Origin of the sequence: Paraburkholderia bryophila, assembly GCF_003269035.1 — a bacterium.
GTDB lineage: Bacteria > Pseudomonadota > Gammaproteobacteria > Burkholderiales > Burkholderiaceae > Paraburkholderia > Paraburkholderia bryophila.
On sequence record NZ_QLTK01000001.1, the window covers coordinates 1 to 461373 of the forward strand.

The following is a 461373-nucleotide window of genomic DNA, read 5'->3' on the forward strand; positions in this document are numbered from 1 at the left end:
TGGCCGAATCCAGCTCCCTATGGCGCTGTCGCTGCACCAGTCGAGTCAATGGTGACACAAAAGTACAGTCGATCCGTCGTTCCTGCACAGCTTTCCAGCCATGCCGTTGCGGCAGCTGTGATTGTCCGACGACAGAAGTCGGCAGCCTCCGCTATCGTAAGATGCTCGAGACTCGTAGTTCCCTGCGGCGCGTTCCCGTGGCCGACCCGCCCATCCGAAGACTGAATCCATCCCTCCCAGCCCAAAATCTGGATCTGGTGGTTCGCACAGTGGTCGATCGCAGCGATAGCCGCATTTAGTGGAAGTACGATTTCCCGCTGCGAAATCGATTGCAGCGCGAGTTCGCGCGGCAGAGCTTGCAACTGCATCATTCGGTGCGCTCTTTCGGTTTGGACTTGCCGACATTGTCAGCAATCCAGCCGACGAAGTCGAGCGTCCGGTTTTGGCCGACCTCTGCCCGATGCGGTCGGCTCTGATCGACCCGGAACTGACGCCCGCTTTGCTCGTCAACGGCCATTCGGAAGAGTCTACGTAAGGCGACCATTGACCCTCCTAGACGTCGGCGTCCAAATTCAAAGCCTAGGTTTGGCATTGCAGCCGGGTCATTTCCATGTATCAATTAACTCGTGCTCCCGACTCCCGAGGCATATAAAGCAAACCCTTTCTCGCTGGGTCGTCTAAATCGACAAGCATGACGGGCAAAGGGAATTCTTGGCGAACTTGAGGAGTTTTCTCTCCGTCTTTCAAGTGCTTATCATCTTGATATACAACAAATAATTTTCCGTCGAGCCATATGATTTTTTTGAGCGTCGCCCTATTCATCCAGATCAATGATGAAAAATGGATATCGGACGGCAATTTCTCGTCTTTACCCACAACAACAATCAATAGACTCGGGCTACTTTTTGCCGACACCGGCTCCTTTGGCCAACGACAAACTCGGGTAAAGACCACAGCAGAATACGTTGTTTGCGGAATCCCTATTCTCAGTAATTCCGTGTTTTCGCACACTGTATCCCTTGAATGCTTCACTAGGCCAAGAACTAGCGCCAAGACAAACAGGCCCCCGCCTGCTATTGCCATGTGTGCCTTGGCCTTACCATATAGCGACGCTTGGTTGGGCCTGACGCTTACACCGAAGGCGTCTACGAGCAGATTGCCAACGAGACAGAGTAGCGCTGCGTACATGATCCATGCAGGATAGCCATAGAGCGTGACCGTCCCGCCTCCCTTGGCCGGTAGCACAAAGTCATCCGCTATAACGCCATAGGTTCCATAAGCTATTAAGAATGCCGAAGCGGAGACTTCGAGGATGCGCTTCTTTTTAATGTCCATGTCGCATCGAGTCGGGAAACAGTCCGTTGTTGAAAAGAAAGTGGCGCGGAGAGTCAAAACTCACAGGGCGCAACGAGAGATCAAGCGAGAAATACGTAAGAAATATTGAGTCGTAGGCACGTAATAGTTCACATCTGACGTGCCTGTCCTCACATTGCCTCGCCATCCACAGCAGGAGCCACCCCATCAATCGTGGACGAGCGATTCCAAGCCTTAATGAGCATGAGACTGCCTGCAAATTCAGGGGCACAATGGATTGTCGGCGATTGCTGGTCGTCTGTCGACCGTCCGCTCATGGCCGACTACCGCCCGATGCGAGAGGCATCACTCCGCCCCGAATCCGACGTTCGGCCTTCCAGGAAGCCGACGTTCACAAATTAAATACGACCCACTGGCTCAACTATTGAGAAGCAATAGCACAATTTCAGTCCTCAAGCGGCGCAGAACGCACCGCTCCTGAATCGAACCGATGAACCTGTCCAAACAGCTCGATTTCCGTACCGTCGACGATGATTCCTGAACCGTCGGGACAAGCATACAGGTTCGGTATAGTCGATAACCATTTCGACTGGTCTCGCGTAACGATTGCAGAATCGAAGTGCGGCCAAATATGGAAATCAACAAGGCCGAGTCCTGCGTTGTCCATCAACCGTTCGTCACGAGTATCGCCGCACAGCCGCGCTGAATTCACGCTTGGGGTCATCAGGATAGCGCCCGCGCTCACACCGATCAGCACCCCTCCTTCGGATACGTACCGAGTCAGGAGCGGCAGTGCATTGCGTCGCTGCAACCACGACAAGAATAAAAACGTATTCCCTCCAGAGAGGTGGATCGCATCGCACGACAGCAGGGTCGACCATTCCGTTTCCGACGTGTCCTGACCAGGGTCTACATACACGACCAAATCCGCACCAATCCCGGCGTAGTAGTCAGCTTTACGCCGAAAATAGATGCGTTCGGGATCGCTTGCGGCGGGGATATATCCAATCTTCGGCTGTGGTCGCCCGATCAGCCGCAGGAGACGCGCATCCAGCTCTTCATTGGCTGGAAAGTCTTGATCACTATATAACGCCAGTTTTCGACAAGGGTACATGCGACTCTCGAATGCATTCTGAACTATTTGTTTTCCCACCGGATACGCGGCGCGCCAACGAGACTGGGAATTATTGCCCATTCTGACGCCTCACTGGAACCATCGCGCGATGGCCGACGAGCGATGACAGACTTTAAGCCGCGTCACCGAACTGATCGGTCGTACGCAGCTCGCCATGACCTTTCAACGTTCTCGCTAAACAGGTGACCGCGTTGGCAATGTGCCTGTGGACAGCACAAGCACGCCGCCGCCAGGCATGGGCACGGCGCACGCTTAAATCATGGGTGTCTCACCTCAGTCGTTGTCCACCGCCGCAAAGAATCAACGGCCACATGATTGCGTGCCCCCTGCCCCCTGCCCCCTGCCCCTTGCTCGATGCTGGACGCAACCAACTCTTCGTAGATGCCATACTGCCCCGCAGGCAATACCGGCCGTAGTGTCTCCAGCATTTTCTGTGTGCCGAACAGGCGTTCGACAACCCAGCCGACCAGATAAAGTGCGGCAAGACATCCGCCAACCCTCGCGACATTGCCACTGCTCGTAAACGGCCTGTCGTCCAATTCCACGCCTTCTGCGTGCAGGGCCGCTCGCGCATCAGGATGTGTTGTCGCCCGGCGTTCCGGAAGCAAGCCCAGCCGCGCAAGAATGAACGCGCCCGCACAGCTAGACCCGATCAACTGACGGCCTGGATCCAGCTGAAACGCCCCCATGAAGTTGGCGTCCGAGATGGCAGCCGGCACCCCCTCTTTACCGCTCGCGAATAACACGACGTCGGCATGGTTGGCCTCTTCGAGTCGGCCGTGTGTGTGGATCGGCAGACCATTCGAAGACCGGAGTTCCGATTGCTTGTCCAATATACGAACTTGCCAATCGTCCCGGTTGCGCCCCAGAATATCCCACATCAAGAACAGGTCGATGTCGGTGAATTGCTCAAAGGTAATCAGCGCGAGTTGCTTCATTGGTGGCTCCGCTCACTGCTCCCGATGGCTTGCGATCGGGAACAAACACAAAGGAAACCGCAGTCTAGCGACGCCGGCACGACCATACACAGCCTGTACGTTATCGGTATCACCAAATGTTGACACGAGACCAATGGATTTCTGCTGGGTTCGATGCCCTCGATCAGGAAGGATATCTGGGTGTTTCCGCCGAGCGTCTGGCTCGGCGATTGAATGTGACGCGCGGCTCGTTCTATCACCATTTCCGTAGCAAAGAGGACTTCGTCCGAATCCTGCTCGTGCAATGGGAGTCGGATTACACCGACCCACTGGTTGCCGAATACCAGGAGCGGGTGGATCGCACCCGCCTGTCATTCGCCATCTCGGTTTGCAGTGCGAGGATAGACAACCCGGTCGACGCGGAACTCATCGCGCGCTTTGCGCACTTGTGTCTGATCGGCGGACAGCAATCAGGCGACCGAAATCAACCCTCCGATTTTTCTCGACTCGCGCGAACCGCGCTTACGCTGTTGGGAAGTTCGCTGCGCCCGAGTCAGCTTTAACCTCGGCGCGCATCAGCCTGTGCTATGCGCATTCTCAAATACACGACGGTTCGTAATGGAAAAACTTCTAATCACTTCAGGTCGTGCCATGCTGGCAACGGAAGTCGTCGGAAGCGGGGAACCGATTGCATTTTTGCACGCTCGGGTCGCGGACCGTCGGATGTGGAGCCGGCAGATGCACGACATAGGCGCTGGCCACCAAGCTATCGCCTATGATCGACGCGGATTTGGCGAAACAGTTGCCGAAGCAGAAGACCACTCCGCCGTTGAAGATTTGATCGCCGTTCTCCAATCCGTGTCAGGTGGATCCCCTGCAATACTCGTTGCCTGCTCTCAAGGTGGAGGCATTGCACTAGACGCAGCTCTTCGGTATCCGTCGTATGTTCGCGGTCTCGTCCTTATCGCGCCGAATGTGACAGGCGCGCCGAAGATGATTCATGCAGCGCGGATTGAAGATTTGGTCGCCCGTTTGGCAGCGGCAGAAGCGAGGATGGATATTGAAGAGGCCATCGCGATTCGAACGACTCTCTGGCTCGATGGTCCGTTTCAACCTGAGGGGCGTGTGATGGGTGAAGCTCGCACGCTGTTCGATGAGATGAACTTTGTCGCTCTCGGTTTGCCCTCGGCAGGCACGAACACGGATGCACCGATCGCTTACGGACGGCTGGGCGAACTATCGGTCCCGACGTTGGTGGCGTGTGGCGACCTGGACCTTGCCGGAATACAGGAGCGAAGTCGTTACGTCGCTGCTAACGTAGCCCGCGGAATGTTCCATCAAATATCAGGGACCGCGCATTTGCCGTCCCTGGAGCGGCCACAAGAAGTGACAAGCGTGATCGCGGATTTCATCAATCAGTGGTGCTAGTGGCTTTGATAGGCGTGTTACCACGCAAACTATCGATGCGCGGATATCGTGTTTGCCGCTTTCTCGTACAGTGACCAGACATAGCCGCCAGCTTCTGGCTCTGCGTACAGCCCTACGCGGATAAACCCAAGCGACTCGTAATAGGTGCACAACTTCACGTTGTGGACGGCGCAGTCGAGTCGGATAAAACGCCGGTTCAACGCGTAAAGTCTGTCGCCGCACCAATCGAGCATGAAGCGGCCAACTCCAAGTCCGTTAAAGTCCTTCCGTACAGAAAGGCCATGCACATAACCTGCGATGTGTTCTTGATGGCCCCAATGATTGTCCTCATCCAGGACAAGTGAAAACGTTCCGACCGCAGTGCCTTCCAGCTCAGCGACATACACTTCCTTTTGAGAGACATTGTTTCGTACCCAGTTCTCCGAAAAACCGTCCCCTTCCTTGCCCCACGCATAGTCGCGGCACGCCACCTTCTTCGTATGCGCATCGTTCCGAATCCGTGTAAGCACCGGCACGTCATCTGTGGTTGCCCGGCGAATGCATTTCGAGGTCATCGCTCATATCTCCGTTGAAGCCTTTCCGTAAAAGGAACGCGCACCTCGTCGTTCACGGCCGAGCCGGAAGCTGCAAAGCAGTCAAGATTTGGCTCTCGTAGGTTGGCCAGTCTCTTCTGGAATTCTCAATCGCGAGCTTGGCTAACGGCAGTTGCTCGAACAGATCGTCGGTGAGTTGCCGATAATCGCGATATAGGGAGATCAGGCCGTCCAACCCTCGGTAACCTTTGCGAACACAATACGGACCCGCGAGCTTCCAGTTCACCTGATAGTCGATCCACTCAGGGCCGCGCTCAGTACAGACTGTTCGAACAGCTTTCTCCAAATCTTTCTGCCAGAAGTAGAGGACGAACGGATTGAGCGGCGCAATGACAGCAGCCAACGCCTCTATGTAATGAAAAATCAGCGCTGAATCCGCGTCCATCAGCACCAGGTGAGTCAAGTCTCCATGAAACAATTGGCCATCCAGCACCGGAATCGCAGAATTATTCTGTGTCGCCTCGACAAATGCTGTCCATTTGGCCAAGCTGCGGTCGGCAAGATGCTGCGGCGTCGCGTCCTGCCAAGGCTCAAACCAGTGCTCAAGTTCGTCCGTCGCTCGTACGGGATGGGGCTCCGTCCTTTCATGTAAAGGCAATGCCGACTGCCCTGAAGCTTCGAGTCCCCTCGCAATGAAGCGCATCGTTGTCGACTTACCCGAACCCATGATGCCCTCGACGATAACCAGCCGATGAGCAAGGGCCTCTGCACTACAAGTATTCGCTGGAATGGCCATTTGTGTTGACAACGCTTTGTAAGCTGATCGACACCAGGACCTGCAACGCGCCCCGCCCCTGGCAGACGGTTAACCCCCAACAAGGTTATTCTTCGATGCACAACATAACACCACTCCGGAGTGCCCCATGCAGACAGTCCGTCGTTTCGCGTTCCTTGCGTTGACATGCGGTGTCATCGGCCTGTCCCATTCGTCGAACGCGGTGGCCGACCCGGCCAATCCGCAACGAAGCCTCATGCAGGTTGTCTCGTTCGGGGACAGTCTTTCGGACGTCGGCACCTATGCGTACGCTCGACAATTCGGCGGCGGCGCTTACACCACGAATCCGGGCGCCATCTCCGTACAGATTATCGCGGAACATTATGGCTCGCACCTCACGCCCGCGTTGACGGGCGGCTTCGGGCAACGCAGTGTCGTTCATCCGGACGGATTTGGCTACGCTCAAGGGGGTGCCCGAGTCGCGGGGGCGCCGAACCCCGGCGATGCAACGGGCGACACCGGCGAGTTACAGACTCCACTTACGTCACAGGTGGCCGCGTATCTCCAGTCGCATACACGCTTCACCAGCCAGCAACTCGTACTGATGCAAGGCGGTGCGAACGACGTTCAGGATGCCTATGGCGCGTGGGCGGAAATGGTGGCGAACGGCGGCGACCCGGGCGCCTCCTTGCAGGCGGTGCTACCTTCGCTGAGACAGGCGGCGCAACAGTTTGCGGGCCTGGTGCACAACGTGCAGCAACACGGTGCCGCACATATCGTTGTACAAAACGTACCGGACATCAGCAAGGCGCCAATCGCGAACCTTCTCGATCAGCAACTGCCGGGCTCTTCAAAAGTGCTTCGGCGACTGGCGCAGGGATTCAACACTGCGCTGGATGACGCGCTTCCCTCGTCGCCGGCCGTGCTGCGAATCGACGCGTTCACGTTTATCGATCAAGTATCCGAAAACTATCGTCAACTGGGTTTTCGCTTCGACGGCAGCATCGGCACCAACGTAGCGTGCGCGCCGGCAAACCTGCCCCCTGCGTTTCAAGCCGACGACACCAGCGCGCTCTTCTGCTCGCGCTCGACGTATGTCTCCCCGCATGCCGACAGCACCTACATGTTTGCTGACGCCTATCATCCAACGACGCACCTGCAAAAACTCATAGCGGACTACGTCGTGGTCCAGATCGACGCGTGGTTGCGCAGATAGCGCCTGTCATAACTACTTCTACAGCATCCCCGCAGTGATAGAGGTTGGCGACAATGGCACCTTGGTGGCATCTCGATCGGAGCGATAACGGCAATTATTCGAGAAGCTGACCTCGGTCCGATTGATGACAAGTCAGACTCACGAAACATTTCATCTCGCGGGAGCGTTTTGATGCAAAGGCCGGTTAGCGGGGTATGCGGCACGGCGATCCCATCCCTCGCGGGATTGCCGCACACCTACTGCGTCAAACCCGTCTGACGGGGTTGCCCTTTCCGGTTGCGGGCCGGCGGATTCACCATACCGAAAGTGAGCAGATTGCCCCCGTTCTGTCATTGATGGGGATGGCATTCCCAATTGTTATAGGTCGGCGGATTGATCGGCGTCAGTCCCGGAATCATGAACACCGTACACATGAACCGGCGCCCCTTGCCCGTCGTCGCGTCGTAATTGACCTGTTGGCCGCCGAGCGCATTTTTTTGTAAGCGCCCGGTCATCCCGTCTTGAGTTGCATTGCAGGTCTTGGGAGCATCGTGTCCACTTAAATAGGTGGACACGTGAACACTATCGAAGAAGAAGCCCCGCCTGGCCGGCGTCGACGCCGTCGCTATAGTGTCGAGTTCAAAGCCCAGGTGGTGGCAGCCTGCCACGGGCCCGGGGTGTCGCTTGCGGCCATCGCGTTGCACCACAAGCTGAACGCGAATCTGCTCCGACGGTGGGTGGAACAGGCAGAAGTAAACGAGCGCGTGCTGGTCGCACGCAGCGACGTGTCGGTGCCCTCGCCAGCGGCACCCGCATTCGTACCTGTTGCGCTGGAGACGAGGAACGTACGCCCGGCTGAGATCCGCGTCGAAGTACGCCGCGCTGACCAGTCGATAACGGTTAGCTGGCCGGCATCAGAGGCAGCACAATGCGCCGCCTGGCTGCGAGAGTGGCTCGCGTGATCCGCATTGATGAGGTGTGGCTGGCAGTCGACCCGCTGGACATGCGTGCGGGCTTCGATACGGCACTGGCGCGGGTGATTACGGTGTTCGGCGCGGCGCATCCGCACCATGCTTACCTCTTTGCCAACCGGCGGGCCAATCGCCTGAAGGTGCTGGTTCACGACGGAATCGGGATCTGGCTGGCAGCGCGACGGCTGAACGAGGGACAGTTCGTCTGGCCGCACGCTGGCAGCGAACCGAAGCAACACGCACTCACGCAGGAGCAGCTCGCAGGTCTGGTGGTGGGTCTGCCGTGGCAGCGCATCGGCCCGAACGGTGTGATCCGCGTCGTATGAGGCCAACGGGGACGTAAACTGTCGCGCTTCCACGGTGCCTGGGGTTCTGGCAGACTGGTTTGCATGAACCTGCCTGCCGACCTCAACGCCCTCAGCCCGGAACAGTTGCGCGCGCTCGCCGCGCAGCTGATTGCCCAGGTGCAGGAAAGAGACCGGGAGATTGAGGAGAAGACGCGGGAGGTCGAGGAGAACGAACGCGAGCTGCTTTACCGACAGACGCGTATCGAGCAGCTGAGCCACGAGATCTCCATCCTCAGGCGCCAGCAGTTTGGCCGGCGCAGCGAACAGTTCAGCAGCGAGCAGATGAGCCTGCTGGAAGAAGCGATCGACGCAGATCTGGCCGCCATCGAACTGGAGCTCGAGCAGCTTCAGCCACAAGCCACAGCCGGCCAGTCACCCCAGCAACCGAAGCGCGCATCACTGCCAGCGCAACTGCCGCGCACAGAGATCCACCACGAGCCGGACAGCACCGTATGTCAGTGTGGCTGCGAGCGCGTGCGTATCGGCGAAGATATCAGCGAGAAGCTGGACTACACGCCGGGCGTGTTTACGGTTGAGCGCCATATCAGTGGCAAGTGGGTGTGCAAGAACTGCGAAACGCTGATTCAGGCGCCAGTGCCCGCGCACGTCATCGACAGGGGTATCCCGACCACGGGACTGCTGGCCTCGGTGCTGGTCGCCAAATATGCAGACCACCTTCCCCTGTATCGTCAGGAACAGATCTTTGTGCGGGCGGGTCTGGAGATACCGCGATCGACACTGGGTGCGTGGGTCGGCACGTGCGGTATGCAACTGCAGCCGCTGGTCGACGCACTCCATCAGGAAATCCTGCAGCAGGGTGTGCTGCATGCGGATGAGACACCGGTACAGATGCTCAGTCCGGGCAAGGGGAAGACCCACCGGGCGTATCTGTGGGCGTATACGCCCACGCACTTCAGTGAGCTGCGCGCCGTGGTCTACACCTTCGCCGACAGCCGTGCAGGCGAACATGCCCGTACCTTCCTCGCCGGCTGGCAGGGCAAGCTGGTGTGCGACGATTACAGTGGCTACAAGGCTGGCTTCCAGCAAGGCATCACCGAAATCGGATGCGCGGCGCACGCGAGGCGCAAGTTCTTCGATCTGAACGCCAATCACAGCAGTCAGATCGCTGGACAGGCCATGCCGTACTTCGCTGCGCTTTACGAAATCGAGCGCAACGCTGCGGTGCTGGATGCCGAAGAGCGTCGCAGGCTTCGCCAGAGCCAGGCCAAACCGGTGTGTGACGCACTTTACGAATGGATGGTGGCGCAGCGCAAGCTGGTTTCGGAGGGTTCAGCGATTGCGAAAGCGCTGGACTACAGCCTCAAACGCTGGGAGGCGCTTACGCGCTATCTCGACGACGGACACGTGCCCATAGACAACAACTGGGTCGAAAACCAGATACGTCCATGGGCCATCGGCAGGGCTAACTGGTTGTTCGCCGGCTCGCTACGAGCAGGCCAGCGCGCTGCCGCCATCATGAGCCTGATACGCTCGGCTCAACTCAACGGGCACGACCCGCACGCCTACCTGAAGGACATCCTCACGCGACTGCCGACCCACAGGGCCAGCGACATCGCGGCATTGCTGCCTCATCGCTGGCAGCCAACTGTGACCGCCGGTTAGCTGAGTCCGTCAAGACGGGTTCGCTGGCCGCTTACATTTTTTTTCCCATACTGGATGTTTGAAACCGTGATCTCATCCGACGACGCGAGCCCTAACGTCTTCGCCGTGGAGCTCTGAACATCGATCATGTTCATCTGCGTCGTTCCGCAGGCCGACAGGCTCAGCACGCAGACGGCAATCGCGACTCCACCCCACACACGCTTGTGCATTTCCATATTTTTGGCGTCCCCATTAGCGCATTTGATCGAATCTTATCCGCCCGGATATCCGCTGTTTCCTGCGGATTCACGAGTCCCGGATGAGAAATGACGATGATGGGATTGTAGAGTGGCAACCCGCAAACAAAGGTGTCGATCCGTTCCTGAATAGGTGGATCTGCGTCTCGGGTGGCAGTTTGATGATTGTTAAAACTGGCAGACTTTGAACGTCCATCCACTACCGGGGTACGCCCCAAGGTACGCTCCATCCGGAGGGACGATCCGCGCCGTCACCTTGGCCGGCAAACGAAGGATCCAATGAATGACGGGCGCGCTCCAGGGTTTCGCTCGGGGTGTGTCCGAACTCCGCCTTGAACAACCTGTAAAAATGTTTATCGTCGGAAAATCCGTGGCTCCACGCAATCTCCGCGATACGCCGCCGCGGCAAGCTGAAGTCGGCAAGCACACGATAAGCACGCCGCAAGCGCTTTCGCTGGATCTGTCGCATGACACCGCCCGTGCCTTCGAATAACTGATACAGCCTGGCGCGCGACAGGCCGATACCTCGACAGATCCGCTCAGGCGTGAGATCGGGATCGAGCAGATGAACGTCGATGTAACGCAGCACGCTGGCTCTCAACGCATTGCGGATCGGACTCTCCGCTTCGCGTACCGTGTCATCCGTAGGCGACACCGCGGCCGTCACCAGTTGCAGCGTCGACTGAACGACATGCTGGACGTCCTGCGCCCGCAAATCCGGAAGATTGCGGAACAGCGACAACAGATGATCGCCCAGCAGACGGCCTATGCCACTGGAGAGCGTCTGGCCATGCAGATTGCCGGCACCGCGCGGCATGAAATCGCGCGGGACAACCAGCGAGATTCCGCCGCCGGGTTTGATCTCGTACTCGTGGGGCTGCGCGGCATCGGACAAGCACAGATCGCCTGCGCCCCGACGCGATTGAACGTTCTCCGAGCGAAACAGATTTCTGCCGCCCGTCAGAAGCAGGAGATAGAAGAAGTCCTGTCCGTCGGTCCGGATACGCTGTTCGGTTCGACGCATTTCATAGATCAGCGAGCCTTCCTGATGCAGCCAGCGTCGACCCGAAAGGATCAACGGGCCAAGCGTCGCCGCGGATGAATCCATCGCAAATGCGGCGGAAGTTTCATCCTTCAACCGACTGTCGCAGTGGCTTCCCTCCATCCAGAGGTGAAACCGGTCTGCCTCGGGCAAATCGAGCGTTGACGACTTGAAAATGGGAACGGTATCCATCCATCGACGGCGCGTTGTCTTTGGCACGCGCTCCAAAGAAGTCATTCGTTAGGGGCTTCGCCGGATTCTACGCCATGCGAACCGGCGCCCTTTCGCGTCCCGGCCTGTACGTTGCTGGTCACCTTCTCGCCCTCCGCATCGCGCGGACACCCGCAAGGCTCATCCTCAAGACGTCAGGCACCCTCGGGTCGCAGCGCAGGCTGCGCCAATACCAGTTGATTGCCGCCGAGCGCCTTCGCGTTGTACAACGCCGCGTCCGCAGCCGCCAGCAGGTCGCCAAGCGTGGGCGCTTCGGCTCCCAACTGGGCTAGCCCGATGCTGACCGTTGCTCGTATAGCGACGCCATCGATACGGTGAGGAATCGCCTCGGCGAAACGCCTGGCGATGGTCTCGCCCACTTCCCTGGCGCTAACGCCACTCTGGCTCGGAAGCAAGGCAGCGAACTCTTCACCGCCAATGCGCGCGAGAATCGCATCGGAACCCACCACGCTCCGGGCTATGGCGCTAAATGCCTTGAGTACCTCGTCGCCTGTCTTGTGGCCGTATCGGTCGTTGATGGTTTTGAAGAGATCGAGATCGAACGCGAGAAGGGAAATCGGACGGCGTGATTCCTGGTCGCTGATCATGCGCGTGCCCTCTTCGAAAAACCATCTGCGATTGCCAAGATGGGTCAAATAATCCGTCTGCGAGTCTCGCAGAAGCTCGCCATGGGTTTCCTCGCGAACGAGCCTCAGCAGGGTCATGGGCAGGACAACCGAGTACAGGACGCCTTCGTACATCGTCACGCTGCTCGCGATCGACACCACGTCCCGCCCGTACCTCGCCGCCAGCAGAGGCAGGATGCACGCTCGGGCAGCGTACAAAAGCGCATGAATGCCCGTCACCAGCACCGCGATACGCCGCGACGGTAGTGATTTCATGCCAACGCATTTCAACAGTTCGATCGAGGTCGCACCGCTGGCCAACGCGATCGGAATGGCGCTCGCGTAATACCACACCGAATCCTCCCAGCGCGTCCCGGCCACGGCCCATGTGAGCGCCAGCAGGACGAGCATCGCAGCCGACCTGCCGAGATACTCCCCGCCGCTCAAGCATGCGACGCCTTGCAGGACCAATACATAGCCCGTCACGATCACGAGATTGCTCAAGGCAGAGCCAGTCGCACCGGGCAACTCGTGACGAAATGTCACCGTCGCACATCCAATCGCAAGCGTCGCGTAGCCCGCTGCCAGAATTTTCAATTCCTTGCTGCGTCTGGGATGAGCGCGATGTTCCCAGAGCGTCATCCCGGAACTGGCTAGAAGCGTCCCGACGATGAGCAAATAAATGGTGAGGAGATCGACGTGCATCGCTGAGGAGAGAATCCGGCGCCGCTGCATTGCGGCGGGAATTCCAGGCAAAAATTTCGATAGCGGAATGATAGGCCAGTCATGGCCCGGGGTGCACCCGGTGGACGCTCACCTGCAATCATGAGGGACAGAAAAGGCAATACCGTCACGCAGCCTCTATAACGGCAGAAATGGAATTAACTTTAGGGGCGTCCGATAAGGGCGACTTCTGGAGCAACGCCGCCCTCTTATCTCCAACCGCCGATCGTTTTCACCGACGCCGTCGCCGATCGGGTATCGAAACCGTTCGCTCCTTCCGCCGCGCTCCCGAATGCGCGCGTCACCGCGCATCGCGTGTCGACCACCGTATACAGGCAAGCAGCGCGACCTGAAACGGCAAACGCACTGTCAACGCCCAATAGGGAATCGACGGGAACTGACTCGCCTGCTGCCACATGTAGATATTCGCGGGCGTCACCGCGATGGTCAGCAGCATGAGCCCATACCCGGCTGCCTGCCGGGTGCGCGGTATCAGCACACCGATCGCGCCGAGCAATTCGAATATGCCGCTCACCAGAACCAGAAGCCTCGGTTCTGGTAGCCATGGCGGCACAATGCGCATCTCCAGACCGGTCGCGGCAAAATGCGCAATCCCGCCGATGAAGAACCATAAAAACACGAAACCTAGACCTAGCTTTCGCCAGATACCGCTTGCCTGATGTTCGATGGCACGCCTCCTAAGCAGATTCATTCTCACGATCAAAGTCGATCAAACTGAGATTAACACTCTGGCGACCCATAGTCTGGCGCATCATGTGAGCGCAATACGCGGCGTCATCCGGATTTTCAACAATGCCCGATTTGTTTCAGTAATTTACGGAATATTCTGTAACCTAATATCGACGCAAGCAACTCGAATATTCAGTAATCGAATCCGGCCGCCAGCACACCCTTTCTCCGTGCTGTTTCGCTGCCTGAGCGCTTAGTCCACTGCTATGATCGTTCAAGCTATTCAGCCACCTCAAGCTGGCCCACGGTTTCCGCACCTCTTTCGCATCCGCGTTATGTGGTCCTCGGCCTATGCAGGACTGTTTCAAGCGTCTCGCGGCCCGAACCGCCTGATGATTCGCATTAATGCGCTACCAGGGCATATCGTGACGGAAGTCTATTCGCATTCTTACCCCTCTCTGGAAAACGAATTCCCCGCTGTCAATCGTTCACATATTGAGCCGACGCTTATTGTTGTCTTAGGCATGCACCGAGGCGGAACCAGCGCCATTACTCGAGCCATGGAGACAATAGGCGCCGATTTCGGCACGAACCTTGGGAATCCTGTTGCAGGAGAAAACGACAAGGGCTTTTTCGAAGATCTCGATATTCACCGCATCAACGCCGAACTGCTGCACGCTGCCGGGGCGAGTTGGGACTCGTTGGCCGCCGTCGACCTCGATCGAATCGCACCAGCAACGCTCGACGTCTTCCGGGAGCGCGCGACCTCAATGCTGCGCGAGAAATGTCGAGCGAAGATCTTCGCGCTCAAGGACCCGCGCCTGTCGCGATTGCTGCCATTCTGGATGCCGGTGTTCGAGCGCTCCGGGGTAGCCATTGCCTACGTCATTGCGATCAGAAATCCGATTAGCGTGGCCCGTTCGCTACAACGCCGGGACCGCTTCAACATGGAGAAATCGTGCCGCCTGTGGCTCGCTCACATGGTGCCCGCGATTCGCGCAACAGACGGGCAACGGCGGGTGCTCGTCGACTACGATACGCTGATCGACGCACCGATCGCGGAGCTCACGCGTGTCTCGACGTGCCTGGGACTTGCATTGAACGCACAGCGTGTCGCCGTCTATGCGCAGGAGTTCCTCGATAATCGTCTTCGGCATTGGCAATCTACCCCTGAAGAGTTCGAGGCCGCGCACGCCGCGCCGCAACTGGCACAGCGCCTGTTCCAGGCCTTGCGCGCCATGCTTTCACACAAGGAAGAAGAGTCCAGGTCCGCGCTCGTCCTGGCGCTCCGAGACGCCGAGCATTACGCCTTGTCACAACAGGAACCGACGCGAACGCCCGCGGCGGTTGAGTCGATCTCCATAATTATCTCGGCGGCGGTGCGAGCCCTGCGAGCGCTTCGCTTGTCCTAGCCGAAATTTGACGAGCCACGCATTCGCCATGCCCTCTTTAGCGCACGATTCAAGCGGACCCACCAGCGTCAGGAAAACGGTGTTTTCATTCGTTGTGGACCGGCACCCCAAGTTCGCCTCCATGGGGTATCAACTGGCGCTATCTCTGCGCCAGCATAGCTGCGACAACCCGGCCGATATTCACGTCCAATTTACGGAAAGCGTACCGGACGAAGCCAGGCGTAGCTTCGAAGCGCTGGGCTGCACGACGCACCAGATCAAGCCATTCGGCGACGGTCGTTTCTGCAACAAGCTGGCGCAACTGGGCAATCTGAAGGGCCGCGACTTTTCAATTGTCGTCCTGCTCGATACCGACATGATCGCACTCGATGATCTACGCCCTCATCTCAGCAACACGGAGTTGACGGCCAAGGTCGTCGACGGTCCGAACCCGCCGCTGTCCGTATTGCGGCAGGTCGCCCGGCTTGCAGGAATGCGCGAAGAACCGCAACTGATCGAAGTCGATGCATCGAGCGGATTGGGGCTGGTGGCGAGTAGCGATGGCGGCAAGCGCGCCGCTCACGAGTCTCCGGACAAACGGGCTGGCCGCGCGTCCATGCCGGCGATGATTCATCTGTTGCGAAAGCCGCTCATGGCGTTGCGAGAGCGGGTGGGATCCACCAGGAGGCATGCCGGGCAGGATCTGACGTTCGTGGGGAATTGCAACGGTGGCATGTACGGCATCCCCAAACATCTGGTCGAGCAGGTCGACACGGCATGGCGGTATTGGGCGCTCTGGCTGTTGCAGAACATCGAACCGCTAAAGAAAGCCCGCAAGCAAACGCACGTTGACCAGGTGGCCATGTGGCTGGCGATCCACATGGGGCAGATTCCGTTCCGACACGCACCTTCGAACGCCAACTACTACCTGCATTTTGCAGGACCGCATAGGTGGTTCGATGAACGCAGCAGTATCGCGTTGCTTCACTACCATGACTCGGCGGTGGATACCGCGACGGGGCGCCTCAAGGCTCCGCCGGGAGCATCGGCCATGGAGCAAGCCGCCCTATCGGCAGCCAACGCTCAGATCGATCGGTCAGGAAGGTCTGTTGCGTGGGTTTAAGCGATCTTCGAGCGTCTCCTCATCAGCGAAGTCGACTCCTGAAGACGGCCAAATCCGCCCAGCTCGTCTAAGCCCTCTGACGTCCGTTCGCGGCCGACTACTGCGCGCGTATTGGCACCGTTGGCAACCCCAACTCGTGCAGAGTTCTCCTCTTGTGAGTCGGCCCATCTCTGCCTGAATTGTCAATGGCGAGCCTGGCTAACGGCAGTGCCTCAAACAGGCCGTCGACCCGAACAGCACCACTCTCAAACCAGCACGCCGCCGCCGTCCACCACGACGGTCTGTCCGGTGGCGTAGCGATTGGTCATCAGGTAAAGATAAGCGTGCGCGACATCGTTGGCCTCGGCCACATAGCCCACCGGCAAAGCGTCCCCACTCGCCGCAAAAAGCGCCTCGCGCTCGGCATCGGGCATATTGGCCCACAGCGGCGTGCGGACCAGCCCCGGGCTCACGAGGTTGACGCGAATGGGCGCCAACTCCACCGCCAGCGCCCGCACGAGGCCTTCCATGGCGCTACAGGCACTGGCAAGCGCCACCCAACCCCGCTGCGGGCGCAGGCTGGCGACACCTCCCGTCAGCACCACGGAGCCACCGGGACGCAGATACGGCGTGGCCTGTTTGACGGCCGCAATGGCACCGAAGACACGCACATCGAAAACCCGACGAACCGCGTCGAGATCCATCCCGGCGAGCGGCCCGGTTTGCAATGCATCGCCGGCGCTGTAAACCAGATGATCGAACGGCCCGATTCGTTCGAACAAGCCGCTCACGGCAGACTGCTCGTTCAGATCGACCGTGTATCCGCTGGCCCGCTCGCCCAGCCGGCTCACGGCCTCGGCAACGCGCTGACCACGCGATGAAACCACGATCACCGAGGCGCCCATTGCCAGCGCGGCATGCGCCGTGGCGAGGCCGATCCCCGAGGTGCCGCCCAACAGCACGACGCGTTGATCCCGAAGATTCATGTCTGCAAAAGTCATTGGAAAGTCCTTGCGAGCGGGTTGTGAGTGAAGCAAGGACACCAGTATTATTCTTTAGATAAAGTTGATAAACCCAACTTATCTTCGAGCACCTCTTAACAGGACTTGCGAATGGATCGATTTAGCAGCATGGCCATCTTCGCGCGCGTGGTCGAATCCGGCAGCTTCACCGCGGCGGCCGAAGGCAGCGGCATGACGCCGACCATGGTCGGCAACCACATCCGCGAGTTGGAGCGGCGCCTCAAAGGCCGGCTGCTGAATCGCACCACGCGACGTCAGAGTCTGACCGAACTCGGCAGGCGCTATCACGCGCGATGCCTCGAAATCCTGGCGCTGGTCGACTCTGCCGAACTCGACGCACGCGAGATGCAGAGCACGCCGCGTGGCCGGCTGCGGGTGAGCTGTCCTGTGATCTACGGCACGCGTGTGCTCGTCCCGGCGCTTGCCGCTTACCTCGACCGCTATCCCGATGTGCAGGTCGAGTTGTCACTCAACGATCGCTTTGTCGATCTGGCTGAAGACGGCTTCGACGCCGCCATTCGCGCCGGCGTGCTGCCGGACTCGGGTTTGATCGCACGGCCGCTGGCCTTTTCGCCGCGCATTGCCTGCGCATCGCCAAGCTATCTGGCGCGCCATGGGCATCCACAAGTGCCCGCCGATCTCGCCCAGCACAACTGCCTGGCTTTCATGGTCGCGACCGGTCCCGAACGCGAGTGGAGTTTTCCACGCCCCGACGGCAAGGGCGTGGAGCACATCCCGGTGCGGGGCCGCCTCGACGTCAACGGCGGTCTGGCGCTTCGCGAGGCCGCGCTCGCGGGATTGGGGATCATTTTCCAGCCTCAGATGATGCTGCAGGAAGATCTGGACACGGGCCGGCTCGTTCGTCTGTTTCCCGACCGGCCCGCGCAAACCTGGCCCATCCATCTGGTGCATTTGCCCGACGCGCATCTGCCGCCGAAGCTGGTGACTTTCATTGCTTTTCTCCAGGAAACGTTGGGGGCGCAATAAGCGCGCGCCCTCCGCTCCCGCTCCTTACTTCCACCACCGCAACGGCCGCCGCAAGTGATGCCGCTCCAACCGCACCGCCGGCCCCGCATGCAGAAACGCCGGCATGCCGTCGAGCGGCACACCGACCGCCCGTTCGCGTTCCTCGTCGGCCTCGACGGTCTTGCTGGTGTCGATGAACAGCGAGGCCAGCACACCGACCGCGAGCAGCCCCGCCGAGATCGTGAACGGCACGTTGTAACTGCCGGTCTTTTCGATCAGATAGCCGAACACGACCGGCGAGATCATCCCCGCCACGCCAAAACCGGTATTCATCATGCCACCGGCCGTGCCCGCATATTTACCGGCGATATCGAGCGGCAAGGTCCACAGCACCGGATTGGTAATCTCGAGGAAGAAGAACGACGCCGACAGGAACCACACGGCGGTGAGCGGATTCGTGGCGGACACCATCGGCACCAGAAACACCAGCGACCCGCCCATGCCGACCACCAGCACCGCGCAGCGCGCAAAGCGCAGGCGTCCGGTGATCTTGAAGAGCTTGTCCGACACCACGCCGCCGAGCGTATCGCCCACCACGCCCGCCAGCAGCGGCAACGCCGTGAACAGCGCCAGTTGCTTGAGATCGAAGCCGCGCGATTCGCGTAGATACGACGGCAGCCAGGTCAGATACACCCACAGCAGCCAGCCATAGCAGAAGTCGACGAAGGTCACGAGCCACATGCGCCGGATCAGTTTGCGCCACGGCGTCGCCGCGTGTTTCGCGCGGTCGCAGTCGCCGGCGCGGTAGCCGATTTCCGTGGTTTCCTCCGGTGTGATGCGACGGTTCTGTTCCGGCGAGTTCGTGAACACGAACAGGTAGAGCACCGTCCATGCGAGGCTGGCGATTCCAAGCAGAATGAACGCATCGCGCCAGCCACCGGTGGCCACCACCGCAAGCACGAGCGGCGGCGTGACGGCGCCGCCCAGGCGCGCGAAGCTGTGCGTGATGCCTTGCGCGAAGCCGCGCTCCGCAACCGGCATCCAGTAGGTGAACGCGCGCGTGGCGGTCGGAAACGCCCCGCCCTCGCCGATGCCGAGCGCGAAGCGCATCAGCACGAGCATGGTCACGCTACCTGCGAAGCCGGTGGCGAGCGTGGCCACGCCCCAGATCAGCGACAGCACGGTCAGCACCAGTTTCGGTCCGAACTTGTCGGCGAGCCAGCCGCCCACGATCTGCATCGCCGCGTACGGATACGCGAAGGCCGAAAACACCAGGCCGAGCTGCACCGTGGTGAGGCCCATCTCGTGACGGATCAGGGGACCGGCTACGGCGATGTTGACGCGATCGATGTATGAGATGAAGTACATCAAACACATGACCGCCAGGATGATATGGCGTGTTTTGATACGCCGGATGCGGGTTTCCATGCTGTCTCCATGCAACGTAGTTGCTGTCTTTTGTGTGTCGAGAGCGGTGTCGAGAGTGGCTTCGATAAACCGTCGTTCGATGCTGCCGTTCTGCTGTTACTGCTGGCGCGACGCGACGCCCTCGCGTCGACGTCGTTCACGTAGGCACCAGCTTCAATCGCTGCACCTTGCCCGAGGGCCCACGCGGCAATTCGTCGACGAAGCGGAATTCCTTCGGCGTCTTGTAGCGGCCGAGTTCGCGCAGGCAGTGCTCGCGGAGTTCGGCCGGGTCGGGCGCGGCGCGTCCGTCGTTCAGACGCGGCACCACGAAGGCGACGATGTCCTGCCCATACGCCGGGTCGGGCACGCCGACCGCTGCGGCATCGAGCACGCCCGGATGGCGCAGCAAGGCCTCGTCGATCTCGCGCGGCGCGATGTTTTCGCCGCCCTTGATGATCAATTCCTTCGCGCGGCCGTTGATGTAGAAGTAGCCGTCCGCGTCGCGATAACCGAGGTCGCCGGTGCGCAGCCAGCCATCGGCGGTGAACGCGGCGGCGGTTTCCTCGGGACGCTTGTAGTAACCGCCCATCACCTGTTCGCCGCGCAGAATCAGTTCGCCGCATTCGTCGGCGGCGCAGTCGCGCCCCTCGCGATCGATCACGCGCGCTTCGCCACCCGACGGCAGGCCAATGCTGCCGACCCGCCGCCGTGTCATCTCGTACGGGTTGCTGAACACGGGCGCGGCGGTTTCCGTCATCCCCATCGTTTCGATCACGCCGATGCCGAAGCGCGCCTCGAACGCGCGATGATGATCGGCCGGCAATGCCGCCGACGCGCTGCGGCAAAACTTGAGCGCCGCCAGGTCGTAGGTGCAGGTTTCGTCGGCATTGAGCAGATACGCGACGATGGTCGGCACCACGTTGATCCACGTACACGCATGCAACGCGACGTCGCGCCAGAATGTGCGCGCGGAAAAGCGCGGCGTCATCACCGCCGAGCCGCCATGAAACAGCGGCGCGAGCAGCGTCACCACCAGACCGTTGATGTGATAGAGCGGCAGCGATGCAAGCACGCGATCGTCCGCGTCCAGCCGGTGTTCGGCGGTGATGTTGCGTGCGTTCGCAAGCAGATTGCGGTGAGTCAGTAGCACGCCCTTGGGTGTGCCGGTAGTGCCCGAGGTGTACATGAGCAAGGCGACGTCGCCGGCGGCGGGTGCGGTCGGTGCGTCGGCGAGTGGTTCGGCGGCAAGCTGAGGGGTGCTGCGCTGTTTAAGCGGAATTGAAGTGGAGGCGGACGCTGAAGCCGAATCCGTCAGCCCTGCCCCGTGTGCCCCGGCTTCCACCAACGCAGGCTCGCATCGCATCAGCAACGGCGGCGCCGGATCGTCCGGCTCCGTTTCGATCACCGCGATACTGCGCGTCAGCCCTTCGGCGCGCAGACCGGCAAGCGCCGTTTCGATCGTGGCGTGCGTGTCGCGCGCGGCGAAGATCATCCGCGTATCCGAATGGCCGACGATATAGCGCACCTGTGACGGCTGGCACAACAGATTCAGCGGATTCGCCACCAGTCCGCTGTACATCGCGGCGAGCAGCAGCCTGGCGGTCTGGATGCCGTTGCCCATGAACACCGAAATCACGTCGCCCGGCTGCAGACCCGCCCCTCTGAAACGCGTCTCCAGCAGGCGGCAGTCGTCGCGTAACGCGCCGAACGTCAGCACGCTCGCGCGGCGCTCGGGGGCCACCGGTTCATCGTCGTCGAGTGCGGTCAGCAGAAACGGCTTGTCGGGGTACTGCGCGGCGCGCTCGTCGATCAGCGCGCGGAGCGTGGCGGGGGTGCTCGTTTGCGTGCTTGTTGGCATGTTCGTTGGCGTGCTCATCGACCGACCCTCGCGAAGAAATCGCCGAGCAGATCGTCCACGTCCGGCACCCGTTCTTCGATCGGGTACGCGACCCGTGTGGTGTTCAGGTAGTGGCGGAATCCCAGGTTGCCCGAGAAGTTGTTGCGGCCCCAGGTGCCGCAGCCCATCGAGAGCGAAAACGGCAGGCCGTTGTCGAAGTTGCCGCCGGTCGCGAGGCAATGCGCCTGATTCACGATCACGCGCGCCACCGGCAAACTCACGCCGAGTTGCACCGCTTGCGCGGCGTCGCTCGAATGCAGGCCGACCGAATGACCGGCGCCCATGTAGGCGTAGATGTCGCGCACCACGTCGGCGGCGGCGTCGAAATTCGCCGCGCGATACACGGTCAGCACCGGCGAGAGTTTTTCGCCGGAGAACGGATAGTCGCTACCGGCGCCGCTCTCCTCCACCATCAAAAACGTAGGATGCCGCTCGGCTATCTCGTCGAGACCCGCCACGCGCGCGATAACCTCGGCGGATTTCGCGGTGCAGTGTTCGGAAAGCTTGCCGTTGACCCACATTGCCGCCTGCAGGCGGGCTTTCTGCGCCGCGTCGAGCAGTACGCCGCCACACGTGGCCAGTTCGGCCAGCATCGGTGCATAGACGGCTTGTTCGATCACGACGCTGTTTTCGGACGAACAGCTGGTTGCGTTGTCGAAGGTCTTCGAGCGCAGGATTTTCTGCGCCGCGTCATGCAGATCCGCCGACGCCGTGACGATCGATGCGACGTTGCCCGCGCCTACCCCGAACGCGGGCGTGCCGCTCGCATACGCCATCCGCACGTTGGCCTGCGAGCCGGTGGCGACCACCAGATCGCACTGCCGCATCAGCGCGGCGGTCGCGGCCTTGCTGATCGGCGCGGGCAGCATTTGCACCAGATCGGGGTTAAGCCCGGCTTTGACAAACTGCGCGTGAATGAACCCGATCAGCAGCGCGCAAGAGGAATACCCTTTCGGGGACGGCGCAACGATTACCGCATTGCCGCATTTGAGTGCGTTGATGATCTTGTTGGCTGGCGTCGCGGCCGGGTTGGTCGACGGCGTGATCGCCGCGACCACGCCCACCGCGCGCGCGATCTCGACAATCCCGCTGGCGTCGTCGCGCGCGATCACGCCGGTGGTTTTCTGGCCGTGCAGATCGCGCAGCAAACCCAACGTCTTGCGATAGTTCTTGCGGAACTTGTCGTCCGCGTTGCCGAGGCCGGTGTCGCGCACCGAGAGATCGGCAAGCTGGCGGTTGCGCTGCGGCTCCATGATCGCCCACGCCGCTGCGGCCGCGGCGGTATCGAGCGCCACCTGCCCCGCGCTTTCGAAAACGCGCTGCGCCGCGCGCGCTTTCGCCACGAGTGCGGCAACCACGCGTTCGGCTTCGCCGTCGGTGGATTGGCCCGCGATTTCGGCTCCTGTGGCCCTGACGTTCATATCGGTGTGCTCCGGGTTGCGGTTTCGATTGCAGTGCTACCAATCTAGCCAGCGGCGCGGTGCCCACAGTCCCGTTTTTCGCGCTAAGCGTCGCAACGCATTCGCGCGCATCGGAAAGTGCGGAATTCGGTACTTTCCACAGTCCCGAAAACCGCTCGATCCGATGCAAAATCTGACTTATCGCCACGCGGGCAAGGAAGCGCAATGTCGACGTCGAATCAGTCGAATGCAGCGGCGGTGCGCGCGTTTCGCGTGCTCGAAACGCTGGCCGAAGCGGGCACGCCCCTGTCGATGACGGAACTCGTCAACGCGCTCGGCCTGCCGAAACAGACTGTCCACCGCATCCTCGTGCAACTGATGGACGCGTGGCTCGTCACGCGCGGCGCGGGCGACCGTCTGTACGAATGCTCGCCGCGCGTGCGGATGCTGGCCGTGAACGTGCTGATGCACGCCGGACCCGCCGCGGCGCGGCACGTTTTGCTGGAACAGCTGGTGGCGAAGATCGGCGAGACCTGCAATCTGACCATGCTGTCCGGCAACGACGTGGTCTACGTCGACCGCGTCGAAACCGAATGGCCGTTGCGGATGCATTTGCAGCCGGGCTCGCACGTGCCGCTGCATTGCTCGGCGAGCGGCAAACTGCTGCTGAGTTTTCTGCCGAAGGAGCGGCGCGAACGCGTGATCGAAACACTGCCGCTACGCGGCTATTCCGAGCGGACCATTACCGACCGCGACGCGTTGCGCAAGGAGTTGACCACCACGCGACGGCGCCTGCTCGCGATCAACAATCAGGAGCATCTGCAAGGGCTGATCGCGATTGCCGTGCCGGTCATGCTGGACCGCAATCGCGCGTGCGCGGCGATTGCGGTCCAGGCGCCGGTGGGCCGCGTCACGCTCGACGATCTGCTGGCCTTCGTGCCCGATCTGCGCTACGCGGCGGAGGAAACCGCGAAGACGTTTCGCGAGTGAGGTGTCGATAACTCACCGTGCGAGCGCGGCAGCGCGCACGCAAGAGCGGCGCGCTGCAACGTATAACAACACGCGCGCCGCGACGCACGTGCTACCTGAGCACGCCGACCTGTTACCGCGCGTGCACCACCGAATCGAACGCCCCCGCCCGTCTGCGCTCGATCGCACGCGCCGACAACGCCGACACCAGCGCCGAAAACAGCACATACGCGCAGACCGTCCACGGTTTGCCGCCGTTCAGCCGCATCAGGATCGTCGCGATGATCGGCGTGAGCCCGCTCGCGAAAATACCCGAGAACTGATACACGAACGAGATCCCCGTATAGCGGACTTTCGCGTCGAACAGTTCGGCGAACAGCGCGGCCTCCGGACCGTAGACCATCGCGTAGAAAATGCCGAACGGAATCACGATCGCGGTCCAGATCAGCAGCGTGTTGCCCGGCTGCATTTCGATCAGCCAGAAGGACGGAAACACCGACACGCCGCAAATCAGCGAACCCCAGAAATACACCTTCGCGCGGCCGATCCGGTCGGACAGACTGCCGAACAGCGGAATGAAGAAGCACATCACCGCGGCTGCGATCATCACCCCGAGCAATGCGTCGGTGCGGCTCATCGCGACGTGCTGCGTGAGGTAACCGATCGAAAACACCGCGAAGATATTGAAGAACACACCGTCGATATACCGTGCGCCCATGCCGAGCAGCACCTCGCTGCGGTAGCGCGTGATCATGTCGACGAACGGAATTTTCGCTTCCCGGCCACCGCGTTTGAGGGCGATAAATTCCGGCGTCTCCATCACTTTCGCGCGAATGTACAGACCGATCACCACGAGCCCCAGCGACGCGCCGAAGGCGATCCGCCAGCCCCACGACAGAAACGCCGTTTCGGGCAGCAGGCGCGACAGACTCGCGACCATTCCCGACGCGAGACACAGGCCGATCGACAAGCCGATTTGCGGCAAGCTCGCGTAGAGCCCGCGCTTTTCGGGCGGCGCGTATTCATACGCCATCAACACCGCGCCGCCCCATTCGCCGCCGAGACCGATGCCCTGCAACACGCGCAGCGACAACAGCAGAATCGGCGCCCAGATGCCGATCTGCGCATAGGTCGGCACGAACGCGACGCCGGCCGTGGAAATCCCCATGATGATCAGCGTCAGGATCAGCGCCGACTTGCGGCCGATCCGGTCGCCGAAGTGACCGAACAGCACGCCGCCCAGCGGCCGCGTGACGAAGCCGACCGCAAAGGTCGAATACGCGAGCAGCGTGGACACGAGCGGATCGCTGGCGGGGAAATAGAGCTTGTTGAAGACGATGCCGGCGACCACGCCGTAGAGGAAAAAGTCATACCATTCGACGGTCGCGCCGATCACGCTGGCGAGGGCTACGCGCCGGATAGTACGGGGATCGATTGCCATAGCAGTTGCTCCTCAATGGACGGCCATGCCGCGTGCGCTTACCCTTCGTGCGTGCACGCGGCCGGACGAAAACCCCAGTTGTCTCCTCCGGGGGTGTTGTTGGCAGACGGCGAGCCGTGCGCGAATCGGCGAGCCCGCGACTGCGTTGCGCGGCACGTGTCGGCCGCGTCGTTTTTTGCACCTGCTGCGTTGCACCTGCCGTGTTGCTCCTGCACCTGCAAACCCTGCGAACCGCTAAGCCGCCACCTTCGCCGCCGGCGCCACCGCCGCGCCGCGATCGACCCCGCGCGCGTCGTCGAGAATCATGTCCGAGGCCTTCTCGGCCACCATCACGATCGGCACATTCGTGTTACCCGACACCAGCGTCGGCATGATCGAACAGTCGACCACGCGCAAACCCTGCGTGCCGTACACGCGCAAACGTTCGTCGACCACCGCGAGCGGATCGCCGGCCGTCCCCATCTTCGCTGTACCAGACGGATGGAAAATTGTCTGTCCATATTCGCGGCAGAACTCGAGCAATTCGTCGTCGGTCTGCGCGTCCGCACCGGGCCGCACTTCGCGCTTCATCAGGCCGGCCATCGGCTCGGCGGCCGCGACCCGGCGCGCGAAGCGCATCCCCGCGATCGTGGTGCGACGGTCGAAGTCGGTGTCGAGATAATTCGGCTGGATCGACGGGGCTTCACGCGGATCGGCGCTGCGAATCCGCACCGTGCCGCGCGATTCGGGGCGCAGTTGGCACACCGAGTAGGTGCAGCCGGGAAACGCGTGAACGTCGCCACCTGCCGAATCGGCCGAGAGCGTCGAGAAATGGAACTGGATATCCGGCGTCGCCGATTCCTGCGGCAACGCGCGGCAGAACATGCCGCCCTGGTTGATGCCGACGGCCAGCGGACCGCTACGCAATAGTGCCCATTGCAGGCCCATTCTGGCGCGCCCCGTCCATGATCGCAGTTGATCGTTCGTCGTGATCGGCTTGCTGACCTCATAGATCAGACGGATCTGCAGATGGTCCTGCAAATTGCCGCCGACCCCCGCACGATTCGCCACCACCGGGATACCGAACTCGCGCAGCAGCGCGGCCGGGCCGACGCCCGACAGTTGCAGCAATTGCGGCGACTGCAGCGCGCCGGCAGTCAGGATCACTTCGCGATTCGCGCGCACTTCGCGCAGTTCGCCGTGCTGCCGGTATTGCACGCCACAGGCCCGGGTGCCCTCGAACAGAATCTTCGAGGCCATCGCGTCCGTTTCGACATGCAGGTTTTTGCGTTGCCGCGCAGGCTTCAGATAAGCCACCGCCGTCGAACAGCGGAAGCCGCGACGAGTCGTCAACTGGTAGTAGCCGACGCCTTCCTGATCGCCCGTGTTGAAATCGTCGACGCGCGCTACGCCTAACGAATTGGATGCGGCGATAAACGCGTCGACCAGCTCATGCCGCTGCTTGATGGTGGAAGCCCACAGCGGACCGTCGACGCCGCGCGTCGGCCCTGTCCCGAGTTCGTTGTGTTCCAGCCGTTTGAAGTACGGCAGACACTCGTTCCAGCTCCAGCCACGGTTGCCGAGTCTCGCCCAGTGGTCGTAATCGTCTTTCTGGCCGCGCACGTAAATCAGGCCGTTGATCGAACTGCTGCCGCCGAGCGTGCGGCCGCGCGGCCAGTAAAGCCGGCGATTGTGCATGTTCGGATCGGGATCGGTATAGAAACCCCAGTTATAAACCGGGTGAAACATCGTCTTGCCATAACCAATCGGGATATGAATCCACATGAAGCGATCGGCCGGGCCCGCTTCGAGTAAACACACCGAGTAGCGGCCGCCTTCGGAAAGCCGGTTGGCGAGCACGCAGCCCGCTGAACCCGCGCCGACGACCACGAAGTCGAATCGATCTGCCATGTGACGTGTCTCCGATCACGCAACCTGAATTGCGAGCGTTTTATAAAAACCGGTATGTTTCGTTGAAATTTATGTTCAGCCGGTTTCTTGTTCAAGAAATTCCCGCTAAGATCGGCCCATGTGAAACAGAAACACGATTTTTTGTTTCAGTTCTCGCAATAGCCGCCCCGCAGCGCAACGGTCGCGGACGCCGGGCACTCCTCGATCGACAGCAAGGAAACGTATGCAGGCACCCTGCCCGTCCCCACGCAACGAACCCCAGGCCGAAGACTCACGGGCGTTGCGCGCGTTGGCGGTGCTCGAACAACTGGCGGCGGCGGGACAGCCGTATTCGCTGTCGCAACTGTCGCTGCGTCTGCACATTCCTAAAGCCACGCTGATGCGCCTGATCGAATCGCTCGAGGCGCAGGGCTATGTGACGCATCTGCCCGACTCGCGCGGCTCGGATCGCGGCATCACGCTAGGGCCGAAAGCGGCCCAACTCGCGCTCACCACGCTGGCCAACAACACCTTCGGGCGTGCCTGCCGCTCGCTGCTGCGCGCGCTGGTGGACGCGCTCGGCGAGACCTGCAACCTGACCGCGCTCGACCGCGACACCGTGCTGTATCTGGAGCGCGTGGAGACCGCCGAGCCGTTGCGCCTGCATCTGCAACCCGGCACCCGCGTGCCGCTGCACTGCACGGCCAGCGGCAAACTGTTTCTCGCGCAGATGCCGCCGGTCGAACGTCGCGCGATGCTGGCGCGGCTCACGCTCGAACGCAAAACCCAGAACACGCTGACGGAGACGAACCTGCTGGAAGCCGAACTCGACCGGCTCGCGGTGCGCGGTATCGGGATCGACAATGAAGAACTGGTGCGCGGCATGGTGGCGGTCGCGGTGCCGGTGCGCGACGCGAGCGGCACCCATCTGCTGGCGGCGCTGGCGATTCACGCGCCCACCGCGCGCGCGAGTCTGAGCGATCTGCTGAAGAGCGTGCCGCGGCTCAAGGAAGCGGCGTTGAAGCTCGCGCCGCTGTTGTCCGCCACGACCCCCATGGAGCACGCGAACCATGACCGCTGACGCGTTGCCAATGGGCGATCCATTCGATTCATTCAATCCCGGCGAACTGTCCGCCACCGCGAAAACCCCGCGCGCCAAGGCCGGGCCGCCTGAAACGGAACGGTACAATGACGCCGATCCATTTTCCGGAACGGCAGGCATGACCAAAGCGGATACCCCGACGCTGCGCGCCTTCGCGCTGCTCGAACACCTCGTCAATACCGACGGCCCGGTGTCGCTCGCCGACATCGCGCAAGACGTCGCGCTGCCCAAGGCGTCGCTGCATCGCATGCTCGCTTCGCTGGAGGCCGGCGGCCTGGTGATCCGCGAACCGGGGCAGAAGAACGCCTATGTGATCGGGCCGCGCCTCGCGCAACTCGCGTTGGGCGTGGTGATGCATCCCGGCACGCGGCGCTTGCGTCACGCGATCCTTGCGCGGCTGGTGGCCGATCTCGGCGAGACCTGCAACCTGACCATGTTGCATGAAACCGAGGTGCTCTATCTCGACCGGATGGAAGCGCCCTGGCCGTTGCGCCTCGATCTCAAACCGGGCTCGCATGTGCCCGCGTATTGCAGCGCGAGCGGCAAGCTGCTGTTGTCCATGCTGCCGCGCGAACAGCGCGCCGCGCTGGTGCGCGCGCTGAAGCTCGAACGCTTCACGCAGAACACGATTACCGATCCGGAGTTGCTCGAAGCGGAGCTCGACCGCACCGCGCACAAGCGCATCGCGATCGATAACGAAGAGTTTCTGGCCGGCATCGTGTGCGTCGCGGCGCCGGTGGTGGATGAGAACGGTGCCTGTATCGCGGCGATCGCCGTGCATGCGCCGGTGTCGCGCGCACCGCTCTCGCGGGCGCTGGAGTTTGTGCCGCGGCTTCAGGAAGCGGCCCGGGAACTCGCCACGACTTTCTGACGGGGTGTGAGGCGCAAATTGCGCGTGCGTGCCTGCGAGCCTGCATTAAGCGGGCTTCTGCTTACGCACTAACCCGGCCAGCAGGCGCACGCCTTCATCGATCTTCTCCAGTTTGATGGCCGAGAAGCCCATCCGGAAGCAATGCTTCTGCTCCAGGCCATCCATAAAGAACACGTCGCCCCGTTCGATCAGAATGCCATGCGCTTCGGCATCCGCGACGAGACGTTCGGCGTCGAGCCAGGGCGGCCCTTCCACCCAGCATGACGCGCCACCCGTCACCGGCAGATAGCGGGCTTCCGGCAGATACGCGTCGAGCGCGGCCATCAGCGCCAACGCACGCTCGCGGTACGCAAACGCCAGCCGGCGCAGCAGCGCATCGTGATGACCCAGCGACAGAAACGTCGCGAACGCGCGCTGAATATAGGCCGCCGGGTGACGCACCATGAGCCGCCGCAGCGCGCGCAATTCCAGCACCAGTTCGCGTGGTCCGACGATATAACCCAGCCGCAACCCCGGCGCGAACGTCTTCGACAGACTGCCGATATAGATCACGCGATCGGCCGTATCCAGGCTCTTGAGCGCCGGATGCGGCGTGCCCGAGAAGTTGTTCTCGCTTTCGTAGTCGTCTTCGATCAGCACGAAATCGTGCTGCTGCGCGAGTTCGAGCAGCGCATGACGGCGCTCGATCGGCATGGTCGCCGTGGTCGGGCACTGGTGGCTCGGCGTCACGTACACGTAGTCGCACTGCGCGAACAGGTGCGCCTCTTCGACGGGACGCACGCCGCCCGCATCGACCGGCAGCGGCACGAGACGCGCGTTGCGGTTCTCGAAGATGTTGCGCGCATCCGGATAGCCGGGGTTCTCGAAGCCCACCGTGGTGCGCTCGCGGGCCAGCAGATCCGCGACCAGATAAAGCGCCTGCTGGCAGCCGATCGTGATGACGATCTCGTCCGGCATCGCGAACACACCTCGCCTCGGCAGCACGCGCGTGCGGATCTGCTCGATCAGCGTGTCGTCGTCGCGGCCGATCAGATCGGGTGCCCAGTTGCGGATCTCCATGACCGAAAGCGCCTTCATGCAGCATTCCCGCCAGTCGTTGGTGGGAAACAGCGTCTGGTCGAATTGTCCGTAGATAAAGGGGTAGTCGTAGTTCTGCCAGTTGCCCGGCTTGACGATGTTGCGCTGCGCGGATGGCGGCCGCTGCACGCGCTGCGCCCAGTCGGGCCGCGCGTGCGCGTGTTCCTGCCCATTCGTCGCGACCGATTGCGTTTGCGTGAAACCGTGACGCCCTTCCAGCATCGCCGGATTGACGAAATGGCCGCTGCGCTCGCGCGAAATCAGATAGCCCTCCTCGACCAGCTGCTGATACGCCAGCACGACCGTATTGCGCGCGACACTCAATTGATCGGCCAGTTCGCGGCTCGACGGCAACGCGGTCTGCGGCGGCAACTGGCCGTCCAGAATCGCCGCCACCAGCATCCGCCGGATCTGCCCTTGCAGGCTCATGGTCGAGTCGCCCGGACGCTGAAAACGCTGCGTCCATAAGGCTGTCGCGGTACGGCTGGACATGCTTCCTCCTCAAATCACAGGGAGCCGGACGGATGTGGACTCAACGATCGCCGCCGTCTGGCACTAACTTGCTCCATTTTTTACTGACGATACTCGACTCACCCCGTCCAACGCGATCGGGACAAGCACGGTCGTGGCCACACGATCTTCCTGCTCCATCGGCAAGACCTTCTGAGACCTATTATGAAACGCCATAAAAACTCGACATCAAGGCCCTGGTTCCAATGGACGGCGCGCTGCGTGCTGTCGCTGCTGTGCGCCGCCGCGGCGGCCCTCGTGGCGACGCCCAGCCACGCGCAGGATCAGGACAAGGAAATCACCATCGCGTATCAGCAGATCGTCGATCCGTGGGTGGTCGCCATCGCAAACGGTTCGATCGAAAAAGCCACCGGCTACAAGATCAACTGGCGGCAATTCGAGTCGGGCGCGAAAGTGGCGACCGCCTTGGCCTCCGGCGACGTCAAGGTCGGCGTGATCGGTTCGAGCCCGCTCGCCGCTGCCGTCAGTCAGGGCCTCGACCTGCAACTGTTCTGGATTCTCGACAACATCAACCAGGCTGAAGCGATGGTGGTGCGCAACGGCGCCGGCATCACGAAGCCCGCCGATCTGAAGGGCAAGACCATCGGCGTGCCGTTCGTCTCCACCACCCACTATCACACCATGTTCGCGCTGCAGCACTGGGGCATCGATCCGTCCAGCGTGAAGATCCTGAACATGCAGCCTAACCAGATCGTCGCCGCCTGGGAGCGTGGCGATATCGACGCGGCCTACGTGTGGAATCCCGCGCTCGCCGAGCTGAAGAAAAGCGGCAAGGTGCTGATCACGTCGGGCGATCTGTCGAAGCTCGGCAAACCGACCTTCGACGGCATCGCGGTGGATCGTCAATGGGGCGAAGCGCATAAGGACTTCATGGCGAAGCTCGTCAAGGCCATCGCCGACGCCGATCAGCAGTACCGCGCCAATCCGGCGCAATGGAACGCGGGCTCGCCGCAAGCCGCGGCGATCGCGAAGATGATCGGCGGCACGGCCGCCGAGGTGCCGGACTCGCTGTCGCTGTACGCGTTCCCGACCCTGCAGGAGCAGGCCTCCGCGCAATGGCTCGGCGGCGGCGCCACGAGCCGCGCGGCGCAGGCGCTCAAGGACACCTCGGAATTTCTGAAGAGCCAGAAGCAGATCGGCACCGTGCTGCCCGATTACGCGAAGTTCGTGACGCCGGCTTATGCCGAAGCCGCGGCCAGACTCAAGTGACGTCGCCGTGGGCTTCAACAGGAATCGACGCGTTTCAGGAGGCAACATGGAAAACATGACAATCAGAAACGTCAGCGTGACGTTTCCAGGGCGTCGGCCCGGCCAGACCGTGCGGGCGCTCGACGACATCAATCTGACCATTCGCCCGGGCGATTTCGTGGTGGCGCTGGGCGCATCCGGCTGCGGCAAGACCACGTTGCTGTCGCTGATGGCCGGCTTCATCGCGCCGACCCAAGGCGAACTGCTGCTCGGCGGCGAGCCGATCGCGGGCCCCGGCGCGGATCGCGGTGTGGTGTTCCAGAAACACGCGCTGCTGCCGTGGCTCAACGTGATCGACAACGCCGAATTCGGTCTCAAGCTGCAGGGCGTGCCGCGTGCGGAGCGCCGCGAGATCGCGGTGCGCAACCTCGCACTGGTGGGCCTGCAGGACTTCCACAAGCACATGATCTATCAGCTCTCGGGTGGCATGCAGCAGCGCGTGGGGATTGCCCGCGCGCTGACCTGCGACCCGGCCATGCTGCTGATGGACGAACCGATGGCCGCGCTCGACGCCCTCACCCGCGAGACCATTCAGGAACTGCTGCTCGACGTCTGGAAGAAGACCGGCAAGATGTATTTCTTCATCACCCACAGCGTGGAGGAAGCCCTGTTTCTGGCAAGCCGCCTGATCGTGATGTCGCCGCGGCCCGGGCGCATCACGCACACCTACGAGCTGGATTTCAACCGCCGTTTTCTCGACACACGCGACGCCCGCGCGATCAAATCGAGTCCCGATTTCATCGCGATGCGCGAGCAGGTCCTCAACATCATTTACGGCGACGAGAAGCTGCACGCCGCCGAAGCCGGGGTGGCGCATGTTTAGTTCCAAATCCGCACAAGCCGTTCTGCGGCACGAGGTCTCGCCGATGGACCCCAACGCACCGATCGATTCGATCGAGCCACCTCGCCGGCCCGGCCGCAAAACCCGCGCGCTGGCGAAGAAACCCGCCCGCCCCGGCGACACCTTCGGCGTGCCGGGCCAGGGCAGCAGCGTCGTGACGAGTCTGATTACCGTGGCCGCGTTTCTCGGGCTCTGGTTCGCCGCGACCAACCTGCACTGGATCAAGCCGCTGTTCCTGCCGTCGCCGCAGGCGGTCTACGCGAAGTTCATCTTCGTCGCCACCGAAGGCTTCGCCAACTCGACGCTCGCGCAACACACCGGCGTGAGCCTGCTGCGTGTGTTCGGCGCATTCGCGCTGGCCTGCGTCACGGCGATTCCGGTCGGCGTGATGATGGGCGTGTCGCGGTTCGCGCGCGGCGCCTTCGACCCACCCATCGAGTTCTACCGGCCGCTGCCGCCGCTCGCGTATCTGCCGCTCATCATCATCTGGTTCGGTATCGGCGAATTTTCGAAAGTGCTGCTGATCTATCTGGCCATCTTCGCGCCGCTCGCCATCGCGGCGCGTGCCGGGGTGCGCTCGGTGTCGATCGAACAGATTCATGCCGCGTATTCGATGGGCGCCTCGCGCACCCAGGTGGTGCTGTACGTGATCCTGAAGTCGGCGATGCCGGAGATTTTCACCGGCATGCGGATCGGTATCGGCGTCGGCTGGACCACGCTGGTGGCCGCCGAAATGGTCGCGTCGACCAGCGGCCTCGGCTTCATGGTGCTCAATGCCGCGGAGTTTCTGGCGAGCGACGTCGTGATCATGGGGATCATCGTGATCGGCTTCTTCGCGCTCTGCTTCGACCTGCTGATGCGCTACCTCGAACGGGTGCTGGTGCCATGGAAAGGCCGGGTTTGACCGCACGGGCGGCGGCGCTCGTGGCGCGCTGCCGCATCGCCCGGCGCACTTCTGGAACATATTGGTACAAAACGTTCCACTTATTGGATTTTCAATTGACGCCCCGAAAAGCGTCCCCTACATTTTAGACACCAAGCATTTTTCGGTATTTTTTGTTCCACTTATCTTAAAGAGCCGGAGACACCCCCATGAGCGAACTGAATCCTTCCCCGCGTGACGCCAGCGCAGACCACCGCGCGAGCGGCCCGCAAGCCATGACGCCGTCCGAAGCCTTCGTCGAAACCCTGGCGGCCAATGGTGTGACCGACATGTTCGGCATCATGGGCTCGGCGTTCATGGACGCGATGGACATCTTCGCGCCCGCCGGCATCCGCCTGATTCCCGTGGTTCACGAGCAAGGCGCCGGTCATATGGCCGACGGTTATTCGCGTGTATCGGGCCGTCATGGCGTGGTGATCGGCCAGAACGGCCCGGGCATCAGCAACTGCGTCACGGCGATCGCGGCGGCCTACTGGGCGCATAGCCCGGTGGTGATCGTCACGCCGGAGGCCGGCACCATGGGTATCGGCCTGGGCGGCTTCCAGGAAGCCAAACAGCTGCCCATGTTCCAGGAGTTCACCAAGTACCAGGGCCACGTCACGCACCCGGCACGGATGGCGGAATTCACCGGCCGCTGCTTTGACCGCGCCATGGCGGAAATGGGCCCGACCCAGCTGAACATTCCGCGCGATTACTTCTACGGCCAGGTCAAGGTGGAGATTCCGCAACCGCAGCGGCTCGACCGCGGCGCCGGCGGCGATCAGCGTCTGGACGAAGCCGCCGAACTGCTCGCGCAGGCCAGGTTCCCCGTGATCATTTCCGGCGGCGGCGTGGTGATGGCCGACGCCGTCGAGGAATGCAAGGCACTCGCCGAGCGCCTCGGCGCGCCGGTGGTCAACAGCTATCTGCACAACGACTCGTTCCCGGCGAATCATCCGCTGTGGTGTGGTCCGCTCGGCTATCAGGGCTCCAAGGCGGCGATGAAGCTGCTGTCGCGCGCCGACGTGGTGATCGCGCTCGGCTCGCGGCTCGGGCCGTTCGGCACGCTGCCGCAGCACGGCATGGACTACTGGCCGACCCAGGCGAAGATCATTCAGATCGACGCCGATCACAAGATGCTCGGCCTCGTGAAGAAGATCTCGGTCGGCATCTGCGGCGATGCGAAGGCGGCCGCCGTCGCGCTGACGCAGCGCCTGGCCGATCGCAAGATTGCCTGCGACGCCACCCGCAACGAACGCGGCGATCAGATCGCATCGGAAAAAGCGGCGTGGGAAAAAGAACTCGACGAGTGGACCCACGAACGCGACCCGTACAGTCTCGACATGATCGAAGAGCAGAAACAGGAACGCACGCCGGGCGGCGGCACGTATCTGCATCCGCGCCAGGTGCTGCGCGAACTGGAAAAGGCCATGCCGGAAGACGTCATGGTCTCGACCGATATCGGCAACATCAACTCGGTGTCGAACAGTTACCTGCGCTTCAACAAACCGCGCAGCTTCTTCGCAGCGATGAGCTGGGGCAATTGCGGCTACGCGTTCCCGACGATCATCGGCGCGAAGGTCGCGGCACCGCACCGCCCTGCTATTTCGTATGCCGGCGACGGCGCGTGGGGCATGAGCATGATGGAAACCATGACCTGCGTGCGCCACAACATTCCGGTGACGGCCGTGGTGTTTCATAACCGTCAATGGGGTGCGGAGAAGAAGAACCAGGTGGACTTCTACAACCGCCGCTTCGTCGCCGGTGAACTGGACAACCAGAGCTTCGCGGAGATCGCGAAGGCGATGGGCGCCGAAGGAATCGTGGTGGATCGCCTCGAAGACGTGGGCCCCGCGTTGAAACGCGCCATCGATCTGCAGATGAATCACGGCAAGACCACGATCATCGAGATCATGTGCACCCGCGAACTGGGCGACCCGTTCCGCCGCGATGCGCTGTCCAAACCGGTGCGCATGCTCGACAAGTACAAGGACTACGTTTGAGCACGGCAGGCGTCTGAGCGGCGGCGGGCTCCGGTTTTCATCTTGTCGTTCGAGGCGGCCGGAGCCCGCCGTGCCTGCAGGCCGCCGCTTCGAACGCCGCTTGCGGCGTTCGTCTGCATGGCCGCTTCGCTGCGCGTTTTGCGGCCTCCGTCACCGGGCATTGCCATGAAAGCCATTCTTCGCATCATCGACCAGGCGCGCGCGTCGCCCATGCGGATCGTGCTGAGTGAAGCCGACGATCCACGCGTGCTGCAGGCCGCGCAGCGCGCGAGCCGTGAAGGCGTCGCGCGGATCGTGCTGGTGGGCGACGCCGCGCGCATTCGCGAGGCCGCCGCGAGCTTCGATATCGATCTGTCCGGTATGGAACTGGTCGACCCCGCAAGTTCCTCACACGCCGCTCCATATGCCGACGAACTGTTCGCGCTGCGCGGCAAGAAAGGCATGACGCTGGATCAGGCGCAACAGGAAATCCTCAAGCCGCTGTGCTTCGCGAACCTGATGGTGCGTCTCGGCGACGCCGACGGTTCCGTGTCCGGCGCGGTCAACACCACCGCCGACGTGGTGCGCACCGCGATTCAGGTGATCGGCATTGCGCCGTCGTTCAAACTCGTGTCGAGCTTCTTCCTGATGATGTTGTGCGAACCGTTCCATACGCTCAAGGGTGGGCTGATCTTTTCCGATTGCGCGCTCGTGGTCGAACCCGATGCCGAGCAGCTCGCCGAGATCGCGATTGCGGCGGCCGACAGCGGACGCAGCCTGCTGATGGATGAACCGCGTGTCGCCATGCTGTCGTTTTCGACCAGCGGCAGCGCGCATCATGCAGCGGTCGATAAAGTGGTCAACGCGACGCACATGGTGCAGGAACGTCGGCCGCATCTCATGATCGACGGCGACGTGCAGCTCGACGCCGCGATCGTCGCCGAAATCGCGCTGCGCAAGGTCAAGCATTCGCAGGTCGAGGGACACGCGAACGTGCTGGTGTTTCCGAGTCTCGAAGCGGGCAACATCGGCTATAAGCTGGCGGAGCGGATTGGCGGCGCGAAGGCGATTGGGCCGCTGTTGCAGGGCTTGCAGAAGCCGGCCAACGATCTCTCGCGCGGATGTAGCGCGGACGATATTTACTATGTGATCGCCGTGACGGCGGTGCAGGCCCAGGCGGCGCTCGCGCGCGCCGGATCCTGTTAGTCGGTTTACCATGATGAGCTCACCACTTATACGGAACGGGAAATGATCGGATAGTGAGCCGGTGACTAACACGGAGAGTTCACTATGCGTATTTTTCTGACGGGCGCGACGGGTTTCATCGGTTCGGCCCTCGTTCCCGAGCTCATCGCAGCGGGCCATCAGGTGATCGGCATGACGCGTTCTGACACGGGCGCGCGGGCGCTTGCCGATGCGGGCGCCGAAGTGCATCGCGGCACGCTCGAGGACACCGCGAGCTTGCGCGACGGCGCGGCGAAAGCGGATGCCGTCATCCACGCGGCCTTCGATCACGATTTCTCGAACTTCGTCGCGAACTGCGAAAAGGACCAGCGGGCCATCGCCGCACTCGCGTCCTCGCTCACCGGCTCGGATCGTCCGCTCCTCATCACGTCCGGGACGGGCATGGGCAGCGGCGAACACGGCGAGCCGGCGAGCGAAGACGTTTTCAATGCCCACCATCCGAATCCGCGAATTGCCACGGAACGGGCGGGCCATGCGCTGCTCGACGCCGGTATCAATGTGTCGGTCATGCGGCTGCCGCAAGTTCACAACCCCTTCAAACAAGGGCTGATCTCGCCACTGGTTGCCATCGCCCGGGAGAAAGGCGTGGTGGCCTATGTGGGCGAGGGACGCAATCGCTGGCCCGCGGGGCATCTTTCCGATGTCGCGCGTCTGTACCGGCTTGCGATCGAAAAGCGCGAGCCGGGGGCTCGTTATCATGCGGTCGGAGAAGAAGGCGTGAGTAGCCGCGAGATTGCCGCGTCGCTCGGACGCGGTCTGAACCTGCCGGTCGTTTCCATCTCGCAGGACGAAGCGGCGGCGCATTTCGGATGGATGGCGATGTTCGTCGGTCTGGATATGCCGGCTTCGAGCGCGTTGACGCAGGCGCGGCTGGGCTGGAAGCCGACGGGTCCGACGCTGATCAGCGATCTCGACCAGGCGCGATACGTGTAGCGGTTGCTAAGCGTCGAGCGTTGGACTTTGGACGTTGGCCGTTGAAGCAGCGCTGAGGGCTGCGCCGGGTTATCGCGTCAACAATCGCGCTATTGAGCCGGGCGGCCTATGCCGCCCGGTCCGTCGACGCAACCACGCAACCACCGCATGAGCGCGCCCTGCCCGTTCGCAGGCGCCCGGCGCTCACCGTCGTTTCGGCACCGCACTCGCACCGGCAAGCCCACAATCCATTGCCAACATACTGCTGCGTGATCAGTTGGCCGAAAACCTCGCCGCTTTTCAGCGCGGGCGAGCCGGGGCGCGAGCGCCACACACGCCGCTGCTCCCGGCAACCGCAATCCTGCACGTCACCACTCTCGACGCTCTGCAGCGCGGCCGTCACCTGGCCGCCGCACCGGCATTGCCACAGCCACGACTCCGCGCCGCGGTATTCGAGCGCGACGAGATCGCCGAAGGAGCGACCAGCGAGATCGCGACGCGGCGGAAAGGGCCATTGAGGCGGCAGAGGACGGCGGATACGTTTGTTCACACGGGGTAAATGGGCGCTATGTGGGATTGCTCACACTTTGTTTCAATTTGTTCCAACTGCCTACAGGCCCCGCCCAGCAAGGCTTGGCGGCTTGAAACGGACCTCGCGCGCCGTTGCGCTTCATGGCGCAGGGTGAAGATTTCAAACGCGGGACCGTTAAAGGATTCAACAGATGGGGAACATATACCATGAAGATTGAATCCGGCAATTATCCGCTCGCGGCTCGGCAAAGCGGCGCACGAGGCGCAACCGTCAATAGCGATGCGGAGGGCGCGGTCGAGTCCGTGCAACAGGTCGGCGCCGCCGACGCGCAGAATTCGACGGTCAGTCTCTCGGCAAGGTCTGCGGTGCACACCTCCGGCGATTCGGACATCGACACGGCGAAGGTCGAGTCGATCAAGGCCGCGCTGCGCGACGGTAGCTACCAGATCGACGCCGGCAAAATCGCCGATGGCATGCTCGGCCACGCGCGTGATTTGCTGCAAACGAAAACGGCCTGATCGTAGCCGCCTATAGGACAGCCGTCGGCGTAACGCTATCGAGCGCTTTGCCGCCCCTCTTCCCGTAAGATTTCCACGCGCTCAACGCGGCAACGACGCGCGTCTGCCTGCCCTCGCCTGTCGCCTGACGAATGAGGGAATAAACGGCCCTCGCAAATAGTCTTGCAAGGAAAGCAGACACGGAAGAGGTGGTCAAAATGGACATCATCGGCATGGCCCGCGCGTCGGGCATGGCAGTCATCCTCGACGGCAGAATCGGCCGCGAGGAGTATCAGAGCGTATGCGGTTCCATAACGGCGTTACAGCGCTTCGCCGAAGCGATACGTCATCGTGCAACGAATCAGAACGATGCGATAACGCAGCGGTCATCGGCGGCCAGGCCCTCTGCCCGGCTAGCCTTACGTCTCATTCGATTGCGCACGGCGCACCTTGCCCGCACGAAGCGGGCGCGCCGTACTCACCAGAAAGCGGTTGCTAAGGCAATGGCCGGCAGATTCGCCGCGACCGCGAATTGAACATCCCGATGCAATCCATTCTGCGCCGTTTGCAACTCGGGTCGGGTGTGGTGCTGCTCGTCTATCTTTTTCTCCACCTGGTCAATCATGCACTCGGGATCTGGTCACTGGAGCTTGCCGGACACGGACTCGCCCTGGCGCTGCGACTCTGGCGCAGCAAGGCCGGCACGGTCGCGCTGTACGGTGCGGCGTTGCTGCATTTTTCGCTGGCGGTGCGCACGATCTATGACCGTCGCCACTGGACGTTGCCACCCGCCGAGTGGATCCGCCTTTGGGCAGGCCTTAGCCTGCCGCTGCTGCTCATCCGCCACGCGGTGACAACGCGCCTCGCGTCCTCGCTCTATGGTTTTGAACCCGACTATGAACGCGTCATCGTCGCGCTGCTCATGAGCGGCACGCAGGGTTTGCAACTTGCTCTGCTCGCGCCCGGCTGGATCCACGGATGCCTGGGACTGTGGTTCCGGTTGCGCCACTATCCGTTGGCTCGCCGGTTGAAGCCTGCGCTGCTGGCACTCGTCACGCTGTTGCCGCTGCTGTCCGCGCTGGGATTTTTCCGGATGATGCGCGCCGTCGAGGCCAGGAACCTGACCCTTCCTGCGCTCGATCCGAAGCTGGTTGCACATCAGTTCGCCCTCGAAGGCTGGCGTCATAACCTCGTCACGTTTTATCTGGCGGTGATCGCGAGTGCTTTTATCGCGGGCCAGTTGCGCAACGGGCTTGAGCGTCGACGATTGCAGAAAGAGCTCGATAGTCGGCGCGACGTTGCGTAATGGCGGCAGCTTTTGTCCATCGTCGTGGTGACTTCTAATCACGGGAGTGAGCCGATCGAATGCCGCGTAATCGCTCAAGCCGCGCCATGCGCGGCGATGTTGCGGTATTGCCCTTTGAAGTACAGCAGTGGCTGCGTCGTCGTCGCTTCTTGCCGGTCTAACGCTTTCACTTCTCCAATCACGATCAGGTGATCGCCCGCGGCGTGTTCGGCGTAAATTTCGCAATCGAGCCAATGGAGGCTGCCGGCAATGATCGGATTACCCAGCGGCGATTCGCACCAGTCGACTCCGTGCCACTTGTCCGTGCCACGTCGAGCGAACTGGTTGGAGATCCTGACCTGCTCGTCCGACAGGATATTGACCACGAATCGACCTGACTCGCGAATCCTGGGATAGCTGGCCGAACTGGACATTACGCTGAACGAAACCAGCGGCGGGCTTGTCGACACGCTATAGAACGACTGGCAGGTGAAGCCGATCGGCTCACCATCGACGTATGACGCAATCACCGTGATACCGGACGCGTAATGCCCGAGCGATTCGCGAAAGCTCAATGGCTCGATGGCCGTGTTGGAACGTGACATGGTAGATACCGAATACGGGGGGCGGCTCGGAATTAGTTCGACAGTGCTTTCCGGACGATTTCCGCGCCCGCACTCAAGGCTTCCAGCTTGCCTTTCGCTATGGCACGAGACAGGGGAGCCATGCCGCAGTTGGTGCAAGGATAGAGCTTGTCGGCATCCACAAACTGAAGTGCTTTTCGCAACGTGCTGGCGACTTCCTCGGGTGTTTCAACGGTATTGCTAGCCACGTCGATGGCCCCGACCATCACTTTCTTGCCGCGGATAAGCTCGATCAGTTCCATCGGAACGTGCGAGTTGTGACATTCCAGCGAAACCATGCCGATACTGGATTTTTGCAGCTTGGGGAAGGCTTCCTCGTATTGCCGCCACTCCGACCCCAGCGTCTTCTTCCAGTCCGTATTGGCCTTGATGCCATAGCCATAGCAAATATGCACGGCGGTTTCACACTTGAGACCTTCAATTGCCCTTTCCAGGGTCGCGACGCCCCATTCATTCACCTCATCGAAGAAAACATTGAATGCGGGCTCGTCGAATTGAATGATATCGACGCCGGCGGCTTCCAGTTCTTTCGCTTCCTCGTTCAGGATCTTTGCGAACTCCCAGGCCAGCTTTTCGCGACTCTTGTAATGATCGTCGTAAAGCGTATCGATCATCGTCATCGGGCCGGGCAGCGCCCATTTGATGGGTTGTTTCGTTTGCTGGCGCAAAAACCTGGCATGTTCGACAAAGACCGGTTTTTGTCGGGCAACCGCATCGACCACCGTCGGCACGCTCGCATCATAGCGATCGCGAATTCGAACAGTCCTGCGGTTCTCGAAATCGACGCCGCTGAGGTGCTCGATAAACGTGGTCACGAAATGCTGGCGCGTTTGCTCGCCGTCACTGACGATATCGATGCCCGCATGTTGCTGTTCCTGCAGCGACAAACGCAAGGCATCCTGTTTGCCCTCGATCAATCCCTGATCCTGCAATTTCCAGGGTGACCAGAGTTTCTCGGGCTCCGCAAGCCAGGAGGGTTTGGGTAAGCTGCCGGCAGTTGAAGTAGGTAATAGTTTTTTCACGGTAGACAACCTTGCTTTTTTGTTAATCAAAGAGCGTAGCCAGCGGACCACTTCTCAAGAATGGTTTGGTATGGTTTGATAAATTGCTCCTCGACAAACCTTCCCTGCTCAACTGCCAGCCGGCTACGTTCTTCCCGATCGTAATCAATTCGAGTCAAAGAAAAATCATGGTGCGTCAAACTGGGCTGATAGGATTTTCCTGCGGGAGAATTCGCATTGTAAATTTCGGGCCGGTAAATCTTCTGGAAGGTATCCATCGTGCTGATTGTGCTGATGAGCTCGAGATTGGTGTAATCGGCAAGCAAGTCTCCGGTAAAGTAAAAAGCTAAAGGCGCAACGCTATTCGGAGGCATGAAATAGCGAACCTTCAACCCCATCTTTGCGAAATATTCGTCAGTCAACGAGTATTCGTTCTGCTGGTACTCGACCCCTAATACAGGGTGCTGATTGACCGTCCGGTGATAGGTCTTGCTACTCGAAACGCTTAGACATATAACGGGTGGCTTGGTGAAATTATCCCAGTAAGCGCTGGAATTCACAAAGCATTTGAACAGATTTCCATGCAGATCCCCAAAATTATCTGGCGTGCTGAACCCGGGCTGTTCCTTGTTGTGCTCCCGCAATACCACACTGAAGTCATAATCTCGTACATAAGAGGAAAAGTTGTTCCCCGCAATGCCTTCAATGCGTTTGCCGGTTTTTCGATCGACAATATTCGTCTTCAATATTTCGATCAAGGGGAGCGCGTTACCACCGCCCTCGCCCTCGAGATTCATCGCTACGGAAATTATTTCAAGCTTGACCGCATAACGATTGCCTTCAGGATTATCCCAATGCGCCAACGCATTGAAACGATCGTCAATCATTCTGAAGGTGTTGCGCAAGTTCTCCTCGCGGCTCTTTCCTCTAGCCAGATTCGCGAAGTTGGTCGTGATACGCGTATTTTCTGAAGGATGATAGTCTTCATCGAAACGGATGCTGTTAATAGCAAATGTGAATTCTTGACTCATGATGATCTTGCACCCTGATTTCTGAAATGAAAACTGCGTTCGTTCCTGGTTTTTCAATGCTTCCCGCAGGAAACCAATGGTCATGCTCACGGCGCGGCGTACGCGTTGTTTCGCGTAGGGACCCTATGCCGTGTTGCGATCAGAAGAAAAGTGACTGGAAGCGATGATATAGTCTCCGTTGCATGAATAAAAATGGATTTATTTCATGCAACCATTAAATTTGTTCATGGAGTGAGCGATGCTGGATCGCAATCATCTGATGGTCGTGCGGGAAGTGGAACGGCAGGGTTCGCTCACGGCCGCAGCCGATAAGCTCAATCTCACGCAGTCGGCGTTAAGCCACGCGGTGAAGAAGCTCGAGCAGCAGCTTGGTACGCCGGTGTGGACGCGCGAGGGACGTTCCATGCGGCTCACGCAGGCCGGACAGTATCTGCTGCGCCTCGCGAACCGGATGCTGCCGCAATTCGAACTCGCCGAAGAGCGAATCAAGCAGTACGCGCAGGGCGAGCGCGGCACGTTGCGCATCGGCATGGAATGCGCGCCGTGCTATCAATGGTTGCTGAAGGTGGTGTCGCCGTATCTCGCGCGCTGGCCCGATGTCGACGTCGACGTGAAGCAGCGCTTCCAGTTCGGCGGCATCGGCGCGTTGATCGGCTATGAAATCGACGTGCTCGTCACGCCCGACCCGCTCAAGAAGCCCGAGCTGCATTTTCAGCCGGTGTTCGATTACGAGCAGGTGCTGGTGGTCGGCGATAACCACACGCTGGCCGCAGAAGCGTATGTCACGCCGGAGCAGTTGGCGCATGAGGTGCTGATCACGTATCCCGTCGAGACGGACCGGCTCGATATCTACACGCAGTTCCTGACGCCCGCGAACATCATGCCGAAGCGCCACAAGGTGATCGAGACGACCGACATCATGCTGCAGATGGTGGCGAGCGGCCGTGGCGTGGCGGCGTTACCTCGCTGGCTCGCGGAAGAATACGCGGAATGGATGCCGCTCACGCCCGTGCAACTTGGAAAGAAAGGTATCGCGAAGCAGATTTTCCTCGGCACGCGCAAGACCGATGACGACATCGATTATCTTGCGGCGTTTGTGAAGGCGGCGCGGGAGTGGAAATGGGCGGACGCGAAGATGCGAGACTAGTTTTGCGTTGGGACGTGGGACCACCCGAAGCGCTCGCCAGCAAGCCGCCATTTGCCGCGTGCCGCTATCGCCCGATCGCCACCGCCCACGCCTCCAACCCGCCCACCCCCAATAGTTTTCCAAACAGAAAACCATCATGCTATAGTTTTCCACATGGAAAACTATTCTTCATCGCTCAACGGTGTGTTCCACGCGTTGGCCGACCCCACCAGGCGATCCGTGATTGCGAGGCTTGGCAGCGGCCCTGCATCGATCAAGGAGCTGGCAGAACCATTCGGTTTGGGTTTGCCTTCGTTTTTGAAGCACATCAAGGTTCTCGAAAGCAGTGGCCTTATTGCATCAGAGAAAGTAGGACGCGTGCGAACCTGCAAACTTAGACGCGGCAATCTGACGGCTGCCGAAAAGTGGTTCGACCAGCAGCGCGCGGTTTGGGAAAACCGGTATGAAAACCTCGATAACTTATTAACGTCCCTGAAAGGCGAAGACGATGAGAGCTGACCTCCAGCTTGACTTCCTTGTTAACAAAGAAAAAACACCATCACCATCAAAAGAGAGTTTTCTGCCAAACGACAGCTGGTTTGGGATTGCTACACGAAAAGCGAGTTTCTCGATCGGTGGTTTGCGCCTAAACCTTTGACCACGAAAACCAGATTTATGGATTTCAGTGAAGGGGGACATTGGCACTACGCGATGGTTGAACCCAATGGCCAGGAATACTGGGGGCGCATGGACTATCAAACCATTCGACCCATCGACAACTACACCTCGCTCGATGGCTTTTGCGACGACACCGGCAAACTGAATCCGGACTTGCCCAGATCGAAATGGAATGTCACCTTCTCGGATCTTGCGGCGCATACCCTTGTAGAGACGGTCGTTTCCTACACGTCGTCCGAAGCAATTCAACAGGTCATCAATATGGGACTGAAGGAGGGTCTAACCTCGACTCTGGAACGTCTGGACGAACTTCTTTTAGTCCTCGACCAGGAATAAAAGGACCGCCATCCGATGCCCACGCCAAAACACAATTCCAAGGTCGATGCCTATGCCGAAAAGGCCGAAGACTTTGCGAAACCCATCTTCGCTGACCTGCGAGCGCTCATCCATGCAACCTGCCCTGAGGTAATTGAGGAAATCAAATGGGGGATTCCTCATTTCGACTACCAGGGCGACATGATGTGTATTTTCGCGGCTTACAAAAAGCACTGCTCCTTCACGTTCCATAAGGATGCACTGATGAGTGATGCGCGTCTCAAGGCCAATTCCGGCCTCCCAACCGCCAGGCGTTTTATGGGTAAGCTGACTGAGGTTGCGGATTTGCCCTCGGACCGGGAGCTCAAATCCTGGATCAAGGAATCCATGGCCCTCAATGACCAGGGCTTGAAACTTCCGGCACGGGAATCCAAACCGCCCAAAGAAGTCGACATGCCTGCAGCATTCGCCGAAAAACTTCAGGCGAACCCGAAGATCATAAAGATTTTCGAGAGCAAATCGCCATCGTTTCAAAAGGAATACAACGTCTGGATTGGCGACGCGAAGACTGAGGCAACACGCGACAAGCGCATCGAAGAGGCGATGGCCTGGATCGCAGAGGGCAAGGGACGTTTCTGGAAATATGCGAAGTAGTAGCCGTCCGTTTCCAGGCGTTAGCACAACGCGGAATCGGCCATAAAAGAGCATTCTCCGGTGGCGTTCAATTTTTCGAAGCGAGCCGAAACGGATCGACAGCCACGTCTCGCCAGACCCGAGATGTGGCTGTGATTCGGCTTATCGGCCCTTCTGGAACCGCGATCAAGGCATGTTGACTGCCGAACGGCGTGCGCGACTCAACCCGGCTTATCTCGCGGCCCGTTATGGATCATCAGTTCCAGGAACCCGGTAACGGGATCGAACTCCCGCGAGAAGCGATAGCCGGGCACCCACGCCAGCAACAGTTCGGCCGTCGTGCGGACCCTGCACCCATGCGCCACATGGCCGCCACATACCTGACCGTGCGCGTCGGCCACGCTCATATGCAGATGTGCGCCATCGGGTGAGACCGAGCCGGCTAGCGTCAATATTTCCAAGTCACCGTGCAGTTCGGTCGGCGCCTCGGCACCGGCGAATCGCAATTGAGCCACGCTGAGACTCCCGATACCCTGGATAACGAAGGCTGCGTGCAACTCACGCTGACGCAACACGTCTTCGATGGCGGCACGCAAATCATCGCCGGGAGACAGGCGTAAAGGATAGGCTTGCATGGTCGGTCACAAGGTTGATGTGCCGGTCAGGTTAAGTCGGAACCGGGGCTTCGGCAAGCGGGCCTTGTGCGCTTGCCATGAGTGCAACGCGGGTCGATCGAGCGGCAGTAGCCGATCACAAGACGACGGTTAGAACATCGCGTGAACCATTCGCGTGCTGCATCAACCGGTCGCTCGATAAAAGCTAAACCGCACACGCCTATCTGGCGTGACTTGTGTGATCTTCGAACGCGCCGACGATGTGCTCGATCATCGCTGTGATGCGCGCGGTATGCCGAAGGTCCTGATGCGTGACGAGCCAGATTTCGTAGACCGCCCCACGTGCGGGTTCCGGCCATATCTGCACGAGTCCGTCGTGTTCACCCAGATGGACAGGCAACTCACCCATGCCGATGCCGGCCTTTACCGCGCTGCGCAGCATGAGGCTGGTATTGAAAGTCGAGACGATGCGCCCCGCGCTTATCGGCTCTCCAGCAAGCGTCGGCGATCGATTACCCGTGCCGTTTCCCTGATAGACGACGAGATCGTGACCTGCAAATGCAGAGCCGGCAGCAGGCTTGCCGTACCGCTCGATGTAGGCATGCGAGGCAAACAGCGCCATGGGCCAACGGGCGAGACGCCGCGCGACGAGATCGGGGTTGTCCGGCCTCACCGACCGCACCGCGATATCAGCCTCCCGCTTTGCCAGACTAAGCATGCGCGTCGACGTGTCCAACAGCACGCGCACGTCGGGATGCACGGCGTGCATCCGTTCGATAGCGGGCAGCAGGAATTCGAGCGCGATCGAGTCGGTGCTGGTGACTCTGACGTCGCCCGCAAGCCGCGTATCCGTGCCTTGAGTTCGTCTGACGAGTTCATGCGCGGCGTGTTCCATTTTCTCCGCCGATTTCAGCGCGACCTCGCCAGCGGCGGTCAACGCATAGCCCTCCGAGCCACGCAGAAAGAGCGTGGCTCGCAGCGCGTGCTCCAGTGCCGCAATTCTTCTGCCCACCGTCGCCTGATCGAGATTGAGCGTTCTGGCCGCTCCACGGAGCGTTTTTTCACGCTCCACCGCAAGAAACACGCGTGCGTCGTCCCAGTTCATCGTGCCACCCTCCTGATGCAAATTTGCATCTATCAGTGCGAATAATGCTGCGCGAATTCATCGATGTCGAGACCTATACTGATTTCACGCGGTCCTCGTACGTCGATCCACGCGGATCGAACGAGCCTCATTCATAGAAGGAGTGGTATCCATGTCTGCTGCAACTTTTAGCGTGCCGTCGTCGATGACGGCCATCGAGATCAAACAGCCCGGCGGCCCCGAAGTTCTGGTGCCGACCACGCGCCCGGTGCCCACGCCGGCCGGCGACGAAGTTCTGATTCGCATCCACGCGGCCGCCGTCAACGGACCGGACGTGTTCCAGCGCAAGGGCTTGTACGATCCGCCCCCCGGCGCTTCCGATATTCCCGGGCTCGAAGTGGCGGGCCAGGTGGTTGCCGTTGGCGCGGACGTGACGCAATTCCGCATGGGCGAACTGGTGTGTGCATTGATTCCAGGCGGGGGTTATGCGGAGTACGCGGTCGCGCACGCCTCCAATACCATGCGTGTCCCCAAAGGCCTGACACTGGTCGAAGCGGGCGCCATGCCTGAGACGTTCATGACGGTATGGCTGAACCTGTTTCAGCGCGGCAAGCTGGTTGCCGGCGAATCGGTGTTGATCCACGGCGGCGCATCGGGTATCGGCACGACGGCGACCATGTTGGCGAAGGCGTTGGGCGCCGCGAAAATCATCACGACCGTGGGCTCGCAGGCGCATCGGGAGGCCAGCCTCGCGCTGGGCGCGGACGTCGCGATCGACTACCGCGAGAACGATTTCGTCGCGGAAACGAAGCGGTCTACCGGCGAGCAAGGCGTCGACGTGATTCTCGACATCATCGCTGGGGACTACGTGGGCAGAAACTATGAAGCCGCTGCCATGGACGGACGGATCGTCCAGGTGGGCGTGATCAAGGGACCGGCGAAGGATCTCAACATCGTGCCGATGTTGACCAAGCGCCTGACGCATATGGGCTCGACGTTGCGGTCGCGCACATCGGCGGACAAGGCGAGCATCATCGACGAACTGGAGCGGCAGGTCTGGCCGCTCATCGAGAGCGGCGCAATCAGGCCGGTCGTCTATAAGACGTTTGCGCTTGCCGATGCGCGCGGCGCGCATGAGCTGATCGATTCAGGTACGCACTTTGGAAAGATAGTTCTTACGACCGGGGCCGATCTCATTGGGTGATATCGGAACTTCACCATCGCTGCTAATGTTGGAGCTGGATCGCCGGTTTTCGTGAAAAGCAGGCGCTCCCCCCGACATTCGACAGGCAGCTAGATACAGGCAAACCATGACAGGAAAGACTATGTCCGGGCACAACACAAAGCTCCACGGTAACTGGCGACTGGTTTCTTTTGAAACCGAGCGTCAGGATTCAAAGGAACGTACTCAGCCTTGGGGCGCCGCCCCCAATGGCTACCTTATGTTTAGCCCTGATGGCCGAATGATGGTGCTGGTCACCGCACAGACACGCGAGCCAGGCAATACCGACGAGAAAGTGATGGCACTCTTCCGCACCGTGATGGCCTATACCGGACGGTATCGGGTAGAGGCCGACCGCTTCATCGTCAAAGTCGACTCGTGCTGGAACGAAGCCTGGAATGGTACGGAACAGGAACGCCACTACAAGCTCGACGCAGACACGCTCGAAGTCAGTACGGCCTGGATGCCGAATCCGCTAATCCCAGGCAATCCGATAGGAAGGGCGATTCTCCGTCTGCAACGCGAGTCATAGTGCCTACGTTGAATTCGCAGCCAGATCGACAGCGAACACGCAACATGATCGGTGCGGCCTCACCTCCCTCCGCATGACCGGCCGCACCGCCCAGGCGCCCTACCGCCGCGCACCGATCCAGCTCACCACTTCGCCGAACAGCGCCATATCCGGCGGCGTCGACAGATCCACCGCAAGACAACGCCGGTAATACGGACTGAGATCGAGTCCCACCCCAAGCCCCAGTACGTCGACATCGCGCGCCGCTTCATTGCGCGCGACCACCTGCTTCAGATGATTGTCGAGGTAATACGCGTCATTGACCTGCGAGGTCGCGCTGTCCATCGGACTCCCGTCCGAAATCACGATCAAAATCCGCCGCGGCTCCGCCCGCGCACGCAAACGCGTGCATGCCCAATCGACAGCTTCCCCGTCCACGCCCTCACGAAACAGATCCGCCTTGAACAACGCGGCGAGATTCGTGCGGGCACGCCGCCAACTCGTTGCGGCGTCCTTGAACACGAGATGAGCGACTTCGTTCAGACGCCCCGGATGCGGCGGCCTGCCACCGGCCAACCAGTCCAGCCGCGCGCGCCCGCCATTCCACGCGCCGGTGCTGAAACCGAGCACTTCCGTCGCGACGCCGGCCTGATCGAGCGCACGCGTGAGCACGTCGACGAGCACCGCGATCGGTTCGATATGCGCCCGCATCGACCCCGAACAGTCGATCAGAAAACTCACCACGCAATCGGCCACCGGCCGGTAGCGATCGAGCAGAAACAGACGCCGCTCGCCCGGCGAACTGACCAGTTGCGCGAGCCGGCGGCCGTCCACACGCCCCTGTTCTTCGCCGAACGACCAGCCGTCGCGGCGCGGCACGGCAAGCGCCGCCTTCAGCGCATACGCAAGCCGTGGCACGTTGATGCGTTGCGCGGCGATGCGTTGGTCGAGTTGATCGCGATATTGCGCGAGCAGTTCGCGGCGGATTCCCGTGGCGGGCACGAACTCGCGGTCGTAGCGCGTCGTGTAGGCCTGATAGCGCTGGTTCGCCTCTCTCAGCACGCGGCTGTCGCCGGTGGCCGCGAGCCCCATGTCGACCTGCTCGCCGGCGTCGGAATCGAACCATAGCGCGAACATCACGCGCACGGCTTCATCGTCTTCGAGTGCGTCTGCCTCGTCTGCCGCGGACTGTCCGCGCGCTTCGCGCATCATCGCACCGACGAGGCGCGCCAATTCAAGCGCATGAAGCGCGAACCCACCCTGCTCCGCCCGATGCCGCCGCATTGCCGCGAGCGGCACGCCCAACGTCGGCGTGATCGCGGCGCGCGTCGCTTCGATCAGGCCTTCGCTTTCCTCCAGCACGGGCCAGCCCGACAATCGCGACCAGACGATCTGCGCAACCGTATAAAGCAGAATCCCGAGGTGCCCATCCGCCAATCCCGCCCGACAGAACGCGCGCGACCACGTTTCGAAACGATGCCGCAGATTGTGCACAAGCCCCCGCATCGCAACCGGCGCCAGCGCTTCGCAACGCAATTGCTCGAACAGTTCGAACAGAAGACGCTCGACCGGCTCCGTCGGGCACCGGCTCGCGTGCAGCGTCGCGTCGGAATGCGTGAGCCGCAACGCCGCGCCATCGGCAGCGCCGCGCAGCGAGGCCAGATCGTCCACTTGCGGATCGGTGCGCAGATGCGGCGCGTGCAACGGCAGCGGACGCAGCCCGCGGCACAAACGACCGGCGCGGTAGTGCAATTGCGCGTCGCCGGTGAATGCGCGCGCGGCCGCCGCGCACAGATTCTGGCGCTGCTCCGCGCGCCGCGCCGCTTGCCGTTCGGCGGCGCTCATTGCGGCTCCGTGGAGCGGACCTCGCTGTCCAGTTCGCGGTCGAAGCAGCGCTGAAAATATTCGCCGACGATCGCCCGTTCGGCCTCGTCGCATTTGTTGACAAACGTGAGGCGGAACGCGAGCGCCGGGTCGCGGAAAATCTGGCAGTTTTCCGCCCAGTCGATCACCGTGCGCGGCGACATCAGCGTCGACAGATCGCCGGTGGCGAAGCCCTTGCGCGTCAGATCGGCAACGCTGATCATCGATTCGATCAAGCGGCGGCCGGCCTCATCGGCCAGCTCCGGCACGCGCGCCTGCACGATGCTCGCCTCTTCGTCGCGCGGCAGGTAATTGAGTGTGGCCACAACGTTCCAGCGGTCCATCTGCGCGTGATTCAACAACTGCGTGCCGTGATACAGGCCGTTCAGATTGCCGAGCCCGACCGTATTGGTCGTGGCAAACAGCCGGAAAAACGGATGCGGATGAATCACGCGATTCTGATCGAGCAGCGTGAACTTGCCGTCGCGTTCGAGAATGCGCTGGATCACGAACATCACGTCCGGCCGGCCCGCGTCGTATTCGTCGAAGATCAACGCCATGGGACGCTGCAGCGCCCACGGCACGATGCCTTCCTGAAACTCGGTCACCTGCAGATCGTCGCGCACGACGATCGTGTCCTTGCCGACCAGATCGAGGCGGCTGATATGACCGTCGAGATTCACGCGCACGCACGGCCAGTTCAACCGTGCGGCGACCTGCTCGATGTGGGTGGATTTGCCGGTGCCGTGCAAACCCTGCACCATCACCCGCCGCTCGCGCATGAAGCCGGCCAGAATCGCCAGCGTCACCTCGGGATTGAAGCGGTACACCTCGTCGATCTCCGGCACGTGGTCGTCGCGTTCGCTGAAGGCCGGCACCATCAGGTTCGAATCGATGCCGAACGCCGTGCGCACCGAGACCATGCGGTCGGGCCGGACTGTCGGGATTTCGGTCACTGCGTTCTCCTCTGTGCTGCGCCGGCCGGGCGTATGCCATGGCCGGTCTCACGACAAGGGCCGCGCGCACGGGAATGAGGGCGCGGCCTCGCCGGTTTATCATACGCAGTTTATTTTTTCGATACAAATCATTCCGTTTTTTACGATTTCTCGTCGCGACGGAAGTACATCTCGTACAGCATCCGCTGCCCGATCCGCCGGAACGGTGCGAACGGATGCCCGGGCAAGGGCGACGCGAAAATCGGCAACGTCTCCTTCGCGCCCTTCCCCGCAATGCGCTCGGCGAGCCGCCGCCCCGCCTGCTGCGAATACGACACCCCGTTGCCGCCGTAGCCGAGCGCGTAGTAAATCGTCTCGCGCGGATCCGGCTGAAACACGCGCGGCATCATGTCGTGACTGACGTCCACCCAGCCCCACCACGAATAGTCGATCGCGACGCCGCGCAGCGCGGGAAACTTGCGCACCATGCCGTCGACCAGCAGGTCGTAGTGGCGCGGATTCGGCGCGTCGGCGCCGGTGATCGCGGAACGGCTGCCGATCTGCAAACGGTTGTCCGGCAGGAAGCGATAGTAGAAACGCAGCGTGCGCGTATCCGTGAGCACCTGGGTCGTGCGGAAATTGCACGCGGCGATTTCCTGCGCGGTGAGCGGACGCGTCACCATCGAATTCGACAGGATCGGCATGATGCGGCTGCGCAACGAAGCATGCAGCGTTTGCGCCGTATAAGCGCCGGTCGCGATACCCACGGCGCGAGCGCGAACCATGCCGCCCGGCGTACGCAGATGATGAATTCCGTTGATGGTCTCCCAGCCGAGCACCGGACTCGCCGGATGCACCTTCGCCCCGGCTTCGCGCGCGAGCCGCAGGTAGCCGAACGCGAGCTTCAACGCATGAATACCGATCCCTTCGGGCTCGTGCAGCGCGCCGGCCGCCTCCGCGTCGTTGACGTACTCGCGCTGAAACGTCTGCCGGTCGATCAACTCCGACGGATAGCCGAACACGTCCTTCCAGACCTTGGCCTCGGCGGCGAGCTTGTGCATGATGCGCGGCCGGTGCGCGATCAGAAAATGACCGCCGGGTTGCGGATCGCAATCGATCTCCGCGATCAGCGACTTGAAGTTGTCGAAGCCTTCCTGAATCTCGTCGTGCATTTTCAGCGCGACGTCCTTGCCCCAGCGCTCGATCCATTGCGAACGCGACAGCCGTCCCGACGCGTTCTGGCCTTGCCCGCCGTTGCGGCTGCTGCAGCCCCAACTGGTCTTGTTGGCCTCCAGCACGACCGCCTTGATACCGTGCTCGCGGGCCAGACACAACGCCGTTGCGAGCCCCGTATAGCCGCCGCCGATGATCGCCACGTCCACCTCCACGTCGGCGGTGATCGGGCCATCGTCGGCGGGTGGCGTGCCGGCGGTCGCGACCCAGTAGGTCGGCGCGTACTGCTTGCCCCAGCCCGGCCCGGGGGACACCAACGGGTCATAGGTGGGATCGTAGCGGGTATCGTCCTCGCGCTCCGACGAGAGGCGCTGCGCGACGCGTTCGATTTCACTGTGCTCCATCTGCGGCTCCTGTGAGCATCAAACGTTCTGCTTCGGACGTTCCTTGCGGAAGGCGCGCTTGACCGCGATCAGTCCGTCGCGGAACTCGAACAGATCGCAGCCTTCCGCCTCGATGCGCCAGCCCTCCGCATGGGTGCCCGTGAACACCCATTCGGACACGCCGCGCGCGCCGCTCACGCTGTGGCGTCCCTGCCCCCAGTGCGCGTCGGGGAAGGTTTTGAAAACGGCTTCGAAGGCCGCGCGCGTCGCCTCTCTGCCAACGAAACGCGTGCCGAATACGTCCGGTCCACCGGCTGCGTCGAACACGCAGTCTTCGGTCATGAAGGTCATCAACGCCTGCGCGTCGTGACGATTGAAGGCGTCGGAAAAAGCGGCCAGCGTCTCGGCCGTGACGTGCGGTTGTGCGGTTTGTGCGGTTTGCGTTTGAGCCATGAAGCTCTCCTCCTGAATGGTTTTCGGTCACGCATGGGATGCCGCCACCGACCCGGCGATCCGTGCGGAAATTGTAGGCAGGGGGTTTGTCGGCCGGGTAGGTCCAGTGCCGGGCTTTCGCCTGGTACAGCACGCCACGGCGCGGCTTGCGATCCCGTTTGGCGCGCGACGCACCGTCGGGAGTTCGTCGCCTATGCGGCGTACACTGAATTGGACTCAACGAGTCCCGCCAACTGGCTCTATGGTTCTGTTTTTTTGTTCGGCAACACTGGTGCTCAGGCTCGCTTAATCATCCACGACATCACCTGCGAGGAACCAAGGTGCTCAAACTGTTCATTGGACTCGGCATTCCGTATCTAGGCGTGATCGGCCTGCTGCCGTGGGTGGCAACCGTCGACCGCTTCGTACTCGGCGTGCCGTTCATCTACGCGTGGATCTTCGCGTGGTTCATTCTCACTTCCGGCTGCCTGATGATCTGCTGGCGCGTATTCGACAGTCGTCACGACGAGTCCCACCCGCAAAACCGCTAAAGGAGTGTCTGGATGGCCACCGCCGTATTCCTCGGTTTCATCGCTTTCTCGCTGTATCTCGCGATCCGCTCGAACAAGGGACGCGGCCCGCAAAGCCTGCATGACTTCTTCGTGGCGTCACGGCAATTCGGCGCCTACCTGGTGTTTTTCCTCGCCGCCGGCGAGATCTACAGCATCGGCACGATGGTCGGTTTTCCGGGCGGCATCTACGCGAAAGGACCGACGTACGGCGTCTGGTTTCTCGGCTACATTCTGCTGGCCTATCCGGTCGGCTATTTCATCGGCCCTAAAATCTGGCAGGCCGGCAAACGCTATAACGCGATCACGCTGCCCGATCTGTTCAAGGGCCACTTTCAGAGCCGGCCGCTGGAGTTGATCGTGGCCGCCTCCGCGATCGTATTTCTGCTGCCGTGGGGCGAATTGCAATTCACCGGACTCGTCGCCGCGTTGAACGGTCTCGGCTGGCACTTCAAACCGCTGTATCTGATCCTGTTCGCCGCGCTACTCGCGTTCACCTATATCGCGATCGCGGGCGTACGCGCCTCGGCCTATATCGCCGTGTTGAAGGACATTCTGATGGTCGCCGCGATCGTCGTGACGGGCGTCGCCGTGGCCATGGAAACCGGCGTGACCGACGTTTTCCACGCCGCCAGCCTGCATGTCAGCAACCGGATGAATTCGCATCAGCTCACCTTCTCGATGAGCACGATGCTGTTCCAGTCGCTCGGCTTCTACGTCATGCCGTTCGCGGTGCAGAACTTCTTCACCGCGAAGAGCGCGAACACGATCCGCCGCACGCAGGTCGCGATGCCGCTCTACATGCTGATGTATCCGTTCCTCGTGGTCGCCTCTTACTACGCGATCAGTCAGAACCTGCAACTGGCGTCGCCGAATGAAGCCTTCTTCGCCGCCGCGATCCGTCTGCTGCCTGGCTGGTTGCTTGGGCTCGTCGCCGCGGGCGCGTCGTTGTCCGGGCTGCTGGTGCTGGCCGGTATCTGTCTCGCGATCGGCCCGATCGTCACGCGCAATCTGCTGCCCGGCATGCCCGAGTCGCGCCAGAAGAAAGGCGCGAAAGTGGTGATCGTGCTGTACCTGGTGGTGTCGATCGTGATGACGCTGGCCACGCCGAATCTGATGCTCACGCTGATCAACACGACCTACTATGGCGTCACGCAGTTCTTTCCGGGTGTGATGATCATTCTGTTCGGCCTGCGCGTGCGGCCCGCCGCGATTGCTTGCGGCCTGCTGGCCGGCCAGTTGCTGGCGGTCATTCTGTACCTGCTGCAGATCGACCTTGGCGGCTTCAACCTGGGACTGCTGTGTCTCGGCGTGAACCTGCTGGTGCTGACCGCGGTGAACCTCACCGCGAAAGCGAGCCATGCGCATGCGTTGCCCTGACCGAACCACTTTTCCTGCCCATGACACAGTCAGATAGCCGAAGCCCGATCCAGGTGTTCGTCGCGAAGAAGATCGTGACGATGAACCCGATGCAACCCCACGCCACCCACGTCGCGATTCGCGACGGCAGGATTCTGTCGGTAGGCGATGCGCAGGAGGTGAAGCAATGGGGCGACGCAGAGATCGTCGACACCTTCCGCGACAAGGTGCTAATGCCCGGTTTTGTCGAGGCGCATTGCCATTTGATGGAAGGCGCCATGTGGGACGCCGTCTATGTCGGCTACTACGACCGCCGTGGTCCCGACGGCCGGCGCTGGGCTGGTCTGAAAACGCTGGACGCCGTGATCGGGCGTCTGCGCGAAGCGCAAGCCGACCTGCCGTCCGCCGACGCCCCGCTGCTTGCGTGGGGCTTCGATCCGATCTTCTTCGGCACGCAACGCATGACGGTGCGCGAACTCGACACGGTATCGGCCGAGCGCCCGATCGTGATTCTGCACGCGAGCGTCCATCTGATGAACGTCAATTCGCCGATGCTGCAACGCGCGGGTATCGACGAGGAAACCGATATCGACGGTATCGACAAGGACAGCCACGGCCAACCGACTGGCGAATTGCAGGAGTTCGCGGCGATGTTCCCGGTGTACCAGGTGATCGGCGGCGGCCTGTCGATCGCCGCGAGCGAGAGCGTCGAGGCGATCTGGAATTTCGGCCGCGTCGCGCAACTCGCGGGCGTGACGACCGCCACCGATCTCGTCAACGATTTCTCCGAACGGGGCAATCGCAATCTGCGCGAGGTCACCGGGGCGGCGGATTATCCGGTGCGGATCATGCCCGCGTTCGCGCCGCAGCGCAGCCCCGAAGGCGGCGCGCAACGGGTGCTCGACGCCATCGAAACCGCCACGCCGAAGCTGCATTTCGGGCCGGTCAAATTGATCGTCGACGGATCGATTCAGGGCTTTACCGCGCGGCTGAAATGGCCCGGCTATCTGAACGGCAAGCCCAACGGTTTGTGGCTGATTCCGCCGAGCCAGTTCGTCGAAGTGTTCACGCCATTCCATCAAGCTGGCCTGCAATTGCATGTTCACACCAACGGCAACGAAGCGACCGAACTCGTGCTCGACGCGTTCGAGCAACTGCTGACGCACTATCCGCGGCGCGACCATCGGCATACGCTGCAGCATTGCCAGATGGCGGACGCGAGCCAGCTCGCGCGCGCGGCCAGCCTCGGCCTGTGCATCAACTTCTTCTCGAATCACCTCTACTACTGGGGCGACGCGCATTACACGCAGACCATGGGCGCCGACCGCGCGAACCGCATGAACGCGGCGGAATCCGCGCGACGTCTGGGCATTCCGTTCGCGTTTCATTCCGATGCGCCGATCACGCCGCTCAATCCGTTGTTTACCGCGTGGTGCGCGGCGCAACGCGAGACGTCGTCGGGTCGCATTCTCGGGGCGAGCGAACGCGTACCGGTCGCGGATGCGTTGCGCGCGATCACGTTGGGCGCCGCTTACACGCTGAAAATGGACCACCTCGTGGGCAGTATCGAAGTCGGCAAATTCGCGGATTTCGCGGTACTGGCGGAAGATCCCGCGGAGGTCGCTCTGGAACGGCTCAAAGAGCTCGAAGTGTGGGGCACGGTGCTCGGTGGCCGCATCTTCCAGGCGCCGGCGGGATGAACGCGATTCCGCTCGTGGTGATCGGCGGCTATCTCGGCGCCGGCAAGACCACCCTGCTCAACCACGTCCTGACGAACGCCGGCACGCGCCGCATCACGGTACTCGTGAACGACTTCGGTTCGATCAATATCGACGCCGCGCTGATCCGCGAACGCACCGACGACGTGATCAATCTGGAGAACGGTTGCATTTGCTGTTCGATCGGCGGGAGGCTGGTCGACGCGCTGCTCGCCATCAGCTCGCGCGACGATCCGCCGGACCTGCTGATCATCGAGGCGAGCGGCGTGTCGGACCCGCTTCGCATCGCGCAGATCGGTTTGCTTGGGCGGGCGTACCGGCTCGACGGCGTGGTCGTGCTGGTGGATGCCGAGCGCATCGAGGCAACGCTGGCCGATCCTTATGTCGGCGATATCGCGCAACGGCAGATTGAAGGCGCCACGGCCCTCGTGCTGAACAAGATGGATCTGCTCGACGAGACCGGGCGCGCGACGGTGAAGGCGCGTGTCGAAGCGCTGGCGCATAGCCGCGTGATGATCGAGGCAAGTCATGGCGCGGTGCCGACCGGTTTGATTTTCGACTGTCAGGCGCTGCCCGACCGGCCTTACAACCGCGCGCCGCTTTCCGCCGCGTCGACCACGGCCACCTCCGCGCCCGCGGCGCTCAGCAGTTTTTCGTTCGTCACCGACGCGTGCCTGAGTCGCGGCAAGCTCAAGGAAGCGCTGCAAGGTTTCTCGGCGAAGCTACTGCGGGCCAAGGGTTTCGTGCGGCTGGACAGCGACGGCGCGTTGCATGAACTGCATGTGGTCGGCCGCCGTGTGCTGATGACGGCATCGCCTGATCGACCGGCGGCGGAGTCGCTGATCGTGCTGATCGGCATGTTCGATCGGGACGACGAGTCGCGCGCAAGAGCCGCGCTCAGCGCAGCGGAACTCTGACAGCCGCACGGAAAAAGCGGGACGAACGATCGGACGCGTCGATACTTCTCATCCGATTTTACGATTGTTGTTATCGAACGGATGTCTCTAGACTGAGCACGCAATCACGACGCCGCCGCTTGCCGGGCGCGAGGACTCGCCTCGACCCGCCCTATACGCGGCGAACCGCTCGGACAACAGGTTGGAGACATAACCATGACTAACAACACGACCCGCCGCAATGCGTTGAAAACTTTCGCCGTCGCGGCCGGCACGGCGATCGTGAGCGCCGGCGGCCAATCGCAGGCGCTCGCAGCCGGCGCTGCTTCGCTGCTGCCCGACGGCGCCGCCAACCTCACCGAGTTGACCCGGCGCCTCGCCGCCGCGCCACGGCGCCGCGACTTCAAAACCGTGCCGATGATTCTCGAGCATCCGGATCAGTGGGATCACGCGGCGCTCACGGAAGTGATCGGCTATCGCGCCGGTCCGAAACAGGCGTGGAACAACACCGAGATGGCCGGTCCCTGGCTCAACCTGATGCGCAATGCGTTGAACGCGCAGATCTGGTCGTTCAAACATCCGGATTTTCTGGCGGTCTCGGCCACGCACGGTTCCGCGCATCTTGCGCTGTTCGATCAGCTCGCGTGGGACAAGTACGATCTCGCAAAGATCAGCGGCGGCAAGTTCGCGTCCAATTCGCTGCTCGACAACAAGGCGTCCGCCGCCAGCGACGCGGCGGATCATCAGAACCCCGACGGCGCGTTTTCCTCGCATGAGAACTGCATTCCCGCGTTGCAGCAACGCGGCGTCGTCTTCCTGTCGTGCCATAACGCGATCTGGGAACTGGCCGACCGCCTGAACGCCACCAACGTGAATCTGGACAAGTTGCCGCTCGACGCGCTCGCGGCCGACCTGACCAACCATGTGATTCCAGGCGCGATCGTCACGCCCGGCGTGGTGGCGACGCTGGCGGAACTTCAGCAGGCAGGGTTTCACTACAACGCGTAGGGGTACGTCATGGCTTTGACTTCCACGCTCCGTTTGTCGCACGGATGTCGGCGATTCGTGCGGATGACGCTTGCGGTCTCGCTGTGTTGCGCGGCAACTTGCGCGTTCGCAGCGAGCGCTGCGCCAGACCTCGACGCGAACCCTAACTCGACGCAGACCCCGGGTTCGAACCCGGACATTTTCCCGCCCTGGCAGCACGGCGCGAACAACGACGCCGTGAATCGCGGCATGGCGTTCACGGTCCCGCAGGTCGACGTCCTCGCCGATTTCCACGGCGACCTCACGGCGCCGAAGCTGGTGCTGTACGTCGGCGGCAACTATTTCTTTGCGATGGCGCCGCTGGTCGCCCGCTTCGAGCAGGATCATCCCGAGTTTCGCGGACGCATCTACTGGGAAACCATTCCGCCCGGTCTGCTGGTCGAGCAGATCAAGGCCGGCGGCACGATTACCGTCGGCAATATGACGTGGACGGTGAGACCCGACGCCTACTTCGCCGGGCTCGCCAAGGTCAAGGCGCTGATCGCGGACGGCACGCTTGCCGGACCCGCCGTGCCGTACGTGACCAATCAGTTGACCATCATGGTCCGTCAAGGCAACCCGCAACACGTGCGTTCGCTCAACGATCTTGGCAAACCGGAGTTGCGACTCGCCATGCCGAACCCCGCGTTCGAAGGCGTGACGCGGCAGATCGATGCGTCGCTGGTCAAGGCCGGTGGCGAGGCGCTCGCTTCGACCGTCTACGGCGACAAGGTGCGGGCGGGGTCGACCGAACTCACGCATATTCATCATCGGGAAATCGCGCTGTTTCTGATGCAGGGTCGCGCGGATGCCGGTGTGGTGTGGAAATCGGAAGCGCTGTTCCAGGAGCAGATCGGGCATCCGCTGCAGCATGTGGATATTCCGGCTGCCGAGAACACGACGGCGATCTATGCCGGCGCCGTGGTGCGGGGTGCGGCGCATCCGCGAGCGGCGCGTCAGTGGCTGGCTTTTCTGCGCTCGCCCGAGGCGTTCGGGATTTTCCAGCGCTACGGCTTCGGAAAGTATGATGATGCGGCGGCGAACGCGAGTGCCGCCAGTCTTTCGAGCGCGGAGTGAAACGCTTCGGCGAGCACGGCGTCCCCACAGGCGACCGTTATCCGCGTATCGGCTGGAAACGGCGCAAGCCTGCGTAAGAATATAAAACAGCAAATCGTAGGAGACGATGTGGACCATTCGTTCATCAATTTACAGCGTGCCTGCGCGACGCTCGCGGTCAGCGTGGCATCGACGTTCGCGGTCGCGCCCGCGGCTCAGGCGAACGAGGTGAGCGCGGGGCAAGGCATTGCCGCCCATGGCACCGCGCAAGGTGTCGCCGCGTGCATAGGCTGCCACGGCGCGAAAGGCGAAGGCAACGCGGCGGCGGGTTTCCCGCGACTCGCCGGCCTGAGCGCGGCTTATCTGTCGACCCAGTTGACGGCCTTCGCCGACGGCACCCGCCCGAACCCGATCATGCAACCCATGGCAAAGCTGTTGACCGCGAGCGAACGAGCGGCGGTGGCGAGTTACTTCGCCGGGTTGCCATCGCCTGCCTTAGCCAAGGCGTCTGGAAGCGGTTACGTCACGCCGTCCGATGTCGGCGCATGGATCGCCACGCGCGGACGCTGGGATCAGGCGCTGCCTGCTTGCGTGCAGTGCCATGGACCGGGCGGCATCGGTGTCGCGCCCACGTTTCCGCCGTTGGCGGGACAGCCGGCCGCTTATATCGCGAGTCAATTGCATGACTGGAAGGACGGCAAACGTCCGCCCGGACCCATGGCATTGATGCCCGTGGTCGCGAGCAAACTGTCCGACGCGGATATCACGGCGGTGGCCGATTACTATGCGGGCGTTGGCGTGGGCGTGGGCGTGGCCGTGGGCGTGAACGGCGCGGGCAAGTCGGCAAACGGGAGCAAGCCATGATCGATCGAAACAGCCTGGCTCGCGTGGCGCTGGTGGGTGTGTTGAGTGCATTGTCGAGCGCGGCTTTTGCCGACGGCACCACGCCTGCGGCCGCGTCCGCTTCATCGGTGAGCGCGGCTGCTGCGCCGGCGAAAAAACCGTTCACGCCGCCCGCCGAATCGACCATGCCGACGGATGGCTTCGGGCAATCCGCCAAACTCGGCGAACAGATTTTTACCCACACCGCGCAGTTTGCCGGCAAGTACGTCGGCAATACGCTCAATTGCGCGAGCTGCCATCTGGATGCGGGACGCAAGGCGGATTCCAGTCCGCTGTGGGGCGCGTATCCGTTGTATCCGGCCTACCGCGCCAAGAACGGTCACGTGAACTCGTTCGCCGAACGCCTGCAGGGTTGCTTTCAGTACAGCATGAACGGCAACGCGCCGCCGCTCGGCGACCCCGTGCTCGTGGCGCTCGAAAGCTACGCGTACTGGCTCGCGAAAGGTGCGCCCATCGGCACGAAGCTGGCGGGGCAAGGCTATCCGAAACTGCCCGCGCCCGCGCAGAAAACGGACTACGCGAGAGGCGGCGCGATCTACGCACAGCACTGCGCGCTATGTCACGGTGCGGACGGCCAGGGTCAATCCAGCGGCGGCGCGACGGTTTTCCCGCCGCTGTGGGGCGCACACTCGTTCAACTGGGGCGCGGGCATGGGCGACATTCAGAACGCCGCGGGTTTCATCAAGGCGAATATGCCGTTGGGACTCGGTGGAACGCTGACCGATCAGGAAGCGTGGGACGTGGCGACGTTCATGGATAGTCATGAGCGGCCGCAGGATCCTCGTTTTGTGGGTTCGGTGGCGGCGACGCGCGCGAAATTCCACGACACGCCGCTGTCGATGTATGGGCAGAAGGTGAATGGGCGGGTGTTGGGGGCGCCGTGACGGGGGCGGTTAACTGATGGTTTGATTTTATTGCTCGCGTCCGAAGCCGCGACGATCCGTTAGCGGACTGCTGCGAGCTTGTGCGACTGCCATCGTTTATCGAGCGCTGCTTGCTGGAGCATGCCCAGGGTGATCGGCTCGCGAGCCAGGCTATGTGGTTTTCGCAGGATCACGCGCTGGAACAGCGAGTAAAGCGATCCTTCACCCTCCATCAGAAAGTAACGATGGAAGTCAAAATCACCCGGTGCCACCCCAAAACGCTCGAAGAATCGGCCGATGAACTCGTTGGCGTCGTCGCCCGTTTGTCCGAGGTCCTCGGACAAACGGGTCGAGGGAGAAAGCAGTTTCTTCGCCCCGAGTCCTACTTCGTTTCGAACGAATGCATCCAGTTCGTCCCAAAGTGCATCCGTCATAGAACTTTGTCCTCGGCTTTGACCATGCGGTTGTATTTGAACACGGTATTGGTCGCGATCATGAAGGCGTCGCGCGCCAACAGCACCCAGCCCACGCCTGGAATGGCCCGACCGATAAAAACGCTCAACCGGCGAGTCAGGATGACTCGAAACGATTTGATACTCTGGAGTGTGAGTGTTGGTAAGACTGCGCGTTTGAGTTCGTAGCGGAACAGCGAGCGTGACATCACCGACGCAACGGATGTACCTTTGGTTGCCCCGCCGAATTTTTGTCGCGTCGGCAGCATGGGCCATCCGGCCAGAATCAGAATAACGCCTTCTACGTCATTGATTCCAATTTGCTCGCATGCCTCTTCCACTGCGATGAAAAAGAACAGTTCAGCTGGTGCGAGATCCTGATGCACGCCATAACGATACGTGTTGCTCATCCTGTTCGCCCTTTGCCCATATAAACGGGCTCCAAGCGTAGCGAGTTTGTCTCGTTCGATCAAGCTGCATTCGGCTGTAGCGCATTCCTTAACGAATCAATAACAATGCGCGGTATTTTTGCTACACAACTTAACAAAAAATACTCGATTCGCATGAAAGTCGATTGCATGAACCATCGCAGAGTTCACGATCCCGGCGAGACGCGGCATCCGCGATGGCAGGCGTTTTGTTTTTGAGCGGCAGAGCCACAATCGATAAGTTCAACCACCGATGCTATCCTGCGCACGCATCCGAAAGCCACACCTCGCTAACGCGTTTTCTTAGCAACCCGCATTCATCCACCGCATGAACCGTTCTTCTCCCGCGCCCTCTTCCTTCACCCTTCGCCAATTACAGCGCGAGGAACTGCATCGTGTCTGGACCATTGACCGCAGCGAAGTGATTCACCACCTGTACCGTTTAACGAACGGGCAGTTGGAGCGCTACCCCGAGTTCTACGACATGCATGGCTGGCCGGACGGCGAACCGGAGCACTACACGCCGCTACTGCTCGATTGCCGCGACCGTGGCGGCTGGTGCGCGGGGCTCTTCGACGGCGAACAGATGATCGGCGCGGCAATTGTCGATAGCCGTCCGCTCGGCCCGAACGCGGACATGCTGCAACTCAAGTTCCTGCACGTGAGTTGCGCGTATCGCGGTCGTGGTGCAGGTCTTCAGTTGTACCGTGCGGCTGAGGCGCATGCGATGAAAACGGGAGCGCGTCGCCTGTACGTCTCGGCAACACCTTCGGAACGGACCGTGGACTTCTATCTCGCGCTCGGCTTCACAATAAGCCCACAACCCGATCCGCAATTGTTCGCGCTGGAGCCCGAAGATATCCATCTGGAAGGGCCGTTGTTGAGCCTTTAAAGCCGCGATCGCCAGCACTTGTGTCGCAAGTCACAATCGCGGCTCAACGCCTAAAGGCTTAAAGCCTTAAAGCCCCGACACTCACCGCGCCGGCGTGCAATCTTCCCCCAGCTTCACCCTGTGCTTGCCCAACTGCAACCGGTTCCCTGTCAGCTTCACGCGCCCCGAAAACGACTCGCTCTTCCACAGCACCTTGCAGGTCGCTGCGTCGATCGCATAGACGTTCTGTTCGCTACCCGAGTAGGCGGACACGAGCAGTTGCTTGCCGTTCGTGTACAGCGGACGCTCGACGATGCTCACGTTCGGATCCACCGAACACGCGTCGCCGCTCGCATGCGTCACGGTGACCGGTCCCAGCCACGCGGTCGGATTACCCGACCCGTCTCCTTGCCCGAGATCGATCGACAATTCGCCGACGCTGACCTTCCCCTTGCCGGGATCGACTTCGCTGTAATGACACGTCTGCGCGAAGACAGCCGGTGCGGCCACTACCAGGCCGGCGACGATAATCGCTACGTGTTTGACGAAATGCTGTTTCATGGCTTGATGGCGTAATACTGCACGTTCGCGAGATCCGCATGGTTCCACGAAAAGTTAATCGCGGTATTCTGCCGGCCGATGCCGCCATAGCGGCCCCAGTAAGCAAGCGGATAAGGTTTGGATTGACCCGGCATGATAATCGCCACATGGCCATGATGGGTCGCTTTCAATCCAGCGACCACCAGATAACCGAGTCCGGCATAGGCGACGGCTTTATCCGCATCTGTGCCGAGCTGAAGCCACGGTGCACGGCCCATCTGGTCGACGATGCTATTTGCATCGCCGGTCAGCGTGACGTCGAGGTCGGCGGCGACGGCTTTCAGAAAGCCGCTGCAGTCGGCTTTCCATTGAGTCCAGTGATTCTGACAAAGGGTTTTGATATTTTGTGCGGCAGCCATTATCGTGATCCGTTATGCGTGTGACGGCGTCGGTTTATGTGGCGATGTCGGCATCCCGTCAAAAAGCCCATCGCACTCGCGCAGGTAAGACGCCCCAATGCAGGCGTTCGGATTATAGCGAGGCCGGGTGAAATGTGAATGGGGATTTTTAGCGCGAAGCAGAACCATTCTGGCCAGGTAAATTCGGCCAGAACATTTTAATGAACCGTATTTTTTACCCGGCGCCGCGCAATTCAATCAATGCGCGGCGCCTCGGCGTGATTGCTTTGTCAGCTTCGATACGCGGCGGCCTGATCGCCGATCAACCGCAGCGCAGCCTGCCAGGCGAGATCCATCAAATCGTATTCACCGGCCGCATCGAATTGCTTCGCCGTTTTCTCGCAGACCGCGGCGTCGGGCACCCGTAGACGTGCGTTGCCGGCCATCGCGCCGATCTGAATGCGGCACGCCTGCTCGAGGAAATAAATCAGGCTGAACGCTTCCGCCGCGCTCGGCGCGCCGACCAGCACGCCGTGATTGCGCAACATCATGGCCTTGTGCGTGCCGAGATCCGCCACCAGGCGTTCTCGCTCGGCCGTGTCGAGGGCAATGCCTTCGTAGTCGTGATACGCGAGCCGCCGATAAAAACGCAGCGCATGCTGGCTGACCGGCAGCAAACCGTCTTCCTGGGCCGACACCGCGCTGCTCGCGGCGGTATGCACATGGATCACCCAATGCATGTCCTCGCGCGCCGCATGCACCGCCGAATGAATCACGAAGCCCGCCACGTTCACGCGATGCCGGACCGGATCAGGCTCGCGTTCCACCACACGGCCTTCGGCGTCGATCTTCACCAGATCCGACGCGCGCATTTCGTTAAACAGAACGCCGTAGCGGTTGATCAGAAAATGACCGGGCTCGACCGGCACGCGCGCGGTGATGTGCGTGTCGATCAGATCGGTCATCTTCAGATGGGCCATCAGGCGGTAGAGCGCCGCCAGTTCGCAGCGTACTTCCCATTCGGATGACTTCGATGCCTCCAATAGGTCCCGTTGCAGCCCGGCATGTGCCGGGTTTTGCGTCTGAACTTGCGTCACGTTACGCCTCCGTTGCGTCGATGCCGTGATTTCACGAATTGCTGGCGCCAGTGTACTGCGACGCATAAACCCGTGGCCGATCGACCGCTACGCTACGTGGACGGACAACACAGCCGACTTCCTACACCACTTCGGCCGTTTCCTCACGACCCACGTCACCCCGCATCTCACTGCGCAAATGAAAGATGCTCATCGCCGACTCCAGCGACTGTGTCTGTTGCTGAAGATCGGTCGACGCCACCGCCGACTGTTCGACCAGCGCCGCATTGCGCTGGGTCAGCCCGGCCACCTGCCCGACCGCCTCGTTGATCTGCGCGATCTGCACGCTCTGGCCGCGGCTCGCCAGCGCAATGTCGTACAGCGTGCGGGTCAATTGCGTGACTGTCTGCTCAACGGTATTCATCGTCTCGCCCGCGCGCGCCGCCGTTTGCGAGGCGGTGGTAACCGTATGCAGCGACGTCTCGATCAGGCTTTTGATTTCCTTCGCGGCGCCGGCCGCGCGTTGCGCGAGACTGCGCACCTCGGAGGCCACCACTGCGAAGCCGCGTCCGTATTGCCCCGCGCGCGCCGCTTCCACCGACGCGTTCAGCGCGATGATATTGGTCTGAAACGCAATCGCGTCGATCACCGAGGTGATGTCCGAAATCTTGCGCGAATGCTCGCGCACGCGCTCCATCACGGCCACCGTCTTCTGCACCTCGCCGGCCGCGACCTCGGCGGTTTCCGCCGTCTGCCGTCCGGACGTGTTGGCGCGCTCGGCGCCGAGCGCATTCTGTTCCGCCGTCTCCGTGATCTCGGCGAGGCTGGCGGTGGTCTGGTCGATTGCGCTTGCCTGTTCGTCGGTGCGGGTGGCCAGATCGCTATTGCCGCGCGCGAATTCGTGGGTCTTGTCGCGGATCGCGTCGATGGAGATCTTGGCGTCGATCAGCACGCCGACCAGTTTCGCGTTCATCTGATTCAGCATCCGGCCCAGCATGCGGGTCTGCGCGTCGCCGCGTTCGGGAAAGCGTTGCTGGATGTGGCCGTTCAACACGCTCAAGGCGCCCGCGTTGAGCGCCTGCAGCGGCATCAACAGGTTGCGCGTCAGATAAACGCCGCAGGCGAGCGCGAGTCCCGTCCCCACACCCGCCAGCACCCGAGCCTGCCAGAGCGGCGGCACATGCGGCAGCACCCAGCCACTCGCGACGAGCGTTTGCAGCAGGATCACGGCGATCAGCATCGCCATGGTGGCCCACACGCGCAGATTGACCGGCAGGCGCAGCAACCGGTCCGCGACACCGGCCACGCCCGTGCGAATCACCGTCCCGCCCGACAGCCGCAGCGTGTGGCCGGCCGGCGACCTGAGCCTTTCATACAGACGCTCGGCCCGCGCGATCTGCTCGTCGGACGGTTTGGTGCGCACCGACATATAGCCGACCTTCTCGCCCTTCTCGAACACCGGCGTGACGTTGGCCAGCACCCAGCAATAGCCGCCCTGCTTGCGTCGATTCTTGACCACGCCGGTCCATGGCCGATCGCCGCCGATGGTTTCCCACAAGTCCCGATACGCTTCTTCCGGCATGTCCGGGTGGCGGACGATATTCTGCGGCTTGCCGATCACCTCGGCATGCGGATAGCCGCTGCTGCGCAGGAACGCTTCGTTGGCGTAGACGATGTTGCCCGTCAGATCGGTGCGGGTGATGATCACGTCCAGTTCGGACAGGACGTACTCTTCATCGGTGACCGGGAGATTTTCACGCATGGGGTGGGTCGCCTGTTACGCCTGTAGTGATACGTGCAGTGACGCCGCGTCGGTTGCGGCTTCGGTTGCGGTAACGGTTGCGGTAACGGTTGCGGCAGCAGTTGCCGGCTTGCCGTCGGGCCGGCCGCGCTCGCTCGCGAGCGCGGCGCACGGCGCATAGCGCGCGTCGTGTGCGGTGCGGACCAGCCGATCGGCGGGGACCGGGCGCCCCAGCAGATACCCTTGCGCGCGATCGCAGCCGATCTCACGCAGAAACCGCCACTGCGCCTCGTATTCGACGCCTTCGGCCACGACCGTGATGCCGAGCGCTCGCGCCATCGCAACGATCGCGCGCACGATCGCGCCGTCGGTGGTGCCGGGTCCGATCTGCGCCAGAAACGAGCGGTCGATCTTCAGCGTATCCACCGGCAGGCTCTGCAAATAAGCGAACGCCGAGTAGCCGGTGCCGAAGTCGTCGATCGCGAGACTGATACCACGGCGCGCCAGCTCGCCCAGCAACGCGGCGGTCTCCTCGCGGCCGGTCATGGCCATGCTCTCGACGAGTTCGAACTGCAGGCGCTGCGCCGGCAAACCCGTGTCGCTCAACACGCGCGCCACCTCGTGCAGAAAACCGTCGTGGCGGCACTGCTTGCCGGACAGGTTGACGGCAATGCGCCCGAACTCGACACCCTCGTCGAGCCACGCGCGCGCCTGACGACACGCCTCGCGCAACACCCAACCGCCGATCGGCACGATCAGCGCCGACTCTTCCGCCGCCGGAATGAACTGGTCGGGCCCAATCAGGCCCCGCTGCGGATGCTGCCAGCGGATCAGCGCTTCCACGCCGGTCATGGCACCCGTGCGCAGGTCGTATTCGGGCTGGTAGTGCAGACGGAATTCGCCGGCCAGCAGCGCCTGACGCAATTCGCCTTCGAGCACGATCCGCTCTTTCGCCGACGAAGTCATCGTCGCCGCGAAGAACTGGAAGTTGTTCTTGCCGACTTCCTTGGCTTCGTACATGGCGCGATCCGCCTGCATCAGCAATTGCTTCGGATCGGTGCCGTCGTCGGGAAACATGCTGATGCCGATGCTCGGCGTCACGAACACGCTCTGCGCGCCGACCCCGATCGGCCGGCCGATCACGTCGAGCAGCGATTGCGCGATCTTGCCGACATGGCGGATATCCTCGATATCTTCCGCGACGATCGTGAATTCGTCGCCGCCCAGGCGCGCGACCGTATCGGTTTCGCGCACGCCGTGTTTGAGTCGCTCCGCGATCACCTTCAGCGTTTCGTCGCCGATGCCGTGGCCGAGCGTGTCGTTGATCAGCTTGAAGCGGTCGAGATCGAGAAACATCACCGCGACCCGTTTGCCGCCGCGCTGGGCGCGCACCATCGCATGGCCGAGCCGCTCGCTGAACAGCGTGCGATTGGGCAGACCCGTGAGCGCGTCGTGCGTGGCCAGGTAGCTGAGCCGCTCCTCCGCCAGCCGGCGCCCCGTGATATCCGAAAAGATCGCGGCGTAATGCGTGCAGCGGCCGGTTTCGTCGCAGATACCGGAGATCGACAGATATTCCAGGTACAGCTCGCCGCTCTTCTTGCGGTTCCAGATTTCGCCTTGCCAATGCCCGGCTTCCCGCAAGCGCTGCCATAGCTCGCGATAAAAACCCGGCGGCTGGCGGCCGGAACTCAGCAGGTTGGCGTTGCGTCCCACTACCTCGGATTTTGCGTAGCCGGTCAGTCGGGTAAAAGCCGGATTGACCCGCTCGATGGTGCCATGCAGATCGGTCACCATCACGCCGTCGAGCGACGATTCGACGACCCGGTCGGCGAGCCGCAGGTTGTAGCGCGATTCGAACAACGCATCGTCGCGCTCGCGCAGCGCGATCCGCAATTCCTGCACGTACTCGTGTTCGATGTCGTTGAGAATATCGGCGAGCCCCAGCACGCCGGTCAACACGCCCTGCCCGTCGAGAATGCCGACGTGGCGCATGCGATGCTCGATCAGATACTGGCGCGCCGCATACAGACTCTGCGACTGGCGCAGGCAACGCAGCGGCCGGCTCGCATGGCGCCCCACCGTGCCGTTGGTCGCGCCGCTCGCGACCAGCCCCACGATATCGCGCTCGGTCAGAATGCCGTGCACGCCGTCCGGATATGCAACCACCACCGCGCTCAATCGTTGCGTGCGCATCAACCGCATGGCTTCCTTCACGCAGAGCGCGTGATCGACCAGCACCGGCGCGGCGGCCTTGATCGATTCGATCGACTTCATCCGCAGGAAGTATTCCGCGCCCTGATTCATCACGAAGTCGGTCTGCGTGAGAATGCCGAGCGAGTGGCCCTGGTCGTCGGCCACGAGGCAATGGCGAATGCCGCTGTTCCTGAAATGCAGCGCGGCGTCGCCGAGGCGCGTTTGCTGCGGCGGCGACACCACCGGGCGGCTCATCACGGCTTCGACCGGCGTGGCGTGGACGTCGGTGTCGTCGGCCAGTGCCAGCGCGTCGTGTTCGGTCCAGATGCCGACCGCGCGCGGCCCGTCCATCACGACGATCGCGCTGCGCCGCTGTTCCGCCATGCAGCGGGCGGCGTCGTGAATCGACGTGCGCGGCGAGCACTCCAGCATCGAGCCGGATACCAGCCGCCCGATTTCGATATCCAGCGTGTGATGAACCATGGCTTGACGGGATCGTAGGTCGCAATTCTGAGATGGCGCCGACAGTACCAGCGCCCACCCCGGCTCACCTTGATCCACGTCAAACGCGCCGTGCGGCGCGCTTTGCCTCACGTATTGGCTTGCTAGCGAGGCGTGCCGAAGCGCGCCCCCAGCACGCGCGTCACGGCCCATTGAAACGTGCAGCACAGCACCAGATACACCAGCCCGACGAACAGAAAGATCTGCGCCGGATACACCATCAGCCGGCTATTGACCTGATTCGCGAGAAAGGTGAACTCCGGCACGCCGACGATATAGGCCAGCGACGTGTCCTTGATCAGCGACACCCATTGATTGACGAACGACGGCATCATCACCCGCACCGCTTGCGGCAACAGCACGTAACGCAGCGCCTCGCCGCGCGTCATGCCGAGCGACAGCGCCGCCTGCCACTGCCCGTCGCCGATCGCCACGATCCCCGCCTGCACCGAATGCGACAGGTAGGCGCCGCCGATCAGCGCGAGTGCGCACACCACGGTCGCGAGTCCGGGCACGTCCGCATGCAGCAGCACCGGCATCAGGAAGAAAGTCCAGAAGATCAGCATCAGCACGGGGATCGCGCGAAACAGGCCCACCACGGTAAGCAGCGCGATATGCGCGATGCCGCGCGTCATGGCCAGCGCGACGCCGCCGGCCAGGCCGAGCAGCGCCGACAACGACGCCGACGCCAGCGTCAACACCACCGTCAGCGCAACGCCGCCGAGCGGACCATCGGGAAACGTGCCGAGCAGCAGGTAGCGGAGGATGGACAGCCAGTCGGGCGCGTTCATGAGCCGCCCCGGCGCACGGCACGCCAGTTGCCCGATGTCCGGCCGCCACCGGCATTGCGCGCATTGCTGGCGCTACGGGCGCTGCTGGCACCGGGGACGCCATGGCGCTGCCGCAGCAGCAAGGCGATTTCGATGGCGGCAATCGTCGCAACGTACAGCAGCGTCGCCATCCCGAACGACTGAAACGTCTTCAGCGTTTCCGTCTCGACCTGGCGCGACGAGTACGACAACTCCGCTAACCCGATCGCCATGGTCAGCGACGAGTTCTTGACGATATTCATGTATTGCCCGGCCAGCGGCGGCGTCGCGATCCGCACCGCCTGCGGCAGAATCACGTAAAGGAACGCGGCGAAGCGCGTCAGCCCGAGTGCGGCGGCGGCCTGATGCTGGCCGTCGCGCACGCCGCGCAGGCCCGCGCGAAACTCCTCGCCGATAAAGGTCGTCGCATAGCAGGTCAGGCCGATCCAGCCGGCCAGAAACTCGAAGCTCGGCCAGCCGAGCGCCAGTGGACCCAGCGTCAGCGCGTGCGGTGTATTGAGCCAGCTCATCACGCTGTCGGGCATCAGCGCGGCCGCGCCGAAATACCAGAACAGCAGTTGCACGATCAGCGGCGAGTTGCGAAACAGCAGCACATAAGCGGCCGCCGCGCGGCGCACCGCCGCATAGGGCGCGCTGCGGGCCAGCGCCAGCCCGAAACCCAGCAGCGTCGCGCCGACGATGACGCAGGCCGACAAGGCCAGCGTCATCGCGAAGCCGTGCCAGATCCACGCCGTGTAGCGCGGTTCGAGCCAGGTGTTCATCGTCATCGTTCGGAAACCATTGCCATGCGAAAAAAATCAGCCCGCCGCTGGATGCGCGGCGGGCCGGACTGTGAACGCGCGATGCCGAATCTCTTGCCCGACGCCGCGCGCAAGCGTTCGCTCAGCTCTTCTGCGGATCGCCGATCTTGAACAGACGCGGCAGCGGCGCGCGGCTCTTCGGACCGAACCACTGGTCGTAGATCTTCGAGGCATTGCCCTTCGCTTCCAGATCCTGCAGCGTCTCGTTGACCGCATTCAGCAGACGCGGCTGGTTCTTCGGTACGCCGACGCCTTCGTAGTCGTTCGAGATCGTGAACGGCGGAATCTCGTACTTGTCCTTATCCGGCACGTTCGCCAGCAACGCGACCAGCTTCGGGCCGTCTTGCGTGATGGCCTGCACGTTGCCGGCGCGCAGCGCGGCGAACGCGAACGGCGTGTCGTCGTAAGCGACGATGGTCGCGGCCGGATACTGCGCACGGACCTGCTGTTCGTTCGTGGTGCCCTTGTCCGCGCCGATCCGCAGGCTCGCCAGTTGTTGCGGCGACTTCAATACGCCCTTCTTCGCGATGAACTGCGTGCCGGACGCGAAATACGGCGTGCTGAAGTCGATCTCTTTCTTGCGCTCATCCGTGATCGTGAAGTTCGCGAACACCAGATCGACCTTGTTCGACTTCAGAAACGCAATCCGGTTGGCCGGATTGGTGGGCTGAATCTCGAGTTTGACGCCGAGCTTCGCCGCGACCGCGCGAGCATAGTCGACGTCGAGACCGACAATCTGGTTGCTCTTCGGATCGACGAAACCGAACGGCGGATTGCTGTCGAAAGTCGCGACACGCAGAACGCCGGCCTTCCTGATGTCGTCGAGTTGATCGGCGTGAGCGACGCCCGCCAGCGTCAATAACAGGCCGGCGAGCGCGGCACGGCGAGTCCAGTTCTTCATGGTGGAAGCCCCATAGTCAGTTGATTTTGTTGGTCGTTGCGGGCGCACCCGTCAGCGTGGCGGCCACTGTAGCAGTGGGCCGGGCAGCCACGAACCAAGCATTTGTCAGCTACTAAGTCGGGGACGTCATAACAGCGGCCTGCGCAGGCGCGCGCGGGAGGTGCGCGGGCCGCGGCGCTCAGTGTGTCTCGGCGCGGCCTTTGTAATGGGGAAAGGCCATCGTCACGGTGGTGCCTTCGCCGAGCGCGGAGTCGATCCGCAGCGAGCCACCGGACGATTGCATGATGCGGTTGCAAAAGATCGTGCCCATGCCATGGCCGCCGGCTCCCGCATACGTGGTGACGGGGTCTTGCATCAGACGCGCCTTGATCTCCGGCGCGATGCCGGGACCGTTGTCGCGAACCCGGATTTCCGGCTCGGGCGTGGCGACGACTTCGAGCCGCAGCAAGGGCGCGGCGGTGGTTTCCAACGCACGCAGTGCATTGGACAACAACGAGGAAAGCACCAGCGCCACGCAGTTGGGCATGGTGCGGACCACGAAATCGCCTTGCACGTCGACCTGAATCCAGTCGCGCTGCGACGCGGCGAACGGATAGGTGTCGAGCAGCGTGGAGATCAGCCGCGTCGCGGTGACTTCGCGCAGACTCACGCCCGATGCCGATTGCTGGCCGCCGCTCTTGTGCACCGTCGCCCAGAACGACGAGATCAGCGTGAGGCAATACTGCGCGTTATTGAGCATCGACGTGGCCGCGTGACCGATCTCTTTCTGGTGCTCCGGATCGTATTGCTCGGCGACGTTGCTGCCGACCGATTGCGCGAACAGCGAGATCGTGGCCAGCGGTGTGTTCAGCTCGTGTGCGAGGAAAGCCAGCGTTTCGTCCATGGCCAGCAGACGCTGCTGACGTGTTTCCCGCTCGGCGTAGCGCGTCATGGCCAGTTGCAGCACCTCGCGGACCTTCTCCGTGCGCAATGGCTTCTCGAGAATGCGGAAGATTTCGCCGGTATTGACGGTTTTCAGCAGCAGGTCTTTGTCGGCGTAGGCGGTGACGAGTATGCGCACGATCTGCGGGAACTCGTGCGCGACATGGCGCAGCAGATGGTCGCCGTCGCGGCCGGGCATGCGGAAATCCGTGACCAGCACGGCGATCTCCGCGCCGTGGCGGCCGAGTATGGCCATGGCCTCCTCCGCGCTGCCGGCGACATGCACGTTGTACTCCGCGCGGATGGCGCGGGCGAAATGGTTGCGCGACAGTTCGTCGTCGTCGACGAACAGGATGGAAAACGGCGGCTGCGGGGTGTCACTCATAGCGTTGTCTGCCGATCGCGGTGGCCAGGGTTGAACGGCGCCGGATTCACGAGTGATGAAATTGGCGTTAGGGCCAACATGGTAGCGCGTTCGCCAGAACGCGAGAATACTCTGCCGGAACGCCCGGGCGGATTGCGCCGCTCGGCCAGGGGCGCCTGCTTCGCCAGCCGCGACGGATTTTCAGGTCGCCGATCCGGCCGGCTGAACCGGGCGACCGCCACGCTCGCCTGCCCGCCACTGACATTCCTGATAGTTGTTGCCGGCCGCGGCCGCGTTTAATCTTTGCCCGACTCAACGACGCCTGATGCAACGAGCGCTGCTACAGGTGCTGCAACAAGCGCTGCAACGACGAACAGCAGCCCGCCTGGAATCACGTCATTCGCCGGCCGTTACCGGTCTTGCCGACTCGATCCCGGCGCGGCGGTGGGCGTCGCCCGATCACGCCATCCCATCACGTAGCGCACCGGTCCGAACGCCGGCGCGTCGCGCGGCCTATCCGCTTCATCGTCACCAACGTACCGCGCGAACTCACGAGGTCCGCGCCCGAGAGGAATATCCGATGCCCCTGCTCAATCGACGTCCGCCGCAATTGCGCCGCTCCTGGCTGTTTCTGGCCGGCGCCGACCGCGAGACACTCCTGGCCGGTCCGCAGACCGGCGCCGACGTCCTCGTTCAGGAACTGGAAACCTTCACGCCGCCGGCCCGCCGACCGGAAGCCCACCGTATCGCGGACGAAGTCATGAAATGCTGGCGCGACGCCGGCGTGCTGACCTCCGTGCGCGTGAACCCGCTCGACAGCGGCGGCGTGGACGATCTGCGCGCCGTCATGCGCAGCCGCCCCGACATCATCATGATGTCGTTCGTGTCGACGCCCGAACAGATCGTCGCGCTGGACGAAGCCGTCACGCGTTGCGAAGCGGAGTACGACATCCAACCGGGTTCGACCGAACTCGTGCCGAATATCGAATCGCCGCTCGGCGTCGTCAACACCATGGCGATTGCCCGTTGCAGCCGCCGCATTTCCGCGGTGCTGGTCGGGACCGAGGACATGGTGGCCGATCTCGGCGCCGAACGCACCCACGCGGGCCACGAACTCGATTACGTGCGCTCGCGGTTTCTGCTCGAATGCGCGGCGGTCGGCGTCACGGCCATCGACTGTCCGTACAGCTACGCGGACGTCGAAGGCGCGGAGCTCGACATGCGCAGGTCGCGCGCCCTCGGCTACAAGGCGAAGGGCATCGTCAACGCGCCGCTCACGGCAATCGTCAACCGCGTGCTGACGCCGAGCGCCGACGAAGTCGCGCTCGCCCGGCGCGTGATCCAGACCTTCGACACCGCCCGCGAACAATCGAACGGCAAGCGGGTCGCCGCCGCCGTGGTGGACGGCTTTCTCGCCGAAGTCCCCGACTATCTCGCCGCGCACCGGCTGCTCGCGCGCGCCACGCAATTCGGCCTCGCCTGAACGACATGGACACTCGCCTACCTATGACCGCCTTTGAAAGCCGACTGAAGTCGCTCAAGACCCTCGCGGGCGCTCACCAGACCTTCGACACGAACGCCGTGCCGGCCACGCCGCACGCGCTCTTCGAGCAGTGGTTCGACGCCGCGGTGGAAGCCCGGGTCAGCGAACCGCAAGTCATGACGCTGTCCACGGTCGATCCGGACGGCGCACCCGACGCCCGCTCCGTCGTGCTGCTGAACATGGACGCGCAAGGCTGGCATTTCGCGGCCAACGCCACGAGCCCAAAAGGCCGCCAGTTGACGCACCGGCCCGAGGCCGCCATCACGTTCTACTGGCCCGCCACGGCCCAGCAGATCCGCTTGCGCGGCAAGGTGGAGCGTCTGTCCGACGAGGCGTGCCGCGCGGATTTCATGGGCCGCCCGGAGCGCTCGCGCGCCAGCATCCTGATCGGCCGGCAGAGCGATGTGCTGAACAGTCCGGACGATCTCCGCAATGCGCTGCACGAGCAGCTCGCGCGCGTCGCAGCGCAGCCGGAACTGGTGTCGCCGCACTGGGGCATGTACGCGTTGTCGCCGCACGAAGTGGAATTCTGGCAGTCGGATGCCGAACGCCGTTTCACGCGGCTGCGGTATGTGCGCGTGGGCACCGGCGTGGCTACCGGCGCGGCCGCTACATGGGAGCACAGCCTGCTATGGCCATGAGTGCCGCCAAACCGGGCGCGCCAGCCGCGTCACCGTACACGCCGCAGTTGGACCGGTTCGCCGACGCGACCCGGCTCACGCTCGCGGGACGCGACCCCGGCGCGTATCACGGCTTCGTCAATCCGCCGGTCTATCACGGCTCGACCGTATTGAGCCCGACCGCGCACGATCTGCTGCACCGAACCCAGCCGTACATCTACGGTCGGCGCGGTACGCCGACCTCCGACGCGCTCGAACACGCACTGATCGAACTCGAGGGCGGTGCCGGCGCAGTGCTGTGTCCCTCGGGGCTGTCCGCCTGCACGCTCGCGCTGCTGTCGTGTCTCGCGCCGGGCGATCATCTGCTGATGACGGACAGCGTCTACGGCCCGGTGCGCCATGCCTGCGACGGCGTGCTGCGGCGCATGGGCATCGACACCACGTACTACGATCCGCTGCTGGGCGCCGCGCTCGAACCGCTGATCCGCCCGCGTACCCGCGCGGTGTACGTCGAGTCGCCGGGTTCGTACACGTTCGAGGTGCAGGACATCGGCGCGATTGCCCGCGTAGCGCACGCGCACGGCATGAGCGTGATTGCCGACAACAGCTGGGCCACGCCGCTGCTGTTCCGGCCGCACGATCATGGCGTCGATCTGTCGATCCAGGCCGGCACCAAATATCTGGTCGGCCATTCCGACGCGATGCTCGGCACCGTCTCCGCCAACGCCGCCGCATGGCCCGCGTTGAAGCAACTGCACGGCGATCTCGGCCTGTGCGTCGGACCGGACGACCTGTATCTCGCGCTGCGCGGCCTGCGTACGCTGGGCCTTCGCTTGCGCCAGCATCAGGAAAATGCGTACGCGGTGGCAAGCTGGCTCAGGCAGCAGCCCGAGGTGCTGGGCACCCTGTTTCCCGCCTTCGACGATTGTCCCGGCCACGCGCTCTGGAAACGCGACTTCAAAGGCACCTCCGGGCTGTTTTCGGTGATCCTGCATGCCGCGCCCGACGAAGCGCTCGCCGCGTTCCTCGACAGTCTCGAACTGTTCGGGCTCGGCTATTCCTGGGGCGGCTTCGAAAGTCTGGCGGTGCCGTTCGACCTGCAGTCGCAGCGCATCGCACAGCGCTGGCCGGACGGCAGTATCGGCGTACGCCTGCATATCGGCCTGGAAGCGCCCGCCGATCTGATCGCCGATCTCGCCGCCGGCCTGCAACGCTTCAGCGCCGCCTGCGCCACGCGGGAGGACGCCGCCACATGCTGACGATCTGGGGAAGACGCAGTTCGTTCAACGTGCAGAAAGTGCTGTGGCTCGCGGGTGAATTGGGACTCGCGTATCGACATGTGTCGATTGGCGGGGAATTCGGCGGTTGCAACACGGCCGAATTCGAAGCGCTGAATCCGACCCGGCGTATTCCGGTGATCGAGCTCGACGGCGAGATAGCATGGGAGTCGCACACGATCCTGCGGCTGCTGGCAGCGCACACGCGCCAGGCGCCGTTCTGGCTCGCCGACCCGTTCGCGCGCTCGCACGCCGAGCGCTGGATGGACTGGTGTCAGACCACGCTCGAACCCGATCTGATGACCGGGCTGTTCTGGGCGATGGTCCGCACGCCCGAGTCCGAGCGCAACTGGTCGCTGGTTCAGGAGAAGAACGCGCGCTGCACCCAGCACTTCCAGATGCTCGACCGCATGCTCGCCACGCGGCCGTTTCTGAGCGGCGACGCGCTGGGGCTCGGCGATATTCCGGTCGGCGCGACGCTGTTCCGCTATTTCTCGCTCGACCTCGAACGCCCCGCGCTGCCGCATGTCGGCGCGTGGTATCGCCGGCTGCAACAACGCCCCGCCTATCGCGAACACGTGATGGTCTCGTTCGAAGCATTACGCGGCCGTCCCGGTTGACTCACTCATTGCGCCTATCCGCCATGCTCCCTTCACACGACGCACCGGGCAACACCGCCGCCACGGCCACGCACGGCCGAATTCTCATCGTGCTGCATCGCGAGCAATCGAGCCCCGGACGCGTGGGCCGTCTGCTGCTGCAACGCGGCTACGAGCTCGACATTCGCCGTCCGCCGCTCGGCGATCCGTTGCCCACGACCCTGCGCGACCACGCGGGCGCGATAATCTTCGGCGGCCCGATGAGCGCCAACGACAACGACGCGTGGATCCGCACCGAAACCGACTGGATCGGCGTGCCGTTGCGCGAACAGGCGCCGTTTCTCGGCATCTGTCTCGGCGCCCAGATGATGATTCGTCATCTGGGCGGAAACGTCACGGCGCATCGGGACGGCCGCGCTGAAATCGGCTACTGGCCGATCACGCCGACGCCGCTCGGGCGCGCGCTGTGCCAGTGGCCAGAACGCGTGTACCAATGGCACCGCGAAGGTTTCGACAGTGTCGCGGGACTCGAACGGCTGGCCGCCGGCCACGAATTCGAGAACCAGGCGGTGCGTTACGGTCCGGCTGCGTACGGCGTGCAGTTTCACCCGGAGGTCAGCTATCAGATGATGCGGCGCTGGACCGCCGCCGCCGCGCACAAGCTTGGCGCGCCGGGCGCTCAGGACATTGCCACCCAGACTCGCGAAGCGCATCGGCACGATCGTGCCGGCGTCGCATGGCTCAACAGTTTTCTGGACACATGGCTCGCCGGACGACCCGCCGATGCGCTCGCCGATGCGTTGCTAGCTGGCGGCGAGGCCCGCGGTCATGTCCGTGACGCTCAGCAGGCCCCATTCGATCGCCTTCAGCACGGCCTCGTGACGACGTGACACGTTGAACTTGCGGCGGATATTGTTGAAGTGAAAGTTGATGCAGGACTCGCTCACGTTGAGAATATGGCCGATCTCCCATGAGGTCTTACCGAACGCATGCCAGCGCAGACACTCGGTCTCGCGGCGGCTCAGGCGCGGCACCGAACCGGGTTTGGTATCGAACCCGAACTGACCGATCGCCTCGCTCGTGATGTCGCGCAGCAAGGACAAACGCGGCAGACTGCGCAGGCAATTTTCGTAGGTGAGCGCGAATTCGTCTCGCACCGCGCACGTCAGCATGCCCACCTCACCCTTCAATCCACACAGCGGCAAGGTGACCCCGCGGTTCAGGCCGAAGGCGCTCGCTTCGTCATGAAACGCGCGCTGCGCCGGCGCGACGAAAAAAGCCGGATCCCAGATCAGCGGCATGCGCGATCTGAAACAATGTTTGAGCAGCGGATCGACCTGATCGAAGGAACGCTCGCGATAGCGCTGCTCCCATTCCGGCTCGCAATTGCTCCACATATGCGCGGCGCAGAAAGACACGCCCGGCGACGGCAGCACCGCGAGCACCACCTTGTCGAATCCCATCCTGGCGGTTGCCTCGAGAATACGGGTGCGTAGCGCGCACTCGTCGGTCGGCACGAGCAAATCCAAGTCATCGTTCTGGCCATTCATTCGTATACTCCCGTTTTTTTCTGTTCGTTCTGGTGTACTGATATAACCGTCCCGAGCGTCTCGCAGCCCTGTTGCCAATCGGAACGGCGACGTTAGTCTCCCGTTTCCGACAGCAATTGCCTACCTATCTTCCTGGCATCGTCGAGCGTGGCCACCGCTTCGAGTGGAATGCCGAAGGCCTTGGAAATCGCCGCCGCACCGGCCTTCGATTCCTCGCGCTCACGCTCGTCGGGTTCGACCGTGATCAACGCCTTGCAGACCTGCGACAGCGCGTCGCGATTGGTCTTGAGCCACAGGCCGCGATGCTTGCGATCCTCGTGCGTTTCCTCGGGGCGCGGCGAGATGAACAGCAGCACGAAGGGCTCGTCGCTCTTCAGCAATACATTCATGTCCTGCTCCCATGTCGCTGCGTAACCGGGCGCGATCGCGTCGTTGCGGGCGATAACCAGCGGGAATTCCGACAGATCGAACACGGCGGATGAGGTGAGTTGTTGGCTCGAATTCATGATTTACGTTCCTCTTGGAAGTTGAAAAAACTCGCTTGCGTGGGTGCGCCCGTATTCGATGACCGGCGCACCGCCATTTCAATCCTTTACCGCTTCGGCGCCCGACCTCAGCGCTTTGCCCCGGCAGGCGCCGCGCCGCCCGGCCTCGGTCCGAACGGCGGCTTGGCCAGCCACACCAGCACGATCACCGCGATGTACACCCAACCCAGCGCGAACGCGACGTCGTTGAACGAGATCTGATAGGCCTGCGAGTCGATCATCCGGTCGAGCAGTTGATAGCCGGTTTGCGGATTGCCCTGCCCCAGCACGCGCAACTGCTGACGCACCGCCGGATCGAACACGCTGATGCTCTCGGAAATCTGCGCGTGGTGCTGCACTGCGCGGCGCTCCCACAGGAACGACGTGATCGACACCGCGAAGCTCGCGCCGAGCGTGCGCAGAAAAGTCGACAGCCCGGAGCCCGCGGCGATCTCGTCGGGCTTCAGATCCGACAGCAGAATGCTGTTGATCGGCATGATGAACAGCGCGAGCCCGAGGCCTTGCAGCAACTGGATCAGCGCGATGTGCTCGAAGTCCACGTCGAGGAAAAATTGCGACCGCAGAAACGACGCGCAGCCGAGAATGCCGAACGCCATGCACACCAGCATGCGCATGTTGAAACGCGGCGCGTACTTGCCCATGAAGGGCGTGAGCAGCACCGGAATGATGCCCATCGGTGCGGCCGCGACCCCGGCCCAGAAGGCCGTATAGCCGAGCGTGCGCTGCAGCCACTGCGGCACGATCACGTTGACCGCGAAAAACGCCGAGTACGCCAGCACCAGCGTCAACGTCCCGGCGGCGAAATTGCGATGTTTGAAGAGCCGCAGGTTGACGATCGGATTCGGCTCGGTCAGCTCCCAGATCAAAAACAGCAGAATGCCGAACGCCGCCACCACGGACATCCACACGATGAACGTCGAGTTGAACCAGTCCTCGTCGTTGCCCTTGTCCAGCACGATCTGCAGCGCGCCGACGCCGAGTATCAGCGCCGCGAGACCGACGTAATCGACCTTGGCCTTCGCGGTGGTTTCGGGCCGTCCCTGCATCTGCGCGTAAACCATCGAGCACGCGAAAATACCGATCGGCACGTTGATCAGGAACGACCATTCCCACGAGTAGTTCTCCGTGATCCAGCCGCCGAGCAACGGTCCCGCGATCGGCGCGACGACCGTCACCATCGCGATCATCGAGAGCGCGAAGCCCCGCCGCGCCGGCGGATAGATCGACAGCATGAGCGCCTGGGTGGTCGGAATCATCGGTCCGGCAACGAGGCCCTGGAAAGCGCGGAACGCCACCAGTTGCGGCAGGCTGTGCGCCAGTCCGCACAGCAGCGAAGCGAACGTGAACAGCAGCGTCGCCCAGACGAACAGCTTGACCTGGCCGAAGCGCTTCACCAGAAAACCCGTCAGCGGCAACGCGATCGCGTTGCTCACCGAAAACGTGGTGATGACCCACGCGCTCTGATTCGTGCTCACGCCGAGATTGCCGGCGATGGTAGGCAGCGACACGTTGGCGATGGTGCCGTCCAGCACCTGCATGAACACGGCGAGCGCCAGGCCAAACGTGGTGAGGGGGACGCTGCGGGGCCGGAAATCGCTGCCGGCTACAGCCGCGGGGGCGCTCATTTCGCGCTCGCCGTGGCACGAACTACCGGCAGGTTGTCGTGGATCACCTTGTCGACCAGTGCATTCGCAAGCTGTAACTGACGCCGATACAGATCGCTGCTGAACAACGGCTCGGCCGGCGGCTGATGCGCCAGCATCGCGCCGTCGCGATTGTGCAGATCGACGCTGGCGTGCATCGACAGGCCAATGCGCAGCGGATGCTTTTCCAGCTGTTGCGGGTCGGTGAATTCGATCCGTACCGGCAAGCGCTGGACGATCTTGATCCAGTTGCCGGTGGCGTTCTGCGCGGGCAGCAACGCGAACGCGCTGCCCGTGCCGACGCCCAGCGCCTGCACCTTGCCGCTATAACGCACGCTGCCGCCGTAGAGATCCGAACGCAGTTCGACCGGCTGGCCGATGCGCATCTCCGCGACCTGCTTTTCGGTGAAGTTGGCGTCGACCCAGACTTGTCGTAGCGGCACCACGGCCATCAACGGCGTGCCCGGTTGCACGCGCTGACTCAGTTGCACCGTGCGTTTCGCGACGTAGCCGGTCACCGGCGTGACCAGCGTGGCGCGCGCGTTCTCCAGATAGGCGGCACGCAAACGCGCGGCGGCGGTTTCGACATCCGGATGCGAGGCCACGGCGGTATCGTCGACCAGTGCCTTGCTGGTCTCATATTGCTGCTGCAGATTCGCCAGCGCGCTCTGCGCGCCGACAAACGCGCTTTGCGCCGACACCAGCGTGTCGTGCGCATGCGCCAGCTCTTCGGCCGAAATTGCACCCGAGCGGCCCAGATCGCGGCGGCGTTCGTAATCGGCGCGGGCCTTGTCGAGCGACGTGCGGCGCGCGTCGACTTCCGCCTGCGAGCCTTCGAGACTGTCGTGCAGGCCGCGCTCGTTGCTGTACAGCCCCCGCACCTTGCGCACCGAACCGGCCAGCGCGGCCTGCGCGCCGGCCAGTTCCACTTCGGTATCGCTCGGGTCGAGCTTCACCAGCGTGTCGCCGCTGCGCACGAGGTCGCCGTCGTCGGCGCCAATCGATACCACCGTGCCCTGCACCTGCGGCGTGATCTCGACGACGTTGCCTTGCACATAGGCGTTATCCGTCGCTTCGTACCATTGCCCGTACAGAAAGTGCCACACGAGCCACACAGCGATACCGATCGCGAAAACGGCGACCAGCAGGCGCAGCAGCAACTTGCGACGCCCGGAAGCCGGCGGCGTCGGACTGCCGCCCGCGCCACCCGAACCGCCCGGCGCGGGGCCGGGCGCCGCGCCGCCCGGCGCCGGCTTCGCCGGTTCAGCTGGAGCGCCTGGACGCAGCGCGGTTTGATTCGCAGGCGCGGTGGCCTGACCTACGGGTTCGAGAATTTTTTCGCTGCTCATGGCGTGGCTTGAATGTCGAGAGAAGAAGAGACGGCTGCAAACGCGGCGTCGGGGCGTTGCGGCGTGAACCCGCCGCCCAGCGCCTCGACCAGTTGCAGAGACAGATCGACCTGTTGCGCGCGCAATTGCGCCATTCGCTTACTGGCAAGGAGCAACTGCTGACGCACCACCAGCGCTTCCAGATAACTGCCCACGCCGGCGCGGTAGCGCTGGTTGGCGAGCGTCCATGCGTCGTGGGCGGCGTCGAACGCGTGCTGCTGCGCGTCGATTTGCAGTTGCATCGATTGCAGACTGTGCAGGTTGTCGGCGACCTGGTTGAGCGCGCCGATCAGCGTCTTGTTGTATTGCGCGACCGCCACGTCGTATTGCGCGTCGCGATGCTGCAGATTGCCGCGCAGGGCGCCGCCGTCGAAGATCGGCAGACTGATGGCCGGCGTCACCGAATACGTGCGCGAGGCCGCCTGGAACAACGACGCGCCGCCGCGCGTGGCGAGCCCCGCCATTGCGCTCAGACTGATGTTGGGCAGGAACTCCGTTCTGGCGCTGGCGATGTTGCGGCTCGCCGCCTCGACACGCCAGCGCGCCGCGACCAGATCGGCGCGGCGGCCCAGCAGATTGGCGGGCAGATCGGCCGGCACTGCGAGCGCGGGCACCGGCAAGGCCGCGGGCTGCTGGATCGACAGGCCCGCGTCCGGCCCCTGGCCCAGCAGAATCGCCAGCGCGATCCGCGCGCTGGCGATCTCCTGCGCGGCCATGGCCTGCTGTTGCACGGCGCTGGCGACTTCGCTATCGGACTGCTTGAGTTGCGCCTGATTGTCGATGCCCTTGTGAACCCGCTGCAGCGTCAGATCGTGCGCTTCGTTGGCGCGATCGGCTTCCGCCTGCGCGACGTCCTGTTGCGCATAGGCGTAGTTCAGATTCGTGTAGGCCCGCGCCACATTGACCGAGAGCTGGATGCGCGCTGCCTGCGCGTCGACTTGCGTCGCGCGCGCTTCGCCTAACGCGGCTTCCCATGCGGCCCGCTTGCCGCCCCACAGGTCGATGTCCCAGTTGAAGCCGAGGTTGAGGCCGCGTGTGTGATAGAAGAACCCGCCACCCTCCTGTTCGCTGTACACGGTGCCCGATTGACGTTGCGCCGTGAAGTTGCCGTTCGCGGTCAGATTCGGAAACCGCGCGGCATTGGCCTCGGTCACCTGGGATTGCGCGTCGCGGGCCCGCGCGTCGGCGATAGCGAGGTCGGGATTGCCGGCCAGCGCGCGCTCGATCAGCGCCGTCAATTGCGGGTTGCCCAACGCGACCCACCAGTCGGTGGCAGGCCATGCGCGATTGGCGTCGATGCCCGCGAGACTCTGCGACGCCTGCAATTGCGACGGATCGCTCAGCTTGCCGACCGGCGCGAGCCCCCTGTTCGTGACGCAACCGGCCGACGTGATCAGCAACGCCGTTGCCGTCATCCATGCCGCGATGCGCGGCGCATCGCGGCGGTGCCATGTCGATCGCTTCGCTCCCGTCGATCTCGTCGCTCTCGTCGATCCCGTCGCAGCGACGCTTCGAATCTCAGCCCATCCTTCCATTGAATACTCCATCTGTCGGGCGACTTGCCATGACCCGCATTGTTGGACGTTCGATAGAAAAGCTGATAACGTTGTTTAGACAAAAAATAATGAATTCCAGCCATGCCATATCGGAAGACTCAGCAAAGCAAGGCGCAGCACCTCATGCATAAATCCGCGCATAAAAGCGCGGATTCTCACGAGCCCAAAGCCAATCGCAAAACGCCGACACCCATCGAGCTCACCGCGCTCACCGCACCTGCCTCCGACCCGAGCGAACGCGCCGATGGGCCGCCGCTCATCGCCGTATGGGGCGAGCACGAAGGCAATAGCGACTATCGACTCGGCACCCGCGAAGTCGATTGGCATAATCATTTGCGTGGACAGGTGTTTTGCGTCGAGAGCGGACTCGCGCATGTACGCACGCAGCATGGTTCCTGGTTATTGCCGCCGCATCGCGCCGGTTGGATCCCGCCAGGCGAATCGCATAAAGTCAGCATCAGTGGCGCGATGAGCGGCTGGAGCGTCGTGATCACGCCGGCGGCGAGCGCCAGCCTGCCGGAACGGCCGTGCGTGATCAGCATCAGCGAACTGATGCGGGCGCTGGTCAGGCGTGCGGTTTCATGGGCCACGCAGTGCCGGCTCGACGCCGAACAGGAACGCATGAGCTTCGTGCTGCTCGACGAGATGCGCCGCGCCCCGCATGAACCGCTGCACCTGCCGATGCCCACCGACCGCCGGCTCGTGCGCATTGCCAACGCGATCCTCGGCCAGCCCGACGACACCCGCACGCTCGACGAATGGGCCGCCTGGGCCGGTCTGTCGGCGCGCACCTTGAGCCGCCTGTTTATCGCCGAGACCGGCAGCAGTTTCGCGCAGTGGCGCCAGCAGGCCTGTTTGACGCGCGCGCTCGAACGTCTTGCGCAAGGCGACAGCGTCGCCAACGTGGCCGATGCCCTGGGCTACGCGACGCCTAGCAATTTCATCGCCATGTTTCGGCGCTGCTTCGGCGATTCCCCCGCGCACTATTTCGCGAAACGCAAACCCTCGCTGTAGCCGCCGTCCGACACCGTTTTCCTACACGGTGAGGCGAAAAACCTGTCACCGCTATCAGTAGTCGCTTAGCAACGGGCTGGATATAGTTAGTCCGTTGCGTCATAACGCGCGCGCTTCACTCGAAGCGTCAGACACACTGATCAGGATCACTACCTGACGGTTTTCGCCCCCACTTAGGTAGCGCTCACCCATGTCTAACGCCGTGGATTCAGACGAGACGCCGATCGTCTCCGTGCAGCAACTGGCCGACTACATCGCCGCGGGATGCAAGGACCGCGCGGCGTTTCGCATCGGCACCGAGCACGAGAAATTCCTGTTCGACCGCAATACGCTTCTACCGCTTTCGTATCACGGCAACGCGGGCATCGGCGCGGTGCTGCAGCGGCTGCTCGACCAGCAAGGTTCGCCCATTCTCGACGACGGGCACTTGATCGGCGTGCGCTACGACGACGGCGCGGCGATCTCGCTCGAACCCGCCGGGCAACTGGAATTGTCCGGCGCGCCGGTGGCGTCGCTGCATGACACGCAGGCTGAACTGCACGCGCATCTGGACACCGTCAAGGCGATCGGCGAGCAACTCGGCTTCGAGGCCGCGCCGCTCGGTTTTCATCCGCTGATGCGCCGTGACGAGATGCCGTGGATGCCGAAACGCCGTTACGCGATCATGCGCCGTTACATGCCGCAGGTCGGCACGCGCGGCCTCGACATGATGTTGCGTACCTGCACCGTGCAGGTCAATCTCGACTATGCGTCGGAAGCGGACATGGCAGCCAAGATGCGTGTGTCGCTCGCGCTTCAGCCGCTCGCCACCGCGCTATTCGCCAACTCGCCGTTTCGTGATGGTCAGCCTTCCGGCCTGATGTCGACGCGCGCGGACGTCTGGACCGACACCGACCACGACCGCTGCGGCATTCCCGCGCTGTTCATGTCGCGCAGTTTCGGATTCGAGCGCTACGTCACCTGGTTGCTCGACGACGTGCCCATGTATTTCGTGCGCCGCAACGACCGCTATATCGACGTGGCCGGCCACACGTTCCGCGATTTTCTGGCGGGTCGCCTTCCTGGCCTCGAGAACGAAACCGCGACTCTCGCCGACTTCGCCGATCACATGACCACGGCATTTACCGAGGTACGGCTGAAGCGTTTCCTCGAAATGCGCGGCGCCGACGCCGGCACGCCCGCCATGATGGTCGCGCAGTCGGCGTTGTGGGTCGGGCTGCTGTACGACCCAGGCGCGCTGTCCGATGCACAGACGCTGACTGCCGGCATCAGTCGTGCGGAGTTGCTGGTGGTGCGTCGCGATGTGCCGCGCCTCGGTCTCGACACGCGTCTGCATGGCCGCACGCTGCGCGAACTCGCGGGCGACGTGGTGGCGATCGCGGCAAAAGGATTACGCGCCCGGGCGCGCCACGACGCCGCCGGCGACGATGAAACGCAGTACCTCGCGCCGCTCCGGGACATCGCCGCGGGCGCGCCGAATCAGTCGGAGTACTGGCTGGCTCGCCATCGTGAAGCGTGGGACGGCGACGTCTCGCGTATTTTTGGCGAGCTGTTGCAGAACGACCGATCTGCGGAATGTTTTGAAGTTCAGTAGCACCCACGTAGTAACCAGGCATCAGGCAGCACGGCGAGACACGAAGATCGAGCCGATACGACAATCACTTCTCATGTTGAGGCAACCATGTCAAAACGACACTACGAAACCCCCATCGACGTTAAGTATCGCGACACCGATTCGATGGGCCACGTGAGCAGCCCGGTCTATTACGACTACCTGCAGCATTCGTATCTGAGCTACATGTTCGATCTGCTGGACATGCCGCGCACGGAGAAGCTGCCGCACATCATGGTCAAGACGCAATGCGAATATCTGGCGCCCGCCATGTTCGGCGACAAGCTGACGGTCCGCTCCAGCGTCGTCAAATTCGGTAGCAAGAGTTTCGAGCTCGAACACGTGATGGAGCGCGACGACAAGCAGATCATCGCGCGCGGTGCGTCCACCCATGTGATGTTCGATTACACGACCAACAAGACGGCGCTCGTGCCGGATGCGTTCAAGGAACGGGTAATGAGCTTTCAGGGTTCGCTGTAACGGGCGCGAGAAACGCTGCGTAGGAGAAAAAAGACCCGGTTGCGACCGGGTCTTTTCTTTTGGTGACGGTTGTTCTGCAACGACTGTTTCGCGACGACTGTTTCGCGACGACTTAACGCGGCGTCCGCGCGGAACGTCGCTCACTCAGTCACGACACCGCACAGCCACCCGGCGCCGCCGGAAACGAACCGAGCAACACCAGCGCACGGGCATGCCGTTTCATCTGCGCGAGCGCGTGGGCCATCTGCACGTCATGCCGATGCCTGGGCAACTCGACGAAGAACCGGTACGCCCACAACTCGCTTCTCAGCGGTCGCGCGTCGAGCCGCGTCACCGGAATCCGATGCTCGGCCAGCGGCGCGAGCACGCGTTGCAGCGCCCCGCTGCTGTTTTCGAGTTCGACGCACAACAGCGTGCGATCGTCGCCGGTGGGCGGCGGTTCTTCGCGGCCGATCACGTAGAAACGCGTGCTGTTGAAATGCTCGTCCTGAATCGCCGAGGCGACGATCCGCAAGCCGTAGTGATGCGCCGCCCGCTGACTGCCGATTGCCGCGTAGCCCGCCGTACGCGCGGCAAGCTGGGCCGCCTGCGCGTTGCTGGCCACGGCCTGTCGCGGCACCTCCGGCAGATGCGTGTCGAGCCAGCGGCGGCATTGTGCCAGCGCCTGCTCGTGCGCCGTCACGCAGGTAATACCGTCGAGCGCGCCATGCGCCGTCATCAGCCTATGCCGCACCGGCAACACGACTTCGCCGCTCACGGTCAGCCGGTTTTTCAGCAGCAGATCCAGCGTGCGCGCGACGATGCCCTCCGTCGAGTTCTCGACCGGTACCACGCCGTGACTGGCGCCGCCATGCGCGACCGCCTCGAACACGGCGTCGACGTTGGCGCAGGACATCGCGTCATGCGTCTCGCCGAAGCACAGGCGCATCGCGTCTTCGGTATAGGTGCCGCAGGGGCCGAGAAAGGCGATCGCCGTGCGCTCGGTTGCGCCGCAAGCCGGCGCGAGTTCGAGCAGACGCGCGGCGCGTTGCGCCGCCTGCGGCGCGGCAACGTTCGGCGCGATAGGTGCAATCGCAGCGATCGGCGCGTTCGGCGCGTTCGGCGCGTTCGGCGTCGCCATCATGCCGCCGACTGCAAGGACGTCACCGATGGCACCGACTGCACCGACGGCAAACTTTCCCGCATCGGCGTCGCCGCGTGCCGCAGACGGCGCTGCCGCACGGCCTCGGCGAGCTTGCCCAGCAACGCTTCGGTCGCGTCCCAGCCGATACAGGCGTCCGTAATGCTCTGCCCGTAGGCGAGCGGCACGTCGGCCACCACGTCCTGGCGGCCCGCCAGCAGATTCGATTCGAGCATCACGCCGGCAATCCGCTCACCGCCGGCGGCAATCTGCTCGCACAACGAATCGCACACGCACAACTGCTTGTCGTGCTGCTTGCAACTGTTGCCATGGCTCGCGTCGATGACGACACGCCCCGGCAGCCCGCCGGCCGCAAGCGACGCACAGGCTTCGGCGACGCTCTGCGCGTCGTAATTGGGTTGTTTGCCGCCGCGCAGCACGAGGTGACAGTCCTGGTTGCCGCTCGTCGCGACCTTGGCGAACCGGCCGCTCTCCGTCACACCCAGAAAATGATGCGCATGACCGGCGGCATGGATCGCGTCGATCGCGATCTTGACGTTGCCGTCCGTGCCGTTCTTGAAGCCGATCGGGCACGGCAAGCCCGACGCCAACTCGCGATGAATCTGCGACTCCGTGGTGCGCGCGCCGATCGCCCCCCAGCTCACCAGATCGGCCAGATAATGCGGCGTGGTCACGTCGAGAAACTCGGTCGCGACCGGCACGCCGGCCCGTGTGATGTCGAGCATCAATTGACGGGCAAGCCGGATGCCGGCGTCGATCGCATGGCTGCCGTCCAGATACGGGTCGTTGATCAGGCCTTTCCAGCCGACCGTGGTACGCGGTTTTTCGAAATACACCCGCATCACGATCTCGAGTTCGTCCTGCCACCGGTGCCGTTGCTTCGACAAACGCGCGGCGTACTCGAGCGCGGCGACCGGATCGTGAATCGAACACGGTCCGACGATCACGACCAGCCTGCCGCTGAGTCCCTGCAGGACCTCGGAAATGGCGCGGCGCGTTTGCATGACGGTGTGCAGGCTGTCGACGTCGCACGGCAGGTGCTGCCTCAGTTCCGCCGGCCCGATCACCGGTGTCGTCGCGCTCATGCCTCTTCCGATATCCCAAGTCAACATAGACAGACCCCATGGGCGCGTCACGCCCGAGAGAAAATACGTGGCCGAACCGCTCAGCCTTGCGAGGACGATGCGCTGCCGGCGAGCCGCTGCATCTGGTTGAAAATATTCTTGCGGTGCATCTCTTCGGTACCGCCGACGCTTGCGAACCCCATTGCGTCCTTCAGCAACGTGGCGATGCCGCCATTGTGATAGCCGATGCTGCCGTACAGCTTGACGAGGCTCGTGGCGTTGTCGATCAGATCGCTCGCGCCCACCAGCTTGGCCACCGAGCATGCCAGCAGCGCCTCGGGATGCGCGTTCAGCAAGCGGCCGAGCGCGCCGTAAGCGGCCCAGCGGCTGCGCTCCATGCCGATCTTCATATCGACCAGACGCTTCTGGATATATTGATGCGAGTCGATCGTGCTTTTAAAGCTGGTGCGCCGCGCCGCATAGTGCATCGCTTCATCCACGAACGGCAGCGGCAGGTTTGCCGCCACCAGCCCGTAGTAGAGACGGCCGAGCGAGATGATGTCGATCAGATGGCCGAGGCCGCGCCCCGCCTGACCGAGTATCTGCGACGCGTCGACGTGAATGTCCTCGAAGCGCAGTTCGCCGGTGGGCAGATTGCGGTTGCCGAGCTTGTCGTCCTGCGCGCCGATCACGAGGCCCGGCGTATCGCGATCGAGCAGCACCAGCGCGATGTTGCTGGACTCGCGGCGCTCCAGACGGCTCACCACGAGGATGAAGTCCATGATCGGCGCGTGAGCGATGTTGTATTTGCTGCCGTTGAGCCGGTAGCCGTCCGGCGACTCCGACAGCGTGGTGTCGATGCTGCGCACGTCGGTGCCGGTGGACGGCTCCGCAATGCCGGTCGCGCTGATCTTGCCGCGCATGATGGCGGCGAGATAACGCTCTTTCTGCAGCGGGCTGCCGTGCCGCACCATCGCGCGCACCATGCCGGCCTGCGCGATCACCGACAACAGCAATTCCGGCGTGCGGATCGTCGACGACAGGCCGTCGAGCGCGGCCGTGAAGCCCCACCAGTCTTCGCCGTCGCCGCCGTAGTCGCGGGGCACCACGAGGTGCCAGAGCCGCTCATCGCGCAGACGGTTCCACCCGGCGTAATCGAAACCTTCCGGCTGCTGGTCGCGCGCCTTGGCAAGCTGCTCGCCCACCGCGGCGAAACGCTCGCGCAGTATCAATTGTTCGGGGGTCCAGTCGTGAAACATCGTGCGCCGCTCCGTCGATCGGATTTAAATGGACGGCATGGCGGAGTTCGCATCGGAAAATATGCGCGCTGATACCAGGCCGGTGATAGTCGTGTTGCCGCCAGGCGCCGGATTAATCTCCGCAATCATCCTGACTTAATGGTTTTTCCATCAGATAACTAATGGCGCGACTACGGATCTGGCCAATTTACTACTTGGCCATCTGCACGCGGCATTAACCACGCACACCGCAGCGCAGCCGGCCCGGACTGTATTAATGGAGAACCCGATTTTCATGCACGGTTATTTTCATGCACGGTTGCAGTGCTCGGGAACGGCCGCCCGTATTGACCGGCGCGCCGCATTTTCCTTGACAGCGCTGCTTGTTGATTCGCTGGCTAGTCTACTCGCGGATCAACTCGCTGTACGCCTGAGATTTCTGATAGGGGTCGACCTGCCATCACGAATGATATAAGGTTCGCCGATTTATTATCAGGAACCGAAGTCAGTAAAGCTACACGCGCGCACGGCTATCTTTTATTTTCGCCACAAACCGCGACATTTACCGGGATTACCCTTTCCATTCGCCACGCGAACGTACAGCTTGAGCGGGGGGGCGCCGCTTTACCAGAACGCCCGTTTGAACAGACTCAGCCGATTCACCCTGAACAGCCGCGCGGGCCGCTGATTACCGCCCTGAAATTCGTCGGTGGCGATCAGGATATCGGCTTCGTCGGCCGCCTCGCCCGGTTGCAGATCGGCCACCTTGATCCCCAGCCGCGAACGGAACGTGCCGCGCGACACCGCCTCGCCAAAAATCTGTTCATAGATGGTCTGCAATTGCGTCAGCGTGAACAACTCCGGCAGCAGCCAGCACGGCAAGGTCGAATAGCTCGCCTTGTTGCGCACCCGCTGCACCGCTTCCGCCACCTGCTCCGCATGATCGAATGCGAGTTCGGGCAGGTCGTCCACATCGTAGAACTGAAACACGCCCGCGCCCGCCGCGCTCAGTTCCGCATGCGGGATCAGCGCGACGTGCGACACCGCCACCGACCAGCCGCGCGGATCGCGGGCCGGACCGCCAAAGCTGCGCAGTTGTTCGAGATAGCGCGGCGCGAAGCCGGTTTTCTCCGATAGCACGCGCTTTGCCGTCGCTTCCAGCGACTCGTCTTCGTCCACATGAACATAGCCGCCGGGCAACGCCAGGCTATGCTTCGCGGGCGCGCGCTCGCGCTGATGCAGGGCCACTTTCAGCAGGCCTTCGTCCAGCGTCAGCAAGACAATGTCGACGCTCACGTCCGGTGTGGTGTAGCGCTGTTTCATGGGTGACTCCTGTGCGTGCGCCAAATATGCGCTGCGGGTAATTCTATCAACATAGTTGCAATTCTCAACTAAGTAACCTTATACTGGCAACCAGTTAGTCGGATATTCCGACGAAGCCAGACGGAGGATAACAAATGATTCAGGTTTTTGCCGTATCGAGCGATCGGGGTGAAGTGCCGCTGGAACTCCGCAAACTGGTGTTCCCCGGCGGCGAGGTCAACGTCAGCGTCGAGCTGGGCAAGCCCGCGCACACGCTGCGCATTCAGGCGCATCTGCCCAACGCCGAAGCGGTCATGACGCTGCTGCTCGCAACCGACGCGCTGCGCCGCGGCTATCCGGGCACGCCGATCCTGTTGTCCCTGCCATACGTGCCGTATGCCCGCCAGGACCGCGTGGCGAATCCGGGTGAGGCGCTCAGCGCGCGCGTCTTCTGCGATCTGATCAACACGCAGCAGTATGCGCAGGTCGAAGTGCAGGACCCGCATAGCGATGTCGTGACCGCCCTGCTCGACCGCGTGGTGATCGCCGATCCGTTGCCGTCGTTGCGCCGTGCGCTGGCCAGCCTGGGTTCGGGCCGCGCCGCGCTGGTCGCGCCGGACGCCGGCGCCCGCAAGCGCGTCATGCATCTGGCGCAGGCGCTGGAACTCGACGTGGTGTTCGCCGAGAAAGTGCGCAATACGCAGACCGGCAAGATCACCGGCACGCAGGTGGTGGGCGACTTGCCCGACGCGCCGCTGCTGGTGGTGGACGATATCTGCGACGGCGGCCGCACCTTCACCGAACTCGCCACGGCGTTGCGTACCCGCCAGGCCGAACAGCGCCTGAGCCAGCCGCTTTACCTGTATGTCACGCACGGTATTTTCAGCAAGGGCCTCGCGCCGCTGCTCGAACACTACCAGACGGTTTTCACGCGCAACAACTGGACCAGCGACACGCGCTGCCAGCAGGTCTGAACCTGAAAGCGCCGCCGCATCCGCACCGAACACGACTCTGAATCCGAACTCGCCAGGAGATGTTGATGAACGCCCCCGACCGCACGGAAGTCCTCGAAAAAAACCAGCTCGTTCCGTTCAATCTTGCCGATTTCTACAAGACCGGCCACCCGTCCATGTACCCGAAAGCGACCACCAGGCTGGTCGCGAACTTCACGCCCCGTTCGGCGAAGTACGCACCGGTGCTGCGCGAACTGTTCGACGACAAGGTGGTCTGGTTCGGGCTGCAAGGCTTCATTCAGGAATGCCTGATCGACCTGTTCGGCGCGGAGTTCTTCCAGAAGCCGAAAGCTCAGGCGGTGCGCAAGTACAAGCGGCGCATGGACACGGCATTGGGACCTGACGCCGTACCGGTGGCGAGCCTCGAAGCGCTGCACGATCTCGGCCACCTGCCGCTCGAAATCCGTTCGCTGCCGGAAGGCTCGCGAGTCGACATCAAGGTGCCGCCGGTGATTTTCACCAACACGCACCCGGACTTTCCGTGGGTGTCCACGTACTTCGAAACGGTGGTGAGCTGTGAATCGTGGAAGCCGTCCACGGTCGCCACCATCGCGTTCGAATTCCGCAAGCTGCTGACCTACTTCGCGAACACGACCGGCGCGCCGCTCGACTTCGTGAACTGGCAAGGTCACGATTTTTCGATGCGCGGCATGAGCGGCGTGCACGACGCCATGCGTTGCGGCGCGGGTCACCTGTTGTCGTTCACCGGCACAGACACGATCCCCGCGATCGATTATCTCGAGGACCACTACGGCGCGAATGCGGAGCGCGAGCTGGTCGGCGGGTCGATTCCGGCGTCGGAACACAGCGTGATGGCGCTGCGCATTCTGCTCACGCAGCAACGCCTCGAACGCGATCCGGCGCAAGCCATGCTCGACCCGAAGGCGCTGCGCCGCAAGGCCGAACTGGAAGTGATCCGCGAGTTCGTCACCGAAGGCTACCCGCAGGGCATGGTCTCGCTCGTCAGCGACACGTTCGATTTCTGGAACGTGATGACGGTCATCGCGAAGGAACTGAAGGCGGATATTCTCGCCCGCCGGCCCGACGCGCTCGGCAACGCCAAAGTGGTGTTTCGCCCCGACTCCGGCGATCCGGTGAAGATCCTCACCGGCTATACGGACGACGAACTCGTGCAGCGCGATGGCCAACCCGTCGTCACCGAAACGGGCCGCTATACGGTCAAGGCGAGCGGCGAGACGATCAGCGAAGCTGAGCGTACCGGCGCGGTGGAGTGTCTGTGGAATATCTACGGCGGCACCACCACGGAAAAAGGCTACAAGGTGCTGGATTCGCACGTCGGGCTGATCTACGGCGACTCGATCACGCTGACCCGCGCGCGCGACATCATGTTGCGCATGGCGGCCAAGGGCTTCGCTTCGTGCAACGTGGTGCTCGGCATCGGCAGCTACGTGTACGGGATGAACTCGCGCGACACCTTCGGTTATGCGCTCAAGGCGATCTATGCCGAGGTGGATGGCGAAGCGGTCGACATCTACAAAGACCCGGCCACCGACGACGGCACCAAGAAGTCCGCGAAAGGTCTGCCGCGTGTCGAGAAGGAAGGCGATCACTTCGTGCTGTACGAACAACAGACCGTCGAGCAGGCGGAAGGCGGTGCGCTGGTGCCGGTGTTCCGCAATGGCGAATTGCTGGTGAAGCAGTCGCTGGCGGAGATTCGCGAGCGTTTGCAGTCGTCGTGGACGTGCCCGGAGGCGGGGTCGATCGTTTGGGGGTGAGGTACGGGTGCGCCCCGGCGTGATGGTGCGCCGGGGTCAATCGAGGCGTTAGAATTCCGCTATAGTTCCTGAAGCGGTACGCTCAGTCTCCTACCCTTTCAGCGGCTTTCGATAAGGAAAGAAGAACCATGCGGCCGTCCGTTGTGCTTGATCTCAAGCGAAGCGCTGTGCGCGAAGCAGCGAGTCGCTTCCGCACGGTGAATCCGCGCGTCTTCGGCTCGGTGCTGCATGGCACCGACCAGGATGGCAGCGACCTCGATCTGCTGGTCGATGCGTTACCTGGTGCACCCTGTTCGATCTGGGCGGCCTGCAGGACGCGCTTGAATCCTTACTCGGCGTCCATGTGCATCTTCTGACACCCGCCGACCTGCCGCCGAAGTTTCGCGCCAAGGTGCTTGCGGAGGCTAAGCCGGTATGAGCCAGAGCCGCTTGCCCGACTATCTCGATCACATGAAGCAGGCCGCGACGGACGCGATCGATTTCGTGAATGGCCTGAGCAAAGACAGTTTCCTTGAAGACAAGCGCACGCAGCAGGCGGTCATCATGAGTCTCATCATCATCGGTGAGGCTGCAACGAAAGTGATGGACGGTTACGCTAGTCAAGCAATGGAATTCGCGCACGCATCCAATCTAACGCCGTTGGCGGCATAAATAGGTGTTTTTCAAAAACACGTCCATTATTGTCGTAATAGGTAATGCGATCAGGTCCGTACTCAAGAGAATTCGGTGAATTTTCATTCCAGTTAACTAAAAAATGCCGACTTGCGAGAAGCACCCCCGCATCGCTGAAAACCTGCAGCCTTATAGAATCGCCGCTTTGCATGTCGTCACCGCCGGTTCCGCACAAGCTTATTTTATAAATCTTCCCATTTAAAATTTTCACTCCACCATTGAGTCTTTGACTGTATAAATCGCATCTCGTATACTGTGTCGGCAGGACAAAGTTGAAAAAACAAACACAAGCGTAGACACCAAACATCAAAAAAATGGCGATGGATAATTTCCCTTTCCAACCGGTCTTCGATTTCACGATGGAAAAGACGATTACGATCACAAAAACAAACGCAATCAGCCGCACAACCGCCAGCCTGTACTCGATCAGAAAAAGTAAAATTTTGACGCCGGTGAGATTCAGAACAACACCGAAGACAATAAAAATTGTTACAGCAACATATATTCGCTTCACATTTTTTCCGCTGGCCTGCATATCACCCCCACGTCGACCTCAATCGGCCTGCCTAGTTTTACATATTTCGGCTTTGAATAAATCATGAAATCGCCGCCCCGATTATGCCTTTCCCGCCAGCGATTGTACGTACTATTGTAGACAGGCCAATAAACGTCCCTTTCCATGAATTTTCTGATTACCCCCGTTCTTTTGTCAACCGGTTTATCCAGTGGCCTGTCAAAAAGATACTTCCAGTTAAAATTCATTTCAGCTTCGATCGAATTACCAAAACGAGTATGAAGTCGCCTACCATTGACAAGCTCGCTAACAAGCGAGCCTTTCGTCAGTATCACTCCTTTTTTATTCCAGTGACCAAGATATTGCGAATTTCCATCCGAGTCGTTAAACGAATAATTATCTTTCACATAGACGTAGACATGCGTTACTTTGATCTGCGCATCCATGCAATAGGTCCTGGTCTTCGCGCTCCGATCATATTTATAGTATCGATCCCCGCGGACCTCGACATGACCGATTGCAGCATAGATACCAAAATTTGCCAGTGCTGCCGTCAAATCAGTCATACCAAGGTGACTTGTCAGGGTATCGTAACTCGATACGCTGACGATCTGAAACTGCCAGTCCATATGAAATTTTCTCAGATCCTTCAGAAAGATTTTTGTGTTGAAATCCAAGGCGATGGACTGTTGAAACCCTCTTTCCAAAATCGGCCTGATCTTGTTTTTTATGAGCGCGCCCGCGGCCTCATTGTAAATTTTCCTTGAAATCAGATCGTTGTATTTATCTTTTACGCCGCCAAAATTCAGACACCAATCCAGCGAGATCGTAGCGCTGTCGATAGGTTGAACGGAGTTTGGATTGTCATCATAAATGTGTTTTGCGCTGCCGAACCACTCGGTTGCGAGTTCGGCCGAGACCGGCCAGCCCATGTTTTTCATCGCACCTGGCACGTCCAACAAATCAAATGTTGGCGGATTTTCAATCTGTTCGGCATCTTGAGGGGGAGTCGTTTCGGGGCGTGAGGTAAGTGCTGGCGGAGGCGATTTCTCTCGACTTTTTTCTCTCACCTGCTTATTCAGCTCTCGGACGGGCACTTGCCGGGGAGGCGATGGTTCATTAGGCGCCGAGCGATCAAACGAAATACATTTCAACGTATTGAGCGGCACGCAGCCTTGCGAGCCCGATGATTCTTTCCACTTCGATCCGGCAAGGAAATAGTACGGCACTTTAATTATTCTACTCATTTTCCAATAATCCACTCTCTTGACAAAAACACCCATGAAAATCATGCGGATAAAAAATAAGGATATCAATCCGATCACGCACATTCAAGACGCAAACCGAAATGAGTTTCCGAGTTTATTTTTTACCGGGGTATTCAATCAATAAGAAAATTCCGCAAATCACGCACGCAAATTCCGCAACATAAAATAATAAAATAATACAGCCGATATTTCATCGGTTCGGCATAAATAGGCATGCACATCGCCGAACCGAGATACGGAACAGCCAACCTTTGCAAGAAGGCGCGCGCCGCCGTGTTTCAGCCGCCCTCGCTGTTTTGGCCTAGCCCGTAAGCGTCACATAACGCACCTTTTTATATGCCATCAAAACCACCAGTCAGAATACACATGCATAACGCGCATTAACCTCGTGTACTATTCCCTCTCGCAGCAACGGCCCACCATTTAAAGCATGACCAACTCCGACACGCAGCTCCCCTTTCAAGTCTCCGTCACCTTGACGGATGAAGACTTTATCGCCGCGCACGTCGTGCTTTATTCGGCGAAACGCACGCTGCGCAAGCGGTTGCGTTCGATCGGGATTGCCGCGGCAGTCGGCGGCCTGTTCGGCTGGTATTGGGCCGCTACGCATGTCGACGTAGCGCTCGCAGCCAGCATTGCCGGTTGCGCGATTGCCGCCGGCGCGCTGGTGTTCTGCAACGACGCGTATTTTTCGCCCATATTCCTGCGCGGCATCGCGCGTGCCGGCCTCAAAGCGCGCATCAAACGCGGCGCGGTGCCATTTCTCGGCCCGCAGCAGGTCACCTTCGACACCACCGGCGTGACCGGCGAATCGACGCTATCCAGCCTGCGTCTGAACTGGTCGAGCCTGACCTCACGCGTGGACGACGCCGAGCGCATCTATCTGTTCGCCGGCGGCTCCGCGTTCGTCGCCCTGCCGCGTCGCGATTTGCTGCCGACGCAGCTCGCGGCCATCGAGCGTGTGATCGCGCGATATATGCCGGTGAGGGACCGCAGCGTTGAACGATGAGCCGACCAGCGCTTCAGGCGTGACGCCCATCCACCGCTTCACACTTGAAAAACACCACGGGCCCTACGAATCATGGCCGCCCGCGTCGCGCCTGATCGTCGACGGCCAGACGCTGCCGCTCGCGATTCCCGGCTATGCGTTGCTGTTCCAGTTCGACACGCCGTCCGGCTATCTTTTCGCCACCGACTTCGACTGCCCATTCGAAGAAGCGGCGGCGTTCGTGCTGGTCAGCAAAAACCTGCAACGCGTCCTCGCCGTCCGGCAGATCGGCGCGCCCTATTGTTCGTTCTGGCTGGATGACATCCGGTGGACGGACAGCACGCATTTCATCGCGACGTTCGCCGACGATCCGAACCGCTGGTTGTTCACGATCCGGGCATACGGAATTACCTGGCGCGGCCTGAGGTGGCTGTGTCCACGCCTGATGATGCGAAGAATCGGAGCGTCCCGCCACGTATGAATCGGAAGCACGGCGTCGCATCGTTGCGCGATACGGCGCCGGGCGTTTTCATAACTTCACCGCTTCACCCCCTCCGCCTCACTTCCGCCACGACCCATGCGGCAACTCGACATCCCGCTGCGCCGCCGCCAATCCCGCAACCAGCCCATCGCGATCGAACGGAATGCAATACACCGGCTTCGCCCGTTCAAAGCGCCAGCTGTCCCGCAGCGCCCCAGCATCGACTGGATCGAAACCGAACTGATCCATCAAGCCGCTCACAACCTGCTTGGCCGCCGCGTCATCGCCCGCGAAGGGCAACGCGCGACGCTTAAGCGTCCCGGCAGGCAGACCGTCCGTCTCCAGATCCGCCGCCAGAATCGCGTTGAACGCCTTGACCACTTTCGCGCCCGGCAACGCGGCGGCCAGCATCTGGCTGGTGGTGGTCACACGCTCGTCGAGCGCCGCGATCGGGCCGTCGCGCTCGGGATAATAGTTGCCCGTGTCGATCACGATCTTGCCGTCGAGCGCACCGACCGGTAGCGCGCCGATCTGGGAGAACGGCACCGCCACCACCACGACTTCGCCGAAACTCGCCGCCTGTTGCGCGGTGCCCAGCGCGCAACCCAGCGCGGCGGCGGTGCTGGTCAAGGTCGACGGATCGCGCGAATTGCTGATCATCACCTCATGCCCGCTCTGCTTCGCGAGGCTCGCCATCGCGCGGCCGATAAAGCCCGCGCCGAGAATGCCTATCTTCATGTTTCACACTCCATCACTGGTTGAGGACCGCGCCTTCCAGCGACGCCGGTCGGTGAGAAACACTATGATTCAAAATCCCAGCATGATAAACACGCATAATCCGACGATTGTCGAAATCACCAGTAGGGAATCATGGACCGTCTGACCAGCATGGCTGTGTTCGTCAAAACCGCGGACAGCGGCTCGTTCGCCGCGGCCGCGCTCGCGTTCGGCATCTCGTCGCAGATGGCGGGCAAGCACGTGAGCACGCTGGAAGAGCGCGTCGGCGCGCGCCTGCTCAACCGCACCACCCGCCGCCAGAGCCTCACCGAGATCGGCCAGATCTTCTACGAGCGCTGCAAGTCGCTGCTCGCGGATGCCGAAGCCGCCGAATCCGTCGCACAGGAACTCTCGGCCTCGCCGCGCGGACGCCTGCGCATTACCGCGCCGGTCACGTTCGGCGCCAACTGCCTCGCCCCGCTGATCGCCCGCTATCTGAAAAGCCATCCGCATGTGCGGGTCGACCTGACGCTGACCGACCGCTTCGTCGATCTGATCGACGAAGGCTACGAGGCGGCGATCCGGCTCGGCGTGTTGACGGATTCGTCGCTGATCGGCCGGCAATTGATGCCGTACCGGTTGCTCGTGTGCGCGTCGCCCGACTATCTGGCGCAGCACGGCGAGCCGCGAACGCCGGCGGAACTGGCCGATCATGCCTGCCTGAGCTTCGTCTACATGACGCGGCCGGTCGCGATGGAATGGCGTTTCTCCGACGCGCACGGCGACTACGTGGTGCCGGTCTCGGGCCCGTTTCACGCCAACGACGTCAAAGCGCTGCGCGCCGCCGCGCTCCATGGCGCGGGCGTGATGCTCGCGCCCGAGGTGGCCGTGCAGGACGATCTGGCCGCGGGCCGTCTGGTGCGTCTGCTGCGCGGCTACGAAACGCCCGCCCGGCCGATGCATCTGGTCTTCCCGGCGAGCCGCGCGACCCCGAAACTACGGGCCTTCATCGATCAGGTGGTCGCGGAATTCGGCCCCGAAACCGTGCCGGACGGCCGCGTCGAAGCGACCTGACGGCGCTTGAATCCGACTCTTCAAAGTCCGCCAAATTACGCGCGCCGAACGCTAGAATGTCCGGCTTTGTCCGCGTCGGACCCGCCACGAGGCAAAATACGGGTTTTCGCACACGCCCGGCCAGGCCCGGCGCGTGCGGCACAGTCAGGACAGCTCGTCCTTTAACAGAGCCCCTCAGGAGCATTGATGACCGATTCGAACCCATCCTTCCTCGGCAGGATTTCACTTGCCGTCGGCACCTTTTTCAGCATTCTCGGCGACGGTGAATTTGCTGCCGGCGTCCTGCGTCTGCGCCAGGGTGGCACGGCTGCCACCGCTACACCGGCTCCAGCGCCCACGCCCGCGCCAGCCCCCGCCGCCGCCCCCGCGCCCGTGCTGAAAACCGCCAGCCCCGACGCCGCGCTGCAACTGCTCGGCCTGCTGCAACGCGACGCCCGCTTCATCGATTTCGTCGAAGAAGACATCAAGAGCTACAGCGACGCCGACATCGGCGCGGCCGCGCGCCTCGTGCACGACGGTTGCCGCACGACGCTGCGCGAACATTTCACGATCCGTCCGGTGCGCGACGAAACCGAAGGCAGCCGCATCACGCTGGCCGAAGGTTTCGACGCCGGCGCGGTGCGCCTGACCGGCAACGTGGTCGGCAAGGCGCCGTTCAACGGCAGCATCAGCCACCGTGGCTGGCGCGTCGACGAGGTGCGTCTGCCGAAGCTCGCCGATGGCCACGACGCGAACGTGATCGCCCCGGCCGAGGTGGAGCTATGAGCGACGCCCGCTATTCGATCGGGATCGATCTCGGCACCACGCACTGTGCGCTGTCGTACGTCGACACCAGCGCCAGCGACGGCGAGAAAACCACCCAGGGCGTGCTACCGGTCGCGCAACTCACCGGCCCCGGCGCGATCGAGAACCTCGATCTGCTGCCCTCGTTCCTGTACTTGCCGCACCCGGATGAACTGGCGTCCGGCGACCTGTACCTGCCGTGGACCGGCCAGCGCGAATTCGCGGTCGGCGAGTTCGCCCGCAATCGCGGCGCGGCCACGCCGATCCGGCTGGTGTCGAGCGCGAAGAGCTGGTTGTGCCATCCGGGCGTCGACCGCCGTGCGGCGATTCTGCCGAACGACGCGCCGCCGGAAGTCGCGCGCGTCTCGCCGCTCGAAAGCTCGGTGCGCTATCTGACGCATCTGCGCGAAGCCTGGGACCATGCGCATCCCGAAGCGCCGTTCAGCCAGCAGGACGTCACGGTGACGATCCCGGCGTCGTTCGATCCGGCCGCGCGCGAGTTGACCGCCGAAGCCGGCGAGGCCGCCGGTTTCGGCCGCATGACGCTGCTCGAAGAACCGCAGGCGGCGCTCTATAGCTGGATTCAGAAGAGCGGCGGCCAATGGCGCAAGCAGGTCAAGGTCGGCGACATCATTCTGGTGGTCGACGTGGGCGGCGGCACGACCGACCTCTCGCTGATCGCCGTGATCGAGCGTGACGGCAATCTCGAACTGCATCGTGTCGCGGTCGGCGAACATATTCTGCTCGGCGGCGACAACATGGACCTCGCGCTCGCGCACGTCGTCGCCCGTAAGCTGGCGGCGCAAGGCACCCAGGCCGACGCGTGGCAATTGCGCGCCCTCACCTACGCGTGCCGTTCGGCCAAGGAAACGCTGCTCAGCGATCCGGCCACCGACACCGTGCCGCTCGTCGTGCCGAGCCGCGGCTCGAAGCTGATCGGCGGTTCGATCCGCACCGAACTCACCCGCGCCGAACTGACGCAAACCATCCTCGACGGCTTTTTCCCGCAGGTGGACAGCGCGGCGCGTCCGGTGAGCCGCGCGCGCGCCGGTCTGACGCAACTCGGCCTGCCGTATGCGCAGGACGCCGGTATCACGCGGCATCTGGCGGCGTTTCTCGGTCGTCAGGTCGGCGCGCTGGCCGAACTCGAAGGTCTCGGCGAGGCAGCGGCCAACGCGGCCGCGCAGGGCGCGAGCTTCCTGCATCCCACCGTGGTGCTGTTCAACGGCGGCGTGTTCAAGTCGCCGCTGCTGGTCGAACGCATCATGGGCACGCTCAACCAGTGGCTCGCGGCGGAAAGCGCGGCCCCGGCGCGGCTGCTCGAAGGCGCCGATCTCGACCTCGCGGTGGCGCGCGGCGCGGCCTACTACGGCTACGTGCGACGCGGCCAGGGCGTGCGGATTCGCGGCGGCACCGCGCGGGCGTACTACATCGCGATCGAATCGGCGATGCCCGCCGTGCCCGGCCTCGAACCGCCGATCCAGGCGCTGTGCGTGGCGCCCTTCGGCATGGAGGAAGGCACCGACGCCGAGTTGCCCGCGCAGGAGTTCGGTCTCGTGGTCGGCGAACCGGTGCACTTCCGCTTCTTCGGCTCGTCGGTGCGTCGTCAGGATCAGGTCGGCACGCTGCTCGACTTCTGGGGCCCCGACGAATTGCAGGAGCTCGAAGCGATCCAGGCGACGCTGCCGGCCGCCGGCCGCACCGCGGGCGAAGTGGTGCCGGTGAAACTGCACGCGCGCGTGACCGAAGCGGGCACGCTCGAACTCGAAGCCATCCCGCGCGGCACCGACGCGCGCTGGAAAGTCGAGTTCGACGTGCGCGGCAACGCCAATGCATGAGTGAGATGAAGCGGTATAGCGTCGGGATCGATCTCGGCACCAGCAACACGGTGCTGGCTTACGCGCAGGCAGGGTCGCAGTCGATCCATGTGTTCGAGATCGAGCAACTGGTGAGCCCCGGCGAAGTGGCGGCGCGGCCGTTGCTGCCTTCGGTGCGGTATCACGCGGCCGAAGGTGAGCTGGCCACGGGCGATGTGCGGTTGCCGTGGTCGTCGGTGGACCGTAGCGCCGACGCTCCCGCACCGCCGGTCGTGCTCGGCCGCCTCGCACGCGTGCTTGGCGCACAGGTGCCGGGACGGCTGGTGGCCAGCGCGAAGAGCTGGCTGTCGCATGCCTCGGTGGATCGCGTTGCACCGATCCTGCCGTGGGGCGCCCCCGACGAGGTCCGCAAAGTCTCGCCGGTCGAAGCCAGCGCGAGTTATCTCGCGCATGTGCGCTCGGCCTGGAACCAGCGTTTTCCGGACGCACCGCTCGACCAGCAGGACGTGGTACTCACCGTTCCCGCTTCGTTCGACGAAGGCGCCCGCGCGCTGACCGTGGCCGCGGCGCGCCTGGCCGGGCTGCCCAGACTGAAACTGCTGGAAGAGCCGCAAGCGGCCTTCTACGACTGGCTGTTTCACCACCGCGAGCGACTGGCCGACGAGCTCGCGCACACCCGTCTCGTGCTGATCTGCGACGTAGGCGGCGGCACCACCGACCTCACCCTGATCGCCGTCGACATGCGCGACGGCGAGCCGCAACTGACGCGTATCGGCGTGGGCAATCATCTGATGCTCGGCGGCGACAACATGGATCTCGCGCTCGCGCATCTGGTGGAGACGCGGCTGCCGGGCGACGGGGAACGCACGCGGCTGTCGGCGGCGAGTTTGTCGCAACTGGTCGAGCGTTGCCGCGCCGCCAAGGAACAGTTGCTCGGGCCGCACGCGCCCGACTCGGCGTCGATCACGCTGCTCGGCGCGGGCTCGAAGCTGATCGGCGGTGCGCGTAGTGCCCAGGTGACGCGGGAGGAAGTGGAGCGGATCATCGTCGACGGCTTCTTTCCGGCGGTGGCGTCGCACGAACGGCCGGGCAGACCGCGTGGCGCGATCGTCGAGTTCGGCCTGCCGTATGCGACCGATGCGGCGGTGACGCGGCATATCGCGGCGTTTTTGAGCCGCTTTGCAGCGCAGTCGCGTCAGGCGCTGGGCGTGGACGTGGGCGTGGGCAATACCAATACCGACGCCGGATCGGCTGCGGTTTCGACGTCGGCAGCGCCTGGCGCTGTCGCGTCGACCCCGTCGCCTTCCGACTCGAAGGCTGCGCAGACGCCAGCGGCCGACTCCGTCGCCCCCCTGCCGATCCCCGACACGCTGCTGCTCAACGGCGGCGTATTCCGCGCCGAGACGCTTACGCGGCGACTCGCCGACACCCTCGGCAGCTGGCGCGGCGAAGCGCTCAACGTGCTGCACAACGACAACCCCGACGTCGCCGTCGCGCGCGGCGCGGTCGCCTATTCGCTGGCGCGCGCGGGCGCCGCGCCGAAAATCGGCGGCGGCTCGCCGCGCAGCTATTTCCTCGTTCTCGAGGACAGCGGCGAGCCCACTACCCAGCCCACCCCGCGCGGCATCTGCCTGTTGCCGCGCGGCACCGAGGAAGGCCTGGAAATCCTGATCGCGGACCGCACGTTCGCGTTGCGGCTCGGCCACCCCGTGCGCTTCCACCTGGTGGCGTCGAGCGCGGACACGGTCTATCGCGCCGGCGAGCTGATCGATCTCACCGAGGGCGATTTCGTGCGCCTGCCGCCGATCGCCACCGTCGTTCAACCGCGCGGTGCGGGCAGCGCGCGCGAAACCGCGGTGCGGATCGCCACCTCGCTCACCGAGGTCGGCACGCTCGACGTGCACTGCATCGAACGGGACGATCCCACGCAACGCTGGCTGCTCGAATTCCAGTTGCGCAGCGAAGCCGCGCAGGTCGATCTCTCCGCGGATCCGGCGCAAGCGCGGCATCCGCGCCTCGACGAAGCGATCGAACAGATCGACCGCAGTTTCGGCACGCGCGCGCAGAAAATCGACCCGAGAGAAGTCAAGCGGTTGCGCGCGCAACTCGAACAACTGCTCGGCCCGCGCGACGGCTGGAACAGCGCATTGCTGCGCGAACTGTTCGGCGCGCTGTGGGAACGCGCGCGGCGTCGGCGGCGCTCGGCGGATCACGAACGCTTGTGGCTGAACCTGGCCGGCTACTGCTTGCGCCCCGGCTTCGGCTATCCACTCGACGAATGGCGCGTCGAGCAGGTGTGGACACTGTTCGACGACGGCATTCAGTACATCAACGACAGCCAGGTCTGGTCCGAATGGTGGACGCTGTGGCGCCGCGCGGCCGGCGGTCTCGACGAAGGCGCGCAACTGCGCGTGCTCGACGCCATGGCGTATCTGCAAAACGCCGCGCAAGCGCGTCACAAGCTGCCGTTCGACGTCGCGAAAACCGGCCTTGCGGATATGTTGCGGTTGAGCGCATCGCTTGAACGGATTCCGGTCGAGCGCAAGATCGAACTCGGCGAAGCCGTGCTGACGCGACTGAAAAAGCCCGCTGAGAATCATCAAAGCTGGTGGGCGGTTGGGCGGATCGGCGCGCGTCGACCGTTCTACGGCAGCGCGCATAGCGTCGTGCCGCCGGAGATCGCCGCGCAATGGCTGGGCGCGATTCTCGCGCTCGATTGGAAAAAGGTCGATCCGGCCGCGTTCGCCGCGGTGCAGATCGCCCGCATGAGCGGCGACCGCTCGCGCGACCTCGCCGACGATTTACGCCATACGGTGGTGCGGCGGCTCGAAGCCGCGAACGCGCCGCGCGCGTGGATCACGATGGTGAGCGAGCGCGTCGAACTCGATAACGCCGACGAAGGCCGCGTGTTCGGCGAGTCGTTGCCGGTGGGGTTGAAGCTGATCGGTGCGTGAGCGCGGCACGTGAGCGCGGTACGTGAACTTCGCGCCGCACCTCGCACGGCGCGAAGCAGACCGCGCTCGCAGGGAAATGCGGACCGGCCCGCGCTGGGCATCGCGCAATGCTATTGATAGGACATCGTGAACGTGGCGAGCCCTTTCAGCGTGCCGCCACTCACCGGCCCCGTGCGCACGTATCGCGCGCTCAACGGGATCCGGTTCGTCCCGGCGTTCATCCTCCCCATGAACGCAATATTGCGCACGCCGCTGTCCGGATCGTGCACGCCAAACGACAAGGCTCTCGACTCGAATAGGATCTGCATGCCAACGCCCTTCGCGGTCGAACCCGCGGCGGCGCTCAGGATCGCCGACCGGTTGCCGGGGTTCGACGCGTCGACGAGCGACATATAAGCTCTCACCGGTGCGGCGCAATTGAGCCCGATTGAAAACGGCACGGCGCCCGCACTCGCCAGGTTCGACGGCGACACGCGCGGCGGCAGCTCGACATGAATCGCCCAGGTGGTGACGTTGCAGGTACCCGCTGTGAACAGACTGCCCGGTGTGATGGACTGCGTTTTGCTGACCGTATCGAAGCAGCGGCCGGTAAAGGTGACGGTGAGACTCGGCAGCGTCGTCAGCGTGCCGCTTCCGGGCGGACCGGTCACCACGAGTTCGGCCCTGATGTGGTACTCGGCGGTGTGGCTGACGGGGGGCAAGAACGACGTGGAATAAGGTGCGTCGGTGAACGGCCCGTTCGCTTGCCGCTTGATGGAATAACGCACGCCCAGGCCGGCCACGTTGGTCTTGAAGAGTGTGGTGGAACCGGCTTCCGGGGTTCCGTTCACCGCGACGGTCTCGAAGATCCGGCAGAGCACTTGCGGCGTGCCGAGGCCGACCTCATGGGAAGCCGATTGCAACACCAGCCCCGTCGACGGGTCGTCCGGAACCCGGATCGTCGGGGCGAACGCGAGGTTGGACAGCGACGTTCCGTTGCCCGGAAACCGGATCGAGCCGGGAAACGCCTCGGCGCCGCCCGTCGGCAGGAGCGCGAGGACAAGCACACCGGCACGCGTTAGGGCGAAGCGGGTTGGGTACCGCACCGTATTCGGCGACTGTGCGCTGAATCGTCCGGCGCCTGGGTCAAACCGATCGAACTGATCGAACATCTCGACGCTCCGCGTTGCCGCATGGATAGCACGCGCCCATGCTAGCCATCGCGATGGCGAAACACCATGAGACCGATGTTCGCAACCCTGCGCAACCAAAAACCCGTCGTATCGTTGCCGATAGACGGGTTTCGTTTTTGCGGCAGCCGCTCGCCTTACACCTGTGCCATACCACCATCCACGAACAACTCGATCCCGGTGATGTAACTCGCGTCGTCGGAAGCTAAAAACGACACGGCCCTGGCGATTTCATCCGCTTCGCCGACGCGGCCCAGCGGCGTCGTGTCGCTGACCTGCTGCCGATAAGCTTCGATCTGCTCGTCGCTCATCTTCAGTTCGGTTTTATAAGCCGGCGTCACCACCACGCCCGGCGCGACCACGTTCACGCGAATCTCGCGCCCCTTCAGGTCCGATGCCCAAGTCCGCGCAAACGAACGCAAAGCGGCCTTGGTCGCGGCGTACACGCCAAAGGCCGGCACACCCTGGATCGACGTGATCGACCCGGTCAACACGATCGCGCTGCCCGGCTGCATCAACGGCAACGCTTTCTGCACAGTGAACAACGTGCCTTTGACGTTGATGTCGAAGTACTTGTCGAACTGCGCTTCGGTGATCGAGCCAAGCGGCGAAAATTCGCCGCCGCCCGCATTCGCGAACAGGATATCGAGCCGCTGATGCGCGGCCCGCACCGTGTCGAACATCCGGTCAAGGTCGGCGGCCGACGCGATATCCGCGCGAATCGCGACCGCGCCGTGACCGATCTGCTCGAGCGCGGCGTCGAGTTCGGCCTGACGTCGGCCGGTGATAAAGACCTTCGCCCCCTCCCGCGCGAAACGGATCGCGGCCGCGAGGCCGATACCGCTGCTGCCGCCGGTGACGAGCGCTATCTTGCCGGCGTGTTTGCTGGCGTTGACGTTTTCAAGTCTGGACTGGTTCATCGAAAGCTCCTGGGTGACATCGGTTGAATTCATTAAGTGTGTCGAGGTCGCTTGACCCGTGACGTCAGCTTATTTGATGCACGCAGGGAGATAAATGGCTATGCTGTGGTTTCTTTATCCACCAATGTGGATAATCAATCGGACTCCGACCATGGATCATTTACAGGCAATCCGGATCTTCGCTCGCGTGGTGGAAACCGGTGGCTTCAGTCGCGCGGCGCAGTCGCTGCAAATGCCCAACGCCACGGTCAGCAAGTGGGTCAAATCGCTCGAAGATCACCTCGGCGTCAAGCTCCTCGAACGCAGCACGCGCAGCGTCAACGTCACGACCGACGGCGCGGCGTATTACGAACGCACCCGGCATCTGCTCAGCGAACTCGACGATATCGAGGCGACGCTCGGCCGCGATCGCGCGAATCCACGCGGCACGTTACGGGTGGATAGCGGCGGCTCGACCGCGAGCGGCATTCTGATTCCGGCGCTGCCCGGGTTTTGCGCGCGTTATCCGGACATTCAGGTGCAGTTGAGCGTGACCGACCGCACGGCGGATCTGATCGCCGAGAACATCGACTGCGCGATTCGCAGCACGGCCAACGACCCGGCGCTGGTCACGCAGGCCATCGGCACGCTGCGCTGGACCACCTGCGCGAGTCCGGCGTATCTCGCCGAACATGGCACACCGTTGCATCCGCAACAGATTGTCGACGACCGTCATGCGGTGGTCAGCTACTTTTCCGCGAGCACGGGGCTCACACAGCCGCTGATTTTTGCCGACGCTGCCGGCGGCGAGCCCATCGTGCTGCAAGGCGTGCGCAATCCGGTGATGGTGAGTGAAAGCAATGCGCACCTGGCCACCGCGCTAGCGGGCCTGGGCCTTGTTCATACGCTGGATTTCATGGTACGGCCCGCTATCGCGCGAGGCGAGCTGGTGCCGATTCTGGCGGACTACCGGCGCCCGCCGCTGGAGGTGTATCTCGCGTATCCGCCGAGCCGGCGTTACAGCACGAAGCTGCGGGTGTTCGCCGACTGGGTCAGACAGGTTTACGCGGAGGTTCGGGACAGTTGAGCGCTTCGGCCGCGACGCGCTGCCTCAAGCGCGGATCGCGTTGCCCGCGCCGCGTGGCGGCGCGCCAGGCGTCATGCCATCGTCACCCGGTTCCGGCCCGCATGCTTCGACCGATACAGCGCCCGGTCCGCGCTCGCAAAGCCGTCCCGATGCAAGGCTCGCGAGGATTCGTCGATCCGCGTCATCGCGCCGCCCACGCTCACCGTCACCACGCCCAACGGCGACGCGCGATGTTCGATCGCCAGATCCACCACGCCCTGGCGCAAGGTTTCCAGCGTGCGTTGTAACACCGACGGTTGCGCGTGCAGCACCAGCAGGCCGAATTCCTCGCCGCCCATGCGTCCGGCGATGATGCCTTCGCCATCGGCCGCGGCCTGCATGACCGACGCCACCTTGCGCAGGCAGTGATCGCCCGCCTGATGACCATACGTGTCGTTGTATTGCTTGAACCAGTCCACGTCGACCACCACCGAACCCATCACGTCGCCGTCGCGCGCTTCTTTCCAGCGGCGCGCAATGCTCTCCAGCAGGAAGCGGCGGTTATACAACTGCGTCAGCGGATCGATCGCGGTGGCCGTGCGCATCTTCAGATCGTTTTCGATCATCGCGCGCAGATGGTAGAACACGCCGCGTTGACCTTCGTCGAGCCGGCCGGGCGACGGGTCCATCGCGCACAATGCGCCGACGATCTCGCCGTTCGGCGCGCGCAACGCGATCGCCGCGTAAAAGCGCACGAACGGATGACGCTGCACCAGCATGCATTCGCCGAAACGGGCGTCGTCGTGCGCATCCTCGATCACGAACAGGTCCGCATCGCGCACCGCATAGTCCGCGAGCGAGCGCGCACGCGTGACGAGCGGCATCGCCATGCCGACTTCGGCGCGGTAGTGCTGGTGTTCCTCGTCGAGCAGCGTGATCGCGGTGATCGCCGCGCCGGTAACGCTCTTCAGGATTTCCGCCGCGTGCGTGAAGCACTCGCGCATCACCTGATCGTCATGCAACAACCACTCGATCACCGACGATTCCACCTCGGGTTCGCCCGCGATGGACGGGTCGACCGACATCCGGCTGGACAAACGGTCGTTACTGTAAGCGAGTTGCACGGCTGGATTCCCGAATTTGATTTGCAGGTGTGTCAACGGCATCGACACGCGAAACTTGAGCGCCTGTAACGGTTTGCAACAGGTTTTCGCGGGGCGGCGGCGAACCTCCGGGCAGATGGACGCGCAGCGCCAGGAAGTACAATTCACCCGCCGGACCTGCGCCGCCCTCGCCTGCTCGACAAACAGGCAGCGCATGCTTTCAGCAGACCATTGCTTATCGCCGACGCGCGCCCGGATCGCGCGCGTCGCAGCCGACCCGCTCTCATGACCACGACCACCCACGCTTTGCTCATCACTGATGTCCGTCTGCCGGACGGCACTTGCGTCGACGTATCGATCGCCGACGGCCGCATCGCGGCGCTCGGCCCGAACCTGCCGCGCGAGCCCGGCGTGACGCTGGAAGACGGTGCGGGCGCGCTGCTGCTGCCCGGTTTCGTCGAAGGTCATACGCATCTGGATAAAACGCATTGGGGCCTGCCGTGGTATCGCAACGAGGTCGGCCCGAAGCTGACCGACCGGATCGAGAACGAACGGCGGTTTCGCGCGCAAGGCGATCACGATGCGGGCACGCAGTCGCTCGCGCTCGCCCGTGCCTTCGTGCAGGCAGGCACGACGCGTTTGCGCACCCACGTGGATATCGATACCGACGCGGGGCTGCGTCATCTGGGAGGCGTGCTCGCCACGCGCGACGCGCTGCGCGAGGTGCTGGAGATGCAGATCGTGGCGTTTCCGCAGTCGGGCGTGCTCGGGCGTCCCGGTACCGGCGCCTTGCTCGGGCAGGCGCTGGAGGCGGGCGCGGACGTGCTGGGCGCGCTCGATCCCGCGCTGATCGACGGCGATCCGGTGGCGTCGCTCGATCTGACCTTCGAGCTCGCGCAACGTCATCAGAAACCGATCGACATTCACCTGCACGAGCCCGGCGAAGTGGGCGCGTTCACGCTCGGGCTGCTGCTCGATCGGGTCGCGGCGCTCGGCATGCAAGGCCGCGTGGTGGTCAGCCATGCGTTCTGTCTCGGCGCGCTGCAGGAGCGCGAACGCGACGCCTTGCTCGCACGCCTCGCCGATCTGCGCGTCGCGCTGTTGACGACAGCGCCCGCTTCCACGCCGGTGCCGCCGCTAAAAACCTGCCTTGAAAAAGGCGTCACGCTGTTCGGCGGCAACGATGGCATACGCGATACGTGGACGCCTCACGGCTCGCCCGACATGCTCGAACGCGCCATGCTGATCGCGATGCGCTACGGCCTGCGTCGCGACGACGAACTGGCCATCGCGTTCGATTGCGTCAGCACGACCGCCGCGCTGGGTTGCGGCTTCAACGACTATGGCCTGCACGTCGGCGCGCGCGCCGATCTCGTGCTGGTCGACGCGGATACGCTCGCCCACGCCATCGTCGCGCGGCCGCCGCGCAAACTGGTGGTGGCGAACGGCCGGATCGTCGCCCGCCACGCCACACACGCCTAAACGACACCGCTTTCAGCACTTAAATGATCAATCTCTTTCAGGCCATGCAGGCCTTCGTCAAGGTCGCCGACGCGGGCAGCTTCGCGCAGGCCGCCGAGCAACTCAATGTCTCGACCTCCGTGGTGACGCGCCACGTGTCGAGCCTCGAGAAACACCTTGGCATCCGGCTGTTCCAGCGCACCACGCGCAAGGTCGTGCTGACCGAAGCCGGCGCGGATTACGCGGACGGTTGCCGGGTGGTGATGTCGGAACTGGAAGAGGTCGAATCGCGCGCGACCACCACCTCGAAGGAAGTGGCGGGCGACCTGCGGATCGTGGCGCTCGGCAGCTTCTCGCTGTTCCGGCTCACGCCGCTGTTCGCGGAATATCAGGCGAAGTTTCCGCAGGTGAATCTGCGTGTCACGCTCACCGAGAAACGGGTCGACCTGCTCGAGGGGGGATTCGACGTGGGGATCGTCACCGAACATATGATCCGCTCGGAGTCGCTGGTGGTGCGGCGTCTGATCAACTCGCACGCGGTGCCGGTGGCGGCGGCCGCGTATCTGGCCCAGGCCGGCCAGCCGAAAACGCCGGCCGATCTGGCTCGGCATCGCGTGATTGCCGCAGCGCTCGACACCAGTCCGCAGACGTGGGTGTTCAGCCACAGCGGCGGCAGCGGCAACGACAGCGCGAACGCTGAAGAAAGCATCGCGCTCGATGCCTCGTTCACCGTCAACAGCATGATCATGCAGAAGCAGGCCACGCTCGGCGCAATGGGCATCGCGCTGCTGCCGCTCGAAATGGTCGCCGACGAATTACGCAGCGGCACTTTGGTGCGCGTGCTCGACGACTATGCGGTGACCAACGGCGACGTGGCCGTGTCGCTCGTGTACCCCAGCCGCGAGTTCGTGCCGCGCAAGATTCGCGAGTTCATCGATCTGGCGGTGGGGTTTTTCAAGTGAGCACCTGACCCGCGAGGCCGGCGGCACACACCACTCAGGGCCGCTCGCCACGCTCCATCCGCGCCTCGATGTCATAGACCACCGGCATCAGGTCCGCCACGCTGTCGATCACGTAATGCGCGCCGGCCGCCCGCAGCTTCTGGATCGCCGCCTTGCGCCGCGAGGCGAATTCATTGGGCGCCAACGCCTTGACGTCGTCCTCGGCCATGCCGAACGCGTTGCCGCTGACCGCGACGCCGACCGCCCACGTGCCGCCGTTGATCCCTTCCTCGATGCCGACCTCGGTGTCGTCCACCTTGATCGCCTCTTTGGCGCGCCACACGCCGAGCGCCGGCAAGGTCTTGTAGATCATGTACGGCGACGGCCGGCCTTCCGGCGTATCGCCGGTGCAGACGATGCTGTCCGGCGAAAAGCCCTGCGCCGCCGCGCCCGGCACGATCTCGGCCATGATCTCGCGGGTATAGCCGGTGGTCGTGCCGATGCGGATATCGTCGCCGCGCAGCGCGCTCGCCACCGCCGCCACGCCCGGAATCACCGAGCTATAGCTTGCCGCCACCGCAATGTTCTTCGGTACGAAGACGTCGTACACGGCGTCGATATCCGCTTCGCCCGGCGCGTGACCATACTTGTCCGCCCACGCCTGCGCGACGCGCGGCAACGCCATCAGGGCCGCGATATGCGGGCGCTTGGCCATGCCCATCGGGCCGCGCGCTTCGTCGATCGAGATCGATACGCCGAACTGTTCGAAGGTCTCCACGAAAGCGCCCATCGGCGCGAGAGAACCATAGTCGACCACCGTGCCGGCCCAGTCGAAAATCACTGCTTTGACGTGTTTCATTTCAGTTCGATCCTTTGTTCTTGCCAGAGTGTTCCGCCGACCTCCGGCGCATTCAGTCCGCGTCGGCCAGCGCCTTGCGTTCTTCGAGCGCGGCCGCGGGCGGCTCGGCGCCCGGCACGCCCATGTCCCGCAGCGAACCGGCGCAGGCGCGCACGACGGCGCGCATCACGTGCTCGTCCACCTGACCGATACAGCCGATCCGGAAGCTGTCCGCCACCGTCAATTTGCCGGGATAGATGATGAAACCCTGCTGCTTCATCGATTCGTAAAAACGCTCGAAGCGGAACGACGGATGCGCCGGCGCGAAAAACGTCACGATGATCGGCGAGCGCCAACGCGCGTTCAGCAGCGGTTCGAAACCGAGCTCGCTCATGCCGGCCACCAGCACGTCGCGATTGTTCGCGTAACGCGCGAGGCGTCCAGCCTGGCCGCCTTCGAGCTTGTGCAGGCGCAGCGCTTCGATAAACGCGGCCACGGTGTGCGTGGGCGGCGTGAAACGCCACTGGCCGGTGCGGTTCATCACGTCCCACTGGTCGTAGACGTCGAGCGCGAGCGAATGGCTGCGGCCCTTCGCTTCCTGCAACGCGCTTTTACGAGCGATCACGAAACCGAATCCCGGCACGCCTTCAATGCATTTATTCGCCGACGAAACGAAGGCCTCGCATTGAATCTGCCGCACGTCGAGCGGCGCCGCGCCGAACGCGCTCATCGAATCGATCAGCAGCTTGCGGCCCTGCTTCGCGGTGGCGGCGGCGATCTCTTCGAGCGGATTGAGAATCCCCGAGCTGGTCTCGCAATGCACCGCGACCACATGCGTGATGCTCGGATCGGCGGCCAGCAGACGTTCGACTTCGGCGCCGCGCGGCGGCAGGTAGTCGCCCTTGTCGAGCACCGTGGCGGTGCGGCCGAGGTAGCCGAGCGTGGTGGCGATGCGCTTGCCGTACGCGCCGTTGGCGAGCACCAGCGCATGGCCGTCGCGCGGAATCAGACTGCCTAGCATGGCCTCGACGCAGTAGCTGCCGCTGCCTTGCAACGGCACGCAATCGTAGTCGCCGGTTGTATCGCCCGCGATCTCCAGCAGGCCGGCGCGCAACTGCGCGGTCATGGCGCGGAAGTCGCCGTCCCACGAGCCCCAGTCGCGTAGCATGGCCTCTTTGGTCGAGAGCGCCGTGGTGAGCGGACCCGGCGTCAGCAGATACGGCTCGCCTTTGGCCGGCGCCGCGCACGTGACGCCGACGGCCGGGGATGCTGCGATGGGACGGTCGATCACGCTGGGCATGGCCGGACTCTCCAATAACGCTGTTTCGATGGCTCACACAGTAGCGGAACAAAGCTCATCGGTAAAATCGATATAATCGATGCAGGTATCGCAAAAACTTATTACCCAGCGAGGCATACGTGCAATACGCGCAATTGCGGGCGTTTCATGCGGTCGCGGAACACGGCGGTTTTTCGAAAGCGGCGCAGGCGCTGTCGCTCACACAACCGGCGGTGTCGGACCATGTGCGACGGCTGGAGCAGGATTACGGCGTCAAACTGTTCGAGCGCGGGCCGCGCGGTGTCGACACCACGGAACTCGGTCTGCGTCTGTTCGCGGTGACGCGGCATATGCTGGGTTGCGAACGCGACGCGCGGCAACTGCTCGAATCGGCGGGTGGGCTGGAGTCCGGTTCGCTCTCGATCGTGGCCGACGCGCCCGATCTGGCGGTCGCGCTGATCGGCGCGTTTCGCAAGCTGCATCCGGGGATCGTCGTGACGCTGTCGATCGCCAACGCGGCGGATTGCATGCAGCGCGTGCTGTCGAGCGCGGTGGACGCCGCCATTACCGCCGCGCCGCAAGTGCACAGCCGGCTGGAGGCGCGGGTGTTGCGGCGCGATCCGCTGGTGGCGATGGTGCCGGCGCATTATCCGGCGGCGAAAAAACGCAAGCTGAGCTACGCGGAACTGGTCCGGCAGCCGATGATTTTTCGCGAGCCGCAATCCGTCACGCAACAGTTGCTCGAAACCGAGCTGGTCCGCGAATCGTTGCAGGTGGAACCGGTGATGTACGTGGACGGCCGCGAAGCGCTCGAAGAAGCGGTCGCGCAAGGCATGGGCGTGGGCGTGATCGCGCGCGCGGAATTCAAGGAATCGCGGCGCATCCGCATGGTCCCGCTGCAGGATTGTCAGGTGCGGATGATCGAATCGCTGACGCGGCTCGCCGAGCGGCCGGGCTCGAATCTGCTGGATGCGTTGTTCGCGGTGGCGTTGCCGGAACCGGCGCCGCAGGGTGCGGCATAGAACGGTGGCGCTGAAGTCATGTTGTCGCGACGCACACAAGAAAGCGCCGGCGGCTTGAAAGCCGTCGGCGCCGGTTTGCGCGTTGCGATCAGCGCGGCGATCAGGATTGCGGCCACCTTGCCAGCCGCAACGCCCCACTCTTTCGCGTCGCCCGCCTGGCGCTGAACGGCTTAACGCGAGCCGCCGCTTGCAATCAGGCTTTCACCCGTCACCCAGCGCGCGTCGTCCGACGCCAGGAACGTCACCACGTCGGCGATATCGTCCGGCTGGCCGATGCGCCCCAGCGGCGTCGTGCTGAGTGCCCACGCTTCGAATTCGGAGTCGGTGCCGGTGATGCCCGCGCTATGCGTGCCTTCGGTCGCAACCATGCCCGGGTTCACCGAGTTCACGCGAATCTTGCGCGGACCGAGTTCGCGCGCGAGCACGCCGGTAATGCCGTCCACCGCGCCCTTGGTCGCCGTATAAACCGCACTGCCTGCCGGCGTGATGCGGCTCACCACCGAACTGACGTTGACGATGCTGCCGCCTTCGCCGATATGCTTGACGGCCGCCTGCGTGACCAGCAGCAGACCCAGCACGTTCACGTTGAAATGCTTGTGGAAGTGTTCTTCGGTGATTTCACCGATCGGCGCGAAGGCGTAGACGCCCGAGTTATTGACCAGGATGTCCAGACGGCCATACGTTTCGACCGCCGTGTCGACGATACCTTGCGCGTCGGCCGCCTTGGAGACGTCGCCGCCCACCGCCACCGCCTTGCCGCCCGCCGCGGTGATCGCGGCGGCGACGTCGTCAGCGCCCGCCTTGCTCGATGCATAGTTCACCACCACCGATGCGCCTTGCGCGGCCAACGCCTTCGCAATCGCCGCGCCGATACCTTTCGATGCGCCAGTAACAACTGCAACTTTACCTGTGAGCTTGCTCATGATCGTTTCCTTTGAATGGGTTTCGCGCCGGCCAGTTGCCGCGAAGATTCGCGGCACTGACGCCGATGAAGCCGATGAGTCTGGAAATGCAGTGGCGCTGTCACTGGAGACAATGTAGGCAGATTGGCATCCGGGATAAAGCGGCTGCAAACGAACAGATACGTCGGTCGAGCCGAACAATCGGCTGTGCCCCCAAAAAAAGTTATCGATCCGATTGCTTTAACGCATTGAAGCAAAGCCGCCGAAGAACGAGCGCGCATTCGCATCCAGCGTTTCGATGTGATAGCCACCTTCCTGCACGATCAGCGTGGGGAGTTTCAATCCGCCGAGCTTGCTGCCCAGTTCGCCGAAACCTTCGGTCGTAACCGCCACCATGGCTTGCGGGTCGTCCTTGTAGATGTCGAAGCCGAGCGCAACCACCAGCACGTCCGGTTGAAAACGCGCAAGCGCGCCCAATGCGGTATCGAGTTGCTCGAAGAACACCGCTTCCGGCGAACCGTGCGGCATCGGCAGATTGAGGTTGTAACCCTCGCCTTGCGCCGTGCCGCGTTCGTCTTCGAAACCCGCGACCACCGGATAGAAATTGGTCGGGTCGCCGTGAATCGACACGTACAGCACGTCGTCGCGGCCGTAGAAAATCTCCTGAATGCCCTGCCCGTGATGCATGTCGGTGTCGAGAATCGCCACGCGTGCGTACCGCTGGCGCAGCGCCTGCGCGGCAACGGCCGCATTGTTCAGATAGCAGAAACCGCCGGCCGCTTCGGCGCGCGCGTGATGCCCCGGCGGCCGGCACAGCGCATACGCTTCGCCCGCGCCGTCGAGCAGCGCCTGCGCGCCGGCCAGTGCGCTTTGCGCCGACCAGTAGGCCGATTCGTAGGTGTGCTCGCCGACCGGGCAACTGCCGTCGGCCAGATAGCGCGCGGCTTGCGCGAGCACGCCGCGCAGCGGATTGTTCTCGCGGATATACACGTTCGACATCACTTCGTCGCCCCACTCCGCGGGCATCTTTTTCCATTCGCGGTGCGCTTCTTCGAGGAAGCGCAGATAGTTCATGCCATGCACGGCGGCGAGCGGCGCACTGCCAAAATCGGCCGGCTCACGCACGTCGAAGCCGAGTTTTTTTGCCGCCTCGACGAGCCGCAGAGCGCGCTCGGGGACTTCCTGCGGCGTGCGCATCTGGCCGCGCGACAGATAGCTGCGCGGATGATGCTTCAACTGCGCCGGATGAAAAAATGTCTGCATCGTGAGATTCCCTGGTTCAGGCCAGCTAAGGCAGTCAGATGGTTCAGGCGGGCACCGGCGCAGCCACTTTCGCGCGCGCCAGCACCGCATTGAGCAACACGTTCGCGCCGGCGGTCACATCGGCGGGCAACGCGTCTTCGGCTTCGTTGTGCGAGAGGCCGTCCACGCACGGAATGAAGACCATCGCGGTCGGCACATGGCGCGCCAGATGAATCGCATCATGCCCCGCACCGCTGACGATACGCTCATAGGTATAGCCGAGCTGCCGCGTGGCATCCTCGACCAGCGCCACGCAGGCCGGATCGAACGGCGTGGCGGGACTCGTCCAGTACGTCGAGATCGACTCTTGCACATCGCGCTGCGCGGCGACGCGCTCGAAGGCGGCTCGCACGTCGCGCTCCATCGCGTCGATCTTCGCGTCGTCGGGATGACGCAGGTCGACCGTGAACGCCACCTTGCCCGCGATCGTATTGCGCGACGAATTCGGCACGTCGACCTGGCCGATCGTGACGAGCCCGTGCGGCGCGTAGAGCCTCGCGATGGCTTCGAGTTCGAGCGCCATCGCCGAGGCCGCGAAGAACGCGTCCTTGCGGTAAGGCATCGGCGTGGTGCCCGCATGCGCGGCGACGCCGCTCACTTCGATATCGAGCCAGCGAATCGACTGGCCGCCGGTCACGACGCCGATCGGATGGCCGTGGCTTTCGAGAATCGGCCCCTGTTCGATATGGGCCTCGAAATAGGCTTCGACGTCGTGCGTCGTCAATGTTCCGGCGTCGATCTTGCAGCCGCAGGTTTCGAGCGCGTCGGCGAGCGTCACACCTTGCGCGTCCTGCGTGCGCAACGCGTCGGCCAGCGGCGTCGCGCCGACGAACACCGCCGAGCCCAACATTGCTGGCGTGAAGCGCGCGCCTTCCTCGTTGGTCCACGACACGACCTCGATCGGATGCTGCGTGCGAATGCCCTGTTGATTCAGCGAGCGCACGACTTCGAGACCGGCCAGCACGCCATACACACCGTCGAAACGGCCGCCCTCGGGTTGCGTGTCCAGATGACTGCCGATCAGGATCGGCTTCGCCTCTGCCTCGCTGCCTTCACGACGCGCGAACAGGTTGCCGACTGCGTCGGTGCGCACCGTCATGCCGGCCGCTTCGCACCATCCGGCGAACAGCGCGCGGCCGCGGCGATCCTCCTCCGTCAGCGCCAGCCGGCGCACGCCGCCACGCGCGGTCGCGCCCACTTGCGCCATCTCCATCAAACTCGCCCACAGGCGTTGTCCATCGACTTTCAACATCACGATTTTCCTCTTCGATTCAACGTGCCGGGAGTGCTTCGGGTGCATCCGCACGGCGGTGTTTGAGCGCATCGAGCGCGACGATGCACGACAGCGAGATGCCCGCGAGACACGTATAAAACACCGCCAGCGGCCACCATTGCCCCACGAATTTGTGCGCGAGCCAGGTGCCCGCGAGCGGCGTCAACCCGCCGGCAATCGCGCCGCACACCTGGTACGACAGTGAAATCGCGGAATACCGCACGCGCACCGGAAACACGCCGCTGACAAAGCCCGCGATCACGGAATAAAAGCTCGCCATGCACACCACCGCCAACGCGATACCGACGATCATCGAAGCGCGACTACCGCTCTGCACGAGCGTGAACATCGGATACGGCGACAGCATCGCGGCGCATGCGGCCAACTTCAGGAACCGCGCGGCGCCGAGTTTTTCGGCGAGCAAGGCGGCCAGCGGCTGCGCCAGAAACTGGATGATCGCGACCGCGAACAGGCAATCGAGAATCAGCGACTTCGACACGCCGACGTTCTGCGTGGTGTACGAAATCATGAACGTGTTGGTGAAATAGACGCCGGCAATCCCGATCGTATTCGCGCCGATGCACAACGCGACGAGCGTGCCGGACGAGCGGAACACTTCGGCGATCGGCAACTCGAGCGTGCGCTTCGCCGCTTTCTCGCGCGCGAATTCCGGCGACTCGTTCACCCCCATCCGGATGAAAATGCCGACCGCGAGCAGCACCGCGCTCGCCAGAAACGGCAGACGCCAACCGTAGGCCAGGAAATCGTCGTGCGGCATGGACGTCACGGCGCGAAACGCGATCAGCGACAGAATCAGGCCAGCCGGACTGCCCAGTTGCGCGAACGACGCGAAGAACGTGCGCCGCCCTTGCGGCGCGTGCTCGCCCGCCATCAGCACGGCGCCGCCCCATTCGCCGCCTACCGCGATGCCCTGCACCACCCGCAGCAACACCAGCAGCACGGGTGCCAGCATGCCGACCTTCGTGTAGGCCGGCAGCAGACCGACGCACACGGTCGCCACGCCCATCATCATCAACGTGGTCATCAGCGCCTTCTTGCGGCCGATCCGGTCGCCCAGGTGGCCGAAAATCACGCCGCCCAGCGGCCGCGCGAAGAAGCCCACCGCGAAGGTCGCGAACGACGCCATCGTGCTGACGAACGGATCGTGCGACGGGAAATACAACTCGCCGAACACCAGCGCGGCGGCCGTGGCGTAAATATAAAAGTCGTACCACTCGATCATGGTGCCGATGAAAGCGGCGCTAGCCGCTCGCACGGGCTGGCGGGTCGGGGCGGTCGAAGTATTCATGGCGGCTCCTCGGTTGTTATTGCGGATGGATATCTGTCGAGGGCTTTTATCGCCATCCATAAAACATTAGTCAAATTTCGGTTTATTATCTTGACTATAAATCTGGCTAATACCTCACCCGCGTGTTGCCGACCCACGGAGACGAACCGATGACCCAACTGCGCGCGGACGTCACGCGTTTTCTGAACGACCGGCTCGACTGGAACCTGCTGCGCACGTTTCTCGTGATCATGCAGGAGCGCAGCGTGAGCCGTGCCGCAGCGCGTTTGCATCTCACGCAACCGGCGGTCAGCCAGGCACTCAAGCGGCTCGAAGACACGCTCGGGCGCACGCTGATCCAGCGCCGCGGCCCGCACTTCGAGCCCACGCGGGCCGGCGAAGAGGTGTACCGGATCGCGAGCGATATCTACGGTCACATGTCGCGGCTCGAAACCGAACTCGACGACCGCAGCGACGACATCACCGGTTCAATCCGTCTGCTGACCGTGAGCCGGATCGACTCCGGCGTCTACGACGAATTCCTCGCGGAATTCCACAAGACCTATCCACGGGTGGATTTGCAGATCGAGGTGATGCGTTCGTCGGACATCATCTCGTCGCTGTTGCAGAAGACCGCGACCGCCGGGCTCGGACTGTGCCGCACGCCGGTCGACAAACTCGAACAGCGCTGTTTTCTGCGGCAACGGTATGCGCTTTTCTGCGGCCGGCATCATCGACTGTTCGGGCGGCATGCGCTGTCGGTCGATCAGTTGCTGGCGGAAAATTTCGTGTCGTTCACCAGCGACCAGATCGGCGACAGCCTGTCGCCGCTCACGGTGTTTCGCGATCAGCGCGGCTTCACGGGGCGCATCGTGGCCGCGTCGCCGAGTCTCGACGAAGTGCGGCGGCTGATCTTCGCGGGTTATGGCATCGGCTGTCTGCCGGAGCACATCGTGCGCGACGATCTCGCGCAGCAGCGGTTGTGGCGTCTGCCGCCCGACGAAGGTCTGGTCGACGTCGATATCGATCTGCTGTGGCTGCGCGCGCGCAAGATGAATGCGGCCGAGCAGGCCTTTCTCGACGGCATGGAGCGCACCATGCAGCGGTATGCGCTGCCGGAGCGGCTCGCGCCGCGTTGAGCTTTACGGCTTGCCGCGCTGAAACGCAAGCTGCGCGGCCACGCTGGCCAGTACCGCCAGCGCGCCCAAGGTATCCAGAATGGTGGCCCACACGTTCTCACCTCGCCTTCGTTTCGACTATCGGTTGACTATCGGTTATGGGTTAAACGAATGCGCGCGCCATCAGTTGAAGGCCGAGCACGAGAAGGCAGATAAAGAACCAGCGGCGGAAGGTCTCGGCACTGATACGCCCACGCACCCGCTGGCCGATCCACATGCCGAGCAGCGCGGGCACGACCGCGAACAGCGACTCGCGCAGATCGCCGACGGCGAACGCGTGCTCGCGGGCCAGACCGGCCGCGAGCGCGACGGTGGACACCGTGAAAGACAAGCCGAGCGCCTGCACCATGTCTTCCTTCTTCAATGCGAGACCCTGCAGATAAGGTACCGCCGGCACGACGAACACGCCGGTGCCGCCGGTGATCACGCCGGTCATCGCGCCCATGGCCGGCGAGAGCCAGCGTTCGTGCCGGGCCGGCACGGAGAACCGCCATGCCAGCAGACCGGCGGCCGCATAGAGCGATAACGCGACGCCCAGTCCGACGACGGCCCACTGCCCGCCGCCGCCCGCGATGAACGACGCCGCAGCGATCGTGCCGACGGCGATGCCTAGCATCATCGGCCAGAGACGTCGGAGCAGCGCATTGACATTCGGCCCCGCGAACAGCTGCCAGACATTCGTGACGAACGACGGCAACAGCAGCATCGCGGCCGCCTGGGCGGGCGGCATCAACGTGCCGAGCACCGCCATCGCGACGGTCGGCAGGCCCATGCCGGTCACGCCCTTGACGAAGCCGGCCAACACGAATGTGGCGGCCACCACGCCCGCGCGCATCGCAAACGAAGAGATCATCGGAGAGTTTCAGGGAAGCGATGAGGGCGATTGTCGATTGCCTCACCGCTGGCGACAATGCGTAAGATACGTACGGTGACTTAGGCTTGGACTTAGGCTGAACCCGGGCTGAAACCCAGGCTGAAATTCAGGCCAACCCTCGTCGGCCTGCCCTCCACTACCATGCTCTCCATGCGCTTCGATCTCGTCGACTTACGGTTGTTTCTCTACATCCTCGAAACCGGCAGCATTACCCACGGCGCGGCACGCGCGAACCTGTCGCTGCCGTCGGCGAGCGCGCGGCTGCGCGGCATGGAGGACACGCTCGGCATGCCCCTGCTCGAACGCGGCCGGCGCGGTGTGGAATCGACGCCGACCGGCGATACGCTCGCGCATCACGCGCGGCTCGTGCTCGGCCAGATCGAACGGATGCAGGGCGAACTCGGCGAGCATCAGGAAGGCCGCAAGGCCTGCATTCGCCTGTGGACCAATTCCGCGGCGATCACCGAGTTTCTGCCGTCGCCGATCGGCCGCTTTCTGCGCGATCACCCGAACGTGCAGATCGATCTGAAGGAACGCCAGAGCAGCGAGACGGTGAAAGCGGTGCTGACCGGCGCGGCGGAAATCGGCATCATTTCCGATGCGGTCGAACACGGCGCGTTGCAGACGCTACCGTTCGCGGTCGACAAACTGGTGCTGATCGCGAGCCGCGACGACCCGCTCGCGCAGTTGACCCGCACCACGCTGGCGGAAGTCGCCGGGCGGGCATTCATCGGTCTGAGCGCGGACAGCGCGTTGCAGGCCTACCTCGGCGAGCGCGCGCTGATGGCCGGCCGCACGCTCAGTTTCCGCGCCCACATGCGGACCTTCGACGGCGTCTGCTGCATGGTCGGGCAAGGCGCCGGCATCGGCATCGTGTCGGCCGCGGCGGCGCAGCGCTATCGCGGCACGCCGGGCGGCACGATCGAACTCGCCGATCGCTGGGCGACCCGTCAGTTGCTGATCTGCATGCGCGACCGGGACGCACTGCCGCGCGCGGAGAAGGCACTCGTGGAGCATCTGGCGGGGCTGTGAGGTTGCACGCGTTGAGGCCTAATGCTTCGAGAGAGGCCTCACGCTTTGAAGCCTCACGCTTCGGCGCGCACACGCTCCACTTCTGCATCCGGCAGGTTGTCGCGTTCCTTGAACAGCGTGAAGTCGAAATCGATCAAGGCGAACCGACCGTCCACGCCATACGCCTGACCTTCCGCCCCTTCGGCCTGCTTGACGGCCGGCACGAGTCCGTCGCGCGTAGCAAACGCGAAGTCGTCCCATAGATACGGATCGCCGTCGATATTGATCTGCGTGGTCAGCTTGCGAAAACCCGGCGCGGAAATAAAGAAATGGATATGTGCCGGACGATGCCCGTGCCGGCCCAACTGGTCGAGCAGCATTTGCGTCTGACCTTGCGGCGGCACGCTATAGCCCACGGGTACGACACTGCGAAAGCTGTACCTGCCCTCGGCATCGGTACGAATGGAGCGGCGCAGATTGAAAGCCGGCTGCGATTTGTCGAAGTACGAGTAGTTGCCGAGATGGTTCGCGTGCCACACCTCGACCAGCGCATGAGCCAGTGGCTGGCCGCCTTCGCCGAGCACGCGGCCGCGCATCACCAGCGTCTGGCCCGGATCGGTGCCGTCGTCGAGGCGCGCGTGGCCTTCCGACAGCGGCGCACCCGCCACATACAACGGACCTTCGATCGTGCGCGGCGTGCCGCCCTCGATGCCCGCCCTCGCCTCCGCTTCATCCAGACGCAGATCGAGAAAATGCTCGAAGCCGAGACCCGCTGCCAGCAAACCCAGTTCGCCGCTCTTGCCGGCATCGCCGAGATAGTTCAGCGCGGTCCAGAATTCGTCGGGCTGCACGTCGAGGTCTTCGATCGTGTGAAACAGATCGCGCACGATCCGGTGGACGATCTGCTTCGCGCGCGGATTGCCCTCGCGGGTGGCGCTGTCGTTGATCTTTTGCAGCAGGGCGTCGATGGCTTGCGGGTTCATGGGGTATCTCCTTCGTTCGATGTTCCGGATGGCTAGCGGATGAGCCTTCCGTGCGTACTGATGCGGATAAAGCTGCGGGTAAAGCTGCGGGTAATGCCGCGCGAGGCGCTAGTGCGGCTAGTGCGCGGTGCGCCGCAGGCGGTCGATCTTGTCCCAGTCGAGCGCGATGCCAAGACCGGGACCGTCGGGCAGTTGCAGCGCGAAATTCTCGTAGCGCAGCGGTTCGGTGAGGATGTCTTCGGTGAGCAGCAACGGGCCGAACAGCTCGGTGCCCCACTTCAACGCGCCGAAGGTGCTGAAGAGTTGCGCGGAGGCCATCGTGCCCACCGCGCCTTCGAGCATGGTGCCGCCGTAGAGGTCGAGATGCGCGGCCGATGCAATCGCGGCCACTTGCGCCGCGCCGGCCAGACCGCCCGACTGCGCGATCTTCACCGCGAAGACGTCGGCGGCGCGCGCGCTCGCGAGCGCGAACGCATCGGCGGGACCGTGCAGCGCTTCGTCGGCCATGATCGGCACGATGGCGAGGTCGGTCAGGCGTTTGAGGCCCGCGCGGTCGTGCGCCGCGATTGGCTGCTCGATCAGCGTCACGCCCGCGTCGGCGAAACGGCGCGCGGCCCAGATCGTTTCGGTCTCGCTCCACGCCTGATTCACGTCCACCCGCACTTCGCCACGGCCTTCGAGCGCGCGGCTAATCGCGACGACATGCGCGACGTCGTCGGCCAATGCGCGCGCACCGATCTTCAGCTTGAAAATACGATGCCGTTTCGCTTCGTAGACGCGCGCGGCTTCGTCGATATCGCGCTGCGTGTCGCCGCTCGCGAGCGTCCAGGCGACCTCGACCGAATCTCGCACGCGGCCGCCGAACAGCTCCGACAAGGGCACGCCGAGGCGCTGCGCCTGCGCGTCGAACAACGCGGTTTCCAGCGCGGATTTCGCAAACCGGTTGCCATGGAACAGCGTGCGCAGCGTCGCCATCGCGGCGCCTGGGCGAGTGGCGTCCAGCCCCTTGAGCAAGGGTGCGAAATAGGTGTCGATATTGATCTTGATGCTCTCGGGGCTCTCCTCGCCATACGCGAGCCCGCCGATGGTGGTGCCCTCACCGACACCGACGATGCCGTCCGCGCAACGAATGCGCACCAGCACGAGGGTCTGGCAATTCATCGTCGCGACCGAGAGGCGGTGCGGGCGAATCGTCGGCACGTCGACGAGAATCGTCTCCACGCTGTCGATTTTCACGGCTGCTGCTGTCATGCGATGTCCTCCTGAACTGCGCGCCTGAGCCGCGCGACCGAGGACACCATGGTAAAAACAAACCCGCGAAGCCGTCCAACACCGATTCCGACTACTTTCATACCTTGGCGGTATGGAAGGCGAAGCGCCCGCTAATCGATGTATACCCTGAACTCGTTAGAGGATTGCGGAGCACGCTTACCATTAGCCGACAGCCGCCTGAAACAAACGGGAACCGGCGGTTTAAGCCTGATACCATGAGCACCGCATCAGCGAAGCGGGATGCCCGGCAGAGCCTGCCGTCACGGTGTCCTCCTGACGATCGATCCGGCCTCGCCAAAGCCGGGCTTGCATGGTCCGATAAAGATGATAAAAACGGAAAACCATCTGCTTGCAAACTTCCGCGGACTCGTCACGCGGAAATTCGCGTCGTCGTCGCTGCTCGTCGCGGCATGCGGCGCGGCGATCGCGATCGTCATGGTCGGCTTATGCGGCATCGTGCTTTACCAGAGCCGCCAGGACACGCTCGATCACACCCGCGACACCTTGCGCGATATCGCGCTGATCGCCGAGCGCGACATAGAACGCAATTTCGAGCTTTACGATTTGTCGCTGCAGGCCGTGGTCGACAACGTCAAGGACCCGGAGGTCATGGCGTTGTCCCCGAGAATGCGCCGTGAGGTGCTGTTCGATCGGGCCGCCAGCGCCAAATATCTGGGCTCGATCCTCGTGCTCGATGCCAGCGGCAATATCGTTATCGATTCCGGCAGCGACGTGCCGCGCCAAGGCAATTTCGCCGACCGGAAATACTTCACGGTTCACCGCGACAATCCGAACGCCGGCACGTATGTCAGCGATCCTTACGAGTCGCGGTTGCGAGGCGGTTCGCCGAGTATCGCGCTAACCCGGCGCATTTCGAATCCGGACGGCTCGTTCGGCGGCATCGTGCTGCTCGCGGTCAACCTGGAGTATTTCCATGCGCTATTCGCCGGGCTGTCGCTCGGGCCGCACGGTTCGCTGTCGCTGATCGGCAAAAACGGCGTGATGGTGATGCGCCAGCCTTACGATCACAAGATCATCGGCCGCGATATCCGCAACGCCAGCACGTTCCGTCATTTCATGGCCGCCAGCGAAGGCAGTTTCGAAGACACCGCGTCGATCGACGGGGTTCGCCGGCTCTACTGGTTCAGCAATTTCCCCCATACGCCGCTGATCATCATGGCCGCCGCCGCGGAAAGCGACATCTACGCGAACTGGCGCCGCCGCGCGCTGACGATCGGTTCGCTGATGGTCGTATTCGGCTCGGTGTTTATCGGCCTGACCTCGCTGCTCGGCATCCAGTTGCGGCGGCGCATGCGTGCGGAGTCGGAACTGCGCCTGCTGGCGCGAACCGACGGCCTCACGGGTTTGAATAATCGCCGCAGCCTCGGCGAAATTCTCGATACCGAATGGCGTCGCGCCAAACGCACCCGCAGCATGGTGTCGCTGCTATTCGTCGATATCGACCGGTTCAAGTCGTACAACGACACCTACGGCCACCAGGCCGGCGACGACGCGCTGGCTGCCGTGGCTCGCTGCATCACCGCCAGCATCCGGCGGCCGGCGGATACCGCGGCGCGTTACGGCGGCGAGGAGTTCATCGTCGTGCTGCCCGATACGCCGGCGGAAGGCGCGGCGGAGATCGCGGAAAGAATCCGCAACGCCATTTCCGAGTGCGCGATCGAGCACGCCGGCAGCGAATATGGACGCGTGACGGCGAGTATCGGTGCGGTCAGTTGCGAACCGCAGCGCGACGACGAAGTGACCGCCGTGATCAAAGCCGCCGACGAAGCGCTCTACGACGCCAAGGCCAGCGGGCGCAACAAGGTGACATCGTCGCGTGTGTAGCGGTCGGGGGCCGGGGCCGGGTACTGCCGGCAATTTATATCACATTGACATATAATTGCGGCCTGCGTGCCTTCGCGCCGCCGGGCTGTGTCCGGCAATGTCGCGCGAGGCCTTGTCTTCAACTTCGTTCTTCCCTACATCGTGTTCCGCTCCATCGCGCTTCGCTGGCTGGCCAGTTTTATCCCCGCACCGGTTTCCGTGCGTTGGCAGGAACGCGCCCGTTCGTGTTTCGGCGCGCTGCTCGGCATCGCCTTCACCAGCGGCGCCATGCGCCTGCTGCTCGGACCCACGGTGAATATCCCCATGCTGGTCGCGCCGATGGGCGCCTCCGCCGTTCTGCTGTTCGCGGTCCCCGCGAGCCCGTTGGCGCAGCCCTGGTCGCTGATCGGCGGCAATCTCGTCGCAGCGGCAATCGGCGTGACCTGCGCCAACCTGATCGCCGACCCGACGCTCGCCGCCGCGCTGGCCGTGTCGCTGTCGATCTGCGGCATGTTCGCGCTGCGCTGCGTTCACCCGCCGTCGGGCGCGGTGGCGTTGACCGCCGTGCTGGGCGGCCCCGCCATTCATGCGCTGGGCTACCGCTTCGTGCTGGAGCCGATCGCGCTCCAGTCGGCTGCGCTGCTGGTCGCGGCGCTGGTTTATCACGCCGCCACCGGTCACCGCTACCCGCACGCTCACGCGCACCGGCCGAGCCGCGCCGCGGCCGGCGACACCGCCGGCGAGCCGCCGCGCAGCGGCTTTACCCGCGCGGATTTCGAGGCGGTGCTGATGCGCCGCAGCGAAATGCTGGACATCGATCCGGACGACCTCGAAGCGCTGCTGCACGAAGTGGAACTGCAGGCCGCGTCGCGCGCTTTCAACGGTAACGCGCACAACACGAACGCAGCGGCGGCGCGAGCCGTTGCATCACAACGTGATACGAATCCGGATCAGCAGACACGCCATGAAAACACGCACTAACGGCTTGAGAAAAACCGACTTCGAGCAACTGTCGGAGTTTCGCTACCAGATGCGGCGCTTCGAACGCTTCTCGGAGCAGGCCGCGCAGAGCGAAGGCATCACGCCGCTGCAGTACCTGTTGCTGCTGCATATCAAGGGCTATCCGGGGCGCGACTGGGCGAGCGTCGGCGAACTGGCCGAACGCCTGCAATCGCAACATCACGGCGTGGTCGCGCTGGTATCGCGCTGCGAAGCGCTCAGTCTGGTGCGCCGCCAGGTCAGCGAAACCGATCGCCGTCAGGTGGAAGTACATCTCGAGAAAGCCGGCGAACGGGTGTTGGCACGGCTGGCGGAACTGCACCGAGCGGAGTTGAAATCGCTGCAGGGCGCGTTCCAGGTTCCACAGATCGACTACGAGTAATCATGAACACAGCGTCACACAAGCGCGATTTTGCAGCCAATGCGCGGCTGCCCGGCATTTTTGCATTGGCCGCGTGCATCGGCGCGGTCAGCACGCTGGCGGCGTACGTCCTGCTGAACCTGATCCGCCTGTTCACCAATCTGTTTTTCTTCGGCACGCTGTCGTTCGTCGAACGCTCACCGGCCGGGAATACGCTCGGTCTTTGGGTGATCGGCGTGCCGGTGCTGGGCGGTCTGATCGCGCAATGCGTGAAGATCACGGCGGCGGAAGGCATCGTGTCGCGCAGCGACCTGGTGAAGCCGTCGTTGAGCCACTTCGAAGAAGAACACAAGCGTGAACGCTTCAGAAGGCTCGTACCGACACCCGCCCGGCGGCGCTTCGCCGCGAGTCGCAAAGCCGTCTGAAGGCCACCGCCGCCCGCGCGGCGATGGAAAAAAACCGCGGGCTTCGATCAGCGCTCCTCTGCCTCAGGGATCTGCATGGAACTTCGTCAGCTGCGTTACTTCATCGCGGTCGCGGAAGAAATGAACATCACGCGGGCGGCGAATCGTCTGCATATGACGCAGCCGCCGCTTAGCCGCCAGATCCAGCAGATCGAGGAAAGCGTCGGCTTGCCGCTGTTCGAACGCGGCGCGCGGCCGTTGCGGCTCACCGAGGCCGGGCGGATTTTCTACGCGCAGGCCAAACGCCTGATCGACGACGCCGACGAACTCGCGCCGCTCACCCGGCGTCTCGCGCAACTGGCCGAACGTATCGTGATCGGCTTCGTGCCGTCGACGCTCTACGGCGCGCTGCCCGCCGTGATCCGCGCGTTTCGCGAGGCCGCGCCGCAGATCGAGTTGTCGCTGATCGAAATGTTTACGATCGAGCAGCTCGGCGCGCTCAAGGGCGGCCGGATCGACGTGGGCTTTGGCCGCCTGCGCTTCGACGACGCGCAACTGGCGCGCGAGGTGCTCGTCGAAGAAAGGATGATCGCCGCGTTGCCGCAAGGCCATCCGCTCGCGCGGCAAAAGAAGGCGGTGACGCTCGCCGCACTTGCGGCGGAAACCTTGATCGTCTATCCGAGCACGCCTCGACCCAGCTACGCGGACCAGCAACTCTGCGCCATGCACGATCACGCGCTGGAGCCGAAAGCGATTCACGAAGTGCGCGAATTGCAGACCGCGCTGGGTCTGGTCGCAGCTCAAGTGGGCGTGTCTCTCGTGCCGGAAAGCGTGGAAGGCTTGCGCGCGCATGGCGTGGCTTACCGGCCCATTCCGGCGGCCAACGTGGTGTCGCCGATCATCATGAGCCGCCGCTTGCAGGACGAATCGCCGGCGACCACGTTGCTGTGCTCGCTTGCGCGCGAGCTGTTCAGGAAGGGTTGACGCGGCGCTCGCGCCACGCTCCGGGTCGCGAGCCGACGCCCTGCACCCGCGCCTCGACGTGGCGGATGACGGATAACGTATGAGCGCGTTTGCCGCCGCCCTGAGCCGCCTCAAGCGGTTCGATTTCATCCGCGCCGAAGAAAAAGCGCTGCGCCGGCAGGTGCGGCATGCCGGCGTCGTGGCCCGGATCGTCGTCGAACCTCACGGCCACGTGGACGTGCTCGTCGATGTCGCGTTCGATCGATTCGACGGTCGCGATCATGCCGCTCAGCGCGATATCGAAGATGTCGGCGCGACCGCGCGGCCGCAGCCGCACCTGATCGCCGACGTGAACCTCGCCGCCCGCCACCCGCACGCTGGCAAGCGGCGGCCGCGCGTCGAACGACGCGCCGGTGCGATCGGGTTCGATACGCGGGAAGTCGTCGAGCACGACCGGCGCGGCGAGCATCGTGTCGCAGCGTTGCTCGTCGCCGATCAGCACCGGCCAGACGCCGATGTTGCGACACGCGGCCGAGCAGGCGGCCAGTTCGTCCGGCGGATAGCGCGACGAGATCCAGGCGCCATGCTCGATGGTGAGCACCGTGTGACATGACACCAGTGCGTGCAGCGACGCGGCATCGTGCGACATGCTGCGCACGCGACAAAGCGGCGTTTCGTTGACAATGCGCGCTCTGAGCCGATAAACCCCGCCGGCCACGCTCGACGCGCTCAATTCGACCCGCCCCTGCAGTGCCGCGCGAGTACGGCGCAGCGCGCCATGCACCGTGCCCTGCCGGTCCACGAGCGGTTCCAGTTCGCCGGAAGCGGCGAACGAAAATGCCGTTTCCCGTGGCGCTGTCAGCAAGTCGGCAAGCCGCTGCACGGGTACCGCGATATGACGCTCGAGCGCTTCCTGCCGCGAGGTGTAGCGTCGCCCATCGACATCGAGCCCGGGCACCGCGCGCCACACGGGTTCGCCCGCGCCGGGCCGTAGCGCCGCCAGTTCCGCCTCGTGTTGCGCCGCCAGCGCGAGCCGCCCGGTGATCTGCAAAAAGCCCGGCCGCACTGCCACGCGCGTCTGCGCGTTGCCGCGCAACAGGCACTCGCTCTGCGTCACCCAGGGATCGTTGCCGGACACCTCGGCATAGGCGCGGGGATACACGCCGCCAGACGGCCAGCGCCGAAGGTTATTCGTCGAGGCCAGCCGCGACGCATTCGGCAGAAAGCCGTCGTACAACACCGTCTGGACCACGCTTTCGACCGCGTTCACGATATGTCCTCCGAGGCCGTCGACGAGCATGCGAACCCGCCATGCCGCTCGGTGCGTCGTACGAATCGACTGGCACGGCGGCGGCGCCCGCAGGCGCCGCCGCCGTGCTTCACGTGTCTTTTTGATAATAGTACGTTTCACACGCTTCGCGAGGCCCGGCAGCCTCGTGCGCTGCGTCGTCGCGCGAACGACGACGCAGCGCTTTCCTGCTTGCGCTTACTTCACGTTGAAGCCGTAGTCGCCGTGCGTGCGATGGCCGTCGTCGGCCACCGCCACCCAGTGCACCGTGTAGTGACCGGCGGCGAGCGGCGGCAACGGCACGGCGATCGCGGCGGCCTCGTGCGCGTCGACCGCGGACTTCTCCGTGTTGACCTGCCGGCCGCCCGCGTCAGTCACCGTCAGCGAACTGAAGGCCGGTTCCAGCGGGCCGTCGAATATCACCCGCACCTGCGCGGGCGACGCTACCGTCGCGCCCGCGCCCGGTTCCTGCTTCTGCGGAAACACATGCGCGAATGCAGCGCTCGCGCATGTGAGCGCGGCCACGAACGCGGTCAGTTTCGCGGCCTGAGGCAGTCTTGCCAGCCGATCGTTTTTCATCGTGCTTCTCCTGCGTGACTGAAGTTCGGGTTACTGAAAGAGCGGTTTGCCGATCGTGGTCGGCGCGACGTCGTCGAGGAACACATGGGCCTGCACCAGAATGCCCACGTGCGATCCGCTCGCGCGATTGATCGGGATCTGCGCTTCCACACCGAACTGACCGTAGCGGTTGATCCAGATGAAGCCCGGATTGACCGTGCCGGTGGTTTGCCCCTGGCTGCGCGACAGCGGGACTTCCACGAGCGGAATCAGGTTCGACAACGGCTGCGGCAGGCCGACGTCGCGGACGTGCTGTTGCAGGTACGGCAGGCTGTACTGGAACGTGAAGCCGTAGTTGAACGCGTTCGGTTGACCCGCGCCGGTGGTGAGCGCCGGACCCGCTTCGCCGGTGATCGCGATCGGCCGCAGATACGCCAGCGCGTCGGGCAGATCGCCCATGCCCTTGCCCGCGTAAATGGTTGGCGAAATGGTCGAGAAGTTGTCGCCGATGGCCCGGCTGCCGGTGCCGCCGAGGTCGGCATCCACGCCGACCGAGGTCATGAACTCGTGCGCGTCGTTGACGTACAGCATGTACTTCAGGCCGACCCCGACGTTGTCGAAGCCGCGCGCGGTCGGATTGTTCTGCATCACGTAACTGCCGTTGACGGACACCGCGAGACGCGGCGTGATCAGCTTGTCGTACTCGACGTTGAAGGTGTTGATGCTCTGATCGCCGTTGTCGCCGGGCACGCGCTGGTGGCCGTACTGGAAGTCGGCTTCGTCGCCGACACCGGGATCGTCGACGGCCATCGTCGCCGGGAAAATGCGGTCGCCGGCAATCGCGTGGGCGTGGGCTGGCGACGGTGCGCCGAGCAGAACGGTGGCGGCGGCCGCGATGAGCGAGGCGGCGCGCAGCGGGCGGCCGTTGCGCGTGGTGCGCGTGGAAGGGTTCAGCATGGTTCGTCCTGTTTCATGGGTCGTGACGCTGGCGCGCAGCGTCGAACCGACGTGCGGAGGCCGTCGCGTGCGCCGGGGCGCATCGCGACGCGATGACTTGAATCAGGCGTTGAAGGGCGGCGCGCGGGGTTGCGCGAAGGCGAGCGGCTCGACGCGGCGAACGCTTTCGAAGCGGGTGGCGACGATGTGCTGGCGCGCCCGCACGGCGACGGTGAAGAGCGTCTCGACGCTCGCCACGGCCGGCATGTGGGCGAGCAGGCTGCAGTAGCCGCAGGCGTCGCCGTCGGACATCGACGTGTGCTGGGTGGGTTTGCCGGTGGGGTCGGTCGGAGTGCTGGCGGTGGCTTGAGCGGAGAGATTGCTCTGCGTGGAAGACATGTCGTGCAGCGAAGCCATCGCATGCATCGGCTTCATCGAGTCCATCGAGCCCATCTGCATGGACGCCATCGACGGCATCATGCAATGCTCGGGCATGCCACCTGCCGCCGTGTCGCGAGCGGCCAGCGTATGCGAAATGGTCGGCGCGAGCGTGGCCATCAGGATCGCCAACAATCCCAGCCAACTGCCGATCTTCCGATAGAAACGACTCAAGATACGCCCGACGACACGATGAGAAGCTGTCGCCGATTATGCCACGGCCTCCCCTGCCTGCCGACTGTCCGAGGGGCCGTTATGCCGGACATTTGCCCGCCCGCCAGGCGTTTTCGCGCACCCGGTCAATAGAGCGAACTGCCGACGGCAAAGCCCCGGCAGACAGAGCACAATGCCGTGATCCCGGCTTCCGGCACGGAGTGTTCATGAAAGCGCAGCGCCCGCCGTCCCCGTCTTTTCCCGACGATCACCCGCATGCCGAGTGGCGCGATCACACGCTCTCTTATGTGATCGTGGCCGCGCTGGTCATCTTGCTGGTAACACTAGGCGTCTGGCTGATCGATCCCGCGCCGCCGAAAACCATCACGATGAGCGCGGGTCCGCACGACAGTTCTTTCGTCGTCGCCGCCGACCAGTACAGGAAAATCCTCGCTCGCAACGGCATCAAGCTGAACGTGCTGGAGTCGGACGGCTCGGTGCAGAACCTGCAGCGTCTGCTGGACCCGAAACAGCACGTCGATGTCGCGCTCGTGCAAGGCGGCGTCGCCGATGGTTCCGACACGTCGTCGCTGATGTCGCTCGGCAGCGTGTTCTACATACCCGTGGTGGTGTTCTATCGCGGCACGGGGGTGAGCGAGCTTTCACAACTGGAAGGCAAGCGGATCGCGGTGGGCCGCGAAGGCAGCGGCACACGCATGCTGGCGCTCAAACTGCTGGACGCGAACGGCATCGAGCCCGGCGGCAGCACGGTGCTGGTGCCGAGCGATGGCATGCAAGCCGCCACCCAACTGGTCGCGGGCGAGGTCGACGCGGCCATCCTGAACGGCGATTCGGCCACGCGCGGCCTGATGCTGCGCCTGCTGAAAGTGCCGGGCGTGTCGGTGATGAATTTCGACGAAGCCAGCGCCTATACGCGGCTCTTTCCGTATCTGGACGAGATCGATCTGCCGCCCGGCGTGCTCGATCTGAAGCACAGAATTCCGCCCGAGACCGTGCATCTGATCAGCCCGACGGTGGAGCTGGTGGCGCGCACCAGCCTGCATCCGGCGATCTCCGATCTGCTGATCGAAGCCGCCCAGGAAGTGCACGGCATGCCGGGGCTGTTGCAACACGCGGGCGAGTTTCCGAATGCGGTGGCGCGCGAGTATCAGATCAGCGAAGACGCGCAGCGCTACTACAAGACCGGCAAGAGCTTTCTGTACCGCACGCTGCCGTTCTGGCTGGCGAGTATCGGCGACCGCACGCTGGTGTTGCTGCTGCCGATGGCCGTGCTCCTGTTCCCCGCGATGCGGCTGATTCCGGCGCTGTACCGGTGGCGGGTGCGTTCACGCATCTATCGGTATTACGGGTCGCTGATCGCGATCGAGCGCGGCGCGCTCGCCGATTCGACCGATGCGGAACGACAACGGCTATTCGTTGAGCTGGATCAGATCGAGGCGTCGCTGAACCGGCTGCGTATGCCGCTTGCTTATGCGGATGCGTTTTATGTGCTGCGGGAGCACGTCGGCTTCGTGCGCAGCCGGCTGGCGGCTGCGGCGCGGGAACACAGCCACCCCTAGGCGGGGTGGCTGGGATTTTTATGCTGCTGGCGTAGCCGGCGGGGTGTCGGCTGCTGCGGGTGACGGCTCAGTCGGCTCGGTCGGCTCGGTCGACGGCTCCGCCGCGTCAGCGGCCGGCGCTTCTGCAGCCGCTTCATGACCAACTGCCACGTCAGCCGCGCTGGCTTGCGCCGTGCTGTCGCCGCCGGCTTCGGTCGAAGCCGAAGTGTTTGCCGACGTTTCTGCCGAAGCCGCTGCGTCAGCTTCAGCCGAAGCGCCCACCGCCGTTGCGTCCGCAGCCGCAGCCGCAGCCGCCTTCTGCGCCCCACGACCCGCACGATGCGCCTGCAGGCGCTGCGCGCCCGCCGCTTCCTGCGCGCTCACCGTGCCGGCTTCGCTGCCCGTCAGATCCACCCGTGCCGCGCCTTCCACCAGGCACTTCCAGTAGCGGCTGCCACGGCACCACGTCTTGATCGCGTCGCGCAATTCCGCTTCGCTCAGCGACAGTTCCTTCGCGTGGACCACGATATCCTCGAAAATGCCGACCTTCAGCGGCAGCTTCGGCGCCGGATTCTTCGGGAACGCGTTCGGAAAACGCTTCTGCAGTCGGCCGATCGATTTCACCACCGGGTCCACCGGCTTCGCATCCGCCGCCGGCCTCGCGTGCGAGGACGGCCGGGCGCGCGCGGGCGCCTGGGCGTTGGCATCCCCATTGGCGGTCGGCTTTGCATCGGGCGCGTGACGGCGCTGCGGCTGCGCAGGCTTCGCGCGATGCCGTTCGCCAGCCTGGGCAGCGGGCTTCGCGCCAGGCTTGGAACCACGCTTTGCATCCGGCTTGGCGGCAGGCGCCGCTTCGGCTCGCGCCGCGGCCAGTTGCTTCTTCAGTTCGGCAAGTTGTTCGAAACCCATAGCGCACAATCGATCGAGAAAGACGAGATTGTATCAGCGTGTGGAAACCCGCTCGTGACAACGCTCAGCGGTCTGTTCATACGGCCCGCGTACCGATGAATCCGTCGAAGTCAGCGACGCGCCGGCGTGGCGATTTCACCTTCGTGCGCAGGCAGGCCCGACACCGTCACGAATTCACGCGACCGCTGGCGGGTTCGTCGGCGGCGACGCTGATCATTTTCGTGCCGCTGGCGTTTCTGTCCGGCGTGACCGGTGCGTTCTTCAAGACGCTCTCGGTTACCATGGCGAGCGCGCTGTTCATTTCGTTTCTCGTCACATGGCTTGCGGTGCCGATTCTGTGCGACCGTTGGCTCAAACCGCACGACGCCGACGAACCTCGCGAAACCCGCTTCGCCGCGTGGATGAACCGGCGCCACGCGGGGTTGGTCGAGCGCGTGACCGGTCGACCGGTCCTCGTGCTGCTCGGCCTGCTGCCGTTGATCGTAGCGGCCGCGTTCGCGTTCACGCGGGTGGGCAGCGGCTTCATGCCGAGCATGGACGAAGGCGGCTTCGTGCTCGACTATCACACCGAACCCGGCACGTCGGTAACCGAGACCGACCGGCTGATGAAACAGATCGAAGGTATCATCCGCGCCAATCCAAATGTCGCGACGTATTCTCGCCGCACCGGCGCGGGCCTCGGCGGCGATCTGAACGAGCCGAACAAGGGCGACTTCTTTATCCGCCTGAAGTCGGGTCAGCGCGAGCCGATCGAGACGGTCATGGAAGAAATCCGCTCGAAGGTCGACACCCAGGTGCCCGGTGTGAGCATTGAACTCGCGCAGTTGATGGAGGATCTGATCGGCGATCTGACGGCCGTGCCGCAGCCGGTGCAGATCAAGATCTATGCCGACGACCAGACCACGTTAAACGCGACCGCAAAGAAAGTCGCCGCGCGAATCGGCAGGATTCAGGGCGTGGTGGACGTGAACGACGGCATCAACCCGGCCGGCGACGCGCTCGAACTTCACATCCGTGCGGAAGCGGCGGCGGCCGAGGGCATGGACCCGCAGTCGGTCGCGCAGGCGGTGTCCGACATGGTGGAAGGCAACGTGGCGACACAATTCCAGAGCGGACCGAAGACGGTCGGCGTACGGGTGTGCGTGGCGGGTGCGATGACGCTGACCGATACGCAACTGGCGCGCTTACAGATTCGCGCGCCGGACGGTCATCTGTTTGCGTTGAACCGCGTGGCCGAACTGGTGACCGTAACCGGCCAGCCGGAAATCAGCCGCGACAATCTGAAGCGGATGGTCGCGGTCACCGCGCGCATCGATGGGCGCGATCTGGGTTCGACCATCGCCGACGTGCAGAAAGCGCTCGGCGATAACAACCTGTTGCCCCGTGGCGTGTACTACGAATTGGGCGGCTTGTACCAGCAACAGCAGATCGCGTTCAAGGGCCTGCTGAGCGTGTTCGGCGCGGCCATCGCGCTGGTGTTCGGCCTGCTGCTGTTTCTCTACGAGCGCTTTCGCGTCGCGCTGGCGGTCATGGCGATGCCTCTGCTCGCCGCCGGCGCGGTGTTCATCGGCTTATGGGCAACCAGCATCGAACTGAACATCTCCGCGATGATGGGGATGACGATGATTATCGGCATCGTGACCGAGGTGGCGATTTTCTACGTGTCGGAATTGCAGGCGCTGATGCGCGACGACGAAATGCCGCTCGAAACGGCCTTGATCGCCGCCAGCCGCAATCGTCTGCGCCCCATCGCGATGACGACGATCGCCGCGATTCTGGCGCTGCTGCCGTTGGCCTTCGCACTCGGTCAAGGTTCGGCGATGCAGCAGCCGCTGGCCATTGCGATCATCTCCGGTTTGATGGTGCAGTTGCCGCTGGTGCTGCTCCTGCTACCGGTGCTGCTGAAGCTGCTGATGAAACGACAAGCCATCTAGCTTCAGACAAGACGCCCCGCGCGGCCGCTAACCCGGCAAGACATCCGCAAAGCCGCCCAGTTTCGCGCCCGTTGCCCGGATCGCCGCCGCGACTCGCGGCGACAGCAGCGCCTGCAGTTCGTCGGCGTGCCGGTAATGGCGCATGCCGTGACTCAGCGCGCGCTCGCCGGCCATGGCGGGATGGCAGTAAATCTCGCTCACGCCATCGGGCAAATCCGCCAGCGCCGCGAGCCATGCCGCTTCGTCCATCCGGCCGCTATCGGCGACCCCGACCACGTAATCGTTGTGCACGATCCCCGCGCGATCCAGCCGCGCCCGCACCGTGGCAATCCATGGCCTCAGCCAGAGCGGCGCCCCCACCTCGAACGGCAGACGCATCGCGCGCATGCCGTATTCGCGGCCGATCTGCAGGATCAGGCCCAGCACCGTGGGATGCAAATGAAAATGCTTGTGCGTGTTGACGTGGTCGAGTGTTAAACCGGTGCGGGCAAACGCGTCGAATTGCGCGCGAATCTCTCGCGCAAGTTGTCTGCGCACATGCGGCAGGAAGAAAAATCGCGCACCGTCCCACGCCATGTCGTCGCCGAAACGGCCGTGTTCGTCGAGCAACGCGGCGATCTCCGCGCGCGGCGTGAGCGCGTCGCCATCGGCCAGCACCAGATGCAGGCCGACGCGCAAGCGCGGCAACGTGCGCGCGCGCGCCACCGCATCGGCGGCGGCCGGCGCGCCGATCATCAGACTCGCGGCGCTCAGCACGCCGTCGCGATGCGCGCGTTCGACCGCCAGATTCACGCGCGGGTGCAAACCGAAATCGTCGGCGGTCACGATCAGCGCGCGTGGCCGGCTAGCCGCCATCGGAAGTCTCCATCACGTCCATCACGCTGAGCGCCGTGCTGTGTGCCGTGCTGCGCGCTGTATTGCGTGCCGCCGTCGCTTCGAGCGGCACGCGCGCGCCGCGCCACGTCACATGCGAACCGAACGCGGCCGCGACCCATTGCAGCGTCAATAGCGTGTCGCGCAACGGCACCAGCGGCAGATCGCGCCAGAAGGTACGCTCATGACGCGCGGCGCGGCCATGCAGCAGCAGGCGCGCCGCCATGCCGGCCAGCGTGCCGGCCGCGCAGGCGAACGCCGCCGTGAGGTGCGCGCCGTCCGCCGGGCCGCTCGCGAGATCGACGGCCAGCCACGCGCCGGCCAGCAACCAAGGCGACGTGAACGTAATGGGCAGCGAAGCGAAGCCCAACGGATTCACCGAGCGGATGGTGCGCAGCCAGCGCGTCTCACGTTGCCACAGTGCGGCAAAGGTCGGCTCGATCACGTCGGTTGCCACCATCACGCGCGAGAGCACGGTGGGCAACCCCAGCGCGCGGACGTGTTCGGCCAGCCAGTAGTCGTCGGCGAGACAGTTTTTCAGCGCGGCGAAACCGCCGATGCGTTCGAGCGTCGCGCGCCGCAAGGCGAGCGTCGCGCCGAACCCGAAGCGGCGCGAGCCGGCCGCGTGCGCGACGCGCACCGACGGCGCGAACCACTCGTTGATGAATAACGCGCCCAGTCGCGGCCAGAAGCCGCCGACCCCCTGCGCGACGTAGAGACAGGTCACCACGCCGACCTGCGGGTCGGCCAGCGGCGCGGCGACGGTGTCGAGATAATCGGCTTCGACGGCAATGTCGCTGTCGGCGATCACGATCACGTCGTGTCGCGCGCGCTCGGCCATATTGATCAGATTACTGACCTTGAGATTGCTGCCGTGGACGCGCGTGTCGATCGCAAGTTCGATATCGTGCTTCGGATAAGCCGACTGCAGACGACGCACCACGGCGATCGCGGGATCGTCCGGCGACGACACGCCGAGCACCAGCTGGAAATGTCCGTGGCGTTGCTCGCAGAACGTGCGCAGGTTTTCGTAGAGGCGCGGTTCGGCGCCGCACAGCGGCTTGAGCACGCTGACGCCGACGTGGGCGAAGGAATAGCAGGCGGGCGTGGGGTGGGTCGACGCAGTCGTCGCGGCGTTGGTCGCAGAATTCGTCGACGACCCGCGGCGGCGCCCGCCGAAAAACGGCATCGCCACCGCCGCGACCATGGCATACAGCGATGCGCCGGCGCAACCCGCCAGAAGAAGCCATTGCCATGCCGTCACTGCGTGCGCGGCCATGGTGCGATTCCATCAATGCCCGGCGAGCACGAACGGCCTGCCCGTCAGGCGTAAATGGAGCACCACGAGCCAGCACTGCGGACAGTCGGAGGCGATGACCACACCGGCCGCGTATGCGTCGTGCGAGGTGGCGTGACGGCTTTGCAGTGCGGATTCGAAAGCGGCCTGCGCGAAATCTCGCGCCACGATCACGCCGCTGACGATCGCGGCTAGCGCCAGCAGACGGAACGGCGTGGAACTGAATAGCTGCTGCGAGACCGGCAACAACAGCAGCGCCAGCAACGCCAGCATTTGCGCGCACAGGGCCGCACACGAAGCCACGATCAGATGGGCGCGCAGCATGTCGACGGTAAGTGGCTTCATGGCGTGGTCTCGTGACCTGGCTTCTGGCTGACCGGGCGAACAGCACGGCGCCCCGGCAACGGTGCGCGTGACCGGTATTAAACCGGCCGTGCGTTTCATCGATATGCTTACGATCAAATGGCGACGACCTGGCAGTACGGCGACGACACCGCATGGTGCCGCGCGTTCATGACGGCCAGACGACAAACACCTGTCGAACGGCGATAGTATCGATCCAAGCTGAAGGAAACCTTAAGGAAAATAACGCCATGAAACACGTGGCGAACGAGCTGGTTACACTTAAGATAAGCGGCTCGCCGGACGCTTAAAAAGCCACGCTGTCACACGGTCCACGTCGAACGGAATCACACCATCATGCGCATCCTTCTCGTAGAAGACGACGATCTGATCGGCTGCGGAATCGAGGCCGGTTTGCGGCAAGCCGGCTTCACCGTCGACTGGGCGCGCGACGGCCACAAAGCCAGTCTCGCGCTCGACACCACCGCGTATGCGCTGGTGATACTCGACCTCGGTTTGCCGCGCGTTTCCGGCATGGAATTACTGAAGCGTCTGCGCGACGCCGGCAAGGACGTGCCGGTGCTGGTGCTGACCGCGAAGGGCACGGTCGTGGACCGCGTGCACGGCCTCGAAGCCGGCGCCGACGACTACCTCGGCAAGCCCTTCGACCTGACCGAGCTGATCGCCCGTTGCCGGGCCTTGCTGCGCCGCGCGCAGGGCCGCAGCGTCGAGCTGATCCGCTATCAGGATCTGACCGTTAATCCGAGCGCGCAAACCGTCGAGGTGGGCGCCACGCGCGTGCCGCTCACGTCGCGCGAATGGGCGATCCTGATGCAGTTGCTGACCCACCAGGGCATTCCGCAATCGCGCTCGCGGCTCGAAGAAAGTCTGTACGGCTGGCAGGAGGAAATCGAGAGCAACGCGATCGAAGTCCACGTGTCGAACCTGCGTAAAAAGCTGGGCGCGAAGCTGATCCGCACGGTGCGCAACATCGGCTACGTCGTGGAGAAAGCGTAATGTCGCCGTCAATCCGCCGGCGTCTCGTGTTGCTGGTGCTGGCCAGCATCGTGCTGGTGTGGGGCGTCGCACTGATCACCAGTTACGGCCAGGCCAAGCGTGAAGTCAGCGAGTGGGAAGAAGCGCGCCTCGCGGAACTCGCGCAGATTCTCGCACTGCTCGATCAACGCAATCTGACCACGCTCGCGAACGCGCGCATCGACGTGCGCGAAGAAGAAAAAGGCGGTGAACCCGGCGCGAACGACGCCGACGACGACGACGCGTTGCCGCGCGACGCCCTCTTCCAGGTACGCGGCGCGAATGGCGACATGCTGGCGGGCAGCCCGCAACTGCATACGCTCGATGCGTGGGATCTGCCGGTGCCATCCGAGAGCGGCGCCCAGGACGTCACGCTGGGCGGCCAGAGGTACCACTCGTTCACGTTGCGCGACACCTCGCTCGGCCATATCGTGCGCGTGTTCGAGCCGGCCAATACGCGCAGCGACCTGGTGAGCGGCGTGGCGAGCCGGATCGCGCGGCCTACGCTGATCGCGCTGCCGGTGCTTGCGCTGCTGGTGTGGTTCAGCATCGGCTTGAGTCTGGCGCCGCTCAAGGTGCTGTCGGGCGCGATCCGTTCGCGCGACGTCAACCGGCTCGAACCGGTCGACATCGGCCGCGCGCCGACCGAGGTACGGCCGCTCGTCGACGCGATCAATCTGCTGCTGTCGCGTCTGTTGCATTCGCTGGAGCGCGAGCGCGCGTTTACCGCCGACGCCGCCCATGAACTGAAAACGCCGCTGGCCGCGATCAAGGTGCAGGCGCAAGTCGCGCTCGCGGAACCGGACACCGTGTTGCAGCGGCTCGCGATGGAACGCGTGGTGCAAGGCGTGGCCCGCAGCGCGCGGCTCGCGGAGCAACTGTTGCTGCTGGCGCGGCTCGACGCGCACGAGAAACTGTCCACGGTGCCGCTCAAGCCCGCCGCGGTCGCGAAAGACGCGCTGCTCGCCAACGAACGCAATGCGCTGCAGAAACATATTCGCGTGACGCTCACCGGCGACCTGCGCGCCGAGATCCATGCGGAGCCGGTGCTGATCGGGATTCTGCTCGACAATCTGCTGGATAACGCGATCAAGTACGGGCAGACCGGCGGCAACATCGAGGTCGCGGTGCAACACGCGCTCGACCGGGTGCAACTGACGGTGCGCGACGACGGCCCGGGCGTGGCGCCGGGCGACCTCGACCGTCTGACTCATCGCTTTTTTCGCGCGACCGGCAATCAGGCGACCGGCAGCGGGTTGGGTTTATCGATCGTGGCGCGGATCGCCGAGCATTTCGGCGCGGATTTGCGGCTCGGCCGGGGGATTGGCGAGCAGGGTTTGTCGGTGGAGGTGTCGTTTCCGGCGTATGCGGCGGTGCGGTGAAGCGGCGTGCTGAAGCGGTGCGGTAAGCCCTGCCTGTTCCAACGCACCCTCGGGCGCACGCCTGGGCGACTCCGCGAACTGCCATGCGATCAGGCCCGGCACGAACATCAGCAGATCGCGAATCCGCCGCGCGCCGGCGAGCGCGAGGCACAACGAAGGTTCGAGCCCCAGCGCTCCACCGATCAGAATGAAACCGCCCTCCTGCACGCCCAAACCGCCCGGCACGAAGAACGCCGCGCTGCTGATCGCCTGGATCAGCGACTCGATCACCACCGCCTCGACCAGCGAGATACGCACGCCGAGAAAGTACAGCGCGATCCAGATTTCCAGCGAGGTCAGCAGGCATTGCAGCGGCTGCCAGAAGAACAGATAACGCAGCACCACGCCGCGCCGCCGCCAGATCAGCTTGATGTTTTGATCGATTCGCGCCGACTGACCGACCAGCGCCGCGAGCTTGCCGCTCGTCATCCGGTCGAGCAAGCGGCTGATCCGTTCGAACGGACTCGCATGCTGCACCAGCGCGAACAGCACGAACAGCGGCGTCAGCACCACCACGCCCCACGCGAGCTGAGAGGCCAGCCGCAAGGTATCCGAATGGGCATGCGCGAATAGAAAGCCGATGCCCACCATCGTGAACATCAGCTGGCTGATCACCGTAAGCTGCATATCGACGATGATGCTGCCCACCGCCATCGACGGTCGCACGCCCCAGCGCCTGAGCATGCGAAACCCGACGACCTCGCCGCCGATGCGCGCGACCGGCAGCATGCAGTTGACCGATTCGCGCACCCACACGAGATGCAGCATCCGGCCGAGACCCGGCCGGTTCGCGCCGCGAATCAGCGAACGCCAGTCGCAGGCATTGGCGATCATCGGCAGCACATGCGCGAGCGCGGCCAGCACCAGACCCGCGCCAGCGCCCCGCAGCGCGCCGAGCACAGCGCTGGGGTTCTCCCGCCAGACGAGCCACAGCGACACCAGCAAGCCGGCAAGCGCGGCCGCGCGGCCGAGATGTTTCATCACGCCGCCACCTCGTGCGCGCGATGCGCCGCGCCGGCGACGGGATGGCGTCGTGGCTCGGGAAAGCCGCGTTTCACGGCCGGTCCGGATTGCCGTTGATCCGTCATGCGTGAGTTAGTCGTGAGTTCGTCGTTCGCTGATCGTTCGTCATTCGTCCGGCTGCGCCGACAACAGGCCGTCGCCGTCCACCTTGAAACTGAAGCCGCGCCAGATCACGCGCGACGACCAGAAACTCGCGACGAAGATCGCAAATGACACGATATCCCATAACGGTAACAGCCACAGATCGCGGCGCGCCTGCCGCAACGCACGATCGGACAGCAACTTCAGCGCGAGTCTCGCGCTCATGGCCAGCACGGCGAGTCCCCACGCCCACACCGCGCCGCCGGAAAACACCACGCCCAGCAACGCGAAGGCGAGCGGGTGGATCAGCGCGGAGCCGAAATGGCCGAGCGGATCGACGCTGCGAATCGTGCGGCTCCAGCGCAGTTCGTGCGCGATCAGTTGCATCGCGCTCGTTTCGACGCACGCGTGCGAAATCGTGAACGGCGGAATCACCACCTTCTCGCCGATCATGCGCACCGCTTCGCCGATCGCATGATCTTCGGCGAGGTGACGCACGAACGGCGTGAAGCCGCCGATTTTTTCGAGCGTGTCGCGCCGCATCGCGATCGTCTGGCCAAAGCATGGGCGCGCGAGGCCGAGCGCGAGACCGGTCACGACGCCGGGCAGGAACTGATAATTGGTCGCCTTCGCCGACAGCCTCGGCCAGAAACCCGGATCGGGCGCGCCGCGATAGACGCAAGTGACGAGTCCGACGCCCGGTTTCTGCAATTCGCCGATCACGTTGCGCAGATAGTCCGGGCCGACGCTGACGTCGCTATCGGCGAACACCAGCACGTCGTGCCGCGCCTGCGGCAGCATATTGAGGATGTTGCTGATCTTGCGGTTCGGACCGTAGAGGCGCGCATCGGCCACCACGGTGATATCCGCGCCGGGATGCAGGCGCCGCAGGTCGTCGACGGTTTGCAACGCCGGGTCGTCGCTATCGTGCACGCCGAACAGGAATTGCACCGGCCCCGGATAGTCCTGCTGGCAGAAGCTCGACAGATTGGCGAGCAAGGCCCACTCGTTGCCGTGCAACGGCTTGACGATCGTGACCGGCGGAAAGCTGCTCGGCGCGGACACCGCCCGCGCGAAGAAGCGCCCGATCAACGCGCTGGCGAGCACCGTATAGGCGACGCCGAACGCCGCCCCCGCCGCGCACGCACAGGCCAGCGCGGCGGCGACCAGATGCAAGGCGCTCACGCCTCGTGAGCGCGCAGGAAGCGGAAGAATTCGACGCCTTCACGCAGGCGTCGTTTCATCATGTCCCAACTGGTCAGCATCTCGCGCAGGATTTCCCAGATCTTCGACGGCCGGAAATAGAAGCGCTTGTAGAAGTTTTCGAGCTGATGGTAGATCTCGTCGCGCGAGAGATGCGGATAGCCGATCGCCGCCAGCTGCACGCCCGATTTGCTGACGAGGTTGATCACCTTGTTCTCTTCGAGCCAGCCGTTTTCGACCGCCTGGTTGTACAGCGTCGTACCCGGATACGGCGCGGCGAGCGACACCTGGATGGTATGAGGATTGATCTCCTTGGCGTACTCGATCGTCTTCTGGATCGTGTCCTGCGTCTCGCCGGGCAGGCCGAGAATGAAGGTGCCGTGAATCTTGATGCCGAGCTTGCGGCAGTCGTCGCTGAAGCGGCGCGCGATGTCGGTGCGCAAGCCCTTCTTGATGTTCAGCAGAATCTGATCGTCGCCCGATTCGTAGCCGACCAGCAGCAGGCGCAGACCGTTTTCCTTCATGATTTTCAGCGTCGCGTACGGCACGTTCGCCTTCGCGTTGCAGGACCACGTCACGCCCAGTTTGCCGAGACCGCGCGCGATTTCCTCGACGCGCGGCTTGAAGTCGGTGAAGGTGTCGTCGTCGAACATGATCTCTTTCACTTCGGGCATGTTGTCGCGAATCCACTTCACTTCTTCCAGCACGTTCTCGGTGGAGCGCGTGCGGTAGCGATGGCCGCCCACCGTTTGCGGCCACAGGCAGAACGTGCATTTCGAGCGGCAGCCACGGCCGGTATAAATCGACACGTACGGGTGCTTCAGATAGCCGATGAAGTAGTTGTCGATCTTCAGATCGCGCTGGTAGATCGGCGCGACGAACGGCAGCTCGTCCATGTTCTCGAGGATCGGGCGGGCTTCGTTGTGTTCGATCGAGCCGTCGGGCGCGCGGTAGCTCAGACCTTTGATCTGCGCGAACGGTTTGCCTTCGGCGACTTCCTGACAGGTGAAGTCGAATTCCTCGCGGCAGACGAAATCGATCGCCTCGCTCGCGGTCAGCGAATTGTGCGGATCGACCGCGACCTTCGCGCCGACCATGCCGACCCGCAGCGTCGGCTTGCGCTTTTTCAGGTCTTCGGCGAATAGCGCGTCGGTCGGGAAAGACGGTGTGCTGGTGTGGATCACCACCAGATCGTATTGCTGGGCGATGTCGAGCGTGGCCTCGACGGACAAGCCGTCGGCGGGCGCGTCGAGCACGCGGCTGTCGGGCACCAGCGCAGCCGGCTGGGCGAGCCATGTGGGGTACCAGAACGAGCGGACTTCCCGCTTGGCTTGATAGCGCGAACCCGCGCCACCGTCGAAGCCGTCGTACGACGGCGCCTGCAAAAACAGGGTTTTCATTGACGCTCCGGCAAGCCTTGACGAGTGCTTTCAGTTCTCTGTCGGAAAACTATCGGCACACCGACCCGTGGGGAAACGGGCGAATCGCGCTAATACTAAGGAGCGAAGCTGAAGGAAACCTGAAGAAAAAAATTCCGCCGCAGCGCGCGCGGCGCTGACGTGGAGGTCCGCTCGTCGGCCTGGCTCCGACGAGTTTGTACCATCGCTTCCAGGCAAAATTTATTACAACCCAAAGGCGATTTCGCGGACGCTTCGAGACGATGCCGACGCTACCCGCAGCGCATGACCGGCCGCGCACTCACGTGCCCGGACCGGCTGCCCGCGCTTTCACACCGGCTTGATATCTGCCGCCTGCTTGCCCTTCGGCCCCTGCTTGATTTCAAAGCTGACCTTCTGGTTTTCCTGCAGCGATTTGAAGCCCTCGGAACGAATCTCCGAGAAATGCGCGAACAGGTCTTCGCCGCCGTCGTCGGGGGTGATGAAGCCGAAGCCTTTCGCGTCGTTAAACCATTTCACTGTACCGGTAGGCATGTCGAATCCTTGTGCGTCGAGTTGATTGAGGGCTGCATTTGCCGCCGCGGGGCCGCGCCGGTTCGTGCCACTGCCGTTTGACTTTACGCCTCTTTGCGCGACGCCGCTTCCACTACGTTGCCGCCGTCGCCGCAGCCATGTCGCAAGCCGCGTGCCGGGTGCCGCGGATGGGCGCGTGGTCGATGCCCTGGGCCGCAATCAGATAAGATGTTTGTCTCGGCAGTCCATCCTTGGCCGCGCTGGTTCAGCCCCATGTCTCATGACCGCGCGGCCTGTCGTTTTCCCACCTACAGGAACCCCAGCATGGCCATCTCGAGCTATACCGACACCCAACTCCTGATCAACGGCGAATGGTGCGACGCCGCGAGCGGCAAGACCCTCGACGTCGTCAATCCCGCGACCGGCCAGCCGATCGGCACCGTGGCCCATGCCGGCATTGCCGATCTCGACCGCGCGCTGGCCGCCGCACAACGTGGCTTCGAAACCTGGCGCAAGGTGCCGGCCAACGAGCGCGCCGCGATCATGCGCAAGGCCGCCGGGCTGGTGCGCACGCGCGCCGCCGACATCGCCCGTCTGATGACGCTCGAACAGGGCAAGCCGCTGGGTGAAGCGCGCGTCGAGGTGCTGTCCGCGGCGGACATCATCGAGTGGTTCGCGGACGAAGGCCGCCGTGTCTACGGCCGGGTCGTGCCGCCGCGCAACCTGTCGGTGCAGCAACTGGTGCTGAAGGAGCCGATCGGCCCGGTCGCGGCCTTCACGCCGTGGAATTTCCCGGTCAATCAGGTGGTGCGCAAGCTGAGCGCGGCGCTGGCCTGCGGCTGCTCGTTCCTCGTCAAGGCGCCGGAGGAAACCCCGGCGTCGCCGGCGGCGCTGCTGCAGGCGTTCGTCGAAGCCGGCGTGCCCGCCGGTGTGGTCGGCCTCGTGTTCGGCGATCCGGCCGAGATTTCGAGCTACCTGATCCCGCATCCGGTGATCCGCAAGGTCACGTTCACCGGTTCGACGCCGGTCGGCAAGCAACTGGCCGCACTGGCCGGCTCGCACATGAAGCGCGCGACCATGGAACTGGGCGGTCACGCGCCGGTGATCATCGCTGAAGACGCGGACGTGGCGCTCGCCGTCAAGGCCGCCGGCGCCGCGAAATTCCGCAACGCGGGCCAGGTTTGCATCTCGCCGACGCGCTTCCTGGTGCACAACAGCATCCGCGAGGAATTCGCTGCGGCGCTGGTCAAGCACGCCGAAAGCCTCAAGCTCGGCGACGGTCTGACGGAAGGCACCTCCATCGGGCCGCTCGCCAACGCGCGCCGCCTCACGGCCATGAGCAAGGTGCTCGACGACGCGCGCAAGACCGGCGCGACGGTCGCGACGGGTGGCGAGCGGATCGGCTCGGAAGGCAACTTCTTCGCGCCGACCGTGCTGACCAACGTGTCGCTCGAAGCGGACGTGTTCAACAACGAGCCGTTCGGCCCGATTGCCGCAATTCGCGGTTTCGACAAGCTCGAAGAAGCGATTGCCGAAGCCAACCGTCTGCCGTTCGGCCTCGCGGGCTATGCGTACACGAAGTCGTTCAGCAACGTGCATATGCTGTCGCAGCAGATGGAAGTCGGCATGCTGTGGATCAACCAGCCGGCTACGCCCTGGCCGGAAATGCCGTTCGGCGGCGTGAAGGATTCCGGCTACGGCTCGGAAGGCGGTCCGGAAGCTATGGAAGCCTATCTGGTCACCAAGTCGGTTTCGGTGACGGCGGCTTAAGGGCTCGCTGTGGCTTAAGGTAGTTCGGGAGCGCGTGCTCCCACTGCCTGGTTTTACTGTGCCGGGTCCGCGAGGTGTTACTCGCGGACTTTTTTATTGTCACGACCGTGACAAACCTGAACAACGACAACCTGCCCCGACTCATGCAACCCACGCTGACTGGCAAGACCCTCGAACTTCGACCGCTTCAGCCGGAACACGAGCAAGGCCTGCTCGACGCCGCCGCCGATGGCCAATTGTGGAATATGACCGTGACCGTGGTGCCGGGTCCGCAGACCATGGGCGCGTTTATCGCCGCCGCGCTCGAGAGCCGCGCGGGCGGCACGGTGATGCCGTTCGTGATCGTCAAACGCGACACGGGCAGGATTGTCGGCAGCACGCGGTTCTGGAAAATCGACCGGATCAATCGCAAGCTCGAAATCGGTCACACATGGTTGAGCCAGTCGATGCAGCGGACGGGCGTGAACACCGAGGCGAAGTATCTGCTGCTGAGCCATGCATTCGAAGCGATGCAATGCGTGCGCGTGCAACTCACCACCGACGAATCGAACGAGAAATCGCGCGCGGCGATTCTGGGTATCGGCGCGAAACTGGAAGGCATCGTCCGGCTCGAACGCATCATGCCGGATGGACGCAAACGCAATTCGGCGCGCTTTAGCATCATCGACGATGAATGGCTTGAGGTGAAGGCGTTGCTGGAGCGGAAGATGGCGCGGTGAGTTACACGGCCCCAACCGACTCGGCTCGAATCGAGCCGACGCCTCGCGCAGTCCAGGTGACCATGTCGGTCGACGGGTCGTAATGGACGGCGGGCAACCAGCCGCCGCTGATCGAATTGAAGGCCGTGGTTTCACCGGTCAGCGGATCTTTGAGAAATTGCCAGCCCGGCTCACTGATCCGAATGTAGTCCTGTTCGATCAGTTGCTGGGCCGTGTTGTATTTGAAGACCATGCCCGAACCGTCCGTGCCTGCTGTCGTCAGGCTTATCGCGAGGCCGGTGACCGGATCGAACAGCGAATCGGCGTAGGAGCCGTTCGGGCTGACGATCAGCAGTTCGACCTGTACCCCGGCGGCGTTATACGTGCGCTGGTAGACGCGGTCGTTGCCGTCGTATCGCAGAGTCAGCGTCTTGGAACCGTCCGCGTTGATTCTCAGCCGATTCACGGTGCCCACCGTGACCTGTTCGCCGCCGCAACCTTCGTTCAGCGCGTTGGTTACCTCGATGCCGCCGCCGGCAACGGTGAGTTTTCCTCCCGTGACTTCGTTGGACATGACATTGCCGTCCTTAGGGCCGAATTCCACCGTGGTATTCGCACGGGCATGGACGATATTGTCGGCGCCGTCGATAGTGAGGCGATTGCCTTCGGCGAGGGACACCTGGTTCCGGTCTCCGTACACGACGATCCGATTGTCGTTTCCGGCGACGTAGATGAACCGAAATTCATCGGCCGGCGCTGTCACGGAATACGTGGCCGACGATCCGGCAATGTAGATCTCCGTGACCGCGTGCCCGGCCGGATCGATGAACCGGCTTGTATAGGTGCCGCCCGTGTGGATGTCGAGCGTGAGCGGCGTGCCCGGGTTTTCGCCCGGCAACGTCCAGACACTCTTCCCGTTCATGTCCGACGAGCTGGACAGCGGGTCGTCGTCAGTGACATGGCCGATGACGTAGGTGACGCCGGAATCGAAGCTGTAACGTGTGTCGCTTCCGTTGTGCGCTACGTTGGTTGGCTCCTCGGCGCCGTAGCTGATCACCCAGCCTGAATCGTTCACCTTCGGAATCAGCATGCCGCCCGACAGTGTGGCCTCCATCGCATCCGACATCGTGCTCCTGAAGGTGATCTGGCTGGCGGGCGGGAGTTGACTGTAGTAAGGCTGGATCAGGCGCTTCACCTGGGCCACCGCGTTCGACAGCGTATTGGCCTCGCTGCTGTCGAAGACCGCGGCGGCCACCATGAGCGAGCCGACCACCGTGAGCAACACCGCCGCTTCCGGCAAGACCACAGCGCCAGCCAGTAGCGCCGCACCGGATAACGCGTCGAGTTGGCCGGTGGTGATTTTCCCGGGTTCGCCTTTCAGCACGGCGTCAGTAATTGGAATCGAGGCCAGAGCCATGCCAATACCGGCCGAGAAGATGCCAGCCTTTCCCAACAGCTTTTCGGCCTCCGCGGAAGTTAAAGAAAACTCCCCGATAAGCCGTTGCATTCCGCCCGCGACCACGCCGAATAAATCGTTCGCCGAAATTGCGGTCGAGATGATCTTTTCGCGCAGCGCCTTAGCGGCGACAGCTTGCTGTGCTGAATTGGTCGCATCGGCCGCGCTGACCGAGACGCCGGTGACAAACGCCGTGACGTCGCCGATTGCTTCCCCAAAAGTCTTCACTGCCATCTCTCTGCTCCGTCTTTTGACAATCTTTTTCTCAATGCGAGCGCGTTAAAAAGTGAAACGGCCCATAGCGGCAAAGTCAATCCGTACTCCACCAGCAACAGCGCACTAAATGGATCACGGTACCTTTTTAGCAACCGGTTTTGCCCGTCACGCCCCAGCAGCTCCCGGTCATTCATATCGGCCACCCACGTCAACCACAAGAGACCCTGCCCATCGTGAAGACTGAAGCCTTCTACCCGAAAACTTTCCCCTGATTTAGCTCTTTCAACCATTTCCTCGTTTGAATCTATTCCTTCAAGTGGAACCTGATATATTTTTCCGTCTTCGGCATAGAAATTCAAAACAGATTTTCGCCGGAATTCTTTGGGGCTGGCGTACACCTGGGAGAAAGTCCCGACGGTATGCAAAAGCGGCACAGTCGGCGGAAGCGGTCCGCTGTATGTTTGGCCACTGATCATATTCGCCACGGGAAATAGGGCAAGCATCGACACGGCCATTCTGAAAACACCTCTTTTCCAGTGCGCGCCCTCGCCAATTTCGTGGTCCAGACCATTGAGGAGCATCGAAAAGGCCTTGAATAAACTTACGCCTGCCATAATTTCTTCCAATCAACCATTCCGTCAAACCAGACTCTTTAATTCCGGATCCAAATATTACCCAAACGACACAAAAAAACTGTCATTTTTTTGAAAATATTAAATTAACTCAAAAATCCCAAAAAATCCTACATAAGAATATTTTAATAGGATTTTTCTCAACGAAATACAACGTAAATAGCGCAACCTCTGCCAGCTTCATAAAACCAGAGGTGTCACGATTGACAGAAGAAAAAACAAAAAAAGCCGGGCATTAATAAAATGCCCGGCCCCCTACGCTCACCGACCCTCGACACCGCGTCAATCCAACTACACAAATCACTCCACCCACCGACCCATTAAAGAACCGCCCACCCCACCCTCAAACATGCACGTCACGCGGCTCATTCAACGGCGCGGGCGGCGCCTGCCCCGCATCCAGCCCCTCGCCTGACGCCGCATGCTTCGCCTGATGTCGATGCACCCGATGCACCCACAGCGCCGTCAGGATCGGCACCAGAATCGCCGTCACCAGGCACGCGGTTGCGACCATCGCGGTCGCCGCTGGCACTAGCGGTTTGAAGCGCGGAATCATCTCGCCGATGATCGCCGGATTCGCGACCGCGGCGCCCGCCGTCGACGATGCCGCCAGCCCCGCCGCCCCGTTGCCTCCCGCAATCCAGCGATCCGCGAGAATCAGCGGAATGCCCGTCACGACGATCACGCCGAGCCCGAGCACGATGCCCGGCAAGCCGCTCGTCACGATCACGTTCAGATCGATGCCGTTGCCGAGCGCGAAGCCGAAGAACGGAATCAGCGGATGCACGCAGCGTCCGAAGAACTCGCGCAACTCGCTATCCAGATTGCCCAGCACGAAGCCGATCAGAAACGGCAGCACCGCGCCGACGAACAGCCGCGGCTCGAAAAACGCCACCCCGGTCGCGCCCAGAATGATCATGCTGACGAGCGGCCCCGATTCGACCGACATCAGCACGAACGCGCCGGCCTCCTCTTTGCTGCCGTACTGCTGCATCACCGCCGCATAGAGGCCGCCGTTGGTCATGTCCATCGACGTCGTAATCGCCAGCACGGAGAGGCCCGCGAAGAGCCCCGCCTTGACGCCGTCGATCGGAATGAAACGCGCGGCGATCAGCGTCGCGACCCACGCGACCAGCATCTTCGTGACGAGCAGCGTGCCCGACTTGCGCAGCACCACGCCGGTCGCCCGCAGATCGATCGTCGCGCCCATGCAGAAGAACCAGACCGCCAGGATCGGCACGGTGCCGCTGATCAGACCGTTGGTGAACGAGCCGAAGTATTTCCCCGCGCCTGGCGCAAAAGTGTGAACACAGGCGCCGAGCAACAGCGGCACCAGCATCAGGCCGCCTGGTACGCGGTCGATGGCCTTCTTGAGTTTCATGCCTCCTCCATGGACTTCGCGTCCCGTTGTCGGGTGGATCACCCGGGGTAAGGTCCCGTTCTTATGCCCGGCTCTCCCTTTCGGCGCAATATATCACCGAGATAGGAACGACGTTCCGATTCTGTTCGATTTTATGTTTATCGTTTACCCGCTCCTGCCACGAAATGCTTGTCAGTGCTGATGACACGCCGCAATATTTTCGGACCGATGTTCCGAAATAGGAATTTTGCGCTACAGTCGTGCCCAGAGCGGCGCCGCGAACCCGACGCGGCGAGGCGCCCCCAATCGAGCGGAGAAAAGCGAAATCATGGAAGTGAGACAGGCCATCAACAGCGAGTACGCGAAAACGCTCGACACCGAGGGGCTGCGCAAGCAGTTCCTCGTCGACCAGGTGTTCGAGCGCGATGCGCTGAAGCTCACGTACAGCCACATCGACCGGATCATCGTCGGCGGGGTGTGGCCGGCCACGCGTGCAGTGGAAGTACCGGGCTCGCTCGGCAAGGCAATCGGCGTCAACTATCTGCTCGAGCGGCGCGAGCTCGGCGCGATCAACATCGGCGGTGACGGCTGGGTCGATGTGGACGGTCAACGCTACGCCGTGCGCAACGAAGAGGCGATCTATATCGGCAAGGGCGCGCAAGCGGTCGCGTTCGGCAGCGACGACGTCGCGCAGCCGGCAAAGTTCTACCTGAACTGCGCACCCGCGCATACGTCGTATCCGACCCGCACGATCACACTCGCGCAGGCGTCGCCGCAAACGCTCGGCGATCCGGCCACGAGCAACCGTCGCACCATCTACAAGTTCATCGTGCCCGAGGTGCTGCCCACCTGCCAGTTGTCGATGGGCATGACCAAACTCGATCCGGGCAATCTGTGGAACACGATGCCGTGCCACACGCACGAGCGCCGCATGGAGGTGTATTTCTATTTCAACGTCGCCGACGACGCCGCCGTCTTTCACATGATGGGCGAGCCGCACGAAACGCGGCACATTGTCGTGCACAACGAACAGGCGGTGATCTCGCCGAGCTGGTCGATTCATTCGGGCGTCGGCACGCGCGCTTACACCTTCATCTGGGGCATGGTCGGCGAAAACCAGGTGTTCGGCGACATGGATCATCTCGCGGTCCGCGAGCTGCGTTGATGGAGCGCGTGGTCGGCGTGGCTTATATCGCGCAATCCTTGCACACGACATGGGCTTGAATACCGTGAACACTTTCGATCTCAGCGGGCGCGTCGCCATCGTCACCGGTAGCAATACGGGGCTCGGCGCCGGCATGGCGGTCGCACTCGCCGCCGCCGGTTGCGACATCGTCGGCGTGAGCCGCGCCGACTCCGGCGACACGGCCGCGCGCGTTCAGGCATGCGGCCGGCGTTTCGCCGACGTGCGCGCCGATCTTGCGTCGGTCGCGCCGGTCGAGGACATCGTGCGCGCCGCGGTCGAGGCGTTCGGCCGGGTCGACGTGCTGGTCAACAACGCGGGCATCATCCGCCGCGCCGACGCGCTCGAATTCAGCGTCGACGATTGGGATGCCGTGATGGACGTCAACCTCAAAAGCCTGTTCTTTCTGTCGCAGGCCACGGCGCGGCAGTTCGTCGAACAGCGCGGCGGCGGCAAGATCATCAACGTCGCGTCGATGCTGTCGTTTCAGGGCGGCATACGGGTCGCCTCGTACACCGCGTCGAAAAGCGGTGTGCTCGGTCTGACGCGCCTGCTCGCCAACGAGTGGGCCGCGCACGGCATCAACGTGAACGCGATCGCGCCCGGCTACATGGCGACCGCGAACACGGCGGCGCTGCGCGACGACGCGCAGCGCAACGAGGAAATTCTCGGGCGCATTCCGGCAAACCGCTGGGGCACGCCGGAGGATCTCGCCGGGCCAGTGGTGTTTCTCGCCTCGTCCGCGTCCGACTATGTGCACGGGCATACACTGGCGGTAGATGGGGGGTGGCTCGCGCGTTAGGTTCGGCGTTGCATCGGTTTATCGCGCCGGACGCGGTATGCTTTCGGCGCCCGCAAAAATGGCCGGGCGTGACGAGTGGGCGCCTCCCGGCAGCGCGAATCATGAAACTCAAGCCCGATAGCACGGCATAGCACGGCATAGCACGGCATAGCACGGCATAGCACGGCATAGCAAGGAAACACGGAAATGGCCGCAACAGGCAAACTGCGCAAAGACGACGACACCGCATCGCTGCAGGAGGCGGACAACGCCGACTGCGGCGCCGGCGGCGAGCGCGGCGAATCGGCTTCGTCGGTCGGCCGCGTGTTCGCGATTCTCGGCGCGATCGGCGAGCGCGGACAGATCGGCATCAGCGAACTGTCGCAACGGCTCGGCATGTCGAAGACCACCGTGCACCGCTTGATCCAGACGCTGAAGGCACTCGGCTACGTGACCCAGGAAGTCGAAACCGAGCGCTACCGGCTGACCATCCGTCTGTTCGAACTCGGCGCAAAGGCGCTGGAAAGCGTCGATCTGGTGCGCGAGGCCGACATCGAAATGCGCCGCATTGGCGCGGCAACGCGCGAAGCGGTGCACCTCGGCGCATTCGACGAAGACGCGATCATCTACATTCACAAGATCGACGCCGACTACGGCCTGCGCATGCAATCGCGGATCGGCCGACGCAATCCGCTGCACAGCACGGCGATCGGCAAAGTGCTGCTGGCATGGATGGCCCCGGCCGACGCGCGCGAGGTGCTCTCGCATGTGGAGTTTCGCAAGTCGACGCAAAAAACGCTCGCCTCCGCCGACGCCGTGTTGAGCATTCTGCCGCGTGTGCGCGAGCAGGGTTACGGCGAAGACAACGAAGAGCAGGAAGACGGTTTGCGCTGTCTCGCCGTGCCGGTGTTCGACCGCTTCGGGCGCGTGATCGCCGGCTTGTCCGTGTCGTTTCCGACCATGCGCTGCGGCGCGGATACGAAGGCGCACTACGTCGCGCTGTTGAAGGAGTCGGGTCAGGCGATTTCGGCGCGGCTAGGGTATCGCGAAGCGACGGCGGCCTCTGCGGCCTCTGCCGCCTCTGCTGCTGAAGGTCTCGCGGCAGAGCAAGGCTAGGCGAGTCACGCGCGCCGCCTGCGCGGTCGACGCCCCGGCACTTCAACGCACTACCCGACAGGTTGGCCGCTCATGGCAGCATGCGCTGCAAAATCCGGTCCCTCAGCACGAAGCGATGAAACAGCGCTGCCGCCACGTGCAGCGCGATCAGCGCGAACAGCACCCACGCCAGAACGCCGTGAATATCGCCCATCGCGTGACCGACAGGCGACCCCACCGGCGCGATGGCCGGATACGGCAGCAGACCCAGCAGCCTGACCGACCAGCCGCGCGACGACGCATTGGCCCACCCCAACACCGGCACGACCACCAGGGCGACATACAGCAGTCCGTGCGTGATATGCGAAACGACGCTGAGAACCGGCGACAACGCCGCGGGCGCCGGCCTGTGCGTGAAGCGCCAGACGATCCTCAGCACCACGACCGCGATCAACGTTGCGCCCACACCGAGATGCCACGCAATCAACCCGTCCGGTCGCGTGTCCTTGTGTACGTCCGGCATGGTCCAGCCGAGCACGAACTGGGCGGCGATCAGCACGACCACCAGCCAATGAAAAAACTTCGCTACGGCGTCATAGGCCATCAGGTCGCGGCGTGAACTGGCTTCGTTGGATCGCATCATGATGATTACGTGGGTGGTGGTTGGGCGGTGGTTGGGTTGTCGTGCAATACCGGCGGCGTCGCCTGGGCGCTCTGCGTGCGGCGCGCGCGCTCTGGCGATGCTACGGAGCAAAGCTTAAGAAAAGCTGATGTCAGGCGGATGTTGCCCGACTTGTGCGCGGTCCGACCGTCCGTGCGAGCTACGTCAAACGCGCGAGCGCCGGCTGACAATGTTGCACGGCGCCCTCAGTCTGCAACTGAATGTATCCGCTGCGCCAATCGGCAACGCAACACAATGCCGTATAGATAACGGCCGTTCATACATCGGACGCTTTACTCGCGCTGGCCACCGCATTGCGCGACGACGCGGCTTTTTTCATCGTGCGTTCAATGGCTTGGCCGCCCATGCCGCGACGGTGCGGTGCTCGCCTGTCAGCGTCGATCATCGCCATCCCATACGTCCTGCGCAGCTACGGCACGAGCCGGGATCGACACGTCCTGTTACACACGAACACATCGGTAATGGCGCCGCTCAGTAGAGTTCGGTCACACGCAACAACGGAGCAACGTCATGAAACGAATCCTCGCGCTGGTCATTCTCGCCGTCACGCTCGGCAGTGCTTTAGGCGGTTGCATCGTGGTGCCCGCTGGCGGCTATCACGATCACTACTATCACGATCGTTACTAGGCCTCGCTTGCGCCAGACCCCTCACACTCAATCGTAGAAACCGAGAATAAAACATGAGCAATTCACGAAGCCGCTGGTGGTCGACAGCGATCGTTGCAGGGTTGGGAATCGGCGCGTCGTCGGTGGCGCTCGCGCACGTCGACGTGGGTGTGAACATCGGCATCCCGGGCGCGGTGTATGCGCCGCAACCGGTCTATGCCGCGCCGCCTCCGCCGCCGGTTTACGCACCCGCTCCGCCGGTCGTCGTGGTGAGTCCGGGCTGGTACGGCGAGCGCTATTACGACGGTCACCGTTACTGGGAACGTCGCGAGTGGGAAGCACGTCATCGCGACGAACGCGAATGGCACGACGCCCGCGGTCCGCACGGCGACTGGCACGGTCCCGAGGGTCGCGATCACTACGATCATGGCCACGACGGCGATTGGCACGGCAACAACCATTGATGCCTGCGCCAGGCAGCGTCGCTGACGAAGCCGGAACGCGCAGCCATTCGCGCCACACCTATTCGAGGAGCGACGCCTTGCTACGCAGCGAACCACGACGCGTCACCGCGCAGATCGACGACAAGGTCGTCTGCGCCGAATACAGCGAACAGACCGGCCGATTATGTGTGCGTCAGGATGGCGCGCTGCTGCGCGAGTGGTTTCCACCGCATTCGTGGATGGCGATTGCTTCGGTAGCAGGCGCGCGGCATTGGGGCACGCGGCCAACGGACGACGATCTGATCGCGCTGCTGCACAACGAGATGACGTTGATGCGGACGTCGTGATGTCGAGCCCGATCCCGATTCAAGCGGGTTGTGAATTGTGAATTGTGGATTGCACATTGCCCGCGACGGCGAACTCGTCGCCGTCGCGGGCCCAAGTCGTGCGCCCGCGTTTAGCGAGCGTTGCGGATTGGCGGCGAATAGGAGCTCACCGTCGTGTCGTTGGCGTAACCCGCTTGCCACGTACCACGGCTGCCCGAACCATAACCGCTGTTGGCGCCCTGCGCCGCATTCTGTTGATCGGCCGGCGACGCCTGCACCGACTGCGCGTCTTGCGCCGCCGGCTGCATGGATGACTCGGCAAATGAGGCTACCGGCACGGCCAACGCCACCGCGATAGCAACGGTTTGAATGAGCGACTTCATGAAACCACCTCCAGAATTTGTCTCCGCATTTATTTCTAAACGCGCCGTGAATCTGGCTATCACCACAGCCATATACACAGTCTAGGTGCCCGGTGATAGGGGATAAATCCGCTAATCCTGAATACACTGTTGCTTTGCGCACGACAATGAAAACGACGGTGCTTCGACCCGTGCAGAGCGCCGCGTTACGCGCCCCGCTCGCTCATTGCTACGCCACGGCGACACCCACGTAATTTTCGGCCATCGCGGTCGCCGCCGCGCGTGAAGTCGTCACATACTCCAGCTCCGCCACTTGCAACTGCTGCTCGAACGGCGTTGCGCCTTCAATGCGATGCATCATGCTCGTCATCCAGTACGAGAAATGTTCGGCGCGCCAGATGCGCTTGAGCGCCGTTTCGCTGTAGCCGTCGAGTAGATCCATCCGATTCTCCGTGTAGAACGCGCTCAATGCGCGCGTCAGGACACGGACGTCGGCAACGGCGAGATTCATCCCCTTCGCGCCGGTGGGCGGCACGATGTGCGCGGCGTCGCCGGCGAGGAACAGCCGGCCGTGCTGCATCGTCGTGGAAACGAAGCTGCGCATGCCGACAATGTTCTTCTGAAAAATCTTGCCGTCGACGACTTGCCGCCCATCGTGCGAATCGACGCGTGCGTGCAACTCGGCCCAGATCCGGTCGTCGGACCAGTTGTCGACGGAATCCTTGGGATCGCATTGGAAGTACATCCGCTGCACATTCGGCGAACGCGTGCTAACCAGCGCGAAGCCGCGCTCGTGACGCGCATAGATCAATTCCTCCGACGACGGCACGCCTTCGCACAGAATGCCGAACCAGCCGAACGGATAGACGCGCTCGAAGTCCTGGCGCAGCGCCTGCGGAATCGCCGCGCGCGACACGCCTTGCGAGCCATCGCAACCGATCACGAAATCGCACTGCAGGTCGTGCGTTTCGCCTTCATGCTGGTAGCGGATCGACGGCGAGTCGGTCTCGATGCCGTGAATCGACACATTCGACACGCCGAAGCGCGGCGCGCCGTCCGCGGCCACGCGCGCCGCCACCAGATCCTTGATGACTTCGTGCTGCGCGTACACCGTGATCGAATGGCCGGTGAGTCCGGTCAGATCGATGCGCCGGCGTTTGCCTTCGAAAGCCAGTTCGAAGCCGTGATGCAACGCGCCTTCGGCTTGCATGCGCGCGCCCACACCCGCTTCGATCAGCAGGTCCATGGTGCCCTGTTCGAGCACGCCGGCGCGGATGGTGGATTCGATCTGTTCGCGCGAGCGCGCTTCGAGCACGACGGAGTCGATGCCGCGCAAATGCAGCAGATGGGAAAGCAGCAGGCCTGCGGGCCCGGCGCCGATGATGCCAACTTGAGTGCGCATGAGTTGTCTCCTGTCGACCGGCGTGGGCGCGCTAGCGCGTTCTCCGGTCCCATGACGTGTTGTTTGACTGGCGCTCAGTGTGGCGATCACGGCCTGTATCGCGCAACGCGATATGGCGGATAGGAGATATCTGGTTTTGAGATAACGGTAAGGCGTCAGCTCGTGGCGCTAGTGGATCGAAAAGCGCGCTAACGCTGTCCAGGCGGAGCTTGTGGCTCATTCGCCGGATAACCGTTGCGGGTTTGCTGCGTTCGGTGGACCTAAGGTAAACACCGACGCGTTTTACTAAGCGAGAAACAGGCGATAGACCGGATTCTGCGTCTCTTCCCAGTTCGGATAACCGAGCGTGGCAAGAAACTGGTCGAACGTGGGGTTCTCGCTTTCGGGCACCTGAATGCCGACGAGGATCGAGCTATAGTCCGCACCCTGGTTGCGGTAATGGAACAGGCTGATGTTCCAGTTCGGCGCCATCGACGACAAAAACTTCATCAACGCGCCGGGCCGTTCGGGAAACTCGAAACGGAACAGACGTTCGTGGTGCGCGAGCGGCGAGCGGCCGCCGACCATGTAGCGGATGTGCTGCTTCGAGAGTTCGTCGAAAGTCAGATCCACGGTCGCGAAACCGTGCGCTTCGAACGCGCCCGCGATCTGCGCCGATTCGCTGCGATTGCGGATCTGCACGCCCACGAAGATATGCGCGGAATTCGCATCCGCGATCCGGTAGTTGAATTCGGTGACGCTGCGCGTGCCGAGCAGTTCGCAGAAACGCCGGAAGCTGCCGCGCTCTTCGGGGATCGTCACGGCGAAAACCGCTTCGCGCGCTTCACCCACTTCGGCGCGCTCGGCGACGAAACGCATGCGATCGAAATTCATGTTCGCGCCCGACGTGATCGCGATCAGTGTCTGATTCTCGATGCCTTCGCGCTCGGCGTATTGTTTCGCGCCGGCGACAGCGAGCGAGCCCGCGGGTTCGAGCACGCTGCGGGTGTCCTGGAAGACGTCCTTGATCGCGGCGCAGAGCACGTCGGTGTTCACGAGCAGCACGTCGTCGAGATAGTCGCTGCACAGGCGGAAGGTTTCTTCGCCCACCAGCTTCACTGCGGTGCCGTCGGAGAACAGCCCCACTTCGCTCAGCGTGACGCGCTCGCCCGCTTTCAGCGAGACGGCCATCGCGCACGAATCGTCGGTCTGCACGCCGATCACCTTGATCTCCGGGCGCACCGATTTCACGTACGCTGCAACGCCCGCCGCCAGCCCACCACCGCCGATCGGCACGAAGATCGCGTGGATCGGCCCCTGGTGCTGGCTCAGAATTTCCATCGCGACGGTGCCCTGGCCCGCGATCACGTACGGATCGTCGAACGGATGCACGAAGGTCAGTCCGCGCTCTTCCTGCAACTTCACCGCGTGACCATAGGCATCGCTGTACGACTCGCCGAACTGCACGATCTCGACGGTCGGGCCGCCATGCGAGCGCACTGCATCGACCTTCAGTTGCGGCGTGGTCACCGGCACCACGATGATCGCTTTCACGCCCATACGCGCCGCCGACAACGCCACCCCCTGCGCATGATTGCCCGCCGATGCGGTAATCACGCCACGCTCCAGCGCTTCCGCTGGAATGTGCGCCATCTTGTTGTACGCGCCGCGCACCTTGAACGAGAACACCGGCTGGTTGTCCTCGCGCTTCAGATAGACCGGATTGCGCAGACGTGCCGACAGATTCGGCGCGTGTTCGAGTTCGGTCTCGCGGGCCACGTCGTACACGCGGGCGGTCAGGGTTTTCTTCAGATAGTCGTGACGAAGCGCGACGCTTTCAGCGGCTTCGGCCGCCTGGGTGAGTTCGTGTAACGGCAAGGCAAGCTCCTGTGCGGCAATAACGAATCAGCGGGAAATGCACCAGGAGGCAGGTAAGCGGACATAAAAAAACCCGCCTCGTGGGGCGGGTTAGTTTGTCACTTCGATGTCACTGCAGACCGACGCGCGCTAACCCACCATTCGATGAATGATGCTAATAATCAGCGCAATACGGATGTCGAGGCAGTTCATGTCGGCGATCTTCGTTGACTTGGCACGCTTTGTCAATCCCTCGTCACGACGCCCGACACGATGTGCGGAGCGTCGCGGCGATCAATCGTGCACGCCGCTCTGCTTCCTGAACGAGGCAAGAATGCGTTGCTCGAGCGCGTTGTAGTCGCGGCCGAAATGGTGGTCGCCCGACGTACGAATCACCTCGACGCCGGTCTTGCCCAGCGCCGGACACAACGTGTCCTTCTCGTCTTCGCCATAGAAGCATTGCATGAGCGAAGTCGGCACATGAGCCAGTTCCGGCTGCACCTTCAACGCCTTGTCGCTCGCCGGCATGCCGAGCCAACCGCCCACGCGAATCTGGAAATCGGCGTCCGGCGCGAAGCCGAGCAACGCGATCAGCGAGACCTTCGACTTCAGCGGTTCGGGCAAGCGGTTATAAGCGAACGGCATCACGTCGGCGCCGAACGAATAGCCGACCAGCGCGATGTGTTGCGCATGCCAGCGCGCGCCATAGGTCTGCATGATGCGCGCGAGGTCGCGACTGGTTTGCGCGGGCGACTTCTCGCTCCAGAAGTAGCGCAGGCTGTCCATGCCGACCACCGACACGCCGTCCTTCTGCAACGCCAGCGCAATGGTCTTGTCGAGATCGCGCCAGCCGCCGTCGCCGGAAATCACGATCGCCATCAGGCCGTTCGGGTGCGCCGCCGGCAATTCGATCAGCGGCAGATCGGAGACGTCGTCGTCGCTGGTCGACAGCACTTGCAGATGCGGCGTGAGCAACGCGACGAGGCGCGCGCGATCGGCCGTCCCCGTGGTCGCTTTGTCGACGAAGCCCGGTATCTTGTCGCGGATCACCGTGGGGTCCGGCGGGCACGGCTGGAAGCGTGCGTCGAGCGTGCGTTCGGGATCCACGGAAACCGCGCCGGCAATCGTATTCGAGGGCGCCTGTTCGAGCACATGCATCGCGAGCGTCGCGCCTTGCCCCGTACCGGCGACGATCGGCGCGAAATAACGGGCCGACTGCGATTGCCGCTCGAGTTGATGGCTCAGCGATTCCGCGTCGCCCACCAGCTTGTGGCAGGTCTCTTTCGTCGCGGCCAGATTGGCGGCATAGCGCGCGCTATCCACGCCGACGGTCAACGCGCCAGCCTTGGCGAGCGCCTCGGCGCTCTGCTGATCCGCCGCGCTCCAGCCGCTCGCCTGCGAATACAGCACCACGAAGCCGCGCAACGGACCCGTGGGCTGCGTCACCGTCACGTCGCCGAAACGGCCGCCCGGCACGGTGGTGGGGGTTGCGTGCGCGAACGCGCTGCCGGTGACGAGGCTCGTCGCCACGGCGAGCCGGAAAAACGATTGCAAGGTCATGAACGCCGGCCTCCTGCCAGCAATGACAGGTCCGCGAGCGTGAAGAACACGCCGACCGAACCCGACGCCGCGAGATAGCGCGGCTCCCAATGCGGTTGGAACTTGCTCTTGAAAGCTCGCAGACCGCGGAAGTTGTAGAAGCGGCCGCCGAAGCGCCACACGATGCCGGCAAACCGGTGCCAGCGCGACGCGAGCGGCGTCGGCTGCATGCCGGAAAGCGGCGCGATACCCAGACTCAGCGAGCGGAACCCCGCCTGCTTCAGATGCAAGGCGAGTTGCGTGAACAGATATTCCATCGCATACGACGACGCGCTTTCCACGTGACGCATCACGCCGACCGTCGCCTCGGTGTTCATATCGGTCGTCATGAAGGTCACGAAGGCGGCCGGCTCGCCGTTCTGGCGCACCAGCATCACCGATTGCGCTGCGAGGTATTCGTCGGTAAACGCGGCCACCGAAAAGCTTTTCTCGCGCGCGTCGCGGCTGTCGAGCCAGCCGTCGGAAATCTCGCGCAGCGTGTCGAGCGACGCCGGCACGTTGGCCTGATCGATCACTTCGACGCTGAAGCCGTCGCGCTCGCCGCGCTTGAGCGCATAGCGAAGATGCGCGCGATGCGAGCCCTTCAGATCGAAATCGTCGAGCGCCACGTGCGCTTCCTCCCCGAGCTTCATCAACGTGAGGCCGGCGTCGAGATACAGCGGCAAGGCATTGGCGCGTACCTGATAAAACGCCGCGCGGCCGCCGTGAGCATGGGCGAGCGCAACGAACTTGCCGATCAGACCCGCCCACTCTTCGCGCGGTCCCACCGGATCGTGCAGCGCGGCCCACGTGCGGCCGTATTTCGCGTACATCAGGAAGGCTTCGCGCGATTCGGAGAACAGAAAGCTCTTGTCGCCCATCAGCGCGAGACCGGCGTCGCTGCGTTCCTGCGCCCGCACGATGCGCGCCGCGTCGTGCAGATCTTCCGGCGCCGGCTTGACGAAGCGGCCCGCGGCCGGACGCAACAACTGCCAGAACGCGAAGATCGCTGCGAACAGACTCGCCGCCAGCGTCGCGCGCAGCGCGCGCGGCGCGCGTTCGTCGAAGGCGAATTGCCACCACAGGTCGCGCGTGTACGGCACGTCGCGGAAGGCGAACAGCATGACCCACACGGCCAGCATCAGCACCATCGCGATCGACACCAGCCAGCCCGACGTAAAGCGTTCGGCGAACAGCGACGAATGACGGTTGAAGCGCCGCCGCGTGGACAGCAGCAGCGCGATCAGCGTGCCGAGCACACCCGCTTCGACGAACGCGAGACCCTTGGTCAGCGACAGCCCGAGGCTCAGCACGGCCAGCAGCAGCGTCATCCACCAGGCGGCGTCCAGACGCCGCAGCAAGCCGCGCGCGACGAACAGCAGCAGCACGCCGAGCACGCTGCACAGCATCTGCGAACTTTCGAGCACCCACAGCGGCAGCACGTCGCGCAGAATCAGGATGCGTTGCCAGAAGGCGGGCGTCGCGCTGGAAATCACCAGCATGCCGCCGACCAGAAACGTGACGAGGCTCAGAAACAGCGGCGCGAGTTTCGACACGCCCGCCGCATGCCGCAGCGGCAAACGGCTTTTCAGCGCGCGGCCTTCGAAACCCGCGAGCAAGGCCGCCGACACGATCAGCGGCACCCCGAAGTAGATCGCGCGATAGGCGAGCAGTGCGGCGACCATCTGATGCGTCTGCACGCTGCCGTTCAGCGCGAACACCATGGCCGCTTCGAACACGCCGACGCCGCCGGGCGTGTGGCCGATCATGCCGAGCAGCATGGCCGCCGCGTAGATGGTGACGAAGCTCACGAAGCTCACTTCCGCATGCGGCAGCAGCGCCCACAGCGCAAGGCCCGCGGCCACCACGTCGAGCACGGCCAGGGCGATTTGCGCGAGCAGATCGCGGCGCGCCGGAATATCGAACGACAACCACTGCCAGCGCGTGCGCACCGGCCGGGTTTCACGACGGCACGCGGTCGCCGCCAGCGCGAGCGCGATCAGCAGGGCCGCGCCGGTCCAGCGCAGCGTGAACGGTGCGAGATGCAGCATCGGCGCGAGCGTGTCGGCCGCGCCCACCATGCCGAGCGCCGTCATCAACACCAGCGCGAGCGCCAGCGACACGCTCGTGAACACCGTCATCCGCCCGATCTGCACGGGCGTCACGCCCGTCACACCATAGACGCGCGCGCGCACCGCGCCGCCCGTCAGCGCGCCGAAACCGGTGGCGTTGCCGAGCGCGGAACCCGCCGTGGCGCCGACCCACAACGCCACGCGCGGCACCGTGGCGCCGAGATAGCGCAAACCGACCGCGTCGCGGCCGACCAAGGCGACGTAGCTGAGCGCGGTCGCGCCGAGCGCGGCGCTCCACTCGCCGGCGCTCAGATGACGCAACTGACGCATCACCGAGCGGTAGTCGACCGCTTGCGACAGATGTTGCAAGACGACCAGCAGCAGCCCGCAAATGACGAGCGCGAGCACGGGCGAGAGCATGCCGCGGCTGCCGAGCGTCTTCGATGCACGGCTCAGCAGCGCGCCGAGCCGGTCGAATTTCTTGTTGTTTCGGTGGAATAAGGTCAATGCGGGCCTTGCGTGGAGCAGTCGCGACGACGGAAACGTCCATCGCGGCGTCGCCTTACTCAGGCGATTACAAATGGATAACGGCACCGAATCGAAAAGGTTGACAGCGTCAGCCGGTTCGCCGGGAATTAACCTGGGGCGCGAATCGAAATGAGGTCACTCACGACCAGCGGGTGTGCCTGACGCGGGCACTCCGGTCAAAACGGTCGATCTTGCCGGATGCCGATGGCGGCTGACAGAAACCCTGCGGCCGAAAGGGGCTGAAGTTTAAACGCTAATCGGGCTGCCGAGCCGAAAGATTCGATCTTCATGCGACTTGCATGGTGCGATCGGGCCCACATTAATCCCCGGGCGCGCGGCATCAAGATTCGCGCGTCGTGTGCCGTAATCGAGATCAAGGCAGACGTGCAACGCGCATTGCACGCACCGAGCGAACCAGGACACACGAGGGAGAACGATGATGGCGGAACAGGATTGGGTGATGGCGGGGATTTATCTGGTCGGACTGGTGTCGATGGCGCTGCTGATGAGCGCGCTGTCCGCGCGTGCAACCAGGGAGCGCCCGCCGGTCGCGACAGTGCGGGCTCAGACCCACCGCGAGTAAGGCGCAACGGCCGCGCGACGCTACGACGCTTTGGAAAGCGCGGCGCCCTGCGCGGCCTGAGTGGGCGCGTTCACGCGCTCCGCCCGGTTGTCCTGCTGTACTACGCTTCTACGCTTAACGCTCGTCCGACTGCGCCTTGACTACGGCTTGGCCTCAGCGAGACCACTGCTTTACTGCGGGCGGCGATGCGCTTCGGCCATGATCGCGCAGGTTTGCAGATGGATGTTCAGCGCCTGCAGCGCCAGGGCGCGCAGCTTGCCGAGCCAGCTGTTGCCGGTGGTTGCGGTTGCGGTGGTATTCGAAACGGTATTCGAAACGGTGTTCATGGCGGACTCCTGTATAGGGTTTATACCTAGGCAATAACCCGATTATAGCCCTCTCGTGCCGCACCGCAACAAATATCAATAACAGTCGCGCGCCTTGTGGCTCTTATTCCCCACGGGAATGGCAAATCTCGAAAAGGGTTCGAACAAGGCTCTCGGGTGTTAACAAACCGCACCGTACAGGTGCAATAATGACCCCTTTGCCTGCGACCGTCCGCCGCAGCATTGCCCCATGACCGCCGCTCAGAAAGCCATGATCGCGCCCCTTATCGTCGCTTGCGCGATGTTCATGGAGAGCGTCGACGCGAACGTGATCGTCACCGCGCTGCCCGCCATGGCACGCGACTTCGGGCGCGATCCGGTCACCCTGAAAATCGCCGTGACGAGCTACGTGCTGGGCCTCGGCGTGTTCATCCCCGTGTGCGGGTGGCTAGCCGATCGGTTCGGCGCGCGCACCGTCTTTCGGACGGCGATCGGCATTTTCGTGGCCGGCTCGCTGCTGTGCGCGGCGTCGAATTCGCTGGCTACCTTCACGCTTGCCCGGTTCGTGCAAGGTGTCGGCGGCGCGATGATGGTGCCGGTCGGGCGCATCATCATTTTTCGCGTGGTCCACAAAGCCGACTTCATTCGCGCGATGAATTATCTGAGCGTGCCCGCCCTGCTCGGCCCCGCCGCCGGTCCGCTGCTCGGCGGCTTTATCACCACCTATCTGCATTGGCGACTGATTTTCTTCATTAACGTGCCGATCGGCATTCTCGGCATTTACCTGACCAACCGGCATATCGCCAATACGCGCGAGCCGGATCCCGGCCCGCTCGACTGGATCGGTTTCCTGCTGTCGGCGGCGGGCGCGGTGCTGCTTCTGCTCGGGCTTTCGCTGGTGGGCGGCGAAATGATCTCGAATCAGGACGCGTTCGGCATGTGCGCGTGCGGCGCCGTCCTGCTGCTCGGCTATATCGCGTACGCGCAACGTGTCGAGCATCCGCTGCTGGATCTGCGCTTTTTCAAGGTGCCGACGTTTCAGGCGAGCGTGCTGGGCGGTTCGCTGTTTCGCATCGGCCTCGGCGCGCTGCCGTTTCTGTTGCCGTTGATGCTGCAGGAAGGTCACGGCATGAGCGCCTTCGAATCCGGGCTGATTACCTGCGCGTCGGCGTTTGGCGGCATGTTCATGCGGGTGATCGCGTCGACCGTGCTGCATCGTTTCGGCTTCCGTTCGGTGCTGGTGGTCAACGCCGTGTTGTCGGGCATCTCGATCGCGGCCTGCGGCCTGTTTTTCCCGGGCACGCCGGTCTGGATCATCTGGGTCGTCGTGCTGCTCGGCGGCTTCTTCCCCGCCTTGCAATTCACCAGCCTGAATTCGCTGACCTACGCGGAAATCGCCAGCCGCGACGTGGGCCGCGCGACGAGCCTGGGCAGCGTCGTGCAGCAGATGTCGCTCGGTCTCGGCGTAACGGTGGGTGGGATCGTGCTGCAGATTTCGCGCGCGCTGCATGGGCATCCGAGCATCATGTGGTCGGACTTCTGGCCGGCGTTTCTGGTGGTGGGTCTGTGCTCGTTCGCGTCGATTCCGGTCACGCTGCGCATGCCGCATCGCGCGGGCGAGGAAATCGCGCGCGGCGGGCGGGGCTGAAGCACGGCCCTCGCAGTCACGGCGTCAATTTCATCCCGCCGCCCACGCCGCGAGCGTATCGCCGAAGCCGCCGCGAGCGCGGGCTATCGCGCGCGCGCTGGTGATCACGCGCGGCGCGGCGCTCCACGCAATGCGCGCGCCGGTCGCGATCAGCCGGTCGACCAGCGCGACGTCTTCGCTGCAGGTCAACGGCGGAAAGCCGCCCGCGCGCCGGTACGCGTCGGCGGACACCCCCAGGTTCGCGCCGTGAATATGCCGATGGCCATCGGCGTCCACATAGGTCTTGCGAAAATACTCGCGCACGCTGAGCGGATGCGTGGCCCAGTCGTCGACGGCGATCGAGCCGCACACGGCATCCGCGTCCAGCGACAGTTGCGCGACCAGCCAGCCCGGCGACACGCGGCTGTCGGCGTCGGTGAAAGCGAGCCAGCGGGCGCCGTCGGCGAGCAGATAATCCGCGCCGGTCGCGCGGGCAATGCCGACGTTGCGCGCCTTGAGGGTCAAGGTCTCGACACCGTAGGCGCGCGCGATGGCACCGCTGAAGTCGTCGCAGGCATCGAGCACGACTACGATGCGCACCGTTTCGCGCGCCAGCTCCTCATGTCGCGACGCGCCGAGCAGCGCCGCGAGGCAAGGCGCCAGCAACGCCTCTTCGTTATGCGCCGGAACGATCACACCGATCATAGGAGCCCCTCGCGTTGCGCTACCGAACGTGCGTCGCGCGACCAGACGTCGATCAGCAGATCGGCTTCGTCGTGATGCGCGAGACGCGCCAGGCCGCAACGCGCATCGAACAAGGCATGCGCGGTGTCGGCGGATTCGAGCGCCTCGGCGAAGGGCCGGCGCCAGTGACAGGCGAGCAGCGTGCCGTCCGGCGTGAGCGAGGAGGCGATGCAGTCGGCGAGCGCGGCGAGTTCGGCCGCGTTCAGGTAATAGGCGAATTCGCTGATCACGATCAGATCGAATGGGCCGGCCTCGGTGGGCCAGTCGCGTGGCACGGTACGTCGTTCGACCCGCACTTGCGATGCGGCGGCCATGCGCTCGCCGGCCAGTTGCACGGCGCGTTCATGGAGGTCCGCGGCGAGCAGCGCGTCGCAACGTTTGGCCAGTTCGAAGGTCAGTTCGCCGTTCGCGCAGCCGGGTTCGAATGCATTGCGGTAGCGCGGACGTGGCAACAGTGCGAGCGTGAGCGAGCGTTTGCGGCTTTCGTACCAGCCTTCGCGCAGGTGCCAGGGGTCGTCGCTGTGGCGGTAGAGGGCGTCGAAATAGGTGGCGGGTGAAGAGGCTGGGGATGGGGTTTCGGGGTTGAGGTTGGTGTCGTCGTGAGTGTTGTCGTGGGCGTCGGCGGCGGCGATCCGGTCCTCGGTGCGGGGCGTTAGAGCGTCCATGGCGCGGTTCCGGGATCGTGAGGTTCGAGGTTGACGTTGAGGTTGGTGCGCGAGTTGGCGTCGTTGGCGTTGGCGTTCCGGTCGGCGTTTCCGTCGGTGCTCGGGTTGGCGTTGCCGCTTGCACTTGCGTTGCCGTTGCCGCCGGAAGAAAAACCCGCGCGCGCATCGGTTCCAGCGTTGCCATGCGCAACCGTCATCAGTGCGCCGAGCGCGGCAAGATCGCGCTCGGCATGGCTTTGCCGCAGAAACACCGGCAGATCCGCCAGCGCGCGCGCAAAACGCGCGTCACGACACAACGGACCCGCGCCGAGCGCACGGGTCGCGTGAAGCATGACGACGTTCGCCGCTTCCTCCACGACGAGGCGTGCGCGCAATGCCACGCGTTGCGCGTCGGCGCGCGGGTTTGCATCGACCGACGCGGCGGCCTCGCGCAGCACGGCCGCTGCCGATGCCAACGCAACGTCGATCGCGCCCAGATGCGCCAATCGATGCGGGTCCGCCTGAGGCGAGGACGTCGCGCGCACCCGCTCACCGATCCGCGCGGCGGCGCCGTACCAGCACGCGGCGATGCCTGCGCCGCCCTGCCAGAAACCCGGCCGACGCACATAGGCGTGCGCCGTACCGATCAGCGTCGCGGGCGTCTGCGCGAAGCGGACGTCGGCACTCGCCGTAGCCTGCATGCCGACGGCTTGCCACTTCGACGAATCGATCGCGATCGTCGGATGGTCCATGACGACCGCGACGAGTACGGGTTCGTCATCGAGCCACGCGGTCACGAGCGCGTGGCTGACAACAGCCGCGCCCGAACACCAGGCCTTCGTGCCGGTAAGATGGACCCGCGTGCCTTGCGCGGCATGCGCTAGCGAGCCCGCTTGTCCCGCTTGTCCCGCTTGTCCCGCTTGTCCCGCTTGTCCCGCTTGTCCGTCGCTCCCCGCTCTCGCCGCCACGACCCGAGCATCCGGCGGCTCCGCCGCCCACACCGCCCAGCGACTCCCCGACGTCGTAACGGGACCGCCGAGCTCGGCAAGAATCGCCAACGCATCCGTATGGCCTTCGAACAGTTTGACCAGCCCGAGATCGCAAGCAGCCACCGCAGCCAGCGCGCGCCACCGCGCCAGCGTCTGGCCATGGCCCGGCAGCGGAACAAACGGCGCGCGATCGCAGCCATATTCGACCAGCGCGCGCAAAACATCGCCTAACGAAGCGGGATCATGCGGATCGAACCTCGTGTTGCGCAGAAAGTCTTCCAACGCCACCCAAGGCGCCGCCATCGGCTGCGCGCGCGCTGGCTCACGCGAGCGGTGAGCTATGCCAGACCTTTGCGGTGGCCGCGCGCTTACGCCGGCTATACGATCACGCGTATCGAGCATCCGTGCCTCCCTGAAACTGTCGATCGGGCGTCGGCGGAAAGTCAGACGCCGCCGCGCATACGGACAGTCAGCAAGCGACGTGCCGCACGCGCGAGATCCGCGTGGACAGGGTTTTCATTGAGGGGATTGTCCGGGCAGCGCGTGCCCGCAGATGATCCGTTACGAGAGAGCCGCAACGCGTTGTCGGCGAGCCACGCGCCGCGATGAGTGACGACGATTGGCTACGGGCGAATCCCCCACCACTACGACCGAACCCCATCGCGCCGCGCCTCGACCAGCGCCAGCAGATCGTCGAACAGCGCCAGTTCCACCGGCTTCACCAGATGCGCGTCGAAGCCGGCTTCGCGGGTGCGTTCGCGATCGCTCGCATGACCGAAGCCGGTCATGGCGGCGTAGATCGTGTTGCCGAGCTCGGGCATGGCATGCAGCCCGGCGATCGTCGCGAAGCCGTCCATCTTCGGCATCGCCAGATCGATCACCGCGAGATGCGGCGCGAAACGCGGCGCGACGTCGAGCGCCTGCTGCCCTTCGTAGGCGATCCGCACCGTATGGCCCTTGAGTTCGAGCAGCATGGCGAGACTGTCGGCCGAATCCCGATTGTCGTCGACCAGCAGAATACGCAGCGGCGCGACCTCGCTGTTCGCCTCGGTCGGCCCCCAGTCCGCCGCCGTGGACGGCGCGACGGCCAGCGGCAGACTCACGGTAAAGCAGCTGCCGCATCCCACGCCTTCGCTGCTGGCGAGAATGCTGCCGCCATGCATCTCGACCAGCGATTTGCACAGCGTCAAGCCGATCCCGAGCCCGCCTGCGCCAACGGTCTGACTGTCCTTTTCCTGGACGAACAGCTCGAAAATCCGGTCGAGCGAACGCACCGGAATGCCGCACCCCTCGTCGCGCACTTCGAGCACCGCCATGCGATGCTCGATACGCCCCTGCACGTCGACATGGCCACCCACCGGCGAGAATTTCGACGCGTTGTGCAGCAGGTTCTGCAACACCTGCACGAGACGCGTCATGTCGCCGCGCACCACCACCGGATCTTGCGGCAGATGCACGACGACCCGCTGCTCGTGCGCGTCCGTAAACGGCCGCGCGGCTTCGATACCGCGCGCCACGACTTCGGCCAGATCGACATCGGTCAAGCGCAACTCGACTTTGTCCGACATGATCCGGCCGACGTCGAGCAGATCGTCGACCAGCCGCGTCAGATGCGTGACCTGGCGGTCGATCATGTCGCGCGAGCGCGTCAGCGTGGGACTCAGACCGGTCTCGAGCTGCATCACGCCGAGCGCGTTGCGCACCGGCGCGAGCGGATTGCGCAACTCATGCGCGAGGGTCGCGAGAAACGTGCGCATGCGGTCGCCGGAGCGCTCCAGCTCTTCGCGTTGACGCCGCTCGGTCAGATCGCGCGTGACCTTGGCGAAGCCGCGCAGGTGCTTCGTTTCGTCGTACACAGCGGTAATGTTGACGTTGGCCCAGAAGGTCGTGCCGTCCTTGCGCACGCGCCAGCCTTCGTCCTCGACATGACCGATCTGACGGGCGATCGCCAGTTCGCGCGCCGGCTTGCCCGCCGCGACATCTTCGGGCGGATAGAAGGTCGAGAAATGCCGGCCGACGATGTCGTCGCGCGAATAGCCCTTGATACGCGCCGCGCCGGCATTCCAGCTGACCACGTTGCCGTCCGGATCGAGCATGAAGATCGCGTAGTCCTTCACGCTATCCACCAGCAGCCGGAAACGCTCCTCGCTTTGCCGCAACGCTTCCAGATAGGCGCGTTGCGCGCTCAGGTCGCGTGTGATCTTGGCGAAACCCGTGACCTTGCCGTTCGGGTCGCGGATCGCCGTGATCACGACGTTCGACCAGAACGTCGTGCCGTCCTTGCGCACGCGCCAGCCTTCGTCCTCGAAACGGCCGGTCAGCGACGCCTGCTGTAATTCGTACGTAGGCCAGCCGCGCGCCACCGCTTCGGCGGTGTAGAAACGCGAAAAGTGCTCGCCGATGATCTCCGCTTCCGTGTACCCCTTCAGCTTCTGCGCGCCGGCGCTCCAGCTGACGATGTGGCCGGTCGCATCCAGCAGGAAGATCGCATAGTCTTCGATCGCCTGCACCAGCATGCCGTAATCGACGCTCGCGGCCACGCGCTTCGGAGCAGAAGACAGGGACGCAGGCGCGGCCGCTGAGGGTTCATCGTTATCGTCGGCGGGGAAGACTTCGGGAGGGTTCATTTCGGCAAGGAGTGGAAGTGAATCAGCGTCCAAAAGCATACACCGGCAGGCGCTTGCCGCCAGGCTCATGTTTCGCCCGAGGCGGGCGCGACACGACCGCGCGCACGCAGGCGTGCGTCAGGCCCCGCAATTGCTGATCCCGTCCGCACACTCACATTGAAAACCAGGAGCATCCATTGAAACGAGCCTTCACCACCGTTGCCCTCACCGCTGTCATGGCGCTCGCGAACACCGCCGTGCATGCTGAAGGCTGCACCAAGGGCGCCGTCGTGGGCGGCGTGGCCGGCCATGTGGCCGGCGACCATGGCGTAGCCGGGGCGGCGGCCGGCTGCGCGATCGGCCATCACGAAGCGAAGAAAAAGGACAAGGCAGCCAGCGCGGCCGCCGGTGCCAGCCAACCCGCAGGGAAATAAAACGGGCTGAAGGGTCGTCCATACCGAGACCCACAGGTAAAAAAGAGCCGGTCGGAACGTATCGTTCCTACCGGCTTTTTCAATCCGACCACGCCCTGCCCTCCCTCGAACGGCACGGCGCCATCCTGGCGTTCAGCTCGCCGCGCCGAGTTTTTCCGCGAGCTTCGCGTCGTAGCTCGAATGCACGTGCATGCGCTTTTTTTCCGGGTACGCATACGAATACGCCTTGCGCAGCGCCAGCGATGCCTCGTGGAAACCGGACAGAATCAGCTTCTGCTTGTTCGGATAGTTGGCGATGTCGCCGGCCGCGAAAATACCCGGCCGCGAGCTTTCGTAGTTCGACGTATCCACGTCGATGCGGCCGCCGTGAATCGACAGTCCCCATTGCGCGATCGGTCCGAGATCGGCGACGAGACCGTAGAGCGCCACCAGGTGTTCCGCCTCGAGTTGCGTCTCGCCCTCGAGGCCGCGCAACGTGATCGACTTCAACGCGTCGTTTTCGACGCCGAGACCGGCGATCGTGCCGATCACGAAATCCATCTCGCCCGCCTCGACCGCACGCCGCATCAGCTCGACGCTCGAATCGGCCGCGCTGAAACCGTTGCGCCGATGGACCAGCGTGACGCGCCGCGCGACCTTGCGCAGCGCCAGCACCCAGTCGAGCGCCGAATCGCCGCCGCCGGCCACGACCACGGTTTTGTCCGCGAAATCGGCAAGACGCGGCACGCTGTAGTGCACATGGCGCGATTCCAGCGGCACGGCTTCGGCGAGCGCGAGCTTCTGCGGCACGAAAGCGCCGTTGCCCGCGGCCAGCAGAATCGCGGCGACGTCGAACGCGAGGCCGCGTTCGGTGCGCACGGTCCAGCGTCCATCCTCGCGCTGCTCGACCGACTCGACGCGCTGTTCCAGATGAATCGGCGCATTGAACGGCCTGCATTGCGCCGTCAGGCGCTCCACCAGTTCGCGCGCGGTGCACGACGGAATCGCGGGGATATCGTAGATCGGCTTGTCCGGATACAGCTCGATGCATTGACCGCCCACCTTGTCGAGCCCGTCGACAATCTGGCAGGTGAGGCCGAGCACACCCGCTTCGAAAGCGGCAAAAAGCCCCACGGGACCGGCGCCGACAATCAGGACGTCGGCGCGGATCGGCGGCGTGGATGAGTCTGCGGCGGAAGTCATGCGGTCTCTCTATGGAAGGCGATGGCCCACCATACCGAATCGCCCGAAGCGCGGCAACGATGCCATTACGCGCGGTAAGGACGCTCGACGCGGCACGCCGGCCGGCCTCGACCTGTGTTATCGGAGCGTGCGGCGGTCGATACGAAGGCCATCAAAGTGGTTACCTGAAAATAGCCAGAATCGGCCATTTTATAAAGCCAATCAAACGCCTAATCTTCACTCATCGCATCGCCGCATGCGCCCAACCCGACTCAGGAGTGAATCATGGAACAACGCCTCGACTTCTACAAAGCCAATCCCGCTGCCGTCAAAGCCCTGCTCGGCGTCGAGGAACGCATCGGCAAGTCCGCACTCGAAAAACCGCTGGCCGAACTGGTGCGGCTGCGCGCGTCGCAGATCAACGGCTGCGCGTATTGCGTGGACATGCACGTGACCGACGCCCGCAAGGGCGGCGAAACCGAACGCCGTCTCGCGACCGTGGTGGTGTGGCGCGAAACGCCGTTCTTCACCGATCGCGAACGCGCCGCGCTCGAATGGACCGAGGCGCTGACGCTGGTGTCGCACGAGCATGTGCCCGACGCCGTGTGGCAAGCCGTGCGTCCGCACTTCAGCGACGAAGAACTGGTCGATCTGACGCTGCTGGTGTCCGCGATCAATGCATGGAACCGCTTTGCGATTGCGTTCCGCAAGATGCCGGCTTGAGCATGACGGCGTAACGAATCAAGGGAGGCGTAGAGGGAGGCGCAGGCCGGCGCGAATGGTCAGGCCGGCAACCTGCTCTACGCCGTTTGCTCTACTTGCACCGGGCCCGCGCTACGCGCCGTTCGGTCGCTCGCCACCTTGAACGCCGCGGTCAATTCGCTCAATTGCCGCGCCTGATCCGCGAGCGAATTCGCGGTTGCCGCACTCTCCTCGACGAGCGCGGCGTTGTGTTGCGTGACCTCGTCCATCTGCGTGACGGCGAGGCTCACCTGCTGGATCCCGTCGCTCTGCTCTTTCGAGGCCGCCGCGATCTCGCCGACGATCTTCGCCACCCGGCCAATCTCCGTTTCGATCTCCTGCATCGTCGCGCCCGCTTCGTTGACGAGACCGGCGCCGCTCTCTACCCGCGCGGTCGATTCGGCGATCAGCGCGCCGATCTCCTTCGCCGCCGCCGCGGAGCGCTGCGCGAGGCTGCGCACTTCGCCGGCCACCACCGCGAAGCCGCGCCCTTCCTCACCGGCGCGTGCCGCTTCGACGGCCGCATTCAGCGCGAGAATATTGGTCTGGAATGCGATCCCTTCGATCGCGGTAATGATGCCGGTCATCTTCGACGACCCCGCGTGAATCACCCGCATCGTCTCGACCATGCTGCCCACCGAATCGCGTCCGCGCGCGGCCATGACCGACGCGCGCGAAGCCAGTTCGCTCGCGTGATGCGCGTTCTGCGCATTCAACTGCACCGTCGACGTCAACTGCTCCATGGCCGCCGCCGTCTGTTCGAGCGAAGCGGCCTGTTCCTCGGTGCGCTGCGACAGATCGAGATTGCCGGCGGCGATCTGCTGGGTGGACGACGCAATCGAATGTGAACCGGCCCGCACCGTGGTGACGGTCGCGCCGAGCTTGTCCTGCATCGACGCGATGCCGCGCAGCAGCGTCGCCATTTCGTCGTTCGAACGGATCGCGACGCGCGTGGTCAGCTCGCCGGCGGCGATCGCGTCGAACTGGCGCAGCGCGTCGTGCAACGGCGCCATGATCGCGCGCCGCAAGGTGCGCCAACTGATGAACGCCACCGTCAAGCCCACCAGAATGCTGCCGAGGCACGCCGTCAGCAGCGTATGAAACAGTGCCGCCGAGCGCTCGCTCGCGTCGCTCGCCTGCTGGTTCAGATAGTCCTCCAGCGCGCCCTGGCTCATGTTCATTGCGGTGTAGAGGCCGATCAGATGCGCCGCGCGGCTTTCGTCCATCCAGCTCGCGTCGCCACCGCGAATCGCCGCGATCAACTGGTCGATGCCGTCGCGCCGCACGGCGGTGCGTTTGGCGTCGAGGTCGTCGGTGAGACGCTGCAATTCAGGCGTTTTAGGCAGCTCGCGAAACGTGTTCCACCACTTGTCCGACTCGCCGAGCAGCATGCGGGCGCGTTCGAGTTGTGGGTTCAGTTGCGGCGAGTGCGGATTGCTCATCGCCCAATCGAGCCCGAAACGCGCCCGCGACATCGCCGTGCCCGATTTGCCGAGCGCCACCACCGACGCGAAATGCACCGTGTACGCGTCGCGCTGCGCCTGGTTGCTTTCGTTCATGCCCAGAATGCCGAGCGCGCCGGACGCGATCAGCAGTGCGCCCAGAAACGCGATGGTGATCGCGATCCGCAGATGGATGGTCAGGTTCCTGGTCATGGGGTTCTCGTCGCTCTGGCGGGTTGGCGCTCTGGTCTCTTTGGTCGGCGCGTCGGCATGCGTCTGGTGTTCAACGCAGTATGATTGTTCCGTATATGGATCATTGGTCCATATACGGAAAGTATAACGACTCCCCATCGAAGATAAAAAATAAAATCTGCCGAACGTGGGGCCACTGCGACGAGACGCCCGGACGAGGTGGATGCCCACGACAGGCGGCAGAGAACACCTGCCGACATACGGTTGCGTTGGCCCGCGCAGACGCCCTGCGTCGCGGCGGCGCGTTTTCTTTTTCTATCAGAGGCTTCGCATGTCAGTTGTCGCATCCACTCGCAGCAGCTCTCCGGGGCTTTTCGCGCCGCTCGATACGCCCACCGCGCCAACCCGTCCGACGGCCGACGGCGAAGCACCTCCGCGCCAGACGCGGCAATCGCCCCTCGACACGCTGCGATCGCTCCTGCCTACGGCTGGCGGCCGGCACAAGGCAGGCGGCTTGCCGTCGCAATCCGCTATTCCTCACCGGGCGACGGCCCATGCGCTAGGCAGTTTCCAACGCCATGCCGACCTTCACGGCGCCGCGAACTCCGTCACGCGGCACACCGCCGTCAATTCGAAAACGCATCACCGCATCGGCACGCAGGAGCGCTTTGCGCCCACGGCGGCCGGCGCGCCACCGTCGACAGGCAAAACCGCGCCGCGCGGCATCGAGTACGCTCACCTGCTCGCGCGTTACGAGGGTAGCGCTCGCGGCCGGACAGTCCCGAGCGATTCTGGCAACGCCGGTAAGTTCGCCGCCTTGCAAATTGAAACGATGCGGGGCGCCCCTCATGGCGCCGCCAGCTTCGAAGCCGCGCAACCGGCGCTGGGCGCGAAGATAACGGCGCTGCCCGCGCGGGAGCAGGACTACTACCGTGGCGCGCAAGCTGCCTTCGTCGCTCGATACGAGTGCGCGGGCACCAGCGCCGCCCGGGACCAGATCGCGCGACATTTTCAGGCGTTTGCAAAGACGATCGATCACGTTTACCGCCAGACGCACGAAGACCCCGCCAAACGCGTGCGCAGCGAATTCAACCCGCCCTACGGCGCCGCGAATCTGGGCAAAGAGGGAAAACGCGCGAACGCGCTGCTCGAACGCTGCCGCCACCGTTTCGAACGGGCGCAGACGCCGCAGTTGCGCGAAGCCGCGTTCGCCAGAGCCGTTCGCATCAAACACGACATGCAGATGCGGATCGGCGCGCTAGCCGACCACGCGCTCGACGAAACCCGGCAGCGTTGGCAGCAGGCGTGCGCAACGGTTGAACACGCGCTGACCGATGCCGGAGCGCTTCAGTTCGGCGACCCCTACGACCGGGAAATGGCGTTCAGCCGGCTCGAATACTTCGCAAACAAGGTGTTCACGTCGCCGGAAAATGCGCGGGCCTTCAAGGAAATGCAGCAGAAGGATCCGGCGAGGTTCGCAGTCCTCGCGCAGTGGGAGGCGGACGTCCAGAACAGGACGACGTGGGCGCGGCAAAGCATTTCAAGCAATCCTTTCCGGCGCGCCTTTCCGGTTCCGGAGGTGCCGAAAAATTATCTCGACGTCGACGAAAACACACTACCCACGGTACGTTCTGGTCAGTCGCTACTCGATCGATATCAGCTTCTGCGCCGCGACCACGCCAGTGCCCATGAGCTCTACCACGCCGCTTTGCAACGCGGGCCCATCAAAGAGAACTACATTGCGGCGCGCATGCCTCCCGAACCCGATTGGCAGCAGGAACTCGAAGAAGTGGTTTGCCGGCTGTTGCTGGCCCCGGTTCCCTTCGGCGGTGTTCTGGCCGACGAGTTCGGTCCCAAAAGCCCGATGTCCGACGACGTGCGCACCGGTATCAAAGTCGTGTGCGGCCTTCTTGGCCAGAGCGGCCTCGGTCCGCTCCAGAATTTTCCGGAGTACAGCGCCGCCTTGACGCACCGGTGAACGGGAAACCGGCGCCTCTCTCGACACTTTGAATAGATTTAATTTATGGAACCATAAGAAAACAACATTATTTTTATAGCAGCCGGCTTCGTATAGTCGAGTCCAGTTCGAATGCGCCGCACGCTCGGCGCTCTCTCTTTCCGCTACTGGACCACGATGAAACTACTCAAGTTCGCCCCTCTCGCGATCGCCGGCGCGCTCGCCAGCGCCGCGCATGCGCAAAGCAGCGTCACGCTGTATGGCCTGATTTCGGCGGGCGTCGGCTATGCGACGAACCAGGGCGGCAAGAACGCGTGGCAGGCGCTCTCGGGCACCAACCAGAATCCACGCTGGGGCCTCAAGGGCGTCGAAGATCTGGGCGGCGGCACGAGCGCGATTTTCCAGCTGGAAAACGGCTTCAACGTGATGACCGGCAGCGCGTCGCAAAACGGCCGCGAATTCGGCCGTCAGGCGTTCGTGGGACTCGCCAGCAAGCACTACGGCACGCTGACCTTCGGCCGTCAGTACGATACGGTGCACGACTATGTCGGACCGGTGATCATCGCGAGCAACGGCGTGAACATCGGCGATAACGACAACGGCTATAACGACATCCGCGTGCAGAACGCGGTGAAATACGTGACGCCCGACTATCGCGGCCTGAAGGCCACCGCCGAATACGGCTTCAGCAACGCTACCGGCTTCGCCAACAACAACGCCTACAGCTTCGGCGCCGGTTACGAGAACGGCCCGCTGAAATGGAGCGTGGTCTACGCGCAGTACAACAACCCGTATAGCGCCACCAATCAGGACGGCGCGATCTCGAACGACTACGCTTCGTCGCTGCTGATCTTCGCGAAGAGCGCGCTGCATCCGGCCGCGTTCGCGAGCAAACAGCGCATCTTCGGCACGGGGGGGTTCTATACCGTCGGCGCCGCGCAATTCGCCGCGCTGTTCACGGATGTCCGCTACGATTATCTCGACGGTTCGCATCTGCGTTTGCAGAACTACAACCTGAACCTGAACTATCACGTCACGCCCGCGTTCATTCTCGGCGCGGCGTACGCCTTCACCGACGGCAAATACGACGTGATCAACACGAGGCCCAAATGGCATCAGGTCAATCTGCAGGCCGACTACTTCCTGTCGAAACGCACGGACATCGCACTGACGGTGATCGCGCAGCAGGCGGCGGGCGACGCGCAGCACGCGCAGATCTTTGCCTACGCGCAATCCACCGGCATCCGGCAGATGATTACCACGGTCGGCATGCGCCACGTGTTCTGACGCCGGAAACGACCATGACGACAATCTTTGATCCGGCCGCGCCGATCGATCCGATCGCTCCCGCACAGCCGCGCCGCAAGTTTCTGCGCACGGCGATGGGGCTGGCCGCAGGGGCATCGGCGTGGCCGATGCTGGCGGGTGCGGTTGAGCCGACAGCGATGACAGCGCAAACGACGCCTTCGAATCAAGGCGCCAATACTGATGCCGCCGCTTCGTCCAACACCGCCACGACCCAGGACAACGCCCGCCGCAGCGTGATCATCGACTGCGATCCGGGCCAGGACGACGCGATCGCGATCCTTTTCGCGCTTGGCGCCGGCGACCGGCTCGACGTGCGCGCGATCACCACGGTGGCCGGCAACGTGCCGCTCGATCTGACCGAACGTAACGCGCGCATCGTCCGCGACTGGGCCGGGCGCACGCATTCGCTGCCGGTCTATGCGGGCTGCCCGCGCCCGCTCACGCGCGAACTGATTACGGCCGCCAACGTGCACGGCAAGACCGGCCTCGACGGCGTGCCCTTGCACGAACCGCTGGCGCCGCTCGCGCCGCAACACGCGGTGGCGTTTCTGATCGAGACCTTGCGCGCGGCGCCGCCGCATAGCGTGACGCTCTGCGCGCTCGGCCCGCTGACCAATCTGGCCACCGCGTTGATCGAAGCACCCGAGATCCGCAACGGCATTCGCGACATCGTGCTGATGGGCGGCGCGTTTTTCGAGCGCGGCAATATCACGCCGGCCGCGGAATTCAATATCTATGTCGATCCGCAAGCCGCGCAGGTGGTGTTCGCGAGCGGCGTGCCGATCGTCGTGCTGCCACGCGACGTGGCAGTGAAAGCGCCGATCACGCCGGCGCGCATCGCGCCGATTCGCGCGCTCGGCAACCGTTGCGCGACGCTGGCGGCCGACATCATGGCTGCGGAAGTCGCCTATCAGAAGGGTCGCCGCGGCGTCGAGTCCGCGCCGATGTACGACCCGTGCGCGACCGGTTATCTGATCGAGCCGTCGTTGTTCAGGGGGCGCGAGGTCAACGTGATGATCGAGACCGTCGGCGAATGGACGTTCGGCGAAACCGTGGTGGACTGGAGCGGCCACAGCGGACGCAAGCCGAACGCGACGTGGATCACCGAGGTGGACGCGGACGGTTTTTACGCCGCGCTGCGTTCACGGCTCGCGACACTGCCCTGAGCGGACGCGCGGCGACTCATGCAGCCCCCACGCCCGCTCTCAGATATGCGCGACGATCCACTCGCGGCACGCCCGCACGTGCGGGCCGCGATCGTCGCCGTCGAGCGAGATCAATGCGATCGAGCGGGTCACGCGCGGTTTGTCGAGACGCAGCGCGACCAGCTCGGCGTCGTGCAGATGCATCGTGTAGAGACTCGGCAGCACGGCAATCGCCAGACGGTTGCGCACCAGTTCGTACAACGGCTCGGTGTATTCGACCCGATAGGCGACGTTGAGCTGCAAGCCTTCCGCGCCGCCGGTGCGCTGCAACGCCTCGCTGACGCTGCCGCGCACGAACGCGGCGAGGTCGCGCCCCACCAGCTTCGCCCAGGCGAGGCTTTTCTTCTGCGCGAGCGGATCGTCGCGCCGTACGACCACCACGATCTGATCCTCGAACAGATCCTGATAGCGCAACGCGGCGTCGCCGTCGCGTTCGGCGGCGGGCGCGTCGGGCTCGTGCACGCCGACGCCGAAGTCGGCCGCGCCCTGGCGCACCGCGTCGAGCAACGCGGTGTTCGGCATGTCGTTCAGCGTGAAGCGCAGCGACGGCTGTTGCGCGCGCAACGAAGCGAGCGCGGGCAGCAGGCGCGCCGCAGCCGACGGAATCAGCCCGATGCGCACCGTCTGCACGCGTTCGGCGAAGGTGCTCGCCATGTCGTCGAACGTGCCGCGCGCCTGGTTGAGCAGGCGTTCGGCGAGCGGCAGCACGCTGGCGCCCGCATGCGTGAGCGTCAGGCGATGCGCGGAGCGCGCGAACAGCGGCCCGCCCAGCAGAAATTCGATCTGCCGGATCGCCGCGGTCAGCGCCGGCTGCGTCAACGCGAGCGACTGCGCGGCCTGCGTGAAGCTGCGCGCATGCGCGAGCGTCACGAAGTACTGGATTTGCCGCAGCGTGAGCGCGGGCAGCAGGGACGAACGGTCGGTCATGGTGAGCGAAGCAGCGACGCAATGCGCAGCAGTATAAATGGCACGATTAAAGGATGAATCAATTGGTCAATAACGAATCTTCAATGCCCGAAGCACCGCACGCCGCACCGCCTGTCCCCACCCCGGCGAGCAGCAGTTGGCTCGAACGGCGCTTCGCGCTCGGCGAGCGCAAGACCAGCGTACGGATCGAAACCATCGCCGGTATCACGTCGTTTCTTGCGGCCGCTTATCTGCTGGTGGTGATTCCTTCGCTTCTCGCGGCAGGCGGCATGGATCGCGGCGCCGCCACCACCGCGACGATTCTCGTATTCGTGCTGAGCACGGTGCTGATGGCGCTGTACGCGAACCTGCCGTTTCTGGTTGGACCCGGCATCGGCGGCTCGGTGATTCTGGGGGTGACGCTCGCGGGCGAGCATGTCGCGTGGCAAACGGGTCTCGGCATTGCGTGCGTGTCCGGCGTGCTGTTCCTGATCCTGACCGTGGTCGGCGCACGCAGTCTCGTGATGCGATTGATTCCGGCGCAGATCAAGCTCGGGCTCGGCGCGTCGATCGGTTTGTTCATCGCGGTACTCGGTTTCCGTAACGCAGGCATGGTGATCGCCAACGCAAAGACCAATGCGCTCGCGCTCGGCGATTTCTCGCGGCCGGGCACGCTGGTCGCATTGATCGGACTCGGCGCGGCCGTGGTGCTGCAAGGCCGCCGTGTGCCCGGCGCGATTCTGTGGGCGATCCTGATCGCGGCCGGCGCGGGTGTGCCGCTCGGCGTCACGCATCTGCCCGCGTCGTTCCTCGCCTGGCCGCACAGCATCGCGCCGATCGCGTTCAAGGTCGACCTCGCCAGCGCGTTGAGCGTGGCGTCGATTCCGTATCTGTTCGTGTTCTTCGCGGCGGAGTTTTTCTCGACGCTCGGCACCACGCTCGCGGTCGGCGCCAAGGCCGATCTGCTCGACGAAAACGCCAATCTGCCCAATATCAACCGGCCGTTTCTGGTCGACTCGATCGCGGCGACGCTCGGACCCGTGTTCGGTATTCCGGCGCTGACCGCGCTGGTGGAATCGGCGGCGGGCGTCGAAGCGGGTGGCCGCAGCGGTTTGTCATCGCTCGCCGCGGCCGCGATGTTCGCGCTGATGCTGCTGTTCGTGCCGGTCGCGCTGGCGATTCCGAAAGAAGCGACCGCGCCGGCGCTGATCCTGATCGGCCTGTCGATGTTCAGCACGATCCGTCACGCGCATTTCGACGACTTCACCGACTCGCTGCCGGTGCTCTCGATGGTCCTGCTCACGCTGATGTCGAACAGTTTCGGCACCGGCATTGCGGGCGGCCTGCTCTGCTATGTGCTCGTCAAGCTGCTCGCCGGACGGTTCCGCGAGGTGCCGTGGGGTCTGTATGTACTGGCCGTGCCGCTGGGCTATTACTTCTACACCGTGGTCAAACCGCACTAAGCCTGCTTGAAACCGCTTTGACGCTGCCTTAACGCCTCACCTGACGCCGCGTACGTTTTCCAGCCTTTGCATTCGCACTACACTCAGTTTTGCGCACTACCAAAAACCATACCGACATGAAAGAGACATTGGGCAACGTGCCCGCATCGCGCCTCGGCATCACGCTCACCGACGCGCATCGCGCGTTCTTCGCCGCGCTGCCGAAGGTCGAGTTGCATTGCCATCTGCTGGGCGCGGTACGTCACGAGACGTTTATCGCGCTGGCCGGGAAAAGCCAGGCGCCGATCAGCCGCGCGGAAATCGACTCGTTCTATACGCGCGGCGAAAAACCGGTCGGCGTGCTGCGCGTATTGCGCGCGCTGGACGAATACCTGCTCACGCAAGCCGACGACCTGCATCGCATCGCCTACGAATATCTCGCCGATGCCGCCGCGCATCAGGTGCGTCATAGCGAGTTCTTCTGGAATCCGACGGGCACGGTACGCGTGTCGAAGATTCCGTATGCGGACGCGCAAGCCGCGATCGTCACCGCGATTCGCGACGCCGCGCGCGACTTCGGGATCAGCGCGCGGCTGATTCCGAGCATCGACCGCGAGGCCGATCCGGACGAAGCCGTCGCGCTGGTGGACTGGATGCGCGCGCACCGGGCGGACGAAGTAGCGGGCCTTGGCATCGATTATCGCGAGAACGACCGGCCGCCCGAACTGTTCTGGAAAGCGTATCGCGAGGCGCGCAACGCGGGCTTTAAAACCACCGCGCACGCGGGCGAATTCGGCATGCCGTGGCGCAATGTCGAGACCGCCGTGGATTTACTGCAATGCGACCGTATCGATCATGGCTACACGATTGTCGATAACCCGGCGCTAGCCGCGCGCTATGCCGAGCGCGGCATCGTGTTCACCGTCGTGCCGACCAATTCCTACTATCTGCGCACGCTCGCGCCGGACGTGTGGGCCGAACAGCATCCCATGCGCCGCATGCCGGGGCTCGGTCTGAAAATCCATCCGAATACCGACGACCCCACGCTGCACAAGGTGAATCCGAGCGAGGCGTGGCAGCTGATGTTCAGCCACTTCGGCTTCAGCATCGCTGAATTGCGGCAGTTCATGCTGAACGGCATCGACGGTGCGTGGGTGGACGACGCCACGCGCAATGCGTGGCGTGCGAGTTGGGCGATGGAGTTCGATCGGCTTGCGGCGGCCTTGCCGGGTTGAACGGACTCGCCTCACTCCCCGATCCACGACCCACGCAGATCGCTGTCGTGCAAAAGCTGCATCAACGTGCCCGCCGGCCGGCTCAGCCGCCGGGCCGCCAGCGCGATAAATTCCACCGACGGTAACGCCGGCAGCGCCGCGGCGTTCAGCGGCGGCGCCAGCCCACGCGCTGCCAGATACTGCGGCCGCACCGTAATCCCCAGCCCACCGCGCGCCGCCGCGATACAGCCCGAATGACTGCTGCTCGTGCACACGAGTTGCCAGCTAAACCCCGCCTCGGCGAGCGCGTCGAGTACGACCGCGCGCGTCACGCTCGGCTCGGCGACCAGAATCAGCGGCAGCGGCTGACTCAGATCGACCAGCGTGCCGGGGCGCGCGAGCCATTCGAGGCGGCCCGTGAAGAGCGGCACGCCGCGGCGGTCGCCGAGCCGGCGCTTGCCCACCAGGAGATCGATCGCGCCGGCCTCCAGCAATTCGTAAAGCTTGCCTGTCATGCCGATGGTGATTTCCAGTTCGACATCCGGGTGCGCGTCGCGAAACGCCGCCAGCACGTTGGGCAGTGGCCCGAGCGCGACGTCGTCGGAGGAACCGAGCCGCACGCGCCCTTTCAGGCGCGGCGCACGAAATTGCGATTCGGCCCGCGCGAGTGCCTGCAGGATCACGCTCGCGTGCGCGAGCATGGCTTCGCCGTCGGCGGTCATGGCCATGGAATGCGTGTCGCGCACGAACAGACGCCGGCCCACTCTCTCTTCGAGCCGCCGGATGTGTTCGCTGACGCTCGACTGCGTCAGGTCGAGCCGCCGCCCCGCCTCGGTAAAGCTATGGCAGGCGGCGACCGTCGCGAATGTCTTGAGCCAGATGGGGTTGAGCATGGCGCATTGTCGCGCTGCTTATCGGCAATGTCGATAACAGTCACCAGTCCTAGTGGGGTTCCCGATTGACGGCTATGTCAATATCATGACTGCACTCCCCCAATGACTTGCCCCGAGTCCGGGCGCCTGGCCGCCCGCCCCGCCGCCCCGTAAAAATGACCAAGGATTCCGCCCAAACCGCGTTGCTGTGGATCGTCGCCGCCGGCTTTTTCATGCAGTCGCTCGACACGACGATCGTCAACACCGCGTTGCCCTCGATCGCCACCAGCCTGCACGTCGCCCCGCTCGCCATGCAGCCGATCATCATCGCCTACACGCTGACCATGGCGATGCTCACGCCCGCGTCGGGCTGGCTCGCCGACCGCTTCGGCACCCGTCGCGTCTACTTCGTGGCGATCCTGATCTTCGTGCTCGGTTCGATCTGCTGCGCAAGCGCGCATACGCTCGGCCAGCTGGTGATCGCGCGGGTGCTGCAAGGCATCGGCGGTTCGATGCTGCTGCCGATCGGCCGGCTCGCGGTATTGCGCAGCGTGTCGGGCGAGCAGTACGTGTCGGCGCTCGCGTTTATTTCGGTCGCGGGCCAACTGGGGCCGATCGCCGGGCCGACGCTCGGCGGCTGGTTCGTGCAGGACATGACGTGGCACTGGATCTTTCTGATCAACGTGCCGATCGGCGCGGTCGGACTTTACGCGGTGCAGCGCTTTCTGCCGGCGCACGGCGAGACCCAGGCGCCGCCGTTCGACTTCGTGGGCTGCGGGCTGCTGTCGCTGTGCATGATCGCGTTTTCGCTGTCGATCGAAGCGCCGTTCTCCACGCATCGGGCGGCCTGGGCCGCGGGGCTGTTCGTGCTCGCCGTCGTGAGCGCCCTCGCCTATATTCCGTACGCGCGGCGCCGCCGCAACCCGTTGTTCAAACTGGCGCTGTTCAGCGAGCCGAATTTCAGCGTCGGTCTGATCGGCAATCTGGTGTGCCGCATCGGCTCCAGCGCCGTGCCGTTTCTGGTGCCCTTGCTGCTGCAATTGCAACTCGGCTATTCGCCGCTGCACTCCGGTCTGATGATGCTGCCCGCCGCGCTCGCCGGCACCGTCGCCAAACGCTGGATCGCGCCGCTGATCCGCCGCTACGGCTACGACACGTTTTTGCTGGTCAATACGCTGATCGTCGGTTCGTCGATCGTTGCGTTTGCACTGATCACGCGCGGCACGCCGCTCGCCATCGAAATCGCGATCCTCGCGGTGTTCGGCGCGGCCAATTCCATGCAGTTCGCGGCGATGAACAGCGTCACGCTCAAGGACCTTTCGCATGAAGATGCGGGCAGCGGCAACAGCCTGTTTTCGATGGTGCAGATGCTCGCGATCGGACTGGGCGTGTCGATCGGCGGCGGTCTCGTGAATCTGTTTTCCGCGCAATGGGGCTCGGCGGCGCTCGGCTTTCGCCTCAGTTTCGCGTGCGTGGGCGTGATCACGCTGGTGTCCGCGTGGATCGTTCGTCAGCTCGACGTCGCGCCGGCGCAACCCAAAGTGCGCGCGCCGGCCACGCACGGCGCGGGACGTTGAACGACGCGGGACGTTAAACGCGCTAGCCGCCCTCAATCCGGCAAACGGATGCCGGAAAACCCCGTGCACGCTTCGATCAGACGCTCCTGCACCGCGACGTCCCGTACCGCCGGATGCGTGTCGCGCGGCTGCATGTGATAGAAGTACGCGCCGCTGACCGTAGCCGCCGGTTCGTCGCTGACGGCCAGCCACACCTGCGTGGTGGGCGCGGCCGTCAGATCGTCCGGCGCACCCGGGCCGCCCATTTTCGTCGCGACCCAGCCGGGCTCCAGCGCATTCGACAACACCTGCGGCCAGCGACGCGCCATCGCGAACGCCAGCAACGCGTCGTGCAGTTTCGAATCCGAATACGCGGCCGTGCCCTGCCATGACCGACGCTCCCAGGCCAGATCGGCGAGACTCGGGTCGCCGCTGCGATGCAGGCCCGAGCTGAGATAGACGAGCCGCCGTGGCTTCTCGATCAGCGCGGTCAGCACATACGGCGCCAGCGTATTGACCGCGAACACGTGCGGCAAGCCGTCGACCGTGGCAATCCGGTGCGGCTCCTGATAACCGACCGCCGCGTTGTGGATGATCGCGTCGAAGCGGCCCAGCCGGTTTACCTGCTCCGCGAGCGCGATCGTTTCAGCCAGACTCGACAGATCGCCGGCCAACGCGCGCTCCGCTTGCGGCACGGCTTTCAATGCTTCGTCCGCGCGCGCGGCGTTGCGGGCGTGCAAAACCACCTCGTGTCCAGCGTCGACAAGCCGTCGCGCAGCCATTTGACCGAGGCCGTCGGCGGAACCGGTAATAAAAATTCTCGACATGACGCGTTCTCCGTTATTCGGCTTGAATATGCCCTGTGCATGACGAGAATCGCATGTCTTCGTCATTCGAGCGGGTTCGCCAAGGTTAACGCCTGGCGCGCGATTGACGCGATAGCTTCGCTGTCATTCCAGTCATGACAAGACATCATCGATCGGCCTTGCTGGGCGGCCTTTGCACGCGCCGTCGCGTGAATTCAAACAGATTTTCGCGTTAGCATGTCGTGCATTAATGCATAAGAAAGGAATAACAGATGCCATTTGACGAGCGCATGCTGAACGGCATGGGCGTGTTGACGGCGATCGTCGATTGCGGCAGTTTTGCGGCGGCGGGCGAGGCACTCGACATGTCGCAATCCGGAGTGAGCCGATCGGTCGCGCGGCTCGAAGCGCGGCTCGGAATCCGGTTGTTCGACCGCACCACCCGTTCGGTCACGCTGACCGACGAGGGCCGGCGCTTTTATGAACAGATCGTGCCGCTGCTGGGCGGCCTCGAAGAAGCGGCGTCCTCGGCGGCGCAAGGCGCGACGGCGGTGCGCGGCCGGCTGCGCGTCAACACCGATCCGTTCTTCTCGCGGCTGGTGCTGGGCGCCCGGCTAGGCGGTTTCATCGACAAACATCCCGACCTGCAGCTCGAGTTGATCACGCGTGACCAATTAGGCGATATGGTCGGCGACGGTTTCGACATCGCGATCCGTTTCGGCGCTCCGCCGGTGTCGTCGCTGATTGCGCGCAAGCTGCTGGATACGCGGATCCTGACGGTGGCCGCGCCGTCGTATCTGAAGAAACACGGGCATCCGGCTACGCCCACCGACCTCGAGAGCGGCCGGCATGTCTGCATCAAATTCCGTGACCCGTTGACGGGTTATCCGTTCAGCTGGGCATTTCATCGCGGGCGCAAGAAGGTGATGCTGACACCGCAAGGTCCGCTGACGGTCAACGACGTCGGCACCCTGCATAGCGCTTGCGCGGCGGGCCAGGGGATTGCGCAGATTCTGGCGCTCGGCGCGGAACCGCTGCTATCCAGCGGCAAGCTCGTCGAGCTGTTTCCCGATTGGAGCGACGAGCTTTACCCGCTGTATGCGCTTTATCCTTCGCGCCACCATCCGCCCGCCAAGGTGCGGGCGTTCTTCGACTTCGTGGTGTCGCTGACGGGCGGTGCGACGCGGGAGCCGGCGGGGTGACTGTGATCGTGCGTGGTTGAGCGTGGTCGGAATGTGGCGAGTCGGTGCCTGGCGAGTCCGCCAGCCCACACCGGGCGTTGCGCGCCGCGCGTTAGCGCCCGCTTGCCGGCTCGTTCAGTCGGTCAGGCAATCGTGTAGCGCGTTTGCGGACCGGCGACATACACACCGCGCGCCAGCATCAGGATCTGCTCGCGATGCAGATCGAAGGCCGCCAACACAGCCCGTTCGTCGGAACCGGCTTCGGGACTCAGATTTGAAATCACAGAATCGTTGACCGCGAAGGCGATCTCGCGCGCGTTGTCGTATCCCCAGAAATTGACGCAATGATGGCTCGCGTCATAGCTGCGACTCGGATTCGGGAAGTTGAGTTTCATGTTGTGTTCCTCGGGCGGGTCGAACTTCCTCACGGTGCGCTTTATGCCGTCGACGGTCAAGGCTTTTTGTCGGTCGCTGCAGCCGCTTTCCGGCGCCGTTTGATGCACCGCACCTTATACGGTTACCGAATCAGTTCGCACCCAGAAAACGCGTGCCGGTGCTACGCGCCTGGCGCTTGAAACCGCACAATGGCCGCGCCGGGTCTGCGCCTTGCTTCACGGAAGATGTTTTCCAACCAGGAGAGAGCCATGAGTGCAACCCAGGAGCACGCCAACGACAAACCGGCCGATATCGAGCATCCGCAACCGGCCGTGCATAGCGATAACGAGAAAAGCAAGCTCCCCGAGCGCGGCGATCAGGATCGCGATCAGTCGCCGGCCGACCGTCCGGGGAAAAAACCCGGCGAGGGCGAGCCGTCAGTGAGTTGAAATATCGAGCATCAAGCTGCGGGCGGCTTTGCTGCATTTTGGCGGCAAAGCCGCATGAATTTTTCCCTAACACGCGCTTTCATAAGCCAAACATTTCTTCCTGATTTTTACCGATTATTTTTTCGCCGTGATGGACTATTTTGCTGCCAGCAACGCTGAGCGCGCCAGGCGAATCGGCTGCCGCCCCCTACTGAATAACAACGGCGACGTCCATCATGTCCATCTCATCAAGCTCCCCTGTTCCCCTAGTGTCCGTCTGCCTGCCTACCTGTCACCGACCTGAACTGGTGGTGCAGTGCATCGATTCATGCCTCGCGCAAAGCTACGGCAATCTGGAAATCGTGATTGGCGACGACTCACCCGACACACGCGCCCAGCAACTGATCGAGGCGCGTTATCGCGACGAGCCGCGGGTGCGCTATACGCTGAACCGGCCGCCGCTCGGCCAGGCGCGCAACGTGGCGAGTCTGTTCGAGCGCGCGACGGGCGACAAGATCCTGCTGATCCACGACGACGACCTGCTCACCACGGACGGCGTCGAGAAACTCGTGTCCTTGTGGAAGCAGCATCCGCGACTCGACGCGGCGTTCGGCGACCAATACGAAGCCGATCACGCGGGCGCGATCGACTTCGACGCCAGCCGGCAATTGAACGTCGATTTCCGCCGCACCCGCGATGCCGAAGGCCTGCAGCCCTTACCCGGCAGAACCGGTCTGATCCAGATGTTCCCGAACAACGGCTGGATGGCCGACGCGCAACTCGTGAAGCGCATCGGTTATTCGGAACAGCATGGCATGTGCTGCGATTTCGTATTCGGCGCCGAGTTGTGCCTCGCGGCGCGCGAGGTGTTTTACCTGCACGACTACGTGTCGGTGTATCGCAAGACGGCGACGTCGATCTCGCATAGCACGCGCGGCACGGCGATCGCCGCGACGGTGAGCGCGTATGCGTACGTCAAGGCGCTGTCCTTGCCCGCGTCGCTGGAGCCGTCACGCCGGCTGGCGCTGCGCCGTCTCGCGCCGATCGTGGTCTCGGTGCACGCGCGCAATCGCGAGGCGCGGGCCGGGCTGAGGATTCTGTTCGGTCATCTGTTTGCTTACCGGTATGGGCTCAGCAAGCGGTTTTACTACCATCTCGTGATGCTCGCGCGCGCGGGGTTCAGCCTGCGGCCGCAGGCAGTCGCAGCGGCCGCGGTCGCTGCGGTAGCGGCTGCGCCTGCTGTTGCCGCCGAACCGGTGGCCGCGGTGAAGGAGCTCGTTTCCGAACTCGTCGCGGACCGGTCCGAACCGGTGTGACATTGAATGTGAATGGCGGGCGTGGCGCAAGCTAGCGCGCACCGACCCGCGAGGCCCCGCGCCGTGCGACCGGTGCGCGCCGGTTCTTCACGGCGGCGACGCGCGCGCAGTCAGCGCGTTTTCTGCTAAGCATCCTCTGCTTAGCAAACGCGTATTTGTTGCTTTGAGTGGCGTGCCGGGTTGATTACGATGAACCCGAACCATCATCATCAGCCGAGGTGATCCGCCATGTCCGACAGTGCCTGTTTCAAGCCGCGTGTGATCGAGCCGGTCGTCGTCAATCAGCCGGAAGGATTGGGACTCGCCGTGGAGTTGTGGCTCGCGCACCCCGTCGACGGCATCGCGGGGCGCGCGCTGCAGATTCATTTGCGCAGCGGCGCGAAAATGGCGCAGGCCGAGGCGCTGCGCGATCTGCTGCATGCGTTGGGCACCGATATCGTGGTGGCCTGAGCATGCTCCGCTACGCGAGGTTCACGGTTCGTGCCGCAAATATCCCTCTTTCGACGGATCGCGCATACGCAGCGAGACAATCCCCGCGATCGCGCACAACGCGGTGACGTACCAGAAGAACGCCGTCTCGCTGCCGATCGACTTCAGCCACAGCGCCACATATTCCGCCGAACCGCCGAAGATCGCATTGGCGACCGCGTACGACAACCCGACACCGAGCGCGCGCACTTCCGGCGGGAACATCTCGGCCTTGATCAGCCCGCTGATCGACGTATAGAAGCTGACGATCGCCAGCGCCACCACCACCAGGCCGAAGGCCGCGTACGGGCTCGTCACGTCTTTCAGCGCATGCAGCAGCGGCACCGTGCCGATGGTCGCGAAGAAGCCGAAGAACAGCATGGAACGACGCCGGCCGATCCGATCCGACAAGGCGCCGAACGCGGGCTGCATCAACATGTAGACGAACAGTGCCGCGGTCATCACATTGCTGGCGGTCTTTGCGTGCATGCCGGCCGTGTTGACCAGATACTTCTGCATGTAGGTGGTGAACGTGTAGAAGATCAGCGAGCCGCCGGCCGTAAAGCCGAGCACCGTCAGGAATGCCCCCTTGTGCAGCCACAAGCCGCGCAGCGTGCCGGCCTCCTTGCGTTGCCGGGTGGCGGCGGTGGTGGTTTCCTCGAGCGATTTACGCAGGTACAGCGCGACCAGCGCCGCCAGTGCGCCGATTACGAACGGCACGCGCCAGCCCCACGCCTTCAGCTCGTCGGTGGACAGCGTTTGCTGCAGGATCACCAGCACCAGCAGCGCGCACAACTGGCCGCCGATCAGGGTGACGTACTGGAACGACGCGAAGAACCCGCGCCGGCCTTTCAGCGCGACCTCGCTCATATAAGTGGCGCTGGTGCCGTACTCGCCGCCCACCGACAAGCCCTGGAACAGTCGCGCGACCAGCAGCAAGGCCGGCGCCAATGCGCCGATCTGCGCATAGGTGGGCAGCACGGCGATCACCAGCGAGCCGCCGCACATCATGAACACCGACACCATCATGGCGGTGCGGCGGCCGTGCTTGTCGGCGAGGCGGCCGAAAAACCAGCCGCCGATCGGCCGCATCAGGAAGCCCGCGGCGAACACCCCCGCCGTATTGAGCAGCTGGGTGGTGGTATTGCCGCTCGGAAAGAACGCCGGCGCGAAGTACAGCGCGCAGAACGAGTACACGTAAAAGTCGAACCACTCGACGAGATTGCCCGATGAAGCGCCGACGATCGCGAGGATGCGGCGACGCGTGTCGTGCGCCGAGGCGACGGTGTGGTCTGTCAGGTCGGTCATGCTGTTGTCTTTCCTTGTCTGTAAGCGGAAGTGGCGGTCGTCGCGCCGCCTTCAACGCGCGCGTGGCGAGGGGCTCATCGCGTGCGTGCGCGAATTTTACAGAAATGCAAGGCGAAGATGGGATTTTGTCAGGTTAGAAATGCCTGCCTGCTGTGTCGTCCCTCTCCAAAAACAAAGCCAGCTCGAAAGCTGGCTTTGTCTTCAACAACCCTCTACGGCGCAAATCATCAAACCCGCACCGCCGGCGGCACATACCGGCACTCATAGCGCTTGCGCACCGTGCCGTTCTCGTCGACGCTCTCCAGATAGACGTCGAATTGCCACAGCCGCGCCATGTGCTTGAGCACTTCCTCGCTGTCCCCCGACAGATGCCGGTTGTCGCTCATGAAGTGCCGCAGCGTCAAACTCCGGTCGCCGCGCGTATTGACCGCCCACACCTGAATATTCGGCTCCCGGTGGTGCATGTCGTACTGCCGCGACAACGCCTGACGCACGTACTGGTAACCGCTGTCGTCGTGAATCGCCGAGACTTCGAGGGAATCGCGCATGTCGTCGTCGAGCACCGAGAACAGGCGCATTTCCCGGATCAGATGGGGCGACAGATACTGTGCGACGAAACTCTCGTCCTTGAAGTTGCGCATCGCGTAGTGCATGGCAGGCAGCCACGGACTGCCGGCGAGCTCGGGAAACCAGCGGCGGTCTTCTTCGGTGGGCGCTTCGCAGATGCGGCGAATGTCGCTCATCATCGAAAAACCGAGCGCGTACGGGTTGATGCCGCTGTAATACTGCTTCGTGACGGGCGGCTGGTAGACCACGTTGCTGTGCGAATGGAGAAACTCCATCATGAAGCCGTCTTCCAGCTTGCCTTGCGCGTACATGGTGTTGAGCAGCGTGTAGTGCCAGAACGTCGCCCAGCCTTCGTTCATGACCTGGGTCTGCCGTTGCGGGTAGAAATACTGGCCCACCTTGCGCACGATACGGATCACCTCCCGCTCCCACGGCTCCAGCAGCGGTGCATTCTTCTCCGCGAAATACAGCAGGTTTTCCTGCGGCTCGGGCGGATAGCGCTCCTCGATTTCCTCCGGCAACGGCGTATGCCGGGTCGGCAAGGTACGCCACAGTTCATTGACCTGCGACTGCAAATATGCCTCGCGTTCGCGGCGCGCCGCGAATTCCTTTTCGAGCGACAGCTTCTGCGGACGTTTGTAACGGTCCACGCCGTAATTCATCAACGCATGGCACGAGTCGAGCAACTCCTCGACCCGGTCGAGACCAAAGCGCTCCTCGCACTCGGCGATGTAATTCTTCGCGTAGACGAGGTAGTCGATGATGGCATGCGCATCCGTCCACAACCTGAACAGGTAGTTGCCCTTGAAGAACGAGTTGTGTCCATAGGCCGCATGCGCGATGACGAGCGCCTGCATCGTCATCGTGTTCTCTTCCATCAGGTAGGCGATGCAAGGGTTCGAATTGATGACGATCTCGTACGCGAGCCCCATCTGCCCGCGACGGTAGCTTTTTTCGGTCGAGAGAAAGTGTTTGCCGAACGACCAGTGACGGTAGTTCACCGGCATACCGACGGACGCGTAAGCGTCCATCATCTGTTCGGCGCTGATGAGTTCGAGCTGGATCGGATACACGTCGAGCTCATATTGCTCTGCAACACGGGCAATATGCGAGTCGTACTCTTCGATCAATTCGAAGGTCCAGTCGGACGGGCACGGCAGAGGCCGTCTATCGGCTACGTTCATACGGACTTCCCTTTGCCCCTCAGTGGGCGTTCCGGTGTGTCCCCGTGCTGCAGCGGTGTCGACTGCTGCTCCGGCAGTAGCGGAGCCCGGCGGCCGCGCTGTTGCCTCGGCATGCCCCGACTGTTGCTGCTGCGGCACGCCTTTCCCGCGCTCCGGCGGATAGCCGCGCGCTTCGTTGTGCAGGTGCTTCGACGTCATGACGACGCAACCTGCTTTTCAAACAGTTCACGAAACACCGGATAGATATCAGCCGCGGTCTCGACCTTTTTCATTGCCATATGCGGTTGGCTCAACGCCAGTTGCGCATATTCGAGCCACAGATTCTGCTCTTCGGGCGTTACCTGAATATACGCAAAATAGCGCACCTTCTCCAGGATGTCATCCGAGAGTATCTTGCGGCACTTCGGCGAGTCGTCGGTCCAGTTGTCGCCGTCCGACGCCTGGGCGCCGTAAATATTCCATTCAGTCGGCGAGTAGCGCTCATCCATCACCTTCTGCATCAGCTCCAGCGCGCTCGACACCACGGTGCCGCCGCTTTCGGTCGAATGGAAGAACGTGTCTTCGTCGACCTCTTCGGCGCGCGTGTGGTGGCGAATGAAGACGACTTCGATCTTCTCGTAGTTCCGCTTGAGGAACAGATACAGCAGAATGAAAAAGCGCTTGGCGAGGTCCTTGCGCTGCTCGTCCATGGAACCGGAGACATCCATCAGACAGAACATCACGGCCTGGCTGGACGGCGTGGGCTGCTTCACGCGATTCACATAGCGCAGATCGAACGGATCGATAAACGGAATCCGCCAGATGCGCCCGCGCAAATGATGGATCTCCTCCTCGAGCAGTTTGATCTCTTCGCGGCGGTCGTCGGGGTCGGCCTTCATGACTTCCAGTTGCCGTTCCATCTCGTGCAACTGGTTGACGAGCGGCGCCCCGAGCGCGATGCGGCGGCCGAGCGCGCTGCGCAGCGAACGGACCACGTCGATATTGTTCGGCGTGCCTTCCGCGGCCCAGCCCGCGCGGATGCTTTTCCACGTCGGCACGGCCATCAGATGCGTTTTGACGAGTCGCGGCAGTTCGAGATCGTCGAAGAAATACTGCATGAATTCTTCGCGGCTCAGCTCGAACACGAAGTCGTCCTGCCCGTCGCCTTCGTTGCTGGCCTGATTACCGCCGCCTCCACCGCCGCCGCCCTGGGGGCGCTGGATCTTGTCGCCGCGAATGTAGTCGGCGTTGCCCGGGTGCACCATCTCCCGCTTGCCGCCGGGACCGTGCCGGAACGACGGCTCAGCAATGTCCTTGCGTGGGATCGTGATGCTCTGGGTGTTCTGAATGTCTTTGATGCTGCGGTCGCGCACCGCTTCCGAAACGGCGCGACGAATGTAGTTCTTGACGCGACGCAAAAACCGCTCGCGATTCGCAATGCTCTTGTTTTTGCCAGCTAACCTGCGGTCGATAATTTGATGAAGCACGCCCGGTCTCCCTTGTCGGTCCAGGTTAGCGCCTGAGTGCTGACCTGGCCCCCATGCAGAGCATGTCGGCCGGCATCGGCGCCTGGTGGCGCCCATGCCCTACCCCCACACGCCGCACTTATTTCCGGTGCGCGAGACGCACGCTGCCTGATGCAACGCTATGTCCATGCAGCTTGCGCCTCGCAGGGTGTCCGCGCGGTCGGACCGCGCGGGCGGCACGCGGTGCAGGTCATGACGACTTGCGCACGCGCAGATACCAGTCACACAGCAAGCGCACCTGCTTCGGCGTATAGCCCTTCGTCACCATGCGATTGACGAAGTCTTCGTGCTTGCGTTGCTCTTCCGCCGAGCCTTTCGCGTTGAACGAGATCACCGGCAACAGCTCTTCCGTGTTCGAGAACATCTTCTTTTCGATCACGACGCGCAGCTTCTCGTAGCTGATCCACGCGGGATTCTTCCCCGCATTCGCAGCACGCGCGCGCAGCACGAAGTTCACGATCTCGTTGCGGAAGTCCTTCGGGTTGCTGATGCCCGCGGGTTTCTCGATCTTCTCCAACTCGGCGTTCAACGCCGCACGATCGAAGCTCTCGCCGGTGTCGTGGTCGCGGAATTCCTGGTCCTGAATCCAGAAGTCCGCGTACGTCACATAACGATCGAAGATGTTCTGACCGTACTCGGAATACGACTCCAGGTACGCGGTCTGAATCTCCTTGCCGATAAACTCGGCATAGCGCGAGGCGAGCACGTCTTTGATGAACGACAGATACTTCTGCTCGGTTTCCGGCGGGAACTGCTCGCGTTCGATCTGCTGTTCGAGCACGTACATCAGATGCACCGGATTGGCCGCGACTTCGGTCGAATCGAAGTTGAAGACACGCGACAGGATCTTGAACGCGAAGCGGGTCGACACCCCGGTCATGCCTTCGTCCACGCCCGCGAAATCGCGGTACTCCTGGTACGATTTGGCCTTCGGATCGGTGTCCTTCAGGTTCTCGCCGTCATACACCTGCATCTTCGAGAACAGACTCGAATTCTCCGGCTCCTGCAGGCGCGTGAGCACCGACATCTGCGCCATCATCTTCAGCGTGCCCGGTGCGCAGACCGCATTCGCCAGCGACGAATTGCGCAGCAGCTTCTCGTAAATCTTGACCTCTTCACCGTAGCGCAGGCAGTACGGCACCTTCACGACGAAGATGCGGTCGAGCAGTGCTTCGTTGTTGCGGTTGTTGCGGAACGCCTTCCATTCGGACTCGTTCGAGTGCGCGAGGATCACGCCGTCGAACGGAATCGCGCCGAACCCTTCCGTGCCCTTGAAGTTGCCTTCCTGGGTAGCGGTCAACAACGGGTGCAAGACCTTGATCGGCGCCTTGAACATTTCGACGAACTCGAGCAGACCCTGATTGGCGAGACACAAACCACCGGAGTAGCTGTACGCGTCCGCGTCGTCTTGTGCGTACTGTTCGAGCTTGCGGATGTCGACCTTGCCGACCAGCGACGAAATGTCCTGGTTGTTTTCGTCGCCCGGCTCGGTCTTGGCGATACCGATCTGGCGAAGGATCGACGGGTAGCGGCGCACCACCTTGAACTTGCGGATGTCGCCGTTGTATTCGTGCAGGCGCTTCACCGCCCACGGACTCAGAATGCTTTTCAGGTAGCGGCGTGGAATGCCATATTGTTCTTCGAGGATCGGACCGTCTTCCTCATAGTCGAAGAGACCGAGGGGCGATTCGTTGACGGGCGAGCCCTTGATCGAATAGAACGGCACGCGTTCCATGAGCTGTTTCAGGCGTTCCGCGATCGACGATTTGCCACCGCCGACCGGACCCAACAAATACAGAATCTGTTTCTTTTCCTCGAGCCCCTGGGCCGAGTGCCGGAAGTAGGCGACGACCTGCTCGATCACCTCTTCCATTCCGTAAAACTCGCGGAATGCGGGGTATACCTTGATGACCTTGTTCGCGAAGATTCGCGACATGCGCGGATCGTTGCGAGTGTCGATCTGTTCCGGTTCTCCGATTGCCGTCAACATGCGTTCGCCAGCAGTGGCGTACGCGGCGGGATTGTCTTTGCAGAGCGCGAGATACTCCTCGAGCGAGAGTTCATCTTCTCGCGTTTTCTCGAAGCGGGTCGCGAAACTGCTGTAGATATCCATGCTACCTCCTCGCCGAAGTCTAGACCGATGTCGTGCGCGGCGCGCTATTCGGAAACGACATCGCTCGAATTCATCCTAAACCCTTTTAAATTTTTTTTCACGAACTACGTTGCGAAAATCGCGCCGCATTCGCCTCCCGACATTCCTCACTTGGAAACACACTTTCCACCACCTACAATCTTGCGCTCACATCGTAGCGATCGATGCGCACGCTTGCTGCCTGTTTTACGGCCTGATTCGTGACCAGGCCGTCGACGTTCACACTGGCCTGCTCGTGTTACATCGTTCACTTGGCCGCTCACCTGGCACTGCTGCCCAGTGCGCGGTCAGCGTGTCATTGCACCGTTCGTCCAGTTACATCGAACGATCTCACTGCGATATCGGACGCCCTGTCTGCATGCGCACACTTCGTTGCCGAAAGCGTGGAGAGTCTGCACGTTTGCCACACACCGCTCGAACCGCGTCTGCCTTTTTTCCACAACGCGCGACACCGGCATCCGGTCTACAACGCACGCTGCCTGTTACATGTTCATGTGCCGCTGTGGTCTGAATGTGGTCCGCCAGCGTGATCGCACGATACATCGTCAGGCTGTTCGTCATCGCGTGGCCCATTTTGTTCCGCGCTTTCCGCGCATTCCGCGTTACATGACAAACGCGCCATCTTGCGTCGCGCGTCATGCATGCTGTGCGCGCGAACCCTTGCGCGTTTCGCATTAACCGCGTCGTGAACAGGGTCAGCCGCTGCTCTTGCTCGACGCCTCTATAACTGGATGACGGCGACGCGGCCAACGGCTTTCATAGGTGTATACGGCAAAGCCGCCGCGACAGATGCGACAAATGTAAAACGGCCACCCGCAGGCAGCCGTTGGTTTAAAGCTCTGTCACGCCGGTGAGAACGTGACGGGCAAATGTCACCCGCGTCGCTGCCTGATGGATGAGCAGCAAAGGTGAAACATCGCCGCAACGAGCGGCAAGCCGCCGCGCGTTCAGGTCAGTTCAATCTCCACGTCCCCGAGACCGTCGATGCGCCCGCGTACGAGCCCCGGTTCGGCCAGCTTGATGCCGCCGACATAGGAGCCGGTCGTGATGGTCCAGTCCGGCTCGATGGTGATGCCCATCGCGGCGCAATGGTTGACGAACCAGACCAGCAGTTCGCGCGGGTCGCCGGCCGGGTTGCCGGTGGCCTCGGGCAACAGCGAGTCGCCGTTGAAGCTCAGTGCCAGTTCGGGCGAAACGAAGTCGAAGCCGCGCGCGAGTCCCGCATAGGCCACCGCGTGACCGGCGATCAGCGCGCCGTTGTTCTGGGCGTCGGCCAGTTGCGCGAGCGGCGCGACATTCGGCCACTCCGCGAAGCGGCTATCGACGATCTCGATGGCGGGCAACACGACGCCGACTTTCGCCAGCACTTCGTCGCGCGCATAGGCGCGGCCGCGCGGTTCGATCGCTTCGGCGAAACGGAACGCGATCTCCAGTTCCACCAGCACGCGGAAGAACGCGCCGCGCGCGGCCCGCGCCGGCGACGGCAACACCAGCGAAGCCGGGATCGGCGCGCCCGCACCGGGGCCGCCCGGCGCTTTTGCGCCGATCTTCCACGCGCCGGTCGAGTCGCCGAGGCCCGCAATGACCGCCTGCTGGATCGCATAGGCCGTGGCCGCGTCGGGCGGCAGGCTGTCGGGTGCGGGCGTGTCGATCAGCCGATGCTGCCGGCGTGCTTCGACGAGGCGTTGCGCAAGATCGTATTGCGTCATGTCGGTCCTTTAGGGCTGGCGCGTTGAGCGGTTCGTTAAGCGGTTGACGGCGGCGTGCGGGTAGATGGGTGGAGGCCGGGCGCCGCGACCGTGAGCGGCGGCGCGCCTGCCGTTCGGACAGACGATTCGCGGCGGCATTATCGTCGCGGCGTGGCCGTGGCCGAGCCCGCCCGTCAATGTACCGGATCATGGCGTCCGCCAGGGCACAGGTTGCAGTCGGGGTGTCATCGCGTCGCAATGGGAGCGCAATGGGAGCGCCATCGTGATCGCCATTGCGAACCTGATTTGATGCGGCCACCATGAAAAAAACCGCGACTGCTGGCGCAATCGCGGTTTTTCGGTCAACGGGTGGCGATCATCCACGACGCGGCGCTTCGATCTGACGCACCGCCGGGAATGAATGTTGCGAGGCTCGACCCGGATCGAGTCCGATCAGAAAGTTTCCCAATCCTGGTCGCTGCCGGCGCTGGCCGTCGCCATCGCTTTGGCGGGCGCGCGCACGGGTGTCGCGGCGGCCGCCTTGGGTGCCGTGGCGGCTTGCGGCGCAGCGTGCGCGGGCTGCTGCGCAGTAGCTTGCGCGGCAGGTTGTGACGTCGTCGAATGCGATGCCACCGGCGAAGCCCCCGAACGCGAGATCTTGCGCGCCGGCGTCGAGCGCACCGGCGCGCTCATCCGCTTCGGCGCGCTGACCGGCGCCTTGTAAGCGCTTTCGTCGACCTGGAACACGGACACGGCGGTGCGCAGCTTGCCGGCCTGATCTTCGAGCGACGACGCAGCGGCCGCGGCCTCTTCCACCAGCGCGGCATTCTGCTGCGTCACTTCGTCCATCTGCGTGACGGCGCGCGCCACCTGGTCGATGCCGCTGCTCTGCTCTTCCGACGCCGCGGCGATCTCGCCCATGATGTCGGTCACGCGCTGCACCGCGCCGATGATCTCGGTCATCGTGCGGCCCGCTTCGTCCACCAGCGCCGAGCCCGACTGCACGCGCTCGACCGAGGTGTCGATCAGCTCCTTGATTTCCTTGGCCGCCGCCGACGAGCGCTGCGCGAGGCTGCGCACTTCGCCGGCCACGACCGCGAAGCCGCGTCCTTCTTCACCGGCCCGCGCCGCTTCCACGGCCGCATTCAGGGCCAGGATGTTGGTCTGGAACGCGATCCCTTCGATGATCGAGATGATGTCGGCGATCTTCGCCGAGCTCTGATTGATGTCGCCCATCGTGCCGACCACCTGGCCGACCACCGCGCTGCCCTTGTTGGCGATCTCCGACGCATTGGCCGCGAGCGAGCTCGCCTGGCGGGCGTTGTCGGCGTTCTGCTTGACCGTGCCGGTCAGCTCTTCCATGCTCGACGCGGTTTCCTGCAGCGCCGAGGCCTGCTCTTCGGTCCGCGACGACAGGTCGATATTGCCGGCCGCGATCTGGCGGGTCGCCGTCGCGATCGATTCGCTGCCGCTCCTCACCGTACGCACCGTTTCGGTGAGGCTGCGCTGCATCTTCGCGATGCCTTCGAGCAACTGCCCCATTTCGTCGCGCGACGTGACGATCACCGGGCGGCGCAGATCGCCGCCGGCGATCGCGTCGAAATGACCGAGCGCTTCGCCGAGCGGCCGGGCGATCGCGCGGCTGAGCGTCAGGTAGGAGAACGCGGCGGCGACCAAGCCAAGCACCAGCGCACCGATGCTGACGAGGCGGAACGTCTCGAAGCTGCCTTGCGCGGAGTCATAACCCTCGCGCGCCGACGTGAACTGATCCTTGCGCAGCGCGTCGTCGGCGTTGGCGAGGTCGTTGTACGAGGCTTGCAGACGCTGGGCGCCGCCGAGCACCTTCGCCTGGTCGTTGGCCGCGATGGTCGCCGAAAAAGCGTCCAGTTGCTGATGCAACGCGTCGCGTTTGGCGACCACGTCCTGCGCGAGACGGTCTTCGTTGGCGTCGCGCGGCAGGTCCATATACTTTTTCCACCACATGTCGGAGGTGGTGCGCATTGCGCGCGCACGCTCCAGCGTCGACGCCACGTCCGGCGTGCCGATCATGAACGCGGCGCGATCCAGCGCGAGGCGTTCACGCGCGGCGAACAGCTCGGCATTGCCGATATCGACGGCGCTCGGCATGGCGTTCGTGAAAGTGTCCTTGTAGGCGTCGTTCGAACGGCTCATGCCGAACAGACCGAAAACACCAATGGCAACCAGCAGCGCGGCGAGAAAAGCCATCGTAAGGCCAATCCGCGCCTTGATCGTGATGCCTTTGTTCAACATGCTTAATCCTGTACTTAGACGAAATGAGAGGCTGCGAACGCAGCGCGAAGTGGCGTGTGGCGTCTGCGTGCGGCGCTTTTTGATATGGCGCTCTAATAGTCCCGTTTACGGCATTCCAACTGCATACTTGAAGGATTTATATAGTATGAAGAAAGCGGATGGAAGGAATTGGAAGGAATTACAAGAAGCTGACGGTGAGCAGCTTGTCACGGTGTGACGGAGGGAATGCAGAACACGCGCGATGGCTTTGGGTTGCCGCGCAATACGGCGGGTTTTGAGCGTACGACGGTGTTTTACCCGAAACGCATCGCCGTGGATCACAGTCATGCATTGGCTGCGACCGGTGATTCAGTGTGTGGCCCGAGCACCGAAGGTCGAGCGGTAGACGCCGCCCTCGCTCCGCTGCCACAAGTGGCGGGCGCTATTCGCTAGCGCTAACGCCGGCTCAGGCTCAAGCCGCCAGATCACGCCTCGCCGCACCGGCCCACGTCGCGGTCGATTCGCGCACGATCAGCCGTGGCGACACCACGCGCCGGCGGCCCGGCGCGCGCGGATTGCCCGCCGAGGTCCCGGCAATCCGTTCGATCAGCGTCTGCGCGGCCATATCGCCGAGCGCGCGCACCGACTGGCCGACCGTCGACAGCGCCGGGTAGGTGAAACGTCCCAATTCGATATCGTCGAAGCCGATGATCGAGCAATCGCGCGGCACGCTGATATTGCGTTCCGCCGCAGCGCGCAGCGCGCCGATGCCCATCATGTCGTTGCCGGCGAAAATTGCCGTCGGCCGGATGGTATCGAACAGTTGCCCGGCCGCACGATGGCCGCCGGTCCCCGAAAAGTCGCTTTCGACGATTGCATCGGGCGGAATCTCGATGCCCCGCTCGGTCATCGCGCGGATAAAGCCGTGCACCCGCATCGCGCTGACGGCGGTCTGCACCGGCCCGGTGATGCAGCCGATCCGCACGTGCCCCAGTTCCAGCAAATGCCGGGTGGCCAGATAGCCGCCCTTCTCGTGGTCGATCTGCACCAGATCGGCGTTCAATCCTTCGATATTGCGGTCGACGATCACCAGCGGCTCGCGCGAGTCGGCGAGCGTCTGCGCGAGCACGGCGTCGTCGCCGGCCGAGGCGACGATCAGCCCGTCGATGCGCTTTTCCTGCAGCACGCGCAGATAGTTACGCTGCTTGGCCGGATCGTCGTCGGAATTGCAGAAGAACAGGCAGTAGCCGTTGCGCGAGCAACCATCCTCGATACCACGGGCCATTTCCGCGAAATACGGGTTCGTGCTGTTCGGCACCACCAGTCCGATCGTTGCCGTGGCGCGCGCCTTCAGCGAACGGGCGACAGCCGACGGAACATAGTGAAGCTGACGGATCGCGTGTTCGACCTTCGCGCGCACGTCGGCCGACACCGGGCGCGAATTGTTCACCACGTGCGAAACCGTCGTGAACGACACGCCCGCCACCGCCGCTACATCCTTAATCGTCGCCATACCTGTTGCTCTCCTGCCTGTAGTTCCCGCGGTCGTTCCCGCCGTCCATGCCGCCTGGCGGCCCACCGGACGTCTTCATCGAAGACCGACCCACCCCATGAAAACCGCTGTCTTGCCGCTCATGAAACCTCGACTGTCCGGCTCGCGCCGGGACAGATCTGTTCACCCGCCGTATTCACGCCCGCTTGCGGCGGCTGCGGTACGTATCCAGCACCACCGCCACCACGATCACCGCGCCGGTGATGATCCGTTTGGTCGGCTCGTTCGCGCCGATCTGCGCAAGCCCCGCCGCCAGCACCGAAATGATCAACACACCGAAAAAGGTGCTGATCACCGAACCGCGCCCGCCCATCAAACTCGTGCCGCCGATCACCACGGCCGCGATCACCTGCAGTTCCACGCCGACGCCCGCGTTCGGGTCGGCCGCTTCCAGACGCGAAATCTGGAACAGCGCGGCAAGCCCCGCGAGCGCCCCCATCAGCGCGAACACGATCACCTTGTAAGGCCGCGGATCGACGCCCGCGAGCCGCACCGCTTCCTCGTTGGTGCCGATGCCGACCAGATAGCGGCCGAACACCGTGCGCGTGAGCACCAGCTGCGCGACGATCATCACCGCCACCGCGATCAGGAACGCCGGCGAAATACCGAGCGCGATCGGGTTCGACAGAAAATCGAACGCGTCGCCGATATAGGCGGTGCGCGAGTTCGTCATCTGATACGCCATGCCGCGCGCCGCTTCGAGCACGCCGAGCGACACGATGAACGACGGAATCCGCCAGCCCACCGTCACCGCGCCGGTGATCGTGCCGGTCAGCGCGGCCGCGGCCATGCCGAGCACGGCCGACGGCAACGGCCCCCAGCCCCACTTCAACGCCGCCACGCTCACCACCGACGCACCCAGCGCCAGCACCGAGCCGACCGACAGATCGATCCCGGCGATGATCAGCACGAAGGTCATGCCCACCGACATCACCACCAGATCCGGAATCTGGTTGGCGATCGTGCTGAAGGTGTCGTACGTGAAAAAGTGCGAACTCAGCGCCGAAAACAGCGCGATCATGGCCAGCAGCGCGCCGGCCAGCCCCAGGTAGTTCGACAGGCCCAGCCGCGTGCCGGCCGGTTTGCCGCTCGCGAGCGGCGCCGACGGATCGGCCGGCGGCGTTACGTTCGCCGCGTCTGGCTTGGCGGCCGGCTTATCTTCCTTGCCGCCGCCCGGCTTGTCCGGCAACGATTGATCGTTCATGAGCCACTCCCTGGCTGGTTCGTGTCGGGGGCGTGCAGCAACGCTTCGCGACTGCGGTAGCCGGCAAATGCCGCGGCCAGCAGCGCGTCCTGCGACCAGCTATCGCGCTCGAACACCCCGGTCATGCTGCCCGCGGACATCACGCCGATCCGGTCGCAGATCAGCATCAGCTCGCGCAGGTCGCTCGACACCACGACGAGCGCGCGCCCTTCCCGCGCCAGCGCACCCATCAAGCCATAAATATCGAACTTCGCGCCGACGTCGATGCCGCGCGTGGGTTCGTCGAATAACAGCACGCGGCAATCGCGCGCCAGCCAGCGGCCGATCACGACCTTCTGCTGGTTGCCGCCCGACAGCTCGCCGACAATCTGCGCCGGGCCCGAACTGCGAATCCGCATCGCGTCGATCTGCTTCTGCGCGAGCGCGTTCTCGCGCTTCGCGTCGACCACGCCATGCCGCGCCACGCTGCCGATATTGCCGAGCGACACGTTGGCGGCAATCGGTTGCGGCAACAGCAGGCCTTCGCCCTTGCGGTCTTCGGTGATCAGCGCGATCCCCGCGCGCACCGCGTCCGTGGGCGAATCGATCCGCACCGGCGTGGGCACGGCGCCCGGCGTCGCCGCCAGCGCCACGCTGCCGCTGTCTTTCCGGTCGGCGCCGTAGATCAGCCGCATCAGCTCGGTGCGCCCCGCGCCGATCAGACCGCTGACGCCGAAAATCTCGCCCGCGCGCACCTCGAACGACACCTCGCGCACTACCTTGCCGCGTGCGAGCCGATCCACTTTCAGCAGCGGCGCGCCGATGTTGCGCACGCCGAGATCGATCCGTTCGCCGAGCTCACGGCCGACCATCCACGTGACGATCTGGTCGCTCGTGAGGTTGGCCATCGCGTCGACATGCACCAGCCGGCCGTCGCGCAATACCGCGATCTGTTCGGCGACCCGCGCCAGCTCTTCGAGCCGGTGCGAGATGTAGACCAGCGCCACGCCGCGCGCCTTGAGACGATCGATCTGCTCGAACAGCAGATCGACTTCGCGCGCGGTCAGCATCGCGGTCGGTTCGTCGAGGATCAGCACGCGGCAGTCGTCGATCAGATTGCGCGCGATTTCCACCATCTGCTGATGACCGATACCGAGTTCGCCGACCAGCGTGTCCGGGTCGATCGCGTCCAGCCCGACCTGCGCCATTGCCAGGCGCGCGTCGTCGCGCAGCTTGCGGCGGTCGATCCAGCCGAAGCTGAACACACCCGCGCGCGGCAAGCGGTTCAGGAACAGGTTTTCGGCCACCGACAAGGTCGGCAGCAGATTCAACTCCTGCATCACCATGCGCACGCCGAGCCGCTCGGCGTCGGTGCGGCTTGCCGGCGCGTAAGGCTCGCCGGCGAGGCGCATCGTGCCGGCGCTCGGGTCCACGAGGCCGCCGATAATTTTGGACAGCGTACTCTTGCCCGCGCCGTTCTCGCCGGTCAGCGCCAATACCTCGCCGGCGCGCAGCGACAGCGAGACATCGGCGAGCACCGGTTCGGCATAGGTCTTGCCGATGCCGCTGACGGACAGTACGGCAGGCAAGGCGTCGTGGTCGGTTGAATCCATTGCAATCCTGGTTCATGGCGGCCGGGCCAGCCTCACGCGTTTTCGCTCGCATGAAGCCGGCGCCGGCCGCCACGTGTCATGCCGGCGCAATGCGCGAAATGCGCGGGCGCCAATGGCCGCGCTCCCTCCCGCCGCGCAGCCACCGTCATGACGCTTACCTCTGGAATTAACGGCGGCCCGGCAGGTTTCTTGAGCGTTTATTGAATAGACGCGAATTCACGCGTTGCTGCGATGCGGATTGCATGCAGCGGCGCCGGCGCGGTTCCGCGTGGCTGAGACTGCCTTCCGGGCGATGTCGCCCGGAAGGTTGACTACCTGACTACCTGACTACCTGACTACCTGACTACCTGACTACGCGACTGCCTGATTACCTGATGCCGTGACCTTCACTTCGTCACCAGATCGCACGGCGTTTCCACCACGCCGGACAACTGCGATTGCTTCTTGTGCTCGCTGATCGCCTTCAGCGCGGTATCGATGCCGAACACCGCCTGCTTGGCCGCGTATTGATCCGCCGTGGCCAGTACGCGGCCGTCTTTCAGCATCGGCTTGATCGCGCCGATGTTGTCGTAGCCGACCACCAGCACCTTGCCCTGCTTGCCGGCCGCGCGCACCGCCGACACCGCGCCGATCGCCATGTTGTCGTTACCCGCGAGCAGTGCCTTCAGGTTCGGATATTCGTTGAGCATGGCCGACGCGACCGCGTTGCCCTTGTCGATTTCCCACTCACCCGATTGCACCGACACGACCTTCGCGCCGACCGTCTGCATCGCGTCCTTGAAGCCCGCGGTGCGCTGTTGCGCGTTGGTGGTGGTCGACACGCCTTCGATAATGCCGACCTCGTCGCCGGCCTTCAGCTTCTTCGCCAGGTAGTCGCCGACCTTCTGCGCGCCCTTGCGGTTATCCGGGCCGACGAACGGCACGTTCAGGTCCTTCGACTTGAGCACGTCCGGGTCGAGCCGGTTGTCGATATTCACGACGATGATGCCCGCGTCCACCGCCTTCTTGACGACCGGCACCAGCGCTTTCGAATCGGCCGGCGCCAGCACGATCGCGTCGACCTTCGAGACGATCATCTGCTCGACGATGCGGATCTGGTTGGCGGTATCGGTCTCGTCCTTGATGCCGTTGGTGATCAGGTCGAACTGGGAGGGATTGTGTTTCTGATAGTCCTTCGCGCCGTTTTCCATGGTCAGGAAAAACTCGTTGGCGAGCGATTTCATCACCAGCGCGACCTTCGGCTTGTGCGCGGGCGCGCTCTGCGCGTACGCCGACGACAGCGGCAGACCCGCGGTAGCAGTGACGAGGACGGCGGCCGTCAACAGGCGGCGGCGAATGGGTTGGGTCATGCACATCTCCAGGGTTGTCGGGCTCCAACGGGAGCCCTATTTTTAGCAATGCGCAAACGTTTGCGAGGCCTATTCTCAGCGCAGTCTTTCTGCAATGTCAACGATTCGCGGTGTTGCAACGCACCGCCATGCGGCATCCGCGGCGGTGCGTTGCAACACCGCGAATCGACCCGGCGCGCCGGGTCGGCGCACCGGCAGGCTGAGTGTGGCAAGGGTCCCTCGCTCGGTCCGCGCGTAGTCGTTTTTGCCGCCGGCTGCAAGATCGACAGCCGGCGGGTCGCTTATGCTGGACTTTTATTTCGTGGGGTGCAAGCGGGGACAACGAGAGGCGCGCGTTACAGCCAGCCCGCCTTGCGAAACCGCCAGTACAGCACGCAGTCGACCGCGAACATCACGGCCAGACACAGCGGATAGCCGTACTTGTAGTGCAGTTCGGGGATGCTCTGAAAATTCATCCCGTAGATGCCGGCGATCATGGTCGGCACCGCGAACAGCGCCGCGAACGAGCCGAGCCGCTTGGTCACCTCGCTCTCGGCCAGCGAGATCATGCCGAGATTGACCTGCACGGCGGTGACCACCAGCTCACGCCGGCCGTCGATAATCTTGACGATCCGTTCGAGGTGATCGTAGACGTCGCGAAAGTACGCCTGCATGCCGGCGCAGATGCTCGGAATGCGCCCGCCGGTCAGCTTGCTGATCGCTTCCTGCAACGGCGCGATATGGTGTTGCAGGATCACGAGGCGGCGCTTGAGCGAATACAGCTCCTCAATGATTTCGCGCGACGCCGCCGAGTTGTTGCGCTCGAAAATGCGGTCTTCGAGCGCTTCGATCTCCTTGTTCATCGCCTCGATGATCGGGAAGTAACGGTCGACGATGTCGTCGGCGAGCGCGTACAGCACGAACGCGGAACCTTCCTTGAGCAATTGCGGCTCGCGCTCGCAGCGGGCGCGCACGTTCTGAAAACCGGCCCGCGTGCCGCGGCGCACGGACAGCACATAATTCTGGCCGACGAACACGTCGACTTCGCCGATCAGCAGTTCGCCCTCCTCGTCCATTTCGACGGTGTGCATGACCGCGAACAGCGACTCGCCGTATTCCTCGATCTTGGGGCTCTGGTGACCGTACTGCGCGTCTTCGATGGCAAGCTCGTGCAGGTTGAACTCGTGCTTCATCACGGCCAGTTCGTCCGGCTCCGGGTCTTTCAGCGCAACCCAGACGAAGCACTCGGGCCGCGCTACGTAGTCGCTGATGCTATCGATGTCGATATCGGCCAGCTTCCTGCCGTCCTGATAGGCGGCGCAATTGATCAGCATGATGGTTTACCTTGAAAACGGAAACAGACCGCCGGGGTTCGCAGGGCGCGTGCCTGGGGTCGGAATTCGTGGGGGTTGAGTCGACGCATTCGCCATGTTAGCGGCCTGACGTGACCGTCTTGTAGTCAATTGTTAACGTGGCGTATCGGGCCTCGTGCGTGGCGATCGCGGGCGCGCCCGAGGGGGACCGCGGCTGTCTTGAGGTGCATTGGCCTGTGGGCGCCGCGGGGCCTTTGCCGGTGCCGGCCGCTATCGGGCAACCCGCCGCAGCGCGATGCGATGATCTTCGCCGAAAACGATCGACGCGCGGTTCGTGTAGCGCGTGTCCGCCGTCACCGTGAAGCGCATTTCGACGACCGGATCGAACTGCGTGGACACGCCGATGCGATGCACGCCCGGGCTGAGATAGAAGACCACGTGCTCGCCGTTCATCAGGTCGGTAACCTGCTCGCCGTCGATATACACCAGCGCGTCGCGAAAGCGCACGATCACGTCGCGCGAACGTTCGCGCCGCACGTCGACCGCAACGAGTCCGTCGCCCCGTTCGGTGTAGCCGGGCTGGATGATGCGCGCGGCGGGCACCGCCTTGAACGGCACCGGCTCGGCCGGCGCGGCGGCGCAACCGGCCAGCAACGCGACGCTCAACGTGACGGCAGCCGCAACAGCGGACGCCGCCGTCGACGCGGCAAGCGCGTGCAACGCGCCGCGGAGCTGGCAATGCAGGCGCTGAGGCATGGGGGTCTCCCTGACCTTCTGATTTCGCTAATGACGTTGGTATCAATCAAATACAACAGGTGCCTCACGCCGGTCATTGACCCGCTCGAAGTCCGAGTCTTCGCCGACGTTTGGCATGCTCATCAATGCCCGGATGAATTGCCGGTTGTACACCTTCTGCAAGGCCTTCTCCAGAATCAGCCGATGCTCATCCTCCACCGAGCGCCCATTTGCTTCGGCTTCCCGAACCAGCGTGTCGAATAACGTTCCGTCGATACCACGAACCCATAAATTTGCCATCCTGAATGCTCCCGCTCACCTATTGCCAGGCATGATAGCAACCCGCGGCCGTTCTGCCACCCTGGCCGGATGGCCACCTCCGGACCGCCTGCGCGCCCCCTCTTGCATGACGCCCCATTCTTCTTCATGATCGCTGCAAACGGACGCCTGCGCAGGTCCGGCGCGTTACGGATTTACCCTCGGTTGCAACGCGCGCCAACCTCGCTCGTCAGCAAGGTCTTCGCCATCGCGTGTATGCGCAATGCTTCACACGCCGCGCCGGCGGAGATTCGATCAAGGAGATTGCAATGTGGTACTTCACCTGGATTCTCGGCATTGGCGTGGCGTTGGGCTTCGGCATCATCAACGTGATGTGGCTGGAAGCCGGCGGCAAGTTCGCGCGCGACCCGCAGCCCGGCGGCGCGTCGGCCACGCCCGGGGACAAGTCTGCGTGACTTACCTGGTGTTCGTTTGCGGTCACGCGGGCACGGGCAAGACCACGCTCGCGAAAAAGCTGCACGGCCCGCTGATGCAGGCGAGCGGCACACCCTTCTGCCTGCTCGACAAAGACACGCTCTACGGCGGCTACAGCGCGGCCGCGATGGCCATGCTGACCGGCGACCAGAACGACCGCGACAGCCCGCTGTTCCTGCAGCATCTGCGCGACCCGGAATATCGCAGCCTGATCGACACCGCCCGCGACAATCTCGAGCTCGGCGTAAGCGCGCTGGTGGTCGCCCCGCTGTCGCGCGAAGTGCGTGAGCGGCGCCTGTTCGATCGGGCCTGGCTGGGGGTCGGCGAGAAGGTCGCGCTGAGGGTTGTGTGGGTTTATACGGAAGAAGAAACCGCGCATCGGCGCATCGTCGAGCGCGGCAATCTGAACGACGCGTACAAGCTCGCGCATTAGGACACATACCGGCAGCGCCGCTTCGTGCCGGACGGCGAGCTTTGCAATGATCTGTTGATGTTCGACAATACCGCGCCAACTTTGGCGGATGACGAGGCCTTGATCGCGCGCATCGTCGGCGAGGCCTATCCGGCGGCTACGATGCAGCCGCCGTTGCCGGTGTAGGTGGCGTTCTCAAAGCGCCGCGACCGCCTGCAGCGCGGTGCGACGCACCACGACCTTAAACCGTCGCCACCGCATCCAGCGACTGCCCTTCGTACAGCTGCCCAAACCGGTTCGCAAGGAAGTCGCGCAGCGACACCTGCTCCTGGCGCACGAAACCGCTTTGCGGCAGCTTCTTTTCGCGGAACAGGTCGAGCACCGCGCACATTGCGCCGGCGGTGGTGATCTGGATCGCGCTCATCGGCACGCTGCACACCGTCCTGGCGAAGATCTTGCGGGTGAAGACTTCCTGCACCAGTTGACCGTCGCGCATCCCGCTCACGGTAATAAACACCAGCACCACGTCTTGCGCGGTCGACGGCACCGAACGGCGCATGATGTTCTTCAGCGTGTCGCGGTCGGTGGCCAGACGCAGGTCTTCCAGCAGGAACTGCATCAGATTACGGTGACCCGGATAGCGCACCGACTTGTAGTCGAGCGATTCGACGCGGCCCGCCAGCGTTTCGCACAGCGTGCCCAGGCCGCCGGACGTATTGAAGGCTTCGTATTCGGTGCCGTCGAGCGAAAAATGTTCGAGGCCTTCGAGCGGCTGCACCCACTGCGTGCGGCTGTCGCGAATCGCTTCGCACGGCTGGCAGTACTCGTTGATCAGACCGTCGACGCTCCACGTCAGGTTGTACTTCAGCGCATTGGTCGGGAATTCCGGCAGCGCGCCGACCCGCATCTTGACGTCGCGAATCTCGGTGAAGCGGTTCGCCAGTTCGTGCGCGGCAATGCCGATGAAGCCTGGCGCGAGACCGCACTGCGGCATGAAGGCGTGATCGGCGGATTCCGCGATTTCGCGGATCGCCGAGGTAGCGCGCACGTCTTCGGTCAGGTCGAAATAATGCACGCCCGCGCCCTTGGCGGCCGACGCCACGTTCACCGCCAGGTAATACGGCAGCGCGTTGACGAGCGCGTCGAAGCCCTGCACGGCGGCGCGCAGCGCGGCGGCATCGGCGGAATCGACGCGCTGCGTCGGAATCCCCTGGGCGGCGAGCTTGTCGAGCGCGTGCTGATCGCGGTCGAACGCGACGACTTCGTAGTCGCCGGTTTCGCGCAACATGTGGGCGATGGTGTGACCGATCAAACCTGCGCCAACGATGGCTACTTTCATGCGCTTCTCCTGATTCTCTAACTGCTGTCTCCAGCTTGGGAAGTGCGCTGCGCTATGGCGCGGCGCCCGGCGGGCTGAACCCTTGAGCAACAGTTTAGGGAGAAGCAAAAACAGTTCATACGCGCAAAATGCTGCGATATGACCATCAAATTCGACGTTATGACGAACTCATCAGTCGAAATGTCGAAAAGTTGTTAAAACGGCGTAAACGGGAGGGGTCGCACGAAGCGCCAGAAGGCGACGCCGCGGCCGCTCACACCGTACCGCGATCGATCTTGCGCGCCAGAATGATCGAGGTCGTGGTGCGCTCCACGCCCTCCAACCCACCGATCTGATCGAGCAGATCGTTCAGCCGGTCGGGCGAATCGGCGCGCAGCCACGCCACATAGTCGAACTCGCCGCTCACCGCGCACAGCAATTGCACCTCCGGCATCTTGCCGAGCCGCTTCTGCACGGCCGGCCCATGCTTGGGCGCGAGGATGATGCCGACATAGGCGACGATGCTCGAATCGAGCACGTCCTGCCCGAGCCGCACGCTATAGCCGGCGATCACATTGCTGCGTTCGAGCCGCGCGATGCGGGCGATCACGGTGGTACGCGCCACGTCGAGCTGGCGCGCGAGATTGGCGACGCTCTCGCGGGCGTTGGCTTGCAGCAGCGCCACGAGGTTACGGTCGAGGTCGTCGAGTTGGTCGAGGCGCGGAGGTCTCATCGAGGGCGAAGGAAGGGAGTCAACGGTGGAGCGGATTATCGCGCGTCTTGGGCCGCGGGCGGCGAAGTCGTGCTACGGATCACGCGCCAAACCGTTCGATCACGAAGTCGATAAAACTGGTGAGCTTCGGCGTGGCGCGCCGGTCGCGCGGATAGACCAGATGAACCGGTGCGCCGTCCGGCAGATAATCCTCCAGCACGGAAACCAGCTCACCGCTGGCAATTTCGCGCGCGAGCAGCGCCTCCGGCTGCAACACCAGACCGAAACCGCGCAACGCGGCGACCTTCAGCGCCTGGCCGTTATTCGCGCGGAAGCGTCCCGCGCGCAACTGGTTTTCCGCGAGCGTCTCACCGTCCAGCCGCCACAATCCTTCGCGGCCCCAATGCAGAAAACCCAGACACTCGTGGTCCACCAGATCGGCCGGCGTGCGCGGTGTGCCGACCCGTGCCAGATACGCCGGCGACGCGCACGCGCGCATCCGGTAAGGCTTGAGCGGCCGCGCGACGAAACTCGAATCGGCCAGATGACCGATCCGCACGGACGCGTCGAAACCCTCTTCCACCAGATCGATCACCCGGTTCGACAGATCGAGTTCGAGGATCACGTCCGGCCATGCGGTGAGGTAGTCGGTCATGGCCGGCGCGAAGACTTCGACGCCGTAGGTCAGCGGCACGGTCACCTTGAGCACGCCGCGCGGCGCGGCCGCCATTGCCTCGGCAAGCGACTCGGCGTTCTTCACGTCGCTCAGAATGCGTTTGCATTGCTCGTAATACTGCCGGCCGATTTCCGTCAGACTCTGCCGGCGCGTGGTGCGTGTCAGCAGCCGCGTGGCCAGCCGGGTTTCGAGCGCACGGATATGCTTGCCGACCATGGCCGACGAAATGTCGAACCGCTCGGCCGCCGCCGTCAGGCTGCCCGCCTCGACCACCGCCACGAAGATTTCCATGCTGACGAATTTATCCACCCGCTATTTCCTGTTGGTTTCGGTTGTAAGCGTTTGTCGCATAAGCGGCGCATTGCAGGGATATCGTGATACTAATAGCGGCGACGGCAAAATGGGCAGCCGGCCGCCACGCGTTATGAATCACGCTTCGTGAGTCAGCCGCATCGACGCGAGGCGGGCCGCTCGCCACACGCGCCTTGTCCCAATTCGAATAGACATCAGGAGTTTCGATGAAAAAAGCACTGGTAATGCTGGCCACCGCAGTCGCCATGAGCGGCGCGTTCGCACAAACCCCCGCGCCGGCATCGGCACCGGCCGGCGCCATGGCGGCCCCCGCCGGTAAAGCCGGCCACGAGCGCAATGTCGAAGACCGGATCGCCTATCTGCACTCGCAACTGAAGATCACCTCGGCGCAGGAATCGCAGTGGAACGCTTTCGCCGACGTCATGCGCAGCAACGGCGAGACGATGGGCCAGTTGTTCCAGCAACGCAAGGCCGCGGGCAACCTGTCCGCGATCGACGATATGAAGCAATACGCTTCGATCGCGCAAGCGCATGCGGATGGCATGAAGAAACTGGTCGACGCGTTCGACCCGCTGTATAGCAGCTTCTCGCCCGAGCAGAAGAAGCTGGCCGATGTGACGTTCCATCAGCCGGGCGGTCCGAACGGCGGTCCGCGTCATCACGGCAAGGGCAAGGCTGGCAAGGCTGCGCCGGCGCCGGCGAGCGACGCGGCGCAGTAAGCGCGCGCAGCGGTGCCGGGGTAATCCGGTAGTTCAGCAGGCAGGGGCGAACGGCGCGAGAATTCGTGCCGCTCGCCCTGTTCTTTTCTGAGGACCGGCGCGAGTTCTTCGTCGAGCTTCCTCTCGCGTCGATTGCAGCTTGTGCGGCATTTGCAGCGACGCCATGCTTCCTCGCCCGGCCGCGATGCCGCGCGCGTCATCACGCGGTCCTTGCGCGCCTGGCGCGCCGCCCAACCCAAAACAAACCGATCGCTGAATCCATCTGGCATGATGCGAGTTCGCAGCTTCCGGCAACGGGGTCAGCGACACCTCGTCGCGATTCCCCGCCCGCACGCCGCCATCGACATCTCTATCTCTGCCCGCTTCATGAACGAACTGAAAAATCTCGATCTGAGTCAAGATCCGCACGCCCGTCGCGTCGTTAAAGACGAAACCGTGAGCGTCGAATTCGCCGCCGTCGAAGGCGAACTGATGAGCCTCGAAGGCCCGAACCGTTATGTCCCGGGCGACGCGCTGATCACCGGTTCGACCGGCGACCGCTGGGTCGTCTCGCGCGAACGCTTCGACGCCAAGTATGTCCCCGCCAACGCCGCGCACGCGCACGGCGAAGCGGGCGCCTACCGCAACCGCCCGGCCGTCGTACTCGCCAGGCAGATGACCGAAGCCTTCTCGCTCGCGCGTTCCGCCGCCGGCGGCGACGTGCTGCGCGGTGTCGCCGGCGACTGGATCATGCAATATGCGCCCGGCGATTACGGCGTGGTCCAGGCCGCGCGCTTCGCGAAGGTTTATCGGCTCGCCGATTGAGGGGGCGCGGACGGCGGGCCTGAAGCTCGCACTTGAAGTTCGGGCCTGTAGTTCGGGCCTGTAGTTCGGGCCTGTAGTTCGGGCCTGTAGTTCGGGCCTGTAGTTCGGGCTCGTAGTTCGGACTTGAAGTTTGAACCGAAGCTCGGTTCTCGAAGCTCTGTCCCGAGGTTCAGGCCTCAAGCCTCAATCCGAAGCCATCAACCGCAATCCCAAACCTCAAGCAAACTCGTCACCGAGATCCACCGTAACGTCACGCGGCACCGCCTCACCGTTCGCATACTGTTCTTCGAGCGAGCCGATGCTCGCCTCGACATACGCGCGCAGCACGGCAAAGCTGCGGCCGCGCAACCGCGCCGGCAACGCGCGATAACGCGCCAGCGCGGCCGGCGTGATCGCCACCGTCATCACGATGCGGCGTGCCGCCGCGCCGAAACGCATCGCCACCCAGTGAATCGCCAGCGTCGGCGTGCCGCCTTCCGCCGCGCGCTGGATGAACTGCGTCTGCTCGGGAAACAGATCGCTGATGACGCGCGCCAATTCCTCGAACTCGGGATTCGCGCAGTCGTATTGGTAAGCTTCCATGGGAAGGGTCCAGAGGTCATGCTGAAGGGTCGGCCGCTCACACGGAGCCGCCGACGGGAGAACATCGCGGCCGGATTATGCCGCGACCGCGGGCCGCCGGTACGTTCTGAACAACAGCCCGGCGACGATCAACGCACCCAGCGCATACACGCCATCCACGGCGGCGAGCGGCACCAGTTGCGCCTGGAACAGCGCGGCGGGTACGTCCACCAGCGCGTGCAGCACGATCGCGAGCGGCAGGATGCCTCGCCAGCCGGCGCGCAGACCGCGCCACATCAACACCGACAAACCAATCTGAAAAATCAGCGCGGCCACGCGTTCGAGCGCGAAAATCCCGGCCGTCTGCGGCGTCAGGCTGGCGAGAATCAGGTGGATGCGCATCACCGAATCGGTCGGCAGGTTGCTCAGGTAGCCGTCCAGTTCGCCACGGTTTTCGAACACCGCGAACAGAATCCATTGAATCTGCACTAGCACACCGACCAGCCACGCTTCCGCGCCGCCGTGGCCCAAGCCGTAGGTCAGCGCGGTGCCGTCGTCACCGCGCGCGGCCGCGCTGTCCGACGTGGTTGCCGTGGTTGACGTAGTCGAAGCTGCTTTGGCCGCAGCGCGCTTGAGCAGCAGCCGCATACCGATGAAACGCCCCACTTCCTCGCAGATGCCCGCGGCCAGCGCGCCGTACACCACGAAGGCCAGCGGGTTGGCCAGGAAGGTTGCGCTCGCCTCGTTCCGGTGCAGCACGTAGTCGTTCAAGGCGCGCTCGATCACCATCGCGAACAACGCGAACAACGCGATACCGGTGATCGCATCGCGCGGTTTCAGCGCGAGCGGCCGGCGCAGACGACGGTAGATCAGGAAGGGTAAGGCGGCGACCAGCAGCGTCGCGACGGCGAGACTGGAGAGGGTAAGCGGTGCTACAACCATGAGTGTCCTTGCAATGACCGGCGCGCACCCGCTGCGCGCCGCAGCCCGAATGATCGCAGATCAGCGCGAAGTTGACGCGCGGACGATCAATTCTCCGGGCAGCAGACAGTCGCGCGCGGCGGTCTGAACGCCTTCGATGCGCTCGTGCAGGAACTCGACCGCGCGATAGCCGATCTCGTAGGTCGGCTGACGGATCGTCGTCACACCGGTCAATTCGGCCCAGTCGGGGTCGTCGATGGAGAGCAGCGCGACGCGGCCTTGCCAGTCGGCGCCGTAGCGGGCTTTCAGGTGCAGCGCGAGACATAACGCCACCGGGGCGTTGGCGGCGAATAGCGCGATGCGGCGCGGGAATTGGCCCGCAGCGGTGGCTGCGCCGCCCGGGTCGGCCCGCTTGCCGGCGCGGCCTGACTGGCCCGCGTTCGTGGCGGCGTCGATCGCGCGGTCCAGTTCGGCGAGGCTGCGTTCGACCTCGGCCGTATCCGCGAGATTCAGCACCAGCGTATGGCCACGCGCGCGGCGCTTATCGTTGTTATCGCCCTGCTCGCCTCGAGCAACTTGCCCCGCTTGCCCCGCTTGCTCACCGTGCGCGCGCATCGCCTCACGAAACGCCGCCTCGCGCAATTGCCGCGAACTGACCTGCTCGAACGGTTGAACGGCAAACCAGATTTCGTCGAAGCCACGTTCGAGCAGATGCCGCGTACCCAGCTCGGCCGCCGCGCGATTGTCCAGCCCCACCATATCGGCGACGAGGCCATCCACCAGACGATCCACCAGCACCGCCGGAATGCCGCTGCCGACCACCGGCCGCAACGTCTCGTCCCGCACCCCGAGCGCGTTGACGATCACGCCTTCCACCCGATACGTGGTCAGCAGTTGCAGATAGCGCCGCTCCATTTCGACTTCGTTGGCGGCATGGCAGATCAGCGGCATCAACCCGAGTGCATGACAGGCCGCTTCCACGCCTTGCAGCACTTCGACCGTGTAGGGATTGGTCAGGTCGGCGAGCAGCATGCCGATCAAGCGGTTGCGGCCGCGCTTGAGGCCGCGCGCCATCTGGTTCGGCTGATAGTCGAGCCGCGCGATCGCGGCCTCGATCCGGGCGCGCAACTCCGGCGACAACACGCTCATCTCGCCGTTCAGATAGCGCGAAATGCTGGTCTTGCCGGTGCCGGCTTCACGCGCGACGTCGGTGATCGTCGCGCGGCGCGGCGCGGTTTGCGGGGTCGTGCTCATCGGCGCCTCGCCAGGCCGTTCAGGCGTTGACTCACTGGCCCAGAACCTCGCGATTGACGATGTTGTTCGCGAGCGTCCCCTGCAACGCGGCGACGAGATTTTCCGCCGCGTTGCGCGCCATCGCATGACGCGTCTCATGAGTCGCCGAGCCGATATGCGGCAGCGCGACCACGTTCGCGAGCTTCAGCAGCGGCGAATCGGCGGGAAGCGGCTCGGTCTCGAACACGTCGAGCCCCGCGCCGCGAATCGTGCCGTTTTGCAGCGCTTCGATCAGCGCCGTTTCGTCGACGGTCGCGCCGCGCGAGGCGTTGATCAGGATCGCGCCCGGCTTCATCGCCTTGAGTTCGGCCGCGCCGATCAGATGCTTGGTCGCGGCCGTGAGCGGCACTTGCAGGCAGACGAAATCGGCCGTGGCCAGCAGCTCCGCCAATTCGACGCGGCGCGCGCCGTAAGCCTGTTCGGCCTGCGGATTCGCGCTGCGGTTGGTGTACAGCACCTTCATGTTGAAGCCCAGCGCCGCGCGCCGCGCGACCGCGCCGCCGATCCGCCCCAGGCCGACGATGCCGAGCGTCTTGCCCTGCACGTCCACACCGAACTGAGCCGGCCCGATGCTCTGCCGCCACTCGCCCGCTTTCACCCAGTCGGCGAGTTCGACCACCCGGCGGGCCGAGGCGAGAATCAGCGAAAACACTGTATCCGCGGTGGATTCGGTCAGCACGTCCGGCGTATGCGCGAGGACGATGCCACGCCGCGTCAGATCGGCGACGTCGAACTGGTCGAAGCCCACCGAGATGGTCGACAGCGCCTTGAGGCGCGTCGCGCCTTCGAGCATGGCCGGCGTGATCTTCACGCTCGAACCGATGCCGCCATCCGCGTCGTGCAGCGCGGCGACGAACGTGTCGTGCCGGGCCGGATCGACCTGCACGACCTCGACATGCTGCTGCAGATACGCGAGCACATCTTCGGGCAACGGCTTCCAGGCGACGATCTTCTTCATCAGCTTATTTTCCTTGCAACGGGGTAGCGAGCGGGGCCGCGCTGTTCGGCGTCTGATCCTGCGGCTGCGGCTTGACGATCAGCGTCAGGATCACGGCGGCGACCAGCGCCACGCTCATGAATGCATACGACGCCGAGGGCGAACCGGTGGCGCCGTTCAGGTAGCCGACCACATACGAGCCGACGAACGAACCGAGCGCGCCCATGCTGTTGATCAGCGCCATGGCGCCGCCCGCGACGTTCTTCGGCAGCAGCTCCGGCACGATCGCGAAGAACGGCCCGTACGGCGCGTACATCGCGCCGCCGGCAATCACCAGCAGCGCATACGAGAGCCAGAAGTGCGTGGAGCCGAGCGCGTACGACGCCGCGAACGCCACCGCACCGACCAGCAGGAACGGCCACACGAACACTTTGCGGCGGTTGAGTTTATCCGATGCCCACGAAGCTGCAAGCATCGCGATGGTCGCGGCCAGATACGGCAACGCCGACAGCCAGCCGGCTTCGACCATGCCGAGCGTCGAGCCGTTCTTCAGGATCGACGGCAGCCACAGCACGAAGCCATACACGCCGATGCTCCAGCAGAAATATTGCGCGCACAGCTTGATCACCGCGGGCGTGCGGAACGCCTCGCTGTAATTGCGCACCGGCTTGATCGCGGCCTGCTCGGCGCGCAGCGTTTGCGCGAGATCGTCCTTTTGCTGCTGGGTCAGCCACGCCACCTGCTGCGGCTTGTCCTGCACGATGAACCACCAGCACACCGCCCAGATGATCGCGGGCGCGCCCTCGGCGATGAACATGTGACGCCAGCCGAACGAGTGCACCAGATAGCCGGACACGACCGACATCCACAGCACGGTGACCGGATTGCCGAGAATCAGGAAGGTGTTGGCGCGCGAGCGTTCGCCCTTGGTGAACCAGTTGCTGATGAAGATCAGCATGGCCGGCATCACGGCGGCTTCGACCACGCCGAGCACGAAGCGGATCACCATCAGCGACGGAATATTGCTGACCATGCCGGTCAGCGCCGCGCAGCCGCCCCACAGCACGAGACTCCAGAACACGAGCTTCTTGACGCTGCGCCGTTCGGCATAGATCGCGCCGGGAATCTGGAAGAAGAAATAGCCGAGAAAGAACAGCGCGCCGATCAGCGACGACAAGCCCTTGCTGATGCCGAGATCCTGATTGATGCCGGCCGCCGACGCGAAGCCGAAGTTCGCGCGATCCAGATAAGCGAGGCTGTAGGTGATGAATACGATCGGCATGATCGTCCACCAGCGGCGAATCGCGAGCGATGAAGTCATGGGTGTCTCCTTTGACGGCTTCCCGAAACAATGATGAACGGTCATGGGGCGCGGTTCGGCGCGCTCTTGGTGTGGGTACTGGTGTTCGTGCTGGTGTTCGTGCTGGCGGTGGTGCCCGAGGCTACCGCCCCCCGTTCACAACGCGGTCGCGACCGGCGGCACGTCGGCCAGTTCGAGCGCATCCAGTTCGGCGCGGGTCGGCAAACCTTCCGAATCGCCGATTACCTGGATCGCCAGGGCGCCGATGCGGTTGCCGCGCGCCACGGCTTGCGGCAACGTGCGGCCTTCGAGCAGCGCGCTGACCACGCCGACCGCGAAGCCATCGCCCGCGCCGACCGTATCCACCACCTGCGCGACCGGCCGACCGGGAATCATGGCGGCATCGTCGGCGGTGCGGAAATACGCGCCTTGCGCGCCGAGCTTGATGATCACGCCGCGCGCGCCCTGGTCGAGGTAAAACTTCGCGATGTCGTCGGGCTTGGTGTAGCCGGTCAGAATCTCGCCCTCGCCGATGCCGGGCAGCACCCAGTCGGCCAGCGCGGCCAACGCATTCAAACCGTCGACCATTGCGGCGCGTGACGGCCACAAGGTCGGCCGCAGATTCGGATCGAACGAAATCGTCTTGCCGGCGGCACGCATTTCGCGCGCGAGATGAAACGCGAGTTCACGCGAACTCGCCGAGATCGCCGGGGCCACGCCGGTCAGGTGCAGATGACGCGCGGGCAGCACGTAATCCGCCGCATAGTCCGCCAACGACAGATGACTCGCCGCCGAGCCTTTGCGGAAGTACTCGATCGCCGGGTCGCTGCCGTCGTCGTTTTTCGACTTCAACTGGAAGCCGGTCGGATAGTGTTCGTCGGTCCTCACGCAGCGCTGGTCGATGCCCTCTTTGGTCAACGTGTCGCGCACGAACTGACCGAACGAATCGCGGCCGACGCGGCTCATCCAGCCCACCTTGAAGCCGAGCCGCGACAGGCCGATCGCCACGTTCAGATCGGCGCCCGCGACGCGTTTGGTGAACTGCCCGACCGCCGCGAGCGCGCCGGTTTCGGCGGCTACGAACATGGTCATGGCTTCGCCGTAGGTGATGACGTCGAGTGCTGCGTGGGGGGTGCTCATGCTTCGCTCCTGCGTGGTGCTTTTTCGCGGCGTCGTCGGCGTGGGGCGCGACGAGCGCCGGGTGGTTCTGGTTGCGTGTTGGGTGCTGCGTGTTTCCCTTGCTGCGTGCTGCGTGCTACGTGCCGCGCGCTTCGTGCTTCGCGTTGCGTGCTGCGTGCTTCGTGTGCTGCCTGCCGCGTGCTTCTTTGCCGCGTGCCGTTTTCTCTATCGTTCTCTCTCAGGTTCCACGCACTGCTCACGCCGCCGCCAACCAGGCGACGTAGCGCGCCGCATCCGCATCGATACGATTCTTCTCGAACGGAAACTCGATCCCGCGCGGCACATTCCGCGGCAGCGAATCGAGCACCGCGGCAAACTGCGCGTCGTCGGCGGCCGGCGCAGCCGGAAAACGTCGCGCGCCCTCGCCTGCCGTCGTCTTGCAATGGATATAGTCCACGTGCGCCGCCAGCGCGCCGGCCGCATCGAGCGGCGCGACGTCGCGCCAGGCCCAGTTGCCGATGTCGAAGGTCATGCCGAGCAAGCCCGCGTGGCCCTCGCGCGCCAGCGCGTCGAATAGCCCGACGAACTGGTCGAGCGATCCGCCCTCGGCCAGTTGACCGTTTTCGACGACCAGTCGCAGATCCGCGCAGCGCAGGTGATCGGCGATCACGGCCGCGTTGGCCTCACGAGCGAAACCGCCCAGCTGCAGCTTCACGAAGCGCGCGCCGAGCGCCAACGCTTCCTCGATCGACAGGCGCAGCGCGGCGGCGTCGAGCGTGCCGTCTGGCGCGTACAGCGAGGCCGGCGTCGAATACACGCACCACAAACCCAGCGCCGCGATCCGCTCGCCGAGCTCGCGCAGCGTGGGCAGGGCCGCGTCGGTTTCGTCGGCGAACAACTCGCGACGCACTTCGAAACCCGCCGCGCCGGCTTGCCGGCTCGCTCCCGCCCACTTCAGATGACCGTGCGCACGGACTGCATCCATCCCGAACGCGCTGGCGACGATCACTACGTCAACTCGATCAGTCATGTCGAAATTACTCAAATCCATCTGCCAATCGGCATTTGGAACCGGTTCCAAATGCGTTTCGAAAAAAAGCGCCGAGGCGCTTGCGATGCCCAAATAGTGCGCCGGAGTCGGCGTCATGCACCATAGTGGAAATCCCCAGGGGCGAGCTGGCGTGTCGACTCGTGCGCCTTATCAGCACGGCATACCTCCGCGTTGCCCGCTCAAGTCCCTTCCGCCAGACACAACGCAAGAAACTGCTCCACCACCCGCGACGGCGCACTCGCGTGCGGCACGAGGATCGACAAGCGCCGCGTGAGCGGTTCCGGGCTCAGCGAGAACAGGCGCAGCGCGCCGTTTTCATGCCGCATCGACATGGCCGACACGAACCCGATGCCCATGCCGGCCCGCACCGCCTCCTTCACGCCTTCCACACCGGCAATCTCCAGCGCCACGCGCATCGGCACGCCCGCCCGGGCGAACGCCCGCTCGACGATCTGCCGCACGCCGGAGCCGGTCTCGCGCAACACCAGCGGATAGTCGCCGAACGCCGCCAGTTCGACGCGACCGTCCCCGCCAACGTCACCACCTGCTGCGCTCGACAGCGTCAACGGATGCGAGCCCGGCATGATCGCGACGATCTCGTCCTCGCGCCACGCATGCACCGCGGTATCCGGCGGCAAATCCGCGCCGACCGGTCCTTCGATCATCGCGATGTCGACCGACCCGAGCGCGCCGACGATCTCCGTGGTGTTGCCGTCCGCGGCATGCAGCGTCACTTCAGGAAAGCGCCGATGAAACTCGGCGATCAGATACGGCAGCAGATAGCTCGCCGGCGTGGTGCTCGCGCCGATCCGCAAGGTGCCCTGCTCCAACCCGCGCAACGCGTCACGGTACGCATGCGCCTGCCGCCAAGTGTCGCGCAGCCGCGCCGCGTAGCTCGCCAACTGCTCGCCGGCCGGCGTCAGGCGCACGCCGCGGCCGTCGCGTTGGTACAGCGGCTCGCCGAACTCGTCCTGCAATTGCCGCAACTGCCCGGACACGGCCGGCTGCGACAAATGCAGCGCGACCGCCGCCCGGCTGATGTTGCGATGCTCGGCGACGGCGGCGAACGTTATAAGTTGATCGGGGGTCATGGCAACCAAAGTATCGGCACAACCTATACTTTACATCCTAAATCACGATTTTTCATATCGATATATCTAATTTAGGATAAGCCCTATCGAATCTCAGTCAGTCATAGAAAAGGGCTGCAAACCATGTCAACCGCGCACCTTACCGCTTCCAATCCCGCCGCCGAGTCATCCACTCGCGGCCAACTCAACGGCATTCTGTTCGTCGCGCTGTTCGCCGCCGCCGTCACGCGGATCGCCGCGATTCCGGCGATTGCCGGTCTCGGCCTGAGCCCGCTGATCGTCGGCATCGTGGCCGGCGCGCTGTACGGCAACGGCCTGCGCGACGGTATGCCCGCCAGCTGGTCGGCCGGCGTCAACTTCTCGGCGCGCAAACTGCTGCGCATCGCGGTCGCCTTCTTCGGACTGCGCGTGAGCCTGCAGGAAATCGCCCAGGTCGGTTTGCCGGGCCTCGCGGAATCGGTGCTGATCGTCGTCAGCACGCTCGTGATCGGCACGTGGGCCGGCATGAAGATCATGAAGCTCGACCGCGACACCGCACTGCTGACGGCAGCCGGCAGCGCGATCTGCGGCGCGGCCGCCGTGCTGGCCTTCGAATCGACGCTGCAATCCAGGCCGCACAAGAGCGCAATGGCCGTGGGCAGCGTGGTGCTGTTCGGCACGCTCTCCATGTTCCTCTACCCGGTGCTGTTCAAGGCAGGCTGGCTGCATCTGGATACGGTGGGCGCGGGCCTCTTCTTCGGCGGCACGATTCACGAAGTGGCGCAGGTGGTCGGCGCGGCCAGCAACGTGAGCCCGGAAGCCGAGCATATCGCCACCATCGTCAAGATGACCCGCGTGATGATGCTGGTGCCAGTGCTGCTGGTGGTGGGCGTATGGGTGAACCGTTCGGCCCGCCCAGCTGCGTCGCATGAAGGCGCCGTCTCGCATGCCCCGCGCAAGCTGGCGATTCCCTGGTTCGCGCTCGGCTTCCTGGCGTTCGTCGTGATCAACTCGCTGCATGTGCTGCCGGAAACCGCGACCAGCACGCTGAACATGCTCGACACCTTTGCGCTGACCATGGCCATGACGGCACTCGGCATCGAAACGCGGATTTCGCAGATTCGCCAGGCCGGGCCCCGCGCACTGACCACCGGCTTCATTCTGTACGTCTGGCTGATTGCCGGTGGACTCGGGATCACATGGGCCGTCCAGCACCTGTTCGGCTAAGCGGCTCCCGCCTTCGAACCCACCCCGCCGCGTGCGGGGTTTTGCGCATTCAGGCGCCCCATCCGGTCCGGGCGCACGGCATACTGGTTGCTGACGTCGCCAGTTCACGCAATCCGTCGTGCAACCTGCCCGTTCAAGCAACGCATGGGCAACCGGAATGAGGATCGATCGATGAGCCTGGAACTTTACTATTGGGACGGACTGCAAGGCCGCGGCGAATTCGTGCGGCTCGCGCTGGAAGAAGCCGGCGCCGACTACGTGGAAGTGGCGCGCGGCGAACCGTCGGACGGCCTCGGCACCCACGCGATGATGGCCATCATGAAAAGCCGCGACGAGCCCTACCCGCCATACGCGCCGCCGTTTCTGAAAGACGGCGATCTGGTGATCGCGCAGACCGCCAACATTCTGTTCTACCTCGGCCCGCGACTGAATCTCGCGCCGCAGGTGGAGAGCCTGCGCTACGTCGCCAACGGCCTGCAACTGACTATCGCCGACATGGTCACCGAAGCGCACGACACGCACCATCCGCTCGCCAGCGCGTTGTATTACGAAGACCAGAAAGATGCCGCCAGGGTGCGCGCGCACGACTTCATCGACAACCGCATTCCGAAGTTCATGACGTACTTCGAGCGCGTGCTGAAACAGAATCCGGCCGGCGGCACGTGGATGGTCGGCGATGCGCTCAGCTACGTCGATCTATCCATGTTCCAGTTGATCGACGGCCTGCTGTACGCGTTTCCGCGCGCGCTCAAGCGCTTCGGCGAACACTATCCGCGGCTCGCCGCGTTGCACGACGCGGTGATCGAGCGGCCGAACATCGCCGCGTATCTGCAGTCGGAGCGCCGCATCGAGCATAACGAGGCGTGCATCTTCCGGCACTATCCCGAACTCGACAAGGCGGCGGCTTGACGCGCGCCGCCCTTCATCGCCCAGCCGCCGCAACGCGCCTGCCGTCCACGGCGGGCGCGTTGCCGTTGCCGGGCCTGCCGTTCAACTTCTCACACCCTGTCCCGCCGACGTGCTTTCATTCCTGCTGAAACTGCGCACCCGCGCTCAACGCCTGTTCCGCCTGTCCGAGGCCCACACGATGCTGGTCTGGTCGGTGGTGGTCGGCGTCGCCGGCGCCTTCGCGACGATCGCCTTTCGCGAGGCCATCGCGCTGCTGCAACTGGCAGCGGTCGGCAAGTCCGGCAGCTTCGTCGAAATGGCGCGCAGCCTGCCGTGGACGGTGCGAATCTGGCTGCCCGCCGCCGGTGGTCTGATCGCGGGTTTCTTTTTGCTGATCGCGCGGCGTCATGCGGACAAGAACAGCCACGTCGACTACATGGAAGCGGTGGCGATCGGCGACGGTGTGGTGCCGGTGAAGCTGAGCTTCTGGCGCAGCGTGTCGTCGCTGTTCACGATTTCGAGCGGTGGCTCGATCGGCCGCGAAGGGCCGATGGTGCAACTGGCGGCGCTCGCCGCGTCGCTGATCGGGCGCTGGGTGCATTTCGATCCGCCGCGGCTGCGTCTGCTGGTGGCGTGCGGGGCGGCGGCCGGGATCACGTCCGCGTATAGCGCGCCGATTGCCGGCGCGTTTTTCGTCACCGAGATCGTGCTCGGTTCGATCGCGATGGAAAGCTTCGGGCCGGTGGTGGTCGCGGCCGTGGTCGCCAACATCACGATGCGCGAATTCGCCGGCTACAAGCCGCCGTACGAGATGCCGGTGTTTCCGCCGGTGGCCGGCCTCGAGGTCTTGCTGTTCGTCGCGCTCGGCGCGCTGTGCGGCGCGGCGGCGCCGCAGTTTCTGCGGCTGCTGGATGTGTCGAAGGCGAGCTTTCGCAAGCTGCCGTTGCCGCTGCCGGTGAGGCTCGCGATCGGCGGTCTGGTGGTGGGCATTCTGTCGGTCTGGTCGCCCGAGGTGTGGGGCAACGGCTATAGCGTGGTCAACTCGATTCTGCATTCGCCGTGGACCTGGACCGCGCTCGTACTGGTGCTGGTGTTCAAGCTCGTCGCGACCGCCGCCACCGCGGGTTCCGGCGCGGTCGGTGGGGTGTTTACGCCGACCCTGTTCGTCGGTGCGGTGGTCGGCTCGCTGTTCGGCCAGGGCATGCATGCGCTATGGCCGCACGGCACCTCGGCGCCGTTCGCGTACGCGATGGTCGGCATGGGCGCGTTCCTGGCCGGGGCGACCCAGGCGCCGCTGATGGCGATCCTGATGATCTTCGAAATGACGCTCAGCTATCAGGTGGTGTTGCCGCTGATGCTCTCCTGCGTGGTCGCGTATTTCGTGTCGCGCGCCATCGGCAAGACCTCCATGTACGAGATCACGCTGCACCGCAATCAGGAGGAACAGGAGCGGACGCGGCTGCGCTCCACGCAGATGCGCGAACTGATCCGGCCGGCCGAAACCGTCGTGCCGCCGAACGCCACCGTGCACGACATGACGCGGGTGTTCCTCGAGTATCCGGTGAAGTATCTCTATGTGGCCAACGAGTCCGGCGCATTTCTCGGCGTGGTCGCGCTGAAGGACATCACCTCCGATCTGCTGGAGAAGCGCGATACCGCCGCGAAGACCGCCGCGGACTACCTGCAGCCGCATTTCGACGTGCTCACGCCCGACATGCCGCTCGGCGTCGCGTTGCAGCACTTCATGGCGTTTCAGGGCGAGCGGCTGCCGGTGGTGGAAAGCGCCGCGCATCCGACGCTCGCGGGCGTGGTGTACAAGACTTCGCTGCTCGATGCTTATTTCCGGATGAATCCGACGCGTTGAGTGCGTGCTCGCGGTCACGTGAGCGCCCGCCCGCACGCCTCTCGCGCCATGCCAGGCCTCGGCGGCCAGCGCGCCATCGCGCCATGTCCGACTTATGTCGAACCTGCCTTCTGGCTGCCATCATTTGAAATTTACAATACCGTTTTGTCGCAAATGTGCGCGCGTTGCAGGATTTGCCATCTAAGATGGTAGATGCACGCGATTCGCATACGACGACGTCGCGCGTAGCTTGCGCCTTCCTTTCGACGCGGGGACGGCACAGCGCTTGCTCAACTGACAGCGCCGCATGAGCTTAGGAGGTCGGGCGATGAAAACCTCGACACTGTTGACCATGGTGACGCTGTCAGCCTCGTGTTTCGCCGCGCCGGTGCATACCGCGCGCGACGGCACCGACGCGAGCAGCCTCGCCGAACGCGCCAATGCCGCGCCGGTCGCCCCCGCGGCGCCGGACGTCGCCGCCACGGACGACACGCGTCCGCAACAATGGCAACATATTGCGCTGCCGAAATCCCGACATCTCGAACGCAGCTTCACGGGCCAGAACGAGCATCTTCAGACCTGAGGTCGGCGCGCGCGCCTGATGATCGTTAAAGTTGTTGCAGGCTTCCCTCTTCCATTTAGAACGCAGGAGCGTTGGCATGACCGCATCGGCTATTCCCGGCGAATCGATTGATCTGCAGATCGCCGACGTGCTCGGCGAAGTCCATTACCCGGCGAATAAAGATGCCCTCGTCGACGCCGCGCGCGAAGCCGGCGCCAGCAATGAAGTGCTGTCGATGCTCGACGGTCTGCCGGAACAGGATTACGCCGACGTGGCCGCGGTCACGCGGCTGATCGGCGGCAGCTTCGGCCCGGGCGTGGGCGCGTGAGTCGAGCCGGCGCCGACTGGATCTATCGCTCGCCGCTGTCGGACGCGGCGAACGGCATCGAGCGGATCGAAGCGTTCTTTCACGACGCCGCCTACGCGATGCACCGGCACGATACCTACGCCATCGGCCACACGCTGGCCGGCGTGCAAAACTTTCGCTATCGCGGCGGTTCCCGCAACAGCCTGCCCGGCGGCACGATGGTGCTGCATCCCGACGAGCCGCATGACGGCCAGGCCGGTACCGGCGACGGCTTCCGCTACCGCATGATCTATGTCGACCCGGCGCTGTTGCAGCAGGCGCTCGGCGGCAAGCCGTTGCCGTTCGTCAAGGGCGGGCTATCGGACGATCCGCGTCTTTTCAAAGCCACGGTGAACCTGCTGCGCATGATGGATGGCGCCTTCGACCCGCTCGAACAGGACGACGCGCTCTACGACCTGGCAATCGCGCTCGACGCCGTGGCCGGCGCCGCGGCCACGCGCCGTCCGGTGGATTTTCAGGCTGCGGCGCGAGCCCGTGAGTATCTGCTCGCCTCGCTCGAACACGCCGTCACGCTCGACGAACTCGCGGCGGCGGCCGGTCGTGACCGCTGGAGTTTGTCGCGGGATTTCCGCGCGCTGTTCGGCACCAGCCCGCATCGATATCTGACCATGCGGCGTCTCGACCGGGTCCGGCAACTGGTGGTTCATGGCACGTCGCTCGCCGATGCGGCGGCCGCCAGCGGCTTTTCCGATCAGAGTCATATGACGCGGCATTTCAAACGCGCATGGGGCGTGGCGCCGGCACAGTGGCTGAAGATGCTGGGCGCTCCGGCGCCGGGTGTGCGCTGAGCGAAGGTGTGGGTGTGGGCGTGAGCCTCGCCACGAGCGAAGACGCTGCCGAAGGCCCAGACGAAGACAAAGACGATGGCCCAAGCGAAAGCACCACCAGGCCGAAGACCCACCCTCACACGGGCAGACCTGGCGGCACGCCAGACTCGCGCTGCATCGCGTCACCGCCGCGCGCGCACAAACGTGCAAGACCCCGAGCCGTATCGCGCTCTATGCTCCGGCCTGATCCATCGTCCTCAGGAGGCGCCTTCCATGTCGAACCATCCAACGACCCAACCGTCCTACCAACCCATCAACTTCGCCGACAAACTGGCTCGCATCCACGATCACTGGCAGCCACGCGTGGTTGCCGAAATGAACGACTACCAGTTCAAGATCGTGCGTATCGAAGGCGATTTCATCTGGCACGCGCACGCCGATACCGACGAGACCTTCATGGTGCTCGACGGCCAGTTGCGTATCGACATGCGCGACGGTTTCGTGCTTGTTTCAGCGGGGGAAATGTTCGTGGTGCCCAAGGGAGTCGAGCACAAGCCGTACGCCGAACGCGAGGTCAGGATGCTGCTGATCGAGCCGCGCGGCGTGAAAAATACCGGCGACGAAACCAGTGAGCGCACGGCTCAAAACGACGTGTGGATATAGGCCATCGAAACCGCGGATACACCGGCCGCCGGCCGGCATATCCGGCATCCTTGTACCACTTGACGAGGAAATTTTCCTGAATACTGAACGCTCCTGTCATTAGCGGCCCAACGCTTTATCGCCCAAGGAGCGCAGTTATGAAAATCGCGACCAACCCAGCTCAGCCCTTGCAAGTTTCGCAAGATTCGTCGCCTCGAGAAGCTGAAGCCGTCTCATCTGCGAATGGCAACGCGATTGCCACTCAGCAGGCGGATCGACGGGCGATGCCGCGAGGTACGCAAGCGCGCATTTACATGCCCGATTCCGCATTCGAATCCGCGGCGAGCTCCAGAGCCGATTCGTTCTTCAATCCGCCGCAACGTGTCAACGGTCGGTCTGGCTATCCGCTTGGCCCAACCTCGCCGCCACGGTTGGGGCGGCAAGGTACGACGCAACCCGCCTCGCAGGAGGGCCACCTGACCATGGATCCACGGACAGGCAGCGCGCATTATCTGACGCAAGCGGAACATAACCCTCGGGCGTCCACATCGACAGCGGCGCAAGCCGAACATAGCCCTCGCGCGTCCACATCGGCAGCGGCGCAACCGCTAGCGGATGTCGACTACAGGAAGCCGGTTGCGTCGACTTCGCGCGAGACCCATGCAAGCGGATCAGCGCCAGGGCCGACTCCCGGCGGATCGGAACACACGGTTAATCATCCAGCCGCGCCCGTCAGACCGACGAGGAAGAGGGATCTGCCCCTTCCGCCGCCGCCAAGCGAGCGCGAGTTGCTGTTTTACTCGAAATTCAACTCTATCGATCATGCCAATCGCCAGCTCGGGCACCTGAAAATGGACAGGAATCCGGCATGGATCAATATGGGCACCAAAGAGCCTTACTTTGGAGGCAATTCGAAATCGACCATCGGCCCACTTTCAAATGAAAAAAATTCACCCTTCATGAAGCAATGGCAGGAAGTGTGGGGAACCGACGAGACCAAAGGGAAAAATCTTTCCAATATCTGGCAAACCCTGATAAAAAATCAGCAGACCAATCTGAAAAATTACATCGACGATCAAACCATGGATCTGGTTCTGTTCAACTCGAAATTTCAGGAAGCCATGTCGGACCCCACGAAATCGATGCCCCAGATTACCCCGAACACATACAGAAACGAATTGACCACCCGTCAGGACTTCAAGCGGGATGTGTATATCCTGCAGCGCGAGGCACTGAACGAAGAAAGCCCGATATTCAAACTGGACGATCGCGCGCTCAAATCCCTGAAACAGATATCTTTCAAATTGCCTTTCACGGGAGAGGGAAACTTCGCCAGTAAGATCATGCCTTACCGCAATAACGATTCGGTCATCCAATATATCGAAGGCAGGAAAGCCTATTATGAGGATGCGCTATATCGATACGGAAACGGTGACAACAGCATGCAGGGTGTGATCAGAGAAAGGTCTCGCCTTCAGGCCGATTTCGACAATGACGTTGCCGGCCATTTCCGTGATCGGCAACTCAAAGGGCAACTGGAGTTCTGGAACTGGTCGAAGGCCAATGTGGCCGGAGGGATTATCGGGTTCCATATTGTCGACTATCTGAAGAAGAAATACGGCGCCTGATTGTCGATAAAAAAGCGGCGTGCGCGGCGGGCAGGCAAAGAGGCCATTCTGCAACGCCCCTTTTTTATCAGAGCGGCGATGACGCCGAAGCCGAAGCGGCGCTTCGTGTCCGCGAAACATTGCGCACCGAACGCACCGCTTCGCTGCGCAAATCCGCCGCCGGCAGATCGTCCGCGGGATCCAGCGCGGTGACAGCGAGCGCCGACGCCGTTGCCGCTGCCGACCGATCACGCGCCGACGGCTGACCCGGCTGAAAATACTCGACCAGGTGATCGATAAAAGTCCGCACCTTCGCCGGCAAGTGCAAGCGGCTCGGATACGCAATCGTGATTTCGATCTGTGGCAAGCGGTAGTCGCCAAGCAAGGGCACGAGCCGCCCGGACGCCAGATCGCGGCCAATCAGATAACTCGGCAGAATCGCGACGCCCATGCCCAGCAGCGCGAACTGCCTGAGCATCTCGGTGTTGTTGGCGGCGATCGCATTGCTGGGCCGCACGCGCACCTCGCCGTCCGGCCCGGTGAACACGCGCTCGTCGCCGCCCTGCTCGGACGGCCGGCTCAGACACGGATGTTCGAGCAGATGCTCGGGGCGCGTCGGCGTGCCGTGCTGCGCCAGATAGGCCGGCGTCGCGCACACCGTCATATAGCCGGTGGTCAGCCGCCGCGTGACGATGCTCGCACTGCGCATGTGCCGCGTGACCATGATGCCCACGTCGTAACCCTCTTCGACCAGATCCACCTGGCGATCCGCCAGCGTGACGTCCGGCATGACGTCCGGATAGCGCGCCGCGTACGACTGCACCACGGGCGCGAGACTATGCAGCCCGAACACCACGGGCGCCACGATCCGCAAGGTGCCGACCGGTTCGTGATTGCGCGCCACCACCATCTGCTCGACGCCTTCGAGGTCGTCGAGAATGTGCCGCACGCGCTCCAGATACGTACTGCCCGACTCGGTCAGCGACAGACGGCGGGTCGTGCGATTGAGTAGCCGCGTGCCGAGCCGTGCTTCCAGATCGGCAACGTGACGCGTAACGACCGCGGTGGACAGATCCAGCGCGCCGGCCGCGCCGACGAAACTGCCGAGATCGGCCACTTTGACGAACACGCGCATGGATTGCAATTGATTCATGGAACGACTCCTGCCTCGATAAAGCCGGGCCGGCGCCGCTTCTGGCCGCCTGTGTCGACCCGGGCGACCAGGCGCGCGCGGGTTTGCCCAACGTGTCCCGATTGTATCGATCCGATCATGTCCCAACCCTGACTCGAACATGACAATCCGGTCAGGTTGACGCGGCACCGCTCGTCATTTTTTGCGAGCTCTATTGCGGATCTGGAGTAAGTAGAAACCCTTAGATGCTGGTAACATAGCGCCCGAAAGGAAATTAATCGCTATGACACATCGTTTTCAGCTTCTCGAAAAAATCGCGTTTTCGCTGGTTTGCTGGTCTGCGGCGGCCTGTTCGGCCTTTATCGCCTATGAGCGCTGCCCGGACATCAAGGTCGTTCTGCACGTCGGCGAAGAAGCCCTGCGTTACAGCGGGCAGTATTCGTTCGCCTGCTCGTCGCCGGTTGCCGACGCCTGCGCGCAATTCCCGACCAACTGATCGGTGGGCGTCGGGGGCGCCGCGCGGCTTCGTAGCGCGCCCCTACTGCATTGCCTGGCGCGCTTTCCTCGCGCGCCCTCCTGACTCGCCGCCTTGCCGCGCGCGGTCAATCACGCGTCGCGGCCGAACACGACGCGCGCGAAAAATCCCGCCAGCACCTTCTCCGCCAGTTCCGTCGGCACGTTCTGCGGATCGATCGTGTAGAAGAACTGCACGCCGTCGCACAAGCCCATCAAACCGATCGCCAGCGTTTCCGGTGTCATCAGCATCGGCGTGCCGACGCGCTCGGAAAACTCGCGAATATACGCGCCCAGTTGTTCCAGCTTCTCGTGCATGAATGCGTTGAAGCGGATCCGGAAACGGCCGTCGCGCACCGCCAGCAGCTTCGCCTCCGCCCACAGCAGGAAACACTTGTTCTCGCGATGCAGCGTGCTGTAATAGTGCAGCACGCGCGCCTCCATTTCCTCGCGCGATGCCGCGCTCACGAAGATCGCCTGCAGGCCGGCCTGCATGGTTTCGTGATCGCGCCTCAGTAGTTCGAGAAACAGCTCGTTCTTGCCGCGAAAGTTCGAATAGAACGCACCGCGTGTATAGCCCGCCGCCGCCGCGATGTCTTCGACGCTCGCCGCGACAAAACCTTTCTTCATAAAAATCGCTTGCGCGGCATCGAGCAGACGCAGGCGCGTCTGGTCTTTGCTCTGCTCGCGAGTAAGTCGTTGCCTTTTCATGGGCGGAAGTCTAGCACCGAAAAGAATTTCAATTCACCATCACATTCAGATACACCTCTGTATTAGAATGCACTCGTTCATTCCAAGTCAACTGCGTATGCCGATTGCATGAGCCGGCATTCGCTTCGTCGCTGGCGGGCCGTTGCGGCTTGCCGTGTTCGTACGCTGTCTCCTGTTGGAGTAATTGTGAAGCGTCCCGGTCCTCCCGCATCGTCAGCGATGCGCCAGCAGTCTCATCGGCATGGCCGGCGCGCGCGGCGCGCCGCCATCGCGCTCGCGCTTGCCGGCGTCGTCACGCTGACGGCGTGTTCGAAGAAAGAAGTGGCGGCGAACACGCCGCGTCCGGTGGTTGCCGTGGCAGTGCATGCCGACGGCAATGCCCAAGCGGCGGCGTCGCTGCCCGGCGAAGTCCAGGCGCGCTATTCCACACCGCTGTCGTTCCGGGTGAGCGGCAAGATCGTCGAGCGGCTCGTGCGCCTCGGCGACGTCGTGAAAAACGGCCAGATCGTCGCCCGCCTCGACCCGGCCGATCAGCAGAAAAATGCGGCCAGCGCGCAGGCCCAACTCGCCGCCGCCGAGCACAGTCTGGTCTACGCGAAGCAGCAGCTCGATCGCGACCAGGCGCAGGCGAAAGAAAACCTGATCGCCCCCGCTCAACTCGAACAGACCACCAACGCTTACGCCTCGGCGGCCGCGCAGCGCGATCAGGCCGCGCAGCAGGCCGCGTTGTCGAGAGACCAGTTGCAGTACACCACGCTCAGCGCGGATCACGCCGGCGTGATCACCGCCGAGCAGGCCGACACCGGTCAGAACGTGTCCGCCGGGCAAGCCGTCTACAACCTCGCGTGGAGCGGCGACGTCGACGTGGTCTGCGACGTGCCGGAAAGCGCCCTGGCCGCGCTGTCGGTCGGACAAACCGCGAGCGTCACGCTGGCCGCGCTGCCGGGCCGCAAGTTCAGCGCCCGCGTGCGCGAGCTGTCACCCGCCGCCGACCCGCAAAGCCGCACCTATCGCGCCAAACTCACGCTCGACAATCCCGGCCCGGACGTGCGCCTCGGCATGACTGCGGATATCGCGCTCGCCGCGCCGGCCCACGGCAACGCGAATCAGAACGGCGGCGCCTTCACCGTCGCCGCTACAGCGCTCTTCCATGACGGCACGCAGCCGGCCGTGTGGGTCGTGCGCGCTGCGGACAACGCGCTGGAACTGCGCCGCGTCACGGTCACGCGTTACAACGAACGTACCATCGTGATCGGTCAGGGACTCAAGGACGGCGAGCGTGTCGTGCTGCAAGGCGTCCACACCGTAAGCGCCGGCGAAAAAGTCCGGCCGGTCGCGCCGCTGCATCCCGAGGACTTCGCTTCATGAGCACCGCGCATGAAGAGGGACGCTTCAACCTGTCCGCATGGGCACTGCGCCATCAGGCGCTAGTCGTTTTCCTGATCGCGCTCGCCACCGCGTTCGGCATCCTCGCTTATACGAAACTCGCCCAATCCGAAGACCCGCCCTTCACGTTCCGCGTGATGGTGATCCGCACCTTCTGGCCCGGCGCCACGGCGCGCCAGGTGCAGGAGCAGGTCACGGACCGCATCGGCCGTAAATTGCAGGAAACGCCGGCCATCGACTTCGTGCGCAGCTATTCGCGCCCCGGCGAGTCGCTGATGTTCTTCTCGATGAAAGACTCGGCGCCGGTCAAGGACGTGCCCGAAACCTGGTACCAGGTGCGCAAGAAAGTCGGCGATATCGCGGCCACGCTGCCGCCGGGCATTCAGGGCCCGTTCTTCAACGACGAGTTCGGCGACGTCTACACCAACATCTACACGCTCGAAGGCGACGGTTTTTCCGCCGCGCAACTGCACGACTACGCGGACCAGTTGCGTACGGTGCTGCTGCGCGTGCCGGGCGTCGGCAAGGTCGATTATTTCGGCGATCCGGATCAGCACATTTACATCGAGATCGCCAACACGCAGCTCACGCGTTTGGGCATCTCGCCGCAGCAACTCGGCCAGGCGATCAATTCGCAGAACAGCGTCTCGGCGGCCGGCACGCTCACCACCACCGACGACCGCGTGTTCGTGCGCCCCACCGGCCAGTTCAAGGACGTCAACGCGCTCGCCGACACGCTGATCCGCATCAACAACCGTTCGTTCCGTCTCGGCGACATCGCCACGATCAAACGCGGCTACGACGATCCGGTCGTCACGCAGATGCGCGCCGGCGGCAAGGCCGTGCTCGGCATCGGCGTGACGATGCAGCCGGGCGGCGACGTGATCCAGCTCGGCAAGGCTCTCGACACACAGATGGTCCAGTTGCGCCAGGCGCTGCCCGCCGGCCTGCAGCTGGTCGAAGTGTCGAGCATGCCGCACGCCGTCGCGCAATCGGTCGACGACTTCCTCGAAGCCGTGGCCGAAGCGATCGCGATCGTGCTGGTGGTGAGTCTGCTGTCGCTCGGCGTGCGCACCGGCATGGTGGTGGTGATCTCGATTCCGGTCGTGCTCGCCGTCACCGCGCTGTGCATGTATCTCTTCGATATCGGCCTGCACAAGGTGTCGCTCGGCACGCTGGTGCTCGCGCTCGGGCTGCTGGTCGACGACGCGATCATCGCCGTCGAAATGATGTCGGTGAAACTGGAGCAAGGCTGGAACCGCACGCGCTCGGCCGCGTATGCGTACACCAGTACCGCGTTTCCGATGCTGACCGGCACGCTCGTGACCGTGTCCGGTTTCCTGCCGATCGCGCTCGCCAAATCGAGCACCGGCGAATACACGCGGTCTATTTTCGAAGTGTCGGCGATCGCGTTGATCGCGTCGTGGCTCGCGGCGGTCGTGCTGATTCCGCTGCTCGGCTACCACATGCTGCCCGAGCGCAAACGCCAGGCGCATGAGGCGGACGACCACGAACACGACATCTACGACACGCGCTTCTACAAGCGGTTGCGCGGCTGGATCAGCTGGTGCATCGAGCGTCGTTTCATCGTGCTGGCGATCACCGTGGTGCTGTTCGTGGTGGCGATGGCGAGCTTCACGCTGGTGCCGCAACAGTTCTTCCCGAGTTCCGACCGTCCCGAGTTGCTGGTCGACGTGCGGCTGCCCGAAGGCGCGTCCTTCCAGGCGACGCTGCGCGAAGCTCAACGGCTCGAAAAAGTGCTGGTGGGCCGGCCGGAAATCGATCATACGGTGGACTTCGTCGGCAGCGGCGCGCCGCGCTTCTATCTGCCGCTCGACCAGCAATTGCAGACGCCGAATTTCGCGCAGTTCGTGATCACCGCGAAGTCCGTTAAAGATCGCGAGAAGCTCGCGCAGTGGCTCGAACCCGAATTGCGCGATAACTTCCCGGCGATTCGCACGCGGCTGTCGCGTCTCGAGAACGGGCCGCCGGTCGGCTATCCGGTGCAGTTCCGCGTAAGCGGCGACGACATCGCCACCGTGCGGTCGATCGCCGAGCGCGTCGCGGCCACGCTGCGCGCCGACAGGGGCACGCGCAACGTTCAGTTCGACTGGGACGAACCGGCCGAACGCTCGGTGCGCTTCGAAGTCGACCAGAAGAAAGCGCGCGAACTCGGCGTGAGTTCCGACGACATCTCCAGCTTCCTCGCGATGACCTTGTCCGGCTACACCGTCACGCAGTATCGCGAACGCGACAAGCTGATCAGCGTCGATCTGCGCGCGCCGAAGTCCGAACGCGTCGATCCCGCGCAGCTCGTCACGCTCGCCATGCCGACGCCGAACGGCGCGGTGCCGCTCGGCACGCTCGGCCATCTACGCAACGATCTCGAATACGGCGTGATCTGGGAACGCGACCGCCAGCCGACCATCACCGTGCAATCCGACGTGGCGCCGGGCGCGCAAGGCATCGACGTCACACATACGGTCGACCGGGCCTTGAGCCCGATCCGCGCGACGCTGCCAGTGGGTTACCGGATCGAGATCGGCGGCTCGGTCGAGGAAAGCGGCAAGGGCCAGACCTCGATCAACGCGCAAATGCCGATCATGATCATTGCCGTGCTGGTGTTGTTGATGATCCAGCTGCAGAGCTTCGCGCGCGTCCTGATGGTGGTGCTGACCGCGCCGCTCGGGCTGATCGGCGTGGTCTTCACGCTGCTGCTGTTCGGCCAGCCGTTCGGCTTCGTCGCCATGCTGGGCGTGATCGCGATGTTCGGCATCATCATGCGCAACTCGGTGATTCTGGTCGATCAGATCGAGCAGGACATCACGGCGGGACATAAGCGTTTCGACGCGATCGTCGGCGCGACCGTGCGGCGCTTCCGGCCGATCACGCTGACCGCCGCGGCGGCCGTGCTCGCGCTGATTCCGCTGCTGCGCTCGAACTTTTTCGGTCCGATGGCGACCGCGCTGATGGGCGGCATTACGAGCGCGACCATCCTCACGCTGTTCTATCTGCCCGCGCTGTACGCCGCCTCGTTCCGGGTGCGCGGCGATGAACGCGAGCCACCGGCACCGTCCGGCACCGCGCATTCGGGAAATTGAGCATGGCTACGATCCCCCTCTCGCGCTATCCGCGCATCGTTACGCTGGTCGGCGCGACCTTCGCGCTTGCCGCCTGTTCGTTCGGACCCAGCGGCGAGCCGCCCGCGATGCCCCAGCCGGCTCACTACGGCGCCGCCGCACAGCCTGCCCAGACCGTGGCCGCGCAAGGCATCGCACAGCAATTCGTGGTCGGTGCGAAACCGGTGCCCGCATGGTGGAAGCAGTATCAGTCGGACGCGTTGAATGCGCTGGTCGACGAAGGCTTGCGCAACAGCCCGACGCTTGCCGCCACCGACCGGAGTCTCGCCGCCGCGCGCGAACAGTTGCGCGCGCAGATCGGCAGTTCGATGCTGCCGACCATCGACGCGGGCGGTCAGGCGACCCGCAATCGCGCGTTGACGATTCCCGGCTTCGGGCCCAGCACGATGCTGTACGACGTCTTCGTCGGGCAACTGGAGGCGCACTATACGATCGATCTGTTCGGCGCCTCGCGGCTCGCCGACGCGGCGCTTGCGTCGCGCGTGAATGTGCAGGCGTATCAGCTGGACGCGGCGCGCCGCGCGCTGGCTGCCAACATCGTGACGGCGGCTATCACGAGCGCCGCGCTGCGTGCGCAGATCGACACGACCGAAAGGCTCGTGACGCTCGCCAACGACCAGGCGCGCGACACGCAGCGGCGTTATGCGCTGGGCGCGGTCTCGCATGCCGATCAGTTGAGCGCGCAACAAAGCGCGGCGAGTCTGTCGGCAAGCTTGCCGGGTTTGCGGCAGCAGTGGTCGACCACGCGTCATGCGCTGGCGGTGTTGCTCGGCCGGACGCCGGACGCCGCGCCCGACGATCTCGCGCTCGCCCAGTTGCAGTTGCCCCAGCAGGTACCGGTGGTGGTGCCGTCGGAACTGCTGCGCGCGCGGCCCGACATTCAGGCCGCCGACGCAGCGCTAAAGGCCGCCGCGGCCGATGTCGGCGTCGCGACGGCGCAAATGTTCCCTAGCCTGTCGCTGAGCGCGTCGATGGGACAAGGCGGATTTAGCTGGCCCGTCGCGCTTTCGGGCGCGGGCGCGATCTGGAGTCTGGGTGCTTCGCTGTCGCAGCCGCTATTCCACGGCGGCGCGCTGTTCGCGCAGCGACGCGCGGCGGTGGATACGTACGATGCAACGGTGTCGCAGTACAGGCAGACCGTGCTGGCGGCGTTCCAGAATGTCGCCGATTCGCTCGCCGCGCTCGAACACGACGCGCAGGCGCTGGATTCCGCGAACGTCGCCGCGCGCTCGGCGCAGGGGATTTTCGAGGAGACCTCGGGACGATATCGGCTGGGTGCGGTGCCGATCGCGTCGACGCGTTCCAGCGAGCAGCAGTTCCGCAATGCGCAACTCGATGAGATTCGCTATACGAGCGCAAGGTTGACGGATACGGCGGCGTTGTTTCAGGCGATGGGGAATCCGCCGGTCGAGGCGGCGGGTGGCGCTGCGACTTCGGCCAATGCGCCTGCGGCGGCGCTGGTTCCGGCGTCGGGCGTCACGGCAGTCAACTGACTAAACCTGGGATTCCATACTGACATCCGCCGAGTTATCCCCAGTTTGTGTTGATGAACCTGTTGACAACCTTCTGACAAACTCGCTAACACGTTGAACGCGTTGGGATTTGTGGGGGCGGTGCGGAATAGGACAGCGGCGTGCCGGCGGTGGACTCTGGTGCAATCCGCGCGCGGCGAGCCGGCTGACCGGCCGTCCAACACGCAGCCCCACAACTTATCCACAGATAATGTTGACAGCCCTGTTGATAACGCCTGGAGATCCCAACTAAGTACTTGAGCGCGCGACGAATCCAGCGCGAGACCCATTTGCCGACGCGGGCGCATTCGGCGGCGCCAAGGCGGCACCCAGGCAGCAGCGCAAGTCGCTGCCCCCTCACACCAACCTTCAATAAACCCCAGCCTCTCCTGCCGGCCGGTTCTTGAACCGCTTATGCACCCAGTAATACTGATCAGGAATCCGTCGAACCTGCGTCTCCAGAAACTCGGTAATCCTGCGTGCGTCGACCGCCACATCGTCTGATGGAAAGTTGCTCAGCGGTTCGAAAATCGTCAGCTTGTACCCGCGATAATCCGGCAGCACTTCCGTCACGAACGGCACGACGCGCGCATTGCCCGCCCGCGCCATCCGCGATACGGAGGTCAGCGTGCAAGCCGGCACGCCGAAAAACGGCACGAATACCGAGTCGCGCAAACCGAAGTCCATATCGGCCGCCAGCATCACCGGCTTGCCCTCGCGCAGCACGCGCAACGCGCGCCGCACGCTGTCGCTGCGCGGAATCATCTCCGTGCCGAAACGGCCTCGCTGGCGCCGCGCCATCGCATCGAGCAACAGGTTCGACATCGGCGTGTACAGCGACGCCACCGGATGCCGCGTCGAATACATCATGCAGCCCGCCTCGATGCCGACGAAATGGAAGCCGACGAAAATCGTCGGCTGCGCCTGCATGTCGGACAGATCGATCGCGCTCTCCACTTCCACGAGACGCGCGAGCGCCCGCGCATTGCCGAACCATTGCGGCCCGCGCTCCACATAACTACGAATCACATGACAGAAATGCGCGCGCGCGAGCCGTTCGCGCGCCTCGTCGCTCAGGTCCGGGAAACACAGCTTCAGATTGGTGTGAACGACGCGCCGACGGGCACTCGGAATGCGGTACAGCAAGGCGCCGATACCAGTGCCGATTCGCGCGACGACGCCATACGGCAGGAATGCGAACGCGCGCAACAGACCTGTCATCAGAAAGATGAGGATTCGACTTTTCACTCGGCGTGGACCCGGTGGATGCTAATTGGCGAACACGCCGGCCGCCACCGCCTCACGGCGCGACGAGCGAAGTGGCATGCGCGTGCGTCAAACCCTGTCCCGCGCCGCGCGTTTTTTTCCGAGGTGGACGCTTCGCCCGTGGCGAAACGTAGAGGTGCTGGCGATCGAAACCGCCAGTGATTGGGTGTCCGTTAGGACCCTGTATTAAAGCACCGCAGGCGTGATTAAAGCATACTGCGAACGCCGGGCACAAAAACTGCGCGGAGCGGCGCCGCCCGATGCCGTGAAACCCATGCCAGGCGGGCGCTGCGTTGATCTTTCAAATTTTTTCGTGCGCGACCCATCGCAGGTGGGTCGCGCTCGCTGAATGCAACCTCGAGACAATCCCCGTGGGGGACATCAAGGCTTGTTCGATTCGAACAGGTCGAGAATCTGTTTCTTCTCGTTCGACGACACGTTCGGCGGCGGCACCGCTGGCGGCGTCATGCCCGCCGGTCCGACGCCACCCACGGCGTCGCTCGCGCCCGCGGTCGGATTCGCCGAATCCAGACCGATACTGGCGACGAAGCCATTGCCCGGCGTCATGTCGGTATAGAACAGTTCGCCGTCGACCTGGGTCACGCCGTCAGGCTGTGCTGGCTCGGCTTGCGGCACGCCGCGCAGCGCGCGCTGCATGTACTCGACCCAGATCGGCAACGCGAGTTGCGCGCCGAATTCGCGGCTGCCAAGACTCTTCGGCTGGTCGTAACCCATCCACGCCACCGCCACCAGAGATTGCTGATAGCCCGCGAACCAGCCGTCTTTCGCGTCGTTGGTGGTACCCGTCTTGCCCTGCAGGTCCGAGCGATGCAGCACGTTGGTACCCGCGCCCGTGCCGGCCGTCGCCACCGAATGCAGCAGGCTGTTCATGATGTACGCGTTACGCGGTTCGAGCGTGCGCGGCGCATCGCGCCCGGCCGTCAGCGGCTGCGCTTTAGAGAGCGGCTGGCCACGCGCATCCGTCACCTCGGCGATCAGATACGGATTGATCCGGTAGCCGCCGTTCGCGAACACCGAGTACGCCCCCGCCGACTGCAACGGCGTGACGAGACCGGCGCCGAGCGCCATCGGCAGATACGGCGGGGTCTTGTCGGCGTCGAAACCGAAACGCTGCGTGACGAAGTCCTGCGCGTACTTGGTGCCGATGAACGACAGAATGCGGATCGACACCAGATTCTTCGACTTCTGCAGCGCGAGACGCATCGGCATCGGACCGTCCGGCTGGTCGTCGTCCTTCGGCTCCCACGCATCGCCGCCCGGCGTGCTCGACGGGAAGTACAGCGGCGCGTCGTTGATGATCGTGGCCGGTCCGAGGCCTTTGTCCAGCGCCGCCGAATAGATGAACGGCTTGAAGCTCGAACCCGGCTGACGCCACGCCTGGGTGACGTGATTGAACTTGTTCTTGTTGAAGTCGAAGCCGCCCACCAGCGCGCGGATCGCGCCGTCCTGCGGCGTGAGCGACACCAGCGCGCCTTCCACCTGCGGCAACTGCGTGATCTGCCAGTTGCCTTTGTCGTCGGCGAAGAGGCGCACGATCGAACCCGGCTTGATCTTCGTGGCTGCCGTGGCGCGCGCGCTCAAGCCGCCCGCGACGAAGCGCAGACCGTCGCCGCTGATTGCCACCTGCGTGCCGTCCACCAGTTGCGCTTTCACCAGCTTCGGATTCGCGTCGGTCACCACGGCGGCGATGATCTCGCCGTTGTCGGGGTGATCGGTGAGCGCGTCGTCGATCGTCTGATCGCGGTCGTCGCCTGGCGCGGGCAACGCCACGAAGCCTTCCGGTCCGCGATAGCCGTGGCGCCGCTCGTAGTCCATCACGCCTTTGCGGACCGCGTTGTAGGCAGCGTCCTGGTCGGCGGAATCGATCGTGGTGGTGACGTTCAGGCCGCGCGTGTAGGTTTCGTCCTTGTACTGCGCGTACATCATCTGCCGCACCATTTCGGCGATGTACTCGGCGTGCACGCTGTATTCGTTACCCGGATTCCTGGTGTGAATCTCTTCCTTCACCGCCTGGTCGTACTGCTCCTGGCTGATGTACTTCAGCTCGAACATGCGCCGCAGAATGTACTCCTGACGGATCTTCGCGCGCTTCGGATTGACCACCGGGTTATACGCCGACGGCGCTTTCGGCAGGCCGGCCAGCATCGCGGCTTCGGCCAGCGTGATGTCCTTCAGATCCTTGCCGAAATAAACGCGCGCCGCCGACGCAAAACCGTAAGCGCGCTCGCCCAGATAAATCTGGTTCATGTACAACTCGAGAATCTGGTCTTTGGTCAGCGCACGCTCGATCTTGTACGCGAGCAGCATTTCGTAAATCTTGCGCGTGTAGGTCTTTTCGCTCGACAGGAAGAAGTTGCGCGCCACCTGCATGGTGATCGTGCTCGCGCCCTGCGAGGCGCCGCCGTGCGCGAGGTCGGCAAAACCGGCGCGCAGAATGCCGAGAAAGTCGACGCCGCCGTGCTCGTAGAAGCGATAGTCCTCGATCGCGAGCACCGCTTTCTTCATCTGGTCGGGAATGTCCTGAAAGCGCACGATGCTGCGCCGCTCGTCGCCGAATTCGCCGATCAGCACGTGGTCGGCCGTGTAGACCCGCAGCGGTACTTTCGGACGATAGTCGGTCAACGCGTCGAGCGACGGCAACTGCGGCCCCATCACCACCAGCGCATAGCCGACGATCAGCGCGCCCACCACCGCGAGCGTGCCCATCAGGCTGGCGAGCCAGATCACGAGAGTCAGGCCGATCGAACGGCGGCCGCGCGCGTCACCCTCGGCCTCACGCGAAGCCGCATTGCGTCCTGGAGTGCGTTGGTAGGAGTCCCGGTCTTCACCAGCCGGAGAATTGGAAGAATGCGGTCGTTTGATGATTGGCATGACTGGAATAGTGGGCGCGTAACTGAACGCCTTTCTGCACACGCTCGTAGCGCGTGCATGGATCGTGATCGAGCACCATGGCTCCGGACGCACACCGCCGCGCGGCCCTGTGCCCCCGGCCAGCCGCACGGCGCCCGGGACAGTGTCCGGCGCAACGTAACAGCGCATTTTAAAGAAATCGAGACGGGCCGAAGCGAGTTTTTTTGTAAGAATTCCCTTCGCGTTCCTTGCGCGGCCGCTGCTGCCGCCCTACGCCGCCGCGCCTTGCGCTCAAGGGCGAGGTTATCAACAGAATGTGTTGAAAGGCCTGTGGACAAGCTCGCCGGAAACGCTGCAAGCCGTTGATGTCACGGGATTTTCATGTCGCGCCCGTTTCGCATCGTTGCAACTCGTCATATGATGGGTTCGGCGTGTGCGCCGAACGCGCGCTGTCTGACGCGCGGCCGAACGCACTCCCAAGCCGCCCCCGCCAACAAGTATGCGAGCCGATCATGAACAAGCCCAGCGAACGCATCGTCGTATTCGTCACGACCGCGCAGAAACGCGCGATCGCCGCCACCGCCGCGAATCTGGGGATTAGCGTCAGCGAACTGATGCGGCGCGCGGTGCTGAACTTCGGCGCCACCAGCGAACAGGTGAAGGCGGCCAGTATCGTCGACCGCTTGCGCGCCCCGCGCGCGCCGGATGCGCTCGACGCTGCGTTGCAGCGGGTCGCGCGCGGCACGCGCCACGCACGCGCGGCGTTGCCGGCGGCCTTGCAAACGCGTGGCGGCGGTGAAACCGGCGTGGCGACGGGAGGCGCTGCAACAGCGGATGCAGCGGCTACACCGGATGTAGCGAATGCAGCGGGCACGCCGTCGAACGCGCATGCCGTGCCTCGCAAACCCGCCGCGGTCGAGCCTGCTCCGTTTCTGCCTGCAGGCGTCGCGGCCGCGCTGGCCGCCGAGATCGACGAAGAAACGGTGGCCACGACCGAAGCGGTAGCACGCGTGGCCGCCGCCAAAGCCGCCGCGACTGAAGGTGCAAGCCCGCCGCAGAGCGACACGGAAGCGCAACTGCGCAGCGTGCTCAAGCGCCCACGCGTCGACAGTTCGCGCGACGACGACGATCCACGCACCGATCCGAGCACCGAAGGCGGCCGCTTCGCCTGAGGAAGCGCCTCGGCACGCAAGAGACCTCGCAAAGCGGACTTCACGACGCGGACCTCACAACGCGCGTATTCGCTGTTGATCCAACGTGATGCCGAGCGCGCCAAAAACCGCCACCTTTCGACATTGCAAGTTTGACGATTCGAACCAGCCCGCGCTGTGCGAAGTAAAGGTTTCAGCCCAGCCCAAGGCCGCCGCTTATGGGCACCGTCTTTCGCATCGCCCGGCGCATCGGGACGACCAAAATGATGCCCTGCAAATCAGCACAGATCGGCCGCAGCGCTTCACATCGCCGACACCCAATGCGCCCACCCTTTAAGGCGGATTTAAGCGAGCCTTGGTGTAATATCCGCGGGCGGCTGAATCAGCGGCCGCGTGTTCCAACCGTGATCGGCCTCACTGCGCGGCATCGATCCGTCGGCCGAACAATTTACGGCGCTGCTATTGCAATTGGCGAGCACGCCCCGAACTCCGGTCCGAACGTTGCGCAGCTTCACGCGCAGCGGCGTAAAGTGGAGTAGTTAAAAGCAGTTGGACGCGCGTTATCACTTAGCGCCGACACCATTCTCTGGAGGTTTTCATGTCGCTATTCGACAGCATTTCGCGCACGCTTAAAGGTCTCCTGAACGACGCAGCCGATTCCGTGCAAGACCCGTCGCGCGACTCGCGCCAGATCGTGCGCGAACTCGACGAAAGCATCGCCAAGGCCGAGAACTCGCTGATCGAGATTCAGGCGCAAGTGGCCACGCAGCAAAGCAAGCGCGATGTTGCCGCGGACAAGGCGAAGAAGTACGAAGACGGCGCGAAGCGCGCGCTGCAATCCGGCGACGAAGCCCTCGCGCGTGAAGCGCTCGGCGCGCAAGCCACGGCCGAAGCCGAACGCGACGCGCTGGCGAAGGAACTGACCACGCTCGAACCGTCGGTCGCGCAGCTGAAGAGCCAGATCGACGACATGCGCAGCCGTCGTAACGACCTGAACGCACGCTCGAACATTTTGCAGGCCAAGCAGCAGATCGCGCAGGCGAAAGACGTCGCGGCCACCGCCCTGGGCGGCATCGGCGGCAAGAATCTGTCGCAGGATTTCCAGAAGCTGGAAGACAAGGTCGCGCTGTCCAATGCCCGTTCCGACGCGCGCCTGAATTCCGCCGACGCATCGAGCGGCAAGGCGCTCGACGACAAGCTCGCGGATCTGAATCGCGGCCCATCCGTCGAAGATCGTCTCGAAGCATTGAAGAAGCAGATCAATACGCCGGCTCAGTAATTGCGTCAGCAGTAGCGCCGCGCGGTTGCGCATGCAACCGCCGGCGCGCCTGGTGGCCGGTCGCCGGGTTTGCGGCTGCTGGCCACCGGAAACGACTGAAGGAGACGGGCGCCACGCGCCTGGTCCGACCATGAAAAAATTTCTCGCAGGCGCATTCGCTTCCTTGCTGTTCGTATCGGCCGCGGCATTCGCGGTGCCGACGGTTCAGCAGATCGAATCCGCCATGTCGCAAGGCAACTGGCAACAGGCCGACGCCGGTCTGAGCGAAGTGCTGCAGGCGCATCCGAACAATGCCCGCGCGCGCTATCTGTACAGCCAGGTGCTGGATCGCGAAGGCCGGTATGCCGACGCGCTCGCCCAGGTGCAACAGGCCAAGACGCTCGACCCGCAAATCCGCTTCACCGACCCGACCCGTTTCGCACAGACCGAAGCGCGCATCCGCAAAGACGCGGAACGCGCCGGCGGCAACGCGGGCAACAGCACCTCACCGAACCCGTTCGCGCAGCAGAATGCGCCGGCCGTGCAGCAGCAGTCGGCGATGATGCCGCAAGCGCCGCAACGGCATGGTCCGGGCATCGGCATGTGGATCGGCATCATTCTGCTGATCGGCGCGATCGCGCTGGTGTTGCGCTGGACGCTGCGTCGCGCGCGCTCGCAGGACGATACGCGCGCCGACGACGACCGTCGCGTGCAGTTGAAGCGCGCCACCGAGATGCTCAACGCCGTGCGTTCACTCAAGCTCGACGTGAAGCTCTCCACCGTGCAAGGTCACGAAGCGCTGGAGAAAGAAGTCGAAACCACTGAAGACCAGTTGCGCGGCCTCGTCGAAACGCTGTCGAACGGCAAGAATCCGGTGCCGCCGTATCAGCTCGACGAACTCGAACAACGCATCGGCAGCCTGCGCGCACGCGCCGACGGCCGGCCCGATCCGTACGCCGCGCCCGCTGCCGCCACGCAAGCATCGCCCTACGCGCAGGAAGCCGACCGCTTCGGTAATCCGCCGCAAGCGCCCTATCCGCCGCAAGGTCCGTATCAGCAGCAGCCACAGGTCATCGTGCAGCAAGGCGGCGGCGGTTTCGGCGGCGGCATGGGCGGCCTGCTGACCGGCGTGCTGCTCGGCGAAGCGCTGAACTCCGGGCGTGAACGCGTGGTGGAGCGCGACGTGATCGTCGACGACGAAACGCGCCGGCGCGGCAACGACGGCGGCAATGGCGGCGGCCTCGACTTCGGCCAGGGCTCGAACGACTGGAACGACAACAGCGGCGGCGGCGTCGATATGGGCAGCAACGACGACTCCGGCGGCTGGAACGATACCTGAGCGGCGTAGCCTGACATCAAGCTGAACACAAGCTCAAACAGGAACGGGCTCCTTCAAACGAAGGAGCCCGTTTTTTTATAGCGGTTTGTATTCCACCTCAACCCGCTGGCGGATTTCACATTCACAGCGAAACCTGAACCGACGCCCTGCCCGGTTCATGCTGCGCCAGCAGGATCGACCCGGCAAACAATCTGACGATAAAACGCTCCGCATACGCAACCAGCGCGTCGCGGCGCGCCGCATCCGCGCCAATGTATTCCGCCGACAGATGAAACAGTTGCAGCACGATCTGCGTGCAGACTTCGTCGACGGTGTCGCGCGCAAGCGTCGGCATTAATGCCAACTGCACGACGTCGTCGGCCATTTCCGCCGAGACTTCGTGGAGGTTCGCGCGCACCGCGTCGCGCAGCGCCGGCGACGTGCCGTGATACTCGGCCAGCGCGCTCAGAAAGGCCTCGCGGTTATCCAGCGCGAACGCGAAGAACGCCACGCACGCGCGACGCGGCACGCTATGCGGCTCGTCGTGCGCGGCAAGCCAGCGCTCGCGCCGCAGCATGGGCCGCAGGCGCTGGCTCACCGACTCGACCGCCTCGCGCGCGAGGTCGTCGAGCGTGTCGAAATGGCGATAAAACGTGTTCGGATTCAGCTCCGCCTCACGCGCCAGTTCGCGCAAACCCAGACTCGCGAAGCTGCGGCCGCCCGCGGTCAGCCGCAGTGCGGCATCGATCAGCTTGCGCTTGCCGGCCGGCAATTCCTGCGCGGCGCTCAGCTCTGGGGCGGCGGCGTTCGCCGCTTCGGGGACGAGGTTCATAAGCTTTCGATCACCGCGCGCCATGCGCGTTTAATAGCGGTACTCTAAACGATCTTGACGCCATGTGTACAGTTGTCTACTCTGCGCGTTACGCTGGAGTAGACATGTGTAGACTCCCGAACCACGTTCCATGCCGGAGATCATCGTGACGCCCGCCCCTTCCACTCCTTCCGCCGCGCCGCGCATTGCCATCGTGGGCAGCGGCTTTGCCGGCATCGGCATGGCGATCCGTCTGTTGCAGATGGGGATGACATCGTTCACGGTGTACGAAGCCGCCGCCGACATTGGCGGTACGTGGCGGGACAACACCTATCCCGGCGCGGCCTGCGATGTGCCGTCGCATCTTTATTCGTTTTCGTTCGAACCGAACCCGACCTGGTCGCGCGCGTTCGGCGGCCAGGCGGAAATTCTCGACTATCTGAAGCATTGCGCGCGCAAGTACGGCGTGGATCGCTACGTGCGTTGCAACGCGCCGGTGGCCGCCGCCCGCTTCGATGCCAGCCGCCAGGTGTGGAACGTCGAAATCGACGCGCACGGCGTGCGCGAAACCATCGAGGCGGACGTGGTGATCGCCGCGAGCGGCCCGCTGTCGCGTCCGGCGATGCCGCGAATCGCCGGGCTCGATCGGTTCGAAGGCAAGCTGTTCCATTCGGCACGCTGGGACCACGCGTATCCGCTCGAAGGCAAACGCGTCGCGGTGATCGGCACCGGTGCGAGCGCGATCCAGTTCGTGCCGCGAATCCAGCCGCGCGTCGCGCAACTCGAGCTGTTCCAGCGCACCGCGCCGTGGATCATGCCGAAGCCCGACAAGCCGGTCGGCCCGCGCGCGCACTGGCTGTTCCGGCATCTGCCGTTGACCCAGCGGTTCGTGCGCAGCGCAATTTACTGGCAGCTCGAATCGCGCGCCATCGCGTTCGTCGTCAATCCGAAGCTGATGAAAATGCCGATGAAATTCGGCCTCAGCTATCTCGAACGGCGCGTACCGGACCCCACGCTGCGCGCCAAACTCACGCCGAACTACCGGCTCGGCTGCAAGCGCGTGCTGTTGTCGAGCGATTACTATCCGGCGCTCGGCAAACCGAATGTCGACGTGGTCACGACCGGTATTCGCGAAGTCGTCGCCGACGGCATCGTGACCGACGACGGCGTGCTGCATCGTGCCGACGCGATCATTTGCGGCACGGGTTTTCAGGTCAACGACGTCGGCGCGCCGTTCGACGTGACCGGTCTCGACGGCGCGGATCTCGGCGCGATGTGGCTGCGCGACGGTCCGGAAGCTTATCTCGGCGTGAGCGTCGCGGACTTCCCGAACTTCTTCATGATCGTCGGTCCGAACACCGGGCTCGGTCATAACTCGATGATCTACATGATCGAGTCGCAGGTGCAATACATCGCCGATTGTCTGCGCGAGTTGCGCCGCCGCAAGGCACGCACGATGAATTTAAAGCCGGACGTGCAGCGCGATTTCAATGCGCGCCTGCAGAAAGAAATGCAGCACTCGGTATGGGTCAGCGGCTGCCATAGCTGGTATCAGACGAAGAGCGGCAAGGTGACCGCGCTGTGGCCGGGGTTCACGTTCAGCTTTCGCAAGCGGACGCGGCGCGTGCGGCCGGGCGAATATCGCTTCGCGCGTTGAGGTATGGCCGCGAGCGGCGGCGGTGGTGGCCGTGGCGATTCGAAGCATTCGAAGCATCCAGCGCATTCGAAACAGTCGGATTAGTCGAACAACAAGGGAGACAAGCATCATGGCAAGCATCGAATCCACCTCGCCCGTTAGCGCGCCGTTGCCGCCCCGCTCGCTCGCCGCGCGTCTGGGCGTGACCAGCGTGCCGCGCGATGAATTGCGCCGCCGCTACACGCAAAGCGGCTCGCAGTTCGTCAAGCTCATGGGCGCCGATGTGCACTACATGGACGAAGGCAGCGGCGACACGATCGTGATGATTCATGGTTTCGCGTCGTCGTTGCATACGTGGAACCGCGTCGCCGATGAACTCAAGCGCGAGCATCGCGTGATTCGCCTCGATCTGCCGCCGTTCGGTGTAACGGGCCCACTGCGCTCCAGCACGGGCGAAATCGACACGATGAACCTGCCGACCTATCGGCGCTTCATCGACACGTTCATGCAGGCGCTCGGGATCGGGCGCGCGACCCTGATCGGCAACTCGCTCGGCGGGCTGATTTCGTGGGACTACGCGGCGCGCCACCGTGGCGCCGTCGACCGTCTCGTGCTGATCGACTCGGCCGGCTTTCCGATGAAGCTGCCGATTTACATCGACCTGTTCAATCACGCCCTGGTGCGACTGAGTTCGCCGTGGTGGCTGCCCGAGCCGATCATCAGAAGCGCGGTGCGCAACGTCTACGGCGATCCGCGCAAGATCGACGCGGCGACGATGCGGCGCTACGTCGAGTTCTTTCACGCCGAGGGGGCGCGCACGGCGATCGGCAAGATGGTGCCCACGCTCGACTTCAAGGAAGTGGACACGGAGATACTCAGAACGCTCGACGTGCCCACGCTGGTGCTGTGGGGCGCCAAGGACCGCTGGATTCCGCCCGCACACGCGAGCGAGTTTGCGAGCCGTATTCCGGGTGCCCAATCGGTCATGTATCCGGGACTCGGGCACATTCCGATGGAAGAAGCGCCCGAACGCGTCATGACCGATCTACGCGCGTTTCTCGGCACGCCGGGTGCGGGAGCTCCGGTTAGCGAGATCACGCGGCGGGCACCGGTCTGAGTTTCATGCCCTTCACTGTCACGTTCACCCGCCACCGAGAAAACGCAACAGCCCCCACAAGAACTTGCAGAGCATCACGATCAGTTCCCACAGGTGATAGAGCTGCTGCCAGCCCGAAACGCGCGCGAAGGCGTCGATCATGATTAACGGAGACAAAAGAATAAGGGCTGCGGACGGTGGGTGAGCGCACATCATAACGACTGCGGGATATCCCGTATCAAGTCGATTGAAAGTCGGCCGTAAACGCATCGAGGAGACGCTGTCTCCACCATGGAAGACAGCGCGATCTGTGCGCGCCACGCGCGCCATCGAGGAGACGTCAATGATGCGTTTCAACTTGCGCCGACGGGCCCGTTCACAGGGTGTCGTCGGCGATATCGCCGCGCAAGCCGGCAAACTGGGCATTGAAATCTGCGACGTGTCGGGCCACGTCGAGGAAGTCGCCGCGCGCGTGCAACGTCAGGCGCAAGTCTGCCGCGCCCTGCGCGAATCCGCAGCGCAAACGCTCGCGGGCAATCATCGCATCGCGACTGCCGCGCGCGCCATGCGCGATGTCTCGGCCGAAGCCGCGACCGGCGTGCAGGCGTCGCAGGACACGCTGGAGGCGTCGCTTGCCGATATCCATGGACTCGTCGAAGGCGTGACGGTGATCGAGAGTCAGATCGGTGCGTTGCGCAGCGCGTTGGCGCATGTGAGCCGGGTGTCGGAGGAAATCTCGCTGATCGCGCGCCAGACGCATCTGCTCGCGTTGAACGCCGCGATCGAAGCGGCGCGCGCGGGAGACTCCGGCAAGAGTTTCGCGGTGGTCGCCGCCGAAGTGAAGAACCTCTCGGCGAAAACCGCCCAGGCTACCGGGCAGATCGAAACGACGCTCGCTCAACTCACACAGCAGACCGAGCAACTGATTAGCGAGGGCTCGGTGAATACCGCGCGGGCGCATCGGGTGCGGGAAGGCACACGCAAGATCGGCGACGTCGTGCATGCAACGGGCGACGCGATTGCCCAATTGAACAACGAGGCGGGCGAGATTGCCGCGTTGACCGGTGCGATCGAAACGCAGTGCGATGGGCTCGAGGCGCAGGTGCTGGAGATGGCGAGCGGCGTCGAGGATTCGAGCGAGAACTTCGTGCAGGCCAAGAACCGGCTAGGGAATCTGCTGGGGGTGTCGGAGACGCTGATCGAGTTGACGGCCGCGACGGGCGTCGAGACGGCGGATACGCTTTTTATCGATGCCGTGCAGCAGGCCGCGGCGGCGGTGAGCAAGGCGTTCGAAGCGGCGGTGGCACGAGGTGAAGTGTCGATCGAGGATCTGTTCGATCAGCAGTACGTGCCGGTAGCCGGGAGTAACCCCGCGCAGTTCGTGACGCGGTTTACCGCGTTGACCGATCGGATATTGCCGGCTATTCAGGAGCCTTTGCTCAAGCTCGATCCGCGGGTCGCGTTTTGTGCCGCGGTCGACACGCGTGGGTATTTGCCCACGCACAATCTCAAGTTCTCCTTGGCGCAGCGGGAGGACGTTGTCTGGAATATGGCGAATTGCCGAAACCGCAGAATGTTCGACGACCGGACCGGGATTGCCGCCGCCTCTCATACCAAGCGGTTTTTATTGCAGACTTATCGGCGCGATATGGGCGGTGGAGAGTTCGTGCTGATGAAGGACGCGTCCGCGCCGATTTTTGTCGCCGGGCGGCATTGGGGCGGGCTTCGGGTGGGGTATCGGGTTTAAGGTTTCTGGCGCTGGTTCAGTTTGATTGTCCGGCGCCCTCGAACCGCCCAAAACGTCTCCTCCAAAAATCCGCCGAACACTCCTTTCAACCCATCCCTCTTTATCCCCCGCCCGCCAAAAAATAGACTCGCCTCATCCAGCCGATTCCCTGAACGAGGTCGAACACTCCCATGCCGCGCGAACAGAATCGAACGACCTCCATCGCCGTCCTCGAAGAACTGATCCGAATCCGGTGCGCCTACCCAGGACAAGGCGTCGCACCCAACGTCCACCGCGACAACGAGACACTCGCCGCCATCCAACTGCCGAAAATCCGCGCCTTCGTCGACGCAGACGAGCCGATCGAATTCGTGCTACCCGCCTTCCCGTCGAAATCTCCCAACCCGGCCAAGGTACTAGGCCGCCTCCCCGACATGGCGGAAGTACTCTCGCTATCGTTTCTCAACGCGTTCTGCCGGCGCATTCAACGCCACCACCCGCCGGGCGCGAACCTGACCATCTGCTCGGACGGCCGTGTGTTCGGCGATCTGATCCGGGTCGACGACCGCGACGTCAGCGCTTACCAGAACGCGTTGCACCACCTCATCGCCGAAACCGGCGCAGCGCATCTCAGCCTCTACAACCTGGAACATTTCACCCCGCAAGGCGACTGTACGACGAACGTCGATGCCATGCGCGAATGGCTGGTCGACGCATACGCCGATCCAGCCGAGACGCTCAGGAACAAGCTCGTCAACGATCACGCGGGCACGCTGCTGTATCGCGCCATCGCCCGCTTTTTATTCGAGGACGGACTGACGCCCGACTTCCGCGATTCCCGAACCGCTCTGCAGAAAGATTCGAAAATTCGCGCCCTCGGCGTCATTCAACGCAGTTGGGCATGGGGCGCGCTGCTCGCCGAGCGCTTCCCGCACGCGCTGCGTCTGTCGATTCACCCACAGCCGGCGACGAGTGAAAAAATCGGCATTCACCTGATGCCGACTCACGACGACTGGCTCACGCCGTGGCACGGCGTAGCAGTCGAGCGCAACGGACGGTTCACGCTGATGAAGCGCCGCGCCGCCGAGCACCTGGGCGCTCGGATCGTGACGCGGAACCGGCAGCCCAGCCACTACACCATCGAATCATCCGCCTCCCGCCCTGACACGGGCGACGCCAGGCTGTTGGCGGCGACGTGCGCAAAGGCGCGGGCGATCACCCCGGAGGCATCATGAACGACCTCTTCCTGCAACGCTCCGTCGCGCTTGAACCGTTGATCGGCGACACCGGCATGGCCTGTTCGTTCGGCATGCTGAAAGCGCGCCGCCCAAATCTTCATGTCGGCGAACTGCGCGTCGAATGGTTGCGCGCGCTCCTGCACAGCCATCAACTGGTCGTACTACGCGGCTTCGACAGTTTCGACGACGCGGCAAGCCTCACGCGTTATTGCTCGACGTTCGGCGAAATCATGAGGTGGCCATTCGGCGCCGTGCTTGAACTGGTCGAGCACCCGGAACCCCAGGACCATATCTTCGCGAGCAGCTATGTGCCCTTGCATTGGGACGGGATGTACGTGGAAAGCGTGCCGGAATACCAGGTGTTTCACTGCGTCCGCGCACCGGGTGAAAGCCAGGGCGGCCGCACCACGTTCTCCAGCACGACCGCGGCGCTGCGCATCGCGGCGCCGGGAGTTCGCGCACTCTGGCAACGGGCCGGCGGAATCTATCAGCGGGACGTGGCGCTTTACAGCGCCACCGTGGCGGCGCCGATCGTTTGCCGTCATCCGCGGCGCCCTTTCTCCGTGCTGAGGTTCTGCGAGCCGCCGGTCGACGGCGACAGCACGTTCATCAATCCGTCGAACTACGCCTTCGACGGCGTTGCCGGGAACGAGCGCGAAGTGCTGCTCACCAGTTTGCGCCACGCGCTCTACGATCCGCGCGCGCACTATGCGCATCGCTGGCAAACCGGGGACGTCGTGCTGGCCGACAACTTCACCCTGCTGCACGGACGCGAGCGCTTCGCCAGCCGCAGCGGCCGGCATCTGCGCCGGGTTCATCTCCACAGCGAGCCGCCGCTGCGCAATCCGCATCTGCCGACCCGGCCTGCTCACACGTCCGTCTGAGCCCTTCCTGCACGGAGCGCCACCATGGCGTCGACGACCGGCGACGCGTATCTCGACAGCCTGCGCGATGGCTCGCTAGGTCGCGAGCGCGCGGCTCGTCGCCTGCTTGCGAGCGGGGTCGGCGAGGTGCGTTTGCACAGCGCCGAGGAACAGCCGCTCCCGCATTGACGCGTGGCGCGTGGCGGTCCGGAACGCATAGATACCGCCCGCCGGCGTCGTCCAGGCGGGCAGCAAACGACACAGGCGTCCTTCGCGCAGATCGCGGGCGATGAGGTAATCGGGAAGGACGCTGACGCCCGCGCCGGCGAGAACCATTTGACGGGCGAGCAGGACATTCTGGACCTTGAGGCGCGCGCTGGTGGCAATACGGACCGATTGCCCGCTGCGGATGAAATGCGAATAGGCCGAATTGGCGAGATCGCCGTGCACGATCCAGTGGGTGCCGGGCACCTCGTCGGGATGCCGGATCGCGGCGTGCTGGCGCGCGTAGTCAGGCGACGCGACCAGCACCTGCTCGAAGGAGCCGAGCATTTTCATGCGAAAACCTTTCTTCCTCGGCCAGCCGGTCTCGAAGGCGAGATCGATGCGTTGTCCGATCAGATCGATGTCTTCGTCGTTGCAAACGATTTCAATATCGATATGAGGATGCCGATTGACGAACATCGCGACAACGGCACTCAGCAGGGCCGTGGAGAACGCGCTGGGCGCCGCGACGCGCAGCAGCCCGGTCGATTCGTGGCGCAGTTGCCGGATGCTGTCGACGGTCTCACGAAGTCGGGAGAAGAGTTCCTGGGTGGCGAGAAAGAGCGTGCTTCCGGCATCGGTGGGCGCGATTTTCCGGGTGCTGCGCAGGACGAGTTGGGTATCGATTTCCGCCTCGAGCCGGCTGAGGTATTCGCTTACCAGCGACTTCGAAATCCCCAGACATTCCGCGGCCGCGGTAAAGCTGCCTTTTTCGACCACGGCCACAAAAACGCGAAGGTAATTAAGATTCCTGACTCCCCCCTCGACCATCTCTCACCTCGGCGACGTCAACCCATTAAAAGACCGAAAAGACCGAACCCGGCCCCACCATGAATTGACACTCATATCGCGCGAGCGTTGCCTGCCCCGCCGCCGCCATTTGTCGCGCCCACCGCCCAACGAGGCAAAAAAAACGCAAAGCCACGCGACGGCAACCGCAACGGCGCGCGCAGCGCCGCCGGAAGAATGACTGCTGTGCCACGAAGGCGGAATGTGCGAGAACACGGATTCCAGATGCACCACTACCGTGACTGTGCGGGGGGCCCGCTTAAGAATTAGCGGTGTGAGCCGCTTTCTTTTGCCTACTTTTCTTTGCGGCAGGCAAAGAAAAGTAGGTGCCCCCCGCACAGGGGGAACGCTAGCAAACCACCACGACAACAAGGAGAGGCCAACAAAAAAAAAATGACTAAACCACCATAACCGCCTTCTTCCTCTCAGCCCGCTGCATCAGATAATTAGCAACCACCACCCCAACCGTAACAACAGCAATAAACAGCGTAGCCAACGCATTCATCTCCGGATTAAGCCCAAGCCGAACCCGGGAGAAAACGACGAGCGGCAACGTAGTCGACCCAGGCCCCGACAGGAACGCGGACAACACGAGATCGTCGATCGAGAGAGTAAACGACAGCAACCACCCGGAAACGAGCGCTTGAGAAATCAACGGCAGAGTGATGAAGAAGAACACGCGAATCGGCGTAGCCCCAAGATCGAGCGCCGCCTCTTCAAGAGAAGGATGCAACTCCTTGACGCGCGACTGCACGATGATCGCGACATAGGATATACACAGCATGACGTGCCCGATCCAGATGGTGAAGATCCCGCGCCCGGCGGGCCACCCCAACCACTTAGCCATCTCGATGAACAACAGCAGCAACGAGATCCCCTGAATGACTTCGGGAATCACCAGAGGCGCGTTAATCATGCCGGTATAGAGCGTAAACCCACGAAACCGCCCCATACGGGCCAGCACGAACCCCGCCCACGTGCCAATAACAACCGAAGCAAACGCGGTCAGCAAAGCCACCCTCAACGACAACCACGCCGCCGCGATCAGCTCATCGTCCTGCAACAAAGCCGCATACCACCGCGTGGAAAACCGCGTCCAGACAGTGACCAGTTGCGACTCATTGAACGAGTAAACAACGAGACTCACAATCGGGATATACAAAAACAGAAACCCGATCCCGAGAAACACAAACTGCAAAATCCGGTTCGGCTTCATCAGCGCCTCTCCTCCATCGCCTTCGCCTGCGCGTATTGGAAGAACGCCATCGGCACCAGCAGCAGCAACACCATCGCACACGTCACGGCAGACGCCATGGGCCAATCGGCGTTGTCGAAGAACTCATTCCACATCACCCGGCCGATCATCAGCGTGTTCGCGCCACCGAGCAGTTCCGGAATCACATACTCCCCGACCGCCGGAATGAACACCAGCAAACAGCCGGCGATAATCCCGTTTTTCGACAGCGGCAACGTAATCTGCCAGAACGCCTTCCAGGGCTTCGCGCCGAGATCGTAGGCGGCCTCGAGCAGCGTCATATCCATCTTCACCAGATGCGCGTACAAGGGCATGACGAGAAACGGCAGATACGAATACACCATCCCGATGTAGACGGCCGTATTCGTGTGATACAGCTCGATCGGCGAATGGATCAGGCCGATCGACATCAGGAAGTTATTCAGCAAGCCGTTGTTCTTCAGAATCCCGATCCACGCATACACGCGAATCAGAAACGACGTCCAGAACGGCAGCATCACGGCCATCATCAGCAGGTTACGGCTCGCCGGGTTCGATCGCGCGATGTAATACGCCATCGGATAGCCGATCAGCAGACATAGCAAGGTCGAGATCGCAGCGACCACCACCGAATTCACATAGGTCGCGAAATACAGGCTATCGGTCAGCAGAAACGCGTAATGCGACAGATCGAGCGTGATATGCACCGCGCCATCCGCGAAAGTGCTCAGCTCCGTGTAGGGCGGAATGCCGAGCTGCAGATCGGCGAAACTGATCTTCACGACCAGCAGGAACGGCACGAGGAAAAACAGCAGCAGCCAGACGAACGGTCCGGCCACCACGGCGGTGCGACCCGTCAGATTGAAACGCCGCACCGGCCAGTTGGCGAAAGAACTGAACGAGCGCTTCATGAGGTCAGCACCACACCGGCCGACGCGCTCCAGCGCACGTACACCTCGTCGCCCCACGTAGGCGTGTCGATCTCGGTCAACGCGAGACTGGTCACGTTCGCGATCACCGTTTTGCCGGCTTCGAGCTTGACGTGATAGAGCGAATAGCCGCCCATGTAAGCGATATTCGTGACGACGCCCTTGCCCCAGTTGTACGCGCCCTCGGGCGGCTTGCGCGTGAGCGCGATCCGTTCAGGGCGCACCGAGATGGTCACCGGCATGCCGAGCGGACCGGTAATGCCATGGTTCACATACAGACGGCACGGCAGCTCCGGCGTGTCGATAAACACGTGATCGGGTTCGTCTTCGACCACGTGGCCGTCGAACAGATTGGTCGAGCCGATGAACTCCGCCGAAAACCGCGTGTTCGGGTATTCGTAGACCTCATGCGGCGTGCCGAGCTGGATGATCTCGCCTTCGCTCATCACCGCGAGGCGGCTGGCCATGGTCATCGCCTCTTCCTGATCGTGCGTGACCATCATGCAGGTCACGCCGACCTTGTCGAGAATGTTGACCAGTTCGATCTGCGTGCGCTGACGGATCTGCTTGTCGAGCGCGGACATGGGCTCGTCGAGCAGCAACAGCTTCGGCCGCTTGACCAGCGATCGCGCCAGCGCCACGCGCTGTTGCTGGCCGCCCGAGAGCTGATTCGGCTTGCGCTTCGCGAAGCGGCCCATCTGCACGAGATCGAGCGCGTTCTGCACGCGGTCCTTGATCTCGGCTTTCGGCACGCCTTCCTGCTTCAACCCGAAGGCGACGTTCGCCTCCACGTTCATGTGCGGAAACAGCGCGTACGACTGAAACATCATGTTGACCGGCCGGCGGTACGGCGGCAATTGCGCGAGGTCTTCGCCGTCGATCAGGATCTTGCCCGATGTCACCGTTTCGAGCCCGGCCAGCATGCGCAGCAAGGTCGACTTGCCGCAACCCGAACTGCCGAGCAGCGCGAACAGTTCGCCCTTCTTCACCGACAGGTTGACCCCTTTGACCGCGACGGATTCGCCGAACTTCTTGACGACGTCGACGATCTGCACGAACCGGTCTGCGGCGTTGTCCGACACGGCGCTCATACTGAGGGACGGCGCGGCATTCCCCGCCGCTGCGCCCGACTGATCACTACTCATCACAATGCTTGACTCCGGCGTTTAACGTACAAAGCCCCCGGTGGACACCGAGGGCTTCATGATGATGCATTACCCGTTCACATTGACGGCGTTTTAGCGGCCGGACTTGAATTCAGTCCACAGCCGCGTTTGCAGGCGCTGGATTTCCGGCGGCAGCGGCTTCAGCAGGAACAGGGTCTTGATGACTTCCGGCGACGGATAGACAGCCGGGTCGTTCGCCACGTCCTTATCCACGTACTTGCGCGCTTCGAGGTTGGCGCTCGGGTAGTAGACGGCGTTGGTGATCGCAGCGTGCACCTGCGGCGTTTCGATGTAATTGATCCACTCGAGCGCGGCTTCCTTGTTCTTCGCGTCTTTCGGAATCGCCATCACGTCGAACCAGACCGGCGCGCCGCCCTTGGGAATGTAGTACTCGACCTTGAACGGCTTCTTCGCGTCGACCGCGCGATGCTTGGCGATCACGACGTCGCCCGACCAGCCGTACGCAAAGCACACGTCGCCGCCGACCAGGTCGTTGATATAGCCCGACGAATTGAACTGCGTGATGTACGGGCGGATCTTCTTCATCATCTCGAGCGCGGCGCGATAGTCGGCCGGGTTCGTGCTCATCGGATCTTTACCGATGTAGTGCAGCGCGGCGGCGAACATCTGGTCCGGCGCGTCGAGCACGGACACGCCGCAAGCCTTCAGCTTCGAGATGTTTTCGGGTTTGAAGAGCACGTCCCAGCTATCCAGCGGCACGTTCTTGCCGAGAATCTGCTGTGCCTTGGTGACGTTGTAGCCGAGGCCGGTCGTGCCGTACGCCCAGGGTACCGTGTACTTGTTGCCTGGATCCGCGCCGGCCACCAGCGCCATCAGCGACGGGTCGAGGTATTTGAGGTTCGGCAGTTTCGATTTGTCGAGCGGGGCGAAGATGCCCGCGGCGATCTGCTTGCCGGCGTAATTGCTAGTCGGCACGACGATGTCGTAGCCGGAATTGCCGGTCAGCAACTTGGCTTGCAACGTGTCGTCGCTGTCGTAGTTGTCGTACTTGACCTGAACGCCGGTCTGCTTGCTGAAGTTCGGAATGGTGTCCTTGGCGATGTAATCGGACCAGTTATACACGTTCAACTGCGTATCTTTCGCAGCGGCCGTCAACCACGGCGTTGCGCACAAGACCAGCGCCGCCACCTGCCCCACTACCCGTCTTTTCATTCCGTTCTCCGATCCTGACCGGCCTGAAGCCGGCCGTCATCTCTCACGCCGCGGCACCGCGCGCACGGCTCCCCTGAAAAACCCGAAAACTACCATTAATTATTGCGCGCTCCAAAAAAAATCCCGGGCTGTCGCGCAAACGGTACAGCGCAAGCCGTACCGGTGGAAAATTGGCCGCAATTTTAGCGGGTTATGCGCGCCTGTCTACCCGAAAAAAACACGGCCGTCCGGGCGCTGTCAGCTAGTTGTCAACCGCGCGCATCCGGCCTACGCCGGCGCCGGTTCGGCAGCGGCGAAGCACGGCCGACCAGCGCGAATCCTATGCTGTTCGGCTAACGTTGGGGCCGGCGTCAGCCACGGCGCGTATGACGGTGCACAATAGCTCAAAGAGCGACGAAGAACAGCCCAGCGCACATCGTGCCGCGTGCGCTGCGCCAGGCTGGCGTCGCGTGCCGCGCGTGAATGGGCACGTGGCTTGCACGGGCTGCAGTCTTGAACCTCGGGTATCGATGAACACCAATCCGTCCGCCTTGCGTCCGAACCGCCGCCAGCGTCTGCCGGGCGATGGGCCGGTGCGTCGCGCTCACTGGTTCTCGCTCGTCGGCGCGGGCGCGCTGATCGCGGTCGGCTATATCGATCCGGGTAACTGGGCCACCGCGCTGGGCGCCGGCGCGGCCTACGGCTATCGACTGCTCGGTATCGTGCTGCTTGCCAGCCTGATCGGCATGCTGATGCAATGGCTGTCGTCGCGGCTCGGCGTGGTGACCGGGCGCGATCTGGCGCAAATCTGCCGCGAACGTTCGAGCCCGCGCGGCACGCTGTTGCTCTGGCTGACCAGCGAAATCGCGATCATCGCCTGCGACGTTGCCGAGGTGGTGGGCAGCGCCGTGGCATTGCAACTGCTGCTCGGGGTCTCGCTGACCGTCGGCGTGCTGATGTCGGCGGTCTGCACGTTCGCGTTGCTGGCGCTTCAGCGCAAACGCGGCCGCCAACTCGAAGCGGTGATCGCCGCGCTGATCGGCTTCGTCGGGCTGTGCTTCGTGGTCGAGTTGGCGCTTGCGCGGCCCGACTGGCATGCCGCGTTGGCCGGCACCGCGCCGAGCCTCGAACTGCTGCGCAATGCCGGCATGGTATGGCTCGCGGCGGGCATCGTCGGGGCGACGGTGATGCCGCATAACCTTTATCTGCACTCGGCGCTCGTCAAGCACCACGCAGCCGACCGCAGCGACGCACAGATCAAGGCGGCGCTGCACGTCGTCAATCTCGACACTTTCGGCGCGCTGAGCTTCGCGTTCGTGATCAACGCGGCGTTGCTGATCGTGGCGGCCGCCGTGTTCTATTCGAGCGGCCATCGCGACGTGACCGACCTCGCCGATGCCCACCGGCTGATCGCGCCGCTCGTCGGCACGCACTGGGCCAGCATCCTGTTCGCGGCGGCGCTGCTCGCATGCGGGTTGAGCGCCACCGTCACCGGCACGCTGGCGGGTCAGACGGTCATGGAAGGGTTCCTGCAGATCCGCCTGCCGCGCTGGAAGCGCGCGTTGCTGACCCGCGCACTCGCGATCGGGCCAGCGCTGGTGGCCGTGGGTCTGTTCGGCCAGCATGGCTCGAACCAGTTGCTGGTGGCAAGCCAGGTGGTGTTGAGCCTGCAATTGCCGCTCGCGGTGGTGCCGCTGATCCGCTACACCTCCGATGAAGCACTCATGCGCGGCTGGCGCGTGCGCGGCACGCGGCTTGCGTTGGCGTGGCTGTCCGCCGCCTTTATCGTGGTGCTCAACGTCGCGTTGCTGTGGCAGTTGGCGCTGGGCGGATAACGCTGCTTTGTCGCAGGTTGTCGTATCTACCTGGCAATGAAGTGATTTTGTAAGTATTCTCGTATGAGTGGTTGTGACCGGTGTAGCGGCCCAGCGCGGCGCTGCGCCGGTTATGCATTCTGTTTCGACGCGGCTGCCGGGTTTCTACGGCAGCCGTTTTTGTATCGCCGGCGTCCCGCGACGTGCCGTTTCCCCAAGAACAATCCCAATCGCCCATGCGCTTTAACGCCACCCTGCTGTTCCAGCTGTTCCTGCTGATCGCGAGCGCCGCCTGCTGGTCCGGCAACGCCCACGCCACGGTCGCGATGCTGCAACCGGCCCGTGTGGCCGCGGCCAACGAGCCGCTGCAGATCACCCTGCTCTACTCCGCCGACGACGCGAAACCGCTCACCGTCACCGTTCCCCCGACGCTGCACGTCACCTTGGGCGCGGCCGAACAGTCGCCCCAGCCGCTCGATCTGCAGCGCGAGCCGGGCGTGCCCGACACGCTGCATCTGCAGCCCGGCCAGTTCCGCAAGGTGCGCTTCTCCGCACCGTGGCCGCAGTACGCGCGCGGCGAGGTGCGGATCGATCCGGTGGGTTTCGATGCGTCGCCGGCGCTCGTGGCCATCAATCGCGGGCCGCAGCAGGACGCGATCGCCCAGGCGGAGCGCTCGGAAAGCCAGGCCAGCACCCCGGCGCAGGCCGCCGCGACCGCCGCGCGGGTCGACGGCCCGACGGGCGACGCCATGTCGCCGCCGGGCGACTCGCTGGCCACCACCGGACGCGGCATACTCTCGCACGTGTCCTACTACGAGCCGATGTACTTTGCCGCCGGCCATAACGGCGACACCAACGCGCGGTTGCAGCTGAGCTTCAAGTATCGCCTCCGCATCCCCGACGACCTGCGCTCGAAGGCCTTCACCGACAACCTGTACTTCGCCTACACGCAGACCTCGATCTGGGACCTGTCGGCCGATTCGCGGCCGTTCCGCGACACGACCTATTCGCCGCAACTGTTCTACTACGTGCCGGACACCGGTTGGCGCAGCGCGTGGTTCACCCGCATGGGGTTCGCGGCGGGCTTCGCGCATGAGTCGAACGGCAAGGCCGGCGCCGACTCGCGCAGTATCAACCTGCCGTTCATCCGGCCGACGTGGGAATTCGGCGATCTGACGGCCAATCATCTGACGGTGTCGCCGCGCTTCTACTACTACCTCGGCACCAGCAACAACCCCGATATCGCCGACTACCGCGGCTACGTCGACCTGCTGATCAAATACGGCAGCCCTGACGGCTGGCAACTGGCCACCACGCTGCGCAAAGGCACCAAACACTGGTACGGCAGCGTCGATTCGCAACTCACCTATCCGCTCGCGAAACTGCTGGGCAGCGCGTGGGGCGGCTATCTGTGGGTGGGGTATTTCAATGGCTACGGCGAGGATTTGCTGGACTACAACAATCGCCAGCACTGGATGGCGCGGATCGGCTACAGCATTGCGCGTTGAGGTGCGGCGGCGCCGTGGTGCGGCGTGGCATGGCACTGCGGGCCTGCGGATGCTGCCAACCGCACATGAACTGCGGCCACGCGGGCCGCTCTCCGGTGAGCCGCGGGCCGCGCATCGGTTAACATAGCGGCACTTTGCTTTTCCGCTCAAGGTTTCCGATGGCTTCGAATCTCCATGCTATTCCCGACAGCCCTTGCATCGGCGTCTGTTCCACGCTCTTCGACGACGTCTGCAAAGGCTGCGGCCGTACCGCCACCGAGGTTTCCAACTGGGTGTTCCTGAGCGACGAGGAAAAACGGGCGGTGTGGGTGCGCATCGAGCAGGAAGGGACCGCCATGCGATTCAGGAACGACAAGCTGTAGGCTGTCGCGTCGGCGTGGCGGCAACGCAACCGTCACGCGTTCGCGGCGAAAATCCGCGGCAAGATCTGAAGCGCATCAGAAGCGCATCCCGACACCCAGCCCCACCACCACCGGATCGATATTCAGGCGCCCGAGCGCCTGACCGCCGAGCGAGGCGTCCGTGTGCATCCAGATCTTCTTGATGTCCGCATTGACGAACAGCGACTTCGTCACCTGCACGTCCACGCCGGCCTGCAAGGCCGGCCCGAAACTGTGATTGCTGACCGAAATCGGCGCCGCGCCGGCATGCAGGCCGTCGTTATAGAACAGCGTGTAGTTGATACCCGCGCCGACATACGGCCGGATCTTGCCCGCATGGTTAAAGTGATATTGCAGCAGCAGCGTGGGCGGCAATACGTTCACACCGCCCAGGTTGCCGAGGCTCGACGTCAATTGATGCCGCGAGGTACCGAGAATCAGCTCGACGCCCAGGTAGTCGCGGATCATGTAGGTGAAGTCCAGTTCCGGCACGATCGCGTTGTTGACGCCCACGTCGAGCGCCTTCAGCGACTGGTTCGTGCCCACGTTCGGCATGATGCTGATGGCGCGCAGACGCACCAGCACGTCGCCGGCGTGAATGCCGCTCATCTCGTCGTCGCCGGCGGCATGCGCTTGCGTGGCCATGACGCTTGCGCCGAGCAGGCTCGCCGCGATCGCGACGGCCCGGATTCTGTTTTTTTGTGAGAGCTTCATCTGCTTCCCCGAATGTTGTTTGCGTGCGGGAATTGTCGAAGTTCTCACCACGAAACACGTTGATACGCATCAACCGAGCGAAAACGCCCATCGCCCTGCGACAGCCGGTCGCGTTGCACCGGTCAGCAAAAGCTCGATCAGATCGTGAACGCTGCGAATCGCGGTGCCGAACGGCAACGCTTCGCGGCCGCGAAAGAACAGGCCGTTGGCCACGTCGCCACGCAATGCCGCCGCGAGTCGTGTGTCGATGCAGAAGTGGCCGAACTTCTCGATACCGTCGCGCCAGCCGCACGCGCTGAGGCATTCGAGCGCGGTCGGACACGCGTGTTTGAGCGCGCCGACCCGCTCGCGGATTCTGTTTTCGTGGCGCAGGTAGCGCATCAGCCAGGGGGTCTTCACCGCGCGCGCGGGTAGTCCCGTCACGCTGACGAATTCGACGATGTCGTCGGGGGTCGCTTCGGCGAGTACGCGCTTGAAATTCGGATGCGCATCGCCTTCCTCGGTGACGGCAAACGGCGTGCCGAGCTGCACGCCGCTCGCGCCCGCGTTCAGCAGCTCGCGCACGGCCTCGTGACTATTGATGCCGCCCGCCAGAATCAACGGCACCTCACGACGCTGCAAGCCGAGCGACGTGAAGACCGTGTCGAGTTCGTCGAGAATCCGGTGAAAGTCGAAGCGCGGGTCCTGCATGTCGGCCACGTTGTTGACGCCGAGATGGCCGCCCGCATGGGCGGGATGCTCGATCACCACGGCGTCGGGCAAGCGGCCCTTCTTCATCCACTTCTTCAGGATCAGCGCGACGCCGCGGCTGTCCGACAGGATCGGGATCAGCGCGATATCGTGGCCTTGCGTCATGTCGGGCAGATCGAGCGGCAGACCCGCGCCCATCACGATCGCGTCGGCGCCGTTTTCGCAGGCGGTGCGCACGTAGTCGGCTTGCGCGCTGACCGCTTTCATCACGTTCACGGCAATCATGCCGCGGCCTTCGCCGAGCGCCTTGGCGGCGTGGATTTCGCGGGCCAGCGCGGTGAGGTTGGCCTGTTCGAGGGTGGCACGGTCAGGCGACTGGCGGCATTGTTCGACCAGATCGCGATGATGATGCCGCAGGTCGATGCTGGCGATGGTGCCTAGCGCGCCTTCACGGGCGACGCTGCCGGCCAGCCGGTGAGCGGAGATGCCGACGCCCATGCCGCCCTGCACGATCGGCAGTAACGAGCGGCCACGGATGACGAGCGGTGGGAACGAGTGAGAGGTGAACATGACGGGCCCGATGACGGATGGTCGAACTGGCGATCATCGTCGGTGCCGGACGGGCGGCGTTGTTGCAGGTCAAGGTGGGAGGGGATGGTGGGGAGTTGCGGTGGGGTTTGTTGATGCGGGTCAGGTGTGAGCGCTATTGCGTGGCGCGGCGGGGTGCGGCGTGGCGCGCCCCATGAAAAAACCCGCTTCCTTGAAGGAGAAGCGGGTTTTGTCTGGCAGTCAGGATCCGTTTTCGTCTGCAGACCATATCCAGTTTGTCTCTCCCCAACTACTCCCCGCAAAGACCGGCATGATTTCCCCTGCTTCGAAATAACGACGGCTTCCCGCTTTTGCGGGCGTCTGCCACCAACCCGCCTCGGGGCACGGACTGCCGCCCCGCACGCTATGGCGGGCCGGTTCACGCTTGAGCGGTTGAGGGACGATGGTCGGCGTTGCCGGGATCGGCGCAGCGTCTGGCAAATCAAAGCGGGCTTCCCACACGCGGGCGTTCCCGCTGTCCGCATTCTGCAACTGCGGGTCGTACCAGTGCAGTCCATCCGGCTTCGGGTTGCGCAGCACACGCAACACCTTGTTGACGAACACATAGGGTTCCGGCAACCCTTCTTCGGGTGCCCCCAGGCGTGGGATCGGGCCGGCACGCACTAACGTGCAGTGATTGATGCGCGCGATCTGGATGTCGGCACGATCCAGGGCCGCACGCAGCGCCGCGTCGCCGCCGAGGCGTTCAACGAATACGTCGCCCATCAGCGTGTACCAGTTGACGCTTTTGATGAAGCCCCAACGCCAAACTTTGGTCCCCGGTTTCAGGTAGCGATACATCGCCGTTGCGTTTTTACTTTCTTCTCCATCAAACGAAACTGGATCATATTCTTCGCGGCCGAAGTGTGCGCAGCAATCAACCTCGATGCCGCTGAACCGCTCTGCAATTGCCCATTCCTGAGCTTGCCATTTGTGATAGTTATACGCGGTCACAGCCGAGAAGCCGCCGTAACCGCCGCGAACGTCCAGTTGCTCGCAAACGTAACGCAGAAATTGCTCGTATTGTTCCTGGCCTTCGGATTCAGTCACCAATTCCATCGGCACGCTGAATTTAAGAAACGACAACTCCATCTCCTCCCCTTTGGGCACGCTGTAGCCGGTTGGGGATTCATAGTCGATGGGATTGGCGCGGCCCGTCAGGGTTGCAATCTGGTAATCCGGGGCGCTCAGGGGATTCGGCGCGCTGGACCGCATCACACTGACCTGTTCATATTCGGGCGTATCGATGATTACCTTGCGGATTTTTTCGATACCCTTTGCTGTTTTTTTGCTGAACTTCGCCAGGTCTTCGTCTTTCCCGGAAATGAGGTGTTCGCCGAACAACTCATCGAAGCGATCGAAACACGCGAGCAGCCCGCGTCGCCCTTCCGGTTTCGAGCCGCCGGCAAAGTACACCGTTCCAATCACGCCCGGCTTCACGGCAAAACTATTGTCGGCCAGCCGGACGCTCAGATCTTCGAGGTAGCGCGCGTAGGCTGCGAGCGGCGTCAATACGACTGGCTTCGTCACTTCGATATTGCTCATGCTCGAATTTCTCACCGATATTGGCTGTGGCTACGCTCACGCAGCGGCAGCGGATACACCGAGCGCGACAGCCAGCGCCGCGACGACTGCGCCTGAGGCTGTTGCGACAATTGCCGCAAGCGCGAGCAGGATCGCCAACAGGACTTCCGCGAGCACGATGACGACTACGACGCCCGCGACGATGGCCACCACCGCCACCAGCCCCTTGATGAACGACGTGCCTATCTGCGTCCAGTTGATTTGCTTGAGCAGGTCCCACGTCATGTCAGTGCTTCGCGCGATCGCTTCCCAGCCGGCCTTTAACTGTGCAGCTGTGTAACGGTCAATCTCGTGGCCTTTCTCGTCCACCCATCGCCATGTAGCGTTCGACTTATCGACGGCCCACTGGCCCGCCGTGAGCGCCCACGGCGCATGCTGTTGCAACCATGCGTGCATTTCAGCCGACAGGCAATCCGCGCCGGCATTCAATGCATCCCATACCGCTGCAACCGTCACCTCGCCGGCGTCCTCAGCCCGTCGAATCCATGCTTCGTACCATGCAGGCTCCGGAATCGGCTCGTGGCTGCGGATCGGTGCGCGCAGTTGCCGTTCGCGTCGCTTCTGTCGCAGTTCAGCTTCACGCTGTTCCGGCGACATGGCGAGCGCTCGTTGGCGGGCCTTTTCAAGATCGCCGTGACAGTCGCTCACGTCGATCACGGTCATGCGGCGCGTGTATTCCCCCGGAGCTCCCGCGATTTTTCGATAGGCTTCTTCCTGACCTGAACCCCAACTGTCGCCGGGAAACTTGACTTCAACCAGGCGCAACGAATTATCGACGTGCGGATTGCCTTGATGATCGACAGAGCTGCGCCCCGGCCAGCGGTCAGCTGGACGTTTCACAATAATCACGTCCGGACGGCGCAAGTAGCCAGGCACCTTTTCTTTCGGAAACGGATTCTGGCTGTGGCGTCGGCCGGGACCGTCCTCGATATCAGCGCTAAGAAATGGGATAGGGGCTTTTGCGCCCTTCGAAATGAACTCAGGATACATATCAAAGCTGACCTCCGCCTTATACTGCCAGCGGAAATCCGCCAATTTTTCATCGATATGAATCGCTGCGGTCATCACGATTTGCTTGAGCATGGAAATCGTATTCGAACCATCCGGCAGTCTGACGTTGATGATATCCGGGGCCTTCAGCGAATATTCGATCTTCTCCTGTAGATAGCCCTTCGTATCTGGCGGCAACTCGGCATACGTTTTCCTGTCCTCGTTGACTGTCGTGCAGGTCGCGATCGTTTCCATCGTGGCCGACATGTGCCACGTCCTCCAAATAGTCGCGTTGAATGGACGGCCTACCGCCGCCCGCTAATTGCCACGCTTCGATTTGAGCCGGTTTCGGTCTCACGGCTCGAAATAATCACGGCTAATCGACGCGATTTTACGTATCACGATAGTGAGAAGGCAATCAGACAACTGTGATAATTTGCAAAGAACAAGCCGATTAAATGCGGAACGAATATCGAGGCAATTATTGAATTGCGCAGCTATTTATTCCACCTGTTTCGGTGATTGAACGGCTGATTTTCCAGACGCGCGCAGCATTCGACAATGCGTTTTCCTTGAAACGCTGCGGCTTACGACAGACAGTGAGCGCGAATGAACCGAATCCGGAATTCGGTCGGTGGCGCATAGCGGTCAACCCTTGTGCCAGGGGACAAGGGTTGACATGAACGGACGTTCCAAGACAGTTACTGCACGCCCTGGCTCACCAGGAAGTCCTCGTAATTCCCGCCGAAGTCGTTCAGCGTGCCGTCGGTGCGCACTTCGATGATCCGGTTCGCCAGGCCGCTCACGAACTCGCGGTCGTGCGACACGAAAATCAGCGTGCCGTCGAACTTGTCGAGCGCGATCTGCAGGGACTCGATCGATTCCATGTCCATGTGGTTGGTCGGCTCGTCCATCAGCAGCACGTTGTGGCGGCCCAGCATCAGCTTGCCCCAGATCATGCGCCCCTTCTCGCCGCCCGAGAGCACTTTCACCGACTTGCGGATGTCGTCGGCATTGAACAGCAGACGGCCGAGCGTGCCGCGCACCATCTGCTCGTCGTCGCCTTCCTGGCGATAGCCGTCGATCCAGTCCATCAGCGTGACGTCGTCCGGAAACTCTTCGTACGTATCTTGCGGCATGTAGCCGATGTTCGCGTTTTCGGCCCACTTCACCGTGCCGTGGTCGAGCGCGAGTTTGCCGAGCAGCGAGCGCAGCAGCGTGGTCTTGCCCGCGCCGTTCTCGCCGATGATCGCGATACGCTCGCCCGGTTGCACGCTGACGCTGAAGTCGTTGAAAATGCTGCGCTCGTATTTCTTCGAGATCTTCTCCGCCACCACCGCGATGTTGTGCAGCTTCTTTTCGTACTCGAAGCGGATAAACGGATTCTGACGCGACGACGGCTTGAATTCCTCGATCTTGATCTTGTCGATCATTTTCAGACGGCTGGTGGCCTGACGCGCCTTCGACTTGTTCGCCGAGAAGCGGCGCACGAAGTCCTGCAGGTCGGCCACACGTTCCTTCGCCTTCGCGTTGGCGTTCTGCTGACGCTCGCGCGCCTGCGTGCTGGCCAGCATGTAGTCGTCGTAATTGCCCGGGTAGACCTTCAGCGTGCCGAAGTCCATGTCCGCCATGTGCGTGCAGACCTGGTTCAGAAAGTGACGATCGTGCGAGATGATGATCATCGTCGAGTTGTACTGGTTGAGCACGTCTTCCAGCCAACGGATCGAGTTGATGTCCAGGTTGTTGGTCGGTTCGTCGAGCAGCAGCACGTCCGGCTTCGAGAACAGTGCCTGCGCGAGCAGCACGCGCAGTTTCCAGCCCGGCGCCACGTTGCTCATCGGGCCGTTGTGGTCCTCGATCGCGATGCCGATGCCCAGCAGCAGCTCGCCGGCGCGCGCCTCGGCCGTGTAGCCGTCGTACTCGGCGAACTTCGCTTCGAGTTCGGCGGCGTGCATGTAGTCGTCGTCGGTCGCGTCCGGGTTCGCGTAGATCGCGTCGCGCTCGGTCATGGCGGCCCACATTTCGGCGTGGCCCATCATCACCACGTCGAGCACACGCACGTCTTCGTACGCGAACTGGTCCTGACGCAATTTACCGAGGCGGATGTTCGGTTCGAGCATCACGTTGCCGGAGCTCGGTTCCAGGTCGGAACCCAGAATCTTCATGAAGGTCGATTTACCGCAGCCGTTCGCACCAATCAGGCCGTAGCGGTTCCCTCCCCCGAATTTGACCGAGATATTCTCGAAGAGGGGCTTCGGCCCGAATTGCATGGTGATATTGGCGGTAGACAGCACGGCGCGTCCCTTTGAATGTGATATCGGCGAAAAACCCAATATTTTAGCAGGTTATCGCGAATTCAACCCGCACGCGCGCCGCGTTACTGGCGCTGGACGCCGTGCGGGGTCTGCAAAACGTCGATGAAGGCCGACAGATCGGCCTCGCCGAGTCCCATCGCCGCACCCAGCCGTAACAGTTGCTGAACCGTCGACGACACCGGCATCGGCGTGCCGGTTTCATACGCGGTGGCGGCCACCGTGTCGAGATCTTTCTGAAAGGTCCGGAACGCGCCGATCGGCGCGAGGCCGCCTTGCGTCATGCGCGGCACGAAAATCTGCAGCAGCACGGAGTCGGCCCAGCCGCCGGCGAGGCCTTCGGTCAGTTTGGCGGCGTCGATGCCGCTGCGTTGCGCGAGGCTTACGGCTTCGGCGATCGCCGCAAGCGTGGCGGTGACGATGGTTTGATTGCACAGCTTGGTGGTCTGGCCCGCGCCGACGTCGCCCATGTGGGTCACGCGGGCGGCGTATGCGCGGAGCAGCGGTTTAACAGCCTCCACGTCGGCCTCGGCGCCGCCGGCCATGATGGCCAGCGTGCCGGCATTCGCGCCGGCCACGCCGCCGGAGACCGGCGCGTCGATCCAGCCGATACCCGGTGCACGCTGCGCGAACGCGCGCGTCGCGGCCGGCGGAATGCTGGAATGATCGACGATCCAGCGTACGCGGTTCGGCTCGGACATCGGCACGCCGCTCAGCAAGCCTTCGGCGCCAAACACCGTCTCCTCCACCGCCGCCGCATCCGCGACACACAGCAGCACCGCGTCGCAGCACGCGGCCAGCTCGCGCGGCGTATCGACCACCGTCGCGCCATCCGCGATCAACGCTTCGGCCTTGGCGCGCGTGCGATTCCACACATACACGGTATGCCCCGCACGCAGCAGATGCCGGATCATCGGCGCGCCCATCAGACCGGGACCGCAAAAACCAATTTCCACGTTCGAACCTCGTCGGCTGTCGGATTGAGTTGCTGAATTGCGCGGACATGATAACGGCCACACGCAGCCGCCGGATATCGGGCACGCGATGTGCGCCATGACTCGCTCATGCGGGTCTTCCCGCGAGCCAAAGCGAACGCGAGCAGGTACGCGCAGGCAGCATGCGGCGCGTGGCCCGTTGCCTATACTTTTTGAACACCAACGAAGCGCGAAAGGAGGCAGTCCATGTCCGAACACGTCTACAAGCAGATCGAACTGACCGGTTCATCGACCAAATCGATCGACGACGCCATCAGCACCGCAATCGCCAAAGCGTCGAAGACGCTGCGCCATCTGCACTGGTTCGAAGTCACGGAGACGCGGGGCCAGATCGAGAACGACAAGGTCGCTTACTGGCAGGTGACCATCAAGGTGGGCTTGCGCATCGATTGAGATAGAGGTCGAGGCTGAGCGTGGCGAGCCTCGCGCCGAAAATCCAGGGCAAAAAAAGCTGCGTCCGTACGGGACGCAGCGCCTTAAAGCAGCGGTTGCTGAGACCGCCGCCTGGTCGATCGTCATACGATAAAACGCACGTTGAAACAGACGTTAAAGTGCACGTTCCAACGCACATTCAAACGCGGCTTACTTCGGCAGCGTTCCGTCCACGCCTTCCACATACCAGTTCAGGCGTTGCAGTTCAGGATCGGCCAGCGTCTTGCCGGCCGGTACCTTCACCGCGCCCGATTGATCCTTGATCGGCCCCGTGAACACGTCCCACTTGCCGCCCGCCAGTTCGTCGCGTTTCGCCGCGACCTGCTTCTGCGCGTCAGCCGAGATCACGCCGGTGTTCAGATCCTCCAGGTTGACGGCTTTCTGCGGAATGCCCCACCACACCGGATCGTTCTTCCACTTGCCGTCCAGCACCTGCTGGATCGCCGCGTTGTAGTACACGCCCCAGTGCGCGACCACCGACCCGAGATGCGCGTCGGGACCGAACTTCTTCATGTCCGAATCCCAGCCGAACGCATGCACGTGTTTCTCCGATGCGGTCGCGAGCGTCGCGCTCGAATCGGTGTTCTGCAACAGCACGTCCGCGCCCTGGCCGATCAGCGTTTCCGCCGCCTGCTTTTCCTTGCCCGGATCGAACCAGCTGTTGATCCAGATGACCTTGGTATGCACCTTCGGATTCACCGAGCGCGCGCCGAGCGTGTACGCGTTGATGTTGCGGATCACTTCCGGAATCGGCACCGACGCGACGAAGCCCAGCGTGTTGGTCTTCGTCACGTAGCCGGCGGCGACGCCTGCCAGATACGCGCCCTGGTACATGCGCACGTCGTAGGTGCCGAAGTTCGGCGCCTTCTTGTAGCCGGTTGCGTGCAGGAACACCGTATCCGGGAAATCCTTCGCGACCTTCAGCTCGAAATCCTGATAGCCGAAGCTCGAGCCGATGATGATCTTGTTGCCCTTGTTCGCCAGATCGCGGAACACACGCTCGGAGTCGGCCGATTCGGGCACGTTCTCGATGCGGGTGATCTTGATCTTGTTGCCGAACTTCGCTTCCGCTTCCTTCGAGCCCTGGTCGTGCGCGTAGGTCCAGCCGGCATCGCCCGGATTGCCGAGGTAGACGAACGCAACGCCCGGTACATCGGCGGCCTGCGCGCTTTGCGCGAGCGGCGCGGCGAGCGCCAGCGAAGCCGCGCCCCACGCGAAGGCGGTCAGCAGATTTCTTCTCTTCATGTTTTCTCCTGTCGTGTTTATCGAATGATCTGGAAACGTCTGGAACGGGATGGTCGAAACCTGGTCGGTCAGCCTGCCGAGAAAAACGGCTTACCCAGCGACGCGGGCGCGTTCAGCCGGATCGTGTTCGGATTGCGCGAAATCAGCACCAGCACGACGACGGTCGCCACGTACGGCAGCATCGCGAGAAATTGCGTCGGCACCGGCACGCCGATCGCCTGCGCGTAAAACTGCAGCCCCGTCACGGCGCCGAACAGCAGCGCGCCGATCAGCAGGCGCCCAGGGCGCCATGTCGCGAACACGACCAGCGCGAGCGCGATCCAGCCGCGTCCCGAGGTGAGGTTTTCCTGCCACAGGTGCAGATTGACGATCGAGTAATAGCCGCCCGCGAGTCCCGCCATGCCGCCGCCGAACGCCACCGCGCCGTAACGCACGCCGACCACCGGAAAGCCGACCGAATGCGCGACCTGCGGCGACTCGCCGACCGAGCGCAGCACGAGACCCGCGCGCGTGCGGTACAGGAACCAGCCGATCGCCGCGAACATCAGGAACGCGAGGTAATCGAGCGGCGTGAGGCTGAACAGCGCGGGGCCGAGCACCGGGATCTTCGAGAGACCGGGGATGGTCCACGTGTCGATGGTCGCGCGCACCGCCGCCGACGTGTACGGCTTGCCGACATACGCCGACAGGCCAATGCCGAAGATCGTCAGCGACAGGCCGGTCGCGACCTGGTTGGCGAGCATGGTGAGCGTGAGGAAGGCGAACAGCAGCGACATCGCGAGCCCGGCGCCGATCGCGGCGAGCACGCCGAGCCACGGGTTGCCGGTGATCGCGGTGACCGCGTAGCCGCTCACGGCGCCCATCAGCATCATGCCTTCCACACCGAGGTTGAGAACGCCGGACTTCTCGGCGACGAGTTCGCCCGCGCCCGCGAACATCAGCGGAATCGCGGCGGTGACGGCGCTCGAGGTGAGCGCGCTGGCTTGGTTGATATCCATGGCAATCCGGCGGGAGTCAGGTTCGAGGTCGTGAGCTGATTTAGTGAGCTTGCGCGGCGAGCGTTCGGCGGCGCACACGGTAGTTCACAAACAGATCGGCGCCCAGCAGGCAGAACAGCAACAGCCCCTGGAATACGCCGGAGAGCGCCTGCGGCAATTGCATCGAGGTCTGCACGGCCTCCCCCCCGAGATATAGCAAGGCCATCAACAGACTCGCGAGCACGATGCCGACCGGATGCAGCCGTCCGACAAAAACCACGATGATCGCGGTGAAGCCGTAGCCCGGCGACCACGTCGCCTGAAGCTGGCCGATCGGACCGGCGATCTCGCCCATGCCGGCCAGACCCGCGAGGCCGCCGCTGATCAGCAGCGAGGTCCAGATGGTTTTCTTGTCGGAGAAACCGGCGTAGCGCGCGGCAAGCGGCGCGAGACCGCCGACGTTCATCCGGTAGCCCGCGAAGCTCTTGCGCATGAACAGCCACACCAGCGGAATCGCGACCAGCGTGACGAACACCGACGCATTCAGGCGGGTGCCGCGCAACCATTTCCAGTGCCAGTCGCCGGAAAAGGTGGGGTACAGCGCGTCGCCGCTGAACATTTCCGACAGCGGAAAATTCATCCCCTGCGGATCGCGCCACGGGCCGCTCACCAGATAGATGAGCAATTGCGTGGCGACATACGTGAGCATCAGGCTGACGAGAATTTCGTTGGTGTTGAAGCGGCTTTTCAGCAGCGCGGGAATCGCCGCCCACGCCATGCCGCCGAGCACGCCGGCAATCATCATGGTCGGCAGAATCCACCAGCCGGTGGCCTGATCGAAATAGATCGCGACGCCGCTCGCCGCAATGCCGCCGAGCAGCATCTGGCCTTCAGCGCCGATGTTCCACACGTTGGCGCGATAGCCGATCGCCAGACCGAGGCCGATCAGGCACAACGGCGACGCCTTCAGCAGCAGTTCCGACCAGCCGTTCACGCTGGACAGCGGCTCGATGAAAAACGCGTGCATGGCCTCGAGCGGATCGCGGCCTACCAGGCTGAAGATCAGAAAGCCGATCGCGAGCGTGAGCAAGGCGGCGATCAGCGGTACGGCGAGCTGCATCGTGCGCGAGGGGGTCGTGCGGGCTTCGAGTCGATACGGAAGAATCATGGGTAGCGTGTCGTGGTCGTTCAGGTTCTGGTTTTATGGAGCGAACTTTCTGGCGGTGGCGTTGGCGTTGGCATCGCGCCCACCCTCACGCATGCGCCGCCTGTTCCGCCGACGGCGCCGTGCCTTCGCGGCCGCCGAACAGGCCCGCCATCCAGCGGCCGATTTCCTCGGCGTTGGTTGCGCCGGTGGCGCGCACCGGCGAGAGCCGGCCGCCCGCGAGCACCGCGATGCGGTCGCAGATATCGAACAACTCCTCCAGTTCCTCCGAGATCACCAGAATCGCCACGCCGCGCGCCGACAGATCGAGCAACTGCTGACGAATGAACGCGGCCGCGCCGACGTCGACGCCCCATGTAGGTTGCGCGACCACCAGCACCTTGGGCGCCTGCAAAATTTCGCGGCCCATGATGTACTTCTGCAGATTGCCGCCGGACAGACTTTGCGCGAGCGCCTCGGCGCCGCCGCAACGCACGTCGAACGCGTCGATGCAGCGTTTCGCGAACGCGCGCATCGCACCTGCATTGATCCAGCCCGACTTCACCATTTGCTGCCGATGCGCGGTAAGCAGCGCGTTTTCCGACAGCGTCATGGCCGGCACCGCGCCACGGCCGAGCCGCTCTTCGGGAACGAAGCCGAAACCGAGTGCGCGCCGGCCGCCCGCGCCGAGGCGCCCGGCCGCCTTGCCGCAAATCGTCACCGCGTCGGCGCGCACGCCCCGCTTTTCGCCCGACAACGCCGACAACAGCTCCGCCTGACCGTTGCCCGACACACCCGCAATGCCGAAAATCTCGCCGGCATGCACGCCGAACGACACGTTGTCGAGCGAGGTGCCGAACGGGTCGTCGCTCGCGACCGACAGCGCCTTGACGTCGAGCAGCACCGGACCCGGATTGTGTTCGCGCCGCGTGTAATCGGGTAGCGAATGGCCCACCATCAACTGCGCGAGCGACGCGTGCGTTTCGCCCTTCGGCTTCACATGACCCGTCACGCGGCCGCCGCGCATGACTGTGGCGGTGTCGCACAACTCCTGGATTTCGTCGAGCTTGTGGCTAATGTAGAGGATGCTGCAGCCTTCGGCCGCGAGACGCCTGAGCGTCGCGAACAGCTTGCGGACCGCTTGCGGCGTGAGCACCGAAGTCGGTTCGTCCATGATCAGCAGACGCGGGTTCTGCAGCAGACAACGCACGATCTCGACGCGTTGCCGCTCGCCCACCGTCAGGCTATGCACGTGACGCTGCGGGTCGATGTCGAGGCCGTAGTCGGCGGAGACTTCGCGAATCCGTTTGGCGAGCGTCTTCAGATCGAAGGGTTCGTCTAACGCGAGCGCGATGTTTTCGCCGACCGTGAGCGTCTCGAACAGCGAAAAATGCTGGAACACCATGCCGATGCCGAGCTTGCGCGCCGCCGCCGGACTGGCGATCTCGACCGCCTGGCCCTCCCAGCGAATCTCGCCGGCATCGGGCCGCACCGCACCGTAGATGATCTTCATCAGCGTGCTTTTGCCGGCGCCGTTTTCGCCGAGCACGGCATGGATTTCACCTGGCGCGACGATCAACGTGACGTCGTCGTTGGCTCGCACGGCCGGGTACTGTTTGGTGATGCCCTGAAGCATCAACCGGGGCGCCGCCTGTTCCGGCCTGGTTGCCGGCTGCGCGGCGGCGCCGTCGCTATGAAAAGAGTCGCTCATGTGATTCCGTAGTACGTCAGTGACTGCCGGTTACAGCGCGGCCGGCCGCCTTGCCGGCAGACGATCCGTCACCTTAACCGGATGACAATACCTAATTCGACCCACTCAGTCGAGCCATCAAAATTCCCCGCAAACCCACGCCACTGCGCGATCTGCGGGTATCCCTCCCTTGACGTGAACCCGAGTTCATATTAAAACGCATATACCCCCACGCCCGTACGATCAGCCAGAACATATATTTCGGAGAAGTCATGAGTCAGCAACGCGAGGCGATCGATACGTATCTTTTACGCGTCTTGCACACCCTGTTGATGGAACGCAGCGTCACGCGCGCGGCCGTCAAACTGAATCAATCGCAACCCGCTATCAGCGCGGCGCTGCGCCGTTTGCGCGACATCACCGGCGACCCGCTGCTGGTGCGCGGCAAATCCGGCATGGTGCCGACCGAATACGGTCTGCGCCTGCTCGAACCGGTGCAGAACGCGCTGCGCGAAATCGAACGCATCAAGTTCCAGCAGCACAATTTCGATCCGGCGACCTCGATCCGTTGTTACCGCATCGGCTGCCCGGACTACCTGAACGTGCTGTTCGTGCCGACGGTGGTGGAACGCTTCCGTCAGGCCGCGCCGAACGCGACGCTCGAGTTTCATTCGCTTGGGCCCGCCTTCGACTACGAACTCGCGCTCGAGGACGGCAAGCTCGACACCGTGGTCGGCAACTGGCCGGAACCGCCGGAGCAACTGCACCTGTCGAACCTGTTCGTCGATCAGATCGTCTGCCTGATGAGCAACACCCATCCGTTCGCCAAACGCGGCGGGTTGACGCTCGACCAGTACCTGAATGCACCGCATCTTGCGCCGACTCCGTATTCGGTGGGCCAACGCGGCGCGATCGACGTGCACCTCGCACGCGAACGGCTCAAGCGTCATGTGGTCGTGACCCTGCCGTACTTCAATCTGGCGCCGTACGTGCTGATCAAGTCCGACCTGATCTTCACGACGACGCGCCTGTTTGCCGACTACTACGCCAAGTTCCTGCCGCTCACCGTGGTACCCGCGCCGCTCGATTTCCCGCCGATGCAGTACTACCAGTTGTGGCACGAGCGCGTGCATTATTCCGACGAAGTGCGCTGGTTGCGCAGTCTGGTCGCCGAAGCGACCAAGACCTTGATCGACAAGCCTTAAAGGGTTGTTCGCGGGTTATCGGCAGCCGTTTGATGGCGGCCGCCGGCAACTCCGCTTCTCTGCCTTCCGTTCTTTCCGCTCTTTCCGTTCTATTAGGCCGCTGCCTCGTACAGCGTCTTCGCCAGCCGGTTGTGCTGCTCGATGACCGGCCCGAGTTCCAGCGTCGCCAACTGGCCGTCCTTCACCACCACCCTGCCGCCGATCACGCTATAGCTCACCTGCGAAGGCGCGCAGAACACCAGCGCCGCGACCGGGTCGTGCAAGGCGCCGGCAAACAGCGGCTGCTTCAGATCGAACGACACGAAGTCCGCCGCCATGCCCGGCGCCAACGCGCCGATGTCGTCGCGATTGAGCACTTTCGCGCCGCCCAGCGTGGCGATTTCCAGCGCTTCGCGCGCGGTCATCGCATCCGGTCCGAAGCCGACCCGCTGCAACAGCAACGCCTGCCGCACTTCCGCGATCATCTGCGCGCCGTCGTTCGACGCCGAACCGTCCACGCCGAGACCCACCGGCACGCCCGCGAGACGCATTCGCTTGATCGGCGCGATGCCCGACGCGAGCCGCATGTTCGAGCACGGACAATGCGCGACGCCAGTGCCGGTGCGCGCGAACAGTTCGATGCCCGCATCGTCGAGTTGCACGCAGTGCGCGTGCCATACGTCGTGACCGACCCAGCCGAGGTCTTCCGCATACTCCGCCGGCGTCATGCCGAACTTCTCGCGGCTATATGCAATGTCGTTGACGTTCTCCGCCAGGTGCGTATGCATCGACACGCCGTACTGGCGCGCCATCACCGCCGACTCGCGCATCAGATCGCGGCTCACCGAGAACGGCGAGCATGGCGCGACCACCACGCGCAGCATCGCGTAGCGCCCTTCGTCGTGATACGTCTCGATCAGGCGCTGCGTGTCCTTCAGAATGTCCGCTTCACGTTCGACCACCGAATCCGGCGGCAGACCGCCGTCCTTCTGCCCCACACTCATGCTGCCGCGCGCCGCGTGAAAACGCATGCCGATCCGGCGCGCCGCGGCGATGCTGTCGTCGAGACGGCTGCCGTTCGGGTAGATGTACAAATGGTCGCTCGAAGTCGTGCAACCGGACAGCAGCAGCTCGGCCATGGCCGTCAGCGTCGAGACTTCGATCATCTCCGGCGTGAGGTTCGCCCACACCTTGTAGAGGTTCGTCAGCCAGCCGAACAGCTCGGCGTTCTGCGCGGCGGGAATCGCCCGCGTCAGGCTTTGATACATGTGATGGTGCGTGTTCACGAGCCCCGGGATCACCAGATGCCCACGCATGTCCAGCACTTCGTCGGCCGTTTGCGGCAACTCCGCCGTCGGTCCGACCGCGACGATGCGGTTGTCCTCGATATACAGGCCGCCGTCGCGCAGTTCGCGCCGGGCGCCGTCCATCGTGACCAGCACGTCCGCGTGCTTCACCAGCATCGTTTTCTTCGGCTTGCCAGCCGTCTGTTCCATCGTCATTCGCTTCTCCGCTTTAATGCTTCCGTGCAAAGTCGTCCGAACGCGATGTGACGGCACGCTACCGTGCCGTCGCGTCCCGTCGAACGCCGTTGGCCCGGTTACCCAGCGTATTACGCCGTCTTCGGGGCGTGCGCCGCGTTCGAGCCGCCTCGGCTCAGGGTTGCTGCAGCGCACGGGTGTAACCTTCGACGGCCAAAATAATGCTGACAACTCGCGCCATAGCGATACTCAAGTTCAGGCTGTCGATATAGTGGGCCTTTTTTGGCCCCGGTACGATCGAAACAACCGGCAACAGTCGACCGAATAGACTCGCCGTGGCTTTCAGCAGGCTGTCTGTCATGCGCCAGGTATTATCTTTCCTATCTCGGGCGCGCTGAGCGGAACAACCTTTTTACAATGGCTGCCACGGCGCTCGCTTCAATTCGCCGACGGGTATGTAGCCACTGACGTGGAGCCTCGATCCGCCGCAAACGTATCTGGATCGGGCTGCCGCCGAAACCTCGCATTCACATAAGGAAAATTGCGAATGGGAAAGCTCACTACCCATGTGCTCGACACCGCGAACGGCCGTCCCGGCGCGGGCATCAAGGTCGAACTCTTCGCGCTCTCAGGCGACACCCGCCGCGCGCTCAAAACCACCACCACCAATGACGACGGCCGCTGCGACCAGCCGCTGCTCGAGGGCGACGCGCTAGTGCCGGGCGAATACGAACTCGTGTTCGGTGCCGGCGATTACTTCGCGTCGATCGGCACGAAGGTGCCGGAGCCGCGTTTCGTCGATCGTGTCGTGTTGCGCTTCGGCGTGGCCGATGCCGGCGCGCACTATCACGTGCCGCTGCTGGTGTCGCCGTGGTCGTACAGCACGTATCGGGGCAGCTAGGGAGCGTCTGCCGCGAGACCCGGAGGAGACCCGGTCGAGTTGGCGCCCTGACGTTCACGCCCGATTGCATTGCGCAGATGCCTGCACGGTTCAACCGCAAGCACCCGCGAAACGCAATCGAAGAACGCTGACGGCTCGACCGGCCTGATCCGATCCGACACGAAGACACATTAAAAACGACGCCGTGCGAACTGAGCGCATCGCGTCTTTCACCCCGCAGTCTGCGCAGCGACGTCATCTTCGCCGACGACCCGACAGCCGGGTCACCCAAGGCGCCCGCCGTCGTTGCGCGTACAACGAATCAGAAGTGGAGGAGTTCATGGAAGGATTTATCACCGACTGGTTGAATCTGGCGATTCGCTGGTTTCACGTCATCGCCGCGATCGCGTGGATCGGCGAGTCGTTCTATTTCGTCGCGCTCGACAACAGCCTGAAACCGCCGACCGATCCGAACCAGCGCAAGCGCGGCGTGTTCGGCGAACTGTGGCACGTGCATGGCGGTGGCTTCTACAACATGCAGAAGTACACCGTCGCGCCGCCGGAAATGCCGGAAGATCTGCACTGGTCGAAGTGGCCTTCGTACACGACATGGCTGTCGGGCTTTGGTCTGTTCACCGTGCTGTATCTGTTCTCGCCGTCCACGTATCTGATCGACAAGAACGTGATGGACATGGGCCCGGTGGTCGCCGTGGCGTCGGCACTCGGTTTCCTCGCCGCCGGCTGGATCGTCTACGACTCGCTGTGCCGCATTCTGGGCAACAAAGACAAGGTGCTGGGTATCTGCGTCGGCGTGTACGTGCTGATCGCGGCATGGCTCGCCTGCCACATCTTCGCGGGCCGCGCGGCGTACCTGATCATGGGTGCGATGCTGGCGACGATCATGTCGGCCAACGTGTTCTTCGTGATCATTCCGGGCCAACGCAAGATGGTCGACGCGATGCTCAAGGGCGACACGCCGAACCCGATCTACGGCAAGCGCGGCAAGCAGCGCTCGGTGCACAACACGTATTTCACGCTGCCGGTGGTGTTCGCGATGCTGTCGAACCACTACGCGATGACGTACACGCATCCGTACAACTGGGCCGTGCTGCTGATCATCATGCTGGCGGGCGCGCTGATTCGCCAGTTCTTCGTGATGCGTCACCGTGGCCAGGTGCTGTGGTATCTGCCGCTGGTCGGCATCGTGCTGATGTTCTGCGCCCTCTTCTGGACCATGCCGAAGCCGGTCGTGCCGCAAGCGCAAGCCGCGAATGCGCCGACGGTGAAGGTGGCCGACATCGCGCCGGTGCTGCAGCAACGCTGCGTGGCTTGCCACTCCGCGCATCCGACGATGATGGGCAGCGCACCGGCCGGCGTGCTGCTGGATACGCCCGATGAAATCTCGCAGAACGCGCAGCGGATTTATCAGCAGGCGGTGACGTTGAAAGCGATGCCGCTCGGCAACGTGACGCACATGACTGACGACGAGCGGATGAAGATCGCCGCGTGGTTCGAAGGCGGCGCTGCGAAGTAATGAGTTTGACCGGGCTGCGTGCCCGGTTTTGGTCTGGACCAGGAAGCGGGCTTTTTGCGTAAGCGGAAAGCCCGCTTTTTTGTTGTCGGCAGGCGGGGAATTGTTGAGACTTCAGGCTTAGATCTGGATATGAGCGTGTCCGTGCTCTTGCGCCTGCTCGAAGCAGCGGGCGACGACCTCAAGTTCGTGGCGCATCATGGGCATAGGCGCACGCTTGAAGACATCCTCGCCGAACAACGCTCGCCGGACGCGAATCCATGAAGCTCGACTTTCAGGTCCTGGGCAAGAACGTCGCCACGCTCTATCGCGAGCGTGACGACTATGTCCTCAAGTACCACCGCGACGCGAGCGCGGTCGATGTCGTCAGCCTGACCATACCGGTGCGCGAAGAAGCCTGGCGCTGGCCGCTTCTCGGCGAGCGTCACTAGCGGGCTGCGAAGCGGTAATGAAGATGCGCTCCTTTCGCCCCACCAATGCAAAAAGCCCACGGCAAACACCGTAGGCTTTTTTTACATCGACCGGCTTGTCACAACATTCAGGCAGCCATCAACCTCAAACCGCCACCGCACTCAACGCATCTTCCGTGAGCCACAGCGATTCGGCCAGATCCTGCTCATTGAGGTTGAGTCCATCTCCACCGCGATCGACCACGATAAAGTCGCTCACGTCGCCCAAAGCGATCAGCGGATGGTGCCACACGCCCTTCGCGTAGTTGACGCCCTGCCAGCCGCTCGTCACGAACGCGCGAATCGCCGACTCGTCCAGCTCGCCCGCCGGCGCCACCACGACCAGATACGGCTTGTCGTTCAACGGCACGAATGCCTGACTGCCCAGTGGATGACGTTCGAGCATCTTCACCTCGAACGGCAGCGTGCGCGGCTGTCCGCGAAACAGGTTCACGAGCGTGCGACCGTTCTCGTCGGTCACGTCCACTTTCGCGAGATCGTGAAAGCGGATCGTCGTGCCGAGGTTGATCGGAATCTGCTTCGCGCCTTCGAGTTCGATCACGTCGCCGAACGCGGCGAACGCTTCTTTCGTCAACGGTTCGATCGCGAGCGTTTTCATGATGCGAGCGTACCCCACAGACGCAGACGCGAAACGCCGCCGTCCGGAATGATGTTGAAGCGCACGTGCGTCACCGGACCCAGCGCCGCGATTTCGCTTTCGAAGTAATGCTGGTTGTCCATCTTCAGCTTCTGTTCGCCCAGCAGCACCGGCCAGAACATGGCTTGCGTGATCAGCGAGCTGTCCGTGCCGCCCGTCACGTACGCGGCCTGGATCGAGCAGCGATCCGGATAGTTGCCCTTGAAGTGAGCCGTGTCGACTTCGATCTTCCTGATCACGCCAGGTTGCGCCAGCGCGACGATCGCCCAGTCGTTGCCCGGCTCGCGACGGCGACGCGTTTCCCAGCCGTCGCCCATGTTCACGCCACGGCCCGGCATCAGGATCGTGGATGCGGCGCCGAAGTGCTGGTTATTCGCCGCGACCAGGTACGCGCCGTTTTCCATCGCGGCCAGGTCGAACTGGTCGGTGCGGCTCGCGCCGGCCCAATCCACCTGCGGCTGACCGTACACCCGCAGACGCGCGATACCGCCGTCCGGATAGATGTTTACGCGCAAATGCGTGTACGCGTTCGTGTCGTTGACTTCGTGATAGTGATGGCTGTTGCCCTGCAACGAGGTCGACGGCACGATTTCGGTCCATTGGGTCGACTGGTTCGGCACGCCGTCCACCACGCGCGCGGCTTCCACCGAAGCGGCCGGCGGGAAGTTGCCGGTGAAGTGGCTGGTGTCGAGATCGAGGCCCTTGATCACGCCCGGACGCGCCAGCTTCACGACGCACCAGTCGTAGCCGTTCGCGCGCTTGCGGCGGGTTTCCCAGCCGTCCATCCATTTGCCGTGGTCGTCGTACTTGCCCGGAATGAAAACGGCCGGCTCCGGATTCAGCATGCGTTCCTTCGGCGCGAAGAAATCGTCGCTGGTCTCGAGCGCCTGTGCGCCCAGACGCGGGTCCGCCAGATTCACATAACGGCGCGTGAATTCCGGTGCATTGGGGTCGAGAATCGGGAGTGCCATCTTTGTCTTCCTTAATGTTTGTTAGTGCTGAAAAAACGTTTCGGCTCGGGGTCCGCGACGCGTGAATGAAGCGTCACGCGTCGATCAGGTCGTCGAGCCGGAAACGTGCGATGCGGTAGATCTGATCGAGGCTTGCGCGCAATTCGTCGGCGCGGCTGTTGTTCACGCGCGCCTCGAAGTTCGCGATGATGCCGTGGCGGTCGAAGCCGCGCACCGCGAGAATGAACGGAAAGCCGAACTTCTCGCGATAGGCGCCATTCAGCGCGACCAGTTTGTCGAACTCTTCCTGGGTGCACTGCGCGAGGCCCGCGCCGCTCTGCTCGCGGGTGGACTCGGCTGTCAGCTCGCCGCGTACCGCAGCTTTGCCGGCAAGTTCCGGGTGGGCATTGATCAGCGCCAGTTGTTTCGCTTCGCCCGCGGTTTCGACGAGCGACGACATCTTGCGATGCAAGTCGTCGATGCTGGCGAACGGCCGTTGCTGGGCGGCGAGTTCCGCGACCCACGGCGAGTGCTCGAAAATACCGGACAGCGCTGCGACGAACGCGTCGGTCGAGGTGCTGTTGAGTTGGTCCAGAGTGTATTGCATCGCCTTCATGCCGCAGCCCCGCGGTTGTTTTGCTGGTAAGGGTGATGTTCGCGCCAGTGGCGCGCAATATCGACGCGCCGCGTCACCCACACGCGATCGTGCTGTTCGATGTGATCGAGAAAACGTTGCAGTGCGCGGAACCGCCCAGGGCGTCCGAGCAGGCGGCAGTGCATGCCGATCGACAGCATCTTCGGCGCTTCGTCGCCCTCTTCGTACAGCACGTCGAATGCGTCGCGCAGATAGGTGAAGAAGTGGTCCGCCGTGTTGAAGCCCTGCGGGCTCGCGAAGCGCATGTCGTTCGTGTCGAGCGTGTACGGCAGGATCAGTTGCGGCACCTTCGCGCCGCCCGTGACTTCGACGTCCATCCAGAACGGCAGGTCGTCGCCGTAGTAATCCGAGTCGTACAGGAAGCCGCCGTGTTCGGCGACCAGACGGCGCGTGTTCGGGCTGTCGCGGCCGGTGTACCAGCCGAGCGGCCGCTCGCCGGTCACGCGTTCGATCGCTTCCATGCCGAGGCGCAGGTGCTCCGCCTCTTTCTCCGGCGCCATGTCCTGATAGTGAATCCAGCGATAGCCGTGGCAGGCGATTTCATGGCCGAGCTCGACGAACGCGCGCGCGACTTCCGGATTGCGTTCGATCGCCATGCCGACACCGAACACCGTGAGCGGCAGGCCGCGCTTGTCGAACTCCCGCAGAATGCGCCAGACGCCCGCGCGCGAGCCGTATTCGTAGATCGACTCCATGCTCATGTGACGCGCCGGGTAAGCCGCGGCGCCGACGATCTCCGACAGAAACTGCTCCGAGCCAGGGTCGCCGTGCAATACGCAGTTTTCACCGCCTTCTTCGTAATTCAGAACGAATTGCACCGCGACACGCGCTTGACCCGGCCAGTTGGCCTGCACCGGGTGGCGGCCGTAGCCGATCAGATCGCGTGGGTAGTTCGGGTCGAGTGGCATGGTTTGACGGATGCGTGGTGACGGTACGTAAAATTCGCGTGGGGTCTGGCGTGGATCGGCGCGGTCCGGCCGACAGGTTGCGACCGCAACGTTTGCCTGCGCGTTTTCGCTGCGCGTTCGGGTTGCGAGTCTTACCTGCAAGTTACGGCGGTACTGGCGAAAAACCCACTCGGCGCAGCGCGGCTGGCAACGGTAAAAAGCCTGTCGCGGCCCCAGCGCGGAGTGGGACCAGTGTAGCGAAAACACCCGGGTGCGCCCATACACCCGGGCAGATAGTGCGTGTCAGACCGAATGTATGTGCGGGCCCGGTTTTTTAGCGTTTACCCGCAGCGAATCAACGGTTTGCGCACTTTCTTGCGGATTCGCGGCAGAACTTGCGGCCGACCCGCGCGGCACGCGCGGGTTCGGGTCGGCATCGGTCGGACTGAAGGCCGCCAGCGCGCCGTCATAGCGCTTGGCGAGCGGCCTCGCGTAGTCGCCGCGCTTGGCCGTCGACAGACGCAGCGCAATCAGCGCTTCAGCCCACTTCACGGCAGCCGTCACGCCTTCGACGACCGGTGCGCCCAGCGCGTCCTCGATCTCGGCGCACAACTCGGCCATGCCGGCGCAGCCGAGCACGATCGCATCCGCCCCGTCCTCCGCGAGCGCGCGCCGGCATTCGTCGAGGATGATGCGGCGCGCCGCCGAACCCGGCTGGTCGAGATCGAGCACGGCGACGTCGGTGGCGCGGACGTTGCGGCAAAACCGCTTCATGCCGTAACGCTCGGCGAGATGCCACGCCATCCCGCAGGTACGCGCCAGCGTCGTCACCACCGAAAAGCCCGGCGCCAGCACGCTCGCCGCGTGCATCGCCGCTTCCGCGATGCCGATCACCGGACCGCGCGCCAGCTCGCGCGCGGCGTACAGACCGGGGTCTCCGAAACAGGCGATCACGTAGCCGTCGCAACCTTCGCGCTCGCCGGCCATGACTTCGGCCAGCAAGCCCGGCGTCGCGAGCGCTTCGTCGTAATAGCCTTCGATCGACGGGGGTCCCATGGTGGGATTCACCGCGATCACTTCGGTGCCCGGCGCGGCGACGTCGCGCGCGCAACGGCCCATCGCGTCGGTCATCCGCTGGGTCGTGTTGGGGTTGATCAGTTTGATGCGCATATCGACTCCTGTTGCCTGCAGCGTCAAGACTCAGCGTGCGAGCACGCGATAGAACAGCGCAGCCAGCCCCGCGCCGATGAACCACGAGAAATTCGCCATATCGTCGAGCGTCGGCACCATCACGCAGAGCACGGCGATCAGCGCGGCCGGCAGCAACGCGCCCACGGCCCGGTAGTTGACGCCGTTGCGATACCAGTACGAACCGGTGGGCGCGACCGTGTACAGATCGTCGAGCACGATTTTCTGGCGTTTCACGAGGTAGTAGTCGACGATCAGGACGCCGTACAAAGGTCCGATGAAACTGCCGAGCACGTCGAGCGTGTAGTGGATGACGGCCGGGTTGTTGAACAGATTCCACGGCGTGATGAAAATCGACGCCACCGCCGCCAGCATGCCGCCCATGCGCCAGCTGATCAGTCGCGGCGCGACGTTCGAAAAATCGAACGCCGGCGAGACGAAGTTGGCGACGATGTTGATGCCGATCGTCGCGATGGTGAACGTCAACGCGCCGAGAATCACCGCGGTCGGATAGTCGATCCGCCCCACGGTTTCCACCGGGTCCGTGATCAGTTCGCCGAACACCGGCAACGTGGCTGCGGTCGTGACCACCGTCACCAGCGAGAACGCCAGAAAATTGACCGGCAGTCCCCAGAAATTGCCGCGCTGCACGCTACGAAAGCTTTTTCCATAGCGCGAGAAGTCGCCGAAATTCAGCATCGGCCCGGAGAAGTACGACACCACCAGCGAGATCGCCGTGATCATCACCGGTACCACGGCCATGCCGTGATACTTCACGCCGCCCAGATTGATGCCGATGTTGCGCCAGCCCGCGCGATACACCATGTAGCCCGCGAGCATGAACATCACCACGTAGACGGCCGGCCCGGCGAAGTCGATAAACTTCTTGATGGTCTCCATGCCGTGCCAGAACACCAGCGCCTGCAACACCCAGAGCAGCATGAAGCCGCTCCAGCCGAGCGTCGACAGCCCCATGAAGCCATGGTGATGCACGTCGGCATACGGCAGCAGTTGCGGGACGAATTTCAGCACCACGATCACCAGCGCGCTCGACGCAAGATAGGTCTGAATGCCGTACCACGCGACCGCGATCAGGCCGCGAATCACCGCGGGAATATTGGCGCCCAGTACGCCGAAGGTCGCGCGGCACGCCACCGGATAAGGCACGCCGTTCGCCTGGCTCGGCTTCGCGATCAGGTTGCACAACAGGTTGACGATCGTAATGCCGACCAGCAGCGCGATCAGCACCTGCCAGCTCGTCAGGCCGAGCGCGAACAGACTGCCCGCGAACACATAACCGCCGACGCTGTGCACGTCCGACATCCAGAACGCGAAGATGTTGTACGCGCCCCAGGTTTGATGACGCAACGGCGCGAGATCTTCGTTGTAAAGCCGCTCGCTGTAGCCTGCCGGCATCGACGGATCGCCGGACGCGCCGTCCTCCGCGTAAGCGTGAACTGCTGGAGCGCCGGGCGCCGCACTGAACTGAGCCATGATTCCTCCTTGGGATAGGGACCGTCGAAAAGCGCATCGAAGGACGTTGCATCGGCCATGCCAACCGCGCGCTGCTCGCCCACTCGGGAGCGAACAAGCCGGCGCCATCGGTCTGGCCGCGCCGCGGGTGTCTCCGTACTGACGTACTTGTGGTTATCGCCTCGCCTGCCACCGCGGAGGGCCGGCGCTGCGTCGCTGCTCGAGTTCCGTCTCCCGGCGACGGACACGCGTGCGCAAGCCGGCAGCGCTCACGACGAGCCGCCTTGCAACACCTGATTCGGTTCAGTTCAACTCAGTGCGGCGCGCACCACGAACGGGCGCGCACCGGCCGCCTGCCTCAGCCTGGCGCGGACTTGCTTCTGGACTTGCCGTTGGACGATTCTTTCGACGCGCTATCGAGCGCGCCGAACACTTCCTGCAGATCGGCCGCGCCGCGTGCGGGGCGCTCCAGCATCTTCAACTCGACGCTTTGCAAATGGCGCGACATCAGGGCCGCCGCCTCTTTGGCATCGCCGGCGTCGAGCGCGGCGAGAATGGCTTCGTGATCTTCGAACGAACAGGGGCTGCGTCCGAGGGACTCGTACAACGCGGAAATCAGCGTGGAGCGCGCCACCAGTCCGTTCAGACAATCACACAGCACGGCATTGCCGGTAAGGCCGGCCAACTCGGTATGGAACTCGCCCGACAGCCGGATCCACGCCGGAAAATCACGGGTCTCGAACGCCTTGCGTTCACGACCGATCATGCCGCCGATGTTCTTCAGGCGCCGCATGCCGTGACCGTTGCAAATCTTTTCCACCACCGCCAGCTCGATGATGCGACGCATCTCGAACACTTCATGCACTTCCTGCAGCGACGGACTCGCGACGAACGCCCCGCGATTCGCTTCGAGATCGACGAGATGATCGGTCGCCAACTGCGCGAGCGCTTGCCGGATCGGGCCGCGCTTCACGCCGAACACTTCGCACAACTGGGCTTCGGTCAGCTTGGCGCCCGGCGCGAGCCGATGCTCGAGGATCGCGGCGCGGATGCGCTCGGCGATCGCTTCAGGCTTCGAACTGTTGACGGCCGCGGAATCTGAGTCGGACATGATGTGTTTCCCGGTATGTTGGTCATCTTAGGATGGACATAAAGATTGTCAACAATTTTTATCCTGAATATCGCCAATCGCGGTGAGGGTTCTGGGCTGCGAGCCAGTCCATAGGGCTGCAACGCCTGTTCAGCTTCAGTATCAGTTTAAATAGATGAGCGGATGGTTGTGTATTGGCGGCAGTTTTTGTCAACAAAATCGGGAGACCTTCACGGTCTGGCTGCTCGGCTAGATGCTTGAAAACCTGACAGTTAGTTGCGTTGTAGAGACTCAAAAAAGCGGGCAAAACGCCCGCTCCCCTGCTCCACGCCGCCTCACCTTCAGGCCAGCGTCGGATACCCCGACAGGTTCAGTTTGAAGCCGTGCGCATCCGCGACGAGATGGGCCTCCGCCCCGACCGGCAGCGTCAGCATGTTGTGGACATGCCCGAATTGCAGCCCGGTGACGACCGGAATGCCGATCACCGAGCGCACCTGCTCGATCATCGCGTGCAGGTCGTAACCGTTGTCGTAGTCGTAGGCCTTGCCGCCGGAGAAGTCGCCCAGCACGAGCGCCTGCTGCTGCGCGAGAATGCCGGACAGATGCAGTTGATAAATCATCCGCTCGACCCGGAACGGCTGCTCGTTCACATCTTCCAGAAACAGAATGCCGCCTTGCACCGGCGGCATGTAGGGCGTACCGATCAGCGACGTCAACACCGCCAGATTGCCGCCCCACAGCATGCCCGACACGTTGACCGCGTGCGCTTGCGGCGTCGTGCCGGTGACGGTCATGGTCGGCTTCGTCAGCGCCGACCAGAAGTGCTGCAGGGTGAATTCGCTGAGTTCCTCGGCGCCGAAATCGCTCGTGATCATCGGGCCACCGAAGGTTTTGACGCCAGCGCGCGCCAGCAGCGCAAGCTGGATCGCGGTGAAATCGCTATGCCCCACCAGCGCGACCGGCTGATCGGTCAGCCGCCGCTGTAGCCCTTCGTAGTCGAGACCGTGCAGTATCCGCGCCGCGCCGTAGCCGCCACGCACCGCCAGCACGATATCGGGCAGCGCACGCGCCGGGTCGGCGAGCCGGTTCAGGTCGGCCGCGCGCTCGCCGTCGGTGCCCGCGAACCGCTGGTATCGACGCTTCGTCACCTCCACGCCTTCAACCCGATGCCCTTGCGCATGAAAACGCTGCAACGCGCGATGCACCGCCTCCGGGTCATGGGGATAGCCGGACGGCGCGATCAGTTCGATGGTGCGATGGACAGTCATGGGTGAAGTCCGTTCGATGTTGTTGTGTTTAGAGCGGCTCGGCCGAGCCTGGTGTGTCGGATTCGCCGGCATCGGCCCGCGCCGCCGCGCGCGCTTCCCGGCTGGCGCGCCGCCGTTCGGCGAAGAACGATTTGAGCGCGGCGCCGCATTCGGTTTCGAGCACGCCGCCCGTCACCGAGGTGTGATGATTCAATTGTGGATTCGCGAACGCGTCGACGACACTGCCGCACGCGCCGGTTTTCGGATCGCGCGCGCCGAACACGACGCGCGCGATGCGCGCGTGCATGATCGCGCCCGCGCACATCAGGCAAGGTTCGAGCGTGACGTAGAGTTCGCAACCCGGCAGACGGTAGTTCTCGACCGCCTGCGCAGCGGCGCGCAAGGCGACCATTTCGGCATGCGCCGACGGGTCATGCGCGCCGATCGGATGATTGAAGCCGGTGGCGATGACCTCGTCGCCTCGCACCAGCACGGCGCCGACCGGCACTTCGCCGGCTGCGCGCGCCTGTTCGGCGGCGGCCTGGGCGAGTGCCATGAAGCGCCGATCGCGTTCGGAGATGGGTGGAATCGAAACACTCGAAGCGTCGCCAGGCTCAGGGACGCGGTCGACCGAAGCCGAAGCCGATTCCGAACCCGACGACGCGGCGCACACATCAAGCGGCCCGCTCACCGCGAACCCGCATCTGCCGCGTTGAGATGACCCGCGCGCTCCGACAGACGTTCAGCGATACGCCGGCAGTATTCACGCGGCAACACCAGCGGACCGCCGCGCAGCGACTCGAGCGCCATGTCGAGCGCCAGCATGCGCGCCTGCAAACGGCAACGGGTAGTCGGGTCGCTCACGGCATTCAACTCCGCTTGCAGGTCGCGCAAGGCGCGCAACTGTTCGACAGCGGGCGGCACGAAGCCCGCGTTTGTCAGAATCCGGTTGGCGACCCGCACCTCCTCCGGGACCATTGCATCGTCCCCGAGCGGTAGCGGCGCACCTGCGCCCGGCAAGGCATCGAACTCGCCGCGCGCGGCTGCGGCGGCAATACGCTGTTCGACTAGCGCGTCAAGCAATTTCATCTGCAATCCACTACGTTGCGGCCCGAGCATTCTATCAGGGAGCACGCGACGGTTTCGGCTCGCAGACCGACGAAACCGCCTGGTTTTGAGATTCCGTGTATTTCAGAGGCGTAGCGGCGCAATCGAGGCAGCACGTACATGGCAGCGGCGCCGCACGTCCCGTCAAACGACGCCCGCCAGCCGCCAGCGCGCGAGCACGACATGCCGGGTACGCCCGAGCAAACTGTGCATCAGCGCAAATTCACGCACGTTCCAACTGACGGGTTCGATGGGACGTGTCGCCGCCCAGGGCATGCCGTAAGCGAGCGTGACATGCGGCGTGTAAGGCACCGTTGCCGGGAGCGCCGCATCTCCGGCACCCGCGCCTCGCAAAGCCGCAGCGAGTGCGTCGTGAAGGGCATGCAAACCCGCCACGCCCGCGCCGCCGCCCAGCACCAAGGGTCCCGCCCGTGGCCGCGCCGCGAAGCTGACCACCGAATCGAACTCGACGGTAAACGGCTCCATGCGAATGGAAGCCCCCGCCTGCATCGCCGCGTCGACGCGCGCCTGCGGTAGACCACCCGCGAAATTGCCGAGGTGCTGCAACGTGACGTGCAAGCGCCCCGCCGCCAGCGGCTTGCTGCGCACGCGCGCCTCGACGCATAACTGTTGCGCGAACTTCGCGACGCCGGCGGCCGTCTGGGTATCGGGGAAAACCGCGAAAAACAGGCCGTCTGTCGGTGTAGGGGGCGCCTCGAGCCCGGGCAGCCAGAATTGTTCAGGCATGGTGCTCCTGACCGGGTGAAGCCGGCATGACGATAACTCTCCGTTGATTGAGTGTGGCTGGCCGCGAGCGGCCGATCAAGCCGCTGGTCGCGTAGTCGGGACTGCCAGTCGAGGCTGCAAGTCGGGACCGCCAGAAAGCGCTTGCGTAAGTGGGCCGCTTACGTACAATACTGTACATCCATACAGTATTGGCGGCAACGTGGAACTGCTCAAAAAGCTGGAGATATTGGCCGACGCGGCGAAATACGATGCCTCGTGCGCCAGCAGCGGCGCACCCAAACGCGGCTCGCGCGGGGTAGACGGTGTGGGTGCCAGCACCGGCGCCGGCATTTGCCATAGTTTTACGCCAGACGGTCGCTGCGTCTCGCTGCTGAAAATCCTGCTCACCAACTTCTGTCTGTACGACTGCCAATACTGCGTCAACCGGCGTTCGAGCAATGTGCCTCGCGCGCGCTTCACGCCCGAGCAGGTCGTCACCCTCACGCTGGATTTTTACCGGCGCAATTACGTCGACGGGCTGTTTCTCAGCTCCGGCATCATCCGCTCGGCGGACTACACCATGGAGCAACTGGTCCGCGTCGCGCAGTCGTTACGCGAGGACCATCGGTTTCGCGGCTACATTCATCTGAAGACGATTCCAGACGCCGACCCGCAGTGGCTTGCTCTCGCCGGCCGTTACGCCGACCGTTTGAGCGTGAACATCGAGTTGCCGACCGAGGCCGGCCTCGCGCGCCTTGCGCCGGAAAAGAGCGTGCGCACCATCAAGCTCGCCATGGGCTCGATCCGCCTCGCGCAGGAAGAAGCGCAAAGCGATACCACCGCGCCTAGCTTCACGCCCGCGGGCCAAAGCACGCAGATGATCGTCGGCGCCGATCAGACGAACGACAGCACGATTCTTCAAGCCGCCAGCACGCTGTACGGCGCCTACCGGCTCAAGCGCGTGTACTACTCGGCTTTCAGCCCGATTCCCGACAGTCCGTCCGCGGTGCCCGCCCAGGCGCCGCCGCTGCTGCGCGAACATCGGCTTTATCAGGCGGATTTTCTGTTGCGCGCCTATGGTTTCAGCGTCGAGGAGCTGTTCGAGCAGCCCGGCAATCTGTCACTCGAAATCGATCCCAAGCTCCAGTGGGCGCTCGCCCATCGCGAACAATTTCCGGTCGATCTGAACCGTGCGCCGCTGCGCATGATCGCGCGTGTGCCGGGCATCGGCCTACGCAACGCGAAACGGCTGGTCGAATTGCGGCGCTCGCGGCGGGTACGCTATGAAGACCTCGTGCGCTTGCGCTGCCCGCTGCAGAAGATCAAGCCGTTCGTCGTGACGCAGGACTATCGCGCGGCAATGCACGATGCCTCCTCCGCGCAATTGCGTCGGCTGTTGACCGCGCCGCCGGTTCAACTGGCACTGCTTTGAATTGACGTCATGCATGCCGTTCTGATCGACGACCACTTCGCTGCGTGGCGCGCAGCGTCCCTCGAAGCGTTGAATCGAGGGCTCGCTCCAGAGACGATCGAATGGCGGGTCAAGACGGCGCCCGAGTCGCTGCCCGAGTCGCCGCAAACCCTCGCGTTATTCGAGTGCCACGAGCCGCGTGAGGTCGCGCCGTCGCCCACTCGCGGCGTGCAGGTCTCGAAGGAACTGGCGGCGCTGTTGCAAGACGCCGCGCTGTTTCGCGATCCGCAGCGCTGGGCGTTTTTATACAAGGTGCTATGGCGTTGGCAACACGGCGACCGCACGGTCGCGTCGCCGGCCGACGCGGATGGCGCGCGGCTCCATCGCATGGCAAAAAGCGTACGGCGTGCGAAGCACGACATGATCGCCTACGTGCGGTTTCGCAGGCAAACGGCGGCGGCGCCCACGCCCGAATACATCGCGTGGTACGAACCGGCGCACGACGTGCTGCGCTGGGCCGCCGAACATTTTTCGCAGCGCATGGGGCGCTCGACATGGATGATCGCGACGCCGCACGGCGCCGCGTTCTGGGACGGCGATCAACTGCATCTTGAACAGCGGCGCGCGCTGCCGGACGAGCATCGCGGCAATCCCGAAGACGACGCCGAGGCACTTTGGTTGGCCTACTACCGCAGCACGTTCAACCCGGCGCGGCTAAACCAGGCAGCGCTCGAGCAGCACATGCCGGTGCGTTTCTGGAAGGGTTTGCCGGAAGCTCATCTGATCCCCACCCTGATCAGCGCAGCGAAAAGCGGCGCGCAGCGCGTGGCGCAAGCGGGTAGTGTCGGCGCGCTCGACGGCAAGTCGATTCCGGTTGAAGCGGAGTTCGCGCAACCGGCGCGCGAGCCGCCGTCATCGCTCGACCGTTGCCGGCGTTGCGAACTATGGCGGCACGCCACCCAGGCAGTCGGCGGTTCAGGGCCGGGCGATGCGCGAATCATGCTGATCGGCGAGCAGCCCGGCGATCAGGAAGATCTGGCCGGCCAGCCGTTCGTCGGGCCGGCGGGGCAACTGCTCGACAGCGCGATCGCGCGTGCGGGATTGTTGCGCGCGCAGCTTTATCTGACCAACGCGGTCAAACATTTCAAGTGGGAACCGCGCGGCAAACGCCGATTGCACAAAACGCCCGGCCAGCAGGAAATCGCCGCCTGCGGGTATTGGCTCGAGCGGGAATTGCTGGCGGTGCGCCCGGCGGTGATCGTCGCGCTCGGCGCCACGGCGCTGAATGCGTTACTGCAACGAAAAGTCAGCCTGAAGGACTATACCGGCGCACCTTTTGAAGCGGCGGGCGGCTGGGCCATCGCGACCTGGCACCCGTCGTTCGCGCTAAGGCAGCAAAGCGACGCAAGCCGCGACAAAGTGCTGGACGAGATCGGCAACGCGCTCATGCGGGCGCGTCGGCTAGCGGACGAACTGCTCGCGCCCAACACGCAAACGCAACGCGACCATCCGCAAGGTTGAAACGTGATTTGCAACGCGACAATCGCTAACGTCCGTCACGCTGCGCCCCCGTCTCCCCCGCCTGCGGATTCGCCATCAGCCGCAACCGCACCCTCAATGGCTGCCGCATATCGACCGGCGGCGTGCCCGCTACCGGATGTTCGCTCAACAAATGCCGCAAGGTCGCATCGGCCCGCGGATCGCCGAGCGAATCGAACTGCACCTTCGTGACCGCGCCATCCGCGCCGATCCATGCGCGGACCACCAGCGCGGGCGGCGGCGCATCGGCTTTCGCGTTGAGCACGCGGTCTTCGAGAAACTGATGGAACTGGTTGGCGGCCTCGTCGTTCGCTTCGAGCGACGCCTGAAACTGCTGACCCACGCGTTGTGCGTAGTCGAGCCACGGTTGCGGCACATCGAGCGCCTGCGCCGTGGCCTGCATGCTCCAGAACAGCGTGCAGGCGACGGCGACCAGCGCCGTCCATCCGGACAGCTTGCAACGGGTAGTGCAGCCGGTATTGCGCTTCATGACGATTCCCGGTTAGTCCGGTTCCATGGGAAGGTATAGCCGTGACCCGCCGCGTTGCACGAGCAGCGCGACCGTGCCGTGCGCCGCGCCGATTTCGGCGATCAGCGCGTCGATCGTCGCGACCGGGGTGCCATTGACCGACAGCACGATATCGCCCGCCTTCAGGCCGACACGCGCAGCCTGTCCGCTTGCCTGTTCGACCAGCAAGCCACGGTCGACACCGAATTGCTGCTGTTCCGGGCCGTTCAACGGCCGCAGGCTCAAGCCGATGCGCACCGGCCCTTTAGGGTTGCCGCTCGATGCAACGCCGCTGTCGAGCGCGCCCAACGTAACCTGAACACGAGTCCTGGCGCCCGCGCGCCAGACAAGAAGATCGGCCTTTTGCCCCGGCTTCAGCTTCGCGATGGTGTCCAGCAGATCGACGGGATCCGCCACCGCGTCGCCTTCCACGCCGAGCACGACATCGCCGGCAAGCAGTCCGGCCTGCGCGCCGGGGCCGCCGGGTTCCACCATGCTGATCAGCGCGCCATCCGGCTGCGCCAGTCCGAACGAACGCGCGAGCGCCTGACTGACTTCCTGCAACGCAACCCCGAGCCGTCCGCGCGTCACCTTGCCGGTCTTGAGCAGTTGCTCCTTCACGTCGAGCGCCACGTCGATCGGAATCGCGAACGACAGCCCCTGATATCCGCCCGTCTTCGAATAGATCATCGAATTGATCGCGATCACTCGGCCGCTCAGGTCGAACAGCGGACCGCCCGAGTTGCCGGGATTGATCGGCACGTCGGTCTGAATGAACGGAATATAGCTCTCGCCCGGCAGCGAGCGCGACTTCGCGCTGACGATCCCTTGCGTCACCGTATTCGCGAATCCGTACGGCGAACCGATCGCCATCACCCAGTCGCCGACCTCGGTGCGGGCCGGATTGCCGGTGACGACGGCCGGCAGATTGCGGGCGTCGATGCGGATCACCGCGACGTCCGACAGCGCGTCGCTGCCGATCACCGTGCCCTTGAACTGACGCTTGTCGGTCAACTTCACGTCGACGGTCGTCGCGTCGCCGACCACGTGCCGGTTGGTCAGAATCACGCCATCCGCACTCACGATAAATCCCGAGCCGAGACTCACCTCTTCGCGATTGCCGATCACACGCCGTGCGAGGAATGGCGCAAGCGGATTGCCGGGCGCGATGCCGGGCGGCAACTGGATGCCCATTTGCGTGACTTCGCGCGTGACGCTGATGTTGACCACCGCCTGACCGTAGCGTTTGACGAGCGCGGCGAAATTCGGCATCGTCAGCGACGTGCTGTTCGATGCCCCGCTCGATGCCCCGTTTTCCGCCGCGCCGGTGTTCGCCGCCCAGACCGCCGTGCTCACGCACAACGGCATCGACATCGATATAAGCACGGCCATGCCCATGCGCACCATTCCGCCCCGCGCTATCCGCTCCATCACCGCAAGTCCCCTACGTCAGCCGCACCGACGCGCGAAGAGAATCAGCGCGCGCAGTTCATCCATCGAGAAACGGCCGTCCAGCGCGATGGTGCCCATCTGCCAGTCGGGACAATCGCGCAGCGCATCCCACGCGACCCAGCCGCCCCGGCTGCGCAAAATACGATGCGCAGTCGATTCAGTCACCTTCGCGTCGACTTCGATTGCGTCGTCCATCTTGTCCCACGCCATCATCCGTGTCCTCCATACCGTTTTGCCGCGTTGTTGCGGACCGCTTGCCATCGTCGCCGAGGGTCGCGGCCTTAACCGGGTATCGACCTCTACGTCTCGTCCCACAACAGCACCTTGACGCCGCGGTGTGATCGCCTCGCTGCACCGCGACGCTTGCGCTCCACTTTGCTGAAAAGCGCGTCCCCGTCAGGCTCATCCACACCCTCAAGCACGGCGCCCTCACTCGCCGACGCCTCGTCCTGCCGCTCGTCAGCGCCGAATTCACGCAGGGGGTCATGCGTCATTTCGGTGGCACCGCGACCGGCGCGGCGGGACGCTGGGGCGTCACCGAATTGCCCCAGTTCGAACCGAACCGGTTACGCTCGGTGGACAAATTGAACGTGCCGAGCCGGTTCGACGGCGCGTTGGCCGCGGCTTGCGCCGCCGTCTGCGACGCACCGGCCTGCACCGTCGGCTTCGGCTTGAGTTGTGAACTCAGGCAGTCGTACGACAGCGCGCGCTGGCCGTCCACCTCGGCATCCACGCACACCGGTTTGGCAGCCAACGCCGGCGCACCGGAATCACTCGCGCGCGGCGCACTGCCTTGCGCGCGGACCGCGCCGGCCGATACCGATACCAACGCAACGAGTCCCACCACGATCGATCGACGCAGATTCATTGCTCTCTCCAGTCGGCGCCACCCCGCGATTCGCGCACCGCTCGCCACTGCGCACGAGGTTCCCGCGCAGCGCTACGCCGTTCCGCGCGCGGCCCCGCACGCCACGGCGCCACGTTTCCCACAACGCTCCCGCACACGATACGCTTCGACCCAAGCCCCCCCACCCGCGTCGATCACTGTGCCGCGGCCAGCGCCTTCTTCAGCGCGTCCTCGTTGATCGGCGTGTTGCCGGCCAACTTCGCGACATAAGCCTGCACGTTCTGCTGCAAACGTTGCGCGCGCAACGTCGTGCGAATCTGCTCCTTGACGTCCGCCAGCGGACGTAACGTAGCGCTCTTCACGTCGATCAGTTTGACGACGTGAAAACCGTTCGACGTCTGGACCGGCGCGGACACCTGGCCGGGCTTGAGCGCGTCGGCCGCCTGGCGGATAGCGGGCAACAGCATCGTCTCGGGCACGACACCCATATCGCCGCCGTTCGCCGCGCTGGTCTTGTCCTGCGAATTCGCCTTCGCCAGCGCGGCAAAGTCTCCACCACGCGCGCGACCGGCGAGATCGCCCGCCTGCTTGCGGATTTTTTCGAGCGTCGCCGCGTCCGAACCGCTCGGTGCTTCGAGGTAGATCTGCGCGAGATGCAGCGCGCGCGGCGCGGTGAACGCCGCCTGATTCTGCTCGTACGCCGACTGGATTTCCGCGTCCGACGGATAGTCCGCCGGCGGTGCGTTCACCGCTGCAAGGTAGCTGCGGACCACCACGTCGCGCTGCGCCTGCTCCAGCGCCGTACGCACTTGCGGTTGCTTGTCCCAGCCCTTCGCCTTCGCTTCGGCGAGCAGCGCTTTCTGCGCCAGTGTCGAGCGCACCAGCTGGTCCATCGCGCCCGGGTCCGCCGCGAGCCGCGTACGTCCATCGGGATTGAGCGACTTCAACAGCGGTTCGATATCGGCCTGCGTGACCGACGCCTGAGGTCCACTCGCGATCACATCGCTTTGCGCCATCGCAAGCAGCGGCATCATCGACACAAACCATCCTGCCAGTACGAATTTCTTCACCATGACTCCTGCGGTTGCCTGAATGCTGTCATCACTGGCACGCTCCTCGTTGGAACGTACCCCTTCCTGCACGGTGGCCGGAATCGCGGCTCACGCCTTACGATCCGGCGGAGCGGTTCACTTCCGCCTGCGCACACACATGCACGACGATCGGTTGAATCATGCCGCGCGGCGGCGCTTTGCCGATGCCCTTGCCGACCACAGCCAGGCGGAGATCGGCTTCGACTTCCGGCAGGCAGCGCGGCGCGCACTCGACCCGCGCGATACGCCCGCGCGCGTCGAGCCAGGTCTTCAGTCGCAAGACCGGTAACTCGGGTTCCGGCGCCCCGTCTGCTGCGCGTTGCTCGAGCGACGCACGCAGCCGGCAGGCGGCGCTGTCCGCACTGTCGAGCGCCGCGTGCAGCCGCCGCGCGACCAGTTCCGCGTAATGCACCCACGCGGCCGGCGCATCGCCGACCGCCACCGCGTCGGGTTTCACATGCGGGTTGCCGCCGAGAACCGACAGCAGCGCCGCGCCGAACGCCTTCATGCGACCCGCGACATTCATTGCACGAGCGCTTTCTCACGCGCGCCGTTTTCACGCACCGCCGGATCCGCGCCCGCGCCGGCCTGTGCCGCGAAAGATGCGGGTGACGTCGCGCGCGACGCCGCCGGCTGTTCCGCCAACGCCGGACGATTACGCAAATGCAGCAGCAACTCCTGAATCAGCCGGTCCCAGAGCTCGATCGTCGAGCGCAGATAGCGCTCGGTCACGCCGCCCGCGACGATCACGTCCATCTCCAGCGCGAGAAACGGTCCGTGATCGGCCAGACGCGCGAAACGCTTCGTGCGGTTCCAGCTCGTCACCAACTCCATCGGCAATTCGCCTTGCACCTGCAGCACGCAGCTATGGGTGTAATCCAGGTAGCGGAGCGCGGTTGCATCGGTCGACGCAGCGGCTTCCTGCGCGGCGTTGCCGAAGCGCACCGAGAAGCCGACGCCCTGACTCGCGCTCATCAGTTGCACCGCGCCGTTCTGTTCGGCCACGGTCACGCGATAACCTGCTGCTTTCAGGATGTCCGCCAGCCGGTCGATGCTCACCGCTTCGATCAACTCACCGCCGGGCAATTGGCCGGCTGCTGCCGTGGTCTGTTTGTCGCTCATGTCGATACTCCTAACTCGATGGGATTGCCAACGGCCCTTTTGGGGCAGGTTTTTTTAAGTGTTCTCTCTCGCACCGCTATTTCAGGGCGCAGCGGCAGGCGCGGAAGCCGCGTCCTGCGACGCCCCTGCCGACCGCGCCGCCGGATCGTATTGCGCGCTGTAAAGCGCATCGCCGTAACGCTGTTCGATCTCGTCGTATTTCACGCGCGAGCTTTGGGCGAATGGCTGACGCGACGCGAAGAACGAACCGAAACCGAGATGCTCATAAGCGTCCAGAATTTCATGTCCAACGCGATACAGATCCGCATTTTTCGACTGACACATCTGCAAGCGCGTATCGCGCTGCTTCACATCGCTTTGTAGTTGCGACCGCTGCGCGTCACGCGCTCGTGAGACCGTCAGCAGTTCCTCGTAGGACGACTTGTACTTCGCGAGCTGCTGGGCGTCCTGCGCATGGCTGCTCTTCTCGGCGGACAGCGCCCGCTGGGCCGCCGCTTCACCGCTCGACTTGCCGATTGCCGCCGCGAGTTGCGCCTGCGCTTCCTTCAATTGCGCCTGGGCCGCGTCGCGTTGCTGCTCGGCCGTGGCTTTGTCGGCCTGAAGCTGCGCCTGATTGTCCTGAAGCTGGCGCAGCGTCTGCGTCGTGGCACGCAATTGCGTGCGCAACTTGTCTTCGATGCTCTGCGCGTGAGCACTGCCAGCCAGCAACAGCAACGCGCCGGCAAGCGTCGCGCCAAGCAGGCCATGACGAACTGTTTTCATCCCGACTCCGTCAGAAGCGCGCATTGAGCTCGATCTGCAGCACGTCGATGGACACCGGCGGTCCATAGACTTCCTTCGCGCTGAGATAGCGTGCCGACAACCATGTATCGCGCGCCACTGCATAAGCCGCGCCAAGAATGTAGCCGCGCGCATTGGTGCCGCCCAGGTGGAAGTCTGGATCGTTGAATGCGTCGAGCGTCGCGTCCGGTTGCAGATACTTGTAGGCGACCGAGAAATTCCACTGCCCCTTGCTGCTCGGATCCGGCTCGCCGAACGTCACTTTCGCGAGGTAGCCGTTCGGGCCGCTGCGATAGTCGGACTGGCTCGCGTTGACCGTGGTCGCCTCGTAGTTGTTGACCGGCAGCGTCGCCGCGCCGAACGCCTTGTTGGTGTTGTAGGCCAGATTGCGGACGAACTCGCCGTCCAGTCGCACCTTGACGCGGTCGGCGAGGACCGTGTCCCATTGCGCCTTGATGTCGAGCAGCCGGTAGTTGTACGCGAGACCGAAGAGTTGCGGCTCGGGGGTCATGCCCGGCGCGAGATTCGGGTTCTGCACGATGTTGCGCAACGCCACCAGCGTGTTGCCGCCCTGCAGGAAAGCAGGCGCTTCGTTGTCGGTGCTGCAGTTCGTCGCGCCGAGGTACAGCGCGCAAGGCGACGACAGCGTGCCGCGCATGTTCTGATAGTCGTAATAGGCCAGCGCGCCTTTCAGGCGGTTCTGCTGGTCGATCTTCCATTCGGCGCCGAGCTGGGCGCCGAACATCCACTTGGTGTCGCTGCCCACCTTGCTGGTGCTATTCGACGGAAAGTTCTCCGACGTGTACTGGATCGGGAACACGCCGAAGGTGCCGAACAGCGTCACGTCCGGATTGATCGGCAACGCGTGACGGAAACTCGCGGCCAGGCCGTCCATTTCCAGATCGTTGGAGAACAGCAGATCCGACGTGAAGAACGGATTGTCGAAGCGACCCGCCACCACGTTGAGCCACGAGTTCGGCTGATAGCGGAAAAACGCCTTGTTCAGCCAGATGTTCTTCTTCGCGAAGCCGCCGCCCGCCGTCGCGGTGGTCGACACGGGACCGTTGTCGTTGCCGCTCGCGAGCTGGATGCCGGCGCTGAATTCGTCCGACAGCAGTGCGGTGACGCCAAGCCGCGCGCGATAGCGTTCGAGGTTGTTGCGGTTCTGCGTGGTGTTCTGCGTCGGCAATTGCGCGGTGTTGGTATTGCCGTTGATATCGAAGCCGCCGCCCTGATTGATCGCCGCGAAATTCGTCACGTTGTTGGCATTGCGGCTGCCGTAGAAATGGAATTCGTCGCGCACACGCAGGTCGCCGTCCAGCTTGATACGCGACACCCAGTCGGGAAACGTGTTGGGTTGCGCCCAGTTCTCCGCCTTCGCTTGCGCGACCACTTCCTGTTTCACCTGATCGCGAATCTGATCGCGCACGACCTGCGGCACGTACGGCACCGCGACGTCGCCCGGTTGCGTCGGCGCATTGACGACCGCCATGCCCGCCGCACCGGCCGCGCCCACACCCGCCACCGCGCGCCCCGACGTCGCCTTTGCCTGCGCCGTTTCCGCGCGTGCTTCGCGGATCAGGTCGTTGGCGTTCTGCTGCGTCAGCACACCGCGTTTGACGAGCAGGTTGATCAGGTTGATCACCGTGCTCTCGGTCGGCGCCGCCGTGCCCGTGGCGGCCTGGGTTTCCAGCGACTGCGCCTGCGCACCCGTCGCGCACGACAGGCCCAGCGTAACCAGCGCCACGCTCAGGCGCGCGCCGGTCGTCGCCGATCCCCCGCCGCCGTAGCCGCGACCCCGTAGCTTCATTTTCCGAATCATCAATGCTCTCCGCGTAACCGCTGTTCTTTTGCCGGCAACGTCCGTGTGCGGACCTGCCCCGTGTTTGCTTTGCTCGCGCCGCGTGTGGGCGTGCGCATGGTTTGTCTGGGCCTGCTTCGCCCGTATCTCGTCACGCGCCGGTTATCCCGCCTTGCGCCCCTGCAGTTTCACCAGCACCGGATACGCCGTGGCGGGCGGCGGCGGTTCGTCGACCTTGCCGAGCGCTTCGACGGCGGCGACGACGGCGGCGTCGATCTTCGGATCGCCGGTGCTTTGCGCGATCGTCACCTTGGTGATGCGCCCCGATGGCTCCATCCACAGATTCAGGCTGCCGGTGAAGCGCACGCCGCCGACTTCCTGCACGCCCTTGTCCTGTTCAACCGCGCGCTGCAGCGTGTAGACCATGTACTGCGCGTAGCTCGCATTGCCGAAGCGGCCGACGTTGCCACCGCTGCCCACGTTGCCCGAGCCGTCGCCCGCGCCGATGTTGAAACCGTCGGTGCCCGCCTGCGCCGGCGCGTTCATCGTCATCTGCCTGGGCTGGTTGTCGGACGGCTTGGGTGCTTCCGACGGTTTGGGCGCAACCGTCGGCTTATCCACCGGTGTCTTGACCTCTTCCTTCACTTTCTCGGGCGGCGGTTTCTGAGGCGGCGGCGGTGGTGGCGGCGGCAACGGAATGACCGTCGTCACCTGCGGCGCGCTGGCGCGTTTGACGCCCGTCGTATCGCCGGCGAAATGCCAGATCAGGGCGCCGAGCGCCAGCAACGCCAGCGCGATCGCGACCGGCTTGATGAAGCGGGCCGGCCCCTTGCCGGAAGGACCGCCGTTATAGGTCATTTCCATCGCGTCGCCCTAGCCGCCCTGCTTCGCTTTGCCGGTCACGAGACCGACCTGCGACAGATCGAGACGCCGGAGCAGATCGAGCACATCCATGACCCGCTGATACGCCACGGCCGAATCGCCCTTGAGGACGATCGGCACATCCGGATTGCTCGCCTTCTCGGTGCGCAGCCGGCTTTCGAGTTCGTCCATCGACACCGGGTACGCATCCAGAAAGATCTGCCCCGAGTCGGACACGGTGATCGCCTTGGTCTTCGGCTTGGCGAGACTCGCCGACGAACTCGCCTTGGGCAGATCCACCTTGATGCCCTGCACCGAAGCGGTCGTCATGATGATGAAGATAATCAACAGCACGTATGCCAGATCGAGCATCGGCGTGATGTTGATGTCGTCGTACGGCTTGTCGTCGTCCTGAACCTGCATGGTGATCTCCCGTGTGCGTTCAGTCGGCCAGCAGCGCGTGGTCCGGACTGCGATGCGCTTCGGCCAGCCGCGTGACGAATTCGTCGACGAACACCTGCATGTTCGCGGTCACGTTCTTGTTGCGGATCAGCAGGTAGTTGTAGCCGAACAGTGCGGGAATCGCGACGAACAGACCGGTGACGGTGGCCAGCAGCGCAGCGGCGATACCCGGCGCGATGGCGTTGACGTTGACGTCGCCGGCCGCCGCGATTGCGGCGAAGGTGATCATCACGCCGACCACCGTGCCGAGCAGACCGAGAAACGGACCGCCGGAAATGGCGATGGTCAGCAGCACCATCGACTTCGACAGACGCTGGTTTTCGCGCACGAGGGTGGCGTCCATCGACGCGCGGATTGCCTCGATCGACTCGCTGGTAATGACCGTGCGGCCGCTATCGTCGACCCGGCTATGGATCTCGGCGACGCCCGCGCGATACAGCCGGTACAGCGACGACTGGCGCAGGCGTTGACCTTCCTCGCTGGTTTCCTTCACGTGTGCGAGGCCGACCAGGTGACGGCCCGCCACTTCGCGAAAGCGCTCGACGAAGTAGTTGTTGGCACGGTCGACGAGGCCGACATAGCGCCCCTTGTTCCACATCACGACCCATGAAACGACGGCCATGGCCAGCAGGATGCCGATCACCACCCAGGCATCGACCGTCACCGACTGGACGATCACGCCGAAGTAGCCGAAGCCGAAGCCCGACTGCTTTTCGTCGGCGCCGTAGTTGATCAGCTTCGATTCGGAGCCTTGCGCCAACGCGTCGAGTGCGATCAGATCCGGCGAGCGTGCAATTTTCGACAGCCGCAATTCGTCGAGCGAACCCTTGAAGTTCGAGAAGCCGGCGGGCGCCCCCGTCACGTCGCCGGCCACCGCCGCCGCGCTGGTCAGCGCCGGCAATGCCGCAGCGATCTGCGCGGCCTGCTTGCCGTTCACGTACACAGTGAGGTTCCTGCCGTCTGCGGTAACGGCGAGATGAGTCCACTGATTGGCCGTCAATGCCGTCGCGGCCGGTGTGCGAACCGGCGTCGCGGCGCCATCGATCTCCGCGAACGGCACGCCGTTGTCGAGGCCGATCAGCAAAGCGTTGGCGCCATCGCGGCGGCTATACAGCAGCGTGTTGGCCGTCAACGCCGAGGGCTTGAGCCACACGCTGAACGTGAAGCTGCCGCCCGCGCCGACATTCAGCGACGGCGTGGCCGGCAGATTCAGCGCCGTGCTGCCGTCGAACTGAGCGCCTTTGCCGACGATGCCGTCTTCGACGGTTCGCAGCGGCGCGTTCTGCGCGTTGTTCGCGTAGGCGGTCGCGTCTTTCGGCGGCGAACCGGACGGACTGTCGAAGTGATACACCAGCGTGTAGTCGGGATCGAAGGTCTGCGACGGCTTGCTGCCGTCCGGCGCTTTCTTGTTGCCGTAGTACATCCAGATCGATTCGGCCGACCCGGCCGGCATCTTCGTGATATCGACCCAGATGAGCGCAACGCCTAGCACCGCGTCGTACTGTTCGATGTCGAAGTTCAACGGCGTCTTGTCGTCGGCCGCGACGAAGCGGATATCCGCGCCGTTATCGGCCAGTCCGTCGAACTGGAAATTGCCCGAGTGCAAACGGATCAGCAACGGCACGCGTCCAGCCGATTCCGTCAGGTTGGCCCCTTTCGGCCCGGCATCGATCGTGATCGCCTTGCGGTACGACCAGTCGTTTTGCCACCACGCGTTGGCGACGCCGGGCATCACGCCCAGCAGCGTCAGTAACAGGAGAAACAAGGCTCGCTTCACAATCCACTCCCCAAATGAACCGTGCCGGCAACGCGGCAAGGCACGAACAGAAAAGATCCTTCAGAAACCGAGGCGCACGTAGAAATCAAAGCGCGGGCTGTATTGCTTCGTGTAGATGCCGGCTTTCAGCGGCCAGCCCGCTTCGAAATCCGCGCTCGCGTACTTGAACAGTTGCACCCGCGTGCCCACGCCGACGCTCAGCAGGTTGAAGCTCGCGGTCTGCTCCGGCAACGGACTGAGCAGCCACAGGTGCGCCGCGTCGACGAACGCGTGAAAACGCCATTCGTTGACGCGGCTTCCTGCTGCGCCGCCGAGGTATTTCGTCAGCGACGGGCTGCGCAATTCGAGTGAACCGATCACGCCGCTATCCGCCGTGTCTTCCGCCTGCATGTACCCTCGCACGCTGTTCATGCCGCCGGCCGCGAACTGTTCGCTCGACACCAGCGGCGAGTTGGCCAGTTGCGCGGTCACGTGCGCGTTGGCCTGCATGTCGTTGGCAAAATGCTGCGTGTGATTGACGTCGAACTTGGCGTAGAGAAAATCGGGTGTGGCGTTGTAGCGTTTGTTGTCCCACGCGCCGGCGTCGCTGCCGATCCCGCGGATATTCGTGGTCAGCGACGCGGAAAACGCCGTCTGCGAGTTCTTCAGGCTGAGCTGGCCGGTGTACGACAGCGTGACCGGCACGTAGGTCAGCGGCGACATGGACATCGCGCCGCCCAGGCTGACGTTCTCGTCGTAATGCTTGCGATCGATCTCGATGCTCACCGACTGCGCGTAGGTGTCCGACGCCGGCAACGCGTAGATCGCCGTGAAGCCGTAGGTCGTTCCCTTGCCGAGCACGTTGGTGCCGCCGATCGACGCCACGTTGCTATCCGAATGAACCACCGTGGCCAGCAGGCTCCAGTGCGAATCCTTCAGCGGCGCCAGATACGAGAACGAGTACACGCGCGCGTCGTCCGGATGCTGCGGCGCGATCACGTAGGTGCCCGACACCACGTGACCCAGTTGCCACAGGTTCGCATAGCTCAGCGTGGCGCTGGTGCGCAGCAGCGAGGTGCCAGGACTGTTGTCGTCGTTCAGGTCGAGCGTGCCGTGCAGCGGACTGTGATCGTCCACTTTCAGATCAACGTCCACGGTGTGCGGCATGGCGCCGGGTTTCAGCACCGGAATCACCTGGCGGTCTGCCGTGCGGTTCAGATCAGTGAGCTGCTGCTGCGCTGCGCCGAAGTCGGGCACGCTGCCTTCCGCGAGCGCCGGCACCGCGTCGCGAATGTTCTGCGGCGACGAATACTGCGCGCCTTCCACGCGCAGCCGGCCCACTTTCGCTTCCACGACCTGCAACACGATCACGCCGTTCCTGACCTGCTGCTGCGGCAATTCGACCACCACCGATTGATAGCCGCGATCCTGATAGGCCTTCTGCAACGCATCGCGCGCCGCATTGACATCCGCCAGTGTCTTGCCCGGTCCTTCGAATGGATAGACCGCCTTTTCGATGTCGAGGCTCGGCAAGGCCGTATTGCCACGCACGATAAATTCGTTCAGGTCGAATGTTTGCGGCGCGGCCGGCGCGGACGTCGCCACCGCGGCGTTCTGCGCATGCGCGCCGGCCGCGAGACCCAGGCCGCCGACGAACGCCACACTGATCGCACCCATCGCGCCAGATACGCAGTGCCGCCGCGTGGCGCGTCTGCGTCGAGCCCATTCCCCGTTGGACTCCCCGCTCGAACCCTCGGGTGATATCCCTATCCCGTTCACTCTTGGCGGCATGCGCCATTCCCCTTTTTTCATTCGGATCGTTGCCGCTTTGGCGGGCCTGGCTTCAGCGGGCCCATTAGCACAGTTTCATTTCAGAAATGTTACTTTTAGTTGGCCATCCTAATCGTACGGCGCGCACTACGGGTCTGCGTCGCGATGTTTCTTCAATCCAGCAAATCAATCCTGATCGCGTGCCCCTATCATCAAGACGAAACGAGTACGCCTAACCCGCAGGGCATATTTGAAAATTTTTGCGATTCAGCCTTTACAGACCTGCGATTCGTCTTCCTCGCGCGGCCGCGTCTGCCAGAAGCCGCTCTTCATCGTCGCGATGGACGGCGTGTCCACCCACTCCCGTGGACTCAGAATGTCGGCGCGCAGAATATTGGGCAGCACCTGGACATCGAAGACTTCGTGCACGCCGTTGTAGAACGCCAGGATGCCCAGCACTTCGCCGCTGCGACTGTCCAGCGCGGCCACGCCGGCCACCAGTGCATCCGCCCCGCTCTCGATCGGCAAACCCTGCGGCCCGCGCTTATCGCGCAATTTCGACAGCCCCACGAACATCACGCCACGGTATTCGGCCAGACCGTGTACGAAACCGGGCAAGGTCGCCACGACGCGCCGCGTGCCAGTGTGGACGTCGATTTCGAGTACTTGCCCCCGGCCGCCTTCGAGCACGATCAGGCGACCGTCGATCAAACGCGGCGAGTGCGGCATGGACAGTCCCGACGCGACGATCCGCCCCGACGGCACTTCCATCACGATGCCACCGCTCGCCATGCCCGCGCGCCAACCGAACGGCGTGCTGGTGTGACCGAGCGCCGTCGCATAGCGCACCTTGCCGTCGTGAAAGGCCATGCCGTTCAGATGGCAGCGATCGTCCGGACCGAACTCCGTAACGAAAGGCGGCTGCCAGATCGGCGTGAAGTTGAAGTAACCGTCGATCACGCTAATGCACGAGTAGCGCGTATTGACCGCGAGCACGATCTGCTTGTCGAACACCATGTCGTGCAGATCGAGATCGCCGGTGTAGTAAGTCATGCGCGGCACGAAGATCGCGTCGTAGTGATCGGGGCGATCTGGATAAAGCGGCGCGAGCGACGGCAGATTGGCGAACACCATCAACTCGTGCATGGTGGCCACGGCGAGGCGGTTGCCGCTCACCGTCATGCCCATCGAACGCGGCAGCCGACACGCGGACAACGTGGGCACACCGTTTTCCACGCCGAGCAACGCGACGCCCGAGGGCCGGCGGCTGATCGCGAGAGAACATTGCAACGAGGCGAGCACATCGAGAAAACGCCCGGTGTCGCGCAAATCGATGAAGGGCGAGTCGTCCGTCGCGACGGCGGGCGGCATTGACTCGCTCACCGGCGCCGACTCACCTTCTGACTGATGTTCCCCGAGGCGTTCCACGTTATTTATCCCAAGCTCTCGCGTTGCTTTTTATCAAGATCCGTACGGATTCGTCGCTCCATGCGACCGGTCGGCACCGGCTTGCAGATCCATTCGAGCGCTCCTTATTCCTAGACGGAAACGGCCGGCCAATCCCGCAAACTATTTTTTTGCACGTGGGGTTCAGCGGCAAAAATGCAGCGTGCATATTAATGTTTGGCCACGGTCCATCGTCGCTCGCGGAACCGTAATTTTTTGTGACACAGGCAGAACATTCGTGTGAAGGAATCCTCGACGTCAGGCGAAATACGGGAAGCAACCTGCGGGATAGCCCTCGTCGCAACGTCTTATCCAATACAGGGACGACATCGACGAGGAGAGCCATGTTGATCACCACCATGCTTCTGCGACGGCTCGTCGCCAGGCTGACCGGCACGCGCGGCGAGACGGCGCAGCGCGGTGCGCCGGGCGATCCGCGAACCGGGGGCGACGCCGTCGGCTCGCTGCGCTTGCGCTGGCGCATGCCGTGGCTCGCGTGGCAAACGCTGTCGTGGGTCTCGCTGACGCTGCTCGCGCCGCCCTTCTGGGCAATCGGCGCCTTGCAGATGATCAATCCGCACAGCGATCAGCCGTTCTTATGGAGTGCGCTGATGGCGATCGTGCCGCTGGCCGCCGGCATCACCATCGTGTTGACCAATCAGCAACATTACCGCGCGCCGTTCCGCAGTCATCGTGCGGCGGCGTTCTATTATTTTCAGCGCAGCATGGCGTTGAATTGCGTGCTCGTGGTGCTGCTGCTGTGGGGCACGCATGCCATCGACGACCTTGTCGCACCGCTCGCCATCGCCACCCCGGGTTCGCACCTCGCCGCGCTCGCGTTGTGGATGACCGGTCTCGTCGCCGCGTTCGGCATATCGTCATCTCTGCATGCGAGCATCCTGCACGTGTGGCTTGCCTTCCTGGCCTGAACCCTGGCATGAACCCTCTCCAAGCTCCGTGCGGGACCGACTCCATGCGCCTCCGAAAACCAGCCCGCCACGCGAACGCCTCGCGGCAACGCGGCATTGCTATCGTGACGGTGCTGCTCGTGGTCGCGCTGGCGGCCACGCTCGCGGCCAGCGTGTTGTGGCGTCAGCAGGTCGCTCTGCGCGACGTGGAGAACCAGCGCCTCGCGGTCGAAACGATGTGGGCGGAGCGCGCCGCCGTCGAATGGGCGCGCGCGACGCTGCGCGCTCAGGCCGCGATATCGAACGTGGCTTACGTCGGCCAGCCCTGGTCCGCGCCCGTAAGCGACATGCAACTGGTCAGTTTCCTCGCGCCGGGGTCGAGCGCGGCCGCGCTCAACGGCGAGCTCTCGCGCGCCTCGATCTCGGGCAGCGTGGAAGACGCGCAGGCCCGCTTCAACCTGATGAACCTGGTCTCGCGCGCCGCGCCGGGCCAGCCCTGGCAGACCCATGCCGAGGGCCTGCTTGCCTATCGGCGACTGCTCGGCGAATTGTCGCTCGATCCGGCGCTCGCGAAGCAAACCGCCGCGTACCTGCTGAAATCGCTGCGCGAAACCCATGGCCCAGACGGCTGGCCCTTGCAACTTGTCACGGTGGCCGATCTGTCGCGCACGGCCGGTTACGACGAAAACACGAGTGCGGCGCTGGCGCCCTACGTCACGATCCTGCCCGACCTGACCACGATCAACGCGAACACCGCGTCGGAGCCGGTGCTGGTGGCCGCGATTCCGACGCTAACGCGCGTGCTTGCGCACCGGCTCGTCGAACGGCGCAACACGGCGTACTTTGTCAGTACCGGCGATATCGCCGAGGTGCTGGCGCCGACCCAAAGCAACGCGACCTTGCCCGATGGCGCGATGGTCGGCGTCAACAGCGGCTATTTCATCGTGCACTGCCGGATTCATTCCGCCCGGATCAATAGCCGCATCGATACGCTGGTGGCGCGCTATGGGGTCGGCAATTTCAGCTGGACCTCGGTGATCTGGGTGCATCGGATCACCGGCTGATCCGGCTAGACTCCTTCCCTTCAATGCAGATCGCTGACCGCGGTCTCGCCGCTCATCGGCACCAGCGACGCATAGTCGATCGACACGCGATCGAAATTCGTTTCGCGCACCTGGCCGATCAAACGGTTCCAGTCGTCGATAGACACCAGCAACGCGACCGGCCGGTTGTATTTCGTCACCATCACGAGGGCGTCGCTGGCATGACGCAGCGCGCGCGACGGATTGCTGCTGAAGTCGCGGGTCGCCATCGCGATGGTGCGCAGCCTCGAGAATCCCGCCGCCAGCTCCGCATCCTCGCGCAACAGATGCTCGAGCGTGGTCGCGAGCAAACGTGCCTGCGCTTTCGCCGACGCCTTGTGATCGCGCCGCTTTCTGCGCATGCTGCGCGGATCGACATGCACCGCCAGATGCCGCGCGATATCGCGTAGCGCCGCATCCGGGAGCCGGTCGTAGCGCCGCCAGTTGTCGGGCGGCAGCGCGATCATCATGCCGCCGTACGCAGCCTGGATACCGTTCGCCATGTGCAGCGGCAAACGCTCGCTATCGCGCTCGTCGAGATCGAGCGTATTTTCCACCACGCCGATCATCGCGCTGAATACGTTGTACGCCAGCGCGGCGATGCCCGACGCGAGCGGCGCCGAGCGCGGCGCGACGACGCCGAACGCGGCGTCCGCGCAAACGGCGTCGAGCGGTAACGGCAGCGTATCGCGCCATGAGCCGGTGGCGAGTTGCACGATCTGCTGGGCGTCGAGTGTCGTCGCGGGCACGTTGGTCAGGATCGCGACCAGTTGCGGCATCCCGCTTCCCAGCTCGATCCGCTGCCATTCGATACGCCGGAACACCGGCGCGGCGCCGCACTCCGCCGGCCTGCCAACCGACTGCTCGCGGACCGGCGCGCCGTCGAGCCAACCCGCTTCGCGCGGCTCGCCGAGCGCGCGAAACGCGGGCGTGCAGCCATGCTCCAGCACGACGAACAGACTGCCGTCGCAGGGCCAGCCGGCCAGGATCGCAGCCGGATTGAAATGGCCGTCGAGAATCCACAACTCACCCGGCCGAACCGATTCCACCAGTTGCGCGGCAAAAGCACGCTCGTGAACGAGTCCCGGTTCGTAGGGCAACAGATCGACGATCAACGCACGCTCCGGGTCGTAGACCGGCAACACGCAAGGACCCTCCCCGGCAGTCAACGGAGTCGCGGCCGGGCCGATCACGTGGACGCAGCCCGCCGGTCCCGGCAGGCAGCGCATGCCAGCCGGCATTGAACCGCCGTCCAGCACCCGCACCCGCAAATCTCCGGTCGATAGCAACCGCTTCTCCATGCGCGGATGCGCGACCGGCTGCAACAGCGACGCGCTATCGCGCACCAGAGAACGGCCCCACTGCGCGCGCACGCGGCTCATGCGGTCATGCAACGCGGTCAGCCGTGCTACGCTTTCTTCGGATACGTTGGATACGTCGGGACGCGCGTCGCCGGAGCGGTTCAGGCGCGTGGCGATCCGCGTGATCGCCTGCGCCGTCATGGAGAGCAGCAATTCGCGCAGCGGTTCGCCGTCGTTGTCCGCATCGCCCTTGCCGGGCAGATCGTCCAGCGACTCCGCGTGCAGCGCCCATTGCATCACCAGCCGCGCCATCACCGCCATCGGGCTATGCTCGACAAAGCGTTCCATGACTGTACGTATCAAAGGCCACCTCGTTATCGTTTTGACAGACCACGTTCAGCGTTCAGGTTTGCATCGCGAGCGGAAAGAGGTTGACGGCGTTTGCCACTCACGCGCCATCGGCACCGCTCTCGCTGAACCGCTTGACGAACTTTTTCCGACGTCGGACCATCGAATGTGACGAGAAAGGGGCCGACAGGCGCAACTTCGCGTCAGTTCCCCGAACGGCATCCACGAGGACCCGCCATGTTTGTCGACCCGCGCGTCGCGCACGGCCGAGCCAGATACGATCTGAACCGGTCCCCGCGCCTGTTCGCCGAAGAACGCCGCTGGGAGATTAGCGACGTCGTCACGACCAGCCTCGACCACTTCACGGGCCTGCGCAACCGGCGCAATCTGCTCCGGCTGCTGGAACGCCAGATCGCACCGAAACTCGCGCGGCTCGGACTCGAACCCTACGTCGGCACGCTCGGCGCAACCGAGGGCCTGTTCGTCAACTTCTCGACCATGAGCGCCGAACACGGACTGCGTGAATTCCAGCTGCAATTGAGTGTGCCGGATCTGGTATTGCGCAGTTTTGCGTCGAGCACGATACGCCCGCATGCCGTCGCGCGCTGTATGCAGCGCAACGGCGTCGCGTCGCTCGCGGAGATCGAAACGGAAACCAGCGCCGCGTTCGTGCTGGCCCGCGTGATCCGTCCGCTCGCGCTCGCGGGCAACTGGCGGCAGGTCGGCGTACCGACGGCCGCGGGTCTGTTCGTCGGCGCCTTGAACGACAGCAACGACATCTGCCTGAACACCTATATCCGCCCCGCAACGAGCGACCGCGACTCCCGTTGGGATCGCTTTGCCGCACTGTTCGCCACGATGCCGCCGTGGCACGCCGAGCAGATTCGGCAGGGTGGCGATCTGCTGCAATGGATGGTCAACCATATCGTGGCCTTGCAAAAATCCGCCTCGTTCGTCGAGCGTTGCCCGTTTCTGCTCGAGCCTTATCGCCACGTTGCCGATCCCCTCGATGCCAGTTGGGATGCCGCGCGAGCAAGCGCCAACGCGCGCGCCGACGGCCACGGCGACGCGGCAGCGTCGTGAGCGCCGTGGCTGGATGCCGGAAACTGCGGCCTTCTTAAACTAGGTCGAAGCGAGCCGCCCTAACCCGCAGATTTTATTTTTATGCGGCGGTGAAAGGCGGCCATGCGCACGCGCGTGCCGATGCCCGCGTGGCGTAAAAAAGCGAGCCATGAGAAACGAATATATCTGGAACGCATGAAGCGGGCGCAATGGCCCGCTTCTACGACGCAGTTCAGCTCAACAGAACGAGATTCCCCGGCAAGCGCGTGATACGCGCCCCGTACAAGCGCCCAAGCAGATCGATCACGTCGTCGAGCCGCGTAATCGGAAATTGCGCCTGCATCCGGTTCTGCCCCAGTGCCGGGTTTCTGAGAATGATTTTTCCCGGGCGGTAGCGATTGATTTCGTCGACGACCTCGGCGAGCGGCACACCGTTAAACACCAGCACGCCACGCCGCCATGCTACGAAGCCGCTCGGATCGACACGCGACACCGGCTCGACCTTGCGGTCGTCGTAGACCACCTGGTCGTTGGCGCGCAGCGTGAGCCGCGCGCCGGGATGGTCGAGCGCGAGTGAGCCCGACAGACAGGTCACGCAGACCGAGCCGCCGCCGCGACGCACATTGAAGCGCGCGGTGACGGCCTGCATGCGCCCCTTCCCGGCGACGACGATCACCTGCCGCAACAACGCATCGCCCAGCGCCGTCGACGCCTTCGCGTCGATCTCCGCCTCGCCCGCCAGCAGATCGATGCCGCGCGTGGCAGCCTGGACCGGCAGCACGTCGAGCCGCGTCTGCGTATTCATCTCGACCACGACGCGATCCGACAGCACCACGCTACGCTGTTCGCCGGTGCCGGTGCGATAGTCGGCGGCGAGGTCGGTGAGCGACGGCCACAGCGCCATGGGCGGACGCAACGCGAGCCACGACGCCCCCGCCGCCACCGCGAAGCCAACGAACGCGCGACGGCCGGTGCGCATCTTCCTGTCGTGGCGCGCTTCGGCCAGCCATTCGTCGTTAGCGGCGGCCGGGCTTTCGTCGGCCAGCTCGGCGGCGGCCGTACGCAGCAGATTCCACGTATCGCGCAGCAACGCCGCGGTCTGCGGATGCTCGGCGCTCCAGCGCTGGAAGGACTCCGTTTCGGCACGGCTCATGCTGCCCGAGCGCAGGCGCACGAGCCACGCCTGGGCTTCCTCCAGGGCGTGGTCCGCGGTAACGGCCTCAGCTTTCCTCATCGTCGGGATGTTCAAAATTTACGTGGCCCACTGCTGCGTGAATCCGTGTACGGGTCGCCGGCTTCCTGCATACGCTGGAGACAATACTTCATTGCCGCGCTCAATTCACTCTCTACCAGCCTCAGGGAAATCCCGAAACGTTCGGCAATTTCGCGATTCAACTGGCCATCCACCCGCGCGGCCAGCAGGATAGCCCGGCGCCGGGGCGTCAGACCGCGCAACACGTCTTTCAGGCTATCGACCTTGCGGCGCGCGGTCAGGATCCGCTCGGGATCGGCCAGTTCGTCGGGCACGGCGAGCAGCACGTCGACGTCGTCTTCATGGGCATGCCGGCGCTCGTGGCGATGCTGGTCGATCGCGACGTTGCTCGCCATGCCGAGAATATACGCATCGGCATTGGCGACCTGGGTGGACACATTGGCCTTGTCCAGACGCAGCCAGGTTTCGTGCAATGCGTCGGTCGCCCCTTCCTTCGATCCCGTGATGCGCTCCAGCCGCCTGACGAGGTACGCGTAGCGCGTGGCCAGGATCTGTTTGAGTTGGGTGCGGCTCGTGTCCGGCATAAGCGCCTAGTTCCGACCGTCTGTTGTTGTCGTTGGGCAATGCAGATGCACACCGTTGCCGATGGGCCGCAGCAGAATCGTGACGGGCTCGGGCAAGCTGCCCGGCGGCGGCGAATCGAGCCTCAGCGAGCGCAGCGCGCGCACGATGGCCGCGTCACGCGAAGCCTGTCCACTTGAAGCGACCATATTCACCGCCACCACTGCCCCCTTATCGTCGATACGCAACTGTGCCGCCAGCCGGTAGCCGCCCGGCATGGCCGCGGGCAGCGCGCACAGGACCTGGGTCATGCGCGCCTGCAACTGCGCGGCGTACGCTTGCGCGTCGGCGTCGTCGCCCAGCCCGTCGACCGGCAACGCCGGGTTCGCCGGCGTCCCTGCCGCAACGGGCGGCACCTCGGGCGCGGCAGGCTGCGCGACGATGATCGCCTCGTCCGTGCCGGTGAACTCCGCCTTCAATCCGGTTCCCGCTAGCACCCTCTCAAGCGCTTCACGCGGTGGATAATCGCCCTGGACCGGCGCGCTCGTATGACCGTCGAGCAGCGGCGCGGGCGCCAGCACGATCAGCTCGGTGGTCCGTGCGAACGCCTGCAAGGCCTGCGCGAGCGGCTGGGCAGGCAACTCGAAATGCGCCGCGCGATCCGCCGCACGGCCCGCCTCTGCCGCGTTCTGGGCCCTGGCGCAATGCATGACGAACGCCAGCAACAGCAGACATGCCGTCAACGCCAGGCCCCCGGTCGGCGCCCGTGAACGTGTCATCTATCAATGCCGGAAATGTTTTGCACAGGACTACGGCGCAGCGGCCCAGAGCCGCCCCGAAGCAAGCGAACATCGCATCGTAGGGAATCACTGTGACACTTAGGTGAATCCGCATAAGGGTGCGGTTTGTATCGACGTCCTATGCGTGCGGGTCCGGAGCTGGACCCGGCGATTTCAGGGGCGTCGCACGACGAAGTTGCCGATGCCCGTGCCGACTACGAGTAATCGCACGCCCGCCGATGAGAGCGTGATCGTCACCGGTACGCCGATGCTTTCGTCGCCGAACACGACGCGCGATACCGGTTCGTTGCTGCCGGTGTAGCGGACCGACACGCCGGTCACGTCGGTCGACCAGCGATGCGGGCTGAACAGCTCGTCCGCGACGGGTTGCCACGCGCCGTCGTCGGTGCGCCGATAGAACCTGTAGCCGCCGGCGATGGGTTGCCAGGCCATCGGCGTCGAGCGGACCTGCGCTTCGTCGCCGGCGGATTCGAGCAGGCTCGCGAGGCGCTGCGCTTCTTCGGCGAGCTCGGTGCGACGGTTGCGCGCGGGCGCCAGCGCGACGACCGCGACCAGCAGGCCGACGATCAACAGCACCACCATCATTTCGAGCAACGTGAAGCCGTGTTGCTTTTGACCATTCAGGCACGCGAGCCGTCTTGCGACAGGTAGCGCGGAACGCGGTTTGCCTTGCTTCATCGTCTCCGCGCTCATGTCAAACAATGAGCGGGCTTCGCGAAAGACCGATAGCGCAGTGCGCCCGCCTTCTGTTCCGGTTCGCATTCGCCCCCTCACTGCACCATGTTGTTCAACTCGATGATCGGCATCATCACCGCCAGCACGATCACCAGCACGACGCCACCCATCGCGAGAATCAGCAGCGGTTCGAGCAGGCTGGTCAGGAACATCGTGCGCCGTTCGAGTTCGCGCGACTCGCCGTCGGAGGCGCGGTCGAGCATCGTGGTCACGTCACCGGTCGCTTCGCCCGAGCGGATCAGGTGCACCAGCACCGGCGGAAACGTTTTCGTATTGCCGAGGGCACGCGACAGCGACGTGCCCTCGCGCACGCGCACGATCGCGTCCTGGATGCTGGCGAGCATCGCGCGATTGCCGAGCGTTTCGCCGGCTGCCTGCAACGCTCGCAGAATCGGTACGCCGGCTGCCGTGAGAATGCCCAGCGTGCTGGCGAAACGCACCGTGTTGTAGCCACGCACGATCCTTCCTGCGAGCGGCGCGGTGAGCAGCCAACGGTCGAACGATAGACGCGGTCCCGGCCGCGCGAGCACCCCGCGCACGATCCACACGAGCACGCCGACCGCGATGAGGGTCGCCCACCACCAATGCCGCACGTAGTCCGACAGCGCGAGCATCGCCACCGTCAGAAACGGCAGCGCCTGCTTCGTGCTGGTGAACACGTTCGCCACTTGCGGCACCACGTAGCTCAGCAGAAACGTGACGATCCCGAACGCGATGAACGTGACGACGGCCGGATAGGTGAACGCGAGCAGGATCTTCTGCTTGAGCGCATTGCTTTGCTCGATGTAGTCCGCGAGACGCGAGAGCACGGCACCGAGCTTGCCGGTGTGTTCACCCGCGGCGACCAGCGCGCGATAGATGTCCGGAAAATCGCGTGGATGCTGCTCCAGCGCATTCGCAAACGAATGCCCGCCGATCACTTCGCCGCGAATCGACGCCATCAGTTCGCGGATGTAATCGCGTTCGGCCTGTTCGCTCAGTACCGAGAGCGTTTCGTCGAGCGGCAGACCCGCGATCAGAAGACTCGCCAGTTGCCGCGTGAGGATGGCCTGCTCGCGTTGCGACAGCTTGCGCCCCACGCCGAGCCGACGGCTGCGCTCGCCTTGCAGCCGCGACGTGGCCAGCTCGACGACTAGCGGCGTGAGCCCCAGACCGCGCAACTGCGTGCGCCCGGCACGCGCGCTGTCCGCTTCGAGTACGCCCTTCAACGTCTTACCCGCCAGGTTGATGGCCTCATAGCGAAATGCCGACATGACACTCTCCTCCGGTTGCGCGCAGCACTTCTTCAGGCGCTCTTCAAGCGATGCTCCGGCAAAGAGTAAGCAGCGAATCGGATCAGAATTGTGACGAATGGTGGGCTAACTTTTTTTGCGTTTCTGTTATTGCGGCGGTGTGGGTGGTTTTAAATATTGCGAAATGGAATTGCGCTGTCCATGCAATCCCATATTCAGAGATATCCATTTCGCACATAAAACGCCTACACGTCTTCTCTTCATACGGGTATTGGCTTCCATCAAGGAGGCCGAAATGTTCCGTACCATTCGTTATTAAAAATTCACGAGATAAGCACGACGTTCATCCTAAAGTAGCTGCGCGGCCAATCACATAGTCAGGCCGTATCGGCAGCCCCTCTCTTTTTCTTCGTGCAAGGAAATCTCATGAAATCCAGCAAGCGCAAGATCTGTCAAATTCTGGCTCTCGTCCTGTCGGGCGTGGGTGCATCGGCTGCAATGGCGGTGCCCGTCGTGCAAGGCGGCGGTTCGTCGCTCGTGGCACCGACGATCGGTGCAATCGGCGTGGCCAACACCGAAATCGGTCTGTTCGGCACCACCGAAGCTTCGTTCACGTATTACTCGGTCGGCTCGGGCGCCGGTCAGAACGCATTCCTCGGCAACCAGCCGACGTTCTTCGGCACGGGCGTGACGGGCACGGTCGACTTCGCGAACAGTGACGCAGCGCTGAGCACCGCACAGATCACGAGCTACAAGAGCAGCACCGTCGGCACGGCTAGCGGCCCGCTGATCCAGATTCCGTACATCGTCACGCCGATCACCATTCCGCTGGTCAACGCACCCGCCGTGACGAGCACGGCGACGCCGCAAACGACGCCGGGCCAGGCGCACAGCATCGCGCTGAACGACAACGACCTGTGCGGTATTTTCTCGGGCAAGATCGCGGACTGGAATGCGGTTATCAATCCCGAAACCGGCGCAGCGTACAGTTCCGTCAGCAGCCCGATCAAGGTTGTCTACCGTGCTGACAGCAGCGGCACGAGCGAACTGCTGACGCGCCACCTCGCCGCCGTCTGCACGAGCGCCAACACGGCGGCTGGCGTGACGTTCGTCGACTCGCTGACGTTCGCCAACACGACCGCTTTCCCGAGCGGCGTGCCGGCAAACTTCGTTTCCGCAACGGGTAGCGGCGGCGTGAAGACCGCGTTGCTGGCCATCCAGAGTTCGTCGGGTTCGCCGGCTGCCGTGGCTTACCTGAGCCCGGACTACACGAATACGTTCCTCGCACCGTCGAGCTCGTCGGCTTCGTCGCAGCTTCAGGTCGCGAGCCTCTACAACACGAAGAACAGCACGTACTACGCACCGACGTCGGCCAACGCGACGACGGCGCTGGGCACGGTAACGCCGCCCGCCAGCAAACTGGCCGCATCGAACCCGGCGAACTGGGTACCGATCGCCGGCAACGCCTCCTACCTGCTGCTCGCCAACCCGGCTTCGGGCTATCCGGTGTCGGGCACGAGCCAGATCATTCTGAGCCAGTGCTATGCCGATCCGGCAGTCAAGACGGCCGTGCACGACTTCCTGAATGATCACTTCACGAACACCACGTTCGCAGCGGTAGTTCGCGGCAACGGCTTCGATACGGTTCCGTCCGGCTATCAGACAGCGATCTCGAACGAGTTTTTGAGCAACGCGGCGGGCTGGAATCTGGACATCGGCAACACGAGCGTTTGCACGGGCTCGGTCACGGGTCGTTAAGTTCCGCTCGCAGGCTGATTGCTGCAGAAGCACTTTAAAATCCGCGTCCCCGATTTGCCGGGGGCGCGGATTTTTTATGCCGCGCATCGCGACCCCGGTCGTCGTCGCCGCTCATCGCCACTCACGCTCGACCGCCTCGCTCGTCGCGCCACCGTCGGCACGCGAAGCGCAGCCCCCAAAATGAAAATGGCGGCAATCGCCGCCATCCCCGTGCCCAACTTTTGGCCCTGTCAAACCAGCAGCACGCCAACGAACCTCCGTCAGCGCGCCATCTTGCCGGTTTCTATATTTTCCCCAACCGCTCCCGTTCCTGCGCACTAAGCACGGCTTGCTGAGTCGGCCCCACCTGCCCGAAACCCACGATCGACACCGCGCTGGACGAGTCGTACCCAACCTGCTCCCGCTTGCGCTTGCGGCCGTCGTCCGTCGCGTCGCCGAAGCCTTCCACCTGGACGGAAATCGTCCAGCGCCGCTGGCCTACGCCCGACGCATTACTTTTCACAAGGTCCTGCGCCAACTGGCTCGCCGCCGACGCCGCCGAACTCGCGGCGCTCAGCGCGCCCGTATTCACGGCCTGCCCAACCGGCACGCCCAGCGACGTCCCTTGCACCTGAATGTTGTCGGCGTTCGCCACATGCAATGCCGCCACGTTCAGGTTGCCCGACACGCGAATGCCCGCGTCGCCCGCATCCACCGTGCCGCGCGGCGCGATCAGATTCGCGTTGCCCGTCGGCGAGCCCGGCACCGACTGCAAGGTCGCGATCCCGGCCCCTGTCACTTCGCCACGCGCATCCACCGTGCAGTAATGGTTGGCGTCGCACAGGTATTGCGGCGCCGGCGTATCGGCGGACGACTTCGCGCCCTTGCCCGCGTTGATGTCGCCGTTCGAACTCCAGATCGTCAGGTCGCCGCCCTGCTCCGTAAAGATACGGCTCTGCGCGAGCAGCACACTCTGGTCGGTGAAGATGTCGATATTGCCCTGCTCGAGCGTCAGGATGCCCATCGACCCGGGACCGGCTATGACCTTGCCGTTACTGTCGACCACCTCGGGCGGCGCCGTCGTACTGCCTACCAGCGCCTGACCACCAGGCCCGAGGATGGAGACGTTGCCGCCCTGTTGCGTCTGAATGGTCGTGCTGCGAATGTCGAGGTTGCCGGTGCTGATCGTCTTGTTCGCGCCGTTGCCGCCACCGCCCAGGTTGTTCGCCGTGTAGCCGAACGACGCCGGGAACAGCGTGTTGATGGCCTCGTAGCCGCGCGCGTATTTCTGGTAGTAGGGGCTGGAGGCGGTGTTGTAGTCGGTGCCGACCTGGGTCAACACGCTGAACAGCACCTGCTCGGCGAAAAGCTGCTGCACGTACGACGGCAACGCCTGAAACTGCTTCCATGCCACGCTCGCGGACAGCGTGCCTACGCTCTTTTGCGCAGCATCCTTGTCGACCTGCAGACCCGTGTCGACGCCAAGGCCCGCATCGTACTGCTGCATGAACGCGATCAGCGCCGGTGTCGCGCTGGACACCCCGGCGACCGAACTGCCAGGGGCGATATAGGTCGAGACGAAAGTAGACAGGTCGACACCGGGTCCGACGCCGAACAGCACGTTGATGTTCGCGCTCTCGTGCGGCAGGTTGGGATTGTTCGCGTTGCCGACCGCTTCGATCCCCGACCCGAAAGTCGAACCCACACTGCCAGCCTGAGACGCCGTGGTCAGCGGACCGATGTTTCTGCCTGCTTCGACGTCCAGCGTGCCCGGGCCGCCAAGGGTCAATGCGGGCACCGCCGTGGCGCCAAGCGTTTGATAGCTGGTGTCGTAGATGTCACGGCCCGCCACGATGCGGGTGATGTCCGACTCGCGCAGATTCTGCCCCTGGAACGCCAGGTTGACGATGTCCTGTGCAGCTTGAATCAGTGCCGGTTTGTCGATGGACAGTGTTACCAGCCCATTGTAGAAGCCGGCTGCGCCCCCCGTCGTACCCGGCACGCCATTCACGATGCTGCCGTTCAGGCTATAGATCCGTGCCGGCGTGGTGTCGTCCGCGTGCAATGCATTTGCGGCATGCGCAGCCCGCGTGGTCGCAGTCGCCATGGGCACGTCGAGATAGGGGTTCGTCGGCGAGGGCATCGATGCCGGATCGAGATCCAGCATGCCGAACACAGCCGCTCCTCCCGCTGCGTTCGGGGCCACGCCGCCCGCAATCGAGATCGTTTGATCCGCCAGCAGATTCAGATTCCCGCTGGCCGACGGGTAGAGTTCGCCACTGGACGCCACCCGGATACCGCCGGTAAATGCGGTCAGGTTCAAGGTTGCAGGCAACACGAACGACATGTCGTTCTGACCGGCGATACTGTTTGCATCCGCGCTGCCTCCGATAAACGCGAGATTGGGCACGGTTCCGATCGCCACATCTCCGGTTGTCGAGGTCACGCTGACTTGCGACGTGGCCGAATACCCTTGCGCGTCCGCGTGCAACTTGTAAGCGTTCAACAACGCCGAACTTTGCATGTAGGAAGGATCCACGATCTGCCCAATGTCCGCGCCCTGCCGCGCGGTCACGTTCAGCACGCCGTCCTGCAACGCCAGCAAAGTCGATACCTCCACGGGCGTCGCGCCCTGGAGCCCGGATGAACCGCTGGAATCCGCGGCAATCCGACCGCCTGCGCTAATCGCCCCGGCACCCTTCGCGACGAAATAGGCGCCGCTCAGAATATCGGCCCCCGCGTTCACCGTCAGATTGCCGCCACCTACCGTATTGACCGTCGGATTGTCGGTATTGGCGTTGCTTAGCCACCAGGTGGTCGGCAGCGATGCCGACAGGTCGATCACGCTGCCCCCCGCCTTCACCGCGATGTTTCCGCCCACGCTCATTACGCCCTGATCGAACGCACCGAAATTGATCGAGGTCTGAACGATCTGCGTAGCCGGGTTAGTCGCGCCTACCGTGCCGATCGGGTTGCCGACCTCCATCCATTGCCACCAGAACTGACTGAGGTTGGCGCCGACCTTACCCGTAACGGCTCCGGTCGTATCCGCCAGGTTCTCCGCACCGACAATATTGCCCTGCGCATGTAGCGTGATGTCGCCGGCGGAATCCGGATTGACGGTCGGCGTAACAAAGATGTCCTGGTTTCCCGCTCCCGCGTGAACGATCGAGATCGTGGAGCCTTCCGTCGGTGCGTCGGCCGCCGGCGCACCCGCCGTGTAGATGACGCCGGGTACCAGCAACCCAGGCGGGCTGTTCGTCGATGCCGATACCGATTTCGCGTCGTACAGCGCGATGTTGCCCGCGGCGGCGACGTCGATCGCGCCGATCCCGGTGCGTATCATGGTCGGCGCGAGCACCAGTTGATTGTTGCCGTCGAGATAGCTCGTATAACCGTCGAAGACGACGCTCCCTGCATTCGGCGAGCTGCCGACCTGCGACGTGGGGCGCACGGCAAGCGGATCCGAACTCGCGGCATTGGCGCCCGCCACCACGCGGAACGAACTGCTGGCGCGGCCCGCCAGCGAGGCCGATAGCAGCGGAAGCGGATTGTCCGCGGCAGCGGTCGGCGACGGCGTGTTGTCGGACACGCCAGGAACATTGATCGTCGATGTCGCGATCCTGGTGACAGGTTGTATGTCCGGCGCCTGGACCGTATCCGCATGGGCAGCAGTGGCTGGATGCTGTGCAATGAAATTCGCCAGCGCTAAAAGATAAGTCTGATATTGATTCAGATAGATCAGGTAAGAAGCAGGATTGGTAGCCTGCTCCGACGCCGCCGGCGCTATCGGAGCGAGCGGCTGGCCTTGCTGCGGCGAATAACCACGGTAGGTGCTGATGACATCGGCCGCGTCGCTAAGCGGATTCAGATTGGGGAGTGCCGCGATAAGCGCGGTTGCCGGCGCCGTCAGATAGTCCGCGTAAGCGGAGTACAGCGCGTAGTATTCCGCGATCTCATCGGCCGTTCCCCCCGTCGGGTGTCCGGGAGCGGAGGCCAGTCCGGTCATCGCCCAATAGTTCAACCCATACCCGTACTGCGCAATCGCGCCCGACGGTGTCGAAAAAATGGAATGCGCCGCGTCATAGGTCGACAGCGGCGGCACCGCAATCGTGCCGCCACCGCCGAGCGGATTAGCGATCTGGAAAAAACCGTCCGACAGACTTGCCTTCACCTTGACGCGATTTTCCGCGCGCAGCGTGATGACCGGCGCCTGGCCGTCGAACCGATACGCCAGATCCGTCGCCGACGTACCGGCGCCCAAGTTCCAGTTCGACAGCACCTGGATATCGCCGTGATTGATGGACGGACTCGGGTTGTCCAGTTCGATGCCCGGCACGATGCTGCTGGTGACGCCGGCCGCGATCAATGGATTCGTCAACGTATCCAGTCCGTGCTGCACGAAACCCATCAGCGTGCCCGCCGTGGCAGTCACCGCGTCGCCATGCTGGTACCCATAGAAAGTCTGATGGTCCGTGTTCGGGCCGGTCGTCGAGAAATACATGCTCGACAGGCCGCCGAAGCCGATCGCCGCGTCGCCGTTGCGCAATTGCGTTGGGGTGAGCGCCGTCGACACGCCCGTCGTACCGTTCGTCACGGTGCCGCCGCCGTCGCCATTCGCGTCGGGCGTAAAGCTGAACGTGGTGCCGCCCGTGCCTTGCGCGGTGAACGTGCCTGCGACCAGATGGCCCAGGCTGTCGTACCAGCCTGCCGGATCGATAACGCCGTCGAAGTGCTGAGCGCCCGTCGTCGTGTCGGTGGTGCTCCATACGGCGTAGGCTTCGAGCGTCGTCGCGCGGGACCCCACGATACCCTTGCCCGCATTGAATCCGCCGGCCGGCAGCGCCAGATTGACCGTCCCATCGGACAGCAAAGGCGCGCGGAAACTGACCGTGCCATTCGACAGCCCGCCGGCCGTGCCACCCGATACGTCGATCAGTGCGCCGCCGCCGAGCCTGATCACACCGGCTCGCGTCGGGTCGATATTCTCGTAGCCATAGGTGGCGTTATACGGATTCACCCGGTTCGGATCGAACACGCCGTTCGTGCCGATCACCACCTTGCCGCCACGCTGGTTCGGATCGGTGCCGCGCGCGAGCAGCGTGCCCTCGAGATCGACACCGCTATGGCCGTACAGATCGATCTCGCCGCCGGCCTTGCCCGATGCGTCGATGGTGCCGAATATGTTCACATTGCCGTTTGCCGCATCGGTCGCGTTGCCCGCGCCGCCGTCAGCCGTCAGCGCAACCGAACCTGACGTCAAGGTGTGCCCGGCCGCCAACGTCAGATTGCCCGAGTTCGTCCGGATCGAGATGGCGTTGTTGACACCGCTCGACGCGAGCGTCGCGGCGAGCGCATCCAGGTCCACCGCGCCGCCCGTATTCAGCGACAGCGAGCCGCCCGCGTAACCGCTCGACGCGCCGCCCTTGATCGTGCCGCTCAGATTCACCGACTGCTGCGGCGCCGCCAGCGTCAATGTACCCGCTGCACCGCCGCCCGACGCGCCCGCGAAGTCCAGCGTCGAACCCGCCTGCACGTCGACCGTGCCCGTGTCGGCGGTCAGCGTGAGGTTGCCCGCCGGCGCATAGGCGGCGACATCGAAAAACTGTTTCGCCACGCCCGCCGCGCTCACCGTCGAGCCCGTGCCGATCGTCAGGTTGCCGCTCGTCGCTTCGAGGCTGACGTTGCCCGCGGCGGCGGCGATCGTCGCGCCGTTGTCCGCAATCGCGCCGCCAATGAGATGCCACGCGCCGCCAACCGCCGAACGCGTCAACGCCGTACCCGTTGCGTTATTCAGCGTCAGCGCCCCGCTCGTCTTCAGCGTCGACGCGGAGCTCGTATCCGCCAGATACACCGGCGCGTTGAGCGTGAGCGGCACCGCGCCGAAATCGAACGTACCGGTGTTCTGCCCGACGATACCGGCCTGCGCATTCATCGTCGCCGCGCCGAAGCCGCTGACGATCTTGTCGCCCGTGCCGAAGTCGATTTCCTTCGCGTTGACCGTGAGCGTGCCGCTGCCCGCTGTCGCGGCCGGCGTCGGCGCACCGGCCTCGTTCGTGAACGCGATCTGCTGCCCGTTGAGTACGACGTTGCCGCCGTCGCTCGCGAACGTGCCCGCGCTCAGGTCCACGCTGTTGCCGAACGTCGCGTCGACATTGCCGACGAAATTGATCGCGCCCGCGCTGCGCAAGATCACCTGCTGTGCGTTCGCGAGTTGCGCGAGTCCGGCGGAATCGAGCACGAACCCCGGCAGATTCGCGGCAGCGGCGCCGGCCTGGTTCGTGAACGTGATCGCCGAACCATCCACCGTGATGGCTTTCGCCGACAGCGTCGCGCTCGGGTCGACCTTGAGGTTGCCCGACGAATCGAGCGTCAGCGCCTGGCCACCCGTGAGCGTCGCGTTTGCGCCGACCGTCAGCAGGCCGGTGCCGGTCGCGCCGGTGCGCGTCACCGTCGTCATCGCGCCGTTCGATACACGTAGCAGCGAGCCATCGCCCGCGATCGCGATCGGCTGATCTTTCGCGGCCGGATAGCTGCCGCTCGCGGTGATCGCGCTGCCCGCGTCGACGCGCAGGCCGTTGGCCGCGTCCGGATCGATACCGGTCGGGTCCGTCTTCGTGACCAGCAGAATTTCCGGGCCGCTCAGTGCGCTGCCCGAATTGTTGGAAACCACCACGCTATCGGCGATCGGGTTGATCGTGATGCCGCTGGTCGTCGCGGTACGTGTGCCGCCGATCAGCAGGCTGCCCGCGTTCAGCGAGTCGAGATCGGTCGCGCTGATCTGCAGATAACCCGACAAGGCGGGACTGCCGTTGCCGGTGATCTGAATGTCCCGCGAGGCAATGTCGACTTCCGCCGGCGCACCGCCCTGGCCGGGCGCGGTGTTGAGCGTCGCGCCGAGCGTCAGCGCGTGCGTCGCGGCCAGCGCCAGTTGACCGCCGTCGACCGGCAGCGGCGGCGCCACGTTGCCCTTGCCGGCCGCTAGCGTCGGGAAAAAGGTATTGGCGCTCGTCAGCGTGTATTGCGAGTACTGCTGCCACACCGGTCCCGACTGCACGTCGAAGAGCGTCGGGCTCGCGCTGCGGCTCCCGGTAACGGCATTGCCGAAGTAGCCGGCGGTCATCACCGTGCCGTCGGCCAGCACGTTGCTGGAGCCGGGTGTCAGGTTGCCGGCGGCGCTCGCCACCGTGACCCGGTAGGCGCCGGGCACCGTCGCGTATTTACCCGGCAACAACGTGTAATAGCCCGGCGACAACCCCGGCACGCCGGACAGATAGACCGACTGCCCGATCGCGCTGCCCATGCCGGCCTGGCCGACCCCGAGACTCGCCGTGACGGTGCTTGTGGTGCCGTTCCCATTGGTCGACGGCTGCAGCGTTTGCGCGAAGGTCGGGTCGTAAGCGGACACCGGCGACTGCGCGCCCGGCAGGATCGCGTACACATTCGCCGCGCCCACGTTGACGGGAACCGCCACGCCGGTCGGATTGCTTGCGTAGCTGACGTTGTATTGCGACAGCACGTCGCGCGTGCCGCCGGTGCCCGGAATCCATTCGGCAGCCTGAAGATCGCCGCCGCCGGACAGGTCGATCGTCGCGCCCTTGTTCAACGCAATGCTGCTGCCGTTCACGCCGACGAACTTCGACGGCGGCGCATTCAGATCGGGCGTCGTGCTGCCGGCTACCGGGTTGAATCGCCACTCCGTACCGTCGACGGTCGTGCCATAAGGGATCACGCTGTTACCGTTCGATACCGACGTCACGCTGCCGTTCGCGAACGTGACCGAGTCCGTCGCGACGAGCGTCTTGCTGTTGAACTGGGTTTGCGTCGCGACATTGGTGGGGTCGCCCACGCCGAACACCAGCGTGCCCGACGGCGCGCGCACCGTGCCGCCCTGCACGATGTTCGACGCATCCACCAGCAATGTGCCGCCGGCCGACAGCGGCACGCCCGACGTGCCGTTCGAGGCGAACGTGACGGTGGTCGGCGCCGGTTTGCCCGTGCCCGGGTCCGTAGGCCCGATCGCATCGACAATGAACGTGCTGGCGGTCGACGGATACAGGTCCGCCGCCTTGAACGTCAGGTTGCCGGGCGTGTAGAGCTCGCCCGCGAGGAGCCCCTGGTTGGCGGTCTGCGCGGCGTTGGTCGAACTCAGGCGAATGTCGCCGCTGCTCGTGAAGTTGGCCTGGCCGAAGTTGTTCAGCTGTAACTGGTTCTCCAGATCGATGAACGACGCGTTCACGTTCAACGTGCCGTTCGATAGCGTCGCAACCGGCTTGAATGCGACCGGATTGCTCGCGAGCTTCGGGCCGACCAGCGCGACGTAGGGCGCATCGATCGTCACCGTGGTGCCGAGCGGATTCTGCGGCGCCTCGCCGAGCAGCGTCGTCAGCAACGGCGTGGGAGACAGGTTGTCCTTCGTGGGTTGAACGGCGGGCGTCGACAGCAGCGTGGACAACTGATCCATACCGATGGCCGCGATCCGCCCCGCGCTCACCGAGACCGAACCCGGCAGCGTCAGGTTGACGTCGCCGGCAAACGCCACCGTGACCGGCGCGGCGTTATTCGCGGCACCCAGCACGAGATTCGCCATCCCCGATCCGTTCAGACGGTCGGCGGCGAACTGGATCACCCCGTTTGGCGTCCCGAGCGCCTGCCCGGTGGTCGGATCGATGGCCGTGGCAAAACGCTGTCCCGGCGCGAGGCCTTGGGGGACGAATTGTCCGTCCTGGCGCACGATCAGCGCGGTCGCGCCGATCAGCGATCCCGTCGTGCCGTCGCCTACGTACACACTGGCCGATGCATTCTGCTCCGGCACGATCGTCAGCGTGCCGCCGGCGGCCTGAGCGGCGCCAGGCCTCGCGTTGAGCGTACCGTCGAAGAACAGCCCGCTGGATGCCCCGAACGTAATCGTGCCGGCATTGCTCCACACCGGCTGCGACGCGTATGTACCGTTTGCCTGCAACTGGTCGAAGCTGGCCGATGTGCCCGACACGTCGATCTTCGAACCGGCCTGCGCCACCACGTAGCCGGAGTCGTCGGAGATCGTCACGCTACCGCCCGCGAGCACGCGACCGGTGTTCGGCGTCATCGTCGTCAAGCCGTTCTTCACGGGCGAGGCCAGCGGGTTGGTCAGCGCGATGCCGGAGACATCGAGCACGGCGTTGGATCCCAACCAGACGGATTGGGTGGGACTCGTGAACGAAGAAGTGCCCGCGTATTGTCCCGGCAGTGCAAAGTTGGCCGGGGTCGAGTCGCCGCTCAGCGTGATCGAACCGCCCGGCGCGATCAGCGAGCCGAGCACGGTCACCTGCGCGGGTGAGCCGAGCCCGATGCTCGCCCCGGCATCGCCGACCACCGACGCACCTTGCCCCACACTCACGCCGCCCGTCACGCCGGGGTAGACCGGTACCTGGGCGACACCGGTCGAATCGGGCCGGTTCCAGTCCGCGTAACCGCCCGCGGTCATCGTGAGGCTGGTCGCCTGGCGGTGGTACGGGTCGAGCGATCCCGGCGTGGTCAGCCCCGCGGCCGACAGATTGGCGCCGCTGACGGCGCGCTGCAATGCGACCGCGTCCGGGACCAGGTTCTGCTGGGTTAACCGGACCATGGCGCCCGGCGCCACGGTCGCGTCGTAGAAAGCGTTCAGCACGTAATTGCCGAACCCTTGAGTGGCAAAAAAACCGGTCGGCAGCACCAGGTCCCAGGCCGGCGCTTGCGCCGGATCGCCGCCGATCTGGAACCCCAGCGCCTGCAGCGTCAACGTGCCGCCGCCCGCAAAACCGGCACTGCGAATCGTGCCGTCCATCTGGATTTGCCCCGCCACCGGCTGATTCGTGGGAAGAGCGAAACCGCCATCCGTCACGTCGCCGAACGGATGACCGTTCGCGTTATAGGTGAGCAGGGACAGACTGCCGCCTTTGCCGGCTGCGACGCCATTGCTCATCAGCAACGTGCCGTTGGCCTGCATCTGCGCGCCACCGGACACGTCGAGCACGCTACCCGGCTGCAGCACGATCGAGCCGGTCCTGTCGGTCACCGTCCCGTTGGCGGTCGTGCTATAGCTAGTCGTCGACAGCGCGATGCTGCCGCCATTGATGAACTGGCTGTTGCCCGGCGTCGTCCCCGGCGCGGCCTGCACGTCGTTGTTGACCCACTGGCCGGCCACGCTGATCAACGCATCGGGGCCGACCGTGATGCTGCTGCCGGCGGTGATGGAGACGGTGCCCGACGGCACGATCAACTGGCCCGCCACCGTCGCGCCGCTGGAAGTCGAACCGTTGAGCTTGAGCGAGCCGCCCGGCTGGAGTGTCAACTTCGTTCCGTCCGGTACCAGAAAGCCTTTGCCGTTGCTCTTGTCGGCCGTGAGGTCGACGTTCGCAAAGCCTCCTGCGTTCAACGTATCGACCGGCACCACGATGGTCGCGAGCACGTTGTTTGGGTCGGTGGCCGACTGTGCATTCAGCGCGCTGGTATTCAGCGGCGTATCGAACGAAAATCCCGGCGCCAGATCGTCGAGCCTCGGTGCGGCGTTCTGCAGGATCACCAGGTTGAATTCGCCCGAGGGCGGGCCAAGATTGCCGCTCTGCGTCAGGTTGATGATCGCGCCCGCGCTCTGCAACTTCGGGTCGACCCCGAGATTGAATGTACCGCCGGTCGGCAGATCGTTACCCTGGGTTTGCTTCGAACCGCCGAACGCCTGCGCGGTGATATCGCCGTCGAGCACCATCGACTGCGACGCGAACAGGTCCAGCGTCCCGGCGTTGCCGCCCACGATGAACTCCGGCTGATACGTCCCGCCGGTCTGCAACGGGTTGTACCAGGTTTTCGTCACACCCCAGCGGGGGTGGCTCTCCGTGAACTGGCCGGCGATGCCTACGAACGTATCGAACGGACTCGCCTGACCGATCGGCACGATCGCGCCGTTCGCGTCGACCAGACGCGTGGTGTCGACCATGCCGCCGTCGTAGTGAACGTAGCCGCCGTTCAGATTCATCGACGAACCCGCTGCCGTCATCACCTCGTTGCCCGATAGCTTGATGGTGCCGCCGTTGGTGAGCAACTGGTCGACCGTGCGCGGCATGTTGTTCACATAGCCGGACAGATTCAGGATCGGACTGCCGACCCATTGCAAGCCATCGCTGCGCGTACCCGTGAGCGTACTGTCGACCACCACGCCCTTCTGACCGAACAGAAAGCCGTCGCGCAGCAGCGCCGAATCGGCCAGTTCGTTCTGGCCGATCCGGTCGATGGTGAGCAGGATGCTTGAGATGGGCAGCTCGACGTTCGCCAGACCGGAGACGTCGATCGTCGCGCCGCTGTCCAGGTAGATACGACCCGGCACCGCGGTTTGACCGAACGGCGTGGCATAGCCGACCACCGACTGGGTCAGCGCGTTGACGGACACGCTCGAACCCGGCGCCTCGATCAGCGAGCCGCCCTGAAACCACACGGAGCCCGCCGTCATGGCGATGTTGCCGGCGGTGAAGACCGTGCCCGGCGTCGACGTGGCGGTCTGGCCGTTGGCATCCGGCATCACCGCCGTCACCGATTCCGGACCGAAACTCAGCAGGCCGGCACGGCCCGCGCCGCTGGCAACGCCCGCGCCGGCCGTGAACTGTCCGCGGCCCAGGTAGCCCGCGCCCGCCGGATTGTTCGACTGGTACTCGTCGACCGTCGAGATCGTGATCGCGCCCGGCGTATTGACGCTGGTGGTCACGCCCACCACACCGTTCTGCTGCACGTTGCTGCCGAGCAGGTTCACGTTGCCGCGCGCGGCCTGAACGATGCCGGTATTCGTCAACGTGCCGGCCGGCGTCAGATCGATCGTCTTGCCGCTCGGGTCCGTCATGACGATTTGACCGCTCAATTCCGGAAGCAGGACTTGCGGGTTGGTCGTGACGCCCACATTGGGCAGAAGGCTCAAGCCGACGCCGGCCGCCAGCACCACCTGCCCCCCGTCGGCCGTGATCTTGCCGCCGTTGTTCACATTGGGCGCGGCGATCATCACGAAGCCGCCGTCGCTCACATTGCCGTTGGTATGGGTCGTAATCGACGCGCCAGGCGCAATCGTCACGTCGCCCCAGCCCTGATACTGGCTCGGCGAACTGAGCTGGATCTGATTGCCCAGCCCCAACACCTCGTTGGGCACGCCCGTGTGACCCACCACGCCGCCCGTCGTCGAGTTGCCCGACTCCGGGTAGGCCAGACCGCCCGTGGTGCCCGCCGGCAGGCTCAAAAACTGCCGGTTGCTCGCGACGATGCCCGCGGCGTCCTGCGCGAGCGTGCTGTCGGTCACCATCGGCACCTGATGCACGAGCGTCTGGTTGTAGTCGTTCATGTTCAGCAGATCGAGCGACGACGCCACCAGCGCATGCACATTCACCTGCGACCCCGCGCCGAACAGAATCCCGTTGCGGTTGATCACATACACCGCGCCCTGCGCATTGATGTTGCCGAGAATCTGACTCGGCGCGCCGCTCGGATCGACGATCCGGTTGAACACGGCCCAGTTGTTCGCGCCGTTCGTCTGCTTGCCGCCCGACTGATCGAAGTTGAGCGTGGTCTGCTTGCCGACGTTCATCGTTTGCCAGGTCAGGATCGCGTTCTGGCCGGTCTGCGTCACGTTCACGTTGACGTGGCCGCTGCTGTCCACGGTTTGCTGCGGCCCGTTCGCGTTGATCCACAGCAGCGGATTGGTGGTATCCGTGTTCTGGCTGATCAGCGCGCCCTTGCCGTTGTTCACGAAGGTGATGCCCGGCGCCACCTGCAAGCCGCCGGGCGTCAAGCCGTTCGGCACGTTCGACGCCGTCGCCGTCGCGGCCGCCGCGGCCGCGCTTTGCGCGGCGATCTGCGCGGCGATCGCCTGCGCCGCGTGGCCGAGGTTGCGAATCGACGGTTGACTTGCCTGCAGCGCCTGCTGCGGCGACACGCCGAGATTCGGCACGCCCGCGCCGCCGTAGCCGCCTGCGCCGCCGCCCGCGTTACGCGCGGTTGCCTGCCCCAGATTGACGATGCCCGCGGCATGCGCCTGGGTCGTAAAACCCGCCGCCAGGATCAGCGCGACGGCGCGGCGCAGCGGCCGCACGTCGGCGATGAGGACAGTCTGCGAACGATACTGGTGTTGTTGTCGTACTGCGCGCGCGCGTGCTGCCATTCTCCACCCCGAAACCTTAGAAGTTGACGACCCCGCCGCGTGCGCCGACTCTGGCGCCCTCGCGAAGCCGCGAATGTCGATTACCGGAATCCCCGAATCCTTGAATCCTCGATGCTTCGATCCTTCGACCGTTCGCCGACCCCGCGTCGAACAGCCTGAATCCATCGAAAATACGGGCCGCGCGTGGCAGCGATGTTGCGGCTGTTACGCATCATTTGAGCCGCTTCAAATGGTCCGTAGCATTTGCTGCCGCGGGCGGCGCAGGGCGCCCGCTTTCATGCCGCTGCTACGCGGCTTCCAGGCAGCTTCGCTAGCGCTTCCATGCCGCTGCGACGTCACCCATCGGCATCATCGCGAGCAACGCGTTGCCAACCCGTTCGATCACCGCCGGCCAGTCGCCCGGCCGCGCCTGACGGAACAGCCGCGCGCCCGGATACCACGGGCTGTCGTCTCGTTCGAGCAACCAGCGCCAGTCGGGCGCGCGCGGCAACAGAATCCACACCGGCCGGCCGACCGCGCCCGCCAGATGCGCCACCGACGTATCCACCGTAATCACCCCATCGAGCGCATCGATCAGCGCCGCGGTGTCCGCGAAGTCGGCAAGCGCGTCGTCGAAACACACGACGTCACTCGCCGCCAGCGCGGCGCGATCGCGTTCGCGCACCTGCGGTTGCAAGCTCACGAACGTCGCATCGAGCGCGAACAGCGGCGCGAGTTCGGCGAACGACAGCGAGCGGTTTTCGTCGTTGTTATGGCGAGGATTGCCGGACCACGCGAGGCCGATTTTCAGCCTGCGCGGCGTGGCGATGGCGTCGACACGGCGACGCCATGCATCGCGCCGCCGGGCATCGGCATGCAGATAAGCGGCCGGCGCGGGAATCGTGTCGAGCGTCGTACGGAAAGCGAGCGGCAGGCTCATCAACGGAACCTGAAAATCGAACGGCGGTATCGCGTCGTCTTCGCTGACGATGCAACTCACGTCGCGCAACGACGCCAGCAGCGGCGCCAGTTCGCGCGGCGCCTGCAGGATCACCGTCGCGCCTTTCGCATGAACGAGGCTCGCATAGCGGCAGAATTGCAGCGTGTCGCCGTAACCCTGCTCCGCGTGCAGCAGCACGGTCTTGCCCGCGATCGGTTCGACGCCGAGCCAGAGCGGACGGTCGGCGTGACGCCGGTGCAGCGCCACGTCGGTAGCGTGCCAGCGCGCTTCGTGCAGCGGCCAGCCGGCCTTCATGTCACCCATCAGCAAGCGACAGTACGCCTCGGAGCGACGCGCCGCGCCATGATGCGGATCGCGTTCGCAGGCCTGCACGTACGCGCGCAGCGCGGCTTCGTGTTCGCCGATCTGCTGCAAGGCGACCGCGCGCGTGTAGAGATGCTGTGCGGATTCGGCGGGGGCGCAGGCGGCTTCTGCGTGACTGTCCATTGCCTCGTCGTAGCGCGAGAGCTGCTGCAACGTGACGGCGCGGTTGTACAGCAATTCCGGATGCGCACCGGTCAGCGCGAGCGCGCGGTCGTAGCCGTCCAGCGCCTCGTCGTAGCGGCCGAGCGCGCGCAGCGCTGCCGCGTGGTTGCGCAACGCGTCGATATGGTCGGGGGCGCGTTTGAGCGCTTCGCTATAGGCCTCGGCCGCTTCCTGATGACGACCGAGCCCGAGCAATGCGTTGCCGCGTCCCACCCACGCCGTCGACTGCTCGCGATCGATGGCGAGCAACCGGTCGCAGCGTCGCAGCAGTTCCGCGTGCGCATGCAGCATGTCGAGCGCGACGCAGCTTGCGTAGAGCAGCGCCGTGTCGTCGGGTGCCAGTCGCAGGCCTTCGTCGAGGATCGTCAGCGCCTCGGCGGCACGCCCCAGTTCCGTCAACGCGATGCCCGTAGCCAGCAGCAACGCCGCACTACGGCCGCAAACCACCATCGCGAGGCGATATTGCCGCAACGCTTCGTCATGACGGCCGACTTCGCGCAGCGCGTGACCGCGCTCGGCGTGCGTGACGGCATCGTTGGCATCGAGCTTCAACGCGCGCTCCAGGCTGATCAACGCATCGGCGGGCCGGCCCAGCGCGCGCAACGCGACGCCGCGGCGGCTCCACGCCTGCGCTTGCGCGGGCGCGCGTTGCAGCGACCGGTCGTAGGCCGCGATCGCTCCGTCGAAACGTTCGAGACCCAGCAGCGCGTCGCCCACCGCCGTGTGAGCGGGCGGATGTGCCGGGTCCAGTTTCAACGCTTCGTCGAGCACGGCGAGGGCGTCGCGATAACGGCCCACGCCGACCAGCGCCGCGCCGTGATTCGTGTAGTTCCAGGCTTGCCGCAGGCCCGCGCGCATCGAGCGTGCGATCAGCGGCTCCGCGCGCGCCGCATCACCCTGACGCAGACAGACGAGTCCCAGCAGATGCAGCGCCTCGACGTTGTCGGGCGATAGTGTCAGCACGCCTTCGTACAGACACTGCGCTGCGCCGAGGTCGTTCTTCTCCAGCAGCGCGCGCGCATTGCGCAATGAATCGGCGATCGCCACCTGCATGGCACCCGCGCTCGCCACCAGCGCGAACGGAGAGGCGGCGTCTTGCGCCTGATGCCGGTTCACCGGTGCGCTCCCTTCACGAGCGCCGGCAACGCCGCCTTCACGGCTTCGACAACCGGCGCCCAGTTCCCCGCCTCGGCCTGACGGAACAGCCGCGCGCCCGGATACCACGGATTGTCGTCGCGATCGAGCATCCAGCGGAAGTCCGGCGTATGCGGCAACAAAACCGCAAGCGGACGCCCCAACGCGCCCGCAAGATGCGCAACCGACGTATCGACACTCACCACGCAATCCATCAGCGCGGTCAGCGCGGCCGTGTCGGCGAAATCCTCGATCTGATCGCCGACGTGACGGAGCGCACTCGCGGCGAGCACTGCCTGGTCTTCGTCGCGCACTATCTTTTGCAGGCTGATCCAGTCGAATGCGTCGTCGAGTAGCGGCAGCAGATCGGCGAGCGGCATCGAGCGATTGCGGTCGTTCAGATGCAGCGGATTGCCCGACCACACGAGTCCGATACGCGGCCGTTGCGTCCGTTGCGACACACCCAGCCGCCCGGCCCAACGCGCGATGTGCGTGGGATCGGCCGACAGATACGGCACCTCGGCGGGAATCGACGCCGGTTCGGTGCGGAACTCGAGCGGCAGACTCAGCAACGGACAATGCAGATCGAACGGCGGCAATGGCCCGCCGCGCGCGACCAATGCGTCGACACCGCGGAGGCTCGCCAGTAGCCCGGTCAACTCGCGCTGCACTTCGAGCACGACCGTTGCACCGAGCGCCTTCACGAGCGGCACATAGCGGCAGAATTGCAGCGTGTCGCCGAGGCCCTGCTCGGCATACAGCAGGATCGTGCGGCCCGCGAGCGGCATGCCGTGAGTCCATCTCGGCTGCACGAACTCGCGGCGGCTGCCGTCGAGTTGCGCGTCGCGCCAGCGCCATTCGTATTCGCTCCAGCCGGCCTCGAAATCGCCGATCGACAGACACAGAAACGCGCGCATGCAGTGGGCGAGCACGTAGTCCGGATCGATTTCGATAGCCTGCGCGTAAGCCGCTTTCGCTTCCTCATGACGCCGCAAGGAACGCAGCGCATTGCCGGTGTGAAAATGCGCGAGCTTGTCGCGCGGTGTTGCTTGCAGCACGCGCGCGAAATCGCCGAGCGCGTACTCGAAACGGTGAGTTTCGAGCGACACGCGCCCGCGCGTGAACCATGCGGGCACGTAATCCGGTTCGAGCGCGAGTGCGCGTTCGCACGCCTGCCGCGCGTCTTCGTAACGCTTGATGCCGATCAGCGCGCTGGCGTAATTGCACAACACGCCGAGGCTGTCCGGTTCGATGTCGAGAGAGCGCGCGTAGCTCTGCGCGCCGTCGCCGTCGCGGCCCAGATGACAGGCCGCGTTGCCCCGGTTCGCGTGCGCCTTGGCGTGATTCGGCTCGATGGCGAGCACGCGGTCGCAACGCGCCATGGTTTCCCGATGCCGCCCAAGCTGTTCCAGCGCGACGGAACTGTTGTAGATCGCATCCACGAAACTCGGACTCGCCGCGATCGCCGCGTTGAAATCGGCGAGCGCGTTGCCGGGTTCGTGCAGATCGAGAAACGCGACGCCTCTCAGGAACAGCACCTCCGCACTGCCCGGCACGAGCGACAACGCCAGACCGTAGTTATCCGTCGCGTGCTGGAAACGGCCCAGCTCGCGCAACACACGTCCACGTTCGCGCAATACGTCGAAGGAGCGGCCCGCTAGCGACAACGCGCGGTCGCAGCAGACCAGCGCGTCGGCGCAACGCCCCAGCGCGCGCAGCGATTCGCTGCGCTTGAGCAGCGCCTCGGCGAAACCGGGATTGATGTCGAGCAGACGGTCGTACGCGGCGAGCGCATCGTCGTGACGGCCGAGTTGCGCGAGCAGACCCGCGCGCTGAAACAGCGCGCGTTGATGGCCGGGATTGAGCGCGAGCGCTTCGTCGAGCCGCGCCAGCGCGTCTTGCGTCCGCCCGAGACCCAGCAGCACGGCCGAGTGATTGGCGAGCGCCAGCGCGACCGGCTGCCGTTCGATCGAGCGGCTCATCAACGCATCGGCTTCCTCTAGCCGTCCCTGCTGGAAACGCACCGCGCCGAGCAGATGCAGCGCTTCCGCATGCGCGGGGTCGAGCATCAGCAACTCGGCGTACGCGGCTTCCGCCTTGTCGAGGCCGCCCCCGGTGTGCGCCTTGCGCGCCCGTTGCAACAGACGGTCGAGCTGCGCGGCGTCGGGCTTCGGGACCTCGTCTCGCGCCCGCGCGGCATCTGTCTGGATCGCGAGCGTCGTCCCTTCCCCATTCGATGTCATGTGTTTCAGCCCCTGTTGCCGCGCTCGCGCCCGGCGTTTTTCAGTCGAGTTCAGTCTGCCGCGTCCGGCCGGCCGATGGCCGCCTTGACCGCTTCGATCACGCCGCCCCATTGTCCCGGCGTGCCTTGCCGGAACAGCCGCGCGTCGGGATACCAGGGACTGTCCGCGCGTTCGCGCAGCCAGCGCCATTCGGCCGGGTCCGCCAACAGCACCCAGACCGGCTGACCCAGCGCGCCGGTCAGATGCGCGACGGCCGAGTCGACGGAGATCACCAGATCGAGCGAATAGATCAGCGCCGCGGTGTCGGCGAAATCGTCGAGTTCATCGTCGAGTCGAATGATCGGCGAGTCGCCGAGCCATGCCTCGTCCTGCTCGCGCACGGTCTTTTGCAGACTGATCCAGTCGACGTCCAGCGCGAACAGCGGCGCGAGCTGCGCGAAATCGATCGAACGGTGGTGGTCGTTGCGGTGCTCGGGATTGCCGGCCCATGCCAGCCCGATGCGCGGACGACGTCCGTTGCCGAGCCGTTCGGCGAATTGCCGGGCGCGCTCAGGGTCCGCCTGCAGATACGGCGTGTGACGGGGAATGCTCGCCAGTTCCGTGCGCAACGCAAACGGCAGGCTGAGCAGCGGACACTGATAGTCGAAGGCCGGCAGCGGCTCGCCTCGCGCGAGCACTTGCGCAGGGCCCGGTAACGTCGTCATCAGCTTGCGCAAGGCCGGCTGTACTTCGAGCACCACGCGCGCGCCCAACGCCGCCAGTTGCGGCGCGTAGCGGCAAAACTGCAACGTATCGCCGAAGCCCTGTTCCGCGTGAATCAGGATCGTCTTGCCGTCGAGCGGCTCGTCGCCACGCCACAACGGTTGCGCAAACGGGCGATAGTGCCGCGCCAGTTCGGCGTCACGCAAACGCCATTCGTAGCCGGCCCAGCCTCGTGCGAAGTCGCCTTGCGCGAGATACAGCGAGGCCCGCGCGAAATGCGCGTCGACGTAGTCGGTCTTCAGTTCGATCGCCCGGTCGTAAGCGGCCTGCGCTGCGTCGTGGCGTCCGGCGTCGTAGTGGAGATTGCCGCGATTGAAAAAGTGGGTGGCGTGATCCGGTCTGATCTGCATCGCCGTGTCGAGCGCGCTCATTGCTTCGTCGTAACGATGCAGATCCTGCAGCACGTTGCTGCGGTTGGTCCACGCTTCGCCGAAGCGGTCATCGAGCGCGAGTGCTGCGTCGTAGCTGGCGAGTGCTTCGTCGTAGCGCTTCAGATAGCGCAATGCCGTGCCGCGGTTGCAGTGAATCTCGGCCGCGCCGGGGTTCAGCGTCAACGCAAGGTCGTAGTTCGACAGCGCCGCGTCGTAGCGCTTCAATTGCAGCATCGCATTGGCGCGGCAGGTCAACGCGCGCGCATGGTGCGGGTCCAATGCGAGCACTCGTGCACAACGGGCGATCGCTTCTTCGGATCGCCCGAGACGGTCGAGCGCGACCGCGCTGTTGTAGAGCGCCTCGATCATGCCGGGCTCGGCGGCGATGGCTTCGTTGAAGGCCGCGAGCGCTTCGTTCAGCCGGCCGAGGTCCACCAGACACAGGCCGCGCATCGACAGCATCACGGCATTGCCGGGCTGGCTCGCAAGCGCACGCTCGAAGCTTTGCAGCGCTTCGGCGGTACGCTGCAATTCGCGCAGAACCAGGCCACGGTTGAACCACGATTCGAACGACGCAGGATCGACGACCAGCGCGCGGTCGTACGTGTCGAGCGCTTCCTCGCGCCGCCCCAACGCGCGCAACGCGCCGCCGCGATTGCACAATGCGTCGAGCACGAGCGGCGAGATCGACAGTACGCGGTCGAACGCGTCGAGCGCCGCCGCATGGCGACGCAGCGTCGTCAATGTATTGCCCTTGCGTACCAGCGTCTGGATGTCGAGCGGATCGAGCCGCAGCGCGGCGTCGAACTGCGCGAGGCCGGCGTCGGCGCGTCCGGATTCGGCCAGCACCGCGCCGAGATCGGACAACGCGCGCGCGGTAGGCGTCAACGCAATCGATTGGCGCAGCAACGACTCGGCGTCGGCTACCGCGCCGCGCTGGTAATGCAGCACGCCGTAGAGATGCAACAGCTCGGAGTTGTCGGGGTCGCTCGCGAGGAGCGTTTCATACTCGCGCGCCGCTTCGTCGAAGCGCCCTGTCGCATGCCAATCCCTCGCACGCGATAAATTCGCCACGCCGCGCCGCGCGGCCGACGCGTCTCCGCCCAGCGCACCCGCTCGCGTGTCTCGTGAGTATCCCGCCTCCACGTTCGCCCCCTCGTCATGTTGCGCCAAGCGCCGCCGCTTCAATCGTGTGACACGATCTTTGAAAGTGGCTGCTTCATACCGAGACTAGGGACGGGCGATAACAGGCGTATGACGAAAGTTACGGAACATTTCCTCGACTATGCGAATCGCATTGAATCGGGCGAAATGCGGCTGCGCGCGGCTGCACGCAACTGAGACGCGACCGCAATGTGTCTGCGGTGCGACACTGAACCGAGAACGGCCTCTAACGCACGCCTCATTGCCCGATCGGAATCATCCGCACGAATTCGACCGGCGGACTGCCGAGCGCGACGGTGAACTTGAGCCCGCGCGGCAACGGCATGCCGAGCGACGTGATGTTGCTGATGCCGTGTTGCGACAGAAAGCGCGTGTACGCCGCCTCGACGGCGGGTTGGCTGGAGGTCCAGCCGTCCGGCGCGATCCATACCGCCAGTTGCATCGAGCGCGCGTTGTCGCTGACGACAATGCGCGCGAACCGATCCATGTGCTGCAGCGCGTCGTCGAGATCGGCGAGCGAACCGAGCGGCTGTGAAGCGCTGCGTGTGAGTTCGCGGCCCTTCAACTGATAGCGCACCACCTGCACCTGGGTCGGCCCGCTGCCGATGCCGAGGTGCCGAACCAGTACGAGTTCATTGGGCCGGATTCGCAAGGGCGGTCCGAAGACCTCGTCGGCGGTGACGAGGTTCAGCAGGTCGTATTGCATCTGCGAGAAGTAGCGGCCGATCAGCCGCGTCTGGCCGAGGTTCGCGACGATATCGTCGCGTCCTCGAATTGTCGCGTCGAGGCCGCGCCACGACAGCAGCGCGATCACGGCGAGCAGCGTGATCGCGACCAGCATCTCGATCAGCGTAAAGCCCTTCGCTCGCGGCGCGCCGCGCGGATTAGTGGCGCGCTTCATCCTGCACCACGGTCACGACTTCGGCGAGCACGCTGCGGCTCGACGCGGACGGCAACACGCTGACCGTCACCTGACGCACCAGCGGGCTTTCGAAGGCCGTCACCACCTGACGGCAGACGAACGGATACGGGCCCTGCGGGCAGGCGAAGGTGCTGCGTCCCACGGGCGGCCAGGCGGAGGAGATGCGGATAGCGGCCAATGCATTGTCGGCGCTCCACAGCGCGAGCAAACGGGCGCGCGCGCTGTCGGTATCCGTCGCGAGCGAGCCGATCGCGCGCAGCACCGCGCCCAGCGCAATGGCGACGATCGCGAGCGCGATCAGCACTTCGATGAGCGTGAAGCCAGCGGACGCGCCGGTCGTTGCGCGCGCACACATCGGCCGCGTCCATGGCCAGGCGGCAGGCGCGTGCCCTATGGGACGGACACTCATCGGATTCCCCGCGGAAGAAACGATCGGAACAGACGATCAGGTCGGCTCCCGCCGCGTCGTCGGATGGCTCAAGCGCTCAAGCGCAGCCGACTGCGCGGCGACGCCGCATTCGCATCGCACAGCGCGGTTGAGACGGGAAGCAGTCCGCTGACGGTAACGGCCGCCTGTGGCATCGGTGTGTCGAATGGTACGGACCATTTTTTGCGCGGAGGCGGCGGGGGTTATTGCTGGTTGCAACGCGCGCTCAGGTCGTCCAGGCCGCGCCATCGGGAAAACGATAGCGCTCGAGCGAGGCCGCGTGCATTTCGATGCTATAGCCCGCCCGTTGCGGCGGCATATAACGCCCATTGCGGATCACCACGGGATCGACAAAATGCTCATGCAGATGATCCACGTATTCGAGCACGCGATTCTCCAGCGACGCCGACACGCACAGGTAGTCGAATAGCGAAATATGCTGCACGTACTCGCACAAACCGACACCGCCCGCATGCGGACACACCGGCACACCGAATTTCGCCGCCATCAGCAGCACCACGATCACCTCGTTCAGACCGCCGAGCCGGCAACTGTCGATCTGGCAAAAATCGATTGCCTGCGCCTGCAGCAACTGTTTGAACATCACCCGGTTGTGGCAATGCTCGCCGGTCGCCACGCCGATCGGTTTGAGCCGCTCGCGGATCGTCGCGTGGCCGAGAATGTCGTCGGGGCTGGTCGGTTCCTCGATCCACCACGGGTCGAATTGCGCGAGGCGTCGCATGTTCGCGACCGCTTCGTCGACGTCCCAGACCTGGTTCGCATCCATCATCAGCTTGCGGCTTTCGCCGATCTCTTCTCGCAGGATGCGCGCGCGGCGCATGTCTTCGTCGAGATTGCCGCCCACTTTCTGCTTGAAGTGCGTCCAGCCCTGCGCGACGCCTTCGCGCGCGAGGCGGCGAATCTTGTCGTCGTCGTAGCCGAGCCAGCCAGCCGAGGTGGTGTACGCCGGGTAGCCGTGCGCGAGCATTTCCGCTTCGCGCGCACCGCGTGTCGACGCATGACGATGTAGCATCGCGATCGCTTCCTGAGGCGTGATCGCGTCGGTCACATAACGGAAGTCGAGACAGCGCACGAGTTCTTCCGGGCTCATGTCGGCCAGCAGCTTCCACACCGGCTTGCCTTCCGCCTTGGCCCACAGGTCCCAGACGGCATTCACGACGGCGGCGGTCGCCAGATGGATCGCGCCTTTGTCCGGACCGATCCAGCGTAGTTGACTGTCCGACGTCAACGCGCGCCAGAACGCGCCCATGTTCGCCGCGATCTCTTCCAGCGTCTTGCCCACGACCAGCGGCGCTAGCGCCTTGACCGCCGCCACGCAGATCTCGTTGCCTCGCCCGATCGTAAACGTCAGGCCATGGCCGGTGAGCCCTTGCGGCTGCGTCGAATCGGTTTCGAGCGTCACGTAGGTGGCGGAGTAATCCGGCGCCGCGTTCATCGCGTCGGAGCCGTCCAGCGAACGCGAAGTCGGAAAACGGATGTCCCGAACGGACAGGTGGGTGATCGTAGTCACTTGCGCACGCTCCTGAGCGACAGCTATCGATGTCCGCCTGTCCCTACCCCGCCCGACGGAACCAGAAAGAGAGCGGCCGGCGCCACGCGCGCGGCCTCTCCCATTGCGCCCTGACGGCGCAACTCAGTCATACAGCACGGCGGCGATCTTCGGGTCGCTCATATTGCTCTTGTCGTACCAGTAGAAGCCGGTGTCGACTTTCTTCGGCAGCTTCTCGCCCTTCAGCGCCTTCATCGCCGAATCGACGACGCATTTGCCGATGCCGACCGGGTTCTGCGTGATCGCGCCCAGCATCAGTCCGGAATTGATGTCGTCCTTCTGCTCCTTGCCGGAGTCGTAGCCGATCAGCACGAGCTTCTTGCCCGACTCCTTGACGCCGATCGCAGCACCCTCGGCCGAGCCTTCGTTCGAGCCGAAAATCCCCTTCAGATTGGGATTGGCCTGAATCATCGCCTTGGCGATTTCCGCGGACTTCAGGTGGTCGCCGCCGCCGTATTGCACGGACACGATCTTGATGTTCGGATGCTTCGCCTTCATTTCGTTCAGGAAGCCGTCGCGACGGTCCACGCCCGTGCGGCTGGTCTGGTCGTGGACCACGAGGCCCACCTCGCCCGCATCGCCGATGGCGGCCGCCATCTTGTCGGCGGCGAGTGCGGCCGCAGCGAGATTGTCGGTCGCGCAGGTGGTGAGCGGAATGTCGCTGTCCACGCCCGAGTCGAACGCAATCACCGGTATTTTGGCGGCCTGCGCGCGGCGCAGCAGCGGAATGGCCGCTTTACTGTCGAGCGCGGCAATGCCGAGCGCCTGGGGCTTCTTGGCCAGCGCCGCCGACAGCATGTCGATCTGCTTGTCGACCATGGCCTCGGTTTCGGGACCTTCGAACGTGATGCGGGCTTTCTGTTCCTTCGCCGCCTGTTCGGCGCCGGCTTTGACGGCTTGCCAGAACTGATGCTGAAAGCCCTTCGAGATCAGCGGAATATACGGTTCTTCCGCGCGGGCCAGATTCGTCACGCCGACCAGCGCGCCCACGCCGACCACGACACCGAATAGTTTTCGATTCAACATGGCAACTCTCCTCGTAAGGTGGACCACCGCCTTCATTGATGAGGAAGCCCTTGCGCGCTCCCCGTTCTGATTTCGCTTTCTGGCTTCGTTTTCTGGCGCCTCAGCGCTTGCTGCGCCGCAGGATATCGGCATACACCGCGAGAATGATGATCAGCCCGGTTACGACGATCTGCCATTCCTGCGCGACCGACATGATGCGCAGCCCGTTGGTCAGCACGCTCATGATGAAGGCGCCGATGATCGTGCCGAGTATGGTCCCCGCCCCACCGCTCAGCGACGTGCCGCCGATCACCACGGCGGCGATCGCCTCGAGTTCATAGCCCTGGCCGAGCGCCGGCTGAGCGGAATTCAGCCGCGACGCGATCAACAAACCGGCAATGCCGCAAATGGCCCCGCCGAGCGCGTAAATGGCGATCTTCCAGCGATCGACGTTGACACCCGACAGACGCACCGCTTCTTCGTTGCTGCCGAGCGCGAACGTGTAGCGGCCGAGCGCCGTGCGTTTTAACGTGAGCGAACTCACGATCGCGAGAAAAAACAGGATCAGCACGCCGTTCGGCACCGGCAGGTTCGGCAGCACATTAGCGATCAGCGAATCCTGCGAGATCAGGTAGAAGTTTTCGGTGTCGGTGAAGTAGATCGGCTTGTCGGCCGAGACCACCAGCGAGAGGCCTTTCAGCAACAGCATCATGCCCAGCGTCGCGATGAACGGCGGGATTTTCATCTTGGCGATGAGGGTGCCGGAAATGGTCCCGCACACCGCGCCCGCGCCGATCGCGGCGAGCACGCCGGTCCACATCGGCAGATGCCAGTAGGTCAGAAACACGCCGCAAATGACGGCGGTGAAGGTCATCAGCGTGCCGACCGACAGATCGATGCCGCCGGTGATGATGATGAACGTGCAGGCAATCGCCAGCACGCCGTTGACGGCGGTGGCCTGCAGAATGCCGAGAATATTGTCGATCTGCATGAACGCCGGCGACGCGAAACTGAAAAACACCAGCAGCAAAATCAGGCTCGCGAACGCCAGCATTTTTTGCAGCGCGGCTGGCGCGAAAAGGCGCGCTCTCAGGCCGGAGGCACGCCCCTCGCCCGCTAACGCCGACGTTTCCGATGGCAACTTCATTCAGACCTCACGAGGTTCATGCCGCTGCTTTCAAGGTGTCGCGTTGGGTCGCGAGGTGCATGATGCTTTCCTGCGATGCCTCGGCGGCCGAGAGTTCGCCGGTAATGCGGCCTTCGCACATCACGACGATGCGGTTGCTCATGTGCAGGATTTCCGGCAGTTCCGACGAGATCATCACGATCGCCTTGCCTTGCGCGGCAAGCGCGCGCAGCAGTTTGTAGATTTCGCTTTTGGCGCCGACGTCGATACCGCGCGTGGGCTCGTCGAAGAACAGCACGTCGCAGTCGCGTTCGAGCCATTTGGCGATCACGACCTTCTGCTGATTGCCGCCCGATAGCAGGCGCACCGGCTGCGTTGCGGACGGCGTGCGAATCGCGAGCAGCTTGATGAAATGACCAGCCGTGCGGCGAATCCGTGCGCGTCGGAGGAAAAAATGGAGCGACAGGAATTGGCGCAGATTGGACATGACGATATTCGACTCGACGTCCATGCCGGTCGCGAGACCGTAGCGCTTGCGGTCTTCCGACAGATAGCCGATGCCGTGCGCGACGGCGTCGCTCGGCTGGCGGATCGTCGCCCGTTTGCCGCGCACGATAATTTCGCCGGATTCGATCGGATCGGCGCCGAACACCGCGCGGGCCACTTCGGTGCGGCCGGCGCCCATCAGGCCGGCAAAGCCCAGGATCTCGCCGTTGTGCAGCGTGAAGCTCACGTCTCTAACCAGCGGACCGGCGTTCAGGTGTTTGACTTCGAGCGCGATCTCGCCTTTGTGCGCGGCGTTGCCGGGTGGCTCGACGTCGGTCAGCGTACGCCCGACCATCATGCCGATGATCGTTTCGACACTGGCGTCCGCAGCCGCGACGGTGGCCACGTATTCGCCGTCGCGCAACACGGTCACGCGGTCGGCGATCTGCTTGAGCTCGTCCATTTTGTGGGAAATGTAGACGATGCCCACGCCCCGGCTCTTCAGCTCGCGGATGATGCGGAACAGTTCGGCGATTTCGGCGTCGTTGAGGGCCGAGGTCGGTTCGTCCATGATCAGCACGCGTGAATCGAACGACAACGCCTTGGCGATTTCGACCATTTGCTGTTTGGCGACGGTGAGCGAGCCGACCAGCGCGCGCGGGTCGATGTTCACGTGCATGCGGCCGAGAATGTCGCGCGCCTGTGCGTTGAGCTTGTCTTCGTCGAGGAACACGCCGAGGCGTCCGCGCGGTTCGCGGCCAATGAAGATGTTCTGCGCGACGCTCAGGTGGTTCATCAGTTGGAGTTCCTGATGAATGATGCCGACGCCGACGGCTTGTGCGTCGCGTGGGCTTTGAAAGTCGACCGGCTCGCCGTCGACGAGGATGTCGCCGCTGTCGCGGGTGTACACGCCGGCGAGAATTTTCATTAAGGTCGATTTGCCCGCGCCGTTTTCGCCCATCAGCGCGTGGACTTCACCGGTCATGAGTTCGAGCTGGACCTCGTGAAGCGCTCGTACGCCGGGGAAGCTCTTGCTGAGCTTTCTGACGGAAATCAGTGGGATCATGGCGCGGATCTGACGACAAATCCGCAACGACCGCGAACCTCTACGCGAGAGGCAGGTCGAGAAAACGCCGGGTGTGACCGGGTTGGGTGAAGGAAATCGCCACGAGAAACCAGACGCATTGCTGGACTCCCAAATCGATGTGCGACGATTCTACGCTGGTGGGCGGTGGAGGCTCAAGGCGGGGCATTCCCGGAGGTGGGGCAAACGACCTGCCGCGCCGGATAGTTGCGTGGCGGCCCGATTGCCTGACTAACCAGCCAGTTCCGACCCGCTCAGGCGATCGATATGCCGCTGGTCCATTGGGCCAGAAACGCAGCCACCTTTTCCTCGATATGGCTTGCGACCGTCGGCAACCGGAGCAACGGAAGGTTGCCTTTCCTGAGGATGCTGTTTTTCAATGCATCCCGCGCGACCTGCTCCGGCTTGTCGTGGTAGCCGCCGTCGACCTCGATCACGCCCAAGGGCGTTTTACCCACCTTGAAATACAGCACGAAGTCACAACTGGCACGGTTCTGCATGTATTTCCGCTCCTGCGCCGTCAATGCGACGTTGGCTGCCGAGACCAGTTGATTCAGGGCAATCTGCGTGTGGAACATCACCGCCCGATTAGCCTCCTGTGACAGTGCTTCACGCAGTATCTGCGCGACGATCTGCTCGGACTTGAATTTCGAATCGTCGGGCCGCAGCCTTGTATTGAGTCTTTCCAGCGACTGATCGTATTCCTTGTACAGCAGATCGAAAGCCGACACGACAGGAGCGCGATGGATCTGTGCTTCGTCCGCGTAGTACTCGATATGCCGCACGAGTGCGGCGATGTGCCCGTTGTTCGCGGCAAAGACATCATCGCCCGTTACCAGGGTGAACCTGTTCTTCGCTCTCGATACCGCCACGTTGACCAGGTGAGCGTCGTCCACAAAACCCAGGCTTTGCTGACTTCTGCGTTTTTTGTCCAGCACGGTGGAAAAGACAATCTCGTCGCATTCGCGCCCCTGAAACTTGTGGACGGTTTCCTTGACGAAATCGGCCGGCAAATGCGTGCGGGACAGTCCGACCTGGGCGTTGTAAGGGGCAATGAATCCCCTGCTGTTCTCGCTGTCCCAGTCGATCTCTCCATCCGATTTGAGCGTTTCGAGCAGAGAATCCAGCTCTCTGAGATTCGCATTGTTGCGCGTGTGATTTCCCTTTCCCGTGACGAGCAGCTTCAACGACTGTTCGCCACCGTCTTGCGTCATCGGCACCAGCTGGTTGTCGTAAAACTGCTGGTTACAGAACTGGATAATTCGCGGGTGACACCGATAGTGCTCTTTCAGCAGCGTCACCGGAATCGAATCCTTGAAAACAGCGACACACGAATCGAGCAGACTGTGTTTGTCGCAATCGTAGATTTCGGCGGGCGCTTCGATGCCCAGCTTCGCCGGAATATGCGGCAGCTGCTTTCTGTCGCCGACGATGATCAGGTTTCTTGCACACCCCAGTGCCAGGATTCCCGGCACGATGTCCTGCTGGGACGCCTCGTCGATAATGACGTAGTCGAGAATCGAATCGCTGGCCAGCGTATTGACGATGGAATGCGTGCCACTGCCGATTATCGGAAAACGCTTCACGAACGCTTCGAATTCCTTTCTGTAACTGGTCGAATCGAATTGTTCCTGACGCGGAATATGTTGGTAAAGATGCTGCTTGAGATACGCCATCGATCCGTTAGTCAGATCAGCCAGCAATGTATTGAAATTGCCACGCTCCAATGCTTTCTGATAACCGGCCAATGCCGATTGTTTATCCTGCAGCGCTTTCTCATAGAAGTGAAGCTGCAACGCATGGATCACCGACATGCGCTTCTCTCCGTCGTCGAAGGATTTCGTGCGCAATATTCTGAAATTGAGCAACAGCTCGATCCTGTCTTTGAGCCTGATGCGGTTTTCGGCAAGATAGGCCAGATAGGCCATCAATTCCGAAGATTTGCGCGGCGACAGCCGGTATTTATCCAGCGAAACGAGCGGCGCCAGTTCGTTGTCGCGCTGCCACTGCTGCAGATAGCGTTGCTCGATGGCCAACTCATCGATCTCCGCCTGTAGTCGCGCTACCTCGTTGTGCGCACCAAGATACTGCTTGAGTTCCTGTAGAACGGCCTGAATCCGATCCATGGATGGCGCGGGCGCGGGCGCTTCGGTGGGCACCGTGGGAACGGCGTTGAAGAAGTCCGTGCGGTTTTTTTCGTTGCCTAGTCTTGCGACCACATAATCGAGGCCTGCCTTGCCCAGTTTTTCGTAAACGTTTCCCACCGCGGCGTTGTTATTGGACAGGATAGCGACGCTGTTTCCCCGCAGCACGATATTGGCGACGATGTTCAATATCGTTTGCGTCTTCCCGGTGCCGGGCGGTCCTTCGATCAGGCTGATTTGCGAGGCGAATGCCCGCTCGACCGCCTGCAACTGGCTCTGGTTGATGCCGAAAGGGTAAATGAAATTTCCCGCCGACGCCCGCGACTGGTTCCGTCCCGTGCAGTAGGCTTGTAGCGCGGTGTCCTCGTGCGGAAGCAGCTTCGTCAGTTGACGCAGGACGTTCTCGGCGATGGGCTGGCTCTGTGCATTCGCCTGCTTGACCCGGGCTTGCGCCACGGCGACGAAGTAGCCGAATATCGCCTCGTCCTTGATCGTCGTTTTGCCGTTGAACGTGTGGCCGTCGGCAGGCATTACGTAGAACCTCCGATTCTCGCGATACTGAACGGCGGCAAATTTACGCCCGTAGATCACCACGCGGTGGACTGCCGTGCATACGGTGCCCCCTGCTTTCGACAGGAACGGGCTCTCCTTCACTTCCGTTGGCTCGATCCGGCAATGTCTGACTGGATGTGTATCCGGCTTGCGTGACGGAAAGAAGCATGTCAGCACCAGCTCTTCCTGCAGCGGGTCCCACGATATTTTCCAGTCCTTGATCTGACTCGTTTTATCCTCACCGTTCACCCAGATGGAAACCATATGCCCCTATGCGGCGTTATTCAATTGCGCCTGCGCCGAGCAGTCGTTAAACGATGCACACCGCATTATTTCGGCAATCGATAGTTTGGTCGGTCGTATTTTTTTATCGGCGAGGAAGCTCGTCAATCGATATTGAGACTTCTGAATTCAGCCGAAATTTCACCGCCAAGAGTGTACGGCCCTTTGCGATAAGACTGTCAGCCGGGCGCCCTCTCATCAGGCCATTCCTGATATCCTCGCCGACGGAAAAGGCGCACGACCTCTGGCGTGCGCTTGCTGGCTTGAACCATCGAGAAGATTTAATCATGACGACAACACCGGGCTCTGTCGCACAGACCACTACCGGCGTGGCAGCCGGTCTGGCGATTCTCTATTTTTTGCGGCCGGTGCTCGTGCCATTCTTTCTGGCGGTGTTACTGCGGATTCTCATTGCCGGCATCGTCTCGCTGGTGATCCGCTTGCTGCCTCGTGCGCCCAAGTGGCTGATACTCGTTGCGACCGCCGCGATCGTCGGCTTTAGCGCCTATAGCATTTTTATCGTCATCCTCCAGGGCATGAGCGATCTGATCAAACAGGCGCCCGTGATCCCGGCTCAACTCGACAGTCTGATTCGATCGGTTAGCGTGGGATTTGGACGCAAGTTCGATCTGGCGAGCGTGCTGGGATTAGTCGATTTCCCCGCGTTGGAGCATGGTCTCGCGGCCGGGGTGGGCGACGCCGTATCGAAAGCATTCCTGACGTTGTTCTTCTTCGTGTTCATGCTGCTTGGCCCAGGAAGCGACGCCGATCCCAAGATCATCAAGGCCACCACCAACGAAGCGCGAGCCAACTCGCAGCGCGTGGTGCTCTCCAAAATCACACGCAGAGTGCAGGCCTACCTGGTTTCGCAGACCGCGATCAACCTGGCGATTGCGGCGATTTCCGCGGCTGTGTTTCGCTTTGCCGAATTGCCGGATACGGCGTTCTGGTCGGTGACGGTGTTTCTTCTGGCCTTCATGCCGGTGGTCGGCCCGTTCGTGGCGAGCGTCGTGCCCGCGGTATTCGCGGCTATTCATAGCGGATCGGTCGCCGTGCCGCTGGGGGTGTTCGTGATCGTGCTGGCGGTGTTCCAGATCGCACACAACCTCATCATGCCGAAAGTCCAGGCCAAAAGTACCAATACGGACCCGCTGATCGGGATCTTCGCGCTGGGCATCTGGACGCTTCTGTGGGGCGTGCCGGGCGCCATTCTCGCGACGCCGTTGACGGTGCTGATGATGGTGATCGCGGCGCAGTTCGAAAGTACTCGCTGGCTAGCGATTCTGATGTCGCACGATGGGGTGCCGGATGCAGTGGATGCGGTGGATGCGCAATTGCCCGGTGGTTAGTGCGCGGACGGGGTAAGGTTGGGTCGGGTGTCGCGCCATGTTTTTTGCATTCGTCGTCAAAGGAATTGACTGTGATCGAGACGCGCATTGGCGTCGCGTTCACCGCGGTGGGCGCCGATCTTTTGCCTGTGCCCAGGATGGGAAAACCACGCGCTTTCCAGGCTGACAAAGAACCGCAAGCTGCGTCATCTACCCCGTGACTCTTCCGATTTCCCGAAGGTCCATTCGCAGTTCACCCATCTTTCACCGTCGCCAGCCGATGCCGCCCAGGCGTGATCGGCCTACCCAATCCCCACCGGCAACGAAGCCGCAGATAAATCCGATAAAACGCGTTTTATACGGGATTTTTCGTCATAAACTACAAAATCGGGGAATTAAACAACTTGATCCAAACCAAGGATAATTCTACAATTTAGGGTGTTAACTGGCAAAAATTCACCTGGGTACACATCATGTTGGATTTAAGCTTCAGCAAACCCGGCGAGGTCGTCAAGCGACTTTGCGAGCGCCTACGCACAGAGCGGCTGGCGCAGGGGATGACGCAAGCCGACCTGGCCGGACGTGCCGGGATCGGTACCAATACCGTGTCCAATCTGGAAGCCGGGCGCAATGTCGGATTCGAGAACGTAGTTCGCATGGCAATGGCCCTTGGTAGAACCAAGGAGCTCGAAGCCCTGTTCCTGCCCAAACTGGACAGCATCGAGGACATTCGCCGCTACGAAAACAGCGCCAATCGTCAACGTATCAAGAGGAAGCCCGGCAATGCCTGACCAGGTGAACGTCTACTACGAAGGTTGGGGTGAGCGATGGCAATGGGGCACGCTGGTGTCTACCACCGCTCTCACGGGTCGTCCCCAGGTTGCATTCGAGTACGGCAATGACGCCAGGCAACGGGGACTTGAGCTGTCCGCTTACATGCTGCCGTTGGCGGGGCCCCATTTGCGCCGAAATTTTCCGCTTCACCAACTGGACCTGCCAGGACCGGTCTATGACTCGTTGCCTGACGGTTGGGGCATGTTGCTGATGGATCGCCTGTTCAGGCGGCGCGGCCTCACCACGGCGCGCATTGGTCCATTGGAACGACTGGCCTACATCGGTAGCAATGCAATGGGTGCCATGACGTTCGAGCCCGTGGCGCCCGAAGCGCAGGAACTAGCGGTGCATATCCCTCTGGAACAGCTTGCCGCTGAAGTGCAGGACGTGCTCCAAGGCGAAGGTGGCGAGTTCCTGCAAACCTTGCTGCTGGTAGGCGGCTCGCCCCAAGGCGCCAGGCCAAAGGCCCTGGTCTATCGCGATCCCCGGACGGGCGGGTTGACTACCGCCGTAACCCCGGGGTTTGAAGCATGGTTGGTAAAGTTTCCCGCCAAAGAAGAGCATGCGGAGGTGTGCGCTATCGAAATGGTCTACGCCCACTGCCTGCGCTTGTGCGGCATCGAGACCCCCGACACGCAGTATTTCGAACTTCCGAATGGGTTGGCAGCCTTTGCCAGCAGGCGCTTTGACCGCCAGGATGGTCTGCGGATACCGATGCAAAGCCTCGCGGCCTTTACAGGTGCCGATTACCGGACGCCAGGGGTACTGGACTACGTCAATTTCCTGCGTGCAACGCAGATGTGTACGAACGATGTGCGAGAGATGGCGCTGGCCTACGAGCGTGCCGTCTTTAACGTCGCGCTCAACAATAGAGACGATCACCCCAAGAACTTCGCCTATCTCATGTCGCCGGATGGCAAGTGGAAGCTGGCCCCCGCTTACGACGTAACGTACTGCGAGGGACCACATGGATACCACCAGATGGACGTCATGGGACAGGCACTCGCGATTCCGCGCGCAGACATGCTTCGGCTAGCCGCGGAAGCTGAGATGGCGCCGGAGCTTGCCGGCAGGATCATCGACGGTATTTGCGACGTGGCCAGCCAGTTTGCAGCCATCGCCGAAGATCTTTACCCTGGGGTCATTACTCGAGACACCCTGCGCACGATCCAGAATCAGATTGACCGGAACGTTGCCCTGCTGCGCCAGGGTGACAAGGCCCGTAGTCGCAGGTGACCTCGGATGGAGACGGTGGGCTGGCAGCGGTGTGGCTGCCGTTCCTCGATCCGGGCGGCCTGCGAGCAGGCCGCCGCGTCCCGAACAGATTTTTGCTGTGAGAGACGGCTTTTGGTCTGCATAGCAAACGGGAGGATCTTGATCGTGCCTCGGGTTCTTACCGCCAACCTGTTTCGCTGGCCGGCGATCGCCCCGAAAGACCTGATTTCACTCCCACTCGATCGTCGCCGGCGGTTTCCCCGAAATGTCATACACCACCCGGTTAATCCCCCGCACTTCATTAATAATGCGGTTCGACACATGCCCCAGCAGTTCATGCGGCAGATGCGCCCAATGCGCGGTCATGAAGTCCAGCGTCTGCACCGCGCGCAACGCGACCACGTACTCGTAAGTACGCCCGTCGCCCATCACCCCCACGCTCTTCACCGGCAGGAACACCGCGAACGCCTGGCTCGTCAGGTCGTACCACGACTTGCCGGTTTCCTTGTCGATCGTGGTACGCAGGGTCTCGATAAAAATCGCGTCCGCGCGACGCAGCAGATCCGCGAAATCGCGCTTCACTTCGCCGAGAATCCGCACGCCCAGACCCGGGCCCGGGAACGGGTGGCGATACACCATCGACGGCGGCAAACCGAGCTTCACGCCGAGTACGCGGACTTCATCTTTGAACAGTTCGCGCAACGGTTCGAGCAGCTTCAGGTTCAGCGTCTCCGGCAGGCCGCCCACGTTGTGGTGGCTCTTGATGGTATGCGTGCCCTTCTTGCCCTTGCCGGCCGATTCGATCACGTCCGGATAGATCGTGCCTTGCGCGAGCCACTTCGCGTCGCTCAGCTTGCCGGCTTCGCTCTGGAACACCTCGACGAATTCCGCGCCGATGATCTTGCGCTTCGCTTCCGGATCGGTCACGCCGGTCAGCTTGCGCAGGAACACTTCGCTCGCGTCGACGTGAATCACCTTCACGCCGAGGTTATCGGCAAACAGCGCCATGACCTGCTCGGCTTCGTTCAGACGCAACAGGCCGTGGTCGACGAACACGCAGGTGAGCTGATCGCCGATCGCGCGATGCAGCAGCGCCGCCGCCACCGACGAATCCACGCCGCCCGACAGCCCCAGGATCACGTGTTCCTCACCGACCTGCTCGCGAATCTTCGCGACGGCTTCGTCGATATAGTTGCCCATTTCCCAGTCGGCCCGCGCGCCGCAGATCTGCAGCACGAAGCGCTCGATCATCGCGCGGCCCTGCACGGTGTGGGTGACTTCCGGATGCCATTGCAGGCCGTAGAAATGCCGCGCTTCGTCGGCCATCGCCGCGATCGGGCACGATTCCGTCGAAGCCATCAGCGCGAAACCCGGCGGCATTTCCAGCACCTTGTCGCCGTGGCTCATCCACACCTTCAGCATGCCGTGACCTTCGGGCGTGGTGAAGTCGCTGATGCCTTCCAGCAGGCTCGTATGGTTACGCGCGCGCACTTCGGCATAACCGAATTCACGCAGATGGCCGTTGTCGACCTTGCCGCCCAGTTGCGCGGCCATGGCTTGCATGCCGTAGCAGATGCCGAGCACCGGCACGCCGAGTTCGAACACCGCTTGCGGCACGCGCGGCGTGTCGCTTTCGGTGACCGAACTCGGGCCGCCCGACAGAATCACGCCCTTCGGCGCGAAGTCGCGAATGAACGACGCATCGACGTCGTACGGATGGATTTCCGAATACACGTTGGCTTCGCGAACGCGACGTGCAATCAGTTGGGTGACTTGCGAACCGAAGTCGAGAATCAGGATCTTGTCGTGCATGGCAGCGGACGGAGTCAAAAGTGAGCGGATATAAGATGCCGCGCGCAAGGCGCGGCGTTGAATTCAAAGCGGTCCACGGGGGGACGAGCGGGCGTGAAGCGGCAAGCTGATGCGAGCTGGCGTGGGCGCGGCGCGAGCTCAGCCATGAAACGGCGGACGGGGGGCGCCAGCCGCGTCTGCGGCGGCGTTGCGGGCTTCGTCGCGAGCGATGGCGGTGTCGGCCCGCGCTGCCCTTTCGGACGGCGTCAGAGCGGCTTCATCGACTGCCGGACGGAACGTCCCGGTTGATGAAACGGGTTCCACCGGCCGCGTGACAGGCACCACCGGAACCACCGGCTCGACGACCGGCGCCACCGCCGGTTCAGCGCGATACACCGGGAAACCCGCCGTCACACGATCCGGCTCGCGCCGGTTGGCCGCGTCTTTCGCTGCGTCTTTGGCGGCCTGCTTTTCAGCACGCCCGGCCGCGGCGGCTTCCGCCACCCGCTCCTTCTCACGCCGCCTGACCGCGCCCGACAGGCGCACGCCACCCAGACCGATCACCAGCAACACCACACCGGTCAGTACCGCGACGATCTGCCCGAAGCCGGTCAGCGCCGGCGTATGCAAGCCGAGCAACCAGACCAGCATCAGCACGCCGGTCAGCCAGTTCACATGGCCGACCACCTTGGCGACCGTCGAGGTCAACGCCCCGTCGATCGACGCGTGAAACGCCAGCCACGCGAGCCCGATCAGCGCCACGCCAAACCCCTGGCCGACCAGAGCCGGCTGGGTTTGCACCAGCAGCAGCGCGTTGTACAACGAAGTCCAGGGCGTCAGCAGGAACAGCAGGCCGAACGCGAGCAGCAGCAAGGCATCGAGAATGAGTACAGCGCGCAGCAATGGCTTCATTGGCGTTTAGTCCACGTGGTAGTTGGGCGCTTCCTTGGTGATCTGCACGTCGTGCACGTGCGACTCGCGCAAGCCCGCGCCCGTGATCTGCACGAACTCGGCCTTGTCGTTCATCTCGTCGATGGTGCGGCAGCCGCAATAACCCATGCTGGCACGCACGCCGCCGATCAGCTGGAACAGGATCGCGTTGACCGAGCCCTTGTAGGCGACGCGGCCTTCGATACCTTCCGGCACCAGCTTGTCGATGTTCGCGGAGTTGTCCTGGAAGTAGCGGTCCGCCGCGCCGTCTTTCATCGCGCCGACCGAACCCATGCCCCGGTAAGACTTGTACTGACGGCCCTGATACAGGAACACGTCGCCCGGCGCTTCTTCGGTGCCGGCGAACATGCTGCCCATCATCACGGCGTTCGCGCCGGCGGCCAGCGCCTTGCTGACGTCGCCCGAGAAACGCACACCGCCGTCGGCGATCACCGGCACGCCGGTGCCCTTCAGCGCTTCGGACACGTTCGAGATTGCGGTGACCTGCGGCACGCCGACCCCGGCGACGATCCGCGTCGTGCAGATCGAACCCGGGCCGATACCGACCTTCACGCCGTCCGCGCCGTATTCGACGAGCGCCTTTGCCGCCGCGGCGGTGGCGATGTTGCCGCCGATTACCTCGACGTGCGGGAAGTTCTGCTTGACCCAACGGACGCGCTCGAGCACGCCCTTGCTGTGACCGTGCGCGGTATCGACGACGATCACGTCGACACCCGCCTGCACCAGCAGCTCCACGCGCTCTTCGTTGTCCGCGCCGACGCCGACCGCCGCGCCCGCGCGCAGCTTGCCGTGTTCGTCTTTACAGGCGTCCGGGTGTTCGGTCTGCTTGGTGATGTCTTTCACCGTCATCAGGCCGCGCAGTTCGAATGCGTCGTTGATGACCAGCACGCGCTCGAGGCGGTGACTGTGCATCAGCGCCTTGGCTTCGGCGAGCGGCGTGCCTTCCTTGACAGTGACGAGGCGTTCGCGCGGCGTCATGATGTTGCGCACCGGCTCGTCCAGACGCTCTTCGAAGCGCAGGTCGCGGTTCGTGACGATACCGATCAGTTGCGCACCTTCGACGACCGGGAAGCCCGAAATGCCATGCTGCTGCGACAACGCGATCACGTCGCGCACCTTCATTTGCGGCGGCACCGTGATCGGATCGCGCACGACGCCCGATTCGAAGCGCTTGACCTTGGCAACTTCACGCGCCTGTTCGGCCGGCGTGAGATTTTTATGGATGATGCCCACGCCACCCATTTGCGCCATCGCGATCGCGAGACGGGCTTCGGTGACGGTGTCCATGGCGGCGGACACGAGCGGCATATTCAGGGAGATGTTGCGGGTCAGCCGGGTCTTGAGGCTGGTGTCGCGCGGCAAAACATCGGAGAAGGCCGGGACGAGGAGCACGTCATCGAACGTGAGTGCTGTTTGGATCAGACGCATGGCAAATCCTATAGGCGCAAAAGCAGATTATACGCGATACCTCCCCGGTTTTCACTGCACGAACAGCAGCTTAGCGAATTTCGGGCGATTTTTTTCGCGATAAACGGCTTGCCGATTTCGCTTCTCCGTTCGCCTCGGGTTCGATCCGGTTTCGTTTGCGCGTTCGGACCCAAAGCGCCGCCGGGAGGCTCGAAAGCGGCGATTTGCCATTCGAGTGCAGAATCGGACAAGACAGTTCGCGGCTCGAACCGCTATTCTCCCGACCATTCCAGTTTTCTTGCAGGGGCAGTCGATGCAGCGCGGTGTGGCATATGGAGTAATGGCCGGGGCCTTATGGGGGATGGTGTTTCTGGTGCCGCGCGTGCTGCCCGATTTTTCGCCGCTGCTGCTGAGCGCCGGCCGCTACACGATGTACGGCCTCGTCTCGCTGGCGGCCGCCCTGCCGATGGCGCGCTCGCTCGCCAAACGCCTGACCCGCGAGGATCTCGCCGCGCTGGTGAAGCTGGCGCTGGCCGGCAACCTGCTCTATTACCTGCTGCTGACCGCGGCCGTTCATCTGATCGGAATCGCGCCGGCCTCGCTAATCGTCGGCGTGTTGCCGGTTACCGTCACGCTGCTCGGCCGGCGCGATCACGGCGCGGTGCCGCTCACCCGTCTCGCCTGGCCGCTCGCGATGGTGATGGCCGGCATCGTCTGCATCAACGTCGACGTGTTCACGGTTACCGACGCCACGCCGGTGAGCATCGGCACCAAGCTGATCGGCCTCGCCTGCGCGGTGGGCGCGCTCGGCTGCTGGACCTGGTTCGCGGTCGAAAACGCCCGCTATCTGCAGCGTCAGACGCATTTCAGCGGCAATGAATGGTCGCTGCTGTGGGGCGTGGTGACCGGCGCGCTCGGCGCGGCGCTGTGGCTGGTGGTGGCCGTGCTGCCCTCAGGCGGCCCGCAGGGCGAACTGGCGGACGGCCGCTGGCATCTGTTCTGGATGCTGAATCTGGCGGTCGCGGTCGGTGCCTCGTGGCTCGGCAATGGACTCTGGAACGCCGCGTCGAAGCGTTTGCCGCTGACACTCTCTGGCCAGATGATCGTGTTCGAGACGCTGTTCGCGCTGCTTTACGCGTTCATTTACGACCAGCGCCTGCCGCGTCCGCTGGAACTCGCGGCGATTCTGTTGCTGGTGGCGGGCGTGTGCTGGTCGGTGCGCCAGCATGCGGACGACGATTCGTCCGGCGCGGCGCCGCTGAACCGCCGCCAAAGCGATGCCGCGGGACACGCCTAGCGCGAATCCCGGTTCTGCCAGCGCCGCCCTTCGATCGAACCCGCCTTGCGGGTCTTCTCGACGCGCCGTTGCCGCGACAGCTTCGGATCCACCAGCAGCGGCCGGTAAATCTCCACGCGGTCATGATCGGTCAGCACCGCATCCAGCGCCTTGATCTTGCCGAACACGCCCACTTTCTGGGTGCTCAGATCGATGCGCGGAAAGCGCCGCAAGATACCGCTCGCGTCGAGCGCCTGCTGCAGCGTGGCGCCCTCGGGCAAATCGACAGCGATCAGCGTCTGCTGGTCCGGCAGCGCATAACAGACTTCGATCGACAAGCGCGCGCTCATGCCTTACCGTAGCGCACGTCGGCGCGCTTCACGAACGATTCGACGAAGGTGTTGGCAATGTGGCTGAACACCGGCCCGATGATCTTCTCGAGAATGATGTTGGTGAATTCGTAGTGCAGCGCGAATTCGATCTTGCAGGCGTCCGCCCGCAGCGGCGTGAAGCGCCAGAAGCCCGTGAATTTGCGAAACGGGCCATCCGCGAATTCCATATCGATGCGCGTGGGCCGCTCCATACTGTTGCGCGTGGCGAAGTGCTGCTTGATGCCCTTGAAGTTGATATCGATCTTCGCTTCCATGCCGTTTTCGTCCTGACGGCGGATTTCGACACCTCCGCACCAGGGCAGGAAGTTGGGGTAATCGGCGACGTCGGTGACGAGGTCGAACATCTGTTCCGCCGAATGGCGGATCAACACGGTTTTCTGGACATCTGCCATAAATTGAACAGCGCGTGGCAAGGGTGGACAAGCGCGGCGGGCTTTCCTTGCCCCGCTTTGCTAAAATCGTGATTTTAAACGAGTTGGGCACTTTCCATTCATGAGCATTATCGACAACAGAAAAGCTTTCTACGACTATTCGGTCGAAGAACGCTATGAAGCAGGGCTCGTGCTCGAAGGATGGGAGGTCAAGGCGCTGCGCGCCGGGCGCGGTCAGATCAAGGAAGGTTACGTTGTGATCAAAGACAACGAACTGTTCCTGATCGGCACGCACATCAGCCCGCTGCCCGAAGCCTCGACCCACATCCACCCGGATCCGGTGCGCACGCGCAAGCTGCTGCTGCATAGCGAACAGATCAGCAAACTGATCGGCAAGGTCGAGCAGCGCGGCTACACGCTCGTGCCGCTGAACTTCCACTACAAAGGCGGCCGCGTCAAATGCGAGATCGGGCTGGCCAAGGGTAAGAAGCAGCACGACAAACGCGAGAGCGAGAAGAAACGCGACTGGGAGCGCGAGAAGGCGCGCCTGATGCGTTCGCCGGGCTGAAGCTCGCCGGCACGGACGCGGGCGCGTCTGCGCGGATTTGCCGCGCTTCCGGCCTGCCACGCCTTGGCCTCGACATGACGATTCAATAAAAAATGGCCCGCTTTCGAGCGGGCCATTTTTGTCTGGTCGGACGTGGTGATCTGGCGGCTCAGCGCACCTCGGTCGCGCCGCCCTTGCCCTTGTTCACGATCGTCAGCGCCGACGCGATCATCGAGCTCATATCCGCCAGGTTGCCCGGCACGATCAGCGTGGTGCCCTGCTTGGCCAGATTGCCGAACGCGTTCACGTATTGTTCGGCCACCTTCAGGTTCACCGCTTCCATCCCGCCATTCGACTGGATCGCCGCCGCGATCTTCTGAATGGCCTGCGAGTTGGCCTCGGCCACCGCCAGAATCGCCGACGCCTGCCCCTGCGCCTGGTTGATCGCCGCCTGCCGCTCGCCCTCGGACTTCTGGATCGCCGCCTCGCGGCCACCAGACGCGATATTGATCTGCTCCTGCTTACGCCCCTCGGACGCCGCGATCAGCGCGCGCTTTTCGCGCTCGGCGGTAATCTGCGCCTGCATGGCGTGGAGAATCTCCTTGGGCGGCGTCAGGTCCTTGATCTCGTAGCGCAGCACCTTCACGCCCCAGTTCGACGCCGCTTCGTCCAGCGAGGACACGATGCTGTGGTTGATGAAGTCGCGCTCCTCGAACGTCTTGTCGAGTTCCAGCTTGCCAATCACCGAACGCAGCGTGGTCTGCGACAACTGCGTGATCGCGAACACGAAGTTGCTCGACCCGTACGACGCCTTCATCGGATCCGTGACCTGAAAATACAGCACGCCGTCCACCTGCAACTGCGTGTTGTCGCGCGTGATACAGACCTGACTCGGCACTTCGAGCGGGATTTCCTTGAGGATGTGCTTGTACGCGATCCGGTCGACGAACGGAACCGCGAAGCTCAAGCCGGGCGTGAGCGTACGGTGGTAACGCCCGAGCCGTTCGAGCACCCACGCATGTTGCTGCGGCACGATCTTGAGGGTCTGCGCAGCCGTCATGATCACGATGATCAGCACTACCACCCCGACGATGGTCGATACATCCATTGTTGTTCTCCGGTCCGTACTCGATGGGTTGCGTGAAGCTGGGAAATGCCGTGAAGCGTGGGCGCCTGAACGCGCCGCGCGCTCAGGCGCCCGCCGCCCGCCTGCTCGCGACGACGACAAGACAACTGCCGTTCAGCGCGGTGATTTCGTAAAGATGAGCGTCTTCCGGTTCGCCCGGCGCGAGTTCGATGTCCCACGCGGCGCCGCGATAGTTGGCACGCGCGCGACGCGCCTGCCAGGCGTCGACGGTCAAGGTCTGGCCGATGTCGAGATTGACATCGGGATTGTGCGCAGCGTCCTTGCGCGTTCTGCGGCCAAAGCGGGAGCGGCGCAGCAGCAGCACCGCGGCCAGCGCCACGCCCGCCGCCACCGCGAATTGCAGGTCGGCCGGCGCCCCCGCGATGTGCGCGAAGGCCGCCGCGGCGAAGCCCAACGCAATCATCAACAGATAGAACGTACCGCTGATCAACTCCAGCACGACCAGCACACCCGCCCCGATCCACCAGAACAATCCACCTGGCGCCACGTCGACCTCCACAAAGCAAAACACCCCGGATCTACCGGGGTGTTTATAGCACGAAGCGGGTGCATCGAACGGGCGCTGCAACACTCTTTGACGAGCTTTTGAGGCGCTGTTTACGCGCACTTTGCCGCAGCCTCCCGCACGCTATGCATGCCGCTTAAGAAGCGGCATGCACGAGGCGTTTTACTGCTTCGCCGACGCCGCCAGTTGCTGCCACGTCTCGACGATCGAGTCCGGGTTCAGCGAGATCGACGCGATGCCTTCGTCCGTCAGCCATTGCGCGAAGTCCGGATGATCCGACGGACCCTGGCCGCAAATGCCGACGTACTTGTTCAGGCGCAAGCAGGTTTCGATCGCACGCTTGAGCAGGAACTTGACAGCCGGATCGCGTTCGTCGAAATCGACAGCCAGCAGTTCCATGCCCGAGTCGCGATCGAGGCCCAGCGTCAGTTGCGTCAGGTCGTTCGAACCGATCGAGAAACCGTCGAAGAATTGCAGGAATTCTTCGGCGAGGATCGCGTTCGACGGCACTTCGCACATCATGATCAGGCGCAGGCCCTGCTCGCCGCGCTTCAGGCCGAACTTGCCGAGCAGCCCGATCACGCGCTCCGCCTGCTTCAGCGTGCGCACGAACGGCACCATGATCTCGACGTTGTCGAGACCCATCTCTTCGCGCACCTTCTTCAGCGCGACGCATTCCATCTGGAACGCTTCGGCGAAGTCGTCGGCGATGTAGCGCGACGCGCCACGGAAACCCAGCATCGGGTTCTCTTCGTCCGGCTCGTAGCGCGAACCGCCGATCAGCTTCTTGTACTCGTTCGACTTGAAGTCCGACAGACGCACGATCACGGGCTTCGGATAGAACGCCGCGGCAATCGTCGCGATCCCTTCGGTGAGCTTGTCGACGTAGAACGCACGCGGCGACGCATGACCGCGCGCGACGCTTTCCACGGCCTTCTTCAGGTCCTGGTCGATGTTCGGGTACTCGAGAATCGCCTTCGGGTGCACGCCGATGTTGTTGTTGATGATGAACTCGAGCCGCGCCAGACCCACGCCTGCATTCGGCAGTTGCGAGAAGTCGAAGGCCAGTTGCGGATTGCCGACGTTCATCATGATCTTCACCGGAATCGGCGGCAGTTCGCCGCGCTGCACTTCGGTGATTTCGGTTTCGAGCAGGCCGTCGTAGATCTTGCCTTCGTCGCCTTCCGCGCACGAGACCGTGACCAGCGCGCCTTCCTTCAGCACGTCGGTCGCGTCGCCGCAGCCGACCACCGCCGGCACGCCCAGCTCACGCGCGATAATCGCCGCGTGGCAGGTGCGCCCGCCGCGGTTCGTGACGATCGCCGACGCGCGCTTCATGACCGGCTCCCAGTTCGGGTCGGTCATGTCGGCGACCAGCACGTCGCCCGGTTGCACGCGGTCCATTTCCGACGGATCGTGGATCACGCGCACCGGACCCGCGCCGATCTTCTGACCGATCGCGCGGCCCGTGGCCAGCACGTTCGACTGACCCTTCAGCTTGAAGCGCTGCTCGGCCTTGCCCGCGGCCTGGCTCTTCACCGTTTCCGGACGCGCCTGCAGAATGAAGATCTTGCCGTCGCGGCCGTCTTTGCCCCACTCGATGTCCATCGGACGCTCGTAGTGTTTTTCGATGATGACGGCGTATTTGGCGAGTTCGATCACGTCTTCGTCGGTGATCGAAAAGCGATTGCGCTGCTCGTGCGCCACGTCGACGGTCTTCACGCGGCCTTCTTCGCCGGCCTTCGTGAATTCCATCTTGATCAGCTTCGAGCCGATCGAGCGACGGATGATCGGGTATTTGCCTTGCGCGAGCGTGGTCTTGAAGACGTAGAACTCGTCCGGATTCACGGCGCCCTGCACCACCGTTTCGCCCAGGCCATAGCTCGACGTGATGAACACGGCGTCTTTGAAGCCCGATTCGGTGTCCAGCGTGAACATCACGCCGGCCGCGCCGACGTCCGAGCGCACCATGCGCTGCACGCCCGCCGACAACGCGACTTCAGCATGCGTGAAGCCCTTGTGGACGCGATAGGAGATAGCGCGGTCGTTGTAGAGCGACGCGAACACGTGCTTCATGCGGTCGAGCACGTCTTCCACGCCGACCACGTTGAGGTAGCTTTCCTGCTGACCCGCGAACGAGGCGTCCGGCAAGTCTTCCGCCGTGGCCGAGGAGCGCACGGCGAACGACAGCTCTTCAGGCGAGCTGTTTTGCAGGACGTCGAACCCTGCGCGAATGTCCGCTTCGAGCTGCGGCTGCATCGGCGCGTCGACGATCCATTGACGGATCTCCTTGCCGGCTTCGGCGAGCGCCTTCACGTCGTCGACGTCGAGCGTCTCGAGACGTTTGGCGATGCGTTCGGTCAGATTGTTGTGATTCAGGAAGTCGCGGAACGCCAGCGCCGTCGTAGCGAAACCGGTGGGCACGCGCACGCCGGCCTCGGCGAGTTGACTGATCATCTCGCCAAGCGACGCATTCTTGCCACCGACAATCTCCACGTCGGTCATTCGCAACTGCTCGAACGGAACTACATACGCCTTGTCCTTTGCGACGGTAACTACGTTAGTCATACAAGCCCCTAAGTGTGAAAGAAATTCACGGCTGTGCAAGTGGGCTCGAACGCGAGACGCCCATTGGGAGCGTGCTCTCGCGTCTTGCACAACCTGTTGGAGAAGCAATCGCGACACAGCACGGTAAAGCGGCCACGGCCGGTAAAAAGCGCCACGGCGATGCCGCAAATGTGCAAATGGCCGGATGCGCGACGAAGAACGCGAATGGACGAATTTACCGATCAATCCACCACATTCACCGCACGTTACCGACCGAAGGCGACGCGTTGAACGACCGTTCAAGGTAAGTTAGACGCCAATCGCCTGCAATTGCTTATCCAACAGGTTGCCGCTATTCTACCGTGCCGACTCTCAAAATGTGACTGTCGGACGAGAATTGCGCCTCGAAACGCGCGCCGGACCGGCCAGCGGGCTTTTGCGAGTCCCCTGCGTCATCCGCACGCAATTGTGGTGCCCACGGCGCGCCGTGCCGATCCGCTGCATGCACCGGTTAGCCACCGGGCAGCGAGGTCCGCGCGGCGATGTTTTATTCGAGCGCTGTTTTCCGCTCACGTTCCCCAGCCCCACTGATGCCGCCCACCGTATTCATCGTCTCCGACGGTACCGGGATCACTGCCGAAACCTTCGCGCATTCGATCCTCTCCCAGTTCGACCAGAAATTCCGTCTGGTTCGCGTGCCTTTCGTCGACTCGACGGAAAAGGCCTACGCCACCCTCGAAAAGATCAACGAGGCGATTGCGCAAGACGGCCGCCGGCCGATCGTGTTCACCACGCTGGTGGACAGCGCGTCGAACCAGATCGTCAAAGGCTCGAACGCGTTGGTGCTGGACATGTTTCAGACCTTCGTCGAGCCGCTCGAACAGGAACTGGAACTGAAGTCGAGCCACGCCATGGGTCGTGGCCACCAGAACGCGGACACCGAGGAATACAAGAACCGGATCGAGGCGATCAACTTTTCGCTCGCGCATGACGACGGTCAATCGAACCGCAATCTGGCCGACGCCGACGTGATTCTGGTCGGCGTGTCGCGTAGCGGCAAAACGCCGACGAGCCTGTATCTGGCCATGCAGTACGGCGTGAAGGCGGCAAACTATCCGCTGATTCCGGAAGACTTCGAACGCGGCAAACTGCCTACGCCCTTGCTCGCGCATCGTCAGAAGATGTTTGGGTTGTCGATCGATCCGCAGCGGCTGTCCGAAATCCGCAACGAGCGACGGCCAGGCAGCAAATACGCCGCGCCGGAAAACTGCCGTTATGAGATCAACGAAGCCGAAGCGATGATGCGGCGTGAAGGGGTGAAGTGGTTATCGTCGACGCACAAGTCGATCGAAGAGATCGCGACGACGATCCTGCAGGAGATCAAGCTGGATCGGCAGGCTTACTGAGCTTGCTGCCGGAAGTGGTTCACGCGATTCACTCGGTTCACGGGGGCGCCTGACACGGCGCCCTTTTTTACGGCTATACGGCGGCTATACGACTATTAGGCTACGCGCTTGCCCGCTGCTGCCGGCATTGCTCGAACACACAAACCGCGGCGGCCGCCGCCACATTGAGCGACTCCATGCCGCCCGGCTGGGGAATCGTCACCCGCAACGACACCGCGTCGCGCCAGATCTGCGATACGCCCGCCCCTTCGTTGCCGAACACCCATGCGAGCGGTCCGCTCAGATCGCAATCGTAGATGGCCTCGGCGCCATGCGAATCCGTGATCACGATCGGCACCGCGAGGCGTTCGATCAGCGACTGCGTGTCGACGTCCTCGTGAATCTGCAGCAGGAAGTGCGCGCCCATGCCCGAGCGCAAGACTTTCGACGACCACGCGTACGCCGTGCCCGACGCGCAGAACACCTGCTGAATGCCGGCCGCCGCCGCGCTGCGCAGAATCGAACCGACGTTGCCGGCGTCCTGCACGCCGTCGAGCACCAGACAGGTCTGCGCGACCGTGTCGGGCAGCGGCGGATCGAGCTTGTCGACCAGCAGCAGAATCCCCACACCATGCACGACGTTCGACAACTGCCCGAACAACGCATCCGGCAGCGTCACGACGCGATGCTGTTCGACACGCGCGACGATCGCCCGCGCTTCGTCGTGAGCCAGCGCACCGTCGGTGACGACGCACAGTTCCGGTTGCCCGGCGACCTCGAGAAACGCGCTCGCGAGATGAAAACCTTCGAGCAACGCCTGAGCGCCGCGACGCTGTTGATGCGTCGAGCCGGCCAATGCCTTGAGGCGTTTATAGAGCGGATTGTCCCGCGAGGTGATAGCTTTCACAGGCAGCGAAGACAGTGAGAATGAGGAAAGAATGAACGACGCGCCGTGATGCCACGCGCACGGCGCTCACTGAAAAATCAGATGCCGCTGCGTTCGCCGAAGGCGTCGTCGTCGGGCGTCGCGTCGGTCAGCGTGACGGGCATGACGACGATTTCACCCGCCGGCAGACGCGTGGCGGTGCCAAAGCGCAGATGCGCTTCACGCACCGGCGCGAACGAGCGCCGATGATGCTCGCACGGCCCATGTTCACGCAGCGCCGCGAGATGTTGCGGCGTGCCGTAGCCGGCATGGGCATTGAATCCGTACACCGGGAAACGCTGATGCAATTCGAGCAGCATCCGGTCGCGCGTGACTTTAGCCAGAATCGACGCCGCCGAAATGCTTTTGACGAGCGCGTCGCCGCCGATCACCGCCTCGCTGCGCACGCTCAGCGTCGGGCAGCGATTACCGTCGATCTTGACCAGCGTCGGCACGACGGCGAGACCTTCCACCGCGCGCTTCATTGCCAGCATGGTGGCATGCAGGATATTCAGCGAATCGATTTCCTCGACGCTCGCCGACGCGATGCAGTAAGCCAGTGCCCGGTTGACGATCTTGTCGTACAGTTCGTCGCGCTTTTTCGCCGTGAGCGCCTTCGAATCGTCGAGGCCGCGAATCATCGGCTTCGACGGGTCGAAGATCACCGCCGCCGCGACCACCGGACCGGCCAGCGGGCCACGCCCGGCTTCGTCGACACCACAGACGACGTCGTCCGGCGTTTCGAAGTTCAGGCCGACCTGCTCCGCCGCGGCGCCTGCCACGGTCTTGCGGCGCGGTGCGCGCGCACCGGTCACGGCCGCGCCTTACGCGTTTCGACGACGTTCGCCACGACTTCCGCCGCACGCTGCGCCGTATTCTGCTTCAGCACGTGATGCATCTCCGTGAAAATTTCCGTCAGCGTGCGCCGGTTGCCTTCGTCGCGCAACTGTTTCAGCGTGGCCTCGGCCAGCGCTTGCGGCGTGGCGAAGTGCTGCAGGATTTCCGGCACGACGAAACGCCCCGCCAGAATGTTCGGCAGCCCAACGTACGGCAGATAGCCCTGGCGGCGCATGATCTGCCCGGTCAGCCAGGGCACCTTGTAGGAGATCACCATCGGTTTTTTCAGCAGCGCGGCTTCCAGCGTCACGGTGCCGCTCTTCACGAGGATCGCGTCGGCCGCGGTCATGGCGAGTTGCGACTGGCCGTCGGTGATCGTCAGCGCGAGGCCGGGATGCGAGTCGACTAGCGGCCGCAGCATTTCGCGCAATGCCGGCGTGGCGGCCGGCATCACGAAACGCAGACCGGGCTCCTGGTGCTGCATCATTTCCATCGCCGCGAAGAATGTCGGACCGATCAGATCGATCTCGGAGCGCCGGCTGCCGGGCAGCACCGCGATGATCGGACCGTCTTGCGCAAGACCGAGCGCGCGGCGTGCGCCGAGCGTATCGGGTACCAGCGGAATCTCGTCGGCCAGCGGATGCCCCACGTACGACGCCGCGATGCCCGCTTTCTCCAGCAGCGCGGTTTCGAACGGGAAGACGCACATCATGTGGTCGACCGCTTTGGCGATCTTCTTGATGCGTCCGCCGCGCCACGCCCAGATGGACGGACACACGAAGTGAACGGTCGGAATGCCGGCATCGCGCAACGCGTGCTCGAGCCCGAAGTTGAAATCGGGCGCGTCCACGCCGACGAACACCGACGGCGGCTCCGCCAGCAGTTGGCGCTTCAGTTCGTTACGGATGGCGAGAATGCTGGGAATATGCCTCAGTGCTTCGACATAGCCGCGCACCGTCAGCTTGTCCATTGGCCAGTGGGCGTCGAAGCCCGTGGCGCTCATGCGCGGACCGCCGATCCCGTAGTACTGGGTGCCGGTGGGCAGACGGCTCGCGAGGCCGTCGAGCAGCGACGCCGCGAGCAGGTCGCCGGACGGTTCGCCGGCCACCATCGCGACGCGCAGCGGATTGGGTTGCAATGCCATCGCTTAGCGGATGATGCCGCGTTGCGACAGTTCGATGAACGCGAGTAGCGTCTGCACCGGTTCGTCGCCGTCGCCACCCGCGGAGGCCAATTCGCGCAACTGCACCTTCGCTTCTTCCAGCGACAGGCCATTCTTGTAAAGCAGGCGATAGGCCGAGCGCAGCGCCGAAATCGCGTCGGGCGAGAAGCCGCGGCGGCGCAGCCCTTCGACGTTGATGCCGTGCGGCTCCGCCTTGTTGCCGGCCGCGATCACGAACGGCGGAATGTCCTGCACCAGCGCCGACGCACCGCCCAGCATGGAGTGCGCGCCGATGCGCACGAACTGATGCACGCCCGACATGCCGCCGACGATAGCGTGGTCGCCGATCGTCACGTGACCGGCCATCTGCGCGTTGCTCGACAGAATGACGTTATTGCCGACGTGGCAGTCGTGCCCGATATGCACGTACGCCATGATCCAGTTGTCGTCGCCGAGCGTGGTGACGCCCGCGTCCTGCACCGTGCCGGTGTGGATCGTGGTGAATTCGCGGATCGTGTTGCGGTTGCCGATTACGAGCCGGGTCGGCTCGTCTTTGTACTTCATGTCCTGCGGTCGGCCGCCGACCGATGCGTAGTGGCCGATCCGGTTGTCTTCGCCGAGCGTGGTGTGACCTTCGATCACGCTATGCGAGCCGACCGTACTCCGCGCGCCGATCGTGACATGTGCGCCGATCACGGCATACGGTCCGATTTCGACGGACTCGTCGACTTGTGCGCCCGGTTCGACGATCGCAGTGGGATGAATCCTGCTCATGCGTCCTCGCTTCTGATTCTGTTGCGTTGTCTGATGGGCCCGGGCGATGCCGGCCGCGCCGGCGTCGAGCCACAGGCTGACCGGACGCTGACTTAAGCGTCCTTGTCCGTGTGCCGCACCGCGCACATCAGGTCGGCTTCCGCCGCCACGACGCCATCCACTTCGGCGCGCGCCTTGAACTTCCAGATGCCGCGCATATGACGTTCGAACGTGCAGTTCAGGATCAACTGGTCGCCCGGCTCCACCACGCGCTTGAAGCGCGCATTGTCGATACCGACGAACAGGTACAGCGTGTTCGTCGGATCGCTCGGCTCTTCCGAGAACGTCAGCAGCGCGGCGGTTTGCGCGAGCGCCTCGAGGATCAGCACGCCGGGCATGACCGGACGGGTCGGGAAATGCCCCTGGAAGTACGGCTCGTTGATCGACACGTTCTTCAACGCTTTGATGCGCTTGTGCGGCTCGAGTTCGAGCACCCGGTCGACCAGCAGTATCGGGTAGCGATGTGGCAGCAGCGTGAGAATCTTATGAATGTCGAGATTGATTTTTTCGGTGCTCATGGTGTTTCTGCTCACGCATTGACTGCGCGATGATGACTGCGAATGCTGGTGCAGGTGGGTTGGTAACGCGTGCTGCCGGCGCTCGCCCTGACCCGGCGGCCGTGCCACCCGGTCACGGCAACCGACGTTGCTTCTGATGCTAGCCCGCCATTTTACGCGGTGCCGGCAAGCCGTCCGGCGAATTACTTCGCGAACTCAGGCTTGCTCGTCTGCGGAATTGCTTGCTGCCGGGTTATCCGTTGCGTTCGACGAGTTCGACGATGTGCTTGACGTGGCAGCCGTCGGCTTGTCCGCCGCCGCGTTTTCGAGCGCCTTGATACGATCGCGCAGTTTGCCGATATTGCGCAGCAACGCCGCGCTCTTGTTCCAGTCGGCGTGATTCACGGCCGGGAACGCGCTGGTGTACATCCCGGGCTTCGACAAGGACTTCGATACACCGGACTGCGCCGTAACGATCACGTAGTCGGCGAGCGTCACATGGCCGGCAATGCCGACCGCGCCGCCGATCATGCAATGACGGCCAATCGTGGTGCTGCCCGCAATGCCCGCACAACCGGCGATCACCGTGTACGCCCCGACCTTGCAGTTATGGCCGATCTGCACGAGGTTATCGATCTTCACGCACTCTTCGATGATCGTGTCGGCCATCGCGCCACGGTCGATCGTGGTGTTCGCACCGATCTCGACGTCGTTCGCGATCGACACGCCGCCGACCTGCGGAATCTTCACCCAGCTACCGGTGCGCGCATCGCCTTCGCCGACGAAATCCGACGCGAAGCCGAAACCGTCCGAACCGATCACCGCGCCAGCATGCACGATCACGCGCTCGCCGAGCTTGCAGCCGTGGTACACCACCACGTTCGGGTACAGATGCGAAGCGGCGCCGATCCGCGTGCCGCGACCGATCACCACATTGGCGCCGAGCCGCACGTTCTCGCCGATCACCGCGCCGGCTTCCACCGTGACGTGCGGGCCGATCACCGCGCTCGCGGCAATCTGCGCGGACGGGTCGATCGTGGCGCTCGGATGCACGCCCGGCGCAACCTTGGGCGCCGCGAGGTCGATGAAGGTCTGCGCGACGCGCGCAAAGTAAGCGTACGGATTCGGCGTGACGATGAAGTTACGGCTTTCGCTGGGAGCCAGCCTGGCGAGATCGGCGGCATTGATCAACACCGCGCCTGCGCGGGTCGTTTCGACCTGCGACAGGTACTTCGGATTGGCGAGGAACGCCAGTTGGTCCGGACCTGCCTGGTCGAGCGGCGCAAGGCTACCGACGCGCTGCGAACCGTTTCCGACTACTTCACCGCCGAACCGTTGGACGATGTCCTCAAGCGTAAATGCCATGCCTATCCAGTCTCCTGCAGTTCAGTCCAACTTGTCAGTTCTACGTCTTCACTGCCACCGGACAATGACCGTGGGCGGCGTAGGAGCCACCCACTCGCGAGCCAACGCCCGGCGCTTGCGCCGTTCAGTTACCCGACGCGGCCAGTGCCTTGAGCACCTGGTCCGTGATATCGATACGCGGGCTCACATACACCGCTTCCTGAACGATCAGGTCGTAGTGCTGCTGTTCGGCGATCTGCTTGATCACCTTGTTCGCGCGGTCCAGCACCGCCGCCAGTTCTTCGTTACGGCGCTGGTTCAGATCTTCGCGAAACTCGCGCTGCTTGCGCTGGAAGTCCGTGTCCAGTTGCGACAGATCGCGCTGCTTCTGCGCGCGATCTGCCACCGACATCGACGCACCGTTCTTGTCGAGCGAATCGGACAGGGTCTTCAGCTTCTGCGCCATGTCCGCGAGATCCTTGTCGCGCTTGGCGAACTCGGCTTCGAGCTTGACCTGCGCGGCCTTCGCGGCAGCGGACTCCCGCAGGATCCGGTCGGAATTCACCGCGGCGATCCGGGCTTCCTGCGCGTGCGCTACCCCGACACCCAAGGTCATTGCCAGCGCCAGCGCGCATGCCACACGTTTCGAAAACATACCGGTTAGCAAAGTCATCCTCTCGATTCTGTAATTAGGCCAGCCGCCCACCGCCGGGGTCGGCCGCTGCCGATAGTTCGCAGCGGCGACGCCCGGAGTGCGATCGCGCCGCCCGATCAGAATGCCGTCCCGATCTGGAACTGGAATTTCTGATACTGGTCGCCAGTGTGCTTCACGAGCGGGAAGCCCAAGCTGAGCTTGAGCGGTCCGATCGGCGAAATCCACGCGAGACCGACACCGTAGCCGTAACGCAGACCATTCGCGCCAGTCGAATTGGCCGCAGCGCTCGCGTCGGCCCAGACGTTACCCGCATCGAGGAACGTGAAGACCCGCAGCGTGCGGTCGTAGCCCGTGCCCGGCAGCGGGAACGTCAACTCGATATTGCCGACCAGCAGCTTCGAGCCGCCGATCGGGTCGCCCGTGGTCTTGTCGCGCGGACCCAGCGAGCTCGGCTCGAAGCCCCGCACCGAACCGATACCGCCGGCGTAGTAGTTCTTGAAAATCGGGTATGGCTTGCCGCCCAGGCCGTTACCGTAACCGCCCTGGAAGTTGAAGCCCAGCACGAAGCCGCGCGCAAACGAATAATAGTACTGCGCGTTGATGTCGGCCTTGTAGTACTGGGTGCCACCGATCGGCGTGCCGTACTCGGCGTTGGCCTGCGTGAAGTAACCGCGGCTCGGTACGAGCGCGCTGTCACGCGCGTCGCGCGACCAGCCCACCGTGATCGGCACGTTGTTCGAGACGCGACCGAAGTCCTTCACGTACTGGATGTACGAAGCCGGCGTGTTCGCGTCGATGTCCAGCTGGTTCTGCTCGAGACCGGCACCGAAGTAGACCGTGTCCACTTCCGAGAACGGGATACCGAATTTCAGGTCGCCGCCCACGGTGACGATCTTGAAGCTCGAGTCCGTCGAGTAGTACAGCGGCTGGTACGTACGGTAGTAGACGTCGGTAATCCGCTTGATGCCGTCGACCGTGAAGTACGGGTCGACCTGCGTAACCGTCAGCGTACGGTAGGTCTTCGCGGTATTCACGTTCACCGAGAGGCTCGTGCCCGAACCGAACACGTTGTCTTGCGACACGCCTGCCGAGAGCACCACCTTGTCGGTCGACGAGAAACCCGCGCCCAGCGTGATCGCGCCAGTCGGCTTTTCGGCCACCTTGACGTCGACGTCGACCTGGTCGGGCGTGCCTTCGACCGGCACCGTGGTGACGTCCACGTCCGTGAAGTAGCCGAGACGGTTGATCCGGTCCTTCGACAGCGCGAGGCGGTTCGAGTCGAACCACGAGCTTTCGAGCTGGCGCATTTCGCGGCGCACCACTTCGTCGCGCGTGCGCGTGTTGCCGACCACGTTGATGCGGCGCACGTAGACGCGGCGACTCGGGTCTACTTGCAGCGTCAGGTCGACCTTGTGGTTGGCCTGGTCGATCTGCGGCTGCGCGTTGACGGTTGCGAACGCATAGCCGTATTCGCCGAGCTTGTCGACGATCGCCTTGGTGGTGGCTTGCAGCTTTTCAGCCGAGAAGCGGTCGCCCGGCTTGATCTTGATCAGCTTGGCCAGCTCCGGCTCGCGGTCGAGCAGGTTGCCGGCGAGCTTGATGCTCGAAATCGTGTACGGCTCGCCTTCGTGCAGCGTGACCGTCAGATACATGTCCTTCTTGTCCGGCGAGATCGACACCTGGGTGGAGTCGATGCTGAACTCGAGGTAACCGCGATTCAGATAATACGAGCGGACGTTTTCGAGGTCGCCGGTGAGCTTGTCTTTCGCGTACAGATCGTTCTTCGTGTACCACGAGAACCAGTTCGGCGTGGACAGCTGCATTTCGTCGCGCAGCGTACCGGTGCTGAACGCCTTGTTGCCGATGAAGTTGATCTGGCGGATCTTCGCGCTCGGACCTTCGGCCACCGAGAACAGCACCGCGACGCGGTTGCGGTCGATCGGGGTGATCGTGGTGGTCACTTCGGCCGCGTAGTAGCCGCGCGTCAGGTACTGACGCTTCAACTCCTGCTCGGCCTTGTCGACAAGCGCCTTGTCGTAGTAACGACCCTGCGACAAACCGACCGCGCGCAACGCCTTGGTCAGGTTGTCCTTGTCGAATTCATGGATGCCGGAGAAGTCGATCGTGCCGATGGCCGGACGCTCCAGCACCTGCACGATGACGACATTGCCTTCGGTCGCGATCTTGACGTCGTTGAAGAAGCCCGTGGCATACAGTGCGCGAATGGCTTCCGATGCCTTGTCGTCGCTGAAGGTGTCGCCCTGCTTGATCGGCAGGTAGGCGAACACGGTACCAGGTTCGACGCGTTGCAATCCCTCGATCCGGATGTCTTGCACCACGAAGGGCGTCGTTGCGTGAGCAACCAGCCCATGCGCGGCGAACGCCGCGGCTATAACCGTCTTTGGAACAAAGCGATGAGGTTTAAACAACGTGCTTCCCCAGTGTGTATAGCTGCATCAGGTCAGACGGTCGCCATCGTGAACGCCGCCGGACACTTTAAAAATGGATTAAGCGAGCCAGATCGTTGAACAGCGCGATCGCCGACAATGCGACGATGCAGGCGAGACCCGCCCTCTGAAAAACGAGTTGCCAGCGATCGGAGACAACTTTGCCGGTTACAGCTTCAACCAAATAATATAACAGATGACCCCCGTCCAATACCGGAATTGGTAACAGGTTCAGTACACCAAGGCTAATACTGACAAGGGCCAGGAACGACAGGAATGCAGAAGGACCTAGACGTGCGCTCTTTCCTGCGTAATCGGCGATCGTGACGGGGCCGGAAAGATTTTTCAGCGAAGCCTCGCCGACGATCATCCGGCCGAACATTCGCACCGAGTACACCGCGAGATCCCACGTACGACGCGCACCCAGTTGCAGGCTTTCGACGGGCCCATAGCGCACGTCGATGGACGGCACCTGAGTCGCCAGTTCCGCGCCGATGCGGCCGACCTGCTGGCCGGTGGCGTCGTCGCGCTGCGACTGCGGCACGAGGCTGATGTCTTCGAGCTTGCCCGCAGCCTGTCCCGCTGGACCCGCCTGGCCCGCTGGCGCGCCGCGCTCCACCTGCAGCGTGACCGGCTTGCCGGCGTGAGATTTTACATAAGCGATGAAGGCCGTGGCGTTATCGGTCGGAATACCGTCGACCGCGCGCAGGCGATCGCCCGCGGCAAGCCCTGCCTTTTGCGCGGCGCTGCCCGGCTGCACGCCCGCCACGGTCAGCTTGCCCCCGCCCGGCTCGAAGCCGAGGCGCGACATGAAATCGTCGTCGACGTCTTTCTCGGTGAGACCGCGCAGATCGAGCTGGAAATCGGACGTGCCGTGCGCGTCTTTCGCGCTCAGCACCACGCGCTGGTGATCGAACGCCGCACCGAGCAGCTTCCAGCGCAGATCGGACCACGAACGCACCCGCTCGGATTCGCCGGCATTTCCGGTGCGCACCGCGACGATGGTTTCGCCGCCGTCGAAGCCGGCCAAAGCGGCCGGCGTGTTCGGTGCGGGTGCCGCGACCACCGCCGCCGGCTCCGTCACGCCGGTGGCGAACACCAGCGCGAACAACACGATCGCCAGCAGGAAGTTAGCGATCGGGCCGGCCGCGACGATCGCGAAACGACGCCATACCGACTTCCGGTTGAACGCCTGCGGCAGCAGGTCGGCGGGAATCGGCGCGGCGCCGGTTTCGCGCTCGTCGAGCATCTTTACGTAGCCGCCGAGCGGCAACGCGGCAATGGTCCACTCGGTGCCCGTTTTCGGACTCACCCACTGGAACAGCGGCTTGCCGAAGCCGATCGAAAAGCGCAGCACCTTGACGCCGCACCAACGTGCCACGCTGTAATGCCCGTACTCGTGAACGACCACGAGTACGCCAATCGCGACCGCGAAGGCGAGCAGTTCGATCAGCAGGTTCATAGGCGCCTCACTGGACGGCGCGTTCCGTGCGACGGGCGTTGTCGGGCAAACGCGCGATGAATTCGGCGGCGGCGCGACGCGCGGCGGCATCCGCTTCGATCACGTCGTCGAGCGCATGGGCGCTGCCGTTGGGTAACGCGTTCAGCACCGAGTCGACCACCTGGGCAATCGCCATGAAACCGATCTGGCGCTGCAGAAAGGCTTCCACGGCGACTTCGTTCGCGGCGTTCAGCGCGGCGCTGGCCAGACCGCCCTCGGCGAGCGCCTTCATGGCAAGCGCGAGGCACGGAAAGCGCGCGTAATCCGGTTTTTCGAACGCCAGCGACGCGACCTGCAACAGGTCGAGTTGCGCCACGCCCGAATCGATACGATCGGGAAACGCCAGCGCGTGGGCGATCGGCGTACGCATATCCGGATTGCCGAGTTGCGCGAGTACCGAGCCGTCAGCGTACGAGACCATCGAATGAATCACGCTCTGCGGATGAATCAGCACTTCGATGCGCTCGCCCGGCAAGCCGAACAGCCAGTGGGCTTCGATCACCTCGAGGCCCTTGTTCATCATAGTGGCGGAGTCGACCGAGATCTTGCGGCCCATCACCCAGTTCGGATGCTTGCAGGCTTCGTCGGGCGTGACGTCGACGAGCGTGGCCGGTTCGCGGGTACGGAACGGGCCGCCCGACGCGGTCAGGATGATTTTGGACACGCCGCCGTGCTGCGCGGCTTCGCGCGGCAGACATTGGAAAATCGCGTTATGTTCGCTGTCCACCGGCAGCAGCACGGCGCCGTTATCACGCACGGCGTCCATGAAGATCGCGCCGGACATGACCAGCGCTTCCTTGTTGGCGAGCAGGATGCGTTTGCCGGCGCGCGCCGCGGCGAGCGTCGGCGCAAGGCCGGCCGCACCGACGATAGCCGCGACCACGGTGTCGCAAGCGTCGCTCTTCGACACGTCGACGAGCGCCTGCGGTCCATACGCGACCTCGGTCTTGCTGCCTGCCTCGCGCAGCTTCGCCGCGACCCGTGCGGCCGTCTCAACGTCGCCGACTACCGCGACCTGCGGCGCAAAGCGCAAGCATTGCTCGACGAGCTTGTCGCCGTTGCGATGCGCGGTAAGCGCGTAGATCGAAAAGCGCTCGGGATGACGCGCGACCACGTCGAGCGTGCTGTCTCCAATCGAGCCCGTGGAACCGAGCAATGTCAGACGTTTTTGCATATCTCTTTCTCTAGCCGAGCAGCAGCATGGCAAGCGGCAGCACCGGCAATAAGGCGTCGATGCGATCGAGCACGCCGCCGTGCCCCGGCAACAGGCCGCTTGAATCCTTGACGCCGGCCTGGCGTTTCATCATCGATTCGAACAGGTCGCCCACCACGCTGAATGCCACCAGCAAGGTCAGTGCGAGCAGCGTGCGCACGGCGCCCCATTGCGCCAGCAGCGAAGAATACAGGGTCGGCTCGAACGCATGCAAAAAGACCGCCGCCGCCGCGACGAGCATCACGACCAGCCAGCCGCCGATCGCGCCCTCCCAAGTCTTACCCGGGCTGATAGCAGGTGCCAGCTTGTGTTTGCCGAACGCTTTTCCAGAGAAGTATGCGCCGATATCGGCCAGCCACACCAGGAGCAGCAGCGACAGCACGAACGGCACGCCCTGCATGCGTGCAGCGACGAGAGCATGCCAGCACGCGACGAATACCACAATGCCGGCAAGAAACAGAAAGTTACGCCACACGCCTTGGGCGAGCGTGGGTTTGCGCAGCAGCACGAACGGACCGGCGACCACCCAGAAGATCGCCGCCGCCTTGAAGAGCGAACGGGCCTGTTCGACGCCCGTGCCGAGTCGCGTGCTGGCGACCAACGCCATCGCAGCGACCAGCGCGTAAACGATCGGACCGGCGCCGCCCAGCTTCAGCAGGCGCGCCCACTCCCACGCGGCGAACACGACGACGAAAGCGATCAGCGCGCCGAACGCGCCCACCGGCGCGAACAACGTGACCGGCAGGAACACCGCCAGCAGGATGATCGCCGTGATGACACGGGTTTTTAGCATGGAAGCGAATCGACGTTTTGCGATTGCGGCTCGAGTTGAGCACTGGTGCGCCCGAAACGGCGCTCGCGCTCCGCGTACGAAGCGATGGCGTGGCCGAGCGCGTCGGCGTCGAAATCCGGCCAGAACGTGTCGGTGAAGTAGAACTCGGTGTACGCGAGCTGCCACAGCAGGAAATTGCTGACGCGGCGCTCGCCGCCGGTGCGGATGAAGAGATCCGGTTCCGGCGCGTAAGCCATGGACAGGTGCTCGGCGAACGAATCTTCGTTGACCTCGACCGCCTTGCCCGCCAGCGCCGATTGCTCGGCGAGCTTGCGGGTGGCCTGCATGATGTCCCAGCGGCCGCCGTAATTGGCGGCAATCGTCAATGTCAGACGGGTGTTGCGCGCGGTCTTGCTTTCCGCGCGCTTGATCAGGTCGCGGATGCGCGTATCGAAGCGGGACAGATCGCCGACCACCCGCAAACGGATGCCGTTCGCGTGCAGCTTGCCGATTTCCCGCTCCAGCGCGGTGACGAACAGACGCATCAGGAACGACACTTCGTCGTTCGGGCGACGCCAGTTTTCCGAGCTGAACGCGAACAGCGTCAGATATTCGACGCCCTGACGCGCGCAGGCCTCGACGGCCGCGCGCACGGCGTCGACGCCGCGCGTATGGCCCGCCACGCGCGGCAGACGCCGCTGGGTGGCCCAACGGCCGTTGCCGTCCATGATGATCGCGATATGTCGCGGCACCGCGGCGACATCAGGCACGCGCACGGTTGAGCTGGTATAGGTCATGGCCGTCGGGACAATAACTGCAAATAAAGAAGTGGAAACCGTGAAAGTGCTGAGCCCGAAGGCTTACACCGTCATGATCTCGGCTTCTTTCGTCACGACGATCTTGTCGATTTCGGTGACGAACCTGTCCGTCAGCTTCTGAACGTCGTCACCCGCGCGACGCTCGTCGTCTTCCGAAATTTCCTTGTCTTTCACGAGCTTCTTCAATTGCTCGTTGGCGTCGCGGCGCAGATTGCGCACGGCAACCTTGGCCGTTTCCGCTTCGCTCTTGACCACCTTGGTCAGTTCGCGGCGGCGTTCTTCGGTCAGCGCGGGCATCGGTACGCGGATCACGTCGCCCTGGGTGGCCGGGTTCAGACCGAGGTCCGACTCACGAATCGCTTTTTCGACGACCTGCACCATCTTCTTTTCCCACGGCTGCACGCCGATCGTGCGCGCGTCGATCAGCGTCAGGTTCGCGACCTGCGAGATCGGCACCGGCGAACCATAGTAATCGCACTGGATATGATCGAGCAGGCCCGTGTGAGCACGGCCCGTGCGAATCTTCGACAGGTCGTTCTTGAACGCGTCGATGGAGCGCTGCATTTTTTGTTCAGCGCCCTTCCTGATATCAGCCACAGACATTTTTAAACCTCCGAACCTTCAAAACGGTGCGAGCCGGCCGGCGCGCGCGAGGCGGCGACCTGGGCTCGCGTTAAAGCCCACGTTATGTGAACGAGAGTTTACACGTGGACGAGGGTGCCCTCGTCCTCGCCTTGAACGATGCGCTTGAGCGCGCCCGGCTTGACGATCGAAAACACCCGGATCGGCAGCTTCTGGTCGCGGCACAGCGCGAACGCGGTCGCATCCATCACCTGCAGATTGCGGCCGATGGCTTCGTCGAAGCTGATCGTGGTGTAACGGGTCGCGCTTGGGTCTTTCTTGGGGTCGGCCGAATAGACGCCGTCCACCTTGGTGGCTTTCAGCACGACTTCCGCACCGACTTCCGCGCCGCGCAGCGCAGCGGCGGTGTCGGTCGTGAAGAACGGATTGCCGGTGCCCGCCGCAAAAATCACGACCCGGCCTTCCTCGAGCTGGCGAATCGCGCGGGGGCGGATATACGGCTCGACCACCTGATCCATGCGCAGCGCGGATTGCACGCGCGCCTCGATGCCGGCATGACGCATAGCGTCCTGCAGTGCCAGCGCGTTCATCATGGTGGCCAGCATACCCATGTAGTCGGCCGTGGCGCGGTCCATACCGGCCGCGCCGCCCGCGACGCCGCGGAAAATATTGCCACCGCCGATCACCACGGCCATCTGCGTTCCGAGACGGACCACTTCGGCCACGTCCGCCACCATTCTTTCGATGGTCGCGCGGTTGATGCCGAAGGCATCGTCGCCCATCAGGGCTTCACCGGAGAGTTTGAGCAGGACGCGTTTATAGGCAGTGGGCATAGGGGTATCCAGATCGCGCAGAACAGGGCAACAACAAGGGACTAATGTAGGGGTGAAATGCTGATTCGGGCAAGCACCGCCAAATTGACGAACCCTGGGGTCCGCCAGCGGCGGCTGCGTGACGAGGGTCAACCCGCACGCAGCCTTGCGGCGCTGCCGACCGCGGCAAAGTCTTGCTCCGCCGCGGGTCCAACGGTACTAACTGAGACTTAAGACACGCTTATTGTTGCTTTGCAGCAGCGACCTGAGCAGCCACTTCAGCAGCGAAGTCGTCCTGCTTTTTCTCGATGCCTTCGCCGACCACGAACAGCGCAAACTTCTGCACGCTCGAGTTGCCAGCCTTCAGCATCTGTTCGATCGTCTGCTTGTCGTTCTTAACGAACGTCTGGTTCAGCAGCGACACTTCCTTCAGGTACTTCTGCACGCTGCCGTCGACCATCTTGGCGACGATTTCAGCCGGCTTGCCCGATTCGGCGGCCTTCTGTTCAGCAATGCTGCGTTCCTTGGCGATCAGGTCGGCCGGCACGTCGTCCGACGACAGCGACACCGGCTTCATTGCAGCGATGTGCATCGCCACGTCCTTGCCGATCTGTTCGTCCGCGCCGGTGTACTCGACCAGCACGCCGATACGCGTGCCGTGCAGATACGCGGCCAGCTTGTTCGCCGTGTCGAAGCGCACGAAGCGGCGGATCGACAGGTTTTCGCCGATCTTGCCGACCAGCGCCAGACGCACCGCGTCGACCGTGGAGCCTTCCAGCGGCAGCGCGCCCAGCGCGGCGACGTCAGCCGGGTTTTGCGTAGCGATCAGTTCCGCGACCGTCTTCGAGAAAGCCAGGAAGTCGTCGTTCTTCGAAACGAAGTCGGTTTCGCAGTTCAGTTCAACCAGCGAACCCGCATTGCCGCCGATGAACGAAGCGACCACGCCTTCAGCCGTCACGCGCGACGCAGCCTTGCTGGCCTTGTTGCCCAGCTTCACACGCAGCAGCTCTTCAGCGCGCGCCATGTCGCCGTCGGCTTCCGTCAGCGCTTTCTTGCACTCCATCATCGGCGCGTCGGTCTTTGCGCGCAGTTCTGCAACCATGCTTGCGGTAATTGCCGCCATCATTTGCTCCTTGAGTTCCGTCTGTCACACGCCGCCCGGACTTCGATACCGGCGGCAAGAATTCGTTTCAGCGTTTCACGTACTTTTTTACGCAACCACACTTCGGCATTGCTCGGGCGCCGTTTCCAGCGCCCTATTACGTCTGTCGCGACTTAAAAAAAGGGGGCCTGTAGAAAGCCCCCTTTTTTGCCGGACACGGGGAAGCTTTACGCTTCCGCGTTGACCTCGACGAACTCGTCGCCGTCGTCGCCGCGTGCAGCCTGCACCACTTCGTTGACCGAATTCGCACGGCCTTCGAGGATCGCGTCAGCCACGCCAGCCGTGTACAGAGCGACAGCCTTCGAAGCGTCGTCGTTACCCGGGATCACGTAGTCGATGCCTTCCGGCGAGTGGTTCGTGTCGACCACGGCGATAACCGGAATGCCGAGCTTGTTAGCTTCGGTCACGGCAATCTTGTGGTAGCCGACGTCGACCACGAAGATCGCGTCCGGAATGCCGCCCATGTCCTTCACACCGCCGATCGACTTGACCAGCTTGGCCATTTCGCGCTCGAACAACAGAGCTTCCTTCTTGCTCATGCGTTCGGTTTCACCGGCTTCCAGCGCTGCTTCCATGTCTTTCAGGCGCTTGATCGAAACCTTCAGCGTCTTGAAGTTGGTCAGCATGCCGCCGAGCCAGCGTGCGTTGACGAACGGCATACCTGCGCGTTGCGCTTCTTCAGCGATCGTGTCGCGCGATTGACGCTTCGTGCCGACGAACAGGATCGTGCCGCGATTGGCTGCCAGTTGACGCGCGTACTTCAGCGCGTCGTTGTACATCGGCAGCGTCTTTTCGAGGTTGATGATGTGAATCTTGTTGCGATGACCGAAAATGAAGGGAGCCATCTTCGGGTTCCAGAAGCGCGTTTGGTGACCGAAGTGGACACCGGCTTCCAGCATTTGACGCATGGTAACTGCCATGAAAATCTCCGCGAGGGTTGGGTCTTAAGCCGGCTGCCGTATCGGCCGCGCCCGCCTTCAGTTTGGCGTAACGCGACGGACACCCTGGGTGCGCCGGCTTGCGAGTCTGCTGCCTTACACTGCCCCACCCCACGACGCAGGCAACGCGCACCGTGGGAAGCTGCTCCCGCCGTCTTTTTGACCATTTCAGCCTCATTCAGACTGATACCGGACAATAAAACCAAGGCAGAGAGCGACTTAGCCAAAGATTATAGCACGCGACTATTGCATGACTCAACCCGCACGGTAGCTCCTTCCGGCCGCCGCCGGGTTGCACCTGCGGATGCGCACTGGGCCTCACCCGACGCGAGGCCGGCGGACTGGCGGCGCGCCAGGCCCGCAAAACCCTGCGGCAGCCGGGATATGGTGCGATAATCTCAGAATAAATCGCAATTCAGGCCCGACTCATGGCTATTACGCTCAAAAACGAACACGATATCGCGCAAATGCGCGTCGCCTGCAAACTGGCTAGCGAAGTGCTCGACTACATCACGCCGTTCGTTGCCGCCGGCATCACGACCGGCGAACTCGACCGCCTCTGCCACGAATACATGCTGAAGGAACAGGGCACCGTGCCCGCGCCGCTGAATTATCAGCCGCCCGGCTACCCGCCCTACCCAAAGGCAACCTGCATTTCCGTCAACGACGTGATCTGCCATGGCATTCCCGGCGAAAAAACGCTGAAGAACGGCGACGCGCTGAATATCGACGTCACCGTCATCAAGGAAGGCTATTTCGGCGACACCAGCCGCATGTTCATCGTCGGCGAAGGCTCGATCATGGCTAAACGGCTGGTTCAGACCACCTTCGAATGCATGTGGCTCGGCATCGACCAGGTGCGCCCCGGCGCGCATCTCGGCGACATCGGCCATGCCATTCAGAAGCACGCCGAAGCCCAGGGCTACAGCGTGGTGCGCGAATATTGCGGCCATGGCATCGGCACGGTGTTCCACGAAGATCCGCAGATTCTGCATTACGGCCGTCCGGGCACCGGGCTCGAGTTGCAGGCCGGCATGATCTTCACGATCGAGCCGATGATCAACGCCGGCCGCCGCGACATCCGCACCATGCCCGACCAGTGGACCGTGAAAACCAAAGACCGCAGCCTGTCGGCGCAGTGGGAACACACCGTGCTCGTGACGGAATCCGGCTACGACGTGCTGACCGTTTCCGCCGGCACGCCGGCGCGGCCGCCGGTCGTCGCGGCCACGGCCTGACCGACCTCCCGCCCACCGTCCGCGTACCCGCCTGCCAATGAGTAGTGTTCCCGCCGTCGCCCGATCCCATGCCACGTCGCTCAAGGCGGACTACAAGGTGGCCAAAGCCCAGTTGCTGGAACGCTTCAAGACGGCCACCAACGTCGACGCGTTGATGGCCGCGCTGGCGCGCGCCACCGACAACTCGTTGCGCGCCGCCTGGGACACCTGCGAACTGCCGCCCGAGCTGGCTTTATTGGCGGTCGGCGGTTATGGGCGCGGCGAACTGGCGCCGCATTCGGATATCGACATTCTGGTGCTGCTGCCGGACGCGCCGATCGCGCATCTCGAAGCGCGTATCGAGCGCTTTATCAGCCTTGCGTGGGATCTGGGGCTGGAGCTCGGCAGCAGCGTGCGCAGCGTGTCGCAGTGCCTCGAAGAGGCCGCCAACGACGTCACCGTGCGCACCTCGCTGCTCGAAGCGCGGCGCATTACGGGCAGCGCGCCGCTGTTCGACGATTTCGCAAAGCGTTATCGCGACGCGCTCGATCCAAAGGCTTTCTTTCAGGCAAAAGTGCTGGAAATGCGCCAGCGCCACGCCAAGTTCCAGGACACACCGTACGCGCTCGAACCCAACATCAAGGAAAGTCCGGGCGGCCTGCGCGATCTTCAGCTGATTCTGTGGATCACCCAGGCGGCCGGTTTCGGCAGCAGTTGGCGCGAACTCGAGGCGCGTGGCCTGATCACCGAACGCGAAGCGCGCGAACTGCGGCGCAACGAGGGCTTTCTAAAGGCGCTGCGGGCGCGCCTGCACGTGGTCGCCGGACGTCGGCAGGACATTCTGGTGTTCGATCTGCAAACGCCGGTGGCCGAGAGTTTCGGCTACCAGCCGACCGCCACCAAGCGCGCCAGCGAACAACTGATGCGGCGCTATTACTGGTCCGCCAAGGCCGTCACGCAGCTTGCCACGATCCTGATCCAGAACATCGAGGCCCAGCTTTTCCCGGACACGAGCGGGATCACGCGGGTGCTGACGGACCTGTTCGTCGAAAAGCAGGGCATGCTGGAAATCGCCAGCGACGACGTGTTCGAGCGCGAACCGAACGCGATCCTCGAAGCGTTCCTGCTGTACGAACTGACGCCGGGCGTCAAAGGCCTGTCGGCGCGCACGCTGCGGGCAATCTACAACGCCCGCGACATCATGGATCAGCACTGGCGGCGCGATCCGGAAAACCGCCGGCTTTTCATGGAAATCCTGAAGCAGCCGGCCGGCATCACGCACGCGTTGCGCCTGATGAACCAGACCAGCGTGCTGGGCCGGTACCTGCTGAACTTCCGGCGCATCGTCGGGCAGATGCAGCACGACCTGTATCACGTCTACACGGTCGATCAGCACATTCTGATGGTGCTACGCAATCTGCGGCGCTTCGCGGTCGCCGAGCACGCGCACGAATATCCGTTCTGCAGCCAGTTGATCGCGAATTTCGACCGGCCGTGGGTGTTGTACGTGGCGGCGCTGTTTCACGACATCGCCAAGGGCCGCGGCGGCGATCACTCCACGCTCGGCATGGCCGACGCGCGCCGCTTCTGCCGCAGCCACGGTATCGAGGGCGACGACGGCGAACTGGTGGTCTGGCTGGTGCAGCAGCATCTGACCATGAGCCAGGTCGCGCAGAAGCAGGACACCAGCGACCCGGAAGTGGTCAAGCGCTTCGCCGAACTGGTGGGCACCGAGCGCCGCCTCACCGCGCTCTATCTGCTGACGGTGGCCGATATTCGCGGCACCAGCCCGAAGGTCTGGAATACGTGGAAAGGCAAGCTGCTCGAGGATCTGTACCGCGCCACGCTGGCCGTACTCGGCGGCGCGCGGCCGGACGCGCATTCGGAACTGAAGTCGCGCCAGGAAGAGGCGCTGGCGCTGCTGCGCCTCGAAACCGTGCCGGACGGCGCGCAAAAGGCGTTGTGGGACAAGCTCGACATCGGCTATTTCCTGCGTCACGACGCAGCCGATATCGCGTGGCAAACCCGCGTCCTGTCGCGTCATGTGGAAACGGCCACGCCGATCGTGCGGGCACGTCCGTCGCCGATCGGCGAGGCGTTGCAGGTGCTGGTGTACGTGAAGGATCAGCCCGATCTGTTCGCCGGAATTTGCGCGTATTTCGACCGCAACGGCCTGTCGGTGCTGGATGCGCGGGTCGGCACGACCCGTCACGGCTATGCGCTCGATAATTTCCTCGTCGCGCATACCGAAGAAGACGTGCATTATCGCGATATTGCCAATCTGGTCGAACAGGAACTGACCGCCCGTCTCACCGGCGACGGCACCCTGCTCCCCGGACCGTCGAAAGGCCGTTTGTCGCGGCTTTCGCGGACCTTCCCTGTGACGCCGCGCGTCGACCTTCGGGCCGACGAGCGCGGCCAATATTACATCCTGTCCGTGTCGGCCAACGACCGGCCAGGCCTTCTTTATTCGATCGCGCGCGTGCTGGCCGAGCATCGGGTCGGCGTCGCTTCGGCGCGGATCAATACGCTCGGCGAACGCGTCGAAGACGTGTTCCTGCTGGATGGACACGGCCTGTCGGACAACCGCCTGCAAATTCAGGTCGAGACCGAGCTGCTGCGCGCGATTGCAGTGTGAGATTTCATGCGACTCAAATTAACAGCCAAGCACCCGCGGCCGGCTTCGTCCGAACGCGCCCCTGTCCGTACCGGCAGCACGTCGGGGCGTAAGCCGACACGTCCGGCCGGACCGAAACCGTCGACGGCGGGTTTCAGCGGGGCGCACGGGGAAGGCAGCGGCGCGCCGAAGGGCGCCGGCACGCGGCCGCCCGGAGGCAAACCGGCGGGCGCAGGTGCGCGGGCGCCGCGCGCTGAAGGGTCGTTTTCTCGCGAGCGGGACGCGGGTGGCGCGGGCCGTTCGTCGTCGGATCGGCCGCCGCGGCGCGAAGGCGCGGGGGACCGTGGTGAACGGGCGCCGCGTAAGTTTGAGGGTGGTGGTGATCGCGGTCCGCGTAGCGACAGCGCACCGCGTAAGTTTGAAGGCGGTAGCGATCGTGGCGAACGCGCACCGCGCAGCTTCGGCGACCGCCCCCCGCGTCGTGACGACGGCGAACGTCGTCCATTCAGCGGCGCACGGCCGGGCGCAGGCCGTCCGTCTGAAGGCGGCGCACGTGGCGACCGTCCGGTTCGCAACGATCGCGAAGGCGGTGATCGTCCGCGCTTCGGTGGCGAACGCGCACCGCGCAGCTTCGGCGACCGTCCCCCGCGTCGTGACGACGGCGAACGTCGTCCGTTCAGCGGCGCACGTGGTGACCGTCCGGTTCGCAACGATCGCGACGGTGGTGATCGTCCGCGCTTCGGTGGCGAACGCGCACCGCGCGGCGACAGCGCACCGCGTAAGTTTGAAGGCGCCGGTAATCGAGGCGAACGCGGCTCATCCGACCGTAGCGAAAGCGCACCGCGCAGCTTCGGTGACCGCCCCCCGCGTCGTGACGACGGCGAACGTCGTCCGTTCAGCGGCGCACGTGGTGACCGTCCGGTTCGCAACGATCGCGAAGGCGGTGACCGTCCCCGCTTCGGTGGCGAACGCGCAACGCGCGGCGACAGCGCACCGCGTCGTTTCGAAGGCGCCGGTGATCGTGGCGAACGCGCACCGCGCAGCTTCGGTGACCGCCCCCCGCGTCGTGACGACGGCGAACGTCGTCCATTCAGCGGTGCACGGCCGGGCACAGGCCGTCCGTCTGAAGGCGGCGCACGTGGCGACCGTCCGGTTCGCAGCGATCGCGAAGGCGGTGATCGTCCCCGCTTCGGTGGCGAACGCGCACCGCGCAGCGACAGCGCACCGCGTCGTTTCGAAGGCGCCGGTGACCGTGGTGAACGTTCATTCACGAAACGCGAATTCGGCGACCGCCCGGCTCGAACCGGTGAACGCACCGAGCGTACCGAGCGCACTGAACGCAGCGACCGCCCTGCCCGCAGCTTCGACAAAACCCTTCCGGCCGCTGGCCGCCGCTTCGGCGACGACCGTCCCGCGCGCGCCGACAAGCCGCGCGGCCCGGCACCCGCAGCACGCGTCGAACACAATGACGCCGATGCCGCGCCGCGCACCCCGCGTCGCGATTACGAAGACGCGCCGGGCACGCTGCGCCTGTCGAAGCTGATGTCCGAGCTTGGCCTGTGCTCGCGCCGCGAAGCCGACGAATGGATCGAAAAGGGCTGGGTGCTGGTAGATGGCGAGCGAATCGACACGCTCGGCACCAAGGTGCGTCCGGACCAGCGTATCGAGATCGATCCCGCCGCCGAAGCCGCGCAGGCGAGCCAGGTGACGGTGCTGATCCACAAGCCGGTGGGTCTCGTGTCGGGCCAGGCGGAAGACGGCTATCAGCCGGCCATCACGCTGGTCACGCCGGAAAATCGCTGGGCGGACGATCAGTCCGATATCCGCTTCTCGGTCTCGCATCTGCGTCAGTTGGCGCCGGCCGGCCGTCTGGACATCGATTCGACCGGCTTGCTGGTGCTGACGCAGGACGGCCGCGTCGCCAAGCAGTTGATCGGCGGCCATTCGGAGATCGACAAGGAGTATCTGGTGCGCGTAGCGTACGGCGAGCATACCGTCGACGTCGAAAGTCACTTCCCGCCGGAAAGTCTCGAGCTGCTGTGTCACGGCCTGTCGCTCGACGACCAGCCGCTCAAGCCCGCCCAGGTGAACTGGCAAAACGGCGAGCAGTTGCGTTTCGTGCTGCGCGAAGGCAAGAAGCGCCAGATCCGCCGTATGTGCGAGTTGGTCGGCCTTGAAGTGATCGGCCTGAAGCGCGTGCGGATGGGGCGTGTGGTGCTGGGTGCGCTGCCGCCGGGCCAATGGCGTTATCTGGCGGCGGACGAATCGTTCTGATGCGCGGCGATGGTTGTTCGATGCGGTCCGATTGAGCAACCATCAAGCCCTGGCTGCTCACGCGGCCTCAGACTCACCAAATAAAAAACCCACGCCAATGCGTGGGTTTTTTATTTTCGGCAACCAATCGAACCACCCAGTCGCCCTCAATCGTCGCTATTCGGATCCATATCCGGAAACAGTACTTCCGTGAAGCCGAACTTGGCGAAATCGTTGATCCGCATCGGATACAGCTTGCCGATCAGGTGATCGCATTCATGCTGCACGACCCGCGCATGAAACCCCTCGGCGACGCGATCGATCGGTTTGCCGAACTGATCGAAGCCGTGATACTTGATCATCGAAAAGCGGCTCACCGCGCCGCGCAGGCCCGGCACCGACAGGCAGCCTTCCCAGCCCTCTTCCATGTCGAGCGAGACCGGTGTGATGGTCGGGTTGATCAGCACCGTTTCAGGCACGGGCGGCGCGTCCGGATAGCGCTCGTTGTGACCGAAGCCGAAGATCACCACCTGCAGATTGACGCCGATCTGCGGCGCGGCCAAACCCGCGCCGTTGGCATGGTGCATGGTCTCGAACATGTCTTTCACGAGTTCATGCAATTCGGGCGTATCGAAGTGATCGACCGGATCGGCAATCTGCAACAGACGCGGATCGCCCATCTTGAGAATTTCGCGAATCATAACGGCCCCTCCAGGAGCTTACGCAATCCATCTTCGTCGAGTACGGGAATGCCGAGTTCCTCGGCCTTCGCCAACTTGCTGCCCGCTTCGGCACCCGCTACCACATAGTCGGTTTTCTTCGACACCGAACCGGCCACTTTCGCACCGGCCGCTTCGAGCATTTCCTTCGCCTCTTCGCGCGCCAGGCTCGGCAAGGTACCCGTCAACACGACCGTCTTGCCGGCCAGCACGCCTTGCGGTGCTTTCGGCGCGGGCGGCCCTTCCGGCCACGTCACCTTGCCCGGCGCGCGCAACTGCTCGATCACCGTGCGGTTGTGCTCTTCGGCGAAAAACTGGTGCAGCGACTCGGCGACCACCGGGCCCACGTCGTTGACTTCCAGTAAAGCTTCGACCGACGCATCCATGATTGGATCCAGCGAACCGAAATGCTTCGCCAGATCTTTCGCCGTGGATTCGCCGACGTGGCGAATCCCGAGCGCGTAGATGAACCGCGCCAACGTGGTGTGCCGCGCCTTGTCGAGCGAGTCGAGCAGGTTCTGCGCGGACTTGTCGGCAAAGCGGTCAAGCTCGGCGAGCGTCGCGAAGCCGAGGTTGAACAGATCGGCCGGCGTGCGCACCAGATTTAGCTCGACCAGTTGATCGATGATCTTTTCGCCGAGACCGTCGATATCCAGCGCGCGACGCTGCGCGAAGTGCCACAGCGCCTGCTTGCGCTGCGCCGGACAGAACAGCCCGCCGGTACAGCGCGCGATCGCCTCGTCCGGCAGCCGCTCGATAGTCGAGCCGCAGACGGGGCACTGCGTCGGCATCACGAATTCGCGCGCGTTCTCCGGGCGACGCTCGAGCAGCGCGCTCACCACTTCGGGAATCACGTCGCCAGCGCGCCGCACGATCACCGTGTCGCCGATCCGGATATCTTTGCGCCGCACTTCGTCTTCGTTATGCAGGGTGGCGTTCGTGACCGTCGCGCCGCCGACGAACACCGGCTCCAGCCGCGCCACCGGCGTAATCGCGCCAGTGCGGCCAACCTGGACGTCGATCGCGACGAGCTGGGTCAGCGCTTCCTGCGCGGGAAATTTGTGCGCCAACGCAAAACGCGGCGCACGCGACACGTAACCGAGCGCGTCCTGCTCGTCGCGCCGGTTGACTTTATAGACCACGCCGTCGATATCGTACGGCAGCGTGTCGCGCTTCTCGCCGACCGCGTGGAAGAAGCCGAGCAAGCCTTGCGCGCCCTGCACCACCGCTCGCTCGCCGTTCACCGGCAAACCGAGTTCCTTGTACCAGTCGAGCAGTTCGCTATGCGTGGCCGGCATCTCGATACCGTCGAGCACGCCGATGCCATACGCGAAAAACGACAGCGGCCGCTGCGCGGTCATCTTCGAATCGAGCTGCCGCAAACTGCCCGCCGCGGCATTGCGCGGATTGGCAAATTCTTTCTGCTCCGCAGCGCGCTGACGTTCGTTCAGACGCTCGAAATCGCGCTTGAACATCAGCACTTCGCCGCGCACGTCGAGCACGCGCGGCACGCGTTTGCCCTTGAGCTTGAGCGGAATGGAGCGGATCGTGCGAACGTTTTCGGTGACGTTCTCGCCGGTCGCGCCGTCGCCGCGCGTGGAGGCTTGCACGAACACGCCGTCTACATAGCGCAGCGAGATCGCGAGGCCGTCGAATTTCAGCTCGGCCGCGTAGTCGACCGGCACCGGCGGCTCGCTTGCGTTCTTGCCAAGCGAATCGCCGACGCGTTTGTCGAACGCGACGATGTCTTCATCCGCAAAACCATTGTTCAGCGACAGCATGGGCTGGTCGTGCACGACCGGCTCGAAGCCGCTGGCCGCCTCGCCGCCCACGCGCTGGGTGGGCGAATCCGGCACGATCAGATCCGGATGCTCCGTCTCGATGCGCTCCAGCTCCTTGAAGAGCTTGTCGTACTCGGCGTCCGGCAGGTCCGGCTGATCGAGCACGTAATACGCGTAATTGGCGCGTTCGAGTTCCGCGCGCAACCACGCGGCCCGTTCTGCGGGCGCGCTGTCTGGCGTGCTGTCTGCTGGATTGGAAGCGGGGGTTCGGGCCATACCGTCGGAAGATTTTTCAGTGAAATTCAGACATTGGATTATCGCAGGAAGCGTGCCCCTTTACATCGGCCGAATGACGGTTTCGGGGATCGCTGCAGTGTTCTCGTGGCGCAACGATTGTGCTCGCCGACATGGCGTAAGGCGCGTCGTAAAGCGACCGCCTGAAACGACAACGGCCGCACATCGTGCGGCCGTTGCGAACATCGGCGAAACAACGCGGCTTACTGGCTGAACAGCCGCCGCGTGGCCGGCGAACCAGCCGGAATGCCCGCCTGTTCGAGTTTCGCGTAGAGCGTCATCAACTGCTTTTCGATGGCCAGCAGCGCGGTTTCCGGCAACGGCCGGCGACCGTCGTCGACCACCCGTCCACCGATCCGCTCGGCCAACGATTTCGCGTAGTCGCACATCAGCCGGAACGGCAGGATGTCTTCGTCGGCGACCGGCACGTCGAGCACCAGTGTGATCATCTGGCCGCCCTTGTAGGTCAGGTCGTCGCGCAGGAAGTTGGTGTCGCCGAATTGCAGCATGAACACCGGGCTCTGCTTCGCGTCGAGCTTGACGAAGCGCGTGCCGTCGCGCGACAGCAGCAGACCGTCTTGCGATGCGACCGCCTGCACGTAATTGGCCGACCACGGCGCGCCGTCCGACAGCACGTTGATCGACAACTGCGCGTCGCACTGCGCGGCGAAGCCGTCGAGTTCGCGCGCCATCGCCACCGTTTCGAGCATGTCGGGAAATTCCGGCGACGCATCCAGCGCGTCGGCGAATTGCTGCACGCCGGTCACGAACTCCGAGAACTCCAGTTCGTTGAGCGCGCCGCTGCGATTGGCCAGTTGCGCCGCCGCGCGCAGTTCTTCATAGCGCGCGCCGTTTTGCAGCAACTCCCACGCGCCGCCTTCGAGCTTGCCTTCGATATGCACCGGCTTGCTGCCGGCGCGGCGCAGCCGCTGCGCGAGCGGAATCACCTTGTCGCCGGCCACCGGGCCATTCAGCCGAATCGGCACGATACAGTCGATGCGGCGATCGACGATAGCCGGCGGCGCCGACGAAATCGTCGTGGCGGCAGGCAGAATCGGTTCGTTCGGTTCGTCGGCATGGCGAGCCGCGTTCGCCATGCCGGCGGCCTCGCCGCCTTCGGCTTGCGCCACGCCTTCCGCTTCCGGATAGCCGTTCTGCGTGGTCGTCTCGGCCTGAATATCGGCCGGCGTATCGAGCGGCGCGGCGATCGCGCCCGCCGTCACGCCTGCAGCCGCGCCAAAGGTCGGCTCGACCCGCGCCGCGCCCGTTTCCGCCACCCCGTCAGAACCGACTACCGGCTCGCGCCGCGTGGTCGGGCGGGCCGGTTCGATGAACGGACTCTGCTCTGCCTGCTCGTCCCGCGCGAACGTTTCGGCGGTCTCGGCCGGCATCGGTCGCGGCATCTTGCGGCGCACCTTCGCACCCTGCCACGCGTTGTATACGACCACGCCCCCGACTACTACGGCGCCCGCGCCGATCAAACCGAGTGTCAACTCGTCCATGCATGCTCCATCAGCAACTCTTTTATGTGCGCGGCCGTTACGCCCCGTTCACCTGTCGCGCGGCCACTGGCCGCTGCGCTGAACGCGGACGCCCGCGATGCTCAACTCAACCGAAAACCTAAACGATATTCTGGGCGAAACCGGCAGCCGATTCCATGTCGACGGCCACGATTCGCGACACGCCCTGTTCCTGCATGGTCACGCCGATCAACTGCTGGGCCATTTCCATCGCGATCTTGTTGTGCGAAATAAACAGGAATTGGGTCTTGTCCGACATTGCCCGCACGAGGTTCGCGAAACGTTCCGTGTTGGCGTCGTCGAGCGGCGCATCCACTTCGTCGAGCAGACAGAACGGCGCCGGATTCAACTGGAACATCGCGAACACCAGCGCCGTGGCGGTCAGTGCTTTCTCACCGCCCGACAGCAGGTGAATCGTCGAATTCTTCTTGCCCGGCGGTTGCGCCATCACCTGCACGCCGGCGTCGAGAATTTCGTCGCCGGTCATGATCAGCTTCGCCTGGCCGCCGCCGAACAGACGCGGGAACAGTTCGCCGAAGTGATGATTCACCTGGTCGAAGGTGCCTTGCAACAGCGTGCGCGTTTCCGCGTCGATCTTGCGGATGGCGTCTTCGAGCGTTTCGATCGCGCTGTTCAGGTCGGCCGATTGCGCGTCGAGGAAACTCTTGCGCTCGGTCGCCGCCTTCAGTTCGTCCAGCGCGGCCATGTTGACCGGACCCAGCGCCGCGATCGCGTTGTTGATGCGTGTCACTTCGCCTTGCAGGTACGACGGCTTCATGTCCGGCGTGAGCTTGGCCTGCAACTCGGCTTCATCGACCCCGGCCGCGGCCAGTTGTTCGATGAACTGTTCGCCGTTCAGGCGCGCCGCCTGTTCCTTCAACTGCAATTCGTTGATGCGGTCGCGCAGCGGCTGCAACGCGCGCTCGGTCGTGAGACGGGTTTCGTCCGCGGCGCGCAGTTTGGCGGTCAGATCGTCGAGTTCGAGGCGCGCGGCATGCAGCGCTTCTTCCTTGACCGCGCGAATGTCGAGCGCGTCCTGCAGACCGGTGTGCGCGGTCTGCTCGTTGATCGTTTCGAGCTCGCCACGTGCGTCTTCCAGCGAACCCGCCACGCGCTCGCTCTGCTCGTGCGCGACCTGGATGCTGCGCTTCAATTCCTCGATGCGGTTCGCCATGTTGCGCGCGGCGAAACGCGCGTCGGTGGCGCCACGATCGAGATCGCGCGCCTGACCGCGCGCGGCGGTGAGCTGTTCGTCGAGCGCTTCGAACGCCAGTTGATGATCTTCGAAACGCGCCTGCAATTCGGCGAGCTCGCCGTCGTGACGCTCGAAGTTCGCTTCCGATTCCGCGCGCATGGCGCGCTGCTCTTCGATCTGCGCGGTGATCTCCGCGAGTTCTTCGCGGATCTGCGTGCTGCGCTGCGTGTAACGTTCGTGCGCCTGGGTGAGCTTGAGCACGTCCATCTGCAACGCGTGCACGCGCTGCGTGGCGCGCTCGGCCTGCTGGCGCACGTCGGTCAGCGCTTGCGCGGCTTGCGTGTGAGCGGCTTCGGCGCGGATCGCGGCAGCCTTCGCCTCGTCGGCGAGCAACGCCTGCGCGCGCACCTGGCGGCCGAGATTTTCGATTTCCTGCTGACGCGCCAGCATGCCGGCCTGTTCGGAGTCGGCGGCATACAACTGCACGCCGACGCGCGTCACCACGTGACCCGCCTTGACGACGAACGAACCGCCTTCCGGCAATTGCGAGCGCATCGCCAAAGCCTGCTGCAGATCGTCGGCGACGAACGCGAGGCCCAGCCAGTCGTTCAACACCGCGCGGATGCCGGCGTCGTCGATCCGCACGAGTGACAACAATGGCCGCAACGCGGCCGGCGCGGCGACCGGCTGACCGGCCGCAGGCGGTGCGTAAAACGCAAGCTTGGCGGGCGGCGCGTCGGTCGCGAAGGCCTTGACCCAGTCGAGGTTCGACACTTCGAGCGCGGCGAGCCGCTCGCGCAGCACGGATTCCAACGCGGCTTCCCAGCCGGCTTCGACGTGCAGCTTCTTCCACAGACGCGGCAGGCCGCCCAGTTCGTGCTTTTCGAGCCACGGCTGGATCTTGCCTTCGGTCTGGACGTTTTCCTGCAGTTGCCTGAGCGCGGCGAGGCGCGCGTCGAGCTGATGAATCTGCGCGCTTTCCGACTGCACGCGCTCCTGCGCGGCGCGCCGTTCGCCGTCGAGGCGCGGCAGCGTTTCCTGCGCGTCCGCCAGACGCGCCTGCGCGTCGTGCAGGACTTCTTCGTGCTCGGCGAGCTCCATGCGCAGGTCTTCGAGCTGGGCTTCGTCGGGGGCGTCGAGACCGCCCGATTCTGTTTTCAGCCGCTCGTGACGCTGCTGCAGTTGCTGCAATTGCTGGTCGGCATTGCGCTGATGCGCGGCTTCGAGCTTGAGTGCCTGTTCGGTCTGCGCAATGCCGCCGCGCTCGGCGTTCAGTTCGGTTTGAGCGTCGCGCCAGCGCGCTTCGAGCGCGGGCATCGCGTCGTGCTTGGCGGCGGCTTCGTCTTCGGCGAGCGCGGCCTTTTCCTCGGCGACGGCCAGTTGCTCTTCGGCGTCTTCGAGATCGTCTTGCGCTTTTTGCGCCTGCGACTGCCACTGCTCACGCTGCGCGGTCAGCGCGGCGATCTGTGCCTGCACGCGATTGCGCGATTCGACGATGAACTTGATCTCGGCTTCGAGCCGGCTGACTTCCGCGTTCGCCTCGTAGAGCGCGCCTTGCGCACCCTGCATGGCGTCGTTCGCCGAATAATGCGCGACGCGCAGCGTTTCGAGCTGCGCTTCGACTTCGCGCAGCTTCGCGGTTTGCGCTTCGAGGTCGATCTGCGCCTGTTCGATCGCGCGCTGCTGACGTTCCTGCTCGCCGCCCGCTTCGTTTTTGCGCAACAGCCACAAGAGACGCTGCTTCTCTTCGCCGTCGGTTTGCAGGTCTTTGTATCGGGTCGCGACGATCGCCTGCGCTTCCAGCTTCTCGAGATTCGCGCCGAGCTCACGGACGATATCCTCGACCCGCGTCAGATTCTCGCGCGTGTCGTGCAGGCGGTTCTCGGTTTCGCGGCGGCGTTCCTTGTACTTGGACACGCCCGCGGCTTCCTCGAGGAACACGCGCAGCTCTTCGGGCTTGGCCTCGATCAGGCGCGCGATCATGCCCTGCCCGATGATCGCGTACGCACGCGGCCCGAGGCCGGTGCCGAGGAAGATGTCCTGAATGTCGCGGCGACGCGCCGGCAGATTGTTGATGTAGTAGCTCGATGTGCCGTCGCGCGTGAGCACGCGCTTCACGGCGATTTCGGCATACTGGCCCCACTGCCCGGCGGCGCGGCCGTCGGCGTTGTCGAACACGAGTTCGACGCTGGCGCGGCTACCCGGCTTGCGCGCGGTCGAGCCATTGAAGATCACGTCCTGCATCGACTCGCCGCGCAGCTCGGAAGCGCGCGATTCGCCGAGCACCCAGCGCACGGCGTCGATGATGTTGGACTTGCCGCATCCATTCGGTCCGACCACGCCGACTAGCTGGCCCGGAACCTGGAAATGCGTGGGATCGACGAATGACTTGAAGCCAGCGAGTTTGATCGAGGTCAGACGCACGGCGATTTCGCTGTTTGAAAAGGGAAAAAAATAGGTGGCTCGCGAAGGCCGCGCCGGCCGTTCGCCGTTACTGCGGCGTGGCCCGCGACCCGCTTCGAACCCTCGGAATACGGCGGCCGGCTACCCGCGTTCACGCGGGCGCCGGCTAATGAGGGGCAATCATACCATCGCACGTGGGCGGTTTTTGCCGTCCTTACGGTCGGCTTCCTGCTGGTCGGCGGAGCTCGTGTCTTCGCTGGCGGGATCGGGCGGCATCGACCTGGTCCGATGCACCCAGCTGGACAGCGCCGAGGCCAGCACGATGCACGCGCCGCCGGCCCATTCGCGCGGCCCCGGCGACTCGCCGGCGAACAGCCACGCAGACAACGCCGTCACGACGATCTCGAACAGCATGATGATCGACGCCCGGTTGGCCGGCACGCGTGCGAGGCCGTATTGCACCAGCATATTGTTCGACGCGAGCAGCAAACCGAGGCCGAGCACCAGCAGCCCGGCCGTGCCCAGATGCGCGCCGGTGGGCGGCGTGGGCATCGCTTCGAACAGCGACGCGCAGGCGCTGAAAATAGCCGCGCCGCCGAAAATCGTCGCGGTGCGCATTTCCGGCTTCATCTCGGGCAGCACGCGGCTGGTCTTCAGGATCAGCACGTTGCTCATCGCGAAGCCCATGCCGCCTGCGAGACCCGCCCATTCGGCGAGATTGCCCGGCACCGGAATCCCCAATTGCGGCGACCACAGCATGGTCATCGCGCCGGCCAGCGACAGCGCGGCGAGACCCGCGCCCGCCCACGTCAGCCGTTCATGCAGGATGAAATGCGCAAACAGCGCGGTCCAGGCCGGGGTGAGATAGAACAGCAGCAGCACGCGCATCACCTGGCCGTGAATCGAGCCCCACACGAAGCCGAGATTGGTGACGCCGGCGGCCAGGGCCAAGGCCGGCAGCAGCCAATGCCAGCGCACCGTCCTGAGCGCGCGAAAGCGCACCAGCAACACGAACAGACAGCCGGCGGCGCTGGTCAGCGCGCTGGCCGCCGTGCCGGTGACGCCGAGCGCCGCGAGCATGCGCAGCGGATACCAGATCATTCCCCACACCGATGCGCCCAGCATGATCGCGAGCGTCGGCCAGCCATTGCGAAGCCAGTTGGTCATGATGCGGAGCTCCAGGCGGTGTGGCGGGCGGCGTAATTTGCCCGAGTGGGCGTCGCCGTGCGCGATGCGAGGTTGCCGCCGGCGGTGCGCGGCACATGACCCGCGAACCGGCTCGTGGGATTGCCCGTAGTTTGGCTATGACGGACTGCGGCGTTCTCGCGCCTGCGTGCTCCGAATGTCTCCAGGACTGTTGCGACCATTGCTGCTCCTGCTTCTCTCTTGCGCGAACCGTCGGCGGTTCGCGTCGTTCCCGCTGCAACGCATTCGCTGCGCCGCCTGGCGGGTTGCGCCACGCTATAATCATCTGCTCGCCGCTGCTGCATGGCGTTTTGCTGGCGTTTTGCGCATTTTCCGTACGCCTTGCTGCCTGCATGTCCGGCTTCCTGCACCATCCGTCTGCGCCCATCCTCGATCAGGCTCGTCCGCCCAGTGAATCCGCTACTCGACTCCCTCCAGCCCTACCCGTTCGAAAAGCTGCGCGCGCTTTTCAAAGACGTCACGCCGGCCGCAGGCCTTGCGCATATCAGCTTCGGGATCGGCGAACCGAAACATCCCACGCCCGCCTTGATTCGCGACGCCGTGATCGCCGCGCTCGGCGGCCTGGCCACGTATCCGGCCACGCTCGGTTCGCCGGCCTTGCGCGAGTCGATCGCGCAGTGGGTCACGCAGCGCTACACCCTGCCGCCGGTCGATCCGGCCACCCAGGTGCTGCCAGTGGCGGGCTCGCGCGAGGCGCTGTTCGCGCTCGCGCAGACCGTGCTCGACCCGCGCCGCGATCCTGACGGCGAGCCTGCGATCGTACTCTGTCCGAACCCGTTCTACCAAATCTACGAAGGCGCGGCGATTCTCGCCGGCGCGCAGCCGTACTTCGTGAATAGCGACCCGGCGCGCAACTTCGCCTGCGACTATTCGGCGGTGCCGGACGCCATCTGGGCACGCACGCAACTGCTGTACGTGTGCTCGCCGGGCAACCCGACCGGCGCCGTGCTCACGCTGGAGGACTGGCGCGAACTGTTCGCGCTGTCGGACCGCTACGGCTTCGTGATCGCCTCGGACGAGTGCTACTCTGAAATCTATTTCGACGAAGCCAACCCGCCGCTCGGCGGCCTGGAAGCCGCGCACCGGCTCGGCCGCGGCTTCGATCGGCTGGTCATGCTGTCGAGCCTGTCCAAGCGTTCGAACGTGCCGGGCATGCGCTCGGGGTTCGTAGCCGGCGACGCGGCGATCCTCAAGGACTTCCTGCTATACCGGACATACCACGGCGCGGCCTTGTCGACCGTGTTCCAGAGTGCCAGCATCGCGGCCTGGAACGACGAAGCGCACGTGCGCGAGAACCGCGCGAAGTACCGGCAGAAGTTTTCCACCGTCACGCCGATGCTCGCCGAGGTGCTCGACGTGCGCCTGCCGGACGCCGCGTTCTACCTGTGGGCGGACGTCTCGCGCACGGGTCTGACGGACACCGAGTTCGCCCAGCGTCTCTACGCCGACTATAATGTGACGGTTCTGCCGGGCTCGTTCCTCGCGCGCACCGCGCACGGCGTGAACCCCGGTCGCAATTTCGTCCGCATGGCGCTGGTCGCCGACGTCGACGAATGCACGCAAGGCGCACAGCGCATCGTCGATTTTTGCCGCGCGCTCGCGGGTTGAGTCCGCTTCGCGACGTTTCAGAGTCCGGGCGGGCGCCCCGCGCATCGCACTCCCTTCTTCAGATTTCAACTCTTCAGAAAAGCACGCATATGTCGCAACAACTTCAGCAGATCATTGACACCGCCTGGGAAAACCGCACCGAGCTGTCGCCGAAGGCCGCTCCGGCCGACGTGCGCGAAGCCGTCGCCCACGCGATCGAACAACTGGACAAGGGTGCGCTGCGCGTCGCCGAGAAGAAAGACGGCGACTGGATCGTCAATCAATGGCTGAAGAAAGCCGTGCTGCTGTCGTTCCGTCTGGAAGACAACGCACCCATGCCGGCCGGCGGTTACAGCCAGTTCTACGACAAGGTGCCGTCGAAGTTCGCCAACTACACCGCTGAAGACTTCGCCGCCGGCGGCTTCCGCGTGGTGCCGCCCGCCATCGCGCGGCGCGGTTCGTTCATCGCGAAGAACGTGGTGCTGATGCCGTCGTACACCAACATCGGCGCCTATGTGGACGAAGGCACGATGGTCGACACGTGGGCCACCGTCGGTTCGTGCGCGCAGATCGGCAAGAACGTTCACCTGTCGGGCGGCGTGGGCATCGGCGGCGTGCTGGAGCCGCTGCAGGCCAACCCGGTCATTATCGAAGACAACTGCTTCATCGGCGCGCGTTCGGAAGTGGTGGAAGGCGTGATCGTCGAGGAAAACTCGGTGATCTCGATGGGCGTGTACCTCGGCCAGAGCACCAAAATTTACGACCGCGAGACCGGTGAAGTGACGTACGGTCGCATTCCGGCGGGCTCGGTGGTGGTGGCGGGCAACCTGCCGTCGAAAGACGGCTCGCACAGCCTGTACTGCGCCGTGATCGTCAAGAAGGTCGACGCCAAAACGCGCGCGAAGGTCGGCCTGAACGAGCTGCTGCGAGGCGACTGATGGCGCGCGGCAACAAGACCGTCGTCTATGGCATCCCGAACTGCGACACCGTGAAGAAAGCCCGCGTGTGGCTGGAAGAGCACGGCGTCGAGTTCGAGTTCCACGACTTCAAGAAGCATGGCGTGACCGAGCCGCTCGTGCAGGACTGGCTGAAAGACGTGAAGCTCGACGCGCTGCTGAACCGTCGCGGCACCACGTGGCGCGGTCTGTCCGACGACATGAAAGCGGCCGCGGATACGCAACCAGGCGCGATCGCGCTGATGATCCACAAGCCGTCGGTGATCAAGCGGCCGGTGCTCGTAGTGAACGGGCGGGTCAAGTCGCTCGGTTTCTCGGCGGACGATTACGCCGCGCTGTTTGCATAGAGCGCAACGAGGCGTATTCGAGCAGTAAAACGCGGCCTCGCCGCGTGACGCAAAAGCTGTTGCCGGCTGCGGAGTTTCACCGCCAGCCGGCATTTTTTCATTTCAAAGTGGCTCGTACTGAATCCATGTCCGGCACCCTCGCCCTTACCGAACAACTGATCTCGCGTGCGTCCGTCACGCCCGACGACCAGCATTGCCAGCGTCTTCTGATCGAACGTCTGTCCGCGCTCGGCTTCGAGCACGAGACGATCGAATCGAACGGCGTGACCAACCTGTGGGCCGTCAAACGCGGTGCGGACGGCACCGCCGGCAAGCTGCTCGCCTTCGCCGGCCATACCGACGTGGTGCCGACCGGTCCGCTCGACCAATGGCATTCGGCGCCGTTCGAGCCGACCCACCGCGACGGCAAGCTGTACGGCCGCGGCGCAGCGGACATGAAGGCCTCGATTGCCGGCTTCGTGGTGGCGAGCGAGGAATTCGTCGCGGCGCATCCGGCACATCGCGGCACGCTCGCCTTCCTGATCACGAGCGATGAAGAAGGCCCCGCCACCGACGGCACCGTCAAGGTGGTCGAAGCCTTGCAGGCGCGCGGCGAACGGATGGACTACTGCATCGTCGGCGAGCCGACCTCGAGCGCCCAGCTCGGCGACATGGTGAAAAACGGCCGGCGCGGTTCGATGTCGGGCAAGCTGATCGTCAAGGGCGTGCAGGGCCATATCGCCTATCCGCATCTGGCGAAGAATCCGGTGCATCTGCTCGCGCCCGCGCTGGCCGAACTGGTCGCCGAAAGCTGGGACGACGGTAACGAATATTTCCCGCCCACCACGTGGCAGGTGTCGAACATTCACAGCGGCACCGGCGCGACCAACGTGATCCCGGGCCACGCGGACGTGATGTTCAACTTCCGCTTCTCCACGGCCAGCACGGTGGAAGGCCTGCAGGCGCGCGTCCACGCGATCCTCGACCGTCACGGCCTCGAATACGATCTGCAATGGAACGTGAGCGGCCTGCCGTTTCTCACGCCGCGCGGCGACCTGTCGAACGCGCTCGCCAAGGCGATCAAGGACGAAACCGGCGTCACGACCGAGCTGTCGACCACCGGCGGCACGTCGGACGGCCGCTTCATCGCGCGCCTCTGCCCGCAGGTGATCGAATTCGGCCCGCTGAACGCCAGCATCCACAAGATCGACGAACATATCGAAGTCGCCCATATCGAGCCGCTAAAAAACGTGTATCGCCGCGTGCTCGAACAACTCATTGCGTGACCCAAGGACTATTTGCGATGACGCTCCCGTTTTCCACTGTTCGCGACCTGCTGCGTTTCGCGGTGTCGCGCTTCAACCAGGCCGAGCTGTCGTTCGGTCATGGCTCGGTCAATGCCTACGACGAAGCCGCCTACCTCGTGCTGCATACGCTGCATCTGCCGCTCGATCTGCTGGAGCCATTTCTCGACGCGCGCCTGAGCGCGGCCGAGATCGACGCCGTGCTGAACGTGATCGAACGCCGCGCCAGCGAACGCGTGCCGGCCGCGTACATCACGCAGGAAGCATGGATGCACGGCTTCCGCTTTTACGTCGACGAGCGCGTGATCGTGCCGCGTTCGTTCATCGGCGAATTGCTGCAGGACGGCTTGCAGCCGTACGTGGCGGATCCCGAGCAGGTGAGCGCGGTGCTCGAGCTGTGCACCGGTTCCGGTTGCCTCGCGATCCTCGCGGCGAACGCGTTCCCGAACGCGGATATCGACGCGGTCGACCTGTCGGCGCCGGCGCTCGAAGTCGCCACGCGCAACGTGACTGACTACAAGCTGGAGGACCGCATCGCGCTGTTCGAAGGCGATCTGTACACGCCGCTCGCCGAGCGCCGCTACGACGTGATCATCAGCAACCCGCCGTATGTCAACGCCACCTCGATGCAGGAACTGCCGGCGGAATACAAGCACGAACCGGACATGGCGCTGGCGGGCGGCGCCGACGGCATGGACATCGTGCGGCGAATCATTGCGCAGGCACGCAACTGGCTGACGGACGACGGCGTGCTGGTCATCGAGATCGGTAACGAGCGGGCGAACGTCGAAGCGGCCTTCGGCGGTCTCGAACTGGTCTGGCTATCGACCAGCGCCGGCGACGACAACGTATTCCTGATCCAGGCCGCAGATCTGCCGGTTTGAGCGGGTTTGCCTGAGCTGGTTTGCCTCAATCGGGCGGCGCAAGCGGCCATGCCTGCTTCTGCCGCGCGCGGCCATGGCGGCCCTTGCGACCGCGCCGGCCGCCACCTGTCACCCCGGCCGCGATTTCAAGGCGCGGCCCGAACACCCCCCAAAACACGCACGTTCGGTAAGATGAGCGCGGTCAGTTACCCGCCGCTCATCCACCCGGCTTGAGCCGCGTTTCGCCAACCCTTCGTCTGCCTATGCAATTCGACCTGCTTCACGTCGGTCCGCTGGTCGCCCTCGCCCACCTTCTCGGCGTGATCGCGGCGTGCCACGCGATTCTCAACACGCGCACCTCGCAAGGGGCGATCGCGTGGGCCGTGTCGCTAGTCGCGATGCCTTATCTGACGCTGGTGCCGTACCTGTTCCTCGGCCGCAGCAAATTCGCCGGTTATGCCGACGCGCGCCGCGTCGAGAACGAACTGCTGCGCACGCGCGCGCATCCGCCGGAATGGGACAGGCGGGCTTCCTCCGCGGGACTGCCTACCCAGGAACTCGGCGCCCGGCTCGTGCATTCGCTCACGCGGCTCGGCGGCATGCCGTTCCTGCCGGGCAATTCGGTGCGCACGCTGGTGAACGGCGCGGCGACGTTCGAAGCCATTTTCGAAGCGATCGAAAACGCGCGTCACTATGTGATCGTGCAATTCTTCATTGTTCGCGACGACGCGCTCGGCGACATGCTCAAGGACGCGCTGATCGCGAAAGCGCAGCAAGGCGTGCGCGTGTACTTCCTGTACGACAGCATCGGCAGTTTCGATCTGCCGCACCGCTACGTGGCGGCGCTACGCGCGGCCGGCGTGGAGACGCATCCGTTCGCGACCAACCGGCGCTTCGTGAACCGTCTGCAACTGAACTTCCGCAATCACCGCAAGATCGTTTCGGTGGACGGCGAACGTGCGTTTGTCGGCGGCCATAACGTGGGCGTCGAATATCTGGGCAGCAAGCCGCCCTTGTCGCCGTGGCGCGATACGCATATCGAAGTGCGCGGCCCGGCGGTCGCCAGCATTCAGTTCGTGTTCACCGAAGACTGGCACTGGGCCACCCAGCAATTGCCCGAATTCGACATGCCGGCAGAGCCCCCGGCCGATCAGAGCGCGAGCCAGGGCATGCATTGTCTCGTGGTACCGAGCGGACCGGCCGACAAGCAGGAGACCTGCTCGCTATTCTTCGTCGAGGCGATCAATGCGGCGCGCGAGCGGATCTGGATCACCACGCCTTACCTCGTTCCCGACGAAGCCGTGTTCGCCGCGTTGCGGCTCGCGGTGCTGCGCGGCGTGGACGTGCGCATTCTGATTCCCAGCCGGCGCGATCACCGCGTGGTATTCACCGCGTCGAAACTCTATGCGTACGATTCGGTGCGCGCGGGGATCCGCATCTTCCGGTATCAGCCGGGCTTCCTGCATCAGAAAGTGGTGCTGATCGACAACGTGGCCGCGGCCATCGGCAGCGCGAATCTCGACAACCGCTCGTTCCGGCTGAACTTCGAAATCATGGTGCTGACCGTGGACCGCAGCTTTGCCAAAGAGGTCGAAGCGATGCTGCTGAACGACTTCGCCGAGTCGCGTGAAATCGACCGCACCGAGTATCGGAATGCGAGTGCGCTGCGCCGGGTGTTGATGCATGTGGCGCGACTGTTCTCGCCGGTGCTGTAGGCGTCGCCCCGGTGGTTCGCCCGCGGCCGCGCGTTGCTTCGGCTTCGGCTTCGGCTTTGGCTTCAGTTTCGGCTTCGGCGATTACAACGACCACGGCGCCGCTCCGCCGCCAGCCCGTCACAACTGCTTTTCAATGTCCTCGGTGATCGACTCAGGCTTGGTCAGCGGCGCGTAGCGCTTCACCACGCTGCCATCGCGGCCGATCAGGAACTTGGTGAAATTCCATTTGATCCCCTCGAGACCCAGCAGACCCGGCGCCTCTTCGGTCAGATAGCGAAACAACGGATGCGCGTTCGCGCCGTTCACGTCGATCTTGTCGAACATCGGGAAGGTCACGCCGTAGTTCTTTTGACAGAAGTCGCCGATTGCCGAGGCGTCGCCCGGCTCCTGCTTGCCGAACTGGTTGCACGGAAAGCCGAGCACCGTCAGTCCGCGCGCCGCGTAAGTGTCGAACAGCTTCTGCAAGCCCGCATACTGCGGCGTGAAGCCGCATTCGCTCGCCGTGTTGACGATCAGCAAAACCTTGCCTCGATACTGCTCGAGGCTCACTTCCTCGCCGCCGAGCGTATGTGCCGAAAAAGAGTAAATCGATGCCATGTGTGCTCCCCCGTAAAAGCTGCCAGTCTATGCCAAAAGCCGCGCCGCAACAGTCGGCCGAATGGCCGATCCCCGTTGAGCGCCCGGTGTCCGCCCCGGCAGTCTAAAATAGCGTTTTTCTCCAGCCGGCCTCTTCGTGATCCGCTTTAATCAGTTCAGCCTCGCGCGCGGCACCAAGCCGCTCTTCGACAACACCACGTTCACCCTCAACCCCGGCGAAAAGGCCGGCCTCGTGGGAGCGAACGGTGCGGGCAAGTCGACGCTGTTTGCCGTGCTGCTCGGCGAACTGCACGCGGACGGCGGCGACTTCGCCATGCCGCCCAACTGGCAGATCGCCCACGTCGCGCAGGAAACCCCGGCCGCCGACAAAACCGCCCTCGCCTACACGCTAGACGGCGACGCGGCCCTGCGCGCGATCGAAGCCGCGATCGCCGCGGCCTCCGCCGCACACGACGGCGCGGCCGAAGGCGAAGCGCACGCCGCCTTCGCCGACGCCGACGGCTACACCGCGCCCGCACGCGCCGAAGCGTTGCTGCTTGGCCTCGGCTTCACGCTCGACCAGACCCGCGAGCCGGTCAGCAGCTTCTCGGGCGGCTGGCGCATGCGTCTGAATCTCGCCCAGGCGCTCATGTGCCGCTCCGATCTGCTGCTGCTCGACGAACCGACCAATCACCTGGATCTGGACGCGATCGTCTGGCTCGAAGACTGGCTGAACCGGTATCCGGGCACGCTCGTCGTGATCTCGCACGACCGCGAATTCCTCGACTCGGTCTGCAACGTCACGCTGCATCTGGAGCACCAGCAGATCAAGCGCTACGGCGGCAACTACTCGCAATTCGAAATCCTGCGCGCGCAGCAGATCGCGCTGCAGCAGAGCGCGTATGAGAAGCAGCAGCGCACGGTCGAGCATCTGCAGAGCTACATCAACCGCTTCAAGGCGCAGGCCACCAAGGCGCGTCAGGCCCAGAGCCGCGTGAAGGCGCTGGAAAAGATGGAAATGATCGCGCCGGCGCACGCCACGTCGCCGTTCACGTTCGAGTTCCGCACGCCCGACTCCGCGCCGAATCCGATGATGGTGATGGAAGACGTGCGCTGCGGGTATCGCAACGAACAGGACGGCGTCGAGATTCCGATCGTCCAGCACGTCATGCTGTCCATTCAGAACGGCCAGCGCATCGGCCTGCTCGGTGCGAACGGCCAGGGCAAGTCCACGCTGATCAAGACGCTCGCGGGCACGCTCGCGGCGCTCGGCGGCCACGTGCGCGAAGGCAAGGGGCTGCGGATCGGCTACTTCGCGCAGCATCAGCTCGAAACGCTGCGCGCCGACGACACCCCCTTGCAGCACCTCGCGCGTCTCGCACCGGACACGCGCGAGCAGGAACTGCGCGACTTCCTCGGCAGCTTCAACTTTTCCGGCGAAATGGCCACGTCGAAAATCGCGCCGTTCTCCGGCGGCGAAAAGGCCCGCCTCGCGCTCGCGTTGATCATCTGGCAAAAGCCGAATCTGCTGCTGCTCGACGAGCCCACCAACCACCTGGATCTCGAAACGCGTCACGCGCTCACCATGGCGCTCGCGCAGTTCGAAGGCACGCTGATTCTGGTGTCGCACGACCGCCATCTGCTGCGCGCCACGACCGACCAGTTCATGCTGGTCGCGAAGCATCGTCTGCAGGAATTCGACGGCGATCTCGACGACTACCGTGACTGGCTGCTGCAACATGCGGCCGAACAGCGCGCGGCGCTCAAGGCGAGTTCGGCGGCCTCGGCGGCAAGCAACGCCGAGAGCGCCGCGGACAACAGCGTGAATCGCAAGGAGCAGCGGCGTCTCGAAGCGGAAACGCGTCAGAAGCTCGGGCACCTGAAAAAACCGCTGCAAAACCGCATTAGCAAGATCGAAAAGGAAATGGACTCGCTCAACGCCGAAAAGACGAAGCTCGACGCATTCGTCGTCGATCCGGCCAGTTACGAGCCCGAACAGAAGAGCAAACTGACGGAGGCGATCCGCCGTCAGGCAGATGTGAACGCGCGCCTCGAAACGCTCGAAGCCGAATGGCTCGAGACTCACGAGGAACTCGAGCAAATCGGCTAGCGGCAGGCGGATCTGGATCCGCGCCGGTAGCGACGGGAGGTTGGCCTTGTCATCCGCGACAGCATCATCCGTGTCATCGTCCAGCGCGGCACCGCCCGCGCTGCAAGGACTGCGCGTGCTCGACCTGACGCGCCTGCTGCCCGGCCCGGTCGCCGCGTTGCGACTCGCCGAACTCGGCGCCGACGTGCTGAAGATCGAAGCGCCCGGTGCGGGCGACCCGACCCGCACCATGATGCAGTCGTCGAGCGACCGGGTCGCCGGGCGGCCCGGCGCGTTCTACCGGCTGGTCAATCGCGGCAAGCGCGAGACCCGTCTCGACCTCAAGTCCGACGCCGGCCGCAACGTGTTGCGTGCGCTCGCGGCTGAATCGGACGTGCTGATCGAAAGTTTCCGGCCAGGCGTGATGGAGCGGCTGGGCCTCGGCTACGAAACGCTGCGGGCGCTCAATCCACGGCTCGTCTACTGCGCGATCAGCGGGTATGGCGCGAGCGGCCCGTTCGTCGATCATGCCGGCCACGATCTGAACTACATCGGCTACGCGGGCGTGCTCGAACAACTGGCGAGCCGCGACGGTACGCCGATCCTGCCGAATTTCCAGATCGCCGACCTGCTCGGCGGCGCATTGAGCGCGGTCACGCAGATTCTCGCCGCGCTGTGGCATGTGTCGCGCGGCGGCGAAGGCCGCTTCGTCGATGTCTCCATGACGCATGTCACCCATGCGCACAATGTCATCGCGCAGGTCTCGCTCGCCAACGAAGGCGCCGCACCGGCCGCCGGCACCGGCCTGCTGAACGGCGGCGTGCCCTGCTACAACCTGTACCGCACGCTCGACGAGCGCTGGCTCGCGGTCGGCGCGCTCGAACTGAAGTTTTGGGAAACCCTGTGCATGGCGCTGGACCGGCCCGAGTGGGCAACCCGTCACTGGAGCCTCGGCCAGGCGATCGGCGGCCCGGACGCCGCTGCGCTGACGCAGGAGCTCGGCGGGCTGATCGGCAAGCGTGCGCTGAAAGATTGGGTTCTGCTGCTGGAGCCGCTCGACTGCTGCGTTTCGCCGGTGCTGACGGCGGCGGAAGCCGCGCAGCATCCGCTGTTCAATCCGCAGGCCTACGCGGCGGCGTTGGCAGCCGCGGCAGAGGCGGAGCGCGCCATCGAAGCGAAGAAAAAGAAGCAGGAACAGGGTGAGTCGCAGCCGCGCGTGGAATTACGACGCGGGTTCAACTGAGTGTGAGGTTCGTGGCAAAGGGGCTTGGGCTTGGCGCTTAGCATCCAGGAGCTCAGCACTCAGGGCTTGGCATTCAGTATTCGGCTCTCGGCTCTGGGCACCCGAAGCGCTATACCCGAGACCCAACACGCGCCCCTCACCGCCTCGCCGCCGTCTGCCGAGGCAGCGTCTGGCGCGGCGTTTTCTCGTCGTCGTACAGCACGAACTTGCGGCCTTCCACATGGCGATTGATCGTGGCGCGCACCTCGGCGGCGGTGGCATCTTCGGCCACTACCCGACGTGAAATCTGCCCGGTCGTATCGATCCACTCGACGATCCGGCAGGCGCCGCCCCAAGGCTGGCGAATCGGTGCGGAGACGCGGCAGCCGCGCACCTGGATGGACCGGTCGACTACGGTTTCACATGACTGTTTCAAGGCGCGATCCTTTTTCTGGCATCTGAAGCGATGCATACGGCAATGCAATACGCTTGCAGCTTAGGAAAAAGGTAGGGCGGACAGGTTACAGACAATATGGAGATATTTACCGGCCATTACCGTCCGGCGCGGTCCGCACGGCGCCCACCGGCGCCGAAGCCCCGTCTATTCGAGCGTGCGGACCCGGTCGATCGCCTGCTCGATCCGTTCGACCGCAACGACCTGTAAGCCTTCTATCGGCTGTTTCGGTGCATTGGCCTTCGGAATGACCGCGATGGAAAAGCCCAGCTTGGCCGCTTCCTTCAGACGCTCCTGACCCCGTGGCGACGGCCGGATCTCGCCGGCCAGCCCCACTTCGCCGAAGACGACGAGGCCTTTCGGCAGCGGCTTGTTGCGCATCGACGAATGAATCGCCAGCAGCACGGCCAGGTCGGCCGCCGGTTCGGTGATCTTCACGCCGCCCACCGCGTTCAGAAACACGTCCTGGTCGAAGCAGGCAATGCCGGCGTGGCGGTGTAGCACGGCCAGCAGCATCGCGAGCCGGTTCTGTTCGAGACCGACCGCGAGCCGCCGCGGATTCGGCGCGTTGGCCGCGTCGACCAGCGCCTGCACCTCGACCAGCAGCGGCCGGGTGCCCTCCTGCGTCACCAGCACGCAGGAGCCCGGCACCGACTGCTCGTGCTGCGACAGAAACAGCGCCGACGGATTGGCCACACCGCGCAAGCCGCGCTCGGTCATCGCGAACACGCCTAGCTCGTTGACCGCGCCGAAGCGGTTCTTGATGGCGCGCACGAGACGATACGAGGAGTGCGTGTCGCCCTCGAAGTACAGCACGGTATCCACGATGTGTTCGAGCACGCGCGGTCCCGCCAGCGCGCCCTCTTTGGTGACGTGGCCGACCATGATGATGGTGGTGCCCGACTGCTTGGCGATGCGAGTCAGTTGCGCGGCGCACTCGCGCACCTGCGCGACCGAGCCCGGCGCGGAGGTCAGCGCATCGGAATAAACGGTCTGGATCGAGTCGATTACCGCGACGTCGGGCTGATGCTCCGCGATCGTCGCCTGGATCTTTTCGAGCTGGATTTCCGCAAGCAGTTGCAGCTCGCTTGCCTTCGAGCCAGGCTCGAGCAACGACAGCCGTTGCGCGCGCAACGCGATCTGCGCGGCCGATTCTTCGCCGCTGATATAGAGCGCGCGTTTGTCGGCGGCGATTTCCGCGAGCGATTGCAGCAGCAGCGTGGATTTGCCGATGCCCGGATCGCCGCCGATCAGCACCACCCCGCCCGGCACCAGACCGCCGCCGAGCACGCGGTCGAACTCGCTGACGCCGGTGGAGAAACGCGGCACGTCGGACGCTTCGATGTCGGCGAGGCGGCGCACCGGCGCGCTTTTGGCGAGCGACTGGAAACGGTGCGTGGACGGCGCTTCCGCCACCGACTCGACCAGCGTGTTCCACGCATTGCATGACGGGCACTGGCCCGCCCATTTCGGCGATTGACCGCCGCATTCGCTACAGATGTACAGAGTCTTGGGTTTAGCCACGCGCGAGATTGCCTGAGTTGCTGTTTCTGGATTGATGTCTTACTCGGCTCGCACCGGCACGCGCGGCGCGACCGCGCACATCAGCTCGTAGCCGATCGTGCCGCAGGCCTGCGCGACGTCGTCGATCGGCAGCGAGGTGCCCCACAGCTCGACGCGCGAGCCGACATTGGCGGTCGGAATCGGCGTCAGGTCGACGGTCAGCATGTCCATGGAGACCCTGCCGACGATCCGCGTGCGCACGCCGTCGACGATCACCGGCGTGCCTTCCGGCGCGACGCGCGGATAGCCATCCGCGTAGCCGCACGCCACCACCCCGATGCGCATCGGCCCGCGCGCTTTGAACGACGAGCCGTAGCCCACCGTCTGCCCTTCGCTCAGGGTCTGCACGGCGATCAGCTCCGAGGCGAGCGTCATGGCCGGCTGCAAGCCCGTGCCCTGGATCGCGGCCGTCACGCCCGACGGCGACGCGCCGTACAGGATGATGCCCGGGCGCACCCAGTCGAAGTGCGCGGCCGGATGCCACAGCGTGGCCGCCGAGTTGGACAGGCTGCGCGCGCCGGCAATGCCCTGCGCGCCGCGCTCGAACGCTTCCATCTGGTAGCCGATGCCGCGCTCGCCGTCGGCATCGGAAAAATGGGTCATCAGCGTGATCTGGCCGACGCCCTGAGCGGCGCGCGCGCGTTCCCACGCGGCGCGGAATTTCTCCGGCGTATAACCGAGGCGGTTCATGCCGGTGTTCATCTTCAACTGGATGTTGACGGGTTTGGACAGCCGCGCCATTTCGAGCATGCGCAACTGTTCGTCCGAATGCAGCGCGGTGGTCAGGCTGTAACGGTCGATCACGTCGATATCGGTCGGACGGAAGAAACCTTCGAGCAGCAGGATCGGGCCGGCCCAGCCCAATTCACGCAACTTCACGGCCTCTTCGAGGTCCAGCAAACCGAAGCCGTCGGTGGCACGCAGACCAGGGAAAGCACGGGCGAGACCGTGCCCGTAAGCATTGGCTTTGACGACCGCCCAAATCTTGGATTTCGACGCGTAGCGGCGGGCGACTGCGAGATTATTGGCGAGTGCGGCGGTATGGATCGTGGCTGAAAGGGGGCGCGGCATGGGATATTTTCGTAAAGACGCTTGCGAATCAGCGGCTTACAGGGCGTTTTCAACGCTCGGCAGCCCGCTGGGCGGTGCGATCAAGGATTTTGCTAGTCCGAATCCAGCTATTTTCGTGATATAAAGCCGTGCGCACAACCCATTTCGAACGGTATAAGCCCGGACGCCTTCCACACGGCACCGGGGCGGACAGACCGCAGCGAGGACAGCATCGCATCAGATGAAAAAAGGTTTTTACACCATCATGGCCGCGCAGTTTTTCTCGTCGCTGGCCGACAATGCGCTTCTGATCGCTGCTATTGCACTGCTGAAAGATCTTCACGCCCCGAACTGGATGACGCCGCTGCTCAAGTTGTTCTTTGTGCTGTCGTACGTCGTGCTGGCAGCGTTCGTGGGCGCCTTCGCCGATTCGCGCCCCAAGGGGCGCGTGATGTTCGTCACCAACACCATCAAGGTCGTCGGCTGCATCACCATGCTGATCGGCGCGCATCCATTGATTGCGTACGGCATCGTGGGGTTCGGCGCGGCGGCCTACTCGCCCGCCAAATACGGCATTCTCACCGAACTGCTGCCGCCTGACCGGCTGGTCGCCGCGAACGGCTGGATCGAAGGCACCACGGTCGGCTCGATCATTCTCGGCACGGTACTGGGCGGCGCGCTCATCAGTCCGCACATCGCCGCGCCGATCCTCAGGCAGCACATTCCCACGGTCAATACGCCGGCCGAAGCAGCGATGCTGGTGATCATGGCGATCTACATCATCGCCGCGCTGTTCAATCTGCGCATTCCCGACACCGGCGCGCGTTATCCGAAACAGGAACGCGGGCCGATCAAACTCGTCACCGATTTCGCCGACTGCTTTCTCGTGCTGTGGCGCGACAAGCTGGGGCAAATTTCGCTCGCGGTCACCACGCTGTTCTGGGGCGCCGGCGCGACGCTGCAATTCATCGTGCTGAAGTGGGCCGAAGTGTCGCTGAACATGTCGCTGTCCGAAGCGGCTATCCTGCAAGCCGTGGTCGCGGTCGGCGTGGCGGCCGGTGCGATCTTCGCCGCCTCGCGCGTGCCGTTGAAGAAGTCGCTGTCGGTGCTGCCGGTCGGCATCATGATGGGGATTGCCGTGATGCTGATGGCGTTCTACACGCGCAGCCTGTTCCCGGTTCATTGGGGCCTGTATTTCGGCCGCGTGCATGTGCCGGGCTACCTGATCGTCGCGTATATTTTCCTGATGGTCGTCGGCGGTCTGTCGGGCTTTTTCGTCGTGCCGATGAACGCGCTGCTGCAGCATCGCGGGCACGTGCTGATGTCGGCGGGTCACTCGATCGCCGTGCAGAATTTCAACGAGAATCTCTCGGTGCTCGTCATGCTGTGCCTCTACGCCGTGCTGGTGTGGCTCGACGTGCCGGTCACGGCTGTGATCGTGCTGTTCGGCACCTTCGTCTGTCTGATGATGTGGCTCGTGATGCGGCGCCATCAGGCGAATCAGCGCGAGTTCGACTCGGTCGCGCTGATCGGCGAAGCCAGGCACTGATTCGCAGCGGGTCGCCCGCTTTTGCCGCTAGCGCCCGCGCCTTCCTCCGCGCCGTTCTTTTCCTCGCTTTGCCATGACTCAACCGATTCCCAATGTGCTGACCATCGCCGGCTCCGATTCCGGCGGCGGCGCCGGCATTCAGGCCGATCTGAAGGCTTTCTCGGCGCTCGGCGCCTATGGCGCGAGCGTGATCACCGCGCTGACCGCGCAGAACACGCGCGGCGTCACGGCGATTCACGCGCCGGACCCCGGCTTCGTGACGGCGCAAATCGACGCGGTGTTCGACGACATCCGCTTCGACGCCGTGAAGATCGGCATGCTGGCGAACGCGCCGATCGCGCGAGCGGTCGCGGATGCGTTGCGGCGTCACAAGCCCAAACACATCGTGCTCGACACGGTGATGATTTCGAAGAGCAATCACGCGCTGCTGCTGCCGGATGCGGTGGCGGCGGTACGCGATGAACTGCTGCCGCTCGCCGATCTGCTGACGCCTAATCTGCCGGAAGCCGCCGCATTGCTCGGCGTGCCCAGTGCAACCGACGAAGCCGGCATGGTCGAGCAAGGCGAAGCCCTGCGGGCGCTCGGTGCGCGTGCGGTGCTGATGAAGGGCGGCCATTTGAGCGCGACGGATAGTCCGGACTGGCTGATTGAAGCGGGCGGCACGCTGCGTCTTGGCGGACCGCGTGTGCCGGTGAAGAACACGCATGGGACGGGCTGCACGTTGTCGTCTGCGATTGCAGCGCTGATTCCGCAGCGCGACGATCTGGCGAGCGCGGTGGCCGACGCGAAGCTGTATCTGACCGGCGCGCTGCAGGCGAGCGATCAGTTAGACGTGGGCAGCGGGGTTGGGCCGGTGCATCACTTTTACCGGTGGTGGTGAGGGAGTAGGATGGCTGCGCGCGCCTGCGCCCGCTGCTATCGCTGCTACTGCCGCGCGTAAGCCTGAGCCTGCTCAGGCCATTCGTCCGGCACGATAAACCCGCGCGAGCGTTCCGTCAGACTGCCCTCGCCGTCCTCGTCGAACGCGACGACCATTACCGGTCCGTGCTGTTGCGAAATCTGTGCGGCAAGCGTGTCGGCATCGACCAGCGTGTGTTTCGCCACATCCGCATCGGGCTGCTCGTAGCGCCTCGGCGCGAGCCACTCCAGGCGCGGCAAGGTCCGCCACCTGCACGCGTGCGCCGCCGCGAATCCCGGCCAATCGCCGCGCGTCACCCACCACCCTCGCCCATGCGCCGGATCCAGTTCGACGGGATCGGGCGGCGTCTCGCCGTGCCGGTAAAACAGCCAGCCTTTGATGAACATCTGCGGCGCCCACGGCCCCGCGTAACCGGTCGACGCGAACGCTTCACGCGCGCTCATCGGCAATTGATGATTCAGCACATGCGCGAGCTTGAGATCGAAGCGGTCTTTCAGATTCGGCCCGACGTAGTCCGCCAGCATGCCGCGCCCCGCGCCGGCATGCAGATAGCACTTCACCGCTAGCTCCCAATGGAGCCGCGCGCCGTGCTGCGTCTGCAGCAGAAAATCGCACTCGCCGAGCGTGACGCCGTCTTGCCGCAGCGGCACGCCCGCTGCGATCAGCCGCGCCGCCGGTCCGTGTTGCAAGAACCAGCCGAGCAGTCGTTCGGCGTAACGGCCAAGACGCGTGATGCGCGTGGCCGTCAGATCGTGCAGCAAAGGTGCCGGCGCGGCGTCGAGCTCGCGCAGCCACGCGACGGTCGCTTCAAACTCCTGTGGCGTGTCGAACGGCATCGCGAGCACGCCCGCCGGTGGTTGCGGGTGCAACAGATCGGCGCTCAGCAGCAACCAGGCGAGATCGCGCACGGCGGGCTCACGCAAACTGGTCAGCAGCGTGTCGAGCATGTCGAGCGTTTCGGCGCAAGCGCCGGGCACGACGGCGACGTATGCCGCCGGGCCATCGGCGCTCGTCACTTCGGCGGATTCGCGGGCGCGCCGCCGGCCGCGCGCCACGTGTCGCGCGCGAGGCACAGGTCGGCCCATGCCTTCGCCTTGTCGGGCAGGCTGCGCAGCAGATATGCCGGGTGATAGGTGACGATTACCGGCACGCCTTCGTATTCGTGCACGCGGCCGCGCAGCGACGAAATGCTCGCCTCGGTCTTCAGCAGACTCTGCGCGGCGAAGCGGCCAAGCGCGACGATCAGCTTCGGCTTGACCAGCGCCACCTGACGCTGCAGATACGGCTCGCAGCGCGCGACTTCATCCGGCTCGGGATTGCGGTTGCCGGGCGGCCGGCACTTGATCACGTTGGCGATGTAGACGTTGGTGTCGCGCGCGAGCGTCAGCGAACGCAGCATGTTGTCGAGCAGCTTGCCCGCCTGGCCGACGAACGGCTCGCCCTGACGGTCTTCGTTCTCGCCGGGGGCTTCGCCGATCAGCATCCAGTCGGCGTTGTGATCGCCGACGCCGAATACCGTGTTGGTGCGTTTCTCGCACAACCGGCAGCTTTGGCAGCCGGCGACGCGCTCGCTCAACGCGTCCCAGTCGAGCGTGTGGATTGCCGGCGGTTGGGGGGCTTCGCGACGGGGTTCGGACGGAGCGTGTCCGTGCCCAGGCACCTCGGTTGGCAGATCGTCGAACCACGCGAAATCGTCGTCGGGCGGGGCGTCGAATGACGACGATTGTTCAGGCGCGCGCGATGCTGGCGCGGGCTGGGTTGGCGGCTTCGGTTGATGCAGCGTTGCGGTGGTGGGCGGTTGCGAGCGGGTTTGGGCTTCAGGTTGTGCTGGTTGCGTACGGCGCTCGTTTGGTCGGCCGTCCTGTACCGGACGCGATGATTCGCTTACGCGCGTCGGCGCGGCGCGATCGCGTGCGGCCGACCGCGACCCAGCCGCGTCGCTGTCGGCCGCGTGGCGCGTCTCCGGCTCAACCGCGGCTGCGCCGGCTGCATCGTGCCCGCTGGCCGCCTCGGTCGCTTCAGACACAGCCGCCGGCTGCGCCGCCATTCCACGACGCACCCACCGCGGCGCGAGGCCGAACTCTTCCAGTACCGAATCATGCAGCGCCATCTGCGCCCTCCGTGGCAAACGAGAAACGCATCACGATGGCGTCCTCCCGGCTGCGATGCCGCGCCGGATAATAATTTTTACGCCGGCCGATCGACGCAAAACCGAAGCGCTCGTACAGCCGGATCGCGCGATGATTCGACGGCCGCACTTCGAGCAGCAGACCTTCGAGTTTTTCGGCGCGGGTAATCCGCACCGCTTCGCGCAGTAGCGCGAGACCGGCGCCGCCGCCCTGCGCGGCAGGCGTCACGCACAGGTTGAGCAGATGCATTTCGTCGACCACCGGCATCAGCACGCAATAGCCGATCAGCGCGCCGGTCACATGACGCAGGCAGATGCCGAAATAGCCGTTGCGCAGCGAGTCGCCGAAATTGCCGCGGCTCCACGGAAACTCATAGGCGATCTTTTCGATGGCCGCGACCTCGTCCAGATCGCCTTCGGTCATGGGCGATATGTAGCGGTCGGCTAGCAACACGCCGCTCATTGGCCGCCCTCGCCGGTTGGCTGGGCGTGCGAATCGTGGATGGCCGGAGTGGCCGGAGTCGCTTGTGTGGCTTGTGTGGCTTGTGTGGCTTGTGTGGCTTGTGTGGCTTGTGTGGCTTGTGTGGCTTGTGTGGCTTGTGTGGCTTGTGTGGCTTGTGCACCTTGCGCGGCTGATGCGGCTTGCTCGGCTTGCGCAGCTTTTTCAGCCTTGTCGGCCATCCGCTCCGCCGTGGTTTGCGCGACCTTGTCGCGCACGTACTCCGGCGCGGCCTGGTCGGCCGGCACAGTACGGCCGGCGCGCAACGCGCGCAGCGCGGCGTGTGCAAGCGGCACCGCATGCGGCAGCGCGTCGCCGTCGACCGTGCGCGCCGCGGCGACCGCTGGCAGCCGCGCGCCGAACGCGGCGGCGGCGTTGCCGGCCAACGTGAACGGAACCTCCGGCAACACGAGCCGCTCCGGCGCGTCGAGCGACGCCGCTTGCAGCGTGCGCCAGTCGCCCTGCGCCTCATCCCACTCGAAGTCGGCCCAATAGATTTCGTCCATGCGTGCGTCGAGCGCCGCCAGCACGCGCGTGGCCGACAGATCGCGCAAGCGCGCGCTTTCCGCGCAAGCCAGCAGCGTGCCGACCGGCACGACCGGCAGATTCAGGCCGAACGCGAGACCTTGCGCGACGCCGGTTGCCGTCCGCAGTCCGGTGAACGAGCCGGGGCCGGAGCCGAATGCGATCGCGTCGCAGTCCGCGAGCGTCAGGCCGGCTTCGGCGAACAGTTCGCGAATGGCGGGAAGCAGGCGCGTGCTGGAGACTGCGCCGGTCTGCTCGTGGCGGACCCAGAGGCGCGGTTCGGCGTGCGTTTGCCCGGCGGCGACGCCAGCAACGGACAAAAGCGCTACCGAACAGAATTCGGTCGAGGTATCGAGAGCGAGGAGCACAGTTTGAGTCATGGACCGTATTGTAATCGGCGTCATCGGCGCGGCGCGCGCCAATCTGGTTCGGGTTAGCCCGCAAGCCGACGGCCGGCGTTTGGAATAAGCCCTCGGGCCGTCGACGGCGGGCAATTGTTATGATCGTCGGCCACCGCAACCCAATCCCGCCTACCGGGCAAAACGAACATGACCGACATCACCACCCAATTCGCACAGGCCCAGGAAGACGTCAAACAACTGACGGAGCGTCCGGGTAACCTCACCCTGCTGCGCCTGTACGCGCTCTTCAAACAGGCGACCGAAGGCGATGTTCACGGCGACAAGCCGGGCTTCACCGACATCGTCGGCAAGTACAAGTACGACGCGTGGGGCGCGCTGAAAGGCACCACCCAGGACGCCGCCAAACAGCAATATGCGGAACTCGTCGAATCGTTGAAGAACGGCACGGCGGCCTGACAGCGGTAGCGCAGCGGATCGGGGGCGTTTGCCGCCTGGGGATCAAGCCGTCGAGCGAGCGAACCGTCTGGCCGACTGTTCGGGTAGCCGCCTCGCGGCCGGACCGCTCGGCCGTCGCCGAACCACCCGCCCGCCCGTCCGCCCGCCAACTAGCGTGCCCTCCCGCTTCCCCGTCCGCGCCGCCTGCCCGATCCGCGCGCCACGGCCAAACACCAGGCGCCCCGCCCCGCGCCACTTAGCGCGCCCCGCGCAGCCAGAAAAAGCAATTTCTTCCACTAAGAAGTTTCTTAGCAGTGGCGCGGTGCAACAAAACCCTATAGAATGCTGCCTGCGCTTCACTGCTCTGCCCGGCTTTCCTCCAGCGGCCTTTGCGGCGCAGCGCCTCGTAGCGTTTAGCTCCAATCCAGTTTAGAACCTGTCCCCTCCTGCCTAGCCCCCTACGGGCGATCATGTCCCAGGCTGGCGGCACGCCGTGTTGGCATGTCGCATCCGATACAGCTTCTAACGAAAAGCTCGCCTTCATTGTCGCGAGCTGCCCCCGTTTTTCGATTTGCTCGCTGCTTCTTTGCTCGCTGAATCCGACGACTTGGGTATGCCGATTGGCGCCGACGTTTTAATTCCCTGTGTACCAAGGATTCTCATGACTTCGAGCAACACCTCCAGCCCGTTGAACGCCATCGCCGATCAAGCCCTCGGTCTCGCCGACGCACCCGCCCAAGCCGCAGCCGTTGCTGCCGCTCCGGAAGCCGTCGCCGCTGAAGCCGTGGCGCCGACCGGCCCGACGTTCGCGTCGCTCGGTCTCTCCGCGGATGTCGTCTCCGCGCTGACCGCCGCTGGTTACCAGAACCCCACGCCGGTTCAGCAACGCGCGATCCCCGCCGGTATCGCCGGCCGCGATCTGCTGGTCTCGAGCCCGACCGGTTCGGGCAAGACCGCCGCGTTCATGCTGCCCGCTATCGAACGTTTCTCGCAACTGCAAAAGGCGCAAGCCAGCCAGCCGCGTGAGCCGCGTCCGGCCGACGGCGCCCGCAACACGCGTCGTCCGCAACCGGTTGCCCGTCCGACCATGCTGGTCCTGACGCCGACCCGCGAACTCGCGATGCAGGTCACCACTGCCGCCGCCACGTACGGCAAGCATCTGAAGCGCCTGCGCACCGTCAGCATTCTGGGCGGCGTCGCTTACGGCCAGCAACTGATGCTGCTGGCAAAGAACCCGGAAATCCTGGTTGCCACGCCGGGCCGTCTGATCGACCACCTGGAACGCGGCCGTATCGATCTGTCGCAACTGCAGATCCTCGTGCTCGACGAAGCCGACCGCATGCTCGACATGGGTTTCATCGAAGACATCGAAACGATCGTCGCGGCCACGCCGGCCACGCGTCAAACCATGCTGTTCTCGGCTACGCTCGACGGCAAGATCGGTTCGCTGACGGGCCGCCTGCTGAAGGATCCGGAGCGTATCGAGATCGTCCAACGCCTCGAACAACGCACCAACATCGCACAAACCGTTCACTACGTGGACGACCGCGATCACAAGGATCGCCTGCTCGACCATCTGCTGCGCGACGAAGGCCTCGACCAGGCTATCGTGTTCACGGCGACCAAGATGGACGCCGACCAGCTGGCAGGCCGTCTGGCCGACGCCGGTTTCGAATCGGCCGCGTTGCACGGCGATTTGCCGCAAGGCGCGCGTAACCGCACGATCAAGGCACTCCGCGAGCGTCGCGTTCGCGTGCTGGTCGCCACGGACGTCGCCGCCCGCGGTATCGACATTCCGGGCATCACGCACGTGTTCAACTACGACCTGCCGAAGTTCGCCGAAGACTACGTGCACCGTATCGGCCGTACCGGCCGTGCTGGCCGCTCGGGCATCGCCGTGAGCCTCGTGCATCACGCTGAACAAGGTGCGCTGAAGCGCATCGAGCGCTTCGTGCGCACCCCGCTGCCGGTCAACGTCGTTGTCGGCTTCGAACCGCGCAAGTCGGCTCCGTCGGGTGGCGGCCGTCCTGGCTTCGGCGGCCGCGGCCGTCCGGGCGGTGGCAATGGTGGTGGCGCTGGCCGTCGCTTCGGTAGCGGCAGCGGCGCAGGCAAGCCGGCCGGTAACGGCGGCGGTTCGCGTGGCGGCTGGGCCGGCAAGTCGGCTGGCGGCGGTTCGCGTGACGGTGGCTTCGGTGGCGGTTCGCGCGAAGGTGGTTCGCGTGAAGGCGGCTTCGGCAGCGGTTCGCGTGAAGGCTACGGCGGCTCGCGCGACGGCGGCTACGGCGCACGCCGCAGCGACGGCCCGCGTACGGCGCGTCGCGGCAGCTAAGGTTTCGCTCGTGCATCGGCACGGCGCGTCACACTGCTTCAGAGCAACAGCGCGCTTGTCGGACACAAGCAATACCAGCAAGTCAGCTTGAAAAAAGACCCGAACGGCCTCCGCGCCGCTCGTCAGTCGGGAGAAACCGGTGCTTAGGCGCCGGTTTTTTTTCGTCCGCGATTTGGTCGACGCCAGAATTTCACGATGTGGAAAATTTTTTTGCGTCGTAAAAAATCGTGCTGCACGGCACAAGATACCCCATACCAAGATGGGAAAAAACGTTTCTTAATGCGAAACGTTGATCGCAAGTAATTGATTTAAAACACAAATAAATACAAAGAAAACCCTCACGCCTGTCTATTGCGCCAGCACCGATTTGCCTAGACTCTTATACAAGACTTCACGAAACGAAACGCCAAACCGGCCAGACGCTTCGACGAAGACAGAGTCACCTTACCTATTACAGGCAAACAAGGAGCACACCATGACGACGCGCGAAGAACAAGCCAAGCAACTCCAACAGCAATGGGACACCGATCCGCGCTGGAAAGGCGTCAAGCGGACCTACTCGGCGGAAGACGTGATCCGTCTGCGTGGCTCGGTGCAGGTCGAGCACACCCTGGCCAAGCGCGGCGCGCAAAAGCTGTGGGAAAGCGTCAACACCGAGCCGTTCGTCAACTCGCTCGGCGCGCTGACCGGCAACCAGGCCATGCAACAGGTCAAGGCCGGCCTGAAGGCGATCTATCTGTCGGGCTGGCAAGTGGCGGGCGACGCGAACGTGGCCGGCGAAATGTACCCGGACCAGTCGCTGTATCCGGCGAACTCGGTGCCGCTGGTCGTGAAGCGCATCAACAACACGCTGACGCGCGCCGACCAGATCCAGTGGTCGGAAGGCAAGAATCCGGGCGACGAAGGCTATATCGACTACTTCGCACCGATCGTCGCCGACGCTGAGGCCGGTTTTGGCGGCGTGCTGAATGCGTTCGAACTGATGAAGGCGATGATCGAAGCCGGCGCGTCGGGCGTGCACTTCGAAGATCAGCTGGCTTCGGTGAAGAAGTGCGGCCACATGGGCGGCAAGGTACTGGTGCCGACGCGTGAAAACATCGCCAAGCTGACCGCCGCGCGTCTGGCGGCCGACGTCTCCGGTACGCCGACCGTGCTGCTGGCGCGCACCGACGCGGAAGCGGCCGATCTCGTGACGTCGGATATCGACGACAACGACAAGCCGTTCCTGACCGGCGAGCGCACGGTGGAAGGTTTCTACCGCACCAGGCCGGGTCTCGAACAGGCGATCTCGCGCGGTCTCGCCTACGCACCGTACGCCGACATGATCTGGTGCGAAACCGGCAAGCCGGACCTCGAGTTCGCGAAGAAATTCGCCGACGCGATCCACAAGGAATTCCCGGATCAGTTGCTGTCGTACAACTGCTCGCCGTCGTTCAACTGGAAGAAGAACCTGGACGACGCGACCATCGCCAAATTCCAGCGCGAGCTCGGCGCAATGGGCTACAAGTTCCAGTTCATCACGCTGGCCGGCTTCCACGCGCTGAACTATTCGATGTTCAACCTCGCGCACGGTTACGCCCGCAATCAGATGACGGCGTTCGTCGAAATGCAGCAGGCCGAATTCGCTGCCGCCGACAAGGGTTTCACCGCCGTGAAGCATCAGCGCGAAGTCGGTACCGGCTACTTCGACGCCGTGACGCAAACGGTCGAACGCGAAGCCTCGACGACCGCGCTGCACGGCTCGACGGAAGACGAACAGTTCTTCGACAAGAAGGTCGCGTAAGCGCGCAACACGCGCACGCAACACCGCGCACGCACCTCGCGGTCCGATCGCGAAAACGTGTAGCAGACGAGGCAGACAGACGGGAAACGGCGCCGCCAGAGCGCCGCCGTCACAGGGAGGAGCGCGTCATCGGGGCGCCGCGGTTCGCCGTGTCAGCCCCGGGGCCGAGGAATCTGGGAGAGAAGATGCTCGCAGCGGCGGAAATAAAGCCAGTGCAATCCATTGCACGGCGGACAGTGGACGCGCCGGCCTGATCGCCGGCGCGTTTTTTTTCGGCGCCCCGCCCGGCGGAGCGCTTGTCTAGCGATACACGATCACCGGAATCTTCGTATGCGTGAGCACCCGCTGCGTTTCGCTGCCGATCAGCAAACTGCCCAGACCGCGCCGCCCATGCGAAGCCATGAAGATCACGTCGCAACCGCCGTGCTCGGCCGCTTCGATGATGCCGAGATACGGCGCGGGATGCACGCTGGTGCGGCTTACTACCGCGACGCCGACCCGCCGGCCGGCCAGTTCGACCTCGCGCAGATGCACCCGCGCCTCGCGTTCGCTGCGCTGCAGGAATTCGGAGGGCGGTTCGACCACCACGTCGGAGAACGGCGAGTACGGATATTGCGGCAGACACGCGTAAGCGGTGACTTGCGCGCCGACGGCCTGCGCGAGATCGATCGCGCCGTCGATCGCCTTGCGCGACAGGTCGGAACCATCGGTTGGAACCAGAATGTGCCTGAACATGATGCCCTCCGTCGCCGGCTCAGCGCAGCACGGCGTCAGCGTCCACGAGGCGCGGCCGGCAGGCCGCCTGAATCGATTGTAGAACGTGGAATCGAGGGTATGGATCCGGCGAGGGTCTGTCCGCATATCGGAAACCCGCTGCGGGCGGCTTTGCAACCGCCACTACGCGCGCGGGCGCGCGCGCAGCCGGCGCCGCGTTCAGCCCCAATACCCGGGATGGCCGTACGTATGCTTGAGAAAGTCGAGAAACAGCCGGACCCGCAGCGGCAAATGGCGGCGCTGCGGAAACACCGCGTGAATGCCGATCGGCGGCGCGGCGAATTCGTCGAGCACGCTGACCAGGCGCCCGGCGGCGATGTCCGTGCCGACTTCCCACCACGAGCGCCACGCGAGGCCGTAGCCCTCCAGGCACCACTCGTGCAGCACCGCGCCGTCCGAGCACTCCATCGTGCCGGACACCTTGATCGAGACGACCTTGTCGGCCTGCTGGAACACCCAGCCGCGCTGCTGATTGGCGCTTGCGCCGAGCGCGAGGCAATTGTGATGCGCGAGATCGGCCAGCGTGTGCGGCGCGCCGCGCCGGCTCAGATACGACGGCGAGGCCACGCACACGCGGCGGTTCTCGCCGAGCTTGAGCGACACCAGCGACGAATCGGGCAACTCGCCGAGCCGTACCGCGCAGTCGAAACCTTCGTTGACCAGATCGACCAGCCGGTCGGACAGATCGAGCGTGATCGAGACGTCCGGATGCGCGACGGTGAACGCCGGCACCAGCGGCGCGACGTGGCGGCGCCCGAAACCGGCCGGCGCCGACAGCCGCAAATGGCCGCTCGCCTTGACGCCGCCCGCCGACACGCTGGCCTCGGCATTCTGCATGTCGTGAATGACGCGCTGACAGTCCTCGAGAAAGGCCGAGCCTTCGAAGGTCAGCGTGATCTTGCGTGTGGTACGCACCAGCAACTTGACGCCCAGGCGCTCTTCGAGCGCATCGATCCGGCGACCGATGATGGCCGGCGCAACGCCCTCGGCGAGCGCCGCGGCGGACAGGCTGCCCTTGGCCGCAACGGTGACGAAAGTCTCGATCTGCTTGAAACGGTCCATAGGCGCGAGGCCGCGGCGACGCGGGGAAGTGGTCGGTGCGCGTCAGATTAGGTGTATGAAAGTAAAAGATCAAGTGATCTTTAGCCTCTTTTTTAGCACTGAGCATCACTAATACAATCCGTCCTGACCTCTGATAGGAGTGCACGGCAATGTCGGCCACAACGACACTTTTCCCTAAAGCGGTGATTTTCGACGCGTACGGCACGCTGTTCGACGTGCATTCGGTGGTCGCTGCCGCGGAGCAGATGTTTCCCGGCCATGGCGATGCGCTCTCGCAGTTATGGCGGCAAAAACAGATCGAATACACGCAACTGCGCACGCTCGCCGATCCGGCTGGTGCGCCCGGCGCGCACTATCGGCCGTTCTGGGACATCACGCTCGACGCGCTGCGTTTCGCCGCGAAAAAACGTCAGCTCACGCTGAGCCGCGCGGCCGAAAAACGTCTGATGGACGAATACGCGTGCCTCTCCGCCTTCCCCGATGCCGTGCCGGCGCTGCGCCTGCTGCGCGAGGCGGCGTCGTCCGCCACGCTCGCGTCGACCACATCGACCACGGCAGAAGCCGAAGCCGCTGCGCAAGCGCGCTCTCCCCTGCGTCTCGCGATCCTCTCGAACGGCAACCCGCAAATGCTCGACATCGCCGTGAAGAGCGCCGGCATGACGGGCCTGTTCGATCACGTCTTATCCGTCGACGCCGTGCGCGCCTACAAACCCTCGCCCGCTGCTTATACGCTCGGCACGCAAGCGTTCGGCGCCGAGCCGCGCGAGCTCGTGTTCGTGTCGTCGAACGGCTGGGACGTGGCCGGCGCGGCATGGTTCGGATTCACCACTTTCTGGCTCAACCGGCAAAACGCACCCGTCGAAGAACTGGGCGTCATGCCGCATGGGACGGGCGGAGGCATGCACGATCTGCTCGCTTTCCTGCAAACCCTCGCGTCGCCCGGCCGCAGCAGCGGCCCCGGCAGCGGCCGCACGCGCCACAGCCCTGGCGCATGACGGCTTTTACCGGACCCCGCGACGCACCTCAATCGCAACTCAACATTTGCATCTTTGCAATCTGACCGACCAAGGAGAAACCATGGCGAATCCGCTGTCATCGTCGCAGTCTTCACTCACGCTGCCGCAGGGCATGGCCATCACGGCTGAGATCAAGCCGGGCTACGAAGCGATTCTCACGCGCGAAGGCCTCGAACTCGTCGCCGCGCTGCATCGCACGTTCGAGCCGCGCCGTCAGCAGTTGTTGCAGGCTCGCGCGGAACGCACGAAGCGTCTCGACGCCGGCGAGCGTCCCGATTTTCTCGCTGAAACGGAACACGTTCGCGACGGCGACTGGAAAATCGCGCCGCTGCCGCAGGATCTGCAATGCCGCCGCGTGGAAATCACCGGTCCGGTCGAGCGCAAGATGATCATCAACGCGCTGAATTCGGGCGCGGATTCGTACATGACCGACTTCGAGGATTCGAATGCGCCGAGCTGGGACAATCAGATCACCGGCCATATCAATCTGAAGGACGCGGTGCGCCGCACGATTTCGCTGGAACAGAACGGCAAATCGTACACGCTGAACGACAAGGTCGCCACGCTGATCGTGCGGCCGCGCGGCTGGCACCTCGACGAGAAGCACGTCACGGTGGACGGCAAGCGCGTGTCGGGCGGGATCTTCGACTTCGCGCTGTTCATGGTGCACAACGCGAAGGAACTGGTCGCACGCGGCTCGGGCCCCTACTTCTATCTGCCGAAGATGGAAAGCCATCTGGAAGCGCGTCTGTGGAACGATATTTTCCTCGCCGCGCAGGAAGCCGTCGGCGTGCCGCGCGGCACGATTCGCGCGACCGTGCTGATCGAAACGATCGTCGCCGCGTTCGAGATGGACGAGATTCTGTACGAACTGCGCGAGCATAGCTCGGGGCTGAACGCCGGCCGCTGGGACTACATCTTCTCGGCGATCAAGAAGTTCAAGGCCGACCGCGATTTCTGTCTCGCCGACCGTTCGCAGATCACGATGACCGCGCCGTTCATGCGTGCTTACGCGTTGCTGCTGCTGAAGACCTGCCATCGTCGCAATGCGCCGGCGATCGGCGGCATGAGCGCGCTGATCCCGATCAAGAACGATCCGGCCGCGAACGACAAGGCGATGGGCGGCGTGCGCTCCGACAAGGCGCGCGATGCCGGCGACGGTTACGACGGCGGCTGGGTCGCGCATCCGGGGCTGGTGCCGATCGCGATGGAAGAGTTCGTCAAGGTGCTCGGCGACCAGCCGAACCAGATCGGCAAGCAACGCGACGACGTGCTGGTCACGGCGACCGACCTGACGGACTTCCGTCCGGAAGCACCGATCACCGAAGCCGGTCTGCGCAACAACATCAACGTCGGGATTCACTACCTGGGCGCGTGGCTCGCGGGCAATGGCTGCGTGCCGATTCACAACCTGATGGAAGATGCGGCGACGGCGGAGATTTCGCGCTCGCAGGTGTGGCAGTGGATTCGCTCGCCGAAGGGCAAGCTCGAGGACGGCCGCAAGGTGACGGCGGAACTGGTGCGCGACTTGTCGGCGCAGGAGCTCGATAACGTGAAGCAGGCCGTGGGCGGCGATACGAAGCCGTATGAGCGCGCCGCGCAAATCTTCGAAGAAATGTCGACGTCGGAGCAGTTCACCGACTTTCTGACGCTGCCGCTGTACGAGGAAATCTGACGCGGGCATTAGATGCATCCGCAACGAACGACGCAGTAGCAAGCCTGCTTTAGTTTCGCGCCAGTCGTGCATTCGTGCACTTCCGCATGACGCGCGATGTGACAGCGGCTTGCGTCGCAAGACTGACCGACCGGACGGCCCGACAGGCGTGAGCTTGCCGGGCCGTTTTTTTGGCCCGGTTACTGGTTTGCGCGTTGCGCTGCGGTGCCTTGCGCGCTACCTGCGCGCAACGGTCCGCTCAGCGCGTGCCGCGGTACTCGACCCAATCGCCCGATCTGATCTCCGGCAAGCCCTTCACCGCACTCGGCGCGACCGGATAGAAACGGCAATTCACGACGTTGCCGTCCACCTTCACCATCACCTCGCGCGCGAGGAAACGATCTTCGACGCCCGGGTATACCGCTTCGATCTCGTCGAGTACCGCGACCAGTTCGTCTTCGATTTCGTAGACGTCGCCGATCACGTCGACGCCGGCTTCGTCGACCACCAGCCCCGGATACGAGCCGAAGTCGAACAGATGGCCACGCACCGTGGCCGTGCCGAGCAGAGTCGGCAAGGCGATCTCATTGCGAACCGCGGCGTCGCGGATGTCGTTCACTTCTCCGGCGCGCAACGTGCCGTATACAAAGACGGTTTGCATCGTCGTTTGCTCTCCTTGAATGGGTGGTCGGGTGGATCCTGTTTGAGGCGTGGTTCGATGTGGGGTTCAGCCGCGATTCACTGGAGTTCGACGTCTGAAACCAGCACGCCGTCGATGTCCGCGTAGATCCATTCACCGGGATGCACGAGCGCGCCGGGCAACTGCACCGGCACGTCGCGTTGGCCGCCGCCGAGCTTCTGGCAACGTCGCGGATGGGTGGTGAGCGCTATCACACCGACGTCGGCTTCGTTCAACTCCAGCGCGTCGCGCACGCAGCCGTTCACCACGATGCCCGCCCAACCGTTGCGCTGCGCGATCTGCGCGAGGTTACCGCCGACCAGCGCACCTCGCAGACTGCCGCCGCCGTCGACCACCAGCACCCGGCCCGCACCCGGCTCCTCGAGCGTGGCGCGCACGAGTGCATTGTCTTCGAAGACTTTGAGCGTCACCGCTTCGCCGCTGAAACTCTCGCTGCGGCTAAACAGATGAAAAACCGGCTCGAGCACGCGCAAGGCGCCGCGCGTCAGCTGGTCCTCGTGCGCGTCGCAGAGGTCCGCGGTAGCAAAGGTCATGGAGTTTTCTCCTCGAAGGACGGGCAATCGGGACATTATGCAACTTTGAGGTCCCGGCAAGGTGTCGAACGCGGGCGTGCCGTAGCGGGCGATGTGCGGGCGGGCGATGTGCGGGCGGCGATGTGCGGGCGGCGGTTGCGCGTGACGGTTGGGCGTGACGGTTGGGCGTGACGGGTACGCGTGACAGCGACCGGTGAAGGGCTGCGGCCAGCGGCGGCAATGACGCTGACGCGACCAATGCCCTGGCGGCGGCGCTGGGGTCGGGCCGCTTGCTACACACGCCGCCTGTAGGGTACGGTTGTTGCCCCTACTCTTCAGCGCTCGATTCTCCCGATCGAGCTCTCACCATGACTTCGTCCGTCGACTTCGCTCCAGCGAGCTTCGTCCACTTCGCCGACATTCCACCGGCGTTCCGGCCGAACGAGACGCACCCGATCCGCGTACGCTCTCGGCCGATGCCCGCCGGCTGGCGCATTGCGCGTCATACGCACGCGTGGGCCCAGGTGGCCTATGCATCGCGCGGTGTGCTGCGGGTCGCGACGAGCGGCACGACGTGGATGGTGCCGCCCTCCCGTGCAATCTGGGTGCCGCCGCATGTGGAGCACGAAGTGTTCGCCGTCGAAGATGCGTTTTTGCGCACACTCTATATCGCCGAAAACACCGTGCCCGCCGGACTCGATACGCCGCGCGTCGTCGAAGTCTCCGATCTGCTGCGCGAAGTGATTGCCGCGCTCGATACGCCGGACATTCCGGCTGTACGCGAGCAACTGCTCGGCGCGCTGGCACTCGATGAACTGACGCGTTCCGAGCCGCTGCCGCTTTCCGTACCAATGCCTAACGAAAAACGTCTGCGTGCGTTGTGCGAGGCGGTGCTCGCGGATCCGACACACGGCGAGTCGCTCGAACAATGGGCCAGCAGCGTCGGCGCGAGTAGCCGTACGATCGCCCGGCTGTTTCGACAGGAACTCGGGGTGAGTTTTTCGCAATGGCGTCAGCAGGCGATTCTCGCGCGCGCGATTCCGCTATTGAGTCAGGGACGGCCGCTTTCGCATGTCGCGCTGGAATTGGGCTATCAGAGCCAGAGCGCGTTTTCGGCGATGTTCCGGCGCGCCTTCGGTGAAAGTCCGCGCGCGTTCATCGAACGTGGATCGGAGCATCGCGCCGCAACGGGGGATCACGAAGATCGGGAGACGGATTAGACGCGCAGTGCTATAGCGCACGACGTGGTGCGAAGCAAATCCTCAGCCGCCCCTCGTCCTCAAACTCGCAGCGCCAGATGCCGGATCGCGCCAAGTTGCGCCAGACGCGGCCCGCTCAGCTTATAGCCCTTGCGCTGATACAACCGCGCGGCGGGATTGTCGACGAACACGCGCAACTGCAACTCGCGCAAACCACGCTCGCGCGCCCATTGATGCGAGATATCCAGCAGATACGTGCCCGCTCCCAGCCTCCGATGCCCTTCCGCAATCTGCACGTCGCGGATGTGCAGCGAATCGCCTTCCTGCGTGATGCGCAACACGCCGATCGGTTGGCCATCCATCTCGAGAATAAAATTCTCCGACTCGCGCCAGCTACCGAGGAACAGATCAGCCCGCCACACCAGATGATGCCGCCGGTAATAGCCGCCCATATTGGCGCGAGTCAGCGCCTCGGCGAACTCGAAATCGTCCATGCTGGCATTGCGCAGATGAAACGGCGACGGAGCTTCGGATGGATCGGACATGGTGGGGCGGCAAAGATGAGTCGGGTCAACGGTAAAACAGGCTGCGCGTGCTGGCAATGGCTGTTTGTCCCGAGCATACCCAGGCGGCGTGGATCGTGGAAATAAATGCGCGCAACAATGACGCGGATCCCGCGCGGGAATAAAAAAAGCCCACTTCTTTCGAAGTGGGCTTTCTCAAATCTGGCGGAGCGGACGGGACTCGAACCCGCGACCCCCGGCGTGACAGGCCGGTATTCTAACCAACTGAACTACCGCTCCAGATTTTCGCACCGCAGCGAATGAAACCAAGCTCACTCGCCGACTACACCGTTCAACTGCTGACCGAACGACGCCGATGTCTTGGCGTCCCCTAGGGGATTCGAACCCCTGTACTCACCGTGAAAGGGTGATGTCCTAGGCCTCTAGACGAAGGGGACAACGTACTGCTTACACCTTTAATGAAAAAGCCCGTTCAGGTTCGTATGAACGGGCTTTGTCTGGCGGAGTGGACGGGACTCGAACCCGCGACCCCCGGCGTGACAGGCCGGTATTCTAACCAACTGAACTACCACTCCAGTTTGCCCATCTTGGCTTGCGAGCGTTGGTTTTTTCTCTGCAAGCTGCGCTGCTTTACTGCCACTCGAATTACTTCGAACACTAAAGCGACGCTGATGTTTGGCGTCCCCTAGGGGATTCGAACCCCTGTACTCACCGTGAAAGGGTGATGTCCTAGGCCTCTAGACGAAGGGGACATAATCTTTTCAGATCTGTCTTTAACTCGCTGCCAACTTACGCTAACTTCTCAGTTATTTCGTTTCGTCAACTACGAAGACCGCTATTCTAACTACTTAACAACCGTTTGTGAAGTTTTTTTTGCTACAAGTTCCATACTTCGGAACAACTTCACTCTGCTCTGATGGTGGAGGTAAGCGGGATCGAACCGCTGACCTCTTGCATGCCATGCAAGCGCTCTCCCAGCTGAGCTATACCCCCCTTGCAGAACAGAAACGAGATTCTAGAGGCCAATTTGCGCTTTGTAAAGACCCTTTGAGCAATTGCATGCGACTTTTTTCACAAGTCGCATGCAAACCCTCTCAAGGTCCGCGCGAACGCGCTTATCCCAGCGCTTTTTCGATACGGCCGACGACGACATCGCGGCCAAACAGCATCAACACGCTGTCGATCGACGGCGTATGCGTGGTGCCCGCCACCAGCAGACGCACCGGCATGGCCAGCTGCGGCATCTTCAGCTTGTGGGCGCCGAGCGTGGCCTTCAGCGTGGCAGCGATCGCTTCTTTGGTCCATTCGGCGGTCTTCAGGCCAACCGCCAGATCGGCCAGCGCCGGACGCACCACGTCGGTCACGTGTTGAGCCAAGGCCTCGGCCTCGGGCGCCGGCGCGCGATAGAACATCGCCGCATTCTCCGCAATTTCCTTCACCGTCGATGCACGGTCCTTCAGCAAGCCCACCACCGACGTCAGATCCGCGCCCTGCGCCAGCGCGACTTCCTCGATACCCTGCTCGGCAAGGAAAGGCTTCGCCAGCTCCGCGAGCCGCGCGTTGTCCGCTTCCTTGATGTAGTGCGCATTCAGCCAGCTCAGCTTGTTGTGGTCGTACTGCGCCGGCGACTTGCCCAGATGCTCCAGATCGAACCATTCGACGAACTGCTCGCGCGAGAAAATTTCCGCGTCGCCATGCGACCAGCCCAGACGCGCCAGGTAATTGACCACGGCTTCCGGCAGGAAACCCGCCTCGCGATAGGCCATCACGCTCATCGCGCCATGGCGCTTGCTCATCTTCTCGCCCTGCTCGTTCAGCACGGTCGGCAAGTGCGCGTACACCGGCGGTTCGCCGCCGAGCGCACGCAGAATGTTGATCTGCCGCGGCGTGTTGTTGACGTGATCGTCGCCGCGAATCACGTGCGTGATGCGCATGTCGAGATCGTCGACCACCACGCAGAAGTTGTAGATCGGCGTGCCGTCCGGGCGCGCAACGACCAGGTCGTCCAGCTCCTCGTTCGAGATCTCGATATGCCCCTTCACCGCGTCGTCCCAGGCGACCACGCCGCTCAACGGATTGCGGAAGCGCAGCACCGGCTGCACGCCGGCCGGCGGCTGCGGCAGCACCTTGCCCGGCTCCGGGCGCCAAGTGCCGTCGTAGCGCGGCTTTTCGCCCGCTTCACGCTGACGCTCGCGCAGCGCGTCGAGTTCTTCCGTGGACATGTAGCACGGGTAGACAAGGCCGGCTTCGCGCATCTGCTGCAGCACTTCGCGATAACGGTCCATGTTCTGCATCTGGTAGAACGGGCCTTCGTCGACATCGAGGCCGAGCCACTGCATGCCGTCGAGGATGGCGTCGACCGCCTCGGTGCTGGAACGCTCGACGTCGGTGTCCTCGATCCGCAGCACGAAGGTCCCTTTCATCTTGCGCGCGAACGCCCACGGATAGAGCGCGGAGCGAATGTTGCCGAGGTGGATGAAGCCGGTGGGACTCGGTGCGAAACGGGTACGAACGGAGGTGGTCATTAGCGGTTACTCGGAAGACAGGCGCCGGCGCCTTGACGGGCCAAACCCGTGAAGCGCGGCAGCGGAGCGCGCCCATACGGCGAACAGACCGCGCGCATGGACACGAAGGAAATAAATACGAGAGCCGAATTATACCTTTGCTCATCGCGTTGCCTGCCCTCGTCCGAATGGCCAATGACGCGACGCCGCCATCACCCGAAGGGTCTCGCTGCAACGTTTCATTACCGCGCCGCCGCGCCCCCGGCGCTTTGATTTATGATGTGCGCGCGCTGCGACTCGTGATCGAACCACAGCGCATGGAATCGCCACCGGCGACCCTGTCCGTTCGACTCACCCCGTCTGATTGCGGCTCGAGGCCACGCTGTTCGCGTCGCCCGTGCCGTTGCTGGAGAACCCGTTGAAATCCACCCCGCCCTGTCTCGCCCGCCGCAATTTCTCACTGGCCGCCGCTTCCGCCGTGCTGGCCGCCTGCACCACGACCGGCAGCAAGCTCGAGGGCTCGCCGATCACCGCTACACCGACCCCGTCCACGCCGCCGCTCGACAAGCCGCAGCGCCCGGTGCGCGTCGCGCTCGCGCTGGGCGGCGGTGCCGCGCGCGGCTTCGCGCACATCGGCGTGATCAAGGCGCTCGAGGCGCGCAACATCCAGGTCGACCTGGTCGCGGGCACGAGCGCGGGCTCGGTGGTTGGCGCGCTGTACGCGTCGGGCATGAACGGCTTCGCGCTCAACAAGCTGGCGCTGACCATGGACGAAGCGTCGATCAGCGACTGGGCCATGCCGTTTCGCACGCGCGGCTTCCTGCAAGGCATCGCACTGCAGAACTACCTGAACACCACGCTGAACAACCGCCCGATCGAGAAGATGGTCAAGCCGCTCGGCGTGGTCGCCACCGACCTCAACAGCGGCCAGCCGATCCTGTTCCAGCGCGGCAACACGGGCATTGCGGTGCGCGCGTCGTGCAGCGTGCCGTCGATCTTCGAGCCGGTCAAAATCGGCGGCCATGAATACGTGGACGGCGGCCTGGTGAGCCCGGTGCCAGCGTCGTTCGCGCGCAAGATGGGCGCGGACTTCGTGATCGCCGTGGATATCTCGCAGCGCCCGGAAAGCGGCCAGACCTCCAGTTCGTTCGACGTGCTGATGCAGACCTTCACGATCATGGGTCAGTCGATCAAGGCTTACGAACTCGACAAGTACGCCGACATCGTGATCCGGCCGAATCTGGCCGCCATGAGCGGCAGCGATTTCTCGCAGCGCAACGCGGCGATTCTGGCGGGCGAGGAAGCGGTGGCGAAAATGATGCCGGAGTTGCAACGCAAGCTGGCCGCGGCCCGCTCCACTGGGCAGGCGATCGGGTAACGCGGCGGGCACGCGCCGCGATTGGCTGGGTGGTTTGGGCGGCGCCATCGCGCGTCCGGGCCGCCCTCTTCCAAACCAGCGCCCGGCCAGCTCCAAACGCGGCCCAAACCCGCCGCCCAAACGCAAAAAGCCTGCTTCATTCGAAGCAGGCTTTTTTTACGAGACCCCAACCACCCAATCAATTCAAAGCGAAATCAGTTGTTTCCACCAATCGCCGCGTTCACGCGCTTACGCAGATCCTCGCCGTCCTGGTAAGACGTTTCGATCCGGCGTGCACCGGTGTAGCGCTTTTCCCAGTAGCCGCTATCCATGTCGTCGACACGGATCGTGCTGCCCGTGGAAGGCGAATGCACGAACTTGTTGTCGCCGATATAGATGCCGACGTGCGAGAAAGAACGGCGCATCGTATTGAAGAACACCAGATCGCCCGGCTTGAGGTCGCTGACGCGCACCTTCTCGCCGACGCGGCTCATTTCTTCGGCACGGCGCGGCAGCGCCATACCGAGGGTGTCCTGGAACACGTAGCGGACGAAGCCGCTGCAATCGAGCCCCGAATCCGGCGTATTGCCGCCCCAGCGATAGCGCACACCGATCATGTTCAGTGCGCCGACCACCACGTCGCCCGCTTTGCCGGCCATGCCGGACAGGAACGATTTGGCGCCGCCGTCGCTATCCGGCGTGCTGGCCTGGGAACTCGGGGAGGACAAAGAATTCGACCCGCTGGGGGTCGAAAGTGAGGCATTCGGATTGAAACTGGTGACTTCGTCGGCGAACGCGCCGGGAGCTGCTGCCATCAAGACGCCAATGAACATCCCGGCGACGACGCGCGTGCAAGCCTGGGTAAGGTTTCTGTGCTGCATTGGTCGGTATTTTTTGCCTAAAAATCAGTGGTCTACGGAAAAAATTTTGGTCGATACTAGCCAGTAAGTATTCACGTGTCAAAACAAATAGAAAAATACAATCGAGACACGCACCCAATTGGTGAAAGGGTGAAAAATCAATGATCCAGTGCTGCTTTCAGCAGCTTTCGCGTGTACGGGTGCGACGGCGTCGCAAAAATCTGCTCAACGTCGCCGCTTTCGACGATCGAACCGTTTTGCATCACCGCGACACGGTGCGCCATGGCCCCGATCACGGCCAGATCATGACTGATGAAAACGAAGCCGAGGTTGTACTTCTGTTGCAACCCGGCGAGCAGTTTCAGCACCTGCTGCTGGATCGAGACATCGAGCGCGCTGGTCGGTTCGTCGAGGATCAGAATGCGCGGTTCGAGCACCAGCGCCCGGGCGATCGCGATGCGTTGCCGCTGTCCGCCCGAGAACTCGTGCGGATAGCGGTACAGCACCGTGCGGTCGAGGCCGACTTCGCGCAGCACGGCGACCACCTTGTCGCGCCGCGCCTCGGGCGTCATGGTCGGGCGGTGCAGCGCGAGCCCCTCGCCGACGATCCGTTCGATCGTCTGGCGCGGCGACAGCGAACTGAACGGGTCCTGAAACACCACCTGCATGTTCGAGCGCAACGTCGTCTGCTCCGCGCCGCGATAACTGCCGAGCGCCCTGCCCTGGAACTCGATCTCGCCGTGCACGGTGCGTTGCAGACCGAGCAGCGCCATCGCCAGCGTCGATTTGCCCGAGCCGGATTCGCCGACGATCCCCAGGGTCTCGCCCTGGCGCACCGACACGGTGGCCTGCGCGACCGCGCGAAACCGTCCCGCGCGGAACCAGCCGCCGAAACCCGGCAGCTTCGTTTTGAAGTCGACTGAAACATCGCGCGCTTCGAGCAGCACCGGCGAGATCGGCAGCACCGGCACCACCGTGCGCTCGGGCCGGCTTGCGAGCAGCCGCTGCGTATAAGGATGCTGCGGCGACGCGAACACCTGGTCGACCGGCCCGCTCTCCACCAGCACGCCCTTCTCCATCACCGCAATGCGCTGCGCGAAATGACGCACCAGGTTCAGGTCGTGCGTGATCAGCAACACGGCCATGCCGCGCTTTTCCGCTTCGTCGCGCTGCAACTCCAGCAGCAGTTCGACGATCTGCGCGCGGATCGTCACGTCGAGCGCGGTGGTCGGTTCGTCGGCGAGCAACAGACGCGGGCGGCACGCCAGCGCCATCGCGATCATCGCGCGCTGCCGCTGGCCGCCCGACAGCTGATGCGGATAGCTGTTCACGCGCTTGCCCGGCTCCGCGATTCCCGTGCGGCCCAGCAGCGCGACGGCGCGCTTGCGCGCCTCGTTGGCCGTCACGCCGTCATGCACGACGATGGTTTCCGCAATCTGGTCGCCGACCGTGTAGAGCGGATTGAGCGCCGTCATCGGCTCCTGAAAGATCATCGCGATGTCCGAGCCGCGCAGACCGCGCATCTCGCGTTCGCTTCTGGCGAGCAGATCCTCGCCGTCGAAACGGATCGCCCCGCTCACCTGCGCGTCGTTCAGCAGACGCAGGATCGACAGCGCGGTCACGCTCTTGCCCGAGCCCGATTCGCCGACCAGCGCGACCCGTTCGCCGCGCGCGATCGCGAGCGTGACGTCGTTCACCGCGACCGTGTCGCCGAAGGTGACGTGCAGATGCTCGAGCTCCAGCAGCGGCGGCGTGGGCGCTTGCGCACCGTTTGGCGTGGTTGGCGTGGCGCTCATTGATTGCCTCCGGCGCGCATCGCATCGGCGATCCGGGTGTCGAGCGCATTACGCAGCGCGTCGCCCATGAAGGTCAGCAGCAACAGCATCGCGACCAGCACGCCGAAGGTGGACAACGAGATCCACCACGCGTCGAGATTCGCCTTGCCTTGCGCCAGCAGTTCGCCGAGGCTCGGCGTGGGCGACGGCACGCCGAGGCCGAGAAAGTCGAGGCTCGTCAACGCGAGAATCGCCCCGCTCATCCGGAACGGCAGGAACGTGATCACCGGCGTCAGACTGTTGGGCAACACGTGCCGCCACATGATCTGCCAGCTCGACAGCCCCATGGCCCGCCCCGCCCGCACGTAATCCTGCTGGCGATTGCGCAGAAATTCCGCGCGCACGTAATCGGACAGACCGATCCAGCCGAACAGCGACAGCAGCACGATCAGCAGGATGAACCCCGGCTCGAAAATCGACGAGAAGATGATCAGCAGATAAAGCTCGGGCATCGCGCTCCAGATTTCGATCAGCCGCTGCCCGACGATATCGATGCGCCCGCCGAAGAACCCCTGCACCGCGCCCGCCGCGATGCCGAGCACCGTGCCGATCAGCGTCAGCACCAGGCCGAACTCCACCGACACACGAAAGCCGTACAGCAGCCGCGCGAACAGGTCGCGGCCGCGGTCGTCGGTGCCGAGCCAGTTATCGCGCGACGGCGGCGCCGGGTTCGGCGCCGTCGAGAAGTAATTCAGCGTGTCGTAGTAATAGCGGTTCGGCGGATACACCGCGAAGTTGCCCGGCGCATCGAGACGTTGCATGACGTACGGATCGAGATAGTCCGCAGGCGTCGGAAAATCGCCGCCGAAGGTGGTCTCGGCGTAGGTCTTGAACAGCGGGAAATACAGCTGGCCGTCGTAACGCACCACCAGCGGCTTGTCGTTCGACCACAGCGGACCGACCAGGCTCGCCGCGAACGCGACGACGAACACGATCAGACTCCAGTAACCCAGCCGCTGCCGGCGAAACCGCTGCCAGACCCGGCGCGCGGGCGAAGGCGAGACGAACGCGCGAGCCGGTTCGGTGCGCGCCGCCGCATCGGTGGAAAGGCGGGCTCGATTCATCAACGCTCCAGTTGTTCGAATTGGATGCGGGGATCGACCCACACATAGCAAAGGTCGGAAATCAGCTTGGTCGCAAGACCGATCAGCGTGAACAGATACAGCGTGCCGAGCACGACCGGATAGTCGCGCCGCACCACCGATTCGTACGACAGCAGGCCGAGGCCGTCGAGCGAGAAAAGCGTTTCGATCAGCAGGCTGCCGGTAAAGAACGCGCCGATAAACGCCGCCGGGAACCCCACGATCAACGGCAGCAAGGCGTTTCGAAACACGTGCTTCCACAGTACGCGCCGCTCGGACAGCCCTTTGGCGCGCGCGGTCAGCACGTATTGCTTGCGGATCTCGTCGAGGAAGGCGTTCTTGGTGAGCATGGTGACGACCGCGAAGCTGCCCACCACCGAGGCCGTGATCGGCAAGGTGATGTGCCACAGATAATCCACGATCTTGCCGCCCATGCTCAACTGCGCCCAGTTGTCCGAGGTGAGGTTGCGCAGCGGAAACAGTTGCAGGAAGGTGCCGCCGCCGAACAGCACGAGCAGCAGCACACCCAGCACGAAGCCGGGAATCGCGTAGCCGATCAGCACCACCAGACTCGTCGCGAGGTCGAAACGCGAGCCGTTGCGCACCGCCTTCGCGATGCCCAGCGGCACCGATATCAGGTACGTCAGGAAGAAGGTCCACAAGCCGATGCTGATCGACACCGGCAGCTTCGACACGATCAGCGACCACACGCTTTGATGGCGAAAATAGCTCTGGCCGAGGTCGAAGGTCGAGAAGCGCTTGAGCATCAGGCCATAGCGTTCGAGCGGCGGCTTGTCGAAACCGTACAGCGCCTTGAGTTGCGCGATCTGCTGCGCGTCGACGCCGCTATGCGCGCGCAGACCGAACGGCGCGCCGTTTTCCGCGCCCTTGCGCAACTCGTGCTGCATCTGCTCGACCGGACCGCCGGGGACGAACTGGATCACCACGAAGGTCAGCGTCAGCACGCCGAGCAGGGTCGGGATCATCAGCAGCAGGCGTTTGAGGATGTAGCTCCACATGGCGGGGTGTCCGGTGCGAATACGGTGAATGGATCACGCGTCGGCGTGGCGACGTGACCGGCTAGGGCTGCGTTGGCGCAGCGGGTTGCGGCGGGTTCTGGCCGGCCGTTTGCGCCGGTTGGTACCACCACATCGACGTGATCCAGCCTTCCGCGCCATAGTACAGGGGCAAGGTCTTCGGCCACGCCAGACCACGCTTGAACGCCACCCGATGCGTCGCGCTGTACCAGTGCGGCACCACGTAGTAGCCATTGATCAGCACACGGTCGAGCGCATGCGTCGCGTCGAGCAGTTGCTCGCGCGTTTGCGCCTGCACGAGCGCGCGCAGAATCGCATCGACGGCCGGCGATTTCAGGCCGATCACGTTGTCGGAACCTGGCGTGTCGGCGGCCTTGCTGCCGAAGCGGTCGATCTGCTCCGAGCCCGGCACCTGCACGTCACCCATGCGGATCGTCGTGGTGTCGAAATCGAACGCGTCGAGCCGCTTCTGATAGACAGCGAAATCCGACACGCGAAACGTCGCCGTAATGCCCAGCTTCTGCAGATTGCGGATAAAGGTGGCGACGATCGGCTCCATCTGCGCGGACGAACCGGAATCGTCGAGAATCTCGAACTGGAACGGCTCGCCGCGGGCGTTGCGCAACGCATTGTCGCGATAGGTCCAGCCGGCTTGCTGCAACAGCGCGCGCGCCTGCAGCAGATTGGCGCGCAACGAACCGGGCGCATCGGTGTCCGGCTGCTTCGGCGGCGGCCCGAACACGGCGGGGTCGAGCTTCGCGCGCCACGGTTCGAGCAGCGCGAGTTCGCCCGGCGCCGGCAAGCCCCTGGCCTGCAGATCCGTGTTGGCGAAGTAGCTGTCGATCCGCGTGTACTGATTGAAGAACAACTGGCGGTTCAGCCATTGAAAGTCGAGCGCGAGATCGAGCGCCTTGCGCACCCGCACGTCCTGGAACAGCGGCCGCCGCAGGTTCAGCATGAAGCCCTGCATGCCGGTGCCGTTATGTTGCGGAAACTCGCGCTTGATCAGCTCGCCGCTGTCGAACTTCTTGCCCACGTCGCGTCGCACCCAATTACGCGCAACGTATTCGACCAGTGCGTCGTACTCGCCCGCCTTGAACGCTTCGAGCCGTGCGGTGCTATCGGAATAGAGCTTGTAGACGATCCGGTCGAAGTTGTTCATGCCGACCCGCACCGGCAACGTCGCCCCCCAGTACTTCGGGTCGCGACGGTAGGTGATGGTGCGGCCGTTGTCGTACTGGTCGATCAGATAAGGCCCGCTGGCAACCGGTTTTTCGAACGCCATCTGGTCGAACGGAATCCGGCTGCCGTCGGGCTTCACGCCCCACTTGCGCGAGAACACCGGCATGCTGCCCGCGAGTAGCGGCAACTCGCGATTGCGTTGGCGGAACTCGAAGCGGATGGTCTGCGGATCGACCACCACCGCGCGCGTGATCTCGCCGAAATACGAGGCGAACTGCGGCGCGGCCTGCGGACTTTTCAACGTGTCGAGTGAGAACTTGACGTCGGCGGCGGTGACCGGATCGCCGTTCGAAAAACGCGCGCGCGGATTGATGTGGAAGGTGGTCGACAAGCCGTCCGGCGCGATAGCGATGTCGTCGGCGAGCAGGCCGTAGGCGGACGCGACTTCGTCGCTGCTGCCGATGGTCAGGCTCTCGAACATCAGGTCCACGCCCGGCGCCGGGTTGCCGCGCAGCGTGAACGGATTGAATTTATCGAAGCTCGTCAAGCGGTTCGGGTTGGCCAGCACCAGGGTGCCGCCCTTCGGCGCGTCGGGGTTGACGTAGTCGAAGTGCTTGAAGTCCGCCGGGTATTTCGGCGCGCCGTATTGCGCGATCGCATAAACCGCGTGCGCCGCCGGCGACGCCAGCAAACCCGAAAGGGCAAGCACGGCGCTCATCGCGGCGGCGCATACCGTGCGCCATGCGCGCGGCATGCGTGACGCGCCTCGATCCGGCCACGCGAGCGGCGAGCGCTGCGCGATAAGCGGCAAACCAGCACGCGAGAGTCTTTGAATCACGCTGCACCGAAGTGCATGAGGCGTCGGAACTCGTCGCGAGCCAGTTGTCATGGGGGCCTTGATGGTGACGCAGCGTTGGAAGGGCAACAGCGATGCGAGAGAATTCTACCCAATAAAAGCGCGCCGGCCGCAACATCCCGATACATCACGATAAAGCACGAGCCCAATGAAAAAACCGCCCGAAGGCGGTTTCTCTTTACGATCGACTCAATCGTGGCGCGATACCTCAATGCCAGCCGCGATGATTGTCGTAGTGGTCGCGACCGTAGTCGTAGCGGCCCGGCGGATGATGGCGATACCAGTCGTCGCGGGCCCAATACCGGCGGCCGTCCCAGTAGCGGTCGCCATGCCAGCCGATCACGATGGCCGGACCGCCGTAGTACACGGGCGCCGGTTGATATACGACCGGCGGCGGAGGCGGCGGCGGAGGTGCATAGACAGGAGCCGGGGCGACATAGACCGGCGCGGGAATCCCGATATTGACCCCGACGTTAAAGCCACCGGCCATGGCAGCACCTGATGCACCCAACGCGAGAACCCCGATCAGAAGTGGAACAAGACGAGTGGACTTCATGGATCACCCTTTTGATGAATGTGTGTTGTTGGCCGAAATATAGCGCAAGCCTGCGCGCCGCGTATTTCAACTTTGTAATAACTGATGCATAACATCGCAGGCCTCGCGCCCTGGTTACGTCTCGTTACATCGGACAAGGTTTTGGTGAAAAACGGTGGCGTTGTAATCGAGTGGCGCGCTGCGTTTTGATTCACAAGCCAGGAGGGACGGCAACGGCGTCATGCGGCCTTCGCTGGCCGGCAAATCAGTAGGATGTCGAAGCATATCGAGCAATACGCCCCCTCGCCCCTTCCTCCACCGCTTCCGCGCGTAGGCCGGTTCGACCACCGCAACCGCCTACCCGCCAGATCAGATCACCCGTGACGCATCCGCGCACGCCTCCCTCGACCGCCCTCATCCGAAAAACGAACATTTTCATGTTCGAAAGAACATCACCCCGAACTCAATCAGGTCAGCGGTCATCAGACCTCCGTCCAATAAGCAACCCACCAGACCCCTGTTTTATTGACTATTTCTCATAATTCAAGTGTTAAAACCATGGTTTCCCCTAGTGTCGCCACCCCGCCCAAGTGATACGATGACTGACACGAAACGAAGAAAAATGTTCGAATTCGAGCACGCCAGCCAGATCAATGACCAAGCCGGCGCACATTCTGGGTACGGAGACAGTTTTGAAAACAATCATAGGTTTGCGCTGGTGGATCATTGCCCTCGTGTGTGCCGGGACGATCGTCAACTATCTGTCGCGCAACGCGCTCGGCGTGATGGCGCCCGAGCTGATGAAGCTGCTGCACATGAGCACGCAGCAATATTCCTACGTGGTCGGCGCGTTCCAGGTTGGCTATACGATCATGCAGCCGGTCTGCGGCCTGGTCATCGACCTGATCGGCCTGCGGCTCGGCTTCGCGCTGTTCGCCTGCCTGTGGTCGCTCACCGGCGTGCTGCACGGCTTCGTCGGCAGCTGGCTGTCGCTCGCGGCGTTGCGCGGCTTGATGGGCCTGAGCGAAGCGGTGGCGATTCCCGCCGGCATGAAGGTGGTGGCCGAGTGGTTTCCTAATCGCGAGAAATCGGTCGCGGTCGGCTACTTCAACGCGGGCACCTCGCTCGGCTCGCTGCTCGCGCCGCCGCTCGTCGTGTTCCTGTCGCTGCGCTACGGCTGGCAAAGTGCTTTCGCGGTGACCGGCGCGCTCGGCTTCGTGTGGGCCGCCGCGTGGTATCTGCTGTATCGCTCGCCGACCGAACATCCGCGCATCGGAAGCACCGAGCGTGAAACGATCGTCAGCGGCCAGACACCGGCCACGACCCAGCGCCGCAGCATCCGCGAAGTGTTGCGCACGCGCCGCTTCTGGGCCATCGCGCAGGCGCGCTTCTTCGCCGAACCGGCCTGGCAGACGTTCAGCTTCTGGATTCCGTTGTACCTCGCCACCCAGCGTCATATGGATCTGAAGCAGATCGCGCTGTTCGCGTGGCTGCCGTTTCTCGCCGCCGATCTCGGCGGTCTGTTCGGTGGTTATCTGTCGCCGTTCCTGATGAAGCATCTGCGCGTGCCGCTGGTCTGGTCGCGGATCGCGGGCGTCGTGCTCGGCGCGTTCATGATGCTCGGGCCGGCCTGCATCGGCCTCGTCGCGTCGCCGTATGAAGCGATTGCGCTGTTCTGCGTGGGCGGCTTCGCGCACCAGATGATCTCGGCGCTCGTCAACACGCTCGCCGCCGATGTCTTCGACCCCAGCGAAGTCGGCACGGTGGCTGGTTTCGCCGGCATGTCCGCGTGGATCGGCGGCCTCGGCTTCTCGCTGCTGGTCGGCGCGCTGGCCGACAAGATCGGCTACACGCCCCTCTTCGGCGCCCTTGGTGCTTTCGATCTGATCGGCGCCACGCTGTTGATCGTTCTGATGCGCGGCGTGCCCAGCGACGCGCGTCCGCGGCAAGCCGACACCGGCGCCGGCACCCCCGCCTGACCTCACTCGACGACCCATCATGCGTTCATTGACGAATCTGAAACATCCGCCGCGTTTTTCGCTGACGTCTCATGTCGGCAACCATCTCGTGCTGAGCGCGCTGGCGCACTGCCGTATCGAACTGTTCGTGCTCGCGGACGACATCATCCGCGTGCTGGTTCTGCCGGACGGCGAGTTGCATGGGCCGCGCAGTTGGGCGATCGCACCGGGCATGGACGACGTCGCGCCCGAAGGCCGCGAGCGCCGCGACCTGAGCGGCTTCACGCCGCCGCCGTTCAACGTCTCGAGCGACGACGACGCCGCGCAGCTCGTGGTGGAAACCGCGCGCATTCGCCTGACCGTCACGCTCGACGGCGGCTTCTGCGCGTGGGACATCCTGCACGAAGACGTTTGGCAGCGCGTGATGAGCGACCGCAAAACCCAGGCCTACAACTTCGGCTGGTGGGATCAGCGCGTTTATCACTACGTCGAGCGTCGCAAGGACGAGATTTATGTCGGCCTTGGCGAGCGGGCCGGTACGCTGGATCGCGCGAATCAAAGCTATGAGATGCGCAATATCGACGCAATGGGCTACAGCGCGCGCAGCACCGATCCGCTCTACAAGCACATTCCGTTTTACGTGACGTGGCAGCCGGAAGCGTCGACGGGATTCGGCCTGTTCTACGACACGCTCGCCGACTGCCGCTTCGACATGGGCCGCGAGCTCGACAACTATCACGGTCACTATCGGCACTTCGTCGCCGAGCACGGCGATCTCGACTACTACTTCATCGCGTCGGCCGGCACGCCTTTGCACGCGGTGCGCCGCTTCACGTGGCTGACCGGACGGCCGGCGTGGCTGCCGAAATGGGGCCTCGGCTACTCCGGCTCGACGATGAGCTACACCGACGCGCCCGACGCGCAGCAACGCATGGGCGAATTCATCGCGCAATGCCGCGAGCACGACGTGCTGTGCGATTCGTTTCATCTGTCGTCGGGCTACACGTCGATCGGTGCGAAGCGCTACGTGTTCAACTGGAATCACGAGAAGTTTCCCGATATCGACGGTTTCGTGCAGAGCTATCTCGACCACGGCGTGCGTCTGTGCGCGAACATCAAACCGTGTCTGCTGCAGGACCACCCCGCGTTCGACGAAGTCGCCCAGGCCGGCTTGCTGATCGAATCGCGCGACGGCGATCCGGCCTGGGTGCAGTTCTGGGACGAGGTCGGCGCCTACCTGGATTTCACGAATCCCGACACGATCGCCTGGTGGAAATCGCGCGTGAAAGACAGCCTGCTGAAGCACGGCATCGCGGCGACGTGGAACGACAACAACGAATTCGAAATCTGGTCGCCCGACGCGATCGCGCACGGCTTCGGCCACGCGTATCCGGCGCATCAGGCGAAGGTGCTGCAAACGCAGCTGATGATGCGCGCGTCGCACGAGGCGCAGCGCGAACACGCGCCCGAGCGGCGGCCGTTTCTGGTGTCGCGCGCGGGTGGCGTCGGCATGCATCGGTATGTGCAGACGTGGTCGGGCGACAACTATACGTCGTGGGAAACGCTGCGCTTCAATCTGAAGATGGGCCTCGGCCTCGCGATGTCGGGCGTGTCCAACAGCGGTCACGATATCGGCGGTTTCTCGGGGCCCGCGCCGGGTCCGGAACTGTTCGCGCGCTGGGTCGCGTTCGGTATTTTCCTGCCGCGCTTCAGCATTCACTCGTGGAACGACGACGGCACCGTCAACGAACCGTGGATGCATCCCGAGGTCACGCAGCAGGTCGCCGCGCTGATCAAGCTGCGCTACCGCCTGATTCCGTATCTGTACGAGTTGCTGTGGCAATCGCATAGCGCGTACGAGCCGGTGTTGCGGCCGTTGTTCGCGGAGTTTCCGCACGATCCGCGCTGTCTCGCGGATGGCGACGACATGATGCTCGGTTCGCAGATGCTGGTCGCGCCGGTGGTCGAAGCCGGCCAGACCACCCGCGACGTGTATCTGCCCGACGGCGCGCGCTGGGTGTCGTACTGGAGCGGCGAACGCTTCGACGGTGGGCAGACGGTCACGCTGCCCGCGCCGTTCGAGCAACCGGTGGTGCTGCTGCGCGAAGGCTGCGTGATTGCGCTGAACGTCGCGGAACAGCACTTTGGCCATGCCGCCGATGAGCGCGCGTTTATCGCCGTGCCGCCCGTCGGCGCCGGCATCGCGCGCGGCGGCTGCGTCGAGGACGACGGCGAAAGCGAAGCATGGCGCGACGGCGCGCAAGGCCGCTGGCACGTCACGCTGACCGGCGACGCAAACACGCTGCAGGTGGCGATAGAACGCGAAGGCTGGATGCCGCAGGCGCAGTCACAGGTCCGCCTGTTCGTGCCGATGAGCGAAACGCGCGCGATCGTCTGCGTCGCGTCGACCCACGCAACGCTCGTGGCCGATCAGACCGCGGACGGTTGGCGCTGCGTGACGATTTCGATCCCGCACTGAATGCGCACTGAGCACGCACCTAGACACACCAGGTACACACAAAACCCCGCCCCACAGAGCAACGAACACAGCCCCATCAGGAGACCTGCAAGCCATGAAGTCACTCAAGCCCACGCGCACCCGCGCACTCGCCCTCTCGTGCCTGCCGTTGGCGGGCGCCCTGCTGTCGACCGGCGCGTCGGCGCAAAGCAGCGTGACGCTGTACGGCGTCGTCGACAATGCGTTCGCCTATTCGAGCAATCAGCGCGGCCACTCGAACTTCTATATGAGCCAGGGCAATCTGCAGGCGAGCAAGTTCGGCCTGCTCGGTTCGGAAGATCTCGGCGCCGGCACCAGGGCGATTTTCCGGCTGGAAAGCGGCTTCAATTCGCTGACCGGTGCGCAGAGCAGCGCCGGTTATATGTTCAACCGCCAGGCGTACGTGGGCCTCAGCAACGACCGCTACGGAACGGTGACGCTCGGCCGCCAGTACACGCCCTACTTCCAGATGGTCGGCGCGCTCGGACCGACCGGCGTGTTGACCGGCGCGACCGGCGCGCACCCCGGCGACCTCGACGCGCTCGATACCACGCTGCGCCTGAACAACTCGGTGACCTATCTGTCGCCGGCGCTCGCCGGCTTGCAGTTCAGTGCGCAATACGGGCTGGGTGGCGTGCCCGGCAGCGTCGCCAACGGCAGTCAGTTCAGCGCGGCGATTCGCTACGACTACCAGCCGTTCGCGGTGGCAGCGGGTTACGTGAAGCTGAAGGACATCGCGACGAGCGGTGCGCTCGGCACCTTCGCCGATAACTCGCCGGTGAACAGCGGCTATGCGACGGCCCGCAGTTCGCAGCTGTTCGCCGCCGCGGCACGCTACACGCTCAAGGACCTGATGATCGGGATCAACTACTCGAACGTGCAATACGCACCGGGCTCGGGTTCGCTGTTCACCGGCGAAGCCGTGTTCAACACGTATGGCGTGATTTCGACTTACCGCGTCGCGCCGGCGGTAACGATCGGCGCGGGGTATAGCTACACCAGCGCCAGCAAGTCGAACGGCATGAGCGACCCGGCGCGCTATCACCAGATTTCGCTGGAGCAGACCTATAACCTGTCGACGCGCACCACGATCTACGCGCTGGAGGCGTATCAGCACGCACAGGGCAAGACGCTGATCGCGGCCGGTACCACGGGCACGACGATCACCAACGCGGTCGCGGTAGTGGGCGATTCGCAGAATACGACGCCGTCGTCGGGGCCTTCGCAGTTTGTCGGGATGGTGGGGTTGCGGCACGCGTTTTGAATCTCCTGCAAAACTGCCGGGGCGGGCTGCGGGCTGCGGGCATTGACGCCCGCAGCCCGGCGGCAGCTTGGCCGCGTGTTGCTGATCCGGTGTCCGTTCTACGGGTTACGCTGCCAGGGCGGTATCAGATCCTGAAGGACGAGACTGACTGGCCGATCGCCGCCCGCTCTGCTCACGACAATCGGAACGGTCAACCTGCGCGGCTGTTGAAGCATGGCTCGTATTCTGAATAAGGTCGCGGCCCCGGCGGGAAGATCGCCCGCTTTGACAACGACGTCACCGACCCGGATCCCTGCCTTTGCCGCCGGTCCATTCGCCGTCACATCCATGACCTGAAGCCCGCCTGGGCCTGGTCGAGCAAGACCTAACCACATGCCGCTTCGATCATAAAGATCGGGCGCATCGAATCCGGCATTCTTCGACAGCCACATCACACGACGGCCATAATCGAAAGAGACCGTAAATCGCTTCAGGATGCCCATGCCGATGCTCCCTGCCCGATCGGCCCGCGTAAAAGCACCAGCCTTCTGAAGCGAGAGGCGCGTGACAGGCGCCGGCACGGCAAGAGCGCCGATCGCAAAGCTCGTTGACCGCGCGACCTTGCCGCGGATCGGCCCGCCGCCGTAGCCGGTCATGGCTTCGATGGTCGCCCCCATTTGCCTGTCCAGCCGATGCGCCCGCCAGAAGTCACCGAACAGCGTCAGACTGAAGCGGTCGCCGGTATCGATCTGAAACATGGCGGCGATACCCGCGACCGACGCTTTGACGACAGGCATGTCGTTCTCGTCCAGAGAAAACGGAATCGGGATCGCATGCGCCGCCGGCCTGAATCGACCCTCGTCCTGAAGGGTCAGTTGGCCTTTCGCGGCATCCAGCGTCAGGACGCCCTGGTGGAATATTTCCGACCCAAGCACGCCGTCGACATGCTGAAATCCAATGACGCGGTCGAGCTGGGACGTATCCATTGTCGGAATATCCAGCGCGCCGACTGAAAACGAACCCACGCTGAGATCGCTCACGTGAACGATGCTGAACGCGAGTTGCTGTTCACCGGCGCCCGTTCCTGTCCCCGCACCCGTGGGGACAAGCTTCAGTTTTGCCGCCAGCGCGGTACTGACGGTCGAACTGGACGATCCCGTATCCAGGATGAAAGAGAACGGGCCTTTTGCATCGACCGTCGCCGTGATGAAGGGGCGGTTATCGACGATCGAAAGCGGCAACACCTCGGTTCGGGGCGTCTGGTAGGCGAATGCAGAACCGGCGACAGCGCCACCTACCCCAAGTAGCGCCAAACGTGCGAGACGCATGTTTGCTCTCCCCTGATCGTCGCGAAGGCCGACTGCGGATCGGCATCGTAACGGCAACGCGGCTGGACATCGGCGTCGACCGGACGCGTCTCTCGACCTGGATCAGAAGCCGCCAGCCCCGATACCGCCAGGCCCGACTGTGTAATGACCGATAGTTGCGCCCAAGCCACCGGGACCGACCGTGTAATTGACGCTGTCCGGCTGTCGTGCCGGTGACGCCGTACACGTGTTCTTGCCCATGGGTGACAGGCAAGGATCAGGCTTTGCATTACCGAATGCGTTGGCGATCGCATTGTTTCTGGCGATTGCCTTGGCCGAAAACTGTTCCGTAGCCTTGTTTCTCGCTTCGACGATAGCATTGATTTTTTTCGCCCAGATGCGCCCCTTCACCTGATCGTGAGAGGCCAGGAGTTGCTGGCCCTCCGGAATCATTTTTTCTATCTCGAGATCGTACTGGATCACCTCTTTCGGCAACTGACCCGCCTGCACCGACGCGCGGTCGTTTTCAACGACCTTGGCCCAGTCGGCCGTGGTCAGTGGCGCATCGGATCGCGCCCCGACCGTGGCCCGATTTTGCGGCGGCACCATACACCCCGCCAACGTAGTCGCGATGAACAACGCTGCAAGACATCGGTTTGTTGTGGCTTTCATCGTGCCTCCCCGATCATCACTTTGGATGACATTCCCAGTCGTTGTAGGTGGGCGGATTGATCGGCGTGAGTCCCGGAATCATGAAAACCGTGCACGTAAAGTGCCGTCCTTTGCCGGTCGTCGCGTCGTATTTCACCTGCTGCCCGCCGAGCGCGTTCTTTTGTCCGTACTGGATATTGTCGATCACGATCTCGTCCGATGAGCCGAGCCCGAGCGTCTTCGCGGTCGAGTTCTGGACATCGATCATGTTCATCTGTGTCGTCCCGCAGGCCGACAGGATCAGACCGCTGGCAGCGATCATCGCCGCGCGCCCGATTGCTTGGTGAAGGTCCATTTTCCTATTCCCGTTTTGTCCCGTTTCTTATTGATTGGCTCGACGATCGATCTCACGCCGCGTCGCGATAACGCGGGTTACGAACCCGGCGTATAGAAGCTCGACTCCAGGATATTGCCCACGGTGCCGTCCTTGTAAAGCTCCCAGACGAGCGCCGTCACACCCGATGCATTAACCGCAATCGCGGGCCAACTCGCATCCTGCGGCTGCTGACCGAACAGCGTGGCGGTGCCCCATGCACCGTTCGTATAGCGACTCGTGACGACGTCCGTGGAATTCGCCGTGCTCACGTCCTGCCAGGCGACCGTCGCATTGCCCGCGGCATCCATGACGATCTCCGGCTGCCGTGCGTTCAACTGGTACACATGCGCGGTCAGCTGTTGCGTCGGCCCCCAGGTACCGTTCGCATCCGTCGTACTGGCCTGCAGCGTGCCGTCCGGCCGGATCCACGTCACGGCCGCGAGGCCCTGGTGGTTCATGGCTAGCTGCGGGTAATAGCCGGTGTCCGCCGTGTCGATGAACGGGGCCACTGGCTGCGGCGTCTGCCAACCCGAACCGGCGAGGTAACGCTCGGACACGGTGGTGGTGTGCGGCCCATTACTGTCGATATCGACCTCGCCCCAGACCAGCATGAGGTTGCCTTTCGCATCCATGCCGGCGGCCGGCGCGAACACCGATTTGCTGGCCGCGCCGTTCGGTTCGAGCACCACTGGCGTCGCGTTGGCCCAGCCGTTGGTCGCGTCGTAGGTCGTCGCCCACAACGCCGATTGCGTGTTGTCCTTCTGCCGCCATGCGAGTACCGCATTGCCCGCCGACGTCACCGAGAGATTCAGCTCGACATTGTCGATACCTTGTCCGCCGATGCCCGTGATCGCGCCAGGACCTGTCTGCACCGGTTGCACGATCTGCGCGGGCGACGACCATGTGCCGCCGACGGTGTAGCGGCTCGTGAAGACACGCGTATCGGCCACATCGGTTTGCTGCTGCCAGGCCACGATCGCGTTGCCCTTGCCGTCGATGCCCGCCGTCCACGCGTAGCTGGTTTCGTTGGGCGACAGTTCCACCGCCGCTCCCCAGCCGGTCGCCGGATCGTAGGGGCGCGCCCACAGACCGTAGCCTGCCCCTGCGAGGAATTGCTGCCACAGCGCCACCGCATGACCGTCGGCGCTGCCGACCAGCACCGGCGCGCTGGTGCCGGGCGCGTTCATGGCGTACGTGCCGTCGGATGTATCGACGCGCACCGGCGTCGCCCATCCCGTGCCGGGCACATAGCGGCTCGACCACATCTCGTTGCCGAGGGAGCCATTGGGACCGTTCGTCATCCACAACGCGAGCGCGTTGCCTTGCGCATCGACGGTCACGGCGGGTAAAAACTCGGGGCCCTTGCCGTCCACCGTGGCGGGCGCGGACCAACCCGCCTTGACGCTGGCGCCGCCCGCCGGATTGGTCGGACTGCCCGGCGTCGAGGTCGTGCCGGTCGAACCCGACGTGGCACCGCCGGTTGAATTGGACACGTCGTCGCCGCCACAGGCGGACAACATCAGGCAGGTTGCGACAGCAACCGCTGCGATGGATTTCATGGATGTCCCCAGATTGAAAAGGTCTCGCTCGCGCTGTTGATTTAAATGACAGCGCGTCGTCCGGTCGCGCTGTGATCTATTTCTGTTAAATCCGTTTTTTCAAAACCGGTATTCCAGATAATTGTTAAATCAAGGCTGGATAAAGCGTTAATGCAGGCCACATCTTAGGATGGAGGCCGGGCAGGCGGGGTGCCATGGCGTCTCTATTTGGAGTGGATTTGCGTTGCGCGAAATTATTACCGGCCTTGCCGTTCAGCCTGTTCAATCTGGCCTGACAATTAATCGTCTATACCGGTAAAAATAGAGAAAATCGAGTCTCGGGCTATACCATGCGTATAAACCCCGGTTATTCGACCCGTCACGTCTAAATGACAATACGACGACTTCCCTTTCTGACGTCAGACGCCAATGGCTGGCTCCGTACACCCTGCCGGGAGATGCAACGTGTCCGAACATCAAGCGTTGAACGTGCGTCGTTTTTCGACGGACTCCGCGCCCGCCGACGAACGATTCGACGCCTGGGCCGCGCACAGCACCTATTGCGATATGGTGACGACGTATCGATCGGATCTTCCGTTCGACGCTCACCGCGACAACGTCTCGATCGGCCCGCTCGTTCTGGCCGGCCGGACATGGCGGCATCCCGATCCGTCTCTCGCCTACGAGGCAAAGCGCACGCCGGCGCGCATCCGCGCCGATCAACGGGACATTCATAGTTTCAGTCTGCAGATCAGCGGCACGGCCGCGCTGCGATCCGATGCAGGGACCACGATCAAGCGGCCTGGGGATCTGTATCTGCTGGACTTCGCGCGTCCGTTCGAGCGCGTCATTACGCCGGGGAGCGAAATCTCCCTCTCCGTGCCGAGAGAATGGCTGCCCGCCGAGACAGGGAAGTTGCACGGCTGTTCATTGACGCGGGGCGTCGGATCGTTGTTGAGCGACTACCTCATGTCGCTGTACAACACGCTTGCCCAACTCACTCGTCACGATGTACCGCACATCGTTCGAGCAACGACCGAGTTGCTGAAGGCGAGCCTTCACCCGGAACTGGATACCTTGGCCGCCGCGCAGACGCCGATTCGGGACCTGCTGCTTCAGCGCATTCGCCGCTACATCGACGACCATCTGCTGCAGCCCGATCTGACGCCCGCGAGCATCTGCCGGGACGTGGGTTTGTCGCGAGCCATGCTCTACCGACTCTTCGAAAGCGGCGGCGGGGTCATGCGGGAAATCCGCCAGAAGCGGCTGTATCGGGTGCATCAGGTGTTGTCGTCGCCGCATCGTCCCGCGGAACGCATCCGGGATATTGCGTGGCGCCATGGCTTCACGGACGAGAAATACTTCTACCGGATTTTCAAGGCGGAGTTCGGGCATACGCCGGGTGAGACCGGTGAAGCTGGTGAGACGCGCGAACAACAACGCGATCGGCGTGAGACAGAGAGCACGCGATATGCAGTGAAGCCAGATTGATTCTGGTTGATTGGCGAAGCACAAAACAAAAACCCCGCAGAGCCTAGACTCTGCGGGGTTCTCTCTACCACTTCTGGCGGAGACGGAGGGATTCGAACCCTCGATCCAGGTTTTGGCCCAGATGCTCCCTTAGCAGGGGAGTGCCTTCGACCTCTCGGCCACGTCTCCCAAACTTTCGGTTGCGCAGGGAGTCAGCGCAACGAAGCCAAGATAATAGCGGGCCGATCCGGGAAGGTCAATGTCTGGCGAACATTTTTTGTGCCGATTTCGTCATTGGCGACTTGATCTGTTCACATTGGCCGTAGAAAGCAAACGGGGCGCTTCCCAGCGCCCCGTTTTTCAGCAAATTACGCCTGATCCAGTTCGAACGCCTTATGCAGCGCGCGCACGGCGAGCTCCATATACTTCTCGTCGATCAGCACCGAAATCTTGATTTCGGAGGTCGAGATCATCTGGATGTTGATGCCCTCTTCCGACAGCGTGCGGAACATCGTGCTCGCGATACCCACATGCGAACGCATGCCGACGCCGACCACCGAGACCTTCGACACCTTCAGATCGCCGAGCACCTGCTCCGCCTGCACATGGCCCTTCACCTGGGTCGTGAGGATGTCCATGGCGCGCTGATAGTCGCCGCGACCCACGGTGAACGTGAAGGCCGTTTTGCCTTCCACGCTCTGGTTCTGGATGATCATGTCGACGTCGATATTCGCGTCCGCCACCGGGCCGAGAATCTGATACGCGATACCCGGCTTGTCGGGCACACCCATCACGGCGATACGAGCTTCGTCGCGCTGAAACGCGATGCCCGAGATGACTGCTTTTTCCATGGTCTCGTCTTCTTCAAAAGTAATCAGGGTGCCCGACTTCATTTCGGCGTCGAGCGGGATGAGCGGATCGGTCAGGCTCGACAGCACGCGCGTCTTCACCTGATATTTGCCGGCGAATTCCACCGAACGGATCTGCAGCACCTTCGAACCCAGGCTGGCCATTTCCAGCATTTCCTCGAACGTCACGCGATCGAGCCGGCGCGCTTCTTCGACCACGCGCGGGTCGGTCGTGTAGACACCGTCGACGTCCGTGTAGATCAGGCACTCGTCGGCCTTCAACGCGGCCGCGACCGCAACCGCCGACGTATCCGAACCGCCGCGGCCGAGCGTGGTGATATTGCCGTCCGGGTCGATACCCTGGAAGCCGGTGATCACCACCACCTTGCCTGCCTCGAGATCGCGCATCACGCGCTCGCCGTCGATCTCCATGATGCGCGCTTTCGTGAACGCGCTATCCGTTTTGACCGGCACTTGCCAGCCGGCATAGCTGACCGCGTCGACACCGGCTTCCTGCAGCGCGATGGCCAACAGGCCCGAGCTGACCTGCTCGCCGGTGGCGGCGATCATGTCGAGTTCGCGCGGGCTCGGCTGCGTGGTGATTTCTTTCGCGAGACCGAGCAGGCGGTTGGTTTCGCCGGACATTGCCGACGGCACGACCACCATCTTGTGGCCGGCCTTATGCCATTTCGCGACGCGCTTGGCGACGTTCTTGATGCGCTCGACCGAGCCCATCGAGGTGCCGCCGTATTTATGTACGATGAGTGCCATTGTCGTTCTGAACTGAAGGAGAAACCGCGCTGGCGCGCTGGAGACGACCGCACAAAAGCACAGGGGCGCAACGTCTCGTGAACGGCGGCGAAGTGTGTGGCGGCGTAGATGCAGCGCGCGTGCAGCACGCGCGGATTTGCCCGTGATTGATCGCTAATGGCTTACCGGGAATTTCGGATCACGATCGGAAAACCGACACAAGCGACGGCAAAAGCGGGCCGGGCAAACAAGTTAACGTACCCGATCGAGCGCAAAAAGACAAGCCGGAAAGGCCGTGAAAAGGCGTCGAATCGCGGCTGGAAAGGCTTGTCCGGCGCGGATTGACGCGTCGGCGCGCGATTCACCGGTTGGATAATCGGGTCGTCCGACCGGTCGGTCAGGCGATCGTCAGATCTTCGCGCCAATCGATGCGAACGCGGGGTTCCGTCGAGTTGGCGAGCTCCGCGAGCGCCGCGCGGTTGAGGCCGAGCAAGGGCACGAACAGGAGCTCGTCACCGAGATAGAGCAACGGCACGTCGCGTTTCCATGCCGGAATGCCGCGCTCCTGAAAGAGGTTTTTCAGGGTACGGCTCGGCGCGTTGGGCGACAGGTTCACGCGCATGCGCTCGCCGCCGCGGCGGGAACGGACGCTCAGTCGCGCGCGTTTTAGTGCAGCGAGTGGGATCGTGTCAGGCGCGTAGGCTGGCGCGTCGAAACCGGATTGTCCGTGGCGCTCGTCATGCGTGCCCGCGCCCAGGCGAGGGGCGCAATCGCCTTCGTGCCGGCGTCGACGCGCTTCAATCCCGCCCTGCTCCACCAACGCAAACACAAACGTCCCGCGCCATTGCGGCAAACGCCAGATCGATTCGCCCTGCCACGCCAACTCGCTCACCTCGCGCGCGACGAGCGCCGTCTCGTCGGCCGGCTCGCGACTATCGCCCGCCTCCCAGTACACGAGGCCGCGATAGCTGCGCAACGCCTGCCCCGAATAGTCGATCCGCAAGCGGTGACCCTCGTCGGCCTGACCGACTTCGCGCAACTGACGCAATGCGTCGCCGAGTCGCGCGGTCGATGCCGCGACGAAGCCGAGCATGCGCATCCAGTAACGCAAGAGATTGAGCGCGCGATCGTCGTCGAGCGCGAGCAGCGCGTCATGCGACAGCGCGTGTCCTGCCTCACGCGACACCGTGTTCATATCGACGCGTGCGAGATCGTCGAGCAAGCGCTGCGCCGACGCCGCATGCGCCGCCGTGCGCGCCAGCGCATCGCGGAATCCGGGGAAGTGAACGGCCAGCGCGGGCGTCACCTCGTGACGCAAGGCATTGCGCGCGTAGCGGACATCCGCATTGGATTCGTCGTCGATCCAGCGCAACCCGCGTGCGCTCGCGTACTGCTCGAGCTGGGCGCGCAGCAGATGAAGCAGCGGCCGCACCCGCACCGCTGCCGCGCCAGCAGGCGTGTACTCGGGCGCCATCGCCGATAGCCCCGCGAGACCCGCGCCACGCAGCAACTGCAGCAACACCGTTTCCGCCTGATCGTCCGCGTGCTGCGCGAGCCACACCGTATGAACGCCGTGCGCCGCGCACAGCGCATCGAGCGCGCGATAACGTGCTTCGCGCGCGGCGGCCTCGACGCCGGCCCCCGCATCGCGCGGCACGTCGACGCGCCGCGCATCGAATTCGACGCCGCGTTCGCGCGCGAACGCTTCGCCGTGCGCGAGCCACGCGTCGGCATGAGCGCTCAAACCGTGATGCACATGCAGCGCGATCCAACGCGACGCGCCGGCCACCCGCACCGCGGCATCGAGCAAAACGCTCGAATCCAGCCCGCCGCTAAACGCAATCGCAATCCGCGCGTCGCGAGGCAGTGACAATGACAGTGCGGATAAAGAAACGCCGACCGCCTCGAGAACGAGGCGGTCGGCGGAGGAATCGGCGGTGGTGGTCACGTCGCTGGCGCGTGCTGCGCTACCGGACGAAAGAAAACACGCGCGGGCTTACGCACCCGGCGTCGTTTCCTTGAACTTGCCGTACGCCATGAGCCGTTCGAAACGACGTTGACGCAGGTCGGTGATGCTCATGCCCTGGAACTGACGCAGCGAGTCGGCGAGCGCACGGCGCAACATGGCGGCCATGCCCTTCGGATCGCGATGCGCGCCGCCGAGCGGCTCGTTGACGATCTTGTCGATCAAGCCGAGCGCCTTCAGACGATGCGCGGTCAGGCCCAGCGCTTCGGCGGCCTCCGGTGCTTTCGCGGCGCTCTTCCACAGAATCGACGCGCAGCCTTCCGGCGAGATCACCGAATAGGTCGAGAATTGCAGCATCAGCACGCTGTCGCCCACGGCGATCGCGAGCGCGCCGCCCGAACCGCCTTCACCGATGATCGTGGCGATCAGCGGCGTCTTCAGTTCGGCCATGACGTACAGATTGCGGCCGATCGCCTCGGACTGGCCGCGCTCTTCCGCGCCGATGCCGGGATAAGCCCCCGGCGTGTCGATGAACGTGAAGATCGGCAGGCTGAATTTTTCGGCGAGACGCATCAGACGTTCGGCCTTGCGATAGCCTTCCGGACGCGGCATGCCGAAGTTGCGCAGCGCGCGCTCTTTCGTGTCACGGCCCTTCTGATGGCCGATCACCATGCAGGCCTGGCCGTTGAAGCGCGCAAGGCCGCCGACGATCGACAGGTCGTCCGCATAGTTGCGGTCGCCGTGCAGTTCGTGGAAATCGGTGAACAGCTCGTTCACGTAGTCGAACGTGTACGGGCGCTGCGGATGACGGGCAATTTGCGAAACCTGCCACGGTGTGAGGTTCGCGTAAAGATCTTTGGTGAGCTGCTGGCTCTTCTTGGACAGCCGCTCGATCTCTTCCGAAATATCGACGGCCGAATCGTCCTGCACGAAGCGCAATTCTTCGATCTTCGCTTCGAGTTCAGCGATCGGCTGTTCGAAATCCAGAAACGTGGTCTTCATTGGTTGTAATCCTTGGACTTACCGGCAGCGCGTATTCTAACCGCGCGCGCGAATGTCTAAACCCCCTCTAAACTATCGAATACAAATGACCGATAGTTTCCGAGATGGCTGCCTTCTTTGGTTCAGTATTCAGTATTCGACCGGCAACGGATCGAGACTACGCCACATATACCAGGTCGCGACGGTACGCCACGGCTCCCAGTTTGCCGCGACCTCGCGCGCTTCGCTGCGCGTGACCGGTTCGCCGCTGAAATAGTTGACGCTGATCGCGCGGATCAAACCGAGATCGTCGAGCGGCAGAACGTCGGGACGCGACAGATTGAAGATCAGGAACATCTCCGCGGTCCAGCGGCCGATGCCGCGAATCTGCGTGAGTTCGGCGATCACCGCCTCGTCTTCCATGGTCGTCCACTTGCCGACGTGCAGCGCGCCCGACACGAAGTGCTGCGCGAGATCGAGCACGTACTCCGCTTTGCGCCTGGACAAACCGCACGCAGTCAGCTTCTCCTGACCGAGTTTGATGAACTGCTGCGGCACCAGCTTCGGACACGCGGCTTCGACCTTGGCCCACACCGCCTGCGCCGATGCGACCGAAATCTGCTGGCCGACCACCGAACGCGCGAGCGTGACGAACGGATCGCCACGGCTCAGCAAATGCACTGGACCGAATTTCGGAATCAGCTTCTTCAGAATGCGATCGCGCTTGACGAGGTCCGCACACGCCTTGTCCCAATACGCGGGCCGCGTCTCTTCAGGCGTGAGGCCACCAATCTGCACCGGCACCGCGACTTCGCTCGCGCTCGTCCCTTCGCCGCCCGCGCTCGACGACGCACGCGTCTTGCGCACGACTTCGCCTTCGTGACCTTTCTGGGTGACGTGGGCGAGCTCCTGCACGTCGCCCGCAAGTTCGGCCGGCAATGCGCCGTTGCTCTTCGCACGCGGCGCCTTGGCGCGCTTCGCGGACACAGATGCGGATGCCGACACAGACGCCGGAGCCGATGCACCATTGAGCGCCCGCTTCGCCGCCGGCTTTTTCGCCGCGCCCGTTGCGCCCTTGGCCGCCGCCCCACCGGCTTTCGACGATGCTTTTTTTACCGCGCCGCTGCCGCTGCGAGCCGACGTTCGAGTCGACTTGGCGGCGGCTGCCGCGCTTGTTTGAGACGTGGCTCGTTTAGCCGGCGTCTTCGTGGCCGTTGCCATCCTGCCTCCTGCCTGGCGAGTCGATCAGAGGGAAGTACGAGGTGCGCTCACACGCGCCGCCACTCGGTCAACCCGCCGGGTTTGTCTTCAAGTGCAACGCCGGCCTCGAGCAATTCGGCCCGGATCCGGTCTGCTGCCGCATAGTCCTTCGCCTGCTTGGCGGCCACGCGCGCGGCGATCTTCGCTTCGATCGCGGCGGGCTCGAGCGCGCCTTCGGCGGCGACGCCCGCGGCCTGCTGCAGGTATGCACGCGGCTCACGGCCGAGCAGCCCGAGCACCGCGCCCAGCGAGCGCAGTTGACGGGCCAGCGCGGGGTCGCGCGTGCGGTTCACTTCAGTGGCCAGTTCGAACAACACCGACACCGCGACCGGCGTGTTGAAGTCGTCGTTCATGGCGGCCTGGAAACGCTGCGCGAACGCCTCGTTCCAGTCGAGCCCGGCGCTGTCGGGCGTCACGTCTTTCAGCGCGGTGTACAACCGCGCGAGCGCGTTGCGCGCGTCGTCGATATGCACGTCGCTGTAGTTCAACGGCGAACGGTAGTGCGCACGCGCAATGAAAAAACGCACGACCTCGGCATCGTACTGCGCCAATACTTCGCGAATCGTAAAGAAGTTGTTCAACGACTTCGACATCTTCTCATTGTCGATCTGCACGTAGCCGTTGTGCATCCAGTAATTCACGAACGTTTGTCCGGTCGCGGCTTCACTTTGCGCGATTTCGTTTTCATGGTGCGGAAACTGCAGATCCTGGCCGCCGCCATGAATGTC

Annotated in this window: 396 protein-coding genes, 6 tRNA genes and 7 pseudogenes (1 of these 409 only partly in view); 160 read left to right on the plus strand and 249 right to left on the minus strand. The window is 63.8% G+C overall.

Going from position 1 to position 461373, the window contains the following annotated elements:
- Window positions 1-367: 367 nt before the first annotated feature.
- The 4 genes from BX591_RS36305 to BX591_RS00020 form a co-directional block, all read right to left on the minus strand.
- Entirely contained in the window at window positions 368-544 is a 177-nt protein-coding gene (locus tag BX591_RS36305; RefSeq protein WP_167444479.1) for a hypothetical protein, read from the minus strand.
- Between the two features lie 71 nt (window positions 545-615).
- Window positions 616-1335 (minus strand): hypothetical protein, encoded by a 720-nt coding sequence (locus tag BX591_RS00010; protein WP_111928730.1) that lies wholly within the window; start codon window positions 1333-1335, stop codon window positions 616-618.
- Window positions 1336-1759: 424 nt separating this feature from the next.
- A complete protein-coding gene (locus tag BX591_RS00015) occupies window positions 1760-2509 on the minus strand; it encodes a Type 1 glutamine amidotransferase-like domain-containing protein (protein WP_111928731.1) in 750 nt (249 codons plus the stop codon).
- Window positions 2510-2706: 197 nt separating this feature from the next.
- Window positions 2707-3387, minus strand: coding sequence for a DJ-1/PfpI family protein (locus BX591_RS00020; RefSeq protein ID WP_111928732.1), 681 nt, complete (start codon window positions 3385-3387; stop codon window positions 2707-2709).
- Between the two features lie 116 nt (window positions 3388-3503).
- On the opposite strand from BX591_RS00020, the gene BX591_RS00025 reads away from it, so the two are divergent.
- Complete coding sequence (locus tag BX591_RS00025; protein ID WP_111928733.1) at window positions 3504-3929, plus strand: TetR/AcrR family transcriptional regulator; 426 nt, start codon at window positions 3504-3506, stop codon at window positions 3927-3929.
- Between the two features lie 55 nt (window positions 3930-3984).
- On the plus strand, window positions 3985-4794 hold the full coding sequence (locus tag BX591_RS00030; protein ID WP_111928734.1) for an alpha/beta fold hydrolase: 810 nt from the start codon (window positions 3985-3987) through the stop codon (window positions 4792-4794).
- Between the two features lie 29 nt (window positions 4795-4823).
- On the opposite strand, the gene BX591_RS00035 is transcribed toward BX591_RS00030, so the two are convergent.
- Window positions 4824-5348: a GNAT family N-acetyltransferase gene (locus BX591_RS00035; protein ID WP_111928735.1), complete on the minus strand. Its 525-nt coding sequence runs from the start codon at window positions 5346-5348 to the stop codon at window positions 4824-4826.
- Between the two features lie 52 nt (window positions 5349-5400).
- Window positions 5401-6054: a P-loop NTPase family protein gene (locus BX591_RS00040; protein ID WP_111928736.1), complete on the minus strand. Its 654-nt coding sequence runs from the start codon at window positions 6052-6054 to the stop codon at window positions 5401-5403.
- Between the two features lie 196 nt (window positions 6055-6250).
- Here BX591_RS00040 and BX591_RS00045 point away from each other — a divergent pair, with 196 nt between their 5' ends.
- Window positions 6251-7318 carry an SGNH/GDSL hydrolase family protein gene (locus BX591_RS00045; protein ID WP_111928737.1) on the plus strand — a complete coding sequence of 356 codons (1068 nt, stop codon included), beginning with the start codon at window positions 6251-6253 and terminating at the stop codon, window positions 7316-7318.
- Between the two features lie 329 nt (window positions 7319-7647).
- Here the strand turns inward: BX591_RS00045 and BX591_RS35945 are convergent, their stop codons facing one another.
- On the minus strand, window positions 7648-7872 hold the full coding sequence (locus tag BX591_RS35945; RefSeq protein ID WP_146749703.1) for a hypothetical protein: 225 nt from the start codon (window positions 7870-7872) through the stop codon (window positions 7648-7650).
- Here BX591_RS35945 and tnpA point away from each other — a divergent pair, their 5' ends adjacent.
- The 3 genes from tnpA to tnpC all read left to right on the plus strand — a co-directional run bounded on the left by tnpA (window position 7873) and on the right by tnpC (window position 10238).
- Window positions 7873-8259, plus strand: a complete 387-nt coding sequence (gene tnpA, locus BX591_RS00050) for an IS66-like element accessory protein TnpA (RefSeq protein WP_244146918.1) — start codon at window positions 7873-7875, stop codon at window positions 8257-8259.
- The gene (gene tnpB, locus BX591_RS00055) at window positions 8256-8594 is read left to right on the plus strand and encodes an IS66 family insertion sequence element accessory protein TnpB (protein WP_165848129.1); all 339 of its coding nucleotides are present in this window, start codon (window positions 8256-8258) and stop codon (window positions 8592-8594) included. Before tnpA ends, tnpB begins: the two co-directional genes overlap by 4 nt.
- A 63-nt stretch (window positions 8595-8657) precedes the next feature.
- The gene (gene tnpC / locus BX591_RS00060; protein WP_111928739.1) at window positions 8658-10238 is read left to right on the plus strand and encodes an IS66 family transposase; all 1581 of its coding nucleotides are present in this window, start codon (window positions 8658-8660) and stop codon (window positions 10236-10238) included.
- On the opposite strand, the gene BX591_RS00065 is transcribed toward tnpC, so the two are convergent.
- From BX591_RS00065 to BX591_RS00080, 4 genes are all read right to left on the minus strand, one after another.
- Window positions 10235-10453: a hypothetical protein gene (locus BX591_RS00065; RefSeq protein WP_111928740.1), complete on the minus strand. Its 219-nt coding sequence runs from the start codon at window positions 10451-10453 to the stop codon at window positions 10235-10237. The genes tnpC and BX591_RS00065 overlap by 4 nt on opposite strands.
- Window positions 10454-10673: 220 nt before the next feature.
- Window positions 10674-11708: a helix-turn-helix domain-containing protein gene (locus BX591_RS00070; protein ID WP_111928741.1), complete on the minus strand. Its 1035-nt coding sequence runs from the start codon at window positions 11706-11708 to the stop codon at window positions 10674-10676.
- Window positions 11709-11881: 173 nt separating this feature from the next.
- Window positions 11882-13057, minus strand: coding sequence for a GGDEF domain-containing protein (locus tag BX591_RS00075; RefSeq protein ID WP_111929315.1), 1176 nt, complete (start codon window positions 13055-13057; stop codon window positions 11882-11884).
- A gap of 319 nt (window positions 13058-13376) precedes the next feature.
- The gene (locus tag BX591_RS00080) at window positions 13377-13787 is read right to left on the minus strand and encodes a DoxX family protein (RefSeq protein ID WP_111928742.1); all 411 of its coding nucleotides are present in this window, start codon (window positions 13785-13787) and stop codon (window positions 13377-13379) included.
- A 370-nt stretch (window positions 13788-14157) separates the two neighbouring features.
- Here BX591_RS00080 and BX591_RS00085 point away from each other — a divergent pair, with 370 nt between their 5' ends.
- Window positions 14158-15177 carry a sulfotransferase family protein gene (locus BX591_RS00085; protein WP_146749704.1) on the plus strand — a complete coding sequence of 340 codons (1020 nt, stop codon included), beginning with the start codon at window positions 14158-14160 and terminating at the stop codon, window positions 15175-15177.
- Between the two features lie 94 nt (window positions 15178-15271).
- Window positions 15272-16279 (plus strand): hypothetical protein, encoded by a 1008-nt coding sequence (locus BX591_RS00090; protein ID WP_146749705.1) that lies wholly within the window; start codon window positions 15272-15274, stop codon window positions 16277-16279.
- Between the two features lie 245 nt (window positions 16280-16524).
- Here BX591_RS00090 and BX591_RS00095 read toward each other — a convergent pair whose 3' ends face one another.
- Window positions 16525-17259 carry an SDR family oxidoreductase gene (locus tag BX591_RS00095; RefSeq protein ID WP_244146917.1) on the minus strand — a complete coding sequence of 245 codons (735 nt, stop codon included), beginning with the start codon at window positions 17257-17259 and terminating at the stop codon, window positions 16525-16527.
- Window positions 17260-17370: 111 nt separating this feature from the next.
- Here BX591_RS00095 and BX591_RS00100 point away from each other — a divergent pair, with 111 nt between their 5' ends.
- Complete coding sequence (locus tag BX591_RS00100) at window positions 17371-18267, plus strand: LysR family transcriptional regulator (protein ID WP_111928745.1); 897 nt, start codon at window positions 17371-17373, stop codon at window positions 18265-18267.
- Window positions 18268-18291: 24 nt separating this feature from the next.
- Here BX591_RS00100 and BX591_RS00105 read toward each other — a convergent pair whose 3' ends face one another.
- From BX591_RS00105 to sauS, 3 genes are all read right to left on the minus strand, one after another.
- Window positions 18292-19674: an MFS transporter gene (locus tag BX591_RS00105; RefSeq protein ID WP_111928746.1), complete on the minus strand. Its 1383-nt coding sequence runs from the start codon at window positions 19672-19674 to the stop codon at window positions 18292-18294.
- A gap of 136 nt (window positions 19675-19810) precedes the next feature.
- The gene (locus BX591_RS00110) at window positions 19811-21529 is read right to left on the minus strand and encodes an AMP-binding protein (protein ID WP_244146916.1); all 1719 of its coding nucleotides are present in this window, start codon (window positions 21527-21529) and stop codon (window positions 19811-19813) included.
- Window positions 21526-22971, minus strand: a complete 1446-nt coding sequence (sauS, locus tag BX591_RS00115; RefSeq protein WP_111928748.1) for an acylating sulfoacetaldehyde dehydrogenase — start codon at window positions 22969-22971, stop codon at window positions 21526-21528. Before sauS ends, BX591_RS00110 begins: the two co-directional genes overlap by 4 nt.
- A gap of 204 nt (window positions 22972-23175) precedes the next feature.
- Here sauS and BX591_RS00120 point away from each other — a divergent pair, with 204 nt between their 5' ends.
- The gene (locus BX591_RS00120) at window positions 23176-23940 is read left to right on the plus strand and encodes an IclR family transcriptional regulator (RefSeq protein ID WP_111928749.1); all 765 of its coding nucleotides are present in this window, start codon (window positions 23176-23178) and stop codon (window positions 23938-23940) included.
- A gap of 112 nt (window positions 23941-24052) precedes the next feature.
- Here BX591_RS00120 and BX591_RS00125 read toward each other — a convergent pair whose 3' ends face one another.
- Window positions 24053-25360 carry an MFS transporter gene (locus tag BX591_RS00125; protein WP_111928750.1) on the minus strand — a complete coding sequence of 436 codons (1308 nt, stop codon included), beginning with the start codon at window positions 25358-25360 and terminating at the stop codon, window positions 24053-24055.
- Window positions 25361-25594: 234 nt separating this feature from the next.
- A complete protein-coding gene (locus BX591_RS00130) occupies window positions 25595-27250 on the minus strand; it encodes a GMC family oxidoreductase (RefSeq protein ID WP_111928751.1) in 1656 nt (551 codons plus the stop codon).
- Window positions 27251-27473: 223 nt separating this feature from the next.
- Between BX591_RS00130 and BX591_RS00135 the strand changes: the two genes are divergently transcribed.
- Both BX591_RS00135 and BX591_RS00140 read left to right on the plus strand, forming a co-directional pair.
- Window positions 27474-28310, plus strand: coding sequence for an IclR family transcriptional regulator (locus BX591_RS00135; RefSeq protein WP_111928752.1), 837 nt, complete (start codon window positions 27474-27476; stop codon window positions 28308-28310).
- A gap of 139 nt (window positions 28311-28449) precedes the next feature.
- Window positions 28450-29202, plus strand: coding sequence for an IclR family transcriptional regulator (locus BX591_RS00140; protein WP_111929317.1), 753 nt, complete (start codon window positions 28450-28452; stop codon window positions 29200-29202).
- A 45-nt stretch (window positions 29203-29247) separates the two neighbouring features.
- Here the strand turns inward: BX591_RS00140 and pdxR are convergent, their stop codons facing one another.
- On the minus strand, window positions 29248-30771 hold the full coding sequence (pdxR, locus tag BX591_RS00145) for a MocR-like pyridoxine biosynthesis transcription factor PdxR (protein WP_111928753.1): 1524 nt from the start codon (window positions 30769-30771) through the stop codon (window positions 29248-29250).
- Window positions 30772-30954: 183 nt separating this feature from the next.
- Between pdxR and tauA the strand changes: the two genes are divergently transcribed.
- From tauA to BX591_RS00195, 9 genes are all read left to right on the plus strand, one after another.
- Window positions 30955-32019: a taurine ABC transporter substrate-binding protein gene (tauA, locus tag BX591_RS00150; RefSeq protein ID WP_111928754.1), complete on the plus strand. Its 1065-nt coding sequence runs from the start codon at window positions 30955-30957 to the stop codon at window positions 32017-32019.
- A gap of 46 nt (window positions 32020-32065) precedes the next feature.
- The gene (locus BX591_RS00155) at window positions 32066-32881 is read left to right on the plus strand and encodes a taurine ABC transporter ATP-binding protein (RefSeq protein ID WP_111928755.1); all 816 of its coding nucleotides are present in this window, start codon (window positions 32066-32068) and stop codon (window positions 32879-32881) included.
- Window positions 32874-33803 carry an ABC transporter permease subunit gene (locus BX591_RS00160; RefSeq protein WP_111928756.1) on the plus strand — a complete coding sequence of 310 codons (930 nt, stop codon included), beginning with the start codon at window positions 32874-32876 and terminating at the stop codon, window positions 33801-33803. The genes BX591_RS00155 and BX591_RS00160 overlap by 8 nt, the downstream gene beginning before the upstream one ends.
- Window positions 33804-33991: 188 nt before the next feature.
- Entirely contained in the window at window positions 33992-35824 is a 1833-nt protein-coding gene (gene xsc / locus BX591_RS00165; protein WP_176343044.1) for a sulfoacetaldehyde acetyltransferase, read from the plus strand.
- A gap of 165 nt (window positions 35825-35989) precedes the next feature.
- A complete protein-coding gene (gene pta, locus BX591_RS00170; RefSeq protein ID WP_111929319.1) occupies window positions 35990-37009 on the plus strand; it encodes a phosphate acetyltransferase in 1020 nt (339 codons plus the stop codon).
- A gap of 84 nt (window positions 37010-37093) precedes the next feature.
- Entirely contained in the window at window positions 37094-37981 is an 888-nt protein-coding gene (locus BX591_RS00175) for an SDR family oxidoreductase (RefSeq protein ID WP_111928757.1), read from the plus strand.
- Window positions 37982-38698: 717 nt separating this feature from the next.
- Window positions 38699-39010, plus strand: a complete 312-nt coding sequence (flgM, locus tag BX591_RS00185) for a flagellar biosynthesis anti-sigma factor FlgM (RefSeq protein WP_111928759.1) — start codon at window positions 38699-38701, stop codon at window positions 39008-39010.
- Between the two features lie 197 nt (window positions 39011-39207).
- Window positions 39208-39525, plus strand: coding sequence for a hypothetical protein (locus BX591_RS00190; protein ID WP_111928760.1), 318 nt, complete (start codon window positions 39208-39210; stop codon window positions 39523-39525).
- Window positions 39526-39533: 8 nt separating this feature from the next.
- Window positions 39534-40295, plus strand: a complete 762-nt coding sequence (locus BX591_RS00195) for a hypothetical protein (RefSeq protein WP_176343043.1) — start codon at window positions 39534-39536, stop codon at window positions 40293-40295.
- Window positions 40296-40369: 74 nt separating this feature from the next.
- On the opposite strand, the gene BX591_RS00200 is transcribed toward BX591_RS00195, so the two are convergent.
- Genes BX591_RS00200 through BX591_RS00210 form a run of 3 tightly spaced genes read right to left on the minus strand, consistent with a single transcriptional unit; the run spans window position 40370 to window position 42950 of the window.
- Entirely contained in the window at window positions 40370-40879 is a 510-nt protein-coding gene (locus BX591_RS00200; protein WP_111928762.1) for a flavin reductase family protein, read from the minus strand.
- A gap of 32 nt (window positions 40880-40911) precedes the next feature.
- Complete coding sequence (locus BX591_RS00205) at window positions 40912-41940, minus strand: methionine synthase (RefSeq protein ID WP_111928763.1); 1029 nt, start codon at window positions 41938-41940, stop codon at window positions 40912-40914.
- 26 nt (window positions 41941-41966) lie between these two features.
- Window positions 41967-42950 (minus strand): DUF1852 domain-containing protein, encoded by a 984-nt coding sequence (locus BX591_RS00210; protein ID WP_111929320.1) that lies wholly within the window; start codon window positions 42948-42950, stop codon window positions 41967-41969.
- 238 nt (window positions 42951-43188) lie between these two features.
- On the opposite strand from BX591_RS00210, the gene BX591_RS00215 reads away from it, so the two are divergent.
- From BX591_RS00215 to BX591_RS00230, 5 genes are all read left to right on the plus strand, one after another.
- Window positions 43189-44097: a LysR family transcriptional regulator gene (locus BX591_RS00215; protein WP_111928764.1), complete on the plus strand. Its 909-nt coding sequence runs from the start codon at window positions 43189-43191 to the stop codon at window positions 44095-44097.
- Between the two features lie 153 nt (window positions 44098-44250).
- Window positions 44251-44595, plus strand: coding sequence for an ArsR/SmtB family transcription factor (locus BX591_RS00220; protein ID WP_111928765.1), 345 nt, complete (start codon window positions 44251-44253; stop codon window positions 44593-44595).
- On the plus strand, window positions 44585-44734 hold the full coding sequence (locus BX591_RS36835) for a hypothetical protein (protein WP_244146915.1): 150 nt from the start codon (window positions 44585-44587) through the stop codon (window positions 44732-44734). The genes BX591_RS00220 and BX591_RS36835 overlap by 11 nt, the downstream gene beginning before the upstream one ends.
- The gene (locus tag BX591_RS00225) at window positions 44671-45090 is read left to right on the plus strand and encodes an SRPBCC family protein (RefSeq protein ID WP_244146927.1); all 420 of its coding nucleotides are present in this window, start codon (window positions 44671-44673) and stop codon (window positions 45088-45090) included. The genes BX591_RS36835 and BX591_RS00225 overlap by 64 nt, the downstream gene beginning before the upstream one ends.
- A 15-nt stretch (window positions 45091-45105) precedes the next feature.
- Window positions 45106-45723, plus strand: coding sequence for a YdeI/OmpD-associated family protein (locus tag BX591_RS00230; protein ID WP_111928766.1), 618 nt, complete (start codon window positions 45106-45108; stop codon window positions 45721-45723).
- Window positions 45724-45923: 200 nt separating this feature from the next.
- On the opposite strand, the gene BX591_RS00235 is transcribed toward BX591_RS00230, so the two are convergent.
- Complete coding sequence (locus BX591_RS00235; protein ID WP_111928767.1) at window positions 45924-46337, minus strand: PPC domain-containing DNA-binding protein; 414 nt, start codon at window positions 46335-46337, stop codon at window positions 45924-45926.
- 199 nt (window positions 46338-46536) lie between these two features.
- Window positions 46537-47421, minus strand: a complete 885-nt coding sequence (locus BX591_RS00240; RefSeq protein ID WP_111928768.1) for a LysR family transcriptional regulator — start codon at window positions 47419-47421, stop codon at window positions 46537-46539.
- Between the two features lie 151 nt (window positions 47422-47572).
- Here BX591_RS00240 and BX591_RS00245 point away from each other — a divergent pair, with 151 nt between their 5' ends.
- Window positions 47573-48604, plus strand: coding sequence for an NAD(P)H-quinone oxidoreductase (locus tag BX591_RS00245; protein ID WP_111928769.1), 1032 nt, complete (start codon window positions 47573-47575; stop codon window positions 48602-48604).
- Between the two features lie 121 nt (window positions 48605-48725).
- Window positions 48726-49154, plus strand: a complete 429-nt coding sequence (locus BX591_RS00250) for a lipocalin-like domain-containing protein (protein ID WP_111928770.1) — start codon at window positions 48726-48728, stop codon at window positions 49152-49154.
- A gap of 99 nt (window positions 49155-49253) precedes the next feature.
- Here the strand turns inward: BX591_RS00250 and BX591_RS00255 are convergent, their stop codons facing one another.
- From BX591_RS00255 to BX591_RS00270, 4 genes are all read right to left on the minus strand, one after another.
- A complete protein-coding gene (locus tag BX591_RS00255) occupies window positions 49254-50978 on the minus strand; it encodes a cobaltochelatase CobT-related protein (RefSeq protein ID WP_111928771.1) in 1725 nt (574 codons plus the stop codon).
- Window positions 50975-51952: an AAA family ATPase gene (locus BX591_RS00260; protein ID WP_111928772.1), complete on the minus strand. Its 978-nt coding sequence runs from the start codon at window positions 51950-51952 to the stop codon at window positions 50975-50977. Before BX591_RS00260 ends, BX591_RS00255 begins: the two co-directional genes overlap by 4 nt.
- A gap of 140 nt (window positions 51953-52092) precedes the next feature.
- Complete coding sequence (locus tag BX591_RS00265; protein WP_111928773.1) at window positions 52093-53508, minus strand: NAD(P)/FAD-dependent oxidoreductase; 1416 nt, start codon at window positions 53506-53508, stop codon at window positions 52093-52095.
- Between the two features lie 18 nt (window positions 53509-53526).
- Window positions 53527-53940 (minus strand): nuclear transport factor 2 family protein, encoded by a 414-nt coding sequence (locus BX591_RS00270; protein WP_111928774.1) that lies wholly within the window; start codon window positions 53938-53940, stop codon window positions 53527-53529.
- Window positions 53941-54260: 320 nt separating this feature from the next.
- Here BX591_RS00270 and BX591_RS00275 point away from each other — a divergent pair, with 320 nt between their 5' ends.
- From BX591_RS00275 to BX591_RS00310, 8 genes are all read left to right on the plus strand, one after another.
- Window positions 54261-54470, plus strand: a complete 210-nt coding sequence (locus BX591_RS00275) for a DUF3311 domain-containing protein (protein ID WP_111928775.1) — start codon at window positions 54261-54263, stop codon at window positions 54468-54470.
- 12 nt (window positions 54471-54482) lie between these two features.
- Window positions 54483-55868, plus strand: a complete 1386-nt coding sequence (locus BX591_RS00280; RefSeq protein ID WP_111928776.1) for a sodium:solute symporter family protein — start codon at window positions 54483-54485, stop codon at window positions 55866-55868.
- A 20-nt stretch (window positions 55869-55888) separates the two neighbouring features.
- Entirely contained in the window at window positions 55889-57547 is a 1659-nt protein-coding gene (locus BX591_RS00285) for an amidohydrolase (protein ID WP_111928777.1), read from the plus strand.
- Window positions 57544-58482 carry a CobW family GTP-binding protein gene (locus BX591_RS00290; RefSeq protein ID WP_111928778.1) on the plus strand — a complete coding sequence of 313 codons (939 nt, stop codon included), beginning with the start codon at window positions 57544-57546 and terminating at the stop codon, window positions 58480-58482. The genes BX591_RS00285 and BX591_RS00290 overlap by 4 nt, the downstream gene beginning before the upstream one ends.
- Before the next feature lie 195 nt (window positions 58483-58677).
- Window positions 58678-59469: a thiosulfate dehydrogenase gene (gene tetH / locus BX591_RS00295; protein ID WP_111928779.1), complete on the plus strand. Its 792-nt coding sequence runs from the start codon at window positions 58678-58680 to the stop codon at window positions 59467-59469.
- A gap of 9 nt (window positions 59470-59478) precedes the next feature.
- The gene (locus BX591_RS00300; protein WP_208459607.1) at window positions 59479-60564 is read left to right on the plus strand and encodes a substrate-binding domain-containing protein; all 1086 of its coding nucleotides are present in this window, start codon (window positions 59479-59481) and stop codon (window positions 60562-60564) included.
- A gap of 108 nt (window positions 60565-60672) precedes the next feature.
- The gene (locus BX591_RS00305) at window positions 60673-61407 is read left to right on the plus strand and encodes a c-type cytochrome (protein WP_167444480.1); all 735 of its coding nucleotides are present in this window, start codon (window positions 60673-60675) and stop codon (window positions 61405-61407) included.
- Window positions 61404-62330 (plus strand): c-type cytochrome, encoded by a 927-nt coding sequence (locus tag BX591_RS00310; RefSeq protein ID WP_111928781.1) that lies wholly within the window; start codon window positions 61404-61406, stop codon window positions 62328-62330. The genes BX591_RS00305 and BX591_RS00310 overlap by 4 nt, the downstream gene beginning before the upstream one ends.
- A gap of 59 nt (window positions 62331-62389) precedes the next feature.
- Here the strand turns inward: BX591_RS00310 and BX591_RS00315 are convergent, their stop codons facing one another.
- Both BX591_RS00315 and BX591_RS00320 read right to left on the minus strand, forming a co-directional pair.
- The gene (locus tag BX591_RS00315) at window positions 62390-62743 is read right to left on the minus strand and encodes a DUF1493 family protein (RefSeq protein WP_111928782.1); all 354 of its coding nucleotides are present in this window, start codon (window positions 62741-62743) and stop codon (window positions 62390-62392) included.
- Window positions 62740-63171 (minus strand): STM2901 family protein, encoded by a 432-nt coding sequence (locus BX591_RS00320; RefSeq protein ID WP_111928783.1) that lies wholly within the window; start codon window positions 63169-63171, stop codon window positions 62740-62742. Before BX591_RS00320 ends, BX591_RS00315 begins: the two co-directional genes overlap by 4 nt.
- A gap of 346 nt (window positions 63172-63517) precedes the next feature.
- Between BX591_RS00320 and BX591_RS00325 the strand changes: the two genes are divergently transcribed.
- Window positions 63518-64081, plus strand: a complete 564-nt coding sequence (locus tag BX591_RS00325) for a GNAT family N-acetyltransferase (protein ID WP_111928784.1) — start codon at window positions 63518-63520, stop codon at window positions 64079-64081.
- Window positions 64082-64162: 81 nt separating this feature from the next.
- Here BX591_RS00325 and BX591_RS00330 read toward each other — a convergent pair whose 3' ends face one another.
- The 9 genes from BX591_RS00330 to BX591_RS00370 all read right to left on the minus strand — a co-directional run bounded on the left by BX591_RS00330 (window position 64163) and on the right by BX591_RS00370 (window position 74346).
- Entirely contained in the window at window positions 64163-64621 is a 459-nt protein-coding gene (locus BX591_RS00330; RefSeq protein WP_111928785.1) for a hypothetical protein, read from the minus strand.
- Window positions 64618-65019 (minus strand): hypothetical protein, encoded by a 402-nt coding sequence (locus tag BX591_RS00335; protein ID WP_208459606.1) that lies wholly within the window; start codon window positions 65017-65019, stop codon window positions 64618-64620. Before BX591_RS00335 ends, BX591_RS00330 begins: the two co-directional genes overlap by 4 nt.
- Window positions 65020-65288: 269 nt before the next feature.
- Window positions 65289-66056, minus strand: a complete 768-nt coding sequence (locus BX591_RS00340) for a class II aldolase/adducin family protein (protein ID WP_244146925.1) — start codon at window positions 66054-66056, stop codon at window positions 65289-65291.
- 160 nt (window positions 66057-66216) lie between these two features.
- Window positions 66217-67836 carry a methyl-accepting chemotaxis protein gene (locus BX591_RS00345; RefSeq protein WP_111928787.1) on the minus strand — a complete coding sequence of 540 codons (1620 nt, stop codon included), beginning with the start codon at window positions 67834-67836 and terminating at the stop codon, window positions 66217-66219.
- A gap of 15 nt (window positions 67837-67851) precedes the next feature.
- Window positions 67852-70491, minus strand: coding sequence for an EAL domain-containing protein (locus BX591_RS00350; RefSeq protein WP_111928788.1), 2640 nt, complete (start codon window positions 70489-70491; stop codon window positions 67852-67854).
- Between the two features lie 122 nt (window positions 70492-70613).
- Window positions 70614-71300, minus strand: a complete 687-nt coding sequence (locus BX591_RS00355) for an amino acid ABC transporter permease (protein WP_111928789.1) — start codon at window positions 71298-71300, stop codon at window positions 70614-70616.
- Window positions 71297-72100 carry an amino acid ABC transporter permease gene (locus BX591_RS00360; protein ID WP_111929323.1) on the minus strand — a complete coding sequence of 268 codons (804 nt, stop codon included), beginning with the start codon at window positions 72098-72100 and terminating at the stop codon, window positions 71297-71299. The genes BX591_RS00355 and BX591_RS00360 overlap by 4 nt, the downstream gene beginning before the upstream one ends.
- 121 nt (window positions 72101-72221) lie before the next feature.
- Entirely contained in the window at window positions 72222-73040 is an 819-nt protein-coding gene (locus BX591_RS00365; RefSeq protein ID WP_111928790.1) for an ABC transporter substrate-binding protein, read from the minus strand.
- A gap of 178 nt (window positions 73041-73218) precedes the next feature.
- The gene (locus BX591_RS00370) at window positions 73219-74346 is read right to left on the minus strand and encodes a hybrid sensor histidine kinase/response regulator (RefSeq protein ID WP_111928791.1); all 1128 of its coding nucleotides are present in this window, start codon (window positions 74344-74346) and stop codon (window positions 73219-73221) included.
- 559 nt (window positions 74347-74905) lie between these two features.
- Between BX591_RS00370 and BX591_RS00375 the strand changes: the two genes are divergently transcribed.
- The 5 genes from BX591_RS00375 to BX591_RS00395 are packed head-to-tail and all read left to right on the plus strand — an operon-like array spanning window position 74906 to window position 79254.
- The gene (locus tag BX591_RS00375) at window positions 74906-75808 is read left to right on the plus strand and encodes an HpcH/HpaI aldolase/citrate lyase family protein (protein WP_111928792.1); all 903 of its coding nucleotides are present in this window, start codon (window positions 74906-74908) and stop codon (window positions 75806-75808) included.
- 23 nt (window positions 75809-75831) lie between these two features.
- The gene (locus BX591_RS00380) at window positions 75832-76509 is read left to right on the plus strand and encodes a pyridoxine/pyridoxamine 5'-phosphate oxidase (protein ID WP_111928793.1); all 678 of its coding nucleotides are present in this window, start codon (window positions 75832-75834) and stop codon (window positions 76507-76509) included.
- A complete protein-coding gene (gene metC / locus BX591_RS00385) occupies window positions 76506-77747 on the plus strand; it encodes a cystathionine beta-lyase (protein WP_111929324.1) in 1242 nt (413 codons plus the stop codon). Before BX591_RS00380 ends, metC begins: the two co-directional genes overlap by 4 nt.
- Window positions 77741-78385, plus strand: a complete 645-nt coding sequence (locus BX591_RS00390) for a glutathione S-transferase family protein (protein WP_111928794.1) — start codon at window positions 77741-77743, stop codon at window positions 78383-78385. The genes metC and BX591_RS00390 overlap by 7 nt, the downstream gene beginning before the upstream one ends.
- Window positions 78386-78408: 23 nt before the next feature.
- Window positions 78409-79254, plus strand: coding sequence for a glutamine amidotransferase (locus BX591_RS00395; protein WP_111928795.1), 846 nt, complete (start codon window positions 78409-78411; stop codon window positions 79252-79254).
- Here the strand turns inward: BX591_RS00395 and BX591_RS00400 are convergent.
- The 5 genes from BX591_RS00400 to BX591_RS00420 form a co-directional block, all read right to left on the minus strand.
- Window positions 79168-79914 carry a helix-turn-helix transcriptional regulator gene (locus BX591_RS00400; RefSeq protein ID WP_111928796.1) on the minus strand — a complete coding sequence of 249 codons (747 nt, stop codon included), beginning with the start codon at window positions 79912-79914 and terminating at the stop codon, window positions 79168-79170. The two genes, BX591_RS00395 and BX591_RS00400, sit on opposite strands and share 87 nt — an antisense overlap.
- Before the next feature lie 92 nt (window positions 79915-80006).
- On the minus strand, window positions 80007-80420 hold the full coding sequence (locus BX591_RS00405; RefSeq protein WP_111928797.1) for a hypothetical protein: 414 nt from the start codon (window positions 80418-80420) through the stop codon (window positions 80007-80009).
- A 107-nt stretch (window positions 80421-80527) separates the two neighbouring features.
- A complete protein-coding gene (locus tag BX591_RS00410) occupies window positions 80528-82084 on the minus strand; it encodes a DHA2 family efflux MFS transporter permease subunit (RefSeq protein WP_111928798.1) in 1557 nt (518 codons plus the stop codon).
- Entirely contained in the window at window positions 82081-83451 is a 1371-nt protein-coding gene (locus BX591_RS00415) for an HlyD/EmrA/EmrK family protein (RefSeq protein WP_111928799.1), read from the minus strand. The genes BX591_RS00410 and BX591_RS00415 overlap by 4 nt, the downstream gene beginning before the upstream one ends.
- Window positions 83448-84905 (minus strand): efflux transporter outer membrane subunit, encoded by a 1458-nt coding sequence (locus BX591_RS00420; protein WP_111928800.1) that lies wholly within the window; start codon window positions 84903-84905, stop codon window positions 83448-83450. Before BX591_RS00420 ends, BX591_RS00415 begins: the two co-directional genes overlap by 4 nt.
- Window positions 84906-85169: 264 nt before the next feature.
- Here BX591_RS00420 and BX591_RS00425 point away from each other — a divergent pair, with 264 nt between their 5' ends.
- From BX591_RS00425 to BX591_RS00435, 3 genes are all read left to right on the plus strand, one after another.
- Complete coding sequence (locus BX591_RS00425; protein WP_111929325.1) at window positions 85170-86060, plus strand: AraC family transcriptional regulator; 891 nt, start codon at window positions 85170-85172, stop codon at window positions 86058-86060.
- A gap of 190 nt (window positions 86061-86250) precedes the next feature.
- Window positions 86251-87654 (plus strand): glutamate--cysteine ligase, encoded by a 1404-nt coding sequence (locus tag BX591_RS00430; protein ID WP_111928801.1) that lies wholly within the window; start codon window positions 86251-86253, stop codon window positions 87652-87654.
- Between the two features lie 87 nt (window positions 87655-87741).
- Window positions 87742-88152, plus strand: a complete 411-nt coding sequence (locus BX591_RS00435) for an acyl-CoA thioesterase (RefSeq protein ID WP_111928802.1) — start codon at window positions 87742-87744, stop codon at window positions 88150-88152.
- Window positions 88153-88300: 148 nt separating this feature from the next.
- On the opposite strand, the gene pheA is transcribed toward BX591_RS00435, so the two are convergent.
- The 4 genes and pseudogenes from pheA to BX591_RS00455 form a co-directional block, all read right to left on the minus strand.
- Entirely contained in the window at window positions 88301-89275 is a 975-nt protein-coding gene (gene pheA, locus BX591_RS00440) for a prephenate dehydratase (protein ID WP_111928803.1), read from the minus strand.
- A gap of 80 nt (window positions 89276-89355) precedes the next feature.
- Window positions 89356-90405, minus strand: a pseudogene (locus BX591_RS00445) (3-deoxy-7-phosphoheptulonate synthase); the annotation flags it as partial.
- A 53-nt stretch (window positions 90406-90458) separates the two neighbouring features.
- Window positions 90459-91616, minus strand: a complete 1158-nt coding sequence (locus BX591_RS00450) for an acyl-CoA dehydrogenase family protein (protein ID WP_111928805.1) — start codon at window positions 91614-91616, stop codon at window positions 90459-90461.
- Between the two features lie 603 nt (window positions 91617-92219).
- Complete coding sequence (locus tag BX591_RS00455) at window positions 92220-92918, minus strand: NUDIX hydrolase (protein ID WP_111928806.1); 699 nt, start codon at window positions 92916-92918, stop codon at window positions 92220-92222.
- A 134-nt stretch (window positions 92919-93052) separates the two neighbouring features.
- Between BX591_RS00455 and prs the strand changes: the two genes are divergently transcribed.
- The 4 genes and pseudogenes from prs (at window position 93053) to BX591_RS00475 (ending at window position 96297) form a co-directional block, all read left to right on the plus strand.
- Window positions 93053-93871 (plus strand): ribose-phosphate diphosphokinase, encoded by an 819-nt coding sequence (gene prs / locus BX591_RS00460; protein WP_111928807.1) that lies wholly within the window; start codon window positions 93053-93055, stop codon window positions 93869-93871.
- A 65-nt stretch (window positions 93872-93936) separates the two neighbouring features.
- Window positions 93937-95646: a nicotinate phosphoribosyltransferase gene (locus tag BX591_RS00465; protein ID WP_111929326.1), complete on the plus strand. Its 1710-nt coding sequence runs from the start codon at window positions 93937-93939 to the stop codon at window positions 95644-95646.
- Between the two features lie 128 nt (window positions 95647-95774).
- A pseudogene (locus BX591_RS00470) lies at window positions 95775-96064 on the plus strand (nucleotidyltransferase family protein).
- On the plus strand, window positions 96061-96297 hold the full coding sequence (locus BX591_RS00475) for a HepT-like ribonuclease domain-containing protein (RefSeq protein ID WP_111928808.1): 237 nt from the start codon (window positions 96061-96063) through the stop codon (window positions 96295-96297). Before BX591_RS00470 ends, BX591_RS00475 begins: the two are co-directional and overlap by 4 nt.
- Here BX591_RS00475 and BX591_RS35950 read toward each other — a convergent pair.
- On the minus strand, window positions 96242-96853 hold the full coding sequence (locus BX591_RS35950; RefSeq protein ID WP_146749707.1) for a hypothetical protein: 612 nt from the start codon (window positions 96851-96853) through the stop codon (window positions 96242-96244). The genes BX591_RS00475 and BX591_RS35950 overlap by 56 nt on opposite strands.
- A complete protein-coding gene (locus tag BX591_RS00480; protein WP_244146914.1) occupies window positions 96829-98157 on the minus strand; it encodes a DUF6402 family protein in 1329 nt (442 codons plus the stop codon). The genes BX591_RS35950 and BX591_RS00480 overlap by 25 nt, the downstream gene beginning before the upstream one ends.
- A 373-nt stretch (window positions 98158-98530) precedes the next feature.
- On the opposite strand from BX591_RS00480, the gene BX591_RS00485 reads away from it, so the two are divergent.
- Both BX591_RS00485 and BX591_RS00490 read left to right on the plus strand, forming a co-directional pair.
- Window positions 98531-99109 (plus strand): YcxB family protein, encoded by a 579-nt coding sequence (locus tag BX591_RS00485; protein WP_111928809.1) that lies wholly within the window; start codon window positions 98531-98533, stop codon window positions 99107-99109.
- Window positions 99099-99569, plus strand: a complete 471-nt coding sequence (locus BX591_RS00490) for a hypothetical protein (protein ID WP_244146913.1) — start codon at window positions 99099-99101, stop codon at window positions 99567-99569. The genes BX591_RS00485 and BX591_RS00490 overlap by 11 nt, the downstream gene beginning before the upstream one ends.
- 78 nt (window positions 99570-99647) lie before the next feature.
- Here BX591_RS00490 and BX591_RS00495 read toward each other — a convergent pair whose 3' ends face one another.
- Entirely contained in the window at window positions 99648-100307 is a 660-nt protein-coding gene (locus tag BX591_RS00495) for an NADPH-dependent F420 reductase (RefSeq protein WP_111928811.1), read from the minus strand.
- Between the two features lie 132 nt (window positions 100308-100439).
- Between BX591_RS00495 and BX591_RS00500 the strand changes: the two genes are divergently transcribed.
- From BX591_RS00500 to BX591_RS00515, 4 genes are all read left to right on the plus strand, one after another.
- Window positions 100440-101360, plus strand: coding sequence for a LysR family transcriptional regulator (locus BX591_RS00500; RefSeq protein ID WP_111928812.1), 921 nt, complete (start codon window positions 100440-100442; stop codon window positions 101358-101360).
- A 186-nt stretch (window positions 101361-101546) separates the two neighbouring features.
- On the plus strand, window positions 101547-102125 hold the full coding sequence (locus BX591_RS00505) for a DUF2760 domain-containing protein (RefSeq protein WP_111928813.1): 579 nt from the start codon (window positions 101547-101549) through the stop codon (window positions 102123-102125).
- Window positions 102122-103981 (plus strand): Hsp70 family protein, encoded by a 1860-nt coding sequence (locus BX591_RS00510; RefSeq protein ID WP_111928814.1) that lies wholly within the window; start codon window positions 102122-102124, stop codon window positions 103979-103981. The genes BX591_RS00505 and BX591_RS00510 overlap by 4 nt, the downstream gene beginning before the upstream one ends.
- Window positions 103978-106914, plus strand: a complete 2937-nt coding sequence (locus BX591_RS00515) for an Hsp70 family protein (protein WP_111928815.1) — start codon at window positions 103978-103980, stop codon at window positions 106912-106914. The genes BX591_RS00510 and BX591_RS00515 overlap by 4 nt, the downstream gene beginning before the upstream one ends.
- A 110-nt stretch (window positions 106915-107024) precedes the next feature.
- Here BX591_RS00515 and BX591_RS00520 read toward each other — a convergent pair whose 3' ends face one another.
- Both BX591_RS00520 and BX591_RS00525 read right to left on the minus strand, forming a co-directional pair.
- Window positions 107025-108065, minus strand: a complete 1041-nt coding sequence (locus BX591_RS00520; protein ID WP_111928816.1) for a fimbrial protein — start codon at window positions 108063-108065, stop codon at window positions 107025-107027.
- A 155-nt stretch (window positions 108066-108220) separates the two neighbouring features.
- A complete protein-coding gene (locus BX591_RS00525; protein ID WP_111928817.1) occupies window positions 108221-109003 on the minus strand; it encodes a glucose 1-dehydrogenase in 783 nt (260 codons plus the stop codon).
- 151 nt (window positions 109004-109154) lie between these two features.
- On the opposite strand from BX591_RS00525, the gene BX591_RS00530 reads away from it, so the two are divergent.
- Window positions 109155-110069, plus strand: a complete 915-nt coding sequence (locus tag BX591_RS00530) for a LysR family transcriptional regulator (RefSeq protein WP_111928818.1) — start codon at window positions 109155-109157, stop codon at window positions 110067-110069.
- A gap of 71 nt (window positions 110070-110140) precedes the next feature.
- On the opposite strand, the gene BX591_RS00535 is transcribed toward BX591_RS00530, so the two are convergent.
- Window positions 110141-111172 carry a diguanylate cyclase gene (locus BX591_RS00535; RefSeq protein ID WP_244146912.1) on the minus strand — a complete coding sequence of 344 codons (1032 nt, stop codon included), beginning with the start codon at window positions 111170-111172 and terminating at the stop codon, window positions 110141-110143.
- 264 nt (window positions 111173-111436) lie between these two features.
- Here BX591_RS00535 and BX591_RS00540 point away from each other — a divergent pair, with 264 nt between their 5' ends.
- Window positions 111437-112633 carry an amidohydrolase family protein gene (locus BX591_RS00540; protein ID WP_111928819.1) on the plus strand — a complete coding sequence of 399 codons (1197 nt, stop codon included), beginning with the start codon at window positions 111437-111439 and terminating at the stop codon, window positions 112631-112633.
- A gap of 23 nt (window positions 112634-112656) precedes the next feature.
- Window positions 112657-113574 (plus strand): LysR family transcriptional regulator, encoded by a 918-nt coding sequence (locus BX591_RS00545; protein ID WP_111928820.1) that lies wholly within the window; start codon window positions 112657-112659, stop codon window positions 113572-113574.
- Between the two features lie 34 nt (window positions 113575-113608).
- On the opposite strand, the gene phnX is transcribed toward BX591_RS00545, so the two are convergent.
- Window positions 113609-114412 carry a phosphonoacetaldehyde hydrolase gene (gene phnX, locus BX591_RS00550; protein ID WP_111928821.1) on the minus strand — a complete coding sequence of 268 codons (804 nt, stop codon included), beginning with the start codon at window positions 114410-114412 and terminating at the stop codon, window positions 113609-113611.
- Between the two features lie 52 nt (window positions 114413-114464).
- Window positions 114465-115691 (minus strand): 2-aminoethylphosphonate--pyruvate transaminase, encoded by a 1227-nt coding sequence (locus tag BX591_RS00555; protein ID WP_111928822.1) that lies wholly within the window; start codon window positions 115689-115691, stop codon window positions 114465-114467.
- Window positions 115692-115810: 119 nt separating this feature from the next.
- On the opposite strand from BX591_RS00555, the gene BX591_RS00560 reads away from it, so the two are divergent.
- Window positions 115811-116692, plus strand: coding sequence for a LysR substrate-binding domain-containing protein (locus tag BX591_RS00560; RefSeq protein WP_111928823.1), 882 nt, complete (start codon window positions 115811-115813; stop codon window positions 116690-116692).
- Between the two features lie 170 nt (window positions 116693-116862).
- Here the strand turns inward: BX591_RS00560 and BX591_RS00565 are convergent, their stop codons facing one another.
- From BX591_RS00565 to BX591_RS00580, 4 genes are all read right to left on the minus strand, one after another.
- Window positions 116863-117615 carry a glucose 1-dehydrogenase gene (locus BX591_RS00565; protein ID WP_111928824.1) on the minus strand — a complete coding sequence of 251 codons (753 nt, stop codon included), beginning with the start codon at window positions 117613-117615 and terminating at the stop codon, window positions 116863-116865.
- Between the two features lie 219 nt (window positions 117616-117834).
- Window positions 117835-118857, minus strand: coding sequence for a histone deacetylase family protein (locus BX591_RS00570; RefSeq protein WP_111928825.1), 1023 nt, complete (start codon window positions 118855-118857; stop codon window positions 117835-117837).
- A gap of 43 nt (window positions 118858-118900) precedes the next feature.
- Window positions 118901-120148: a Zn-dependent hydrolase gene (locus BX591_RS00575; protein ID WP_111928826.1), complete on the minus strand. Its 1248-nt coding sequence runs from the start codon at window positions 120146-120148 to the stop codon at window positions 118901-118903.
- Window positions 120149-120167: 19 nt separating this feature from the next.
- On the minus strand, window positions 120168-121478 hold the full coding sequence (locus BX591_RS00580; RefSeq protein ID WP_111928827.1) for an MFS transporter: 1311 nt from the start codon (window positions 121476-121478) through the stop codon (window positions 120168-120170).
- 158 nt (window positions 121479-121636) lie between these two features.
- Here BX591_RS00580 and BX591_RS00585 point away from each other — a divergent pair, with 158 nt between their 5' ends.
- Window positions 121637-122596: a LysR family transcriptional regulator gene (locus BX591_RS00585; RefSeq protein WP_111929329.1), complete on the plus strand. Its 960-nt coding sequence runs from the start codon at window positions 121637-121639 to the stop codon at window positions 122594-122596.
- A 142-nt stretch (window positions 122597-122738) separates the two neighbouring features.
- Here BX591_RS00585 and BX591_RS00590 read toward each other — a convergent pair whose 3' ends face one another.
- Window positions 122739-123488 carry a sulfite exporter TauE/SafE family protein gene (locus BX591_RS00590; RefSeq protein ID WP_244146911.1) on the minus strand — a complete coding sequence of 250 codons (750 nt, stop codon included), beginning with the start codon at window positions 123486-123488 and terminating at the stop codon, window positions 122739-122741.
- 171 nt (window positions 123489-123659) lie between these two features.
- Here BX591_RS00590 and BX591_RS00595 point away from each other — a divergent pair, with 171 nt between their 5' ends.
- Window positions 123660-124541 carry a LysR family transcriptional regulator gene (locus BX591_RS00595; RefSeq protein WP_111928828.1) on the plus strand — a complete coding sequence of 294 codons (882 nt, stop codon included), beginning with the start codon at window positions 123660-123662 and terminating at the stop codon, window positions 124539-124541.
- A gap of 53 nt (window positions 124542-124594) precedes the next feature.
- Here BX591_RS00595 and catA read toward each other — a convergent pair whose 3' ends face one another.
- Window positions 124595-125503: a catechol 1,2-dioxygenase gene (catA, locus tag BX591_RS00600; RefSeq protein ID WP_111928829.1), complete on the minus strand. Its 909-nt coding sequence runs from the start codon at window positions 125501-125503 to the stop codon at window positions 124595-124597.
- 117 nt (window positions 125504-125620) lie between these two features.
- A complete protein-coding gene (locus BX591_RS00605) occupies window positions 125621-126754 on the minus strand; it encodes a muconate/chloromuconate family cycloisomerase (protein WP_111928830.1) in 1134 nt (377 codons plus the stop codon).
- 345 nt (window positions 126755-127099) lie between these two features.
- On the opposite strand from BX591_RS00605, the gene BX591_RS00610 reads away from it, so the two are divergent.
- The 5 genes and pseudogenes from BX591_RS00610 (at window position 127100) to BX591_RS00630 (ending at window position 131347) form a co-directional block, all read left to right on the plus strand.
- Entirely contained in the window at window positions 127100-128620 is a 1521-nt protein-coding gene (locus BX591_RS00610; RefSeq protein WP_111928831.1) for a sensor domain-containing diguanylate cyclase, read from the plus strand.
- A gap of 141 nt (window positions 128621-128761) precedes the next feature.
- A pseudogene (locus BX591_RS00615) lies at window positions 128762-129481 on the plus strand (HPP family protein); the annotation flags it as partial.
- A gap of 82 nt (window positions 129482-129563) precedes the next feature.
- On the plus strand, window positions 129564-129980 hold the full coding sequence (locus BX591_RS00620; protein WP_111928832.1) for a MarR family winged helix-turn-helix transcriptional regulator: 417 nt from the start codon (window positions 129564-129566) through the stop codon (window positions 129978-129980).
- Window positions 129981-129982: 2 nt separating this feature from the next.
- Window positions 129983-130219: pseudogene (locus BX591_RS00625) on the plus strand (chloride channel protein); the annotation flags it as partial.
- A 240-nt stretch (window positions 130220-130459) separates the two neighbouring features.
- Window positions 130460-131347 carry a LysR family transcriptional regulator gene (locus tag BX591_RS00630; RefSeq protein ID WP_111928833.1) on the plus strand — a complete coding sequence of 296 codons (888 nt, stop codon included), beginning with the start codon at window positions 130460-130462 and terminating at the stop codon, window positions 131345-131347.
- Here the strand turns inward: BX591_RS00630 and BX591_RS00635 are convergent.
- From BX591_RS00635 to BX591_RS00650, 4 genes are all read right to left on the minus strand, one after another.
- Window positions 131334-132626, minus strand: a complete 1293-nt coding sequence (locus tag BX591_RS00635; protein WP_111928834.1) for a hypothetical protein — start codon at window positions 132624-132626, stop codon at window positions 131334-131336. The genes BX591_RS00630 and BX591_RS00635 overlap by 14 nt on opposite strands.
- Before the next feature lie 186 nt (window positions 132627-132812).
- Complete coding sequence (locus BX591_RS00640) at window positions 132813-133193, minus strand: copper resistance CopC family protein (protein WP_111928835.1); 381 nt, start codon at window positions 133191-133193, stop codon at window positions 132813-132815.
- Window positions 133194-133223: 30 nt separating this feature from the next.
- Window positions 133224-134129, minus strand: a complete 906-nt coding sequence (locus BX591_RS00645) for a hypothetical protein (protein ID WP_111928836.1) — start codon at window positions 134127-134129, stop codon at window positions 133224-133226.
- A gap of 102 nt (window positions 134130-134231) precedes the next feature.
- Complete coding sequence (locus BX591_RS00650) at window positions 134232-134720, minus strand: DUF2946 domain-containing protein (protein ID WP_420849313.1); 489 nt, start codon at window positions 134718-134720, stop codon at window positions 134232-134234.
- A 206-nt stretch (window positions 134721-134926) separates the two neighbouring features.
- Between BX591_RS00650 and BX591_RS00655 the strand changes: the two genes are divergently transcribed.
- A complete protein-coding gene (locus tag BX591_RS00655) occupies window positions 134927-136279 on the plus strand; it encodes a TAXI family TRAP transporter solute-binding subunit (protein WP_111928838.1) in 1353 nt (450 codons plus the stop codon).
- 18 nt (window positions 136280-136297) lie between these two features.
- Here the strand turns inward: BX591_RS00655 and BX591_RS00660 are convergent, their stop codons facing one another.
- Window positions 136298-137167 carry a ProQ/FinO family protein gene (locus BX591_RS00660; RefSeq protein WP_111928839.1) on the minus strand — a complete coding sequence of 290 codons (870 nt, stop codon included), beginning with the start codon at window positions 137165-137167 and terminating at the stop codon, window positions 136298-136300.
- A 95-nt stretch (window positions 137168-137262) separates the two neighbouring features.
- On the opposite strand from BX591_RS00660, the gene BX591_RS00665 reads away from it, so the two are divergent.
- A complete protein-coding gene (locus BX591_RS00665) occupies window positions 137263-139101 on the plus strand; it encodes an efflux RND transporter permease subunit (protein WP_244146910.1) in 1839 nt (612 codons plus the stop codon).
- Window positions 139102-139128: 27 nt separating this feature from the next.
- On the opposite strand, the gene hpnK is transcribed toward BX591_RS00665, so the two are convergent.
- Genes hpnK through BX591_RS00680 form a run of 3 tightly spaced genes read right to left on the minus strand, consistent with a single transcriptional unit; the run spans window position 139129 to window position 141616 of the window.
- Window positions 139129-139956, minus strand: a complete 828-nt coding sequence (gene hpnK, locus BX591_RS00670; protein ID WP_111928840.1) for a hopanoid biosynthesis-associated protein HpnK — start codon at window positions 139954-139956, stop codon at window positions 139129-139131.
- The gene (hpnI, locus tag BX591_RS00675) at window positions 139946-141253 is read right to left on the minus strand and encodes a bacteriohopanetetrol glucosamine biosynthesis glycosyltransferase HpnI (protein WP_111928841.1); all 1308 of its coding nucleotides are present in this window, start codon (window positions 141251-141253) and stop codon (window positions 139946-139948) included. The genes hpnK and hpnI (BX591_RS00675) overlap by 11 nt, the downstream gene beginning before the upstream one ends.
- Before the next feature lie 12 nt (window positions 141254-141265).
- Window positions 141266-141616: a hypothetical protein gene (locus BX591_RS00680; protein ID WP_111928842.1), complete on the minus strand. Its 351-nt coding sequence runs from the start codon at window positions 141614-141616 to the stop codon at window positions 141266-141268.
- 354 nt (window positions 141617-141970) lie between these two features.
- Between BX591_RS00680 and BX591_RS00685 the strand changes: the two genes are divergently transcribed.
- Together BX591_RS00685 and BX591_RS00690 are read left to right on the plus strand one after the other, a co-directional pair.
- On the plus strand, window positions 141971-142630 hold the full coding sequence (locus BX591_RS00685; RefSeq protein WP_111928843.1) for a response regulator: 660 nt from the start codon (window positions 141971-141973) through the stop codon (window positions 142628-142630).
- Window positions 142630-144030 (plus strand): ATP-binding protein, encoded by a 1401-nt coding sequence (locus BX591_RS00690; protein ID WP_146749708.1) that lies wholly within the window; start codon window positions 142630-142632, stop codon window positions 144028-144030. Before BX591_RS00685 ends, BX591_RS00690 begins: the two co-directional genes overlap by 1 nt.
- Here BX591_RS00690 and BX591_RS00695 read toward each other — a convergent pair.
- From BX591_RS00695 to BX591_RS00710, 4 genes are all read right to left on the minus strand, one after another.
- Window positions 143911-145050, minus strand: coding sequence for a lysylphosphatidylglycerol synthase domain-containing protein (locus tag BX591_RS00695; RefSeq protein WP_111928844.1), 1140 nt, complete (start codon window positions 145048-145050; stop codon window positions 143911-143913). The genes BX591_RS00690 and BX591_RS00695 overlap by 120 nt on opposite strands.
- A gap of 147 nt (window positions 145051-145197) precedes the next feature.
- Window positions 145198-146358: a bacteriohopanetetrol glucosamine biosynthesis glycosyltransferase HpnI gene (hpnI, locus tag BX591_RS00700; protein WP_111928845.1), complete on the minus strand. Its 1161-nt coding sequence runs from the start codon at window positions 146356-146358 to the stop codon at window positions 145198-145200.
- The gene (hpnJ, locus tag BX591_RS00705) at window positions 146355-147776 is read right to left on the minus strand and encodes a hopanoid biosynthesis associated radical SAM protein HpnJ (RefSeq protein WP_111928846.1); all 1422 of its coding nucleotides are present in this window, start codon (window positions 147774-147776) and stop codon (window positions 146355-146357) included. The genes hpnI (BX591_RS00700) and hpnJ overlap by 4 nt, the downstream gene beginning before the upstream one ends.
- Window positions 147777-148103: 327 nt before the next feature.
- Window positions 148104-148307: a cold-shock protein gene (locus BX591_RS00710; RefSeq protein WP_007181784.1), complete on the minus strand. Its 204-nt coding sequence runs from the start codon at window positions 148305-148307 to the stop codon at window positions 148104-148106.
- A gap of 303 nt (window positions 148308-148610) precedes the next feature.
- On the opposite strand from BX591_RS00710, the gene BX591_RS00715 reads away from it, so the two are divergent.
- Window positions 148611-150056, plus strand: a complete 1446-nt coding sequence (locus tag BX591_RS00715; protein WP_111928847.1) for an NAD-dependent succinate-semialdehyde dehydrogenase — start codon at window positions 148611-148613, stop codon at window positions 150054-150056.
- Between the two features lie 143 nt (window positions 150057-150199).
- Entirely contained in the window at window positions 150200-150775 is a 576-nt protein-coding gene (locus BX591_RS00720; RefSeq protein ID WP_111929331.1) for a GNAT family N-acetyltransferase, read from the plus strand.
- Between the two features lies 1 nt (window position 150776).
- Here BX591_RS00720 and BX591_RS00725 read toward each other — a convergent pair whose 3' ends face one another.
- From BX591_RS00725 to kdgT, 3 genes are all read right to left on the minus strand, one after another.
- Window positions 150777-152444, minus strand: a complete 1668-nt coding sequence (locus tag BX591_RS00725; RefSeq protein WP_111928848.1) for a hypothetical protein — start codon at window positions 152442-152444, stop codon at window positions 150777-150779.
- Window positions 152435-153052 (minus strand): hypothetical protein, encoded by a 618-nt coding sequence (locus BX591_RS00730; protein WP_146749709.1) that lies wholly within the window; start codon window positions 153050-153052, stop codon window positions 152435-152437. The genes BX591_RS00725 and BX591_RS00730 overlap by 10 nt, the downstream gene beginning before the upstream one ends.
- A 349-nt stretch (window positions 153053-153401) precedes the next feature.
- On the minus strand, window positions 153402-154439 hold the full coding sequence (gene kdgT, locus BX591_RS00735; RefSeq protein ID WP_111928850.1) for a 2-keto-3-deoxygluconate transporter: 1038 nt from the start codon (window positions 154437-154439) through the stop codon (window positions 153402-153404).
- A gap of 307 nt (window positions 154440-154746) precedes the next feature.
- Here kdgT and kduI point away from each other — a divergent pair, with 307 nt between their 5' ends.
- The 3 genes from kduI to kdgR all read left to right on the plus strand — a co-directional run bounded on the left by kduI (window position 154747) and on the right by kdgR (window position 157498).
- The gene (gene kduI, locus BX591_RS00740) at window positions 154747-155583 is read left to right on the plus strand and encodes a 5-dehydro-4-deoxy-D-glucuronate isomerase (RefSeq protein WP_111928851.1); all 837 of its coding nucleotides are present in this window, start codon (window positions 154747-154749) and stop codon (window positions 155581-155583) included.
- 49 nt (window positions 155584-155632) lie between these two features.
- Window positions 155633-156403 carry a 2-dehydro-3-deoxy-D-gluconate 5-dehydrogenase KduD gene (gene kduD / locus BX591_RS00745; protein ID WP_111928852.1) on the plus strand — a complete coding sequence of 257 codons (771 nt, stop codon included), beginning with the start codon at window positions 155633-155635 and terminating at the stop codon, window positions 156401-156403.
- Between the two features lie 186 nt (window positions 156404-156589).
- Entirely contained in the window at window positions 156590-157498 is a 909-nt protein-coding gene (gene kdgR / locus BX591_RS00750) for a DNA-binding transcriptional regulator KdgR (RefSeq protein WP_111928853.1), read from the plus strand.
- Window positions 157499-157568: 70 nt separating this feature from the next.
- On the opposite strand, the gene BX591_RS00755 is transcribed toward kdgR, so the two are convergent.
- Together BX591_RS00755 and BX591_RS37115 are read right to left on the minus strand one after the other, a co-directional pair.
- A complete protein-coding gene (locus BX591_RS00755) occupies window positions 157569-158117 on the minus strand; it encodes a cytochrome b (protein ID WP_111929332.1) in 549 nt (182 codons plus the stop codon).
- Between the two features lie 298 nt (window positions 158118-158415).
- On the minus strand, window positions 158416-158550 hold the full coding sequence (locus tag BX591_RS37115; RefSeq protein ID WP_276330755.1) for a hypothetical protein: 135 nt from the start codon (window positions 158548-158550) through the stop codon (window positions 158416-158418).
- A gap of 289 nt (window positions 158551-158839) precedes the next feature.
- Between BX591_RS37115 and BX591_RS00760 the strand changes: the two genes are divergently transcribed.
- Window positions 158840-159229 carry a hypothetical protein gene (locus BX591_RS00760; RefSeq protein WP_111928854.1) on the plus strand — a complete coding sequence of 130 codons (390 nt, stop codon included), beginning with the start codon at window positions 158840-158842 and terminating at the stop codon, window positions 159227-159229.
- A 77-nt stretch (window positions 159230-159306) separates the two neighbouring features.
- Window positions 159307-159555, plus strand: a complete 249-nt coding sequence (locus BX591_RS00765; protein ID WP_111929333.1) for a hypothetical protein — start codon at window positions 159307-159309, stop codon at window positions 159553-159555.
- Between the two features lie 110 nt (window positions 159556-159665).
- Here the strand turns inward: BX591_RS00765 and BX591_RS00770 are convergent, their stop codons facing one another.
- From BX591_RS00770 to mprF, 5 genes are all read right to left on the minus strand, one after another.
- Window positions 159666-159917, minus strand: coding sequence for a hypothetical protein (locus BX591_RS00770; protein ID WP_111928855.1), 252 nt, complete (start codon window positions 159915-159917; stop codon window positions 159666-159668).
- Window positions 159918-160125: 208 nt separating this feature from the next.
- Entirely contained in the window at window positions 160126-161298 is a 1173-nt protein-coding gene (locus BX591_RS00775; protein ID WP_111928856.1) for a 4-hydroxybenzoate 3-monooxygenase, read from the minus strand.
- A 285-nt stretch (window positions 161299-161583) separates the two neighbouring features.
- Window positions 161584-163155 carry a threonine ammonia-lyase, biosynthetic gene (gene ilvA / locus BX591_RS00780; RefSeq protein ID WP_111928857.1) on the minus strand — a complete coding sequence of 524 codons (1572 nt, stop codon included), beginning with the start codon at window positions 163153-163155 and terminating at the stop codon, window positions 161584-161586.
- Window positions 163156-163428: 273 nt separating this feature from the next.
- Window positions 163429-164694: a virulence factor family protein gene (locus BX591_RS00785; protein WP_111928858.1), complete on the minus strand. Its 1266-nt coding sequence runs from the start codon at window positions 164692-164694 to the stop codon at window positions 163429-163431.
- Complete coding sequence (mprF, locus tag BX591_RS00790; protein WP_244146924.1) at window positions 164691-167204, minus strand: bifunctional lysylphosphatidylglycerol flippase/synthetase MprF; 2514 nt, start codon at window positions 167202-167204, stop codon at window positions 164691-164693. The genes BX591_RS00785 and mprF overlap by 4 nt, the downstream gene beginning before the upstream one ends.
- 544 nt (window positions 167205-167748) lie before the next feature.
- Here mprF and BX591_RS36310 point away from each other — a divergent pair.
- Complete coding sequence (locus BX591_RS36310) at window positions 167749-167895, plus strand: hypothetical protein (RefSeq protein WP_167444481.1); 147 nt, start codon at window positions 167749-167751, stop codon at window positions 167893-167895.
- A 170-nt stretch (window positions 167896-168065) separates the two neighbouring features.
- On the opposite strand, the gene BX591_RS36315 is transcribed toward BX591_RS36310, so the two are convergent.
- A complete protein-coding gene (locus BX591_RS36315; protein WP_167444482.1) occupies window positions 168066-168221 on the minus strand; it encodes a hypothetical protein in 156 nt (51 codons plus the stop codon).
- Window positions 168222-168450: 229 nt separating this feature from the next.
- Between BX591_RS36315 and BX591_RS00795 the strand changes: the two genes are divergently transcribed.
- Window positions 168451-169848: an MFS transporter gene (locus BX591_RS00795; protein ID WP_111928860.1), complete on the plus strand. Its 1398-nt coding sequence runs from the start codon at window positions 168451-168453 to the stop codon at window positions 169846-169848.
- A 30-nt stretch (window positions 169849-169878) separates the two neighbouring features.
- Here BX591_RS00795 and BX591_RS00800 read toward each other — a convergent pair whose 3' ends face one another.
- The 4 genes from BX591_RS00800 to BX591_RS00815 form a co-directional block, all read right to left on the minus strand.
- Window positions 169879-170532, minus strand: coding sequence for a glycosyltransferase family 2 protein (locus BX591_RS00800; protein ID WP_111928861.1), 654 nt, complete (start codon window positions 170530-170532; stop codon window positions 169879-169881).
- A complete protein-coding gene (locus BX591_RS00805) occupies window positions 170529-171236 on the minus strand; it encodes an SAM-dependent methyltransferase (RefSeq protein ID WP_111928862.1) in 708 nt (235 codons plus the stop codon). The genes BX591_RS00800 and BX591_RS00805 overlap by 4 nt, the downstream gene beginning before the upstream one ends.
- The gene (locus BX591_RS00810) at window positions 171224-172606 is read right to left on the minus strand and encodes an acyl-CoA dehydrogenase (RefSeq protein WP_420849315.1); all 1383 of its coding nucleotides are present in this window, start codon (window positions 172604-172606) and stop codon (window positions 171224-171226) included. The genes BX591_RS00805 and BX591_RS00810 overlap by 13 nt, the downstream gene beginning before the upstream one ends.
- Window positions 172607-172848: 242 nt before the next feature.
- On the minus strand, window positions 172849-174831 hold the full coding sequence (locus BX591_RS00815; RefSeq protein WP_111928863.1) for a PAS domain-containing hybrid sensor histidine kinase/response regulator: 1983 nt from the start codon (window positions 174829-174831) through the stop codon (window positions 172849-172851).
- A 215-nt stretch (window positions 174832-175046) separates the two neighbouring features.
- Here BX591_RS00815 and BX591_RS00820 point away from each other — a divergent pair, with 215 nt between their 5' ends.
- Window positions 175047-175244: a hypothetical protein gene (locus BX591_RS00820; protein WP_111928864.1), complete on the plus strand. Its 198-nt coding sequence runs from the start codon at window positions 175047-175049 to the stop codon at window positions 175242-175244.
- Between the two features lie 132 nt (window positions 175245-175376).
- On the opposite strand, the gene BX591_RS00825 is transcribed toward BX591_RS00820, so the two are convergent.
- Entirely contained in the window at window positions 175377-176426 is a 1050-nt protein-coding gene (locus BX591_RS00825; protein ID WP_111928865.1) for an NAD(P)/FAD-dependent oxidoreductase, read from the minus strand.
- A 264-nt stretch (window positions 176427-176690) separates the two neighbouring features.
- On the opposite strand from BX591_RS00825, the gene BX591_RS00830 reads away from it, so the two are divergent.
- Window positions 176691-177128, plus strand: a complete 438-nt coding sequence (locus BX591_RS00830; protein WP_111928866.1) for a carboxymuconolactone decarboxylase family protein — start codon at window positions 176691-176693, stop codon at window positions 177126-177128.
- 77 nt (window positions 177129-177205) lie between these two features.
- Here the strand turns inward: BX591_RS00830 and BX591_RS00835 are convergent, their stop codons facing one another.
- A complete protein-coding gene (locus BX591_RS00835; protein WP_111928867.1) occupies window positions 177206-178801 on the minus strand; it encodes a methyl-accepting chemotaxis protein in 1596 nt (531 codons plus the stop codon).
- Between the two features lie 310 nt (window positions 178802-179111).
- Between BX591_RS00835 and BX591_RS00840 the strand changes: the two genes are divergently transcribed.
- From BX591_RS00840 to BX591_RS00850, 3 genes are all read left to right on the plus strand, one after another.
- On the plus strand, window positions 179112-180758 hold the full coding sequence (locus BX591_RS00840) for a hypothetical protein (RefSeq protein ID WP_146749710.1): 1647 nt from the start codon (window positions 179112-179114) through the stop codon (window positions 180756-180758).
- Between the two features lie 156 nt (window positions 180759-180914).
- Entirely contained in the window at window positions 180915-182024 is a 1110-nt protein-coding gene (locus BX591_RS00845; RefSeq protein ID WP_111929334.1) for a porin, read from the plus strand.
- A gap of 14 nt (window positions 182025-182038) precedes the next feature.
- Window positions 182039-183211, plus strand: a complete 1173-nt coding sequence (locus BX591_RS00850) for a nucleoside hydrolase (RefSeq protein WP_244146909.1) — start codon at window positions 182039-182041, stop codon at window positions 183209-183211.
- 39 nt (window positions 183212-183250) lie between these two features.
- Here the strand turns inward: BX591_RS00850 and BX591_RS00855 are convergent, their stop codons facing one another.
- A complete protein-coding gene (locus BX591_RS00855) occupies window positions 183251-184177 on the minus strand; it encodes a LysR family transcriptional regulator (RefSeq protein ID WP_111928869.1) in 927 nt (308 codons plus the stop codon).
- A gap of 83 nt (window positions 184178-184260) precedes the next feature.
- Between BX591_RS00855 and BX591_RS00860 the strand changes: the two genes are divergently transcribed.
- Entirely contained in the window at window positions 184261-185619 is a 1359-nt protein-coding gene (locus tag BX591_RS00860; RefSeq protein ID WP_111928870.1) for an NCS2 family permease, read from the plus strand.
- Between the two features lie 116 nt (window positions 185620-185735).
- Window positions 185736-186833, plus strand: coding sequence for an adenosine deaminase (gene add, locus BX591_RS00865; RefSeq protein WP_111928871.1), 1098 nt, complete (start codon window positions 185736-185738; stop codon window positions 186831-186833).
- 11 nt (window positions 186834-186844) lie between these two features.
- On the opposite strand, the gene BX591_RS00870 is transcribed toward add, so the two are convergent.
- Window positions 186845-187705 carry a LysR family transcriptional regulator gene (locus BX591_RS00870; RefSeq protein ID WP_111928872.1) on the minus strand — a complete coding sequence of 287 codons (861 nt, stop codon included), beginning with the start codon at window positions 187703-187705 and terminating at the stop codon, window positions 186845-186847.
- Between the two features lie 155 nt (window positions 187706-187860).
- Here BX591_RS00870 and BX591_RS00875 point away from each other — a divergent pair, with 155 nt between their 5' ends.
- The gene (locus BX591_RS00875) at window positions 187861-189261 is read left to right on the plus strand and encodes a DHA2 family efflux MFS transporter permease subunit (RefSeq protein ID WP_111928873.1); all 1401 of its coding nucleotides are present in this window, start codon (window positions 187861-187863) and stop codon (window positions 189259-189261) included.
- 32 nt (window positions 189262-189293) lie between these two features.
- Here BX591_RS00875 and BX591_RS00880 read toward each other — a convergent pair whose 3' ends face one another.
- Window positions 189294-190067, minus strand: a complete 774-nt coding sequence (locus tag BX591_RS00880) for an SDR family NAD(P)-dependent oxidoreductase (RefSeq protein ID WP_111928874.1) — start codon at window positions 190065-190067, stop codon at window positions 189294-189296.
- 251 nt (window positions 190068-190318) lie between these two features.
- Between BX591_RS00880 and BX591_RS00885 the strand changes: the two genes are divergently transcribed.
- Entirely contained in the window at window positions 190319-191248 is a 930-nt protein-coding gene (locus BX591_RS00885; protein ID WP_111928875.1) for a LysR family transcriptional regulator, read from the plus strand.
- A gap of 122 nt (window positions 191249-191370) precedes the next feature.
- On the opposite strand, the gene BX591_RS00890 is transcribed toward BX591_RS00885, so the two are convergent.
- Window positions 191371-191622, minus strand: coding sequence for a DUF1488 family protein (locus BX591_RS00890; protein ID WP_111929336.1), 252 nt, complete (start codon window positions 191620-191622; stop codon window positions 191371-191373).
- Between the two features lie 249 nt (window positions 191623-191871).
- On the opposite strand from BX591_RS00890, the gene BX591_RS00895 reads away from it, so the two are divergent.
- The 3 genes from BX591_RS00895 to BX591_RS00905 all read left to right on the plus strand — a co-directional run bounded on the left by BX591_RS00895 (window position 191872) and on the right by BX591_RS00905 (window position 193796).
- Window positions 191872-192051: a hypothetical protein gene (locus BX591_RS00895; RefSeq protein WP_105510737.1), complete on the plus strand. Its 180-nt coding sequence runs from the start codon at window positions 191872-191874 to the stop codon at window positions 192049-192051.
- 215 nt (window positions 192052-192266) lie between these two features.
- A complete protein-coding gene (locus tag BX591_RS00900) occupies window positions 192267-193346 on the plus strand; it encodes a glycosyltransferase family 2 protein (protein ID WP_111928876.1) in 1080 nt (359 codons plus the stop codon).
- A gap of 228 nt (window positions 193347-193574) precedes the next feature.
- Window positions 193575-193796 (plus strand): hypothetical protein, encoded by a 222-nt coding sequence (locus BX591_RS00905; RefSeq protein WP_111928877.1) that lies wholly within the window; start codon window positions 193575-193577, stop codon window positions 193794-193796.
- Between the two features lie 21 nt (window positions 193797-193817).
- On the opposite strand, the gene BX591_RS00910 is transcribed toward BX591_RS00905, so the two are convergent.
- The 13 genes from BX591_RS00910 to BX591_RS00975 all read right to left on the minus strand — a co-directional run bounded on the left by BX591_RS00910 (window position 193818) and on the right by BX591_RS00975 (window position 212492).
- Complete coding sequence (locus BX591_RS00910) at window positions 193818-195122, minus strand: MFS family transporter (RefSeq protein WP_111928878.1); 1305 nt, start codon at window positions 195120-195122, stop codon at window positions 193818-193820.
- 227 nt (window positions 195123-195349) lie between these two features.
- Complete coding sequence (locus tag BX591_RS00915) at window positions 195350-197071, minus strand: SpoVR family protein (protein WP_111928879.1); 1722 nt, start codon at window positions 197069-197071, stop codon at window positions 195350-195352.
- On the minus strand, window positions 197068-198339 hold the full coding sequence (locus tag BX591_RS00920) for a YeaH/YhbH family protein (RefSeq protein WP_111928880.1): 1272 nt from the start codon (window positions 198337-198339) through the stop codon (window positions 197068-197070). Before BX591_RS00920 ends, BX591_RS00915 begins: the two co-directional genes overlap by 4 nt.
- 229 nt (window positions 198340-198568) lie before the next feature.
- Window positions 198569-200491, minus strand: coding sequence for a PrkA family serine protein kinase (locus BX591_RS00925; RefSeq protein ID WP_111928881.1), 1923 nt, complete (start codon window positions 200489-200491; stop codon window positions 198569-198571).
- Window positions 200492-201477: 986 nt separating this feature from the next.
- Complete coding sequence (locus BX591_RS00935; RefSeq protein WP_111928883.1) at window positions 201478-202239, minus strand: hydratase; 762 nt, start codon at window positions 202237-202239, stop codon at window positions 201478-201480.
- 432 nt (window positions 202240-202671) lie between these two features.
- Complete coding sequence (locus tag BX591_RS00940; protein ID WP_111928884.1) at window positions 202672-204489, minus strand: methyl-accepting chemotaxis protein; 1818 nt, start codon at window positions 204487-204489, stop codon at window positions 202672-202674.
- Window positions 204490-204940: 451 nt separating this feature from the next.
- Window positions 204941-205981 carry a LacI family DNA-binding transcriptional regulator gene (locus BX591_RS00945; protein WP_111928885.1) on the minus strand — a complete coding sequence of 347 codons (1041 nt, stop codon included), beginning with the start codon at window positions 205979-205981 and terminating at the stop codon, window positions 204941-204943.
- Window positions 205982-206156: 175 nt separating this feature from the next.
- A complete protein-coding gene (locus BX591_RS00950) occupies window positions 206157-207224 on the minus strand; it encodes an ABC transporter permease (protein WP_111928886.1) in 1068 nt (355 codons plus the stop codon).
- Window positions 207221-208816: a sugar ABC transporter ATP-binding protein gene (locus tag BX591_RS00955; protein ID WP_111928887.1), complete on the minus strand. Its 1596-nt coding sequence runs from the start codon at window positions 208814-208816 to the stop codon at window positions 207221-207223. Before BX591_RS00955 ends, BX591_RS00950 begins: the two co-directional genes overlap by 4 nt.
- 386 nt (window positions 208817-209202) lie before the next feature.
- Window positions 209203-210165 (minus strand): sugar ABC transporter substrate-binding protein, encoded by a 963-nt coding sequence (locus tag BX591_RS00960; RefSeq protein WP_111928888.1) that lies wholly within the window; start codon window positions 210163-210165, stop codon window positions 209203-209205.
- A 335-nt stretch (window positions 210166-210500) separates the two neighbouring features.
- Entirely contained in the window at window positions 210501-211478 is a 978-nt protein-coding gene (gene corA / locus BX591_RS00965) for a magnesium/cobalt transporter CorA (RefSeq protein ID WP_111928889.1), read from the minus strand.
- 249 nt (window positions 211479-211727) lie between these two features.
- Entirely contained in the window at window positions 211728-212213 is a 486-nt protein-coding gene (locus tag BX591_RS00970; protein WP_111928890.1) for a hypothetical protein, read from the minus strand.
- 42 nt (window positions 212214-212255) lie between these two features.
- The gene (locus BX591_RS00975) at window positions 212256-212492 is read right to left on the minus strand and encodes a FitA-like ribbon-helix-helix domain-containing protein (protein WP_111928891.1); all 237 of its coding nucleotides are present in this window, start codon (window positions 212490-212492) and stop codon (window positions 212256-212258) included.
- A gap of 287 nt (window positions 212493-212779) precedes the next feature.
- Here BX591_RS00975 and cydX point away from each other — a divergent pair, with 287 nt between their 5' ends.
- Together cydX and BX591_RS00985 are read left to right on the plus strand one after the other, a co-directional pair.
- A complete protein-coding gene (gene cydX, locus BX591_RS00980) occupies window positions 212780-212926 on the plus strand; it encodes a cytochrome bd-I oxidase subunit CydX (RefSeq protein ID WP_111928892.1) in 147 nt (48 codons plus the stop codon).
- Window positions 212923-213543 (plus strand): annotated as a pseudogene (locus BX591_RS00985) (P-loop nucleotide/nucleoside kinase family protein). The gene cydX and the pseudogene BX591_RS00985 overlap by 4 nt, the downstream one beginning before the upstream one ends.
- A 55-nt stretch (window positions 213544-213598) precedes the next feature.
- On the opposite strand, the gene BX591_RS00990 reads toward BX591_RS00985, so the two are convergent.
- The 3 genes from BX591_RS00990 to BX591_RS01000 all read right to left on the minus strand — a co-directional run bounded on the left by BX591_RS00990 (window position 213599) and on the right by BX591_RS01000 (window position 216372).
- Window positions 213599-214696, minus strand: coding sequence for a saccharopine dehydrogenase family protein (locus BX591_RS00990; protein WP_111928893.1), 1098 nt, complete (start codon window positions 214694-214696; stop codon window positions 213599-213601).
- A 253-nt stretch (window positions 214697-214949) separates the two neighbouring features.
- Window positions 214950-215408 carry an Lrp/AsnC family transcriptional regulator gene (locus BX591_RS00995; protein WP_111928894.1) on the minus strand — a complete coding sequence of 153 codons (459 nt, stop codon included), beginning with the start codon at window positions 215406-215408 and terminating at the stop codon, window positions 214950-214952.
- Window positions 215409-215487: 79 nt separating this feature from the next.
- Complete coding sequence (locus tag BX591_RS01000; RefSeq protein ID WP_111928895.1) at window positions 215488-216372, minus strand: LysR family transcriptional regulator; 885 nt, start codon at window positions 216370-216372, stop codon at window positions 215488-215490.
- Between the two features lie 209 nt (window positions 216373-216581).
- Here BX591_RS01000 and BX591_RS01005 point away from each other — a divergent pair, with 209 nt between their 5' ends.
- Together BX591_RS01005 and BX591_RS01010 are read left to right on the plus strand one after the other, a co-directional pair.
- Window positions 216582-217094, plus strand: a complete 513-nt coding sequence (locus BX591_RS01005; protein WP_111928896.1) for a Spy/CpxP family protein refolding chaperone — start codon at window positions 216582-216584, stop codon at window positions 217092-217094.
- A gap of 366 nt (window positions 217095-217460) precedes the next feature.
- Window positions 217461-217898 (plus strand): PGDYG domain-containing protein, encoded by a 438-nt coding sequence (locus BX591_RS01010; protein ID WP_111928897.1) that lies wholly within the window; start codon window positions 217461-217463, stop codon window positions 217896-217898.
- A gap of 216 nt (window positions 217899-218114) precedes the next feature.
- Here the strand turns inward: BX591_RS01010 and BX591_RS01015 are convergent, their stop codons facing one another.
- From BX591_RS01015 to BX591_RS01055, 8 genes are all read right to left on the minus strand, one after another.
- The gene (locus BX591_RS01015) at window positions 218115-218480 is read right to left on the minus strand and encodes a DUF3022 domain-containing protein (protein WP_111928898.1); all 366 of its coding nucleotides are present in this window, start codon (window positions 218478-218480) and stop codon (window positions 218115-218117) included.
- 75 nt (window positions 218481-218555) lie between these two features.
- Window positions 218556-219401: a YhfC family intramembrane metalloprotease gene (locus BX591_RS01020; protein WP_111928899.1), complete on the minus strand. Its 846-nt coding sequence runs from the start codon at window positions 219399-219401 to the stop codon at window positions 218556-218558.
- 60 nt (window positions 219402-219461) lie between these two features.
- On the minus strand, window positions 219462-220634 hold the full coding sequence (locus BX591_RS01025; protein WP_111928900.1) for a LacI family DNA-binding transcriptional regulator: 1173 nt from the start codon (window positions 220632-220634) through the stop codon (window positions 219462-219464).
- 31 nt (window positions 220635-220665) lie between these two features.
- On the minus strand, window positions 220666-221631 hold the full coding sequence (locus BX591_RS01030) for a 2-hydroxyacid dehydrogenase (RefSeq protein ID WP_111928901.1): 966 nt from the start codon (window positions 221629-221631) through the stop codon (window positions 220666-220668).
- Between the two features lie 4 nt (window positions 221632-221635).
- Window positions 221636-222931 carry an MFS transporter gene (locus BX591_RS01035; protein ID WP_111928902.1) on the minus strand — a complete coding sequence of 432 codons (1296 nt, stop codon included), beginning with the start codon at window positions 222929-222931 and terminating at the stop codon, window positions 221636-221638.
- 135 nt (window positions 222932-223066) lie between these two features.
- Window positions 223067-224050 (minus strand): sugar kinase, encoded by a 984-nt coding sequence (locus tag BX591_RS01040; RefSeq protein ID WP_111928903.1) that lies wholly within the window; start codon window positions 224048-224050, stop codon window positions 223067-223069.
- Between the two features lie 235 nt (window positions 224051-224285).
- A complete protein-coding gene (locus tag BX591_RS01050; protein WP_111929337.1) occupies window positions 224286-225059 on the minus strand; it encodes a sugar phosphate isomerase/epimerase family protein in 774 nt (257 codons plus the stop codon).
- A gap of 200 nt (window positions 225060-225259) precedes the next feature.
- Window positions 225260-226171: a LysR family transcriptional regulator gene (locus tag BX591_RS01055; RefSeq protein ID WP_111928904.1), complete on the minus strand. Its 912-nt coding sequence runs from the start codon at window positions 226169-226171 to the stop codon at window positions 225260-225262.
- Between the two features lie 123 nt (window positions 226172-226294).
- Between BX591_RS01055 and BX591_RS01060 the strand changes: the two genes are divergently transcribed.
- From BX591_RS01060 to BX591_RS35955, 8 genes are all read left to right on the plus strand, one after another.
- A complete protein-coding gene (locus BX591_RS01060; protein WP_111928905.1) occupies window positions 226295-227377 on the plus strand; it encodes a YeiH family protein in 1083 nt (360 codons plus the stop codon).
- 171 nt (window positions 227378-227548) lie between these two features.
- Entirely contained in the window at window positions 227549-228286 is a 738-nt protein-coding gene (locus BX591_RS01065; RefSeq protein WP_111928906.1) for a glutathione S-transferase, read from the plus strand.
- Between the two features lie 109 nt (window positions 228287-228395).
- Window positions 228396-230129 (plus strand): ClcB-like voltage-gated chloride channel protein, encoded by a 1734-nt coding sequence (locus BX591_RS01070; RefSeq protein WP_111928907.1) that lies wholly within the window; start codon window positions 228396-228398, stop codon window positions 230127-230129.
- 307 nt (window positions 230130-230436) lie between these two features.
- Complete coding sequence (locus tag BX591_RS01075) at window positions 230437-230691, plus strand: hypothetical protein (protein ID WP_111928908.1); 255 nt, start codon at window positions 230437-230439, stop codon at window positions 230689-230691.
- Between the two features lie 76 nt (window positions 230692-230767).
- Window positions 230768-230998: a DUF2795 domain-containing protein gene (locus tag BX591_RS01080; RefSeq protein ID WP_111928909.1), complete on the plus strand. Its 231-nt coding sequence runs from the start codon at window positions 230768-230770 to the stop codon at window positions 230996-230998.
- Entirely contained in the window at window positions 230995-231825 is an 831-nt protein-coding gene (locus tag BX591_RS01085; protein ID WP_111928910.1) for an AraC family transcriptional regulator, read from the plus strand. Before BX591_RS01080 ends, BX591_RS01085 begins: the two co-directional genes overlap by 4 nt.
- Window positions 231826-232077: 252 nt before the next feature.
- Complete coding sequence (locus tag BX591_RS01090; RefSeq protein ID WP_111928911.1) at window positions 232078-232467, plus strand: cupin domain-containing protein; 390 nt, start codon at window positions 232078-232080, stop codon at window positions 232465-232467.
- A gap of 137 nt (window positions 232468-232604) precedes the next feature.
- Window positions 232605-234074: a hypothetical protein gene (locus tag BX591_RS35955; RefSeq protein WP_146749711.1), complete on the plus strand. Its 1470-nt coding sequence runs from the start codon at window positions 232605-232607 to the stop codon at window positions 234072-234074.
- Window positions 234075-234141: 67 nt separating this feature from the next.
- Here the strand turns inward: BX591_RS35955 and BX591_RS01100 are convergent, their stop codons facing one another.
- The gene (locus BX591_RS01100; protein ID WP_111928913.1) at window positions 234142-235206 is read right to left on the minus strand and encodes a LysR family transcriptional regulator; all 1065 of its coding nucleotides are present in this window, start codon (window positions 235204-235206) and stop codon (window positions 234142-234144) included.
- 262 nt (window positions 235207-235468) lie between these two features.
- Between BX591_RS01100 and BX591_RS01105 the strand changes: the two genes are divergently transcribed.
- Window positions 235469-235681 (plus strand): hypothetical protein, encoded by a 213-nt coding sequence (locus BX591_RS01105; RefSeq protein WP_105510698.1) that lies wholly within the window; start codon window positions 235469-235471, stop codon window positions 235679-235681.
- A gap of 110 nt (window positions 235682-235791) precedes the next feature.
- On the opposite strand, the gene BX591_RS01110 is transcribed toward BX591_RS01105, so the two are convergent.
- Window positions 235792-236409, minus strand: coding sequence for a TetR/AcrR family transcriptional regulator (locus BX591_RS01110; RefSeq protein WP_111928914.1), 618 nt, complete (start codon window positions 236407-236409; stop codon window positions 235792-235794).
- Window positions 236410-236628: 219 nt separating this feature from the next.
- Between BX591_RS01110 and BX591_RS01115 the strand changes: the two genes are divergently transcribed.
- Genes BX591_RS01115 through BX591_RS01125 form a run of 3 tightly spaced genes read left to right on the plus strand, consistent with a single transcriptional unit; the run spans window position 236629 to window position 242428 of the window.
- On the plus strand, window positions 236629-237777 hold the full coding sequence (locus tag BX591_RS01115; protein ID WP_111928915.1) for an efflux RND transporter periplasmic adaptor subunit: 1149 nt from the start codon (window positions 236629-236631) through the stop codon (window positions 237775-237777).
- A complete protein-coding gene (locus tag BX591_RS01120) occupies window positions 237774-240896 on the plus strand; it encodes an efflux RND transporter permease subunit (RefSeq protein ID WP_111928916.1) in 3123 nt (1040 codons plus the stop codon). Before BX591_RS01115 ends, BX591_RS01120 begins: the two co-directional genes overlap by 4 nt.
- Before the next feature lie 2 nt (window positions 240897-240898).
- The gene (locus BX591_RS01125; RefSeq protein ID WP_111928917.1) at window positions 240899-242428 is read left to right on the plus strand and encodes an efflux transporter outer membrane subunit; all 1530 of its coding nucleotides are present in this window, start codon (window positions 240899-240901) and stop codon (window positions 242426-242428) included.
- A gap of 387 nt (window positions 242429-242815) precedes the next feature.
- Here BX591_RS01125 and BX591_RS01130 read toward each other — a convergent pair whose 3' ends face one another.
- Entirely contained in the window at window positions 242816-243694 is an 879-nt protein-coding gene (locus BX591_RS01130) for a lipid A biosynthesis lauroyl acyltransferase (protein ID WP_111928918.1), read from the minus strand.
- Between the two features lie 399 nt (window positions 243695-244093).
- Window positions 244094-246604 (minus strand): penicillin-binding protein 1A, encoded by a 2511-nt coding sequence (locus BX591_RS01135; protein WP_111928919.1) that lies wholly within the window; start codon window positions 246602-246604, stop codon window positions 244094-244096.
- A 491-nt stretch (window positions 246605-247095) separates the two neighbouring features.
- Here BX591_RS01135 and BX591_RS01140 point away from each other — a divergent pair, with 491 nt between their 5' ends.
- The 3 genes from BX591_RS01140 to BX591_RS01150 all read left to right on the plus strand — a co-directional run bounded on the left by BX591_RS01140 (window position 247096) and on the right by BX591_RS01150 (window position 250331).
- Entirely contained in the window at window positions 247096-247755 is a 660-nt protein-coding gene (locus BX591_RS01140) for a hypothetical protein (protein WP_111928920.1), read from the plus strand.
- Window positions 247756-248332: 577 nt separating this feature from the next.
- Entirely contained in the window at window positions 248333-249013 is a 681-nt protein-coding gene (locus BX591_RS01145) for a PspA/IM30 family protein (RefSeq protein WP_111928921.1), read from the plus strand.
- Between the two features lie 130 nt (window positions 249014-249143).
- On the plus strand, window positions 249144-250331 hold the full coding sequence (locus BX591_RS01150; RefSeq protein WP_111928922.1) for a tetratricopeptide repeat protein: 1188 nt from the start codon (window positions 249144-249146) through the stop codon (window positions 250329-250331).
- A 121-nt stretch (window positions 250332-250452) separates the two neighbouring features.
- On the opposite strand, the gene BX591_RS01155 is transcribed toward BX591_RS01150, so the two are convergent.
- The gene (locus BX591_RS01155; RefSeq protein WP_176343041.1) at window positions 250453-251142 is read right to left on the minus strand and encodes a TetR family transcriptional regulator; all 690 of its coding nucleotides are present in this window, start codon (window positions 251140-251142) and stop codon (window positions 250453-250455) included.
- A gap of 130 nt (window positions 251143-251272) precedes the next feature.
- Between BX591_RS01155 and BX591_RS01160 the strand changes: the two genes are divergently transcribed.
- Entirely contained in the window at window positions 251273-252778 is a 1506-nt protein-coding gene (locus BX591_RS01160) for a flavin-containing monooxygenase (protein ID WP_176343040.1), read from the plus strand.
- A 109-nt stretch (window positions 252779-252887) separates the two neighbouring features.
- Window positions 252888-253874, plus strand: coding sequence for an alpha/beta fold hydrolase (locus BX591_RS01165; protein WP_111928923.1), 987 nt, complete (start codon window positions 252888-252890; stop codon window positions 253872-253874).
- Between the two features lie 24 nt (window positions 253875-253898).
- Here BX591_RS01165 and BX591_RS35960 read toward each other — a convergent pair whose 3' ends face one another.
- On the minus strand, window positions 253899-254210 hold the full coding sequence (locus BX591_RS35960) for a hypothetical protein (RefSeq protein ID WP_146749712.1): 312 nt from the start codon (window positions 254208-254210) through the stop codon (window positions 253899-253901).
- Between BX591_RS35960 and BX591_RS01170 the strand changes: the two genes are divergently transcribed.
- The 3 genes from BX591_RS01170 to BX591_RS01180 all read left to right on the plus strand — a co-directional run bounded on the left by BX591_RS01170 (window position 254197) and on the right by BX591_RS01180 (window position 257701).
- The gene (locus BX591_RS01170) at window positions 254197-255600 is read left to right on the plus strand and encodes a methyl-accepting chemotaxis protein (protein ID WP_111928924.1); all 1404 of its coding nucleotides are present in this window, start codon (window positions 254197-254199) and stop codon (window positions 255598-255600) included. The two genes, BX591_RS35960 and BX591_RS01170, sit on opposite strands and share 14 nt — an antisense overlap.
- Before the next feature lie 170 nt (window positions 255601-255770).
- Complete coding sequence (locus BX591_RS01175; RefSeq protein WP_111928925.1) at window positions 255771-256814, plus strand: L-tyrosine/L-tryptophan isonitrile synthase family protein; 1044 nt, start codon at window positions 255771-255773, stop codon at window positions 256812-256814.
- A complete protein-coding gene (locus tag BX591_RS01180) occupies window positions 256811-257701 on the plus strand; it encodes a TauD/TfdA dioxygenase family protein (RefSeq protein ID WP_111928926.1) in 891 nt (296 codons plus the stop codon). Before BX591_RS01175 ends, BX591_RS01180 begins: the two co-directional genes overlap by 4 nt.
- 75 nt (window positions 257702-257776) lie before the next feature.
- Here the strand turns inward: BX591_RS01180 and BX591_RS01185 are convergent, their stop codons facing one another.
- From BX591_RS01185 to BX591_RS01205, 5 genes are all read right to left on the minus strand, one after another.
- Entirely contained in the window at window positions 257777-258715 is a 939-nt protein-coding gene (locus BX591_RS01185; RefSeq protein ID WP_111928927.1) for a LysR family transcriptional regulator, read from the minus strand.
- A 415-nt stretch (window positions 258716-259130) separates the two neighbouring features.
- Window positions 259131-259949, minus strand: a complete 819-nt coding sequence (locus BX591_RS01190; RefSeq protein WP_111928928.1) for an ABC transporter permease subunit — start codon at window positions 259947-259949, stop codon at window positions 259131-259133.
- On the minus strand, window positions 259949-260878 hold the full coding sequence (locus BX591_RS01195) for an ABC transporter permease subunit (protein WP_111928929.1): 930 nt from the start codon (window positions 260876-260878) through the stop codon (window positions 259949-259951). The genes BX591_RS01190 and BX591_RS01195 overlap by 1 nt, the downstream gene beginning before the upstream one ends.
- On the minus strand, window positions 260875-262041 hold the full coding sequence (locus tag BX591_RS01200; protein ID WP_167444483.1) for an ABC transporter ATP-binding protein: 1167 nt from the start codon (window positions 262039-262041) through the stop codon (window positions 260875-260877). Before BX591_RS01200 ends, BX591_RS01195 begins: the two co-directional genes overlap by 4 nt.
- Before the next feature lie 93 nt (window positions 262042-262134).
- Window positions 262135-263235 carry a polyamine ABC transporter substrate-binding protein gene (locus BX591_RS01205; RefSeq protein WP_111928931.1) on the minus strand — a complete coding sequence of 367 codons (1101 nt, stop codon included), beginning with the start codon at window positions 263233-263235 and terminating at the stop codon, window positions 262135-262137.
- Between the two features lie 509 nt (window positions 263236-263744).
- On the opposite strand from BX591_RS01205, the gene BX591_RS01210 reads away from it, so the two are divergent.
- From BX591_RS01210 to BX591_RS01220, 3 genes are all read left to right on the plus strand, one after another.
- Window positions 263745-265049 carry an Nramp family divalent metal transporter gene (locus BX591_RS01210; RefSeq protein ID WP_111928932.1) on the plus strand — a complete coding sequence of 435 codons (1305 nt, stop codon included), beginning with the start codon at window positions 263745-263747 and terminating at the stop codon, window positions 265047-265049.
- Window positions 265050-265264: 215 nt separating this feature from the next.
- Window positions 265265-266536 (plus strand): phospholipase A, encoded by a 1272-nt coding sequence (locus tag BX591_RS01215; protein WP_111928933.1) that lies wholly within the window; start codon window positions 265265-265267, stop codon window positions 266534-266536.
- Between the two features lie 158 nt (window positions 266537-266694).
- Window positions 266695-266898, plus strand: a complete 204-nt coding sequence (locus BX591_RS01220; protein WP_111928934.1) for a DUF1289 domain-containing protein — start codon at window positions 266695-266697, stop codon at window positions 266896-266898.
- Window positions 266899-266973: 75 nt separating this feature from the next.
- Here BX591_RS01220 and BX591_RS01225 read toward each other — a convergent pair whose 3' ends face one another.
- From BX591_RS01225 to BX591_RS01250, 6 genes are all read right to left on the minus strand, one after another.
- Window positions 266974-267630, minus strand: coding sequence for an OmpW/AlkL family protein (locus BX591_RS01225; protein ID WP_111928935.1), 657 nt, complete (start codon window positions 267628-267630; stop codon window positions 266974-266976).
- Window positions 267631-267699: 69 nt separating this feature from the next.
- Window positions 267700-268890: an NAD(P)H-dependent flavin oxidoreductase gene (locus BX591_RS01230; RefSeq protein ID WP_111928936.1), complete on the minus strand. Its 1191-nt coding sequence runs from the start codon at window positions 268888-268890 to the stop codon at window positions 267700-267702.
- A 219-nt stretch (window positions 268891-269109) separates the two neighbouring features.
- Window positions 269110-270453, minus strand: a complete 1344-nt coding sequence (locus BX591_RS01235; RefSeq protein WP_111928937.1) for a type VI immunity family protein — start codon at window positions 270451-270453, stop codon at window positions 269110-269112.
- A 36-nt stretch (window positions 270454-270489) separates the two neighbouring features.
- Complete coding sequence (locus tag BX591_RS01240; protein ID WP_111928938.1) at window positions 270490-271749, minus strand: VRR-NUC domain-containing protein; 1260 nt, start codon at window positions 271747-271749, stop codon at window positions 270490-270492.
- 434 nt (window positions 271750-272183) lie between these two features.
- Window positions 272184-273776 (minus strand): ABC-F family ATPase, encoded by a 1593-nt coding sequence (locus BX591_RS01245; protein ID WP_111928939.1) that lies wholly within the window; start codon window positions 273774-273776, stop codon window positions 272184-272186.
- 83 nt (window positions 273777-273859) lie between these two features.
- A complete protein-coding gene (locus BX591_RS01250; RefSeq protein ID WP_276330756.1) occupies window positions 273860-274750 on the minus strand; it encodes an NAD(P)-dependent oxidoreductase in 891 nt (296 codons plus the stop codon).
- A gap of 225 nt (window positions 274751-274975) precedes the next feature.
- Here BX591_RS01250 and BX591_RS01255 point away from each other — a divergent pair, with 225 nt between their 5' ends.
- Window positions 274976-275182 carry a dodecin gene (locus tag BX591_RS01255; protein ID WP_035545955.1) on the plus strand — a complete coding sequence of 69 codons (207 nt, stop codon included), beginning with the start codon at window positions 274976-274978 and terminating at the stop codon, window positions 275180-275182.
- Window positions 275183-275371: 189 nt separating this feature from the next.
- Here BX591_RS01255 and BX591_RS01260 read toward each other — a convergent pair whose 3' ends face one another.
- From BX591_RS01260 to BX591_RS01275, 4 genes are all read right to left on the minus strand, one after another.
- A complete protein-coding gene (locus BX591_RS01260; RefSeq protein WP_111928941.1) occupies window positions 275372-276466 on the minus strand; it encodes a BMP family ABC transporter substrate-binding protein in 1095 nt (364 codons plus the stop codon).
- A 68-nt stretch (window positions 276467-276534) separates the two neighbouring features.
- Complete coding sequence (locus BX591_RS01265) at window positions 276535-277464, minus strand: ABC transporter permease (protein ID WP_105510667.1); 930 nt, start codon at window positions 277462-277464, stop codon at window positions 276535-276537.
- 40 nt (window positions 277465-277504) lie between these two features.
- On the minus strand, window positions 277505-278611 hold the full coding sequence (locus BX591_RS01270) for an ABC transporter permease (RefSeq protein WP_111928942.1): 1107 nt from the start codon (window positions 278609-278611) through the stop codon (window positions 277505-277507).
- Window positions 278612-278696: 85 nt separating this feature from the next.
- The gene (locus BX591_RS01275; protein ID WP_111928943.1) at window positions 278697-280298 is read right to left on the minus strand and encodes an ABC transporter ATP-binding protein; all 1602 of its coding nucleotides are present in this window, start codon (window positions 280296-280298) and stop codon (window positions 278697-278699) included.
- 251 nt (window positions 280299-280549) lie between these two features.
- Here BX591_RS01275 and BX591_RS01280 point away from each other — a divergent pair, with 251 nt between their 5' ends.
- On the plus strand, window positions 280550-281482 hold the full coding sequence (locus BX591_RS01280) for a LysR substrate-binding domain-containing protein (protein ID WP_064269273.1): 933 nt from the start codon (window positions 280550-280552) through the stop codon (window positions 281480-281482).
- Window positions 281483-281574: 92 nt separating this feature from the next.
- Here the strand turns inward: BX591_RS01280 and BX591_RS01285 are convergent, their stop codons facing one another.
- Together BX591_RS01285 and BX591_RS36320 are read right to left on the minus strand one after the other, a co-directional pair.
- Window positions 281575-282963, minus strand: a complete 1389-nt coding sequence (locus tag BX591_RS01285) for an 8-oxoguanine deaminase (protein ID WP_111928944.1) — start codon at window positions 282961-282963, stop codon at window positions 281575-281577.
- 154 nt (window positions 282964-283117) lie between these two features.
- Complete coding sequence (locus BX591_RS36320; protein WP_167444484.1) at window positions 283118-283303, minus strand: hypothetical protein; 186 nt, start codon at window positions 283301-283303, stop codon at window positions 283118-283120.
- 186 nt (window positions 283304-283489) lie between these two features.
- Between BX591_RS36320 and uraH the strand changes: the two genes are divergently transcribed.
- The 4 genes and pseudogenes from uraH to BX591_RS01305 all read left to right on the plus strand — a co-directional run.
- On the plus strand, window positions 283490-283843 hold the full coding sequence (gene uraH, locus BX591_RS01290; protein WP_074283346.1) for a hydroxyisourate hydrolase: 354 nt from the start codon (window positions 283490-283492) through the stop codon (window positions 283841-283843).
- A 319-nt stretch (window positions 283844-284162) separates the two neighbouring features.
- On the plus strand, window positions 284163-285356 hold the full coding sequence (locus tag BX591_RS01295) for a urate hydroxylase PuuD (protein ID WP_105510662.1): 1194 nt from the start codon (window positions 284163-284165) through the stop codon (window positions 285354-285356).
- Between the two features lie 129 nt (window positions 285357-285485).
- Window positions 285486-285617 (plus strand): XRE family transcriptional regulator, encoded by a 132-nt coding sequence (locus BX591_RS01300; RefSeq protein WP_111928945.1) that lies wholly within the window; start codon window positions 285486-285488, stop codon window positions 285615-285617.
- Window positions 285614-285763, plus strand: a pseudogene (locus BX591_RS01305) (type II toxin-antitoxin system HipA family toxin); the annotation flags it as partial. The gene BX591_RS01300 and the pseudogene BX591_RS01305, both read left to right, overlap by 4 nt.
- A gap of 145 nt (window positions 285764-285908) precedes the next feature.
- On the opposite strand, the gene BX591_RS01310 reads toward BX591_RS01305, so the two are convergent.
- From BX591_RS01310 to BX591_RS01360, 11 genes are all read right to left on the minus strand, one after another.
- On the minus strand, window positions 285909-286421 hold the full coding sequence (locus BX591_RS01310) for an ureidoglycolate lyase (protein WP_035545975.1): 513 nt from the start codon (window positions 286419-286421) through the stop codon (window positions 285909-285911).
- Window positions 286418-287431, minus strand: a complete 1014-nt coding sequence (alc, locus tag BX591_RS01315) for an allantoicase (protein ID WP_111928946.1) — start codon at window positions 287429-287431, stop codon at window positions 286418-286420. The genes BX591_RS01310 and alc overlap by 4 nt, the downstream gene beginning before the upstream one ends.
- Window positions 287432-287504: 73 nt before the next feature.
- Entirely contained in the window at window positions 287505-288026 is a 522-nt protein-coding gene (uraD, locus tag BX591_RS01320; protein WP_111928947.1) for a 2-oxo-4-hydroxy-4-carboxy-5-ureidoimidazoline decarboxylase, read from the minus strand.
- Window positions 288023-288973, minus strand: a complete 951-nt coding sequence (gene puuE, locus BX591_RS01325; RefSeq protein ID WP_111928948.1) for an allantoinase PuuE — start codon at window positions 288971-288973, stop codon at window positions 288023-288025. The genes uraD and puuE overlap by 4 nt, the downstream gene beginning before the upstream one ends.
- A gap of 282 nt (window positions 288974-289255) precedes the next feature.
- Entirely contained in the window at window positions 289256-290122 is an 867-nt protein-coding gene (locus BX591_RS01330; protein ID WP_111928949.1) for an aspartate/glutamate racemase family protein, read from the minus strand.
- A gap of 30 nt (window positions 290123-290152) precedes the next feature.
- On the minus strand, window positions 290153-291634 hold the full coding sequence (locus tag BX591_RS01335) for an NCS1 family nucleobase:cation symporter-1 (protein WP_111928950.1): 1482 nt from the start codon (window positions 291632-291634) through the stop codon (window positions 290153-290155).
- 337 nt (window positions 291635-291971) lie between these two features.
- Window positions 291972-292724 carry a GntR family transcriptional regulator gene (locus tag BX591_RS01340; RefSeq protein ID WP_111928951.1) on the minus strand — a complete coding sequence of 251 codons (753 nt, stop codon included), beginning with the start codon at window positions 292722-292724 and terminating at the stop codon, window positions 291972-291974.
- A gap of 320 nt (window positions 292725-293044) precedes the next feature.
- A complete protein-coding gene (ldcA, locus tag BX591_RS01345; protein WP_111928952.1) occupies window positions 293045-293971 on the minus strand; it encodes a muramoyltetrapeptide carboxypeptidase in 927 nt (308 codons plus the stop codon).
- 28 nt (window positions 293972-293999) lie between these two features.
- Window positions 294000-294641 (minus strand): tRNA adenosine(34) deaminase TadA, encoded by a 642-nt coding sequence (tadA, locus tag BX591_RS01350; RefSeq protein WP_111928953.1) that lies wholly within the window; start codon window positions 294639-294641, stop codon window positions 294000-294002.
- Window positions 294638-295039, minus strand: coding sequence for a DnaJ family domain-containing protein (locus tag BX591_RS01355; protein WP_111928954.1), 402 nt, complete (start codon window positions 295037-295039; stop codon window positions 294638-294640). The genes tadA and BX591_RS01355 overlap by 4 nt, the downstream gene beginning before the upstream one ends.
- Window positions 295040-295201: 162 nt before the next feature.
- Window positions 295202-295804, minus strand: a complete 603-nt coding sequence (locus tag BX591_RS01360) for a 2'-5' RNA ligase family protein (protein WP_111928955.1) — start codon at window positions 295802-295804, stop codon at window positions 295202-295204.
- Window positions 295805-296003: 199 nt separating this feature from the next.
- Between BX591_RS01360 and BX591_RS01365 the strand changes: the two genes are divergently transcribed.
- Both BX591_RS01365 and BX591_RS01370 read left to right on the plus strand, forming a co-directional pair.
- On the plus strand, window positions 296004-297215 hold the full coding sequence (locus tag BX591_RS01365; RefSeq protein ID WP_111928956.1) for a putative DNA modification/repair radical SAM protein: 1212 nt from the start codon (window positions 296004-296006) through the stop codon (window positions 297213-297215).
- 9 nt (window positions 297216-297224) lie between these two features.
- Window positions 297225-298715 (plus strand): UdgX family uracil-DNA binding protein, encoded by a 1491-nt coding sequence (locus BX591_RS01370; RefSeq protein ID WP_111928957.1) that lies wholly within the window; start codon window positions 297225-297227, stop codon window positions 298713-298715.
- Window positions 298716-298740: 25 nt separating this feature from the next.
- Here BX591_RS01370 and BX591_RS01375 read toward each other — a convergent pair whose 3' ends face one another.
- From BX591_RS01375 to BX591_RS01445, 15 genes are all read right to left on the minus strand, one after another.
- Window positions 298741-299223, minus strand: coding sequence for a YbaB/EbfC family DNA-binding protein (locus BX591_RS01375; RefSeq protein WP_111928958.1), 483 nt, complete (start codon window positions 299221-299223; stop codon window positions 298741-298743).
- Window positions 299224-299235: 12 nt separating this feature from the next.
- On the minus strand, window positions 299236-300633 hold the full coding sequence (locus BX591_RS01380) for a Do family serine endopeptidase (protein WP_244146908.1): 1398 nt from the start codon (window positions 300631-300633) through the stop codon (window positions 299236-299238).
- A 57-nt stretch (window positions 300634-300690) separates the two neighbouring features.
- Window positions 300691-300906, minus strand: a complete 216-nt coding sequence (locus BX591_RS01385; RefSeq protein WP_244146907.1) for a hypothetical protein — start codon at window positions 300904-300906, stop codon at window positions 300691-300693.
- Between the two features lie 86 nt (window positions 300907-300992).
- On the minus strand, window positions 300993-301187 hold the full coding sequence (locus BX591_RS01390) for a hypothetical protein (RefSeq protein WP_111928959.1): 195 nt from the start codon (window positions 301185-301187) through the stop codon (window positions 300993-300995).
- A complete protein-coding gene (locus BX591_RS01395; protein ID WP_111928960.1) occupies window positions 301184-301561 on the minus strand; it encodes a hypothetical protein in 378 nt (125 codons plus the stop codon). Before BX591_RS01395 ends, BX591_RS01390 begins: the two co-directional genes overlap by 4 nt.
- Before the next feature lie 173 nt (window positions 301562-301734).
- Window positions 301735-302613: a peptidylprolyl isomerase gene (locus tag BX591_RS01400; protein WP_111928961.1), complete on the minus strand. Its 879-nt coding sequence runs from the start codon at window positions 302611-302613 to the stop codon at window positions 301735-301737.
- Between the two features lie 94 nt (window positions 302614-302707).
- Window positions 302708-303157 carry a hypothetical protein gene (locus BX591_RS01405; RefSeq protein WP_111928962.1) on the minus strand — a complete coding sequence of 150 codons (450 nt, stop codon included), beginning with the start codon at window positions 303155-303157 and terminating at the stop codon, window positions 302708-302710.
- Window positions 303154-303753, minus strand: a complete 600-nt coding sequence (locus BX591_RS01410; RefSeq protein ID WP_111928963.1) for a YbjN domain-containing protein — start codon at window positions 303751-303753, stop codon at window positions 303154-303156. The genes BX591_RS01405 and BX591_RS01410 overlap by 4 nt, the downstream gene beginning before the upstream one ends.
- Before the next feature lie 81 nt (window positions 303754-303834).
- Complete coding sequence (locus tag BX591_RS01415; protein WP_111928964.1) at window positions 303835-304515, minus strand: hypothetical protein; 681 nt, start codon at window positions 304513-304515, stop codon at window positions 303835-303837.
- A gap of 10 nt (window positions 304516-304525) precedes the next feature.
- A complete protein-coding gene (locus BX591_RS01420) occupies window positions 304526-306355 on the minus strand; it encodes a putative porin (RefSeq protein WP_111928965.1) in 1830 nt (609 codons plus the stop codon).
- A gap of 141 nt (window positions 306356-306496) precedes the next feature.
- Window positions 306497-307198: a TonB family protein gene (locus tag BX591_RS01425; RefSeq protein ID WP_111928966.1), complete on the minus strand. Its 702-nt coding sequence runs from the start codon at window positions 307196-307198 to the stop codon at window positions 306497-306499.
- A gap of 9 nt (window positions 307199-307207) precedes the next feature.
- Window positions 307208-307618, minus strand: coding sequence for an ExbD/TolR family protein (locus tag BX591_RS01430; RefSeq protein ID WP_105510640.1), 411 nt, complete (start codon window positions 307616-307618; stop codon window positions 307208-307210).
- A 19-nt stretch (window positions 307619-307637) separates the two neighbouring features.
- Entirely contained in the window at window positions 307638-309389 is a 1752-nt protein-coding gene (locus BX591_RS01435; protein WP_244146919.1) for a DUF2341 domain-containing protein, read from the minus strand.
- 105 nt (window positions 309390-309494) lie between these two features.
- Window positions 309495-311090: a ShlB/FhaC/HecB family hemolysin secretion/activation protein gene (locus BX591_RS01440; RefSeq protein WP_111928968.1), complete on the minus strand. Its 1596-nt coding sequence runs from the start codon at window positions 311088-311090 to the stop codon at window positions 309495-309497.
- Between the two features lie 360 nt (window positions 311091-311450).
- The gene (locus BX591_RS01445; protein WP_244146905.1) at window positions 311451-312566 is read right to left on the minus strand and encodes a TIGR03032 family protein; all 1116 of its coding nucleotides are present in this window, start codon (window positions 312564-312566) and stop codon (window positions 311451-311453) included.
- A gap of 407 nt (window positions 312567-312973) precedes the next feature.
- Here BX591_RS01445 and BX591_RS01450 point away from each other — a divergent pair, with 407 nt between their 5' ends.
- Both BX591_RS01450 and gspK read left to right on the plus strand, forming a co-directional pair.
- A complete protein-coding gene (locus BX591_RS01450) occupies window positions 312974-313558 on the plus strand; it encodes a hypothetical protein (protein ID WP_111928970.1) in 585 nt (194 codons plus the stop codon).
- A 44-nt stretch (window positions 313559-313602) separates the two neighbouring features.
- Window positions 313603-314601 carry a type II secretion system minor pseudopilin GspK gene (gspK, locus tag BX591_RS01455; RefSeq protein WP_111928971.1) on the plus strand — a complete coding sequence of 333 codons (999 nt, stop codon included), beginning with the start codon at window positions 313603-313605 and terminating at the stop codon, window positions 314599-314601.
- Between the two features lie 20 nt (window positions 314602-314621).
- Here gspK and BX591_RS01460 read toward each other — a convergent pair whose 3' ends face one another.
- Window positions 314622-316283, minus strand: a complete 1662-nt coding sequence (locus tag BX591_RS01460; RefSeq protein ID WP_146749713.1) for a type II toxin-antitoxin system Phd/YefM family antitoxin — start codon at window positions 316281-316283, stop codon at window positions 314622-314624.
- A 222-nt stretch (window positions 316284-316505) separates the two neighbouring features.
- Between BX591_RS01460 and BX591_RS01465 the strand changes: the two genes are divergently transcribed.
- Window positions 316506-317351, plus strand: coding sequence for a hypothetical protein (locus BX591_RS01465; RefSeq protein ID WP_111928973.1), 846 nt, complete (start codon window positions 316506-316508; stop codon window positions 317349-317351).
- Window positions 317352-317562: 211 nt separating this feature from the next.
- Here the strand turns inward: BX591_RS01465 and BX591_RS01470 are convergent, their stop codons facing one another.
- The 5 genes from BX591_RS01470 to gspF all read right to left on the minus strand — a co-directional run bounded on the left by BX591_RS01470 (window position 317563) and on the right by gspF (window position 321892).
- The gene (locus tag BX591_RS01470) at window positions 317563-318564 is read right to left on the minus strand and encodes a FecR family protein (RefSeq protein ID WP_111928974.1); all 1002 of its coding nucleotides are present in this window, start codon (window positions 318562-318564) and stop codon (window positions 317563-317565) included.
- Between the two features lie 11 nt (window positions 318565-318575).
- The gene (locus tag BX591_RS01475; RefSeq protein WP_111928975.1) at window positions 318576-319127 is read right to left on the minus strand and encodes an RNA polymerase sigma factor; all 552 of its coding nucleotides are present in this window, start codon (window positions 319125-319127) and stop codon (window positions 318576-318578) included.
- Window positions 319128-319133: 6 nt separating this feature from the next.
- The gene (locus BX591_RS01480; protein ID WP_111928976.1) at window positions 319134-319883 is read right to left on the minus strand and encodes a secretin and TonB N-terminal domain-containing protein; all 750 of its coding nucleotides are present in this window, start codon (window positions 319881-319883) and stop codon (window positions 319134-319136) included.
- Between the two features lie 174 nt (window positions 319884-320057).
- On the minus strand, window positions 320058-320582 hold the full coding sequence (gene gspH, locus BX591_RS01485; RefSeq protein ID WP_111928977.1) for a type II secretion system minor pseudopilin GspH: 525 nt from the start codon (window positions 320580-320582) through the stop codon (window positions 320058-320060).
- A 92-nt stretch (window positions 320583-320674) separates the two neighbouring features.
- Complete coding sequence (gspF, locus tag BX591_RS01490; RefSeq protein WP_111928978.1) at window positions 320675-321892, minus strand: type II secretion system inner membrane protein GspF; 1218 nt, start codon at window positions 321890-321892, stop codon at window positions 320675-320677.
- A 405-nt stretch (window positions 321893-322297) separates the two neighbouring features.
- On the opposite strand from gspF, the gene BX591_RS01495 reads away from it, so the two are divergent.
- Window positions 322298-323629, plus strand: a complete 1332-nt coding sequence (locus BX591_RS01495; RefSeq protein WP_111928979.1) for a substrate-binding domain-containing protein — start codon at window positions 322298-322300, stop codon at window positions 323627-323629.
- A gap of 283 nt (window positions 323630-323912) precedes the next feature.
- On the opposite strand, the gene BX591_RS01500 is transcribed toward BX591_RS01495, so the two are convergent.
- The 11 genes from BX591_RS01500 to BX591_RS01550 all read right to left on the minus strand — a co-directional run bounded on the left by BX591_RS01500 (window position 323913) and on the right by BX591_RS01550 (window position 353480).
- The gene (locus tag BX591_RS01500) at window positions 323913-336761 is read right to left on the minus strand and encodes a filamentous haemagglutinin family protein (protein WP_111928980.1); all 12849 of its coding nucleotides are present in this window, start codon (window positions 336759-336761) and stop codon (window positions 323913-323915) included.
- A gap of 310 nt (window positions 336762-337071) precedes the next feature.
- Entirely contained in the window at window positions 337072-339279 is a 2208-nt protein-coding gene (locus BX591_RS01505; RefSeq protein WP_111929342.1) for a tetratricopeptide repeat protein, read from the minus strand.
- 59 nt (window positions 339280-339338) lie between these two features.
- Window positions 339339-341603 carry a tetratricopeptide repeat protein gene (locus BX591_RS01510; RefSeq protein WP_111929343.1) on the minus strand — a complete coding sequence of 755 codons (2265 nt, stop codon included), beginning with the start codon at window positions 341601-341603 and terminating at the stop codon, window positions 339339-339341.
- 50 nt (window positions 341604-341653) lie between these two features.
- Complete coding sequence (locus tag BX591_RS01515; RefSeq protein WP_244146904.1) at window positions 341654-343810, minus strand: tetratricopeptide repeat protein; 2157 nt, start codon at window positions 343808-343810, stop codon at window positions 341654-341656.
- A gap of 328 nt (window positions 343811-344138) precedes the next feature.
- The gene (locus BX591_RS01520) at window positions 344139-344801 is read right to left on the minus strand and encodes a PulJ/GspJ family protein (protein ID WP_111928981.1); all 663 of its coding nucleotides are present in this window, start codon (window positions 344799-344801) and stop codon (window positions 344139-344141) included.
- Window positions 344785-345177: a type II secretion system minor pseudopilin GspI gene (gene gspI / locus BX591_RS01525; RefSeq protein WP_244146903.1), complete on the minus strand. Its 393-nt coding sequence runs from the start codon at window positions 345175-345177 to the stop codon at window positions 344785-344787. Before gspI ends, BX591_RS01520 begins: the two co-directional genes overlap by 17 nt.
- A gap of 298 nt (window positions 345178-345475) precedes the next feature.
- Window positions 345476-346780: an L-fuconate dehydratase gene (locus BX591_RS01530; RefSeq protein WP_111928983.1), complete on the minus strand. Its 1305-nt coding sequence runs from the start codon at window positions 346778-346780 to the stop codon at window positions 345476-345478.
- Between the two features lie 123 nt (window positions 346781-346903).
- Window positions 346904-347845 (minus strand): ABC transporter substrate-binding protein, encoded by a 942-nt coding sequence (locus BX591_RS01535; RefSeq protein ID WP_111928984.1) that lies wholly within the window; start codon window positions 347843-347845, stop codon window positions 346904-346906.
- A 100-nt stretch (window positions 347846-347945) separates the two neighbouring features.
- Window positions 347946-348971, minus strand: coding sequence for an ABC transporter permease (locus BX591_RS01540; RefSeq protein WP_111928985.1), 1026 nt, complete (start codon window positions 348969-348971; stop codon window positions 347946-347948).
- 16 nt (window positions 348972-348987) lie between these two features.
- Window positions 348988-350502 (minus strand): sugar ABC transporter ATP-binding protein, encoded by a 1515-nt coding sequence (locus BX591_RS01545; RefSeq protein WP_111928986.1) that lies wholly within the window; start codon window positions 350500-350502, stop codon window positions 348988-348990.
- 272 nt (window positions 350503-350774) lie between these two features.
- The gene (locus tag BX591_RS01550) at window positions 350775-353480 is read right to left on the minus strand and encodes an AAA domain-containing protein (RefSeq protein WP_111928987.1); all 2706 of its coding nucleotides are present in this window, start codon (window positions 353478-353480) and stop codon (window positions 350775-350777) included.
- 53 nt (window positions 353481-353533) lie between these two features.
- Here BX591_RS01550 and BX591_RS01555 point away from each other — a divergent pair, with 53 nt between their 5' ends.
- The 3 genes from BX591_RS01555 (at window position 353534) to BX591_RS01565 (ending at window position 356896) form a co-directional block, all read left to right on the plus strand.
- Window positions 353534-354847 carry an AI-2E family transporter gene (locus BX591_RS01555; protein ID WP_111928988.1) on the plus strand — a complete coding sequence of 438 codons (1314 nt, stop codon included), beginning with the start codon at window positions 353534-353536 and terminating at the stop codon, window positions 354845-354847.
- 452 nt (window positions 354848-355299) lie between these two features.
- Entirely contained in the window at window positions 355300-355617 is a 318-nt protein-coding gene (locus BX591_RS01560; protein ID WP_111928989.1) for a helix-turn-helix domain-containing protein, read from the plus strand.
- On the plus strand, window positions 355610-356896 hold the full coding sequence (locus BX591_RS01565) for a type II toxin-antitoxin system HipA family toxin (RefSeq protein ID WP_111928990.1): 1287 nt from the start codon (window positions 355610-355612) through the stop codon (window positions 356894-356896). Before BX591_RS01560 ends, BX591_RS01565 begins: the two co-directional genes overlap by 8 nt.
- A 207-nt stretch (window positions 356897-357103) precedes the next feature.
- Here the strand turns inward: BX591_RS01565 and guaA are convergent, their stop codons facing one another.
- The 3 genes from guaA to guaB form a co-directional block, all read right to left on the minus strand.
- Window positions 357104-358687, minus strand: a complete 1584-nt coding sequence (gene guaA, locus BX591_RS01570) for a glutamine-hydrolyzing GMP synthase (protein WP_111928991.1) — start codon at window positions 358685-358687, stop codon at window positions 357104-357106.
- Window positions 358688-358825: 138 nt separating this feature from the next.
- Window positions 358826-359578 carry a hypothetical protein gene (locus BX591_RS01575; protein ID WP_111928992.1) on the minus strand — a complete coding sequence of 251 codons (753 nt, stop codon included), beginning with the start codon at window positions 359576-359578 and terminating at the stop codon, window positions 358826-358828.
- A gap of 6 nt (window positions 359579-359584) precedes the next feature.
- Window positions 359585-361045, minus strand: a complete 1461-nt coding sequence (gene guaB / locus BX591_RS01580) for an IMP dehydrogenase (RefSeq protein WP_111928993.1) — start codon at window positions 361043-361045, stop codon at window positions 359585-359587.
- Between the two features lie 292 nt (window positions 361046-361337).
- On the opposite strand from guaB, the gene BX591_RS01585 reads away from it, so the two are divergent.
- A complete protein-coding gene (locus BX591_RS01585) occupies window positions 361338-362321 on the plus strand; it encodes a DMT family transporter (protein WP_111929345.1) in 984 nt (327 codons plus the stop codon).
- Here the strand turns inward: BX591_RS01585 and BX591_RS01590 are convergent.
- Both BX591_RS01590 and BX591_RS01595 read right to left on the minus strand, forming a co-directional pair.
- The gene (locus BX591_RS01590) at window positions 362318-362650 is read right to left on the minus strand and encodes an RnfH family protein (RefSeq protein WP_111928994.1); all 333 of its coding nucleotides are present in this window, start codon (window positions 362648-362650) and stop codon (window positions 362318-362320) included. The genes BX591_RS01585 and BX591_RS01590 overlap by 4 nt on opposite strands.
- Window positions 362647-363084, minus strand: coding sequence for a type II toxin-antitoxin system RatA family toxin (locus tag BX591_RS01595; RefSeq protein WP_035546166.1), 438 nt, complete (start codon window positions 363082-363084; stop codon window positions 362647-362649). The genes BX591_RS01590 and BX591_RS01595 overlap by 4 nt, the downstream gene beginning before the upstream one ends.
- A 100-nt stretch (window positions 363085-363184) precedes the next feature.
- Between BX591_RS01595 and smpB the strand changes: the two genes are divergently transcribed.
- A complete protein-coding gene (smpB, locus tag BX591_RS01605; protein WP_111928995.1) occupies window positions 363185-363631 on the plus strand; it encodes an SsrA-binding protein SmpB in 447 nt (148 codons plus the stop codon).
- A 148-nt stretch (window positions 363632-363779) separates the two neighbouring features.
- On the opposite strand, the gene BX591_RS01610 is transcribed toward smpB, so the two are convergent.
- From BX591_RS01610 to ppsA, 3 genes are all read right to left on the minus strand, one after another.
- Window positions 363780-364718 carry an SPFH domain-containing protein gene (locus BX591_RS01610; protein WP_111928996.1) on the minus strand — a complete coding sequence of 313 codons (939 nt, stop codon included), beginning with the start codon at window positions 364716-364718 and terminating at the stop codon, window positions 363780-363782.
- An 82-nt stretch (window positions 364719-364800) separates the two neighbouring features.
- Complete coding sequence (locus BX591_RS01615; RefSeq protein ID WP_111928997.1) at window positions 364801-365244, minus strand: NfeD family protein; 444 nt, start codon at window positions 365242-365244, stop codon at window positions 364801-364803.
- 180 nt (window positions 365245-365424) lie between these two features.
- Complete coding sequence (gene ppsA / locus BX591_RS01620; protein ID WP_111928998.1) at window positions 365425-367830, minus strand: phosphoenolpyruvate synthase; 2406 nt, start codon at window positions 367828-367830, stop codon at window positions 365425-365427.
- A 569-nt stretch (window positions 367831-368399) separates the two neighbouring features.
- Here ppsA and ppsR point away from each other — a divergent pair.
- Window positions 368400-369215 (plus strand): posphoenolpyruvate synthetase regulatory kinase/phosphorylase PpsR, encoded by an 816-nt coding sequence (ppsR, locus tag BX591_RS01625; RefSeq protein WP_035546174.1) that lies wholly within the window; start codon window positions 368400-368402, stop codon window positions 369213-369215.
- A 100-nt stretch (window positions 369216-369315) separates the two neighbouring features.
- On the opposite strand, the gene BX591_RS01630 is transcribed toward ppsR, so the two are convergent.
- The 16 genes from BX591_RS01630 to rpsB form a co-directional block, all read right to left on the minus strand.
- Window positions 369316-370101: a TrmH family RNA methyltransferase gene (locus BX591_RS01630; protein ID WP_111928999.1), complete on the minus strand. Its 786-nt coding sequence runs from the start codon at window positions 370099-370101 to the stop codon at window positions 369316-369318.
- Between the two features lie 77 nt (window positions 370102-370178).
- Window positions 370179-370934 carry a ribonuclease HII gene (gene rnhB, locus BX591_RS01635; protein ID WP_111929000.1) on the minus strand — a complete coding sequence of 252 codons (756 nt, stop codon included), beginning with the start codon at window positions 370932-370934 and terminating at the stop codon, window positions 370179-370181.
- A complete protein-coding gene (gene lpxB, locus BX591_RS01640; RefSeq protein WP_111929001.1) occupies window positions 370931-372100 on the minus strand; it encodes a lipid-A-disaccharide synthase in 1170 nt (389 codons plus the stop codon). Before lpxB ends, rnhB begins: the two co-directional genes overlap by 4 nt.
- Window positions 372101-372103: 3 nt before the next feature.
- Complete coding sequence (gene lpxA, locus BX591_RS01645) at window positions 372104-372892, minus strand: acyl-ACP--UDP-N-acetylglucosamine O-acyltransferase (protein WP_111929002.1); 789 nt, start codon at window positions 372890-372892, stop codon at window positions 372104-372106.
- A gap of 92 nt (window positions 372893-372984) precedes the next feature.
- Complete coding sequence (gene fabZ / locus BX591_RS01650) at window positions 372985-373449, minus strand: 3-hydroxyacyl-ACP dehydratase FabZ (RefSeq protein ID WP_111929003.1); 465 nt, start codon at window positions 373447-373449, stop codon at window positions 372985-372987.
- 195 nt (window positions 373450-373644) lie between these two features.
- Complete coding sequence (gene lpxD / locus BX591_RS01655; RefSeq protein WP_111929004.1) at window positions 373645-374793, minus strand: UDP-3-O-(3-hydroxymyristoyl)glucosamine N-acyltransferase; 1149 nt, start codon at window positions 374791-374793, stop codon at window positions 373645-373647.
- A gap of 124 nt (window positions 374794-374917) precedes the next feature.
- Complete coding sequence (locus BX591_RS01660; RefSeq protein WP_176061444.1) at window positions 374918-375439, minus strand: OmpH/Skp family outer membrane protein; 522 nt, start codon at window positions 375437-375439, stop codon at window positions 374918-374920.
- A 104-nt stretch (window positions 375440-375543) separates the two neighbouring features.
- A complete protein-coding gene (gene bamA, locus BX591_RS01665) occupies window positions 375544-377856 on the minus strand; it encodes an outer membrane protein assembly factor BamA (RefSeq protein WP_111929005.1) in 2313 nt (770 codons plus the stop codon).
- 67 nt (window positions 377857-377923) lie between these two features.
- Window positions 377924-379336, minus strand: a complete 1413-nt coding sequence (gene rseP / locus BX591_RS01670; RefSeq protein WP_111929006.1) for an RIP metalloprotease RseP — start codon at window positions 379334-379336, stop codon at window positions 377924-377926.
- 7 nt (window positions 379337-379343) lie between these two features.
- Window positions 379344-380549: a 1-deoxy-D-xylulose-5-phosphate reductoisomerase gene (locus BX591_RS01675; RefSeq protein ID WP_111929007.1), complete on the minus strand. Its 1206-nt coding sequence runs from the start codon at window positions 380547-380549 to the stop codon at window positions 379344-379346.
- Between the two features lie 10 nt (window positions 380550-380559).
- Window positions 380560-381381, minus strand: a complete 822-nt coding sequence (locus BX591_RS01680; protein WP_111929008.1) for a phosphatidate cytidylyltransferase — start codon at window positions 381379-381381, stop codon at window positions 380560-380562.
- The gene (gene uppS, locus BX591_RS01685) at window positions 381375-382157 is read right to left on the minus strand and encodes a polyprenyl diphosphate synthase (RefSeq protein WP_035546192.1); all 783 of its coding nucleotides are present in this window, start codon (window positions 382155-382157) and stop codon (window positions 381375-381377) included. The genes BX591_RS01680 and uppS overlap by 7 nt, the downstream gene beginning before the upstream one ends.
- A gap of 63 nt (window positions 382158-382220) precedes the next feature.
- On the minus strand, window positions 382221-382781 hold the full coding sequence (gene frr, locus BX591_RS01690; protein WP_111929009.1) for a ribosome recycling factor: 561 nt from the start codon (window positions 382779-382781) through the stop codon (window positions 382221-382223).
- Window positions 382782-382879: 98 nt separating this feature from the next.
- Complete coding sequence (gene pyrH / locus BX591_RS01695) at window positions 382880-383593, minus strand: UMP kinase (RefSeq protein WP_111929010.1); 714 nt, start codon at window positions 383591-383593, stop codon at window positions 382880-382882.
- 220 nt (window positions 383594-383813) lie between these two features.
- Window positions 383814-384695, minus strand: a complete 882-nt coding sequence (gene tsf / locus BX591_RS01700) for a translation elongation factor Ts (RefSeq protein ID WP_105507221.1) — start codon at window positions 384693-384695, stop codon at window positions 383814-383816.
- Window positions 384696-384901: 206 nt separating this feature from the next.
- The gene (gene rpsB / locus BX591_RS01705) at window positions 384902-385654 is read right to left on the minus strand and encodes a 30S ribosomal protein S2 (protein ID WP_111929011.1); all 753 of its coding nucleotides are present in this window, start codon (window positions 385652-385654) and stop codon (window positions 384902-384904) included.
- Between the two features lie 446 nt (window positions 385655-386100).
- Here rpsB and map point away from each other — a divergent pair, with 446 nt between their 5' ends.
- The 3 genes from map to BX591_RS37285 are packed head-to-tail and all read left to right on the plus strand — an operon-like array spanning window position 386101 to window position 391780.
- Window positions 386101-386910, plus strand: a complete 810-nt coding sequence (gene map, locus BX591_RS01710) for a type I methionyl aminopeptidase (RefSeq protein ID WP_111929012.1) — start codon at window positions 386101-386103, stop codon at window positions 386908-386910.
- A 37-nt stretch (window positions 386911-386947) separates the two neighbouring features.
- Entirely contained in the window at window positions 386948-389527 is a 2580-nt protein-coding gene (locus BX591_RS01715) for a [protein-PII] uridylyltransferase (RefSeq protein ID WP_111929013.1), read from the plus strand.
- A 6-nt stretch (window positions 389528-389533) separates the two neighbouring features.
- Complete coding sequence (locus BX591_RS37285; RefSeq protein WP_111929014.1) at window positions 389534-391780, plus strand: pseudouridine synthase; 2247 nt, start codon at window positions 389534-389536, stop codon at window positions 391778-391780.
- Between the two features lie 146 nt (window positions 391781-391926).
- Here the strand turns inward: BX591_RS37285 and def are convergent, their stop codons facing one another.
- The 5 genes from def to BX591_RS01745 all read right to left on the minus strand — a co-directional run bounded on the left by def (window position 391927) and on the right by BX591_RS01745 (window position 400838).
- Complete coding sequence (gene def / locus BX591_RS01725) at window positions 391927-392460, minus strand: peptide deformylase (RefSeq protein ID WP_111929015.1); 534 nt, start codon at window positions 392458-392460, stop codon at window positions 391927-391929.
- A complete protein-coding gene (ligA, locus tag BX591_RS01730) occupies window positions 392457-394535 on the minus strand; it encodes an NAD-dependent DNA ligase LigA (protein WP_111929016.1) in 2079 nt (692 codons plus the stop codon). Before ligA ends, def begins: the two co-directional genes overlap by 4 nt.
- Before the next feature lie 221 nt (window positions 394536-394756).
- Window positions 394757-396055, minus strand: coding sequence for a cell division protein ZipA C-terminal FtsZ-binding domain-containing protein (locus BX591_RS01735; protein WP_111929017.1), 1299 nt, complete (start codon window positions 396053-396055; stop codon window positions 394757-394759).
- Between the two features lie 118 nt (window positions 396056-396173).
- Window positions 396174-399692 (minus strand): chromosome segregation protein SMC, encoded by a 3519-nt coding sequence (gene smc / locus BX591_RS01740; RefSeq protein WP_111929018.1) that lies wholly within the window; start codon window positions 399690-399692, stop codon window positions 396174-396176.
- A gap of 159 nt (window positions 399693-399851) precedes the next feature.
- Window positions 399852-400838, minus strand: coding sequence for a DMT family transporter (locus tag BX591_RS01745; RefSeq protein WP_111929019.1), 987 nt, complete (start codon window positions 400836-400838; stop codon window positions 399852-399854).
- A 429-nt stretch (window positions 400839-401267) separates the two neighbouring features.
- On the opposite strand from BX591_RS01745, the gene dapC reads away from it, so the two are divergent.
- From dapC to cls, 6 genes are all read left to right on the plus strand, one after another.
- Window positions 401268-402485, plus strand: coding sequence for a succinyldiaminopimelate transaminase (dapC, locus tag BX591_RS01750; RefSeq protein ID WP_111929020.1), 1218 nt, complete (start codon window positions 401268-401270; stop codon window positions 402483-402485).
- Window positions 402486-402574: 89 nt separating this feature from the next.
- Window positions 402575-403402 (plus strand): 2,3,4,5-tetrahydropyridine-2,6-dicarboxylate N-succinyltransferase, encoded by an 828-nt coding sequence (gene dapD, locus BX591_RS01755; RefSeq protein ID WP_111929021.1) that lies wholly within the window; start codon window positions 402575-402577, stop codon window positions 403400-403402.
- Entirely contained in the window at window positions 403402-403767 is a 366-nt protein-coding gene (locus tag BX591_RS01760) for an ArsC family reductase (protein WP_035546215.1), read from the plus strand. Before dapD ends, BX591_RS01760 begins: the two co-directional genes overlap by 1 nt.
- 125 nt (window positions 403768-403892) lie before the next feature.
- On the plus strand, window positions 403893-405032 hold the full coding sequence (dapE, locus tag BX591_RS01765; RefSeq protein ID WP_111929346.1) for a succinyl-diaminopimelate desuccinylase: 1140 nt from the start codon (window positions 403893-403895) through the stop codon (window positions 405030-405032).
- 17 nt (window positions 405033-405049) lie between these two features.
- A complete protein-coding gene (gene prmB / locus BX591_RS01770; RefSeq protein ID WP_111929022.1) occupies window positions 405050-405934 on the plus strand; it encodes a 50S ribosomal protein L3 N(5)-glutamine methyltransferase in 885 nt (294 codons plus the stop codon).
- 242 nt (window positions 405935-406176) lie between these two features.
- Entirely contained in the window at window positions 406177-407628 is a 1452-nt protein-coding gene (cls, locus tag BX591_RS01775; protein ID WP_111929023.1) for a cardiolipin synthase, read from the plus strand.
- A gap of 117 nt (window positions 407629-407745) precedes the next feature.
- Here the strand turns inward: cls and BX591_RS01785 are convergent, their stop codons facing one another.
- Complete coding sequence (locus BX591_RS01785) at window positions 407746-408225, minus strand: glutathione peroxidase (protein ID WP_111929025.1); 480 nt, start codon at window positions 408223-408225, stop codon at window positions 407746-407748.
- Between the two features lie 136 nt (window positions 408226-408361).
- Here BX591_RS01785 and BX591_RS01790 point away from each other — a divergent pair, with 136 nt between their 5' ends.
- Window positions 408362-410314 (plus strand): ATP-binding cassette domain-containing protein, encoded by a 1953-nt coding sequence (locus BX591_RS01790; protein ID WP_111929026.1) that lies wholly within the window; start codon window positions 408362-408364, stop codon window positions 410312-410314.
- 100 nt (window positions 410315-410414) lie between these two features.
- Window positions 410415-411536 carry a CaiB/BaiF CoA transferase family protein gene (locus BX591_RS01795; RefSeq protein ID WP_244146902.1) on the plus strand — a complete coding sequence of 374 codons (1122 nt, stop codon included), beginning with the start codon at window positions 410415-410417 and terminating at the stop codon, window positions 411534-411536.
- Window positions 411537-411672: 136 nt separating this feature from the next.
- Here the strand turns inward: BX591_RS01795 and BX591_RS01800 are convergent, their stop codons facing one another.
- The 3 genes from BX591_RS01800 to alr form a co-directional block, all read right to left on the minus strand.
- Window positions 411673-411951, minus strand: a complete 279-nt coding sequence (locus BX591_RS01800; RefSeq protein WP_111929348.1) for a DUF2866 domain-containing protein — start codon at window positions 411949-411951, stop codon at window positions 411673-411675.
- 165 nt (window positions 411952-412116) lie between these two features.
- Window positions 412117-413493 (minus strand): DNA repair protein RadA, encoded by a 1377-nt coding sequence (gene radA / locus BX591_RS01805; RefSeq protein WP_111929027.1) that lies wholly within the window; start codon window positions 413491-413493, stop codon window positions 412117-412119.
- Between the two features lie 39 nt (window positions 413494-413532).
- On the minus strand, window positions 413533-414603 hold the full coding sequence (gene alr / locus BX591_RS01810; protein WP_111929028.1) for an alanine racemase: 1071 nt from the start codon (window positions 414601-414603) through the stop codon (window positions 413533-413535).
- Window positions 414604-414823: 220 nt separating this feature from the next.
- Between alr and lplT the strand changes: the two genes are divergently transcribed.
- Both lplT and thiD read left to right on the plus strand, forming a co-directional pair.
- On the plus strand, window positions 414824-416131 hold the full coding sequence (gene lplT, locus BX591_RS01815) for a lysophospholipid transporter LplT (RefSeq protein ID WP_111929029.1): 1308 nt from the start codon (window positions 414824-414826) through the stop codon (window positions 416129-416131).
- A 73-nt stretch (window positions 416132-416204) separates the two neighbouring features.
- A complete protein-coding gene (gene thiD / locus BX591_RS01820; protein WP_111929030.1) occupies window positions 416205-417011 on the plus strand; it encodes a bifunctional hydroxymethylpyrimidine kinase/phosphomethylpyrimidine kinase in 807 nt (268 codons plus the stop codon).
- Between the two features lie 44 nt (window positions 417012-417055).
- Here the strand turns inward: thiD and BX591_RS01825 are convergent, their stop codons facing one another.
- From BX591_RS01825 to tsaB, 4 genes and pseudogenes are all read right to left on the minus strand, one after another.
- Entirely contained in the window at window positions 417056-418066 is a 1011-nt protein-coding gene (locus BX591_RS01825) for a DUF1853 family protein (protein WP_420849317.1), read from the minus strand.
- A complete protein-coding gene (locus BX591_RS01830; RefSeq protein ID WP_111929031.1) occupies window positions 418063-419160 on the minus strand; it encodes a uracil-DNA glycosylase in 1098 nt (365 codons plus the stop codon). The genes BX591_RS01825 and BX591_RS01830 overlap by 4 nt, the downstream gene beginning before the upstream one ends.
- Window positions 419147-419641, minus strand: coding sequence for a ribosomal protein S18-alanine N-acetyltransferase (rimI, locus tag BX591_RS01835; protein WP_035546235.1), 495 nt, complete (start codon window positions 419639-419641; stop codon window positions 419147-419149). Before rimI ends, BX591_RS01830 begins: the two co-directional genes overlap by 14 nt.
- Window positions 419642-419775: 134 nt before the next feature.
- Window positions 419776-420582, minus strand: a pseudogene (gene tsaB / locus BX591_RS01840) (tRNA (adenosine(37)-N6)-threonylcarbamoyltransferase complex dimerization subunit type 1 TsaB); the annotation flags it as partial.
- A 168-nt stretch (window positions 420583-420750) separates the two neighbouring features.
- Between tsaB and BX591_RS01845 the strand changes: the two are divergent.
- The 3 genes from BX591_RS01845 (at window position 420751) to aceA (ending at window position 425111) form a co-directional block, all read left to right on the plus strand.
- Window positions 420751-421020, plus strand: coding sequence for an acyl-CoA-binding protein (locus BX591_RS01845; RefSeq protein ID WP_035549067.1), 270 nt, complete (start codon window positions 420751-420753; stop codon window positions 421018-421020).
- A 640-nt stretch (window positions 421021-421660) separates the two neighbouring features.
- Window positions 421661-423328 (plus strand): DEAD/DEAH box helicase, encoded by a 1668-nt coding sequence (locus BX591_RS01850; protein WP_111929032.1) that lies wholly within the window; start codon window positions 421661-421663, stop codon window positions 423326-423328.
- A 475-nt stretch (window positions 423329-423803) separates the two neighbouring features.
- On the plus strand, window positions 423804-425111 hold the full coding sequence (aceA, locus tag BX591_RS01855; RefSeq protein ID WP_111929033.1) for an isocitrate lyase: 1308 nt from the start codon (window positions 423804-423806) through the stop codon (window positions 425109-425111).
- Window positions 425112-425411: 300 nt separating this feature from the next.
- Here aceA and BX591_RS01860 read toward each other — a convergent pair whose 3' ends face one another.
- Together BX591_RS01860 and BX591_RS01865 are read right to left on the minus strand one after the other, a co-directional pair.
- The gene (locus BX591_RS01860; protein ID WP_111929034.1) at window positions 425412-425846 is read right to left on the minus strand and encodes a universal stress protein; all 435 of its coding nucleotides are present in this window, start codon (window positions 425844-425846) and stop codon (window positions 425412-425414) included.
- A 198-nt stretch (window positions 425847-426044) separates the two neighbouring features.
- Complete coding sequence (locus BX591_RS01865; RefSeq protein ID WP_111929035.1) at window positions 426045-426947, minus strand: LysR family transcriptional regulator; 903 nt, start codon at window positions 426945-426947, stop codon at window positions 426045-426047.
- Between the two features lie 149 nt (window positions 426948-427096).
- Here BX591_RS01865 and BX591_RS01870 point away from each other — a divergent pair, with 149 nt between their 5' ends.
- Entirely contained in the window at window positions 427097-427942 is an 846-nt protein-coding gene (locus BX591_RS01870; RefSeq protein WP_111929036.1) for a (S)-2-haloacid dehalogenase, read from the plus strand.
- 82 nt (window positions 427943-428024) lie between these two features.
- The gene (aceB, locus tag BX591_RS01875) at window positions 428025-429638 is read left to right on the plus strand and encodes a malate synthase A (protein ID WP_111929037.1); all 1614 of its coding nucleotides are present in this window, start codon (window positions 428025-428027) and stop codon (window positions 429636-429638) included.
- A 238-nt stretch (window positions 429639-429876) separates the two neighbouring features.
- Here the strand turns inward: aceB and BX591_RS01880 are convergent, their stop codons facing one another.
- The gene (locus tag BX591_RS01880) at window positions 429877-430278 is read right to left on the minus strand and encodes a gamma-glutamylcyclotransferase family protein (RefSeq protein ID WP_111929038.1); all 402 of its coding nucleotides are present in this window, start codon (window positions 430276-430278) and stop codon (window positions 429877-429879) included.
- A gap of 77 nt (window positions 430279-430355) precedes the next feature.
- Complete coding sequence (rraA, locus tag BX591_RS01885) at window positions 430356-430850, minus strand: ribonuclease E activity regulator RraA (protein ID WP_111929039.1); 495 nt, start codon at window positions 430848-430850, stop codon at window positions 430356-430358.
- A 347-nt stretch (window positions 430851-431197) separates the two neighbouring features.
- Between rraA and BX591_RS01890 the strand changes: the two genes are divergently transcribed.
- On the plus strand, window positions 431198-432049 hold the full coding sequence (locus BX591_RS01890) for an AraC family transcriptional regulator (protein ID WP_111929040.1): 852 nt from the start codon (window positions 431198-431200) through the stop codon (window positions 432047-432049).
- A gap of 59 nt (window positions 432050-432108) precedes the next feature.
- Here the strand turns inward: BX591_RS01890 and BX591_RS01895 are convergent, their stop codons facing one another.
- From BX591_RS01895 to gltX, 7 genes are all read right to left on the minus strand, one after another.
- On the minus strand, window positions 432109-432573 hold the full coding sequence (locus BX591_RS01895; protein WP_111929041.1) for a GNAT family N-acetyltransferase: 465 nt from the start codon (window positions 432571-432573) through the stop codon (window positions 432109-432111).
- Between the two features lie 181 nt (window positions 432574-432754).
- Window positions 432755-432831: transfer RNA gene (locus tag BX591_RS01900), tRNA-Asp, on the minus strand.
- Between the two features lie 82 nt (window positions 432832-432913).
- Window positions 432914-432989: transfer RNA gene (locus BX591_RS01905), tRNA-Glu, on the minus strand.
- Window positions 432990-433050: 61 nt separating this feature from the next.
- A tRNA-Asp gene (locus tag BX591_RS01910) sits at window positions 433051-433127 on the minus strand.
- A 101-nt stretch (window positions 433128-433228) separates the two neighbouring features.
- Window positions 433229-433304 (minus strand) — tRNA-Glu (locus tag BX591_RS01915).
- A gap of 165 nt (window positions 433305-433469) precedes the next feature.
- Window positions 433470-433545: transfer RNA gene (locus BX591_RS01920), tRNA-Ala, on the minus strand.
- A gap of 122 nt (window positions 433546-433667) precedes the next feature.
- Window positions 433668-435077: a glutamate--tRNA ligase gene (gene gltX, locus BX591_RS01925; RefSeq protein WP_111929042.1), complete on the minus strand. Its 1410-nt coding sequence runs from the start codon at window positions 435075-435077 to the stop codon at window positions 433668-433670.
- Window positions 435078-435474: 397 nt separating this feature from the next.
- Here gltX and BX591_RS01930 point away from each other — a divergent pair, with 397 nt between their 5' ends.
- The gene (locus BX591_RS01930) at window positions 435475-436434 is read left to right on the plus strand and encodes a patatin-like phospholipase family protein (protein WP_111929350.1); all 960 of its coding nucleotides are present in this window, start codon (window positions 435475-435477) and stop codon (window positions 436432-436434) included.
- 194 nt (window positions 436435-436628) lie between these two features.
- On the opposite strand, the gene BX591_RS01935 is transcribed toward BX591_RS01930, so the two are convergent.
- From BX591_RS01935 to BX591_RS01960, 6 genes are all read right to left on the minus strand, one after another.
- Window positions 436629-437294, minus strand: a complete 666-nt coding sequence (locus BX591_RS01935; RefSeq protein ID WP_111929043.1) for a C40 family peptidase — start codon at window positions 437292-437294, stop codon at window positions 436629-436631.
- A gap of 137 nt (window positions 437295-437431) precedes the next feature.
- A complete protein-coding gene (locus BX591_RS01940; protein WP_111929044.1) occupies window positions 437432-439069 on the minus strand; it encodes an ABC transporter ATP-binding protein in 1638 nt (545 codons plus the stop codon).
- Window positions 439066-440172 carry an ABC transporter permease gene (locus tag BX591_RS01945; RefSeq protein WP_111929045.1) on the minus strand — a complete coding sequence of 369 codons (1107 nt, stop codon included), beginning with the start codon at window positions 440170-440172 and terminating at the stop codon, window positions 439066-439068. Before BX591_RS01945 ends, BX591_RS01940 begins: the two co-directional genes overlap by 4 nt.
- A complete protein-coding gene (locus BX591_RS01950; RefSeq protein WP_111929046.1) occupies window positions 440172-441209 on the minus strand; it encodes a microcin C ABC transporter permease YejB in 1038 nt (345 codons plus the stop codon). Before BX591_RS01950 ends, BX591_RS01945 begins: the two co-directional genes overlap by 1 nt.
- Before the next feature lie 61 nt (window positions 441210-441270).
- On the minus strand, window positions 441271-443127 hold the full coding sequence (locus tag BX591_RS01955) for an extracellular solute-binding protein (RefSeq protein ID WP_244146901.1): 1857 nt from the start codon (window positions 443125-443127) through the stop codon (window positions 441271-441273).
- Between the two features lie 346 nt (window positions 443128-443473).
- Entirely contained in the window at window positions 443474-443821 is a 348-nt protein-coding gene (locus BX591_RS01960) for a hypothetical protein (protein WP_111929047.1), read from the minus strand.
- 671 nt (window positions 443822-444492) lie between these two features.
- On the opposite strand from BX591_RS01960, the gene BX591_RS01965 reads away from it, so the two are divergent.
- From BX591_RS01965 to BX591_RS01975, 3 genes are all read left to right on the plus strand, one after another.
- Entirely contained in the window at window positions 444493-445779 is a 1287-nt protein-coding gene (locus BX591_RS01965) for an MFS transporter (protein ID WP_111929352.1), read from the plus strand.
- A 19-nt stretch (window positions 445780-445798) separates the two neighbouring features.
- On the plus strand, window positions 445799-448237 hold the full coding sequence (locus BX591_RS01970) for a glycoside hydrolase family 31 protein (RefSeq protein ID WP_111929048.1): 2439 nt from the start codon (window positions 445799-445801) through the stop codon (window positions 448235-448237).
- Between the two features lie 94 nt (window positions 448238-448331).
- Complete coding sequence (locus tag BX591_RS01975; RefSeq protein WP_111929049.1) at window positions 448332-449519, plus strand: porin; 1188 nt, start codon at window positions 448332-448334, stop codon at window positions 449517-449519.
- 98 nt (window positions 449520-449617) lie between these two features.
- Here the strand turns inward: BX591_RS01975 and BX591_RS01980 are convergent, their stop codons facing one another.
- The 4 genes from BX591_RS01980 to BX591_RS01995 form a co-directional block, all read right to left on the minus strand.
- Complete coding sequence (locus BX591_RS01980; protein WP_111929050.1) at window positions 449618-450826, minus strand: PDZ domain-containing protein; 1209 nt, start codon at window positions 450824-450826, stop codon at window positions 449618-449620.
- A 102-nt stretch (window positions 450827-450928) separates the two neighbouring features.
- Entirely contained in the window at window positions 450929-451477 is a 549-nt protein-coding gene (locus tag BX591_RS01985; RefSeq protein ID WP_146749714.1) for a hypothetical protein, read from the minus strand.
- 16 nt (window positions 451478-451493) lie between these two features.
- On the minus strand, window positions 451494-451811 hold the full coding sequence (locus tag BX591_RS01990; protein ID WP_111929052.1) for a hypothetical protein: 318 nt from the start codon (window positions 451809-451811) through the stop codon (window positions 451494-451496).
- Window positions 451812-451888: 77 nt separating this feature from the next.
- On the minus strand, window positions 451889-453391 hold the full coding sequence (locus BX591_RS01995; protein WP_111929053.1) for a hypothetical protein: 1503 nt from the start codon (window positions 453389-453391) through the stop codon (window positions 451889-451891).
- Between the two features lie 408 nt (window positions 453392-453799).
- Here BX591_RS01995 and BX591_RS02000 point away from each other — a divergent pair, with 408 nt between their 5' ends.
- Entirely contained in the window at window positions 453800-454861 is a 1062-nt protein-coding gene (locus BX591_RS02000; protein ID WP_111929054.1) for a helix-turn-helix domain-containing protein, read from the plus strand.
- 74 nt (window positions 454862-454935) lie between these two features.
- On the opposite strand, the gene BX591_RS02005 is transcribed toward BX591_RS02000, so the two are convergent.
- The 6 genes from BX591_RS02005 to cysS form a co-directional block, all read right to left on the minus strand.
- A tRNA-Ser gene (locus BX591_RS02005) sits at window positions 454936-455029 on the minus strand.
- Window positions 455030-455208: 179 nt separating this feature from the next.
- On the minus strand, window positions 455209-456459 hold the full coding sequence (locus tag BX591_RS02010; protein WP_111929055.1) for an aspartate kinase: 1251 nt from the start codon (window positions 456457-456459) through the stop codon (window positions 455209-455211).
- A 376-nt stretch (window positions 456460-456835) separates the two neighbouring features.
- On the minus strand, window positions 456836-458386 hold the full coding sequence (gene tilS, locus BX591_RS02015) for a tRNA lysidine(34) synthetase TilS (RefSeq protein WP_111929056.1): 1551 nt from the start codon (window positions 458384-458386) through the stop codon (window positions 456836-456838).
- 48 nt (window positions 458387-458434) lie between these two features.
- Window positions 458435-459406: an acetyl-CoA carboxylase carboxyltransferase subunit alpha gene (locus BX591_RS02020; protein WP_111929057.1), complete on the minus strand. Its 972-nt coding sequence runs from the start codon at window positions 459404-459406 to the stop codon at window positions 458435-458437.
- A gap of 129 nt (window positions 459407-459535) precedes the next feature.
- Window positions 459536-460606, minus strand: coding sequence for a DNA-3-methyladenine glycosylase family protein (locus BX591_RS02025; protein WP_111929058.1), 1071 nt, complete (start codon window positions 460604-460606; stop codon window positions 459536-459538).
- Window positions 460607-460653: 47 nt separating this feature from the next.
- Window positions 460654-461373, minus strand: the 3' portion of a protein-coding gene (gene cysS, locus BX591_RS02030; protein ID WP_111929059.1) for a cysteine--tRNA ligase. Its footprint extends 678 nt past the window's final position; the window shows 720 of its 1398 coding nt (coding positions 679-1398); its start codon lies beyond the right edge, outside the window; the stop codon is at window positions 460654-460656.

Excerpts from the sequence above, each read along its gene's own strand:
- def (WP_111929015.1), bottom strand. The coding sequence starts at position 392,460 with ATGATTCGCGAAATTCTCAAGATGGGCGATCCGCGTCTGTTGCAGATT.
- BX591_RS01960 (WP_111929047.1), bottom strand. The coding sequence starts at position 443,821 with ATGAAGTCCACTCGTCTTGTTCCACTTCTGATCGGGGTTCTCGCGTTG.
- BX591_RS01310 (WP_035545975.1), bottom strand. The coding sequence starts at position 286,421 with ATGAAAACGCTCGCGATCGAACCGTTGACGAAAGAAGCGTTCGCCGCG.
- BX591_RS00660 (WP_111928839.1), bottom strand. The coding sequence starts at position 137,167 with ATGGGTTTCGAACAACTTGCCGAACTGAAGAAGCAACTGGCCGCGGCG.
- BX591_RS00825 (WP_111928865.1), bottom strand. The coding sequence starts at position 176,426 with ATGACTTCCGCCGCAGACTCATCCACGCCGCCGATCCGCGCCGACGTC.
- BX591_RS00130 (WP_111928751.1), bottom strand. The coding sequence starts at position 27,250 with ATGGCAGATCGATTCGACTTCGTGGTCGTCGGCGCGGGTTCAGCGGGC.
- BX591_RS00140 (WP_111929317.1), top strand. The coding sequence starts at position 28,450 with ATGACCAAAGCGGATACCCCGACGCTGCGCGCCTTCGCGCTGCTCGAA.
- ppsR (WP_035546174.1), top strand. The coding sequence starts at position 368,400 with ATGCCGCCCACCGTATTCATCGTCTCCGACGGTACCGGGATCACTGCC.
- BX591_RS01410 (WP_111928963.1), bottom strand. The coding sequence starts at position 303,753 with ATGAGCGACAAACAGACCACGGCAGCAGCCGGCCAATTGCCCGGCGGT.
- BX591_RS00395 (WP_111928795.1), top strand. The coding sequence starts at position 78,409 with ATGCTCCCTTCACACGACGCACCGGGCAACACCGCCGCCACGGCCACG.
- BX591_RS37115 (WP_276330755.1), bottom strand. The coding sequence starts at position 158,550 with ATGGCGATGATCGACGCTGACAGGCGAGCACCGCACCGTCGCGGCATG.
- BX591_RS00935 (WP_111928883.1), bottom strand. The coding sequence starts at position 202,239 with ATGACGCAATACGATCTTGCGCAACGCCTCGTCGAAGCACGCCGGCAG.
- BX591_RS01415 (WP_111928964.1), bottom strand. The coding sequence starts at position 304,515 with ATGAAAACAGTTCGTCATGGCCTGCTTGGCGCGACGCTTGCCGGCGCG.
- BX591_RS01940 (WP_111929044.1), bottom strand. The coding sequence starts at position 439,069 with ATGAGCGCCACGCCAACCACGCCAAACGGTGCGCAAGCGCCCACGCCG.
- BX591_RS00080 (WP_111928742.1), bottom strand. The coding sequence starts at position 13,787 with ATGAATCTGCTTAGGAGGCGTGCCATCGAACATCAGGCAAGCGGTATC.
- BX591_RS00220 (WP_111928765.1), top strand. The coding sequence starts at position 44,251 with ATGGAAAACTATTCTTCATCGCTCAACGGTGTGTTCCACGCGTTGGCC.
- BX591_RS01475 (WP_111928975.1), bottom strand. The coding sequence starts at position 319,127 with ATGCCGGACACGAGCCGCACCCAACTCAAACAGATCCTGGCCACGCGC.
- BX591_RS00760 (WP_111928854.1), top strand. The coding sequence starts at position 158,840 with ATGAGCAATTCACGAAGCCGCTGGTGGTCGACAGCGATCGTTGCAGGG.
- tsf (WP_105507221.1), bottom strand. The coding sequence starts at position 384,695 with ATGGCGGCAATTACCGCAAGCATGGTTGCAGAACTGCGCGCAAAGACC.
- BX591_RS00250 (WP_111928770.1), top strand. The coding sequence starts at position 48,726 with ATGTCCGGGCACAACACAAAGCTCCACGGTAACTGGCGACTGGTTTCT.
- BX591_RS00910 (WP_111928878.1), bottom strand. The coding sequence starts at position 195,122 with ATGACCGACCTGACAGACCACACCGTCGCCTCGGCGCACGACACGCGT.
- BX591_RS01440 (WP_111928968.1), bottom strand. The coding sequence starts at position 311,090 with ATGGGTGCGATCAGTGTGGCGTTCGTCGGCGGCCTGGGTCTCGCGGCC.
- BX591_RS01050 (WP_111929337.1), bottom strand. The coding sequence starts at position 225,059 with ATGACTGATCGAGTTGACGTAGTGATCGTCGCCAGCGCGTTCGGGATG.
- sauS (WP_111928748.1), bottom strand. The coding sequence starts at position 22,971 with ATGAACGTCAGGGCCACAGGAGCCGAAATCGCGGGCCAATCCACCGAC.
- BX591_RS00810 (WP_420849315.1), bottom strand. The coding sequence starts at position 172,606 with ATGCTCGATACGCGTGATCGTATAGCCGGCGTAAGCGCGCGGCCACCG.
- BX591_RS00380 (WP_111928793.1), top strand. The coding sequence starts at position 75,832 with ATGACCGCCTTTGAAAGCCGACTGAAGTCGCTCAAGACCCTCGCGGGC.
- BX591_RS01945 (WP_111929045.1), bottom strand. The coding sequence starts at position 440,172 with ATGAATCGAGCCCGCCTTTCCACCGATGCGGCGGCGCGCACCGAACCG.
- BX591_RS01955 (WP_244146901.1), bottom strand. The coding sequence starts at position 443,127 with ATGAGCGCCGTGCTTGCCCTTTCGGGTTTGCTGGCGTCGCCGGCGGCG.
- BX591_RS00315 (WP_111928782.1), bottom strand. The coding sequence starts at position 62,743 with ATGACGGATGCACTTTGGGACGAACTGGATGCATTCGTTCGAAACGAA.
- BX591_RS01120 (WP_111928916.1), top strand. The coding sequence starts at position 237,774 with ATGAGCACCGCGCATGAAGAGGGACGCTTCAACCTGTCCGCATGGGCA.
- lpxD (WP_111929004.1), bottom strand. The coding sequence starts at position 374,793 with ATGGCATTTACGCTTGAGGACATCGTCCAACGGTTCGGCGGTGAAGTA.
- BX591_RS00105 (WP_111928746.1), bottom strand. The coding sequence starts at position 19,674 with ATGGAAACCCGCATCCGGCGTATCAAAACACGCCATATCATCCTGGCG.
- BX591_RS36305 (WP_167444479.1), bottom strand. The coding sequence starts at position 544 with ATGGTCGCCTTACGTAGACTCTTCCGAATGGCCGTTGACGAGCAAAGC.
- BX591_RS00455 (WP_111928806.1), bottom strand. The coding sequence starts at position 92,918 with ATGAAACAGCGCTACACCACACCGGACGTGAGCGTCGACATTGTCTTG.
- BX591_RS01450 (WP_111928970.1), top strand. The coding sequence starts at position 312,974 with ATGTTGATCACCACCATGCTTCTGCGACGGCTCGTCGCCAGGCTGACC.
- tauA (WP_111928754.1), top strand. The coding sequence starts at position 30,955 with ATGAAACGCCATAAAAACTCGACATCAAGGCCCTGGTTCCAATGGACG.
- BX591_RS01390 (WP_111928959.1), bottom strand. The coding sequence starts at position 301,187 with ATGACGCATGACCCCCTGCGTGAATTCGGCGCTGACGAGCGGCAGGAC.
- BX591_RS01980 (WP_111929050.1), bottom strand. The coding sequence starts at position 450,826 with ATGCGTCTCGCACGTTTGGCGCTACTTGGGGTAGGTGGCGCTGTCGCC.
- BX591_RS01890 (WP_111929040.1), top strand. The coding sequence starts at position 431,198 with ATGACTTCGTCCGTCGACTTCGCTCCAGCGAGCTTCGTCCACTTCGCC.
- BX591_RS01135 (WP_111928919.1), bottom strand. The coding sequence starts at position 246,604 with ATGCCAATCATCAAACGACCGCATTCTTCCAATTCTCCGGCTGGTGAA.
- prs (WP_111928807.1), top strand. The coding sequence starts at position 93,053 with ATGATTCAGGTTTTTGCCGTATCGAGCGATCGGGGTGAAGTGCCGCTG.
- BX591_RS00190 (WP_111928760.1), top strand. The coding sequence starts at position 39,208 with ATGGACATCATCGGCATGGCCCGCGCGTCGGGCATGGCAGTCATCCTC.
- BX591_RS00345 (WP_111928787.1), bottom strand. The coding sequence starts at position 67,836 with ATGCGTGAAAATCTCCCGGTCACCGATGAAGAGTACGTCCTGTCCGAA.
- BX591_RS00635 (WP_111928834.1), bottom strand. The coding sequence starts at position 132,626 with ATGCTCGTCGACGGCCTCGGAGGACATATCGTGAACGCGGTCGAAAGC.
- BX591_RS01880 (WP_111929038.1), bottom strand. The coding sequence starts at position 430,278 with ATGCAAACCGTCTTTGTATACGGCACGTTGCGCGCCGGAGAAGTGAAC.
- dapD (WP_111929021.1), top strand. The coding sequence starts at position 402,575 with ATGTCGCAACAACTTCAGCAGATCATTGACACCGCCTGGGAAAACCGC.
- BX591_RS00020 (WP_111928732.1), bottom strand. The coding sequence starts at position 3,387 with ATGAAGCAACTCGCGCTGATTACCTTTGAGCAATTCACCGACATCGAC.
- lpxB (WP_111929001.1), bottom strand. The coding sequence starts at position 372,100 with ATGGCATTGCAACCCAATCCGCTGCGCGTCGCGATGGTGGCCGGCGAA.
- BX591_RS00620 (WP_111928832.1), top strand. The coding sequence starts at position 129,564 with ATGAAAACACGCACTAACGGCTTGAGAAAAACCGACTTCGAGCAACTG.
- BX591_RS00855 (WP_111928869.1), bottom strand. The coding sequence starts at position 184,177 with ATGACCGACCGTTCGTCCCTGCTGCCCGCGCTCACGCTGCGGCAAATC.
- BX591_RS00665 (WP_244146910.1), top strand. The coding sequence starts at position 137,263 with ATGAATCCGTCGAAGTCAGCGACGCGCCGGCGTGGCGATTTCACCTTC.
- BX591_RS36835 (WP_244146915.1), top strand. The coding sequence starts at position 44,585 with ATGAGAGCTGACCTCCAGCTTGACTTCCTTGTTAACAAAGAAAAAACA.
- BX591_RS01055 (WP_111928904.1), bottom strand. The coding sequence starts at position 226,171 with ATGACCCCCGATCAACTTATAACGTTCGCCGCCGTCGCCGAGCATCGC.
- BX591_RS01435 (WP_244146919.1), bottom strand. The coding sequence starts at position 309,389 with ATGCCCGGCGTCGCCAACGCGTGGTGGCAAAACGACTGGTCGTACCGC.
- BX591_RS00425 (WP_111929325.1), top strand. The coding sequence starts at position 85,170 with ATGCATAAATCCGCGCATAAAAGCGCGGATTCTCACGAGCCCAAAGCC.
- BX591_RS01860 (WP_111929034.1), bottom strand. The coding sequence starts at position 425,846 with ATGTTCAGGCACATTCTGGTTCCAACCGATGGTTCCGACCTGTCGCGC.
- BX591_RS01060 (WP_111928905.1), top strand. The coding sequence starts at position 226,295 with ATGTCAACCGCGCACCTTACCGCTTCCAATCCCGCCGCCGAGTCATCC.
- guaB (WP_111928993.1), bottom strand. The coding sequence starts at position 361,045 with ATGCGTCTGATCCAAACAGCACTCACGTTCGATGACGTGCTCCTCGTC.
- add (WP_111928871.1), top strand. The coding sequence starts at position 185,736 with ATGAAAGAGACATTGGGCAACGTGCCCGCATCGCGCCTCGGCATCACG.
- BX591_RS00465 (WP_111929326.1), top strand. The coding sequence starts at position 93,937 with ATGAACGCCCCCGACCGCACGGAAGTCCTCGAAAAAAACCAGCTCGTT.
- BX591_RS01105 (WP_105510698.1), top strand. The coding sequence starts at position 235,469 with ATGACACATCGTTTTCAGCTTCTCGAAAAAATCGCGTTTTCGCTGGTT.
- BX591_RS02025 (WP_111929058.1), bottom strand. The coding sequence starts at position 460,606 with ATGGCAACGGCCACGAAGACGCCGGCTAAACGAGCCACGTCTCAAACA.
- BX591_RS00075 (WP_111929315.1), bottom strand. The coding sequence starts at position 13,057 with ATGCACGTCGATCTCCTCACCATTTATTTGCTCATCGTCGGGACGCTT.
- puuE (WP_111928948.1), bottom strand. The coding sequence starts at position 288,973 with ATGCCACTCGACCCGAACTACCCACGCGATCTGATCGGCTACGGCCGC.
- BX591_RS00070 (WP_111928741.1), bottom strand. The coding sequence starts at position 11,708 with ATGGATACCGTTCCCATTTTCAAGTCGTCAACGCTCGATTTGCCCGAG.
- BX591_RS00575 (WP_111928826.1), bottom strand. The coding sequence starts at position 120,148 with ATGTTGAAAGTCGATGGACAACGCCTGTGGGCGAGTTTGATGGAGATG.
- BX591_RS01465 (WP_111928973.1), top strand. The coding sequence starts at position 316,506 with ATGTTTGTCGACCCGCGCGTCGCGCACGGCCGAGCCAGATACGATCTG.
- BX591_RS01585 (WP_111929345.1), top strand. The coding sequence starts at position 361,338 with ATGCAGCGCGGTGTGGCATATGGAGTAATGGCCGGGGCCTTATGGGGG.
- BX591_RS00785 (WP_111928858.1), bottom strand. The coding sequence starts at position 164,694 with ATGACCTTGCAATCGTTTTTCCGGCTCGCCGTGGCGACGAGCCTCGTC.
- BX591_RS01425 (WP_111928966.1), bottom strand. The coding sequence starts at position 307,198 with ATGGAAATGACCTATAACGGCGGTCCTTCCGGCAAGGGGCCGGCCCGC.
- BX591_RS00370 (WP_111928791.1), bottom strand. The coding sequence starts at position 74,346 with ATGAGTGACACCCCGCAGCCGCCGTTTTCCATCCTGTTCGTCGACGAC.
- BX591_RS00410 (WP_111928798.1), bottom strand. The coding sequence starts at position 82,084 with ATGAGCGCCCCCGCGGCTGTAGCCGGCAGCGATTTCCGGCCCCGCAGC.
- BX591_RS00175 (WP_111928757.1), top strand. The coding sequence starts at position 37,094 with ATGCGTATTTTTCTGACGGGCGCGACGGGTTTCATCGGTTCGGCCCTC.
- BX591_RS01150 (WP_111928922.1), top strand. The coding sequence starts at position 249,144 with ATGAAAAAATTTCTCGCAGGCGCATTCGCTTCCTTGCTGTTCGTATCG.
- BX591_RS00695 (WP_111928844.1), bottom strand. The coding sequence starts at position 145,050 with ATGAAACATCTCGGCCGCGCGGCCGCGCTTGCCGGCTTGCTGGTGTCG.
- BX591_RS00235 (WP_111928767.1), bottom strand. The coding sequence starts at position 46,337 with ATGCAAGCCTATCCTTTACGCCTGTCTCCCGGCGATGATTTGCGTGCC.
- BX591_RS01540 (WP_111928985.1), bottom strand. The coding sequence starts at position 348,971 with ATGAAGTTGCCATCGGAAACGTCGGCGTTAGCGGGCGAGGGGCGTGCC.
- BX591_RS00495 (WP_111928811.1), bottom strand. The coding sequence starts at position 100,307 with ATGAAGATAGGCATTCTCGGCGCGGGCTTTATCGGCCGCGCGATGGCG.
- BX591_RS00515 (WP_111928815.1), top strand. The coding sequence starts at position 103,978 with ATGAGTGAGATGAAGCGGTATAGCGTCGGGATCGATCTCGGCACCAGC.
- BX591_RS00850 (WP_244146909.1), top strand. The coding sequence starts at position 182,039 with ATGACGACAATCTTTGATCCGGCCGCGCCGATCGATCCGATCGCTCCC.
- BX591_RS00265 (WP_111928773.1), bottom strand. The coding sequence starts at position 53,508 with ATGGAGCACAGTGAAATCGAACGCGTCGCGCAGCGCCTCTCGTCGGAG.
- BX591_RS00835 (WP_111928867.1), bottom strand. The coding sequence starts at position 178,801 with ATGACCAGGAACCTGACCATCCATCTGCGGATCGCGATCACCATCGCG.
- BX591_RS01735 (WP_111929017.1), bottom strand. The coding sequence starts at position 396,055 with ATGGACGAGTTGACACTCGGTTTGATCGGCGCGGGCGCCGTAGTAGTC.
- BX591_RS00035 (WP_111928735.1), bottom strand. The coding sequence starts at position 5,348 with ATGACCTCGAAATGCATTCGCCGGGCAACCACAGATGACGTGCCGGTG.
- BX591_RS00895 (WP_105510737.1), top strand. The coding sequence starts at position 191,872 with ATGAGTGCAACCCAGGAGCACGCCAACGACAAACCGGCCGATATCGAG.
- alr (WP_111929028.1), bottom strand. The coding sequence starts at position 414,603 with ATGCCGCGCCCCCTTTCAGCCACGATCCATACCGCCGCACTCGCCAAT.
- BX591_RS00095 (WP_244146917.1), bottom strand. The coding sequence starts at position 17,259 with ATGACTTTTGCAGACATGAATCTTCGGGATCAACGCGTCGTGCTGTTG.
- BX591_RS00015 (WP_111928731.1), bottom strand. The coding sequence starts at position 2,509 with ATGGGCAATAATTCCCAGTCTCGTTGGCGCGCCGCGTATCCGGTGGGA.
- BX591_RS01380 (WP_244146908.1), bottom strand. The coding sequence starts at position 300,633 with ATGGCCGTGCTTATATCGATGTCGATGCCGTTGTGCGTGAGCACGGCG.
- BX591_RS00135 (WP_111928752.1), top strand. The coding sequence starts at position 27,474 with ATGCAGGCACCCTGCCCGTCCCCACGCAACGAACCCCAGGCCGAAGAC.
- metC (WP_111929324.1), top strand. The coding sequence starts at position 76,506 with ATGAGTGCCGCCAAACCGGGCGCGCCAGCCGCGTCACCGTACACGCCG.
- BX591_RS00915 (WP_111928879.1), bottom strand. The coding sequence starts at position 197,071 with ATGACGTCGAAGCACCTGCACAACGAAGCGCGCGGCTATCCGCCGGAG.
- BX591_RS00125 (WP_111928750.1), bottom strand. The coding sequence starts at position 25,360 with ATGGCAATCGATCCCCGTACTATCCGGCGCGTAGCCCTCGCCAGCGTG.
- rseP (WP_111929006.1), bottom strand. The coding sequence starts at position 379,336 with ATGAACCTGCTGATCGAACTGCTCGCCTTCGCGGTCGCGATTGGCGTA.
- BX591_RS00925 (WP_111928881.1), bottom strand. The coding sequence starts at position 200,491 with ATGGATATCTACAGCAGTTTCGCGACCCGCTTCGAGAAAACGCGAGAA.
- hpnJ (WP_111928846.1), bottom strand. The coding sequence starts at position 147,776 with ATGAAAACCCTGTTTTTGCAGGCGCCGTCGTACGACGGCTTCGACGGT.
- BX591_RS00525 (WP_111928817.1), bottom strand. The coding sequence starts at position 109,003 with ATGAACCAGTCCAGACTTGAAAACGTCAACGCCAGCAAACACGCCGGC.
- BX591_RS01555 (WP_111928988.1), top strand. The coding sequence starts at position 353,534 with ATGCACACCGCATTATTTCGGCAATCGATAGTTTGGTCGGTCGTATTT.
- BX591_RS00065 (WP_111928740.1), bottom strand. The coding sequence starts at position 10,453 with ATGGAAATGCACAAGCGTGTGTGGGGTGGAGTCGCGATTGCCGTCTGC.
- BX591_RS01335 (WP_111928950.1), bottom strand. The coding sequence starts at position 291,634 with ATGGCTCAGTTCAGTGCGGCGCCCGGCGCTCCAGCAGTTCACGCTTAC.
- BX591_RS00405 (WP_111928797.1), bottom strand. The coding sequence starts at position 80,420 with ATGAATTCGAGCCAACAACTCACCTCATCCGCCGTGTTCGATCTGTCG.
- BX591_RS00320 (WP_111928783.1), bottom strand. The coding sequence starts at position 63,171 with ATGAGCAACACGTATCGTTATGGCGTGCATCAGGATCTCGCACCAGCT.
- BX591_RS01185 (WP_111928927.1), bottom strand. The coding sequence starts at position 258,715 with ATGGTCGAGGGGGGAGTCAGGAATCTTAATTACCTTCGCGTTTTTGTG.
- BX591_RS01675 (WP_111929007.1), bottom strand. The coding sequence starts at position 380,549 with ATGCAAAAACGTCTGACATTGCTCGGTTCCACGGGCTCGATTGGAGAC.
- BX591_RS00830 (WP_111928866.1), top strand. The coding sequence starts at position 176,691 with ATGGAACAACGCCTCGACTTCTACAAAGCCAATCCCGCTGCCGTCAAA.
- BX591_RS00605 (WP_111928830.1), bottom strand. The coding sequence starts at position 126,754 with ATGACAGCAGCAGCCGTGAAAATCGACAGCGTGGAGACGATTCTCGTC.
- BX591_RS01065 (WP_111928906.1), top strand. The coding sequence starts at position 227,549 with ATGAGCCTGGAACTTTACTATTGGGACGGACTGCAAGGCCGCGGCGAA.
- BX591_RS00505 (WP_111928813.1), top strand. The coding sequence starts at position 101,547 with ATGACCGATTCGAACCCATCCTTCCTCGGCAGGATTTCACTTGCCGTC.
- BX591_RS01360 (WP_111928955.1), bottom strand. The coding sequence starts at position 295,804 with ATGCCTGAACAATTCTGGCTGCCCGGGCTCGAGGCGCCCCCTACACCG.
- tnpC (WP_111928739.1), top strand. The coding sequence starts at position 8,658 with ATGAACCTGCCTGCCGACCTCAACGCCCTCAGCCCGGAACAGTTGCGC.
- BX591_RS01220 (WP_111928934.1), top strand. The coding sequence starts at position 266,695 with ATGGCTTCGAATCTCCATGCTATTCCCGACAGCCCTTGCATCGGCGTC.
- BX591_RS01760 (WP_035546215.1), top strand. The coding sequence starts at position 403,402 with ATGGCGCGCGGCAACAAGACCGTCGTCTATGGCATCCCGAACTGCGAC.
- ligA (WP_111929016.1), bottom strand. The coding sequence starts at position 394,535 with ATGGCCCGAACCCCCGCTTCCAATCCAGCAGACAGCACGCCAGACAGC.
- BX591_RS00900 (WP_111928876.1), top strand. The coding sequence starts at position 192,267 with ATGTCCATCTCATCAAGCTCCCCTGTTCCCCTAGTGTCCGTCTGCCTG.
- BX591_RS01190 (WP_111928928.1), bottom strand. The coding sequence starts at position 259,949 with ATGAAGCCGAACCGGATTTTGCAGTTTGTGTTTCTCGGGATCGGGTTT.
- BX591_RS00955 (WP_111928887.1), bottom strand. The coding sequence starts at position 208,816 with ATGGATTCAACCGACCACGACGCCTTGCCTGCCGTACTGTCCGTCAGC.
- BX591_RS01745 (WP_111929019.1), bottom strand. The coding sequence starts at position 400,838 with ATGACCAACTGGCTTCGCAATGGCTGGCCGACGCTCGCGATCATGCTG.
- BX591_RS01895 (WP_111929041.1), bottom strand. The coding sequence starts at position 432,573 with ATGTCCGATCCATCCGAAGCTCCGTCGCCGTTTCATCTGCGCAATGCC.
- flgM (WP_111928759.1), top strand. The coding sequence starts at position 38,699 with ATGAAGATTGAATCCGGCAATTATCCGCTCGCGGCTCGGCAAAGCGGC.
- BX591_RS00820 (WP_111928864.1), top strand. The coding sequence starts at position 175,047 with ATGGCGCTCGCGAACACCGCCGTGCATGCTGAAGGCTGCACCAAGGGC.
- BX591_RS00485 (WP_111928809.1), top strand. The coding sequence starts at position 98,531 with ATGACCAACTCCGACACGCAGCTCCCCTTTCAAGTCTCCGTCACCTTG.
- aceB (WP_111929037.1), top strand. The coding sequence starts at position 428,025 with ATGGCGAATCCGCTGTCATCGTCGCAGTCTTCACTCACGCTGCCGCAG.
- BX591_RS00645 (WP_111928836.1), bottom strand. The coding sequence starts at position 134,129 with ATGCTGAACCCTTCCACGCGCACCACGCGCAACGGCCGCCCGCTGCGC.
- BX591_RS00880 (WP_111928874.1), bottom strand. The coding sequence starts at position 190,067 with ATGTCGAGAATTTTTATTACCGGTTCCGCCGACGGCCTCGGTCAAATG.
- BX591_RS01175 (WP_111928925.1), top strand. The coding sequence starts at position 255,771 with ATGCCGCGCGAACAGAATCGAACGACCTCCATCGCCGTCCTCGAAGAA.
- BX591_RS01375 (WP_111928958.1), bottom strand. The coding sequence starts at position 299,223 with ATGAAGCGCAATACCGGCTGCACTACCCGTTGCAAGCTGTCCGGATGG.
- BX591_RS00815 (WP_111928863.1), bottom strand. The coding sequence starts at position 174,831 with ATGAACCCTCCCGAAGTCTTCCCCGCCGACGATAACGATGAACCCTCA.
- xsc (WP_176343044.1), top strand. The coding sequence starts at position 33,992 with ATGAGCGAACTGAATCCTTCCCCGCGTGACGCCAGCGCAGACCACCGC.
- BX591_RS01160 (WP_176343040.1), top strand. The coding sequence starts at position 251,273 with ATGCCGGAGATCATCGTGACGCCCGCCCCTTCCACTCCTTCCGCCGCG.
- BX591_RS01075 (WP_111928908.1), top strand. The coding sequence starts at position 230,437 with ATGAAAACCTCGACACTGTTGACCATGGTGACGCTGTCAGCCTCGTGT.
- BX591_RS00270 (WP_111928774.1), bottom strand. The coding sequence starts at position 53,940 with ATGGCTCAAACGCAAACCGCACAAACCGCACAACCGCACGTCACGGCC.
- BX591_RS00255 (WP_111928771.1), bottom strand. The coding sequence starts at position 50,978 with ATGAGCGCCGCCGAACGGCAAGCGGCGCGGCGCGCGGAGCAGCGCCAG.
- alc (WP_111928946.1), bottom strand. The coding sequence starts at position 287,431 with ATGGCACTCCCGATTCTCGACCCCAATGCACCGGAATTCACGCGCCGT.
- BX591_RS01280 (WP_064269273.1), top strand. The coding sequence starts at position 280,550 with ATGAGTCAGCAACGCGAGGCGATCGATACGTATCTTTTACGCGTCTTG.
- BX591_RS00720 (WP_111929331.1), top strand. The coding sequence starts at position 150,200 with ATGCAACCCACGCTGACTGGCAAGACCCTCGAACTTCGACCGCTTCAG.
- BX591_RS01550 (WP_111928987.1), bottom strand. The coding sequence starts at position 353,480 with ATGGTTTCCATCTGGGTGAACGGTGAGGATAAAACGAGTCAGATCAAG.
- BX591_RS01995 (WP_111929053.1), bottom strand. The coding sequence starts at position 453,391 with ATGAAATCCATCGCAGCGGTTGCTGTCGCAACCTGCCTGATGTTGTCC.
- BX591_RS00905 (WP_111928877.1), top strand. The coding sequence starts at position 193,575 with ATGTCCGACAGTGCCTGTTTCAAGCCGCGTGTGATCGAGCCGGTCGTC.
- BX591_RS01865 (WP_111929035.1), bottom strand. The coding sequence starts at position 426,947 with ATGGACCGTTTCAAGCAGATCGAGACTTTCGTCACCGTTGCGGCCAAG.
- BX591_RS00950 (WP_111928886.1), bottom strand. The coding sequence starts at position 207,224 with ATGAACGATCAATCGTTGCCGGACAAGCCGGGCGGCGGCAAGGAAGAT.
- BX591_RS00990 (WP_111928893.1), bottom strand. The coding sequence starts at position 214,696 with ATGAAAGTAGCCATCGTTGGCGCAGGTTTGATCGGTCACACCATCGCC.
- BX591_RS01520 (WP_111928981.1), bottom strand. The coding sequence starts at position 344,801 with ATGAAGCGCGCCACTAATCCGCGCGGCGCGCCGCGAGCGAAGGGCTTT.
- BX591_RS36310 (WP_167444481.1), top strand. The coding sequence starts at position 167,749 with ATGATGGCGGAACAGGATTGGGTGATGGCGGGGATTTATCTGGTCGGA.
- BX591_RS00565 (WP_111928824.1), bottom strand. The coding sequence starts at position 117,615 with ATGAGCAAGCTCACAGGTAAAGTTGCAGTTGTTACTGGCGCATCGAAA.
- BX591_RS00630 (WP_111928833.1), top strand. The coding sequence starts at position 130,460 with ATGGAACTTCGTCAGCTGCGTTACTTCATCGCGGTCGCGGAAGAAATG.
- BX591_RS00200 (WP_111928762.1), bottom strand. The coding sequence starts at position 40,879 with ATGTCACGTTCCAACACGGCCATCGAGCCATTGAGCTTTCGCGAATCG.
- BX591_RS01975 (WP_111929049.1), top strand. The coding sequence starts at position 448,332 with ATGAAGTCACTCAAGCCCACGCGCACCCGCGCACTCGCCCTCTCGTGC.
- hpnI (WP_111928841.1), bottom strand. The coding sequence starts at position 141,253 with ATGGCCGCGCACGCAGTGACGGCATGGCAATGGCTTCTTCTGGCGGGT.
- aceA (WP_111929033.1), top strand. The coding sequence starts at position 423,804 with ATGACGACGCGCGAAGAACAAGCCAAGCAACTCCAACAGCAATGGGAC.
- BX591_RS00360 (WP_111929323.1), bottom strand. The coding sequence starts at position 72,100 with ATGAACACCTGGCTCGAACCGCGCTACACGGCGTGGATCTGGCACGGC.
- BX591_RS00770 (WP_111928855.1), bottom strand. The coding sequence starts at position 159,917 with ATGAAGTCGCTCATTCAAACCGTTGCTATCGCGGTGGCGTTGGCCGTG.
- BX591_RS02010 (WP_111929055.1), bottom strand. The coding sequence starts at position 456,459 with ATGGCACTCATCGTACATAAATACGGCGGCACCTCGATGGGCTCGGTC.
- BX591_RS01215 (WP_111928933.1), top strand. The coding sequence starts at position 265,265 with ATGCGCTTTAACGCCACCCTGCTGTTCCAGCTGTTCCTGCTGATCGCG.
- BX591_RS00110 (WP_244146916.1), bottom strand. The coding sequence starts at position 21,529 with ATGAGCACGCCAACGAACATGCCAACAAGCACGCAAACGAGCACCCCC.
- BX591_RS01090 (WP_111928911.1), top strand. The coding sequence starts at position 232,078 with ATGTCGAACCATCCAACGACCCAACCGTCCTACCAACCCATCAACTTC.
- BX591_RS01830 (WP_111929031.1), bottom strand. The coding sequence starts at position 419,160 with ATGGCGCTGCATGATTCGGTACTGGAAGAGTTCGGCCTCGCGCCGCGG.
- BX591_RS00610 (WP_111928831.1), top strand. The coding sequence starts at position 127,100 with ATGATAAAAACGGAAAACCATCTGCTTGCAAACTTCCGCGGACTCGTC.
- lplT (WP_111929029.1), top strand. The coding sequence starts at position 414,824 with ATGAAAAAAGGTTTTTACACCATCATGGCCGCGCAGTTTTTCTCGTCG.
- BX591_RS01260 (WP_111928941.1), bottom strand. The coding sequence starts at position 276,466 with ATGAAGAGAAGAAATCTGCTGACCGCCTTCGCGTGGGGCGCGGCTTCG.
- BX591_RS01170 (WP_111928924.1), top strand. The coding sequence starts at position 254,197 with ATGATGCGTTTCAACTTGCGCCGACGGGCCCGTTCACAGGGTGTCGTC.
- BX591_RS01140 (WP_111928920.1), top strand. The coding sequence starts at position 247,096 with ATGAACAAGCCCAGCGAACGCATCGTCGTATTCGTCACGACCGCGCAG.
- BX591_RS00420 (WP_111928800.1), bottom strand. The coding sequence starts at position 84,905 with ATGACGGCAACGGCGTTGCTGATCACGTCGGCCGGTTGCGTCACGAAC.
- BX591_RS00595 (WP_111928828.1), top strand. The coding sequence starts at position 123,660 with ATGCGCTTCGATCTCGTCGACTTACGGTTGTTTCTCTACATCCTCGAA.
- BX591_RS00285 (WP_111928777.1), top strand. The coding sequence starts at position 55,889 with ATGACACAGTCAGATAGCCGAAGCCCGATCCAGGTGTTCGTCGCGAAG.
- BX591_RS00530 (WP_111928818.1), top strand. The coding sequence starts at position 109,155 with ATGGATCATTTACAGGCAATCCGGATCTTCGCTCGCGTGGTGGAAACC.
- BX591_RS01020 (WP_111928899.1), bottom strand. The coding sequence starts at position 219,401 with ATGGTTGTAGCACCGCTTACCCTCTCCAGTCTCGCCGTCGCGACGCTG.
- BX591_RS00870 (WP_111928872.1), bottom strand. The coding sequence starts at position 187,705 with ATGCTCAACCCCATCTGGCTCAAGACATTCGCGACGGTCGCCGCCTGC.
- BX591_RS00450 (WP_111928805.1), bottom strand. The coding sequence starts at position 91,616 with ATGTTTCACGACTGGACCCCCGAACAATTGATACTGCGCGAGCGTTTC.
- BX591_RS01025 (WP_111928900.1), bottom strand. The coding sequence starts at position 220,634 with ATGAGCACGACCCCGCAAACCGCGCCGCGCCGCGCGACGATCACCGAC.
- BX591_RS01990 (WP_111929052.1), bottom strand. The coding sequence starts at position 451,811 with ATGGACCTTCACCAAGCAATCGGGCGCGCGGCGATGATCGCTGCCAGC.
- BX591_RS00555 (WP_111928822.1), bottom strand. The coding sequence starts at position 115,691 with ATGCCCAGCGTGATCGACCGTCCCATCGCAGCATCCCCGGCCGTCGGC.
- BX591_RS00160 (WP_111928756.1), top strand. The coding sequence starts at position 32,874 with ATGTTTAGTTCCAAATCCGCACAAGCCGTTCTGCGGCACGAGGTCTCG.
- rimI (WP_035546235.1), bottom strand. The coding sequence starts at position 419,641 with ATGAGCGGCGTGTTGCTAGCCGACCGCTACATATCGCCCATGACCGAA.
- BX591_RS01145 (WP_111928921.1), top strand. The coding sequence starts at position 248,333 with ATGTCGCTATTCGACAGCATTTCGCGCACGCTTAAAGGTCTCCTGAAC.
- BX591_RS01265 (WP_105510667.1), bottom strand. The coding sequence starts at position 277,464 with ATGGATATCAACCAAGCCAGCGCGCTCACCTCGAGCGCCGTCACCGCC.
- BX591_RS01235 (WP_111928937.1), bottom strand. The coding sequence starts at position 270,453 with ATGAGCAATATCGAAGTGACGAAGCCAGTCGTATTGACGCCGCTCGCA.
- BX591_RS00940 (WP_111928884.1), bottom strand. The coding sequence starts at position 204,489 with ATGTTGAACAAAGGCATCACGATCAAGGCGCGGATTGGCCTTACGATG.
- phnX (WP_111928821.1), bottom strand. The coding sequence starts at position 114,412 with ATGAAACACGTCAAAGCAGTGATTTTCGACTGGGCCGGCACGGTGGTC.
- BX591_RS00715 (WP_111928847.1), top strand. The coding sequence starts at position 148,611 with ATGGCCATCTCGAGCTATACCGACACCCAACTCCTGATCAACGGCGAA.
- BX591_RS00540 (WP_111928819.1), top strand. The coding sequence starts at position 111,437 with ATGACCACGACCACCCACGCTTTGCTCATCACTGATGTCCGTCTGCCG.
- BX591_RS01125 (WP_111928917.1), top strand. The coding sequence starts at position 240,899 with ATGGCTACGATCCCCCTCTCGCGCTATCCGCGCATCGTTACGCTGGTC.
- BX591_RS00300 (WP_208459607.1), top strand. The coding sequence starts at position 59,479 with ATGGCTTTGACTTCCACGCTCCGTTTGTCGCACGGATGTCGGCGATTC.
- BX591_RS00755 (WP_111929332.1), bottom strand. The coding sequence starts at position 158,117 with ATGCGATCCAACGAAGCCAGTTCACGCCGCGACCTGATGGCCTATGAC.
- BX591_RS00210 (WP_111929320.1), bottom strand. The coding sequence starts at position 42,950 with ATGAGTCAAGAATTCACATTTGCTATTAACAGCATCCGTTTCGATGAA.
- pyrH (WP_111929010.1), bottom strand. The coding sequence starts at position 383,593 with ATGCCCACTGCCTATAAACGCGTCCTGCTCAAACTCTCCGGTGAAGCC.
- BX591_RS00400 (WP_111928796.1), bottom strand. The coding sequence starts at position 79,914 with ATGAATGGCCAGAACGATGACTTGGATTTGCTCGTGCCGACCGACGAG.
- BX591_RS01275 (WP_111928943.1), bottom strand. The coding sequence starts at position 280,298 with ATGAGCGACTCTTTTCATAGCGACGGCGCCGCCGCGCAGCCGGCAACC.
- BX591_RS01015 (WP_111928898.1), bottom strand. The coding sequence starts at position 218,480 with ATGGAAGCTTACCAATACGACTGCGCGAATCCCGAGTTCGAGGAATTG.
- BX591_RS35955 (WP_146749711.1), top strand. The coding sequence starts at position 232,605 with ATGAAAATCGCGACCAACCCAGCTCAGCCCTTGCAAGTTTCGCAAGAT.
- BX591_RS01610 (WP_111928996.1), bottom strand. The coding sequence starts at position 364,718 with ATGGATGTATCGACCATCGTCGGGGTGGTAGTGCTGATCATCGTGATC.
- uraD (WP_111928947.1), bottom strand. The coding sequence starts at position 288,026 with ATGAAGGCGATGCAATACACTCTGGACCAACTCAACAGCACCTCGACC.
- kdgT (WP_111928850.1), bottom strand. The coding sequence starts at position 154,439 with ATGAAACTCAAGAAGGCCATCGACCGCGTACCAGGCGGCCTGATGCTG.
- BX591_RS01225 (WP_111928935.1), bottom strand. The coding sequence starts at position 267,630 with ATGAAGCTCTCACAAAAAAACAGAATCCGGGCCGTCGCGATCGCGGCG.
- BX591_RS01005 (WP_111928896.1), top strand. The coding sequence starts at position 216,582 with ATGAAAAAAGCACTGGTAATGCTGGCCACCGCAGTCGCCATGAGCGGC.
- BX591_RS00040 (WP_111928736.1), bottom strand. The coding sequence starts at position 6,054 with ATGGGTTCGGGTAAGTCGACAACGATGCGCTTCATTGCGAGGGGACTC.
- BX591_RS00845 (WP_111929334.1), top strand. The coding sequence starts at position 180,915 with ATGAAACTACTCAAGTTCGCCCCTCTCGCGATCGCCGGCGCGCTCGCC.
- BX591_RS00350 (WP_111928788.1), bottom strand. The coding sequence starts at position 70,491 with ATGGTTCATCACACGCTGGATATCGAAATCGGGCGGCTGGTATCCGGC.
- BX591_RS00945 (WP_111928885.1), bottom strand. The coding sequence starts at position 205,981 with ATGGCGACGATTAAGGATGTAGCGGCGGTGGCGGGCGTGTCGTTCACG.
- BX591_RS01165 (WP_111928923.1), top strand. The coding sequence starts at position 252,888 with ATGGCAAGCATCGAATCCACCTCGCCCGTTAGCGCGCCGTTGCCGCCC.
- BX591_RS01545 (WP_111928986.1), bottom strand. The coding sequence starts at position 350,502 with ATGATCCCACTGATTTCCGTCAGAAAGCTCAGCAAGAGCTTCCCCGGC.
- BX591_RS01230 (WP_111928936.1), bottom strand. The coding sequence starts at position 268,890 with ATGTTCACCTCTCACTCGTTCCCACCGCTCGTCATCCGTGGCCGCTCG.
- BX591_RS00030 (WP_111928734.1), top strand. The coding sequence starts at position 3,985 with ATGGAAAAACTTCTAATCACTTCAGGTCGTGCCATGCTGGCAACGGAA.
- BX591_RS01970 (WP_111929048.1), top strand. The coding sequence starts at position 445,799 with ATGCGTTCATTGACGAATCTGAAACATCCGCCGCGTTTTTCGCTGACG.
- prmB (WP_111929022.1), top strand. The coding sequence starts at position 405,050 with ATGACGCTCCCGTTTTCCACTGTTCGCGACCTGCTGCGTTTCGCGGTG.
- BX591_RS00775 (WP_111928856.1), bottom strand. The coding sequence starts at position 161,298 with ATGCGCACTCAAGTTGGCATCATCGGCGCCGGGCCCGCAGGCCTGCTG.
- BX591_RS01680 (WP_111929008.1), bottom strand. The coding sequence starts at position 381,381 with ATGCTAAAAACCCGTGTCATCACGGCGATCATCCTGCTGGCGGTGTTC.
- BX591_RS00120 (WP_111928749.1), top strand. The coding sequence starts at position 23,176 with ATGTCGACGTCGAATCAGTCGAATGCAGCGGCGGTGCGCGCGTTTCGC.
- gspI (WP_244146903.1), bottom strand. The coding sequence starts at position 345,177 with ATGTGTGCGCGCGCAACGACCGGCGCGTCCGCTGGCTTCACGCTCATC.
- BX591_RS00805 (WP_111928862.1), bottom strand. The coding sequence starts at position 171,236 with ATGGACGCTCTAACGCCCCGCACCGAGGACCGGATCGCCGCCGCCGAC.
- BX591_RS00885 (WP_111928875.1), top strand. The coding sequence starts at position 190,319 with ATGCCATTTGACGAGCGCATGCTGAACGGCATGGGCGTGTTGACGGCG.
- BX591_RS00995 (WP_111928894.1), bottom strand. The coding sequence starts at position 215,408 with ATGAGACCTCCGCGCCTCGACCAACTCGACGACCTCGACCGTAACCTC.
- BX591_RS37285 (WP_111929014.1), top strand. The coding sequence starts at position 389,534 with ATGCGACTCAAATTAACAGCCAAGCACCCGCGGCCGGCTTCGTCCGAA.
- BX591_RS01340 (WP_111928951.1), bottom strand. The coding sequence starts at position 292,724 with ATGTCCGACTCAGATTCCGCGGCCGTCAACAGTTCGAAGCCTGAAGCG.
- BX591_RS00590 (WP_244146911.1), bottom strand. The coding sequence starts at position 123,488 with ATGATCTCTTCGTTTGCGATGCGCGCGGGCGTGGTGGCCGCCACATTC.
- BX591_RS01115 (WP_111928915.1), top strand. The coding sequence starts at position 236,629 with ATGCGCCAGCAGTCTCATCGGCATGGCCGGCGCGCGCGGCGCGCCGCC.
- BX591_RS01395 (WP_111928960.1), bottom strand. The coding sequence starts at position 301,561 with ATGAATCTGCGTCGATCGATCGTGGTGGGACTCGTTGCGTTGGTATCG.
- BX591_RS35950 (WP_146749707.1), bottom strand. The coding sequence starts at position 96,853 with ATGCAGGCCAGCGGAAAAAATGTGAAGCGAATATATGTTGCTGTAACA.
- kdgR (WP_111928853.1), top strand. The coding sequence starts at position 156,590 with ATGGCCGCAACAGGCAAACTGCGCAAAGACGACGACACCGCATCGCTG.
- pta (WP_111929319.1), top strand. The coding sequence starts at position 35,990 with ATGAAAGCCATTCTTCGCATCATCGACCAGGCGCGCGCGTCGCCCATG.
- BX591_RS01985 (WP_146749714.1), bottom strand. The coding sequence starts at position 451,477 with ATGAAAGCCACAACAAACCGATGTCTTGCAGCGTTGTTCATCGCGACT.
- BX591_RS01195 (WP_111928929.1), bottom strand. The coding sequence starts at position 260,878 with ATGAAGCGCTCGTTCAGTTCTTTCGCCAACTGGCCGGTGCGGCGTTTC.
- BX591_RS01385 (WP_244146907.1), bottom strand. The coding sequence starts at position 300,906 with ATGATGGCGTGGGACAAGATGGACGACGCAATCGAAGTCGACGCGAAG.
- BX591_RS00475 (WP_111928808.1), top strand. The coding sequence starts at position 96,061 with ATGAGCCAGAGCCGCTTGCCCGACTATCTCGATCACATGAAGCAGGCC.
- guaA (WP_111928991.1), bottom strand. The coding sequence starts at position 358,687 with ATGCACGACAAGATCCTGATTCTCGACTTCGGTTCGCAAGTCACCCAA.
- BX591_RS00680 (WP_111928842.1), bottom strand. The coding sequence starts at position 141,616 with ATGAAGCCACTTACCGTCGACATGCTGCGCGCCCATCTGATCGTGGCT.
- BX591_RS01355 (WP_111928954.1), bottom strand. The coding sequence starts at position 295,039 with ATGAAATTGCTTGACGCGCTAGTCGAACAGCGTATTGCCGCCGCAGCC.
- BX591_RS01180 (WP_111928926.1), top strand. The coding sequence starts at position 256,811 with ATGAACGACCTCTTCCTGCAACGCTCCGTCGCGCTTGAACCGTTGATC.
- BX591_RS01270 (WP_111928942.1), bottom strand. The coding sequence starts at position 278,611 with ATGATTCTTCCGTATCGACTCGAAGCCCGCACGACCCCCTCGCGCACG.
- kduI (WP_111928851.1), top strand. The coding sequence starts at position 154,747 with ATGGAAGTGAGACAGGCCATCAACAGCGAGTACGCGAAAACGCTCGAC.
- gspK (WP_111928971.1), top strand. The coding sequence starts at position 313,603 with ATGCGCCTCCGAAAACCAGCCCGCCACGCGAACGCCTCGCGGCAACGC.
- BX591_RS00545 (WP_111928820.1), top strand. The coding sequence starts at position 112,657 with ATGATCAATCTCTTTCAGGCCATGCAGGCCTTCGTCAAGGTCGCCGAC.
- BX591_RS00290 (WP_111928778.1), top strand. The coding sequence starts at position 57,544 with ATGAACGCGATTCCGCTCGTGGTGATCGGCGGCTATCTCGGCGCCGGC.
- rpsB (WP_111929011.1), bottom strand. The coding sequence starts at position 385,654 with ATGGCAGTTACCATGCGTCAAATGCTGGAAGCCGGTGTCCACTTCGGT.
- BX591_RS00710 (WP_007181784.1), bottom strand. The coding sequence starts at position 148,307 with ATGCCTACCGGTACAGTGAAATGGTTTAACGACGCGAAAGGCTTCGGC.
- hpnK (WP_111928840.1), bottom strand. The coding sequence starts at position 139,956 with ATGGCGGCTAGCCGGCCACGCGCGCTGATCGTGACCGCCGACGATTTC.
- pheA (WP_111928803.1), bottom strand. The coding sequence starts at position 89,275 with ATGATGGCGACGCCGAACGCGCCGAACGCGCCGAACGCGCCGATCGCT.
- BX591_RS00195 (WP_176343043.1), top strand. The coding sequence starts at position 39,534 with ATGCAATCCATTCTGCGCCGTTTGCAACTCGGGTCGGGTGTGGTGCTG.
- BX591_RS00045 (WP_111928737.1), top strand. The coding sequence starts at position 6,251 with ATGCAGACAGTCCGTCGTTTCGCGTTCCTTGCGTTGACATGCGGTGTC.
- BX591_RS01480 (WP_111928976.1), bottom strand. The coding sequence starts at position 319,883 with ATGACACGTTCACGGGCGCCGACCGGGGGCCTGGCGTTGACGGCATGT.
- BX591_RS01715 (WP_111929013.1), top strand. The coding sequence starts at position 386,948 with ATGAGTAGTGTTCCCGCCGTCGCCCGATCCCATGCCACGTCGCTCAAG.
- BX591_RS00245 (WP_111928769.1), top strand. The coding sequence starts at position 47,573 with ATGTCTGCTGCAACTTTTAGCGTGCCGTCGTCGATGACGGCCATCGAG.
- BX591_RS01205 (WP_111928931.1), bottom strand. The coding sequence starts at position 263,235 with ATGAAAAGACGGGTAGTGGGGCAGGTGGCGGCGCTGGTCTTGTGCGCA.
- BX591_RS01370 (WP_111928957.1), top strand. The coding sequence starts at position 297,225 with ATGCATGCCGTTCTGATCGACGACCACTTCGCTGCGTGGCGCGCAGCG.
- BX591_RS01595 (WP_035546166.1), bottom strand. The coding sequence starts at position 363,084 with ATGGCAGATGTCCAGAAAACCGTGTTGATCCGCCATTCGGCGGAACAG.
- BX591_RS00800 (WP_111928861.1), bottom strand. The coding sequence starts at position 170,532 with ATGATCGGTGTGATCGTTCCGGCGCATAACGAAGAGGCGTTGCTGGCG.
- fabZ (WP_111929003.1), bottom strand. The coding sequence starts at position 373,449 with ATGAGCACCGAAAAAATCAATCTCGACATTCATAAGATTCTCACGCTG.
- BX591_RS00025 (WP_111928733.1), top strand. The coding sequence starts at position 3,504 with ATGTTGACACGAGACCAATGGATTTCTGCTGGGTTCGATGCCCTCGAT.
- dapE (WP_111929346.1), top strand. The coding sequence starts at position 403,893 with ATGTCCGGCACCCTCGCCCTTACCGAACAACTGATCTCGCGTGCGTCC.
- BX591_RS02000 (WP_111929054.1), top strand. The coding sequence starts at position 453,800 with ATGGCTGGCTCCGTACACCCTGCCGGGAGATGCAACGTGTCCGAACAT.
- tetH (WP_111928779.1), top strand. The coding sequence starts at position 58,678 with ATGACTAACAACACGACCCGCCGCAATGCGTTGAAAACTTTCGCCGTC.
- BX591_RS01155 (WP_176343041.1), bottom strand. The coding sequence starts at position 251,142 with ATGAACCTCGTCCCCGAAGCGGCGAACGCCGCCGCCCCAGAGCTGAGC.
- BX591_RS00365 (WP_111928790.1), bottom strand. The coding sequence starts at position 73,040 with ATGAAGAACTGGACTCGCCGTGCCGCGCTCGCCGGCCTGTTATTGACG.
- BX591_RS01870 (WP_111929036.1), top strand. The coding sequence starts at position 427,097 with ATGTCGGCCACAACGACACTTTTCCCTAAAGCGGTGATTTTCGACGCG.
- BX591_RS00510 (WP_111928814.1), top strand. The coding sequence starts at position 102,122 with ATGAGCGACGCCCGCTATTCGATCGGGATCGATCTCGGCACCACGCAC.
- BX591_RS00100 (WP_111928745.1), top strand. The coding sequence starts at position 17,371 with ATGGATCGATTTAGCAGCATGGCCATCTTCGCGCGCGTGGTCGAATCC.
- BX591_RS01850 (WP_111929032.1), top strand. The coding sequence starts at position 421,661 with ATGACTTCGAGCAACACCTCCAGCCCGTTGAACGCCATCGCCGATCAA.
- BX591_RS00975 (WP_111928891.1), bottom strand. The coding sequence starts at position 212,492 with ATGGCAAATTTATGGGTTCGTGGTATCGACGGAACGTTATTCGACACG.
- BX591_RS00375 (WP_111928792.1), top strand. The coding sequence starts at position 74,906 with ATGCCCCTGCTCAATCGACGTCCGCCGCAATTGCGCCGCTCCTGGCTG.
- rraA (WP_111929039.1), bottom strand. The coding sequence starts at position 430,850 with ATGACCTTTGCTACCGCGGACCTCTGCGACGCGCACGAGGACCAGCTG.
- BX591_RS00230 (WP_111928766.1), top strand. The coding sequence starts at position 45,106 with ATGCCCACGCCAAAACACAATTCCAAGGTCGATGCCTATGCCGAAAAG.
- BX591_RS01035 (WP_111928902.1), bottom strand. The coding sequence starts at position 222,931 with ATGACTTCATCGCTCGCGATTCGCCGCTGGTGGACGATCATGCCGATC.
- BX591_RS36315 (WP_167444482.1), bottom strand. The coding sequence starts at position 168,221 with ATGAACACCGTTTCGAATACCGTTTCGAATACCACCGCAACCGCAACC.
- BX591_RS01030 (WP_111928901.1), bottom strand. The coding sequence starts at position 221,631 with ATGAAGAAGATCGTCGCCTGGAAGCCGTTGCCCGAAGATGTGCTCGCG.
- BX591_RS01560 (WP_111928989.1), top strand. The coding sequence starts at position 355,300 with ATGTTGGATTTAAGCTTCAGCAAACCCGGCGAGGTCGTCAAGCGACTT.
- cydX (WP_111928892.1), top strand. The coding sequence starts at position 212,780 with ATGTGGTACTTCACCTGGATTCTCGGCATTGGCGTGGCGTTGGGCTTC.
- BX591_RS01420 (WP_111928965.1), bottom strand. The coding sequence starts at position 306,355 with ATGATTCGGAAAATGAAGCTACGGGGTCGCGGCTACGGCGGCGGGGGA.
- BX591_RS00860 (WP_111928870.1), top strand. The coding sequence starts at position 184,261 with ATGCCCGAAGCACCGCACGCCGCACCGCCTGTCCCCACCCCGGCGAGC.
- BX591_RS01080 (WP_111928909.1), top strand. The coding sequence starts at position 230,768 with ATGACCGCATCGGCTATTCCCGGCGAATCGATTGATCTGCAGATCGCC.
- BX591_RS00310 (WP_111928781.1), top strand. The coding sequence starts at position 61,404 with ATGATCGATCGAAACAGCCTGGCTCGCGTGGCGCTGGTGGGTGTGTTG.
- pdxR (WP_111928753.1), bottom strand. The coding sequence starts at position 30,771 with ATGTCCAGCCGTACCGCGACAGCCTTATGGACGCAGCGTTTTCAGCGT.
- BX591_RS00335 (WP_208459606.1), bottom strand. The coding sequence starts at position 65,019 with ATGGCTGCCGCACAAAATATCAAAACCCTTTGTCAGAATCACTGGACT.
- BX591_RS00330 (WP_111928785.1), bottom strand. The coding sequence starts at position 64,621 with ATGAAACAGCATTTCGTCAAACACGTAGCGATTATCGTCGCCGGCCTG.
- BX591_RS01575 (WP_111928992.1), bottom strand. The coding sequence starts at position 359,578 with ATGAAGCCATTGCTGCGCGCTGTACTCATTCTCGATGCCTTGCTGCTG.
- BX591_RS00085 (WP_146749704.1), top strand. The coding sequence starts at position 14,158 with ATGATTCGCATTAATGCGCTACCAGGGCATATCGTGACGGAAGTCTAT.
- BX591_RS36320 (WP_167444484.1), bottom strand. The coding sequence starts at position 283,303 with ATGACAGACAGCCTGCTGAAAGCCACGGCGAGTCTATTCGGTCGACTG.
- BX591_RS01565 (WP_111928990.1), top strand. The coding sequence starts at position 355,610 with ATGCCTGACCAGGTGAACGTCTACTACGAAGGTTGGGGTGAGCGATGG.
- BX591_RS01400 (WP_111928961.1), bottom strand. The coding sequence starts at position 302,613 with ATGGTGAAGAAATTCGTACTGGCAGGATGGTTTGTGTCGATGATGCCG.
- BX591_RS00840 (WP_146749710.1), top strand. The coding sequence starts at position 179,112 with ATGTCAGTTGTCGCATCCACTCGCAGCAGCTCTCCGGGGCTTTTCGCG.
- corA (WP_111928889.1), bottom strand. The coding sequence starts at position 211,478 with ATGCTGATCAATTGCGCCGCCTATCAGGACGGCAGGAAGCTGGCCGAT.
- BX591_RS01500 (WP_111928980.1), bottom strand. The coding sequence starts at position 336,761 with ATGGCAGCACGCGCGCGCGCAGTACGACAACAACACCAGTATCGTTCG.
- BX591_RS00685 (WP_111928843.1), top strand. The coding sequence starts at position 141,971 with ATGCGCATCCTTCTCGTAGAAGACGACGATCTGATCGGCTGCGGAATC.
- BX591_RS01785 (WP_111929025.1), bottom strand. The coding sequence starts at position 408,225 with ATGGCATCGATTTACTCTTTTTCGGCACATACGCTCGGCGGCGAGGAA.
- BX591_RS00325 (WP_111928784.1), top strand. The coding sequence starts at position 63,518 with ATGAACCGTTCTTCTCCCGCGCCCTCTTCCTTCACCCTTCGCCAATTA.
- BX591_RS01495 (WP_111928979.1), top strand. The coding sequence starts at position 322,298 with ATGAAATCCAGCAAGCGCAAGATCTGTCAAATTCTGGCTCTCGTCCTG.
- lpxA (WP_111929002.1), bottom strand. The coding sequence starts at position 372,892 with ATGAGCAGGATTCATCCCACTGCGATCGTCGAACCGGGCGCACAAGTC.
- BX591_RS01505 (WP_111929342.1), bottom strand. The coding sequence starts at position 339,279 with ATGCAGGTGGCGATCGCCGATTCATTGCGCAATGCGCGCGCGCTGCTG.
- mprF (WP_244146924.1), bottom strand. The coding sequence starts at position 167,204 with ATGCTCTCGCCCGTGCTCGCGCTCGTCATTTGCGGGCTGCTGCTGGTC.
- smpB (WP_111928995.1), top strand. The coding sequence starts at position 363,185 with ATGAGCATTATCGACAACAGAAAAGCTTTCTACGACTATTCGGTCGAA.
- BX591_RS00690 (WP_146749708.1), top strand. The coding sequence starts at position 142,630 with ATGTCGCCGTCAATCCGCCGGCGTCTCGTGTTGCTGGTGCTGGCCAGC.
- BX591_RS00960 (WP_111928888.1), bottom strand. The coding sequence starts at position 210,165 with ATGACCCAACCCATTCGCCGCCGCCTGTTGACGGCCGCCGTCCTCGTC.
- uraH (WP_074283346.1), top strand. The coding sequence starts at position 283,490 with ATGGGAAAGCTCACTACCCATGTGCTCGACACCGCGAACGGCCGTCCC.
- BX591_RS02020 (WP_111929057.1), bottom strand. The coding sequence starts at position 459,406 with ATGAAGACCACGTTTCTGGATTTCGAACAGCCGATCGCTGAACTCGAA.
- BX591_RS00355 (WP_111928789.1), bottom strand. The coding sequence starts at position 71,300 with ATGAACGCGCCCGACTGGCTGTCCATCCTCCGCTACCTGCTGCTCGGC.
- gspH (WP_111928977.1), bottom strand. The coding sequence starts at position 320,582 with ATGAAGCAAGGCAAACCGCGTTCCGCGCTACCTGTCGCAAGACGGCTC.
- gltX (WP_111929042.1), bottom strand. The coding sequence starts at position 435,077 with ATGACCACCTCCGTTCGTACCCGTTTCGCACCGAGTCCCACCGGCTTC.
- BX591_RS01100 (WP_111928913.1), bottom strand. The coding sequence starts at position 235,206 with ATGAATCAATTGCAATCCATGCGCGTGTTCGTCAAAGTGGCCGATCTC.
- BX591_RS01590 (WP_111928994.1), bottom strand. The coding sequence starts at position 362,650 with ATGAGCGCGCGCTTGTCGATCGAAGTCTGTTATGCGCTGCCGGACCAG.
- gspF (WP_111928978.1), bottom strand. The coding sequence starts at position 321,892 with ATGTCGGCATTTCGCTATGAGGCCATCAACCTGGCGGGTAAGACGTTG.
- BX591_RS01110 (WP_111928914.1), bottom strand. The coding sequence starts at position 236,409 with ATGAAAAGGCAACGACTTACTCGCGAGCAGAGCAAAGACCAGACGCGC.
- BX591_RS00215 (WP_111928764.1), top strand. The coding sequence starts at position 43,189 with ATGCTGGATCGCAATCATCTGATGGTCGTGCGGGAAGTGGAACGGCAG.
- BX591_RS00795 (WP_111928860.1), top strand. The coding sequence starts at position 168,451 with ATGACCGCCGCTCAGAAAGCCATGATCGCGCCCCTTATCGTCGCTTGC.
- BX591_RS00970 (WP_111928890.1), bottom strand. The coding sequence starts at position 212,213 with ATGCCTCAGCGCCTGCATTGCCAGCTCCGCGGCGCGTTGCACGCGCTT.
- BX591_RS00580 (WP_111928827.1), bottom strand. The coding sequence starts at position 121,478 with ATGAATACTTCGACCGCCCCGACCCGCCAGCCCGTGCGAGCGGCTAGC.
- BX591_RS01430 (WP_105510640.1), bottom strand. The coding sequence starts at position 307,618 with ATGCAGGTTCAGGACGACGACAAGCCGTACGACGACATCAACATCACG.
- BX591_RS01405 (WP_111928962.1), bottom strand. The coding sequence starts at position 303,157 with ATGAATGTCGCGGGTCGCATGAAGGCGTTCGGCGCGGCGCTGCTGTCG.
- BX591_RS01040 (WP_111928903.1), bottom strand. The coding sequence starts at position 224,050 with ATGAGCACCCCCCACGCAGCACTCGACGTCATCACCTACGGCGAAGCC.
- BX591_RS00435 (WP_111928802.1), top strand. The coding sequence starts at position 87,742 with ATGTCAAAACGACACTACGAAACCCCCATCGACGTTAAGTATCGCGAC.
- BX591_RS01255 (WP_035545955.1), top strand. The coding sequence starts at position 274,976 with ATGTCCGAACACGTCTACAAGCAGATCGAACTGACCGGTTCATCGACC.
- kduD (WP_111928852.1), top strand. The coding sequence starts at position 155,633 with ATGGGCTTGAATACCGTGAACACTTTCGATCTCAGCGGGCGCGTCGCC.
- BX591_RS01010 (WP_111928897.1), top strand. The coding sequence starts at position 217,461 with ATGAACGAACTGAAAAATCTCGATCTGAGTCAAGATCCGCACGCCCGT.
- BX591_RS01285 (WP_111928944.1), bottom strand. The coding sequence starts at position 282,963 with ATGACGATGGAACAGACGGCTGGCAAGCCGAAGAAAACGATGCTGGTG.
- uppS (WP_035546192.1), bottom strand. The coding sequence starts at position 382,157 with ATGACCTATACCAGCTCAACCGTGCGCGTGCCTGATGTCGCCGCGGTG.
- BX591_RS01845 (WP_035549067.1), top strand. The coding sequence starts at position 420,751 with ATGACCGACATCACCACCCAATTCGCACAGGCCCAGGAAGACGTCAAA.
- BX591_RS00655 (WP_111928838.1), top strand. The coding sequence starts at position 134,927 with ATGAAAGCGCAGCGCCCGCCGTCCCCGTCTTTTCCCGACGATCACCCG.
- BX591_RS00430 (WP_111928801.1), top strand. The coding sequence starts at position 86,251 with ATGTCTAACGCCGTGGATTCAGACGAGACGCCGATCGTCTCCGTGCAG.
- BX591_RS01300 (WP_111928945.1), top strand. The coding sequence starts at position 285,486 with ATGAGCGTGTCCGTGCTCTTGCGCCTGCTCGAAGCAGCGGGCGACGAC.
- ldcA (WP_111928952.1), bottom strand. The coding sequence starts at position 293,971 with ATGACTGTCCATCGCACCATCGAACTGATCGCGCCGTCCGGCTATCCC.
- BX591_RS01510 (WP_111929343.1), bottom strand. The coding sequence starts at position 341,603 with ATGACATCGAATGGGGAAGGGACGACGCTCGCGATCCAGACAGATGCC.
- BX591_RS00890 (WP_111929336.1), bottom strand. The coding sequence starts at position 191,622 with ATGAAACTCAACTTCCCGAATCCGAGTCGCAGCTATGACGCGAGCCAT.
- catA (WP_111928829.1), bottom strand. The coding sequence starts at position 125,503 with ATGAACCCGCAAGCCATCGACGCCCTGCTGCAAAAGATCAACGACAGC.
- BX591_RS01240 (WP_111928938.1), bottom strand. The coding sequence starts at position 271,749 with ATGTCGGCCACGATGGAAACGATCGCGACCTGCACGACAGTCAACGAG.
- BX591_RS00155 (WP_111928755.1), top strand. The coding sequence starts at position 32,066 with ATGGAAAACATGACAATCAGAAACGTCAGCGTGACGTTTCCAGGGCGT.
- map (WP_111929012.1), top strand. The coding sequence starts at position 386,101 with ATGGCTATTACGCTCAAAAACGAACACGATATCGCGCAAATGCGCGTC.
- BX591_RS01950 (WP_111929046.1), bottom strand. The coding sequence starts at position 441,209 with ATGTGGAGCTACATCCTCAAACGCCTGCTGCTGATGATCCCGACCCTG.
- BX591_RS00570 (WP_111928825.1), bottom strand. The coding sequence starts at position 118,857 with ATGCAGACATTTTTTCATCCGGCGCAGTTGAAGCATCATCCGCGCAGC.
- BX591_RS00725 (WP_111928848.1), bottom strand. The coding sequence starts at position 152,444 with ATGGCAGTGAAGACTTTTGGGGAAGCAATCGGCGACGTCACGGCGTTT.
- BX591_RS01330 (WP_111928949.1), bottom strand. The coding sequence starts at position 290,122 with ATGCGCATCAAACTGATCAACCCCAACACGACCCAGCGGATGACCGAC.
- BX591_RS00520 (WP_111928816.1), bottom strand. The coding sequence starts at position 108,065 with ATGTTCGATCAGTTCGATCGGTTTGACCCAGGCGCCGGACGATTCAGC.
- ppsA (WP_111928998.1), bottom strand. The coding sequence starts at position 367,830 with ATGACTAACGTAGTTACCGTCGCAAAGGACAAGGCGTATGTAGTTCCG.
- BX591_RS00280 (WP_111928776.1), top strand. The coding sequence starts at position 54,483 with ATGGCCACCGCCGTATTCCTCGGTTTCATCGCTTTCTCGCTGTATCTC.
- thiD (WP_111929030.1), top strand. The coding sequence starts at position 416,205 with ATGACTCAACCGATTCCCAATGTGCTGACCATCGCCGGCTCCGATTCC.
- BX591_RS00390 (WP_111928794.1), top strand. The coding sequence starts at position 77,741 with ATGCTGACGATCTGGGGAAGACGCAGTTCGTTCAACGTGCAGAAAGTG.
- frr (WP_111929009.1), bottom strand. The coding sequence starts at position 382,781 with ATGTCTGTGGCTGATATCAGGAAGGGCGCTGAACAAAAAATGCAGCGC.
- BX591_RS00875 (WP_111928873.1), top strand. The coding sequence starts at position 187,861 with ATGACCAAGGATTCCGCCCAAACCGCGTTGCTGTGGATCGTCGCCGCC.
- cls (WP_111929023.1), top strand. The coding sequence starts at position 406,177 with ATGCAATTCGACCTGCTTCACGTCGGTCCGCTGGTCGCCCTCGCCCAC.
- BX591_RS00640 (WP_111928835.1), bottom strand. The coding sequence starts at position 133,193 with ATGAAAAACGATCGGCTGGCAAGACTGCCTCAGGCCGCGAAACTGACC.
- BX591_RS00500 (WP_111928812.1), top strand. The coding sequence starts at position 100,440 with ATGGACCGTCTGACCAGCATGGCTGTGTTCGTCAAAACCGCGGACAGC.
- BX591_RS01210 (WP_111928932.1), top strand. The coding sequence starts at position 263,745 with ATGAACACCAATCCGTCCGCCTTGCGTCCGAACCGCCGCCAGCGTCTG.
- BX591_RS01535 (WP_111928984.1), bottom strand. The coding sequence starts at position 347,845 with ATGTTGAATCGAAAACTATTCGGTGTCGTGGTCGGCGTGGGCGCGCTG.
- BX591_RS00415 (WP_111928799.1), bottom strand. The coding sequence starts at position 83,451 with ATGAGCAGCGAAAAAATTCTCGAACCCGTAGGTCAGGCCACCGCGCCT.
- BX591_RS01470 (WP_111928974.1), bottom strand. The coding sequence starts at position 318,564 with ATGAGGAAAGCTGAGGCCGTTACCGCGGACCACGCCCTGGAGGAAGCC.
- BX591_RS01200 (WP_167444483.1), bottom strand. The coding sequence starts at position 262,041 with ATGAGTAGTGATCAGTCGGGCGCAGCGGCGGGGAATGCCGCGCCGTCC.
- BX591_RS00010 (WP_111928730.1), bottom strand. The coding sequence starts at position 1,335 with ATGGACATTAAAAAGAAGCGCATCCTCGAAGTCTCCGCTTCGGCATTC.
- BX591_RS01295 (WP_105510662.1), top strand. The coding sequence starts at position 284,163 with ATGGAAGGATTTATCACCGACTGGTTGAATCTGGCGATTCGCTGGTTT.
- BX591_RS00240 (WP_111928768.1), bottom strand. The coding sequence starts at position 47,421 with ATGAACTGGGACGACGCACGCGTGTTTCTTGCGGTGGAGCGTGAAAAA.
- BX591_RS01935 (WP_111929043.1), bottom strand. The coding sequence starts at position 437,294 with ATGCAGCACAGAAACCTTACCCAGGCTTGCACGCGCGTCGTCGCCGGG.